Source organism: Ensifer sp. NPDC090286, from assembly GCF_044769565.1.
GTDB lineage: Bacteria > Pseudomonadota > Alphaproteobacteria > Rhizobiales > Rhizobiaceae > Ensifer.
Genome location: NZ_JBIVYF010000006.1, coordinates 1 through 449,655, shown reverse-complemented (window position 1 = coordinate 449,655; position 449,655 = coordinate 1). Strand labels below are relative to the sequence as shown.

The 449,655-nt window shown below is 63.1% G+C and carries 429 protein-coding genes, 3 tRNA genes, 1 other RNA gene and 5 pseudogenes (1 of these 438 only partly in view); 201 read left to right on the top strand and 237 right to left on the bottom strand.

Annotated features, from left to right (window positions below):
• Both ACIQUG_RS28905 and ACIQUG_RS28900 read left to right on the top strand, forming a co-directional pair.
• Positions 1-650, top strand: partial view of an efflux RND transporter periplasmic adaptor subunit gene (locus tag ACIQUG_RS28905; protein ID WP_402325679.1) — the 3' portion only. Its footprint begins 508 nt before the window's first position; only the last 650 of its 1,158 coding nucleotides appear in the window; its start codon lies off the left edge, out of view; it ends in the stop codon at positions 648-650.
• Positions 647-3,745 carry an efflux RND transporter permease subunit gene (locus tag ACIQUG_RS28900; protein WP_402325678.1) on the top strand — a complete coding sequence of 1,033 codons (3,099 nt, stop codon included), beginning with the start codon at positions 647-649 and terminating at the stop codon, positions 3,743-3,745. The genes ACIQUG_RS28905 and ACIQUG_RS28900 overlap by 4 nt, the downstream gene beginning before the upstream one ends.
• A 99-nt stretch (positions 3,746-3,844) precedes the next feature.
• Here ACIQUG_RS28900 and ACIQUG_RS28895 read toward each other — a convergent pair whose 3' ends face one another.
• Genes ACIQUG_RS28895 through ACIQUG_RS28885 form a run of 3 tightly spaced genes read right to left on the bottom strand, consistent with a single transcriptional unit; the run spans position 3,845 to position 6,502 of the window.
• Positions 3,845-4,603 carry an ABC transporter ATP-binding protein gene (locus tag ACIQUG_RS28895; RefSeq protein ID WP_192450866.1) on the bottom strand — a complete coding sequence of 253 codons (759 nt, stop codon included), beginning with the start codon at positions 4,601-4,603 and terminating at the stop codon, positions 3,845-3,847.
• Positions 4,600-5,568, bottom strand: coding sequence for an iron chelate uptake ABC transporter family permease subunit (locus ACIQUG_RS28890; protein ID WP_402325677.1), 969 nt, complete (start codon positions 5,566-5,568; stop codon positions 4,600-4,602). Before ACIQUG_RS28890 ends, ACIQUG_RS28895 begins: the two co-directional genes overlap by 4 nt.
• Positions 5,558-6,502, bottom strand: coding sequence for an ABC transporter permease (locus ACIQUG_RS28885; protein WP_402325675.1), 945 nt, complete (start codon positions 6,500-6,502; stop codon positions 5,558-5,560). The genes ACIQUG_RS28890 and ACIQUG_RS28885 overlap by 11 nt, the downstream gene beginning before the upstream one ends.
• 253 nt (positions 6,503-6,755) lie before the next feature.
• Between ACIQUG_RS28885 and ACIQUG_RS28880 the strand changes: the two genes are divergently transcribed.
• The 7 genes from ACIQUG_RS28880 to ACIQUG_RS28850 all read left to right on the top strand — a co-directional run bounded on the left by ACIQUG_RS28880 (position 6,756) and on the right by ACIQUG_RS28850 (position 15,654).
• On the top strand, positions 6,756-7,685 hold the full coding sequence (locus ACIQUG_RS28880) for a siderophore ABC transporter substrate-binding protein (RefSeq protein WP_402325674.1): 930 nt from the start codon (positions 6,756-6,758) through the stop codon (positions 7,683-7,685).
• Positions 7,686-8,782: 1,097 nt separating this feature from the next.
• Positions 8,783-9,583, top strand: coding sequence for a LuxR C-terminal-related transcriptional regulator (locus ACIQUG_RS28875; RefSeq protein WP_402325673.1), 801 nt, complete (start codon positions 8,783-8,785; stop codon positions 9,581-9,583).
• 538 nt (positions 9,584-10,121) lie between these two features.
• Complete coding sequence (locus ACIQUG_RS28870; RefSeq protein WP_402325672.1) at positions 10,122-11,162, top strand: UDP-glucuronic acid decarboxylase family protein; 1,041 nt, start codon at positions 10,122-10,124, stop codon at positions 11,160-11,162.
• Position 11,163: 1 nt separating this feature from the next.
• Entirely contained in the window at positions 11,164-12,147 is a 984-nt protein-coding gene (galE, locus tag ACIQUG_RS28865) for a UDP-glucose 4-epimerase GalE (RefSeq protein WP_402325671.1), read from the top strand.
• Complete coding sequence (locus tag ACIQUG_RS28860) at positions 12,144-14,108, top strand: glycosyltransferase family 2 protein (RefSeq protein WP_402325670.1); 1,965 nt, start codon at positions 12,144-12,146, stop codon at positions 14,106-14,108. Before galE ends, ACIQUG_RS28860 begins: the two co-directional genes overlap by 4 nt.
• Before the next feature lie 50 nt (positions 14,109-14,158).
• Positions 14,159-14,674: a DUF995 domain-containing protein gene (locus ACIQUG_RS28855; protein WP_043618595.1), complete on the top strand. Its 516-nt coding sequence runs from the start codon at positions 14,159-14,161 to the stop codon at positions 14,672-14,674.
• A gap of 23 nt (positions 14,675-14,697) precedes the next feature.
• Positions 14,698-15,654, top strand: a complete 957-nt coding sequence (locus ACIQUG_RS28850; protein WP_402325669.1) for a glycoside hydrolase family 26 protein — start codon at positions 14,698-14,700, stop codon at positions 15,652-15,654.
• Between the two features lie 174 nt (positions 15,655-15,828).
• Here the strand turns inward: ACIQUG_RS28850 and hppD are convergent, their stop codons facing one another.
• Positions 15,829-16,941 (bottom strand): 4-hydroxyphenylpyruvate dioxygenase, encoded by a 1,113-nt coding sequence (hppD, locus tag ACIQUG_RS28845; protein ID WP_402325667.1) that lies wholly within the window; start codon positions 16,939-16,941, stop codon positions 15,829-15,831.
• Positions 16,942-17,072: 131 nt separating this feature from the next.
• Here hppD and ACIQUG_RS28840 point away from each other — a divergent pair, with 131 nt between their 5' ends.
• A complete protein-coding gene (locus ACIQUG_RS28840; protein WP_034787199.1) occupies positions 17,073-17,552 on the top strand; it encodes an Lrp/AsnC family transcriptional regulator in 480 nt (159 codons plus the stop codon).
• Between the two features lie 4 nt (positions 17,553-17,556).
• Here the strand turns inward: ACIQUG_RS28840 and ACIQUG_RS28835 are convergent, their stop codons facing one another.
• Complete coding sequence (locus tag ACIQUG_RS28835) at positions 17,557-18,021, bottom strand: MarR family winged helix-turn-helix transcriptional regulator (protein WP_402325666.1); 465 nt, start codon at positions 18,019-18,021, stop codon at positions 17,557-17,559.
• 175 nt (positions 18,022-18,196) lie between these two features.
• Here ACIQUG_RS28835 and hmgA point away from each other — a divergent pair, with 175 nt between their 5' ends.
• The 5 genes from hmgA to purU all read left to right on the top strand — a co-directional run bounded on the left by hmgA (position 18,197) and on the right by purU (position 23,247).
• Positions 18,197-19,564 (top strand): homogentisate 1,2-dioxygenase, encoded by a 1,368-nt coding sequence (gene hmgA / locus ACIQUG_RS28830; protein ID WP_402325664.1) that lies wholly within the window; start codon positions 18,197-18,199, stop codon positions 19,562-19,564.
• On the top strand, positions 19,561-20,430 hold the full coding sequence (locus tag ACIQUG_RS28825; protein WP_402325663.1) for an MBL fold metallo-hydrolase: 870 nt from the start codon (positions 19,561-19,563) through the stop codon (positions 20,428-20,430). The genes hmgA and ACIQUG_RS28825 overlap by 4 nt, the downstream gene beginning before the upstream one ends.
• Positions 20,431-20,485: 55 nt before the next feature.
• Positions 20,486-21,502, top strand: a complete 1,017-nt coding sequence (locus ACIQUG_RS28820; protein ID WP_402325662.1) for a fumarylacetoacetate hydrolase family protein — start codon at positions 20,486-20,488, stop codon at positions 21,500-21,502.
• Between the two features lie 26 nt (positions 21,503-21,528).
• Complete coding sequence (gene maiA, locus ACIQUG_RS28815) at positions 21,529-22,167, top strand: maleylacetoacetate isomerase (protein ID WP_402325660.1); 639 nt, start codon at positions 21,529-21,531, stop codon at positions 22,165-22,167.
• A 195-nt stretch (positions 22,168-22,362) separates the two neighbouring features.
• On the top strand, positions 22,363-23,247 hold the full coding sequence (gene purU, locus ACIQUG_RS28810) for a formyltetrahydrofolate deformylase (RefSeq protein ID WP_043618564.1): 885 nt from the start codon (positions 22,363-22,365) through the stop codon (positions 23,245-23,247).
• Positions 23,248-23,346: 99 nt separating this feature from the next.
• Here the strand turns inward: purU and ACIQUG_RS28805 are convergent, their stop codons facing one another.
• The 6 genes from ACIQUG_RS28805 to ACIQUG_RS28780 all read right to left on the bottom strand — a co-directional run bounded on the left by ACIQUG_RS28805 (position 23,347) and on the right by ACIQUG_RS28780 (position 31,354).
• Complete coding sequence (locus tag ACIQUG_RS28805; protein WP_402325659.1) at positions 23,347-24,528, bottom strand: acetyl-CoA C-acyltransferase; 1,182 nt, start codon at positions 24,526-24,528, stop codon at positions 23,347-23,349.
• 125 nt (positions 24,529-24,653) lie between these two features.
• Complete coding sequence (lpdA, locus tag ACIQUG_RS28800) at positions 24,654-26,048, bottom strand: dihydrolipoyl dehydrogenase (RefSeq protein ID WP_402325658.1); 1,395 nt, start codon at positions 26,046-26,048, stop codon at positions 24,654-24,656.
• Between the two features lie 7 nt (positions 26,049-26,055).
• The gene (locus ACIQUG_RS28795; protein ID WP_402325656.1) at positions 26,056-27,354 is read right to left on the bottom strand and encodes a dihydrolipoamide acetyltransferase family protein; all 1,299 of its coding nucleotides are present in this window, start codon (positions 27,352-27,354) and stop codon (positions 26,056-26,058) included.
• A gap of 1 nt (position 27,355) precedes the next feature.
• A complete protein-coding gene (locus ACIQUG_RS28790; protein WP_043618552.1) occupies positions 27,356-28,369 on the bottom strand; it encodes an alpha-ketoacid dehydrogenase subunit beta in 1,014 nt (337 codons plus the stop codon).
• Position 28,370: 1 nt separating this feature from the next.
• Positions 28,371-29,603 (bottom strand): 3-methyl-2-oxobutanoate dehydrogenase (2-methylpropanoyl-transferring) subunit alpha, encoded by a 1,233-nt coding sequence (locus tag ACIQUG_RS28785; protein WP_043618549.1) that lies wholly within the window; start codon positions 29,601-29,603, stop codon positions 28,371-28,373.
• Positions 29,604-30,022: 419 nt separating this feature from the next.
• Positions 30,023-31,354 carry an NAD(P)/FAD-dependent oxidoreductase gene (locus ACIQUG_RS28780; protein WP_402325655.1) on the bottom strand — a complete coding sequence of 444 codons (1,332 nt, stop codon included), beginning with the start codon at positions 31,352-31,354 and terminating at the stop codon, positions 30,023-30,025.
• 186 nt (positions 31,355-31,540) lie between these two features.
• Between ACIQUG_RS28780 and ACIQUG_RS28775 the strand changes: the two genes are divergently transcribed.
• Positions 31,541-31,942 carry a winged helix-turn-helix domain-containing protein gene (locus tag ACIQUG_RS28775; protein ID WP_402325708.1) on the top strand — a complete coding sequence of 134 codons (402 nt, stop codon included), beginning with the start codon at positions 31,541-31,543 and terminating at the stop codon, positions 31,940-31,942.
• A 36-nt stretch (positions 31,943-31,978) separates the two neighbouring features.
• Here the strand turns inward: ACIQUG_RS28775 and modC are convergent, their stop codons facing one another.
• From modC to modA, 3 genes are all read right to left on the bottom strand, one after another.
• Entirely contained in the window at positions 31,979-33,052 is a 1,074-nt protein-coding gene (modC, locus tag ACIQUG_RS28770; RefSeq protein WP_402325653.1) for a molybdenum ABC transporter ATP-binding protein, read from the bottom strand.
• Complete coding sequence (gene modB, locus ACIQUG_RS28765; RefSeq protein WP_402325651.1) at positions 33,049-33,750, bottom strand: molybdate ABC transporter permease subunit; 702 nt, start codon at positions 33,748-33,750, stop codon at positions 33,049-33,051. The genes modC and modB overlap by 4 nt, the downstream gene beginning before the upstream one ends.
• 167 nt (positions 33,751-33,917) lie before the next feature.
• Complete coding sequence (gene modA, locus ACIQUG_RS28760) at positions 33,918-34,709, bottom strand: molybdate ABC transporter substrate-binding protein (protein WP_402325650.1); 792 nt, start codon at positions 34,707-34,709, stop codon at positions 33,918-33,920.
• A gap of 235 nt (positions 34,710-34,944) precedes the next feature.
• On the opposite strand from modA, the gene ung reads away from it, so the two are divergent.
• The 6 genes from ung to ACIQUG_RS28730 all read left to right on the top strand — a co-directional run bounded on the left by ung (position 34,945) and on the right by ACIQUG_RS28730 (position 40,125).
• Positions 34,945-35,649 carry a uracil-DNA glycosylase gene (gene ung / locus ACIQUG_RS28755; protein WP_402325649.1) on the top strand — a complete coding sequence of 235 codons (705 nt, stop codon included), beginning with the start codon at positions 34,945-34,947 and terminating at the stop codon, positions 35,647-35,649.
• 97 nt (positions 35,650-35,746) lie between these two features.
• Entirely contained in the window at positions 35,747-36,517 is a 771-nt protein-coding gene (gene cobF, locus ACIQUG_RS28750) for a precorrin-6A synthase (deacetylating) (protein WP_402325647.1), read from the top strand.
• A 110-nt stretch (positions 36,518-36,627) separates the two neighbouring features.
• Entirely contained in the window at positions 36,628-37,995 is a 1,368-nt protein-coding gene (gene cobG, locus ACIQUG_RS28745; RefSeq protein ID WP_402325707.1) for a precorrin-3B synthase, read from the top strand.
• A 2-nt stretch (positions 37,996-37,997) separates the two neighbouring features.
• On the top strand, positions 37,998-38,630 hold the full coding sequence (locus ACIQUG_RS28740; protein WP_402325646.1) for a precorrin-8X methylmutase: 633 nt from the start codon (positions 37,998-38,000) through the stop codon (positions 38,628-38,630).
• Complete coding sequence (locus ACIQUG_RS28735; protein WP_192450838.1) at positions 38,627-39,364, top strand: precorrin-2 C(20)-methyltransferase; 738 nt, start codon at positions 38,627-38,629, stop codon at positions 39,362-39,364. Before ACIQUG_RS28740 ends, ACIQUG_RS28735 begins: the two co-directional genes overlap by 4 nt.
• On the top strand, positions 39,361-40,125 hold the full coding sequence (locus ACIQUG_RS28730; protein ID WP_402325644.1) for a precorrin-3B C(17)-methyltransferase: 765 nt from the start codon (positions 39,361-39,363) through the stop codon (positions 40,123-40,125). Before ACIQUG_RS28735 ends, ACIQUG_RS28730 begins: the two co-directional genes overlap by 4 nt.
• Here ACIQUG_RS28730 and ACIQUG_RS28725 read toward each other — a convergent pair.
• Positions 40,104-40,889, bottom strand: coding sequence for a cobalt-precorrin-6A reductase (locus ACIQUG_RS28725; protein ID WP_402325642.1), 786 nt, complete (start codon positions 40,887-40,889; stop codon positions 40,104-40,106). The genes ACIQUG_RS28730 and ACIQUG_RS28725 overlap by 22 nt on opposite strands.
• On the opposite strand from ACIQUG_RS28725, the gene cbiE reads away from it, so the two are divergent.
• Together cbiE and cobM are read left to right on the top strand one after the other, a co-directional pair.
• A complete protein-coding gene (gene cbiE, locus ACIQUG_RS28720; protein WP_402325641.1) occupies positions 40,858-42,099 on the top strand; it encodes a precorrin-6y C5,15-methyltransferase (decarboxylating) subunit CbiE in 1,242 nt (413 codons plus the stop codon). The two genes, ACIQUG_RS28725 and cbiE, sit on opposite strands and share 32 nt — an antisense overlap.
• Before the next feature lie 63 nt (positions 42,100-42,162).
• Entirely contained in the window at positions 42,163-42,924 is a 762-nt protein-coding gene (gene cobM, locus ACIQUG_RS28715) for a precorrin-4 C(11)-methyltransferase (RefSeq protein WP_402325639.1), read from the top strand.
• Positions 42,925-42,978: 54 nt separating this feature from the next.
• Here cobM and mnhG read toward each other — a convergent pair whose 3' ends face one another.
• The 11 genes from mnhG to ACIQUG_RS28660 form a co-directional block, all read right to left on the bottom strand.
• Entirely contained in the window at positions 42,979-43,350 is a 372-nt protein-coding gene (mnhG, locus tag ACIQUG_RS28710; RefSeq protein ID WP_043618517.1) for a monovalent cation/H(+) antiporter subunit G, read from the bottom strand.
• Positions 43,347-43,628 carry a K+/H+ antiporter subunit F gene (locus tag ACIQUG_RS28705; RefSeq protein WP_034787089.1) on the bottom strand — a complete coding sequence of 94 codons (282 nt, stop codon included), beginning with the start codon at positions 43,626-43,628 and terminating at the stop codon, positions 43,347-43,349. Before ACIQUG_RS28705 ends, mnhG begins: the two co-directional genes overlap by 4 nt.
• Positions 43,625-44,110 (bottom strand): Na+/H+ antiporter subunit E, encoded by a 486-nt coding sequence (locus ACIQUG_RS28700; protein ID WP_192450831.1) that lies wholly within the window; start codon positions 44,108-44,110, stop codon positions 43,625-43,627. The genes ACIQUG_RS28705 and ACIQUG_RS28700 overlap by 4 nt, the downstream gene beginning before the upstream one ends.
• 3 nt (positions 44,111-44,113) lie before the next feature.
• Positions 44,114-45,730 (bottom strand): monovalent cation/H+ antiporter subunit D, encoded by a 1,617-nt coding sequence (locus ACIQUG_RS28695; RefSeq protein WP_402325638.1) that lies wholly within the window; start codon positions 45,728-45,730, stop codon positions 44,114-44,116.
• Complete coding sequence (locus tag ACIQUG_RS28690) at positions 45,723-46,070, bottom strand: Na+/H+ antiporter subunit C (RefSeq protein WP_034787081.1); 348 nt, start codon at positions 46,068-46,070, stop codon at positions 45,723-45,725. The genes ACIQUG_RS28695 and ACIQUG_RS28690 overlap by 8 nt, the downstream gene beginning before the upstream one ends.
• Positions 46,070-49,015 carry a monovalent cation/H+ antiporter subunit A gene (locus tag ACIQUG_RS28685; protein ID WP_402325637.1) on the bottom strand — a complete coding sequence of 982 codons (2,946 nt, stop codon included), beginning with the start codon at positions 49,013-49,015 and terminating at the stop codon, positions 46,070-46,072. Before ACIQUG_RS28685 ends, ACIQUG_RS28690 begins: the two co-directional genes overlap by 1 nt.
• A 284-nt stretch (positions 49,016-49,299) precedes the next feature.
• The gene (locus ACIQUG_RS28680; RefSeq protein ID WP_402325706.1) at positions 49,300-51,939 is read right to left on the bottom strand and encodes an EAL domain-containing protein; all 2,640 of its coding nucleotides are present in this window, start codon (positions 51,937-51,939) and stop codon (positions 49,300-49,302) included.
• A 132-nt stretch (positions 51,940-52,071) separates the two neighbouring features.
• Entirely contained in the window at positions 52,072-52,257 is a 186-nt protein-coding gene (locus ACIQUG_RS28675) for a DUF3008 family protein (protein WP_402325636.1), read from the bottom strand.
• A gap of 76 nt (positions 52,258-52,333) precedes the next feature.
• Positions 52,334-53,953 (bottom strand): cisplatin damage response ATP-dependent DNA ligase, encoded by a 1,620-nt coding sequence (locus tag ACIQUG_RS28670; RefSeq protein WP_402325635.1) that lies wholly within the window; start codon positions 53,951-53,953, stop codon positions 52,334-52,336.
• A gap of 3 nt (positions 53,954-53,956) precedes the next feature.
• Complete coding sequence (locus tag ACIQUG_RS28665; RefSeq protein ID WP_402325634.1) at positions 53,957-54,967, bottom strand: ligase-associated DNA damage response exonuclease; 1,011 nt, start codon at positions 54,965-54,967, stop codon at positions 53,957-53,959.
• A gap of 88 nt (positions 54,968-55,055) precedes the next feature.
• Positions 55,056-56,009: a nucleoside hydrolase gene (locus tag ACIQUG_RS28660; RefSeq protein ID WP_402325633.1), complete on the bottom strand. Its 954-nt coding sequence runs from the start codon at positions 56,007-56,009 to the stop codon at positions 55,056-55,058.
• A gap of 205 nt (positions 56,010-56,214) precedes the next feature.
• On the opposite strand from ACIQUG_RS28660, the gene ACIQUG_RS28655 reads away from it, so the two are divergent.
• Complete coding sequence (locus ACIQUG_RS28655; RefSeq protein WP_402325632.1) at positions 56,215-56,538, top strand: hypothetical protein; 324 nt, start codon at positions 56,215-56,217, stop codon at positions 56,536-56,538.
• A gap of 198 nt (positions 56,539-56,736) precedes the next feature.
• On the top strand, positions 56,737-57,396 hold the full coding sequence (locus ACIQUG_RS28650) for a hypothetical protein (protein WP_402325631.1): 660 nt from the start codon (positions 56,737-56,739) through the stop codon (positions 57,394-57,396).
• Between the two features lie 94 nt (positions 57,397-57,490).
• Here the strand turns inward: ACIQUG_RS28650 and lysS are convergent, their stop codons facing one another.
• The gene (lysS, locus tag ACIQUG_RS28645; protein WP_113187302.1) at positions 57,491-58,987 is read right to left on the bottom strand and encodes a lysine--tRNA ligase; all 1,497 of its coding nucleotides are present in this window, start codon (positions 58,985-58,987) and stop codon (positions 57,491-57,493) included.
• A gap of 10 nt (positions 58,988-58,997) precedes the next feature.
• Positions 58,998-60,455: a glutamate--tRNA ligase gene (gltX, locus tag ACIQUG_RS28640; protein WP_402325630.1), complete on the bottom strand. Its 1,458-nt coding sequence runs from the start codon at positions 60,453-60,455 to the stop codon at positions 58,998-59,000.
• Between the two features lie 257 nt (positions 60,456-60,712).
• On the opposite strand from gltX, the gene ACIQUG_RS28635 reads away from it, so the two are divergent.
• Both ACIQUG_RS28635 and ACIQUG_RS28630 read left to right on the top strand, forming a co-directional pair.
• Complete coding sequence (locus ACIQUG_RS28635) at positions 60,713-61,060, top strand: helix-turn-helix transcriptional regulator (protein ID WP_043618487.1); 348 nt, start codon at positions 60,713-60,715, stop codon at positions 61,058-61,060.
• Between the two features lie 225 nt (positions 61,061-61,285).
• Positions 61,286-61,666: a VOC family protein gene (locus ACIQUG_RS28630; RefSeq protein WP_402325629.1), complete on the top strand. Its 381-nt coding sequence runs from the start codon at positions 61,286-61,288 to the stop codon at positions 61,664-61,666.
• Between the two features lie 236 nt (positions 61,667-61,902).
• Here ACIQUG_RS28630 and ACIQUG_RS28625 read toward each other — a convergent pair whose 3' ends face one another.
• From ACIQUG_RS28625 to ACIQUG_RS28615, 3 genes are all read right to left on the bottom strand, one after another.
• Entirely contained in the window at positions 61,903-62,655 is a 753-nt protein-coding gene (locus ACIQUG_RS28625; protein ID WP_402325627.1) for a TerC family protein, read from the bottom strand.
• 171 nt (positions 62,656-62,826) lie between these two features.
• Positions 62,827-63,666 (bottom strand): GyrI-like domain-containing protein, encoded by an 840-nt coding sequence (locus ACIQUG_RS28620; RefSeq protein WP_402325705.1) that lies wholly within the window; start codon positions 63,664-63,666, stop codon positions 62,827-62,829.
• Between the two features lie 101 nt (positions 63,667-63,767).
• On the bottom strand, positions 63,768-64,475 hold the full coding sequence (locus ACIQUG_RS28615; protein ID WP_402325625.1) for a TetR/AcrR family transcriptional regulator: 708 nt from the start codon (positions 64,473-64,475) through the stop codon (positions 63,768-63,770).
• Between the two features lie 158 nt (positions 64,476-64,633).
• On the opposite strand from ACIQUG_RS28615, the gene ACIQUG_RS28610 reads away from it, so the two are divergent.
• From ACIQUG_RS28610 to xylB, 5 genes are all read left to right on the top strand, one after another.
• Positions 64,634-65,845, top strand: coding sequence for an HlyD family secretion protein (locus tag ACIQUG_RS28610; RefSeq protein WP_043618475.1), 1,212 nt, complete (start codon positions 64,634-64,636; stop codon positions 65,843-65,845).
• A gap of 149 nt (positions 65,846-65,994) precedes the next feature.
• Positions 65,995-67,584 carry a DHA2 family efflux MFS transporter permease subunit gene (locus tag ACIQUG_RS28605; protein ID WP_402325623.1) on the top strand — a complete coding sequence of 530 codons (1,590 nt, stop codon included), beginning with the start codon at positions 65,995-65,997 and terminating at the stop codon, positions 67,582-67,584.
• Between the two features lie 84 nt (positions 67,585-67,668).
• A complete protein-coding gene (locus ACIQUG_RS28600; RefSeq protein ID WP_402325622.1) occupies positions 67,669-68,784 on the top strand; it encodes a metallophosphoesterase in 1,116 nt (371 codons plus the stop codon).
• Between the two features lie 144 nt (positions 68,785-68,928).
• Positions 68,929-69,966, top strand: a complete 1,038-nt coding sequence (locus ACIQUG_RS28595; RefSeq protein WP_402325621.1) for a LacI family DNA-binding transcriptional regulator — start codon at positions 68,929-68,931, stop codon at positions 69,964-69,966.
• A 50-nt stretch (positions 69,967-70,016) separates the two neighbouring features.
• Positions 70,017-71,471 (top strand): xylulokinase, encoded by a 1,455-nt coding sequence (gene xylB, locus ACIQUG_RS28590; protein WP_402325618.1) that lies wholly within the window; start codon positions 70,017-70,019, stop codon positions 71,469-71,471.
• A 35-nt stretch (positions 71,472-71,506) separates the two neighbouring features.
• Here the strand turns inward: xylB and ACIQUG_RS28585 are convergent, their stop codons facing one another.
• Positions 71,507-71,869: a nuclear transport factor 2 family protein gene (locus ACIQUG_RS28585; protein WP_402325617.1), complete on the bottom strand. Its 363-nt coding sequence runs from the start codon at positions 71,867-71,869 to the stop codon at positions 71,507-71,509.
• A gap of 144 nt (positions 71,870-72,013) precedes the next feature.
• Here ACIQUG_RS28585 and xylA point away from each other — a divergent pair, with 144 nt between their 5' ends.
• The 5 genes from xylA (at position 72,014) to ACIQUG_RS28560 (ending at position 79,575) form a co-directional block, all read left to right on the top strand.
• Complete coding sequence (gene xylA, locus ACIQUG_RS28580) at positions 72,014-73,324, top strand: xylose isomerase (protein ID WP_402325616.1); 1,311 nt, start codon at positions 72,014-72,016, stop codon at positions 73,322-73,324.
• Positions 73,325-73,704: 380 nt separating this feature from the next.
• On the top strand, positions 73,705-75,216 hold the full coding sequence (locus ACIQUG_RS28575; protein ID WP_402325615.1) for a methyl-accepting chemotaxis protein: 1,512 nt from the start codon (positions 73,705-73,707) through the stop codon (positions 75,214-75,216).
• Between the two features lie 340 nt (positions 75,217-75,556).
• Positions 75,557-76,609 (top strand): sugar phosphate isomerase/epimerase, encoded by a 1,053-nt coding sequence (locus ACIQUG_RS28570; protein WP_192450814.1) that lies wholly within the window; start codon positions 75,557-75,559, stop codon positions 76,607-76,609.
• Positions 76,610-76,880: 271 nt separating this feature from the next.
• Positions 76,881-78,062 carry a Gfo/Idh/MocA family protein gene (locus ACIQUG_RS28565; protein ID WP_402325613.1) on the top strand — a complete coding sequence of 394 codons (1,182 nt, stop codon included), beginning with the start codon at positions 76,881-76,883 and terminating at the stop codon, positions 78,060-78,062.
• 145 nt (positions 78,063-78,207) lie between these two features.
• Complete coding sequence (locus ACIQUG_RS28560; protein WP_402325612.1) at positions 78,208-79,575, top strand: GH1 family beta-glucosidase; 1,368 nt, start codon at positions 78,208-78,210, stop codon at positions 79,573-79,575.
• Between the two features lie 51 nt (positions 79,576-79,626).
• Here the strand turns inward: ACIQUG_RS28560 and ACIQUG_RS28555 are convergent, their stop codons facing one another.
• Entirely contained in the window at positions 79,627-80,499 is an 873-nt protein-coding gene (locus tag ACIQUG_RS28555) for an NAD-dependent epimerase/dehydratase family protein (protein ID WP_402325611.1), read from the bottom strand.
• 414 nt (positions 80,500-80,913) lie between these two features.
• Here ACIQUG_RS28555 and ACIQUG_RS28550 point away from each other — a divergent pair, with 414 nt between their 5' ends.
• The 5 genes from ACIQUG_RS28550 to ACIQUG_RS28530 all read left to right on the top strand — a co-directional run bounded on the left by ACIQUG_RS28550 (position 80,914) and on the right by ACIQUG_RS28530 (position 84,553).
• Positions 80,914-81,996, top strand: a complete 1,083-nt coding sequence (locus ACIQUG_RS28550; RefSeq protein WP_402325610.1) for a methionine ABC transporter ATP-binding protein — start codon at positions 80,914-80,916, stop codon at positions 81,994-81,996.
• Positions 81,986-82,651 (top strand): methionine ABC transporter permease, encoded by a 666-nt coding sequence (locus ACIQUG_RS28545; protein ID WP_192450810.1) that lies wholly within the window; start codon positions 81,986-81,988, stop codon positions 82,649-82,651. The genes ACIQUG_RS28550 and ACIQUG_RS28545 overlap by 11 nt, the downstream gene beginning before the upstream one ends.
• 38 nt (positions 82,652-82,689) lie before the next feature.
• Positions 82,690-83,466, top strand: coding sequence for a MetQ/NlpA family ABC transporter substrate-binding protein (locus tag ACIQUG_RS28540; RefSeq protein WP_402325609.1), 777 nt, complete (start codon positions 82,690-82,692; stop codon positions 83,464-83,466).
• Positions 83,467-83,577: 111 nt separating this feature from the next.
• Positions 83,578-83,985, top strand: coding sequence for a GFA family protein (locus tag ACIQUG_RS28535; protein WP_402325608.1), 408 nt, complete (start codon positions 83,578-83,580; stop codon positions 83,983-83,985).
• Positions 83,986-84,082: 97 nt separating this feature from the next.
• Complete coding sequence (locus ACIQUG_RS28530; RefSeq protein WP_402325607.1) at positions 84,083-84,553, top strand: hypothetical protein; 471 nt, start codon at positions 84,083-84,085, stop codon at positions 84,551-84,553.
• Positions 84,554-84,557: 4 nt separating this feature from the next.
• Here the strand turns inward: ACIQUG_RS28530 and ACIQUG_RS28525 are convergent, their stop codons facing one another.
• The 3 genes from ACIQUG_RS28525 to ACIQUG_RS28515 form a co-directional block, all read right to left on the bottom strand.
• A complete protein-coding gene (locus tag ACIQUG_RS28525) occupies positions 84,558-85,514 on the bottom strand; it encodes a rhodanese-related sulfurtransferase (RefSeq protein WP_402325606.1) in 957 nt (318 codons plus the stop codon).
• A 96-nt stretch (positions 85,515-85,610) separates the two neighbouring features.
• A complete protein-coding gene (locus ACIQUG_RS28520) occupies positions 85,611-86,519 on the bottom strand; it encodes a CHAD domain-containing protein (RefSeq protein ID WP_402325605.1) in 909 nt (302 codons plus the stop codon).
• Positions 86,516-86,989, bottom strand: a complete 474-nt coding sequence (locus tag ACIQUG_RS28515; RefSeq protein ID WP_402325704.1) for a CYTH domain-containing protein — start codon at positions 86,987-86,989, stop codon at positions 86,516-86,518. Before ACIQUG_RS28515 ends, ACIQUG_RS28520 begins: the two co-directional genes overlap by 4 nt.
• A 203-nt stretch (positions 86,990-87,192) precedes the next feature.
• On the opposite strand from ACIQUG_RS28515, the gene ACIQUG_RS28510 reads away from it, so the two are divergent.
• The 4 genes from ACIQUG_RS28510 to ACIQUG_RS28495 all read left to right on the top strand — a co-directional run bounded on the left by ACIQUG_RS28510 (position 87,193) and on the right by ACIQUG_RS28495 (position 89,803).
• Positions 87,193-87,831 carry a 2-dehydro-3-deoxy-phosphogluconate aldolase gene (locus tag ACIQUG_RS28510; RefSeq protein ID WP_402325604.1) on the top strand — a complete coding sequence of 213 codons (639 nt, stop codon included), beginning with the start codon at positions 87,193-87,195 and terminating at the stop codon, positions 87,829-87,831.
• 192 nt (positions 87,832-88,023) lie between these two features.
• On the top strand, positions 88,024-88,737 hold the full coding sequence (locus tag ACIQUG_RS28505; protein ID WP_043619545.1) for a tellurite resistance TerB family protein: 714 nt from the start codon (positions 88,024-88,026) through the stop codon (positions 88,735-88,737).
• 121 nt (positions 88,738-88,858) lie between these two features.
• A complete protein-coding gene (locus tag ACIQUG_RS28500; RefSeq protein WP_402325603.1) occupies positions 88,859-89,554 on the top strand; it encodes a GNAT family N-acetyltransferase in 696 nt (231 codons plus the stop codon).
• Positions 89,555-89,596: 42 nt separating this feature from the next.
• Positions 89,597-89,803, top strand: a complete 207-nt coding sequence (locus ACIQUG_RS28495; protein ID WP_034786975.1) for a hypothetical protein — start codon at positions 89,597-89,599, stop codon at positions 89,801-89,803.
• A 22-nt stretch (positions 89,804-89,825) separates the two neighbouring features.
• Here the strand turns inward: ACIQUG_RS28495 and ACIQUG_RS28490 are convergent, their stop codons facing one another.
• The 3 genes from ACIQUG_RS28490 to ACIQUG_RS28480 form a co-directional block, all read right to left on the bottom strand.
• Complete coding sequence (locus ACIQUG_RS28490; RefSeq protein ID WP_402325602.1) at positions 89,826-90,872, bottom strand: nickel/cobalt transporter; 1,047 nt, start codon at positions 90,870-90,872, stop codon at positions 89,826-89,828.
• Entirely contained in the window at positions 90,866-91,510 is a 645-nt protein-coding gene (locus ACIQUG_RS28485; protein WP_192450802.1) for a DUF1007 family protein, read from the bottom strand. The genes ACIQUG_RS28490 and ACIQUG_RS28485 overlap by 7 nt, the downstream gene beginning before the upstream one ends.
• A 101-nt stretch (positions 91,511-91,611) precedes the next feature.
• A complete protein-coding gene (locus tag ACIQUG_RS28480; protein ID WP_402325600.1) occupies positions 91,612-92,505 on the bottom strand; it encodes a LysR family transcriptional regulator in 894 nt (297 codons plus the stop codon).
• On the opposite strand from ACIQUG_RS28480, the gene ACIQUG_RS28475 reads away from it, so the two are divergent.
• The 4 genes from ACIQUG_RS28475 to ACIQUG_RS28460 all read left to right on the top strand — a co-directional run bounded on the left by ACIQUG_RS28475 (position 92,504) and on the right by ACIQUG_RS28460 (position 95,864).
• Positions 92,504-92,713: a hypothetical protein gene (locus ACIQUG_RS28475; RefSeq protein WP_402325598.1), complete on the top strand. Its 210-nt coding sequence runs from the start codon at positions 92,504-92,506 to the stop codon at positions 92,711-92,713. The genes ACIQUG_RS28480 and ACIQUG_RS28475 overlap by 2 nt on opposite strands.
• Before the next feature lie 488 nt (positions 92,714-93,201).
• Complete coding sequence (odc2, locus tag ACIQUG_RS28470; RefSeq protein WP_402325596.1) at positions 93,202-94,341, top strand: ornithine/lysine decarboxylase; 1,140 nt, start codon at positions 93,202-93,204, stop codon at positions 94,339-94,341.
• 88 nt (positions 94,342-94,429) lie between these two features.
• The gene (locus ACIQUG_RS28465) at positions 94,430-95,020 is read left to right on the top strand and encodes a GNAT family N-acetyltransferase (RefSeq protein WP_192450799.1); all 591 of its coding nucleotides are present in this window, start codon (positions 94,430-94,432) and stop codon (positions 95,018-95,020) included.
• 217 nt (positions 95,021-95,237) lie between these two features.
• A complete protein-coding gene (locus ACIQUG_RS28460; RefSeq protein ID WP_402325594.1) occupies positions 95,238-95,864 on the top strand; it encodes a LysE family translocator in 627 nt (208 codons plus the stop codon).
• Between the two features lie 6 nt (positions 95,865-95,870).
• Here the strand turns inward: ACIQUG_RS28460 and ACIQUG_RS28455 are convergent, their stop codons facing one another.
• Together ACIQUG_RS28455 and ACIQUG_RS28450 are read right to left on the bottom strand one after the other, a co-directional pair.
• Complete coding sequence (locus tag ACIQUG_RS28455; RefSeq protein WP_402325593.1) at positions 95,871-96,278, bottom strand: VOC family protein; 408 nt, start codon at positions 96,276-96,278, stop codon at positions 95,871-95,873.
• 78 nt (positions 96,279-96,356) lie between these two features.
• Positions 96,357-97,523 carry a hypothetical protein gene (locus ACIQUG_RS28450; RefSeq protein ID WP_402325592.1) on the bottom strand — a complete coding sequence of 389 codons (1,167 nt, stop codon included), beginning with the start codon at positions 97,521-97,523 and terminating at the stop codon, positions 96,357-96,359.
• Between the two features lie 263 nt (positions 97,524-97,786).
• On the opposite strand from ACIQUG_RS28450, the gene ACIQUG_RS28445 reads away from it, so the two are divergent.
• A complete protein-coding gene (locus ACIQUG_RS28445) occupies positions 97,787-98,071 on the top strand; it encodes a hypothetical protein (protein ID WP_402325591.1) in 285 nt (94 codons plus the stop codon).
• A 223-nt stretch (positions 98,072-98,294) separates the two neighbouring features.
• On the opposite strand, the gene ACIQUG_RS28440 is transcribed toward ACIQUG_RS28445, so the two are convergent.
• The gene (locus ACIQUG_RS28440) at positions 98,295-98,822 is read right to left on the bottom strand and encodes a hypothetical protein (protein WP_402325590.1); all 528 of its coding nucleotides are present in this window, start codon (positions 98,820-98,822) and stop codon (positions 98,295-98,297) included.
• A 46-nt stretch (positions 98,823-98,868) separates the two neighbouring features.
• Positions 98,869-99,501, bottom strand: a complete 633-nt coding sequence (locus tag ACIQUG_RS28435; RefSeq protein WP_402325588.1) for a LysE family translocator — start codon at positions 99,499-99,501, stop codon at positions 98,869-98,871.
• A 269-nt stretch (positions 99,502-99,770) separates the two neighbouring features.
• On the opposite strand from ACIQUG_RS28435, the gene ACIQUG_RS28430 reads away from it, so the two are divergent.
• From ACIQUG_RS28430 to ACIQUG_RS28420, 3 genes are all read left to right on the top strand, one after another.
• Positions 99,771-100,217 carry a glyoxalase superfamily protein gene (locus tag ACIQUG_RS28430; protein WP_402325703.1) on the top strand — a complete coding sequence of 149 codons (447 nt, stop codon included), beginning with the start codon at positions 99,771-99,773 and terminating at the stop codon, positions 100,215-100,217.
• A gap of 314 nt (positions 100,218-100,531) precedes the next feature.
• Positions 100,532-101,653: a multicopper oxidase domain-containing protein gene (locus ACIQUG_RS28425; RefSeq protein ID WP_402325586.1), complete on the top strand. Its 1,122-nt coding sequence runs from the start codon at positions 100,532-100,534 to the stop codon at positions 101,651-101,653.
• Positions 101,650-102,834 (top strand): metal transporter, encoded by a 1,185-nt coding sequence (locus tag ACIQUG_RS28420; protein WP_402325584.1) that lies wholly within the window; start codon positions 101,650-101,652, stop codon positions 102,832-102,834. Before ACIQUG_RS28425 ends, ACIQUG_RS28420 begins: the two co-directional genes overlap by 4 nt.
• A 16-nt stretch (positions 102,835-102,850) precedes the next feature.
• Here ACIQUG_RS28420 and cysE read toward each other — a convergent pair whose 3' ends face one another.
• From cysE to ACIQUG_RS28405, 3 genes are read right to left on the bottom strand one after another with little or no spacing between them, the layout of a single operon-like run.
• On the bottom strand, positions 102,851-103,678 hold the full coding sequence (gene cysE / locus ACIQUG_RS28415; protein ID WP_402325583.1) for a serine O-acetyltransferase: 828 nt from the start codon (positions 103,676-103,678) through the stop codon (positions 102,851-102,853).
• Between the two features lie 10 nt (positions 103,679-103,688).
• Positions 103,689-104,678: a WD40 repeat domain-containing protein gene (locus tag ACIQUG_RS28410; protein ID WP_402325581.1), complete on the bottom strand. Its 990-nt coding sequence runs from the start codon at positions 104,676-104,678 to the stop codon at positions 103,689-103,691.
• Positions 104,678-105,775: a CobW family GTP-binding protein gene (locus tag ACIQUG_RS28405; RefSeq protein ID WP_402325580.1), complete on the bottom strand. Its 1,098-nt coding sequence runs from the start codon at positions 105,773-105,775 to the stop codon at positions 104,678-104,680. The genes ACIQUG_RS28410 and ACIQUG_RS28405 overlap by 1 nt, the downstream gene beginning before the upstream one ends.
• Before the next feature lie 187 nt (positions 105,776-105,962).
• Between ACIQUG_RS28405 and ACIQUG_RS28400 the strand changes: the two genes are divergently transcribed.
• Positions 105,963-107,054, top strand: coding sequence for a glycosyltransferase family 4 protein (locus tag ACIQUG_RS28400; RefSeq protein WP_402325579.1), 1,092 nt, complete (start codon positions 105,963-105,965; stop codon positions 107,052-107,054).
• A 28-nt stretch (positions 107,055-107,082) separates the two neighbouring features.
• On the opposite strand, the gene ACIQUG_RS28395 is transcribed toward ACIQUG_RS28400, so the two are convergent.
• The 3 genes from ACIQUG_RS28395 to ACIQUG_RS28385 form a co-directional block, all read right to left on the bottom strand.
• Positions 107,083-107,961: a glycosyltransferase family 2 protein gene (locus ACIQUG_RS28395; RefSeq protein WP_402325578.1), complete on the bottom strand. Its 879-nt coding sequence runs from the start codon at positions 107,959-107,961 to the stop codon at positions 107,083-107,085.
• A gap of 63 nt (positions 107,962-108,024) precedes the next feature.
• A complete protein-coding gene (locus ACIQUG_RS28390; RefSeq protein WP_402325577.1) occupies positions 108,025-109,428 on the bottom strand; it encodes a hypothetical protein in 1,404 nt (467 codons plus the stop codon).
• Between the two features lie 75 nt (positions 109,429-109,503).
• On the bottom strand, positions 109,504-110,295 hold the full coding sequence (locus ACIQUG_RS28385) for a creatininase family protein (protein ID WP_402325575.1): 792 nt from the start codon (positions 110,293-110,295) through the stop codon (positions 109,504-109,506).
• Positions 110,296-110,408: 113 nt separating this feature from the next.
• On the opposite strand from ACIQUG_RS28385, the gene ACIQUG_RS28380 reads away from it, so the two are divergent.
• The 3 genes from ACIQUG_RS28380 (at position 110,409) to ACIQUG_RS28370 (ending at position 113,092) form a co-directional block, all read left to right on the top strand.
• The gene (locus ACIQUG_RS28380; RefSeq protein ID WP_034786917.1) at positions 110,409-110,906 is read left to right on the top strand and encodes a MarR family winged helix-turn-helix transcriptional regulator; all 498 of its coding nucleotides are present in this window, start codon (positions 110,409-110,411) and stop codon (positions 110,904-110,906) included.
• A 168-nt stretch (positions 110,907-111,074) separates the two neighbouring features.
• Entirely contained in the window at positions 111,075-112,097 is a 1,023-nt protein-coding gene (locus ACIQUG_RS28375; protein ID WP_043610737.1) for a LacI family DNA-binding transcriptional regulator, read from the top strand.
• 26 nt (positions 112,098-112,123) lie between these two features.
• Positions 112,124-113,092: a 2-hydroxyacid dehydrogenase gene (locus tag ACIQUG_RS28370; RefSeq protein WP_402325573.1), complete on the top strand. Its 969-nt coding sequence runs from the start codon at positions 112,124-112,126 to the stop codon at positions 113,090-113,092.
• A 42-nt stretch (positions 113,093-113,134) separates the two neighbouring features.
• On the opposite strand, the gene ACIQUG_RS28365 is transcribed toward ACIQUG_RS28370, so the two are convergent.
• On the bottom strand, positions 113,135-113,893 hold the full coding sequence (locus ACIQUG_RS28365; RefSeq protein WP_192450889.1) for a gamma-glutamyl-gamma-aminobutyrate hydrolase family protein: 759 nt from the start codon (positions 113,891-113,893) through the stop codon (positions 113,135-113,137).
• Positions 113,894-114,322: 429 nt separating this feature from the next.
• Here ACIQUG_RS28365 and ACIQUG_RS28360 point away from each other — a divergent pair, with 429 nt between their 5' ends.
• The 6 genes from ACIQUG_RS28360 (at position 114,323) to ACIQUG_RS28335 (ending at position 121,452) form a co-directional block, all read left to right on the top strand.
• Positions 114,323-116,632, top strand: a complete 2,310-nt coding sequence (locus tag ACIQUG_RS28360) for a bifunctional diguanylate cyclase/phosphodiesterase (RefSeq protein ID WP_043610734.1) — start codon at positions 114,323-114,325, stop codon at positions 116,630-116,632.
• Between the two features lie 232 nt (positions 116,633-116,864).
• Positions 116,865-117,638 carry an N-acyl amino acid synthase FeeM domain-containing protein gene (locus ACIQUG_RS28355; protein WP_192450784.1) on the top strand — a complete coding sequence of 258 codons (774 nt, stop codon included), beginning with the start codon at positions 116,865-116,867 and terminating at the stop codon, positions 117,636-117,638.
• A gap of 235 nt (positions 117,639-117,873) precedes the next feature.
• Positions 117,874-118,098 (top strand): aa3-type cytochrome c oxidase subunit IV, encoded by a 225-nt coding sequence (locus ACIQUG_RS28350; protein WP_034786900.1) that lies wholly within the window; start codon positions 117,874-117,876, stop codon positions 118,096-118,098.
• A 387-nt stretch (positions 118,099-118,485) separates the two neighbouring features.
• Positions 118,486-119,631 carry a Re/Si-specific NAD(P)(+) transhydrogenase subunit alpha gene (locus ACIQUG_RS28345; protein WP_402325570.1) on the top strand — a complete coding sequence of 382 codons (1,146 nt, stop codon included), beginning with the start codon at positions 118,486-118,488 and terminating at the stop codon, positions 119,629-119,631.
• Positions 119,631-120,041 carry an NAD(P) transhydrogenase subunit alpha gene (locus ACIQUG_RS28340; protein ID WP_205237753.1) on the top strand — a complete coding sequence of 137 codons (411 nt, stop codon included), beginning with the start codon at positions 119,631-119,633 and terminating at the stop codon, positions 120,039-120,041. The genes ACIQUG_RS28345 and ACIQUG_RS28340 overlap by 1 nt, the downstream gene beginning before the upstream one ends.
• Before the next feature lie 10 nt (positions 120,042-120,051).
• Entirely contained in the window at positions 120,052-121,452 is a 1,401-nt protein-coding gene (locus tag ACIQUG_RS28335; RefSeq protein ID WP_402325569.1) for an NAD(P)(+) transhydrogenase (Re/Si-specific) subunit beta, read from the top strand.
• Positions 121,453-121,560: 108 nt separating this feature from the next.
• On the opposite strand, the gene ACIQUG_RS28330 is transcribed toward ACIQUG_RS28335, so the two are convergent.
• The 3 genes from ACIQUG_RS28330 to rpsU form a co-directional block, all read right to left on the bottom strand.
• Positions 121,561-122,037, bottom strand: coding sequence for a DUF992 domain-containing protein (locus tag ACIQUG_RS28330; protein WP_043610725.1), 477 nt, complete (start codon positions 122,035-122,037; stop codon positions 121,561-121,563).
• A 136-nt stretch (positions 122,038-122,173) separates the two neighbouring features.
• Positions 122,174-123,061 carry a tetratricopeptide repeat protein gene (locus ACIQUG_RS28325; protein ID WP_043610724.1) on the bottom strand — a complete coding sequence of 296 codons (888 nt, stop codon included), beginning with the start codon at positions 123,059-123,061 and terminating at the stop codon, positions 122,174-122,176.
• Positions 123,062-123,325: 264 nt separating this feature from the next.
• On the bottom strand, positions 123,326-123,538 hold the full coding sequence (gene rpsU / locus ACIQUG_RS28320) for a 30S ribosomal protein S21 (RefSeq protein WP_034786884.1): 213 nt from the start codon (positions 123,536-123,538) through the stop codon (positions 123,326-123,328).
• Between the two features lie 325 nt (positions 123,539-123,863).
• Between rpsU and ACIQUG_RS28315 the strand changes: the two genes are divergently transcribed.
• The 4 genes from ACIQUG_RS28315 to soxG are packed head-to-tail and all read left to right on the top strand — an operon-like array spanning position 123,864 to position 128,997.
• Positions 123,864-125,117 (top strand): sarcosine oxidase subunit beta family protein, encoded by a 1,254-nt coding sequence (locus tag ACIQUG_RS28315; RefSeq protein ID WP_043610722.1) that lies wholly within the window; start codon positions 123,864-123,866, stop codon positions 125,115-125,117.
• Positions 125,118-125,127: 10 nt separating this feature from the next.
• Positions 125,128-125,463, top strand: a complete 336-nt coding sequence (locus tag ACIQUG_RS28310; protein ID WP_034786877.1) for a sarcosine oxidase subunit delta — start codon at positions 125,128-125,130, stop codon at positions 125,461-125,463.
• A complete protein-coding gene (locus tag ACIQUG_RS28305) occupies positions 125,460-128,453 on the top strand; it encodes a sarcosine oxidase subunit alpha (RefSeq protein ID WP_402325567.1) in 2,994 nt (997 codons plus the stop codon). Before ACIQUG_RS28310 ends, ACIQUG_RS28305 begins: the two co-directional genes overlap by 4 nt.
• Positions 128,446-128,997: a sarcosine oxidase subunit gamma family protein gene (soxG, locus tag ACIQUG_RS28300; protein ID WP_402325566.1), complete on the top strand. Its 552-nt coding sequence runs from the start codon at positions 128,446-128,448 to the stop codon at positions 128,995-128,997. The genes ACIQUG_RS28305 and soxG overlap by 8 nt, the downstream gene beginning before the upstream one ends.
• Positions 128,998-129,062: 65 nt before the next feature.
• On the opposite strand, the pseudogene nudI reads toward soxG, so the two are convergent.
• The 14 genes and pseudogenes from nudI to ACIQUG_RS28230 all read right to left on the bottom strand — a co-directional run.
• A pseudogene (gene nudI / locus ACIQUG_RS28295) lies at positions 129,063-129,488 on the bottom strand (nucleoside triphosphatase NudI); the annotation flags it as partial.
• Positions 129,489-129,560: 72 nt separating this feature from the next.
• Positions 129,561-130,079, bottom strand: a pseudogene (locus ACIQUG_RS28290) (GNAT family N-acetyltransferase); the annotation flags it as partial.
• A gap of 23 nt (positions 130,080-130,102) precedes the next feature.
• A complete protein-coding gene (locus ACIQUG_RS28285) occupies positions 130,103-130,591 on the bottom strand; it encodes a MaoC family dehydratase (protein ID WP_402325565.1) in 489 nt (162 codons plus the stop codon).
• A gap of 73 nt (positions 130,592-130,664) precedes the next feature.
• Complete coding sequence (gene glgX, locus ACIQUG_RS28280) at positions 130,665-132,629, bottom strand: glycogen debranching protein GlgX (protein WP_402325564.1); 1,965 nt, start codon at positions 132,627-132,629, stop codon at positions 130,665-130,667.
• A gap of 121 nt (positions 132,630-132,750) precedes the next feature.
• Complete coding sequence (locus ACIQUG_RS28275; protein ID WP_402325563.1) at positions 132,751-134,379, bottom strand: alpha-D-glucose phosphate-specific phosphoglucomutase; 1,629 nt, start codon at positions 134,377-134,379, stop codon at positions 132,751-132,753.
• Between the two features lie 6 nt (positions 134,380-134,385).
• On the bottom strand, positions 134,386-135,828 hold the full coding sequence (gene glgA, locus ACIQUG_RS28270; protein ID WP_402325562.1) for a glycogen synthase GlgA: 1,443 nt from the start codon (positions 135,826-135,828) through the stop codon (positions 134,386-134,388).
• 7 nt (positions 135,829-135,835) lie between these two features.
• Positions 135,836-137,098, bottom strand: a complete 1,263-nt coding sequence (gene glgC, locus ACIQUG_RS28265) for a glucose-1-phosphate adenylyltransferase (RefSeq protein ID WP_034786853.1) — start codon at positions 137,096-137,098, stop codon at positions 135,836-135,838.
• Positions 137,099-137,213: 115 nt separating this feature from the next.
• A complete protein-coding gene (glgB, locus tag ACIQUG_RS28260) occupies positions 137,214-139,424 on the bottom strand; it encodes a 1,4-alpha-glucan branching protein GlgB (RefSeq protein WP_402325560.1) in 2,211 nt (736 codons plus the stop codon).
• On the bottom strand, positions 139,421-141,886 hold the full coding sequence (locus ACIQUG_RS28255; RefSeq protein WP_402325558.1) for a glycogen/starch/alpha-glucan phosphorylase: 2,466 nt from the start codon (positions 141,884-141,886) through the stop codon (positions 139,421-139,423). The genes glgB and ACIQUG_RS28255 overlap by 4 nt, the downstream gene beginning before the upstream one ends.
• Before the next feature lie 204 nt (positions 141,887-142,090).
• Positions 142,091-143,368, bottom strand: coding sequence for a pilus assembly protein TadG-related protein (locus tag ACIQUG_RS28250; protein WP_402325702.1), 1,278 nt, complete (start codon positions 143,366-143,368; stop codon positions 142,091-142,093).
• 217 nt (positions 143,369-143,585) lie between these two features.
• Positions 143,586-144,464 carry a transglutaminase domain-containing protein gene (locus tag ACIQUG_RS28245; RefSeq protein WP_402325556.1) on the bottom strand — a complete coding sequence of 293 codons (879 nt, stop codon included), beginning with the start codon at positions 144,462-144,464 and terminating at the stop codon, positions 143,586-143,588.
• Between the two features lie 2 nt (positions 144,465-144,466).
• Complete coding sequence (locus tag ACIQUG_RS28240; protein WP_402325554.1) at positions 144,467-146,875, bottom strand: circularly permuted type 2 ATP-grasp protein; 2,409 nt, start codon at positions 146,873-146,875, stop codon at positions 144,467-144,469.
• Positions 146,876-150,202: a DUF2126 domain-containing protein gene (locus ACIQUG_RS28235; RefSeq protein ID WP_402325553.1), complete on the bottom strand. Its 3,327-nt coding sequence runs from the start codon at positions 150,200-150,202 to the stop codon at positions 146,876-146,878.
• Positions 150,203-150,463: 261 nt separating this feature from the next.
• Positions 150,464-151,498: an aldo/keto reductase gene (locus tag ACIQUG_RS28230; RefSeq protein WP_402325552.1), complete on the bottom strand. Its 1,035-nt coding sequence runs from the start codon at positions 151,496-151,498 to the stop codon at positions 150,464-150,466.
• A gap of 129 nt (positions 151,499-151,627) precedes the next feature.
• Here ACIQUG_RS28230 and ACIQUG_RS28225 point away from each other — a divergent pair, with 129 nt between their 5' ends.
• Positions 151,628-152,539, top strand: coding sequence for a LysR family transcriptional regulator (locus tag ACIQUG_RS28225; protein ID WP_402325550.1), 912 nt, complete (start codon positions 151,628-151,630; stop codon positions 152,537-152,539).
• Here ACIQUG_RS28225 and ACIQUG_RS28220 read toward each other — a convergent pair.
• The 4 genes from ACIQUG_RS28220 to ACIQUG_RS28205 form a co-directional block, all read right to left on the bottom strand.
• Complete coding sequence (locus tag ACIQUG_RS28220) at positions 152,511-154,328, bottom strand: GGDEF domain-containing protein (protein WP_402325548.1); 1,818 nt, start codon at positions 154,326-154,328, stop codon at positions 152,511-152,513. The two genes, ACIQUG_RS28225 and ACIQUG_RS28220, sit on opposite strands and share 29 nt — an antisense overlap.
• A gap of 452 nt (positions 154,329-154,780) precedes the next feature.
• The gene (locus ACIQUG_RS28215; RefSeq protein WP_402325546.1) at positions 154,781-155,548 is read right to left on the bottom strand and encodes a VOC family protein; all 768 of its coding nucleotides are present in this window, start codon (positions 155,546-155,548) and stop codon (positions 154,781-154,783) included.
• Positions 155,549-155,677: 129 nt separating this feature from the next.
• Entirely contained in the window at positions 155,678-156,154 is a 477-nt protein-coding gene (locus ACIQUG_RS28210) for a DUF1579 domain-containing protein (RefSeq protein WP_043610693.1), read from the bottom strand.
• 114 nt (positions 156,155-156,268) lie between these two features.
• Positions 156,269-156,997 (bottom strand): DUF899 domain-containing protein, encoded by a 729-nt coding sequence (locus ACIQUG_RS28205; RefSeq protein WP_402325544.1) that lies wholly within the window; start codon positions 156,995-156,997, stop codon positions 156,269-156,271.
• Positions 156,998-157,058: 61 nt separating this feature from the next.
• On the opposite strand from ACIQUG_RS28205, the gene ACIQUG_RS28200 reads away from it, so the two are divergent.
• Positions 157,059-157,505, top strand: coding sequence for a MarR family winged helix-turn-helix transcriptional regulator (locus tag ACIQUG_RS28200; RefSeq protein WP_402325539.1), 447 nt, complete (start codon positions 157,059-157,061; stop codon positions 157,503-157,505).
• Between the two features lie 11 nt (positions 157,506-157,516).
• On the opposite strand, the gene ACIQUG_RS28195 is transcribed toward ACIQUG_RS28200, so the two are convergent.
• Complete coding sequence (locus ACIQUG_RS28195; protein WP_402325537.1) at positions 157,517-157,990, bottom strand: MarR family winged helix-turn-helix transcriptional regulator; 474 nt, start codon at positions 157,988-157,990, stop codon at positions 157,517-157,519.
• A gap of 95 nt (positions 157,991-158,085) precedes the next feature.
• On the opposite strand from ACIQUG_RS28195, the gene ACIQUG_RS28190 reads away from it, so the two are divergent.
• On the top strand, positions 158,086-158,493 hold the full coding sequence (locus ACIQUG_RS28190; RefSeq protein ID WP_402325535.1) for a GFA family protein: 408 nt from the start codon (positions 158,086-158,088) through the stop codon (positions 158,491-158,493).
• Positions 158,494-158,628: 135 nt separating this feature from the next.
• The gene (locus ACIQUG_RS28185) at positions 158,629-159,033 is read left to right on the top strand and encodes a GFA family protein (protein ID WP_402325534.1); all 405 of its coding nucleotides are present in this window, start codon (positions 158,629-158,631) and stop codon (positions 159,031-159,033) included.
• An 18-nt stretch (positions 159,034-159,051) separates the two neighbouring features.
• On the opposite strand, the gene ACIQUG_RS28180 is transcribed toward ACIQUG_RS28185, so the two are convergent.
• Complete coding sequence (locus ACIQUG_RS28180; RefSeq protein WP_077959723.1) at positions 159,052-159,480, bottom strand: lipocalin-like domain-containing protein; 429 nt, start codon at positions 159,478-159,480, stop codon at positions 159,052-159,054.
• A gap of 160 nt (positions 159,481-159,640) precedes the next feature.
• Complete coding sequence (gene ilvD, locus ACIQUG_RS28175) at positions 159,641-161,479, bottom strand: dihydroxy-acid dehydratase (protein ID WP_205237774.1); 1,839 nt, start codon at positions 161,477-161,479, stop codon at positions 159,641-159,643.
• A 301-nt stretch (positions 161,480-161,780) separates the two neighbouring features.
• Here ilvD and ACIQUG_RS28170 point away from each other — a divergent pair, with 301 nt between their 5' ends.
• The 4 genes from ACIQUG_RS28170 (at position 161,781) to ACIQUG_RS28155 (ending at position 163,797) form a co-directional block, all read left to right on the top strand.
• Positions 161,781-162,269: a hypothetical protein gene (locus tag ACIQUG_RS28170; protein WP_402325531.1), complete on the top strand. Its 489-nt coding sequence runs from the start codon at positions 161,781-161,783 to the stop codon at positions 162,267-162,269.
• Positions 162,270-162,280: 11 nt separating this feature from the next.
• The gene (dapA, locus tag ACIQUG_RS28165; protein WP_402325529.1) at positions 162,281-163,219 is read left to right on the top strand and encodes a 4-hydroxy-tetrahydrodipicolinate synthase; all 939 of its coding nucleotides are present in this window, start codon (positions 162,281-162,283) and stop codon (positions 163,217-163,219) included.
• 78 nt (positions 163,220-163,297) lie between these two features.
• Positions 163,298-163,489, top strand: a complete 192-nt coding sequence (locus ACIQUG_RS28160; protein WP_402325526.1) for a hypothetical protein — start codon at positions 163,298-163,300, stop codon at positions 163,487-163,489.
• A gap of 32 nt (positions 163,490-163,521) precedes the next feature.
• Positions 163,522-163,797 carry a hypothetical protein gene (locus ACIQUG_RS28155; protein ID WP_402325525.1) on the top strand — a complete coding sequence of 92 codons (276 nt, stop codon included), beginning with the start codon at positions 163,522-163,524 and terminating at the stop codon, positions 163,795-163,797.
• A 79-nt stretch (positions 163,798-163,876) separates the two neighbouring features.
• On the opposite strand, the gene ACIQUG_RS28150 is transcribed toward ACIQUG_RS28155, so the two are convergent.
• From ACIQUG_RS28150 to cpdR1, 3 genes are all read right to left on the bottom strand, one after another.
• Positions 163,877-164,569, bottom strand: coding sequence for an alpha/beta fold hydrolase (locus ACIQUG_RS28150; protein ID WP_402325523.1), 693 nt, complete (start codon positions 164,567-164,569; stop codon positions 163,877-163,879).
• 570 nt (positions 164,570-165,139) lie between these two features.
• Positions 165,140-165,214: transfer RNA gene (locus ACIQUG_RS28145), tRNA-Val, on the bottom strand.
• 260 nt (positions 165,215-165,474) lie between these two features.
• A complete protein-coding gene (gene cpdR1 / locus ACIQUG_RS28140) occupies positions 165,475-165,840 on the bottom strand; it encodes a response regulator CpdR1 (RefSeq protein ID WP_034786813.1) in 366 nt (121 codons plus the stop codon).
• 200 nt (positions 165,841-166,040) lie between these two features.
• On the opposite strand from cpdR1, the gene ACIQUG_RS28135 reads away from it, so the two are divergent.
• Both ACIQUG_RS28135 and hisN read left to right on the top strand, forming a co-directional pair.
• Positions 166,041-166,922, top strand: coding sequence for an N-formylglutamate amidohydrolase (locus ACIQUG_RS28135; RefSeq protein ID WP_402325521.1), 882 nt, complete (start codon positions 166,041-166,043; stop codon positions 166,920-166,922).
• A gap of 434 nt (positions 166,923-167,356) precedes the next feature.
• A complete protein-coding gene (hisN, locus tag ACIQUG_RS28130; RefSeq protein ID WP_402325701.1) occupies positions 167,357-168,130 on the top strand; it encodes a histidinol-phosphatase in 774 nt (257 codons plus the stop codon).
• A 112-nt stretch (positions 168,131-168,242) separates the two neighbouring features.
• Here hisN and ACIQUG_RS28125 read toward each other — a convergent pair whose 3' ends face one another.
• Positions 168,243-169,208: an alpha/beta fold hydrolase gene (locus tag ACIQUG_RS28125; protein WP_402325519.1), complete on the bottom strand. Its 966-nt coding sequence runs from the start codon at positions 169,206-169,208 to the stop codon at positions 168,243-168,245.
• A gap of 388 nt (positions 169,209-169,596) precedes the next feature.
• Between ACIQUG_RS28125 and ACIQUG_RS28120 the strand changes: the two genes are divergently transcribed.
• Positions 169,597-170,058, top strand: a complete 462-nt coding sequence (locus tag ACIQUG_RS28120) for an Hsp20 family protein (protein WP_034786801.1) — start codon at positions 169,597-169,599, stop codon at positions 170,056-170,058.
• A gap of 94 nt (positions 170,059-170,152) precedes the next feature.
• Here the strand turns inward: ACIQUG_RS28120 and ACIQUG_RS28115 are convergent, their stop codons facing one another.
• The gene (locus ACIQUG_RS28115) at positions 170,153-171,145 is read right to left on the bottom strand and encodes a bile acid:sodium symporter family protein (RefSeq protein WP_402325516.1); all 993 of its coding nucleotides are present in this window, start codon (positions 171,143-171,145) and stop codon (positions 170,153-170,155) included.
• A 95-nt stretch (positions 171,146-171,240) separates the two neighbouring features.
• On the opposite strand from ACIQUG_RS28115, the gene ACIQUG_RS28110 reads away from it, so the two are divergent.
• On the top strand, positions 171,241-172,098 hold the full coding sequence (locus ACIQUG_RS28110) for a LysR family transcriptional regulator (RefSeq protein WP_402325514.1): 858 nt from the start codon (positions 171,241-171,243) through the stop codon (positions 172,096-172,098).
• 9 nt (positions 172,099-172,107) lie between these two features.
• Here the strand turns inward: ACIQUG_RS28110 and ACIQUG_RS28105 are convergent, their stop codons facing one another.
• Positions 172,108-173,154: a threonine aldolase family protein gene (locus tag ACIQUG_RS28105; RefSeq protein WP_402325512.1), complete on the bottom strand. Its 1,047-nt coding sequence runs from the start codon at positions 173,152-173,154 to the stop codon at positions 172,108-172,110.
• 554 nt (positions 173,155-173,708) lie between these two features.
• On the opposite strand from ACIQUG_RS28105, the gene gltB reads away from it, so the two are divergent.
• Positions 173,709-178,433 carry a glutamate synthase large subunit gene (gltB, locus tag ACIQUG_RS28100; protein WP_402325510.1) on the top strand — a complete coding sequence of 1,575 codons (4,725 nt, stop codon included), beginning with the start codon at positions 173,709-173,711 and terminating at the stop codon, positions 178,431-178,433.
• A 108-nt stretch (positions 178,434-178,541) separates the two neighbouring features.
• Positions 178,542-179,999, top strand: coding sequence for a glutamate synthase subunit beta (locus tag ACIQUG_RS28095; RefSeq protein ID WP_402325508.1), 1,458 nt, complete (start codon positions 178,542-178,544; stop codon positions 179,997-179,999).
• A gap of 87 nt (positions 180,000-180,086) precedes the next feature.
• On the opposite strand, the gene ACIQUG_RS28090 is transcribed toward ACIQUG_RS28095, so the two are convergent.
• Both ACIQUG_RS28090 and ACIQUG_RS28085 read right to left on the bottom strand, forming a co-directional pair.
• Positions 180,087-181,337 carry a DUF459 domain-containing protein gene (locus tag ACIQUG_RS28090; protein ID WP_402325506.1) on the bottom strand — a complete coding sequence of 417 codons (1,251 nt, stop codon included), beginning with the start codon at positions 181,335-181,337 and terminating at the stop codon, positions 180,087-180,089.
• A gap of 136 nt (positions 181,338-181,473) precedes the next feature.
• Entirely contained in the window at positions 181,474-182,694 is a 1,221-nt protein-coding gene (locus tag ACIQUG_RS28085; protein WP_402325504.1) for a lytic murein transglycosylase, read from the bottom strand.
• Positions 182,695-183,092: 398 nt separating this feature from the next.
• Here ACIQUG_RS28085 and galU point away from each other — a divergent pair, with 398 nt between their 5' ends.
• Positions 183,093-183,980, top strand: coding sequence for a UTP--glucose-1-phosphate uridylyltransferase GalU (gene galU, locus ACIQUG_RS28080; RefSeq protein ID WP_402325502.1), 888 nt, complete (start codon positions 183,093-183,095; stop codon positions 183,978-183,980).
• Positions 183,981-184,056: 76 nt separating this feature from the next.
• On the opposite strand, the gene ACIQUG_RS28075 is transcribed toward galU, so the two are convergent.
• From ACIQUG_RS28075 to ACIQUG_RS28040, 8 genes are all read right to left on the bottom strand, one after another.
• Positions 184,057-185,505, bottom strand: coding sequence for an outer membrane beta-barrel protein (locus ACIQUG_RS28075; protein ID WP_402325500.1), 1,449 nt, complete (start codon positions 185,503-185,505; stop codon positions 184,057-184,059).
• Between the two features lie 94 nt (positions 185,506-185,599).
• Entirely contained in the window at positions 185,600-186,070 is a 471-nt protein-coding gene (locus ACIQUG_RS28070; protein WP_402325498.1) for an NfeD family protein, read from the bottom strand.
• Positions 186,071-186,073: 3 nt separating this feature from the next.
• A complete protein-coding gene (locus ACIQUG_RS28065) occupies positions 186,074-187,069 on the bottom strand; it encodes an SPFH domain-containing protein (protein WP_156133928.1) in 996 nt (331 codons plus the stop codon).
• Positions 187,070-187,265: 196 nt separating this feature from the next.
• A complete protein-coding gene (gene hemH / locus ACIQUG_RS28060) occupies positions 187,266-188,303 on the bottom strand; it encodes a ferrochelatase (protein ID WP_402325496.1) in 1,038 nt (345 codons plus the stop codon).
• Between the two features lie 123 nt (positions 188,304-188,426).
• Positions 188,427-190,307 carry a 5'-nucleotidase C-terminal domain-containing protein gene (locus tag ACIQUG_RS28055; protein WP_402325494.1) on the bottom strand — a complete coding sequence of 627 codons (1,881 nt, stop codon included), beginning with the start codon at positions 190,305-190,307 and terminating at the stop codon, positions 188,427-188,429.
• Between the two features lie 231 nt (positions 190,308-190,538).
• The gene (gene omp10 / locus ACIQUG_RS28050) at positions 190,539-190,910 is read right to left on the bottom strand and encodes an outer membrane lipoprotein Omp10 (protein ID WP_043610649.1); all 372 of its coding nucleotides are present in this window, start codon (positions 190,908-190,910) and stop codon (positions 190,539-190,541) included.
• A 173-nt stretch (positions 190,911-191,083) separates the two neighbouring features.
• On the bottom strand, positions 191,084-192,535 hold the full coding sequence (locus tag ACIQUG_RS28045) for a homospermidine synthase (protein ID WP_402325492.1): 1,452 nt from the start codon (positions 192,533-192,535) through the stop codon (positions 191,084-191,086).
• A gap of 192 nt (positions 192,536-192,727) precedes the next feature.
• Positions 192,728-193,606 carry a heme-dependent oxidative N-demethylase family protein gene (locus tag ACIQUG_RS28040; protein WP_402325490.1) on the bottom strand — a complete coding sequence of 293 codons (879 nt, stop codon included), beginning with the start codon at positions 193,604-193,606 and terminating at the stop codon, positions 192,728-192,730.
• A 153-nt stretch (positions 193,607-193,759) separates the two neighbouring features.
• On the opposite strand from ACIQUG_RS28040, the gene ACIQUG_RS28035 reads away from it, so the two are divergent.
• Positions 193,760-194,710: a sensor domain-containing diguanylate cyclase gene (locus ACIQUG_RS28035; RefSeq protein WP_043610644.1), complete on the top strand. Its 951-nt coding sequence runs from the start codon at positions 193,760-193,762 to the stop codon at positions 194,708-194,710.
• Here ACIQUG_RS28035 and ACIQUG_RS28030 read toward each other — a convergent pair.
• From ACIQUG_RS28030 to ACIQUG_RS28020, 3 genes are read right to left on the bottom strand one after another with little or no spacing between them, the layout of a single operon-like run.
• Positions 194,675-195,313, bottom strand: coding sequence for an aminotransferase class IV family protein (locus ACIQUG_RS28030; protein WP_402325487.1), 639 nt, complete (start codon positions 195,311-195,313; stop codon positions 194,675-194,677). The genes ACIQUG_RS28035 and ACIQUG_RS28030 overlap by 36 nt on opposite strands.
• Positions 195,310-196,509, bottom strand: coding sequence for an aminodeoxychorismate synthase component I (locus tag ACIQUG_RS28025; protein WP_402325484.1), 1,200 nt, complete (start codon positions 196,507-196,509; stop codon positions 195,310-195,312). The genes ACIQUG_RS28030 and ACIQUG_RS28025 overlap by 4 nt, the downstream gene beginning before the upstream one ends.
• Before the next feature lie 46 nt (positions 196,510-196,555).
• Complete coding sequence (locus ACIQUG_RS28020; RefSeq protein WP_402325482.1) at positions 196,556-198,415, bottom strand: M3 family oligoendopeptidase; 1,860 nt, start codon at positions 198,413-198,415, stop codon at positions 196,556-196,558.
• A 188-nt stretch (positions 198,416-198,603) separates the two neighbouring features.
• On the opposite strand from ACIQUG_RS28020, the gene ACIQUG_RS28015 reads away from it, so the two are divergent.
• Together ACIQUG_RS28015 and ACIQUG_RS28010 are read left to right on the top strand one after the other, a co-directional pair.
• Complete coding sequence (locus ACIQUG_RS28015) at positions 198,604-200,148, top strand: sigma-54-dependent transcriptional regulator (RefSeq protein ID WP_402325480.1); 1,545 nt, start codon at positions 198,604-198,606, stop codon at positions 200,146-200,148.
• 180 nt (positions 200,149-200,328) lie between these two features.
• A complete protein-coding gene (locus ACIQUG_RS28010) occupies positions 200,329-202,185 on the top strand; it encodes a DUF882 domain-containing protein (protein WP_043610637.1) in 1,857 nt (618 codons plus the stop codon).
• Between the two features lie 165 nt (positions 202,186-202,350).
• Here the strand turns inward: ACIQUG_RS28010 and ACIQUG_RS28005 are convergent, their stop codons facing one another.
• From ACIQUG_RS28005 to ACIQUG_RS27995, 3 genes are all read right to left on the bottom strand, one after another.
• A complete protein-coding gene (locus ACIQUG_RS28005; protein ID WP_034806111.1) occupies positions 202,351-202,614 on the bottom strand; it encodes a DUF2312 domain-containing protein in 264 nt (87 codons plus the stop codon).
• A gap of 232 nt (positions 202,615-202,846) precedes the next feature.
• Complete coding sequence (locus tag ACIQUG_RS28000; protein WP_402325478.1) at positions 202,847-203,155, bottom strand: DUF1244 domain-containing protein; 309 nt, start codon at positions 203,153-203,155, stop codon at positions 202,847-202,849.
• The gene (locus ACIQUG_RS27995) at positions 203,152-203,961 is read right to left on the bottom strand and encodes an N-formylglutamate amidohydrolase (RefSeq protein WP_402325476.1); all 810 of its coding nucleotides are present in this window, start codon (positions 203,959-203,961) and stop codon (positions 203,152-203,154) included. Before ACIQUG_RS27995 ends, ACIQUG_RS28000 begins: the two co-directional genes overlap by 4 nt.
• A gap of 246 nt (positions 203,962-204,207) precedes the next feature.
• Here ACIQUG_RS27995 and ACIQUG_RS27990 point away from each other — a divergent pair, with 246 nt between their 5' ends.
• A complete protein-coding gene (locus tag ACIQUG_RS27990; RefSeq protein WP_348272343.1) occupies positions 204,208-204,630 on the top strand; it encodes a DUF1036 domain-containing protein in 423 nt (140 codons plus the stop codon).
• On the top strand, positions 204,630-206,069 hold the full coding sequence (pyk, locus tag ACIQUG_RS27985) for a pyruvate kinase (RefSeq protein ID WP_402325474.1): 1,440 nt from the start codon (positions 204,630-204,632) through the stop codon (positions 206,067-206,069). Before ACIQUG_RS27990 ends, pyk begins: the two co-directional genes overlap by 1 nt.
• Before the next feature lie 66 nt (positions 206,070-206,135).
• On the opposite strand, the gene ACIQUG_RS27980 is transcribed toward pyk, so the two are convergent.
• From ACIQUG_RS27980 to ACIQUG_RS27945, 8 genes and pseudogenes are all read right to left on the bottom strand, one after another.
• The gene (locus tag ACIQUG_RS27980) at positions 206,136-206,711 is read right to left on the bottom strand and encodes an ester cyclase (RefSeq protein WP_402325473.1); all 576 of its coding nucleotides are present in this window, start codon (positions 206,709-206,711) and stop codon (positions 206,136-206,138) included.
• Positions 206,712-206,778: 67 nt separating this feature from the next.
• Positions 206,779-207,866 (bottom strand): annotated as a pseudogene (locus tag ACIQUG_RS27975) (alpha/beta fold hydrolase).
• 5 nt (positions 207,867-207,871) lie between these two features.
• A complete protein-coding gene (locus tag ACIQUG_RS27970) occupies positions 207,872-208,231 on the bottom strand; it encodes a hypothetical protein (protein WP_402325471.1) in 360 nt (119 codons plus the stop codon).
• 198 nt (positions 208,232-208,429) lie between these two features.
• Positions 208,430-209,044: a tetratricopeptide repeat protein gene (locus ACIQUG_RS27965; RefSeq protein ID WP_402325699.1), complete on the bottom strand. Its 615-nt coding sequence runs from the start codon at positions 209,042-209,044 to the stop codon at positions 208,430-208,432.
• Between the two features lie 78 nt (positions 209,045-209,122).
• Positions 209,123-209,248 carry a type B 50S ribosomal protein L36 gene (gene ykgO, locus ACIQUG_RS27960; RefSeq protein ID WP_034806120.1) on the bottom strand — a complete coding sequence of 42 codons (126 nt, stop codon included), beginning with the start codon at positions 209,246-209,248 and terminating at the stop codon, positions 209,123-209,125.
• A 171-nt stretch (positions 209,249-209,419) separates the two neighbouring features.
• Positions 209,420-210,475, bottom strand: a complete 1,056-nt coding sequence (locus tag ACIQUG_RS27955) for a 5-(carboxyamino)imidazole ribonucleotide synthase (protein WP_402325469.1) — start codon at positions 210,473-210,475, stop codon at positions 209,420-209,422.
• On the bottom strand, positions 210,472-210,936 hold the full coding sequence (gene purE, locus ACIQUG_RS27950; protein ID WP_060518669.1) for a 5-(carboxyamino)imidazole ribonucleotide mutase: 465 nt from the start codon (positions 210,934-210,936) through the stop codon (positions 210,472-210,474). Before purE ends, ACIQUG_RS27955 begins: the two co-directional genes overlap by 4 nt.
• A gap of 54 nt (positions 210,937-210,990) precedes the next feature.
• Positions 210,991-211,194, bottom strand: coding sequence for a YdcH family protein (locus ACIQUG_RS27945; protein ID WP_205237819.1), 204 nt, complete (start codon positions 211,192-211,194; stop codon positions 210,991-210,993).
• 213 nt (positions 211,195-211,407) lie between these two features.
• Here ACIQUG_RS27945 and ACIQUG_RS27940 point away from each other — a divergent pair, with 213 nt between their 5' ends.
• On the top strand, positions 211,408-211,581 hold the full coding sequence (locus ACIQUG_RS27940) for a YdcH family protein (RefSeq protein WP_192450885.1): 174 nt from the start codon (positions 211,408-211,410) through the stop codon (positions 211,579-211,581).
• 172 nt (positions 211,582-211,753) lie between these two features.
• Here ACIQUG_RS27940 and ACIQUG_RS27935 read toward each other — a convergent pair whose 3' ends face one another.
• The gene (locus ACIQUG_RS27935) at positions 211,754-212,014 is read right to left on the bottom strand and encodes a helix-turn-helix transcriptional regulator (protein WP_034806124.1); all 261 of its coding nucleotides are present in this window, start codon (positions 212,012-212,014) and stop codon (positions 211,754-211,756) included.
• 100 nt (positions 212,015-212,114) lie between these two features.
• Entirely contained in the window at positions 212,115-212,894 is a 780-nt protein-coding gene (locus ACIQUG_RS27930) for a sulfite exporter TauE/SafE family protein (protein WP_205237820.1), read from the bottom strand.
• 106 nt (positions 212,895-213,000) lie between these two features.
• Here ACIQUG_RS27930 and ACIQUG_RS27925 point away from each other — a divergent pair, with 106 nt between their 5' ends.
• The 6 genes from ACIQUG_RS27925 (at position 213,001) to ACIQUG_RS27900 (ending at position 220,062) form a co-directional block, all read left to right on the top strand.
• Positions 213,001-213,648 carry a thiamine phosphate synthase gene (locus ACIQUG_RS27925; RefSeq protein ID WP_402325465.1) on the top strand — a complete coding sequence of 216 codons (648 nt, stop codon included), beginning with the start codon at positions 213,001-213,003 and terminating at the stop codon, positions 213,646-213,648.
• 9 nt (positions 213,649-213,657) lie between these two features.
• Positions 213,658-214,797, top strand: a complete 1,140-nt coding sequence (locus tag ACIQUG_RS27920) for a tetratricopeptide repeat protein (protein ID WP_402325464.1) — start codon at positions 213,658-213,660, stop codon at positions 214,795-214,797.
• A 270-nt stretch (positions 214,798-215,067) separates the two neighbouring features.
• Positions 215,068-215,868, top strand: a complete 801-nt coding sequence (locus tag ACIQUG_RS27915) for an inositol monophosphatase family protein (protein WP_034806132.1) — start codon at positions 215,068-215,070, stop codon at positions 215,866-215,868.
• A gap of 252 nt (positions 215,869-216,120) precedes the next feature.
• Positions 216,121-217,218 carry a MotA/TolQ/ExbB proton channel family protein gene (locus tag ACIQUG_RS27910; RefSeq protein ID WP_402325461.1) on the top strand — a complete coding sequence of 366 codons (1,098 nt, stop codon included), beginning with the start codon at positions 216,121-216,123 and terminating at the stop codon, positions 217,216-217,218.
• A gap of 3 nt (positions 217,219-217,221) precedes the next feature.
• Complete coding sequence (locus tag ACIQUG_RS27905) at positions 217,222-218,253, top strand: peptidoglycan -binding protein (protein WP_043610615.1); 1,032 nt, start codon at positions 217,222-217,224, stop codon at positions 218,251-218,253.
• A 162-nt stretch (positions 218,254-218,415) separates the two neighbouring features.
• Entirely contained in the window at positions 218,416-220,062 is a 1,647-nt protein-coding gene (locus tag ACIQUG_RS27900; RefSeq protein WP_402325459.1) for an FAD-binding dehydrogenase, read from the top strand.
• A 215-nt stretch (positions 220,063-220,277) separates the two neighbouring features.
• Here the strand turns inward: ACIQUG_RS27900 and ACIQUG_RS27895 are convergent, their stop codons facing one another.
• Positions 220,278-221,270, bottom strand: coding sequence for a Bug family tripartite tricarboxylate transporter substrate binding protein (locus ACIQUG_RS27895; RefSeq protein WP_402325457.1), 993 nt, complete (start codon positions 221,268-221,270; stop codon positions 220,278-220,280).
• A 137-nt stretch (positions 221,271-221,407) separates the two neighbouring features.
• Positions 221,408-223,210: an ABC transporter transmembrane domain-containing protein gene (locus tag ACIQUG_RS27890; RefSeq protein WP_402325455.1), complete on the bottom strand. Its 1,803-nt coding sequence runs from the start codon at positions 223,208-223,210 to the stop codon at positions 221,408-221,410.
• A 207-nt stretch (positions 223,211-223,417) separates the two neighbouring features.
• On the opposite strand from ACIQUG_RS27890, the gene rpmE reads away from it, so the two are divergent.
• Positions 223,418-223,639: a 50S ribosomal protein L31 gene (gene rpmE / locus ACIQUG_RS27885; protein WP_034806140.1), complete on the top strand. Its 222-nt coding sequence runs from the start codon at positions 223,418-223,420 to the stop codon at positions 223,637-223,639.
• Between the two features lie 104 nt (positions 223,640-223,743).
• Here the strand turns inward: rpmE and ACIQUG_RS27880 are convergent, their stop codons facing one another.
• From ACIQUG_RS27880 to ACIQUG_RS27860, 5 genes are all read right to left on the bottom strand, one after another.
• Positions 223,744-224,079 carry a hypothetical protein gene (locus ACIQUG_RS27880; RefSeq protein ID WP_402325454.1) on the bottom strand — a complete coding sequence of 112 codons (336 nt, stop codon included), beginning with the start codon at positions 224,077-224,079 and terminating at the stop codon, positions 223,744-223,746.
• 440 nt (positions 224,080-224,519) lie between these two features.
• Positions 224,520-225,038: a DUF1465 family protein gene (locus tag ACIQUG_RS27875; RefSeq protein WP_043610604.1), complete on the bottom strand. Its 519-nt coding sequence runs from the start codon at positions 225,036-225,038 to the stop codon at positions 224,520-224,522.
• Positions 225,039-225,392: 354 nt separating this feature from the next.
• Positions 225,393-225,581: a DUF1192 domain-containing protein gene (locus tag ACIQUG_RS27870; RefSeq protein WP_043610601.1), complete on the bottom strand. Its 189-nt coding sequence runs from the start codon at positions 225,579-225,581 to the stop codon at positions 225,393-225,395.
• Positions 225,568-226,869: an MFS transporter gene (locus ACIQUG_RS27865; protein ID WP_192450884.1), complete on the bottom strand. Its 1,302-nt coding sequence runs from the start codon at positions 226,867-226,869 to the stop codon at positions 225,568-225,570. The genes ACIQUG_RS27870 and ACIQUG_RS27865 overlap by 14 nt, the downstream gene beginning before the upstream one ends.
• Positions 226,869-227,015, bottom strand: coding sequence for a hypothetical protein (locus ACIQUG_RS27860; protein WP_205237832.1), 147 nt, complete (start codon positions 227,013-227,015; stop codon positions 226,869-226,871). Before ACIQUG_RS27860 ends, ACIQUG_RS27865 begins: the two co-directional genes overlap by 1 nt.
• Positions 227,016-227,162: 147 nt before the next feature.
• Between ACIQUG_RS27860 and ACIQUG_RS27855 the strand changes: the two genes are divergently transcribed.
• Together ACIQUG_RS27855 and ACIQUG_RS27850 are read left to right on the top strand one after the other, a co-directional pair.
• Entirely contained in the window at positions 227,163-227,318 is a 156-nt protein-coding gene (locus ACIQUG_RS27855; RefSeq protein ID WP_090299729.1) for a hypothetical protein, read from the top strand.
• A gap of 110 nt (positions 227,319-227,428) precedes the next feature.
• Complete coding sequence (locus tag ACIQUG_RS27850; RefSeq protein WP_402325451.1) at positions 227,429-229,366, top strand: TPR end-of-group domain-containing protein; 1,938 nt, start codon at positions 227,429-227,431, stop codon at positions 229,364-229,366.
• Between the two features lie 40 nt (positions 229,367-229,406).
• Here ACIQUG_RS27850 and ACIQUG_RS27845 read toward each other — a convergent pair whose 3' ends face one another.
• Positions 229,407-230,921, bottom strand: coding sequence for an MFS transporter (locus ACIQUG_RS27845; RefSeq protein ID WP_402325449.1), 1,515 nt, complete (start codon positions 230,919-230,921; stop codon positions 229,407-229,409).
• 109 nt (positions 230,922-231,030) lie between these two features.
• Between ACIQUG_RS27845 and ACIQUG_RS27840 the strand changes: the two genes are divergently transcribed.
• Positions 231,031-231,582 (top strand): TetR/AcrR family transcriptional regulator, encoded by a 552-nt coding sequence (locus ACIQUG_RS27840; RefSeq protein WP_192450711.1) that lies wholly within the window; start codon positions 231,031-231,033, stop codon positions 231,580-231,582.
• Positions 231,583-231,596: 14 nt separating this feature from the next.
• On the opposite strand, the gene ACIQUG_RS27835 is transcribed toward ACIQUG_RS27840, so the two are convergent.
• From ACIQUG_RS27835 to tkt, 6 genes are all read right to left on the bottom strand, one after another.
• A complete protein-coding gene (locus tag ACIQUG_RS27835) occupies positions 231,597-232,532 on the bottom strand; it encodes a PhzF family phenazine biosynthesis protein (RefSeq protein WP_402325447.1) in 936 nt (311 codons plus the stop codon).
• 208 nt (positions 232,533-232,740) lie between these two features.
• Complete coding sequence (locus ACIQUG_RS27830; RefSeq protein ID WP_402325445.1) at positions 232,741-233,766, bottom strand: class I fructose-bisphosphate aldolase; 1,026 nt, start codon at positions 233,764-233,766, stop codon at positions 232,741-232,743.
• Between the two features lie 246 nt (positions 233,767-234,012).
• Positions 234,013-235,209 carry a phosphoglycerate kinase gene (locus tag ACIQUG_RS27825; protein ID WP_291163933.1) on the bottom strand — a complete coding sequence of 399 codons (1,197 nt, stop codon included), beginning with the start codon at positions 235,207-235,209 and terminating at the stop codon, positions 234,013-234,015.
• A complete protein-coding gene (locus ACIQUG_RS27820) occupies positions 235,209-235,799 on the bottom strand; it encodes a putative glycolipid-binding domain-containing protein (RefSeq protein WP_402325443.1) in 591 nt (196 codons plus the stop codon). Before ACIQUG_RS27820 ends, ACIQUG_RS27825 begins: the two co-directional genes overlap by 1 nt.
• Before the next feature lie 5 nt (positions 235,800-235,804).
• On the bottom strand, positions 235,805-236,815 hold the full coding sequence (gap, locus tag ACIQUG_RS27815; RefSeq protein ID WP_034806178.1) for a type I glyceraldehyde-3-phosphate dehydrogenase: 1,011 nt from the start codon (positions 236,813-236,815) through the stop codon (positions 235,805-235,807).
• A 72-nt stretch (positions 236,816-236,887) separates the two neighbouring features.
• Entirely contained in the window at positions 236,888-238,870 is a 1,983-nt protein-coding gene (gene tkt, locus ACIQUG_RS27810; protein ID WP_402325441.1) for a transketolase, read from the bottom strand.
• 350 nt (positions 238,871-239,220) lie between these two features.
• Between tkt and ACIQUG_RS27805 the strand changes: the two genes are divergently transcribed.
• The 3 genes from ACIQUG_RS27805 (at position 239,221) to ssrS (ending at position 240,109) form a co-directional block, all read left to right on the top strand.
• Positions 239,221-239,490 carry a DUF4164 domain-containing protein gene (locus tag ACIQUG_RS27805; RefSeq protein ID WP_034806184.1) on the top strand — a complete coding sequence of 90 codons (270 nt, stop codon included), beginning with the start codon at positions 239,221-239,223 and terminating at the stop codon, positions 239,488-239,490.
• 11 nt (positions 239,491-239,501) lie between these two features.
• Complete coding sequence (locus ACIQUG_RS27800; protein WP_402325439.1) at positions 239,502-239,879, top strand: cell division protein ZapA; 378 nt, start codon at positions 239,502-239,504, stop codon at positions 239,877-239,879.
• 72 nt (positions 239,880-239,951) lie between these two features.
• A non-coding RNA gene (gene ssrS, locus ACIQUG_RS27795) (6S RNA) lies at positions 239,952-240,109 on the top strand.
• A gap of 24 nt (positions 240,110-240,133) precedes the next feature.
• Here ssrS and ACIQUG_RS27790 read toward each other — a convergent pair.
• A complete protein-coding gene (locus ACIQUG_RS27790) occupies positions 240,134-241,003 on the bottom strand; it encodes a LysR family transcriptional regulator (protein ID WP_402325438.1) in 870 nt (289 codons plus the stop codon).
• Positions 241,004-241,115: 112 nt separating this feature from the next.
• Here ACIQUG_RS27790 and ACIQUG_RS27785 point away from each other — a divergent pair, with 112 nt between their 5' ends.
• Complete coding sequence (locus ACIQUG_RS27785; RefSeq protein ID WP_402325436.1) at positions 241,116-241,340, top strand: hypothetical protein; 225 nt, start codon at positions 241,116-241,118, stop codon at positions 241,338-241,340.
• A gap of 19 nt (positions 241,341-241,359) precedes the next feature.
• On the opposite strand, the gene ACIQUG_RS27780 is transcribed toward ACIQUG_RS27785, so the two are convergent.
• Positions 241,360-241,557, bottom strand: a complete 198-nt coding sequence (locus ACIQUG_RS27780) for a transcriptional regulator (RefSeq protein WP_234798710.1) — start codon at positions 241,555-241,557, stop codon at positions 241,360-241,362.
• A gap of 362 nt (positions 241,558-241,919) precedes the next feature.
• On the opposite strand from ACIQUG_RS27780, the gene ACIQUG_RS27775 reads away from it, so the two are divergent.
• The 8 genes from ACIQUG_RS27775 to ACIQUG_RS27740 all read left to right on the top strand — a co-directional run bounded on the left by ACIQUG_RS27775 (position 241,920) and on the right by ACIQUG_RS27740 (position 251,493).
• Entirely contained in the window at positions 241,920-242,492 is a 573-nt protein-coding gene (locus tag ACIQUG_RS27775) for a 5-formyltetrahydrofolate cyclo-ligase (protein WP_043625555.1), read from the top strand.
• Between the two features lie 211 nt (positions 242,493-242,703).
• Entirely contained in the window at positions 242,704-243,528 is an 825-nt protein-coding gene (locus ACIQUG_RS27770) for a YmdB family metallophosphoesterase (RefSeq protein WP_034806196.1), read from the top strand.
• Between the two features lie 481 nt (positions 243,529-244,009).
• Positions 244,010-245,164, top strand: a complete 1,155-nt coding sequence (locus ACIQUG_RS27765; RefSeq protein WP_402325433.1) for an efflux RND transporter periplasmic adaptor subunit — start codon at positions 244,010-244,012, stop codon at positions 245,162-245,164.
• Positions 245,161-248,337: an efflux RND transporter permease subunit gene (locus ACIQUG_RS27760; RefSeq protein ID WP_402325431.1), complete on the top strand. Its 3,177-nt coding sequence runs from the start codon at positions 245,161-245,163 to the stop codon at positions 248,335-248,337. The genes ACIQUG_RS27765 and ACIQUG_RS27760 overlap by 4 nt, the downstream gene beginning before the upstream one ends.
• A gap of 285 nt (positions 248,338-248,622) precedes the next feature.
• Positions 248,623-249,459: an MBL fold metallo-hydrolase gene (locus ACIQUG_RS27755; RefSeq protein ID WP_402325698.1), complete on the top strand. Its 837-nt coding sequence runs from the start codon at positions 248,623-248,625 to the stop codon at positions 249,457-249,459.
• A gap of 18 nt (positions 249,460-249,477) precedes the next feature.
• On the top strand, positions 249,478-249,960 hold the full coding sequence (locus ACIQUG_RS27750; protein WP_402325430.1) for a hypothetical protein: 483 nt from the start codon (positions 249,478-249,480) through the stop codon (positions 249,958-249,960).
• An 85-nt stretch (positions 249,961-250,045) separates the two neighbouring features.
• Positions 250,046-250,792: a YebC/PmpR family DNA-binding transcriptional regulator gene (locus ACIQUG_RS27745; RefSeq protein WP_402325428.1), complete on the top strand. Its 747-nt coding sequence runs from the start codon at positions 250,046-250,048 to the stop codon at positions 250,790-250,792.
• 71 nt (positions 250,793-250,863) lie between these two features.
• Positions 250,864-251,493, top strand: a complete 630-nt coding sequence (locus ACIQUG_RS27740; RefSeq protein ID WP_402325426.1) for an HAD hydrolase-like protein — start codon at positions 250,864-250,866, stop codon at positions 251,491-251,493.
• Positions 251,494-251,503: 10 nt separating this feature from the next.
• On the opposite strand, the gene ACIQUG_RS27735 is transcribed toward ACIQUG_RS27740, so the two are convergent.
• Entirely contained in the window at positions 251,504-252,505 is a 1,002-nt protein-coding gene (locus ACIQUG_RS27735) for an LLM class flavin-dependent oxidoreductase (RefSeq protein ID WP_402325424.1), read from the bottom strand.
• 170 nt (positions 252,506-252,675) lie between these two features.
• Between ACIQUG_RS27735 and ruvC the strand changes: the two genes are divergently transcribed.
• From ruvC to ACIQUG_RS27715, 4 genes are all read left to right on the top strand, one after another.
• Positions 252,676-253,188 carry a crossover junction endodeoxyribonuclease RuvC gene (gene ruvC, locus ACIQUG_RS27730; RefSeq protein ID WP_402325422.1) on the top strand — a complete coding sequence of 171 codons (513 nt, stop codon included), beginning with the start codon at positions 252,676-252,678 and terminating at the stop codon, positions 253,186-253,188.
• A 66-nt stretch (positions 253,189-253,254) separates the two neighbouring features.
• Positions 253,255-253,872 (top strand): Holliday junction branch migration protein RuvA, encoded by a 618-nt coding sequence (gene ruvA, locus ACIQUG_RS27725; RefSeq protein ID WP_043625531.1) that lies wholly within the window; start codon positions 253,255-253,257, stop codon positions 253,870-253,872.
• 96 nt (positions 253,873-253,968) lie between these two features.
• Entirely contained in the window at positions 253,969-255,012 is a 1,044-nt protein-coding gene (ruvB, locus tag ACIQUG_RS27720; protein WP_402325420.1) for a Holliday junction branch migration DNA helicase RuvB, read from the top strand.
• Positions 255,013-255,915, top strand: a complete 903-nt coding sequence (locus ACIQUG_RS27715) for a metallophosphoesterase (RefSeq protein ID WP_402325419.1) — start codon at positions 255,013-255,015, stop codon at positions 255,913-255,915.
• Between the two features lie 124 nt (positions 255,916-256,039).
• Here ACIQUG_RS27715 and ACIQUG_RS27710 read toward each other — a convergent pair whose 3' ends face one another.
• The 4 genes from ACIQUG_RS27710 to ACIQUG_RS27695 all read right to left on the bottom strand — a co-directional run bounded on the left by ACIQUG_RS27710 (position 256,040) and on the right by ACIQUG_RS27695 (position 260,392).
• Positions 256,040-257,248: a hypothetical protein gene (locus tag ACIQUG_RS27710; protein WP_402325418.1), complete on the bottom strand. Its 1,209-nt coding sequence runs from the start codon at positions 257,246-257,248 to the stop codon at positions 256,040-256,042.
• Positions 257,249-257,382: 134 nt separating this feature from the next.
• Positions 257,383-258,318: an NAD-dependent epimerase/dehydratase family protein gene (locus ACIQUG_RS27705; RefSeq protein ID WP_402325417.1), complete on the bottom strand. Its 936-nt coding sequence runs from the start codon at positions 258,316-258,318 to the stop codon at positions 257,383-257,385.
• Positions 258,315-259,175 (bottom strand): glycosyltransferase, encoded by an 861-nt coding sequence (locus ACIQUG_RS27700; RefSeq protein ID WP_402325416.1) that lies wholly within the window; start codon positions 259,173-259,175, stop codon positions 258,315-258,317. Before ACIQUG_RS27700 ends, ACIQUG_RS27705 begins: the two co-directional genes overlap by 4 nt.
• Positions 259,172-260,392, bottom strand: a complete 1,221-nt coding sequence (locus ACIQUG_RS27695) for an NAD-dependent epimerase/dehydratase family protein (protein WP_402325414.1) — start codon at positions 260,390-260,392, stop codon at positions 259,172-259,174. Before ACIQUG_RS27695 ends, ACIQUG_RS27700 begins: the two co-directional genes overlap by 4 nt.
• Before the next feature lie 124 nt (positions 260,393-260,516).
• Between ACIQUG_RS27695 and ybgC the strand changes: the two genes are divergently transcribed.
• The gene (gene ybgC / locus ACIQUG_RS27690; protein ID WP_043624113.1) at positions 260,517-260,972 is read left to right on the top strand and encodes a tol-pal system-associated acyl-CoA thioesterase; all 456 of its coding nucleotides are present in this window, start codon (positions 260,517-260,519) and stop codon (positions 260,970-260,972) included.
• Between the two features lie 27 nt (positions 260,973-260,999).
• Here ybgC and ligD (ACIQUG_RS27685) read toward each other — a convergent pair.
• Positions 261,000-262,001 (bottom strand): annotated as a pseudogene (gene ligD, locus ACIQUG_RS27685) (non-homologous end-joining DNA ligase); the annotation flags it as partial.
• 435 nt (positions 262,002-262,436) lie between these two features.
• Here ligD (ACIQUG_RS27685) and tolQ point away from each other — a divergent pair.
• The 14 genes from tolQ (at position 262,437) to ACIQUG_RS27615 (ending at position 279,295) form a co-directional block, all read left to right on the top strand.
• Positions 262,437-263,159, top strand: coding sequence for a protein TolQ (gene tolQ, locus ACIQUG_RS27680; RefSeq protein ID WP_034806243.1), 723 nt, complete (start codon positions 262,437-262,439; stop codon positions 263,157-263,159).
• Between the two features lie 27 nt (positions 263,160-263,186).
• Positions 263,187-263,639, top strand: coding sequence for a protein TolR (tolR, locus tag ACIQUG_RS27675; protein ID WP_034806246.1), 453 nt, complete (start codon positions 263,187-263,189; stop codon positions 263,637-263,639).
• Positions 263,640-263,648: 9 nt separating this feature from the next.
• Positions 263,649-264,728 carry a hypothetical protein gene (locus tag ACIQUG_RS27670; protein ID WP_402325412.1) on the top strand — a complete coding sequence of 360 codons (1,080 nt, stop codon included), beginning with the start codon at positions 263,649-263,651 and terminating at the stop codon, positions 264,726-264,728.
• A 106-nt stretch (positions 264,729-264,834) separates the two neighbouring features.
• Positions 264,835-266,121, top strand: a complete 1,287-nt coding sequence (tolB, locus tag ACIQUG_RS27665) for a Tol-Pal system beta propeller repeat protein TolB (protein ID WP_245281720.1) — start codon at positions 264,835-264,837, stop codon at positions 266,119-266,121.
• 297 nt (positions 266,122-266,418) lie between these two features.
• On the top strand, positions 266,419-266,952 hold the full coding sequence (pal, locus tag ACIQUG_RS27660) for a peptidoglycan-associated lipoprotein Pal (protein WP_034806256.1): 534 nt from the start codon (positions 266,419-266,421) through the stop codon (positions 266,950-266,952).
• A 263-nt stretch (positions 266,953-267,215) separates the two neighbouring features.
• Positions 267,216-268,244 carry a tol-pal system protein YbgF gene (ybgF, locus tag ACIQUG_RS27655; protein ID WP_205237853.1) on the top strand — a complete coding sequence of 343 codons (1,029 nt, stop codon included), beginning with the start codon at positions 267,216-267,218 and terminating at the stop codon, positions 268,242-268,244.
• The gene (tilS, locus tag ACIQUG_RS27650) at positions 268,234-269,568 is read left to right on the top strand and encodes a tRNA lysidine(34) synthetase TilS (protein WP_402325411.1); all 1,335 of its coding nucleotides are present in this window, start codon (positions 268,234-268,236) and stop codon (positions 269,566-269,568) included. Before ybgF ends, tilS begins: the two co-directional genes overlap by 11 nt.
• A 100-nt stretch (positions 269,569-269,668) precedes the next feature.
• A complete protein-coding gene (gene ftsH, locus ACIQUG_RS27645; RefSeq protein WP_077959806.1) occupies positions 269,669-271,612 on the top strand; it encodes an ATP-dependent zinc metalloprotease FtsH in 1,944 nt (647 codons plus the stop codon).
• A 316-nt stretch (positions 271,613-271,928) separates the two neighbouring features.
• Entirely contained in the window at positions 271,929-273,281 is a 1,353-nt protein-coding gene (gene glmM, locus ACIQUG_RS27640; protein WP_043623214.1) for a phosphoglucosamine mutase, read from the top strand.
• Positions 273,282-273,656: 375 nt separating this feature from the next.
• On the top strand, positions 273,657-274,490 hold the full coding sequence (locus ACIQUG_RS27635; RefSeq protein WP_402325409.1) for an outer membrane beta-barrel protein: 834 nt from the start codon (positions 273,657-273,659) through the stop codon (positions 274,488-274,490).
• 187 nt (positions 274,491-274,677) lie between these two features.
• Entirely contained in the window at positions 274,678-275,511 is an 834-nt protein-coding gene (locus tag ACIQUG_RS27630) for an outer membrane protein (RefSeq protein ID WP_402325408.1), read from the top strand.
• Positions 275,512-275,763: 252 nt separating this feature from the next.
• On the top strand, positions 275,764-276,942 hold the full coding sequence (locus ACIQUG_RS27625) for a phosphoserine transaminase (RefSeq protein WP_402325407.1): 1,179 nt from the start codon (positions 275,764-275,766) through the stop codon (positions 276,940-276,942).
• 131 nt (positions 276,943-277,073) lie between these two features.
• Positions 277,074-278,669: a phosphoglycerate dehydrogenase gene (gene serA / locus ACIQUG_RS27620; protein WP_402325406.1), complete on the top strand. Its 1,596-nt coding sequence runs from the start codon at positions 277,074-277,076 to the stop codon at positions 278,667-278,669.
• Between the two features lie 119 nt (positions 278,670-278,788).
• Positions 278,789-279,295 (top strand): GNAT family N-acetyltransferase, encoded by a 507-nt coding sequence (locus ACIQUG_RS27615; RefSeq protein WP_402325404.1) that lies wholly within the window; start codon positions 278,789-278,791, stop codon positions 279,293-279,295.
• A 44-nt stretch (positions 279,296-279,339) separates the two neighbouring features.
• On the opposite strand, the gene ACIQUG_RS27610 is transcribed toward ACIQUG_RS27615, so the two are convergent.
• Together ACIQUG_RS27610 and ACIQUG_RS27605 are read right to left on the bottom strand one after the other, a co-directional pair.
• Positions 279,340-281,154, bottom strand: coding sequence for a methyl-accepting chemotaxis protein (locus tag ACIQUG_RS27610; RefSeq protein ID WP_402325403.1), 1,815 nt, complete (start codon positions 281,152-281,154; stop codon positions 279,340-279,342).
• A gap of 126 nt (positions 281,155-281,280) precedes the next feature.
• Positions 281,281-282,162 (bottom strand): DMT family transporter, encoded by an 882-nt coding sequence (locus ACIQUG_RS27605; protein ID WP_402325402.1) that lies wholly within the window; start codon positions 282,160-282,162, stop codon positions 281,281-281,283.
• Positions 282,163-282,366: 204 nt separating this feature from the next.
• Here ACIQUG_RS27605 and ACIQUG_RS27600 point away from each other — a divergent pair, with 204 nt between their 5' ends.
• Together ACIQUG_RS27600 and ACIQUG_RS27595 are read left to right on the top strand one after the other, a co-directional pair.
• Positions 282,367-283,665, top strand: a complete 1,299-nt coding sequence (locus tag ACIQUG_RS27600) for an adenylosuccinate synthase (RefSeq protein ID WP_043623234.1) — start codon at positions 282,367-282,369, stop codon at positions 283,663-283,665.
• A 63-nt stretch (positions 283,666-283,728) separates the two neighbouring features.
• Positions 283,729-286,062 carry a hypothetical protein gene (locus ACIQUG_RS27595; protein WP_402325401.1) on the top strand — a complete coding sequence of 778 codons (2,334 nt, stop codon included), beginning with the start codon at positions 283,729-283,731 and terminating at the stop codon, positions 286,060-286,062.
• Positions 286,063-286,172: 110 nt separating this feature from the next.
• On the opposite strand, the gene rpoH is transcribed toward ACIQUG_RS27595, so the two are convergent.
• Positions 286,173-287,078, bottom strand: a complete 906-nt coding sequence (rpoH, locus tag ACIQUG_RS27590; RefSeq protein WP_043611895.1) for an RNA polymerase sigma factor RpoH — start codon at positions 287,076-287,078, stop codon at positions 286,173-286,175.
• Between the two features lie 210 nt (positions 287,079-287,288).
• A complete protein-coding gene (locus ACIQUG_RS27585; RefSeq protein ID WP_402325400.1) occupies positions 287,289-288,317 on the bottom strand; it encodes an RluA family pseudouridine synthase in 1,029 nt (342 codons plus the stop codon).
• Positions 288,318-288,346: 29 nt separating this feature from the next.
• On the opposite strand from ACIQUG_RS27585, the gene ACIQUG_RS27580 reads away from it, so the two are divergent.
• The gene (locus ACIQUG_RS27580; RefSeq protein ID WP_034806447.1) at positions 288,347-288,730 is read left to right on the top strand and encodes a hypothetical protein; all 384 of its coding nucleotides are present in this window, start codon (positions 288,347-288,349) and stop codon (positions 288,728-288,730) included.
• 4 nt (positions 288,731-288,734) lie between these two features.
• Positions 288,735-289,569: pseudogene (locus tag ACIQUG_RS27575) on the top strand (TrmH family RNA methyltransferase).
• Between the two features lie 48 nt (positions 289,570-289,617).
• Here the strand turns inward: ACIQUG_RS27575 and ACIQUG_RS27570 are convergent.
• Both ACIQUG_RS27570 and ACIQUG_RS27565 read right to left on the bottom strand, forming a co-directional pair.
• Complete coding sequence (locus tag ACIQUG_RS27570) at positions 289,618-290,781, bottom strand: hypothetical protein (RefSeq protein ID WP_402325695.1); 1,164 nt, start codon at positions 290,779-290,781, stop codon at positions 289,618-289,620.
• Positions 290,782-290,942: 161 nt separating this feature from the next.
• The gene (locus ACIQUG_RS27565) at positions 290,943-291,536 is read right to left on the bottom strand and encodes a DUF1134 domain-containing protein (RefSeq protein WP_402325399.1); all 594 of its coding nucleotides are present in this window, start codon (positions 291,534-291,536) and stop codon (positions 290,943-290,945) included.
• Positions 291,537-291,811: 275 nt separating this feature from the next.
• On the opposite strand from ACIQUG_RS27565, the gene chpT reads away from it, so the two are divergent.
• Both chpT and ACIQUG_RS27555 read left to right on the top strand, forming a co-directional pair.
• Positions 291,812-292,462, top strand: coding sequence for a histidine phosphotransferase ChpT (gene chpT, locus ACIQUG_RS27560; RefSeq protein WP_043611903.1), 651 nt, complete (start codon positions 291,812-291,814; stop codon positions 292,460-292,462).
• A 253-nt stretch (positions 292,463-292,715) separates the two neighbouring features.
• Positions 292,716-293,078: a PleD family two-component system response regulator gene (locus ACIQUG_RS27555; RefSeq protein WP_034806707.1), complete on the top strand. Its 363-nt coding sequence runs from the start codon at positions 292,716-292,718 to the stop codon at positions 293,076-293,078.
• Between the two features lie 277 nt (positions 293,079-293,355).
• Here the strand turns inward: ACIQUG_RS27555 and ctrA are convergent, their stop codons facing one another.
• Positions 293,356-294,057, bottom strand: a complete 702-nt coding sequence (gene ctrA, locus ACIQUG_RS27550) for a response regulator transcription factor CtrA (RefSeq protein WP_025424706.1) — start codon at positions 294,055-294,057, stop codon at positions 293,356-293,358.
• A gap of 441 nt (positions 294,058-294,498) precedes the next feature.
• Between ctrA and ACIQUG_RS27545 the strand changes: the two genes are divergently transcribed.
• The gene (locus ACIQUG_RS27545; protein ID WP_034806460.1) at positions 294,499-294,849 is read left to right on the top strand and encodes a flagellar export protein FliJ; all 351 of its coding nucleotides are present in this window, start codon (positions 294,499-294,501) and stop codon (positions 294,847-294,849) included.
• Positions 294,850-295,174: 325 nt separating this feature from the next.
• Here the strand turns inward: ACIQUG_RS27545 and ACIQUG_RS27540 are convergent, their stop codons facing one another.
• Both ACIQUG_RS27540 and ACIQUG_RS27535 read right to left on the bottom strand, forming a co-directional pair.
• Positions 295,175-295,456 carry a GNAT family N-acetyltransferase gene (locus tag ACIQUG_RS27540; RefSeq protein WP_402325396.1) on the bottom strand — a complete coding sequence of 94 codons (282 nt, stop codon included), beginning with the start codon at positions 295,454-295,456 and terminating at the stop codon, positions 295,175-295,177.
• 207 nt (positions 295,457-295,663) lie between these two features.
• On the bottom strand, positions 295,664-295,939 hold the full coding sequence (locus tag ACIQUG_RS27535) for a DUF1153 domain-containing protein (protein ID WP_003527546.1): 276 nt from the start codon (positions 295,937-295,939) through the stop codon (positions 295,664-295,666).
• Positions 295,940-296,417: 478 nt separating this feature from the next.
• Between ACIQUG_RS27535 and ACIQUG_RS27530 the strand changes: the two genes are divergently transcribed.
• The 3 genes from ACIQUG_RS27530 to ACIQUG_RS27520 all read left to right on the top strand — a co-directional run bounded on the left by ACIQUG_RS27530 (position 296,418) and on the right by ACIQUG_RS27520 (position 298,811).
• Entirely contained in the window at positions 296,418-297,167 is a 750-nt protein-coding gene (locus ACIQUG_RS27530) for a LuxR C-terminal-related transcriptional regulator (RefSeq protein WP_034806462.1), read from the top strand.
• A 178-nt stretch (positions 297,168-297,345) separates the two neighbouring features.
• Complete coding sequence (mnmA, locus tag ACIQUG_RS27525) at positions 297,346-298,599, top strand: tRNA 2-thiouridine(34) synthase MnmA (RefSeq protein WP_402325391.1); 1,254 nt, start codon at positions 297,346-297,348, stop codon at positions 298,597-298,599.
• Between the two features lie 135 nt (positions 298,600-298,734).
• Positions 298,735-298,811: transfer RNA gene (locus tag ACIQUG_RS27520), tRNA-Met, on the top strand.
• Positions 298,812-299,013: 202 nt separating this feature from the next.
• Here ACIQUG_RS27520 and ligD (ACIQUG_RS27515) read toward each other — a convergent pair.
• A complete protein-coding gene (gene ligD / locus ACIQUG_RS27515; RefSeq protein ID WP_402325389.1) occupies positions 299,014-299,979 on the bottom strand; it encodes a non-homologous end-joining DNA ligase in 966 nt (321 codons plus the stop codon).
• Positions 299,980-300,144: 165 nt separating this feature from the next.
• Here ligD (ACIQUG_RS27515) and ACIQUG_RS27510 point away from each other — a divergent pair, with 165 nt between their 5' ends.
• The gene (locus ACIQUG_RS27510) at positions 300,145-300,627 is read left to right on the top strand and encodes a hypothetical protein (RefSeq protein ID WP_402325388.1); all 483 of its coding nucleotides are present in this window, start codon (positions 300,145-300,147) and stop codon (positions 300,625-300,627) included.
• A gap of 57 nt (positions 300,628-300,684) precedes the next feature.
• Here ACIQUG_RS27510 and ACIQUG_RS27505 read toward each other — a convergent pair whose 3' ends face one another.
• From ACIQUG_RS27505 to ACIQUG_RS27345, 33 genes are all read right to left on the bottom strand, one after another.
• A complete protein-coding gene (locus ACIQUG_RS27505) occupies positions 300,685-301,488 on the bottom strand; it encodes a DNA adenine methylase (protein WP_402325387.1) in 804 nt (267 codons plus the stop codon).
• 140 nt (positions 301,489-301,628) lie between these two features.
• Positions 301,629-303,275 carry a pyocin knob domain-containing S74 family peptidase gene (locus ACIQUG_RS27500; RefSeq protein ID WP_402325385.1) on the bottom strand — a complete coding sequence of 549 codons (1,647 nt, stop codon included), beginning with the start codon at positions 303,273-303,275 and terminating at the stop codon, positions 301,629-301,631.
• A complete protein-coding gene (locus ACIQUG_RS27495; protein WP_402325383.1) occupies positions 303,275-303,508 on the bottom strand; it encodes a hypothetical protein in 234 nt (77 codons plus the stop codon). Before ACIQUG_RS27495 ends, ACIQUG_RS27500 begins: the two co-directional genes overlap by 1 nt.
• Positions 303,509-303,517: 9 nt before the next feature.
• Positions 303,518-305,053, bottom strand: coding sequence for a hypothetical protein (locus ACIQUG_RS27490; RefSeq protein ID WP_402325381.1), 1,536 nt, complete (start codon positions 305,051-305,053; stop codon positions 303,518-303,520).
• The gene (locus ACIQUG_RS27485; RefSeq protein WP_402325380.1) at positions 305,053-307,848 is read right to left on the bottom strand and encodes a phage tail protein; all 2,796 of its coding nucleotides are present in this window, start codon (positions 307,846-307,848) and stop codon (positions 305,053-305,055) included. The genes ACIQUG_RS27490 and ACIQUG_RS27485 overlap by 1 nt, the downstream gene beginning before the upstream one ends.
• A gap of 4 nt (positions 307,849-307,852) precedes the next feature.
• Positions 307,853-308,281, bottom strand: a complete 429-nt coding sequence (locus ACIQUG_RS27480; protein ID WP_402325378.1) for a DUF6950 family protein — start codon at positions 308,279-308,281, stop codon at positions 307,853-307,855.
• On the bottom strand, positions 308,278-308,904 hold the full coding sequence (locus ACIQUG_RS27475) for a hypothetical protein (RefSeq protein WP_402325377.1): 627 nt from the start codon (positions 308,902-308,904) through the stop codon (positions 308,278-308,280). Before ACIQUG_RS27475 ends, ACIQUG_RS27480 begins: the two co-directional genes overlap by 4 nt.
• 4 nt (positions 308,905-308,908) lie before the next feature.
• Complete coding sequence (locus ACIQUG_RS27470; RefSeq protein WP_402325374.1) at positions 308,909-309,541, bottom strand: hypothetical protein; 633 nt, start codon at positions 309,539-309,541, stop codon at positions 308,909-308,911.
• Positions 309,541-311,367 (bottom strand): phage tail length tape measure family protein, encoded by a 1,827-nt coding sequence (locus ACIQUG_RS27465; protein WP_402325373.1) that lies wholly within the window; start codon positions 311,365-311,367, stop codon positions 309,541-309,543. Before ACIQUG_RS27465 ends, ACIQUG_RS27470 begins: the two co-directional genes overlap by 1 nt.
• Positions 311,368-311,812: 445 nt before the next feature.
• Positions 311,813-312,046, bottom strand: a complete 234-nt coding sequence (locus ACIQUG_RS27460) for a hypothetical protein (RefSeq protein ID WP_402325372.1) — start codon at positions 312,044-312,046, stop codon at positions 311,813-311,815.
• A 17-nt stretch (positions 312,047-312,063) separates the two neighbouring features.
• Positions 312,064-312,510, bottom strand: a complete 447-nt coding sequence (locus ACIQUG_RS27455; RefSeq protein WP_402325371.1) for a hypothetical protein — start codon at positions 312,508-312,510, stop codon at positions 312,064-312,066.
• Between the two features lie 187 nt (positions 312,511-312,697).
• Positions 312,698-313,303 carry a hypothetical protein gene (locus tag ACIQUG_RS27450; protein WP_402325369.1) on the bottom strand — a complete coding sequence of 202 codons (606 nt, stop codon included), beginning with the start codon at positions 313,301-313,303 and terminating at the stop codon, positions 312,698-312,700.
• A complete protein-coding gene (locus tag ACIQUG_RS27445) occupies positions 313,304-313,726 on the bottom strand; it encodes a DUF3168 domain-containing protein (protein ID WP_402325368.1) in 423 nt (140 codons plus the stop codon).
• Positions 313,727-313,897: 171 nt separating this feature from the next.
• Entirely contained in the window at positions 313,898-314,344 is a 447-nt protein-coding gene (locus ACIQUG_RS27440; RefSeq protein ID WP_402325367.1) for a phage morphogenesis protein, read from the bottom strand.
• Between the two features lies 1 nt (position 314,345).
• The gene (locus tag ACIQUG_RS27435) at positions 314,346-314,690 is read right to left on the bottom strand and encodes a hypothetical protein (protein WP_402325365.1); all 345 of its coding nucleotides are present in this window, start codon (positions 314,688-314,690) and stop codon (positions 314,346-314,348) included.
• Positions 314,690-315,256: a hypothetical protein gene (locus tag ACIQUG_RS27430; RefSeq protein WP_402325364.1), complete on the bottom strand. Its 567-nt coding sequence runs from the start codon at positions 315,254-315,256 to the stop codon at positions 314,690-314,692. Before ACIQUG_RS27430 ends, ACIQUG_RS27435 begins: the two co-directional genes overlap by 1 nt.
• Positions 315,257-315,260: 4 nt before the next feature.
• The gene (locus tag ACIQUG_RS27425) at positions 315,261-315,455 is read right to left on the bottom strand and encodes a hypothetical protein (RefSeq protein ID WP_402325363.1); all 195 of its coding nucleotides are present in this window, start codon (positions 315,453-315,455) and stop codon (positions 315,261-315,263) included.
• A 14-nt stretch (positions 315,456-315,469) separates the two neighbouring features.
• Positions 315,470-315,733 (bottom strand): hypothetical protein, encoded by a 264-nt coding sequence (locus ACIQUG_RS27420; RefSeq protein ID WP_402325362.1) that lies wholly within the window; start codon positions 315,731-315,733, stop codon positions 315,470-315,472.
• 125 nt (positions 315,734-315,858) lie between these two features.
• Positions 315,859-317,172 carry a phage major capsid protein gene (locus tag ACIQUG_RS27415; protein WP_402325360.1) on the bottom strand — a complete coding sequence of 438 codons (1,314 nt, stop codon included), beginning with the start codon at positions 317,170-317,172 and terminating at the stop codon, positions 315,859-315,861.
• A gap of 141 nt (positions 317,173-317,313) precedes the next feature.
• Positions 317,314-317,805, bottom strand: a complete 492-nt coding sequence (locus tag ACIQUG_RS27410) for a hypothetical protein (RefSeq protein ID WP_402325358.1) — start codon at positions 317,803-317,805, stop codon at positions 317,314-317,316.
• Positions 317,806-317,978: 173 nt separating this feature from the next.
• Positions 317,979-318,719, bottom strand: coding sequence for an HK97 family phage prohead protease (locus ACIQUG_RS27405; protein WP_402325356.1), 741 nt, complete (start codon positions 318,717-318,719; stop codon positions 317,979-317,981).
• A 4-nt stretch (positions 318,720-318,723) separates the two neighbouring features.
• Positions 318,724-320,796 carry a phage portal protein gene (locus ACIQUG_RS27400; protein ID WP_402325355.1) on the bottom strand — a complete coding sequence of 691 codons (2,073 nt, stop codon included), beginning with the start codon at positions 320,794-320,796 and terminating at the stop codon, positions 318,724-318,726.
• The gene (locus ACIQUG_RS27395; protein ID WP_402325353.1) at positions 320,789-322,198 is read right to left on the bottom strand and encodes a terminase large subunit domain-containing protein; all 1,410 of its coding nucleotides are present in this window, start codon (positions 322,196-322,198) and stop codon (positions 320,789-320,791) included. The genes ACIQUG_RS27400 and ACIQUG_RS27395 overlap by 8 nt, the downstream gene beginning before the upstream one ends.
• Positions 322,198-322,791 (bottom strand): phage protein Gp27 family protein, encoded by a 594-nt coding sequence (locus ACIQUG_RS27390; RefSeq protein WP_402325351.1) that lies wholly within the window; start codon positions 322,789-322,791, stop codon positions 322,198-322,200. The genes ACIQUG_RS27395 and ACIQUG_RS27390 overlap by 1 nt, the downstream gene beginning before the upstream one ends.
• 2 nt (positions 322,792-322,793) lie before the next feature.
• Positions 322,794-323,099, bottom strand: coding sequence for a hypothetical protein (locus tag ACIQUG_RS27385; RefSeq protein WP_402325350.1), 306 nt, complete (start codon positions 323,097-323,099; stop codon positions 322,794-322,796).
• Between the two features lies 1 nt (position 323,100).
• On the bottom strand, positions 323,101-323,430 hold the full coding sequence (locus ACIQUG_RS27380) for a DUF2730 family protein (RefSeq protein WP_402325348.1): 330 nt from the start codon (positions 323,428-323,430) through the stop codon (positions 323,101-323,103).
• Positions 323,423-323,659: a TraR/DksA C4-type zinc finger protein gene (locus ACIQUG_RS27375; protein WP_402325345.1), complete on the bottom strand. Its 237-nt coding sequence runs from the start codon at positions 323,657-323,659 to the stop codon at positions 323,423-323,425. Before ACIQUG_RS27375 ends, ACIQUG_RS27380 begins: the two co-directional genes overlap by 8 nt.
• Positions 323,659-324,201 (bottom strand): hypothetical protein, encoded by a 543-nt coding sequence (locus tag ACIQUG_RS27370; protein ID WP_402325344.1) that lies wholly within the window; start codon positions 324,199-324,201, stop codon positions 323,659-323,661. Before ACIQUG_RS27370 ends, ACIQUG_RS27375 begins: the two co-directional genes overlap by 1 nt.
• A complete protein-coding gene (locus ACIQUG_RS27365; RefSeq protein ID WP_402325342.1) occupies positions 324,198-324,818 on the bottom strand; it encodes a hypothetical protein in 621 nt (206 codons plus the stop codon). The genes ACIQUG_RS27370 and ACIQUG_RS27365 overlap by 4 nt, the downstream gene beginning before the upstream one ends.
• A gap of 115 nt (positions 324,819-324,933) precedes the next feature.
• On the bottom strand, positions 324,934-325,314 hold the full coding sequence (locus ACIQUG_RS27360; protein ID WP_402325341.1) for a helix-turn-helix domain containing protein: 381 nt from the start codon (positions 325,312-325,314) through the stop codon (positions 324,934-324,936).
• Between the two features lies 1 nt (position 325,315).
• A complete protein-coding gene (locus tag ACIQUG_RS27355) occupies positions 325,316-325,516 on the bottom strand; it encodes a hypothetical protein (RefSeq protein ID WP_402325339.1) in 201 nt (66 codons plus the stop codon).
• Between the two features lies 1 nt (position 325,517).
• Positions 325,518-325,961: an ASCH domain-containing protein gene (locus ACIQUG_RS27350; RefSeq protein ID WP_402325338.1), complete on the bottom strand. Its 444-nt coding sequence runs from the start codon at positions 325,959-325,961 to the stop codon at positions 325,518-325,520.
• A complete protein-coding gene (locus ACIQUG_RS27345; protein ID WP_402325337.1) occupies positions 325,958-326,716 on the bottom strand; it encodes a regulatory protein GemA in 759 nt (252 codons plus the stop codon). Before ACIQUG_RS27345 ends, ACIQUG_RS27350 begins: the two co-directional genes overlap by 4 nt.
• Here ACIQUG_RS27345 and ACIQUG_RS27340 point away from each other — a divergent pair.
• Together ACIQUG_RS27340 and ACIQUG_RS27335 are read left to right on the top strand one after the other, a co-directional pair.
• Positions 326,674-327,390, top strand: a complete 717-nt coding sequence (locus ACIQUG_RS27340) for a hypothetical protein (protein ID WP_402325336.1) — start codon at positions 326,674-326,676, stop codon at positions 327,388-327,390. The genes ACIQUG_RS27345 and ACIQUG_RS27340 overlap by 43 nt on opposite strands.
• 30 nt (positions 327,391-327,420) lie before the next feature.
• Positions 327,421-328,155, top strand: coding sequence for a hypothetical protein (locus ACIQUG_RS27335; protein ID WP_402325335.1), 735 nt, complete (start codon positions 327,421-327,423; stop codon positions 328,153-328,155).
• Positions 328,156-328,160: 5 nt separating this feature from the next.
• Here ACIQUG_RS27335 and ACIQUG_RS27330 read toward each other — a convergent pair whose 3' ends face one another.
• The 10 genes from ACIQUG_RS27330 to ACIQUG_RS27285 all read right to left on the bottom strand — a co-directional run bounded on the left by ACIQUG_RS27330 (position 328,161) and on the right by ACIQUG_RS27285 (position 334,686).
• A complete protein-coding gene (locus ACIQUG_RS27330; protein WP_402325334.1) occupies positions 328,161-328,700 on the bottom strand; it encodes a host-nuclease inhibitor Gam family protein in 540 nt (179 codons plus the stop codon).
• 16 nt (positions 328,701-328,716) lie between these two features.
• Positions 328,717-328,902, bottom strand: a complete 186-nt coding sequence (locus ACIQUG_RS27325; protein WP_402325332.1) for a hypothetical protein — start codon at positions 328,900-328,902, stop codon at positions 328,717-328,719.
• Entirely contained in the window at positions 328,902-329,189 is a 288-nt protein-coding gene (locus tag ACIQUG_RS27320) for a hypothetical protein (RefSeq protein WP_402325331.1), read from the bottom strand. The genes ACIQUG_RS27325 and ACIQUG_RS27320 overlap by 1 nt, the downstream gene beginning before the upstream one ends.
• Complete coding sequence (locus tag ACIQUG_RS27315; protein WP_402325330.1) at positions 329,186-329,491, bottom strand: hypothetical protein; 306 nt, start codon at positions 329,489-329,491, stop codon at positions 329,186-329,188. Before ACIQUG_RS27315 ends, ACIQUG_RS27320 begins: the two co-directional genes overlap by 4 nt.
• Entirely contained in the window at positions 329,488-330,516 is a 1,029-nt protein-coding gene (locus tag ACIQUG_RS27310) for an AAA family ATPase (protein ID WP_402325328.1), read from the bottom strand. Before ACIQUG_RS27310 ends, ACIQUG_RS27315 begins: the two co-directional genes overlap by 4 nt.
• Positions 330,517-330,640: 124 nt before the next feature.
• A complete protein-coding gene (locus ACIQUG_RS27305) occupies positions 330,641-332,599 on the bottom strand; it encodes a transposase domain-containing protein (RefSeq protein ID WP_402325327.1) in 1,959 nt (652 codons plus the stop codon).
• Positions 332,596-333,054, bottom strand: a complete 459-nt coding sequence (locus ACIQUG_RS27300) for a hypothetical protein (RefSeq protein ID WP_402325326.1) — start codon at positions 333,052-333,054, stop codon at positions 332,596-332,598. The genes ACIQUG_RS27305 and ACIQUG_RS27300 overlap by 4 nt, the downstream gene beginning before the upstream one ends.
• Positions 333,051-333,878: a ParB N-terminal domain-containing protein gene (locus tag ACIQUG_RS27295; protein ID WP_402325323.1), complete on the bottom strand. Its 828-nt coding sequence runs from the start codon at positions 333,876-333,878 to the stop codon at positions 333,051-333,053. Before ACIQUG_RS27295 ends, ACIQUG_RS27300 begins: the two co-directional genes overlap by 4 nt.
• The gene (locus tag ACIQUG_RS27290; RefSeq protein WP_402325322.1) at positions 333,879-334,232 is read right to left on the bottom strand and encodes a hypothetical protein; all 354 of its coding nucleotides are present in this window, start codon (positions 334,230-334,232) and stop codon (positions 333,879-333,881) included.
• A gap of 121 nt (positions 334,233-334,353) precedes the next feature.
• Positions 334,354-334,686, bottom strand: a complete 333-nt coding sequence (locus tag ACIQUG_RS27285) for a helix-turn-helix domain-containing protein (protein WP_402325321.1) — start codon at positions 334,684-334,686, stop codon at positions 334,354-334,356.
• Positions 334,687-334,821: 135 nt separating this feature from the next.
• Here ACIQUG_RS27285 and ACIQUG_RS27280 point away from each other — a divergent pair, with 135 nt between their 5' ends.
• The 4 genes from ACIQUG_RS27280 (at position 334,822) to ACIQUG_RS27265 (ending at position 339,695) form a co-directional block, all read left to right on the top strand.
• The gene (locus ACIQUG_RS27280) at positions 334,822-335,334 is read left to right on the top strand and encodes a helix-turn-helix domain-containing protein (RefSeq protein ID WP_402325320.1); all 513 of its coding nucleotides are present in this window, start codon (positions 334,822-334,824) and stop codon (positions 335,332-335,334) included.
• Positions 335,335-335,598: 264 nt separating this feature from the next.
• Positions 335,599-336,636 carry a PIN domain-containing protein gene (locus ACIQUG_RS27275; protein ID WP_402325319.1) on the top strand — a complete coding sequence of 346 codons (1,038 nt, stop codon included), beginning with the start codon at positions 335,599-335,601 and terminating at the stop codon, positions 336,634-336,636.
• 80 nt (positions 336,637-336,716) lie between these two features.
• A complete protein-coding gene (locus tag ACIQUG_RS27270; protein ID WP_402325318.1) occupies positions 336,717-338,444 on the top strand; it encodes a GIY-YIG nuclease family protein in 1,728 nt (575 codons plus the stop codon).
• 729 nt (positions 338,445-339,173) lie between these two features.
• The gene (locus ACIQUG_RS27265; protein WP_402325317.1) at positions 339,174-339,695 is read left to right on the top strand and encodes a hypothetical protein; all 522 of its coding nucleotides are present in this window, start codon (positions 339,174-339,176) and stop codon (positions 339,693-339,695) included.
• Positions 339,696-339,796: 101 nt separating this feature from the next.
• On the opposite strand, the gene ACIQUG_RS27260 is transcribed toward ACIQUG_RS27265, so the two are convergent.
• Together ACIQUG_RS27260 and ACIQUG_RS27255 are read right to left on the bottom strand one after the other, a co-directional pair.
• The gene (locus tag ACIQUG_RS27260) at positions 339,797-340,162 is read right to left on the bottom strand and encodes a hypothetical protein (protein WP_402325316.1); all 366 of its coding nucleotides are present in this window, start codon (positions 340,160-340,162) and stop codon (positions 339,797-339,799) included.
• 232 nt (positions 340,163-340,394) lie between these two features.
• Positions 340,395-340,889 carry a hypothetical protein gene (locus ACIQUG_RS27255; protein WP_402325314.1) on the bottom strand — a complete coding sequence of 165 codons (495 nt, stop codon included), beginning with the start codon at positions 340,887-340,889 and terminating at the stop codon, positions 340,395-340,397.
• A gap of 318 nt (positions 340,890-341,207) precedes the next feature.
• Between ACIQUG_RS27255 and ACIQUG_RS27250 the strand changes: the two genes are divergently transcribed.
• The gene (locus ACIQUG_RS27250; RefSeq protein WP_402325312.1) at positions 341,208-341,396 is read left to right on the top strand and encodes a hypothetical protein; all 189 of its coding nucleotides are present in this window, start codon (positions 341,208-341,210) and stop codon (positions 341,394-341,396) included.
• Between the two features lie 92 nt (positions 341,397-341,488).
• Here ACIQUG_RS27250 and ACIQUG_RS27245 read toward each other — a convergent pair whose 3' ends face one another.
• The 3 genes from ACIQUG_RS27245 to ACIQUG_RS27235 form a co-directional block, all read right to left on the bottom strand.
• Positions 341,489-341,704, bottom strand: coding sequence for a hypothetical protein (locus ACIQUG_RS27245; RefSeq protein ID WP_402325311.1), 216 nt, complete (start codon positions 341,702-341,704; stop codon positions 341,489-341,491).
• A 104-nt stretch (positions 341,705-341,808) separates the two neighbouring features.
• The gene (locus tag ACIQUG_RS27240) at positions 341,809-341,967 is read right to left on the bottom strand and encodes a hypothetical protein (protein WP_156133954.1); all 159 of its coding nucleotides are present in this window, start codon (positions 341,965-341,967) and stop codon (positions 341,809-341,811) included.
• Between the two features lie 168 nt (positions 341,968-342,135).
• Positions 342,136-342,444, bottom strand: coding sequence for an energy transducer TonB (locus ACIQUG_RS27235; protein ID WP_402325308.1), 309 nt, complete (start codon positions 342,442-342,444; stop codon positions 342,136-342,138).
• A gap of 259 nt (positions 342,445-342,703) precedes the next feature.
• Here ACIQUG_RS27235 and ACIQUG_RS27230 point away from each other — a divergent pair, with 259 nt between their 5' ends.
• On the top strand, positions 342,704-343,144 hold the full coding sequence (locus ACIQUG_RS27230) for an acetyltransferase (protein ID WP_402325306.1): 441 nt from the start codon (positions 342,704-342,706) through the stop codon (positions 343,142-343,144).
• Positions 343,145-343,162: 18 nt separating this feature from the next.
• Here the strand turns inward: ACIQUG_RS27230 and ACIQUG_RS27225 are convergent, their stop codons facing one another.
• The 6 genes from ACIQUG_RS27225 to hutF form a co-directional block, all read right to left on the bottom strand.
• A complete protein-coding gene (locus tag ACIQUG_RS27225; protein ID WP_402325304.1) occupies positions 343,163-343,744 on the bottom strand; it encodes a HutD family protein in 582 nt (193 codons plus the stop codon).
• Entirely contained in the window at positions 343,741-345,222 is a 1,482-nt protein-coding gene (gene hutH / locus ACIQUG_RS27220; RefSeq protein ID WP_402325302.1) for a histidine ammonia-lyase, read from the bottom strand. The genes ACIQUG_RS27225 and hutH overlap by 4 nt, the downstream gene beginning before the upstream one ends.
• On the bottom strand, positions 345,215-346,042 hold the full coding sequence (locus ACIQUG_RS27215; RefSeq protein WP_402325301.1) for a glycine betaine/L-proline ABC transporter ATP-binding protein: 828 nt from the start codon (positions 346,040-346,042) through the stop codon (positions 345,215-345,217). The genes hutH and ACIQUG_RS27215 overlap by 8 nt, the downstream gene beginning before the upstream one ends.
• Positions 346,035-346,892: an ABC transporter permease gene (locus ACIQUG_RS27210; protein WP_402325299.1), complete on the bottom strand. Its 858-nt coding sequence runs from the start codon at positions 346,890-346,892 to the stop codon at positions 346,035-346,037. The genes ACIQUG_RS27215 and ACIQUG_RS27210 overlap by 8 nt, the downstream gene beginning before the upstream one ends.
• Before the next feature lie 141 nt (positions 346,893-347,033).
• The gene (locus ACIQUG_RS27205) at positions 347,034-348,068 is read right to left on the bottom strand and encodes an ABC transporter substrate-binding protein (RefSeq protein WP_402325298.1); all 1,035 of its coding nucleotides are present in this window, start codon (positions 348,066-348,068) and stop codon (positions 347,034-347,036) included.
• A 36-nt stretch (positions 348,069-348,104) separates the two neighbouring features.
• Positions 348,105-349,481: a formimidoylglutamate deiminase gene (hutF, locus tag ACIQUG_RS27200; RefSeq protein WP_402325296.1), complete on the bottom strand. Its 1,377-nt coding sequence runs from the start codon at positions 349,479-349,481 to the stop codon at positions 348,105-348,107.
• Positions 349,482-349,617: 136 nt separating this feature from the next.
• Here hutF and hutC point away from each other — a divergent pair, with 136 nt between their 5' ends.
• Both hutC and ACIQUG_RS27190 read left to right on the top strand, forming a co-directional pair.
• Entirely contained in the window at positions 349,618-350,361 is a 744-nt protein-coding gene (gene hutC / locus ACIQUG_RS27195) for a histidine utilization repressor (RefSeq protein WP_402325294.1), read from the top strand.
• A gap of 115 nt (positions 350,362-350,476) precedes the next feature.
• On the top strand, positions 350,477-353,401 hold the full coding sequence (locus ACIQUG_RS27190; RefSeq protein ID WP_402325292.1) for an aminotransferase: 2,925 nt from the start codon (positions 350,477-350,479) through the stop codon (positions 353,399-353,401).
• Between the two features lie 99 nt (positions 353,402-353,500).
• On the opposite strand, the gene ACIQUG_RS27185 is transcribed toward ACIQUG_RS27190, so the two are convergent.
• Both ACIQUG_RS27185 and ACIQUG_RS27180 read right to left on the bottom strand, forming a co-directional pair.
• Positions 353,501-354,523, bottom strand: coding sequence for an amino acid ABC transporter substrate-binding protein (locus tag ACIQUG_RS27185; protein WP_402325291.1), 1,023 nt, complete (start codon positions 354,521-354,523; stop codon positions 353,501-353,503).
• 106 nt (positions 354,524-354,629) lie between these two features.
• Complete coding sequence (locus ACIQUG_RS27180; protein ID WP_402325289.1) at positions 354,630-357,686, bottom strand: aminotransferase class III-fold pyridoxal phosphate-dependent enzyme; 3,057 nt, start codon at positions 357,684-357,686, stop codon at positions 354,630-354,632.
• A gap of 126 nt (positions 357,687-357,812) precedes the next feature.
• On the opposite strand from ACIQUG_RS27180, the gene ACIQUG_RS27175 reads away from it, so the two are divergent.
• The gene (locus ACIQUG_RS27175; protein ID WP_043617453.1) at positions 357,813-358,247 is read left to right on the top strand and encodes an Lrp/AsnC family transcriptional regulator; all 435 of its coding nucleotides are present in this window, start codon (positions 357,813-357,815) and stop codon (positions 358,245-358,247) included.
• A gap of 24 nt (positions 358,248-358,271) precedes the next feature.
• Here ACIQUG_RS27175 and ACIQUG_RS27170 read toward each other — a convergent pair whose 3' ends face one another.
• On the bottom strand, positions 358,272-359,210 hold the full coding sequence (locus ACIQUG_RS27170) for an AraC family transcriptional regulator (protein ID WP_043617455.1): 939 nt from the start codon (positions 359,208-359,210) through the stop codon (positions 358,272-358,274).
• 217 nt (positions 359,211-359,427) lie between these two features.
• Between ACIQUG_RS27170 and ACIQUG_RS27165 the strand changes: the two genes are divergently transcribed.
• Entirely contained in the window at positions 359,428-360,480 is a 1,053-nt protein-coding gene (locus tag ACIQUG_RS27165) for an NAD(P)-dependent alcohol dehydrogenase (RefSeq protein ID WP_402325287.1), read from the top strand.
• Between the two features lie 65 nt (positions 360,481-360,545).
• Here ACIQUG_RS27165 and ACIQUG_RS27160 read toward each other — a convergent pair whose 3' ends face one another.
• Entirely contained in the window at positions 360,546-361,010 is a 465-nt protein-coding gene (locus ACIQUG_RS27160) for an Lrp/AsnC ligand binding domain-containing protein (RefSeq protein WP_043617461.1), read from the bottom strand.
• A 19-nt stretch (positions 361,011-361,029) separates the two neighbouring features.
• The gene (locus ACIQUG_RS27155; protein WP_043617464.1) at positions 361,030-362,193 is read right to left on the bottom strand and encodes a M20 aminoacylase family protein; all 1,164 of its coding nucleotides are present in this window, start codon (positions 362,191-362,193) and stop codon (positions 361,030-361,032) included.
• Between the two features lie 201 nt (positions 362,194-362,394).
• Between ACIQUG_RS27155 and ACIQUG_RS27150 the strand changes: the two genes are divergently transcribed.
• Together ACIQUG_RS27150 and ACIQUG_RS27145 are read left to right on the top strand one after the other, a co-directional pair.
• On the top strand, positions 362,395-363,465 hold the full coding sequence (locus ACIQUG_RS27150; protein WP_043617470.1) for a D-alanyl-D-alanine carboxypeptidase family protein: 1,071 nt from the start codon (positions 362,395-362,397) through the stop codon (positions 363,463-363,465).
• Positions 363,466-363,477: 12 nt separating this feature from the next.
• On the top strand, positions 363,478-364,632 hold the full coding sequence (locus ACIQUG_RS27145; RefSeq protein WP_402325285.1) for a CobW family GTP-binding protein: 1,155 nt from the start codon (positions 363,478-363,480) through the stop codon (positions 364,630-364,632).
• Between the two features lie 305 nt (positions 364,633-364,937).
• On the opposite strand, the gene ACIQUG_RS27140 is transcribed toward ACIQUG_RS27145, so the two are convergent.
• The 5 genes from ACIQUG_RS27140 to ACIQUG_RS27120 form a co-directional block, all read right to left on the bottom strand.
• Positions 364,938-365,174: a sulfurtransferase TusA family protein gene (locus tag ACIQUG_RS27140; RefSeq protein WP_402325284.1), complete on the bottom strand. Its 237-nt coding sequence runs from the start codon at positions 365,172-365,174 to the stop codon at positions 364,938-364,940.
• Positions 365,174-366,616: a L,D-transpeptidase family protein gene (locus ACIQUG_RS27135; RefSeq protein WP_402325281.1), complete on the bottom strand. Its 1,443-nt coding sequence runs from the start codon at positions 366,614-366,616 to the stop codon at positions 365,174-365,176. The genes ACIQUG_RS27140 and ACIQUG_RS27135 overlap by 1 nt, the downstream gene beginning before the upstream one ends.
• A 280-nt stretch (positions 366,617-366,896) precedes the next feature.
• Complete coding sequence (locus ACIQUG_RS27130) at positions 366,897-367,850, bottom strand: acetyl-CoA carboxylase carboxyltransferase subunit alpha (RefSeq protein ID WP_034806530.1); 954 nt, start codon at positions 367,848-367,850, stop codon at positions 366,897-366,899.
• 64 nt (positions 367,851-367,914) lie between these two features.
• The gene (xerD, locus tag ACIQUG_RS27125) at positions 367,915-368,871 is read right to left on the bottom strand and encodes a site-specific tyrosine recombinase XerD (protein ID WP_402325280.1); all 957 of its coding nucleotides are present in this window, start codon (positions 368,869-368,871) and stop codon (positions 367,915-367,917) included.
• Entirely contained in the window at positions 368,868-369,017 is a 150-nt protein-coding gene (locus ACIQUG_RS27120; protein ID WP_034806731.1) for a hypothetical protein, read from the bottom strand. Before ACIQUG_RS27120 ends, xerD begins: the two co-directional genes overlap by 4 nt.
• A gap of 234 nt (positions 369,018-369,251) precedes the next feature.
• On the opposite strand from ACIQUG_RS27120, the gene ACIQUG_RS27115 reads away from it, so the two are divergent.
• From ACIQUG_RS27115 to ACIQUG_RS27105, 3 genes are read left to right on the top strand one after another with little or no spacing between them, the layout of a single operon-like run.
• A complete protein-coding gene (locus ACIQUG_RS27115; RefSeq protein ID WP_043623123.1) occupies positions 369,252-369,842 on the top strand; it encodes a shikimate kinase in 591 nt (196 codons plus the stop codon).
• Complete coding sequence (aroB, locus tag ACIQUG_RS27110; RefSeq protein WP_402325278.1) at positions 369,835-370,968, top strand: 3-dehydroquinate synthase; 1,134 nt, start codon at positions 369,835-369,837, stop codon at positions 370,966-370,968. The genes ACIQUG_RS27115 and aroB overlap by 8 nt, the downstream gene beginning before the upstream one ends.
• The gene (locus ACIQUG_RS27105) at positions 370,965-372,272 is read left to right on the top strand and encodes an HlyC/CorC family transporter (RefSeq protein ID WP_402325276.1); all 1,308 of its coding nucleotides are present in this window, start codon (positions 370,965-370,967) and stop codon (positions 372,270-372,272) included. Before aroB ends, ACIQUG_RS27105 begins: the two co-directional genes overlap by 4 nt.
• Positions 372,273-372,287: 15 nt before the next feature.
• On the opposite strand, the gene ACIQUG_RS27100 is transcribed toward ACIQUG_RS27105, so the two are convergent.
• Positions 372,288-372,569: a BolA family protein gene (locus tag ACIQUG_RS27100; RefSeq protein ID WP_402325275.1), complete on the bottom strand. Its 282-nt coding sequence runs from the start codon at positions 372,567-372,569 to the stop codon at positions 372,288-372,290.
• A gap of 148 nt (positions 372,570-372,717) precedes the next feature.
• Between ACIQUG_RS27100 and ACIQUG_RS27095 the strand changes: the two genes are divergently transcribed.
• The 5 genes from ACIQUG_RS27095 (at position 372,718) to ACIQUG_RS27075 (ending at position 378,324) form a co-directional block, all read left to right on the top strand.
• Positions 372,718-373,353 carry a J domain-containing protein gene (locus ACIQUG_RS27095; protein WP_043623112.1) on the top strand — a complete coding sequence of 212 codons (636 nt, stop codon included), beginning with the start codon at positions 372,718-372,720 and terminating at the stop codon, positions 373,351-373,353.
• A gap of 74 nt (positions 373,354-373,427) precedes the next feature.
• The gene (cobS, locus tag ACIQUG_RS27090) at positions 373,428-374,423 is read left to right on the top strand and encodes a cobaltochelatase subunit CobS (protein ID WP_043623109.1); all 996 of its coding nucleotides are present in this window, start codon (positions 373,428-373,430) and stop codon (positions 374,421-374,423) included.
• Positions 374,424-374,528: 105 nt separating this feature from the next.
• Complete coding sequence (gene cobT / locus ACIQUG_RS27085) at positions 374,529-376,424, top strand: cobaltochelatase subunit CobT (protein WP_402325274.1); 1,896 nt, start codon at positions 374,529-374,531, stop codon at positions 376,422-376,424.
• 184 nt (positions 376,425-376,608) lie between these two features.
• Positions 376,609-377,613, top strand: a complete 1,005-nt coding sequence (locus ACIQUG_RS27080) for an esterase-like activity of phytase family protein (RefSeq protein ID WP_402325694.1) — start codon at positions 376,609-376,611, stop codon at positions 377,611-377,613.
• A 258-nt stretch (positions 377,614-377,871) separates the two neighbouring features.
• Complete coding sequence (locus ACIQUG_RS27075) at positions 377,872-378,324, top strand: GNAT family N-acetyltransferase (protein ID WP_402325273.1); 453 nt, start codon at positions 377,872-377,874, stop codon at positions 378,322-378,324.
• Positions 378,325-378,427: 103 nt separating this feature from the next.
• Here ACIQUG_RS27075 and ACIQUG_RS27070 read toward each other — a convergent pair whose 3' ends face one another.
• Complete coding sequence (locus ACIQUG_RS27070; protein WP_402325271.1) at positions 378,428-379,069, bottom strand: queuosine precursor transporter; 642 nt, start codon at positions 379,067-379,069, stop codon at positions 378,428-378,430.
• A 171-nt stretch (positions 379,070-379,240) separates the two neighbouring features.
• Positions 379,241-379,531 carry a 50S ribosomal protein L28 gene (gene rpmB / locus ACIQUG_RS27065; RefSeq protein ID WP_034806568.1) on the bottom strand — a complete coding sequence of 97 codons (291 nt, stop codon included), beginning with the start codon at positions 379,529-379,531 and terminating at the stop codon, positions 379,241-379,243.
• A gap of 391 nt (positions 379,532-379,922) precedes the next feature.
• On the opposite strand from rpmB, the gene ACIQUG_RS27060 reads away from it, so the two are divergent.
• Both ACIQUG_RS27060 and ACIQUG_RS27055 read left to right on the top strand, forming a co-directional pair.
• Positions 379,923-380,699 (top strand): DUF3108 domain-containing protein, encoded by a 777-nt coding sequence (locus ACIQUG_RS27060; RefSeq protein WP_402325270.1) that lies wholly within the window; start codon positions 379,923-379,925, stop codon positions 380,697-380,699.
• A 96-nt stretch (positions 380,700-380,795) separates the two neighbouring features.
• Positions 380,796-381,686 (top strand): DMT family transporter, encoded by an 891-nt coding sequence (locus tag ACIQUG_RS27055; RefSeq protein ID WP_402325268.1) that lies wholly within the window; start codon positions 380,796-380,798, stop codon positions 381,684-381,686.
• Between the two features lie 12 nt (positions 381,687-381,698).
• Here the strand turns inward: ACIQUG_RS27055 and ACIQUG_RS27050 are convergent, their stop codons facing one another.
• Together ACIQUG_RS27050 and gloB are read right to left on the bottom strand one after the other, a co-directional pair.
• Positions 381,699-382,136 carry a cupin domain-containing protein gene (locus ACIQUG_RS27050; protein WP_402325267.1) on the bottom strand — a complete coding sequence of 146 codons (438 nt, stop codon included), beginning with the start codon at positions 382,134-382,136 and terminating at the stop codon, positions 381,699-381,701.
• On the bottom strand, positions 382,136-382,906 hold the full coding sequence (gene gloB / locus ACIQUG_RS27045) for a hydroxyacylglutathione hydrolase (protein ID WP_402325265.1): 771 nt from the start codon (positions 382,904-382,906) through the stop codon (positions 382,136-382,138). Before gloB ends, ACIQUG_RS27050 begins: the two co-directional genes overlap by 1 nt.
• An 81-nt stretch (positions 382,907-382,987) precedes the next feature.
• Here gloB and ACIQUG_RS27040 point away from each other — a divergent pair, with 81 nt between their 5' ends.
• The 3 genes from ACIQUG_RS27040 to ACIQUG_RS27030 all read left to right on the top strand — a co-directional run bounded on the left by ACIQUG_RS27040 (position 382,988) and on the right by ACIQUG_RS27030 (position 385,926).
• Entirely contained in the window at positions 382,988-383,752 is a 765-nt protein-coding gene (locus ACIQUG_RS27040) for a class I SAM-dependent methyltransferase (RefSeq protein ID WP_192450648.1), read from the top strand.
• Positions 383,753-383,896: 144 nt separating this feature from the next.
• Positions 383,897-385,003, top strand: a complete 1,107-nt coding sequence (gene hisC / locus ACIQUG_RS27035; protein ID WP_402325263.1) for a histidinol-phosphate transaminase — start codon at positions 383,897-383,899, stop codon at positions 385,001-385,003.
• Positions 385,003-385,926 (top strand): prephenate/arogenate dehydrogenase family protein, encoded by a 924-nt coding sequence (locus ACIQUG_RS27030; protein ID WP_043623081.1) that lies wholly within the window; start codon positions 385,003-385,005, stop codon positions 385,924-385,926. The genes hisC and ACIQUG_RS27030 overlap by 1 nt, the downstream gene beginning before the upstream one ends.
• Positions 385,927-385,988: 62 nt before the next feature.
• Here ACIQUG_RS27030 and ACIQUG_RS27025 read toward each other — a convergent pair whose 3' ends face one another.
• Positions 385,989-386,999, bottom strand: a complete 1,011-nt coding sequence (locus ACIQUG_RS27025) for a DUF2125 domain-containing protein (protein WP_402325262.1) — start codon at positions 386,997-386,999, stop codon at positions 385,989-385,991.
• A 201-nt stretch (positions 387,000-387,200) separates the two neighbouring features.
• Between ACIQUG_RS27025 and ACIQUG_RS27020 the strand changes: the two genes are divergently transcribed.
• Positions 387,201-387,752 (top strand): gamma-glutamylcyclotransferase, encoded by a 552-nt coding sequence (locus tag ACIQUG_RS27020; protein ID WP_205237912.1) that lies wholly within the window; start codon positions 387,201-387,203, stop codon positions 387,750-387,752.
• A gap of 4 nt (positions 387,753-387,756) precedes the next feature.
• Here the strand turns inward: ACIQUG_RS27020 and ACIQUG_RS27015 are convergent, their stop codons facing one another.
• From ACIQUG_RS27015 to ftsE, 4 genes are all read right to left on the bottom strand, one after another.
• A complete protein-coding gene (locus tag ACIQUG_RS27015; RefSeq protein WP_402325261.1) occupies positions 387,757-388,548 on the bottom strand; it encodes a lysophospholipid acyltransferase family protein in 792 nt (263 codons plus the stop codon).
• Between the two features lie 133 nt (positions 388,549-388,681).
• The gene (locus ACIQUG_RS27010) at positions 388,682-389,380 is read right to left on the bottom strand and encodes a YdcF family protein (protein ID WP_402325260.1); all 699 of its coding nucleotides are present in this window, start codon (positions 389,378-389,380) and stop codon (positions 388,682-388,684) included.
• 97 nt (positions 389,381-389,477) lie between these two features.
• Positions 389,478-390,500: a cell division protein FtsX gene (locus ACIQUG_RS27005; protein WP_402325259.1), complete on the bottom strand. Its 1,023-nt coding sequence runs from the start codon at positions 390,498-390,500 to the stop codon at positions 389,478-389,480.
• Entirely contained in the window at positions 390,493-391,152 is a 660-nt protein-coding gene (ftsE, locus tag ACIQUG_RS27000; RefSeq protein ID WP_043623069.1) for a cell division ATP-binding protein FtsE, read from the bottom strand. The genes ACIQUG_RS27005 and ftsE overlap by 8 nt, the downstream gene beginning before the upstream one ends.
• A gap of 307 nt (positions 391,153-391,459) precedes the next feature.
• On the opposite strand from ftsE, the gene ACIQUG_RS26995 reads away from it, so the two are divergent.
• The 3 genes from ACIQUG_RS26995 to ACIQUG_RS26985 all read left to right on the top strand — a co-directional run bounded on the left by ACIQUG_RS26995 (position 391,460) and on the right by ACIQUG_RS26985 (position 393,319).
• Positions 391,460-392,128: a hypothetical protein gene (locus tag ACIQUG_RS26995; protein WP_402325257.1), complete on the top strand. Its 669-nt coding sequence runs from the start codon at positions 391,460-391,462 to the stop codon at positions 392,126-392,128.
• Positions 392,129-392,191: 63 nt separating this feature from the next.
• Positions 392,192-392,737: a hypoxanthine phosphoribosyltransferase gene (hpt, locus tag ACIQUG_RS26990; RefSeq protein ID WP_034806612.1), complete on the top strand. Its 546-nt coding sequence runs from the start codon at positions 392,192-392,194 to the stop codon at positions 392,735-392,737.
• A gap of 222 nt (positions 392,738-392,959) precedes the next feature.
• Complete coding sequence (locus ACIQUG_RS26985; RefSeq protein ID WP_043623067.1) at positions 392,960-393,319, top strand: response regulator; 360 nt, start codon at positions 392,960-392,962, stop codon at positions 393,317-393,319.
• Positions 393,320-393,444: 125 nt separating this feature from the next.
• On the opposite strand, the gene ACIQUG_RS26980 is transcribed toward ACIQUG_RS26985, so the two are convergent.
• The 4 genes from ACIQUG_RS26980 to argH all read right to left on the bottom strand — a co-directional run bounded on the left by ACIQUG_RS26980 (position 393,445) and on the right by argH (position 399,374).
• Positions 393,445-396,105 (bottom strand): TIGR02302 family protein, encoded by a 2,661-nt coding sequence (locus ACIQUG_RS26980; RefSeq protein ID WP_402325255.1) that lies wholly within the window; start codon positions 396,103-396,105, stop codon positions 393,445-393,447.
• A 206-nt stretch (positions 396,106-396,311) separates the two neighbouring features.
• Complete coding sequence (lysA, locus tag ACIQUG_RS26975; protein WP_402325254.1) at positions 396,312-397,580, bottom strand: diaminopimelate decarboxylase; 1,269 nt, start codon at positions 397,578-397,580, stop codon at positions 396,312-396,314.
• 78 nt (positions 397,581-397,658) lie between these two features.
• Positions 397,659-397,853 (bottom strand): lipoprotein, encoded by a 195-nt coding sequence (locus tag ACIQUG_RS26970; protein ID WP_402325252.1) that lies wholly within the window; start codon positions 397,851-397,853, stop codon positions 397,659-397,661.
• Between the two features lie 117 nt (positions 397,854-397,970).
• Positions 397,971-399,374: an argininosuccinate lyase gene (argH, locus tag ACIQUG_RS26965; protein ID WP_402325251.1), complete on the bottom strand. Its 1,404-nt coding sequence runs from the start codon at positions 399,372-399,374 to the stop codon at positions 397,971-397,973.
• Positions 399,375-399,400: 26 nt separating this feature from the next.
• Here argH and ACIQUG_RS26960 point away from each other — a divergent pair, with 26 nt between their 5' ends.
• Positions 399,401-400,072 (top strand): thiol:disulfide interchange protein TlpA, encoded by a 672-nt coding sequence (locus ACIQUG_RS26960; protein WP_205237918.1) that lies wholly within the window; start codon positions 399,401-399,403, stop codon positions 400,070-400,072.
• 70 nt (positions 400,073-400,142) lie between these two features.
• On the opposite strand, the gene ACIQUG_RS26955 is transcribed toward ACIQUG_RS26960, so the two are convergent.
• The 7 genes from ACIQUG_RS26955 to ACIQUG_RS26925 all read right to left on the bottom strand — a co-directional run bounded on the left by ACIQUG_RS26955 (position 400,143) and on the right by ACIQUG_RS26925 (position 405,735).
• On the bottom strand, positions 400,143-401,015 hold the full coding sequence (locus ACIQUG_RS26955) for a 3-hydroxybutyryl-CoA dehydrogenase (protein WP_034806743.1): 873 nt from the start codon (positions 401,013-401,015) through the stop codon (positions 400,143-400,145).
• 151 nt (positions 401,016-401,166) lie between these two features.
• Positions 401,167-402,096: an electron transfer flavoprotein subunit alpha/FixB family protein gene (locus tag ACIQUG_RS26950; protein ID WP_043623055.1), complete on the bottom strand. Its 930-nt coding sequence runs from the start codon at positions 402,094-402,096 to the stop codon at positions 401,167-401,169.
• 23 nt (positions 402,097-402,119) lie between these two features.
• Positions 402,120-402,869, bottom strand: coding sequence for an electron transfer flavoprotein subunit beta/FixA family protein (locus ACIQUG_RS26945; RefSeq protein WP_043623052.1), 750 nt, complete (start codon positions 402,867-402,869; stop codon positions 402,120-402,122).
• Positions 402,870-403,154: 285 nt separating this feature from the next.
• A complete protein-coding gene (locus tag ACIQUG_RS26940; RefSeq protein WP_402325249.1) occupies positions 403,155-403,952 on the bottom strand; it encodes a rhomboid family intramembrane serine protease in 798 nt (265 codons plus the stop codon).
• A gap of 75 nt (positions 403,953-404,027) precedes the next feature.
• Positions 404,028-404,606 (bottom strand): cob(I)yrinic acid a,c-diamide adenosyltransferase, encoded by a 579-nt coding sequence (locus tag ACIQUG_RS26935; RefSeq protein ID WP_402325248.1) that lies wholly within the window; start codon positions 404,604-404,606, stop codon positions 404,028-404,030.
• A gap of 66 nt (positions 404,607-404,672) precedes the next feature.
• On the bottom strand, positions 404,673-404,876 hold the full coding sequence (locus tag ACIQUG_RS26930) for a twin transmembrane helix small protein (RefSeq protein ID WP_043623043.1): 204 nt from the start codon (positions 404,874-404,876) through the stop codon (positions 404,673-404,675).
• 25 nt (positions 404,877-404,901) lie between these two features.
• Positions 404,902-405,735, bottom strand: a complete 834-nt coding sequence (locus tag ACIQUG_RS26925) for an SDR family oxidoreductase (protein WP_402325247.1) — start codon at positions 405,733-405,735, stop codon at positions 404,902-404,904.
• A gap of 174 nt (positions 405,736-405,909) precedes the next feature.
• On the opposite strand from ACIQUG_RS26925, the gene ACIQUG_RS26920 reads away from it, so the two are divergent.
• Positions 405,910-406,818 carry a YihY/virulence factor BrkB family protein gene (locus tag ACIQUG_RS26920; protein ID WP_043623038.1) on the top strand — a complete coding sequence of 303 codons (909 nt, stop codon included), beginning with the start codon at positions 405,910-405,912 and terminating at the stop codon, positions 406,816-406,818.
• On the opposite strand, the gene gluQRS is transcribed toward ACIQUG_RS26920, so the two are convergent.
• Positions 406,807-407,688 carry a tRNA glutamyl-Q(34) synthetase GluQRS gene (gluQRS, locus tag ACIQUG_RS26915; protein ID WP_402325246.1) on the bottom strand — a complete coding sequence of 294 codons (882 nt, stop codon included), beginning with the start codon at positions 407,686-407,688 and terminating at the stop codon, positions 406,807-406,809. The two genes, ACIQUG_RS26920 and gluQRS, sit on opposite strands and share 12 nt — an antisense overlap.
• Positions 407,689-407,742: 54 nt before the next feature.
• On the opposite strand from gluQRS, the gene ACIQUG_RS26910 reads away from it, so the two are divergent.
• On the top strand, positions 407,743-408,390 hold the full coding sequence (locus tag ACIQUG_RS26910) for a DNA-3-methyladenine glycosylase (RefSeq protein WP_043623033.1): 648 nt from the start codon (positions 407,743-407,745) through the stop codon (positions 408,388-408,390).
• 107 nt (positions 408,391-408,497) lie between these two features.
• The gene (locus ACIQUG_RS26905; protein ID WP_043623031.1) at positions 408,498-409,055 is read left to right on the top strand and encodes an HNH endonuclease; all 558 of its coding nucleotides are present in this window, start codon (positions 408,498-408,500) and stop codon (positions 409,053-409,055) included.
• A gap of 123 nt (positions 409,056-409,178) precedes the next feature.
• On the opposite strand, the gene ACIQUG_RS26900 is transcribed toward ACIQUG_RS26905, so the two are convergent.
• The gene (locus tag ACIQUG_RS26900; RefSeq protein WP_043623028.1) at positions 409,179-409,691 is read right to left on the bottom strand and encodes a disulfide bond formation protein B; all 513 of its coding nucleotides are present in this window, start codon (positions 409,689-409,691) and stop codon (positions 409,179-409,181) included.
• Positions 409,692-409,903: 212 nt separating this feature from the next.
• Here ACIQUG_RS26900 and ACIQUG_RS26895 point away from each other — a divergent pair.
• The 5 genes from ACIQUG_RS26895 to ACIQUG_RS26875 all read left to right on the top strand — a co-directional run bounded on the left by ACIQUG_RS26895 (position 409,904) and on the right by ACIQUG_RS26875 (position 413,331).
• Positions 409,904-409,988: transfer RNA gene (locus tag ACIQUG_RS26895), tRNA-Leu, on the top strand.
• 190 nt (positions 409,989-410,178) lie between these two features.
• Complete coding sequence (locus tag ACIQUG_RS26890; RefSeq protein ID WP_402325244.1) at positions 410,179-410,622, top strand: CopD family protein; 444 nt, start codon at positions 410,179-410,181, stop codon at positions 410,620-410,622.
• Positions 410,623-410,630: 8 nt separating this feature from the next.
• Positions 410,631-410,939, top strand: a complete 309-nt coding sequence (locus ACIQUG_RS26885) for a DUF3817 domain-containing protein (protein WP_402325243.1) — start codon at positions 410,631-410,633, stop codon at positions 410,937-410,939.
• A 5-nt stretch (positions 410,940-410,944) separates the two neighbouring features.
• On the top strand, positions 410,945-411,532 hold the full coding sequence (locus tag ACIQUG_RS26880; protein WP_402325241.1) for a TetR/AcrR family transcriptional regulator: 588 nt from the start codon (positions 410,945-410,947) through the stop codon (positions 411,530-411,532).
• A 137-nt stretch (positions 411,533-411,669) separates the two neighbouring features.
• Positions 411,670-413,331, top strand: a complete 1,662-nt coding sequence (locus ACIQUG_RS26875; RefSeq protein ID WP_402325240.1) for an AMP-binding protein — start codon at positions 411,670-411,672, stop codon at positions 413,329-413,331.
• A gap of 81 nt (positions 413,332-413,412) precedes the next feature.
• On the opposite strand, the gene ACIQUG_RS26870 is transcribed toward ACIQUG_RS26875, so the two are convergent.
• The 3 genes from ACIQUG_RS26870 to secA form a co-directional block, all read right to left on the bottom strand.
• Complete coding sequence (locus ACIQUG_RS26870; RefSeq protein ID WP_402325239.1) at positions 413,413-414,687, bottom strand: GNAT family N-acetyltransferase; 1,275 nt, start codon at positions 414,685-414,687, stop codon at positions 413,413-413,415.
• Positions 414,684-416,075, bottom strand: a complete 1,392-nt coding sequence (locus ACIQUG_RS26865) for a lipopolysaccharide biosynthesis protein (protein WP_402325238.1) — start codon at positions 416,073-416,075, stop codon at positions 414,684-414,686. Before ACIQUG_RS26865 ends, ACIQUG_RS26870 begins: the two co-directional genes overlap by 4 nt.
• Positions 416,076-416,470: 395 nt before the next feature.
• Positions 416,471-419,179 carry a preprotein translocase subunit SecA gene (gene secA, locus ACIQUG_RS26860; protein WP_192450577.1) on the bottom strand — a complete coding sequence of 903 codons (2,709 nt, stop codon included), beginning with the start codon at positions 419,177-419,179 and terminating at the stop codon, positions 416,471-416,473.
• A 243-nt stretch (positions 419,180-419,422) separates the two neighbouring features.
• On the opposite strand from secA, the gene ACIQUG_RS26855 reads away from it, so the two are divergent.
• The 6 genes from ACIQUG_RS26855 (at position 419,423) to ACIQUG_RS26830 (ending at position 423,774) form a co-directional block, all read left to right on the top strand.
• Positions 419,423-420,289, top strand: a complete 867-nt coding sequence (locus ACIQUG_RS26855) for a peptidylprolyl isomerase (protein WP_402325237.1) — start codon at positions 419,423-419,425, stop codon at positions 420,287-420,289.
• Positions 420,290-420,501: 212 nt separating this feature from the next.
• On the top strand, positions 420,502-421,743 hold the full coding sequence (gene argJ, locus ACIQUG_RS26850) for a bifunctional glutamate N-acetyltransferase/amino-acid acetyltransferase ArgJ (RefSeq protein ID WP_402325236.1): 1,242 nt from the start codon (positions 420,502-420,504) through the stop codon (positions 421,741-421,743).
• 58 nt (positions 421,744-421,801) lie between these two features.
• Entirely contained in the window at positions 421,802-422,620 is an 819-nt protein-coding gene (locus ACIQUG_RS26845) for a GNAT family N-acetyltransferase (protein WP_043623003.1), read from the top strand.
• A 4-nt stretch (positions 422,621-422,624) separates the two neighbouring features.
• Positions 422,625-423,038, top strand: coding sequence for an 8-oxo-dGTP diphosphatase MutT (gene mutT, locus ACIQUG_RS26840; RefSeq protein ID WP_402325235.1), 414 nt, complete (start codon positions 422,625-422,627; stop codon positions 423,036-423,038).
• Between the two features lie 179 nt (positions 423,039-423,217).
• Complete coding sequence (locus ACIQUG_RS26835; RefSeq protein WP_402325234.1) at positions 423,218-423,538, top strand: hypothetical protein; 321 nt, start codon at positions 423,218-423,220, stop codon at positions 423,536-423,538.
• 68 nt (positions 423,539-423,606) lie between these two features.
• Entirely contained in the window at positions 423,607-423,774 is a 168-nt protein-coding gene (locus ACIQUG_RS26830; RefSeq protein WP_082006159.1) for a Flp family type IVb pilin, read from the top strand.
• 33 nt (positions 423,775-423,807) lie between these two features.
• Here the strand turns inward: ACIQUG_RS26830 and ACIQUG_RS26825 are convergent, their stop codons facing one another.
• A complete protein-coding gene (locus ACIQUG_RS26825) occupies positions 423,808-424,686 on the bottom strand; it encodes a methyltransferase domain-containing protein (RefSeq protein WP_402325233.1) in 879 nt (292 codons plus the stop codon).
• Positions 424,687-424,787: 101 nt separating this feature from the next.
• Here ACIQUG_RS26825 and ACIQUG_RS26820 point away from each other — a divergent pair, with 101 nt between their 5' ends.
• The 5 genes from ACIQUG_RS26820 (at position 424,788) to ACIQUG_RS26800 (ending at position 427,848) form a co-directional block, all read left to right on the top strand.
• A complete protein-coding gene (locus ACIQUG_RS26820) occupies positions 424,788-425,519 on the top strand; it encodes a ComF family protein (protein WP_402325232.1) in 732 nt (243 codons plus the stop codon).
• Between the two features lie 47 nt (positions 425,520-425,566).
• Complete coding sequence (gene grxC / locus ACIQUG_RS26815; protein ID WP_043622990.1) at positions 425,567-425,824, top strand: glutaredoxin 3; 258 nt, start codon at positions 425,567-425,569, stop codon at positions 425,822-425,824.
• 65 nt (positions 425,825-425,889) lie between these two features.
• Positions 425,890-426,747: a carbon-nitrogen hydrolase family protein gene (locus ACIQUG_RS26810; protein WP_402325229.1), complete on the top strand. Its 858-nt coding sequence runs from the start codon at positions 425,890-425,892 to the stop codon at positions 426,745-426,747.
• On the top strand, positions 426,744-427,172 hold the full coding sequence (locus tag ACIQUG_RS26805) for a DUF1178 family protein (protein WP_034797716.1): 429 nt from the start codon (positions 426,744-426,746) through the stop codon (positions 427,170-427,172). Before ACIQUG_RS26810 ends, ACIQUG_RS26805 begins: the two co-directional genes overlap by 4 nt.
• A 109-nt stretch (positions 427,173-427,281) precedes the next feature.
• The gene (locus ACIQUG_RS26800) at positions 427,282-427,848 is read left to right on the top strand and encodes a GNAT family N-acetyltransferase (RefSeq protein ID WP_402325227.1); all 567 of its coding nucleotides are present in this window, start codon (positions 427,282-427,284) and stop codon (positions 427,846-427,848) included.
• Between the two features lie 15 nt (positions 427,849-427,863).
• Here the strand turns inward: ACIQUG_RS26800 and ubiG are convergent, their stop codons facing one another.
• Positions 427,864-428,610, bottom strand: coding sequence for a bifunctional 2-polyprenyl-6-hydroxyphenol methylase/3-demethylubiquinol 3-O-methyltransferase UbiG (gene ubiG, locus ACIQUG_RS26795; RefSeq protein ID WP_402325225.1), 747 nt, complete (start codon positions 428,608-428,610; stop codon positions 427,864-427,866).
• A 210-nt stretch (positions 428,611-428,820) separates the two neighbouring features.
• Entirely contained in the window at positions 428,821-429,369 is a 549-nt protein-coding gene (locus ACIQUG_RS26790) for a dihydrofolate reductase family protein (RefSeq protein WP_402325223.1), read from the bottom strand.
• A 140-nt stretch (positions 429,370-429,509) separates the two neighbouring features.
• Between ACIQUG_RS26790 and ACIQUG_RS26785 the strand changes: the two genes are divergently transcribed.
• Complete coding sequence (locus tag ACIQUG_RS26785; protein ID WP_402325221.1) at positions 429,510-430,025, top strand: methyltransferase domain-containing protein; 516 nt, start codon at positions 429,510-429,512, stop codon at positions 430,023-430,025.
• 63 nt (positions 430,026-430,088) lie between these two features.
• On the opposite strand, the gene ACIQUG_RS26780 is transcribed toward ACIQUG_RS26785, so the two are convergent.
• The 4 genes from ACIQUG_RS26780 to ACIQUG_RS26765 all read right to left on the bottom strand — a co-directional run bounded on the left by ACIQUG_RS26780 (position 430,089) and on the right by ACIQUG_RS26765 (position 435,580).
• Complete coding sequence (locus ACIQUG_RS26780; protein WP_402325220.1) at positions 430,089-431,621, bottom strand: ABC-F family ATP-binding cassette domain-containing protein; 1,533 nt, start codon at positions 431,619-431,621, stop codon at positions 430,089-430,091.
• A gap of 423 nt (positions 431,622-432,044) precedes the next feature.
• A complete protein-coding gene (locus ACIQUG_RS26775) occupies positions 432,045-433,487 on the bottom strand; it encodes a P-loop ATPase, Sll1717 family (protein ID WP_402325219.1) in 1,443 nt (480 codons plus the stop codon).
• A 140-nt stretch (positions 433,488-433,627) separates the two neighbouring features.
• On the bottom strand, positions 433,628-434,674 hold the full coding sequence (locus ACIQUG_RS26770; RefSeq protein ID WP_402325692.1) for a linear amide C-N hydrolase: 1,047 nt from the start codon (positions 434,672-434,674) through the stop codon (positions 433,628-433,630).
• A gap of 69 nt (positions 434,675-434,743) precedes the next feature.
• Positions 434,744-435,580, bottom strand: coding sequence for a hypothetical protein (locus ACIQUG_RS26765; RefSeq protein ID WP_402325218.1), 837 nt, complete (start codon positions 435,578-435,580; stop codon positions 434,744-434,746).
• Positions 435,581-435,869: 289 nt separating this feature from the next.
• Between ACIQUG_RS26765 and ACIQUG_RS26760 the strand changes: the two genes are divergently transcribed.
• The 5 genes from ACIQUG_RS26760 to ACIQUG_RS26740 all read left to right on the top strand — a co-directional run bounded on the left by ACIQUG_RS26760 (position 435,870) and on the right by ACIQUG_RS26740 (position 442,515).
• Positions 435,870-437,144, top strand: a complete 1,275-nt coding sequence (locus ACIQUG_RS26760) for an aspartate kinase (protein WP_043622972.1) — start codon at positions 435,870-435,872, stop codon at positions 437,142-437,144.
• Between the two features lie 86 nt (positions 437,145-437,230).
• Positions 437,231-439,498 (top strand): phosphoenolpyruvate--protein phosphotransferase, encoded by a 2,268-nt coding sequence (gene ptsP, locus ACIQUG_RS26755; RefSeq protein WP_043622970.1) that lies wholly within the window; start codon positions 437,231-437,233, stop codon positions 439,496-439,498.
• 69 nt (positions 439,499-439,567) lie between these two features.
• Positions 439,568-440,650 carry a peptide chain release factor 1 gene (gene prfA / locus ACIQUG_RS26750; RefSeq protein WP_192450563.1) on the top strand — a complete coding sequence of 361 codons (1,083 nt, stop codon included), beginning with the start codon at positions 439,568-439,570 and terminating at the stop codon, positions 440,648-440,650.
• A 3-nt stretch (positions 440,651-440,653) separates the two neighbouring features.
• Positions 440,654-441,523, top strand: a complete 870-nt coding sequence (gene prmC, locus ACIQUG_RS26745) for a peptide chain release factor N(5)-glutamine methyltransferase (protein WP_402325217.1) — start codon at positions 440,654-440,656, stop codon at positions 441,521-441,523.
• A 332-nt stretch (positions 441,524-441,855) separates the two neighbouring features.
• The gene (locus ACIQUG_RS26740) at positions 441,856-442,515 is read left to right on the top strand and encodes a DUF4167 domain-containing protein (protein WP_402325216.1); all 660 of its coding nucleotides are present in this window, start codon (positions 441,856-441,858) and stop codon (positions 442,513-442,515) included.
• Positions 442,516-442,619: 104 nt separating this feature from the next.
• Here the strand turns inward: ACIQUG_RS26740 and ACIQUG_RS26735 are convergent, their stop codons facing one another.
• On the bottom strand, positions 442,620-443,204 hold the full coding sequence (locus ACIQUG_RS26735) for a TetR/AcrR family transcriptional regulator (protein ID WP_043626181.1): 585 nt from the start codon (positions 443,202-443,204) through the stop codon (positions 442,620-442,622).
• Between the two features lie 130 nt (positions 443,205-443,334).
• On the opposite strand from ACIQUG_RS26735, the gene ACIQUG_RS26730 reads away from it, so the two are divergent.
• Together ACIQUG_RS26730 and clpB are read left to right on the top strand one after the other, a co-directional pair.
• Entirely contained in the window at positions 443,335-444,354 is a 1,020-nt protein-coding gene (locus tag ACIQUG_RS26730; RefSeq protein ID WP_402325215.1) for an NAD(P)-dependent oxidoreductase, read from the top strand.
• Positions 444,355-444,594: 240 nt separating this feature from the next.
• Positions 444,595-447,201, top strand: a complete 2,607-nt coding sequence (clpB, locus tag ACIQUG_RS26725) for an ATP-dependent chaperone ClpB (RefSeq protein WP_402325213.1) — start codon at positions 444,595-444,597, stop codon at positions 447,199-447,201.
• Between the two features lie 86 nt (positions 447,202-447,287).
• Here clpB and ACIQUG_RS26720 read toward each other — a convergent pair whose 3' ends face one another.
• Positions 447,288-449,255, bottom strand: coding sequence for a M23 family metallopeptidase (locus ACIQUG_RS26720; RefSeq protein ID WP_043626166.1), 1,968 nt, complete (start codon positions 449,253-449,255; stop codon positions 447,288-447,290).
• Positions 449,256-449,655 lie beyond the last annotated feature (400 nt).

Genomic DNA, 449,655 nt, shown 5'->3' with positions numbered 1-449,655 from the left:
GGGCCGATTACGACCAGGCGGAAGCGCTCGAGGCCGAGGCGCGCCGGAAGCTCGATCGTGCCGTGATCGTGGCGCCCGCCGACGGGATCGTGTCGGAGCGGCTTGCGCGCGCCGGCGCGCTTGCGGGCTCGGAGCCGCTGCTCAAGCTCATTCGCGGCGGCGAAATCGAGTTTGCGGCCGAAGTGCCGGAAACCGAGCTGCCGTTGCTGGCGGTCGGCCAGACGGTGAAGGTCAAGCTTTCGGGGCGCAACGACTGGATCGAAGGGCGCGTGCGGGTGATCAACCCGAAGATCGACCGCGAGACCCGGCTCGGCACCGCGCAGGTCACGCTGTCGACCGAGCGCCCGCCTTTCGCGGGCACGTTCGGCAGGGCGGAGATCGTCGTGGCCGAGCGCAAGGCGATCATGGTCGACGATTCCGCCCTGCTGTTCGGTGCGCCGGATGGCGCCGTCTCGGTCTTCGTCGTCGATGGCGGCCAAGTCGTGCGCAAGCCGGTCAAGGCGGGCATGCGCCAGGGTGGCAAGGTGGAGATCACCTCGGGCCTTTCGACCGGCGAACGTGTCGTCCTTAAATCCGGGGCGTCGCTGCGCGAAGGCGAAGCGGTCGCAACGAAAGACGTCCAGCCGACGCAGACGGGCGACCAGCAATGACGAGCAACATTTCTGCCTGGGCGATCCGAAAGCCCGTTCCGACGATTGTTCTCTTCGTCGTGCTGACGCTGATCGGGATCGCCTCGTTTCTGAGGCTGCCGGTCAACGCCAATCCGAGCGTATCCTTCCCGATCGTGACGGTGACGATCACGCAGCCGAGCGCGCAGCCCGGTGAAATGGAAACGCAGGTGACGCGTCGCGTCGAAGGGGTCGCCTCCGGCCTCGTCGGGGTCAGTCACATCCGCTCGACCATTACCGACGGCGTCTCCACGACCACGGTCGAATTCAAGATCGGCACCGATCCGGACAGGGCGGCAAACGACGTGCGCGAGGCCGTGGCGCAGATCCGCGCCGACCTGCCGCAATCCATTCAGGAGCCGATCGTCTCGCGTCTCGACGTCGACGGCAGCGCCATCGTCTATTACGCCGTGCGGGCGCCGCACATGTCGGAAGTGGAGCTGTCCTGGTTCGTCGACGACACGATCACCAGCGAATTGCTGACGCTGCCCGGCGTGCAGAAGGTGCAGCGCCTCGGCGGCGTCAGCCGCGAGGTGCGGGTTTCGCTCAATCCCGAGCGGTTGCTGGCGCTTGGCGTGACGGCCGACCAGGTGAACACGGCACTCCGCGAAATCAACATCAACATCCCGAGCGGTCGCGGTGAAATCGGCGGGCGCGAGCAGTCGATCCGCACCGTCGGCAGTGCCGGCTCGGTGGACGAGCTCCGGCAGCTTTCAATCCCGCTTGCAGGCGGCCGCTGGCTGCAGCTCTCCGACATTGCGACGATCGAGGACACCTCGTCCGAGCCGCGCAGCTTTGCTCATTTCGATGGCGAACCGATCGTCAGCTTCTCGGTTTCGCGCAGCAAGGGCGCGAGCGACACGGTCGTTGCCGAGCGCGTCATCGAGCGGCTGAAGGAGATCCAGGCGCGCACCCCCGGCGTCGAGATGACCGAGCTGATCTCGCTCGTCGAGTATACGCAGGAAAGCTACGATGCGGCCGTCACGGCGCTGATCGAAGGCGCGCTTTTGACCATCGTCGTCGTCTTCGTGTTCCTGCGCAACTGGCGGGCGACGCTGATCTCGGCGCTTGCCATGCCGCTGTCGATCCTGCCGACCTTTGCGGTGATGGACCTGCTCGGCTTCACGCTCAACGGCATCAGCCTTCTGGCCCTGACGCTGGTCATCGGTATTCTCGTCGACGACGCGATCGTCGAGATCGAGAACATCGAGCGGCATGTCGACATGGGCAAGCGCCCGTTCATCGCCGCGATCGACGCGGCCGATGCGATCGGCCTTGCGATCGTCGCAACGACGCTGACGATCGTCGCCGTCTTCGCGCCGGTCAGCTTCATCGGTGGCGCGGTCGGGCAGTATTTCAAGCAGTTCGGCCTGACCGTCGCGATCGCCGTACTGTTCTCGCTTCTGGTCGCACGCCTGCTGACGCCGCTGATGGCGGCCTATCTGCTGCGGCCGAAGCCCGGTCACGCCCATGCCGTCAAACCGTCGCGCATCAGCGACGCCTATCGCAGCATGCTCGGCTGGACCCTCGATCACCGCAAGACCGCGCTCTCGATGGTCGCTTTGATCTTCGTCGGCTCGATCGCGCTTCTGACCATGCTGCCGACGGGCTTCGTGCCGACGAGCGACAGCAACGTCTCGCAGCTCAAGATCATCCTGCCGCCAGGCACGAGGCTTGAGGAGACGGCGCGCATTTCCGACGATCTCGTAGCCAAGCTCAAGGAGCGCAAGGAAGTCGAGAACGTCCTGGCGACGACCGACAGTCTCAACGAGGTATCGCTGCGCATCAAGCTCAAGCCGCGCAAGGAGCGTGAACTCGACCGCAAGTCCTTCGAGCTGTCGTTGCGGCCCTTGCTGGCCGAGACGCCCGACATCCAGGCGACGTTCTCCTCGACCGAGGGCGCGAAGGACCTCTCTATCTACCTGACGGGCGACGACCCAGAAACGTTGATGGCGTCGGTGCGGCGCCTGGAAAGCGAGATGCGTGCGCTCCCGGGTCTGGTCAGCGTGCGGTCGACCGAGCCGTTGCTTTCGCCCGAGCTTCTGGTCAAGCCGCGCTTCGACGAGGCGGCAAGGCTCGGCGTATCTGTGACGTCGATCGGCACCGTCGCCCGCATCGCGACGATGGGCGACAGCGAGAGCAACTCCGCGCGCTTCAACCTCGGCAACCGCCAGGTGCCGATCCGGGTGATGCTCGACCGGTCGGCGCGCGGCGATTTCGACACATTGCGCAATCTGCGGGTGGGCACGAATGCGGGCGCCCTGGTGCCGTTGACTTCGGTCGCCGACGTCTCCTTCGGCGCCGAGGAAAGCAGCGTCGAGCGTCTCGATCGCAAGCGGCTGATCGCCGTCGAGGCCAACCTTAACGGCATCACCCTCGGCACGGCCTTCGACGTCATTTCGGCGTTGCCGGCCATGAAGGAACTGCCCGCAGGCGTGTCGCAGGCCAATTATGGCGACGCGGAATACATGTCGGAGATGTTCCGCAACTTCGCCCTGGCGTTGCTTGCCGGCATCCTGATGGTCGTGGCGGTTCTGATCCTGCTCTTCAAGGATTTCCTGCAGCCGGTGACCATCCTCGTGGCTCTGCCGTTGTCGATCGGCGGCGCCGCGCTGGCCCTGATCCTGTTCGGTGCGGCACTCGACCTTTCGTCGATGATCGGCATCCTGATGCTGATGGGGATCGTCTGCAAGAACTCGATCCTGCTGGTCGACTATGCGATCGAGTGCCGCAACGAAGGTGCGGACCGGCGTACGGCGCTGCTGACGGCGGGCGTCACCCGCGCGCGGCCGATCATCATGACGACGATCGCCATGGTGGCAGGCATGGTTCCGGCGGTCATCGGCGTCGGCGCCGGTGCGACGTTCCGCGCGCCGATGGCGGTTGCAGTGATCGGCGGCCTGATCACCTCGACGATGCTGAGCCTCGTCTTCGTGCCTGTCATGTTCACCGTGATGGACGACATCAACACCAAGATGGGCCGCTGGCTGAAGCGCTTCTCTTCGGTGACGGACGAGGACCATGCGGCGGATGCGGTCCGGATCGGTAAGGAGGGCGCATCCGGCGCGGCCGGGTAGCGCATCGCCTCATCTCGGCATACGCATTGTCGAAGCGCGCTGCATGGGTCTCCGTGCAGCGCGCTTCGCGCGTTGGGACCCAGCGGTGGTTTATGGGTTCTAGTCGAAATAGTTGACGAGGCGCGTGTCGCCGACGGCGTGGACGCGGCAGTCAACATCGAAGATCGCCTGCAGCCGAGAGGGCACGATCATGTCTTGCGGCGGGCCCTCGAAGGCGAGGCGGCCGCCCTGCATGGCGACGATGCGGTCGGAATAGGCAGAGGCGAAATTGATGTCGTGCAGCACGACGACCACCGTCTTGGCGAAATCGTCGGCGAGGCGCCGCAGCAGCTTCATCGTCTCGACCGCATGCTTGATGTCGAGATTGTTCAGCGGCTCGTCGAACAGCATGTAGTCGGTGTCCTGGCACAGCACCATGGCGATGAAGGCGCGCTGGCGCTGGCCGCCCGAGAGTTCGTCGAGAAAGCGGTTCTGGTAGGGTTCGAGCCCGAGATAGGCGATCGAGCGATCGATGTGTTCCGCATCGGCTGCCGTCACCCGTCCCTTGGAATAGGGGTAGCGTCCGAAGGCGACGAGGTCGCGCACGCTGAGGCGCGCGGTGATGTGGTTGTCCTGGCGCATGATCGACAGCCGCCGGGCAAGCACGTCGCCGGCAGCGCGGCTGACGTCGAGGCCATCGACCAGTACCTTGCCCGTATCCATCGGCATCAGCCGGCTGACGATCGACAAAAGCGTCGACTTGCCGGCGCCGTTGGGGCCGATGATCGAGGTCAGGCCGCCTGTGGGCAGCGTCAGCGACACCCGGTCGACGACGGCGGTGCCGCCATAGGATTTGGTTACCTCTTGGATCTCGATCATCGCGCGGAGCCTCGGACGAGCAGGAAGATGAAGACTAGGCCACCGAAGAATTCGATGACGATGCTAAGCGCCGTGTTGAAGGAAAACAGCCGCTCGAGGATGACCTGGCCGCCGACGAGCGTCGCGATCGCGATAAAGACGGCGACAGGCAGCACGAAGCGGTGGCTGGCGGTGGGCGTCAACTGCCAGGCGAGACTTGCGACGAGCAGGCCGAAAAAGGTGACCGGCCCGACGAGCGCGGTGGAGACCGACACCAGAATGGCAATCAGCATCAGGAGAAGCGTCACGACACGCTGATGGTCGACGCCGAGCCCGATCGCCGCCTCGCGCCCCAGCGAGAGCACATCGAAGGTGGGCGATAGCCGCCACAGGACGAAGGTCACGCCAAGAGTGGCTGCAGCGGCAATGCCGAGCAGGCTGGCATCGATGCTGTTGAAGCTCGCAAACAGACGGTCCTGCAGCACGATGAAATCGTTGGGGTCGAGAACGCGCTGCAGGAAGGAGGAGAGGCTGCGGAACAGGCCGCCGAGAATGACGCCGACCAGCATCAGGAGATGCAGGCTGCGGCTGCCGCCGGAAAAGAGGGCGCGGAACAGGAGCAGCGACAGGCCGACCATCACGGTCGTTTCGAGCGTGAACTGCATCTGCGGGTTGATGCTTGCCGCGCCGGCGGCACCGAGGAAGAACACCATGACCGTCTGCAGCAGCGTGTACATGGCGTCGAAACCGATGATCGACGGCGTCAGGACGCGGTTGCCGGAAATCGTCTGGAACAGCACCGTCGAGACGGCGATCGCGTAGGCGACAAGCACCATGCCGAGCAGCTTCGTGCCGCGGAAGGAGAGGATGAAGCTCCAGCTTCCCTTGGCGCCGATGGTCATGAAGGCGATCATCGACAGCAGCGCGAGCGCAGCGGATGCAAGTAGGACGGTCGACGGAGAAATCCGCTTGGCATCAGCCTGCATGGGACCGCCTCGAAAGCAGGAGATGAAGGAAGACGAGGCTGCCGATCACGCCCATGACCGTGCCGACGGGGACCTCATAAGGCGCGATCACCATCCGCCCGACGATGTCGCAGGCGAGCACCAGCCCGGCGCCGGCGATGGCGATCACCGGCAACGTGCGCCTGAGGTTGTCGCCGAGGATCAGGCTGACGATGTTGGGAACGACGAGGCCGAGGAACGGGATCATGCCGACGGTCGCAACGACAGTCGCCGTGACCATGGAAACGATGGCAAGCCCGAGGGTGACCACCTTGTCGTAGTCGAGCCCGACATTGCGGGCGATCGCTTCGCCCATGCCGATGACGGTAAAGCGCGCGGCGGTGGCGTAGGCAACCAGCGTCAGCGCGAAACCGATCCACAGCAGTTCGTAGCGTCCACGCAGCACGACCGAGAAATCGCCGGACATCCAGGCGCCCATCGACTGCATCAGGTCGTAGCGATAGGCGATGAAGGTGGTGATGGCGTTGACGACGCCGCCGAGCATCAGGCCGATCAGCGGCACCATCAGTGCCGAGCGCAACGGAACGCGCCGCAGGATCTGCAGGAACAGGGCGGTTCCGGCAAGCGCGGTCAGGGCGGCAAACGCCATCTTGCCGGCGACCGGCAGGTTCGGCGCAATCAGCATGGCCAACAGCATTCCGAGTGCGGCGGATTCGGCAGTGCCGGCGGTCGACGGCTCGACGAAGCGGTTGCGCGCCAGCATCTGCATGATCGTGCCGGATACGGCGAGGCCGGCGCCTGCGAGCATCAGCGCCAGCGTGCGCGGCACGCGGCTCTCGACTACCAGAAGCCAGCCGCGGCCGTCGTCGCTGGCCGCAAGGCTGCCGACACCGGTAAAGACGCTGACGGCGGCAAGCAGCAGGACGACCGGGATGGCAAACAGGACCGCCTTCATGGTTGCGTCACGCTCCAGCTGCTTTTCGTGGTGACCACCGCTCTCGTATCCCGTGGCTGCATTCTATCCATCGACCGCCGCAACGGAACTCCTGGGGTTGTGGCCGCCAGGAGCGCTCGATCGAAGGCACGCCTTAGTCTTATATATGATCGGCTTCGTCAAGTTTTGTGAGGTGAGAATGACGCGCAATGCGCACATTGCCCTCCCCGTAAAATCGCGCTAGGGAGGAGGAGAAAACATGAGGTAAATAGTCATGAATATATCCCCCTTCTCTAATGGTCTGCGCAGCCTGCTCGTTGCGGCCGTGATGACGGCTGGCGGCGCATCGATGGCGCTTGCCGAAACACTGAAGATCGAGCACAGCAGCGGCGTCAGCGAGGTGGAGAAAAACCCGAAGACGGTGCTGGTCTATGATTTCGGCATGCTGGAAACACTGGACATGCTCGGTATTCCTGTCGCTGGCGTTCCCGGGTCGGCCGTCCCGCCGTCGCTCGAAAAATACAAGGCCGATAGCTATGCGAAGATCGGCACGCTGTTTGAGCCCGACTTCGAAGCCATCAACGCTGCGGAGCCCAGCCTCGTCATCGTCGGCGGGCGGTCGCAGGCGAAATACGCCGAAGTCGCCAAACTGGCGCCGACGATCGACCTGACCTCGGACGACAAGGACCTCATCGGCAGCGTCAAGAAGAACGCGGAGATTCTCGGCGAGATCTTCGGCAAGGAAGCCGAGATCAAGGCAAGCATCGCCAAGCTCGATTCCTCGATCGAGGCGCTGCGCGGCCTTGCGGCCGAAAACGGCACCGGCCTTATCCTGCTGACGACCGGCGGAAAGATCAGCGCCTATGGCAAGGGATCGCGTTTCGGCGCATTGCACGATGCCTTCGGCATCAAGCCGGCCGATCCCGAGCTGCAGGTCGCGACCCACGGTCAGGCGGTTTCCTACGAATATATTCTCGAAACCAACCCCGACTGGATCTTCGTCGTCGATCGCGATGCGGCCATCGGCCAGCAGGCACAGCCGGCAGCGGCCCTGCTCGACAACGAACTCGTGCGGCAGACGAAAGCCTGGAAGGACGGGCACGTCGTCTATCTCGACTCCGCCAAGCTTTACCTCACGGCATCGGGCCTGAAGTCACAGCAGGATATTGTCGATCAGCTGACGCAGGCGCTGAGCAAGAAGTGACAACAACAACGACGCCGCATTGCGGCGTCGTTGTTTACCACCCGATTGCTGCGTTGCGTGCAGGCGTGTTTCAAAGCGCCGCTTTCGCGATCGCCTGTCACAACTAGCCCATAGGGGAGCTCTTTTCGTCGCCGGGCGGATTTCGGGACAAGGGGAAGCCAACACCAAATACCCTTAACTCTTACGGTATTTATCCGGTGTTGGCTCCTTTTGGAGAGACACGTAATATCTTGATTTAGAGATTTTCGCTTTTTTGCTAAATTTATTTTAGTTTTTACTTTTCTATATAATGTTCGCCCGGATTGGGTCCGAGCTATATGTCGACTTGCTTTACGCTTACTCGATGGAACGCGGACTCAACTCTCCGAAAGGCAGGGTTTCTTATTGGCTACAAGCGCTTGGTGGCGCTCGGCCGGACCCGTTTGATCTTCCGGAACGAAAGTCCAATTTGACTCCAAACGGCGTGACGCGGAAGATACCAATTCTAGTTAGTGGTTTGTAATTACTGACACTTTCGCGTCTAACCATCGGCGGCAAACCCTTGGCGCAGCGATGAAATCCCAAGCTTTTTCAGAGGCATCCGTCCAGCGTAGCCCCGGCACTCTAGGCCGTTTGCGCCGGGATGCGGGAGATCGCCGATAGTAAAGGAAGGGCGTCCTAGTCCGGAGTAAGTATTCCTGCGTATTTCGGAGCGGAAGAGGGGATTAAGAACGGCCGTGCGGGCCTGTTTAACTAATCCATTTATCGCGTCTCACCGGCCGCGCCTTGGCAGAAATGCATAGGACATCGGCTCTTGCGGCGATATCCTAGAGCCTTGTTTTTGAGGGCGTTCCGCGCCTTGGTAAACAGAACGTTTACAATATAACCCAAAGATGGTTCGATTTATAACGATTTAAGTGCCCTTCCGGCGCTTCTCTAATCCTTTTGGGCTGTTTCGTTGCGGAGATCTTTACGTTACATTAGCTATCGCGAATTTTATCGCGCAGGAAAAAACGTGACGCATAAGTGGTTCCGAATAAATTTTTTGAAAGTGGGGCGTGCCGACGGCCAGACCGGGGCACCCATAAAAATAAATGGAAAAATCCTAGGAGGGCGTAATGTATCCTGGAAGCTCCAAAGTGAGTGATTTTGAAGATAACAACAAGGCTTTGTCACAAAAGAAAAAAATCGTAATGCTCGCCAAGATCGATCTGTTCGCCGAATGCCTGATGCAGGCCGTCGGGTCCAGGTTTCAAGGGCACGATATCGTCAGCTTCTCCGATCCCGACAATCTGCTCGATGGCAATCTCGTCGATGTCACGCTGATCATGCTGTACCGGATGCCTCCCAAGTCCTTTCCGGCTATCTTGCGGACCATTCACGAGTTCCACCCGCGGGCGTCGATCGGCCTGGTGGTGGAGAATGCCGAGGAACTCGACCCGTCGATTGCCGGCTTCGTCGAAGAGCGCCTCATCCATGGCGTCCTGCCGTTGAACCTCAATCTGGATGTCTGCCTTGCCGCCATCGACCTGCTGATGAAGGGCGGCGAACATTTCCCGGCGGCTTTGCTGCGGCGGCTTTCTCCCGAGCCTTTCGCGGCGAACAGCCTTTACGGCCGGCGCGGGGAAGCTCCGGGCCAGACGGCCGTCTCGGGAACGGGGCGGCGCAAGCGCGATGCCGGCCCGGACGGCCTGACGACACGCGAAGTCCAGATCCTCGATCTGATCTGCAAGGGCACGCAGAACAAGATCATCGCGGACCGGCTCGGGCTGTCGGAAAATACCGTCAAGGTTCACGTCCGCAACATCTACAAGAAGATGAACGTTCGAAACCGTACGGAGGCGGCGTCTCGCTACTTCACCAACGATGCGGCGACGGAGCGCAACGGCGACGTCATCCTGTCGCGTTGGAAGAACTAGGCGCGACGCAAAGCGGGCGTTTGTCCGCTTGAGGGCCTGGATGTCATCGCAGACATGCCAGGTTCCCTTCGGCCCCAGGTGAACTCTCTTGGGGCTGCTCTCGAAATCAAATGCTGCTTTGGAACCTGCCCGGCGAATGGCCGGGCGGTCCGGCTGCGGCATGTCTCCGCGACAGGTATGTAAAACTCCGAAGATCAAGCCATAATTTACCCTAGAACATTCTGGTAAATATTTTGTTACTTTTGAGTCAGATTGGCTGAAAAGTAATCACATTTGATTATGTCAATAGTAGTTTGTTGTAATTTTGGATTATTTACTGGAAATAAATTCCATACATATTGACTGAATGGCTCGTATTTGATAATTAGCTAATATTGAAATTGAAAAACTGAAAAATATTGATTTCGATTGAATAGTTTATTTTTTGTCGGGTTGTGCGTGTCATTGTAATAAAGAGAATATTTTTATTATCTATTGCGCTCGCATCCCGTCTCCAAATCACCAACGAAAATGGTGAGCTTAATAATTGGAGGTGCTCATGCGAAAGGTCGTCACGGGACCGCTGTCCGTGCTCGGACAGCGGGAATTTCTAAAGAAGATCGCAGGAATACCGAAGAAAATACTAGTAACGGGTGGAAGCGGTTTTCTCGGATCTCATATTTGCGAAAGACTTATTTCCCTGGGGCATACGGTCATCTGTCTTGACAACTTTTCGACCGGCCGGCGCGAAAATCTCTCTCATCTGGCGCAAGACCCCCATCTCCACATCATCGATCACGACGTTCGGAAACCCTATCTGATCGATGCTGATGTCATCTTCAACTTTGCCTCGCCAGCGTCACCACCGGACTATCAGGCGGACCCGGTCGGGACCTTGATGACGAACGTTCTCGGCGCGCTACATGCGCTCGAGAACGCCAAGGCCACTGGCGCCACGGTCATCCAGTCCTCGACTTCGGAAGTCTATGGCGATCCGCTGACCAGCCCGCAGCGGGAAACCTATTTCGGCAATGTCAACACGACCGGCCCGCGGGCCTGCTATGACGAAGGCAAACGGTCGGCCGAGACGCTGTTCTTCGATTACCACCGGAGCCACGGCGTGAAGATCAAGGTCGCGCGTATCTTCAACACCTATGGTCCGCGCATGCGCCCCGACGACGGGCGGGTAATATCCAATTTTGTCGTCCAGGCCCTTCAGGGCAAGGACCTGACGATCTACGGCGACGGGCACCAGACACGGTCCTTCTGCTATGTCGACGACCTGATCGACGGCTTCCTCCGCCTTTCTGTCTCGGCCGACCCGTGCACCGGGCCGATCAATCTCGGCAATCCCGGAGAGTTCACGGTTCTCGAGCTCGCGCAGATGGTGATTTCGATGACGGGCTCGCGCTCGCGCATCGTGCATCTGGCGGCAGCCACCGACGATCCCCGCCAGCGGCGGCCCGATATTACGCAGGCGCGTGGCGAGCTCGCATGGGAACCGAAGGTGATGCTGCGCGAAGGCCTCCAGCGCACGATCGCCCATTTCGACGAGCGCCTCAGTGCGGCCGACTGCGCAGTGGCCGGAGAGGCGGTATGACATGTCTCGCGTCGCACTGGTCACCGGCGGAGCCGGCTTCATAGGCAGCCACACCTGCAAGCGCCTGGCTGAGCAGGGTATCGTGCCCGTCGTCTACGACAATCTGTCGACGGGGCATCGGGCCAACGTGAAATGGGGCCCCCTCGTGGAGGGAGCGATCGAGGACAAGGAACGGCTGGCGGCGGCAATTCGGACCCATTCGCCCGAATGCCTCATTCATTTTGCCGCGTCCGCTTATGTCGGGGAATCGGTCGAGGATCCCGGAAAGTACTACACCAACAATGTCGCGGGCAGCATCGCGCTTCTGGAGGCCTGCCGGGTGGCCGGACTGGGACGTATCGTCTTTTCCAGCTCCTGCGCCACCTACGGCATCCCGCCGCAGCTGCCGATTACCGAGGACATGGTTCAGCTGCCGATCAATCCCTATGGCCGCACCAAGCTGATGATCGAACTGATGCTTGGCGACTATGCCCGCGCCTACGGCGTCCGCTCGGTGGCGCTGCGCTACTTCAATGCGGCAGGCGCCGATCCGGAAGGGCAGCTGACCGAAAAGCACGATCCGGAAACGCATCTCATTCCCCGTGCGCTGATGGCGGCGGCCGGCCGCATCGACAGGCTCGACGTCTTCGGCGACGACTATGCGACACCGGATGGCACCTGCATCCGCGACTATATCCACGTGACCGACCTTGCCGATGCGCATGTGGCGTCCGTGAACTACCTGCGCGACGGCGGCGAGGTGCTGCACGCCAATCTTGGTTCTGGTCACGGAACGTCGATCCGGCAGGTGCTGTCGGCCATCGACCGGGTGACCGGGCGGCCGGTGCCGGTGCAGATGCTGCCGCGCCGGCCCGGAGACCCGCCGGTTCTCTATGCCGACACGAACTGGGCGCGCCAGAGGCTGGGCTTCAGCCCGCAGCTCTCGGACATCGACACGATCATCGCGACCGCCGCGCCGAACTTCGGACTGGAGGTGCGCTCATGAGCTGGTCGCCGGCAACTGCGAAACCGAATGAGACCATCGCCATCGATAAGAGCCGGAAGGCGGCTTCCGCGCCGACCGCCCTGTTTTCGGGCCGGCTGCAACTGCTTCATGTCCTCGGCATTGCCGCATGGTTTGGCGCCCTCCTGTATTTCTGGCAGTGGTGGCTTGATCCCGCCCACGTCGTCGACTGGCCGTCCTATGTGCTGATCACGGTCGTCGTCGGGTGGATCACCTTGCTGCCGGTCTATTTCATCGTGATCTTTTCCGGCGCGAAGGTGATGGCGGCAAGCGCCGGCCCGGTGCCGCGGGGGCGGGTCGCGATGGTGGTGACCAAGGCGCCTTCGGAACCCTTTTCCGTGGTGCGCAAGACGCTGCTCGCCATGCTCGATCAGACCGGCTGTGAATTCGACGTGTGGCTTGCCGACGAAGACCCGGCGCCGGACACGATCGCCTGGTGCGCGGCGCGCGGGGTGCTGATCTCGACGCGAAAGGGTGTCGCGGACTACCACCGCTCCTCCTGGCCGCGCCGGACACGGTGCAAGGAGGGAAACCTTGCCTATTTCTACGATCACTATGGCTACGAGCGCTATGATTTCGTCGCCCAGTTCGATGCCGACCATGTGCCGGAGACGACCTATCTCGTCGAGGTGCTGCGTCCGTTCAACGACCCGTCGGTCGGCTATGTCTCGGCGCCGAGCATTTGCGACGCCAACGCCGCCACCAGCTGGGCGGCGCGCGGGCGGCTCCATGCGGAAGCCAGTATGCACGGCTCGCTGCAGGCCGGCTACAACAACGGTTGGGCGCCGCTGTGCATCGGCTCGCACTATGCCGTGCGGGCCAAGGCGCTGAAGCAGATCGGTGGACTGGGGCCCGAACTTGCCGAAGACCATTCGACCACGCTGATCATGAATGCCCATGGCTGGCGCGGCGTGCATGCGCTGAACGCGATCGCCCATGGCGACGGACCGGCCAACTTCGCCGATCTGGTGGTCCAGGAGTTTCAATGGTCGCGAAGCCTCGTCACCATCCTGCTGAAATACTCGCCGGTCTACGTGCCGAAGCTGTCGCCGCGGCTGAAGTTCCAGTTCCTGTTCTCGCAGCTCTGGTATCCGCTATTTTCGTCCTTCATGGCGCTGATGTTCCTGATGCCGATCGTGGCGCTCGCCGCCGGCCGGACCTTCGTCGCCGTCACCTATCCGGACTTCCTGCTGCACTTTGTGCCGCTCTCGCTGGTCTTGATCGCGCTTGCCTATTTCTGGCGCTCGACGGGCACGTTCCGGCCCTATGATGCGCGCGTCCTGAGTTGGGAAGGCACGCTGTTCCTGTTTGCGCGCTGGCCCTGGTCGCTGCTCGGTTGCCTTGCGGCAGTGCGCGATCACCTGACCGGCAACTTCGTCGACTTCCGCATCACGCCGAAGGGCGGCGGTGCCGCTGCGCCCTTGCCGCTGCGGGTGCTGATGCCCTATCTCGTGCTCGCCCTGGCGTCGGCGCTGGTCGCCTGGGGCATCTCCGATGCCGGCACGGCACGCGGGTTTTACGTCTTTGCCGGCATCAACGCGCTGATCTATGCGGGGCTGGTGGCGGTGATCCTCATTTGCCACGCACGAGAAAACCGGCTGGGCCTGATCCCGCGCTCGACGATGACGGCGGCGACGGCCGGGTGCCTGGTGCTGGTCTCGGTGCTCTCGGCTCAATCGGCCGTACGCCATGGGGCCGAGGCCACGCAGGCGTTGTCACACGGCCTGCAATTCGTGAGCTTAACCGAAACGAGATACACGGTCGCCGGTGCCGGCAGCGGCACCAATCTCAAAACCGTTCGCTTCCGCCTGAAATGGAGAGGGTTTTCAAAGCCCTCCGACGGGCCCGCGCGCGGCGAAATCAGTGCATCGAATGTCAGCCAACCAAGGAACAGGGAAACGATAACGACCAGGAAGGTCGGTCGGTTTCATGTGCCGTCATGACGACGGCAAGCAGTCGAGTGTGTGTGGTCTCCAATGCGAGGAGAAGTGCAATGAAAGGGTCGTTGAAAGTTGTAGCTCTTCCGCTGCTGGTGCCTTTGGCAGCGGCCGCGGTTTATTTCGGCGCCGAGCCGGTCAAGGCGAAGATGGAAGTCAAGCCGACGCCGCTCAGCGCCTATGAGGTCTATTCGCTCTACCGCAACAAGACCTGGGAATGGTCGACGGGCGGTGCCCGGTTCGAAGCCCATGGGCGCAAGCTCGTCGCGTTCGTCGACAAGGGCAAGGGCGACCGCTCCTTTGCCGAAGGCAACTGGTACGTCAGCGACCTCGGCATGATGTGCATGCAGGCCACCTGGACGACGTCGGCCAATGCCGGCAACGCCCGCAGTTGCTTCGGTCACGCCCGGATCGGCGACACGGTCTATCAACGCAAGGTGCCCAACGGGAAGTGGTACGTCTTCAGCCATGCCAAGCCCCGCGCCGGCGACGAGTACAAACGCTTCGTCGCCCACGACAACATCACGGCCAAGGCACTCCGGCTGAAGGAACAGTTCCTGGCCAAGAAATAGACGTTCTGCCGCAGGAGGATGAAATGAAACGCAAATTGGCATTCGCGCTATGCACGGCTCTGGCTCTCCAGCTGGATCTCAGTGCAAGCTTGGTATCCGCGTTGGCGCAGGAACAAGCCAATCCTGCGACCAGTGCAGAGCAGACGATGAGCGATAAACGTCCGGTCATTCACCCGGGCGGAACGAAATTCGGCGCCTATGACCCTCACGGTGATTTCGGCGCACAGAACGACGTCTCGACCGAGGCCCTGTTCCTGCCCTGGGAAGACGTGGACCTCGCCTCCCTGCAGGCCGCGGACGAATACGCGCTCCAGCGCAACCGCAACCTGCTGATCACCATCGAGCCCTGGTCCTGGTCGCTCGACTGGAAACTGACGCCGACGCAGCTGCGCGACCGCATGCTCAGAGGCGAGTATGACGCCAACATGGAAGCGATCGCCAACACGATCGCCGAGCTGAAGAGCCCGGTCATCGTGCGCTGGGGCCAGGAAATGGAAGACACCTCCGGGCGCTTCTCCTGGGCCGGCTGGGAGCCTCAGGACTGGATCAAGGCGTACCGGCACGCGATGGACATCGTGCGGGCGAAGGCGCCGAAGGCGCAGATCATGTGGTCGCCCAAGGGGCTGCCGAACCTCGTCGACTATTATCCGGGCGATGACTACGTCGATCTCGTCGGCCTCTCGGTCTTCGGGCTCGAACCGTTCGACAAGATCGAATACGGCGCGCCGAAGACCTTCACCGAGGCGCTGAAACCCGGCTACGATCTGGTCGCCAAATACAACAAGCCGATCTGGGTGGCCGAGCTCGGATGGGAAGGCAGCCAGGCCTATATGCAGCCCTGGATGAACGCCGCAACGCAAGCGGATGCGCAGTTCCCCAATCTCGCCGAGGTCGTCTACTTCAACGATCGCGACGTCATCGATTGGCCGCACGACCTTGGCCGGCCGAACTGGCGGGTGGTCAACGACGCCACGAACTGAGGCGCTCGCCGATACGTGCCTCTTTTGGGGCACGTTGGGTGCGGACGTTTGGGCGTGGGCCGCTGGACGTGGCTGTCTTGCAGCAGCCGCAAGGCCTCCAAAGTAAAAAGCCCCTCGCTTGAGGCGAGAGGCTGATTTGATTGGGCAGTGCCGTCCGGCCGATGCCGGACTCGATTACTCGGCTGCCTGCGGTCCCAGTTCGCCGCGACGGATCTGGTCGGCTTCGATCGATTCGAACAGGGCGCGGAAGTTGCCCTCGCCAAACCCTTCGTCGCCCTTGCGCTGGATGAACTCGAAGAAGATCGGGCCGATAACGGTCTTGGAAAAGATCTGCAGGAGGATCTTGGTCATGCCGCCGTTCACGACACCTTCGCCGTCGATGAGGATGCCGTGTTTCTTCATGCGCTCGATCGGTTCGTCATGGCCGTGCACGCGGTCGTGCGACATGTAGTAATAGGTTTCCGGCGGGCCCGGCATGAACTTCAGGCCGTTCTCCGACAGCTTGTCGGTGGCGTCGTAGATGCCTTCGGTGCCGACGGCGATGTGCTGGATGCCTTCGCCCTTGTACTTGCGCAGATATTCCTCGATCTGGCTCGTATCGTCCTTGGACTCGTTCAAGGGGATACGGATCTTGCCGCAGGGCGAGGTGATCGCGCGGCTGACGAGGCCGGTGATGCGGCCGTCGATGTCGAAGAAGTGGATCTGCGTGAAGTTGAACAGTTCGCGGTAGAACGCCCACCACTTGTCCATGTTGCCGCGATAGACGTTGTGGGTCAGGTGGTCGAGATAATAGAAACCGACGCCCTCGGGCTTCGGATTGCGCTCGCCGGTCCACTCGAATTCGGCCTCGTAGGCCGAGCCCTTGGCGCCGTAAGTCTCGACGAAATAGAGAAGCGAACCGCCGATGCCGACGATCGCCGGGACATCGAGACACTTGTCCGTGCCTTCATAAGGGATCGCGCCCTTAGAGACCGCATGGTCAAAGGCGTGCTTGGCGTCGACGACGCGCCAGGCCATCGACGGGGCGCAGGGGCCGTGCTCGTCGACGAAACGCATGGCGTGCGAGCCGGGCTCGGCATTCAGGATGTAGTTGATGTCGCCCTGGCGCCAGACGGTGATGTTCTTGCTTTTGTGCCTGGCGACCGGGCTGTAGCCCATGCGGGTAAAGAGCTCGGCGAGCTTTTCCGGTTCCGGATGGGCGAATTCGACGAACTCGAAGCCGTCGGTACCGGCGGGGTTGTCAGCGGTAATGGTTGCCGGCGGGGCGTCATGCGGGAAGGGGCCCATCGGAAGTCTCCTCTTGTTCTTCCAAACTTTGCTGGAGTATGACGCAATTCCCATGCATGATGCTTGTATTCTTGCGCAGTTTAGACAGAATGGCGCACGAAACATGCAATATGGCGTATTAGGATGCACGAATGGAGCAGCTTGACGGGTTCGATCTCAAGATCCTCAGCGAATTGCAGCGCGACGGGCATCTGACCAACAACGAGCTGTCGGAACGCATCGCGCTTTCGCCGTCGCAATGTTCGCGCCGGCGCACCCGGCTGGAAGCGGAAGGCTATATCACCGGCTACCAGGCACAGATCGACCGGCAGAAGCTCGGGCTCGATCTGATGGTGGTGATCTCGGTCACGCTCGCCACCCACAATCGCGACAATGCCAAGCGTTTCGGCAAGCTCATTTCGGGGCTGCCTGAGGTGCTGGAGGCCTATGCGCTCACCGGCGAGATGGACTACCACATGCGGGTGGTGACGCCGGATCTTGCGGGGCTGTCGCGCTTCGTCAACGACGTGCTTCTGCCGCACGACAGCGTGCAGCATGTGAAGACGTCGATAGTGCTTGAAACGTTGAAGAGCTTCGAGGGCGTGCCGATCCCCGAGCGGATGAAGGGCTGAAGCCTCAGGCCGAGGGCGGAGGGTCGAACCTGCCGATGGCACGTTCCACTGCTTCCAGCCCGACGGCGAGCGCCTGCATCCCGGCCGGGCCGATCAGCGTGTCGAGTTCCGACTGATAGCGGACGGCAAGCTCCGTCAATTCGCCATAGGCCCGGATGCCTGTCTTCGTCAGTTCCAGATGTTCGATGCGGCGGTCGTTTTCGTCTTCGCGCCGAGTGAGCCAGCGGCGTTTTTCGAGCAGGGCGACGGCGCGGCTGACCTTGGTCTTGTGCATGGCCGAGTGCGCGCCGACTTCGGTGGCCGTCATCGGACGGCATGTGCTGCCAAGGGCGGCGAGCGTGCGCCATTCCGGGCGGGTGAGCTGGTAGCGCGCCTTGTACTGGGCAGCAAAGCGCAGCGCGACGAATTCCGCGGCGCGGTTCAGGCGATAGGGCAGGAAGGTATTGAGTTCGAAGCCATCGGCGGCCATCGGGCATCCTTGATAGTTACAAAATCGATAGTTACGATTGCAACTAATATGCCGAAGGCCACGCCTGCGTCCACCCTGGGAAATGGTCGTCGCCGCGGTATTTGGGATTGCGCCGGACCTTTCAAGGTCGCTTCGCGAAGCCGAAGCAGGGCGCCCAAGAGGAGGAGGAACGACGATGCTGGACAAGGCAGGAAAACAGGCCGGGACACAGGCTAAGGCCAACGAAGCGCTTGGCTATATGCCCGGCTTCGGCAATGATTTCGAGACCGAGAGCCTGCCGGGCGCCCTGCCGCAAGGGCAGAACAGCCCGCAGAAATGTGCCTATGGCCTCTATGCCGAGCAGCTTTCGGGCTCGCCCTTTACCGCGCCGCGCGGCACCAACGAGCGCTCCTGGCTTTACCGCATCCGCCCGAGCGTTCGCCACACCGGCCGTTTCAACAAGATCGACTATCCGCACTGGAAGACGGCACCGCATGTTGCCGACCATTCCCTGGCTCTCGGCCAGTTGCGCTGGAACCCGCTTCCGGCGCCGACGGAAAAGCTGAATTTCCTTCAGGGCATCCGCACCATGACGACGGCGGGCGATGCGCCGACGCATTCGGGCATGGCGGCGCATGCCTATGCCTTCAACGACGACATGGTCGACGACTATTTCTTCGATGCCGACGGCGAGCTGCTGATCGTTCCGGAAATGGGCGCGATCCAGGTCTTTACCGAGCTCGGCAAGATGGACGTCGAACCCTCCGAGATCTGCATCGTGCCGCGCGGCACCATGTTCAAGGTGACGCGTCTTGGCGACGAGAAGGTCTGGCGCGGCTATATCTGCGAGAATTACGGCGCCAAGTTCACGCTGCCCGACCGCGGCCCGATCGGCGCCAATTGCCTCGCCAATCCGCGCGATTTCAAGACGCCGGTCGCCGCCTTCGAGGAGAAGGAGACGCCCTGCCGCGTGCATGTGAAGTGGTGCGGTAGCTTCCACGTGACCGAGATCGGCCACTCGCCGCTCGACGTCGTCGCCTGGCATGGCAACTACGCGCCCTACAAGTACGACCTCAAGACCTATTCGCCGGTCGGCGCCATCCTGTTTGACCATCCGGACCCGTCGATCTTCACGGTGCTGACCGCGCCCTCAGGCGAAGAGGGCACGGCGAACATCGATTTCGTCATCTTCCCGCCGCGCTGGCTGGTGGCCGAGCACACCTTTCGGCCGCCCTGGTATCACCGCAACATCATGAGCGAATTCATGGGGCTGATCTATGGCCGCTATGATGCAAAGGAAGAGGGCTTCGTGCCGGGCGGCATGAGCCTGCACAACATGATGCTGGCGCACGGTCCGGATGCCTCGGGCTATGACAAAGCGACGAATAGCGAGTTGAAACCGGTGAAGCTCGACCATACGATGGCCTTCATGTTCGAGACCCGCTTCCCGCAGCAGCTGACCCGCTACGCCGCCGAACTGGAGACGTTGCAGGACAACTACATCGACTGCTGGACGGATCTCAAGAAGCGGTTCAACGGGACGCCGGAAGGCGATTGGTCTTGAGTTCACGCCTGGTTTTGCTCGGCAGCAAGGGTGGTCCGGCGATCCGGCCGGGCGGCCCGTGGCCGACCTCGTCGCTGCTCGAAATCGGCGGCCGGACTGTTGTCGTCGATTGCGGCCTCGGCGTCACCCGTGGGCTGACCGATGCCGGTGTCACACTGAAGACGCTGGACCTGATCGTCATTACCCACCTGCATTCGGATCATGTGCTGGAACTTGGCCCGCTCATTCACACGGCCTGGACCGCTGGGTTATCACAGCCGGTGCGGGTCTTCGGACCTGCAGGTACCCACGCCTATTGGCACGGTTTCCTGCAGTCGATGGCCTTCGACATCGACATCCGCATCGTCGACGAAGGCCGGCCGGACCTGCGCGCGCTGGTCGAGGTCATCGAGTTCGCCGAAGGCGAAATCTTCTCCGAGAACGGCCTGACGCTTTCGGCGCTGCGCGTCGACCATCCGCCGGTCACCGACTGTTTTGCGCTCCGCTTCGACCATGCGGAAGGCTCGGTCGTATTTTCGTCCGATACCGCCTATTTCCCGCCGCTTGCCGATTTCGCCAGAGGGGCCGACATTCTCGTGCACGAGGCAATGCTTGCCGAAGGCGTCAACCGGTTGGTGGCGCGCACCGGCAATGGCGCGCGGCTGAAGGAGCATCTGCTGGCAAGCCACAGCTTCGCCGGAGAGGCGGCAGCGATCGCAACCGCCGCCGGCGTCGGGCGGTTGGTGCTGCATCATCTGATCCCGGCCGACGATCCGGAAATTACAGAAAGCCACTGGATTGCGGCGGCTCGCAAAAACTGGGCGGGCGCCTTGACGATCGCCGCCGACGGCCTTGTTGTGAAGGTAGCGGACGATTCGTCCGTCTAAGCGCAGTTTCGTCCGAAATTGCGCGAACAATGAAAAGATTGAGAGGGAGGACTGCATGAAACTGGCGACACTCAAGGACAGTACGCGCGACGGAAAGCTCGTGGTCGTCTCTCGCGATCTCACCCGCTGCTCGGAAGTCGGGCACATCGCCCGCTCGTTGCAGGCAGCGCTCGACGATTGGGCGCATGCCGGTCCGCGGCTTGCGCGTGTGGCTGAAGGGATCGAGACCGGCTCTCAGCCGACGATCCGCTTCCACGAGCATGACGCACTGTCGCCGTTGCCGCGCGCTTACCAATGGGCCGATGGCTCGGCCTACGTCAATCACGTCGAGCTGGTGCGCAAGGCCCGCAATGCCGAGATGCCGGCGAGCTTCTGGACCGATCCACTAATGTATCAAGGCGGTTCCGACAGCTTCATCGCGCCGCGCGATCCGATCCCGCTTGCCGACGAAAGCTTCGGCGTCGACATGGAGGGCGAAGTCGCCGTCGTCGTCGACGACGTGCCGATGGGCGCCACCATCGACGAGGCTAGGTCGGCGATCCGTCTCGTCATGCTCGTCAACGACGTGTCGCTGCGCGGCCTCATCCCCGCCGAGCTTGCCAAGGGCTTCGGCTTCTTCCAGTCGAAACCGTCGTCGGCCTTCTCGCCGGTTGCCGTTTCGCCGGATGAGCTGGGTGACGCGTGGGATGGCGGCAAGCTGCATCTGCCGCTCAACGTCGATCTCAACGGCAAGCCCTTCGGCCGCGCGAACGCAGGCATCGACATGACCTTCGATTTCGCCCAACTGATCGCACATGCGGCCAAGACCCGGCCGCTTTTGGCCGGCACGATCATCGGCTCGGGCACAGTTTCCAACAAGCTCGACGGCGGGCCGGGCAAGCCAGTTGCCGAAGGTGGCGCCGGTTATTCCTGCATCGCGGAAGTCCGGATGATCGAAACCATCGTTGGCGGCGCACCGAAGACGCATTTCCTCAGAGTTGGCGACGTCGTGCGCATCGAGATGAAGGACAAGACCGGTCACTCGATCTTCGGCGCGATCGAGCAGACCGTCGAAGCCTATACCAAGGCCTGACCGCAGATAAGAAAATGGGCAGAGGCATGAGCGAGACCGTCCTTTACGACTACTGGCGATCCTCGGCGAGCTATCGGGTGCGTATTGCGCTCAACAGCATCGGTGAAAGCTATCGTTCGGTGCCGGTCGACCTGCTTGCCAAGGCACACAAGCAGCCGGAGCATCTGGCCCGCAACCCGCAAGGGCTCGTGCCTGTGCTTGAGATCGATGGCGAGCGCTTCACGCAATCGCTCGCCATCGTCGAATATCTTGCCGAAACGCGGGCCGATACCGGCTTCCTGCCCGGTGATGCCGTCGGACGTCAGCGGGTGCGCATGCTGTCCTATGCGATCGCCATGGACATCCACCCAACCTGCAATCTCGGCGTCGTGTCCTACGTCATGGCGAATGCCGAGGACGGCGACGCGGCGCGGCGGAACTGGATGCGCAAGTTCATCGGCGAGGGGCTTTCCGCTTTCGAGCGCTTGCTCGACCATCCCGCGACCGGGCGCTTCTGCCATGGCGACAGTCCGACCATGGCGGATTTCTGCCTGGTGCCGCAGGTCTACAATGCCCGCCGATGGGACGTCGATCTTTCGGCCTGTCCGCGGCTCGTCGCGATCGACCAGAACTGTGCCGAGATCGAGGCTTTCGCCCGCGCGCACCCGGATCGCACGCCGCGCTGAGGCCACGCAGCTTGCCGCTTGATCCCTTCTCCTTGCACCTTCGGGCGAGCCTGCGTGATGCGGCCGCCTCGTCTGGCCGGTTCCGTCAAGCGAATGTCGCGAATGGATCGACGGCGGCGAAAAGGCCGCGCTAGTTTTTGTGTGACTGGCCGTATAAGGGGGGCCGGAAAAACCTCTGGAGCGAGAGACCTACCGATGAAAAGCTATGTGCTGAACGTCAGCTGCAAGACCACCCGTGGCATCGTCGCCGCGATCACCGGCTATCTCGCCGAAAAAGGCTGTTACATCTCCGACAGTTCGCAGTTCGACGACCTCGAAACTGGCCTGTTCTTCATGCGTCTCAGCTTCATCAGCCAGGAAGGCGCCACGCTCGACGAGTTGAAGGCCGGCTTCGAAGCGGTGGTGAAGCGCTTCGACATGAACGCCGAGATCCGCGACAGCGAAGAGCGCATGAAGGTGCTGCTGATGGTGTCGCGTTTCGGCCATTGCCTCAACGACCTGCTTTATCGCTGGAAGATCGGCGCGCTGCCGATCGACATCGTCGGCGTCGTCTCCAACCACTTCGATTACCAGAAGGTGGTCGTCAACCACGATATTCCCTTCCACTGCATCAAGGTGACGAAGGAGAACAAGCCGAAGGCCGAGGCCCAGCTGCTCGAACTCGTCGACCAGACCGGCGCCGAGCTGATCGTGCTCGCCCGCTACATGCAGGTGCTTTCGGACGCGCTCTGCAAGAAGATGTCTGGCCGGATCATCAACATCCACCACTCCTTCCTGCCGTCGTTCAAGGGCGCCAACCCCTACAAGCAGGCCTATGAGCGTGGCGTGAAGCTGATTGGCGCGACGGCGCATTACGTCACCGCCGACCTCGACGAAGGCCCGATCATCGAGCAGGACATCGCCCGCATCACCCACGCCCAGAGCGCGGAAGACTATGTCTCGATCGGCCGCGACGTGGAAAGCCAGGTGCTGGCCCGCGCCGTGCACGCCCATATCCACAACCGCTGCTTCATCAACGGCAACCGCGTCGTCGTCTTCCCACCGAGCCCGGGTTCCTACGCTTCCGAGCGCATGGGCTGAGGCGCGAGGCGAAACTGACTGCGAAAAACAGAGACGCCGCCGGTTCGACCGGCGGCGTTTTTCGTTTGTTTGAGTGCGAGGCGGCCGGAACGCGCTTCGCTATTGCAACAGCTCTAGCCCGACCGCCGTCGCCTCGCCGCCGCCGATGCAGAGCGAGGCAATGCCGCGCTTGACGCCTTTGGCGCGCATGGCGTGCAGCAAGGTCACGATGATGCGGGCGCCGGAGGCGCCGATCGGGTGGCCGAGTGCGCAGGCGCCGCCGTTGATGTTGACGATATCGTCGGACAGGCCGAGGTCGCGGATCGCCGCCATCGCCACCACGGCGAAGGCCTCGTTGATTTCGTAGAGGCCGACGCTGCCCTTTTCCCAGGCGAGCTTCGCCATCAGCTTGTCGATCGCGCCGATCGGGGCTGTCGTAAACCAGGCCGGCTCCTGCGCATGGCCGGCATGCCCGGCGACGATGGCAAGCGGCGTCAGACCGCGCTTTTCCGCCTCGCTTGCCCGCATCAGGATCAGTGCGGCAGCGCCGTCTGATATCGACGAGGAATTGGCGGCGGTTACGCTGCCGCCGTCGCGGAAGGCGGGTTTCAGCTTCGGGATCTTTGACGGATCGGATTTGGTCGGCTGCTCGTCGCGGTCGAGATTGGCGGTCTGGCGCTTGCCGGCATCAGCGACGGCCACGATTTCCGCGGCAAAGGAACCATCCTCAGTTGCCCGGTTGGCGCGCTCCAGCGAACGCAAAGCGAAGCCGTCCTGATCGGCACGCGAGAACTGGTAGTGCTCCGCCGTGTCTTCGGCATAGGTGCCCATCAGCCGGCCGGAATAGGCGTCTTCGAGGCCGTCGAGGAACATGTGGTCCTTGACCTCGCCATGTCCCAGGCGGAAGCCGCCGCGCGCCTTCGGCAGCAGATAGGGGGCGTTGGTCATCGACTCCATGCCGCCGACCGCAAGCACCGAGGCGCTGCCGGAAAGGAGTGCGTCGTGGCCAAGCATCAGCGCCTTCATGCCGGAGCCGCAGACCTTGGAAATGGTCGTCGACGGCGTTTCCTTGCCGAGGCCCGCGCCAAGGGCTGCCTGGCGCGCCGGGTTCTGGCCGATGCCGGCCGGCAGCACATTGCCCATCAACACCTCGTCGACAGCATCAAGGCCGGCGCGATCGAGCGCGGCTTTGAGCGCGATGGCGCCGATTTCCGGCGCGGTCAAATCCTTGAGGCTGCCCTGAAAGGCGCCCATCGGCGTGCGGGCCGCCGAAACGATGACGATCGGGTCAGTTTTGCTCATGTCTTTCTCCCATACGGAAAACGGCAATGGTTGGTGCAGGCGCTTGTCTCGCATTCCCTTCTCCCCGCGGGCGGGGAGAAGGTGGCCGGCAGGCTGGATGAGGGGCCATTTTACAACGCGAAGCGTCAGATATGCAGCGCGTGTCCCAGCGCCTTCAGCGCCGATTCCTGGAAGGCTTCCGATTGCGTCGGATGCGCATGGATCGTGCCAGCGATATCTTCGAGGCGCGCGCCCATTTCGATCGCCAGGCTGAAGCTTGCCGAAAGCTCCGACACGCCGTGGCCGACCGCCTGGATGCCGAGCACCAGATGGTTGTCGGCGCGCGCGACGATGCGCACGAAACCGTCCTCGGCAAGCGTCGTCATGGCGCGGCCGTTCGCCTGGAAGGGGAACTGGCCGATCTTGATCTCGATGCCGCTCGCGCGTGCCTCTTCGGGCGAAAGGCCAGCGGTAACGATCTCCGGATCGGTGAAGCAGACGGCGGGGATGCAGCGCTTGTCCCAGCTGCGCTTGTGGCCGGCGACGATCTCGGCCACCATCTCGCCCTGCGCCATGGCGCGGTGCGCCAGCATCGGCTCGCCGGTGACGTCGCCGATCGCATAGATGCCGCGCATGGAGGTGCGGCACTGGTCGTCGACGCGGATGAAGCGGCCGGTGCGGTCGAGGTCGATTTCTTCGAGGCCAAAGCCTTCGGTCACCGGCTTGCGGCCGACGGTGACGAGCACCTTTTCGGCAGCGACATTGATGGCGCGGCCGTTGTGTTCGGCTTGCAGGCTGCCGGTCTCCGTGGAGTAGCTCTTGGCAACCGTCTGGGTGAAGACCTCGATGCCGAGTTCGCCAAGGCGCTTGCCGATCGGCTTCGTCAGGTCGGCGTCGTAGAGCGGCAGGATGCGCGGCTGCGCCTCGAGCACCGTGACATGGCTGCCGAGCTTGGCAAAGGCGGTGCCGAGTTCGAGGCCGATATAGCCGCCGCCGATGACGGCGAGGCTCTTCGGTACGCTCTTCAAGGACAGAGCCTCGGTCGAGGAAATGATCGGCCCGCCGAAGGGCAGGTCCGGCAGTTCGACCGGCGCCGAACCTGTGGCAATGACGATCGCTTCGGCGCGGATGCGCTGCAGTCCGGTCTCGGTCTCGACATCGACCGTCTTGCCATCGATGAAACGGGCCGCGCCGACGACCGCCTTGACGCCGGCCTTCTTCAGAAGCCCGATGACGCCGCCGTTCAGTCGGCCGACGATACCGTCCTTCCAGGCGATGGTATGGGCGAGATCGATCGAGGGGTTGGCTAGCGACAGGCCGAGCGGGTTGCGGCCGGAAGCGGCCGCGCGGAGCTTATGAAACTCCTCAGCCGCATGGATCAGGGCCTTGGAGGGGATGCAGCCGACATTCAGGCAGGTGCCGCCGGCCTTGGTCTTCTCGACGATGACGGTGTCGATGCCGAGCTGGCCGGCGCGGATGGCGCAGATATAGCCGCCGGGGCCGGCGCCGATGACGAGCAGCTTGCAGGAAATTTCCTTCATGATCGCCTCAAGCCTCCACGAAAATAAGCGCCGGCGTTTCGAGCAGGGTCTTCAGCCGCTGCACGAACACGGCCGCATCCCAGCCGTCGATGACGCGGTGATCGAAGCTCGAGGACAGGTTCATGATCTTGCGCGGCACGAACTGCGTGCCGTCCCAGACCGGGCGGATCGCGAGCTTGTTGACGCCGATGATCGCGACCTCCGGATGGTTGATGACCGGTGTGGAGACAATGCCGCCGAGTGCGCCGAGCGAAGAGATCGTGATCGTCGATCCCGTGAGCTCGTCGCGGGTGGCGGTGCCGGTGCGGGCCGCTTCCGCCAAGCGATTGAGTTCGTTGGCGCAATCCCAGATGCCGCGCGCTTCGGCATGGCGCACGACCGGGACGGTGAGACCGGCCGGCGTCTGCGTTGCGATGCCGACATGGACGGCGTGGTGGCGATGGATGATGCCGGGACCGTCGTCGAAGATCGCGTTGACGGCCGGTTGCTCGGCGATCGTGCGCACGAGCGCCCGCATCAGGTAGGGCAGGATCGTCAGCTTCGGCTGGTCGGGCTTCCGGTCGCGGTTCATGGTCGCGCGCAAGTCTTCGAGCGCGGTCATGTCGACCTCTTCCACGTAGGTGATGTGGGGGATGCGCGAGGTCGAAAGCGACATCTTCTCGGCGATGCGGCGGCGAAGGCCGGTCACCTTGATTTCGTCGACGGCGGTCTTGCGCTGCAGGCCGGCCGGTGCGAGCGCCGGCTGGGCGCCGCGGGCGATGAACTGGTCGAGGTCATCATGGCTGATGCGGCCGGCTGGGCCCGTGCCGGTCACCTGGCGCAGATCGACACCGCTTTCCTTGGCGCGCAGGCGCACGGCCGGCGAGGCCAGTGCTTTCTCCAATCGTTCGCCATTGGCATGTGCGCCGTTGGCATGGGCACCGTTCACGGCAGGTGACTTGACCTCGGCCTTGGCGGGCTGGGCCGCCTTGGCGACCGGGGCGGGCGCCTCGACCTTTGCTGCGGGCTGTTCTTCCGCCTTGGTGGCCGGCTTTTCTTCCGCGGGAGCAGCGGCTCCGCCTTCGCCTGCGATCTCGATGCGCACAAGCGGCGCCTTCACCGCGACGGTGTCGCCCACCTCGGCGCCGAGCCAGAGCACCGTACCGGTGACGGGCGAGGGAATTTCGACGGTTGCCTTGTCTGTCATCACCGCGGCGAGCACCATGTCCTCGCGCACGGGGTCACCCGGCTTCACATGCCATTCGACGAGTTCCGCCTCGGCCACGCCTTCGCCGACATCGGGCATCTTGATTACGAATTCGCCCATGTCAGGCCTCCATCACTTCGACGAGCGCGCGTCCGACGCGCGCGGGGCCGGGGAAATAGTCCCATTCCTGGGCGTGCGGGTAGGGTGTGTCCCAGCCGGCGACGCGCACGACGGGCGCTTCGAGATGGTAGAAGCAATGCTCCTGGACGAGGGACGCCACTTCGCCGCCGAAGCCCGAGGTCAGCGTCGCCTCGTGCACGACGACGCAGCGGCCGGTCTTTTCCACCGACTTGACGATCGTGTCGAGGTCGAGCGGCAGCAGGCTGCGCAGATCGATTACCTCGGCGTCGATGCCGGTTTCCTCGGCAGCGGCCAGTGCCACATGCACCATGGTGCCGTAGGCGACGACGGTGACGGCAGAACCCTCTCGGCGGACTTCCGCCTTGCCGATCGGAACAGTGTAGTGGCCTTCCGGCACTTCGCCGAGATCGTGCTTCGACCACGGAATGACCGGGCGGTCGTGGTGGCCGTCGAAGGGGCCGTTGTAGAGCCGCTTCGGCTCCAGGAACATGACCGGATCCGGATCCTCGATCGAGGCAATCAAAAGACCCTTGGCGTCATAGGGATTGGAGGGCACCACGACTTTCAGGCCGCAGACATGGGTGAAGAGCGCTTCCGGGCTCTGGCTGTGGGTCTGGCCGCCGAAGATGCCGCCGCCGGTCGGCATGCGCAGCACGATCGGGCAGGTAAAGTCGCCATTGGAGCGGTAGCGGATGCGGGCGGCTTCCTGGGTGATCTGGTCATAGGCCGGGTACATGTAGTCGGCGAACTGGATCTCGACGCAGGGCTTCAGGCCGTAGGCCGCCATGCCGATCGCGGTGCCGACGATGCCGCTTTCGCTGATCGGTGCATCGAAACAGCGGGTCTTGCCGTATTTCGCCTGGAGCCCTTGCGTGCAGCGGAAGACGCCGCCGAAATAGCCGACGTCCTCGCCGAAGACCACGACATTGTCGTCGCGCTCCATGGACACGTCCATGGCGCTGCGCACGGCTTCGATCATTGTCATTCTGGCCATATCAGTATCCTGCCTTCTGCCGCTGGCGGCGAATGTGCGGCGGCATTTCGGCATAGACGCCCTCGAAGATATCGCGCACCGAGGGCTTGCCGCCGGCATGCAGTGTGCCGTGGCCCTCGGCCTGTTTCTGCGCCTGGATCACTTCGTCGAGGATCTCGGCTTCCGCCTGGGTGTGGCGCTCTTCCGACCAGGCGCCGCGCAGGATCAGGTGCTTCTTCAACCTCAGGACCGGATCGCCGAGCGGCCAGGCTTCGGATTCTGTCTTCGGGCGATAGGCGCTCGGATCGTCGGAGGTCGAATGGGCGCCGACGCGGTAGGTCACGTATTCGATCAGCGTCGGGCCGAGGTTGCGACGGGCGCGCTCGGCCGCCCATTTGGCGACCGCATAGACGGCGAGATAGTCGTTGCCGTCGACGCGCAGTGCCGGGATGCCGAAGCCGAGACCGCGGGCGGCAAAGGTGCCGGAGCCGCCGCGGGCAATGCCCTGGAAGGTGGAGATCGCCCACTGATTGTTGACGATGTTGAGAATGACCGGCGCCTTGTAGGTGGAGGCAAAGACGAGCGCCGAGTGGAAGTCCGATTCCGCCGTCGAGCCGTCGCCGATCCAGGCGGCAGCGATCTTGGTGTCGCGCTTGATCGCCGATGCCATCGCCCAGCCGACCGCCTGGACATATTGGGTGGCGAGGTTGCCGGAGATGGTGAAGAAGCCATGCTCCTTGGAGGAATACATGATCGGCAGCTGGCGGCCGCGCAACGGGTCGCTCTCGTTCGAGAAGATCTGGTTCATCATCTCGACCATCGGGTAGCCGTCGGCGATCAGAAGACCGGCCTGTCGATAGGTCGGGAAGTTCATGTCGCCCTTCACCAGCGCCTTGCGGAAGGCGCAGCTGACGGCCTCTTCGCCCAGATGCTGCATGTAGAAGGAGGTCTTGCCCTGGCGCTGCGCCATGACCATGCGCGCATCGAAGGCGCGCAGCAGCATCATGTGCCTGAGGCCTGCGAGCAACTCCTCGTCAGAAAGCAGACCGGCCCAGGGACCGACTGCTTCGCCATCGCGGTTCAGCACACGGATGATCGAATAGGCGAGGTCGCGCATTTCTTCCGGCGCGACGTCCACCTCCGGGCGCGGCACGGAGCCGGCCTTCGGGATCTTGACGTTGGAGAAATCCGGCTGACCACCGGGCCGAACGGCAGGTTCGGGGACATGCAGGCTAAGTCGATCGAGATCGCTCATGCGGTTTCCGGCCTCCTCCGGAGTGCGCAGTGCACCAGTCAAGAGCGGTCCCAGTCGAACCGCTCCTCATTTCTGTTCTCATGCGTTTCCGGACGCAGGGGCACTAGGACCCCTGCTGGAAATGCTCTGGGTCGGGATAGCGATGGGCCTGAGGTGTCCGAGGACGTGCAATGTGACCGGCAAGGCTCCTCCGCCTAAGGTCTGCACAGACTCCTCCTAAAAGCCCCCGCTCTCCCGACGGGAATGCTCACAGACTGCCACGAGTTCCGGGGCTTATGAAGGTCTTTCCGTGTCGCGGGGCAGGGGTAGGCGAAGAAAGATAGAATCCTGCCGGGAGTGCGCCCACGCGTTGTGTCGGACATCTTCCTGCCGGTCGTTGCCGGTAATTTTCTTTCGCGGCTATCCGCCGGCGACGGCGGTCAGACCGGCGGGGCGATGGTGATCGGCGTGCCGTCGAGGAAGCGCGAGAGCCGGAACGGCGTCGGATCGACGATCGGTTCTGCTCCGGTCACGAGGTCGGCAACGAGGTGGCCGGCGCCGGGGCCAATGCCAAAGCCGTGACCGGAAAAGCCCGTCGCGATGATGAGGCCCGGAACGGTTTCGGCGGGCGAGATGACGGGCACGGCATCGGGCGTCACGTCGATCAGGCCGGCCCAGATCTGCTGCACCTTGGTTTCGCGCAGCAAGGGCAAGGCCTTGGCGGCTGCGTCGAGCGCCCCCAGTGCCCGGCGCGAATCCGGATTGGGATCGAGCACGCGGTGACGTTCGAAGGCGCCGGGCCGGTCGAGGGGCACGGCGCCGATCTCGAACAGTTCGTTCCAGCTCTGGGCGCTGATCCCCACCTGCACGGCATCGCCCTCGGCTTTTCGCGCCGGCTGGAAATCGCGGAAGAAGGCAAAGCTGTCGGGCACGATCGCGTGCAGATTGGCGGCGCCATCGGCAATCGTGTAGCCGCCGTCGAGGCGCTTGCGATAGGCATAGGTCGCGGTTGCGCCGGCCCCTTCCGGACCGCCCGAGACCGGACCGGTTCTCAACACCGTGTTGCGAACTTTCAGCTGCGGCAATCTTATGCCGAGGCCTTTGAGGAACAGCCTGGACCAAGCACCACCGGCAACGATGACCGTCGACGTCTCGATGCGGCCCATCTCGGTCACGACGGCGGAAATCCGCCCGGCAGCCTTCTCGACGCCGCGCACGGCGCAGCCGGTGAGGATACGGGCACCGGCGCGGCGGGCGCCAGCGACGATGGCGGGCACGGCCTTTTGCGGTTCGGCCCGGCCGTCGCTCGGCGTGAAGAGCCCGCCTGGGTAGCGGATTGCTGCACCCGGCATCATCGCTTCTGTCGTGTCGGAGCTAAGTTGCACGCTATCGACACCGTAGGGCCTTGCCATGGCAAGCCAGGCGTCTCGGTTGGCGACGTCGCGCTCGTTCTCGGAGATGTAGAGAATGCCGCAGCGGCGAAAGCCGGTCTCGCCACCGATGCGGGCGTCGAGCTTATCCCAGATCTTCAGCGCCTCGATCGCCAGCGGGATCTCGCGCTCGTCGCGCCCCATCACGCGCACCCAGCCCCAGTTGCGACTGGACTGCTCGGCACCGGGCGTGCCTTTCTCGCAGAGCACGACATCGATGCCGCGCTCGGCGAGGAAAAGCGCGGTGCTGACGCCGATGATGCCGCCGCCGACGATGACAACGTCGGCCTTGGCGGGTAGGGTGGTATCGGTGGCAATGGGATCGAGCGTCGGACCGGGCATGGGGGCACTTTCGGGCAGAGAGGTATCGTGGTCATCGGTGCATGCCGTCGCCGCGAGATCAAGACCTGCGATCTGGCTAATGATCGAAAGCGCGTGGTTTGCCGGCTCACTTTGTTTGGGAAAGTCGGTTCGCCTCGCCACCGGGCGGACTTCCGGTTTCGGCCTGGAGCTTCTATGCTCGCGCGCATGAGTGAGAGCCGCCCCGACCTTCGCCCCGTCCTGCGCATCGATTTCCCGCCCGCCGACCGGCTCGGCCGCGGCAAGATCCTGCTGCTCGAACTGATCCGCGAGACCGGATCGATTTCTGCCGCCGGTCGAGCGATGGACATGTCGTACCGCCGCGCCTGGCTGCTGGTCGATGCGCTGAACCGGATGTTCAGCGAGCCTTCGGTCGATACCCAGCGCGGCGGCAAGCAGGGTGGCGGGGCGGCGCTGACGGCGTTCGGCGAAGAGCTCATCCGTCGCTACCGCGAAATGGAAGAGAAGGTGCAGGCGGTGATTGCCGATGATCTCGCCTGGCTCGAAAGTGTTCGGAGCAGCGAAACACCACCGTCCGATACGGCACCTGTTGTTTCCCAAAAAGCCTAGGGCGTCCTTCGTGCGTTCCCATGAACGCACCACGCTCTAGTGATCGATCGCCACCGACTTGATGACGGCATAGACGGTCTTGCCGGGAGCAAGCTGCAGCACGTCCCGAGAAAAGCGGGTGATGCGGGCGGCAATGGTCGCACCGCCGCAAGTCACCCGGACATCCACGCTGCCATCGTCTTCCGATGTCAGTGTCAGAATGCGTCCTTCGAGCACATTGAGCGCGCTGATCTCCACCGGTCTCGACGTCGCCAGCATGACGTCGCGGGCGGCGATGTGCAGGCGGAGCCTGCCTCCTGGCGTGGCGCTGACACCGGCGATGCGCAACCGTTCCCGCCCGACCCGGACGGTCGTCAGTTCGTGGGCCGGATCGGTTCCCTCGACCTCGCCTTCCAGCAGGACGCCGGCCTCGCGCCGGCCGGTGGCAAGCGTGGCGGCGGGGGCGCTCAGTACTTCGGCGGCGGCACCGGACGCGGTGACCCGGCCGTTTTCGAGCACCACGACGCGCCGTGCCAGCCGGGAGACTTCGCCGACCGAGTGGCTGACATAGACGATCGGGATGCGGGCATCGTCGCGCAGCCGCTCGAGATAGGGCAGGATCTCGGCCTTGCGCGCCTCGTCGAGGGCCGCGAGCGGTTCGTCCATCAGCAGCAGCCGCGGTGCCGCAAGCAAGGCCCGGCCGATCGCCACGCGCTGCCGCTCGCCGCCGGATAGGGCCGACGGGCTGCGATCGAGCAGATGGCCGATGCCGAGCATCTCGACGATGCGGGTGAAGTCTCCGCCTGAGCCGCCTTTGCCCGCAAACCAGCGGCCATAGGCGAGGTTGCGGCGCACGCTCAAGTGCGGGAAGAGCCGCGCCTCCTGGAAGACATAGCCGAAACGGCGACGATGCACCGGCGTAAAGACCCTGTTCTCGCTGTCGGCGATGACGTCGCCATCAAGCAGCACGCGGCCGCTCTCGGGCTTCAAGAGCCCGGCAATGATGTTGATCAGCGAGGTCTTGCCCGAGCCGGACCGGCCGAACAATGCGGTCACGCCGCCATCCGAAGTAAAGGCGGCATCGAGCGCGAAATTGCCGAGCTGGTGGCGGGCTTCGACGGTGAGGCTCATTGGGCCGCTACCCGGCGCGCGGCAAAGGTCGCCAGAAGTTCCGAGAAGATCAGCGCGGCCATGGAAAGGATGACGGAAATGATCGTCAGCCGCATGGCTCCGGCGTCGCCGCCCGGCACCTGGGTGAAGGTATAGATCGCGGCCGAGAGCGTCTGCGTTTCGCCGGGAATGTTGGAAACGAAGGTGATCGTCGCGCCGAATTCGCCCATCGCCTTGGCAAAGGCGATGATCATGCCGGCGATGATGCCGGGAATGATCAGCGGCAGGGTGACGGTGGCAAAGACCCAGAGCGGGCTCGCGCCAAGCGTGGTCGCCGCGTCCTCGAGCTTACGGTCGACCGCCTCGATCGACAGGCGGATGCTGCGCACCATCAGCGGAAAGGCCATGACGGCGCAGGCAAGAGCTGCGCCCGTCCAGCGGAAGGAAAAGACCAGGCCGAAATACTCGGCGAAGAAGGCGCCGAGCGGTCCGCGGCGGCCGAAGAGCAGAAGCAGCAGGAAGCCGGTGACGACGGGCGGAAGGATCAGCGGCAGATGGACAAGGCCGTTCAGCAGCGTCTTGCCCCAGAAGCGTCCGCGAGCAAGCAGCATGGCGACAGCGAGGGCGAAAGGCAGGCTGCAGATCATCGCGACGGTTGCGACGCGCAGGCTCAAGAGGATCGCCGTCCATTCCGCATCGCTCACTGCAAGCCAGTCCAACAGATGTCGCTCCCCGATGCCAGGCCGGTCAGACTTAGCTGTACGCTTCAGGCCGCCGCTGCCTCTCAAACACGATAACGTCGCCCGCGTTTGGGCGCGGGCGACGTGTCACGATAGATGCTTCGCCTGCCTCTGGACAGCCGAGATCCGACGCGATTTCAGGTCGGTTACTTCAGGACCGTGAAGCCCTGCTTTTCGAAGAGTTCTGCAGCCTTGGCCGACTTGACGAAGTCGACATAGGCGGCGGCATCGGGGCTCTTGCTCTCGGCCGTGATGGCGATCGGGTAGATGATCGGCGGATGGCTGTCTTCCGGGAAGGTGCCGACGACCTTGACGCCCGGGTCTGCTGCGGCGTCGGTCTGGTAGACGATGCCGTAGGGTGCTTCGCCGCGCGAGACGAGCAGGAGGGCGGCACGCACGCTTTCGGCGCCGGCGACCTTCGGCTCTACGGCCTTCCAGGCGTCGAGCTTTTCGAGTGCTGCCTTGCCGTATTTGCCGGCCGGAACGGAATCGACGGCACCCATGGCCAGGCGACCGTCACCGAGAATGCCAGCGAGATCGAAGCCCTGCTTGATCTCGACCGGGCCAGCGTCCTTCTTGCCGGACACGAGCACGATACGGTTGCCGAGCAGGTTTGCGCGGGTGTCGTCCTTGATCAGCTTCTTTTCAGTGAGATAGTCCATCCAGGCGAGGTCGGCAGAGATGAAGACGTCGGCGGGCGCGCCCTGTTCCACCTGCTTGGCGAGCGCGGAGCTTGCCGCGTAGGAAACGGTCGTTTCCTTGCCGCTTTCCTTCTGCCACTCGGCATTGATCGCATCGAGCGCGTTCTTCAGGCTCGCAGCCGCAAAGACCGTCACCTTCTCTTCGGCCTGCGCGGACGCCGGCAGAACGTTTGCACCGACCCAGGCGAGGCCGAGCGTCAGCACCAGGCCCTTCAGCCAGTCTCTTCTCTTGATCATCGATTTCCCTCCAACGATGCGTGATATCTCTTAGGATACAACGATATCGCCTCCTGATTACCGTTGTATCTGTTGAAATACAATGCTCCTCAAAAGGGCTACCGTAATACCCGTGAGCTTGTGGCCGCCTGGCAAAACCGGTGCAGCATTCTCGTGGCGGGCGCGATTGGGCTTGCGATGATGTCCGAGCGGCCTAAATTGCGGCCTCGATCCTCTGACATGGAGCGGACGCGCGATGGAAACGGCAGTGAAGCTTGAAGAAAGCTGGAAGGAAGCGTTGGCACCGGAATTCGCCAGCGGCTACATGGCTGACCTCAAGCAGTTCCTGGTGGTCCAGAAAAACGAGGGCCGGCAGATTTTCCCTCGGGGGCCTGAGTATTTTCGCGCGCTCGACCTGACGCCGCTCGACAAGGTCCGTGTCGTCATCCTCGGCCAGGATCCCTATCACGGCGATGGCCAGGCGCATGGGCTCTGCTTCAGTGTGCGCCCCGGTGTTCGGACGCCGCCGTCGCTCGTCAACATCTACAAGGAACTGAACACCGATCTCGGCATTCCGCCGGCGCGGCATGGTTTCCTCGAAAACTGGGCGAAACAGGGCGTGTTGCTTTTGAACAGCGTGCTGACGGTGGAGCGCGGCAATGCGGCGTCGCACCAGGGTCGCGGCTGGGAAAAGTTCACGGATGCGATCATCCGCGCGGTCAACGAGGCCGAGCATCCCGTCGTCTTCATGCTCTGGGGCTCCTATGCGCAGAAGAAGGCGGCCTTCGTCGACCGCTCACGCCATCTGGTCTTGAGGGCGCCGCATCCGTCGCCGCTTTCGGCCCATTCCGGCTTTCTTGGTTGCCGCCATTTTTCCCAGGCCAACGCCTTCCTTGAAAGCAAGGGCTTCGATCCGATCGACTGGCGGCTGCCCGAGAATCCGGCTGCGGACATCAACTGACGGCGTGGCGCGAATGACGGCTTCGTCGTCGCCCTGAGGTCTTGCCTTGGCGGCGGCGATCCGCCTAAGACGCCGGAACGAAATGGCGGAGGCGGGCATGCGCAAAATTCTGATCATCGGCATCGGTTCGGGCAATCCCGAACATATGACCGTGCAGGCGATCAATGCGCTGAACCGGGCCGACGTGCTCTTCATTCCGACCAAGGGTGCCAAGAAGACCGAGCTTGCTGACGTGCGCCGCGACATCTGCACCCGCTACGTCACGCGCAAGGACAGCCGCACCGTCGAGTTCGCGGTGCCGGTGCGGCGCACCGAGGGCGTCAGCTATGACGGCAGCGTCGACGACTGGCACGCCCAGATCGCCGCGATCTATGAAGGGCTTCTTTCGAAGGAGTTGGGCAACGAGGGAACTGGCGCGTTTCTCGTCTGGGGTGACCCAATGCTCTATGACAGCACCATTCGCATCGTCGAGCGGGTCAAGGCACGCGGTGAGGTCGCCTTCGATTACGACGTCATTCCCGGGATCACCAGCCTGCAGGCGCTTTGCGCCAGCCACCGCATTCCGCTGAACCTCGTCGGCAAGCCGGTGGAGATCATCACCGGGCGTCGGCTGCACGAGAGTTTTCCGCAGAAGAGCCAGACCTCGGTCGTCATGCTCGATGGCGAACAGGCGTTCCAGCGGATCGACGATCCGGACGCTGAGATCTTCTGGGGCGCCTATCTCGGCACGCCGGATGAGATCGTCATTTCCGGCCGCTTGGCTGCGGTGAAGGACCGGATCCTTGAAACGCGGGCCGCGGCGCGCGCGAAGATGGGTTGGATCATGGACATCTATCTCCTGCGCAAGGGCGCCGACTTCGACGAGTGACGGCAAGGACCGATCCGCGTCGTGTTTGATCTCACTCAAGGTTTGCGGCTGTGTTATAGCGTCTTAAGAGGTTTCTTCAGGGAGGAGAGCCTCACGTGATGACGGATTTGATGACCAGCTGCGCCCTTCCATCGACCGGAGATGCCGGCACCGTCGCTTCGATGCGCCGCGGTGCCTGCCCGTCCTTGGCAGAGCCGATGCAGACCGGCGACGGCCTGCTTGTCAGGCTGAGGCCGACGGACGACAGTCTGACACTGCCGAAGGTCATCGCCCTTGCCGCTGCTGCCGAGCGCTTCGGCAACGGCATCATCGAGATCACCGCGCGCGGAAACCTGCAGCTTCGCGGCCTGAGCGCGGCGTCCGTGCCGATGCTGGCGCAGGCGATCGGCGATGCGGAGATCACGATAGCCGGGGGCCTCGCGATCGAGGTGCCGCCTCTGGCCGGCATCGATCCGGACGAGATCGCCGACCCCCGGCCGATTGCCAGCGAGCTTCGCGAAGCGCTTCGGGCGCGCCAGGTGCCGTTGAAGCTTGCGCCCAAACTATCCGTCGTCATCGATAGTGGCGGCCGCTTCGGTCTTGGCGCCGTGGTTGCTGACATTCGCCTTCAGGCGGTTTCGACTGCCGGGGGTGCGGCCTGGGTTCTGTCGCTTGGCGGCACGGCGGCGAAGGCATCGATCGTCGGGATGTTTGCCGACGACGCGGTCGTCCCGGCGCTGGTCACCATTCTCGAGAAACTGGCGAGCCTGGGCGCGGCGGCGCGCGGGCGTGATCTGGACCCGGCGGACATCCGCGCGCTCTGTCGCTGTGAGACATCGAGCGTACGCCCGGTCGTTCCGCGTTCGGCCGCCATACCCGGCATTCACGCGTTGGATAACGCCGGCACCGTTCTTGGCCTCGGTCTGGCCTTTGCTCAAGTGGAGGCCGCCGCTCTGGCATCCTACCTCCATCAGGTCCAGACGCTTGGTGCCGATGCGATCCGGCTTGCACCGGGGCACGCCTTCTTCGTCCTCGGCCTTCGCCCCGAGGCGGCGGCGATGGCGCAGAGCCTGGCGGCGGCACACGGTTTTCGCATAGCCGAAGAGGATCCGCGCAACGCGATCGCCACCTGTGCCGGCAGCAAGGGCTGCGCGTCCGGCCGGATGGAAACCAAGGGCATGGCTGAGCGCCTTGTCGAGACGGCGCGGGAGCTGCTCGACGGGTCGCTGACCGTGCATCTCTCCGGTTGCGCCAAGGGCTGCGCCCGGCCGAAGCCGTCCGAACTGACGCTGGTCGGTGCGCCATCAGGATACGGGCTTGTCGTAAATGGGGCTGCCAATGGCTTGCCAAGCGCCTACACCGATGAGAATGGAATGGGATCCGCGCTTGCCCGGCTCGGTCGGCTGGTGCGGCAAAACAAAGACGCTGGCGAATCGGCGCAGTCCTGTCTTACACGGCTCGGAGCTGCGCGCGTCTCGGCAGCGTTCGAACAGGGATAGACATGCCTGAGTATGATTACATTCGCGATGGCAACGCCATCTACGAGCGTTCCTTCGCTATCATTCGCGCCGAGGCCGATCTTTCGCGCTTCTCCGAAGAGGAAGCGGATCTGGCGGTGCGCATGGTGCATGCCTGCGGTTCCGTCGAGGCGACCAGGCAGTTCGTGTTTTCTCCCGATTTCGTAAGCTCCGCCCGTGCGGCGCTGAAGGCCGGTGCGCCGATCCTCTGCGATGCCGAGATGGTTGCGCATGGTGTGACCCGCGCACGTCTTCCGGCCGGTAACGAGGTGATCTGCACGCTGCGCGATCCGCGCACGCCCGAGATCGCCGCCGAGATCGGCAACACGCGCTCCGCCGCAGCCCTGAAGCTCTGGAGCGAGCGTCTGGCCGGGTCGGTGGTCGCCATCGGCAACGCACCGACGGCGCTGTTCTTCCTCTTGGAAATGCTGCGCGACGGCGCGCCGAAGCCGGCAGCGATCCTCGGCATGCCCGTCGGTTTCGTCGGTGCGGCGGAATCGAAGGATGCACTCGCCGAGAATTCCTACGGCGTTCCCTTCGCCATCGTGCGCGGCCGCCTCGGTGGCAGCGCCATGACGGCAGCGGCGCTCAACTCGCTCGCGAGGCCGGGCCTGTGAGCGGCGGCGGTGTGGGACGCCTGATCGGCGTTGGAACCGGCCCCGGCGATCCGGAGCTTCTGACGGTCAAGGCGGTCAAGGCGCTCGGGCAGGCCGATGTGCTTGCCTATTTCGCCAAGGCCGGGCGCAGCGGCAACGGCCGCGCTGTGGTCGAGGGTCTGTTGAAGCCGGATCTCGTGGAACTGCCGCTCTACTATCCGGTGACGACCGAGATCGACAAGGACGACGGCGCCTACAAGAGCCAGATTACCGATTTCTACAACGCGTCGGCCGAAGCCGTGGCGGCGCATCTTGCCGCCGGTCGTACAGTCGCCGTGCTCAGCGAAGGCGATCCGCTGTTTTATGGCTCCTACATGCACCTGCATGTGCGGCTTGCCAACCGTTTCCCGGTCGAGGTGATCCCCGGCATTACCGCCATGTCCGGTTGCTGGTCGCTTGCCGGCCTGCCGCTGGTGCAGGGCGATGATGTTCTCTCCGTGCTTCCCGGCACCATGGCCGAAGCCGAGCTTGGCCGCAGGCTGAAGGATACCGAAGCGGCCGTGATCATGAAGGTCGGGCGCAACCTGCCGAAGATCCGCCGGGCGCTTGCCGCCTCCGGTCGCCTCGCTCAGGCCGTCTATGTCGAACGCGGCACAATGAAGAATGCGGCGATGACGGCGCTTGCCGAAAAGGCTGATGACGATGCGCCCTATTTCTCGCTGGTGCTCGTTCCCGGCTGGAAGGACCGGCCATGACCGGCACGCTCTATGTCGTCGGAACCGGACCGGGCAGCGCCAAGCAGATGACGCCGGAAACGGCGGAGGCCGTCGCCGCCGCTCAGGAATTCTACGGTTACTTTCCCTATCTCGACCGGCTGAACCTCAGACCTGATCAGGTCCGCGTCGCCTCCGACAACCGCGAGGAACTCGACCGGGCGCAGGTCGCGCTGACGCGGGCGGCGGCAGGCGTGAAGGTCTGCATGGTCTCCGGCGGCGATCCGGGCGTCTTTGCGATGGCGGCGGCCGTCTGCGAGGCGATCGACAAGGGCCCAGAGGAATGGAAGTCGGTTGAACTGGTAATCACGCCTGGCGTGACCGCGATGCTTGCCGTTGCCGCCCGTATTGGGGCGCCGCTCGGCCATGATTTCTGCGCGATCTCGCTTTCCGACAATCTGAAGCCCTGGGAAGTCATCACAAGGCGGCTGCGGCTGGCGGCGGAAGCGGGCTTCGTCATTGCGCTCTACAATCCGATCAGCAAGGCGCGGCCATGGCAACTGGGCGAAGCCTTCGCGCTTCTGCGCGGCGTCTTGCCGGCAACGGTTCCGGTGATCTTCGGCCGGGCGGCCGGGCGGCCGGACGAACGGATCGCCGTGATGCCGCTCGGTGAAGCCGATGCCAACCGCGCCGACATGGCGACCTGCGTCATCATCGGTTCGCCCGAGACGCGCATCGTCGAGCGCGGCGGACAGCCCGATCTCGTCTACACGCCGCGCTTCTATGCAGGGGCGAGCCAGTGAGCGATGCGGTCGAGCGCCTCGTCGCAATTGCCCACCGTCGGCACGTCCGCGGGCTTGCGCCGCTCGACCATGATCACCTCGATGCCAAGCCGGCGCGCTGCGGCGATCTTGCCGTAGGTGGCGCTGCCGCCGCTGTTCTTGGCGACGATCACGTCGATCTGCCGGCTCCTGAGCAGCTCGGCTTCGTCGGCTTCCTTGAAGGGACCGGTTGCAAGAATCGCCTGCTGATCGGGAAGATCGAGCGGCGGCGTGACCGGATCGACGCTGCGGATGACGTAGCTGTGTTGAGGCGCGACTTCGAAATGGAACGCCTCCTGCCGGCCGATGGCAAGGAACACGCGGCGCCTTCGATCGCCAAGCGCACTGACCGCCTCGACAACGCTATCGACCAGGGTCCAGCGGTCGCCGGCCAGGGGCAACCATTCCGGTCGGCGAAGGGCGAGCAGCGGCACGCCAATTCTTTGCACCGCCTCGGCGGCATTGTGCGAAATGCGCGCGGCAAAGGGGTGCGTCGCATCGACCAGCAACGCGATCTTTTCGTCGCGCAGGAAATGCGCCAGTCCATCGGCGCCGCCGAAGCCGCCGATGCGGGTCCTGACCGGCTGCGGCCGCGGGTCGGCGGTGCGGCCGGCGAGCGAGATGGCGGTATCAAAGCGGGCATCTTCGGCCAGCCGGCGTGCGAGCTCGCGTGCCTCGGTGGTGCCACCCAATATCAGAATACGAGGTTTTTCCATGGCTGACGTGTCGAACAGCGAACCCGCCATCGTCTCCCCCTGGCTGACCGTCATCGGTATCGGTGAGGATGGTGTAGCGGGTCTCGGTGACGAGGCCAAGCGGCTGATCGCCGAGGCGCCGGTTGTTTACGGCGGCCACCGCCATCTGGAACTTGCGGCCTCCCTCATCACCGGCGAAGCGCACAATTGGCAAAGCCCGCTGGAGCGCTCGGTCGTCGAGATCGTCGCGCGCCGCGGCAGCCCGGTGGTGGTGCTTGCCTCGGGCGATCCGTTCTTCTTCGGCGTCGGTGTAACGCTGGCGCGCCGGATCGCGTCGGCCGAAATCCGCACGCTTCCGGCGCCCTCGTCGATCAGCCTTGCCGCCTCGCGCCTCGGCTGGGCGCTGCAGGACGCGACGCTCGTTTCCGTGCATGGCCGACCGCTCGACCTGGTGCGGCCGCACCTGCATCCCGGCGCCAAGGTGTTGACGCTGACGTCGGACGGTGCGGGTCCGAGGGACCTGGCCGAACTGCTGGTTTCAAGCGGCTTCGGTCAGTCGCGGCTGACGGTGCTGGAGGCGCTTGGTGGCGCCGGCGAACGGGTGACGACGCAGATTGCCTCGCGTTTCATGCTCGGCCTTGTGCATCCTTTGAACGTTTGCGCCATCGAAGTGACGGCCGACGAGGGCGCGCGCGTGCTGCCGCTCGCCGCCGGTCGCGACGACGCGCTGTTCGAACATGACGGGCAGATCACCAAGCGGGAAGTGCGGGCCCTGACGCTCTCGGCTCTCGCGCCGCGCAAGGGCGAACTGCTCTGGGATATCGGCGGCGGCTCCGGCTCGATCGGCATCGAATGGATGCTGGCCGACCCGACCATGCAGGCGATCACCATCGAGGTGGAACCGGAGCGGGCAGCGCGCATCGGCCGAAACGCGACGATGTTCGGCGTGCCCGGGCTGACCGTGGTCGAAGGCGAGGCGCCGGCGGCGCTTGCCGGCCTGCCGCAGCCGGACGCGATCTTCATCGGTGGCGGTGGCAGCGAAGACGGCGTGATGGAAGCGGCGATCGCCGCGCTCAAGTCAGGCGGACGGCTGGTTGCCAACGCGGTGACGACTGACATGGAAGCGGTGCTGCTCGAACATCACGCGCGGTTCGGCGGTTCGTTGATCCGCATCGATATCGCGCGGGCAGGAGCGATCGGTGCAATGACCGGCTGGAAGCCGGCCATGCCGGTCACCCAATGGTCGTGGACGAAGGGCTAAAGCCCAGAAAACGTATGACGCGGTCTTGCGTCAGGACTGCGTAAGAAAAAGAAAGAGCAACCTATGACGGTACATTTCATCGGCGCCGGCCCGGGGGCTGCAGACCTGATCACGGTGCGCGGTCGCGACCTGATCGGACGCTGCCCGGTCTGCCTCTATGCCGGCTCGATCGTTTCGCCGGAACTCCTGCAATATTGCCCGCCCGGTGCTCGCATCGTCGACACCGCGCCGATGTCGCTCGACGAGATCGAGGCCGAGTATCTCAGAGCCGAAGCTGATGGTCTGGATGTGGCGCGTCTGCATTCCGGCGACCTCTCGGTCTGGAGTGCCGTGGCCGAGCAGATCCGCCGGCTGGAAAAGCACGGTATCGCCTATACGATGACGCCGGGCGTTCCCTCTTTTGCGGCGGCCGCCGCAGCGCTTGGGCGTGAACTGACCATTCCGGCGGTGGCCCAGAGCCTGGTGCTGACCCGCGTTTCCGGCCGCGCTTCACCGATGCCGAACAGCGAAACGCTTGCCGCCTTCGGCGCTACGGGATCGACGCTGGCGATCCATCTTGCGATCCATGCGCTCGGGCAGGTCGTCGAGGAACTGACGCCGCTCTATGGCGCCGACTGCCCGGTCGCCATCGTCGTCAAGGCCTCCTGGTCGGACGAACGGGTGGTGCGCGGCACGCTCGGTGATATCGCCGCCAAGGTGGCGGAAGAGCCGATCGAGCGCACGGCGCTGATCTTCGTCGGTCCGGGGCTCGAAGCCTCCGATTTCCGCGAAAGCTCGCTCTACGATCCCGCCTATCAGCGGCGTTTCAGAGGGCGTGGCGAATAGGCCACGCTCCTAGGGGATGCTGTCCCAAGCTTCCGCCTGGACGCGCCTTGAAATCTATTCCGCCGGTTCTTCGCGGGGCGGTCGCTGCTTGAGCGGGACGCCGCGCTTTTCCTCGACGCGGTCGCGGTAGAGCGCCGCCTGGCCGAGCAGCATCAGCGTCACCGGCGTGGTGACGACGACGAAGACGATGATCAGGATCTCGTGGAACACCCAGCGGCTCTGCAGCACGGCAAAGCAGATGATCGAGGCGGTGCAGATCATCAACACGCCGCCGCTGGTCGCGAGCGTCGGCGCGTGCAGGCGCTCGTAGAAGCTTGTAAACCGGAGCAGGCCGACGGAGCCGATTAGCGCCACCGCGGCGCCGAGAACAGTCAGTCCGCAGACGAGCACGGCTGCCCAGACGGGAAGATCGGTGAGGTGGCTCATTCGATGATCTCCCCGCGCATCAGGAACTTGCCGAAGGCGATCGACGAGACGAAGCCGATCAAAGCCACGATCAGTGCGGACTCGAAATAGAGCGAGTTGGCCGTACGGATGCCGAAGGTCAAAAGCATCAGCATGGCGTTGATGTAGAGCGTGTCGAGGCCGAGGATGCGGTCCTGGGCGCGCGGCCCCCGCACCATGCGATAGAAGGCAAAGGCCATCGCCAGGCCGAGCATGATCTGGGCAATCAGGATCGACCAGATGATTGAAAGTTCCATCATCCGAATATCTCCTTCAAGGCGGTCTCGTAGCGCTTGACCGTATCGAGCCAGATGTCCTCGTTCTCCATGTCGAGCACGTGGAAGAGCAGCGACTTGCGGCCGCGATCGTATTCGAGCCAGGCCGTTCCCGGCGTCGCGGTCATGACACAGGCAAGCAGTGCCAGGGCGTTTTCGTCTTCCAGATCGAGATCGATGGTCAGGAAGCCCGAGTTCGGTGGGCGGCGCTGGCCACGCAGGATGACGGCGATGACCGCGATGTTCGAGCGGATCACGTCGAGGGCGACGGCAAAGCCGAAGCGCACGATCAACAGGATCCGGCGCGGGTGCGATCGCATGAGGCCGAGCTTCAGCGTCACCCAACCGAGACCGGTTGCCAGTATCGTCCCCATGAGGAAGGTGCCAGGCGCGACCGACTGATTGAGCAGGAGCCAGATGACGAGCAGCCCGACGGAGAGAAGCGGATAGGGGAGCCAGGTGCGCATCGCCTACTGCCCTCCCGCCCGGGGCGCCGTGAGCACCCGTTCCGTGTAACCCGTGGGATCGAACAGCGAATCCGCCGTTGCCTGCATGTAGCGCATGGCCGGCCCGGCCTGAACGCTCAAGAAGATGCAGGCCGCGAGCAGCACGACGACGGGGGTGATCTCGATGACGACGACGCGTGGCACGGTGTTTTCGATCGAGGCCCAGAAGGTACGGATGCCGACGCGGTTCATCGCGATCATTGCGGCGAGACCGGAAAGGATCAGCAGCGTGACATAGGTCCAGTCGGCGGCGGAGATCGCCGGCGCGGCTTCCGCTCCCGACAGGCCGAAGAGACCGCCGAGGATGGCGAACTTGGCGACGAAGCCGGAGAGCGGCGGCAGGCCCGCAAGCAGGAGGGCGCAAAGGCAGAAGCAAAGGCCGAGGATCGCCATCGTGCCCGGGATCGCGGCGCCGACTTCTTCTTCCTCTTCGTCCTCGTCGGCGTCGCCATAGGCTTCCATCGTCACCGCCAGAACGTCGGCGCCGGCGTCACGGCCGCGCTCGACCAGTTCGATCAGCAGGAAGAAGGCGGCGATCGTCAGCGTCGAGCTGACGAGATAGAAGAGCGCACCGGCGATCATGCTCGGATGGCCGAGGCCGATGGCGGCGAGCAGCGTGCCGGAGGAGACCAGCACCGAATAGGCGGCGAGGCGCCCCATGGCTTGCGATGCGAGCACGCCGATGGCGCCGAAGGCGATCGTCAGCAACCCGCCCGCAAGCAGGACCGGCTGGCCGAAGCCGGCAGACGCGCCGGCGCCCGCACCGAAAACCAGCAGGGAAAGCCTGAGAATGACATAGATGCCGACCTTGGTGAGGATCGCAAAGACGGCGGCGACCGGAGGCGTCGCGGCCGAATAGGCCGTCGGCAGCCAGAAGCTCAAGGGCCACATGCCGGCCTTCACCAGGAAGGCGACGCCGAGAACGCCGGCGCCGACCTCGACCATCTGGCGATCGCCCGGCGAGAGCGTTGCCAGCTTCATCGAGAGATCGGCCATGTTGAGCGTGCCGGTCGCGCCGTAGATCAGGCTGACGCCGATCAGGAAGAGCGAGGACGCGGCGAGGTTGATCGCGACATAGTGCAGGCCGGCCTTGACGCGCAGCGGCCCGGAGCCGTGCAGCAGCAACCCGTAGGAGGCCGCCAGCATGATCTCGAAGAAGACGAAGAGGTTGAAGAGGTCGCCGGTCAGGAACGAGCCGTTGAGGCCGGCGATCAGCAACTGGAACAGCGAATGGAAGTGATGGCCGGCGGTGTGCCACCGAGCGATCGAATAGGCCTGGGCGGCCAGCGCCAGTCCGCTCGTCAGGCACAGCATGAGTGCCGACAGACGGTCGAGAACGAGCACGATGCCGAAGGGGGCGGGCCAGTTGCCGAGCTGATAGACGCCATTGCCCGCGGGCGCTCCGTCCATCGAGGCGATCCGCATCAGCACGATCGAGAGGATGAAGAGCGCGAGCGTCGAGACGAAGCTCATCACGCCCTTGAGCGAGCGGTTGCGCTCGTCGATCGGGATCATTGCGGCGCCGACCATCAGCGGCAGCAGGATCGGCAGGATCAGCAGGTGGTGCATCCAGTTAGTCATGGCGCTGCTCCCTGCCGTCGACGTGGTCGGTGCCGGTGAAGCCGCGCGAGGCGAGCAGCACGACGAGGAAGAGCGCGGTCATGGCAAAGCCGATGACGATGGCCGTCAGGACGAGCGCCTGCGGTACCGGATCGGTGAAACGGCTGAGATCGCCGACACCACCGGGTTCCAGCACCGGCGGCGCGTTCACCCGAAGGCGCCCCATGCCGAAGATGAAGAGGTTGACGGCGTAGGAGAGCAGCGAGAGGCCGATGATCACCTGATAGGTGCGCGGACGTAAAAGCAGGTAGACGCCGGATGCCGTCAGCACGCCGATTGCGGCAGATAGAATGATCTCCATCAGCGGGCCTCCTTTCGCATGGCGCGCGCATGGGCACGCGGCGCGCGGATCGATTGGTGGGCAAGCGCGATCAGGATCAGCACGGTTGCGCCGAGCACCAGCGAGAACACGCCGAGATCGAAGAACAGGGCGCTCGCCAGCGGGAACTTGCCGATGATCGGCAGCGTCACGTATTGCGCATGGGACGTCAGGAACGGATAGCCGAAGAACCAGGAACCTATACCGGTTGCGGCCGCCACCAGAAGGCCGATGCTCATCCAGCGCAGCGGATGGATGCGCAACCGTTCCTCGACCCAGCGGGTTCCGCCGGACATGTATTGCAGGATGAAGCCGATCGACATGGCGATGCCGGCAGCAAAGCCGCCGCCCGGCAGGTCATGGCCGCGCAGGAAGAGGTAGGCTGCGAGCATGCCGATGACCGGGAACATCCAGCGCATGATCACCGACGGCACGAACAGGTATTCGGCGACGCTGTCACCCTTGTTGCGGTCTGGATGATCGTCGTCGAAGGCGTTCTGGACGCGCTGCTGTTCCGGTGCCTCCAGGCTGTCGGCCTGCGGGCGGAAGCGCAGCAGCAGGGCGAAGACGGTGAGCGCGACGATCGCCAACACCGCGATCTCGCCGAGCGTGTCGAAGCCGCGGAAGTCGACGAGGATGACGTTGACGACATTGGTGCCGCCGCCTTCCTTGTAGGCGCGCTCGAGGAAGTAGCTTGCGATCGTGTCGGGCATGGGCCGGGTCATCATCGTATAGGCGATCAGCGCCACACCGCCGCCGGCGACGACCGCCAGCAGGAAGTCACGCAGGCGCCGGAAGCGGACCTTCAGCGACAACAGTTCGGTTTCCTCGGTGTCCTCGATGCGCTTCGGCAGCCACCGCAAGCCGAGCAGGATCAGCACCGTGGTGACGATCTCGACGAGAAGCTGGGTTACCGCCAGATCCGGCGCGGAAAGCCAGACGAAGGTCAGGCAGGTGGTGAGCCCGGCGCCGCCGAGCAGCACGAGCGCTGCCAGCCGGTGGAACTTTGCCAGGATCGCAGCACCGATGGCGCAGGCGATGCCGATCGCCCAGAGCAGGGCGAAGGCCGGATCGATGCTGCGCACGAGAAGCGGCGGCAGCTCGAAATGATTGAGAAGCAGTGGCAGCGCGCCGGCGGCGATCGCGATGAAGACGAGGAAGCGCATCTGCGGCTGCAGCCGCCGCGTGCCGAGGCGTTGCTCGAGAAAGCGCGCCCATTTCCAGGAGAGCGTTACCAGCACGCGCTCGAAGATGCGCTGGCCATGCAGCAGGCGGAAGACCGGCGGCCCTTCGACGCTGGTGGCGAGATAGTTGCGCATCAGGAAATAGAGGCCAATGCCGCCGAGAAGCGCCACGAAGCTCATGATCAGCGGCAGGTTCCAGCCGTGCCAGACCGACAGGCTGTAATACGGCGTGTTGGCGCCGAGAATGGAGACGACCGCCGTATGCAGGAACGGGCCGATGGTGATCGCCGGGATGATGCCGACGACGAGACAGGCAAGCACCAGGAACTCGATCGGCACGCGCATCCAGCGCGGCGGCTCGTGCGGCACCTTCGGCAGGTCCTCCGGCGTCTTGCCGAAGAAGACGCTGTGGATGAAGCGCAGCGAATAGGTGACCGCGAACATGCCGGCGAGCGTCGCGACATAGGGCGTCATCGTGTCGAGAATGTTGGCCTGGTGCGTTTCGATCGCTTCGGCGAAGAACATTTCCTTGGAGATGAAGCCGTTCAAGAGCGGCACGCCGGCCATGGCCGCGCTCGCGACCATGGCGAGCACCGCCGTTCCAGGCATGTACCTGATCAGCCCTCCGAGCTTGCGCATGTCGCGCGTTCCGGTCTCGTGGTCGATGATGCCGGCCGCCATGAACAGCGACGCCTTGAAGGTCGCATGGTTGACGATGTGGAACACCGCGGCGACGGCGGCAAGTGGGCTGCCGAGGCTGAGCAGGACAGTGATCAGGCCGAGATGGCTGATGGTGGAATAGGCGAGCAGACCTTTGAGGTCCTGCTGGAAGATGGCGAAATAGGCGCCGAGCAGCAGCGTCGAAAGACCGGCGAGGCCGACGATCCAGAACCAGGCCTCGGTGCCGGCCATCACAGGCCAGAGGCGCGCCAGCAGGAAGACGCCGGCCTTCACCATGGTTGCCGAGTGCAGGTAGGCCGAGACCGGCGTCGGCGCCGACATGGCGTGCGGCAGCCAGAAATGGAACGGGAATTGCGCGCTCTTCGTCAGCGCGCCGAGCAGCACCAGGATCAAGACCGGCATGTAGAGCGGCGAGTTGCGGATGAGGTCGCCGGAGGCGAGCACGACGTCGAGATCGTAGCTGCCGACGATGCGGCCCATCAGAAGCAGGCCGACGAGCATGCAGAGGCCGCCGGTGCCGGTCACCGTCAGCGCCATGCGGGCGCCGTCACGGGCGTGCGCATTGTGGTGCCAGTAGCCGATCAATAGGAAGGAGACGATGCTCGTCAGTTCCCAGAAGACGGCGAGCACGATGAGATTGCCTGAAAGCACGACGCCGAGCATCGAGCCCATGAAGGCGAGGAACAGCGACAGGAAGCGTGGCACCGGATCTTCCGCCGCCATGTAGTAGCGGGCGTAAAGCACCACGAGCACGCCGATCGCGGTCACCAGAACCGTGAAGAGCCAGGCGAAGCCGTCCATCCGGAGCGTGAAGTTGAGGCCGAGTTCCGGAAGCCAGGCGATGTCGTAGCGCAGGACACCGCCGGAGGTGACGAAGGGATAGAGACCGGCGGCGACGAGGAAACACAGGAGCGCGATCGCTCCTGCAAACCAGGCCGTCGCACCGCGCTGATCGGGCGGAAAGAAGATTGCAAGGAGGCTTCCCGCAAATGGGGCGAGAATGAAGACAGAAAGCAATTTTCCCGCGTATTCGATCGTACCGTTCCCTTCGTTCGGGTTCATGGAGAGCGGGCACCCGAGCGCCGTGCTTTCCGAAAGAATGCACAGGAAACGCACCAGGATTTTGATTCTAGAGCATCTTTTCCGCTTTCAGTGGTTCCACTTGAAGCGGGACACTCTAGAGGCCCGAAAGGGCGGTCGCATCAGCGACTGCCGCAGGTGATGCCGCCATTCCCATGAAGCGGAGGCAGGCAATTGTTTTTATGGCGATTCGCGGCAGGGCTGCCAAGCCTCAAGCCTGCGAAAAATGCACGCACCCGCGTTTTTAACAGGCGCCGAAGCCTATCTCAGGCTGCCAGCCACCGGCGCTCGAAGGCGAAGGTCGCAAGGTCGTTGGCGCTCATGGGCCGCGCAAAGGCATAACCCTGCAGCCCGTGGCAGCCGAGTTCCTTCAGGATGGCAGCGTGTTCGAGGGTCTCGACGCCTTCGGCAATCACCTCGATGCCGAGCGAGGTGCCGATATCGATGATGGACTCGACCAGGCGCTTTTCGGCCGGCGACTTCAGGATCGGCAGGACGAGCTGGCGGTCGATCTTCAAGCGCCGCGGCGTCAGCTTCAAGAGGCTGACGATGGATGCATAGCCGGTGCCGAAATCGTCGATCTCGATGTCGATGCCGAGTTCCTTGATCCGACGGATGTTCGACAGAACCGTCATGTCGCTCTCGTCGAAGGAGATCGATTCCAACAGTTCGAACGACAGGCGGCCTGCCGGGATCTGCAGCTGCTCCAGGCGCTCGATCAGATTTTCGTCGTGAAGCCGCGCATAGGACAGATTGACCGAGACCTTGGGGATATGAATGCCGCTCGCTTCCCAGCGGTAGATCTGGAACAGCGCCTGCTCCAGGATCGCCTGGTCGATCGAGGCCACGACGTTGATGTCTTCGGCCGTCTTCAGGAACGTGTGCGGACCAAGTAGGCCCTTGGTCGGATGATCCCAGCGCGCCAGCGCCTCGACACCGATGATGTCCAGCGAGCGCGGACAGAACTGCGGCTGGAAATGCGCGATGAACTCGTTGTGCTCGAGCCCGCGCAGGATCTCGTCGGCGGTCTGTTTGGTCTTGAAGACGGCCGTCTTCAGTTCGCCGGTGAAGATCTCGTGTCGGTTGCGGCCGCGGCGCTTGGCCTCATAGAGCGCGATGTCGGCATTGACGAGCACGTGCGACAGCTCTTCGTTCACCTGGCTCTGGGCGGCGATGCCAATGCTGACGCCGATGCGACACTCCTGGTCCTTGTAGCGGACGGGCACGCTCATCGCCTCGATGATGCGCGACGCCAGCCGGGCGTCCGGCTCCATGCCGCCATCCTGGCGGACGAGGACGAATTCGTCGCCGCCGATGCGGGCGACGAAGTCCTTTTCGTCGGCATTGCCACGCAGCAGTTCGGCGGCATGCCTGAGGATCTCGTCGCCGGCCGCGTGGCCGAGCGTATCGTTGATCTGCTTGAACCGGTCGAGATCCATGTGGAAGATGCTGAGCTTCGCCTCGCGCGCGAAATGCCGGTCGCGCTCAGCCAGGACCTGGTCGAGGAAGCGGCGGTTCGGCAGGCCGGTCAGCGGATCGTGCAGCGCGTTGAACTCCATGCGATGGCGCGCCGCTTCGAGCTCGACGCTGTGCGCCTCGGCCGTGCGCTTGGCTTCGAAAAGCGTTTCGCGGGTCTCGAAATCGGCGGTCACGTCCCAGTTGACCCCGACGATCTTCCGGTGGCCGTCGGCGCCGATGTAGAAGGAACCGTTGGCCCGGATGTGGCGCGTGCCGCCGTCGGGCAGGCGGACGCGGAAATCGGAATTGTAGGCGAGCCCGGATTCCAGCGCCTCGGCAAATTCCCGTTCGGCGCGGTCGAGATCGTCCGGGTGCAGCGTGTCCTTCCAGTCGTCATAGGCCTGGCGCAACGATGCCGTGCGTCCATAGAGCTCCTTGGTCCGATCGTCCCAGAGCAGCTTCCGGCTGGCGACGTCGAGTTCCCAGATGCCGATCTGGGAGGAGTCGAGCGCGATCTTCAGCCGATGGGAGAGCTCCTGGAGCTGCGCCTTGCTGTGCCTGAGGGCACGAATGTTGCCTTGCCGCTCGGTCAGGAGGCGCCCGGTCAACACCATCGGCAGGATGATCATCAGGCCGCCGATGACGATGAGGCCGCGAATGAGCCAGGCATCTCCAGCCGTCGTCGGCCAGCCGCCCTTCGGAACGGCGGCGATATGCCAGGAGCCACCGGGCAGAAGCACGGTCATTTCGACCGGTGCATCGCGGAAAATGTTCGCGTCGCCGTAAAAGACCGGACCCTGCGCGCCCGTGCCGTCGCGACCGGCAATGGCGACGTCGATGCCGAGTTCATCGGAAGAAAGGCCGCTGTCGCGATAGAGCCGGTCCACGTCGATGATGGCCGAGACGATGCCCCAGAAGCGGTTGCTGCCGCCGCCCGCATCGATCGACACGGGGAAGCGGCCGATCAGGCCCTTGCCGCCCTGGACGAGATCGACAGGCCCGGCAAGCACCATCTGGCCGGTGTCCTTTACGCGCATGACGGCGGCGCGCTGCGCCTCGTTCTTGCGATAGTCGAGGCCGAGTGCGCGGCGATTTTGTTCGAGCGGATAGACGAGTGAGACGATCAGATTGGGCGCAGCGGCGATGCTGCGCAATTGCGAGCGCTCGGTGAAGACACTGCGCGCCAGAGCGGCGAAACGCTGCTGGTCCATCGCCGGCTCGGTGACCAGGGTGCCGATCAGCCCGCGGACAAGCTGGATGTTGCCATTGACGTTGGCCTCGAGCTTGGAGCGGATGGGGTTGAGTTCCTCGGCGACGCGTGCGCGCTGGCGTGCCTCGTCGACCACCTGGTTCTGGTTGTCCGCAAGGATGCCGGCGACCAGAACCACGAAGGCGGCGATGATCGCCGGAAGATAGCTCGGCGTCAAAACCCTGGAGAGCCTCTTCATTCCGAGGTTGAAAGCATGTCTGGCAGGCACGAAACACCCCGGCGGCACGCGAATGGCTATGTCTTGAGCCGGATAATCCCAAAAGGGTCTTAATAAACCTTGTTTTAGGTGCCGCTTTTATTCCTTCGCGTCTCAGTCACCTTTGCGCTCGGGCAGCTTCTTGTGCTTGGTTTCTGCGAGGTCTTCGAGTTCACCTTCGCTCATGGATTTTTCCATTTCGCGCGACGCGCCCTTGAGGCTGGATTTCTTGACGTCGCCGCGCTTGGCGGCAAGGGCAGCGCCGGCTGCACGCTGCTGGGCTTTCGATTTGGCTGGCATGGCACATTGCCTTTCGGTTGGGCCTTTCGGTTGGTTGCCCTGGCCAACGCAAGGCAGCGGCGGATGTTCCGCGAAGCTAGGTATTCTCCCGCGCTTCGATCATCGCCTGCAGCGTCTCCAGCCGGTCGGCGTCGCGCGGCAGCTTGTCCTGTCTCAGGCGCGCGATGCGCGGGAAGCGCATGGCGACGCCCGACTTGTGTCGGCTCGAGCGGTTGATGCCCTCGAAGGCGACCTCGACGACGAAACCGAAATCGGGTTCCGCCCTCACGGCCCGCACCGGGCCGAAGCGTTCGGTCGTGTTGTCCCGGACGAAGCGGTCGAGGATTTCGAGTTCCGCATCGGTGAAGCCGAAATAGGCCTTGCCGACGGGCACCAGCGTTTCCTTGCCCTCGATGTCGGTCCAGACGCCGAAGGTGTAGTCGGAGTAATAGCTCGAACGCTTGCCGTGGCCGCGCTGGGCATACATCAGCACCGCGTCGATATTGAAGGGCGCGCGCTTCCACTTGAACCACGGGCCTTTGGCGCGGCCCGGCGTATAGGGCGAATCCAGCCGCTTCAGCATGATGCCTTCGATGACGGGATCCGGCGGATCGGCGCGCAGCCGGTCGAGTTCTTCCCAGGACGAGAAGGGTACTAGCGGCGAGAGGTCGAAATGCTGCGGCGAGGCGCACTCGATGAGGCCGGCGAGCATTGCTCTCCTTGCGGCGAAGTCCAGCGGGCGAACGTCCTCTTCGCCTGAGAAGAGAATGTCATAGGCGCGAACGAAAGCGGGATAGGTTTCGATGAGCTTGTGGCTGACCGTCTTGCGGTTCAGCCGTTGCTGCAGGTCGGCGAAGGTGCGCGTTGCACGATTGGTGCGCGCGGTGCCGCCGACCAGCAGTTCGCCGTCGATGACGCCGGTAAAGTCGGCGGCTTCCAGCACATCGGGAAAGGCGCCGGAAATCTCGTCGCCGCTGCGGGAATAGAGCCGGCGCACACCGCCGATGTTGGCAAGCTGAACGCGGATGCCGTCCCACTTCCATTCGGCGGCAAAATCCTTGGGGTCGAGCGCGTCGAGGTCGCCGTCGCCGACGGGGTTGGCGAGCATGACCGAATGGAAGACGGCCGGCGTCGAAAGAGCGGGCTTCTCCGCCTCTCCCGAAAGCCAGCGGAAGAGCGGCAGGTAGGGCGGCGACAGGCCGTGCCAGAGGGTCTCGATCTCGGCGACGTCCTGGCCGCCCATGTCGGCGAGCGCCTGCTTGGCGAGCTTGGCCGACACACCGATGCGAAGGCCGCCCGTCACCAGCTTGAGGAAGGCAAAGCGCGCCGAGGTGTCCAATCGGTCGAGCATGTCGCGAACGACGCCGCGCACATCGGCGCGTCCGGTCCTTTGCAGGCGCTCGATGGCCTCGCCAAGCGGAATGTCCGCCTCCACGGTGCCGGCAGGCGGCTCCCAGACGAGCGAAACCGTTTCGGCAAGGTCGCCGACATAATCGTAGGAATACTGGAAAAGCACCGCGTCCATGCGTTCGAGCAGGAGGTCGCGGATCATTGCCGGTTTGACGGTGTTGAGCGACAGCGTGCCGGCGATCGCGGCAAGCGCATAGCCGCGATCCGGGTCCGGCGCGGTGCGGAAGTAATCGACAAGCAGGCGGATCTTGGCGTTGCGCTGCGGGCTGAGGACGAGACGGTCGAGCAGTTCGGCGAAGGCGCGCATCCGTCACTCTCCCTCGTCGTCGTAGCCGACGAGATGCAGCGGACGGGCGGCGATGCCCTTGAGTTCGCACCAGCGCACCAGTGCCTCCTCCCGCCCGTGCGTGACCCAGACTTCGGCCGGTGCGATCTCGGTAATCGTCGCTGTCAGTTCGGCCCAATCGCAATGGTCGGAGATGATCAGGGGCAGCTCGACGCCGCGCTGTTTCGCCCTTTGCCGGATCAACATCCAGCCGGAAGCGAAGCTGGCAATCGGGTCGGAGAAGCGCCGCGACCAGCGATCGGCGAAGGCGGCGGGCGGGCCGATTACGATCGTGCCCCTGAAATCCTGCTTGTCGTCGGCTGCAAGCGTTGCCGGGCGCAGGTCGCCAAGGTCGATGCCCTGGCTCTGATAGTAGTCGCAAAGCCGTTGTAGGGCGCCATGGATGAAGATCGGCTGGTGATACCCCTCTTCGCGCAGCAGCGCGATCACCCGCTGCGCCTTGCCGAGCGCATAGGCGCCGACCACATGGGTGCGCTCGGAGAATTGCGCGAGCGACGTCAGCAATTTGCGCGTTTCCGCGCGGTCGTCCGGGTGGTGGAAGACCGGCAGGCCGAAGGTCGCTTCGGTGATGAAGACATCGCAGGCGACCGGCTCGAAGCCGGCACAGGTTGGGTCCCGCCGTCGCTTGTAATCGCCAGACACGACGATGCGCATACCGTTTGTGCGAACGGAGATCTGCGCCGAGCCGAGCACGTGGCCGGCCGGATGGAAGCCCACTTCGACGCCGTTGACGACAAGGGGTTCACCGAGGCCGATCGGCTGGCTCGTACCGCAGAAGTCGTCGCCGTAGCGGATGCGCATGATGTCCAGGGTCTCGCGGGTGGCGAGCACCTGGCCATGGCCGGCGCGGGCATGGTCGGAATGACCATGGGTGATCAGTGCCCTTTCGACCGGTTGAACCGGGTCGATGTAGAAGTCACCGATCGGGCAATAGAGGCCTTTGGGGGCGGGGTAGAGCAGGGCGTCCGGTTTCATGGACTGAAAGATAGCCGGCGAATGCACATTCGCCAGCCGTGTTGTTCAAGTTTTTCGAGGCGCAACATTTGCTGCGCCTCGTTCAGCTTCAACCCGGCAGAACCAGAGTGTCGATGATCAGCTTCAGCGTGCGGGCGGCATCGATGTCGATGCAGGCCTTCTGGCTCGGCAGATCGTCCCAGGGGCTCGGCGGGAACAGCCTGGTGTCGGGGCTCTGGATCGTCTGGCCATCGGCAATGCCCCCGCAGACGACGCGGATCGCGCCGCTTCTGACGGTGAACAGGTCAGGCGCCACGACATAGGCGCAGGCGCAGCTATCGTGCACGACCATGCCATCGGGCACGTGCTGCTCGTAGAAGGTGACGTAGAACTTCGAGATGTCGGCGAGCAGCTTGCCGGCGTCGCCGCCGCGTTCTGCGACATCGGCGATCATCGCCTTGGTCATCACGGTCTGGGTGGTGACGTCGAGACCGACGACGGTAACCGGCCAGGGCGCGGTCATGACAACGTCGGCGGCTTCCGGGTCGCCGTGGATGTTGGCTTCGGCAGCCGGCGTGATGTTGCCGTTGACGTCGAAGGCGCCGCCCATGATGACGACTTCGCGCACGAGCGCCGCGAACTCGGGATCCTCGCGCAGCGCCAGCGCCAGGTTGGTCATGCGGCCAACGGCGATCAGCGTCACTTCGCCGGGATGGGCGCGAACGGTGTCGATGATGAAGCGGTGCGCCGGGCGCGGGTCGACCGGCAGGTCGATCGTCTCGGGCACGTCGATATTGCCGAGGCCGTCGTCACCGTGGATGAAGGTCGGCCAGCCGACATGCGGGCGGTCGGGATTGAAGGTCTTGTCGAGGCCCTTGGCCACGGGCGCGCCGATGCCCCACTCACGCTTCAGGAACAGCGCGTTGCGCGTCGTGGTTTCGACCGAGGCATTGCCGAAAACGGTGGTGATGCCGATCAGGTCGATGGCCGGGTGACGGTGCAGGAAGAGCAGCGCCATTGCATCGTCGATGCCCGGATCCGTATCAAAGATAACTTTATGCATTCTCGTTCTTCTTTTCTTGTTCTTGTGTTTGACGGCTCGCAATGGAGGCAAGATGGCCACGAATGTCAATCACCCTCCCGGAGGCTTTGGCGGGCGACCAGCCGCGCCCTGGCCGGTTTCCATGGGAACATCGCCAACCGGGTGAGCATGGCAAGCTCCGCGTGTGGATGGGAACGGCTCATCCAGTCAACCGGGAGGTAATGTCATGCATAGGCTGGTTCTTGTTTCCATGATCGTCGTCACCGCAGCAACGTCGTTTGCCGCTCCCGCCTTTGCTCAAAGCGCCGGCGGCAAAAGCCGTGGCGGCGGTGGTGGCGGCAACGGTTCTTCCGACAGCAGCGACTGGTATGCCGGCATCGGTTCCTTCACCCATTCCAACGACAGCTACAACCGGCGGCGCCCCAAGGTCATCCTGACGAAGTCGGGTGCCTATTGCGTCGAAAACCGCCGATGGGTCGACGCCTCGGGCAAGGTTCATTTTTCGCCTTACCGAGAGTGCCGCGACCGCATCGATATCGCCGTGGACTGATCGACGTAGAGCTTTGAGAGGGAGGCGGGCGCGCAATCGCCTGCCTCCCTTTTTGTTGATCTCCTGCCGCCGGTCTCCTGCGGGTTGCCGTCAGATCGCTACCGCAATTTAAACTTTCCGAAAGGTCGCGCGCCTAATGTTGTGCTGCCCGTTCCGGGCTTTTTGCAATTTCTGGATATGACGGCGGAGTCCACCCTCGTGAAGGCTATCCTCGGCAAGATCAGGCCATCAAAGAGACTGCTCGTCATTCTCACGGCGGCCTTCGGCGTTTCCGCCGCTTCGGGCGGCGCTGCCGTCTATGTCAGCCGCGACGCGCTGATGGCGGAACTTTCCAAACCGAAGGTGTCGGGCCTCGAATGCACGACCATTCGCACGCTGAAGCTCAGCCACAACGGCCAACGCTGGATCCGGATGCACGTCAAGACCGACCGCGCCGACGGCCAGGCGCGCATGCGCACGGCGTTGCGCGTCGTCGGCGCCCTGGCGAAGGCTGAGCGGGCAGATCTCTATCAGGTCGTCGTGCTCGATTCCGCCGGTCCTGAAAACCGGGCCGATGTGCGCGGCGCCGCGATCGGCGCGGAGGTACTCTTCGCCCCCGGTCCGCAGAGCGTTCCGGGCATGAGCGAGACGTTTCGAGCATTCTACAATGACGGCACGGCCAATTCTGTCGGCGTCTTCCATGGCAAGACCGTCGACCTTTCGATGGATGACATCCGCACGATGATGGCAGCCATGGACGACCATTCGCCATGCATCGATCCTTCGGCCGCACCGGCCGATGGCGCGACCGCCGAAGGCGGCGCCGGCGAACACGAGGCCAAGCCGGCCGAGACCGCCGAGGCGCCCGCGGGCCACTAGGCCCGGGTCACGTTCGGCTATCCGATCTTCTGAAACTGAAAAAGGCCCGGCGCGTGAGCGGCGGGCCTTCGTGTTCGTGGCGATGCGACCTTGATCAGTCAGCCTTCTGCCGGCGGGCCGGGAAGAGGATGACGTCGCGGATCGACGGTGCGTTGGTCAAAAGCATGATCAGGCGGTCGACGCCGATGCCGAGGCCGCCGGCTGGCGGCATGCCCTGGTCGATCGCGTCAAGGAACTCGTCGTCGAGCTGCTTGGCCTTTTCGCCGCGCGCATGCGCCTGCTCCAGCTGCTCGACCATGCGGGCGCGCTGCTCTTCCGGATCGTTCAGTTCGGAGAAGGCGTTGCCCAGTTCCCAGGCGTTGCAATAGGTCTCGAAACGCTCGACGAGGCGCGGCTCGCCCGGCACTTCCTTGGCGAAGGGCGAGATGTCCTTCGGGAAATGCGTGACGTGGGCGGGCTGGATCAGCGTGCCTTCGACCTTCTCTTCGAAGATGAAGGCGAGGCATTCGCCCCAGGTCCAGTCCTTCTCGACCTCGAAGCCGGCAGCCTTGGCGGCAGCGCGGGCTTCCTCGTCGGTCTTCATCGCCAGGAAGTCGATACCGGTCGCTTCCTTGACGGCGTCGGGCATCGGCACGCGACGGAACGGACCCTTGAAGGAGATTTCCTTGTCGCCATAGGCAAACTCGGTCGAGCCGTGGATCGCCATCGCAAGCTCACCGAACAGCCGCTCGACGAGGTCCATGATGTCCTCGTAGTCGGCATAGGCCCAGTAGCACTCCATCATGGTGAATTCCGGATTGTGCCGGGTGGAGACGCCTTCGTTGCGGAAGTTGCGGTTGATCTCGAAGACCTTGTCGGTCAGACCCGAAACCAGCGTGCGCTTCAGGTACAGTTCCGGCGCGATGCGCAGGAACATGTCGAGCTTCAGCGTGTTGTGATGCGTCTTGAACGGCTCGGCGGTGGCGCCGCCGTAGACCGAGTGCAGCATCGGCGTCTCGACTTCCATGAAGCCGTCGTTTTCCATGAAGCGACGGATGCCCGAGACGATCTTGCTGCGCTGCTGGAAGCGCAGCTTCGATTCCTCGTTGGTCATGATGTCGAGGTGGCGCTTGCGGTAGCGGATCTCGATGTCGGAGAGGCCGTGCCACTTCTCGGGCATCGGCAGCAGCGACTTCGTCAGCATGGTGATCGCCTGCGCGTTGATCGTCAGCTCGCCACGCTTGGTGCGGCGCACGACGCCGGTCACGCCGATGATGTCGCCGATGTCGATCATCGGCAGCAGTCCGCGGGCTTCCTCGCTCGTCACGTCCTTGTGGCTGAAGATCTGGATCTTGCCCGACGCGTCATGGATGTCCATGAACATGCCGGAGTTGCGCGAGGAGTAGACGCGGCCGGCGACGGTCACGACATCCTGCGTCTCGGTATCCGGCTCCAGGCTCTCGTACTTGGCGGTCAGCTCGGCATTGCTCATCGTCCGGTGGAAATGCGCCGGATAGACGTCGCCGATCTGCTCGCGCAAGAGCTTCAGCTTCTGTGCGCGCACTTCCGTGGCGTCGGAGGAGAGGCCAGTGGTCTCGGTCTTGTCGTTCATCGTGCTCTCCTTACTTTCCGCTGCCGACCATGGAGGCGACCACCTGGGACGCGACCTTGAGGCGTTGGCGGACCACGGCGCGGCCGAGGATTTCCATGCTGTCGAACAGCGGCAGCGAGCGCTGCGAGCCGGACACGGACACGAAGAGCGGCGCCAGGATCACCTTCAGCTTCTTGCCCATGCGCTCGGCGATCGCACGCAGTTCGGCCTCGATCGATTCCTTGTTCCATTCGAGGATCTTTTCAAGGTCCGGCTGAACGGTGTTGAGGATCTCGAGCAGCTCTTCCGGCGTCGACTTGACGCCGGCGAAGGCTTCGGGCTTGAGGCCAAGGTCCGACTTCAGAAGGAAGCCTGCGAGATCGGGCAGTTCGCCGAGCTTGGAAATGCGCGACTGGCTGAGCTTCAGGCCCTGTTTCAGGCGGTCGTTTTCCATGGCCCAGGCAAGGACGCGGGCGGCGAATTCTTCTTCCGAAAGCTTCTCGCGGATCCAGCGGGCGTTCAGCCAGTCGAGCTTCTGGATGTCGAAGATCGCGCCGGCCTTGGAGAGGTTCTCCGAGTCGAACTTTGCAGCCAGTTCCTCGATCGTCAGCAGCTCCTCGCCTTCGGCGATCTGGATGAAGAACAGGCCGAGGAAGTTCATCAGCGCTTCCGGCAGGTAGCCAAGAGCGGAGTAATAGGAGATCGACGTCGGGTTCTTGCGCTTCGACAGCTTCGACTTGTCGGCATTGCGCATCAGCGACAGGTGCATGAAGACCGGCGGTTCGAGGCCGAGATAGCGGTAGATCAGGATGTGCTTCGGCACGGAGGCCAGCCACTCCTCGCCACGGGCGACGTGGGTGATCTTCATCAGGTGGTCGTCGACGACGTTGGCCATGTGGTAGGTCGGCATGCCGTCGGCCTTGAGCAGGACCTGCATGTCGACGGCATCCCACGGAATTTCCACGTCGCCATAGACGCCGTCGGTAAACTTGCACGAGCCCTCGGTCGGGATCTTCATGCGCACGACATGAGGCTCGCCGGCGGCAACGCGCGACGTCACTTCCTCGGCGGACAGGTGAAGACACAGGCCGTCATACTTCGACGGCTTGCCGGCGGCGCGCTGGCTCTCTCGCATCTGCTCGAGCCGCTCGGGCGTGCAGAAGCAACGGAAGCCGTGACCGTTCTCGACGATCTTTTCGACGTAGGGGCGGTACATGTCCTTGCGGTCGCTCTGGCGGTAGGGACCATAGGGACCGCCGACATCGGGACCTTCCGACCATTCGAGCCCGCACCATTTCAGCGCGTCCAGCACCTTCTGTTCGAACTCCGGCGTCGAGCGGGTGGCATCGGTGTCTTCGATGCGCAGGATGAATTCGCCGCCGTGCTTCTTTGCGAAGAGGTAGTTGAACAGAGCGATGTAGGCGGTGCCGACATGCGGCTCGCCGGTGGGGGAGGGTGCGATGCGTACCCGGACTGCTGAATTTGCCATGGTCTTTGCCCGTCTGACGTGCTTTTCGCCCCTTGCCGGAGAAGAAACCGGCCGCCGGGGGCGCGCATTTTATGGGAAGGAAAGGCCCGCAAGGGTGCCGCAACAACGGTATCGGCAGGCTATTCCAATAGGCTCGCGTGAGACCATAGAACGCCGATCATGTCAACGGAAACCCGATCACGCCGGTTTTTGTTGACACTGCCGCCTGCGGGCGTTAATGAACCAAAAGGTTATTTAACTGAAAGGTTTTTTAGAAAATGCCGGAAGATCGCTTGTCGACGACGCTCTCAGCCCTGGCCGATCCAACGCGAAGGGCCATTCTCGCCCGCCTCGCACTTGGCGAGGCCTCGGTCGGCGAGCTGGCGGAGCCCTTCGAAATGAGCCTGCCGGCAGTCTCCAAGCATCTCAAGGTTCTCGAGCGCGCCGGGCTGATCAGCCGCGGCCGCGAAGCGCAGTGGCGACCATGCAAGCTTGAAGCCGCTCCGCTGAAGGACGTCAACAGCTGGCTCGACGGCTACCGCCGCTTCTGGGAGCAGAAGTTCGACCGTCTCGACGCCTACCTGCAGGAACTCCAGCATATCGACCCCGGCGCCGGCAAGAACTGATCGCCGCCCAGTCTTCCGTCCCTGGCCATTCTGCGCTAAGCAGGGGGCGTCGAAAAAGGCAGGACCGGATAAGGTAAGCCCGGTCCCTTCGGTTTTCTAAACGAAGCTCTGCTCGAACGTCCCGTTCGAACCCACGACGTGGTTCCGATGCAATCGCATCGGTCCGCGGCGGGGTGTATGCAATCGACGCAGTCCGCCGCGTTTCTCGAACACGGAGACTGTAACATGCGACTGAACCATATCGACCTCCATAGCCCTGTCGTTGCCGAAACGGCGTCCTTCCTCATCGATCATTTCGGCCTGACGCTGGTCGAAAAACGCGGCAAGGATGCCTTCTATCGCCTGACGGACGGTTCCGGCCTGGTGCTTGTCGTCAGCCCGCCCATCACCGCGCTCGGCGGCGGCGACCAGGCCAGCCTCGGGGCCCAGACCTACCACATCGGCTTTCTGCTGCCGGTGCGGGCCGAGGTCGACGACGTCTATCAGCGGGTGCGCGAAGCCGGTGTCCAAGTGATCCCGCCTGCCGACCGGCACGGCGCCTACGTCTTCTACGCAACGATCCCTGGCAACATCCTGGTCGAGGTCGGCCATCGTCTGGATGTTTGACGGGTTGAAACCGGATCGGAACGTTTCCTGAAGAGATGCGTTGTCCAACCAGAAGGCGTGGAGACCGGCCCGGCAGGCTCGACGGCAAGGGGAAACGACCCCGTTTGTCTTGCCGCCTATGGCTCGCGGTTGACGGCCGGTTTCGGGCTCCGCGTCTTCCAGAACTCCCGCAAGCAGAAGGCCCGCATCTTGGATGCGGGCCTTTCTCATGACGGGATTGTTTTTCAGCCGGCTCGTCAGTCGAGCTTTCCGGCCTTCCTCAGGCGCGCATTGCGCGCCACCATGTTGAGGATTTCGACCAGCGCCGAGAAGGCCATGGCGGCGTAGATGTAGCCCTTCGGTACATGCAGGCCCATGCCTTCGGCGATCAGCGTCGTGCCGATCATCAGGAGGAAGGCGAGCGCCAGCATGACGATCGTCGGGTTCTTCTCGATGAAGTTGGCAAGCGGGTTGGCGGCAACGAGCATGACCGTAACGGCGGCAACCACGGCGATGACCATGATCGGCAGGTGCGGGGTCATGCCGACAGCGGTGATGATGCTGTCGACGGAGAAGACGAGGTCGAGCAGAAGGATCTGGGCGATCGCGGCGCCGAAGCTGTTGATCGCCGCCGAAGAGGCGATGAAATCCTCGCCATGATCGGCCGGATCGACATTGTGATGGATTTCCTTGGTCGCCTTCCAGACGAGGAACAGGCCGCCGGCGATCAGGATCATGTCCTTCCAGGAGAAGCCGTGGCCGAAGGCCTCGAACACAGGCGTCGTCAGCTTGACGATCCAGGCGACGGTCCCAAGCAGCGCCAGGCGCATGACGAGCGCAAGGCCGATGCCGATGCGGCGGGCCTTTTCCCGGTGTTCGGGCGGAAGCTTGTTGGTGAGGATCGAGATGAAGATCAGGTTGTCGATGCCGAGAACCACCTCCATGACGACGAGGGTGATGAGGGCGACCCAGGCGGCGGGGTCTTGGGCAAGCAACAGGAGGTCCTGCATCGGCGATCTTTCTCTTTCAGCACTTCAAAGTTCCGCAGCGGCCTAGCGCGTCCGATGGACGTGCGGCGCTGCGAGTGGTGGCGCGTCGTCGCGCAAGAATCGCCGAAAGTATTTAAGAAACATTGCGGAAGAGACAAGCGCCGCCGCCTTATTGTGGCGGCGCTTTACCGTTTACGATTTGATCGGAATCCACATTTCGACGACGCCCATGCCCGAATGCGGGTCAAAACGCTCGTCATAGCGTTCGATGAGGTCAGGTGTTTCTCCGTGTTGCAACCCGGATTCCGGCAGCCATGTTCCGAAGACATAGTCGGCGGTTTTGGCGATCGCGGAGATGTGGCCACGATGCAGAAAGACCGCGTAGCGCTGTTTCGGCAACCTCACTGTCGAAAAGCCCTCGGCCAGGTCGTCGGCGTCGCTGATTTCGGCCGCCGCCATGTAGCGGAAGGTGCCGGCCTCGCCGTCGCTGTCACTGCACACACCATAGGCGATGTCGCCCCTCTGCCCGGGTATCGACCCGAAATGGCGGTTGAATCGTTGCCAGAGCGACGGGATGCCCTGGGTGCGGCCGTAGGCGTAGGTTTCCGAAAGGCCCGCCAAAAGCAACGGCGGGCTGTCTTCGAAGCGCGGCGGGTCGATTTTCAAGAGGCGGTTATCGTCCATCCTTAAAGGCTCCATCAGTTCGATGTTTCGAATGTGCCTTTGCTTGCGCACCGTTTCGGGTGTGACGCCGAACTGGTCGCGAAAGGCACGGGTGAAAGCCTCGTGCGAACCGTAGCCCGCATCGAGCGCCACCGAGAGAATGCTGATGGAACCGTCGGAAAGCGCCCGGGCGGCATCGCTCAGCCGCCGGCCGCGGATATAGGCGCTGATCGAGCGGCCTGTGACCAGCCCGAAGACGCGCGACAGGTGGTAGCGCGAGAGCCCTGCGGCTCCGGCGATTTCCTCCAGCGATATGTCTTTTGCGAAATGGCTCTCGATGAACCAGACCGCCCGTCCGATGGCACTCATCCTCACTCCCTTGGCAGCGCCCTTTTGATAGGGTGTTGCCTGAAGGCGCGCTTGATCGCAATTGCTGGATTGTAACGCCGGGCGGTTGCCGCGGTTCGGGCTCAGTCGGTCTTTTTCTTCGGACCGTAGGCGGACATGAATACGCGGACAGCGGCGGTGACCGTCGCCTCGATCTGTTCCTTCGGTGGTGCCGAGCACATGCCGCCGAACAGCCGATGCTTGAAGAGCCCGGCTTGCGCCATTTCGATGAACTGCCGGGCAGCCATCTCGGTATTCTCGATGTCGAGGGTGCCGGCGGCAATCTGGCGGTCGAGATAGGATTTGAGAACGGTGTAGCCGTTTTCCGGTGCTTCGCTGAAGAAGCGTTCGGCCAGATGCGGCATGCGGTCGATCACGCCGATCACCATGCGCATGGAGCGGATCGTCTCTTCCGCCGTCATGCTGGTCGTCAGCGTCACACCGAAATCGTAGAGCGACTCTTCCACGTCGTCGTGATCGTTGAGCGCGTGCTTGGCGGTCTGGACCACCCGGGTCTTGCCCTTGATGATCAGCGCCTTGAAAAGGTCTTCCTTGTTCTCAAAATAGACGTAGAGCGTGCCCTTGGAGACGCCGGCCTCGCGGGTGATGTCGTTCATGCTGGCGGCGTCGAAGCCCTGGCTCAGGAACGCGCGTCGCGCGCCTTCGAGGATCTGCTCACGCTTGGCGGGATCCTCGCCGGCAGCGTGTCGGCCGCCGCCCGAACAGAGATCCTCATCCATGCCGACTGCCGGCTGCATGATGTCCTGGGTTCCGCTCTTTGCCCCGCTCATGATGGTCGCTTGTTTCCGTCCTGCTCATATTAAATTTTAGTCATCGAACCGCGCGGTTCGATTTCCTCTTGATATGCGACCAGAAAGGGCTTATGTCAAGTTCCAATCGAACCGAACGGTTCAGTTCGTTCAGCAATCTTTAACCAGGCCGGTGCCCAATGTCCGCATCCAACACGTCCAGCGCTGCCCGCGTCCGTCCCGTCGACGAGACTTTCGAAGTGCAGCAGGAAACCGCGCTCGAGGCGAAGGCCCCCGCTGCGGAGCAGGCGGTCGCGCCGGCTCCGGCAAAGGAAGCCGCCGCGCCGCAGAAGAAGGCGCGCAAGCCCATCCTTCCGGTGCTCGGCCTGGCGCTTCTGGCTGCCGGCGGCTGGTATGGCTACGACTGGTGGACCAATGGCCGCTTCATGATCTCGACCGACGACGCCTATATCGAAGGCGACATCGCGACGATTTCGCCGAAGGTTTCCGGCTACGTCGCCAAGGTCGACGCTGTCGCCAACCAGAAGGTGAAGGCGGGCGATCCGCTGGTGACGCTCGACGACGGCGACTATCGCATCGCCGCCGAGCAGGCCGAGGCGAAGATCGCCACCCAGAAGCTGGCGCTCAGCCGCTTCGATGCGCAGATTGCCGGCGCCAAGGCGAGCCTCGCCCAGACCGAAGCGCAGAAGAAGGCTCTCGAAGCGACGGTGCGCGGCGCCGAACTCGCGCAGAAGCGCGCGAGCGACCTCCAGTCCAAGGCCGTTGGCACCGTCGCTTCGCTCGACAACGCCGATGTGGCGCTCGACCAGGCACGGGCAAACCTTGCCGGCGCGGACGCCAACATTGCCGCTGCCAATGCCAGCATCACTGTTCTCGAAGCGCAGCGCACGGAAGCCGAAAGCGAGATCCGTTCGCTGGAGCTTGCGCGCGACAAGGCGAACCGCGACCTCGGCTTCACCGTGCTGAAGGCGCCCTATGACGGCATCGTCGGCAACGTCGCGGTGCAGGTGGGCGATCTCGTGTCGGCCGGCCAGCGGCTTGCCGCCCTTGTTCCGGTCGATCAGCTCTATATCGACGCCAACTTCAAGGAGACCCAGATCGCCCATCTGGTGCCGGGCTCCAAGGTGAAGGTGCATGTCGACGCCTATGAGGACCATGCGATCGAAGGCACGGTCGCCTCGATCTCGCCGGCTTCCGGTTCGGTCTTCTCGCTGCTGCCGGCGGAAAACGCCACCGGCAACTTCACCAAGGTGATCCAGCGCGTGCCGGTGCGTATCACCCTGCCGGCCGACGTGCTGGCCGAAGGGCACCTGCGCGCGGGCTTGAGCGTCGTCGTCGACGTCGATACGCGTACGGCGCCGGACCAGACCAAGGTTGCCGCGACCAAGTAAGCGGACGCAATGCCGGCGCGCCCTTGGGCGCGCCTTTTGCCGAGACCCCGGCGCCACGGAGCGCGGGTGGAGTCCGGAACGTCGGCGCGGCGAAACGCGCATGTCCAGAACGCTGGCGCCCAGGCGCGCCCATGCAAGGAGTGGCTGAGATGGCCGCAACGGCAACAGTAGGCTCGGCCGCGGCCGCCGCACCGAAGGTCGAGGAACATATGGACCCGAAGAGGCTGATCGCCTTCTTCGCCATGGTCGTCGGCATGTTCATGGCCATCCTCGACATCCAGATCGTCTCGGCCTCGCTTGCCGAAATCCAGGCCGGCCTTTCCGCCGGTTCGGACGAGATCGGCTGGGTGCAGACCTCCTACCTCATTGCCGAAGTCATCATGATCCCGCTCTCGGGCACGCTTGCGCGCATCGTCTCGACGCGCGTGCTGTTCTCTGTCTCGGCGGCCGGCTTCACGGCAGCAAGCGCGCTTGCTGCGACGGCCACCAACATCGACCAGATGATCGTCTACCGTGCGATCCAGGGCTTCATTGGCGGCGGCATGATCCCGTCGGTCTTTGCGGCCGCCTTCACCATCTTCCCGCCGTCGAAGCGCAACATCGTCTCGCCGATCATCGGCCTGATCGCGACCTTGGCGCCGACGATTGGCCCGACGGTCGGCGGTTATCTCAGCCACGCCTTCTCCTGGCACTGGCTGTTCCTCGTCAACGTCATTCCCGGCATCATCGTCGCGACGCTCACCTGGACCTTCATCGACTTCGACAAGCCGGAGCTCAGCCTGTTCAAGAAGTTCGACTGGTGGGGCCTTGCCTCGATGGCAGTCTTCCTCGGCGCGCTCGAATACGTGCTGGAAGAGGGCAACACCAACGACTGGTTCAACGACGAGCATATCGTCATGGGTGCGGTCGCTTCGGCGATTGCCGCCATCGTGTTCTTCTATCGCGCCTTCAAGGTGGAATTCCCGGTCGTCGACCTCAGGGCCTTTGCCAACCGAAACTTCGCCTTCGGCTCGATGTTCTCCTTCGTCATGGGCATCGGTCTTTACGGCCTCACCTATCTCTATCCGCTCTATCTCGGCCGTATCCGCGGCTACGATTCGTTGATGATCGGCGAGACCATGTTCGTCTCGGGCCTTGCCATGTTCTTCACGGCGCCGGTCGCGGGCATTCTCTCGGGCAAGCTCGACCCGCGCGTGCTGATGACGATCGGCTTCACCAGCTTTGCCAGCGGCACGTGGATCATGGGCCACCTGACGGCCGACTGGGACTTTTACGAGCTGTTCATCCCGCAGATCCTGCGCGGCGTCGGGTTGATGCTGTGCATGGTGCCGATCAACAACATCGCGCTCGGCACCATGCCGCCGGCGCGCATGCGCGGCGCCTCGGGCCTGTTCAACCTGACCCGTAACCTCGGTGGTGCAGTCGGGCTTGCGGTGATCAACACGATCCTGACGCAGCGCCAGGACTTCCACTATGCGCGGCTAGCCGAGCATATCCAGTGGGGCAATCCGGAGGCGATGGAGCGGTTCAACAACATGGCCGCCAACTTCAACGCCCATGGTCTCGACGGCACGACGATCGCCATCAAGCAGCTTGCCGGCATGGCGCAGAAGCAGGCGATCATCCTGTCCTTCGGCGATATCTTCATGCTTTTGACGGTGCTGTTCCTGTCGCTGATCCTCGGCGTGATGATGATCAAGAAGCCCGAGGGCGTCGGCCCCAGCGGCGGCGGTCACTGACACCGGCATAACGCAGCCCGCACGGTTTACGCGAGCGAAGCCGTGCGGCACACTCCTCTCCACGGATAGCGGAGGGGTGGAAGCATGCGCGGACCGGTTCTGGCGTCTTTTTCAAGACGGTCTTTCCTGGCCGGCCTTGCCGGTCTCGGGGCGGCGCTTGCGGCCTCCCGGAGTCGTGCTGCCGTGCCGGCGATCGACGCGACGTTCCTGTTTTCCAACGACATCCATGCCTGCCTCGTTTCGATCGAAGGGCTTGCTCCCAACTGCGCGGCCGAAGGCAAGACGGATGCCAATCTGCTGCGCCATGTGGCAGCGCTGAACGCCGTGCACGCCATGCGCTGGCCGGAGACGGTCGCCGGCAAGCCGAGCGGGCTTGCAAGCGCCGGGCGGGAGATTGGCAAGCCGCTCGGCCTGGTGCTTGGCGGAGACCTTACCGATGACGGCGGCGGCCAGGTGCGGCAGCCGCGCGAGGGGCGGCAGCTGCAGCAGTTCTCCAGCCGCTACCAGGAAGGGACAGGGCCGGACCATGTGCACATGCCCGTCTATGTCGGCCTCGGCAACCACGACCTCGACCAGGACGGACCACCGCCGCATATCGACTGGTATCGCCGCGAACTGCGCGACTATGTCGAACTCAACCACCGTCAGTCGGTGTTCTACAAGCCGCCGGTGCCGGTCACCAATTACGATCCGCTTTCGGACTGCTACTCCTGGGACTGGGGCGGGCTGCATCTGGTGCAATTGCAGCGCTTCGGTGGCGACGAGACTAAGGGGGCCGTCAATGCGCTGCCCTGGTTGAAACAGGATCTTGCGAGCTATGCCGGCGATGGCCGGCCGGTGATCCTCTTCCAGCACTATGGCTGGGACGCCTTTTCGACCGAGGTCTGGGATGCCAAGGCGAAAACCTTCGACGACGATGGCGACGGCGCTGCGCATTGGTGGAGCGTGCCTCAGCGCCAGGCGCTGCTCGAGACCGTCAAGGGCAGCAACGTCATCGGCCTGTTCCACGGCCACCAGCACGAAACGGCGATGATCTACCGCCAGGGCGGGCTCGATCTCGTCAAGCCGAAGGCCGCCTATATGGGGGGCTTTGCCCTCGTGCGCGTTACCGATGGTTTCATGGACGTGGCGCTGGCGGAGGCCGGACAGAGCCATGGCGAGGTCGTCTTTACCGATGCCTTCAGCAAGCGCCTTTCCTAGGTAAAAAAACGAGCTGAATCAAATTGTTAAGGCGCCTGATCCGCCTTCTTCGGACAGCGGCGCGGCGCTCCGTTTTCTACGTCTTGCGGATTTTTGATTTACGTACATCAGAAATTCCTCTAAAGGCAGAGCCCGGAGGAAAACATGCGTCCGACAGTTCACGATATCGCTGCCAGAGCGGGGGTCAGCCTCGCGACCGTTGATCGGGTTTTGAACAATCGCCCGGGCGTGCGCGGCGTCACGCGCGACAAGGTCGAGCGCGCGATCGAGGCACTCGGCTATGTGCGCGACGTCGCCGCCGCCAATCTCGCCAAGAGCCGGATCTACCCGCTGGTCTTCATCCTGCCGGAGGGCGACAACACCTTCATGCGCGGTCTTGCGGCCGAGGTGGAGGCGGCAAAGCTGCGATCCGCGGTCGAGCGCACTGCGATCACCGTGCTCTTCGTGCCGGCGTTTGATGCGGCGGCTCTCGCGCAGGTGCTGGAAAAGGCGCGGGCGCTCGTGCCTGCCGGTGTTGCCGTGGTTGCAATCGACGCGCCGGAGGTCGTCGCGGCGGTCGATCGACTGCGCGAAGACGGCATTGCCGTCGTGACGCTGGTTTCCGATCTGCCGGGATCCCAGCGCGATCATTTTGCCGGTGTCGACAACGTCGCCGCCGGCCGGACTGCGGGAACCCTGATGGGCCGCTTTCTCGGCGGTCGCGAAGGCCCCGTCGCGATCGTCGCCGGCTCGATGCTGGTGCGCGACCATCGCGACCGTCTCGAAGGTTTTGGTGCGGCCATGGCGGAGAGCGCGCCTGGCCGACGGCTCCTGCCCGTCGTCGAAGGACATGACGAACCGGCCGAGGTCGATCGCCTCGTCTCCAACCTGCTCGCCGATCACCCGGAGCTTGCCGGCATCTACAGTCTTGGTGCCGGCAATCGCGGCCTGATCGCGGCACTGGAAAAGGCAGGTCGCGAGAGAACCGTCTGCGCCATCGCCCATGAACTGACGCCGCACAGCCGCGCGGCACTTCTTTCCGGCACGCTCGACGCGCTCCTCAACCAGGACGCCGGCCATGAGGTGCGCAGCGCCATCCGGGTGCTGAAGGCCCGTGCGGACGGGCTTTCGGTGATCGGCGCGCAGGAGCGCATCCGCATCGAGATTTTCCTGAAGGACAACCTGCCGGTCGATCCGGCGTAGTGCTTTGAATTTACGCAGTTCCTTCGAGGAATTGCTCAATGGAGGCAAACATGTATCTCGGACTGGATCTCGGCACCTCCGGCGTCAAGGCAATGTTGATCGATGGCGACCAGCGCATCATCGGCTCGGCCTCCGGCGCGCTCGACGTCTCGCGGCCGCATCCCGGCTGGTCGGAACAGGACCCGGCCGATTGGGTACGCGCCACCGAAGAGGCGATCGCCGGCCTGAAGGCGGCGCATCCCCAGGAGCTTTCGGCTGTTCGCGGCATCGGCCTTTCCGGCCAGATGCATGGCGCCACGCTGCTGGATGCCGACGACCGGGTGCTTCGACCCTGCATCCTCTGGAACGACACGCGCAGCTTCCGCGAGGCGGCAGCGCTCGATGCGGACCCGCAGTTTCGCGCCATCACCGGCAACATCGTTTTCCCGGGCTTCACCGCACCGAAGCTCGCCTGGGTGCGGGCCAACGAGCCCGACATCTTCGCCAAGGTGCGCTGGGTGTTGCTGCCGAAAGATTATCTGCGCCTGTGGCTGACCGGCGAGCACATGTCTGAAATGTCCGACAGCGCCGGCACCGCCTGGCTCGACACCGGTAAGAGGCAGTGGTCGCAAAGCCTGCTTGCGGCCACGGGCATGGACGAAAAACAGATGCCAAGCCTGGTCGAGGGAACCGATGCGGCCGGGAAGCTGCGTTCGGAACTGGCCGCGCGCTGGGGTATTTCCGGTGACGTCGTGGTTGCCGGCGGTGCCGGCGACAATGCGGCGTCCGCTTGCGGCATGGGCACGGTCGGCGAGGGACACGCCTTCGTCTCGCTCGGCACCTCGGGCGTGCTCTTTGCCGCCAACGCCAGCTACCTGCCCAATCCGGAAAGCGCCGTGCACGCCTTCTGCCATGCGCTGCCGAACACCTGGCACCAGATGGGCGTGATCCTGTCGGCGACCGATGCGCTCAACTGGTACTCTGGCATCGCCGGCCGCAGTGCTGCCGACTTGAGCGCCGAGCTTGGCGATAATCTGAAGGCGCCTTCGGGCGTCACCTTCCTTCCCTATCTCTCGGGCGAGCGCACGCCGCACAACGATGCGGCAATCCGTGGCGCCTTCGTCGGGCTTGGTCATGAGAGCGGCCGGGTGGTGCTGACCCAGGCGGTGATGGAGGGCGTGTCCTTCGCCATTCGCGACAGCCTCGAAGCTTTGCGTGCTGCCGGCACGACGCTCACGCGGGTGACCGCGATCGGTGGTGGTTCGCGCTCGCGCTATTGGCTGAAGTCGATCGCGACGGCGCTCAACCTGCCGGTCGATCTGCCCGCCGACGGCGATTTCGGTGCTGCCTTCGGGGCGGCCCGTCTCGGCCTCATTGCCGCGACCGGCGCCGATCCGGTCGCCACCTGCTATGCGCCGCGCACGGCCGAGACCATCGCGCCGGAGGCGTCGCTGGTTTCGGCCTATGAGGAGAGCTATCAGCGCTACCGCCGCCTCTATCCGGCGATCAAGGGCGCCGCGTCGTGATACGGCGCCCCCCATCTCGATCCGCTGCCGCGTGCTCAGCGGGCCGGAACCTTGTCGAGGAAACCGGTGACCGTCTTCAGGCGGCCATCTTCGATCTGGCAGACGTCGGTGCCTTCGATGACAGAGGGAACGCCCTCCGGACCGAGCGCCCAGGAAAAGCGGATCGTGTCGGCATAGCCGTCGGCGGCACCCTTCAGCGTGAAGCGGAAGCCGGGAAATTGCCCCTGCACACCGGTAATGAGCGCATCGATGCCGGCATGACTGTCGCCCTGCATGATCGGATCACGGTAGGCGACGTCGGCGGCGAACGTCTTCTCGATCAGGGCCACGCGCTCAGAAGCGTCGGTGGCGTTCCAGGCGGTCATGTAGGCTCTAGCGATGGCGTTGAAGTCGTGCATCGAAGTGTTCCTTCCGTTTGGCGTTTCGATGCTTCCGGTATCGCCGGACGAGGGAATGAAACCAATTACCTTCCACGTAATGGCCGCGCCTATCGAACGGGCGACGTCGGCCGACACCACTCTTGAAAGAGGAGCAAGCCCCCCGTGAGCACAGGATTTTTCGGCGATATTGCCAAGATCAAATATGAAGGCCCAGATAGCGCCAACCCGCTCGCCTTCCGTCACTACAACAAGGACGAGGTGGTTCTCGGCAAGCGCATGGAGGATCACCTGCGCTTCGCGGTGGCCTACTGGCACACCTTCGTCTGGCCGGGCGGCGACCCCTTTGGCGGCCAGACCTTCGAGCGCCCCTGGTTCAAGGACGACATGGCGGCGGCCAAGCTGAAGGCCGATGTCGCCTTCGAATTCTTCGACCTGCTCGGCGTGCCGTTCTACTGCTTCCACGACGCCGACGTGCGCCCGGAAGGCAAAAGCTTCGTCGAGAATACGAAGAACCTCAACGAGATCGTCGACTACTTCGAAAAGAAGCAGGCCGAGACCGGCGTCAACCTGCTCTGGGGTACGGCGAACCTCTTCTCCAACCGCCGCTACATGTCGGGTGCGGCAACCAATCCGGACCCGGATGTCTTTGCTTTTGCCGCAGCGACGGTAAAAACCTGCCTTGACGCCACCAAGCGTCTCGGCGGCCAGAACTACGTGCTGTGGGGCGGACGCGAAGGCTACGAGACGCTGCTCAACACCGACATGAAGCGCGAGCTCGACCAGCTCGGCCGCTTCGTCAACCTCGTTGTCGAGTACAAGCACAAGATCGGCTTCAAGGGCGCGATCCTGATCGAACCGAAGCCGCAGGAGCCGACGAAGCACCAGTATGACTACGACGTCGCGACCGTCTACGGCTTCCTCAAGACCTATGGCCTCGAAAACGAGGTGAAGGTCAACATCGAGCAGGGTCATGCAATTCTGGCCGGCCATTCCTTCGAGCACGAGCTGGCGCTGGCCAATGCGCTCGGCATCTTCGGCTCGATCGACATGAACCGCAACGACTACCAGTCCGGTTGGGATACCGACCAGTTCCCGAACAATGTGCCGGAGATGGCGCTTGCCTATTACCAGGTTCTGGCAGGCGGCGGCTTTGCCACAGGCGGAACCAACTTCGATGCCAAGCTGCGCCGCCAGTCGATTGATCCGGAAGACCTGCTGATCGGCCATATCGGCGGCATGGATTGCTGTGCCCGCGGCCTGAAGGCGGCGGCCAAGATGATCGAGGACAAGGCGCTCTCCGCACCGCTCGAAAGCCGCTATGCCGGCTGGCAGGTGCCGGAAGCCAAGAAGATGCTCGACGGTGGCTTCTCGCTGGAAGAGATCGAGGCCTGGGTGCTGAAGTCGGATCTCAATCCGCAGCCGAAGTCCGGCAAGCAGGAACTGCTCGAAAACGTGGTCAACCGCTACGTCTGAGCGGCGGCTGACAGACCGACAGGCGGCCGGACGTTTTCCGGCCGCTTTTGATCTTTGTCATATTTTGCCACCCTGGATGTATGTTTTTCCACAGCAGAAAATAGATGGCGCTTTCTGGTTGTTGCCGGGAGGCAGGTTTCGTGGAATTCTTTATCAACCAATCATGAAATTGGTGCACAACCGTCGACACGTATGTGTCCCTGACGCCGGTTGCATTCGTGCCATCGAACTGCAATTGATGATAGCATAAATAATCATCTACAATTTGCAGTTATTTCTACATTACAATGTGGTAAAACGCTCGTGCAGGGTACGCCGAACCTTAAGCTGCAGCGGCGACTTGTCATGCGTCCTGTCGCGGCACCGGGGGAACTTTGCGCATGACCAGCTTCGATTCAAAAACAAAACTGCTGAATGAGCGCCTGCAGTTCGTCGATCTCGACGAGGCGCAGCGGGGAGCGCTCGCACGTTCACTGCCTGTCATTTCCACCTCGCTCGAAACGGCGCTGAACAAGTTCTACGCCAAGGCCCGCAGCAATCCGGAGACGGCGCGTTTTTTTGCGAGCGACGCCCATATACAAAGTGCCAAGGCCAGGCAGGCGAAACACTGGGAGCTGATCGCATCTGCCAGGTTCGACGCGCAATATGTCGATGCCGTCACGACGATCGGCAAGACCCATGCGCGGCTTGGGCTTGAGCCGCGCTGGTACATCGGCGGCTACGCGTTGATCATCGAGTCCATCCTGCAGGGGGTGATCGACAGTCATCTGAAGGGCTTCCTGCATCGCAACAAGGCCAAGGAGATCGGCACGGATGTCGCAGCCGTCGTCAAGGCGGCGATGGTCGACATGGACTATGCAATCTCGGTCTATCTCGAAGCGCTGCAGGAGGAGCGTGAACGCGCTGAAGCCGAGCGGCAGGTCCTGAACGGCCAGCAGGAGGAGGCGCTCTCGGCGCTCGAAAACTGTCTGAAGCGGCTGGCGGACGGTGATCTGACCGCGGCCATCGCCAGCGAGCTTGCACCGCAATTCGCAAGCTTGCGCTCCAATTTCAACGCCGCCCTTGGCAAGCTCGACCAGACTTTTGGCGCGATCGTCGGCGCGTCCGAAGAGACGGCCAGCAACGCCGGCGAACTGGTGTCGGCGACCGACGACATGGCCCGGCGCACCGAACAGCAGGCTGCGTCCCTTGAGGAAACGGCAGCCGCGCTCGAAGAGATCACCACCATTTCCAAGGAGGCCGCGTCGCGCGCCGAGGAGGCGCGGCGGGTGGTTGGAAACGCCACCGACGAGGCGCGCAAATCCGGCGCGATCGTCGAGCAGGCGGTGGCGGCGATGAGTGCGATCGAGGAGTCCTCGCGCAGGATCACCCAGATCATCGGCGTCATCGACCAGATTTCGTTCCAGACCAACCTTCTGGCGCTGAACGCGGGGGTCGAGGCGGCGCGGGCGGGCGAAGCGGGCAAGGGTTTTGCCGTCGTCGCCCAGGAGGTGCGCGAACTGGCGCAGAAATCGGCGGAGGCCGCGCGCGAGATCAAGGAGTTGATCGACAAGTCGGCCGAGGACGTGCTGATGGGCGTGTCGCTGGTCAACAAGACTGGTGAGGCGCTGCATCACATCGGCGACCAGGTGATCCACATCAACGGTCATATCGACGCGATCGCCGGATCGGCCCGCGAACAGTCGGCCGGCATGGCCGAGATCAACACGGCCGTGACCAACATGGACCAGATGACCCAGCAGAATGCGGCGATGGTGGAACAGACCAGTGCCGCGACGCATACGCTCATGCAGGTCAGTACCACGCTCAAAGGGCTGGTCGATCAATTCACCGTATCCGCCGGGCGGCAAGGCAGGCCCACTTCTGCGCCTGCCAACCGGCGATACGGATGATCGTCTGAGGAGAGCGGCGGACGAGGGGGAGAGGGCGCCATGATGGCGCCCTTTCTCTTTGCGGAGAGATCGCGATCCGGTCACCGGCGCAGATGCTTTTCGGGAAAAGCGCCACGTCTCAGCATGCCTGCAGCTCTCTGCTATGAAAACGATTACAAAAGTTTGCGGATTCCGTTTGCGCGCTGTTGCCCCGCGCTGAAAATCTGCTAGCTTCGGCGCCTGCAACGTTTCAGATCCGGCAGTTCTGGGAGAAAACGAAGGCGTACAACCGCCTTTCATTGCCGGCTGTCAGGACAGGGCCAATACCAATTTCGGCCGTTCCATCGGGAGGAAAATCAGCATGAAGACCATCAAGGGGCCAGGGCTCTTTCTTGCGCAATTCGCAGGCGATGCGGCGCCGTTCAATTCCTGGGATGCGATCACCAAATGGGCGGCCGATTGCGGCTACAAGGGCGTGCAGGTGCCGAGCTGGGACGCGCGGCTGATCGATCTGAAAAAGGCAGCGACCTCGAAAGCCTATTGCGACGAGTTTGCCGGCACGGCGCGCGACAACGGCGTCGAGGTAACCGAGCTTTCGACCCATCTGCAGGGCCAGCTCGTCGCCGTGCATCCGGCCTATGACGAAGCCTTCGAGGGCTTTGCAGCACCCGAGGTGCGCGGCAATCCGAAAGCACGTCAGGCCTGGGCGGTGGAGCAGGTGAAGCTGGCGCTGACGGCCTCGAAGAACCTCGGGCTGAACGCTATGGCCAGCTTCTCCGGCGCGCTCGCATGGCCTTTCGTCTATCCCTGGCCGCAGCGGCCGGCCGGCCTTGTCGAGACGGCCTTCGATGAACTGGCGAAGCGCTGGAAGCCGATCCTCGACCACGCCGAAGATTGCGGCGTCGACGTCTGCTACGAGATCCATCCGGGCGAAGACCTGCACGACGGCATCACCTACGAGATGTTCTTGGAGCGCACCGGCAACCATGCCCGCGCCTGCATGCTCTACGACCCCTCGCACTACGTGCTGCAGTGCCTCGACTATCTCGACAATATCGACATCTACAAGGACCGCATCCGGATGTTCCACGTCAAGGATGCGGAGTTCAACCCGACCGGGCGCCAGGGCGTCTATGGCGGCTACCAGGGTTGGGTCAACCGGGCCGGGCGCTTCCGCTCGCTTGGCGACGGCCAGGTGGATTTCGGCGCCGTGTTCTCGAAGATGGCCGCCAACGATTTCGCCGGCTGGGCGGTGGTCGAGTGGGAATGCGCGCTGAAGCACCCGGAGGATGGGGCGAGGGAAGGTGCCGATTTCGTCAAGCACCACATCATCCGCGTGACCGAGAAGGCGTTCGACGACTTTGCCGGTGCCGGTACGGACGAGGCGGCCAACCGGCGCATGCTGGGGATCTGAGGCGGTGGTTCAGCCCTCATGGGGCTTGTGACTTGCCCCTCTCCTCGGGTTTAACCCGAGGACACCCCTCTCCCCGCAGGGTGGGGAGAGGGAACGAGGACTGCGGCTGACGACGGGCAGTCGTGGCTGCCGTTGCCGAGGCTTGGCACGTGCGGGCCGCATCGTCTCTACTCCCTGCGTGCGGGGAGAAGCTGGCGGATGAGAGGCCGAACCCCGCAGTCGGCGCCCACGAAACAAACATACGAACACGGAACGAACAGGGGAGAAGACTATGGCAATCGAAGGTACGAGCGAGAAGCGCGAGCGCCGCATCCGGCTCGGCATGGTGGGTGGCGGCTCCGGCGCCTTCATCGGCGCGGTGCACCGCATCGCGGCCCGGCTCGACGATCACTATGAACTGGTGGCCGGCGCGCTGTCGTCGACGCCGGAAAAGGCGGAAAGCTCCGGCCGCGAGCTTGGGCTCGATCCGTCGCGCGTCTATTCCGACTTCAAGCAGATGGCAATCCGCGAGGCGAAGCTGAAGGATGGTATCGAGGCGGTGGCGATCGTGACCCCGAACCACGTGCACTACGCCGCGGCCAAGGAGTTCCTGAAGCGCGGCATCCACGTGATCTGCGACAAGCCGCTGACCTCGACGCTTGGCGACGCGAAGAAGCTGAAGAAGGCGGCGGACGAGAGCGATGCGCTGTTCGTGCTGACGCACAATTACACCGGCTACCCTATGGTGCGACAGGCGCGCGAGATGGTCGCCAATGGCGAGATCGGTGCGGTGCGGTTGGTGCAGATGGAGTATCCGCAGGACTGGCTGACGGAGAACATCGAACAATCGGGCCAGAAACAGGCGGCCTGGCGCACGGATCCGGCCCGCTCCGGCGCCGGCGGGTCGACCGGTGATATCGGCACGCACGCCTACAATCTCGGTGCCTTCGTCTCGGGTCTCGAGCTGGAAGAACTCGCTGCCGATCTCGACAGCTTCGTTGGCGGCCGCCAGCTCGACGACAATGCCCATGTGATGATGCGCTTCAAGGCGAAGGACGGCGAGCGCGCCAAGGGCCTGCTCTGGTGCAGCCAGGTGGCGCCCGGCCACGAGAACGGTCTGATGGTGCGCGTCTACGGCACCAAGGGCGGGCTCGAATGGACGCAGAAGGACCCGAACTATCTCTGGTACACGCCGTTCGGTGAGCCGAAGCGCCTGCTCACCCGCGCCGGCGCCGGCGCGGGTGCGGCCGCAAACCGCGTCAGCCGCATTCCGTCGGGCCATCCGGAAGGCTACCTCGAAGGCTTCGCCAACATCTACACCGAGGCAGCGCGCGCCATCTTTGCCAAGCGCAAGGGCGAGAAGATCGATCCGGCGGTCACCTATTCGACCATCGACGATGGCATGAAGGGCATGGTCTTCGTCGATGCCTGCGTCCAGTCATCCAAACGAAATGGGGCGTGGGTAAAGGTATAGCCACAGGCCAATACCGGCGCGGGGCGGGGCTTTCCCGCCCTTTTTCGCGAGTTGACATTTGCCGGCATCGTTTTAGGTCGGCCCTCTACAAACCGAAAAACAAGGTCCCGCTGACAGCGGGGCCGGAACGAGACGAGACAAAGAGATGACCGATCCCAAGATCCTGGCAGAGCGCTTTCCGGGCGATTTCGTATTCGGGGTGGCGACCGCCTCCTTCCAGATCGAAGGCGCCACCAAGGCCGACGGACGCAAGCCGTCGATCTGGGATGCCTTTTCCAACATGCCGGGCCGTGTCTTCGGGCGTCACAACGGCGATGTCGCCTGCGACCACTACAATCGGCTGGAAGAAGATCTGGACCTGATCAAGAGCCTCGGCGTCGATGCCTATCGGTTTTCCGTTGCCTGGCCGCGGATCATTCCTGAAGGCACCGGTCCGATCAACGAAAAGGGTCTCGACTTCTACGACCGTCTCGTCGACGGCCTCAAGGCCCGCAACATCAAGGCCTTCGCCACGCTTTACCATTGGGACCTGCCGCTGGCGCTGATGGGCGAAGGCGGCTGGACGGCGCGCACGACGGCCTATGCCTTCCAGCGCTACGCCAAGACGGTGATCGCCCGCCTCGGCGACCGGCTCGATGCGGTCGCGACCTTCAACGAGCCCTGGTGCTCGGTGTGGCTCAGCCATCTCTACGGCATCCATGCGCCGGGCGAGCGCAACATGGATGCGGCCCTTCACGCCTTGCACTTCACCAATCTGGCGCACGGACTCGGCGTCGACGCCATCCGCTCCGAGCGGCCGAACCTGCCGACGGGCATCGTCATCAACGCGCATTCGGTCTATCCAGGCAGCGACAGCGCGGCCGACAAGAAAGCCGCCGACCGCGCCTTCGACTTCCACAACGGCGTCTTCTTCGGCCCGATCTTTGGGGGGGCGTACCCCGAGAGTTTCATGAGTGCGCTCGGGCACCGCATGCCAGCGATCGAAGACGGTGACATGGAGACGATCTCGCGGCCACTCGACTGGTGGGGGCTCAACTACTACACGCCGATGCGGGTGAGCGACGATCCGGCCAAGGGGGCAGAATACCCGGCAACCATCAATGCCAAGCCGGTGAGCGAGACAAAGACGGATATCGGCTGGGAAGTTTACGCTCCCGCGCTTGGCAGCCTGGTCAAGACACTGAACGCAAAATACGAGCTGCCGGACTGCTACATCACCGAGAACGGCGCCTGCTACAACATGGGCGTCGAGAACGGTGTTGTCGACGACCAGCCGCGGCTCGACTACATCGCCGGCCATCTGTCGGTGACGGCGGATCTGATCGCCGAGGGGTATCCGATGCGCGGCTATTTCGCCTGGAGCCTGATGGACAATTTCGAGTGGGCCGAGGGCTACAAGATGCGTTTCGGCATCGTCCATGTCGACTACGACACCCAGGTCCGCACGATCAAGAAGAGCGGTCAGTGGTACCAGGCGCTGGCCGAACAGTTTCCCAAGGGCAACCACATCTGACGCTTAAGCGGGCGGCTCGCCCGCCCGCGACGCTTCCGTGGTCCGGTCAAATCACCGCCGGACCGGCAGGACTTCCAGGCTCTGTCGGTCGAGCTGGGCCAGCACTTCCTTGAAGCCGTAACGCGGCTTCCAGTCGAGCTTTTCGATCGCAGCGCTCGGGTCGTAGACCCTGTCGATGGTCGCGGGCAGCGACCAGTCGCGATCGGCAAAGGCTTGGCTCAGTTTTGGCGCGCGTTCACGCAAGAGCCCCGCCGCGTCCTCCGCTAGCCGGCGGCAATCCGTTGGAAGGAAGGGCGTTTCGCCCGAGATGATGTAGCGCTGAAAGACCGGGCCGCCATTGTCGAGTGCTGCCACATGCGCGGCAGCCACGTCGCGCGCATCGATACCGCGGTGCAGGCGGTAGCTTGCGATACGGTCGGCGGCCTCCGGGAAACAGCGCGACATGCGCAGCACGCGCACATGCAAAGCGCGATCGGCGGCGTTTTCGAGCAGGGCTTCGGCCGCAAGCTTGGTGTGATGGTAGATCGTGTGCGGCTTCGGCGGCGTCTCCTCGGTGATCCAGGCGCAGCCGCCTTCCGTGACCGCATGGCCGTAGAGTGCCGTTGTGCTGGTAAAGACGATGCGGCCGACGCCGGCGGCCTGGGCTGCGGCGATCACCAGATGCGTGCCCATCACGTTGACGCGCTCGAACTCCTGATCGGCAACCGCATCCACATGCGGCGCGTGCAGGGCAGCCGTATGGATCACGGCGTCCGCCCCTTCCATCGCGCGCTCCAGCAGTTCGCCATCGACGAAGTCGCCGACGATGGCCGTGGTGCCGAACGGGGCACGGTCGATGCCGATGACGTCATGGTCGTCAGCGGCGAGTGCGTTATAGATGGCTCTGCCGATGCGGCCGGAACTTCCGGTCAAGACGATGCGCATTTCTCACCTCGTAATCCTGTTCCTGCCCGTTAGCATGAAATGCGGTCGGGCACAGTCCGCCCGAACAAGGATATCCAAGATGGCGATTTGCGGGATGACGGTGCCCTGCCACGCAAAAGAGCATGGTTTTGCCGCTGTTCGCCATAATCAGGAAAATCATGCCTGTGAAAGGGCGTGGCAATTCTCCATAAGAGCCGTAGATTATGTCGCGTGCGGGCCATGCGGCACCAAAGTTGAACTGACTGGTTGCTTGATGTTAGAGAAGTGCTCCCTGTTCCGAATGCGTTGTCGAATGTCGGCCTGACCAGACGCGCGTTCCATCCCGGCCAGGCCCGGGATCATGAGTTTTGAACATCCGAGAGCACTTATGTACCCGCACATTCCGACTGCGCCTCATTCGGGGATTTCCGAACGATGAGCGTTTCCGCCCAAAACACCGCGCCATCGGCTGACGCGGCCGTCGTCTTCGACGGCGTTTCCAAGCATTTCCCCGCGTCCGGCACCAGCGGCGCCTTCACTGCGCTCGACAAGGTCTCGTTGACCGTCGATCGTGGCTCGATCACTGGCATCATCGGCCGTTCCGGTGCCGGCAAGTCGACGCTGATCCGGCTGGTCAACGGGCTCGAAAAGCCGACGGGTGGCAAGGTGCTGGTCGACGGCGTCGATGTCGGCGGGCTCGACGAGGCGGCGCTGCGCAGCCTGCGCCGCTCCGTCGGCATGATCTTCCAGCACTTCAACCTGCTGTCCTCGCGCACCGTGTTCGGAAACGTCGCGCTGCCGCTTGAAATCGCGGGCATGGACAAGCGCGCGATCGAGCAGCGCGTGCTGCCGCTGCTCGATCTCGTCGGCCTTGCCGACAAGCACGGGCGCTATCCGGCCGAGCTTTCGGGTGGCCAGAAGCAGCGCATCGGCATTGCCCGGGCGCTTGCGACCGAGCCGAAGCTCCTGCTTTCCGACGAGGCGACCTCGGCGCTCGATCCGGAGACGACCCAGTCGATCCTGGAGCTGTTGAAGCGCATCAATGCCGATCTCGGCCTGACGGTGTTGCTCATCACGCACGAGATGGAAGTGGTGAAGGCGGTGACCTCGGATGTTGCCGTCATCGATCACGGCCGCATCGTCGAGCGTGGCCACACCTTCGATGTCTTCACTCATCCGAAGCACGAGACGACGCGGGCGCTGCTTTCGGGCCTGCCGGGCTCGAAGCTTCCAGACGCGGTCGCCCGCGCGCTGAAGCCTGCACCGGCCGACGGCGACCGCACCGTCGTGCGGCTCACCTTCTTCGGGGCTGCGGCCGAAAAGCCGCTGATCTCGCAGCTGATCAAGTCGGTCGGCGCCGAGGTCAACATCATCGCCGGCACGATCGACGAGATCGGCGGCGCGCCCTATGGCTCGCTGGTCGTCGCCTATGGCGCCGATGCCGAGACGTCCGGTCGCGCCGAACGCTTCTTTACCGAAAACGGTCTGGTCACGGAGGTGCTCGGTTATGTCGCCTGATATTCTCCTGCGCATCGGCGGCGCCACCGTCGACACGATCTACATGGTCGCCATCGCCGGCCTGATCGGCTCGCTGATCGGTGGGCCGATCGGCATCTTTCTCGCCACCAGCGGCAAGGGTGAACTCTTCCCGGCGCCGACGCTCAACCGCATCGTCGGCCTGATCGTCAACGCCACGCGCTCGACGCCGTTCATCATCCTGGTCGTTGCCATCATTCCCTTCACCCGGCTTCTGACCGGCACCTCGATCGGCACCAAGGCGGCGATCGTGCCGCTGACGATCGCGACCATCCCCTTTGTCGCGCGCCTCGTGGAGGCGGCGATCCGCGAGATCGACAAGGGGCTGATCGAGGCGGCGCGCGCCATGGGGGCGACCCCGATGCAGATCGTCTTCAAGGTGCTGCTTGCCGAAGCGCGCCCGGCGCTGACGCTTGCGCTCACCATGACCGCCGTCAGCCTCATCGGCTATTCGGCCATGGTCGGCGCCGTTGGCGGCGGCGGGCTTGGCGACCTCGGCATCCGCTACGGCTACCAGCGTTTCATGCCCGACGTGATGCTCGTCGTCGTCATCGTGCTGATCGTACTGGTGCAGCTCGTGCAGAGCGCCGGCGATGGCCTCGCGCGGCGCTTCGACAAGAAGAACCGCAAGACCTGATTTCCTCCCAAGACTTGAACGTGAACAAGGAGACGACCATGAAGAAGCTTATCATCGCGGCAGCGATTGCCGCTCTTTCCGCCGGCGCGGCATTCGCCGAGACCATCAAGGTCGGCGTCACCCCGGGCGAACACGCCCAGATCATGGAGAAGGTGAAGGAAGTCGCAGCCCCCAAGGGCCTCGACATCGAGATCCTCGAATTCTCCGACTACGTCGTTCCGAACCAGGCTCTGGCTGACGGCGACCTCAACGCCAATTCGTTCCAGCACCAGCCCTACCTCGACAACCAGATCGCCGATCGCGGCTTCGACATCGTCAGCGTCGGCACCACCATCACCACCCCGATGGGCGTCTATTCGCAGAAGGTGAAGAGCCTCGACGAACTCACGGACGGCGCGACGATCGCGATCCCGAACGACCCGACCAATGGCGGCCGCGCGCTGCTCGTTCTCGCGTCCAAGGGCCTGATTAAGGTCAAGGAAGAGGCTGGCCTCAAGGTCACGCCGGCCGACATCACCGAGAACCCGAAGAACATCACGTTTGCCGAGCTCGACGCCGCCCAGCTGCCGCGCTCGCTGCAGGACGTGGACGCCGCCGTCATCAACACCAACTACGCGATGGAAGCCGGCCTGCATCCGAAGAAGGACGCGATCGCGATTGAAGGCGAGAAGTCGCCCTACGCCAACGTCATTGCCGTGCGCAAGGCCGACAAGGACGCACCGTGGGTGAAGACGCTGGTCGAATCCTACCACGACGAAAAGGTGCGTGCCTTCATCAACGACACCTTCAAGGGCGCGCTGATCCCGAGCTGGTAAGCAGCTCCGCCTAAGCGAACCATCGACCGCGCGCCGCACCCCGGCGCGCGGTTTTTCTTTGACCGGACCGCGCGTAGCGTTATCCTCCGCCTGCCTTGAGGAGGGTAGGACATGGATGCGATGACGGGCGGGTGTCTCTGTGGTGCGATCCGGTATGAGCTGAAGGCTCAGCCTCTGTTTTCCGGCTTCTGCCATTGTCGCGACTGTCAGCGTACGACCGGAACCGGCCATTGCTGCTATATGATCTTCGGCCGAGCCGATGTGACGATGTCGGGCGCGGGCCGCGGTTATGAGACGCGCGCTGCAAACGGCAATCCCTCGATCCGCTATTTCTGCGAAACCTGCGGCAGCCAGGTATACGGCTCCGGTCCGCCGGATGATCCGCGCCTGTCAATCTACGCCGGGACGCTCGACGACCCTTCGGTGTTTCAGCCGACCGACGCGATTTTTACGCGCAGCCGGCATGAATGGGACCGCAGCGCGCTGGTGCTTGGGGAGTGCGAGGCGCTGCCGGGTTGATGGCCCTCGACCATCCTTTTCCGGTTGTTTACTATTCACAAATTCGCCCCAGAGTCGTGCTCGATACGCTGACGTCCAGTCCGCGTCCGAGGATCAAATGAGGTATAGAGGTCTTGCAATTGGCCTGTTGCTTGCTCCGGCACTCGCCGCATTCTTGCAAGCGGCAACGGCGATTGCGGAGCCCGCCGATGGTGGCACGTTTCGCGTTCGTTACGCGTTTTCGTTGGGCGGCAAACTGCTCTCTCACGCTGAAGTCACGTGCGCTCGCGGAAAGACCTGCCTGTTGTTTACCGGTCAAGGCGGGGTGGAGCTGAGCTTGGAGCCAGGCACGAATGGTGGACTTGGAACAGTAGCGGTTGGTTGCGGGGAGGCGCATTGCGGTTTTGCATACACCGCTTTCTGGAATCCTGACGACAGCCGGCTAAGCGAGTTTGTCGTGCTCGAAAGCTCACCACCCGACTTCGGACAGGAACTCGTCATGCGAATCCGGCGCCGGCTCGGCGGCGTTCTTCTGAAGTACTCTCCAACCGAGAGCCCTTTGGTCGCTCAGCCGGCCATCGAGCTTTGACTGCTCAACTGCCGAGGTGGCGCTCGCCGCGCTTCTTCGCAAGTTCGATCTGCCGCTGGCGCTGGCGGTAGCGCTCCCGGTCCTCGTCGGTGCGAACCTCGTGGCAATGAATGCAGGCGACACCATCCTCGTGGTGTGGTGAAGCCAGGTCCGCCTTGGTCAACGGCTGGCGGCAGGCGTGGCAGAGCGTGTGCTCGCCTTCCTCGAGGCCGTGGGTAACCGAAACGCGATCGTCGAAGACGAAGCAGGCGCCTTCCCAGAGGCTTTCTTCCTGCGGCACTTCCTCGAGATATTTCAGGATGCCACCCTTCAGGTGGTACACCTCGTCGAAGCCCTGCTCCTTCATGAAGGCGGTCGCCTTCTCGCAGCGGATGCCACCGGTGCAGTACATGGCGATCTTCGGCTTGTTGTGCAGGCCGGTGTGGTTGCGCACCCAGTCCGGAAACTCGCGGAAGGTCTTGGTCTGCGGATCGACCGCGCCCTTGAAGATGCCGATCGCCGTCTCGTAATCGTTGCGCGTATCGATGACGATCGTCTCGGGATCGGAGATCAGCGCATTCCAATCCTTCGGGTCGACATAGGTGCCGACGATCTTGTTGGGGTCGATGTCCTCGACGCCCATGGTGACGATTTCCTTTTTCAGCCGCACCTTCATGCGCAGGAACGGCATGGAGGATGCGCGGCTTTCCTTGTGCTCCAGTGCACCGAATTCGGGCTGCGCGCGCAGGAAGGAGAGCACCGCGGCAATGCCGGCGTCGGTGCCTGCGATCGTGCCGTTGATGCCCTCATGGGCGATCAGCAGCGTGCCCTTGACGCCGTTTTCGTCGCAGACGGCCTGCAGCGGCTCGCGGAATTCGGCGAAGCGCGGAAAGCTTGCGAAATGATAGAGCGCGGCGACCAGGAACTGGCCATGCGTCTCACCATGGGTCTGGGCGAGCGGGGTCGTGGAAATGTCGGTCATGGCCCGTGCAAATACAGCTTTCGCGCCGCAAGCGCAATCGCAGCGGGGGCGAGGGGCACTCTGTCGCGGCGCGGACGGCCGGCTAGGTGGGCTTCGTCAGCGGGTGGCGTCAAGCCAGAGCAGCCGGATCGTTCGGCTCTCGTCCTCGGGTTGCTCCTGGAAAACCGTCGCGGCAAGCCTCAAGGCATCGTTGCGCAAGGTTTCCTGGCGGGCGATGACGGCGGCGATCAAATGGGCCTGGTCCTGGCTGTTGCCGGCCAGTGCCGGCTCCTCGTTGATCAGCTGGACCATGATGGCGAGATCGTTGAGATGGCCGAGCGTGTCGACCAGCATCTTGGCATCGTTGCGCTTGGCCTGCATGGCTGACGGCCAGGTCTCGCGCATCAGTCCCAAGTGCATGCGGTAGTCCTGTGCCCGCTTGCGCAATTCATGGAAGGGGTCCGCCTCCGTGCTCGACCCGCAGGCCTCCTTGGCGCGAGCAGCGCGCCTAAGTGTCCGTCGCCAGCCTTTCGTCAGCCGGGCCGCGGTCTTGCCGCGTCGGTCGTCAAACGACACCTGGGCCAATGCCTGCAGCGCCTGCTCGCAATTGACGATGGTGCCGGCGACGCGATCCTCGATATCGGTTTCGCGTGCGGCGATGCGATCGCGACGCGTCGTCAGCCGCTCGCAGACATGGGCGAGGGCTCGTTCCTCCTCCTCGTTGCAAGAGGCCGCCTTGAGATAATGGGCATTTTCGACCAGGGCTGCCGCATCGCGGACGATCGAGAGATTGCGCGCCATGCCGCGGATGCGTGTGTTTTCGGTCTTCTGGAACTGCAGCGCGTCGGCGGCGACGAGCCGATAAAGCGAACGCAGGCGCTTGAAGTTCTTGCGGGCTTCATGGACGGCCTCATGGAGGCCTTGAGGGCGGTCTTCGAGGGTCGTGACTGCCTGCGTCAGCTGTTCGGCGGCAATGGTGCGGAAGTCGTCGGTAAAAGGCCGTCCGGGCTGGAAGGCATAGGTCATGATTGTGGTTCCAGGAGACCCTCCGCTGCCAGGGACTGGTTCGAGTAGCGGCGATCGCCGGTGATCTCGCGTCCGATCCAGTCCGGCAGCGCCGGCCGGTCCGTCTCACGCTTCATCTCCACTTCGGCGACGATCAGGCCCTTGAGCGCGCCTTCGTAGACATCCACTTCCCAGGTGAATCCCTTGTGCGGCACCCGGTAGCGTCGCTTTTCGATGACGATTCCGACGGCTTGCGTGAGCATCTCCCGGGCATCATCCATCGGCAGATCATATTCGTATTCGTTTCGGACGAGCGCGGACTTACCGATCTTGATGGTGAGGCGCGCCCACTTGTTGCCGTGGATGCGCACACGCAACGAGCGGTCGTCCATGGTCACGACATAAGCCTGCCTGAGGTCTATGCCCTTGTCCGCATGCGCGCGCCACCCATCCGAAGCGACCAGGAATTTGCGCTCTATTTCCTTCGCCATGGGTAAATCCGCCATTTCGAGAGGCTCGATCGCGATCAACCTATAGCTTTCCCGCGAAGGCTCAAGCCATCTCGTTGTTGTCGATTGTACTTTATACTTGTCTTATATTTCGGGCGACTGTCTTGTCGCTGTCGCTCTCGACAATCGGCACCGAGAGGGGTATGCGGGTGGCATATTCAATCGTTTTAAAAAGGACGATCGGCATGAGCGCGAAATCCGACAAGCTTCTTTCAACCCTCAAGCTGGCCCCGGTCGTTCCGGTGCTGGTCATCGATGATGTGGCGACCGCCGTTCCGTTGGCTCGCGCACTCGTTGCTGGCGGCCTGAAAGCGATCGAGATCACGCTGCGCACGCCGGCAGCGCTCGAAGCGATCCGTGCCGTTGCCAACGAAGTGGAAGGTGCCGTTGCCGGTGCCGGCACGATCCTCAACGCCGCCCAGTTCGAAGCGGCGGTCGAAGCCGGCTCGAAGTTCATCGTCAGCCCCGGCACGACGCAGGAGCTGATCGACGTGGCCAACGACCACGACGTGCCGCTGCTGCCGGGGGCGGCAACCGCCAGCGAAGTCATGGGCCTGCGCGAAGAAGGCTACGACGTCATGAAGTTTTTCCCGGCCGAACAGGCCGGCGGTGCGGCCTACCTCAAGTCGCTGTCCTCGCCGCTCGCCGGCACGCTGTTCTGCCCGACGGGCGGTATCTCGCTGTCGAACGCGCGCGACTATCTGACGCTGCCGAACGTCGTTTGCGTCGGCGGCTCCTGGGTGGCGCCGAAGGAACTGGTTACCAAGGGCGACTGGGCCGGCATCACCAAGCTTGCGGCGGAAGCCTTTGCCCTCAAGGGCTGAGCCACATAAGGCACGATCCGATTTCGAAAGCCGGGCGAACGCCCGGCTTTTTTGTTGGGCGCGCATCTCTCGCGCGAATTTGTATTTCCGCTGCAACGTTCCTATGTCTCACTCCATTCGACGGCGCGATTGCGGGCGGCGCGCCATCCCATTTGTCTTCACACGCCCGGAACCGACAAGGAGCGAAACCCGATGTTCGACGCGAAGAAATTGCTGGACCAGTTTCTGGGATCGCAAGTGCCCGGTGCCGGCGGCACGGTGCGCGATCGCGCGACCCAGGCGACGCAGCTTGCCAAGGACAATCCGCTGGCGAGCGGCGCCATCGCCGCTGTTCTGCTCGGCACCAAGTCGGGTCGCCAGCTGGCCGGCAACGCCGCCGTGCTCGGCGGCCTCGCGGCGATCGCCGGCCTCGGTTACCAGGCCTACAAGAATTATCAGGCCGGCAACACGCCCGGCGGCGCAACGGTCGCCAAGGGCGACCCGGAACTTCTGCCGCCGCCGGCCGATTCCGGTTTTGCCTCCGCGCCGGAAGCCGTCAGCCATGATTTTGCGCTGACGCTGGTGCGCGCGATGATCGCCGCTTCGCGCGCCGATGGGCATATCGACGATGCCGAGCGCCAGCACATCATGGACAAGCTGTCGGTATCGGGCCTCTCGGCCGATGCCGCGAGCTTCCTCGAAGGCGAGCTTGCCAACCCGGTCGATATCGACGCGATCGTCGGTGCGGCAAAGACCGAAGAGGAGCGGGTGGAGGTCTACACCGCGTCGCGCCTGACGATCGAACCGGAAACCCGTGCGGAGCGTGGCTATCTCGACCTGCTTGCCGGCCGCCTCGGACTTCCCGATGCGCTGGTCGATCACATCGAGGCGACGGTTTCGGCCGCCAAGGTGCCGGCCACCGCGTAGGGGATCGTTTCGGCCGGCACGGTTTCATCACCGGTTCGAACAGGGTTCATCACCAGTTTGAATTTGTGTCGGCCGCCACTCTGGCCTATGCCGAAGGGCAGGGAAGAAGGAGGAGCGGCCGATGCAGGACCTGAAGAACTGGAAAGGGTGCCCGGCGCCGAAGGGCGTCGCGCTCGAAGGGCGTTTCGTCAAGCTTGAGCCCTATGAGCGCGACCGGCATCTGCAGGATCTCTGGGACGGCCTCGGCGGCATGGCGATCAATCCGCTGCTGAAGTATTTCGCGCAGCCGGACTTCGCCGGGATCGAAGACTTCGACGCCTGGCTGACGGCGGCTCAGCAGAAGTCCAGCTGGGTCACCGAGGTGTTCCGCGACCAGGCAACCGGCATTGTCGTCGGCATGGCCAACTACATGCGCCCCGATCCGGCCAATGGCGTCGTCGAGGTCGGCTCCGTCGCGCATGGCGCTGCCATGGCGCGGTCGCCGCTTTCGACCGAAGTCCACTACCTGATGGCAAAACACGTCTTTGAGGATCTGGGCTACCGCCGCTACGAATGGAAGTGCAACAGCGAGAATATGGCCAGCCGTCAGACGGCGGCACGCCTCGGTTTCACTTTCGAAGGCATTTTCCGGCAGCACATGATTTCCAAGGGCGCCAACCGCGACACGGCCTGGTTTTCGATGATCGATAGCGAATGGCCGCTGCTCAATGCCGCATTCGAAACCTGGCTTGCAGCTGATAATTTCGATGAAGACGGTCGCCAGAAGCGGCGGCTTGAAGATATACGCTCGGACCTGGAGCGGCAGGCGTCGAAATAGGCGCCGGCTGCTCAGGCCGCAGCAGACAACAGCAGGGAAGTCATGCAGAACAAGGAAAAGTCACCGGCGATCGCCGCTGCGATCATTCTCGTCGTCGCCGGCCTCGGCTTCTTCGTGTTGCCGTCGATCATGCTCAAGCTCGGGGATATCTCGCCCTGGCTTGCCGCCGCCTTCGGCGTGATCTTCGTTCTCGGCTTCTTCCTGCTCTTCTGGCTCCGCGCGCGCTACCAGCGCAAGCGCGGGCTCTGACGGCCTGATCAGGCCGTCTGTGTCAGCTCTGTAGCGCCGCGCCGAGCAGCGCCAATCCCAACAACAGAACAAGGGCAGCGCCGGCGATCTCGATACCGTTCGAGATCCGGGCGGCCGCAGCGCCGTTTGCCGCATAGCGGAGCGCAAAGCCCTTGGCGGTGACGGCCATGGTCGCGAGGATCGAGACGGTGATCGCCGTGCCGATCGACATGGCGAAGACCGAAAGCACGCCACCGAGGTAAAGCCCGTTCAGGAGTGCGAAGGACAGCACGATCAGCGCGCCGGAGCAGGGACGCAGGCCAACGGCGATGACCGCCGACCAGGCTTCGCGCAGCGCAAAACGATCGCCCTTCAGCATCGACGGATCGGGCGCGTGCGCATGGCCGCAGCTTGCGCAGACTTCGCCCGGCCCATGGCTGTGCCCGTGGTGATCATGATGGTGGCTGTGATGATGATCGTGATGATCATGATCGTGCGTGAGCTGGACGTGACCGCCGCCGGCAACGGACGCCACGGCAACCGGACGCAGCATCGACCGCAGCTTGCGCAGGAGAAGCCAGCCGCCGAAGGCGGCGATCAGCGCATAGCTCGCAATCTCCAGCCAGCGCGTCGCGCTTGTCATGCTGATCGAGGTGCCGCGCAGGACGAGGTAGACGGCGCCGATCAAAAGGATCGCGACCACGCCCTGCAGGAGCGAGGAGAGGAAGGAGAGCAGCACGCCGCGCTTCAGCTCCGTCTCGTTGGCGATCATGTAGGAGGAGATCACCGCCTTGCCATGGCCGGGGCCAGCGGCATGCAGCACGCCATAGGTGAAGGAGAGGCCGACCAGCGACCAGAGCTGCCAGGGGTTCTCACGCATCCCCTTCAGCGCGTTGGTCATCAGCCGATAGAAGCCCTGCTGCTCCATGTTGATCCAGGCGAAGAAGCCGCCGAGAAAACCGGTCGTCTTGAACGCCGGCTCGGCCGTGCCGATGCCGAGGGGCGACTGGGCCGCGGCGATCGTTGCGGAGAGCGCCGTGACGATGAGCGCTGCCGTGACCAGGCGTCCAATCCCGCGGGTATTCAGCATGAGATCTCGATCCTGGTTGCAAAGAGCTTCGACATGTCGGTGCCCGTCGGATCGCTCCAGAAGGCATCGGTCAAGGTGTCCTTGTTCTCGGCGAGAACTTCGTCGGGATCAGGGCGGACGACCTTGTGCTCACAGGCATTGATCTTGTCGCCGACGACCGTCAGGTCATCGTCGTTCGCGAAGTCCATCGCGGTATACATCGTCGGATCGTACACGCCGAAGGAGAGCTTGCCCTTGAGCGGCATCGGCTCGGCCGGCTTGACCGCGAACATCATCAGCAATTGCCCGTCCTTGTAGTCGACGGTGATGTGGTCCGGCTTGTTGACCTTGATGGTTTTGCCGTTGTCGAGGATCGTCGTGTAGTAATTGTACTCGGACAGGGACTCCATCACCGTCTGGCCGACCTCCGCCAACTCGTCCGGATCGAGTGTCGCGTTCGAGTTCTTGTCGAAATCGAGCACGACGCTGGAGGAGAACAGTTCGTCGAAGCGCCAGACATTGCGGAGTTCGCTGATCTCGTCCTTGTCGTCGGAGACCACCTCGAGGCGCGCTTCCGCAAAGATATGCGGGTGAGCAAAGGCCAGCGACGGGGCAGCCAAGGTGGCAAGGCCGGCCATGACGAGGCATTTGGTTCTCATGTGGCGGCAATCCTTTCGGCTGGAGCGATCGCTCCGCGATTCGTTTCCGGAAATGTACCGGAAATGGGACGGAATTGGGACTTTGAGGCTTAGGTGCCCGATCACCGCGGCTTGCGGAACCAGGCGTGGAGGAAGTCGACGAGGGTCCTGACCTTGGCCGGGAGGTAGCGGCGATGCGGATAGATCGCATAGATGCCGCGGTCGCGGGGCAGGAAATCGTCGAACAGCGTCACGAGTTCGCCGGTGGCGACTTTCGGGCGGGCGATGAAATCCGGAATGATCGATACGCCGAGGCCGGAGACGGTGGCCCTGAGGGCGGCAAGCGGGCTGTTGACCTCGATCGGGCCGCTGACGGGCACGGTGAAGGCCGAACCGTCAGGCTCGACGAAGCGCCAGTTGGAATAGGAGCGGCCATTGGTATCGAGAATGCAGGGCAGCTTGGAAAGGTCCGTCGGGTGAGCGATCGGGCCGGCCTTTTCCAGGAATTCGGGGGCGGCGCAGATCAGCACCTGGAAATCGTCGAGCTTGCGGGCGATCAGCGTCGAATCTTCGAGCCGGGTGATGCGGATGGCGACGTCGAAGCCTTCCTCGACCAGATCGACGAACCGGTCGTCGGAGATGATTTCGAGCGAGAGTTCGGGATGCTGCTTGCCGAAATCGACCAGCGACTGGCCGATGTCCGCATCGACGAAGGTGCGCGGCGCGGTGATGCGCAGCCGCCCCTTGAGGTCGGAATTGTTGGCGCGCACGAGGTCGGCGAGATTGTCGATCTCCTTCAGGATCTCCGACGCGGTGCGGTAATAGGTGTGGCCGGCCTCGGTCAGCGAGAATTGCCGTGTCGTGCGGTTGAGGAGCAGCGCACCGAGTTCATCCTCGAGCTCGCGCACATATTTGGAAAGCAGCGCCTTCGACTTGCCGACACGCCTTGCGGCGGCCGAGAACCCCTCGGCGTCCACGACATCGATAAAGGCGCGGATGCGGGTGAGTGTGTCCATGGCGATCTTTCTCTCGTGTTCTCAATCGCGCCCCGCCGATTCGCCGGCGAAGGCCTCTTTCCACGTCGATGTTGCCGACGGCAGACTGTCCGTCGCTTGCGTCATCGCGCCGGTTTCTGCCGCCGGCGCAGGCTCCTTAGAAATAACGGTGTTCTTTCAATGCTTTACCTCTGTGATCGATCCGGCGCCGTTCGTTCAGAATTTGTGAACACCGACAGTTTTGCCCGGCTGGAAAAAAATTCAACTGCGGCTGCGAAAAAACTCTTGATTACGACAGGCTTTTTTCTTACCTACGCCCTTGCCCAAAGTCGCACGTGCCTGTGGGTGTCCGCCGACCCTCGATTAGGTGAGGGTATCGGTAAGGTACCTGGAACTAACCCCTCCAGTCGCTATTCCGGCCAACCGGGAAATGCGAGGACATCTTGAAGCAACGACGGTGCGGGCCTTTCTGGTGTCTGCCGGCTTTCCAACAGCCGGGGTTACTGAAGAGGCACACCTTCATTGCCGGAAGTGCGGTTGGGTTACCCCCTCCAATCCATGGCAGACAAAGCCGAATTGAAGCCTAGGCGGGCTTTGATTCACCGTTCGCGCATCGAGCGCATGCATGGTTCCGGGGTCTCCACCGGCTGGTTCCAGAGCATGTGCGCGTATGCCCTTTGTCCTCCGCGAAAGCGGGGCATCTTGGATCTGGGGAATATGGCCATGACCACGGCTCGCATCATCGACTTCATCAACACCCGACGACCGGAAGGCCCGTGCCTTGTTGTCGACCTCGACGTCGTGCGCAACAATTTCAAGGCTTTCCGCCACGCGATGCCGGACAGCTCGATCTATTATGCGGTCAAGGCAAACCCGGCGCCGGAAATCTTGCGCCTGCTCGCCGGCATGGGCTCCTCCTTCGATTGCGCGTCCGTCGCCGAAATCGAAATGGCGCTCGACGCCGGTGCGACCGCCAGCCGCATCTCCTACGGCAACACCATCAAGAAGGAGCGCGACATTGCCCGCGCCCACGCGCTTGGTGTCAACCTGTTTGCGGTCGACAGCCACGAGGAAGTCGAGAAGGTTGCCCGCGCAGCCCCCGGCGCCCGCGTGTTCTGCCGCGTCCTGACCGATGGCGAAGGCGCCGAATGGCCGCTGTCGCGCAAGTTCGGCTGCGTCCCGCAGATGGCCGTCGACGTGCTCGTCTACGCTCACCAGCATGGCCTCGTTTCCTACGGCGTCTCGTTCCATGTCGGTTCGCAGATGACGAAGCTGGATGCCTGGGATGCAGCGCTCTCTGATGCCAAGCGCGTCTTCGTGCAGCTGGCCAAGCAGGGCATCGAGCTCAAGATGGTCAACATGGGCGGTGGCTTCCCGACGAAGTACCTGAAGGACGTGCCGACGGCGGAAGCTTACGGCCAGGCGATCTTCGGTGCCTTGAAGAAGCACTTCGGCAACCACATCCCGGAAACGATCATCGAGCCCGGTCGCGGCATGGTCGGCAACGCCGGCGTGATCAAGGCGGAAGTCGTTCTCGTCTCGAAGAAGTCGGACAACGACGCCCATCGCTGGGTGTTCCTCGACATCGGCAAGTTCGGCGGTCTCGCCGAGACCATGGACGAGGCGATCCGCTACCCGATCCGCACGGCGCGCGACACCGACGAAATGGAACCTTGCGTTCTCGCCGGCCCGACCTGCGATTCGGCCGACGTGCTCTACGAGAAGAACATGTATCCGCTGCCGATCACGCTTTCGATCGGTGACGAGGTTCTGATCGAAGGCACCGGTGCCTATACGACGACCTACTCGGCCGTCGCTTTCAACGGCTTCGAGCCGCTGAAGGCCTATGTGATCTGATCCGGTCTGCTCCCGTCCTTGGGCGGGAGCGCCATTTCACAATTTTCGTTCGGTCCGCCTGAAGCGGTTTTGATGACGGGAGGCCCCGATGGCCGCTGTTGTTGACGCCCTGCGCGCGTTTTTCGCGCCCACTACATTTGTAATCGATGCCGAGAATCCGGGTGACGTCGTCGCGCGCGAGAACCTGCTCGACCGTGCCATGGGGCCGGAGCGGCGCCGCAAGTCGTCGGAAAAGCTGCGCAGCGGCCGGCTGCCGGCCGAAGGCCTTGCCTTCGTCGCCCGCGATGTCGACGGTCACGTGATCGGCACCGTGCGCCTCTGGAACGTCGAGGCCGGCGTCAGCCGCGAAGGCCATGCCGTGCCGGCGCTGCTGCTCGGTCCGCTCGCCGTCGACCCGGCGCATGAGGGCAAGGGCATCGGCGCCATGCTGATGCGCGCTGCCATCGAAGAGGCCAAGAACCGCGGCCACGGCGCGATCCTGCTCGTCGGCGACGCGGCCTATTACGAGCGCTTCGGATTCTTTGCCAGCCGCACCCAGCATCTCGTCATGCCGGGTCCGTTCGAACGCGACCGGTTCCTGGCGCTCGAGCTTCGCGACAGCTGGCTCGAGGGTGCTGCCGGCCTGATCGTCGCCAGCGGCCGCAAGCTCGCCATGCCCCCGGTTCGCCGCGCCGCCTGAGATCGCATTCCGTCGCCAACCTGCGGTGACGGATTTTTCGCTGCTCCCTCGCTGGTCCGATCTGATCGGCGAGGGGGCAGACGCATGCCATGCCGGGCGCTCCCTGCTGATGGGTTCGTGATCTTCCTTGACAATGCGGTGTCGCCGACCTGTCTTTGCGGACAAGGCCTTGCCGCAAGCGGGTCGGCCCCGTTGCAAGCGAATGGAAGTCTCGCGCATGGATCCGTTCATTTTCGGGGCAGCGACCCTGCTGCCCTTTCTTTTGACATCCTTCATCATCGAACTGACGCCGGGGCCGAACATGGCGTACCTCGCCATGGTCGCGGCCTCGGAGGGGCGCAGGCCCGGCATGTCGACCGTCGCCGGCGTGGCGCTGGGCCTCGCGATCGTCGGCTTTGCCGCCTCCTTCGGCGTTGCCGAGTTCGTCGGTCAGTCGGACATGCTCTATGGAGCGCTTCGCTGGGCAGGTGTCGGCTTCCTGCTCTATCTCGCCTTCGAAGCCTGGAACGGTGACGGAGAGGAGGCGGGGCCGAGCGGCAAGCCCGCATCCTTCTATTTCCGGCGCGGCCTGATCACCAATCTGCTCAATCCGAAGGCGGCGCTGTTCTTCGTCACCGTGCTTCCGACCTTCGTCGACGATACCCGGCCGCTATTGCCGCAGAACCTGACGCTTGCCGCACTCTATGTGGGTGTCGCGACCGCGGTTCACGCCGCGATCGTGCTTCTGGCCGGGGCGTTGGAGCCGGTTCTCAACTCGCCGGCACGAGAACGGCTGGTGCGGCGCGTGCTCGCACTGATGCTTGCGGCCGTGGCGATCTGGTTCGGCTGGTCCACGCGCCGCTAAGACGGATTAGGACGTACTCTGCGTCTCGCGGGCGTCGTAGCAGACGAAGGCCAGCTTGTTGCCGTCGGGATCACGCACATAGGCAGCATAGAAGCCATCGCCATATTGCGGGCGGAAACCCGGTTTTCCCTCTTCGCTGCCGCCGCGCGCCATGGCTGTTTCGAACAGCCGGTCGATCACGCCGGCGCTCTCCACCAGGAAGGCGGTCATGGCGCCGTTGCCGACGGAGGCCGTCCCGCCGTCAAAGGGATGGCAGGCAAAGAAACGCGGCGCCTTGTCGTCGTCCTTACGGCCCCAGGAGGAAACCTGCTCGTCGCAATAGCAGCGCTCCTGGCCGATCAGCGCCATCACCGGATCATAGAAGCGCTCTGCGCGCCTCAGGTCCGCCGTTCCGACCATCGTATAGCCGATCATGCCTGTCTCCTCGTCCTGCCTGTTTGGGTGGCAAGTCGTCTCACACCTCTATCGGCGGTGCAACAGCGACGATCGGCATCAGAAGGACCCGCCGATGCGTGCGACGATGGTGTTGGCGCTGTAGTCCTGCGTCGGGTCGGTTTCCCGTTGCAGCGAATGGGCATACTCGATTTCGAGCTGCGGCTTCTCTTCTGGGCCGAGCAGCAGCGTTGCGGTGACGGTCTCGGTCTTCCGGTCGTAGAGATAGTAATAATAGGTGGCGCGGCTGACCTCGTAGCCGAGGCTTGCCTTGATCCAGGGATTGAAGCGCTGGGCGATCGAGGCGGAGACGGTGCGGGTGAGTTCGGCGACCGCATCGTCGATGTCGTCGATGGCGATGTCCTGCCGGAAGCCGCTGCCGATTTCGAAGCCGCCGGATGTTTCCCATTTGGCTTCGGCTCGCAGATAGGGCTCCGTGTAGCGACTGGTATCGCCGAGATTGTTGCTCATCAGCGCGATCAGGCCGGCCTCGCCGACGAGGGTCAGGCCGTTGTCGAACTGTCGCGCATAGGCAATCGAGCCGCGCAGCGTCGTCGCCGGGAAGCGGACGAAGCTGTTCTGTTCGTCGCCGGGGATGATCGAGCGGTTATATTCGACGCACAGGCAAAGCTCGCCGCCGCCGACGGTGCGGTAGTGGCTGACGCCGAAGGTCGCAAGGGCGACGTCCGGGTCGAGCTTGGTGGGGCGGATGAGATCGGTGGTGAACTCGGCGATGCCGCGCCGGCGCTCGTCGTATTTCGCCGAGAAGGCAGTCTTGCCGCCAAGGCCTTCGGCCGTGACCTTGGCCGCCGCTTGGGTCGAATAATCGATCGTGCGGTAGCCGATGATGTTGTTCGGCAGCTTGAGGAAGAGGTCGCCGGAATCGTTGCGGATGGCGGCACCCTCGAGTTCGACCAGCAGGTTCTTTCCGATCGGGAAGGAATAGCCGAGCGTGCCGCCGGTCAAATGCGTGTCGGCAAAACGGTAGTCGATGATCCGACGCTCGAACTGCCGGATGCCGTAGCTGAGCTTGCCGTCACCGAGCTCGAAGCTGCCGCGTAACCCCAGCCGACCTTCCCAGAATGGTCCGGAAAGCACCTGCGGGTCCTCGAAAATATTGCTGCTGTGGCCGTAGCCGGCGGAGTAATCGAGCGTGGTTTCACTGGCGGCCGGAAAGGCTGTCGCGAGAACAACAAGAGTGACTACGACGGCCGGGAATGGTCGCATCCCCTTTTCCTCAATCGATACCTTTATAAGCATATGATGGAGTTACGTGGTTAATAAAACTTTATGTTGTAATTAGCTGTGTCGAATATTCCCGGTGTCATGCCCAAATGCTTCGTCGGAAGATCCGGCCCTGGCGCTCGTTAGAATTGAAGATGTTATGCTTAACTGTTTATTATGATTTGCTTTCTTAATTGATTACTGAAATGTTAATTGTACTCTCCTGGTTGTGTACAGCAGGTACACGTCAAACAGGAGGTAACCCCATGACGATCAAGACAGTTTGCATCGCATTCGCAGTTGTGGCCGCCACTGTGTCCCAGGCGTCGGCCGGTGGCCTGTCGCTGGGTGTTCTGTCCGGCAAGAACGTCAACGTGCTCAACGGCGGCATCGCCAATGGCATCGTCATCGCACCGAAGGTCGATGTCGGCGATGTGCTTTCCGACAACAGCATCCTCAACAAGTCGTTGAACGGCGTTCTCTCCGGCAACGATCTCGACCTTGGTCTCGGCATCCTGTCGAACAACGGCGGCAAACAGCGCCGCCACTAAAGGGCAACGGGAAAGCGGCGCGGTTTTCCGCCCCGATCCCGCAATCGCTCCGGGGTTTGCTTCGAAACGCGTTCGAACCGATCACCCGTCAACACTTGCACTGTGATCCGTGACGCAGGGATGTAGGGAAGAGCCTTCAGGGTGTTCTTCTCTGCCGCGGGTCTCGTGTGCCTCAAGTCTGGAAGCGGATGGTGTCCTCGGCACCGTCCGCTTTTCACGCGAGCTATTTTCCGCCGAGAAAGGCACGCCCGCGGCCGGACAGGCGATAGCCGACATCGAGGCTTTCGGTGAGGCCGAGCTCCTTCAGTTTGCGGATGCGCGCCTTGAGCTTCAGTTTTTCCATGCCGATGGCGGCGCTCAGCTCCGCCGCAGTCGTTCCGTCACGGGCGGCGATCAGCTGCAACACTGGACGGGTCCAGGCCATGCCGGCGCTGTCGTCGAAGCGCGTAAGCTTGCGGTCGATTTCTGCCCGTCCTTCACCGTTGAGGTCGGCCGCGTCCCGCAGGGCGATGCGTGGGTCGTCGCCGGCCCGGTGGAAGGCGATGCGGTAACAGCGTCCTTCGGTGCGTGCGGCCAGCTCCCCAACGAGGGCGGCGCGATCGGCAAAGCCGGCCTTGCGGGCATCGCTGTCGGTAATCGCGCCTTCCTCGATCTCGTCGACGGCATCGATGGCGAGAACACCGACTGCGGTACGCAAGGTGCCGCCGGCCTTGACCGTCGGCTTGGTCCAGCGCCGGAAGGCCAAGGTCACGTCGCCGCTCGCGATCTGCGCAAGGACGTATTGGCGAAACAGCATTTCAGGCGGTGGCGCGGCGGTAAAGCGCGAGCGAGCCGGCCAGTGCCAGCAAGGCGCCACCGCACAGGCGATCGAGCCAGACGGCCCCGGATCGCTTGAGGAAGACCGCAGCTTTCGCGCCGAGCAGCGCATAGCCGAACATCACGGTGAAATCGACGGTGGCGAAGACGAGGGCGAGAACGGCATATTGCGCCGCCTGCGGCGCCGCCGGATCGATGAACTGCGGCAGGAACGCCGTGAAGAACAGATAGCCCTTGGGATTGGTGACAGCGACCAGGAAGCTTTTCAAGAAGATCGCCATAGAGGAAACGGGAGCGGAACCGCCGGCCTCGGTTGCCACCTGGATCGTCCCTTTCGACCGCAGCAGCATGATGCCGAGAAGGGCGAGATAGCCAGCGCCCAGCCATTTGACGACGGTGAACCAGAATTCGGAGGCCGCCAGCAGCGCGCCGAGGCCAAGCGCGACGGCGCCGATCAGCACGAAATCGGAGAGCATGGCACCGACCATGCCCGCACTTGCGCGCCTGACGCCGTAGCGTGATCCATTGGTGAGTGCGAGCAGGACCGTCGGGCCCGGTGTCGCGATGCCGATGAAGGCAACCAGCGCGAATGCGAGTATCGTCATTTCGGTCATCACGTCCTCCTCCGTCGTCTCCGGTAGTCGTCCCACAGCTTCTGCGCGTGCGCAATCGTCTTTCGCGCGGACGCCGGTTCAGCGCCATGTTTGACAGCCGAAGCGGCATCCCCTATGGAAGCGGCAGGGTGAAGGTCCCTGCCGTCCGCGAGCGTCATGCTTTGGTGAAGTCCTTCTTTTGAGACACGGTCAGCCGAAACGGCATGCGAACCGGTGGCAATGCGGGCTCCCATCTTCAAGGAATGCATGCCGCTGCAGGAGACCTTCTCATGACGCGCGGATCAACCCCGCTTCCCTCGCTCGACGCCCTGAAAGACCAGGCCAAGCGTCTGCGCACCCGCCTTGCATCCGAAGGCGAAACCATCGGCCATTCCCGCTCGCTGGAACTGATCGCCGCCCAGTACGGCTATCGCGACTGGAACACGCTGCACGCCGCCGTCGGCAACCGTCCGCCGTTCAATCCCTGGATGCTCGGATCCCGCGTAAAGGGGCGCTATCTCGGCCAGGCCTTCGAGGGCGAGATCCTCTCGGTGCAGGCGCTGACGGCGCAGCCGGGGCGCTACCGCCTGACGATGAAGTTCGATGCACCGGTCGACGTCGTCACGTTCGACAGCTTCTCGGCCTTCCGCCAGAGGGTCACGGCGACGGTGGACGAGAACGGCCGTACGATCGAAAAAACCTCCAACGGGGTGCCGCAACTCGAACTTGAATGGTGAGGCGCGACCACCGCCTGCCGAGGCCATCCGGACATGTCCGTTTCCGGTCCGGCGCCGAAGTCCAACCTAACGTCCCCGAAGCCGCGCGCTTTCCGGGGACGTTTTCGTTTCAGGGTCGCTGACAGCGCGTCGCCCAGCGCGCGCGGACCTGCCGGCCCCTGCGGACCGTCACGCGTGTTCGAGCCAGTTGCGAATGGGTTGCATTTGCATTATTGCTGTTGTTGCAAATGATTTGCAGAAGCATGTGGATCGCTTATTCGCGCCCGGTCTGGCACAGCGCGGCGCGTGTTACGCAATGAGGGAGAGGGGCGAATATGGACAAGCCGACAAGACCGGACCTGATGCGAAGGCGCAGTCTGCTGATGGGTGGATTGGCGGGCGGGACGGCGATCTGCACCAGCGCCGCCTTGGGACAACAACAGGCGAGCCATGTCGGTCATGCCGCGCCACCGGCAGCGGCGGGGCAAGAGCCAATGCCCGCCATGGGACATGGCGCGATGATGACGGTCGGCGACGTGGACAGCACCGTCAACGGCTTCGATCCGACCGACATGCTGACCGACTGGGACACTGGAACCCTGTCGACGCTGCCGGACGGGCGCACCTTGCGCACCTTCGAGATGACGGCGGAGGATCGCGAAATCGAGATCGCGCCCGGCGTCAAGTTTCCCGCCTGGACCTATAACGGCCGGGTGCCGGGGCCGGCGCTGCGGGCCAAGGAGGGCGAACGGCTGCGGATCGTGTTCCGCAACTACGCCTCGCATCCGCACTCGATCCACTTCCACGGAATTCACGCTGCGCGCATGGACGGCGTTCCCGGCGCCGGCATGGTCGATCCCGGCGACGAATTTATCTACGAATTCGATGCCAAGCCCTTCGGCTGCCATCTCTACCATTGCCACGCGATGCCGCTGCGCCGGCATATCCACAAGGGCATGTACGGCGCCTTCGTCATCGATCCGGACCCGGATCGGCGGTCGGAGCATGTGGAGGTCGCCCGCTCCAGACTGCTCGGCACACCAGAGAATGCCGGCTGGCAGGAACTGGTGATGGTGATGAACGCCTTCGACACCAATTTCGATGCCGAGAACGAATTCTATGCGGTCAACACCGTCGCCCACGCCTTCATGAAACGGCCGATCCGGATCGTGAAGGGCAAGCCGGTGCGCATCTATCTCGTCAACGTCATCGAGTTCGATCCGATCAACTCTTTCCACCTGCACGCCAATTTCTTCGACTATTACGATCAGGGCACGACGCTGACGCCGACGTTGAAAACCGTCGATCTCATCACCCAGTGCCAGGCGCAGCGCGGCATCCTCGAGTTCACCTTCGCCGAGCACGAACCCGGGCTCTACATGTTTCATCCGCACCAGACCGAGTTCACCGAACTCGGCTGGGTCGGCATGTTCGATGTGGTGGAGGCGCTCGCATGAACGAGATGCCAAGAGCTGCCATTCGCGCGGCAAAGACCAACCTGGTGTGGCTGGCATTGCCTCTCATCGTCTTTGGCATCGCCGTTGCCTGGCTCATGTCGACCGATCCGCTGTCGGGCTTCCGCAATGGGGCGCCGCCGGTCGAGAACCTGACCTTCGAAAGGACCGTGCTCGACGATAGCGGTCTCAGTCTGCTTGTTCGCGCCGGCGGATCGGAACCGATGACGGTGGCGCAGGTCCAGGTGGACGACGCCTATTGGCAATTCACCCAGGATCCGCCGGGGCCGATCGCGCGTGGCGGGGCCGCATGGCTGAAGCTGCCGTTTCCCTGGATGCTGGGCGAGGCGCATGCCGTGAAGGTGGTGACCAACACCGGTGCCACCTTTGCGCATGACATAGCGGTTGCCGTGCCGACGCCCCAGGCGACGACGGGCCAGTTGCGGCTGCAAGCGCTGGTCGGCATCATCGTCGGCATCGTGCCCGTGGCCGTCGGCCTGATGTTCTATCCGGTGCTGCGTGGCGTTGGGCGCGAGGGCATGGCCTTCCTGCTGTCGCTGACGATCGGCCTGCTCGGCTTCCTGCTGGTCGATGCGAGCGGCGAGGCGCTCGAGCTTGCCGGCGAGGCGGCGGCGATCTTCCAGGGGCCTGTCATGGTGGTGCTGGCAGGCCTGGGCAGTTTCCTCCTGCTGATGGCAATCGGCCGGCGAAGCGGCGCCCCGACCGGGCTGGCGCTCTCCACCTACATCGCGCTCGGCATCGGCCTGCACAATCTGGGCGAGGGGCTGGCGATCGGGGCCGCCTTTGCGGCCGGCTCGGCCGGGCTCGGCACCTTCCTCGTGCTCGGCTTTGCGCTCCACAATGTCACCGAAGGCATCGGCATCGCCGCACCGATCCTGAAGAAGAGGCCGCCGTTCCCGGTCTTCGCCGGCTTGACGCTGCTTGCTGGCGGTCCAGCCGTCATCGGCATGTGGCTCGGCAGTCTTGCGACGTCGGCGCAGTGGTCGGCGCTGGCGCTGGCGGTCGGGGCTGGTGCGATCCTGCAGGTTATCGTCGAGGTTGGCGCCTATCTGATGCGACAGAGCGATCGGCGGGGCGATGTCTTCCTGACGCCGCCCGTTCTGGCAGGTCTCGCGGCCGGTGCGGCCTTCATGTATGTCACCGCGGCTCTGGTGAAGATCTGACCGTTAATAGGATGGGTCAGACGATCGTCTGGTCCATCTCCGCCGCCGGAATTTCATCGACGCGATGGATGCGCACGACGGTTGCCGGCACGCCCGCGACGGTGGTGCGCGGCGGAACGGTCTTGAGAACGACGCTGCCGGCGGCGACCTTGCTGTAGGCGCCGACCTCGATATTGCCGAGGATCTTGGCGCCGGCGCCAAGCATAACGCCGCGGCGGATCTTCGGGTGGCGGTCGCCAGTTTCCTTGCCGGTGCCGCCGAGCGTGACGTTCTGCAGGATCGAGACCTGATCTTCGATGACGGAGGTTTCGCCGATGACGATGCCGGAGCCATGGTCGAGCATGACAGCCTTGCCGATGCAGGCGGCCGGATGGATGTCGGGTCCGAAGACCAGCGAGGCGAGGTTCGAAAGCCAACTCGCGACCTCGCGGCGGCCATCGACCCAGAGCTGGTGGGCAGCGCGATAGGTCTGCAGCGCCTGAAAGCCCTTGAGGTTCAACAGCACATGCATGAGGCCCGGGCAGGCCGGGTCACGCTCTTTCACCGCCTGAAGGTCGGCTTCCGTCGCCAACAGGATCTCGGGGTTCGCCTTGAAGATGCCGGCGAGCAGTTGCGCAAGCGAGCGTTCATCGACACGCGCGACGGCCAAGCCGGCCGCAAGCACGCCGGCCAGCAACTCGGCATCCGATCCGGCGTCGATGATCGGCATCAGGGAGGGTGCCATGACCGGTTCACGGCCGGCAAGCGCGCGCGCTTCCGCCCGGATCAGGCTCCAGACCGCGCCGTCGGCAAGCGGTGTGGCGAGCGAGCCTTCGTAGCGCTGCGTCTCATTCAATGCGGTCATGCGCCACCCGTCAGCCGGCGATATCGACGACGCCGCAATCACCCTCGGCCGAGCCGAAGGCGAGCTGCCGGCCATCCTTGTTCCAGGCCATGGCGGTGATCGCGCCCTTGCGGGGGCGGCGCAGAAGCACTTCCTTGCTGTCGGCAAAGCGGGCGCCGAGGATCATGCCGTCCTGGTAGCCGATGGCGACGATGTCTTCGGCCGGATGGCAGCAGACGGAGGTCACCATGATATCAGCTCGGGTGCCGAGTTCGAGCGGCGCCTTGCCCATCGGCCCGTCCTTGCCCTGGAAGGGCCAGACGATCGCGGCCGGCGCGCCCGAGGAGGCGAGCCACTTGCCCTTGGTCGACCAGGAGACCGACTTCACCTTCGCCGGATAGCCGGTCATGCGCATGTGGCGGGCTTCGGCGCCGGGCTTGGCGTCGAGCTTCCAGCCATGCAACGCGTTTTCCTGCATGGTGGTGACGAGAAAGCGGCCATCGGGCGAAAAGGTCACGCCGGTATGGGCGCCTTTCCATTCGAGATCGATCGGCTGGCCGGACATGCCGACCCAGTGCAGCGACACGCCGTTGTAGCGGGCAGCGGCGATGCGCAGACCCTTCGGCGCGAAGGCCAGGCCCTCGACGGTGCGGTCTTCGGCAAATTCCTTCGTCGTACCGTCGGCAAGCTTCACGTGCGTGGTCTTGCCATAAGCGTAGCCAACGGCGCCCTGCGGGCCGGCGGCAACCTGGGCGATCCACTTGCGCGGCGCTTCGGCGACGAGCGACGTCGTGCCGTCGGCGGCGGTGCGCATGACCTTGCCGTCTTCGCCGCCGGTCAGAAGCGTGTCGTTGGCTTCGTCGACGACGAGCGACAACAGGCCCTCATGGACCTCCGTCGTCTTGTGGCCGAGATCGAGGCGGTGAATGGCGCCGGTGGCTTCGGCGAAGAAGGGGACGCCTTTGAGAAAGGCCACGCCGACGACGTGACCTTCAAGATCGAGGGGAGCGACAGTCGGCATCAGTTCGGCTGCGCCTCGCAGGCCTTGAACGTACGTTCGAGCTTTTCGCGGTCGAGGTCACGGCCGATGAAGACGAGGCGGCTTTCGCGCTTTTCGCCTTCCTTCCACGCACGCTGGTGATCGCCCTCGATGATCATGTGCACGCCCTGAACGACGTAACGCTCGGCGTCGCCGGCAAAGGCGATGATGCCCTTGAGACGCAGGATGTTCGGGCCGTCCGTCTGGGTGATCTTCTGGATCCAGGGGAAGAAGCGATCCGGGTTCATCTCGCCGCCGCGCAGCGAGATCGACTGCACCGTCACGTCATGGATCGGCGAGGGGGCATCGTGGTGGTGATGATGGTCGTGATCATGATGGTGGTGGTCGTGATCATGGTGGTGATGGTGATGATCGTGGCCGCAGTCGGGACCGCAGGTGTGATCGTGTTCGTGATCGTCCTGGTCGAGGAAATGCGGATCGTTTTCGAGCGCCCGTTCGAGGTTGAAGGCGCCCTGGTCGAGGACCTTGGCGAGATCGATGTCCGAACGCTGGGTGCGGTAGATGCGAGCCGACGGATTGATCACCCGCACGGTCGCCTCGATGCGCTCCAGTTCCTCGGGGCTGACGAGGTCGGTCTTGTTCAAAAGCACGACGTCGGCAAAGGCGATCTGGTCTTCCGCCTCGCGGCTGTCCTTGAGACGCAGCGGCAGATGCTTGGCGTCGACGAGCGCAACGACGGCGTCGAGCTCGGTCTTGGCGCGCACGTCATCGTCCATGAAGAAGGTCTGGGCAACCGGGACCGGATCGGCAAGGCCTGTCGTCTCGACGATGATCGCGTCGAAGCGGCCGGGGCGGCGCATCAGGCCTTCCACCACGCGGATCAGGTCGCCGCGCACGGTGCAGCAGACGCAGCCGTTGTTCATCTCGTAGATTTCCTCGTCGGATTCCACGATCAGGTCGTTGTCGATGCCGATCTCGCCGAACTCGTTGACGATGACCGCGTATTTGCGGCCATGGTTCTCGCTGAGGATGCGGTTCAAAAGCGTCGTCTTGCCGGCGCCGAGATAGCCGGTGAGCACGGTGACGGGGATCGGCTTCTGCGGGGATGTTTCGGTCATGGGAACCTCTGGGATTTCCGGATGCGGGAGCAGGCATCCTAGTCGCGTCTCATATAGGAGATGCGGCGGCGATGCGCAAATGGCGCAGGCGATTTTGCCGGTCGAGCGGCGTTGCTCGCTGCGATCCCGATAACCCTCCTTTCATCAAGATCGGCGAGAGTGCGGGGCATATCGAAGGGGTGCGCACGTGAAGACGATTTCCATCAACGGCCGGTTCCTAACCCAGCCGCTTACCGGCGTGCAGCGCTTCGCCCGCGAGATGACCCGGGCGCTGGATCACCGCATCGCATCGGGTTCCGTGCCGCATGCGCTGAAGGACGTGCGCTGGCGGCTGCTTGCGCCGGGCAAGGCTGTCGACGATCTCGGCCTCAAGGCGATTTCGGTGGAGCGCTTCGGCTCCGGCCCAGGTCATCTCTGGGAGCAGGGGCCACTCTTCTGGCGGTCGCGCCGCGACACGCTCATCGGCTTCGGCGGCAGCGGACCGGTGCTGCATGGCGACCAGGTGGTGGTGATCCACGACGTCACGCTCTTTCGCCATCCGGCCTCCTTTGGTCGAGGCTACCGAATGTTCCACGGAGCACTCGGCTATCTTCTTGCGCGGAGGGCCAAGATCGGTACGGTCTCGAACTTCTCGCGCAAGGAACTTGCCGAGGTCTTCCGCGTGCCTTCGGCCGGTATCGACGTGATCTACAATGCGACCGACCACTTCGCGGGCCTTCAGCCCGACGACGGCGTCATCGCGCGGCTCGGGCTTGCCGACACGCCCTTCTTCCTCCTGGTCGGCACGCTGAAGCCCAACAAGAATGTCGAGTTTGCCGTGCGCGCTTTCGAGGCCTTGGGTGCCGCTGACCACAAGCTGGTCGTGGTGGGCGGCACAGACCCGTCGGTGTTTCGCGATATCGCGCCGACATCGAAGGGCAATCTGATCTTTCCGGGACGTCTGACCGACGAGGAGATCGCGGGGCTGCAACGCCGCGCCGTCGCCTTCGTCTTTCCGAGCCTCTACGAAGGCTTCGGCATCCCGCCGCTCGAGGCGATGACGCAAGGCTGCCCGGTGCTTGCCGCCGACATTCCACCGGTGCGTGAGGCCTGCGGCGATGCGGTGCGCTACTTCGATCCTTTGAAGACGGAAACGCTGGTCGAGGCGATGCGGACGATCTCCGCCGACGCGCCTTTGCGCCGCGAGTTGACACAGGCCGGCCACGACAATGCCAAGCGCTTTTCCTGGGATGGAAGTGCGGTGGTGCTGCTCAACATGCTGGCGGCGCGGCGAGCCTAGTCGTCGCAGCCTACGGCGCGCGAAACGATCAGAGTTCCAGCATGCGTTGCGGATCCATGCGCCCGCGCAGGAGATCGAGAAAGGCGATGGCGTTGCCCTTGAGGCGGCCGCGCCGATCGACAAGGCCTTGCGGCTTGAGACTGCCGGCGAGATTGGCGGCTATGTTGCCGCCCATAAGGCGCAGCGCCCATTTCAGGCTGACGGTACCTTTGCGAAAGAGATAGAGCGGATTGGCAACCTGCGAGTAGCCGAACCGAAGCCCGGAGGTGCGGCCGCGCTTGTTGCCGAGATGGACGCCGCGCAAAGCGTCGGATTTCACGATCCGCCCCCGCTTGGAAAGGCGGCGGCAGAAATCGACATCCTCCTGCCAACCGTAGAGCGGCAGGCGCTCGTCGAAGCGGGTCTTGTCGGCGGCGATGGCGGAAAACCGAAAGACCATGTTGCAGCCATAGGCGTTGTAAACCGGGATCGGCGGGTGGTTCGCGGTCGTTGTGCTGTCACGTCGCAGGATTTCCAGGCCGTCTTCGACCGATATGCCCGGCCCATGAATGCCGTCGGCGAGGACGAGCCCCGTAGCAACGACGAGATCGGGGTTTGCCTCGAAAAGCCTCTGCGCCTCTGCAAGAAAATCGCCGCGCGGCAGGAAATCGTCGTCGAAGAAGACGAGCAGATCTGCGCCTCCAGCGCGGTCGAGAATGGCATTTCGCTGTTTCGTGAGCCCGCGCTCGCCCGCGACAATGGTGACGGGAACCGGCAATGTCCGGGCGAAGGCCTCGTCGATATCATCCGCAGCACTCGGGCAGACGAAGATCGCGTCGGGCAGACGGGTCTGTCGCGTCAGATGCAACAGGGTTTCGGAGAGGACTTCGCGGCGGCCCGCGGTCGCTATGCCGACGACGATGTTCATGATGCGCTCCCCGCTCGTTTCGGCGGCGATCTAACTGGAAATTCGTGCAGTTTCAGTTAGCGCCTATGCCGATCCAGGTCCCGGCGTCCGCAGCATGAGGCGCAGTTGGTTGAGCGAGAGCAGGCAGAGCAGGCCGCCGCCGATGATGCCGGCGCCGATCGTGACGTAGCTGGTTTCGCCGGAAAGGATGAAGGCGAGAGCGGCGGCGCCAAATCCGGCGGCGGCAAAGAGCACGGGCGGCCAGGAAAACTCGAAGGCAAGCGAGGACATCAGCCGCAGGCCGACCAAGGCAGCGAGGAGCGCGCCGACGGCGCTGCCCCATGCGAGTGCTGCGCCATCCGGCCCGGCGGTAAGCAGGGCCGTCAGCGCGCCGAGATTCAGGAACGCACAGTCAATCACCGCGAGAAACAGGATCAGCGCCAGGCGCTGCTTCAAGTGCAGCGGCGTCGGCAGCATGATCTGCGTCAGCGTGCGAACAAGCGAGAGCACGATGATGGCGGGTGCGGTGGCGAGGAAACCTTGCTGCAGGTCAGGGCTGATGACGAGCCAGGCGGCGGGCAGGAGGACCGAGAAGATGCCGGCTGCCATCATCAGCGCAAAGCTCGTCAGCAGGGCATAGTAATGCCCGAGCTGGCGGGGGAGGCCGGCGCGATCTTCGGCCCGGTCGTGTGCGGCGACGATTTCGGGATACTGGATCGCCTGGAGGGCCGAAACGATCAGCACGAAGGGCCGCTGCAAAAGATCGAGCGCGAGCAGCGCGCCGGCGGCGCCCGTGGTTCCGAGCGCTGCGGTGAAGATCGCCTTCAGCGCCAGCGGCGCGAACATGGCGGCTGTCGCGGCGCCTGCCGAAACGCTGCCATAGACAAGGTGCTTGCGGACCCGGGCGCTGTCGAGCGCTGCGACAGGGCGGGTCTTCGCGCGGCGCGAAAGAAGAAGCGCGAGCAGGCCATAGGCCGCATAGCCGCCGAGCAGGCCGGTGACCGTCGAAAGGAAGCCGGGGGAGACCAGCGCGCCGAGAAGTGTGCCGGCGGCGAGGATGGTGGCACGGGATCCCTGTAGTACGGAAAAGGCGCGAAAGTCCTGGCGGAAGCGCAGCATGGTCAGGTGCAGGTCGCTGCCGCCCTGCGCGATCGAGACGAGGCCGCCGACAAGCGCCACGACAGGTGGCACGCCAAAGAACAGCGACAGGCAAGCCGCGATCAGGCAGAGGGCGGCACAGGCGAACGCTTCGACGAGGATCGCGCGCCGCTCCGCCGCTTCGCTTGCCAAGTCCGGTCCCGGGTAGAAGCGCGTGCAGGCAAACCGGACCCATTCGAAGGCGGCGATCGCAGCAAACTGGCAGATGGAGATGAAGAGCGAGTAGCTGGCATAGTCGGCCGGCGCCAGCCAATGGGCAACGACGATCAGCAGGCCGAAGGCGATGACGGCCTGGTAGAAATAGGCGCCGAGCGCAATGATCTTCGCCATGGGGTTCTCTGTCGGACGCTGTCAGCTTTGCAGTTCTGATAGCGCAAAAGCGCAAACAAAGTGTTTGCCGGCCATTCAGGCCAGATCGTTCGGATCGAAATCCCTGACGTCTTCGAGAAGTTCGATGAAGCCTCGGACAGCATGGGCGATCAGGATTTCGCCGCGTGCTGCCGTTGCCGCAGCGGCGTTGCCGGCGACGCCTATGGCGTTAAGGTCGCGCATCCTCCAGCCGAAGGCGTGGGGCCCATAGGCGCGCAGATGCTTGAAGCGCTCGGCAAACTGTTCCTGGCGGGAGGAAAAGCGGTCGGCCTTGGCCATGTCGATCCTGTTTGGATGGAGCGCCAGCATGACCGAAGTTTCGATGTCGCCGCCGTGGATGTCGAGTGCCTTGTCCGCCGGCGAAATCCAGCCGTCCGGCTGGCCGAAACGGGTCCAGCTCGTCGCGACCGCCAGCATGTTGAACCGCACCCGCGCTTCGGTGGCGATTATGGTCATCAGGGGCGCGTTGCCGCCATGGGCGTTCAGCATCACGAACTTGCGGATGCCCTGTTGGTGAAGTCCGGCGGCGATGCCGAGCCAGCGCTCGACCGCCTCTCCGTAATCAAGCGTGCGGCTGCCGGCGACATCCATGTGTTCGATCGAGTAGCCGACCGGCTCGGCCGGCAGGAAGGTGACGGGCAGATCGGCGGGTAGGGCGGCGATCGTGCGGGAGACGATCCCCTCGGCAATCAGCGTGTCGGTTTCGAAGGGCAGGTGCGGTCCGTGCTGCTCATGCGCGCCGAGCGGCAGCACCGCGATCCAGTCGCGGCGCGCGTCTGGTGGAAGGTCGGCCGGATTGTCCTGCCATCGCGGCTCGGGCATCGACATTTCTCTTCGATCCTCCACGTCAATTGTCGTAAAATTGTTATTTGAGTCATACAGTTCGTAATCGCAAGCTGTATTGTTATAAGAGTGCGAGACGGGATTCGGCAGGAGGTCCAATGGGCAAGAAGAACAAGGCCGAAAAGAAGGGCAAGAACGGCAAGAAGAAGGACGAGCTCCTGATCGAGCCTCACGATCTTGCCGCCGTCCTTGTCCAGGCTGCGCGGTCCATGCGCACCGTGCTCTCCCGCAATCTGCTCGAAAGCGGCCTCTATGCCGGACAGGATGGCGTCATGCTGGCGCTGGCCGAGACCGATGGCCTGACGGCCGGCGGGCTTGCGGTCAAGCTCGGCGTCAAGGCGCCGACGATGACCCGTACGATCGGCCGCATGGAAGCGCAGGGATTTCTCGAGCGGCGGCCGGACGACGATGATGCCCGGCTCACCAAGGTCTATCTCACCGAGCCTGGCCGTAACCGGCTGCAGACGATTGCCGAGGCTGGCCAGCATTCGGAAAAGCTTGCGACCCGCGGCCTGACCGACAAGCAGGTTCGCACGTTGATGAAGCTGCTGCGCGCCGTCGACAGCAATCTCCAGGCTGCGCGCGCGGCCGACTGAGCCGGATCTGCCGCATATTGCCGCGGCGATTTAAACAGTTTAAATAGGGATTTAAATTTATGGCACGCGTGCGTTGGCAACGGCGCGCGAAGGATGCCGAACGGTTTGTCGCGCTACTCCTGGCTGGGGTGCTGCGGATGGGGCGAAACAGGGCTTATAGGGGGCATCGTGGCGCAAAAGGTCAAGCTTTCGACGATCGCGGAAACACTCGGTCTTTCGACGGCGACGGTATCCCTGGCCCTGCGTGACAGCCCGCTGGTGGCGACGGTCACCCGCGACAAGATCAAGGAACAGGCGCGCGCGCTCGGCTATATCTACAACCGCCGCGCCGCCAGTCTCAGGACGTCCCGATCGGGCATCATCGGCGTCGTCGTGCACGACATCATGAACCCGTTCTACGGGGAAATTCTGAAGGCGATCGAGGCCGAACTCGACCGCGACAAGCAGACCTTCATTCTGTCCAATCACTACGATTCCGTCGAAAAGCAGCGCGATTTCATCGAGACGCTGCTGCAGCTCGGCGGCGACGGCGTGATCATGTCGCCGGCCATCGGCACGCCGCTGGAGGACATCCAGCTCGCCGAGGACAACGGCATGCCGGCGATCCTGATCGCCCGATCGATCGAGGGCGTGGACGTGCCGATCTTCCGCGGCGACGACGCCTACGGCATCTCGCTTGCCGCCAACCACCTGATCGGCCTTGGCCACCGCTGCATCGCCATGGTCGGCGGCACGGACGAGACCTCCACCGGACGCGACCGCTACCAGGGCTACGTCAACGCGCTGCGCAAGGCCAATATCGAGGTCGATCCGGAACTGCGCATTCCCGGTCCCCGCACGAAGCAGGGCGGTTTCGAGGCGGCGGTGCATCTGCTTTCGCTGCCGCAGAAGCCGACCGCGGTCGTCTGTTGGAACGACCTGGTGGCGATCGGCATGATGAACGGCATCGCGCGCGCAGGGCTCATTCCTGGCGTTGATATCTCGGTCACCGGCTACGACGACCTGGAAGAGGCGTCGATCGCAACACCGGCTCTCACCACCGTCTGGAACGGCCAGGCCGATGTCGGCCGCAGTGCCGCCCGCGCGCTGCTCGACAAGCTCTCCGGCAGCCATGAGCCGGATGGCATTCACCTGATCAAGCCGGAAATGCGCATCCGGCAGTCGACCGGCCCCTTGCGGGTCATCGCCTGAGACCTTCCTCCCGACAGGAGCTGCCCATGTCCGTCAACCGCACGCGCGTGCTCGTGCCCGGAAAGATTAACCAACGGGTTCTCGACCGGCTGGCGGATGCGTTCGAGATCGTCAGGATCGAGAGCGCCGATCCGTCCCTGGTGACTGCGGACATGCGCGATGTGAAGGCGGTTGCCGTTTCTGGCCGCGTTCCCGGGGCTCTGATGGACGCCCTGCCGCAGCTTGAGATCATCGCCAATTTCGGCGTCGGCTACGACGGAGTGGAGGTCGGGCATGCGGCGAAAAAGGGAATTGCCGTCAGCAATACGCCGGACGTCCTGACTGAAGAAGTGGCCGATACGGCTGTCGGGCTGCTGCTCAACACGCTCCGTCAATTGCCGCAGGCGGAACAATGGCTGCGCCAGGGTCGCTGGAACCGCGAGGGCGCCTTCCCGCTATCGCCGCTGTCGTTGCGCGGGCGCAGCGTCGGTCTTTACGGTCTCGGACGCATCGGTCTCGCAATTGCCAAGCGGCTCGAAGCCTTCGGCGTGTCGATCGCCTATCATACGCGCAGCCCGCGCGAGGGGCTTGCCTATGCCTATCATTCGACGCTGACGGAGCTTGCAGCCGCGGTCGACACGCTTGTCGTCATCGTACCCGGCACCGAAGCGACGCGGCGCACGGTCGATGCCGAGGTGCTTGCGGCACTTGGCGGCAATGGCGTGCTGATCAATGTCGGGCGCGGTTCGACGGTCGACGAACAGGCCTTGATCGCAGCACTCCAGGCGGGCGTGATCGCCGGTGCCGGTCTCGATGTCTTCGAGAACGAGCCGCAGGTGCCCGAGGCGCTGGTGGCCCTGCCGAATGTTTCGCTGCTGCCGCATGTGGCCTCGGCGTCGGTGGTGACGCGCAACGCCATGGCCGATCTCGTCGCCGACAACATTCTGGCGTGGTTTTCGACCGGCAAGGCGCTGACGCCAGTGCCGGAAACGCCGTTCACGCGTCGCGCGCACTAAGGCCCGAGGACGACGGGCCGAGCTTAAGCTCAAGCGGCCAGATCAGGCTGCCAGACGACCGGCCGCATAGGTCCTGACCGCATCGCCGAACGCCTTGAACAGGCTCGCGGACGGCGTGTCGGTGCGCACCCAGTACTCCGGATGCCATTGTACGCCGACGGCAAAGGCCTTGGAACCGATCACCGAGACTGCCTCGATCGTGCCGTCGTCGGCGACCGCTTCGACCGCAAGACGGGGCGCGGCTGCGCCGATTGCCTGGCGATGCAGCGAGTTGACGCGGATGCGGCCGGCGCCGAGCACCGGCGCAAGGCAGCTTCCTTCCTTGACGATCACGTCCTGGCGGATGCCGTAGGCAACGTCGAGTTCCTTCACGTCGGGCTTGCGGTGATCCCAGATACCCGGCTGGTCCTGAATTTCGGAGGCGAGCGTGCCACCGAGCGCGACGTTCAGTTCCTGGATGCCGCGACAGATGGCGAGAAGCGGCACGCCGCGTTCCAGCGCGCGGGTGATGAGCGGCAGGCTGGTCGCGTCGCGGCCGGGATCGAAGGGGCCGTCGCTCTCCTTGGCCTCGGCGCCATAGAGCGCGGGATGGACGTTCGAGCGGGCGCCGCTGGCCAGGACGCCGTCGACCCGGTCGAGGATCTCGTCGATGTCGTTGCCGGTCTCGAGCGCCGGGATGAGGAAGGGCATGACGCCGGCGCCTTCGACGGCGGCGCGCACATATTGATGGGCAACGACATGCCAGACATTGCCGTCGAATTCGCGGAAATCGCAGGGGATGGCAACGACAGGTTTCGACATCATCAGGCTCCGTTGGATGCTTGAGAAAAGCCTTGCCTTCAGTTGCAGATGAAAGTCAACTGAGAAGGTGGTGAGCGCGATCGTCGCGCCGATCCCGGGCATCGAGACAGGAGGAGCGGTCCGAAACGGCAGGAAATCACAGGTAATTCTTCAAGAACGAGTAACCATCATAGGCGCAAGTTTGGGATCAACTACCGGCGTCGCAGAATTGTCGAAGTTGCGATCAAGCCGTTTTATTGTGCGAATGCCTATGTTTGGTTGTAGAAACCGAGTATTGTCCCGCGCGGTTCGCACTACTGAGTTGAACTCTTGGGCGATGCCGGCGAAGACCCATGATTTTGCTGGGATTCGGTACATTTTTCGGGGCGTTAGACGAAATCTTTCGTTAAGTCATCACCCCTAACAATCCGGTAAACCGGAGCTTGGTTCATGATGCGACTTGGACAGAGCGCTCTTCCGACTGACGTGTATCTGTCATCCGTAAGCTCGCTCTACGAACATCGCAAAACGTTGCTGATCGGCATGTTGTCGCATGTCGTGACGTTCCTGCTCGTCTATCTGAAGACCAGTGATCCGCTTTACCTCGCCTGCTCCGGCGTGATCTTCGTGCTTTGGGCGCTGCGTAATCTCGACATGGCGCGCTTCGACCGGCAGGACTTCTCCAATGCCGACCGGGCGATGGTGCGAAAATGGGAGAACCGCTACATCGTCGGCGGTGTCAGCGTCACGCTCACCTGCGGCATCGCCTGCGGTTATGCCATCGCCGTCAGCCAGGATTCCTTTTCCGAGCTCGCCACCATATCGGTGACGCTGGCCTCGATGATTTCGCTCGTCGGGCGCAATTACGGCTCCGAGCGGGCCGTGCTTCTGCTCTCCTCGTCGGCCTGCCTGCCGATCGTCATCGGCCTGATCTCGCTGCAGGACGTGTTCATGCTGGCGCTTGCCGTGCTGATCCTGCCCTTCATCCTGTCCACCTGGATGATGGCCAACAACGTGCGCGCCTTTCTCTACGAGAACGTGATGGCGGCGCGCGAGATCGCCACGATCGCCGGCCAGTTCGACACCGCGCTCAACAACATGACGCACGGGTTGTTCATGCTCGATGCCGATGGCCGCGTGGTGGTCGCCAACGAGCGGGCCTGCGAATTGCTGGCTCTCGGCGACCGCACCGAGCTCAAGGGCTGGCTGCTCGACGACGTGATCCGGCGCGGCGCACGGCGCATGCGCCTCGATCCGGACAAGACCAAGGTCATTTCGCGCCAGCTCGACCTTCTGCTCAAGGGCAAGCGGCCGCAGGTGCTGATCCCGGTCAGCGAAGAGCTGCATCTGGAGTTTTCGGCGAGCCGCCGCGACAACGGCGACACGGTGCTGATCTTTGAAGACGTGACCGCGCGCGTCCAGGCGGAAAAGCAGATCCTGCATATGGTGCGGTTCGACAAGCTCACGGAGCTGCCGAGCCGCGACTATTTCGGAGAGCTGGTGCAGGCGACGGTGAGCGCGGACGACACGGCCGAACGGCTGGTCGGGCTCATGGTTCTCGACGTAACCGAATTCAAGCACGTCAACGACATGCGCGGCCACATCGTCGGCGACAGACTGCTTCAGGCGATTGCCGGCCGGCTAAGGGTGCTTGCCGGCGACGATGCGATCGTCGCGCGGCTGATGGGCGACGAGTTCGTCGTGTTCATTCCCGATGGCAGTGACGCGATTGCTCTCGAAGAGCGGATGCGCGGACTGCATGCCGATCTGCGCGACACTTACGAAGCCGGCGGCTTCACCTTCAGCATGACGATGAGCGCCGGCTTCGTCATCGCTTCGAGCGTCGACCTCAAGCTCGAGGACCTGCAGATCAAGGCCGATCTTGCGCTTTCGGAAACGAAACTGCGCAACCGCGGCGGCTGCACCGCCTTCGAAGCCGAGATGGATGCGCGCTATGTCGATCGCCAGAAGCTGAAGGCCGACTTGCGCGAGGCGATCAACGCCCGCAGCCTGACGCTCTCCTACCAGCCGATGTTCGCGCCGAACGGCGGGCGCGTGGAGTGCTGCGAGGCGCTGGCGCGGTGGACGCATCCCGAACGCGGGCCGGTGCCGCCGAACGTATTCATCCAGCTCGCCGAAGAGCTCGGGTTGGTCACTGAGATCACCCGCTTTGTGCTCGATCAGGCGTGCCGGGACTGCATGAGTTGGCCGAGCGACGTATCCGTGTCGGTCAACCTGTCGGTGCTTGACCTTCGCAGCAGCGAAGTCGTGGTGATGGTGACGAACGCGCTTCACCTCACCGGTCTCGATGCGGCGCGGCTGCATCTGGAGGTGACGGAAAGCTGCCTGATGGACGAGCCGCTCAAGGTGCAGGCGATCCTGCGCGAACTGCGCGGACTGGGTATCACCATCGCCATCGACGATTTCGGCACCGGCTATTCGAGCCTCAGCTATCTCGATGCCCTGCCGGTCGACATCATTAAGATCGACCGTTCCTTCGTGCGCAACATCCGCGAGGATTCACGGCGCTTCAAGCTCCTGCGCGGGACCGCAAACCTGGCCCGCGCGCTCGGCCTTCGCATCGTCGTCGAAGGCGTCGAGACGGCGGACCAGCTACAACTTATCAACGAGCACAATTGTGCCGATTTGATACAGGGCTTCGTCTTTGCCGCGCCCATGCCCGCCTCGGCCATTGCCACGCTTTGCAAGAATGGTGTGCCAAAACGGGGCGCAAAACCCACCAGCAAGCGCATCGCCTGACCCCTGAAATCTTCTGGAATCCGTCCTGTTTCGCTACTGGTTTTCCGGTAGCAAGCCATTGATTAGGCGTGCCAAATTCATCCCGATTTGGTGCGCTTGATTTCAAATCGAGCAAATACGTTCACGAATTTTTATGGTTAACGAAAAGTTAACGGTGAACTGTTTCGATTTGCGGTTGCCGCCCCATCGCCCGTCAATAGGTTAACGAGTTGTTAACCATGAGGTGTTGAGTATGGGTGAGACGGTTCACCAGGCTGAGCCTGGGCGCTTTTCTGAAAAACTGATGCAATTGCTCGATCGCGTCGAATACCGGCGGGTCGAAACCGGTGAGGACATGGAGGACATCGCGCGGCTGCGCTACAAGTCCTACAAGTCCGTCAATCTGATGGAGTTGACCGGCTCGACGCTGATCGACGATCTCGATTTCGACAGTCACGCCTATGTCTTCGGTCTCTATCTCGACGAAGTGCTTGTCAGCACCGTGCGGGTTCATCACGTGACGCCGGATCATCGCGCCAGCACGTCGGGCGTGATCTTCGCACCCGAGATCGACGCGTTCCTCGATGCCGGCATGGTGCTGGTCGATCCCGGCCGGCTGGCGGTCGATCCTGACGTGATCGGCGACGAGATGCGGGCGCTTCCCTATCTGACGCTGCGACCGGTCGCCATGGCCTGCGAGTATTTCGCTGCCGACCGCTGCCTGACGGCGTGCCGTCCGCGCCACGCGGCTTTCTACAAGCGCATCTTTGCGTCGGAGACGGTTGTCGCCAAGCGCGAGAACCTCGGAGTCTACAATGCCGACGGCGCGCTTCTGGTGGCGCAGGTGCGGGGGCAGCGGCCGTCGATCCTCGACCGCTACCCGGTTTTCGATTCCGAACCGTTCGAACGCCGCATGATGTTTGCCGACCGCAACGAAGTGCCGTTTGCGCCGCTGACGATCCTGCCGACCGCGCGCATGGCGCAGACCGGATACGGCCGCTCCTACCGGACGTCCGTTTTCCGCTAAGCGGCCTTGATTGCGCAGGCGAATTTCGGGCGCACCGAGGCGTGCCACCCCTTGCGGAATGGCGCGACATTTCGCCCATCAGGTGCGGCTAAAGAACGGGTTTTCGTTGCGCCGGCCCTGCGCATTGTGTAAGGGCAGCTATAAGGGTTTCGCGGCTTTTCGCGGGACCATGCTTCGATTAGGGGCGGCGATGACCCCAAGGTAGCGCCGCGGCATTCAGGGAGAATTTTGAACGATGGCTGAGCATCATTCTGGACCGGTCGATGTGGGCGCTCCGATGGACTATCCGGAACACGAGAAGACCTACCTCATGTTCCTGAGCGCCTCGAAGTACGGCACGCTTTTCTGCGTCGCCCTGCTGATCGCGATGGCTGCCGGCTTCTTCACGACGATGGGCCTGATCTCCTCGATCGTGCTTTTCATCCTGATCAACGTCGCCGGTTTCTTCTTCCTTCGCTAACCGGCGCGACCAAACCGACCGTTGAGGGAGCGCAGATGGTGTTTCCTCGGCGACCGGGCGTTTGCCCGGAAGAAGTTGCATGTCGCTGGCTGGAGGTGCCGCCGCATGTGGCTTGAGGCCCGGATGCCCGCAAAGGGCAGGGGCGGATAATCCTCACCCACGTGAGGGAGGAGTGAAGAGCAGGCCCGCAGAGCCCATTTGAGGCTCGATGCCGGTGGACCGCCCAAGGTCCCGCATCCAGGCGACGGCTTGCTCCAGACGATTGCGCCGGGCACAGATGCGCCGCGCATAGGAGGGCGTGTCGGCCCGATAGGCCCACCCGCTTTGCAGTCGGAGAGAATGCCCGCATTCCGGCCCTGGCTCGATTGCGGCCAGGAGGGGGGATTTGTGAGCGAGATCGTCTTCGTCGCCAAGGAAACGGATCCGAACGAGGGTCGCGTTGCCGCATCACCGGATACCGTGAAGAAACTGAAAGGCCTCGGCTTCGACGTCGTCGTCGAGGCGGGAGCCGGCTTGCTGTCGCGCATTCCGGATGCAGAGTTCGAAAAGGCCGGCGCCCGGATCGGCACGATGGCAGACGCCAAGGCGGCGGATGTCGTGCTCAAGGTCCGTCGACCGACGACTGCCGAAATCGGCGGCTACAAGTCGGGCGCCATCGTCATCGCCATCATGGATCCCTACGGCAACGAGGCGGCGATCGCCGAGATGGCGAATGCCGGATTGACCGCTTTTGCGATGGAGCTGATGCCGCGCATCACCCGCGCGCAGTCGATGGACGTGCTGTCGAGCCAGGCGAACCTCGCCGGCTACCAGGCGGTGATCGATGCGGCCTACGAATATGACCGGGCATTGCCGATGATGATGACGGCGGCCGGTACGGTGCCTGCCGCCAAGGTCTTCGTCATGGGCGCCGGCGTCGCCGGCCTGCAGGCGATCGCGACGGCCCGTCGTCTCGGCGCCGTGGTCTCGGCGACGGACGTGCGTCCGGCTGCCAAGGAACAGGTCGCCTCGCTCGGGGCCAAGTTCATCGCCGTCGAAGACGACGAGTTCAAGGCGGCCGAAACCGCCGGCGGCTACGCCAAGGAAATGTCCAAGGACTACCAGGCCAAGCAGGCGGCACTCGTCGCCGAGCATATCGCCAAGCAGGACATCGTCATCACCACCGCGCTCATTCCCGGCCGCCCGGCGCCGCGGCTCGTTACCCGCGAGATGCTGAGGAGCATGAAGTCCGGCTCGATCGCGGTCGATCTTGCGGTCGAGCGCGGCGGCAACGTCGAAGGTGCAGAGGCCGGCAAGGTTGCCGAGGTGGAGGGCGTCAGGGTCATCGGCCATCTGAATGTGCCGGGCCGCATCGCCGCTTCCGCCTCCGGGCTTTATGCCAAGAACCTCGTCACCTTCCTGGAGACGATGGTCTCCAAGGAGACCAAGGCGCTGGCTCTCAACATGGAGGACGAGCTCGTCAAGGCGACGGCGCTCACCCATGGCGGTCAGGTCGTGCATCCGAACTTCGGTGCCAGCAAGGGGGACAAGTGATGGCGAATGAACTTCTCGACAAGGCGCTCGCCGATCTCGACCGGGCCGTGGAAGCGGTCCGCACCGCCGCCGAATACGTACCGGACGCCGCCGGCGTCGTCGCCCATGGCGCCACCGGCGGGGCGATCGATCCTTTCGTCTTTCGCCTGGCGATCTTCGTACTGGCGATCTTCGTCGGCTATTACGTCGTCTGGTCGGTGACCCCGGCGCTGCACACGCCGCTGATGGCGGTCACCAACGCGATCTCCTCAGTCATTGTCGTCGGCGCCTTGCTGGCCGTCGGCATTTCGGCCTCTGGGCTTGCGACCGGCTTCGGCTTCATCGCGCTGGTGCTGGCCTCCGTCAACATCTTCGGCGGCTTCCTCGTCACCCAGCGCATGCTCGCCATGTACAAGAAAAAAGACAAGTGAGGCCGGCCCGATGAACGCCAACTTCGCAGCCTTCCTCTATCTCGTCTCCGGCGTCCTGTTCGTCATGGCGCTGCGCGGCCTCTCGCATCCGACCACCAGCCGCAAGGGCAACACCTACGGCATGGTCGGCATGGGCATCGCCATCGTCACGACGCTGCTGCTCGCCAAGCCGAGCTTCGGCGGCCTGATGCTGATCGTGCTCGGCCTTGCCATCGGCGGCGGCATCGGTGCGGTCATCGCCCGCCGTATCGCCATGACGTCGATGCCGCAACTGGTCGCGGCCTTCCACTCGCTGGTCGGTCTTGCCGCCGTCATGGTGGCGGCCGCGGCGATGTATGCACCGGAAAGCTTCGGCATCGGCACGATCGGTGACATCCACGCGCAGGCGCTGGTCGAAATGTCGCTCGGCGTCGCCATCGGCGCCATCACCTTCACCGGCTCGGTCATCGCCTTCCTGAAGCTCGACGGTCGCATGTCCGGCAAGCCGATCATGCTTTCGGGCCGCCATGCCATCAATGCCGGTCTTGCGGCCGCGCTCGTCGTTCTGGTGATCATGCTGATGCTGACGCAGAGCACGACGGTGTTCTGGCTGATCGTCCTGCTGTCGCTGGCGCTCGGCGTGCTGATCATCATCCCGATCGGCGGCGCCGACATGCCGGTGGTGGTCTCGATGCTCAACTCCTATTCGGGCTGGGCAGCGGCCGGCATCGGCTTCACGCTCGGCAACCTGGCGCTGATCATCACCGGGGCGCTCGTCGGTTCCTCCGGCGCGATCCTCTCCTACATCATGTGCAAGGGCATGAACCGCTCGTTCATTTCGGTCATCCTCGGCGGCTTCGGCGGTGAGACGGCGGCGGCCGGCAGCGACGACGGCGTGCAGCGCACGGTCAAGCAGGGCTCGGCCGATGACGCGGCCTTCCTGATGGCGAACGCCTCCAAGGTGATCATCGTGCCAGGCTACGGCATGGCGGTCGCCCAGGCCCAGCATGCGCTGCGCGAAATGGCCGACCAGCTGAAGGCGGCCGGCGTCGAGGTCAAGTATGCGATCCACCCGGTCGCCGGCCGCATGCCCGGCCACATGAACGTGCTGCTCGCCGAAGCAAACGTTCCCTATGACGAAGTGTTCGAACTCGAGGACATCAATTCCGAGTTCGCGCAGGCCGATGTCGCCTATGTCATCGGCGCCAACGACGTCACCAACCCGGCGGCGCGCGACGACAAGTCCTCGCCGATCTACGGCATGCCGATCCTCGACGTCGACAAGGCCAAGACGTGCCTGTTCGTCAAGCGCTCGCTCGGCTCGGGCTATGCCGGCATCGACAACACGCTGTTCTACAAGGACGGTACGATGATGCTGCTCGGCGACGCCAAGAAGGTGACGGAAGACATCGTCAAGGCGCTGCACGCATGAGGGCTGCCCGCGTCGCCCGATAAGAAACGCCCGCCTTTCGGCGGGCGTTTTGCGTTGACATAAGGCGCGCTACGAGCGGCGATGTGTCGGGCTTTTGTCGATGCCGACCTAGCCAGCCGGCGCCAGTGTCAACTCGTCGATGCCGACGGCGACATTCAGGCCTTCCTGTACCTGGACGTTGACGGGCTGCAGCATGAAGGCCTTGTTGGTGCCGCCGCCGATCACCTTGGCACCCGCGCCAACGGCCATGCTCGCATCGGCGCCGACGCCGTAGTATTCACCGGCGAGCGCGAATTCGCTTACCGGGGTGCCGGTCTTGGCAAAGACATCCCAGATCATCGTGCTCTTGCCCGTCTTGCCGATGTCGATGCCGATCTTGCGGATCGTGCCGGCATAGACGGCCTTCGGCGCGCCATTGGCGGGCGTGAAGGTGCACATCAGGTTCTTGGTCGAGGTCAGGATCATGCCGGTGCCGCCTTCCGAACCGCAGACGAGGCGGCCAAGGGCGACATAGTTCTGTGCGGCGGCCGGGCCCGTGGCAAGCGCGGCGAGCGCCAGCGCAGTAACGAGGGTTCGTTTGATCATGGCTTGGTCTCCGTTTTTGATGCTTCAAGCAAACGGATGGCCAGCAGGAAGGTTCCGCCGTGCAGCGCTTAGGGCCTGCAAACCAAAACGCCCGCGATGTGGTCGCGGGCGTTTCGAAATGTGTGATCGGGTCGGCTCAGGATGCCTTGACGCGGGCAAGGCCGGCGCGGGCCGGCTCGTATTTCGGGTCGAGCTGCAGCGCGTGCGAGTAGGACTTCGACGCCTTGGCCTTGTCGCCCTTGCGCTCGTAGATGAGCGCCTGGTTGGCCCAGGATTCAGCGACCTTGCCGTTGAGGTTGATCGCGGTGTTGAAGTCGGAGAACGCGTTGTCGTCGTCGCCCTGGGCGACATAGGAAATGCCGCGGCCATTATAGGGCTCCGGCGAGCTCGGCGAAAGCGAGATCGCGGTCGAGAAGTCTTCGATCGCCTGGCCGTGCTGGTTGCGTGCCTGGTAGATCAGGCCGCGATTGTGATAGGCGCGCGGATCGGTCGTATCGAGCTGGATCGCCTTGTTGAAGTCGTTAAAGGCGGAATCGAGCTGGCCGGCCTGGCGATAGAGATTGCCGCGGCCGATATAGGCGACGTCGTAGTTGGCGTTGAGCTGCAGCGCCGTGTTGTAGTCGGCAAGCGCTGCCTGGGTGTTGCCCATGTTGCGGTGAACCAGCGCGCGGTTGGCATAGGCCTGGTAGAAGCGCGGGTTCAGCTTGATCGCCTGGTCGAAATCGGCAATGGCGCGGCGGTATTCGCCGGCGCGGCCGTAAGCCGAACCGCGAACATTGTAGCCTTCCGGGTCGCTCGGGTTGGAGGCGATGACGCTCGAGAGCGAGGCGATGTTTTCCTGCGAGCCCTGTTCGCGCTCGACCTTGTTGGTGACGGAGTCCGGACCGTCGGTCGTGCAGCCGGCAATGAGAAGGGCCGAACCGAGAAGCAGCAGGGCGGCAAGCCTTGGCTTGCGCTGGTGGCGGCGAGACGCCTCGTGGGCAGTGAAACCGGAGACGTCCGCAGTCATGGCAGCAAGTGTCAAAGGTTGATCCCTCAAATCGACAAGGTCTCGAAAGCCATCGGCTTTCTGTTCCTGAAGCCGCCGATACTCCCCGGGGCTCCGCAACCGGGCCCTGTTCAGGCCACTGGCGTCCGCCCGGCCAAAACGCTCCGGTCGGCTATCCGTCTCCGGCAGCGTTTCTCACGCTAGCCTGTCGGCGGAAAAGATGTCCATACCAAAAAAAGGCGGTGGCGATATATCGCCCCCGCCACGACTTACATCGGAAAGCGTCGAAAAATCGACAAATCAGCGGGCCAGGAGGCCTTCGCGCTGTGCACGCTTGCGTGCCAGCTTGCGGACGCGGCGTACGGCTTCAGCCTTTTCGCGGGCGCGCTTCTGGGACGGCTTCTCGTAGTAGTCACGCATCTTCATTTCGCGGAAAATGCCTTCGCGCTGCATCTTCTTCTTAAGAGCGCGGAGCGCCTGATCGACATTGTTATCGCGGACAAGTACCTGCACGTGAATCCCGTTCCTTGGTTCGAGTTATTTTGCAGCTCCGTCAGGTACGGAGGCAAAAGAATGACATTCGCTAAGCTGGAAGCTTTACGATTAGATGAGCGGATACCAGATCGTCAGGCGAAAGTCCAGCGACGACATGAGGAGACGCTGAAAAATCCTGAGATGCAGGGCCGGCGCTGCTTCCCGTCTGCCGCTTAACCGATCCATAGTCATGTCGCAACTGCGCGCAAGTCCACGCAAATGCGTCGCAAAAGAAACGTTGCGCGGGCCCCGGATTTGCGATTTCTAACGCCAACGAGAATGAACCACCGGGAGTAACGGGCCGATGCGCAAATATTCAGTTTTCGCCGTGGCGCGCGAGGCGCTGCGCGGCCACAAGGGATGGGGCCCGCACTGGGCGTCGCCGGAGCCGCGCAAGGAGTATGACGCCATCATCATCGGCGGCGGCGGCCATGGTCTCGGTGCTGCCTACTATCTTGCCAAGGAACACGGCATCACCAATGTCGCGGTGCTTGAAAAGGGATGGATCGGCGGCGGCAATACCGGCCGCAACACGACGATCATCCGGTCCAACTATCTCTATGAAGAGAGCATGGACATCTACGAGCATTCGTTGAAGCTCTGGGAAAACCTGTCGCAGGACCTGAACTACAACGTCATGTATTCGCCGCGCGGCGTGATGATGCTGTCGCACAACATCCATGACCAGCAGTCGTTCAAGCGCCATATCCATGCCAACCGCCTCTATGGCATCGACAATGAATGGCTGACGCCGGAGCAGGCCAAGGCCTATTGCCCGCCGCTCGATATCGCCAAGACCGCGCGCTACCCGATCAACGGTGCCGCCCTGCAGCGCCGCGGCGGCACGGCCCGCCACGATGCGGTCGCCTGGGGTTATGCGCGTGCCGCCTCCGACCGCGGCGTGCACATCATCCAGAACTGCGAAGTGACCGGCATCCGCCGCGACGAGACCGGCCGGGTCGTCGGCGTCGACACCAGCCGCGGTTATATCGGCGCCAAGAAGGTCGGCATCTCCGCGGCCGGCCATACCTCGGTGCTGATGCAGATGGCGGATGTGCGTGTGCCGCTGCAGAGCCAGCCGCTGCAGGCGCTGGTCTCCGAGCCGCTGAAGCCGATCTTCCCCTGCGTCGTCATGTCGAACTCGGTGCATGCCTATATCTCGCAGTCCGACAAGGGCGAGTTCGTCATCGGCGCCGGCACCGACCAGTACAATTCCTATTCCCAGACCGGCGGCCTGCAGATCATCACCCATACGCTCGATGCGATCTGCGAGCTCTTCCCGATGTTCCGCCGCGTGAAGATGATGCGGCAGTGGGGTGGCATCGTCGACGTCACCCAGGACCGCTCGCCGATCCAGGGTGTGACGCCGGTTCCGGGCCTTTATCTCAACGCCGGCTGGGGTACGGGCGGCTTCAAGGCGACGCCGGGCTCGGCCCATCTCTTCGCCCATCTGATCGCCAAGGGCGAGCCGCATCGTCTGGCCGCAGGGTTGACGCTGGAGCGTTTCCGCACCGGCCGGCTGATCGACGAGGCGGCTGCCGCCGCCGTTGCGCACTGAGGATTTCGAGATGCTTCTGATCTACTGCCCCTATTGCGAGGAAGAGCGTTCCGAGCTCGAGTTCCGCGGTGCCGGCGACGCCCACATCGCCCGTCCGGAAAACATCGCCGACATTACCGACGAACAGTTCGAGGAGTACTTCTTCCTGCGTCAGAACCCCAAGGGTCTGATCTTCGAGCGCTGGCGTCATATCCATGGCTGCGGCCGCTTCTTCAACGCCGCCCGCGACACGGTCAGCGACCGTTTCTACACCACCTACAAGGCGGGCGAGCCAAAGCCTGACATCGCCACCATTCTCCAGAGCGAGCAGGACAAGAACGGCCAGGACAAGGGAGCCGCGAAATGATGGGCGCCAACCGCATTCCAGGCGTCGGCCGCCTGACCCCCGCCCGCACCGCGCGCTTCACCTTCGACGGCCGCACGCTGACGGCACTCGAAGGCGACACGGTTGCCTCCGCGCTGCTTGCCAACGGCATTCACCTGGTCGGCCGTTCGTTCAAGTATCACCGCCCGCGCGGCATTCTTTCGGCCGGTGCCGAGGAGCCGAACGCGTTGATGGACGTCTCGCGTGATGCCGCCCGGCGTCAGCCGAACGTGCGCGCCACGGTGCAGGAAGTCTTCGACGGCATGAAGGTCGAATCGCAGAACCGCTGGCCGTCGCTCGCCTTCGACATCGGCGGCCTCAACGACCTGATGTCGCCGTTCTTCGCCGCCGGTTTCTACTACAAGACCTTCATGTGGCCGAAGGCTGCCTGGCACGCGATCTACGAACCCTTCATCCGCCGCGCTGCCGGCCTCGGCGTCGCGCCGACGGAAGCGGATCCGGACCACTATGCCAGCCGCTACGCCCATTGCGACGTGCTCGTCATCGGTGGCGGCGTTGCCGGCCTTTCGGCGGCGCTTGCTGCGGCAAAGGCCGGCGCCAAGGTGATCATCTGCGACGAGCAGCCGGAAATGGGCGGCGCGCTTCGCTATGAAAGCGGCACGACGATCGACGGCAAGGACGGCTGGGACTGGGCGCAGGAGACCGCAAAGACGTTGGCCTCGATGGACAACGTCACGGTGCTCACCCGCACCACCGGCTTCGGCTACTACAACCACAATTTCGTCGGCCTCGTCGAGCGCGTGACCGATCATCTGGCGGCGCTGGACAAGTCGCTGCCGCGCGAGCGGCTGTGGCAGGTGCGCGCCAAGAAGGTGATCCTCGCCAACGGTCAGATCGAGCGCCACATGGTGTTCGCCAACAACGACCGTCCGGGAATCATGCTCGCTTCGGCCGGCCGCACCTATCTCAACCACTTCGGCGTTGCCGTCGGCTCGAAGGTCGGCGTCTACACCGCGCATGACTCGGCCTATGAGGCGGCTTTCGACCTGAAGCGGGCCGGTGTCTCGGTTCCCGTCATCGTCGATTGCCGCGAAAACCCTGGTGAAGCGGTTCTGGCTGAAGCGCGCAAGCTCGGTATCGAAGTGCTGACCAGCCATTCGGTGATCAAGGCCGGGGGCAAGCTTAGGGTCAATTCGATCAGCGTCGCCCGCAACGGCGGCGGCTCGGCCCGCAAGTTCGCGGTCGACGCGCTGCTGGTTTCGGCCGGCTGGACGCCGTCGGTGCACCTGTTCTCGCAGTCGCGCGGCAAAGTGAAGTTCGATGCGGCGACACAACGCTTCCTGCCGGGCACCTATCTGCAGGATTGCCTTTCGATCGGTGCCTGCAACGGCACCGACGACCTGCAGGCAACCATCGACGAAGCGCTCGCCGCCGGCGAACTGACCGCGCGTGCTGCCGGTGCCGAAGGCGGAGCGCAGGTGACGCTCTCGGGCGAAAACCGCTACGGCTGGACCGGCGGCATGATCGGTGCCGCTGAAGGGGCAGGGCCGGACACGACCGTCAAGGCCTTCATCGATTTCCAGCACGACGTCTGCGCCAAGGACATCCGTTTGGCGGTGCGCGAAGGCATGCACTCGATCGAGCACATCAAGCGCTTCACCACCAACGGTATGGCGTCCGACCAGGGCAAGCTTTCCAACATGCATGGTCTGGCGATTGCTGCAGAAGCGCTCGGCAAGGACATTCCGCAGGTGGGTCTCACCACCTTCCGCCAGCCCTATACGCCGGTGACCTTCGGCGCGATCGTCAACCATTCGCGTGGATCGCTGTTCGACCCGGCGCGCAAGACGCCAATGCATGCTTGGGAGGAAGCGCATGGCGCCGAGTTCGAGGATGTCGGCAACTGGAAGCGCGCCTGGTTCTACCCGCGCTCCGGCGAAGACATGCATGAGGCGGTGGCGCGCGAATGCAAGACGGTGCGTGATGTCGCCGGTGTCTTCGATGCCTCGACGCTCGGCAAGATCGAGGTCGTCGGCCCGGACGCGGCCCAGTTCCTGAACCTCATGTACACCAACGCCTGGGACAACCTGAAGCCCGGTCGCTGCCGCTACGGCATCATGCTGCGCGACGACGGCTTCGTCTATGACGACGGCGTTGTCGGCCGCCTGGCCGAGGATCGCTTCCACGTGACGACGACGACCGGCGGTGCGCCGCGCGTCATGAACCACATGGAAGACTACCTGCAGACCGAGTTCCCGCACCTCAAGGTCTGGCTGACGTCGACGACCGAACAATGGGCTGTGATCGCCGTCCAGGGCCCGAAGGCGCGCGAGATCATCGCGCCGCTCGTCGAGGGCATCGACCTCTCCAACGAGGCCTTCCCGCACATGAGCGTCGCCGAGGGCAAGATCTGCGGCGTGCCGACACGGCTGTTCCGCATGTCGTTCACCGGCGAACTCGGTTTCGAAGTCAACGTGCCGGCTGACTATGGCCAGGCTGTCTGGGAAGCGATCTGGGCGCGGGCCGAGCCGATGGGCGCCTGCGCCTATGGCACGGAAACCATGCACGTGCTGCGCGCCGAGAAGGGCTACATCATCGTCGGCCAGGATACCGACGGGACGCTGACGCCCGACGATGCCGGCCTCTTCTGGGCGGTTTCGAAGAAGAAGCCCGACTTCGTCGGTATCCGCGGCCTCAAGCGCCCGGATCTCGTCAAGGACGGCCGCAAGCAGCTCGTCGGTCTTCTCACCAAGGATCCGAAGGTTGTGCTGGAGGAAGGCGCGCAGATCGTCGCCGACCCGAACCAGCCGAAGCCGATGACCATGCTCGGTCACGTGACGTCGTCCTACTGGTCGGAAAACTGCGGCCGCTCGATTGCGCTCGCCATGGTGGCCGGTGGCCGCGCGCGGCTCGGGCAGACGCTCTATGTGCCGATGACCGATCGCACCATCGCCGTCGAAGTGAGCGACATGGTGTTCTTTGACAAGGAAGGGGGCCGTCTCCATGGCTGACCAGGTTACTGCAAGCCGCAAGGCGGCACTCACCGCGCGCGGCGGTTCGGCTGAGGCGATCCTGACGCCGGCACCGGCGGCAACCCGAATTTCGCTGCGCGCCGGCGCCGACGCACTGCCGGCCCTTTCGGCGGCCCTTGGCGTGACGCTGCCGACCCGGCCGAAGACTTCGGCCTCCTCCGGCCAGCGTCATGCGCTGTGGATCGGCCCCGACGAGTGGCTGGTGTACGACGAGAACGAAGCCGACCTGATGGCGGCGGCCGCCTCGAGCGGCACGCTGCATTCGGCGGTCGACATTTCGCATCGCAACGTTGCCGTCGTCGTCAGCGGTCCGGGTGCGGATGTGGCGATCAACAGCGGCTGCCCGCAGGATCTGTCCCTGGCGATCTTCCCGGTTGGCGGCTGCTCGCGCACCATCCTCGGTAAGGCCGAGATCATCCTCTTCCGCACGGCCGAGGATCAGTTCCGGGTCGAGTGCTGGCGGTCGTTCTCGCCCTTCGTCTTCGGGCTGCTGTCCGAGGGTGCGGCCGACGCCGGGCATTGAGATAAGAAGGCCGGGAAGCGCTCACGCGTTTCCCGGCCTTCAAGTCTGTCGGCAACCGTTGGCGCTTACCGCGTAGCCGGCAGGATGCCTTTTTCCTGGAATGTGCGCTTCGTCGCTTCGTTGAGGTCGTAATCCTGGAGCTGCTCGGGCGCGACCCAGGCATGTTCGACGAATTCGTCGTTGAGGCTGACCTCGCGATTTTCGGCCTCGCAGTCAAAGATCAGATAGATCATATGCAGCTCTTCGGTTGAGCCGTCGGCATACGACTTTGTCCGGATGTCGTCCCGGAAGGTCCAGGGCTTGATGGTCCCGATCTCCAGGCGGTTTCCAAGTTCTTCGCGGATTTCACGGCGCAGGCCCTCGTCGAGACGTTCGCCCGGCTCGAGGCCGCCACCGGAAAGGGCCCACTGCCCGGGAAACACGCCGCGATCGGTCGGCATCTTGCAGAGCAAGTAGGCGCCCCTGTTCTGAATGAGCGGGCAGACGATGATGCGCTGGCGCAATGACTTCTCCATTCCCTGTTTTTGCGACCGCGACAGCCGCCTTGATTTCACGCGAAGCGCAAATACCAGTAGAGCGCGGGCTCCCGGCGTCAATGCCGAATAGAGATGGCGGTCGTAGCCGGCAAGTTCGAAGCCGTATCGCTCGTAGAAGCGGCAGGCGGCGACATTGTTCGACTGGGTCTCGAGCCTGATCCCCGGCAGGCCCTGGTCCCGCGCCCATGACACCGCCCGGTCCATGAGGGCCCGCGCGACGCCGGCTCGGCGCGCATCGCGGTCGACGGCGATATCGTCGACTTCGGCAAAGCCGTTCCAGGCCTTCGAGAGCGCGATGTAACCGGCAAGCCGGCCGTCGAGACGTGCTGCGAAGAGGGCGGCATCCGGCCCGGCTGCCGCCTCCACAAGCTCGTCCGGTTCGGATCCATAGGCCTTGATGTAGCGCTCGACCGGGTTGACGTCGCCGAGACCGGGGCCGGTGAAGGGCGGTAGTGCCTCGGACGTGATCTCGAAGGAGAAGTCGCAGCCGGCAAAGTCGCCGACGAAACGTCCGTCGGCCGGCGCGACGATGACTGCTGCTGTCATGGGATCTGCCTGCTCAAACCGCCTCAGGCATCGGCGGGTCGATCCTTGGGATCGAACTGGATGATGGTCTGCCAGGTCGCCGTCAGCGCCGGCTTGCGCTCGCCTTCGATCTCGACGCTGACGTCATAGGTGATCATCAGCATGCTGGCGCCGCGAAAGCGCGCATCGGCCATAGTGAAGTGGCCGCGCACTTTGGCGCCGCTCTTCACCGGCGCGACGAAGCGCACCTTCTCGAAGCCGTAGTTGATGCCCATCGTCTGTTCGCGGATCTTCGGCAGGCAATTGTAGTTCATCGCCGAAAGCAGCGAGAGCGACAGGAAGCCATGCGCGATCGTGCCGCCGAAGGGCGTTTCGGCAGCGGCCCGCACCGGGTCGACGTGAATATACTGATAGTCGCTGGTTGCTTCGGCGAATTTGTCGATCGTTTCCTGGGTGACCGTGATCCAGTCGGAAACGCCGACTTCCTTGCCGACCAGTACCTTGATCTCAGAAAGTGATATGTCCTCAAGCATGTGAACGCCTCGAAACAAGCCCCCCAAGCGATCTATAGGCTCGCCTGTTGCAACCTGCAAGTGGTGGAAAAGCTTAGAAAACTTCGACGAGGAAGGTGACGGAGCGCGGCGCTACGTGATCGGCGGGGGCTGACGCTGCGAGCGCGTCCTGCCATTTCCCATTGACGCTGTCGGGCAGGCGGAGGGGATGCGGCGCATGGCTGCGATTGATGACGACGGCCAGCCGCGTTGCCCGCTTCTGGGTTCGGTCGCGGGTGGTCAGCACCATCATCAGATTGTCCGTTGCCGGATGCTCCCAGTCGCCAACCGTCATCGGGTGACCGTCGAGACGGCACCACTCGACGTCGCCGCTTCCCGTCAGGAACGTGGTCTCGTCGAAAACGCCGAAGCGAGAGCGGATGGCTGACAGGGCTGCGGTATGGGCAACGATCTCGTCGTCCATCGCCGTCCAGTCGAGCCAGGTGATGGCGTTGTCCTGGCAGTAGGCGTTGTTGTTGCCGTGCTGGCTGCGCCCGGCTTCGTCGCCGGCGGTCAGCATGATCGTACCGCGGGTGGCAAAGAGCGTGCCGACAAGAGCCATCACGTCATGGCGGCGAGCCGCCTTGATTTCCGGATCCGCGGTCGGCCCTTCGGCGCCGTTGTTCCAGGAGTGGTTCTCGTTGTGGCCGTCGCGGTTTTCCTCACCGTTCGCCTCGTTGTGCTTGCCGGCATAGGAGACGAGATCGGCCAGCGTGAAGCCGTCATGGGCGGCGAGGAAGTTGACCGTGCGGGTTCCTGCCTCGCCCCAACGGGAAAAACTGTTCGACGAGCCGGCAAGTGCTGTCGCCAGCGCCCCGATCGAATGGCGGTCGCCGCGCCAGTAGATGCGGATATCGTCGCGGGCGCGGTCGTTCCACTCAAGGAAAGGGGGGGGGAAGTTGCCGAGCTGGTAGCCGCCGGGGCCGATATCCCAGGGCTCGGCAATCAGCACGCGGTCGGCAAGCAACGGATCGGTCGCGATCGCCTGGAAGAGCGGAGCATCGCGGTGGAAGCCGCCCATGTCGCGGCCGAGGATCGAGGCGAGGTCGAAACGGAAGCCGTCGACGCCGGCAGCGCTGACGAAATGGCGCAGACTGTCGAGGATCAGGGCCTCGACCACAGGGTTGTCGCAGGCGATCGTGTTGCCGCAGCCGGTATCGTTGATCAGTTCGCCCGGCCGGTCGGTGACATGGCGGTAATAGGTGAGATTGTCGAGGCCGCGCGTCGACAAGGTCGTGCCGAAGCGGTCGCTCTCGCCGGAGTGGTTGAAGACGAGATCGAGGATGACGCCGATGCCCTCCTTGCGTAGCGCTTCGACGGTCTTGCGCAATTCCTTGAGGCCGCCCGGCACAACGCGTGGATCGAGCGCCATCGGGGCGATCGGATTGTAGCCCCAGCCGTTCTTCAGCCCGAGCGGCGGCAGATGGCGTTCGTCGATCCAGGCAACGATCGGCATCAGTTCGACCGCCGAAACGCCGAGGCGCTTCAAGTGCGCGATGATGGCAGGCTCGGCAAGCGCCGCCACCGTGCCACGCTTGGCTTCGGGCACGTCGGGATGGAGGATGGTGAAAGGCTTGACGGCGATTTCGTAGACAAGGCCGCCGGCCTTGAAGAGCGGCGCCTTCACCTTGACGGCCTTCACCTCGGTGACGATCGCTTTCGGTACGAGGTCGGCGGTGTCTTCGCCAAAGATCGTCAGGCGTGGATCGTGGCGGAACGGGCGGTCGAGCTCCAGGGCGTAGGGATCGACGAGAAGCTTGGACGGATCGAACCAGAGACCGTGATCGGGCGAATAGACGCCATCGGCCCGGAAGCCGTAGCGCGTTCCCTTCGGCGCGTCGGCAACGGTCAGGCTGTGAATGTCGCCGTTCCGCGTCATCGGCAGCTGGCGCAGTTGTTTGGCACCTGATTTGTCGAAGAGGCAGAGGTCGATACGGGCGGCGTTGCGCGACCAGACCGAAAACACCGTGCCGTCGGGGGTGACGGTGGCACCGAGGGGTGGGTTTCCGATCGTCGACATGAAAGCGGCCCTCTTCCTGGTATCGAACTCATATCCCGTCAGCCCCTCCGCCAGGCGCGGCAGTGAGGGTCGGTGGCAACAGAAAAGGGCCGCCCGAAGGCGGCCCCGATCGTCTGGTTTCTCAGGTAATGACGCTCGGCTCGGTGCGGCCGGTGCGGGTCTTGATGCTGGCGATCTCTTCCGCAACGGCGATGAGATCGGCAAGCGCCGTCTGCGTCTCGATATCGTGACGCGAAGCGTCCGGCTCGAAGCGCTCGATATAGACGCGCAGCGTTGCGCCCGATGTGCCGGTGCCCGAGAGGCGGAAGACGACGCGGGAGCCGCCTTCGAACAGGATGCGGATGCCCTGGTTCTTGCTGACGGAATGGTCGACCGGATCGTTGTAGGCAAAATCGTCCGCGGTCGCGACCTTGAGCGCGCCGAAGGACTTGCCGGGCAGCGTGGCAAGCTGGTCGCGCAGGTTGGCGATCAGGCCATTGGCGGCATCGCTGTCGACCTCTTCGTAGTCGTGGCGCGAATAGTAGTTGCGGCCGTAGGTCGCCCAGTGGCTCTTGACGATGTCGAGCGCACTTTCCTTGCGGGCGGCGAGAACGTTCAGCCACAGCAGGACCGCCCAGAGGCCGTCTTTTTCGCGCACGTGGTTGGAGCCGGTGCCGGCGCTTTCCTCGCCGCAGATCGTCGCCATGCCCTCGTCGAGCAGGTTGCCGAAGAACTTCCAGCCGGTCGGCGTTTCGTAGAGGCCGATGCCGAGCTTCTCGGCCACGCGGTCGGCCGCACCGCTGGTCGGCATCGAACGGGCGATGCCGGCAATGCCCTTGGCGTAGCCGGGTGCCAGGTGCGCGTTGGCGGCGAGCATGGCCAGGCTGTCGGAGGGCGTGATGAAGATGCCGCGGCCGATCACCAGGTTGCGGTCACCGTCGCCGTCGGAGGCGGCGCCGAAATCCGGTGCATCCGGTCCCATCATCGTCTCGTAGAGCGCGCGGGCGTGCACGAGGTTCGGATCCGGATGGTGGCCGCCGAAATCGGGCAGCGGAATGAAGTTCATCACCGAGCCCTTGGGCGCGCCAAGACGCTTCTCGATGATCTCCTTGGCGTAGGGCCCGGTGACGGCGCTCATGGCGTCGAAGACGACACGGAAGCCGCCGCCGATCATCTTGCGGATGGCGTCGAAGTCGAACAGGCTTTCCATCAGCTCGGCATAGTCGGCGACCGGGTCGATGACCGTCACGGTCATGCCGTCAAGCTCCTGCGTGCCTTCGGCATCGAGGTTGATGTCGGCAACGTCGGAGATCTTGTAGCTGTCGATCACCTTGCTGCGGGCAAAGATCGCATCGGTGACCTTTTCCGGTGCCGGGCCGCCATTGCCGATATTGTACTTGATGCCGAAATCTTCGGTCGGGCCGCCGGGATTGTGGCTGGCCGACAGCACGATGCCGCCAAAGGCCTTGTACTTGCGGATGACGTTGGAGGCAGCCGGCGTCGACAGGATGCCGCCACGGCCGACGAGCACGCGACCGAAGCCGTTGGCCGCCGCCATCTTGATGGCGATCTGGATGACTTCGCGGTTGTAGAAGCGACCGTCGCCGCCGATGACAAGGGTTTCGCCCTGAAAGCCTTCGAGCGCGTCGAAGATCGACTGGATGAAGTTCTCGGCATAGTTCTTCTGCTGGAAGACCGGGACCTTCTTGCGCAGCCCTGACGTGCCAGGCTTCTGGTCGCCGTAGGGGGTTGTGGTAACCGTTCTTATCATGCTGACTTAACCTTTCCCGAGAAGTCCGGAATAAAGAGAGACGTAACGCTCGGCACTTGTGGCCCAGGAAACGTCCGATTTCATGCCCTGGGTCTGAATTTTCGACCAGACTTTGGGCTCGCTGTATGCACGCAGCACCCGCCGGATCGCAAGCCGCAACCCATCGGCATTGACAGGCGTGAACTGGAAGCCGGTGGCGACCTTGGCCGCAAGCCCGGCTTCGTTGGCGTCGATGATGGTATCGGCAAGCCCGCCGGTGCGGGCGACGACCGGCACGCAGCCGTAGCGCAGGCCGTAGAGCTGGGTGAGCCCGCAGGGCTCGAAGCGCGACGGAATGAGGATCGCGTCGGAACCCGCCTGCATCAGATGCGACAGCGGCTCGTTGTAGCCGGTGACCATGCCGATATGGCCGCGATGGCGGGAGGCAGCGGCGAGCAGCGCGCCTTCGAGCGCCGCGTCGCCGGAGCCGAGCACCACGAGCTTGCCGCCCGTGGCGACGAGCTCGTCGGCGATCTCGGCGACCAGATCCATGCCCTTCTGCCAGGTGAGCCGGCTGACGACACAGAAGATCGGGCCGTTGCCCTTTTCAAGGCCGAAACGTTCCTCGAGCGCACGCCGGTTGGCGGCGCGCTGCTTCAGGCTCGTTGCACTAAAATGCTGGGCGATGTGCGGGTCGGTCTGCGGATCCCAGATATCGGCGTCGATGCCGTTGACGATGCCGGAGAGGTCGGCGACGCGGCTCTTCAACAGACCTTCGAGACCCATGCCGAACTCGGGCGTCAGGATTTCCTGCGCATAGGAGGGGCTGACTGTGGTAATCGCGTCGGCGGTCTGCAGGCCGCCCTTCAGGAAGCCGACATCGCCGTAATATTCGACGAACTGCATCGAGAAGGCTTCTGGGGGAAGGGCAAGCTCTGGGAAGACCGAGGCGCCGAACTGGCCCTGGAAGGCGATGTTGTGGATGGTCATCACCGTCGGCGTTGCGGCCGCCGGGCCGAAATGCATGTAGACCGGCGTCAGCGCGGTCTGCCAGTCATGGGCGTGAACGATATCGGGTTTAAAGCCCGCGACGACATCGCCGCCGGCAATCTCGGCCGCCGCAAGCGAGAGTGCGGCAAAGCGGCGGAAATTGTCGACATAGTCGAGGCCGGTCGCATCGACGTAAGGACCGCCGTCGCGGGCGTAGAGTTCCGGCTGGTCGAGGACCAGCAGGTCGAGCCCGTCGATTTCAGCGGCGAGAACTGCAGCCGGATTGCCGAACAGGTTGTCGAAACTGCCAACCTTCTTTTTCTTCTTCAGCTTCTGCAGCACGGCCGGATAGCCGGGCACCAGGGTGCGGGTCTTGACGCCGTGCGGCAAAAGCGCTGCCGGAAGCGCGCCGACGACATCGGCGAGCCCCCCGGTCTTGATCAGCGGATAGACTTCGGACGCAACGGACAGGACGTTCATGAAGTGCCTACATTCCCAATTTGTCGATCATCGTTTGCGTGATCAGGCAGACGCCGTTTTCCGAGCGCCGGAAACGCTTGGCATCGAGCACCGGATCGTCCCCGACGACGAGGCCCTCCGGGATCACGACACGGCTGTCGATGACCACGTTGCGCAGCGTCGCATGGCGACCGATCTTCACATCGGGAAGAACTACGGCATTCTCCAGACGGGAATATGAATTTACTCGCACACCTGTGAACAACAGGCTGCGGTTGAGGGCGGCGCCTGAGATGATGCAGTCGCCGGAGATGAGCGACGACGTCGCCGAGCCGCGGCGGTTCTCGTCATCATGCACGAATTTGGCCGGCGGCTTGATCTCGGCGAAGGTCCAAATCGGCCAGGTGCTGTCGTAGATGTCGAGTTCCGGCGTCACATGGGTGAGGTCGATATTGGCCTGCCAGTAGGCATCGATCGTGCCGACGTCGCGCCAATAGGCCTCGCGCTCGAAATCCGAGCGCACGCAGGACTCTGCAAAGCGATGGGCGACGGCTTTGCCGTTGTCGACGATGTAGGGAATGATGTCCTTGCCGAAGTCGCGGCTCGATTTCGGATCGGCGGCGTCGCGGCGCAGAAGATCCATCAGGAACTTCGTGTGGAAGACGTAGATGCCCATCGAGGCAAGCGCCATCTCCGGATTGCCGGGAATGCCGGGCGGATCGGCGGGCTTCTCGACGAAGGCGATGATGCGGTCCTTCTCGTCGACATGCATGACGCCGAAGCCGGTCGCTTCCATGCGCGGCACTTCGAGGCAGCCGATGGTGACATCGGCGCCGGAATCGACGTGCTGCTGCAGCATCAGTTCGTAGTCCATCTTGTAGATGTGATCGCCGGCAAGGATCACCATGTATTCGACGCCATGGTCCTCGATGATGTCGATGTTCTGGTAGACGGCGTCAGCCGTGCCTTCGTACCATTGCGTTTCGGAAACGCGCTGGCTGGCCGGCAGGATGTCGAAGCTCTCGTTTCGTTCAGGGCGGAAGAAGTTCCAGCCGCGCTGCAGGTGCCGGATCAGCGAATGCGCCTTGTACTGGGTGGCGACGCCAATGCGGCGGATACCGGAGTTCAGCGCATTGGAAAGCGCGAAGTCGATGATACGAGCCTTGCCGCCGAAATAGACCGCCGGCTTCGCCCGTCGGTCGGTCAGTTCCTTCAGGCGACTGCCGCGACCGCCGGCGAGAACATAGGCCATGGCATCACGTGCCAGAGGTTGCGTACGCTTTTCCACCATTTGTCCTCCCCATTCATTGACCTCAAGGGGTCGTCACGGCGGCCTTCTGCGACGCCTTGCGGCCCTCGATTTTTGCAGTCTCCCGCCCGCCCCTTCGGCTGGCGGATCGGATAAATTACTCCTGTTCCAGCATCAGTGTCGCCAGCGGCGGCAGGGTGATGTTGGCCATGATCGCTCCTGTGCTGTTCTTCTCGGCAAAAACGGCGCCGCCGTTGCCCTTGCCGCTTCCTCCGTAGATTTCCGCGTCGGAGTTCAGGATCTCCTTCCAACGACCCTTGACCGGCAGCGGGATGGCGTAGCTTTCCCGGTACACGGGGGTGAAATTGGTGATGACGGCAACGAGCTTTTCGCCGGGCGCCTTGCGCAGCCAGGCAAATATGGAGTTGTCGCGGTCGTCGGCCAGCAGCCACTCGAAACCTTCGCCCTCGCAGTCCCGCGCATGAAGGGCGGGCTTGGCCCGGTAGGTGCCGTTGAGGTCACGCACCAGCCGCCGCATGCCTTCGTGCAGGTGGTATTCGAGCAGGTTCCAGTCGAGCGCGCGGTCTTCGGACCATTCGCGCCATTGCGCGAACTCCTGGCCCATGAACAGCAGCTTCTTGCCCGGATAACCCCACATGAAGGCGTAATAGGCGCGGAGATTGGCGAACTTCTGCCAGTCGTCGCCGGCCATCTTGGCGATCAGCGAACCCTTGCCGTGCACGACCTCGTCATGGGAGAGCGGCAGCACGAAGTTCTCGCTGAAGGCGTAGAGCAGGCCGAAGGTCAGGTCGTTGTGGTGGAACTTGCGGTGCACCGGCTCGCGCGACAGATACTGCAGCGTGTCGTGCATGAAGCCCATGTTCCACTTGAAGCCGAAGCCGAGCCCGCCGGCGTGAACCGGATGCGAGACCTTCGGCCAGGAGGTCGATTCCTCGGCGATCGTCAGGATGCCGCCATGCAGGCCGTAGATCTGGGTGTTCATCGTCTGCAGGAAGCGAACCGCTTCGAGGTTCTCGTTGCCGCCATACTCGTTCGGCACCCACTCGCCATGTTTGCGCGAGTAGTCGAGATAGAGCATCGAGGCGACCGCATCGACGCGCAGTCCGTCGACATGGAATTTTTCCGCCCAATAGAGCGCGTTGTTGACGAGGAACGACAACACTTCCTGACGCCCGAAATTGTAGATCGCCGTGTTCCAGTCGGGATGAAAGCCCTGGCGCGGGTCTTCGTGTTCGTAGAGCGCGGTGCCGTCGAACCAGCGCAGCCCGTGCTCGTCGGTGGGGAAATGCGCGGGTACCCAGTCGAGGATGACGCCGAGGCCAACCTTGTGGCAGCCATTGACGAAACGGGCGAAACCTTCGGGCTCGCCGAAGCGGGCGGTCGGCGCATAGAGGCCGGTCGTCTGGTAGCCCCAGGACGGGTCGAAGGGAAATTCCGAGATCGGCAGGAACTCGATATGGGTGAAGCCCATGTCGACGCAGTAGGGGATCAGCCGGTCGGCAAGTTCGTCCCAGGAGAGCATGTCGCCATTGTCGCGGCGTTGCCAGGAGCCGGCATGGACCTCGTAGATCGAGATCGGCTGGCGCCTCGCGTCGGCAGACGCCCAATGCTTGCGGTGCGCCTCGTCGTCCCACACCTGCGCGATTTCCGGCGTGGTGACGGAGGCGGTGTTGGGGCGCAGCTCGGAGCGCCGGGCAAAGGGATCGGCCTTCAGCGGCAGTAACGTGCCGTTGCGGTCGAGGATCTCGTATTTATAGGCAAGGCCACCTTCAACGCCGGGAATGAAGATCTCCCAGATGCCGGTATCGGCGCGCAGCCGCATGACGTGCCGCCGGCCGTCCCAGTCGTTGAACTGGCCGACCACCGAAACGCGCTTGGCATTCGGCGCCCAGACGGCGAAATGATAGCCATGGGCACCGTCATGCTCGATCGCATGGGCGCCCATCTTGTCGAACAGCCGAAGATGCGAGCCCTCGCGAATGTAGTAATCGTCCATCGGCCCGAGCACCGGCCCGAAGCTATAGGGATCGACCACCACCCATTCGCCGCCCTGATTGCGGGCGCGGTAGCGCACCGGCTGCGGCTTTTTCAGGGAGACAGGTCCCTCGAAGAAACCGGCATCGTCGCGCCGTTCGAGCGTGCCCAGTTCCTTGCCGGCAAGCGTCTCTACGGTCACCGTCTCGGCATCGGGGATGAAGCAGCGCGCAAGGATGGCCTTGCCGGCGGGGTGCACGCCGAGAACCGCGAAGGGATCCTCGTGCGTGCCCGAGAGGATGGCCGCGATATCCGGCGCTGACAGCAGACCTGAAGCTGCGGGTTCCGGGTCCTTGCCGGCCGAAGACGTCATCCGGCTCTCCAGATTTCCCCGGCATATTGCCGGATGGTGCGGTCGGACGAGAACCAGCCCATCCGTGCCGTGTTGCGGATTGCCTGTGCTTGCCAGTCGGACGGCGTCGTCCAGAGCTGGTCGAGCTCGCGCTGCGCCTTGGCGTAGGCTTCGAAATCGGCAGCGACCATGAACCAGTCGTGATTGTAGAGGCCCTCGATGAGGCCGGCGAAGCGGTTGCGGTCGTCGGGCGAGAAGACACCGGAGGCAATCGCCTGCAGCGCTTGCGACAGCTCGCGCGAGCCTTCGATGATGGCGCGCGGATTGTGCCCCTCGGCTCGTGCGCGCGTCACCTCTTCCGCGGTCATGCCGAAGATTTTGATGTTTTCCTCGCCGATCCAGTCGCGCATTTCGACATTGGCGCCGTCGAGCGTGCCGATCGTCAAGGCGCCGTTCAGCGCGAACTTCATGTTGCCGGTGCCCGACGCTTCCATGCCGGCCGTCGAGATCTGCTCGGAAAGGTCGGCAGCGGGGACCATGATCTCGGCAAGCGAGACGTTGTAGTTCGGCACGAAGACGATCTTTAAGAGGCCGCGCACCGCCGGGTCGTTGTTGACGACACGAGCGACGTCGTTGGCGAGTTTGATGATCAGCTTGGCATTGTGATAGCTCGGCGCCGCCTTGCCGGCGAAAAGCTTAACGCGCGGGACCCAGTCGAGTTCCGGATGCGAGCGGATCTGGTCGTAGAGCGCCACCGCTTCGATGATGTTCAAGAGCTGGCGCTTGTATTCATGGATGCGCTTGATCTGGATGTCGAACATCGCCGACGGGTCGAGCCGGATGCCGAGACGGCTCTGCACGAGCTGGGCAAGGCGCACCTTGTTGGCGCGCTTGACCGCGGCGAAGTGCTCCTGGAAATCCGCCTTGTCGGCGAAGGCGTCGAGCGCCTGCAGCGCCTCGGTATTGTCCATGAACTCGTCCCCGATCGCTTCGCGGATCAGTCCGAAGAGACCGGGATTGCACTGCATCAGCCAGCGGCGCGGGGTAATGCCGTTGGTCTTGTTGTTGATGCGGTCGGGATAGAGCTTGTGCAGGTCGGCAAACACCGTTTCCTTCATCAGCTCCGTGTGCAGCGCCGAAACGCCGTTGATCGAGTGCGAGCCGACGAAGGCGAGGTTGCCCATGCGCACCCGCCGTTCGCCGCTTTCGTCGATCAACGAGATGTTGCGGATCTCGTCGTCCGTCGCGCCCTTCTGGCGGCGGGCCTCGATCAGGATCTTGGCGTTGATCGCATAGACGATCTGCATGTGGCGCGGCAAAAGCCGTTCGATCAGCGGCACCGGCCAGCTTTCGAGCGCTTCGGGCAAAAGCGTGTGGTTGGTGTAGGAGATCGTGCGGCGGGTGATGTCCCAGGCCTGCTCGAAATCGAGACCGTGCAGGTCGGTCAACAGCCGCACCAGTTCGGCAATCGAAATGGCCGGGTGGGTGTCGTTGAGCTGAATGGCGACGGCATCCGGCAGCGAGCTGAAATCGGGATATTGCTGCAGGTGACGACGCAGGATGTCCTGCAGCGAGGCCGACGAGAAGAAATATTCCTGGCGCAGCCGCAGTTCCTGGCCGGCGGGCGTGGCGTCAGCCGGATAGAGAACGCGGGTCAGGCTTTCGGCCTTGTTGCTTTCCTTGAGCGCGCCGATGTGGTCGCCGGCGTTGAAGGCCGCAAGCAGGATCGGGTCGATCGGCTGCGCGGTCCACAGGCGCAGCGTGTTGACGCGTTTTGCCCGCCAGCCGACGGCAGGCGTGTCGAAGGCGGTGGCGATGACGCGCTCGGCCGGTTTCCAGACGAAGCGCTGGATTTCTTCGTCGATATTGGCCGTTTCGACCACGCCGCCGAAGCCGATTTCGTAGGAGCTTTCGCGCCGTTCGAATTCCCAGGGGTTGCCGTGGGCAAGCCAGGTTTCCGGCAGCTCCACCTGCCAGCCGTCGGCCATCTGCTGGCGGAAGAGGCCGTGCATGTAGCGGATGCCGTAGCCGTAGGCCGGCACGTCGACGGTCGCCATCGATTCCATGAAGCAGGCGGCCAGTCGTCCGAGACCGCCATTTCCAAGCGCTGCGTCCGGCTCGAGCTGGGCGACGACGTCGATATCGACACCGAGCGAGGCGAGCGCATCGCGCATCTCGTCCATCAGGCCGATATTGGTCATCGCATCGCGCATCAGCCGGCCGATGAGAAACTCAAGCGAGAGGTAGTAGACGCGCTTTGCACCGGTTGAATAGGTCTTGCGGGTGGAGTCCATCCACTTGTCGGTGATGCGGTCGCGCGCAACCAGGATCGCCGCGGTCAGCCAGTCATGCGGCTTGGCGACCTTCGGGTCTTTGCCGATGCGGTACTTCAGACGTTCGAGGATTTCGACGGCGAGCTGGCTAGGTTCAGACGACCTTGGGGCGGGCTGCGGCACGTCGTTGGTGGAGAGCCTGTTCATCATGAAACTGTCTTTACCCTTTTGCGTTGGGAGATCGCAGGCCGGACCCGACCGGGGATAAAGGCAATTTATGCATCGATCCGAAGCGCTTGCAACAGATGTTTTTAAATGGATTAGACTTGCCTCAAACGGTGGAGAAGGCGTTCCGCCGAAACGCAAAATGCCGCCCGAGACAACCGGGCGGCATCGTCAGCGATGTGGTCTGTCTTACCGCGTCAGGCGTGCCATCTTGCCCGAGGTCGTGGCGCCGATTTCGCCGAAAACCTTGACCAGAGCTGCGGCATCTTCCGGCGACTTGTAGTCGGCGGCGCTGCTGGCACATCGGCTGAGCACCGACTTTCCCTGGATCGGCGCCATGAAGGCGATGGTGAAGACGCGGATGCCGGCGTCCTTGGCATCCTGGCACGCCTTGAGCGTTGCGGTGTCGGATTTGGAATCCTGGGCCGTGTATTTGTCGAGTTCCGGTTCCGGCTTTGGCGCCGCCGGGATGGTCAACGCCTTTCCTTCGAAATGTGTGTTCGCCCCATCGGTCATGAACACGATGTACTTTTTCGGTGTCAGGCCGTTGGAAGCCGTGTGCGCGTCGTTCTCGCTCTTGAGCTTCAGATCCGCGACGGCTTTGGCGAAGGCGCCGCTCGAATCCGTGCCGCCGTTCGCCTCCAGGTTCTTGACGTAGGTGCTGGCCTTCGTCGTGCCCCAGGCCAGTTTCTCTTCCGCGAAGATGGAGCTGCTATAGGAAACGGCGCCGACACGAACATACTTCTTATCGGGGTCCATCTCGGTCAGTGGCTTCAGCAACGTCTCAACCGCGGATTTCAAGGTCGTGATCTTGTCAATCATGCACGGGGTGGACGCCTTGACGTTGCTTTTGCCCCAATTGTCCGAGTTCCAGTTGACGCAGCTGGTCGTCGGCTTCTTTTCCACGTTCGTCGCGAACGCCATCGAGCCCGAGCGGTCGAGCACGAGATACATCGACATGGCGTTCTTGGTTTCCGTCGCGCTCTCGGCGATGGCAACCGTTTCCAGATTGACGGACTTCTGTCCGAGCAATCGCGTCATGGGGTTGAGCTGAATGGTCTGCTTGTTGACGATCGTGACCTTAAAGGCCTTGTCGCTCTTGCCGACCGGCGTGGTAACGATGTCGACCGTCGGCTGAACCTGGGTCTCCGTCGGATCGGTCACGCCGCCCGCCGAGGCTGTACCCATGCCCGGGTCGTTGCCGCCGGGCACATCCGTCGAACTTGCGGTCGACTGTGCCTTCAGGAAGTTCAAGGCGATTTCCTTGGCCTTCTCGGGCGTCAGTCCATCCTTGCTGGCAACCAATGCCGACGCAGCCGCAAGAGCCGCCGCATCGGCCGCATCCTGCATCTGGTTCTTCGTCGTCATCATGGTGGCCAGATCGACGGCGACGCCGCCGGCTGCCAAGACCAATGGCGCCGCGAGTGCAGCCATCACACCAAAATTGCCACCCCGGTCCTTGAGCATGGCTACGAAGGACCGGCCTACCGTGTATCGTCTTCCCATCTTTGCACACCCCAAAGGAACACGTTGCAAGCTTGGGGGCATCAATAGCGGCGATGGCTTACGATATCGTTCCGGCAATCCGTGCAATTTTAATGGATCGCCGGAAAACCAGTTGTTGTAAGGGGTTTTGCGGCATCCGATCTGTCCTGAAGCGGGAACTGGCCTGTGCCAAATCGGGTCACGGTACCGGAATGACGTCGACCGCCTGTTTCGTCGTCTGGCTGCCGTAGCTTTTCAGGACCCCGATGACGGGCGCGACATCGCCATAGTCGCGGCCATGGCCGACGACGATATGGTCGGTTCCAGCCGGAATATTGTTGGTCGGATCGAGTTCGAGCCACCCAGCGGTTGTGCCGCACCAGACGCGCACCCAGGCATGCATGGCATCGGCCCCTTCGAGGCGTTCCTTGCCGGGCGGAGGGATCGTCCTTAAGAATCCACTAACATATCCCGCAGGGATGCCGAGGCTTCTGAGCGCTACGATCATGACATGGGCGAAGTCCTGGCAGACGCCGCGCTTGAGCTTGAACGCTTCTGCCGGCGTCGTGTTCACGGTCGTCGCCTCGCCGTCATAAGTGAAGTCGCGATGGATGCGGTCGCACAGTGCGACGGCGATCTGGCGCACGGTCATCCCGTCGGTGACCGTGTCACGCGCATAGGCGGCGATTTCGGCGGCCTCGGGCAAGAGCGGGCTCGGGCCGGCGAAGTGGTGCGGAGCGTCGGCATCGACGGACCAGCAGGCGGCAAGCTCTGCCGGCAGGCCGGTAAGGTCGGGGGAAAAGTCCGCGGTCAAGGCCTGGGCCTCCACCTGCACGCGCGCCTGCATGCGGATCGTCAGGTCGGCATGCGAATTGCGAAAGAGGATCGACGTGAACGGGTTGGCGAAGAAGTCGATGCTCTCTGTGCGCTCGGCCGGCATGGGATGGCAGCTGAGCGAGCCGACGACGAGACGCTGGCGGCCCGGCAGCGTCGCCGGCAGCACACGCACCAGGTGGCGGCCGCCGGACACCGGCACTTCGTAGTCATAGGTGATCTTCAGGCTGATGTCGTAAAGCATGGCTAGCCGAGATAGGTGCGTGCGAGCAAATCGGACAGGCTTTCGAGATCCCGCTCCAACCGATTGTAGACGCCGAGGTTCATGGCTTCCGGTGTCATCACCGCCAGGCCCGAATGCAGCCGCATCGCCTCGCGGTAGAAGGGGGACATCTGTCCGTTGACGAAGGCGTTCGGCAAGAGCTCGACCTCGGTCTTGATCTCGTTCAACTGGTAAAGCACCGAGCGCGGATTGAGCGGGTCGAGCGCCAGGAGGTCGGTCACGGTCAAGGCGGCGGTGCTGACATTGTAGCGCCGGCGGTGGGTCATGACGCTGTCGCCGATTTCGAGGAGCATGTCATAGGCGCCGTCGGGTGCGTCCGGCCCCGACATGTGGCCGAGCAGCCGCGTCATGTGCAGGCCGCGCTCGATGTAGCGGCCGATCGAAAGAAAGCGCCAGCCGGTGAAGCGGTACATGTTTTCATGCACGAGACCGGCAAAGCCGGCGAGCTTGCGCAGGAGCACGGTGATCGCCCGCGTCGCGTCGTCGCCGGCCTGCACCGTCGCGTGGAACTTGCGCGCCGTCTGCGACAGATCGTTCAGCGCCAGCCAGCCGTCCGGAGAGAAACGGTCGCGGATGTTTCCAGCGCTGAAGAGCGCGCTGGAGATATTGGCAAGCAGGCTGTCGGGCACCGGCTGGCGCGCATCGATGTCAAGAGCGGCGAGATAGTCGCCGACATCCTTCAGGAGCGGCAGGTCCGGATCGGCGGTTTCGGCAAAGCGGCCGTGCCAGGCGCGCAGGATGCGAAGCGCCCCTTCCGCACGCTCGATGTAGCGGCCGAGCCAGAAGAGATTGTCGGCCGCCCGGCTCGGCAAGCTGCCCGGCATGTTGCGGGTGAAGCTCTCCTCGGCCGGAAGCAGCGTCGTGCGCTCGACCGGCCGGTCGCTGACAATCCAGACGTCCGCGGCGGTGCCGCCCGCCTGCATCGCGATCGCAGCGACATCGTCACCAGAGCCGATGCGGGCAAAGCCGCCCGGCATGATCTGCCAGCCGTCGCGGGTGCGCGCCGCAAACACGCGCAGGCTCATCGGCCGTGGCGTCAGCCGGCCGCGCACCCAGGCGGGGGTGGTCGAAAGCGTGACCACTTCCTGGCCCACGAGCTTGCCGCCCTCGGCGCAAAGCCAGTCTGCGATCGAGGCCCGGGCCTTCTCATCGAGCGTGCGGCCGAGCACCGACTGTCCATTGTCGTCGAAGAAGGGGCGGGTCTGGTAGGCGGGGCCGATGACCATGCGGTCGAGGTTGGCGGCGACCTGTTCGCGTTCCGCGCTTTGGCCGCACCACCAGGTGGCGATCGAGGGCAGCTTCTGCTCCTCGCCCAGCAGATGACGGCAGATCGCCGGCGTGAAGGCGAGGAAAGCGCGGGTTTCGACGATGCCGGTGCCGAGCGCGTTGACGATCGAGACCGATCCGGCGCGAAGCGCCTCGACGATGCCGGGCGTGCCGATATGGGAGGACTGATTGAGTTCGAGCGGATCGGCAAAGGCGGCATCGAGCCGGCGCCAGAGTACGCCGATGGGTTTCAGGCCAGCGACGGTGCGCACCATCACCCGGCCGCCGACCACGGTCAGATCCTCGCCTTCAAGCAGCATGAAGCCGAGATAGCGGGCGATATAGGCATGTTCGAAATAGGTCTCGTTGGCGATCCCCGGCGAAAGGACGGCGATCCGGTCGTCCGGATGCAGCCGGCGGCTCTGCAGCGTGTCGCGGAACTCGCCGAAGAAACCGGCCAGCCGGTGGACGTGGCTTTCGGCGTAGAGATTGGAGAAGGCGCGCGTGGTCGCGACCCGGTTTTCCAGGGCGAAGCCGGCGCCGGAGGGCGCCTCGGTGCGATCGGACAGCACCCACCAGTTGCCGTCGGGGCCGCGGCCGATCTCGAAGGAGACGAAATGCAGGAAGTGGCCGTCGGCGGGCTTTACGCCGACGAGCGGGCGCAGAAACTCCGGATTGGAGGCAACGAGCGCCGGCGGCAGCAGCCCCTCGCGCACCAGCCGGTTCTCGCCATAGATGTCGGCGACGACCTTTTCCAGCAGCTCGGCGCGCTGCACCAGGCCTTGCGAGACGTGCGCCCATTCCTTTTCGTCGATCAGAACCGGAATGTGCGACAGCGGCCAGCTGCGCTCGGAACTCTCCTTGGCGCCATAGACGCGATAGAACACCCCGGCATCGCGCAGATAGCGGTCGGCGCGGGCGAAGCGGTTGGCAAGCTCGGTCTCGTCGAGCCGCCCAAGCGTCGCGAGCAGCCGCTGCCAGACCGGGCGGACATTGCCTTCCTGGTCGAGCATTTCGTCGGCAATGCCCGATAGGGCCCGGTAGCCGAAGACCGGATCGTCGTCGGTGCCCGGATGGCTTGCGGCGGCTGTCTGCTTCTTCGGCATTTACGCTCCTGGTGGACGCCTGAGATCAAGCGTCATCGGGAATTCCGTCGACGGGCATTCGGGGCGCAGCGGGTAGCCTCCGGGCGTATGGCCCCAAGGCTCGAACCGCGACAGGCGCCGCGCCTCCGCCTCGTTGCCGTTGACCGGAAACGTGTCGTAGTTGCGCCCACCCGGGTGGGCGACATGGTAGATGCAACCGCCGATCGCCCGATTCGACCATGTATCATAGATATCGAATGTAAGGGGAGTGTTGACCGGCAGCAGCGGGTGCAGCCCGGACGCCGGCTGCCACGCCTTGTAACGCACGCCGGCCACCGCCGCGCCGTTCGGACCGGTGCGTGTGAGCGGCACGGGTCGACCGTTGCAGGCGACCGTGTAACGTTCGGGATTGGCGGTATCGAGCTTGACCTGAAGGCGCTCGATCGAGCTGTCGACATAGCGCACGGTGCCGCCGATCGCGCCCTGTTCGCCCATGACGTGCCAGGGTTCGAGCGCCTGGCGGATTTCGAGCTTTGCCCCCTCGTATTCGACCTCGCCGCAGAAGGGGAAGCGGAACTCGAGCTGGGCCTCGAACCATTCCGGCTTCAGATCGAAGCCATGGGTTCTGAGGTCGGCGAGCACGTCGAGAACGTCGTGCCAGACATGATGCGGCAGCATGAAACGATCGTGTAGCGTAGTGCCCCAGCGCACGAAGCGGCCGTCGACCGGGTGCTTCCAGAAGCGGGCGATGAGCGCGCGCACCAGCAATTGCTGGGCAAGCGACATGCGGGCGTTCGGCGGCATCTCGAAGCCGCGGAACTCGACGAGGCCGAGGCGGCCGGTCGGGCCATCGGGCGAGAACAGCTTGTCGATGCAGATTTCCGCGCGATGGGTGTTGCCGGTGACATCCACGAGCAGGTTTCGGAACAGCCGGTCGACGAGCCACGGCAGGGGCGGCGGCGTTGCAGAGCCGGGCATCGGCACCTGCGCCAGCGCGATTTCGAGCTCATAGAGCTGGTCGTGGCGGGCCTCGTCGATGCGCGGCGCCTGCGACGTCGGGCCGATGAAGAGGCCGGAAAACAGGTAGGAAAGCGAGGGATGCCGCTGCCAGTGAAGCACCATGCTCTTCAAGAGATCCGGGCGGCGCAGGAACGGGCTGTCATTGGGATTGGCGCCGCCGACGACCACGTGGTTGCCGCCGCCGGTGCCGGTGTGGCGGCCGTCGATCATGAACTTGTCGGCGCCGAGCCGGCTCTGGCGCGCCTCCTCGTAGATCGCGGTCGTGATATCGACGCAGTCGCGCCAATGGGCGGCCGGGTGGATGTTGACCTCGATCACGCCGGGATCAGGTGCGACGCGGATGACGTTGATGCGCTCGTCCTGCGGCGGGGCATAGCCCTCGATATGCACAGGCAGGCCAATGGCGGCAGCGGCGCGTTCCGCAGACGCGATCAAGTCGAGATACTCCTCGATGCTTGCCGTCGGCGGCATGAAAACGCAGAGCCTGCCGTCGCGCGGTTCGACGCTGATGGCGGTGCGCACCAGGCCGGCGATTTCGTCCCGCGCGACCGGCAGCGGTGTCTCCGGCGCTTCCAAGGGTTGGAAGCGTGCCTGTTGCGGCCGGCTGATCTCCTCGGAGAAATCCGGCAGGTCGTCGCGCGGCAAGGTCGGGTCGAGCGGGTGGATATAGGGAAACTGCGAGGGCGCGATATAGGGCAGAGTGCCGAGCGGCAGGCGATAGCCGACGGGGCTATCGCCCGGCACGAGGAAAAGCCGACCGCGGCGGGTGCTCCACTTCTCGCTCATCCATTGTCGTGCGGAGGCCTGGGCGTTCCAGGCCTGGACCGGCAGAACGTAGCCGGTCGGCGTCGTCAGCCCGCGCTCGAAGACACGTGCCATGCGGCTGCGTTCCTCCGGGTCCTTGAGCTTCGAATTGGCGGGATCGACATTGTCCGGGAGGTTCGCCTCCTTCAAGAGCCATTCGGCCGGGTCCTCGAAGGCGGGCACCACCATCTCGGCCGCGACATCGAGCTCGCCGGCGATCGCGTGCAGCAGGCGTTCGGCATCCTTTTCGGTCACGTCGTGCCGGCCGGCTTCCTCGGCGATGAGATCGGGCCGGCTCCAGATCGGCACGCCGTCCTTGCGCCAGTAGAGCGAGAAGGTCCAGCGCGGCAGGCTTTCGCCGGGATACCACTTGCCCTGGCCGTAATGCAGGAACCCGCCGGGCGCGAAACGCTCGCGCAGCCGGCGGATGAGATCGTCCGCCTTCTCGCGCTTGGTCGGGCCGACGGCGGCGGTGTTCCATTCTTCCGCCTCGAAATCGTCGATCGAGACGAAGGTCGGTTCGCCGCCCATCGTCAAGCGGACGTCGTTTTCCTGCAGCACCCGGTCGACGCTTTCACCGAGCGCATTCAGCGCCTCCCAACTCTCGTCAGAGAACGGCTTGGTGATGCGCGGGTGCTCGGCGACACGCTTTACCTTCATGTCGAAGGCGAAGTCGGTTCGGGTCTCGGGATCGCCGAAGAAGCCGCCGGAGATCGGCGCGGCGTTTCGATAGTGCGGCGTTGCTGCGAGCGGAATGTGGCTTTCGCCGGTCAGGAGGCCCGAGGTCGGGTCGAGCCCGACCCAGCCGGCGCCGGGCAGATAGACCTCAGCCCAGGCATGCAGGTCGGTGAAATCGTGGTCGGTGCCGGAGGGGCCGTCGAGGGCTTTCAGATCGGGTGTCAGCTGAATAAGATAGCCGGAGACGAAGCGGGCGGCGAAGCCGAGATTGCGCAGGATTTGTACGAGCAACCAGCTGGAATCGCGGCACGATCCTCTCGCCGATGTCAGCGTCTGCTCCGGGTCCTGCACGCCCGGCTCCATGCGGATGACATAGCCGATTTCCTGCTGCAGACGCGCGTTGAGCCCGACGACCATGTCGATGGTGCGCTGGCGGGAACGGTCGACCGTTGCCATGAAGGCCGAGAGCGCCGGGCCGAGCGGCTCCGGAGTCATGTAGATCCTCAGATCGTCGCTGAGCTCTTCGGGGTAGGCGAAGGGCCAATGCTCGGCCTCTTCCTCGACGAAGAAGTCGAAGGGGTTGTAGACCGTCATGTCGGCAACGAGATCGACTTCGATCTTCAGCTCGCTCACCGGATCGGGAAAGACGAAGCGGGCGAGGTAGTTGCCGTAGGGGTCCTGCTGCAGGTTGACGAAATGGTTGCCGGGCGAGACCTTCAGCGAGTGGCTGATGACCTTTGTCTTGGAGTGAGCGGCGGGCTTCAGCCGGATGATCTGCGGCGACAGCCTGACGGGACGGTCATAGGTGTAGTGGGTCAGGTGATAGATACTGGCCTTGATAGACATGCCGGATTTGATCCCCCTGCAGCATGTTTCCTTAAATCACCTTCGATTTAAGGACCAAAACATGCTGCCCTTCTAAGTGCGACAGCGGCCTTAGCGCGCCTTCGGCGCGCGGCGCTGTTGTGGGAGGTCTGGTGCCCCCATCGCGACGAAGTTTGTGCAATGCAAATCGAGAATGCAAGCGCGAAAGCGTGCCTGGAAAATCGAGGCAGCGCAGTGCTTTCGCACGCCAGTGCGGGGCGTGCGAAAGCGGTTGCCTGACGATCAGACGATCGGCGGATTGATCCGCGCGAAACCCTCCTGGCGGTAGTAGGGGAAGTAGGGGTAGGCCGGAGTCGTGTTGCTCGCCGCGTCGAGCCGGGCGATCTGTTCCCGCGACAACGACCAGCCGACGGCGCCGAGGTTCTGGCGAAGCTGCTCCTCGTTGCGGGCGCCGATGATGACGCTCGAGACCGTCGGGCGCTGCAGCAGCCAGTTGATGGCGATCTGCGGGATCGTCCTGCCGGTTTCCTCCGCAAGCTGGTCGAGCACGTCGACGACATCGTAGAGCTTTTCGTCATCGACCGGCGGGCCGAAGGCGGCTGTGTCATGCAGGCGGCTTCCTTCCGGCCACGGCTGCCCACGCCGGATCTTGCCGGTCAGGCGCCCCCAGCCGAGCGGGCTCCAGACCAGCGCGCCGACACCCTGGTCGGCGCCAAGCGGCATCAGTTCCCACTCGTAGTCGCGTCCGACAAGCGAATAGTAGACCTGGTGGGCGACATGGCGCACGAGGCCGTGCTTCTCCGACGCCGCCAGCGATTTCATCAGCTGCCAGCCGGCGAAGTTTGAGGCGCCGACGTAGCGCAGCTTGCCGGCGGTAACGAGACCGTCGAGGGTAGAGAGCACCTCCTCGACCGGCGTTCCCGCGTCGAAGGCGTGCAGTTGCAAAAGGTCGATGTAGTCGGTGCCGAGCCGCTTCAAGGCATCGTCGACGCCCTTGACGAGGCGCGTGCGCGACGTGCCAGCGTCATTCGGGCCGTCGCCCATCGGCAATGCCATCTTGGTGGAGAGGAGCACGGCATCGCGCCGGCCCTTGATGGCTGCACCAAGCACGCTCTCGGATGCGCCGTCGGAATAAACGTCGGCGGTGTCGAAGAGGTTGACGCCGGCCTCGAGCGAGATGTCGATCAGCCGCCTGGCTTCCGCGGCGTCGCTGTTGCCCCAGGCGCTGAAGAGCGGCCCCTTGCCGCCGAACGTGCCGGCGCCAAAGCTCAAGGCAGGCACTTTCAGTCCCGATGATCCAAGCCGTCTGTATTCCATGTCGTCAAACTCCTCGTTGGATTTGTCTTTGCGAGACCGGATGTCCGCTCGCCCACGAGGGGAAGGTGGTGTCGTTGCGATTTGCGATGTAGACATGATGAAAGAACATCATTTGTGAGTTGAAGTCACATGTCGCGCTTATCGATCAATCGTTCGGGGGAGATGGCGGTTTTCGCCAAGGCGGTGGAACTCGGCGGTTTTTCGGCCGCCGCAAAGGTCTGCTGTATGACGCCGTCGGCCGTCAGCAAGCTCGTCCAGCGGCTTGAAGAAAGGCTTGGCGTCCGGCTCGTCAACCGCTCGACGCGGCGGTTGCAGCTGACGGCGGAGGGCTGCGCCTTCTACGAGCGGGCGGTGCGCATCCTTGCCGATATCGACGAGGCGGAGCGCGAGGCGGGTTCAGGCGAGACGCCGGAGGGCCGCGTGCGTCTGAACGTCAGCGCATCCTTTGCGGTGCATGTGCTGATGCCGGTGCTGCCGGATTTTCTTTCGGCCTTCCCGTCTGTCTCGCTCGACATCTTGCAGACCGACGCCGTGGTCGACCTGATGGCGGAGCGGGCCGACATCGCCGTGCGCGCCGGTCCGCTGAAGTCTTCAAGCCTGATCGCCCGCAAGCTCGGCAGCACGTCTATGACGATCGTCGGCGCGCCGTCCTATCTTCAACGGTTCGGCACGCCCGAGAGTGTTGAGGATCTCGAAGCGATGAACAGGCTGAGCCATAGCTACGCCCGTTCGATCGATGGCTGGCCACTCCTGTCGAACGGGGAGCCGATTAAGCTGGCACCGACGGAGCAGGTCCGCGTGAGTGACGGCGAGGGCTTGCGCCAGCTTGCGCTCGCCGCTGTCGGCCTGGCGCGACTGCCGACGTTTACGGTCAAGGAGGATATCCGTTGCGGCCGGCTGACGGCGGTTGCCGAGCATTTGAACCCGGGCGACATCGAGGCCTTTCATGCGGTGTTCCACGGGCAGGGTGGAGCCCTGCCGGCGCGTGTGCGGGTGGTGCTCGATTTCCTGGCTAAGCGCGCGCGGATTTCATCGCCTTGAACGGCGAGTGCGCGGCTTCGTCTGGCTGGCCGCAGACGCGATTTCGGCCTTCGGACTTGGCGCGATAGAGTTCCGTATCGGCAAGTTCGATCAGGTGCTTCCAGCCACCGTCCGCGCTCCGGCCTTCGGCCACGCCGAAGCTGGCGGTAACATTCAGCTTCTGTCCGTCGGCAATGACGATCGTTTCGCGTGCGAGGTTGACCCTGATCCTTTCGGCAAGGGCAAGGGCGGATTCGATGCTGTCGCCGGGCGTGATCACGGCGAACTCCTCCCCACCGAAACGGGCGACGAGATCGGAATTGCGCACGGAATTGCGGATGATGCGTGCGGTTTCCTGAAGCACGATGTCGCCGATCAGGTGGCCGTGGGTATCGTTGATCTGCTTGAAATGGTCGATATCCATCAGGATCAGACAGGCGTCCTGATCCTTGCCGTCCGTGTCTTCCGCGCCGCCGATCAGCTCCAGTGCGCGCCGATTGAGCAGGCCGGTCAATTCGTCCGTTTCCGCCTGGCGCTCGAGATGCTGCATCAGCAGGGTGCGCTCGTCGAGGCGCTGGCGCAGGATGTCGATCGCATCGAACAGGCGCCCCATTTCGCCTTCTCCGCCCTTGCCCTGGAGGCGCGGGATCGGGCGGTCGTTGGCAAGCTCGATGATGCTGTGGCGCGCAAGGAGCAGCGGTTCGAAGACCAGCGAGCGGGCGCGGCGCATCAACACCAGGAGCACCAGGAAAAGCGAGAAGGTCGCAAGGCTCGCGACGGCGAGCTTGATCGACGCGCGCGTCTTGTTGGCCGACAGGCGCTCGACGGTCGAATCCATGAAGGCGCGACGCAGATCTTCAAGCGGTTTCATCTTCGGGACGAAAATGTCGGTGAGCTGTTCGGCGGTCAGCGGGTAGTTGCCCGAGCGTTTGCCGACGGCGACGATGTTGTCGATGATCGCAAGACCTTCGCCGAAGAATTCGCGGTCGATCTTGGCGAGATCGCCGATCTTCGCCGGATCGAGGCCAGGAAGCGCGCCCGGCTTGCCGACGATCGCCCAGACCTCCTGCAGCCTGCCGCGTGTGCGTTCGCTGTCGGCCAGGTTCTTGATCGCGAGCGGCTTGCCGACGGCAACGGGCGCCATGACCTGCGAGCCGAGGCGACCACCGTCTTCACGCAGATTGGCGAGCATCTGGGCCGCAAGAGCAATGCCCGCAAGGTTCGGGTCCGTATTGGTCAGGCGCTGAATGTTCCAGTCGATCGCGGGGCGGAGCGCATCGATCACGCCGAACATGGCCTCGATCGACCCTTCGATTTCGGCCAGGTTCCGCTCTTCCGGCGGAAGGGCCGCAATGCGATCGACTTCCGCACGCGCAAGCATCAACCGACGGTGCACCTCGACCAGGATGGGCGAGAGTGCGCCGGCCGGTTCGGAACGACTGGCATTGTCGATGTCGGCGGTGATCTCGGCGAGTGCCGCGTCGCTGCGGGTACGAAACTCCGCCAGCCGCGCCTGGACGGTGGACCCGGGCGCCACGCCGAGGCCGAGCATGCCGTTCGACGGACCACGTTCGGCAGAGAGGTAGTTCGCGGCGTCGAGGACGCGGCAAAAGGCCATGACTTCCGTCAGATTGCGGCGCGCGATGACGAAATCGCTGTAGGACGCGGCGATGATTTCGGTCGCAAGAATGCCCGTGCAGGCAACGACGATGGCCACCAGCCATTGGAGCTTGCGTCGCAGGGCCTTGGCCGTGCGTGCTTCCCCGACGCCCATCTGAGGGGACGCATAGCTGCTGCCCTTATTGCTCATCTGCGCGAAGTTGCTCCACTCATGTCGCCGCTCGTCGTCTCGACAGTCACGACAAATTCTTGTCGCCCGACAAGAAACCCATCCGAAATCAGTGTGCTTGTCGCCCCTGTTATCGTATAAGATGTTAAATAAGCTTGAAATACCCTGAAATACTAGGGGCTAATCCGCAACCGAGGGATGCGTCCGGCGCAGGGCAGGCCACGGCTTTGGTGGCCTCGGTGTTCGCTTTCCGATCCATGATCGCAATAAAACAGGCCCGTTTTCTTGCTGAAAGCGGGCCTGGACTTGGTCTGCCGTGATTTTACTTCTGTAACTCTTCACGGCAACGTGATCTGTGCTGCGGCTGGAGTGCCTCCCCTCATATCAAATCCTCAAAGGTCGCCGTGGCACTTTAATCTGCTGCGTGTCTTTTGCCTTAAATCGACGAGGATTTAAGGAGACATGCACCAGTCTCAGCGCCTCGGCCCGACCAGTGCGAAGAGGGCGCCTTGCGGGTCGAGCGCCTGAACAATCCAGGCCCCTCCAGGGACTTCCATCGGCTCCAGCACGATCTTGCCGCCGCCAGCCTTGATGCGTTCGATGGCGGCATCGATGGCCGGCACGTTGATGTAGTAGAGCCAATAGGGCGCGGGCACTTCCTTCGGCTTGGTCATCATCCCGCCGATCGGGGCGCCGCCATGGGCGAAGATCTGGTAGATGCCCATCTCGCCCATGTCCATGCCCTGGTCCTTGGTCCAGCCGAAGAGTTCGGAATAGAAGGGAAAGGCAGTGTCGAGGTCGCCGGAGGCAAGCTCGTGCCAGCCGATCAATCCGGGAGCCATCGGGTCGGTGACCGGCGGTGGATCGCCCGTCCCCTTGAAGACCGAGAACACCGCGCCGTGCGGATCGGTGACGACGGCGAAACGCCCGATGCCGGGGATATCGTCCGGCGCCCGGTGCACCTTGCCGCCCTTGGCGGCGATGCTGGCGGCGATCGCATCGACATCGTCGACGCCGATGTAACCGAGCCAGGCGGGTGGCACGTTCATTTCAAGCGCGCCTTCCGGCATGGTCATCAGGCCGGCCACCGGAATCTCGCCGACGTTGAACAGGGTGTAGCTGATGCCGGCCATGCCGGAATCGGCCGCACTCCACCCGACGACATCCTTGTAGAACGTTTCGGCGGCCGCCATGTCGGTTGTCATCAGCTCGTACCAAACGAATTTGCCGTGATCTGCCATTGCCTTCCTCCGATTGCCTTGGCGCGGCGTATTTCGCGCCGCTTGGTTGCCTGTTCGAATGAACTGTCGCCGGGTCAATCCGACCGGATGTGTGACCGGAAAGCCGAAGGCCGGCCGCCAGCGTCGCTTTCAATCCCGGCGCAGGTACTCCGCGGTCATCAAATCTTTCCAGCGTCCGTCCGCTGTCTGCATCTGCGCCGTCAGTAGCCGCCGGGATGGACCGTCAAGCGTGATGACATCACGGTAACGCGCGGTCCGGTCGGGGGTCTCGAAATCCGGCCCTTCGCAGGAGAGGGAGAGGGACGTGCCGGCCGCGTCCAGTTCGCCGTCATAGATCCACATGTGCTTCATCATCGATCCGATCCATGTGCCGACGTAACGCCCGGTCTGCGGATTGAAGCCGAGCGTCATCAACGTCTGGCCGAAACTGCCACCCGGCATCGTTCCCTGACCTTCGCAGACGATCCAGAGGCCCTCGAGCGACCGGACATGTTCGGTCCAGGGGCCGCTGCCGTCGGGCTCGCCATCGGATCCGGCCGTCCGAACGTGCCAGTCGCCTAGCAATTGCTCAAGCCAGCGGTGCGGTTCTTCCGGTTCTGCTCTCACGGGATTTCCTTGTTGGGCACAGGGTTCGTCCGGGCACAGGCAATCGGCCCGGCAGGCGAGCGTTCTCAAAACGATTTCGCGGGCGAAAAGTTCCGCCCGCTGCGGATGCGAAGGTCAGCCCGCCTTGCGGCCCGGTTCCCGGTCGTATTCGTCGTGGCGCCGGACGAAGTCCATCGTACCGTCTTCGTTGCGGCCCTTCGGCGCGCGGTCGAGCAGCATCAGTGTGCCCACCAGTTCCTCGAGCCCGCGGGCATAGGACGAATAGGTGTGGTAGACCGTGCCGTCCTCGCTCTTCTGGAAGGCGCTGAGACCGGGCAGTTCCTCATGCGCATTGGCGCTTTCGATGTCGGTGAAATTGTAGCCGACCTTGCCACTGGCGAGTTCGTCTGCCGAAAAGGCCACATGGAAGTCATGGTTGAAGCCGTTGCCTTCCGCCGAGACCCAGGGGAAATGCCAGTCCATGCGTTTCTTGTAGGCTTCGATTTTGACCAGCGGCGCGTTCGATGCGGCGACCAGCGTGACGTCGTGATGGTTGAGGTGCGGCAGCATGCCGGCGAAGTGATCGACCAGGAACGAGCAGCCGGGGCAGCCGGCCTCCCAGGTGGGGCCGAACATGAAATGATAGACCATGAGCTGGCTGCGGCCGTCGAAAAGCTCGGGGAGTGATCTGCGGCCCGCCGGCGTATCGAAGACGTAGGTCTTTTCCATCTTCACCCAGGGCAAGGCCAGCCGGGCGGCATTGACCTTGTCGCGTGCGTGGGTGTGTTCCTTTTCCAGCGCGAGCAGGTCTCTGCGCGCCTTCAGCCACTCTCCAGGCGATACCACTGCGTGGTCCTGTCTCATGCCCGTTCCTCCTTCCAACGTTGCACTTGACTATTTACGTTGATATCAACATTAATCGGTCATGTCAAAAATGCCGCTCGTTTCGTTCGATACCACCCTGCATGTGAAGGACACCTGCCTCTGCCTGCATGTGCAGCGTGCCGCGCGCGCCCTTGCCCGCCGGTTCGACGAGGGGCTGCGCCCGCTCGATATCACCAACGGACAGTTCTCTCTGCTGATGTCGCTCAACCGCCCGGCGCCACCCAACATGGGCTCGGTGGCATCGCTTCTCGCCATGGACCGGACGACCTTGACGGCGGCGCTGAAGCCGCTGGAACGGCGCGGCCTGGTCGAAAGCTTCCCGGATGCCGACGACCGGCGGTCGCGCCGATTGCGGCTGACGCCGGAAGGGCAGGGGCTGCTGGCGCGTGCCGTGCCGATCTGGCGAGAGCTCCATGAGGCGCTCGATCCGGTGTTCGGGGACGGTGGTCCGGACCGCCTGCGTGCGGATCTCCTAAGGCTGGCCTGACCGGCAGTCGGTCAGTCCTCGGACGGCTCTGGCGTGGGGCGCTCCCTGAGCACCTCGATCACCTCGGCGATCAAGGCGGAAGCCTGGCGTAGCCGCCTTTCGCCGAGCGCGCCGCCCAGGCCATCCGCCCAGGCCGCCTGCCGCTCCTTGATATCGTGCAGCGCCGTTTCTCCCGCCGCGGTCAGGACCATGAGCTTCGCCCTCTGGTGGGTCGGGTTGTCCCTGTAGGCGATCAGTCCTTCGGCCTCCAGGAGATCGGCGATGCGCTGCACCCCCTGGCGCGCTAGACCGAGCGCGCGTGCCGCATCGGCCACCGACATCGGCGCATGGTTCGCCGCAGCCAGCACCTGCCAGCGGGCGCTCGTTTGTCCGGAAGGTTTGGCGAGCGCGTCGCCGGCCTGCGTCAAGGGGCCAGCCAGCCGCAATACCGATATGGCGAACTCCGCAAAGGCGTCTCCGGCGGGTGTCCGATCAGGATCTTTCATGTTGACAGCACCAGCGTCGTGTGAATGTTTATGTGACATCATGTTGTCATGATGCAGTTGTTTCAGCAAGTCATTTTAGCAAGGGAGATGAGAGCATGGCGAGAAGGACTTACAGCGGCGGTTGCCATTGCGGCAAGCTCAGATACGAGGCGACTTTCGATCTCGATGCCGGGACGACGCGATGCAATTGCTCGTTCTGTGGCAAGGCCCGCTACTGGGGTGCGCAGGTCCAGCCGGAAGATTTTCGCCTCCTGTCGCCGGAAGACCAGGTTGGCCGGTATCAATTCGGCGCCAAGGTGGGCAACCACCGCTTCTGCCCGGCCTGCGGCATCGCCTCCTATAGCCATGGTTATGTCGAGGAACTCGGCGGCGCCTATTACAGCGTCAATGTTGCCACGCTGGACGATGTCGATCCATCGGTCCTTGCCGAGGTGTCGGTGCAATATCTGGATGGCCGGAACGACCGATGGGATCAAACGCCCGCCGAAGTCCGTCATCTCTGACGCGTGCCGGTCCATAATTGACAATATGTTGTCAATATGGCACTTGCATTGCATGAGCTTCACCCGGCAGGCGTATCGCCTGCCGGGTGGGCGGCAATATGGGGGCTGACCGGCCCGAGAGCAGGAGCGACAGCTATGAAACTGACCCACAAAGGAAGCTGCCATTGCGGAAACATCCGCTATGAGGCCGATATCGACCTCGATGCCGGCACCGGCAAATGCAACTGCTCGATTTGCTGGAATCGGCGCTACTGGGGGGTGGTTGTGAAGCCCGACGCCTTCCGGCTGCAGTGCGACGAAGCGAACATCGCCGACTACCAGTTCGGCAGCAACAGCGTGCATCACCGCTTCTGCCGGACCTGCGGCGTTGCCGCCTTCGGTCACGGCTACATCGAGGAGATCGGCGGCGCCTACTATTCCGTCAACGTCGCCTGCCTCGACGATCTCGACCCCGCGGTGTTGGCCGAAGCACCGGTGCAGTACATGGACGGGCGCAACAACAACTGGTTCCACGCGCCGGCCGAGACGCGTCACCTCTGACGCCCGTGGCCAAGCTGGTCACATCTTGCGAAATTCGAGGTGGTAGATGACCTCCTCGCCGGTTGCCGGGTCCACGCCCGGCGCACCATAGATCACCAGCTTATCGCCTTGCAGGACGAAGGGGCGGATCAGGTCGGAGACGCCCCAGGCCGGGTTCCAGCTTGCCTCGACATGATGGATGATCCGGCCGTCCTTGAGCGAATAGGAGCCGGAATAGGCGAGCATGGAATCAAACAGTGCCGCCTTTTCGTCGTGAGAGGGCACGAGCCCTTTGAGCTGCGGCCGATCGCGCTTCACCACGACGGCAGTCATCCGGCCATCCGGAAAATACGAGAGATAACCGATGGGATCAGGGCCCATGGCATCGCTGACCTCGCCAGTGGCGACGACCTCGCGCGTCCAGGAAAGCATCTTCCAGGTGCCGAGCAATCCAGACTCGTCCGCCATGATCCACCTGTATGATTTTAGGGTGAACTAAAATAACAGATGGTTCCTGTCCGGCAAAGCCGGGCCTATCCCTAGGACGAGATCAAAGAAAAGGGCCCCCGCCGCGCGGGAGCCCTTCGTTGTTTCTTGCGCCGCTCGGGCGCTGCCAGAACGCGGCTGGTCAGTGCTCGCCGAGGTCGCGCACGGCGCCACGGTCGGCGGAGGTGGCGAAAGCCGCATAGGCCTTCAGCGCCGTTGTCACCTTGCGCTTGCGCTGTTCGGTCGGCTTCCAGCCCTGGGCGTCCTGCTCGGTGCGGCGCTTGGCAAGTTCCGCCTCGTCGACGCGCAGGCTGATCGTGCGGTTCGGGATGTCGATGTCGATCATGTCGCCTTCGCGCACCAGGCCGATCGTGCCGCCATTGGCTGCTTCCGGCGAAACGTGGCCGATCGACAGGCCCGAGGTGCCACCGGAGAAGCGGCCGTCGGTGATCAGTGCGCAGGCTTTGCCGAGACCCTTCGATTTCAGGTAGCTCGTCGGATAGAGCATTTCCTGCATGCCCGGGCCGCCCTTCGGGCCTTCATAGCGGATGACGACGACGTCGCCAGCCTTGATCTCGTTGGCAAGGATCGCCTTGACCGACGCGTCCTGGCTTTCAAAGACGCGGGCAGGGCCTGAGAACTTCAGGATGCTCTCGTCGACGCCCGCGGTCTTCACGATGCAGCCGTCGATGGCGATGTTGCCCTTCAAGACGGCGAGGCCGCCATCCTTGGAGAAGGGATGTTCGACCGAGCGGATGACGCCCTTTTCGCGGTCGGTGTCGAGTTCGTCCCAGCGAGCTTCCTGGCTGAACGCGACCTGGGTCGGGATGCCGCCCGGTGCCGCGCGGAAGAAATTGCGGACCGTTTCGCTCGACGTGCGGGTGATGTCCCAGCGGTCGATGGCGTCGCCGATCGTGGCGCTATGTACGGTCGGGCAATCGCGGTTGATGAGGCCGCCTTTTTCCAGTTCGCCGAGGATCGACATGATGCCGCCGGCACGGTGCACGTCTTCCATGTGCACGTCGCTTTTCGCCGGCGCGACCTTCGACAGGCACGGAACCTTGCGCGACAGGCGGTCGATGTCGGCCATGGTGAAATCGACCTCGCCCTCATGGGCGGCCGCCAGAATGTGCAGCACGGTGTTGGTCGAGCCGCCCATGGCGATATCGAGCGCCATGGCATTCTCGAACGCCTTCTTGGAGGCGACGTTGCGCGGCAGGACGCTGTTGTCGTCCTGCTCGTAGTGGCGGCGGGTGATGTCGACGATCAGGTGGCCGGCTTCGACGAACAGGCGCTTGCGGTCGGCGTGGGTGGCGAGCGTCGAGCCGTTGCCGGGCAGCGACAGGCCGAGGGCTTCGGTCAGACAGTTCATCGAGTTGGCCGTGAACATGCCGGAGCAGGAGCCGCAGGTCGGGCAGGCGGAGCGCTCGATGACCTTGACGTCTTCATCGGAAACATTGTCGTCGGCTGCGGCGACCATGGCGTCGACCAGGTCGAGCGCGTGCGTCTTGCCGTGCAGCACGACCTTGCCGGCTTCCATCGGGCCGCCGGAAACGAAGACGGCGGGGATGTTGAGGCGAAGTGCGGCCATCAGCATGCCGGGGGTGATCTTGTCGCAGTTGGAGATGCAGACCATGGCGTCGGCGCAGTGCGCGTTGACCATGTACTCGACGCTATCGGCGATGATCTCGCGCGAGGGCAGCGAATAGAGCATGCCGTCGTGGCCCATGGCGATGCCGTCGTCGACGGCGATGGTGTTGAATTCCTTGGCGACGCCGCCGGCAGCCTCGATCTCGCGGGCGACGAGCTGGCCAAGATCCTTGAGGTGCACGTGGCCCGGCACGAACTGGGTGAACGAGTTCACCACCGCAATAATCGGCTTGCCAAAATCGCTGTCCTTCATGCCCGTCGCGCGCCAGAGGCCGCGGGCGCCGGCCATGTTACGGCCGTGGGTGGTGGTACGTGAGCGATAGGCAGGCATGGCATGTTCCTTCACGGACAAGGGGTATTGCTCGGGAATGGCGATCCCTGATCGCCACCGAATGGGCTACCTAGCGCAAAATTGCGTGCGCGTCATCTTTTGCGTCAGATTATTTCGACGCCGCGCGCGCTGTCGCGCCGGGCTTTCGCCTGTTCGGAAACCAAATCTAGACCGCGGCCGGCGTCTTCCACAACACCCACTTAAGCGCTTTACGGAAATCTTATGCCGCGCGCCCGAAGTCGCAATCGAAACCGGACGCCTGCCGGGTCTAGCCTTGCCGCATCGAATAGGGATGCGTGCCATGTCTCTTCAGGATTTCAACATCCGTCGTCATATTCTTCCGGCCCTGCGCGAGGTCGATGTGGACCAGGAGTTGACCGGCGAAACGGTTGCGCAAGCGCTCGATGCGCTGATGCTTCGACTGACCGCCGTTCGCCACCTGCGCGAGCACCATGTCTGGGAGGCGGTACGGGTGATTGCGGACCTACCGGATCTTGCTGCTGGAGAATGGCCGTCGCGCCGGTTCCGTGAACTGATGGCCGCCGATGCACTGGTCGATGCCGTCATCCAGCTGACGTCGGCGACCGAAGCGAAACTGTGCCTTCGAACGCTCAATCATGAGTTCGGCCTGTGGACCTGCGCGCTGCGCTATCAGCCACCGGGCGCCGGCCGGATCACCTTCAAGGCGCGACATGTCGACCTTGCCGCGGCGATCCTTGGCGCCTTCCTGCGCTCCTGCCGTGCTCATCAGCTTGCGGCCGCTGCCGGCCGCGGCCAACTTCCCACCTGAAGGACATTTCCATGAACATGAATTCGCTGCGCCTCGAAGGGGCGATTACGGCGCTTGTCACGCCGTTTCGGGACGGCAAGGTCGATGTCGTCGCGCTGATGTCGCTCGTCGAATGGCAGATCCGCCACGGCATTTCCGGCATCGTCGCCTGCGGCACCACCGGCGAAGCGCCGACGCTGTCGCGTGCCGAGCGGGCGCTGGTGATCGAGCGCTGCGTCGAGGTGGCGGAGCGCAAGATCCCGGTTATCGCCGGAACCGGTACCAACAGCACAGCGACGACGATCGAGCTGACGGCGGAGGCAAGGACGCTTGGCGCGGATGCGGCGCTCGTCGTTGCGCCCTACTACAGCAAGCCGTCGCAGGAGGGGCTCTATCGCCACTTCGAGGCGGTTGCCCGGGCGGTGGACCTTCCCATCATCATCTACAATGTGCCCTCGCGCACCGGGGTCGATCTCGCCCCGCGGACGATCGAGCGGCTGGCGGAGCTTCAAAATGTCGTCGGCATCAAGGACGCCACCGGCGACGTCGGCCGCTTCCTGTCGTCGTCGCCGGCCCTGAAGGCCAGGCTCAAGCAGCTCTCGGGTCACGACCAGACGGCGCTGCCGTTCAATCTCTGCGGCGGTCACGGCACCATCTCGGTGGCGTCCAATGTCGTGCCGCGGCTGGTGGTCGCCATGCATCAGGCCGTCACGACCGGAAATGTCGCCGCGGCGCTCGCCCTTCATGAGCGCCTGCGGCCGCTGCTCGCGGCGCTGGAGCGCGAGACCAATCCCGGACCTGTGAAATACGCACTGCACCTGGTGCGGGCGCTCAGCCCGGAGGTGCGCCTGCCGCTGACAGCGGTGGCGCCGGAGACGGCGGCGGAGATCCGCGCGGCGCTCGAACCGCTGACCGAGCTTCCAGCCTCCACCCGGATCGGCCGCGGGGTGCGCATCGCGCTCGCCGGCTGACGGCACGTCCTCACCCGGATTCTGCATGCCCAATTGCCGCGGCGGCGCCCGCATCCATCTCACCCGAAAGGAAAGACCATGTCCCGTTTTCCCCATCTTGCCGCGCGCGCTGCCGGGCGCCGGCGCATCGAAAGCAGCGAGCGCGCGGAGCACCTTCCGCCCAAGGACAGCGCCGTTCGCGATGCCTTTCTCGGCATCGGCATCCGGCTCGCCATCGTGCTCGGCCTTGCCTACGGGATCCAGGCCGCACTGCCGTGGATCGCCGGTTAAGCCGTCTTTTCCTCAACAAGGATTGTTCGATCATGGGCAGTATGCAGCAGATCCGCCGTGGTTTCCTCGCGCGGGCGCGTTTCGTCGTCGGCCGCGACCGGCACGGCTGGTGGGTCGTATCCGACCGCAAGGGCCTCGTCGGCGGCCTCTTTACCAATGAGAGCGCCGCGATCCATTTCGCCGTCGAGGCGAGCGACCGTCATCCGGAGGAGGTGTGCCGGGCACCGGAAGGGGCGGCGATCGATCTCGATACGTTTTCGCGCGGGCCGAGGGCCACGCGACAGCGCCGGCGCGGCGCCTATGCCTGACGTCCAACGAGACAGAAGGAACCCCGTCGGCTCGGAGCCGACGGGGTTTCTCTTGTCGGGACGCTGCGCTTCCGGACGTTCAGCCGAGCGAGGCGATCGCCTCGTCGATCAGCGCCACGATTTCCTTGGCGTGCGAGGCAAGGGAGGCGTGGCTGGCGTCGAGCGTGATGATCTTCTTCGCCTTGATGCGCTCGGCCATCCATTGTTCGGTTTCCGGCGGGATCATGTGGTCGTGGCGCGAGACCTGGTACCAGCTGGGTTTCGTCTTCCAGGCGGGAGCCCCGGCCTTGTCCTCGAAGCAACGCCCGGCGATCGGTTTCTGCGCGACCGCCATGACCAAAGCTTCGGTCTCGCTCAGATCCTGGCCGAAACTCTCACGGAACGTATCCTGCGCCAGCCAGAGGAAGCCGTCCTTGTCGGGGCGGATGCTGGCGGCACCGGACGGCGGATCGCGCCTTGCGAAGATGCTGCCGAGGCTGTCGCCCTCATCCGGCGCGAAAGCGGCGACATAGACCAGGCCGACGACGTTGGACGCGTGGCCGGCGCCGCTGATCACCGCGCCGCCATAGGAGTGGCCGACGAGCAGTGTCGGACCTTCCAGCGATTCCGCCAGCTTGCGGGTGCGCTCGACGTCGTCGGCAAGCGAGGTCAGCGGGTTTTGCACCGCCGCGATCCTGTAGCCCTTGGCGTGCAGCGGCGGGATCACGTGGCGCCAATGGGAGGCATCGCCCCAGGCGCCGTGCACAAGCACGATATTCTTGACTGCCGGCATGGTCCGTTCCTTTCGCTCGAATGGAGAGGTGCTCGGTTCGGCAACACACTCGTCCCTGGAGAGGTGTGCGAGGATGCTGCCCGTCGTCTGTTCGGTGGCTTGCTCAGCCTTGCGCTCGGCGCTTGGCAAAGCGTTGAGATTGCAGCCCGAAATTAGGGCGACAAGACGTGCCTTCCATGACGCAAGCCACAAATTTTCGTGACGGAAGACCGACCCTTGGCTCGGGTAGCCGCGACAGCAGTCAGTGTCAGTCATGTTGAGGAGGAACGGGGTCCCAGAGCGGCGTATTGGGGCTACGGGGCATCGCCCTGGGACCAGTTGCGTCCAGGAGGCGGGCTTGCTTCCGGGCGCATCGGCATCAAGTCACCACGAAACCGATTCGACAATGCGCCCCGGACCTTTGCTGTCCCCTGTCGGACCAAAGTCTGAGCGCCGGCTGTGGGCAATGAGGTGGGGAGCGCCTTGATCGAGGCTGCTGCTGCGATCGGGTCGTGCGCAAGTTGAAGGCCGGAAGAAATAGGAGAATCGAAAAAGGCCTTTCGATTTCTCGAAAGGCCTTTTGAATTCGAATGGTGGGCGTGACAAGGATCGAACTTGTGACCCCTACGATGTCAACGTAGTGCTCTCCCGCTGAGCTACACGCCCATCCGATGTGGCGCATAGACCACAAAAGCCGTTGCCGCGTCAATAGGGTTTTCGAAGGTTTTTTGACAGAAATTTAGAGGCGGCGATTTTCCCCACGGGAACGGCGTCGATGCGACGAGGACGAGAGCCCGGATTTGCTGGGTTTCCGCTAAGGTATTGAAACGAAAAGACCGCCGGAGATCCCTGTGGATCTCGGCGGTCGGTCCGAAGTCGCATTCTTTACAGTCGCGGAACGGCGCGCCTGTGGAAAACTGTCTAGATCAGGCCGCAGCCAGCATCTTGTTGACCTCGTCCACAAGGTCGCGCAGGTGGAAGGGCTTGGAGAGCACCTTGGCATCCTTCGGCGCCTTGGAGTCCGGGTTGAGCGCAACCGCGGCAAAGCCGGTGATGAACATGACCTTGAGGTCCGGGTCGAGTTCCGTCGCGCGGCGCGCCAGCTCGATGCCGTCCATCTCGGGCATGACGATGTCGGTCAAAAGGAGCGAGAACGGTTCTTCGCGAAGCCGGTCGTAAGCGCTGGCGCCGTTGTCATAGGACATGACCTTATAGCCGGCCTTTTCCAGCGCCTTCACCAGGAACCGGCGCATGTCGTTGTCGTCTTCGGCAAGAAGGATTTTCGCAGTCATGAATTGGGCCGTGCTTCTCTTTATTCAGTTCATTGCGCGTAGATTGCGGCGTTTTATCCAAACCGCAACGCGGTAAATATCTCGTGAACGCGGGACGTCAATTCCCCGGGATGCTGTGATTGGCCACTATGGACACAGAGCGGGCCAACTGGCAACATGATGACAATTGCAAGTACCGCATATGGTAAAAAAGGGTTCAGATGGGGGAAGTTGCGGAGAGGGAACTGTTCGAGGTCCTTGAACCTCCAATCCAGCGCATTCCCTTTGTGTTCAATTCGCCGCATAGCGGTCGGTCCTATCCCCAGAGTTTCCTCGACCAGTCCAGGCTCGATGCGCTTTCGATTCGCCGGTCGGAAGACCACTATGTCGACGAGCTGTTCCAGAACGCGACGTTCCTCGGCGCGCCGCTGCTGCTTGCACATTTCCCGCGCGCCTTCCTCGACGTCAACCGCGAGCCCTACGAGCTCGACCCGCGCATGTTCGAGGGATCGCTGCCGCCGCATGCCAACATCAGCTCGATGCGCGTTGCAGGTGGGCTCGGAACGATCCCGCGGCTGGTAGCCGAGAACATGGAGATCTATCGCGGGCGGTTCCCGGTCGAGGATGCGCTGACGCGGATCGAGACGATCTACAAGCCCTATCACGCCACCTTGCGCAAGCTGATCGCCCGCACCCATGTGCAGTTCGGCCTGTCGGTGTTGATCGACTGCCATTCGATGCCGGGCAATGTGCATCTGCCGGGCAGCGGCCAGCGACCGGATTTCATCATCGGCGATCGATACGGCACCAGTGCTGCCGGCGAGCTTTCGCGTGCTGCCGTCGATCTGCTGCAGCAACTCGGCTACAGTGTCGTGCGCAACAAGCCCTATGCCGGCGGCTTCATTACCGAGCATTACGGCCGGCCGACGCGCGGGCTGCACGCGCTGCAGATCGAGATCAACCGGGCACTCTATGTCGACGAAACGACGCTGGTGCGCAAACCCGGCTTCGGTTCGCTGGTTGCCGACCTCACGACCTTCATCGGCTCGCTTGCCCGCCACGTCGAAGACTACGGCGCTTATCTGCCGCTGGCGGCCGAGTAGCCTTTCCTAGAAACCAGGAAGAACAGACAAGGGTGGCGTCCAGCACGGTGCCGGCGGCGCTTGGTATTTTCTGTAGGGGAGGTTCAAAAAAAACCGCGCCAACGGCGCGGTCAAGTCTAGGGAGGAAACACCCAAGGAGGGTATTTACAGTCACAGGTGACTGTACGAAAACCATAATATTGCACTGCACAAATGTCAAGTTTGCCGGTGAAAACTTTTGCATCGCGTCAAAAGTTTTTCAGCCGAAAATGGCGAATCAACCGATTGAATTCGCCAAAGGCGCGTTTGAAGCGCAAAGCGACCGTGGTGCAGTGCGAAACGCGTCCGCCCTGACGCCGACGAGGCCCGCAGATGGGCGTGCTCGGTCGTTTGCCTTTCGACAAATTTCGTCTATTCAGGACGTACCTTCCTCCATGTTTTTCAGAGAGATCGCCATGTTGCCTGACCGCGCCTTCTTCGATCGTCTTGCAGATGCCGCCAAGGCGGAAACCCTGCCGCGCTTTCGGATCGGGACCAGCGTCGTCAACAAGCTCGAAAGCGGCTTCGATCCGGTGACGGAAGCGGACCAATCGGCGGAAGCGGCGATCCGCGCGCTGATCGAGGCGCATTTTCCGGAGCACGGCATTCTTGGCGAAGAGCACGGCAATGTCGGTCTCGACCGCGAATATGTCTGGGTCATCGACCCGATCGACGGCACGCGCGCCTTCATTTCCGGCCTGCCGGTCTGGGGCACGCTGGTGGGCCTCTATCGCAATGGCGATGCGGTCATGGGCCTGATGGACCAGCCTTTCACCGGCGAGCGCTACTTCGCCGACGGCACGAAATCGATCTACCGTGAACCGGGTGGCGAGCAGGTGCTTTCGACGCGCGCCTGCAAGTCGCTGGACGACGCAGTGCTTTTCACCACCTCGCCGCACCTCTATTCCGGCGATCTCAAAACCCGCTACGAGGCGGTGCAAAGCAAGGTGCGGCTGTTCCGCTACGGCTGCGATTGCTACGCCTTTGCGCTTCTGGCTGCCGGCCATGTCGATCTGGTGATCGAATGCGGGCTGAAACCCTATGATGTCGGTGGGCTCATTCCGCTGATCGAGCAGGCCGGCGGTATCGTCACCAACTGGCAGGGCGGCCCGGCGGAAATGGGCGGCGAAGTCATTGCGGCCGGCAATGCCGAACTGCACGCGCAGGCGCTGGAAATCCTGAAGGGCTGATGCGCGCTGCGCCTCGCGCAACGGCTGCAGATATCCGTAAAATCACAGTGTTACAGAGACCTTCGTACGTCCGATAGGGCGTGCGGCGTTGTCGGGAGCGCGAGCGCTGGCTTCAGGCGGCGGTGGTTTCGCGCGCGTCGCCTTCTTCGGGGATGACGAAGGCGAGGATCGCCGCCATCGCCTGGGCGCGATAGCGGTCCGCCTCGTGCAGCAGTTCATGCCGGGCGCCATCGATCGGGATCATCTGGGCGGCGCGGAAGTTGCGCGCCAGCCATTCGACGGCGACATGGGGCACCAGCCGATCGGCCGTCGGTGCCAGGATGATCGTCGGCAGGGTGATGCGGGTCAGATGTTCGCGGCGGAGGATCCGGCGCATGGCGTGGAAAGCCTCGCTCAGCCAGCGCGCCGTCGGGGGCCCGAGCCTCAGTTCCGGATGCGCGTCGGTCAGCGCTATGTTGCGGGCGTAGCGGCGGCGGTCCGCTGTCAGCACGTTGTTTTCGAAGGGGCGATTGCCCTTGTCGGGGTGTGCCGGCAGGGCGCCGAGGCCGACCAGCCGCATGAAGGTCGCGACCATCGCAATGCTCCTTTCGCCGAGCGCCTGGCCGCCAAGGCCGACGAAGGGGGCCAGCACCGCCAGCCGGTCGATGCGGCTTGCCAGCATCGGTGCGAGCGACAAGGCCACGAGCGCGCCCATGGAATGGGCGACGATCGAGAAGGGCAGGCGGGTATCGGGCAGCACGATCTGTTCGAGGAAGGTGCTGAGATCGCGCTCGTAATCGGAGAAGTGGTCGACATAACCGCGTCCGGAGTGCGTCAGCAGCCGCTCGGAGCCTGCCTGGCCACGCCAGTCGAAGGTAGCGACCCAGAGGCCGGCCGCAGTCAGATCGGCGATCGTCTCGAAGTATTTCTCGATCGATTCGTTGCGGCCTTGCAGCAGCACGACCGTGCCGCGCGCCACCGGCTGCTTGGTCTTGAAGATCGCATAGCGGATCTTGCGGCCGCCGATGCCATCGAAAAAACCTGCGACATGATTGTCCGGGATCGGATTGTCCGGTGTCGCGTGGAGGATCGAGGTCATGGGGTCGTGGCCGGAGGTGAAAGCGTGTTGATCGATAGCATCAAGGGATAGGCGGCAGGGTCTTCGCCGTCAAAGAAAAAAGCCGGAAACGGTGGGTGAAATCCGGACGATCACCGTTTCCGGCCGCTGAAGGGGAAGGGACATGTCACTTCAGCCTGGGCGTTGCGGCCCAGGATTTCGTTTTAGTCCCGCCGGGCTGAACGGCAGCCGAAACCGGCGTTCATGTCGGGTTCACGGAAAAATCGTCGGCGGGCGCGTCTTGAAGTCGTCAAATCGCCTCCCCAAATCAGGGTCACGGGCGCCAAAGACGGGTCCGTTCACCGGTCCTGCCACTGCCAGAATGGGGTGGCCGACCAGACATCGCAAACGTTGCTCCAAGGAGGACACCATGCGTCACTTCGATTTCTCCCCCCTTTACCGTTCCACCGTTGGTTTCGACCGCCTGTTCACCATGCTCGACAGCCTCGGCCAACCCGGTGAAGCCCAGACTTATCCGCCCTACAACATCGAGCGCACCGGCGAAAACGCCTACCGCATCACCATGGCCGTTGCCGGTTTCGACGAGAGCGAGCTTTCGATCGAGGCGCGTGAACACACGTTGACGGTCAAGGGCGAAAAGGCCGAGGACAAGGGCGAAGAAAGCCAGTTTCTCCATCGCGGTATTGCCAAGCGCGCCTTCGAGCGCCGCTTCCAGCTCGCCGATCACGTGGAGATCAAGTCGGCTTCGCTGAAGAACGGCTTGCTGCATATCGACCTTACCCGCGAGATCCCGGAAGCCGCCAAGCCCCGCCGGATCGAGATCGCGTCCGTTGCATCGCAGCCGAAGCAGATCGAGGCCCAGACCCTCTAAACATCATGCCCGACCAGGGCACGAAACAGACCTCCCACAAAGAACGGCGTCCATCAGGGCGCCGTTTTTTGTTGTCGGATCAATCAGGGTTGGATCAGGTCTGGGCCGGCACCGGCACCGCGGAGGTCGCCGCTTTCCTCGCTGCGTAGCGCTGCGCGATCACCGCGCAGGCCATCAGCTGGATCTGGTGGAACAGCATGACCGGCAGCACGATCGCGCCGATGTTCTGGCCGGCGAAGATGGCGCTTGCCATCGGCACGCCGCTCGCCAGGCTCTTCTTCGAGCCGCAGAAGGTGATAGCAATCTCGTCGGCCTTGTCGAAACCGAGCAGGCGGCTGCCATACATGGTGACGGCGAGCACGATCGCCAGCATGACGATTTCGATGACGACGAGCACACCGAGATCGGTCAGCGAGAACGTCTGCCACAGGCCCGACGTCACCGCCTGGCTGAAGGCGAGATAGACGACCATCAGGATCGAGCCGCGATCGACCGGAGCCAACAGTCCCTTGCGGGCGCGGATCCAGTTGCCGATCAAGGGCTGCAGCATCTGGCCGATGACGAAGGGAGCGAGCAGCTGCAACAGGATCTGCTTGACCGCGTCGAGCGTGACGGTGCCATGGCCGCCGGCGGAAAACAGCAACCCGACGAGCAGCGGCGTCAGGAACATGCCGAAAATGTTGGAGGCCGACGCCGAGCAGATCGCCGCCGGCACGTTGCCGCCGGCCATCGAGGTGAAGGCGATCGACGACTGCACCGTCGAGGGCAGCACGCAGAGGAAGAGGATGCCGGTATAGAGCGACTGCGGCAGGATCGATTCCGGCACGAAACCGATCGCAAGGCCGATCAGCGGGAAGAGCACGAAGGTCGAGGCGAGGATCGTCAGGTGCAGCCGCCAATGCAGGATGCCCGCGATCACCACGTCGTGCGACAGGCGCGCGCCGTGCAGGAAGAAGACCATGCCGACGGCCACCTTCGTCGCCAGTCCGAACCACTCGGTTGCCTCGCCATGGATCGGCAGGACGGATGCAAGCAGCACCGTCGCCAGAAGCAGGATCGTGAAGGTATCGGGAAGGTAGCGGCGCATCTCAGCTCACTTGCTCGTTAACGAACGTCTTGCGGGGATCGCTCATTGTGAAGCAGGATGCAAGGAATAACAGTTATCACGAAATGAGATGAGCCATGTTGGATCTCGTGCAGTTGCGCAGTTTCGTCGCCCTCGAACAGATGGGCAGTTTCACGCTTGCAGCGGAAAAACTGTCGCTTGGGCAATCGACGGTCAGTCAGCATATCCAGCGGCTCGAGGCTTCGCTTGGGCGCACACTCGTCGACCGCGACACGCACCGCGTTTCGCTGACGGCGGACGGGCAGGCGTTGCTTGCCCATGCGCGGTCGATGCTGGCGATCGACGGTGAAGTGCGGGCGCTGTTTGCCGAAAGCAGCTTGCGCGGCCGTCTCCGCCTCGGGGTCTCCGAGGATTTCGTCATGAGCCGGCTGCCGGCGGTGCTCGAAGATTTCGTGCGCGCCCACCCGTCGGTCGACCTCGAACTGACGGTGGCCCTGAGTGGCGTGCTCTACCAGATGCAGGACAATGGCGAGATCGACCTCGTGCTCGCCAAGCGCCGCCTCGGCGATATCAGGGGCGAGCTCGTCTATCGCGAACCGCTGGTGTGGCTGGCGCGCGATCCCGAAAGGATCAAGCGTGACAAGGTGCTGCCGCTGATCGCCTTTCCGCCGCCGAGCATCACCCGCAGCGTCGCGCTCGAAGTGCTCGACCGGAACCGCCTGCCGTGGCGGATCGTGTGCACCTGCGGCAGCCTTAGCGGCCTGACGGCGGCGGCCCGCGCCGGCATGGGCGTGCTCGTGCAGCCGCGCAGCATGGTGCCGTCAGGGCTGAAGGAAATCCCTGCCGGCCTCCTGCCGCCGCTCGAAGACGTGGAATTCGTGCTGGTGCCGAGCAAGGGCGTCGACCGAAAGCTGAGTGCAGCACTCTCGGTCGAAATCCTCGCCAATCTGAGGACCCTGCAAGGGCAGGGTTGAGGGAAGGGGTCAGCAGCCGGCGACGAAGCGGTCGATGTCCTCGGCCTTGGTCGCAAAGCTGGTGACGAGGCGATAGAGCCCCTCGTTCTTGGCAAGCTTGCCCTCGAGATCGTGCGGCACCGGCCAGTCGTAGAAGACGGCGCCATCCTGCCTGAGCTTCGTCGCCACATCCTTGCTGATGATGGCGAAGACCTCGTTGGCATCGGCCTGCCAGGCAAGCCGGCTCGACTTGGAGGCGGCAATGCCTTCGGCGAGACGCGTGGCCATGGCGTTGGCGTGACGGGCGAGGTTCAGCCAGAGATCGCCTGCGAAGTAGGCGTCGAACTGCGCCGAGACGAAGCGCGACTTGGAAAAGAGCTGGGCGGAGCGCTTGCGCAGGAAGTGCATCTCATGCGCCTTGGAGAGGTCGAACAGCACCAGCGCCTCGGCGCACCAGCAGCCGTTCTTGGTGCCGCCGAAGGAAACGAGGTCGATGCCGCGCTTCCAGGTCATTTCGGCGGGCGTGGTGCCGAGGCTGACGAGCGCATTGGCAAAACGCGCACCGTCCATGTGCAGCGGCAGCTTGTGCGCCTTGGCGACGGCCGAGATCGCCTCGATCTCAGTGAGCGAATAGACCGTGCCGCTTTCCGTCGCCTGCGTCAGCGATACCGCACTGGGCTGGCCGCCGTGGACGTTGTCGAGCGGGAAGCGGCGGATCTCGGCTTCAAGGCGGGAGGCCTCCATCTTGCCCCGCGATCCGTCGACGGGTTTCAGTCGGGCGCCATGCGAAAAGAACTCGGGCGCACCGCATTCGTCAGCGATGACATGGGCCTCGCGATGGCAGAAGGCGACACCGCCGGCGCGGTTGGCTGTTGCCAGCGCCAGCGAATTGGCGGCCGTCCCGGTGCCGACGAAGAAGACGGCGACCTCCCTTTCGAAAATCTCCGCGAACTTCTTTTCCACCTTCCGGTCGAGCTCGCTGGTGCCATAGGCCGATGCGTAGCCGCCGGCATGCGCCATCAGGCTTTCGGCGATCGCGGGATGGGCGCCAGCCCAGTTATCAGACGAAAAAATCATCACTTCTCACCCTGTTTCACCGTCATTTCGACGGCTTTTGCCGACCTTAGCCGAGTTTATAGCCGGATCAATCACGGTGAGAGGCCGAAAGGCCAACAGGAGACCAGTTTGAAACCAAAATGAAGAAAACGACGATATGCCGTAATTAAATTATAAAAGCCGGAAATTTCCGGCAATGTTCGGCAAAATCTTCTCTATTATTTGCTGATATGCCTCTTGCGGAGGGGGGTGGTTTCTGGCATAGAGCACATGAAATAGGACAGGTTTGCTGTCCTATTTCGGTCTAGGGACCGGAACAATCGCCGTGAGTGCCTAAAAAAGTGGCAGCCGGCGTGCGAAGCGGGAGGATTAACCGGATTTCATCCGGTTGTTATCGCCTGCCGTCAGGATGGTCGCAGACATCAGTGCCTGATGATGCCGTGCTTATTTGCGACCTGATCAGGATCATGAGACGATGAGTGCCCCGGCTTTTCGGCGTGCCTTTGCGCGCAACGAAGAGTCATGCGCGGGCGGTGCCATGCCCGGCGGTGCCGGGTTCAACAGGAGGGAAAACGATGACGGATCATTCGCCATCACAGCAATCTGGGCTCAACCTCGCACACAGCGTTGCGACGGCTGAAAAAACGCCCGCATTCCCGACTGGCCTGCCGCGAAAACAGGGGCTCTACGATCCGCGCAACGAGCATGACGCCTGCGGCGTCGGCTTCGTCGCCCATATGAAGGGCCAGAAGTCGCACCAGATCGTGCGCGACGGTCTCTTCATGCTCGAAAACCTGACGCACCGCGGTGCCGTCGGCGCCGACCCGCTGATGGGTGACGGTGCGGGCATCCTCGTGCAAATTCCCGACCGCTTCTTCCGCGAGGAGATGGCCAAGCAAGGCATCACCCTGCCGAAGGCAGGCGAATATGCTGTCGGCCACATCTTCATGCCGCAGGACGATGCGCTGGTCGAACACTTCAAGCAGGTGATCAAGGACGTCGTCACGGAAGAGGGCCAGGTGCTCATCGGTTACCGCGATGTGCCGGTCGACAACGCGTCGCTGTCGAAGGCGCCGGAAATCGCCGCGACCGAGCCGCGCCATGTCCAGATCTTCGTCGGCGCCGGCCGCGACGCCGCCACGAACCCGGAGTTCGAGCGGCGTCTCTTTACGCTGCGCAAGGTTATCTCCAACCGCATCTATGACGAATACAAGGGCGAGGAGAGCAACTTCTACCCGGTGTCGCTGTCGTCCTCGACGATCGTCTACAAGGGCATGTTCCTCGCCTATCAGGTCGGCGCCTATTATAAGGACCTGGCCGATCCGCGGTTCGAAAGTGCGGTGGCGCTCGTCCATCAGCGCTTCTCGACCAACACCTTCCCGTCGTGGAAGCTTGCGCACCCCTATCGCATGGTCGCGCACAACGGCGAAATCAACACGCTGCGCGGCAACGTCAACTGGATGGCGGCGCGCCAGGCTTCGGTCTCCTCGCCGCTCTTCGGCGACGACATCTCCAAGCTCTGGCCGATCTCCTACGAAGGCCAGTCGGACACCGCCTGCTTCGATAACGCGCTCGAATTCCTGGTGCAGGGCGGCTATTCGCTGTCGCATGCCGTCATGATGCTGATCCCCGAGGCCTGGGCCGGCAACCAGTTGATGTCGCCTGAACGCAAGGCGTTTTACGAATACCACGCAGCGCTGATGGAGCCGTGGGACGGTCCGGCGGCTGTCGCCTTTACCGACGGTCGTCAGGTCGGCGCGACGCTCGACCGCAACGGTCTGCGTCCGGCCCGCTACATCGTCACCTCTGACGACCGCGTCATCCTCGCGTCGGAAGCCGGCGTGCTGCCGGTCGACGAAGACAAGATCGTCAAGAAGTGGCGGCTGCAGCCGGGCAAGATGCTCCTGATCGATATGGAGCAGGGCCGCATCATCTCCGACGAGGAGGTGAAGTCGTCGCTTGCCCAGAAGCACCCCTACAGCAAGTGGCTCGAAGACACCCAGCTCATCCTCGAAGAACTGAAGCCGGTGGAGCCGCGTGCGCTCCGTCGCGACGTCTCTTTGATCGACCGCCAGCAGGCCTTCGGCTACACGCTCGAAGACACCAAGATCCTGATGTCGCCGATGGCGACGACCGGTCAGGAAGCGATCGGCTCGATGGGCACCGACACGCCGATCTCGGCGATGTCGGACAAGCGCAAGCTGCTCTACACCTATTTCAAGCAGAACTTCGCGCAGGTCACCAATCCGCCGATCGACCCGATCCGCGAAGAGCTGGTGATGAGCCTCGTCTCCTTCATCGGCCCGCGTCCGAACATCCTCGACCACGAGGGCATGGCGCATGCCAAGCGTCTTGAAGTGCGCCAGCCGATCCTGACCAATGGCGATCTCGAAAAGATCCGTTCGATCGGTCACACCGAGGATCGTTTCGACACCAAGACGCTCGACTTTACCTATGACATTTCGCGCGGTGCCGAAGGCATGCCCGAAATGCTCGACCGGCTCTGCGAGCGTGCGGAAGCGGCGGTTAAGGGTGGCTACAACATCATCGTGCTGTCGGACCGTCAGGTCGGTCCGGACCGCGTGGCGATCCCGGCGCTGCTTGCGACCGCTGCGGTGCACCACCACCTGATCCGCAAGGGCCTGCGCACGTCGGTCGGCATCGTGCTGGAATCCGGCGAACCGCGCGAAGTACATCAGTTCTGCCTGCTCGCCGGCTACGGCGCCGAGGCGATCAACCCCTACCTCGCCTTCGATACGCTCACCGACATGCACAAGCGCGGCGAGTTCCCCAAGGAAGTCGACGGCAGCGAAGTGGTCTACCGCTACATCAAGGCGGTCGGTAAGGGCATCCTCAAGGTGATGTCCAAGATGGGCATCTCGACCTACCAGTCCTATTGCGGCGCGCAGATCTTCGACGCCGTCGGCCTGTCGTCGAAGCTTGTCGATCAGTTCTTCTTCGGCACGGCGACGACGATCGAGGGCATCGGCCTCGAAGAGATCGCCGCCGAAACCGTCGCCCGCCACAAGGCGGCCTTCGGTGCCGACCCGGTTCTCGCCAACTCGCTCGACATCGGCGGCGAATATGCCTTCCGCATGCGCGGCGAAAGCCACGCCTGGACGCCGGACGCGATCGCCTCGCTGCAGCACGCCGTGCGCGGCAATGCAGATGACCGCTACCGCGAATTCGCCGAAATGGTGAACAACTCGGCGCTGCGCATGAACACCATTCGTGGCCTGTTCACGATCAAGAGCGCCGAGGCTCTTGGCCGCAAGCCGATCTCGGTCGACGAGGTCGAGCCGGCCGTCGATATCGTCAAGCGCTTCTCGACCGGGGCCATGTCCTTCGGCTCGATCAGCCGCGAGGCGCATACGACGCTGGCGATCGCCATGAACCGGATCGGCGGCAAGTCGAACACCGGCGAAGGCGGCGAGGAGAGCGATCGCTACCTGCCGCTGCCCGATGGTTCGATGAACCCGGAACGTTCGGCGATCAAGCAGATCGCCTCCGGGCGCTTCGGTGTGACCACCGAGTACCTGGTCAATGCCGACATGCTGCAGATCAAGGTGGCGCAAGGGGCCAAGCCTGGCGAAGGCGGACAGCTGCCGGGCCACAAGGTCGATGCGACGGTTGCCAAGACCCGCCATTCGACCCCGGGCGTCGGCCTGATCTCGCCGCCGCCGCACCATGACATCTATTCGATCGAAGACCTGGCGCAGCTGATCTACGATCTGAAGAACGTCAATCCGGAAGCGGATGTCTCGGTCAAGCTCGTTTCGGAAGTCGGCGTCGGCACGGTTGCCGCCGGCGTTGCCAAGGCGCGCGCCGACCACATCACCGTTGCCGGCTTCGACGGCGGTACCGGCGCTTCGCCGCTGACCTCGCTGAAGCACGCCGGCAGCCCCTGGGAAATCGGCCTAGCCGAAACCCAGCAGACGCTGGTGCTGAACGGCCTCCGCTCGCGCGTCGCCCTTCAGGTCGATGGTGGTCTCAAGACCGGCCGCGACGTCATCATCGGCGCCCTGCTCGGTGCCGACGAATTCGGCTTTGCGACCGCCCCGCTGATCGCCGCCGGCTGCATCATGATGCGCAAGTGCCACCTCAACACCTGTCCCGTCGGCGTTGCGACCCAGGATCCGGTGCTGCGCAAGCGCTTCAAGGGCACGGCCGAGCACGTCATCAACTACTTCTTCTTCGTCGCCGAGGAAGTGCGCGAGATCCTGGCGTCGCTCGGCGTCAAGAAGCTCAACGACATCGTCGGCGCTTCGGAACTGCTCGAAAAGGACGGTGCGCTGGCGCACTGGAAGGCCAATGGCCTCGACTTCTCGAAGATCTTCCACAAGGTGGAAGCCAAGAAGGAAGAGACCTACTGGACGACCCGCCAGCAGCACCCGATCGACGACGTTCTCGACCGCAAGCTGATCAAGGAAGCAACTGTCGCGCTCGAAACCAAGGCGCCGGTCAAGATCGAAGCCGAAATCAAGAACGTCGACCGTTCGGCCGGCGCGATGCTTGCCGGTGCGCTTGCCAAGCGCTGGGGCCATAAGGGCCTGAAGGACGACACCATCCACGTGACCCTCAAGGGCACGGCTGGCCAGTCCTTCGGCGCGTTCCTCGCACGCGGCATCACCTTCGATCTCGTGGGTGACGGCAACGACTATGTCGGCAAGGGCCTGTCGGGCGGTCGCATCATCGTCCGTCCGCCGGAAAACGCGACGATCGTCCCGCAGGAGTCGATCATCGTCGGCAACACCGTGCTCTACGGCGCGATCTCGGGCGAATGCTACTTCAACGGCGTGGCCGGCGAACGGTTCGCCGTGCGCAACTCCGGTGCTGTCGCGGTCGTCGAGGGCGTGGGGGACCACGGCTGCGAATACATGACCGGCGGCGTCGTCGTCGTGCTCGGCGGAACGGGCCGCAACTTTGCGGCCGGCATGTCGGGCGGTGTCGCCTATGTGCTCGACGAGGAAGGCGATTTCGCCCGTCGCTGCAACATGGCGATGGTTGAGCTGCAGCCGGTTCCGGAAGAGGACGACATGCTGGAGAAGCTGCACCACCATGGCGGCGACATCATGCACAAGGGCATGGTCGACGTGTCCGGAGACATGACGCGCCATGACGAGGAGCGGCTTTATCAGCTCATCTCCAATCACCTTCACCACACGGGTTCGCCCCGGGCGAAGGAGATCCTCGACCACTGGACGGATTACCGGCCGAAATTCCGCAAGGTCATGCCGGTCGAATACCGACGTGCGCTCGAGGATATGGAACGCATGAAAATGGCAGAGGCGGCCGAATAGGAGGCCCCGGTGACCAAGGCTCCCGGTTCATTGCAGATCGGTTCGGGGGCCTCTCACGCGCGCACGCAAAAAGCGCCTGTTCAGACGCAAAGCTTTCAGGATGAAACGATGGGTAAGGTAACTGGATTTCTCGAGATCGACCGGCAAGTGGCAAAGTATCAGCCGGCGTCCGACCGCATCCGCCATTTTCGCGAATTCACCATTCCGATGTCAGAACCGGAAGTGCAGAAGCAGGCGGCACGCTGCATGGACTGTGGCATCCCCTATTGCCACGGCCCGACCGGCTGCCCGGTGCACAACCAGATCCCGGACTGGAACGACCTCGTCTACAACGGCAACTGGGACGAGGCGATCCGCAACCTGCATTCGACCAACAACTTCCCGGAATTCACCGGTCGCGTCTGCCCGGCGCCGTGCGAGGAAGCCTGCACGCTGAACCTCGAAGACACGCCGGTGGCGATCAAGACCGTCGAGCAGGCGATCGCCGACAAGGCCTACGAGATGGGCTACATCGTGCCGCAGCCGGCCGTCACCAAGACCGGCAAGAAGGTCGCCGTCATCGGCTCGGGACCTGCCGGCATGGCATCGGCCCAGCAGCTTGCCCGCGCCGGCCACGAGGTTCACGTCTACGAACGCGAAACCAAGCCCGGCGGCCTGCTGCGCTACGGTATCCCGGACTTCAAGATGGAAAAGAACTTCATCGATCGCCGCGTCGATCAGATGCGCGGCGAAGGGGTCACTTTCCATTGCGGCATCAATGTCGGCGTCGATGTGCCGATGCAGCGCCTGCTCGACGAACACGACGCCGTGCTCTACTGCGGCGGATCCGAGACCCCGCGTGATGCGGGCATTCCGGGCGTCCAGTTCGCCGGCGTTCATGATGCGATGCCCTATCTGGTGCAGCAGAACCGCCGTGTCGGTCGCGAGAACATCGACAGCGTCGGCTGGCCGTCGCAACCGATCCTTGCCGGCGGCAAGCACATCGTCGTCGTCGGCGGTGGCGATACCGCGTCGGACTGCGTCGGCACCGCCTTCCGCCAGGGTGCGGTCAAGGTGACCCAGCTCGACATCCGCCCGCAGCCGCCGGAAAAGGAAGACAAGCTTGCCGTCTGGCCGTTCTGGGCGACGAAGATGCGCACCTCCTCCAGCCAGGCCGAAGGTGCTATCCGCGAGTTCCAGGTGGCGACGCTCGAATTCATCGGCGACGAGGACGGTAACCTGAGCGGCGTGAAGTGCTGCGAGGTGGACGACCGCCGCAAACCGGTCGCCGGCACGGAGTTCATCATCAAGGCCGATCTCGCCTTTATCGCCATCGGTTTCAGCGGTCCCTTCACCAACAGCGTGATCAAGGACCTCGGCGACAAGCTGACGCTCAATACCGACCGCCGCGGCTCGACCAACGTCGTTGCCAACGAGCGTGACTACAAGACCTCGGTCGACAAGCTTTGGACCGCCGGCGACGTGCGCCGCGGCCAGTCGCTCGTCGTCTGGGCGATCCGCGAAGGCCGCCAGGCGGCGCGCGCGATCGATGAGGCGCTGATGGGCTCGACGACCCTGCCGCGCTAAGCAAGTTCACTCCCAAGCATGAAAAAAGCCCCGCAGCGATGCGGGGCTTTTTTTGTGGCCGGGCCAGAAGGCCGACTGTACGTCGATCTAGTTGCGGATCACCGGGTTGCTGATCACCGTGCTCGGTTTCGACAAGCGGAAGTCATCGACGCGGCCGGCCGGGGCGGCGGCGACGTCGCCCTTGCCCACCAGCAGGTCGCGCGGGCTCTTGCCGTTGCCCTTGTCCGGTGCTGCGCTGCCGAGCAGGGATGCGGCGCCGTCGAGCGCCGGATCGGTCAGCCCGATCGGCTGGGTTTTGACGATATCCTCGTTGCCGAGCGGTGCGGTCACCACGAGGTCCTTCAGTTCGTCGGCGCCCGGTACGTTCTTGTCGGTCGCGGCGGCATCGCCGAGCAGCCGGCGGATGTCCTTCTCCACATAGAAGGCGAGCTTGCGCTTGCCGGCCTTGGTGAGGTTGACGCCGTCGGCGCCGCGCAGGCGCACCTGCTGGCCGTTTATGTCGGACCCGGTCAGCACGAACTTGCCGCCCTCGTCGACGAAACCGTCCCAGATGTCGACGAACTGGCCGCCGACCTTCTCGATTTCCTCGCGGTAGATGCCGTTGAAGGTGACCATGTCGGCGGTCATGGCGGTGGACTGGAACGGTGGCATGCCGACCCAGAGAACCGGCAGCTTTTCCTTGCGCGCAAGGGCTGCCAGCGCGTTGACGCGCTTGCGATATTCTTCCGTCCAAAGGTCGGAGCGGAACTTCTCCTTGGTGCTGCCGATCTGCATCTGCTGGCGATCGTTGGCGCCCAAGCTGATGATGATGACCGACGGCTTCACTTCGCCGACATAGCCCGGCAGCGTGCCGGGCCAATTGAAATAGTCCTCGCGCACGAGACCGGACGAGCCGTTCGCGCGTGTCTCGATGGTGATGCCGGGCGTCATCTCAAAGGCGGTCTTCAGGCCGTCGCCAAGGCTGCCGGCCATGAAGTCGCCGACGACGAGCACCTTCTTGGCATCCGGCGCCTTTTCCACCACCACGGGCGCCGGGGTAGCGGTGTCGGCAGGTTTCGGCTTCTGCTTCTGTTGACCCAGGCCCTTCTGGCGCTGTTGCGGCTGGCGCTGGCGCTTCGGGCGCGGCTGTTCGGGAAAATAGTCCCGGTCCTCATAGACCGGCCGCTCGCGGCTCAGTCCGCCAAAGAGCATCTGGAACAGGTTGCGCCGCTGCACCCGCTCCTGCGCCTCGGCAAAGCTGGCGAACAGGCTGACGGTGAGCATGGCCGCAAGCGCGATCATGATCGTCGCAATCCCGAACGGCGTCCGGCCCTGTCGCCTGCTGCGCTTGCTCGTCATCTGCTTTTCTGCCCGTTCATACGTGTTCCGGCGGCGTCTGGCCGCTGTCACGGATCAGCGCGCCGCAGGGAATGCAGCGCGCCTTTTCAGTCTTTTATCTCACGGATACGCAGATCGTGAAACCGTTTCGAGCCTGCTAGTTGCGCAGCGCCCGCAGCAGCATCTGGGTCGGCTCTCCATCCGGCGCCAGCCCGTTCTTCGACTGGAACGCCTGGATCGCGGCCTTGGAGCCGGAACCGAAGTTGCCGTCGACTTCGCCGCTGTAGTAGCCAAGCTCCTTCAGCCGGTTCTGCAACTCGAACTTCTCGCTGATATCAAGCGATCCGTCCGGGCGCGGCCAGCGCTGTTGCATCCCCTGGTAGCCGGCGATCTGGTCGGCAAGCAGGCCGACGCCGAGCGCGTAGCTGTCCGACGCGTTGTAGCGCTTGATGACGAAGAAGTTCTTGGTCATCAGGAAGCCCGGGCCCTGGCCACCGCTCGGCAACTTGAGCTCGGCACGTGTGCTGCCATTGCGGAAGCCCTTGCCGTTCGGCCGGGCAAACCCGAGCGACGCCCATTCCTTGAGCGTCTTCGTCTGGCCGGAATACTTCGCGGCATTGGCCGGCGGCGCGACCTCGTAGCCCCAGGTCTCGCCCGGCTGCCAGCCGTTCTTCTTCAGAAGGTTGGCGGCGGTTGCCAGCGCGTCTGGCACCGAATTCCAGATGTCGCGGTGGCCGTTCCCGTCTGCGTCGACCGCATAGAGCAGGTAGCTCGTGGGGATGAACTGGGTGTGGCCCATGGCGCCCGCCCAGGAGCCGGTCAACTCACGTGGGGTGATATCGCCCTTCTGCAGGATCTTCAGCGCGGCGATCAGCTGCTTCTTGGCGTAGTTCGACCGCTTCGGATCCGCATAGGCAAGGGTGGCGAGCGCGCGCGGCACGTAGTGCAGGCGGTCGTCCTTCTCCAGCACGGCGCCGTAGTTGGACTCCATCGACCAGATGGCGAGCAGAATGGTCTTGTCGACGCCGAAGTGTTTCTCCAGCGCGTTCAGCGTGCGGGCGTGCTTGGTCGCCATCTCCTGGCCGACGCGCTTGGTGTAGGGGTTCACGCGGGAATCGATATATTCCCAGATCTTGTGCTTGAACTCCGGCTGGTAGTTGGCTTTTTCGATCACCGTCTGGTCGGGCGACTTCACGCCGGCAAAGGCCTGGCGGTAGGTTGCCTTGGTGATGCCTGCCTGGGCGGCGGTCGCGTAAAACTCGTTGATCCAGTTCTGGAACCCGGTATCGGCGCGCGCGGGGGAGGTGCCGAGCGTGGCGGCGGATAGGACGAGGGCGGCTGCGATATGACGGAAAAACGTCCTGCGGTTTCTGATCATCAGCTGTCGGTTCCGTTTCTCTGCGGAGCTTCGGCCGTCATGGCCCGAATCATTCCGCAAGGTGGCAGTCTGGGGCCAGCCTCGACGGTGGGGGCAGTCGTCGGCGGCTCCTGGTTCGGATCCGGCCGCGCTTGTTGCATTGCCGGATTGCAACGAATCTACAGAAACGTGGTCAACAAACCCTTTACCATGAAAATGTGGTGGCGTCTTCGGCCACAGAAAATGTCAAGCCTTGGTCGTGGAGTTCGCATATGCATTTGTTTCGTCGGTTCATGCTGTGTTCAGCTGACGGCATAGAGATTGCGGCTCCATTACGGAGCGCTGTATGGTTCGGGACGGATTGACGTCCAGGACCATTCGGCAAGAGTTATGAGTGAAATCCTTTCAAGGAGGTATCGATGACCGACAAGCGTAAAGTCCGCAAAGCCGTGTTCCCGGTCGCAGGACTGGGCACCCGTTTCCTGCCGGCGACAAAGGCCGTGCCGAAGGAAATGCTGACGGTGGTGGACAAGCCGGTCATTCAATATGTGGTCGACGAGGCGCTGGAAGCGGGTATCGAGCATCTGATCTTCGTGACCGGCCGCAGCAAGGCCGTCATCGAGGACTATTTCGACATTCAGGTCGAGCTCGACCAGACGCTGCGCGAGCGCAACAAGAAGGCCGAGATCGCCCTGCTCGACGGCATCCTGCCGAAGGCCGGCACCACCAGCTTTACCCGCCAGCAGGCGCCGCTCGGCCTTGGCCATGCGGTCTGGTGCGCCCGTGATCTGGTCGGCAACGAGCCGTTTGCGCTGCTTCTGCCCGACATGATCATGAAAGGTGAAAAGGGCTGCCTGAAGGGCATGGTCGAGCTCTACGAACAGAGCGGCGGCAACGTCATCGCCGTTGAGGAATGCGCGCCGGACCAGGCGCACAAATACGGCATCGTCGGCGTCGGCGACAAGGTCGGCGAAGGCTTCAAGATCACCAAGATGGTCGAGAAGCCGGCGCCGGGTACGGCTCCCTCGAACTTCTTCATCAACGGCCGCTACATCCTGCAGCCGGAGATCTTCCCGATCCTCGAAAAGCAGGAGCGCGGCGCGGGCAACGAGATCCAGTTGACCGACGGCATGCTCAAGCTTTCCGACAACCAGCAGTTTGCCGCCTACCACTTCCGCGGCGATACCTACGACTGTGGCGCCAAGGACGGTTTCATCCTGGCAAACGTTGCGTTTGCGCTGGAGCGTGGCGACATTCGCCCGACCGTCGAAGGTCCGCTGAAGAGCCTGTTCGCTAGCCTGAAGTAATCGGCTTTCTCTTCTCGAAGGCAAGAAAGGCCGCGCCCATCGGGCGCGGCTTTTTTTATCTGACGATCGGATTGCCTCAGCGGCGCAGCGTCAACCCGACGCCGACACGGGTGATGTCGGTGGTGTCGCCCTGATCGCGGGTGGTACGCTCGTAGCTGACGTCGCCCGTCAGCGCCAAATAGCGGTTGATGTCGTAGGTGAGGCCGGCGCCGGTGCGCCAGGTGGTCTCGTCCGACGAGCGGGCGTTCGAGGGGTAGTTGCGGAGCGTCAGGTTGTTCGTCAGTCGCGCGACCAGGTCCGAGCGCATCTGGTGGGTGATGATGTTGGTGAAGTTGTAGTCGATCGAGCCGGCATCGCCCGGCGTCGTCGACGGGTTGAGGTCGGTCGAAACGGCGAAGAGCACGTCGGTGCCGCGTTGCGGCGACCAGTTGAGACGGCCATCGATCGAGAGGCCGCGGAGGTCGCCGAGGCGATCGTCTTCGAAATTGTAGGTCTCGTAGCCGAGGCCGAGCTCGCCATAGAGCTTCTCGCCGAGGTCGAGTTCGATACCGCCGCGTCCGGCATAGGTCTGGTAGGAACGTTCGAAGCCGAGCGGGTCCTGGCGCAGGTCGTAGAGCGACTTGCCGACGGAGGCTTCGAGGAACGGGATCAGCGCCGGCGACAGTTCGTAGCCGACACGGGCGGTGAGCGTGCCGGTGTTTCGGTTTCGATACTTGACCGACAGGTTCGTGCCGTTTTCGAGTTCGACATCACCGTAGGTGCGCCGGTCGAAATCGATGCCGACCGAGCCGCGTATCAGGCCGAAATCGCGCTCGACGGCCGCGCCAAGGCGGTAGGTGTTGACCGCCGACTGGTTCTTGGCGTCGGAGACCGCATTCGGGTCGTCGGCGTCTTCGCGCTCGAAGCTGTAGCCGGCGCGCAGGCGGGCGATCGTTTCGTCCCAGAGATCGAGGCGCAGTTCGGCATCGACATTGGCGCGCGGCTCTTCCTCGCCCTCGCCGGAGATGTTGTTCTGCAGCACGCCTTCGCCGGTGACGATCAACTGATGCCGCGACCAGTCCGACGTCAAGGTGCCGCGAATGCCGGTTTCGAGATAGCCGCGGTTGGTCTTGGTGTCGCCGTCTTTGCGCCATTCGTGATTGATGGTCTCGCTGACGCTTGGGCGCAGCGTGAAGGTGCCGAGGCGAATGCCCGCTGCGCGATCGTATTCGGGATCATAGGCCCGCAGCCGCAGGCCGTCGAGCGTCGGCTCGCGCTGGTTCAGGCGGAGGTAATCCTCGTTTGAAGCCGGTGTCAGGTCGTCGGCGCTGACGGCGCCGGTCGTCTGCGGATCGGTGATCGCGGGTGTCGTGGCCGGGACGGCTGACGGTGCCGTGCCGGCAGTATAGGTCGTCGCCGGCGCGGTCGTGGCGGTCTGGGCGTTCAGGGACGCCGGGACAAGCAGCGCCGTGCCAGCCAGCAACAACGCCAGCGAGGCCGAACGCCGCGCGTCTCCTTTGGTCGAGCGAGATGTGCCTGGCACCATATGCCGTTTGTCCACGAGCCTGATTGCAATCCTTTCGCAATCGTAAAGCGACGTGGTTAAGCAATCGTTTCCAAGCGGAAAAAACGTCGTGGCATCAGCCGCTTGCGGTTACGCCTTCGACGGTCAGGTTGCGGCCGTTGGTGGAAACGACGCGCACCCGCGTGCCGGCCGGCAGGTCCGGCCCCTCGACGATCCAGAACGTGTCGTCGAGCCGGATCCGTCCCCGGCCCTCGGCGATCGGCTTCTCCAATACCGCCGTGCGGCCGACGAGGCTTTCGGCGCGCTGGTTCAACAGCGGCTCGTCGGATGTCTCGGAGGTGGAGAGAACGAAGCGGCGGCCGAGCAGAACGGCCGCCACCGACAGCAGTGCAAAAAGCACCAGCTGAACCTGCCAAATCCAGAAACCGACCTCCCAAAGGAGGAGGGACAGGATGCCGACGACAAGGGCCGCAACGCCGATCCAGATCAGGAACACGCCGGGCGCGACGAGCTCGGCTGCCAGAAGCACGAAGCCCAGAACCCACCAGCTCCAGGGCCCGAGTTCTTGAATGGCGCGTTCGATCATGGGTTACTTCCCTTGCGAGGGATCGGCCGGGAAGGCCGGCGTGGTGCGCGGCGTCGACTGGCGCGGTCTCGCCGGCGTGGTGTCGCCGTTGCCGAAGACTTCCTTGGCGATGGCGCCGATACCGCCGAGCGAACCGATCAGCGCCGAGGCTTCCATCGGCATCAGCACGATCTTCTGGTTGTTGGCGGTGCCGATCGAAGCGAGCGCTTCGGTATACTTCTGCGCGACGAAGTAGTTGATCGCCTGCACGTCGCCGGCCGCAATGGCCTCGGAGACCATCTTGGTCGCCTTCGCCTCGGCTTCCGCCAGACGTTCGCGTGCTTCGGCGTCGCGGAAGGCTGCTTCACGCTGGCCTTCGGCCTGCAGGATCGCCGACTGCTTGGCGCCTTCGGCGCGCAGGATCTGGGCGTTTCTGGCACCTTCGGCTTCCAGCACCTGGGCGCGCTTTTCGCGCTCGGCCTTCATCTGCCGCGCCATGGCATCGACCAGGTCCTTCGGCGGCGCAATGTCCTTGATCTCGACGCGGGTGATCTTGATGCCCCAGGGGCTGGCGGCTTCGTCGACGACGTGCAGCAGCCTGTCGTTGATCGTATCGCGGTTGGACAAGAGCTCATCGAGATCCATCGAGCCCATGACGGAGCGGATGTTGGTCATCGTCAGGTTGAGGATGGCGTTTTCCAGATGCGCGACCTGGTAGGCGGCCTGCGCCGCGTTCAGGATCTGATAGAAGGCGACGGCATCGGCCGAGACGCTGGCATTGTCCTTGGTGATGACTTCCTGGGTCGGAACGTCGAGCACCTGTTCCATCACGTTCATCTTCGCGCCGATCCGGTCGATGAAGGGAACGATCAGGTTGAGACCAGGCTCAAGCGTTTTCGTGTAACGACCAAAGCGTTCGATCGTATAGCGGTAGCCCTGCGGCACCGTCTTGATCCCCATGAAGAGGACCAGGATGATAAGCACCACGAAGCCAATGACGACGATATCCATTCCGCCCAAGATATACCCCCTTAAATTGCAATCTCGACCTGTGGCTGCAGTCTAGCGTATTCCGTTTCCGTTCGGAATCGGTTTTCCGCGGATTGCGCGTAAATTCAAAATGTTAGAAAGGCGCACTCGCCGGTGGGCGAGCGCACGGCTCCTTCATCCTGAGGTGGTGATCGGCGTGCCGTTTTCAAGTGGGCTGGCAGGAGGCTCAAAGCCAGCCGGCAAGCTCCCGGCGCACGACGTGTTCGAGCACGGCCATGCCTTCGGCGCTGTCGTTCAGACAGGGGATGTGGGTGAACTTCTCGCCGCCATTGTGATGGAAGCTCTCAGCCGCCTGCTCGGCGATCTCTTCCAGTGTTTCCAGACAGTCGGAGACGAAGCCGGGATTGAGCACGGCGATGCGCTTGACGCCATCCTGGGCGAGCTTTTCGACCGTCTTGTCGGTGTAGGGTTGCAACCATTCTTCAGGCCCGAAGCGCGACTGGAAGGTGACCTGGAGCTTGCCCTTCGACCAGCCGAGCTTCTCGCGCAGCAGCCGCGCGGTCTTCTGGCACTGGCAGTAGTAGGGGTCGCCCTTGTCGAAGTAGCTCTTCGGAATGCCGTGGAAGGAGGTGAGCACCACTTCCGGCTCCCAGTCGAGCGTCGCCAGGTGTCGCTCGATCGAGGTCGCCAGCGCGTCGATGTAGACGGGGTCGTCGTGGTAAGGCGGGACGGTGCGCAGCGCCGGCTGCCAGCGCATTTTCAGAAGCGCCTCGAAGGCCTTGTCGTTGACGGTGGCCGTGGTGGCGGCGGCATATTGCGGATAGAGCGGGAACACGAGAATGCGTTCGCAGCCGGCCTTCTGCAGCGCGTCCATGCGCGATGCGATCGACGGCTGGCCGTAGCGCATGCCCCAGTCGACGATCACGTTGGGCTGGTCGGCGAAGGACTTGGCCATCAGTTCAGACTGGTTGCGGGTGTAGGTCCGCAGGTAGCTTTCGTTCAGGTCCTTGTTCCAGATCGTCTCATAGGCCTTGCCGACCTTGCCGGGGCGGGTATTGAGCACGATGCCGAACAGGATCGGGTACCAGAACAGCCGCGACCATTCGATCACCCGGCGGTCGGTCAGAAACTCCTTCAGGTAGCGGCGCATCGAGGTGTAGTCGGTGCCGTCGGGGGTGCCGAGATTGACCAGCAGGATGCCGACCTTTCCGGATTTGACGGAAGGGTGGTTGGCAGGAGTGGTCACGGCAAGCTGATCGGTCATCTTCATCCTCGTCGGGTCCCCGTATCGGGACACCGCTTTCGTTCCTTCGGTTTCCAGTCCTTCTAAAAAGAAAAGCCGGCGCGGGGAAGCCCGCGCCGGCCCTGAAAGGAGAGGCAAATTGTCTTATTTTGCCGGAATCTCCAGTTCCTTGCCAACATGCAGGGCGCGCGGCGCCGGCTTGCCGTTGGCGTCGGAGATCTTCTTCCAGAGTGCGCCTTCGCCGTAGAAGGCCTTGGCGAGGTCCCAGAGCGTGTCGCCCTTGGCGATCACATGCTTCTGCGGGCCGCTCGCTGCCGCGGTGCCGCCAGCAGCGCTTGTTGCCGGCTGGGCTGCCGTGGCGTCGGCCGCCGGCTTTGCTTCGGTTGCCGGCTGTTCGGTCGTCGCAGCGCCTGCGGCCGAAGCGACCTCGGTGATGCGGCCGTCGGTATAGGGCTTGAACGGCTGGTGGGCGGCGAGGTAGTCGGCAAGCACGGTTTCGAGGCCCGGACCGTAGTCGTAGGCGTTTTCACCCTGAGTCTTGAAGACGTCGTAGCCGTCGCCGCCATTGCGCATGTAGTTGTTGGTGACGAGCGAATAGGTCTTGGTCGGATCGAGCGGGACATAGGCCTCGCCCTCCTTCACCTCGACCGAGACGACGCGGCTGCCGACCGGCTTCGACTTGTCGAAGGAGAACTTCATGCCGGCCACCTGCGGGAAACGGCCGCCGGCTTCCTCGAGCTTGCTGAGGCCGTTTTCAAGCGCTGCACGAATGCCGTCGCCCTTGATCTGGAAGGTCGCAACGGTGTTCTGGAACGGCAGCACGGTGATGGCTTCGCCCATCGAAACGTCGCCGGCATCGATGGAAGCGCGCAGACCGCCGCCGTTGGTGATGGCGATGGTCACGCCCTGGCCCTTGACGCGGTCGAGCATGGCGTCGGTAAGCAGGCTGCCCATCTCGCACTCTTTGGCGCGGCAATTCTCACGCGAGCCGTCGATCGGCGCTTCGGTCTTGGCGATGATCTTCGAGCGCAGCTCTTCGATCGGCTTGCCGAGTTCGGCGACGCGGGCAAGCACGGACTCATCCGGCTTGACCGAGCTGTCGACGAGGATCGGGTCGCCCTTGGCAGACTTGACCACGCCCTTGTCGTCGAAGGTGACGACGAGGTCGCCAAGATACTTGGTGTAGGAGCCGGCCTGGACCACCGGAACCTTGTAGCCGCCGGGGTTGTCGACCATCGTCGGGTAAGGACCCTCGGCCTTCGCATCGGTGTTGGAGAGCAGGCTGTGCGAGTGGCCGCCGACGACGACGTCGACATCCGGGATCTTGGCGATGGCCGCGAGGTCGCGCGGATAGCCGACATGGGTGAGCGCGATGATCTTGTCGACGCCCTGCTTCTTCAGTTCCTCGACGGCTGCCGTGGTGGTGGCGACGTCGTCGCCGATCAGGATGTCCGGGCCGGGGGAGGAGAGTTCCGGCGTATCGTTGGCAACTGCGCCGACGATGCCGACCTTCTGACCGCCGACGTCGAGCACGAGCGACGGCTTGATGCGGTCGCCGATCTTCGACTTGACGCTCGGCAGCACGTTGGCGGTGACAACAGGGAAGGCGATCTTGTCGAGGAAGCCAGCAAGGCCGTCTTCGCTCTCGTCGAATTCATGGTTGCCGACGGTCATCGCGTCGAACTTCATCAGGTTGAGGAATTCGGCTTCCGCAAGGCCCTTGTAGGTGGTGAAGAACAGCGAGCCCTGGAAGTTGTCGCCGGCGTTCAAGAGCAGCACGTTCTTGCCCGAGAGGTCCTGGCGCTTCTGGTCGATCAGCGCTTTCAGGCGCGCGACGCCGCCGAAGCACTCGTTCTTGCCTTCCTCTTCTGCCGAGCAGGTGGAATCGAACTTGTTGATCGATTCGATGCGGGAATGAAGGTCGTTGATATGCAGGATGTTCAATTCATAATCGGCGAAGGCTGCGCCCGAGGAAAGGGCAAGAATGGACGCGGTCATCAGGCCGGTCCGCACGTGTCTGATCATGATGTTCTCCTGTTTTTTGCCTATTGTCGTCCGACCGCATCCGGCCGTCGAAACGGATCCGGTCCCCACGATCGGGGTGGCTTTGCCGGGCCGGATGTTTTCATCACTTGGAGGCGACTTCAAGCGTTAAAACCATGCCCTGGTCGTCGGGTTTACCGTTAAGGTTAAGTCGTGGCGCTGAAACGAAAAAAGCCTCCGGATGGAGGCTTTTGTTGTTTCCGGTTTGCTGTATTAGCCGCGTCGCGCCAGCGAGAACTGCGCACCGGCATCGGTCGTGCAATTGAGCTGGTTCTGGGTGACAAGAGCGCAGGCGACCTTGGACTGGGTGTTGCGCACCAGCGAGGTCATGTTGATCTCGACAAGGGTCGGGCTCGTCTTGACGTAGTTGCCCGAGGCGAGCAGCTGATTGGTGTCGGTCGTGCGCGTGGAGAACGTGCCGCCGGCAAATGTCGAGACGATACCGTTCGGGTCTACCCAGGAGCCTTCGACGCCCGAGGCCTGGCGTGCCGGCTGTCCACCGTCATCGATGATCCGTGGCGACGACTGACAGGAGGCAAGCGCCGCCGCGGTTGCGATTAGGGTCAGAACGGCGAATGGCTTCATAGGCGATTTCCCCCGCGTTTGGGTCGAGCGGATTGTTTCATTCCGGCAGACCATGCCGCGATCATGAGTTGAAAGCAAGAGTGGCAGGCTGCAGGCTCGGGCTTTTCCGCCAGAGATGAAAAGGCCCGGGGCACGTTCGTGTCCCGGGCCGGATGCGCTTACGTCTCAGCAGCTTAGCGAACGAGGATGTTCTTGAACTGCCACGGATCCTTGGTGTCGATGTCTTCCGGGAACAGGCCCGGGCGACCGTCGAGCGGGGTCCAGTCGGTGTAGTGACCTTCGACCGGGCCGAGGTACTGCAGCTGCACTTCGAGGCACCGCTTGTAGTCCATTTCGTCGGCTTCGACGATGCCGGACTTCGGGTTCTCGATTGCCCAGACCATGCCGGCCAGAACGGCCGAGGTCACCTGCAGGCCGGTGGCGTTCTGGTAAGGCGCGATGCGGCGGGTTTCTTCGAGCGACAGGCGCGAACCGAACCAGTAGGCGTTCTTGTCGTGGCCGTAGAGCAGCACGCCGAGTTCGTCGACGCCGTCGACCAGTTCCTTTTCGTCAAGGACGTGGTGCACCGGCTGGGCGTTGCCGCCGTTGCCGAACATCTCGTGCAGCGACAGAACGGCGTCGTTGGCCGGATGGTAGGCGTAGTGGCAGGTCGGGCGGTAGGTGACTTCGCCGTCCTTGTCGCGAACCGTGAAGAAGTCGGCGATCGAGATCGCTTCGTTGTGGGTCACGAGGAAGCCATACTGCGGGCCGGGGGTCGGGCACCAGCTGCGCACGCGGGTGTTGGCGCCCGGCTGCTCCAGGTAGATCGCCGCCTTGCAGCCCTTCTTGTGCTTCTTGGCGTTCTTCGGCATCCAGTTTTCATGGGTGCCCCAGCCGAGTTCAGCCGGCTGCAGACCTTCCGAGATGAAGCCTTCGACCGACCAGGTGTTCCAGAAGGTGTTGAACGGCTTCGGGTTCTTGGTGCGCTGGGTGTCGCGCTCGGCGATGTGCACGCCCTTGATGCCGACCTTCTTCATCAGCTTGGCCCAGCCTTCGCGGTCGTCCTGATGCGGCTCGTCGTACTTGACGCCAAGGTCGTTGGCGAGGTTCAGAAGGCCCTGCTTGACGAACCAGGAGACCATGCCCGGGTTGGCGCCGCAGGTGGAAACCGCGGTCGTGCCGCCCGGGTTCTTTTCCTTTTCCTTGCGCAGGGTTTCGCGCAGCGCATAATTGGTGCGGTCGGCATTGTCCATTTCGCTGTCGAAATAGAAGCCGAGCCACGGCTCGACGACCGTGTCGATGTAGAGAACGTCAAGCTTGCGGCACATCCTCATCAGATCGACCGAGCCGGTGTCGACCGACAGGTTGACGCAGAAGCCCTGGCCTTCGCCTTCGGTCAGGAGCGGCTTCAGCAGTTCCTTGTAGTTGTCCTTCGTCACATGCGCGCGAACGTGACGAACGCCGTGGCGTTCGAAGATCTCGTTGTCGGCGGCATCCTCACGGGGCTCGACCACGATCAACCGGTTCTTGTCGTATTTGAAGTGGCGCTCGATCAGCGGCAAGGTGCCGCGACCGATCGAGCCGAAACCGATCATGACGATCGGACCGGTGATCTCGCCGTAAACCGGATAGGTGGTATCTGCCATTTTTGTCTTACTCCTGAGAAAACTTTCCCTGTGGCGGTGGGTGACTAAGCATGAGGAAGCGGCTGTGGCCGCTGTCTGGCTCGTACGAGTGTGCCGAAACGGCCGCTGTGCCCGTGGGGCACGCGGCGCTGTAGAGCATAGATTGCTGTCACAATAAAGAGCCGGCCGGTCAACCGCTATTTGAGAGTGTGCTTAACCGGCGATCGTCAGCAGTGCGGCAACCAGGCCGTCCCGCTTGCTGACAAGCCCCTTGTAGGCGGCCTGCGGCAAGGTCAGGGCGCGCAGCTGTTCGACGAAGGACGCGGCCAGCGCTGCGGCATCCGGCCGCTTGCGCAGCATCGCCAGCGGGTCCGAATAGATGCGGATGGTGAAGACTAGCGCGCCGGTCTCAGGCAGCTTGCGCAGCGTCTGCCGTTCGATGCGGATGAAGGTACGCTCCTCGGTCATCTCGATGGCACTGGCGGCAATGCCCTCGGACTTCGATTTCGGCAGGTGCAGCGCGCCGTCGACATTGACCGCCCAGTTGAAGCGCTCGACGAAACGGCCCGGCGGCAGATTGTCGAACATGCGGGCAATCAGCTCGGCGTTGCGGGTGCCATGCTCGAAGCCCGGGACGGGGCCATGGATCTCGTTCATGGTGCGGCCGTATTTTTCGGCGAGCGACCAGGAGGAGGGAAAGGCGACATAGGCGGCGTTGAGGCGCCAGCCGTCGTCGGTCTTCTGCATGATGGCAAGATCGTCCTGGACCAGCGAGCCCGAAACGGCCAGCGGCTCATCGCCGTCGAGCGGCACGGGCTCATCGCCGACGATCATGCGGTCGCCGTCGCGGCGGTAGATCTGCGGGTAGGCGGACGGCAGGTAGTCGAGCAGAACGTCGAGCAGTTCGCGCTGCGCGTCCTGCGTTCCGTCAGCGGCGGCGAACACGGTACCGCGGGCTTGCGCAAGCAGCCGCTTCTTTTCGCAGAGGTAGTGCTGCAGTTGGTCGTCCGGCTCGATCCAGCGATCGGGGTCAAGCTGGGCAAGGCCGATGGTGAAAGGTTTTGAAGAACCGTCGTAAGGCGTATGCTTCATGCTCAGCGGCCGCACCAAGGCTGTGATTTAACCATATCCCTATCGTTTCGCACGATGAAACGCTTGCCACAAGCTGTTCGTGCTATAGCTTCGCTAGAAGCATCCGCTTCGCGCCATAATTGATAGTTGTCCGACCCGGAGGCGTGACAGACCGTGACCGGTAGTCATCTCAAGGCTCTTGCGGCCTTACAGAGCAAAACACCCGTGCTGATCGCGCTCTACGACCAGCATGATCGCCTGCGGTTTGCCAATCCGGCATTCCGCGCAGCCTACCATGTCGGCCCGGATGAGAGCCCGACATGGGAGGAAATCATGCGCCGGAACCACGCTGCCGGCCACGGAACGATCCTGAAGACCGAAGACATCGATGCCTGGATCGCCTCGACAATGCATCGGCGTGGCAAGGTTCCGTTCCGCGCCATGGAAACCGACCTGCATGACGGTCGCTGGATGTGGATGACGGAGACGGTGGACGCGGACGGCTGCATGCTGTGCATCGCCGTCGACGTGACGGCCATCCATGCGGAAGAGCGCGAGCTCAGGCAGGACCGCGACTTCGCGCTCCGGGCCGCCCAGGTGGATGAGCTGACGAGCGTTCCCAACCGTCGCTACACGATGGGCCGGCTCACCGAATTCATCGCCAACTGCGCCGAGAACCCGCATATGTGGGGCTGCGTCGCGATCATCGACATCGATTACTTCAAGGCGATCAACGACCGCCATGGGCACCAGCGCGGCGACGAGGTGCTGCTCGATTTCGCCCGGCAGATGCAGGAGTTCGTTCGCCGTTCGGATTGTTTCGGACGGATCGGCGGCGAGGAATTCATGCTGATCCTGCCGGATACGACCATCAGCGAAGGCAATCGCATCCTCGACCGCCTGCTCGAACGGGTCAGAAGCTCGCGACCGCTCGAGAACATTCCGGAGTTCTTCTACACCTGTTCTGTCGGCGTTGCGGAGTATCGCGACGGCGACAGCGTCAGCGATCTCTATGCGCGCGCCGACCAGGCGCTCTATCTTGCCAAGCGGGACGGCCGCGATCGCGTCCGGCGCTACACGCTTCCCGGCTCAGACCAGGAGGTTCACCCGGATCAGGCCCCGTAGCGAATTGCCGAGATAAAGGTTGCCGCGAGCAAGCTCGTCAAGCGAGAGCCGCGCGACCCGCGCACGGCGCTGGCAGATGAGCTCGGTACGCAGCACGCCGGCAAGCAGGCCGCAGGCGATCGGCGGCGTCTTCAGGAGGCCGCTGCCGTCGTCGAGGAAGACGGAGGTGATCGTGCCTTCGCAGACCTCGTCCCTCTCGTTCAGAAGCAGAACCTCCTCGGCCTCGCTCGCCGCAAACTCGTTGCGGGCTGCCTCATAAGTGGCGCGGCGACTGGTCTTGTAGCGCAGCAGCGGATCGTTCGACTTGAGCCTGACGGTGGCAATCCGCGCCCGCCAGACCGCATCTTCGGGTAGCGGCACAAAGGGAGCGGTCTTCACCTCGATATGGCCGTCCGGGAACAGCTCGAGGCGCACGCGAAGCGCGGTTCCGGCATTGCCGGCGGCCGCGTCGACCGCCGCAAGCAGAGCGGCCTGCGCGCCATCTGAACCCGCGATGCCGAGACGGCGGGCGGAGCGGACCAACCGGGCAAGATGCAGGCGCAAGCGGACGAAGCCGACTTGGGGCTCGTAGCGCAGGGTTTCGATCAGCGAGAAATCCGTCATCGGGCGACCGTATCGCCGGCGGGCGCGACATCGCCTTCGCCGAGCGCAATCCTATCGTCGCCGACGGCGAAGCGGGCCTTCAACAGGCATTCCTCGTATTCGGATGGGGCAGTGCTGTCGAAAACGATGCCGCCGCCGACATTGAAGACGGCATCGCCATTATCAAAGAGCGATATCGTCCGGATCGCGACGCTGAAGCGCATCACGCCGTTCGGGGCGATGAAGCCGATCGCGCCGCAGTAGGCGTCGCGGGGACCGTCTTCCAACTCGTGCAGGATTTCCATCGCGCGCATCTTCGGCGCCCCGGTGATGGAGCCGCAGGGGAAGAGCGCCGCGAAAACGTCCTTGAGGGTAATCTCCGGCAGGAGCTTCGCCCGGACATGGCTCACCATCTGGTGCACCGTCGGATAGGTCTCGATGTCGAAGAGTTTCGGGACACTCAGCGTGCCGACCTCGGTGATGCGCGAGATATCGTTGCGCAGGAGATCGACGATCATCCGATTTTCGGCCTGGGTCTTTTCGTCGGCGCGCATGGCGGCGATGATTTCGGCGTCTTCGGCCGCCGTGGCGCCACGCTTGGCCGTGCCCTTCATCGGGTGCGTCTCGATCCAGCCGTCCGCGTCGACGCGGAAGAAGAGCTCCGGCGAGCGCGACAGGAGGACCGGTCCGTCGAGGGCGACGAGCGCGCCGTATTTTACCGGCTGCCGGTCGATCAGCGACCAGAAGGCGGCCCGCGGGTCGCCGGACCAGCGGGCGCGGATCGGCATCGTCAGGTTCGCCTGGTAACAATCGCCCTGCCGCAGATGCTGGTGCAGGCGGTCGAAACGTTCGCGGTAAGTCTCGAAGTCCCAGCCGGCGCGGGGCTCACTCAGAAAGGGTTCGTTCTCGGTGCGCCGCTGCGGCTCGGCGAGGGGATGGTCCTCGCACGGCGCATCGAAGATGCCGAAGGACATCAGCGGCGTCTTGCGATTTTCCTCGGCAAAGCCTTCGAGCTTCTCTTCGAAGAGGTGGCCGGCCTCATAGGACATGAAACCGGCGATCCACTTGCCTGACGTGTGTGCGCGTTCAAGCTCGGCAAGGCCGCGGACAAATTCGGCCTTCGTGCGGGCAGTTATGACGCGCGAGGGCGATGCGAAAACCGTGGTGCGGTTTTCGCTGTCGTCCCGGAACAGCACGTAGGGTGCAGTGTCGCTCATAAAGTCGTCTTGTCGATCGCGCCGTGATCCGGACGTTTTGTCCGGATCAGGCCTTATCAAGCGCCTCGAGTTCGTCGATGAGCCCTTCGATCATCGACAGTCCCTGTGCCCAGAACGACGGATCCGTGGCATCGAGGCCGAAGGGGGCGAGCAGCTCGGAATGGTGCTTGGTGCCGCCGGCCTTCAGAAGCTCGAAGTACTTGTCCTGGAAGCCCTGTTCGGCGTTCTGGTAGACCGCGTAGAGCGAATTCACCAGGCAGTCGCCGAAGGCATAGGCGTAGACGTAGAAGGGCGAATGGATGAAGTGCGGGATATAGGCCCAGTAGGTCTCGTAGCCCTCGGAAATCCGGATGGCCGGGCCGAGGCTTTCGTTCTGCACCGACAGCCACAGCTTGCCGATATCGTCGGCAGTCAGCTCGCCTTCCTTGCGCGCGGTGTGCACCTTGCGCTCGAATTCGTAGAAGGCGATCTGGCGCACGACCGTGTTGATCATGTCCTCGACCTTCTGGGAGAGCATGGCCTTGCGCTCGCGCTTGTCCTTCGTCTGGTCGAGCAGCGCACGGAAGGTCAGCATCTCGCCGAAGACGGACGCGGTTTCGGCGAGCGTCAGCGGGGTCGAGGCCATCAGCGCGCCCTGACCGCCGGCGAGTACCTGATGCACGCCGTGGCCGAGTTCGTGGGCGAGCGTCATCACGTCGCGCGGCTTGCCCATGTAGTTGACGAGCACGTAAGGGTGGGCCGACGGTACCGTCGGGTGGGCGAAGGCGCCCGGCGCCTTGCCGGGGCGCACTGGTGCGTCGATCCAGCGCTCGTCGAAGAAGCGGCGGGCGATATCGGCCATTTCCGGAGCGAAGGCATTGTAGGCGGAGAGCACCGTGTCCTTGGCTTTGTCCCAGGAGATCAGCGCATTCGGCGTTTCCGGCAGCGGCGCGTTGCGGTCCCAGAAATCCATCTGTTCCATGCCGAGCCACTTGGCCTTCAGCGAATAGTACCGGTGCGACAGGCGCGGATAGGCGGATTTGACCGCTTCGGCGAGCGCGTCCACGACCTCGCGCTCGACGCGGTTGGCCAGATGCCGGCTGTCGGCGATATCCTTGAAGCCGCGCCAGCGGTCGGAGATTTCCTTGTCCTTGGCGAGCGTATTGGTGATCAGCGTGAAAGTGCGGATGTTGGACTTGAAGGTTTCCGCCAGCGCCATCGCCGCCTTCTTGCGAACATCGCTCGACGGGTCCTGCAGCAAGTTCAGGGTGACCTCGAGCGGCAGCGTTTCACCGTCGACCGTGAAGGTGAGGCTTGCCATCGTCTCGTCGAACAGCCGGTTGAAGGCGGCTGCGCCCGTCATCGATTTCTCCAGGAAAAGCTGCTCCAGCTTGTCGTCGAGCTGGTAGGGCCTGTCCATGCGCAGGTCGGTCAGCCAGGGCTTGTAATGGGCGGCGAGCGCATCTGTTTCGAGCGCCTTGTCGAGGATCGCGTCGTCGATCCGGTTCAGCTCCAAGGAGAAGAACAGGAGATGCGCCGACATGTCGGTGAGCTTCGACTGCACGTCGCCGTAAAGCTTGCCGTTTTCGGGCTTCGACGTGTCGGAGAAATAGGTGAGACCGGCAAACGAGGCGATGCGCCCCATGATATCTTCGAGCGCCTCGAATTCCCGCACGGCAGCGCCGATGCCGGCGTCACCGCTCTTCGTCGCCGCTTCTGCCAGCTTGCCCTTCCACTTCGCCTCGAAGGCAATCGCGTCGGCATCGGCCTTCTTCATGTCGTTGCGAAACGCATCTGAGGACGCGGAGGGATAAAGGTCCTCCAGCCGCCAGGAGGGCAGGTCACCGAGGTCGGCAGCGGCGCCATGGCTCTGGCCGGCGGCGGCGCGGACAACAAATTGCTCGGGGGCGAAGGGGCGGAAGGTCATCGTCGGATTTCTCTCGTTCGTGACAGGAAGAGGCAAGCGATATGGGCCCCATTGCTATCGCCGGCAATGGATAAAATGCAAGCATTTCTCAAAACATGATGTTCAGCCCTTTATGGCACAGATGCCTGACGTGATTTGGCACATGAGGTTGGCCAAAGAGTACCGCGTGTCCAGAGCAGGAGGCTTCCGTGACATCACACATTCTGGTCATTGATGACGATCCGGTGCAGCGCCGGTTGCTGACGAACATGATCGAGCGTCTCGGTCATGTGGCGCATCTCGCCGATAACGGCCGCAGCGGTCTTGAGCTGCTGGAGCGCAAGGGCGGCATGATCAATGTCATCCTGCTCGATCTCCTGATGCCGGAAATGAACGGCCACGGCTTCCTTGAAGCGCTGGCCGAGCGCGGCGTCGACACGCCCGTCATCGTCCAGACAGGACAGGGCGGCATCGAGACCGTGGTGCACGCGATGCAGGCCGGAGCCTTCGACTTCCTGGTCAAGCCGGTCTCTCCGGAGCGGCTGTCTGTGGCGATCGGCAATGCGCTGAAGATGGCGAGCCGTGACGGCAAGGTCAAAACCTCGCGCCGTCCGCGCGGCGGCGCCGTCGGCTTCGACGACATCGTTTCTGCAAGCCCGGCGATGATCCGGGTGAACGACCTTGCGCGCCGCGCCGCGCAGTCGAACATTCCGATCGTGCTCGAAGGCGAGAGCGGCGTCGGCAAGGAAATGGTGGCGCGCGCCATCCAGTCGGCAAGCGACCGGGTGGGCAAGCCCTTCATCACCGTCAACTGTGGCGCCATCCCGCACAATCTGGTCGAGAGCATCCTCTTCGGTCACGAGAAGGGCGCCTTTACCGGTGCGACCGAAAAGCATACGGGCAAGTTCGTCGATGCTGACGGGGGGACCCTGTTCCTCGACGAGATCGGCGATCTGCCGCTGGAAGTCCAGGTGAAGCTTCTGCGCGCGGTCCAGCAGGGCGAGGTCGAGACGATCGGCGCACGCCATCCGCAGAAGGTCAATGTCCGGCTGATCTCGGCCACCAACAAGGACCTGATCAACGAAGTGCGCGAAGGGCGGTTCCGCGAGGACCTTTACTATCGTCTCAACGTTTTCCCGATCACCATTCCGGCGCTCCGCCGGCGCAAGGAAGATATCCCGGTGCTGGTGCGCTCCTTCGTCGAGCGCTTTGCCGCCGAGCAGCGGCTGAACCAGCCGCTGACGGTGTCGAGCGGCGCGCTGGCGCTTCTGACCGCCTATGACTGGCCGGGCAATATCCGCCAGCTCGAAAACGCGATCTTCCGCGCCGTCGTGCTTGCCGAAGGCAACGAGCTGACGGTGAAGGATTTCCCGCAGATCGCCACCCAGATCCCCGGCTACGTGGTTTCCGACCGCGCCGGTTTCTCCTGGGGCGAGGCTGGTCCGGAGCGGGCGGCGGCTGGCGGCGAGACCGTGTCGAGCGTCTATCCGGACTTCGCGAGTGCGGCGAAATCCATGGAGGCAGAGGCCTCCGGCGACGCACGCATGGAGAACGCGATCGCCAGCGTCGACGAGGGCGGAGACGTGCGCAAGCTTGCGGAAGTCGAGGAGGAACTGATTCGTTTTGCGCTGAAATTCTACCGCGGCCAGATGAGCCAGGTGGCCCGCAAGCTCGGTATCGGCCGGTCTACCCTCTACCGCAAGCTGAAGGATTATGGCATCGATCCCGATAACCCTTTGAGAGAGGCGGCATAAAATCGACGCATTCACGATTCATTAGCCGTGCTATTCAGTCACCGCCGTTTAGACCTTGTTAGTGAAGTATTCACTATATTATAAGGGGCGGTGACGACTGTGGCAAATTTGCCATGCTGTCACCTTATTTGACAGTCATCTGAGACACCGAAGCACGGTTGTCCGTCGGACGGGGATTGAATGCCAAATTTGTTCGGTTTTAAGAAGCCGCTCGGCTCCTTAGCTAGAGTCTGCGCGGCGGTCACCCGCCGGGTGCCGCAGGTTCTGACATCCGTTGCTCTTGCGGCTGCCCTCGTGACGCCTGGTTTTGCTCCTCCCGTGGAGGCCGCAGGCCAGACCCGGACACTGAAGCTCTATTTCATCCATACCCAGGAAAAGGCGCAGATCACCTTCAAGCGCAATGGCCGCTATGACGCCAAGGGTCTGCAGGAAATCAACCGCTTCCTGCGCGACTGGCGCCGGAACGAGCCGACGAAGATGGATCCGCGCCTGCTCGATCTCGTCTGGGAAGTCTACCAGAAGAGCGGCTCGCGCGATTACATCCACGTCGTTTCGGCCTATCGTTCGCCTGCGACCAACGGCATGCTGCGTTCGCGCTCGAAGGGTGTCGCCAAGAAGAGCCAGCACATGCTCGGCAAGGCGATGGACTTCTATCTGCCGGATGTGAAGCTGAAGACGTTGCGTGAAATCGGCGTGAAATTCCAGGTGGGCGGCGTCGGCTATTACCCGACATCCGGCTCGCCTTTCGTCCATATGGACGTCGGTGGCGTTCGCGCCTGGCCGCGCATGAGCCGCGCCGAACTGGCACGCCTCTTCCCCGACGGCAAGACCATGCATTTGCCGTCCGATGGCAAGCCGCTTCCGGGTTATGACCAGGCGGTTGCCGACTACAAACGTCGCGTCGGCGCCTCGGCGATCCAGGTCGCTGGCGGTGGCGATACCGGTCCGGGCGATACGGCTAGCGGCAAGCGTCGCGGCAACCTGTTTGCCATGCTGTTTGGCGGCGGCGGTGACGAGGATGAAGAACCCTCGGCAATCGCAGCCGGCCCCGGTACCGACGACGAAGGTGGAGCTGCGCCTGCTGCCAAGGTGCAGACGGCTGCCGCGCCCGCCGCTCAGGAAGCGCTGCCCGGCGTCGCCGGTTCTGTCGCCGCCGAGCCGACGGTTGCTGCCGAACAGAACATCAATGCGCCGGTTCCGGCCGTGCGGCCCGCCTTCAAGCAGGCGCCTGCCGATGCTGGCGTAGCCGTGGCTCTCGTGGCGCCGGAGAAGAACCCGGCCCAGGAAGCGCTTGCCGCAGCCCTGCCGCCAACCTCGGAAACGCCGAGCGAATTTGCCGACCTCGGTTCGATGAAGGTTCCGGTCCCGCAAATGCTTGACCGCCGCGACATGAACACGCTCGTCGCATCCGCCGATGCCGAACCGGACATGCAGGCGCTCGGTTTCGTGCCGGTTCCGGCCATGCGGCCCGCGGGCGACGCAGCCCTTGCCGCCGTTGCCGATGCACAGGTCGTGATCCCCTCCTTCGCGGAGCGCCCGGTCGTGGCATCCGCAGAACCGCCGCGTGATGTGGCGGCCGAAGCCAAGACCCGTGTGGCGCTGGCCCAGCCGACGCCGGCTGAACGCCAGCCCGTCGCCCAGCCGCAGCCGATCGAAATGGCAGCCTACGCGCCGCAGTCGGGCACCAATGCACGTGCCGCGATCTTCGACAGCGCCTTCGACACGCAGGCGGAAGCGCCGGCCAAGGGCGGCCGACCGAAGAAGAACGACGCCGATGCCGCGACCCGCTCGTCGGTGCGCGCCGAACCGAAGCTGACCCAGAAGATCATCTCCGAATGGGCGCTCTCGACCGGCCGCGTCGCAACGCTTTCCAAGCCGGTGAAGGCGCCGCGCTTCGTCAGCAAGTCCCTGCGGACTGCCCCGACGACGGTCTATGCGGCCGGCTTCTCCAGCAGCGCCGGACCAAACGTCGACACGGCCCGCTTCAGCGGCAATGCCGTCAACTTCATGGAAGTGAAGAAGTTCAGCACCAACTGAGCTTCCACCAAGCACCAGATACGAAAAAGCCCGCCGACCTGGCGGGCTTTTTCGTGTCTGTCGTCTGCCTTCGCCTTACGCCGGCTCCGGATGCATGGGCGTCTCTGCTGTGGCGTTCACGCGCGGCAGGCGAAGGCCGCCTGACGGCGGCCCCTAAAGTCCTGCTTATTCCTCGTCGGCTGCCGGCACCATGCCGAGCGCCTGGAGGTAGGTGTCGAGGATCGCTTCCTGTTCCATGCGCTCGTCGTGATCCTGCTTGCGGATCGAAATGACCTTGCGCAGGATCTTGGCGTCGAAGCCGGTGGACTTGGCTTCGCCGTAGACGTCCTTGATGTCGTCGGCGATGGTCTTCTTTTCTTCTTCCAGGCGTTCGATCCGTTCGATGAAAGCACGAAGCTGATCGCGTGCGACGCCGTGAGCATCCGACATGGTCTTCTCCTTGATAGGGGGAATGGAATTTCTTGGGTGCCGTGACGTGCCGCGAACGGCCGCCAAGGTCAAGGGTGATTGCGCAACAACGCGGTCATTTCCGTGGCAGAGGCGGCCGAAAAGACCCTAATCCCTTGATCACGACGGTTTGTGTCGGCGCGATCCAGCCATCATTTTCAAGCGGCTCGCGCGTTCGAGCGAAGTGCGGGCGGAAGCCCGCATACGCCTTTCGTCATTCCGCCTTGGGCCGGTTGAGCTCGAACGCTGCCGTTTGCTCGGCCGATGCTTCCCTCTGGTTGCGCTCGCGCCATTCCTCGTAGGGCATGCCGTAGATGATCTCGCGCGATTCCTCCTTGGTAAGCGGAACGCCCGCCTGTTCGGCGGCGTCGCGATACCAGTTGGACAGACAGTTGCGGCAGAAGCCGGCGAGGTTCATCAGGTCGATGTTCTGGACATCGTTGCGTTCGCGCAGGTGGTTGACCAGCCGGCGAAAGGCGGCGGCCTCGAAGGCGATCTGTTGCTCCGGGGTCATTTCGGTCATGGTCGCTCGTCCTCTTCATCATAGGCGCCGGTGCGCGAGATGTGTCGCTGGTAGCGATGCAGCTCGGGCATGGCGTTCAGGCTTGCCAGGATCGGCGCCAGCCGCTCCGCCCAGGCGGCAACGCCTTCAGCGTCGGCGATCAGGTCCTGCCGCACCTCGATCAGGGCATGCGCAATGCCCGGCACCATGCAGTGCCTGAACATCGTATCGCCGCGCAGCGCCCCGTCATAGGGCTCATTGTTGCCGACGACGATATCGCCCGGCGCCTCGAGCCTGTCGATCAGCGGCAGCACGGCGCGGCCGTCGCTGTCCCAGAGGACGGCGGCGTGCCAGGGACGGGCGACGCCCTTCCAGGCCGGCGTGTAGGAATGGATTGAGATGACCAGCGGTGCTGCGCCATGTGCCTCGGCGCTTCGGCCGATGGTCTCGGAGACGGCGCGGTGATAGGGGCGATGGAACCGGTTCAGCCGGTTTTCCCATTCCTTCTCGGTGATCGGGTGGTTTCCCGGAATGATCGCTCCGTCGGAAATCCGCATGATCAATGTCGGGTCGTCCTCACCGCGGTTGGGATCGATCAGCAGGCGCGAGAAGCAGCCGAGAACGGCCGGCGCGTCGAGCATCGCCGACAGGCGCCGCACGAGCGCTTCGACACCGATATCGTAGGCGATGTGCCGCTCGAAGGCCGCGGCGGGAAGGCCGAGACTGCCATATTCGGCAGGCAGACGGTTCATGGCGTGATCGGCAAGGAGCACGAGCCCGGTTGTGGGCTTGGCTTCGATAATCTCATAGGGAGAATAGTGTTGCATGCCCTTCCAGTCCGTTTCAGCGCCCCGTCTCGCTGATCGCACGCGTGGGCGTCAATCGCAAGAAAAACGCAACTGTTTAACGAAATCCGAAAGCAATTTACCGATTGTAATCGATTAGAGTTGCGTTGACTTTCGGGGCTACCCGTCGCAAGAAAGTGCCACGCAAATCAAAACGGAGTTCCATCGGAAACCGTGTCCAGATATCCTTTTTCCAAAGCGAAGCCGGGGCTGACGACACTGGGAGGCATGCTCCTGTTTCTCCTGGCAACATCAAGCTCATTTCTTTTCGCCAGCGACGCACGCGCCGACTTTCGCGTGTGCAACGGCACCCAGACACTGGTCGGCGTAGCCATCGGCTACCGGGCCAAGGACGGCTGGATGACGGAAGGCTGGTGGCAGGTGCCTGCCAACACCTGCGCAACCCTGATCGAGGGCGAGCTTCAGTCACGTTATTATTATCTTTACGCGGAAGATGCGGCCCGTGGCGGTCGCTGGACCGGTGACGTCAACATGTGCGTCGCCGAGAACGAATTCAAAATCACGGGCGTGCAGGACTGCTTCGCCCGCGGCTTCCAGCGCATGGGATTCAAAGAGTACGACACGGGGCGGCAGGGAAGCTGGATGGTTCAGCTTTCGGATCCGTCCGGCACGCAGGAAAGCCAGAATTGATGAAGCGGAACAGAAAAGTCAAAATCCTCGCAACGCTCGGACCGGCGTCTTCGGACGAGCAGATGATCCAGAAGCTGCACGAGGCCGGGGCCGATCTGTTCCGCATCAACATGAGCCATGCGAGCCACGACGTGATGCGCACGCTGGTGCAGCGCATCCGCGCGGTCGAAGCGCGCTGCGGCCGGCCGATCGGCATCCTCGGCGACCTGCAGGGACCGAAGCTGCGCGTCGGCAAGTTCGCTGAAGGCAAGGTCGATCTCAAGGTCGGCCAGACCTTCACGCTCGACAACAAGGACGAGCCTGGCGACAACACCCGCGTCTATCTGCCCCATCCGGAGATCCTCGAAGCGGTCAAGCCTGGCCACCGCCTGCTGATCGACGACGGCAAGCTGCACCTGAAGGCCGAGAAGACCGACGGCAAGAGCATCGTCACGACCGTTGTCGCCGGCACCAGGATTTCCGACCGCAAGGGCGTCAGCCTGCCTGATACGCTGCTCGCCGTCGGCGTGCTGACCGACAAGGACCGCGCCGACCTCGACGCAGTTCTGGCGACCGGTGAATTCGACTGGGTGGCGCTCTCCTTCGTGCAGCGTCCAGAAGACCTGGCCGAAGTTCGCAAGATCGCCCGCGGCCGCGTTGGCCTGATGTCGAAGATCGAAAAGCCGCAGGCGCTCGACCGCATCGACGAGATCATCGAGCTCTCGGACGCGCTGATGGTCGCCCGCGGCGACCTCGGCGTCGAGATGCCGCTGGAATCCGTGCCCGGCCTGCAGAAGCAGCTGACGCGCGCTTGTCGCCGCGCCGGCAAGCCGGTGGTGGTTGCCACCCAGATGCTGGAATCGATGATCTCGGCTCCGGTCCCGACCCGCGCCGAAGTCTCCGACGTCGCGACGGCCGTGTTCGAAGGTGCTGATGCTGTCATGCTTTCGGCAGAATCGGCCTCGGGCGAATATCCAGTGGAAGCCGTTTCGACCATGGCGTCGATCGCCAGCAACGTCGAGCGCGACCCGCATTATTCCAGCATCATCTACGCGCAGCGCACGCCGCCGGAAGCCACCGGTGCCGACGCGATTTCGCTCGCTGCCCACCAGATCGCTGAGACGCTGCGGCTCTCTGCCATCGTCTGCTACACCTCGTCGGGCACGACGGGTCTGCGCGCCGCCCGCGAGCGGCCGCAGGTGCCGATCATCGCGCTGTCGCCGATCGTGCAGACCGCGCGCCGCCTTTCGGTCGTCTGGGGCCTGCACTGCGTGGTCACCGAGGATGCGACCGACCTCGACGACATGGTCAACCGCGCCTGCCGCATCGTAGCCTCGGAAGGCTTCGGCAAGCCGGGCGAACGTATCATCATCTCGGCCGGCGTGCCGCTCGGCACCCCCGGCGCGACCAACATGCTGCGCATCGCCTATATCGGCTCGGACGGCATGAGCGGCGTCTGACGCCCGCATCTTTTTCGGACTGCAACGAGACCCCAGGCGCGATGATCCGCTCCTGGGGTTTCTGCCTTATTGGGCAAGACCGATCTGTTTCATGAAGCCCTGGTTGTCCCAGAAGAGGTATTCTTCGTCCATGACGCCCTCCTTGGTCCAATGACCGAGCGTCGCCATCTGGATCTTGAAGGCTTTGCCTGTCGGCTCGATCGCCTTGCCTCCGCCGATCGGCATAGGTTTGGTGAAGGTGCCTTCCATTACGCCAATGACGCCGGTCCATTCTCCGGAGCCGAAGCGCACCGGATGCTGCTTGATCCGCGTATCGGGGGCAAAAACGAACGTCGGCTTCAGCTCTTCGATGTGCGCTTCGATGCCCTTGGACGTGTGACCGTCGGGGTAGTGCACGAGAATGTCCTTGGCATGGCTTTCGTGCAGCCGGTCCCATTTCTGGTTGGTGTAGACGTCGAAGTCGAGGGTATCGAAGATCTCGAGGTTCTTGGCGGTCGTCTTTTCGCCCGCCTGGTACTTTGCCAGTTCTTCCATCAGGGCCGGCATCGCCTTGTCGGCACCGGCATCCTCAGGGAATGCGGGGCCTGCGCCGCCGCTGATCATCATTGCCGTCAAGGCCGCGGCTGAAAGCACTCTTTTCATGTCCGATCCCTCCCGTTAGCAGAGCCGAATGCTCCCTCACACGGTGCCACGACCCCGGCATTACCGTCTATGGATATGAGCCGTTGCGTGACGGTGCGGGCCGGAACGGGCTGCTCGGTCGCGCGGACGGCAGGGGCGTTGGGTCAGCGATCAGGGCGACTTGGCGGCGGCGAGCCTTTCTTCGGCGCGCTTGACTGCCGCTTCGAGATCGCCGGGCTTGCCGGCCAGTTTCTCGACCGCGGCAACGACGACGTCGGTGACCACATAGTCGGGCTTGTGGCCGAGATTGCCGATCCAGTGCAGTTCGGCGCCGGGAATATCGCGCGCCAGCCCGCGCGAGTGGATATCGGCCAGAACGATGCCGTCGCTGTCGCCGGTGATGATCACGGTCGGTGCGGCGATGTCTCGGTAGCGGGGCGCGGTAGCAGTCAGATAGCCGTGCAGATTGGCGATATCGCGGGCGTTGCTGAGGAAGGTCGAGGGACGTAGCACCAGATGCGGGCCGGTCTTGTCGATGTAGTCGGCCGGCCGCGGGTTGGGCGAAAAGATCGAGTGCGTGCCGCCCTCGATGCGTCGCTGTCCCAGTGGCGTTACCAGCGTATGGGCAAAGAGCCAGCCGACGAAGGGCAGGGCCGTCAGGCGGTAGTACCAGTCGATGCCGCCGGGCCAGGGGTGGGTGGCCGGCGCCAGCAGGAGGAGGCCGGCGGTCTTGTCTGGATGATTGAGCGCGAAGCTCGCCGCAATCGCGCCGCCGAAGGAGTGGCCGACGATCACCGCGCGACCGACGCCGCGCTTGTCCATCAGCCTTGCGATCGCATCCGCCTGGCCACCCGGCAGGTCGTTTTCCGGCCCGCCGCGCTCGGAATAGCCATGGCCCGGACGATCGACGAACAGCATCTCGGCGCGACCGTCAAGCGCGGTGGCGAAAGCATGCAGTTGGTCGAGCAGGTTGCCGCTCGCGCCATGAATGAAGACGACCGGCAGGAGGTCGGCCTGCCCGCCGGCCGGCAGGTGCACGCTGTTCATGCGGTAGCCGCCGATATCGATCAGTTCGCCGACATTGGGAAAGCGCCGGGCGAAGCCACGCGCGTTCCAGAGGCTGTAGGCGACGCCGGCGAGTATCAGTGCAAGGAACAGGAGCGTGACTGGGAACATCATTTCTATTTGTCTTCCGGCGCCCGTCTTTCAAGGCGTGCCGAACCCTTGGGACCGCCGAGGTTTATCCTTTGCCATCGCGGCCAGATGTCGTCCACAGCGCGCTTGCGGGCCAGCACAAACTCTGGCAGCGCCGCATCCCGGTTGTCTTTGTTGTAGCGGTTGTCCATGCGGTCGACAACGAGCACCGGAGGCGCGCCGAATTGATCGGCTGTGATGTCGACGATGAAATTCCCGCATTCGACCCAGGCATGGCTTTGCCAGGTCTTCCCCCAGCGGAAGCCGAACGGTTCGTTTTCAGGCCCCAACGGCCCGCTGCGCGGCGTACCGCAGACCCATTCGGCGCCGAAGCCTTGAGTGTTCAAGACGCGCTGCAGGAAGAGGCTCGTGCGACCGCAGGTGCCTTGGGCGGCGATCGCTGGGCGGTCGGCTCCGGCATGGCGATGCCATTCCTCCCAGACGGGTTCGACGAAACGGCGCGCCGCTGTCGCGATCTTCAGAAGCGACGTTCTGTCGGAGGGGAGGGGCGTTGACGGGCTAGGCAATCGACCGGATCGCGCGTGTCAGGTCTTGCTGCCGGCGAGCTTTTCGGCAAGTTCGCCCAGTTGTTCCTGCGCCTTGCGATCGGCGGGATAAATGTCCAGGAACTGTTCCCAGGCACGCATGGCAAGCTCATCCTTGCCGGAGGCGCCGAGGATTGCCGCCATGCCGGCAAGCGCGCCGAAGTGGCGGGGCTCGATCGACAGCACGCGGTTGATGTCTGCCATCGATTTCCGGTAGTTGCCCATCGTATAGTGCAAGGTCGCGCGGCGGTTCCAACCTTCGACATAGTTGGGCGCAAGGGCGATAACCTGGTCGAGGATATCGAGAGCGGCCGGCTGCTTGTTGTCGGAGATCGCCTTGTCGGCCCATTGCATCAGCAGGTTGACCGTGGCGCTGCCGGAATCCTGCCACTCCATGCGGATCTGGTTGGAAAGCTCGCGCGCCTTGTCAGGGTCACGTTCCTTTTTCAGGTCGGCGAACAGGGTGTCGAGGCGTTGCTTCGGGGTGGTGAGGCTGGTTGCTTCCGTTTGCGTCGAGGCTTCCGCCGCGAAGGAGAGGTTGCCAGCTCCCGTGGAGGTGGCGAGCAGGGCGGAACACGCCAGAATCAAGGGTCTAAAAACTCGCATGGCGAGCATGTTAGCTCGCCACGGAATAACTTCAAAATCAATTCTGGGACATCGCCTGAGCGCTGTTCCCAAGTCCCCTGACGGGTCTCAGCCCTGACGAGCCTTGAAGCGCGGGTTGGACTTGTTGATGATGTAGATGCGGCCCTTGCGACGAACCAGACGGTTTTCGCGGTGGCGGGTCTTGAGCGACTTGAGCGAATTCTTGATCTTCATTTTCCTGATCCGCAGGTTTCGGGGAATGAAAATTCGCCCGGTATCTCTAACAATCAAAAGCGCGCCCGTGAGCGCGCTCCTTTAAGGTGGGATGGCAAATACCGTGTCACCCCTGGTGTGTCAACCACAAGACGCCCCATTTTGGCGTCTTGCCCCGCATTTCTATGGCTCTCAGCCGCGGACGAGCCGCGTGACGTGGCCCATTTTGCGCCCAGTGCGGGCCTCTGTCTTGCCATAGAGGTGCACCAGCACGTCATCCTCGGCAAGCCATGCGGGGACCGCGTCGAGGTCATCGCCGATCAGGTTCTGCATGACGCAGTCCGAATGGCGACGCGGATTGCCGAGCGGCAGTCCGGCTACGGCACGGATATGCTGCTCGAACTGCGAGACGACGCAGGCGGCTTCCGTCCAGTGACCGGAATTGTGCACGCGTGGCGCCATCTCGTTGACGATCAGGCTGCCGTCGGCGAGCACGAAGAACTCGACACCGATGACGCCGACATAGCCGAGCGCATCGAGGATGGCCTTGGCGGCAACCCGTGCCGCTTCGCCCGTCGCAGCGCCGATCTCCGCCGGGACCGTCGAGGTATGGAGGATGCCGTTGCGGTGTACGTTTTCCGCCGGATCGAAACAGGCAACGGCGCCATCGGGCGCGCGGGCGGCGATGATCGAGATTTCGCGCTCGAAGGGCACGAAGCTTTCGAGGATCAGCGGTACGCCGCCGAGTGCCGCAAAAGCGCCGGCCGGGCTGTCTGCCGTCGAGCGGAAGACGCGCTGTCCCTTGCCGTCATAGCCGAGGCGGCGGGTTTTCAGGACGCCGGTTCCGCCGAAATCGGCAAGCGCCGCTTCGAGGTCGGCCTGGCTGTCGACGGCATGGAAGCGTGCCGTGGCAATGCCGCAGCCGTTGATGAACTGCTTTTCGGTGAGGCGGTCCTGGGCGACTTCCAGCGCCTTCGGCGGCGGGAAGACGGGACGTTTCGCGGCAAGCCGCTCGGCGGCCCCGACCGGCACGTTCTCGAATTCGTAGGTGATGATGTCGCTGACTTCGGCAAGCTCGCCGAGCGCGGCTTCGTCGTCATAGGCCGCGACGATCTGGTCGTTTGCGACCTGGGCAGCGGGACAGTCGACCTGCGGCTCGAGGATGACGGTGCGGAAGTTCAGTCGGGCGGCTGCCATCGCCAGCATGCGGCCAAGCTGGCCGCCGCCGATAATGCCGATGGTGGTCATGCCTCGTCCACCGGATACTCGGCAACGGCAATGGTCTGCTGTTCACGCCAGTCGTCGAGCCGGTCTGCGAGGTCCTCGTCGCCAAGCGCAAGGACGGCTGCGGCAAGGAGTGCTGCATTGACGGCGCCGGCACGGCCGATCGCGAGCGTGCCGACCGGGATGCCAGCCGGCATCTGGACGATCGACAGCAGACTGTCCTGGCCGGAGAGCGCCTTTGACTGGACCGGGACGCCAAAGACCGGCAGCGGCGTCATCGAGGCGCACATGCCGGGTAGATGCGCTGCACCTCCGGCGCCGGCGATGATCACCTTGAAGCCCTCGTCGCGGGCGCCCTTGGCGAAGTTGACCAGCCGATCGGGCGTGCGATGGGCCGAAACGATGCGCGCCTCATAGGGGATGTCGAGCGCGTCGAGCGTATCGGCGGCGTTCTTCATCGTCTCCCAGTCCGACTGGCTTCCCATGATGATGGCGACGGGTGGGGTCGTGGTGTCGATCACGTCTGTCCTGTTCCGCGTTCAGGCAATGATATCGGGAATGATCTGGTCTTCGATCTTGCTGATCTTGTCCTTGATCGCCAGCTTCTTCTTCTTCATGCGCTGGATCCGCAGCGCGTCGCAGCCGGTCGAAATCATGGCGTTGATGGCAGCATCGTAGTCTTCATGTTCCTGCCTCAGCCGCGCGGCAGTCAGTCTGAGTTCGGCCTGGTCCTGGTCCGGCATGCAAAGCGATCCCCATCAGCCCGGTTGCGAAGTCCTCCTCGAACCGGAATTTCATGCGCCGCTCTATCACATCTTGGGCGGTAACGGGAAGTTATCCGTCGTCATCATTTCGCCTTCGACAAATGAAAAATGGCATGGCACAGTAGTAAGGTTACAACCATGGAACATCCGGCATTTGCGTGCCGGATGCAAGCAAAAGGAAGGGACTGCCAAATGACTGTTGAGGCTCATCTTGCAACGCTTGAGAAAAAACATGGCGCCCTGGAACAGGAGCTTCATACGGCACTGAATCAGCCATCTGTGGAAGACGAGCTGATCACTGACATCAAGCGGAGGAAGCTGCGCATCAAGGACGAAATCGAAAGGCTTCGCTCCTCGACTCACTGATTATCAACGGTATTTCCCAGGACTATCGGGAAGCGCCATCTCCCCTCTGAGTAGGCGCAACAAGGTTTAGAACCAATCCCCACGATGGAAGATACGAAATGCTGGACCGGGCTTGACGCCCGGTCTGTTTCTTTTCAGGGCGTGCCGCCCAGGCTGACGGCGCCTGCCGCGCTCAGGACCAGAACTGGTCGAGCCAGAGATTGAGGCGGTCGAAACCCGGCCGGTTGATCGCATAGATCCGCCGGGTGCCGCTCGCCGATACCGAGACCAGATTGCAGTCCAGCAAGGCCTTCAGGTGCTGCGATACGGCCGGGCGGCTGATCGGCAAGCCTTCTGCCAGTTCGTTCACGGTTTTCGGCGCGCGCCGCAACTCCTCCAGCAGGTGGCGCCGGTTCGGGTCCGCAATGGCATCGAAAGGGTCCGCGATCGTCATGGGCGGACGTTAGGCGAATTTTTGCAAAGCAGCAAGAAATTTGTGCGGTGCGAAGCGCTAATTTTGCTTTGCAATATTTCCGTAATACTTGGGTGGTGGCTCAGCCGGCCGCGGCGAGGCCGACGATACCGTCCCAGAGCAGCTTCGAGCCCGCGATGAAGGCCATGCTATACATGAAGGGATAGAAGATCTGCGGCTTCATGCGGCGAACGATAAAGGCGCCGCACACGGTCGCGACGATCGCCAGCGGAAAGAGCGTCGCCGAGATTTTCAGGTTGCTGAGATCCAGTTGCCCGAGCGCGAAATAGGGAATGAGCTTGACTGCGTTGAGGATCGCGAAGAAGCGCACGATCGTGCCGGTATATTCGCGCGGATCGAGCTGCAGCGGCAGCGCATAGATCTGGAAGGGCGGGCCGCCGGCATGCGCAACAAAGCTGCCATAGCCGGCGAACGAGCCCCAAAGCGCTGCCGGCCCGGCCCGCTGCGTCTTCGGCGCGATGGTGATGCCGAGGCGCATGCGCCAGATGTTGTAGACGTAGCGAAGCACGAAGAGCACGGTGATCAGGCCGATGATCAGGCGGAGCAGGTCACGCGAGACATAGGCGGAGGTCGCCCAGCCGATGAGGATGCCGGCAATGGCGCCGGGCAAAAGCATGAAAAGCGTCTTGCGGTCGCCATGCTTGCGCCACATCCAGAGCGATACAAGGTCCATCGCGATCAGGATCGGCAGGAGCAGGGCCGCGGCCTGGACGGGCGACACCGCCATCGACAGGATCGGCACGCCCATGAGCGAAAGCGCTTCTCCCATGCCGCCTTTGCTGAGGCCGACAAGCAGAACGGCCGGGATGGCGATAAGGTAGAAGTCGAGATCCGGAAGCATGGGTGGCTGTTGATCCTTTTGCAGTCTCCGTCTATCGGTTTTCGGAAATGAAATCGAGCGCTGGTTTCGCGGCTTACGCGGCACAGCCGGAAATGGATATCTGAGCATGACAACAGAACGCTGCCGCCTGGTGCTGATCGCGCCCGACATGCCCGATGCGGCGGAACGTGCCAAGGTGCTCGCCGACGCGCTCAAGGGTGGCGACGTCGCCTCGGTGATCGTGCCGCAATACGGGCTCGACGATGCCGAGTTCCAGAAGCATGCCGAGCGCCTGGTGCCGGTCATCCAGGAGGCGGGCGCCGCAGCGCTGATCGCGGGCGACTCGCGCGTTGCCGGTCGCGCCAAGGCGGATGGCCTGCATGTCGCCGGCAATGCCGAAGTGCTCGGCGAGGCGGTCGAGAAGCATACGCCGAAGCTGATCGTCGGCGGCGGCAACGCGGCCGACCGCCACCATGCGCTGGAGATCGGCGAAGTGCGCCCGGACTACGTGTTCTTCGGCAAGACCGATGGCGACATCAAGCCGGAGGCGCATTCGAAGAACCTGGCGCTTGCCGAATGGTGGGCGTCGATGATCGAGATCCCGTGCATCGTCATGGGCGGCACCGATCCGCAATCGGCGCTTGCCGTGGCGGAGACCGGCGCCGAGTTCGTGGCGCTTCGTCTGGCCGTCTTCGGTGAGCCGGGACAGGCCCCTTCCGTCGTTGCCGCGGTCAACGCGTTGCTTGACGAAAAAGCGCCACGGTTTGAAGATTAAGACGTTTCGATGTTGAACCGTCCGTCTTCCAGATTGAGTAGGGGTCTTTCCCTTGTCGCCCTGGCCGTTGCGCTGGCGCTGCCGGCACATGCGCAGGAGCAGCCGAGCGACGGCGGCGATGCCGGCGTCGAAAAACGCGGCCGCATCACGCCCTTCAACGGCGCGGCGATGCCCGAAGGGGCAGAGACTGGCGACAAGTCGAACGCGGCCCCGGGAAAGAAGCCGGGAGACGGCACGGCGCCGTCTGGAGGCGTGGGCGTTTTCGATCGCATGGGTGCGGAATTGCCGGCGCTACCGGCCGAAAAACCCTTCGCCGGCAAGGTCGACGAGGCCTATGGCGCGTTCCAGCGCGGCTATTACCTGACCGCGATGGATCTGGCGCTCCCACGGGCGCAGCTCGGCGATCCGGCGGCGCAGACGCTGATTGCCGAAATCCTGCAGCAGGGGCTTGGCGTCGTGCGCAACCCGCAGCAGGCTGCCTTCTGGTATGGCCAGGCGGCGGAAAAAGGCGATCCGGCGGCGATGTTCAAATATGCCCTGATCCTGATGGAGGGGCGCTACGCCAAGCGTGACCGGAAGAAGTCCGACGATCTGATGAAGAAGTCGGCCGATCTCGGCAACGGCTCGGCGCAGTTCAACTATGGGCAAACGCTCGTTGCCGACAATCCCGGACCGAAGGGATTGAAACTGGCGATGCCCTATTACGAGAAGTCGGCCGAGCAGGGCATTGCGGACGCGCAATATGCGTTGTCGCAAATCCTGGTCAATGTCGACGGCATCGAGGAAAGCAAGCGGGCGCGTGCCCGCGAATGGCTGATCCGTGCGGCGCGGGCGGGCTTCGATACCGCCCAGCTGGACATCGCCATCTGGATGATCGAAGGCATTGCCGGCGATCGGAACCTGGAGGACGGCTTCGGCTGGATGCGCCGGGCGGCCGAGGGCGGCAACGTGGTGGCGCAGAACCGGCTCTCGCATCTCTATGTCAATGCCATCGGCACGCGGCCCAACCCGGTCGAGGCGGCCAAATGGTATGTGCTGTCACGCCGCGCCGGCCTCAAGGACGATGCGCTCGAGGACTTCTACCTCGGCCTGAACGAAGAGCAGCAGAAGCAGGCGCTGAGCGCGGCGAACAAGTATCGCCGGAGCTGAGCGAGGCGGAATCCCGTCGCCGCCGGCCGGCAAACATGCTATTTCGCTTGAACTCGCGGGGCTTTTGTGGTTCTGAAGCCGCGGTTTTGCTCGTGGCGCCACGACAGTGGCTGCAATGCGCGAGCGGAGTGAGACTTCACTCGGTTTTTTGACGACGGAACACGGTTTGCAGCTTGCCCTTGGGGCCGGCAATGCGCCTATGTTTCGTCAAGCAGGTTCAACGTCCGATCGAACGCGTTCGATCGGCCTTCGTTTTCAAGGGATCGCCAGATGGCCCGTTCAGCACTTCTCAATGTCATGGTTCAGGCCGCCTTCAAGGCGGGCAAGTCGTTGTCCCGCGATTTCGGCGAAGTCCAGAACCTGCAGGTCTCGCTCAAGGGACCGGGCGACTATGTTTCGCAGGCCGACCGCAAGGCCGAAAAGCTCATCCGCGAAGAACTCCTGAAGGCTCGTCCGACCTATGGCTTCCTCGGCGAGGAAGGCGAGGAGATCATTGGCACCGATGGTGCGCATCGCTGGATCGTCGATCCGCTCGACGGCACCACCAACTTCCTGCACGGCATTCCGCATTTCGCCGTTTCGATCGCACTGGAGCGCCAGGGCGAGATCGTCGGCGCCGTCGTCTTCAATCCGGCGACCGATGAACTCTACACGGCCGAGCGCGGCGGTGGCGCCTTCCTCAACGACCGCCGTCTGCGCGTCGCTGCACGCAAGCATCTTTCCGATGCCGTGATCGCCACCGGCACGCCGCATCTGGGCCGCGGCAACCACGGCAAGTACCTGATCGAGCTGCGCCACGTGATGGGCGAAGTCGCCGGCATCCGCCGCATGGGCTCGGCCGCACTCGATCTTGCCTATGTCGCTGCCGGCCGTTTCGACGGCTACTGGGAGCGTGACCTTGCCGCCTGGGATATCGCCGCCGGCGTGCTTCTCATTCGCGAAGCCGGTGGCTGGACGCACGATATCAACGGCGGCGCCCGCCCGGTCGATGACGGTTCGGTCATCTGCGGCAACGAATACATCGTCAAGGCGCTGACGGAAGTCGTTCACCGCCCGGTGCCGACGAAGTAAGTCGCCATCCCTTTCGTTTCAAAGCCTCCGACGCGCAGCCCGCATCGGGGGCTTTGTTTTTGGTGCGAAGCTCGGCGGAGCAACACGACACCGCCACAGGCCCGTGCCTAACTGGCGACCTGCGGGCCGCGACGTGATCGCGGCTGCATGCACAAATTGGCCCTTGAATCGATTTCGGTTTCAGGAATTATGCGATAGGCTCCGGGCCGGCGCGGCGCCGTTCCGTCAAGTGAAGCGGAGATACTCATACCCATGACGAAACTGCATCTGTCCGGATGGAACGGTCGGGAAGGCATGGAAGACGGCTACAACCCGCATAAGCTCTCGAGCCCCATGCACTATTTCTGGACGATGGTGGTCTTTCTGATCATCGTCGGCTTCGTGGGTGCGATCCTCTTCCGCCAGGCGCAGAATGCCTTTCTCGCCAATCCGGGCCTCAACGGCCTGATCCTCGGCGTCCTGCTGATCGGTATCCTGCTCGTCTTCAACCACGTGCTGGGCTTGCGTCCCGAAGTGCGCTGGTTCAATTCGTTTCGTGCCGCCGGTAGCGCCGACAAGGTCGGGCGCGATCCTGTGCTGCTCGCGCCGATGCGAGCCCTGATCGGCGGTCGCCAGACGGCAATCTCGACCACGGCGCTGCGGTCGATCCTCGATTCCATCGCCACCCGCCTCGACGAATCGCGCGACATTTCGCGTTACCTGACCGGGCTTCTGGTGTTTCTCGGCCTGCTCGGCACCTTCTGGGGCCTGCTTGGAACGATCGGCTCGATCAACACGGTCATCCAGTCCCTGGATGCCGGATCGGGCACGACGGAAGACATTCTCTCAGCGCTGAAGACTGGCCTGTCGGCGCCGCTGACCGGCATGGGTACGGCGTTTTCGACATCGCTTTTCGGCCTTTCCGGTTCGCTGATCCTCGGCTTTCTCGATCTGCAGGCCGGGCGGGCCCAGAACCGTTTCTACACCGAGCTTGAAAACTGGCTCTCCTCCGTGACCGATGTCGGCTCGGAGCTTTCGCCGGCGCTCGACCTGCCCGCCGGCGCGCCGGTCGAGGAGCTGAAGAGGCTCACCGACCAGCTCGTCCGCCTCAACCATGAGGGCGGCGCGAACCAGCGCACGACCGCCGCCATGGCAAGCCTCGCCGAAGGCATTCAGGGGCTGGTCAAGAACATGCGCGGCGAGCAGCAGATGCTGCGGGACTGGATCGAAGCCCAGCAGGACGAAGCCAAGGCGATGCGCAAGACGCTCGACAAGCTGGCTTCGCGCGTCGGCATCTCCGACCGCTCGTCTGCGCATGACAAGCCGGCCGTGCCGGCGAAGGCGCGCGTGGAAGAGACCGGAGGGGAATGATCCATGGCGCTCGCGCGAAAAGGCCGCTCTCAGCGCACGATCGACTATTGGCCGGGCTTCGTCGATGCGCTGTCGACGCTGCTGCTGTCGATCATGTTCCTGCTGACCGTCTTCGTCCTCGCACAGTTTCTGCTCAGCCGTGAGATCAGCGGCAAGGACGAGGTACTCACGCGGCTGAACAGCCAGATCAACGAGCTGACCCAGCTTCTGGCGCTCGAAAAGAGCGGCAAGCAGGATCTCGAGGATTCCCTTGCCAATCTGCAGGCGTCACTTGCCACCTCCGAGGGCGAACGCTCGCGGCTTCAGGCCCTGCTCGACCAGGGCGCTGGCAGCTCGGACGCCGCCAACCAGAAGATCGGCCGTCTCGGCTCTGAGCTTGAGACCGAGCGCGAAGTCAGCGCGCGGGCGATGAGCCAGATCGAACTCCTGAACCAGCAGATCGCGGCGCTCCGCAGCCAGATTGCCGCCATCGAGGTGGCGCTTCAGGCATCGGAAGCCAAGGACCAGCAGTCGCAGACCAAGATCGCCGATCTCGGCCGACGCCTCAACGTGGCGCTGGCCCAGCGGGTGCAGGAACTCAATCGCTACCGTTCGGACTTCTTCGGACGCCTTCGGGAAATTCTCTCCGACCGCGAAAACATCCGCATCGTCGGCGACCGCTTCGTCTTCCAGTCGGAGGTGCTGTTCCCGTCCGGCGGCAACGACCTCAATCCGGCGGGGCAGGCGGAAATGGCCAAGCTCGCCACCGCACTGCTCGATCTCGCCAAGGAAATCCCCGCCGAGATTAACTGGGTGCTGCGTGTCGATGGCCACACCGACAATGTGCAGCTTTCCGGCGCCGGGCGTTTTGCCGACAACTGGGAGCTCTCGTCGGCGCGCGCGACCTCGGTGGTCAAGTTCCTGATCTCGAAGGGCGTACCGGCGGACCGGTTGGTTGCTGCAGGCTTTGGCGAGTACCAGCCGATCGCGCCGGGCGAAAGCCCGGAAGCGCGGGCGCAGAACCGCCGCATCGAGCTCAAGCTGACCGAGAAGTAAGCTTTCGGCCCCGTGAGCGTCCCATCGCCGGTGACGCAAGTCCGGTCCTTGAATTGACCTTGACGTACGCGTAACAGGTTCTGCAGCCATTCCGATGGCTGCGGCAACTTTTGCGTGTCAGGGCGTGGGGTGCCGGATGGGATGCGAGGGGGAGAGCATTTCATGGATTGCGATGTATTGGTTATCGGCGCGGGGCTTGCCGGGCTTGTCGCCGCAGCGGAGGCGGCAGCACTTGGGCGTAGGGTCATCGTGCTCGACCAGGAGGGGGAGCAGAACCTCGGCGGACAGGCCTTTTGGTCGCTGGGCGGTCTGTTTTTCGTCGATAGCCCCGAACAGCGCCGCATGGGTATCCGCGACACCCGCGAGCTTGCCCGGCAGGACTGGGCGGGCTCGTCGCAGTTCGACCGTCCTGAGGATCACTGGCCGCGGCTCTGGGCGGAAGCCTATCTCGATTTTGCCGCGGGTGAGAAGCGCTCCTGGCTGCACTCGCTCGGTATGCGCTGGTTTCCTGTTGTCGGCTGGGCGGAGCGCGGCGGTGGCCTTGCCCATGGGCACGGCAATTCGGTGCCGCGCTTTCACGTCACTTGGGGCACCGGCCCGGCGGTGCTCGAACCGTTCATCCGGCTGACGCGGGAAGCGGAAAGCCGCGGTCTCGTGCGCTTCCGTTTCCGCCACCGGGTCGATGAACTCGTGACCACCGACGGCCGCGTGACGGGTGCGCGCGGTGCGCTGCTCAAGGACGATCCGGTCGGGCGCGGCGAACGCAGCTCGCGCGAGATCGTCGGCGATTTCGAGATTTCGGCGGGCGCGGTCGTCATCACGTCAGGGGGTATCGGCGGAAACCATGATCTGGTCCGCCGCAACTGGCCGCGCAAGCGGCTCGGCCAGCCGCCGGCGACAATGGTCGCGGGCGTACCCCATCATGTCGACGGTCGCATGCTCGAGATCGCCAGCCAGGCGCGCGGCGCGGTCATCAATGCGGATCGCATGTGGCACTATACCGAGGGGTTGAAGAACTTCGATCCGATCTGGCCGGACCATGGCATCCGCATCCTGCCGGGGCCTTCGTCCTTCTGGTGCGACGCCGACGGCAACCGCTTTCCCGCACCGGCCATGCCTGGCTTCGATACGCTCGGCACGTTGAAGGCGATCCGCGACAGCGGCCATGACTACAGCTGGTTCGTGCTGACGCGGGCGATCATCAAGAAGGAATTTGCGCTGTCCGGTTCGGAGCAGAATCCCGATCTCACCGGCAAGAGCATCGCCCTTCTGTTAAAGCGGCTCGGCAAGAACCCGCCGGGGCCGGTCCAGGCGTTCATGGACAGGGGCGAAGACTTCATCGTGCGCGACCGGCTCGAAGACCTGGTGCCGGCGATGAATGCACTGACCGGCGAGAACCGGCTGTCGATGGAACACATGCGGCAGCAGATCGAGGCGCGCGACCGGGAAATCAACAATCCGTTCTCCAAGGACGCGCAGGTGACCGCGATCCGCGGCGCCCGCGCCTATCGCGGCGACCGGCTGCTGCGCACCGCCAAGCCGCATCGACTGCTCGATCCCAAGGCCGGACCGCTGATTGCCGTCCGCCTGCATATCCTGACGCGCAAGACGCTCGGCGGGCTCAAAACCAACCTGTCAGGCCAGGTGCTGGAGCAATCGGGCGAGCCGGTGCCCGGTCTCTACGCTGCCGGCGAAGTCGCCGGCTTCGGCGGCGGCGGCATGCATGGCTACAATGCGCTCGAAGGCACCTTCCTCGGCGGCTGCATCTTTTCCGGCCGGGCTGCGGGGCGGGGTGCTGCCGGGGCGTGATGGCTCGGTCCCACGTACCCGTAGTGCCCTCACACTAGCCTCTCCCTGCCAAGCGCGAAGAGGCGACGTTCGAGTGTGGGGTGGTGTATTCGGGTTCAATCCGAGGGACACCGTGTGTGTTTGACGCAAGCGCACGGAGCGCGCCACACGTCCCTTCTCCCCGCCGGCGGGGAGAGGGTGGTGGCAACGGATGACGGCTCCGCTCGGTCTGCTCGTCAATCCATCTGCACGTTGGCGTCGCGCACGACCGGCGTCCACTTCGCCAGTTCCGCCTTCACATGGGCTTGCAGCTCTTCCGGGGTCGAGCCGACGATCGTGGCGCTGAATTCCTTCATGCGTTCGACGACGGCCGGATCCTTCAGCGCCTTGTTCGCCGCCTCGTTGAGGCGGGCGACGACCGGCTGAGGCGTGTTGGCGGGGGCGAAGAGCGCATTCCAGGTGTAGGTCTCGTAGCCCGGAATGCCGGCCTCGGCGACCGTAGGCACGTCCGGGAAGGACGGTGCCCGTTCCGCCGTGGTCACCGCAAGCGCCCTCAGCGTTCCCGCCTTGATGTGGCTGGAGGAGGAGGGGAGGTTGTCGAACATGATCGGCACCTGGTTGCCGATGACGTCGTTCAGTGCCGGGCCTGCGCCCTTGTAAGGGATGTGCTGCATGCTGACGCCGGCCATCTTCTTGAAAAGTTCGCCGGAAAGGTGCAGCGGCGTGCCGTTGCCGGAAGAGGCGTAACTATACTCGTCGGGCTTGGCCTTCAGGAGTGCCAGCAGTTCCGCAACGTCCTTGGCCGGCAGTTCCGGATTGACGACGAGCACGTTGGGCACGACCACGAGCAGCGAGATCGGCGCGAAGTCCTTCTCGGGATCATAGGGCTTGGTCTTCAGGATCAGCGGATTGAGCGCGTGGGTGGCGACCGTGCCCATCAGGATCGTATAACCATCCGGATCGGCGCGGGCGACATTGTCTGCGCCGAGATTGCCGCCGGCGCCGGCAACGTTCTGGACGATCACCTGTTCTCCGAGGTCCTCCGACATTTTCTGCGCGACGATGCGGGCAACCACGTCGGTGGAGCCGCCGGCGGCGAAGGGAACGACGAGCGTTATCGGTCGCTCGGGAAAGCCTTGGGCCAGTGCCGTCGAGCTAAGGGGCAGCGCCGTCAGCGCCATCAGGCCCAGCGCCAGAGTGGCACGCCGGGTCAGGTGCGAAAATGCCATGCGGTAGTCCTCCCGATCAATTCTGCAGAAAGCGATGCCGGCCTCCTCGGCCGGGCCCCATAACAATAGGGCTCGACCTTCCGTCGGCAACCGCTTTACGGCAAATCGGAGGACGCTTTTAGCGCCGTGCGGCCAGTTCAGCTCTGCGCGTTGACGAACAGGGCCTCTGCACCATGGTTGAACTGCAGCCGCGCCAGCTTGGCGTAGAGCCCGCCCTGGCGGATGAGGGAGGCGTGGGTTCCTTCCTCGACAATGCGGCCATGATCCAGCACCAGGATGCGATCGGCCTTCAGCACGGTCGCCAGGCGGTGGGCGATGATGATGGTCGAGCGCTCGTGCAGCAGGCTGTCGAGCGCCTTCTGGACCAGCGTCTCGCTCTCGGCGTCGAGGGCCGAGGTTGCTTCGTCGAGAAGCAGCACCGGCGCGTTCTTGAGGATGGCGCGGGCAATGGCGATGCGTTGGCGCTGGCCGCCGGAAAGCGTGACGCCCCGTTCGCCGACATAGGTGTCGTAGCCCTTGTCGAGCCTGCCGATGAACTCGTCCGCCTGCGCGGCGACGGCGGCGGCACGCACCGCCTCGCGGCTGGCATTCGGCATGCCGAAGGCGATGTTGTCATGCACGGACGAGGCGAAGATCGTCACGTCCTGCGGCACGATCGCAATGCGTTCACGCAGATCCTTGGGGTCGACCGTGCGGATATCGACGCCGTCCACGCTCACCGCGCCCTTGGCGGGGTCGTAGAAGCGAAGCAGCATGGAGAAGACAGTGCTCTTGCCGGCGCCGGACGGTCCGACGATCGCAACGGTCTCGCCGGGTGCGATGTTGAAGCTGAGGCCGTTGAGGCTCTTGTAGTCGGGGCGCGACGGGTAGGCGAAATGGACGTCGTCGAAGGCGATGGCGCCGGTTGCCGGGACCGGCATGGCGACCGGATTTTCCGGCGCCTGGATCTCGGGGACTTCGGTCAGAAGCTCGTTCAGCCGTTCGGCAGCACCGGCTGCCTGGGAAAGTTCGCCCCAGACTTCCGACAGCGAGCCGAGGCTGCCCGCGGCAAAGACCGAGTACAGCAGGAACTGGCTGAGCGTGCCGGCGGAAAGATTGCCGGAAAGCACGTCGTGTGCGCCGAACCACAGGACCGCGACGACGCTGCCGAACACCATGGTGATGGCAAAAGCGGTGAGCACCGAGCGCGCCTTGATCGCCGCGCGCGCCGCGCCATAGGCATCCTCGACGGCGGCTCCGAAGTGGCTGTTGGCAAGACCTTCGCCATTGAAGGCCTGGACTGTGCGCGATGCGGCAATCGCCTCGCCGGCATAGGCCGAGGCGGCAGCGAGCGTGTCTTGCGCCTGGCGCGAGCGGCGGCGCACGGAGCGGCCAAAGCCGACGAGCGGGAAGACGATGATCGGGATCGCGATCAGCACGAGGCTCGAAAGCTTGGGGCTCGTATAGACCATCATGCCGATGGCGCCGAGACACAGGATCAGGTTGCGCAGCGCGACCGATGCGGTGGCGCCGACTGCGGATTTCACCTGCGTCGTGTCGGCGGTCAGTCGCGAGACGATCTCGCCGGACTGGTTGACGTCGAAGAAGGAGGCGGAAAGGCGGGTGACGCGGTCGAAAACGCTGCGCCTCAGGTCGGCGACGATGCGTTCGCCGAGCGTGATGACGAAGTAGTAGCGCGCCGCACTCGCCAGCGCGAGCACGATGGCGAGCATCATCAGCATCGCGAAATAGGTATTGATGAAGCCGCTATCGGGACTGGAGAAGCCGTTGTCGACCATCCGCCTGACGGCGAGGGGCAGCGCCAGCGTGGTTACGGCGGCAAGGATCAGCGAAATGCTGGCGCCGACGACCAGGTGACGATAGCGCGCGAGATAGGGAAGCAGCGTGGCGAGTGGGCGAATGGATTTGCGCGTTGGCGCCTGGTTTTCTCTTGACGACACTTGACCCCTTTCGCCAAACACGGAGGAAAGGGATTGCCCATGAGTCTTCCGTGCGGCACTTGTTATCCCGCAGACCTTGATGTATAGGCACGGCATCGAATTGGGAAGCCGTGGCCGTTCAGCCGGTACGCGGCTTCATTTACGTGTTCGGTCTCGAAGTCGCAATGCCTTGCGACAATTGGACCCTGGAACTCTAGGAAGATCGTTATGAAGGCAGACATCCATCCCGATTACCACGTCATCAAGGTAGTCATGACTGACGGCACCGAATACGAAACCCGCTCGACCTGGGGTTCTGAAGGCGCCACCATGAACCTGGAAATCGACCCCAAGTCGCACCCGGCCTGGACGGGCGGCAACCAGCAGCTCATGGACCGCGGCGGCCGCGTTTCCAAGTTCAAGAAGCGTTTCGAAGGCCTCGGCCTCTAATCGACGCCTCTTTGGCATTTCAAAAAGCCCGGGTCATTGGCCCGGGCTTTTTGCTGTCTTGGTTTTGGGAGATACGCCGGGCGCGGCGCTGCGGGCAGCGGCGCTCAGTCGCTGTTCCAGGCAAGGAGCAGGATGACGGCGCTATGTCGCGGATCCTGATCCGACCAGTCGGCGATTTCCGCAAGTGGCAACGCCTCTTCCGTAAGACGATCGAGATGCTTTTGCGTGGCGTCGATCGGATAGGCGCCCTCGGTGAGGTTTCTCCAGGAAACGTCGCAGTCGAGGCCCAGGCGTGCCAGCGTTTCGACGTAAGACACGACCTGCGATGCGCGCAGATTGTCGGGATGAAGGAAACCGGCGTCCGCGTCATAGTGTTTTCGGACGATGGCGTTCAAATGCGCAGCGATCGCCGGCCTCGGCCTTAGGCGTGTCGCGACCATCCTCATCTGCTGGCAATAGAATCCGGAGCACTGATGGACCAGCCCGCGCCATTCCACGGCTGGGTTGAGAACAGGGACGTGCCGTCGGAAGGCAAGGACGGGGATCGCCTGGAGCGTCTCTCGCGGCCTGCTGGAATCGAACGCGTTCCATTCGGTCTCGAAGGCTTTGTGGGTCGGGGTTAACATCTCGCTTGGCAGGACCACGCGTCCGGGGCTGAGTAGCGCCGAAGCGCTCTCGAGGAACCCGGGAAGCGGTTCCAGATGTGCAAGCCCGTTCGCGTCGCGGAAGGGAGCCAAGTCGGCTTCGGTGAGGATCATGTCCGATAGGTCGCTGTTTGCCGGTGACGGCGGGTGGTGGCCACTGCCAGTCGCAAAGAAAAACCCGCCGGCAATTGCAGTTGCGGCGGGTTTGGTTTCTCAGATTTGTTTTTTGCGCGGCGTCAGTTGGTTCCGAAGGCCGTCTGCAGCAGCTTGATCTGCGCCTTGACGCCGTTCTGGTTGTCCGGAACGATCGCGGCCGCTTCGTGCGGGCGATAGATTTCGCGGTCGAGCAGGGCGACGCGGTTCTGCAGGCGCAGCGACCGCTCGATCAGGTCACGGAAGGATTCCGGCAGCTCGGCCCAGCCCGGAGCGGACTTGTCGACGTTGAAGCTGTCGAGGCGAACCTTGCTCTTTTCCGACATCACCTGGTCGCGGCTCATCTCGCCGTTGTTGACGGCGCGCTGCAGCAGGAGCCAGGAGGCCATCTGCATCAGGCGGGTGGTCAGCCGCATGGATTCGGCTGCATAGAGCACCGATGCCATGCGCGGCAGGACCTTGGAAGCGGCGCGGCCGGGTCCGTCAAGATAGGTGGCCGTTTCTTCGACCAGTCCCATGCCTTCCGAATAGAGTGTCTTGAATTGTGCCGAGGACGCCGCGTGTCCTGCGAAACTGACCGTATTCAATCCTCTCTCGGACATGACCTGTTTTCCCTGGTTCAAACGCATCACGACAGTCAGGTAGGGGACGGTTATGGGAAATAAATCCTTGCCCGTCTCTATGCTTGAAGAATGATCCGATAGCGCATTTCGCGCAAGGGCATTCTTAAGAAAGGGTTAATCTCCACAGTTCTTTAGATAAACCTATGCCAAAACAAAAAAAGAGCCGCGGAAAGCGGCTCTCAAGGTAAAACAGGGAGAAAAATCAGACCCATTCGCCAGTCGGAGAAATTGTCTGAAACCGGAAAGCTCCGGATGCCCTGACAATCGCAGATAATGCTTAATGCCGCGTTAAACGCGCTCCGTTTTGCTGCGGTGCGACCTTACGCCGCCGGATCAGCGAAACAGGTTCTCGGCGGCCGAGCGGCTGGCGGATTTGCGTGTCCGCTCCGCCTCCAGCCGGGTAATCTCTTCGGTCAGAAGCGCGATGCGCTGTGTCAGCTCATCGACGGACAGCAGCGCGAGATCGCTGCCGATTTCGTGGGCCACCTTCTTCTGTGGCCGGTCGTCGTCAAACAGGCTCATCCGACTGATCCTCCCATTCCGGACGCTTGTCCGGTTCGTTGTGTGCTTCTTCGAACGGGGCTGCGCGCGGCGAAAGCTGCAGGCTTTCCGGCGTCGTCGGCGCACCCGCATTGACCGGCGAGAAGGCGTCGCGGTCGGAGACCGGAACTGGTGCGCGCATCCGGCTGCGGATGATGGCATAGGCCGTGATCAGGATATGGGCGCAAGCGGTGATCATGAACAGGCCGTAGGGGCCTGCCGCCGTCATGACCGGGCCGCCGATCGTCGGGCCGATGATGGTGCCGATGCCGTAGAGCAGCAGCAGGCCGCCGGACACCTTGACGAAGTCTTCGGCTGTGGCGAAGTCGTTGGCGTGCGATACGGCGATCGGGTAGAGCGCGTTGGCCGCAGCGCCGTAGATCGCGATCAGCGTCAGCACGATCCAGACCTGGCTCGGCTCGATCAGGAAGATGAGGAGCCCGGCAAGCGCGCCGATGCCGGCAAGCGCGGCGAGAACGTAGCGCCGGTCGATGCGGTCGGAGAGGCGACCAGCCGGCAACTGCATGACGGCGCCGGCAAAGATCGCCACGCTCATCATGGCCGCCACGGTGCTGTCGGAAAGTCCCGCCTGGCGGCCGAAGACGGCGCCGAGCGTGCCGAAGGCGCCATTGGCGATGCCGACGAGCAGGATGCCGAGGAAGGAAACCGGCGAGTTGCGATAGAGGCCGCGCAGGTCGAGGCTCACCTTTTTCAGCGGCTGCGGCGAGGCGGCCTTGGACATAAGCGTCGGCAGCATGGCGACGCAGTAGAGGATGCCGCAGATCATGAACAAGATGGTGGTGGACGTATCGCCGAAGGGGATCATCATCTGGCCGCCGACGACGCCGAAGAGCGTGATGGCGATATAGAGCGAGAAGATGACGCCGCGGCTCTCGTTGGTGGCGCGCTCGTTCAGCCAGCTTTCGATGATCATCGAGGTGCCGGCCGTGGAAAAGCCGGTCAAGGCCCTGAGGATCAGCCACCAGGTCGGGTCGATCAGGATGCCGGTGAGCAGCGCGACGATCGCGATCAGCGATGCAAAGACGCTGAAGGCGCGCACGTGGCCGATGCGCTTGACGACGGTGGGCGCAAAGAAGCAGCCGAGCACGAAGCCGGCAGCCCAGGATGTGCCGATCAGGCCGAGGATGGTGGTGGGATAACCTTCAGCGGTGCCGCGCACCGGAAGAAGCAGCCCCTGCAGACCATTGCCCAGAAAGAGAAACAGCGTGCCGAGCAGGAGGGCGGCGACAGGGAGCAGGTTCTTTCTCATCATTCATCCGAAATTCGTTCTGCCGTCAGCAAGTTAGGGCGGTGCCTGGTGAATTGCCAGCCGGTTTGTGATTGCAGCGCCTGGCGTTGCCGCAGGTTTTGTCCTTCGATCGGAGACGAATGACGCAACATGCGGCGGCCGGTCATTGCAAATCGCCCGCGGAAACACTAGCCCTTTTTGCTAGGCGCAACGTATCGCTAGTCCTCGGGGGAGGCGGTGCTGCGTGCGACGAAGAGTGCCGGTGTTGCGAACGCTTCACCGGTCGAGGCAGCCTCCCGGTAGACGAGGGCAACATGCAGAAGGCGATCGCCCTTTTTCTGCTTCTGATCATGGCCATTCAGCTCCTCTGGCCGATCGGCATTCCGGGGCTGCGCCGCCGTCGCGATTTCTGGAAGATCGCGGTCTTCGCCATCGTGATGATGATGGTGACGGTGTTGATCCGTCCCTGATCCGGCCGCCCCCTACAACTCCCCGTTACCTTTGGAACTCCATCGCCTCCGGCTCACCGCTACCTTGGTTGCGAAACCTGTCGTTTCAACCAGAAAAGGGCGCAGGACAGATGGGAAAGAAAGCGCTAAAGTGCGAGCCTCATTCGGGAGATGACTTCGAGGGTTTCTTGGAACGCCGGCTTGCTGCCATTCTCGCTGCCGATGTCGTGGGGTACAGTCGCCTGATCGGCGCTGACGAGACCGGCACGCTGGCCGCCATGAAAAAGCACAAGAGCGAACTCGTCGATCCGAAGATCACCCGTCACAAGGGACGCATCGTCAAGCTCACCGGCGATGGCATCCTCGTCGAATTTGCAAGCGTCGTGCACGCGGTCGCCTGCGCCGTCGATATTCAGCGCGGCATGCTGCTGCGCAACGAAAGCGTGTCGCCGCTCAAACGCATCGAACTCAGGATCGGCGTGCATCTCGGTGACATCATCGTCGAGGATGGCGACATCTTCGGGGATGGCGTCAATGTCGCGGCGCGGCTCGAAGGCCTGGCTGAACCCTCCGGCATCGCCGTCTCGGCTTCCGTGCGCGATCATGTCGGCGCGCGCCTGGATGTCGGCTTCATCGACAAGGGCGAACACACGCTGAAGAACATCGCTGCCGGCGTGCATGTCTATTCGGTGGCGCTCGGTGCACCGACCAAGGTCGCGTCGGCGCCGAACGGATCGTGTCCGGTGGTGCTCGACGATGGCTACGGGCTCTCGGTCGGCGTACTGCCCTTCACCAATATGAGCCACGATCCCGAGCAGGAGTACTTCTCCGACGGCATCACCGAAGACATCATCACCGATCTTTCGAAGATATCGAAGCTGCACGTCGTCGCCCGCAACACGGTGTTCACCTACAAGGGGCGATCGGTGAAGGTGAAGCAGGTGGCCCAGGAACTCGGCGTCCGCTACATCCTCGAAGGCAGCGTGCGCAAGGCGGGCGCGCGGGTGCGCATCACCGGCCAGTTGATCGATGCGCTGACCGGCACGCATCTCTGGGCCGATCGCTACGACCGCGACCTGACCGACATCTTCGCAATCCAGGACGAAATCACCCATGCGATCGTCGACCAGCTGAAGATCAAGCTGTTGCCGGCGGAAAGGCGGGCGATCGAGAGCGACCCGACGACAAGCGTGGAGGCCTATACCTACTATCTGCGCGGCCGGCAGTTTTCGCATGCCTGGACGCGCTCCTATCTTCTGCTCGCGCGGCGCATGTTCATGAAGGCGGTGGAACTCGATCCGGATTTTGCCCGCGCCTATGCCGGCATCGCCGATTGCGAGTCGGCGCTGCGTGATTGGCACGAGGACGAATTTCCGCTGCAAAGCATCCTGTCCATCACCGACAGGGCGCTGGCGCTCGATCCGGACCTCGCGGAGGCCCATGCATCCCGTGGTCTGGTGCTTCACCAGGACGGCCAATGCGAGGAGGCGGTTGCCGCCTTCGAGCAGGCGCTGACGCTTGACGCCGGGCTCTACGAGGCGAACTTCCATTATGGCCGCTTCCTGTTCATGCAGGGCGCGTTCGAAATGGCGATCCAGTTCTTCAAGCGTGCCGCCGACATCCGGCCAGACGATTATCTGTCACCGATCCACCTGATGAGCGCCTATCGCACGCTCGGCCGCGACAGCGAACGCAAGCAGTGGGCGCGCATCGGCATTGCCCGGGCGGAGCGAGCGCTGGAGCTCAATCCGGAAAACTCGGGCCCGGCCCATCGCGGCGCGCTGGCGCTTGCCCATATGGGCGAGGCCGACCGTGCGCGGGAATGGGCAGCGCGGGCGCTGGCGATCGATCCCGATGACGTGGTCGCCCGTTACAACACGGCCTGTGTCTATTGCATCCTCGGCGATATCGATGCGGCGCTCGATCTTCTCGAGACCTTGCTGCCGCAGAGCTCCTGCTACCAGCTGCTCTGGTTCAAGCAGGATTCAGACCTCGACTCCGTTCGCCACCATGTCCGTTTCCAGGCGATGGTCGAGGCGATCGCAAAATGCGAGGCCGGATTGCGCTGAACCGCCGGACAGTCGTTGCCATCCGGCGGCTCGCAGTTGCCTAGTGGTGACCCGCCTGGCGGGATCCCTGAGGGGCGCTGACCCGCCCGGCGGTCAGCCACCAGATGGCCGCTCCGGTCACGAACAGCATGGCTGTCGCCACCATCACGACCGCGGTAAACGCGCCTTCGAAGGAGAGGCGGGCACGGGTCACCAGTTCGCTCGCCACATCCGCCGGCAGCTTCTCGGCGAGAAGCAGGGCTTCGTCGAGACTGTCGCGTGCCATCGCCGGGATCGCAGCCCCCTCCGGCAGGACGAGGAAGGCGGTGTAGACGACTGACATGACGGTGCCGAGCACGGCAATACCGATCGCGCCGCCGAGCTCGAACGAAACTTCCTCGATCGACGCCGCCATGCCGGCCCGCTCCGGCGGAGCGTTGAACATGATGGCGCTGGAGGCGGCGGTCATGGACGCACCGATGCCGAGGCCGAGAACGACGAGGGTGACGATCTGGGCGAGCGCGCCGGTTTCATGGACAAGCAGATAGCCGCCGAGGCCGAGCGCCGCCAGGATGAGGCCGGAGCGCAGCACCACTTCGGCGCCGAGGCGCGGCAGCAGCGTACCGGTCAGCGGCCCGGCGACGAAAGCGGCAAGCGGAATCGGCAGGATGAAGAAGCCGGCCTCGAGCGGCGAAAAGCCCTCGACCAGCTGCAACTGCTGGCTCAGCACCAGTTCGATGCCGACGATGGAGGCGGATGCCACCAGTGCGGCGGCGACGCCGGAGGAAAACACCGCATTGCGGAAGAGGCTGAAATCGATCAGCGGATGCGGACTGCGGCGCTGGCGACGCACGAAGAGAAAGAGCGCGATCGCACCGATCACGGCGGCAGCAAGGCCCGCTTCCAGCGACGGCTCGCGCTTGCTTGTTTCCTTGACGGCATAGGCCAGGCCGATGAGACCGACCATGATTTGCAGCGAACCGATCGCGTCCCAGGGGTGTTTCGGATTGCCGGCGTTGTTCGGCAGCACGACGAGGCCGAGCAGGAGGGCGATCGCGACGACCGGCACGTTGATGAGGAAGACCGAGCCCCACCAGAAGTATTCGAGCAGGAAACCGCCAAGCACCGGGCCGATCGCGGCACCACCGGACGCGATCGCTGCCCAGACGCCGATCGCCAGCGACCGTTCCCGTTCGTCGGTGAAGGTGAGCCGGATGATCGACAGCGTCGCCGGCATCATGAGGGCGGCGCCGACGGCCAGCAGGACGCGGCCGCCGATTAGGATCGCCGATGTCGGCGCATAGGCGGCGATCAGCGAGGCGATGCCGAAGACGGCAAGACCGACGATGAAGGGCTTCTTGTGGCCGAGGCGGTCGCCAAGCGTGCCGAGGCCGGGCAGAAGGCCGGCGACGACCAGGGCATAGGCATTGACGATCCAGAGCTTCTCCGACGCGGTGGCGCCAAGATCATGGGTCAGCCGCGGCAGGGCGGTATAGAGCACCGTCATGTCGACGACGATCAGGAAAAGGGCGCTCGATACGATGGCCAGAATGAGCCAGCGATTTTGCGGTAGCATGGTACACCTCGGGTGGCCGCCCACTTGGGAAATGGAGGCTGGGCCTTGTTTAGATCAGGTTCATTATTTATTTGAATACGTACGTATGGATTTGAAATAGGAAGTCAAGATGGGACGACGAAGAACGATCGATCGGGACAAGGTTCTGGATGCGGCGGAGGCGGTGGTGAATTCAGTCGGCGCGGCCGGGCTGACGATCGATGCCGTCGCCAAGGCTTCCGGGATTACCAAGGGCGGCGTGCAATATTGCTTCGGCAACAAGGACGGCCTGATCGACGCGATGATGCAGCGTTGGTTCGACGAGTTCGATGCCGCGGTAGCGGCGGAGGGTGGCGACGATCCTGATCCGATCAAGGCGATGCGCGCCCATGCGGCGGTGACCGCCCGGATGAACACGGCCGACAATGCCCGCACTTCCGGCATGATGGCCGCACTGCTGCAGCGGGAAGAGCATATGGCGAAGAACCGCGCCTGGTATCGCGCCCGCCTCGACGGTCTCGACCTGTCGACGGAGGAGGGGCGCAGGGCGCGGATGGTGTTTCTCGCAACGGAAGGCGTCTTCCTGCTGCGGGGGTTCGGCTTCCTCGAGATGGAAGACGCCGAATGGCAGGATATGTTTGCCGATATCTTGAAGCTTCTGCCGGAGCGCGACCGCGCGTGAGGCGTTGAAAAGCGCTAAAGTTCGATCAGGCCGCGCATGGCGCTGACGCAGGGGCCGGAAAGGCTGACCTTGCGAACGACGCCGCCCTGCTTTCGGACATGCGCGCCGATGAGGCTGCGACGCCCCATCTCCACACCCTGCTCGATGGTGATCTCGACATCGATATCCTGCTCCGGGACGAGCGAGACGAGATAGGCGGAAAGCGCTGCCGAGGCGCTGCCGGTTGCCGGGTCTTCATTGACATTGTCGAGCGGTGCGAACATGCGCGCCCGGATCTGCCAGGGCGCTTCCACCGAGCGAGCGTAGAGGAACAGGCTGAAACTGTCTTCCTCGGGTTTGTAGCGGGCATTGGCCGCCTGGAAGGCGGTGACATTGGGTTGGGCGGACGACAGCGTCGCGACATCCATGATTTCGGCGACGGCGAAGGGCAAGCCGACGGAAAGCCGGCTCGGTGCGTGTACGCGTCTGCTGACGGCATCGGGCGCGAGCGATGCGCAGGCCGCGATGGTGTCGGCGTCGAATTCCGGGCCGACGGTCAGGCTGCGCGGTACGACGATGGTGGCGCCGACGACAACACCGTCTTCCCTCAGCAACGTGGCCTCGACGAGGCCGGCCTTTTCCTCGAAACGCAGGATTTCGCCAGGCGCGCGGCCGAAGATTTCCTTTTGCCGGCCGAGCACGAAGGCCGTGCCGACATTGGGATGACCGGCAAAGGGGATCTCGGTCGTCGGCGTGAAGATCCGGACTTCTGCGGTGTTCGCAGGGTCGCGCGGCGGCAGTACGAAGGTGACTTCGGAATAGCCGAATTCGGTCGCGATCGCCTGCATCTGACGATCGCTCAAGCCGCGGGCGTCGGACATGACCGCCAACTGGTTGCCGGCAAAGCGCTCGTCGGTGAAGACGTCGACGGTGACATAGGCAACGGATTTCGGCGCGGGCTCAGAGGTCATGGTCGTGGCTTTCGCTGGTGGAGCGCCGCTGGCGCTCATCGTGTCGGCTCTGAAGTCAAGGCTTAAGACAGCCGACACCCCGCACAAAGGCCCGAACTTGTCCGGGTGACAAGTTCCACGCGCCGACGAATCCGTCGCGTTGCAGGCGTCAAGCCTTTGCAATGAAAAGGGGCCACAACAGCGGCCCCTCCTATGCGGTCAACCTGGTTCAGGCGGCCTTCTCGAGTTCCTTCTTCCACGTCCCCTTCGCCGCCAAGCTGCACATCTCGGCGCGATGGGCAAAGGCGCGTTGGCCGGCGCCGATGTTGTCGGCCTTTCCGTGCCAAGCATTCAGCGCTTCCTGTTGCAGCGCGCGGCCATAGGAGAAGGTGAGCTTCCAGGGCAGGTCGTGGCTGGCGTTCATTGCCGAGAGGTGGGCGGTCGCCTCTTCGGTCGACTGACCTCCGGAGAGGAAGGCGATGCCCGGTACCGCCGAAGGCACCGTGCGCTTCAGTACCCGGATGGTGCGTTCGGCCACTTCGGCGACGGAGGCATTGCGGGCCTTCTTGCCGTCGATCACCATGCTTGGCTTCAGGATCATGCCTTCGAGCTTGACGCGCATGGCCGCCAGTTCCTCGAAGGTGGTTCGCAGCGTCCACTCGGTCACGTGTTCGGAGCGATCGATCGAGTGGTCGCCCGGCGCGCCGTCCATCAGCACTTCCGGCTCGACGATCGGCACGATGCCGGCGTCCTGGCAGAGGGCGGCGTAGCGGGCGAGCGCATGGGCATTGGCGCGCACCGCACCGGCGGTGGGCAGCGTATCGGAGATGGAGACGACGCCGCGCCACTTGGCAAAGCGTGCGCCGGCCTCGTGATATCTCGCCAGCCGCTGGGCAAGGCCATCGAGCCCTTCGGTGATCGTTTCGGCCGGGAAGTTGGTCATCGGTTTGGCGCCGGCATCGACCTTGATGCCGGGGATCGCGCCGGCGGCCCGGATGATGTCGACGAGCGGCGTGCCGTCGACTGCATGCTGGAACAGGGTTTCCTCGTAGAGGATGACGCCGGAGATGTATTTGCGCATCGCCTTTTCGGCGCGCAGCAGCATCTCGCGGTAATCGCGCCTGGAGGTCTCGGTGGATTCGAGGCCGATCGTATCGAAGCGCTTCTTGATCGTTGCCGTGGACTCGTCGGCGGCAAGCAGTCCGCGGCCATTGGCGACCATGGCGACGGCGATGTCTTCCAGTTTTTCCGTCATGCTTTTTCTCTCCCTAGACAGCGCCGATCGTGGGGATCAGGCGAACACTGAAACAGTTGCAGGGCCGACGGTGCACGGGGCAACCGCCACGCTCCCAACAGGAGCGCGAGTAACAGGTGAAATTGTCCAGGAAAATGGCGAGAAAATCGACTGAAAGGATTTAAAATTTTTTAATCGTTTGAATAAATAAGGTTTTTTCTTGATTGCCGGCGCGTGAGAGTGCTTCCCACGCGCCGGTTGTATGTCTTACTTCTGCTTCAGGATATCGACTCCCGGGAGCGGCTTGCCTTCCATCCACTCCAGGAACGCGCCGCCGGCGGTCGAGACGTAGCTGAAATCGTCGGCGACTTCGGCGTGGTTCAGCGCCGCGACGGTATCGCCACCGCCGGCAACCGAGACCAGCGAGCCCTGACGGGTGCGGGCAGCCGCATGCTTGGCAACGGCAACTGTCGCCTTGTCGAAAGGCGCGATTTCGAAGGCGCCGAGCGGGCCGTTCCAGACCAGTGTTTCGGCCTTGGAGATCCACGCGTTGACGGCCGCGATCGACTTCGGGCCGACGTCGAGAACCATGGCATCGGCCGGAATGGCGTTGATGTCGACCACTTCGTTGTCGGCGCCGGCCTTGAACTCGCGGGCAATCACGCCGTCTTCCGGCAGCACGATGGCGCAGCCGGCCTTGTCGGCAGCGGCGATGATCGCCCGGGCGGTGTCGGCGAGGTCATGCTCGCAGAGCGACTTGCCGACATTGATGCCCTTGGCGGCGATGAAGGTGTTGGCCATGCCGCCACCGATGACGAGCGCATCGACCTTGGTCACGAGGTTCTGCAACAGGTCGATCTTGGTCGAGACCTTGGCGCCGCCGACGATGGCAACGACCGGGCGCTTCGGCTGGCCGAGGCCCTTTTCCAATGCTTCGAGTTCGGCCTGCATGGTGCGGCCGGCATAGGCCGGCAGGTGATGGGCAAGGCCTTCGGTCGAGGCATGGGCGCGGTGCGCTGCCGAGAAGGCGTCGTTGACATAGATGTCGCCATTGGCGGCGAGCGCCTTGACGAACTCGGCTTCGTTCTTTTCCTCGCCCTTGTGGAAGCGGGTGTTTTCGAGCAGCAGCACGTCGCCGTTGCTCATGTCGGCAATTGCATTCGCTGCCTTGTCGCCGATGCAGTCGGCGCCGAAGTGAACGCGCTGGTCGAGCACGTCCTCGACGGCCGTTGCGATCGTCTTCAGCGACATGTCGGCGACCGGTTCACCCTTCGGGCGACCGAAATGGGCGAGCAGGATGACCTTGGCGCCCTTCTCGGACAGCTCTCGGATGGTCGGCGCGACGCGCTCGATACGGGTCGCGTCGGTGACCACGCCGTCCTTGACCGGCACGTTGAGATCGACGCGCACCAGAACGCGCTTGCCGGCGATGTCGGTCAGATCGTCGAGGGTCTTGAAAGTCATCAGATGGTCTCCGGTGATAGTCTTTGGAAAAGGGTTGGATAGTCGATGACGAGGCCGTCCTCGTCCACGGGCAGGTCCGCGACAAAGCTGCGGTCCTCGGCCTCGTAGCGATAGAGCCTGAAATCATCGAGGCAGGTGTAGTGCTGACCGTCGACAACGGGCTGAAACGTGTCGAACGGCACGTAGAGCATCTTCAGCCGAGCGGTGCCGGACTGGCTCACAAGGCCGAGGCGGCGGATCGGCAGGGTGTTGGTGAAAGGCGTGCCGGCGAGATCGATGTCGATGCAGCCGTCGAACTCGGGGAGGGGCGTGCCGCGTGCCGTTGCCCATTCGCCCGGAATGTCCGAGCGCAGGTGCAGGCTGCGGCCGTCTGTCGTGTCGACCATCAGCTTGCGCACGTGCCAGCTGTCGTCGCAGTCGATCCGGTAGCGCACGCCATAGGGCGCGCCGCCGCGGCTGCCGATCAGAACGCCGACGGCGCGGATGACCGCGCCGTCGGTGGTGTCGATTTTCGTCAGCGTCAGGTGTTCGAGCCCTTCCCCATCCAGCGGACGCCAGCGGACCGTCGTTGAGAAGAGGACGCGAAACATCTGTCTTAGATGAGCTTGGCGAACGCGACCGCCGTGTCGGCCATGCGGTTCGAGAAGCCCCACTCGTTGTCGTACCAGGTGAGGATGCGCACGAAGTTGCCTTCGACGACCTTGGTCTGGTCGATCGCGAAGATCGAGGAGTGGCTGTCATGGTTGAAGTCGCGCGAAACGAGCGGCTCTTCCGTGTAGCCGAGAACACCCTTGAGCGCGCCGTTGGAGGCGGCCTTGATGGCGTTGGTGATTTCCTCGACCGAGGTGTTGCGCTTGGCGACGAACTTGAAGTCGACGACCGAGACGTTCGGGGTCGGGACGCGGATCGACGTGCCGTCGAGCTTGCCCTTCAGTTCCGGCAGAACCAGGCCAACGGCCTTGGCAGCGCCGGTCGAGGTCGGGATCATCGACAATGCGGCAGCGCGGGCGCGGTACAGATCCTTGTGCATCTGGTCGAGCGACGGCTGGTCGTTGGTGTAGGAGTGGATCGTGGTCATGAAGCCATGGCTGATGCCGATGGTATCGTTCAGGACCTTGACGACCGGAACCAGGCAGTTCGTCGTGCAGGATGCGTTGGAGATGACCAGGTGGTCCTTGGTCAGCTGGTCGTGGTTGACGCCGTAGACGACCGTCAGGTCGGCGCCGTCGGCCGGGGCCGAGACGATGACGCGCTTGGCGCCGGCCGTCAGGTGGGCTGCAGCCTTGTCGCGGGCGGTGAAGATGCCGGTGCACTCCATCGCGATGTCGATGCCGAGTTCCTTGTGCGGCAGCGTTGCCGGATCCTTGATCGCGGTCACCTTGATCGGCTTGCCGCCGTTGATGGTGATCGTGTCGCCTTCGACCTTGACCTCGGCCGGGAAGCGACCGTGGATCGAGTCATAGCGCAGCAGGTGAGCGTTGGTCTCAACGGGGCCGAGGTCGTTGATCGCGACGACTTCGATGTCGGTGCGGCCGGATTCGACGATGGCGCGGAGCACGTTGCGGCCGATGCGGCCAAAACCGTTGATGGCGACTTTCACTGTCATGGGTCTCTCCCTGTCTGACTGACGTGGTACGAAAAAAGCGGGGCGCACCTTTCGGCGCGCCCCGCAGATTGATCAGGCGAGCTTCGTTTCCGCGGCGGCAACCACCGCCTCAGGCGTGATGCCGAAGTGCTTGTAAAGCTCCTTGTAGGGGCCGGAAGCACCGAAGCTCGACATGCCGATGAAGGTGCCATCGCTGCCGATGAAGTGATCCCAGCCCTGACGGATGCCGGCTTCGACAGCGATTTTGACCGGCGAGTTGCCGATGATCGCCTGCTGGTAGTCTTCGCTCTGCTCGGCGAAAAGCTCGAAGCAGGGAACGGAGACGACGCGGGTCGAGATGCCCTTGGCGGTCAGCGTCTGGCAGGCCTTGACGGCGATTTCGACTTCCGAGCCGGTGGCGAAGATCGTGACCTTGGCGTCGGCGGCCGAGATCAGGTCGTAGGCGCCGCGGGCGCAGAGGTTTTCTTCCTCGTACTCGGTGCGAACGGCCATCAGGTTCTGGCGCGTCAGCGCGATGCCGGACGGACGGTTGTGGCTTTCGAGCGCCAGCTGCCAGCACTCGGCCGTTTCCGTGGCGTCGGCCGGGCGGAACATCAACAGGTTCGGGATGGCGCGCAGCGCTGCCATGTGCTCGACCGGCTGGTGCGTCGGGCCGTCTTCGCCAAGGCCGATGGAATCGTGCGTCAGCACGTGGATGACGCGGATGCCCATAAGAGCGGCCAGGCGGATCGACGGACGGCAGTAGTCCGAGAAGATCAGGAAGCCGCCGGAGTAGGGGATGACGCCGCCATGCAGCGCCATGCCGTTCATGGCAGCGGCCATGCCGTGCTCGCGAACGCCCCAATGGATGTAGCGGCCGGAGAAGTCGTCAGGGGTGATCGACTTGGTCTGGCTCGTCTTGGTGTTGTTCGAGCCGGTCAAGTCAGCCGAGCCGCCGATGGTTTCGGCCAGAACGCCGTTGATGACTTCGAGCGCGTCCTCGGAAGCCTTGCGGGTTGCCGGCGACGGCTTGGTTTCGGCGAGCTTCTTCTTGTAGTCGTCGATAGCCGAGGACAGGCGACCTTCGAGTTCGCCGGAGAAGCGGCGAACGAACTGGGCCTTCTTCTCGGCCTCGCTCTTTTCAAGACGGTCTTCCCACTCCTTGCGCGTCTTGGTCGAGCGCAGGCCGGCCAGACGCCAGGCGTCGAGCACGTCGGAGGGAACGACGAAGGCTTCGGCTTCCCAGCCAAGCGCCTTGCGGGTGGCGGCGATTTCCTCGGCGCCGAGCGGCGAACCGTGAACCTTGTGGGTGCCGGCCTTGTTCGGTGCGCCGAAGCCGATCGTCGTCTTGGCGGCGATCATGGTCGGCTTGTCGGACTTCTGCGCCTGGTCGATCGCAGCGGCGATCGCGTCCGGATCATGGCCGTCGACGGCAATGGTGTTCCAGTTGGAGGCGCGGAAGCGGGCGTGCTGGTCGGTCGAGTCGGCGATCGAGATCGGGCCGTCGATCGAGATGTTGTTGTCGTCCCAGAAGACGATCAGCTTGTTGAGCTTCAGGTGGCCGGCGAGCGAAATCGCTTCCTGGCTGATGCCTTCCATGAGGCAGCCGTCACCGGCGAGCACATAGGTATAATGCTCCATCAGGTCGGAGCCGAATTCGTCACGCAGCTTGCGCTCTGCGATCGCCATGCCGACGGCGTTGGCAATGCCCTGGCCGAGCGGACCGGTGGTCGTCTCGATGCCGGCGGCGTGGCCGTATTCCGGGTGGCCGGCGGTGCGGGCGCCGAGCTGGCGGAAGTTCTTGATCTCGTCGATGGAGATGTCTTCGTAGCCCGTCAAATAGAGCAGCGAATAGAGCAGCATCGAGCCGTGGCCGGCCGACAGCACGAAGCGGTCGCGGTTCGGCCAGGAGGGGTTCTTGGGGTCAAAGCTCAGATAGCGCGTAAAGAGGACTGTCGCTATGTCGGCTGCACCCATGGGCAGGCCAGGGTGGCCGGAATTTGCCTTCTCGACGGCATCCATGGAGAGGAAACGGATCGCATTTGCCATCCGGTCGTGTTTTTCGCGAGAGATCATGACTGTTCCGTTTGCGTTCGGTGGTCAGGGAACGGTCTCTATCCTCCAAAGACCGCGCAAGAAGCGGCTGACACATAGCAGGTGCGCCGTGCGAGTCAACAAATACGGGCCTTCCGCGGCCATTTGACGGCAGGTTGTTCCGGCCCCCGTCGCGGTGCTTGTTCCGCAATGCAACAAGCCTACCGCACTGCCGTTGAAGAAAGCCGGCTACGCAATCCATCCACAGCTTCCGCTGTTGTTTGCTGTACTTGGCATTGTTGAGACTTACGTAATAGGTTTAAAAAAGATCGAGCCGAAGCGGCGGACGGGATTCGGGCGATTCGGCCTCATGGGCGAGGTATTCGGAACACATGCCGGCAAAGACTGTCAAAGCGGCGATCGACGAACTGCGAAACGCAGTGCAATCCCTGGAGAATGCGATCGACGGTCGGTTTGACAGGGAGCGGGACTTCAGCGAGTTCGAGGGCGAGGTGCGACGCGTCAACACCGACCGGTCGCGACTGGCGCAGGAGCTCGATCAGTCGCAGTTCCGGGCAAACCGGCTCGAGGAGGTCAACCGTGAGGTTTCCCGTCGCCTCGTGACGGCGATGGAAACCATTCGGGCGGTGCTCGACCGCTAGGAACAAGCGACATGGCGCAGGTGACAGTTTCGATCGACGGCAAGGCCTATCGCATGGCCTGCGAGGAAGGGCAGGAAGATCATCTGATCGAGCTTGCCACCAATTTCGATCAGTATGTCGGACACCTCAAGACCCAGTTTGGCGAGATCGGCGATCTGCGCCTGACCGTCATGGCCGGCATCATGGTCATGGATGAGCTCAGCGAGGTCAATCGCCGGCTGAAGAACCTCGAAGCGGAGGTCGGCAACCTGACCAACGGGCGCGACGTTGCGCTTTCGGATCAGCTGAAGAACGAGGAAGCGCTGGCCTCGGCGCTCAGCGAAGTGACCCAGCAGATCCACGGCATTGCCGCCAAGCTGAACGGCCGCACCCCGACCCCGTCGAGCTGACAAGGTTTCGCCCTGACAAGGTTTCGGTGGCGAGCCACTGGCGCGAAGCACCGAGACACTTTATATATCGGATGCGGTCTGCGCTTCCCGACAGGAACCACAATCCCCGGGGCCATACTCGATCTCTAGGGAGCCGTCCCTGGCCGGGCTCGTGGGTCCGGACACATGGCGCCCACCTACTTTGTAGGCACCCGGGATCGTAAACTATCCATCGGTTGTGTGGATCGCACTTCTCTCTCCTTTCGACTGCTTGCTCAGTCCCCGGCAAAAGCCCGGCGGATGGCGTCGGCCATGGCCTCGACGATCCGGTCCTTGCCGTTTCCGGCCTTTGAAATCCGGAGCACGACATTCGAGTGATCGATCACGGTATAGCCGTCATCGGCCGTCAGTTCGCGGCACCCGTACGGGATGCTGCTGCGGGCAAGCGGCGCGATGGCAAGGCCGGACACCACCGCCGCCATAAGGCCACCGCTGGTGCGGCTGACATAGGCGACGCGGTTGTCGATGCGGCATTTCCTCAAATTGCGCTGGGCAAGGTCGTCGCACCAGCCGCCTTCGAGATAGGTATAGGTCGCGATCGGTACGGGACGGCGTTCGTCGGTCCGGTGCTGCTCCGACGTCACCCAGACGGTCGGATCCATCATCAGCACCTCGTTTCTCGTCTTTCCGCCCGGTTCGAAGACGACGGCAAGGTCGATCTCGCCGGCCTCCAGTGCCGCGACGTTGGTCATCGAGGCGCCCTGCTGCACGGTCACTTCGACGCCCGGGTGGATGGCCGCGAAACTGCCGAGTGCCTTCGGCAGGGTCGAGTTGATGTATTCCTCGGGCAGACCGATCCGAACGGCGCCGTCGAGCGCCGGCTGGCGCAGCGCGGCAGCGGTATCGTCGAGCAGGGTGACGATGCGCCTGGCATTGTCGACGAGCCGCAGTCCCTGCGGTGTCAGCACCACACCGCGCGAATGGCGCTCGAACAGGGCGTCGCCGAGCACATCCTCGAGCTTCCTGATCTGCATGCTGACGGCCGACTGGGTACGCCCGACAATGTCTGCGGCGCGCGTGACGCTGCTGGTATCGACGACCGCGAGAAAGGTTCTGAGCAGATCGCTATCAAGGGGAAGGGGCATGGCGTCAACCATCAGAATTTCTGATGACAGTCATGCTTGCAATTCGTTTGTCAGATGTCAATGCGAGGACGAAGATCGTTCTGTCAGATCATCCTAGGCCCGAGTCCCTGCCATGAGCGTGCTTGCCGTTCTCGTCTTTTCCGACACATTCGCTGCCGCCCGACGCAGGGCAAGGCAATGGGCCGCCGATTTGCTGCTTGTCGAGGCGCCCGCCGAGGTGCCGGCGGACAGGCCGCTGCTGCTGCGCGACGCCGGGATCCCGGCAGTCGACTTCGACCTTCGGCCGCGAGAGCGGATGTTGGAGCAGGCGGTCTATCGGTCGCACTGGATGGTCTAGGCAGTCCCCGCGCCAATCCTTACGAGATGAGATCGAGCCTTGCGGCACGAAAGACGGCTTCGGCCAGATTGCCGGCCTGCAGCTTGCGCATGGCGTCTTCCAGCGCCCGGTCGATCCGGTCGAGGGGAATATCGGTTTCGCGCATCATGTCCTGGCGCGTGCGGCCGCGGGCGGCGAGCGTCAGGCAACGCAGTTCCAACGGTTCGAGTTCTTTCATCTGGTCCTTCATGGACGTCGGCTTTTCCACTGCTGCCTGCAGGAGCGCGTCCATACATCGAACGCGGGCATTAGTTCCTGCTAATTATTTGAAATCGCGTCTTTATTTGCATGCGCTCGCCGATGCGCGAAAGCGGAACCGTCGTCCATGATGAACGGAACGCTAATGCTGTGCCGAACCGGGAAGATGCTGGCCGTGCTGTCGCAAACCGCGGCAAAAGCGGCGAAGCGGGTGGCTATGCATGGGCGACATCGGGTGTATAGGCTGGTGATTGAGCCGGGAATCGGCGAGAAAGTGACGGGTTGTGCCATTTCGGGAAGAAAATTCGTCCGCGACCATGGCATGAGGCAGGAGAGGGCACGATGTCACCGAAGGACTTGAAGGCGGCGCTGCGCAACGAGCGGCTGGCATTGCGCGATGCGATGCCCGCGGAGATACGGATCGAGGCGAGCCTGACCATGGCCGACCATGCGGGCGACGTCATTGCGCTCGATCCCGGTCACATCGTTTCCGGCTTCTGGCCAATCCGCTCCGAGGTCGATATCCGGCCGCTGATGGCGCGGCTGAAAAGCCGCGGGGCCCGGCTCTGCCTGCCCGTGATCATGGACAAGCAGACGATCGTCTTTCGCGAGCTGCTCGATGGTGTCGACATCATCGCCACCGGCTTCGGCACCACCGGGCCTGGCCCGGATGCACCGGTGCTCGACCCGGATATCATGCTCGTGCCGCTTTCGGCGTTCGATGCGACCGGTCACCGGATCGGCTACGGCGCCGGCTATTATGACCGGGCGATCGACCGGTTGCGCAACAAGGGGCACCTGCCGAAGCTGATCGGCATCGCCTTCGACTGCCAGGAAGTGGCCACCGTGCCGGCCGAACCGCATGATGTGGCGCTGGATGCCGTGCTCACCGAGAGCGGGTTCCGGCATTTCTAGATCACCGACGTAGCCGAGGAACGGCTGAGCGCCTTGAAATCGTGCAGGCCGCGGCCGACGATCGGTTCGCGATTCCGGCGGAATCGATCTTGGGCGTTTCCTGTCGGGCCAGGATCGTGTAGACGCTCTACCTCTTTGTTTTACGCAGGTCCGGCCGCAACTACCGCTGACGCGCTTCCGCCGGAGCTGCCCTGGTAGGATTTGAGCGAGCATGAGGCTTCTGTTTCTGGGAGATATGGTGGGCAAGACGGGCCGTACGGCGGTCTGGGAGCGGCTTCCGGGACTGATCGGTGACCTCAAGCTCGACTTCGTCATCGTCAACGGCGAGAACGCCGCCGGCGGCTTCGGCATCACCGAAGACATCTTCCTCGAGACGATCAACGCCGGCGCCGACGTGGTGACCACCGGCAACCACGTCTGGGACCAGAAGGAAGCGGTGGTCTTCTGCGAGCGGCACGACCAGTTCCTGCGCCCGGCCAACTATCCGGCCGGCACGCCCGGCCGCGGCTCCAACCTGTTCTTTGCCCGCAACGGCGCCCGCGTGCTGGTCGCCAACGTCATGGGCCGCGTCTTCATGCATCCTGAACTCGACGATCCCTTCAAGTCGGCCGAGGCGATCCTCGATGCCTGCCCGCTCGGCGAGCAGGCGGATGCGATCGTCTTCGACTTTCATGCGGAGGCGACCAGCGAAAAGCAGTGCTTCGGCCATTTCGTCGACGGACGCGCCAGCCTCGTCGTCGGCACGCATACGCACGTGCCGACCGCCGATCACCAGATCCTCAATGGCGGCACCGCCTATATGAGCGATGCCGGCATGTGCGGCGACTACGATTCCTCGCTCGGCATGGACAAGGAAGAGCCGCTCAACCGCTTCATCTCGAAGATGCCGAAGGGGCGCTTCGAGGCGGCGTCGGGGCCGGCCACCATCTGCGGCCTCGGCGTCGAGATTTCCGATCGCACCGGGCTTGCCGAGAAGATCGCGCCGCTGCGGCTTGGGCCGAGACTGGCGGAAACGATCCCGGATTTCTGGTCTTAAGGCCAGGGCAGACGGCGTCCTGAGGCGCTGCGCAAAGCTGCGCGCGGGCACCTTTGGTTGTCCCGTATCGCCTTATCGGAATTGATTTTTTTCAAGGTGACAACCCCATCAAATGATGGCAGGTTATCGCGAAATCACGCCGGGCCGGGGCGTGATATATTCGTGGGTTTTTGCAGAATGAATGGTGTCCGCAGTCTTGGATTGCGGACATGTGCTGTTGTCGCCGCGTTTCGGGCTGATGCCCGCTGCGGGCGGTTTTGACCTGACAGCGTTCGCGGGCCGAAGGGCACAAGGCCGCTGTATCATTTGATTGCTTGTGTGACTTTGCCTCTCGGATCGCTGCCGATCCGAGGATTTGTGCGGAGCGGGACGGGTAATGCGGCTGTTTTGCGCACAGGCCCCGCTCTGAATATTCAAAGCGATTGCGGTGGTTTGGTCGATTGGCTGCCCCTCGTGATCCAAGTGCATTCGGAGGGCATGCATGTTGTCTCAGTGGCATTTGCCGATGATCGTCGGCGCTTCTCTTTCCCTTCTATCCGCAATCGGTGCCCAGGCGCAGGACGCGCAATTGCCCGTCGTGACCGTCGCCAAGCCGGTCGTGCGGGACGTCATCGACAGCGACGAGTTCATCGGCCGTTTCGAGCCCGTCGACGAGGTGCAGGTTCGCGCCCGCATCGGCGGCTATCTCGACGAGGTCAACTTCACCGATGGCGCGCTGGTGAAGAAGGGCGACAAGCTCTTCGTCATCGACCAGCGGCCCTATCGCACGGCGCTCTCCCAGGCGGAATCGACGCTGGAATCGGCCCGTTCGACGCTGGAATTCGCCGAGTCTCAGTTCAAGCGGACGCAGTCGCTGACAGGCACCGGCACGCTCTCGGTCTCGACGCTCGACGACCATCGCCGCGAACTCCTGTCGGCGCAGGCGCTGGTGCGCGGTTCTGAAGCGGCGGTCGAGCGCGCCAAGCTCGATCTCGACTACACGACCATAACGGCGCCGCTCAGCGGTCGCGTCGACCGTCGCCTTCTGTCGCAGGGCAATCTCGTGCAGGCCGACCAGACGGTGCTGACGACGATCGTGTCGCTTGACCCGATCGATTTCTATTTCGACGTCGACGAACGGCGCCTGCTCTCCTATGCCCGGGTTGCGCGCGAGCGCGGCAGCGCGCTGCAGGAAGGCGGCGGCTCGCTGGAAGTTCTGGTCACCATTGCCGACAGCAACGAGGAACCGTTCAAGGGCAAACTCGACTTCGCCGAAAACCGCGTCGATCCGCAGAGCGGCACGATGCGCGTGCGGGCCCGCCTCGACAATCCGAAGCTGGTCCTGCAGCCCGGCCTGTTCGGGCGCGTGCAGATCGAAGGCTCCAACACCTACAAGGCCGTGCTCGTTCCGGACGAGGCGATCGGCGCCGACCAGAACGAGCGCATCGTCTACGAGGTGACCGGCGACGGAACCGTCGTCACCAAGCCGGTGCGGCTCGGACCGAGGCTGCATGGCTACCGGGTTATCCGCTCGGGCATGACCGGCGACGAAACCATCGTCGTCAACGGCCTGATGCGGGCGCGTCCCGGCACCAAGGTCAAGCCCGAGACGATCCAGCTGCCGCCGGAAGGCCCAACCGCGGGGGCGGCGCAATGAGGTTCGCTCACTTCTTCGTCGACCGGCCGATCTTTGCGTCGGTGCTTTCGATCGTGTTGCTGATCGTCGGCAGCATCGCCTATTTCCAGCTTCCGGTGGCACAGTACCCGGAAATCGCCCCGCCGACGATCGTCGTCCGGGCGGCCTATCCCGGGGCTGACGCCGAAACGGTCGCCAACACCGTGGCCACGCCGCTCGAACAGGAAATCAACGGCGTCGAGAACATGCTCTACATGTCCTCCTATTCGACCGCCGACGGCTCGATGGCGCTGACGATCACCTTCAAGCTCGGCACCGATCTCGACCAGGCCCAGGTGCTGGTGCAGAACCGCGTGTCGATCGCCGAACCGCGGTTGCCGGAGGAAGTCCGGCGCATCGGCATCACCACCGCCAAGAGCTCGCCCGACCTGATGATGGTCGTGCACCTGCTTTCGCCGAGCGAACGCTACGACCAGCTCTATGTCTCGAACTATGCGCGCACGCGCATCCGCGACCTGCTCGTGCGGCTCGACGGCGTCGGCGACGTCATCCTGTTCGGCGAGCGCGAATATGCGCTGCGCGTCTGGCTCGATCCCGAGAAGCTGTCTGCCTACGGCATGACGGCGGGCGACGTGGTGCAGGCGCTGCGCGAGCAGAACGTCCAGGTCTCGGGTGGCTCGATCGGCGGCCCGCCGGCCCCGGGCGACAGTGCGTTCCAGTACACCGTCACCACGGACGGACGCTTCAGCGATGCGCGGCAGTTCCGCTACGTCATCGTCAAGGCGACGGAAACCGGCCGCCTCGTGCAGCTGCAGGACGTCGCGCGCGTCGAGCTCGGCGCCCGCGAATACGTCAACAACAGCTATCTCGACGGCAGCCCGGCGGTGGCGCTCGGCATCTTCTCGCGGCCGGGCACCAATGCGCTCGATGCGGCCGAGCAGATCCAGAAGGTGATGACCGACGTCTCGCGCGACTTTCCGGAAGGGCTCGAGTACCGGATCGTCTACAATCCGACCGAGTTCATCTCGGAATCGATCAACGAGGTCTACAAGACGATCGCCGAGGCAGCCCTGCTGGTCGCCATCGTCGTTCTCGTCTTCCTGCAATCCTGGCGCACCGCGATCATCCCGATCGTCGCGATCCCGGTGTCGCTGGTCGGCACCTTCGCCTTCCTCTACGCCTTCGGCTTCTCGCTGAACATGCTGACGCTGTTCGGCCTCGTCCTGGCGATCGGTATCGTCGTCGACGACGCGATCGTGGTGGTGGAAAACGTCGAGCGAAATCTGGCGCGCGGCATGACCCCGCGCGAGGCGTCGCACGTGACCATGGACGAGGTGGGGGCGGCGGTCATCGCCATCTCGCTGGTGCTGACAGCGGTCTTCGTGCCGACGGCCTTCATCCCCGGCATCGCCGGCCAGTTCTACCTGCAGTTCGCCGTGACGATCTCGGTGGCGACGGTCATTTCCGCCTTCAACTCGCTGACGCTTTCGCCGGCGCTGGCGGCGATCCTCCTGAAGCCGCATGAGAACGGTCATCACGAGAGCCGCAATCCGTTGACGCGGTTTGGCAAGGCACTGGCAAATGGCTTCAACAACGGCTTCGACCGCATGGCCGAGGGCTATGCGTGGCTCGTGCGCAAGCTGGTGTCGACGAAGGTGGCGCTTGCCGCAGCACTCGTCGTCTTCGCCGGCCTGCTCGGCGCCACCTGGTACATGGCCCAGGTCGTGCCGCGCGGCTTCGTGCCGACCATGGACCAGGGCTATGCGATCGTCGTCATCCAGCTGCCCGACGGCGCGTCGCTGGAGCGCACCGACGCGGTGGTCAAACGGGCGTCGAAGATCATTGAGGACGTGCCCGGAGTAAAGAGCGCGGTTGCCTTTGCCGGCTTCAACGGCGCGACCTTCACCAACGCTTCCAATTCGGGCGTGGTCTTTGCCTCCTTCGAAAGCTTCGAGGAGCGGCTGAAGCACGGGCAGGGGGCAAACCAGATCATCGGCCAGCTCTATGGCAGCCTGCAGAGCATCCAGGAGGCCTTCATCATCGCCGTGCCGCCGCCGTCGGTGCGCGGTATCGGCAATTCCGGCGGCTTCAAGATGCAGATCATGGACCGCCAGAGCGCCGACATGCGCCGCGCGCTCGGCCTTGCCTATCAGATGATGGGAACGGCCAACCAGACGCCGGGGCTGACGGGGGTCTTCACCACCTTCTCGGCGTCCAGCCCGCAATACTTCCTGGCGATCGACCGCGACAAGGCTCGTACCCTCAACGTGCCGATCCCCAACATCTTCGAGGCGCTGTCGATCAACCTCGGCACCTCCTACGTCAACGACTTCAACGCCTTCGGCCGCGTCTACCAGGTGCGGGCGCAGGCAGACCAGCAGTACCGCGTCGAACGGGACAACATCCTCGCTCTGAAGGTGCGTTCGGCGACGGGGGCACTCGTGCCGATGGGCACGCTCGTCGAGATCCGCGACACCGCGGGCCCGACACTCGTGCAGCGCTACAACATGTATGTATCGGTGCCGATCCAGGGCAATCCGGCCATCGGCGTGTCGACCGGCACGGCGCTCGACAAGATGGAGGCGCTCGCCGCCCAGCTCTTGCCGCAGGGGACGACCTTCGAGTGGACGGAACTCGCCTACCAGGAGCGCCAGACGGGCAACACCGCGGTGTTCATATTCGCGCTGTCGGTGATCTTCGTCTTCCTGGCGCTGTCGGCCCAGTATGAGAGCTGGGTGCTGCCGCTCGCGATCATCCTGATCGTGCCGCTCGGCGTGCTCTCGGCGCTGGTCGGCGTGTCGATCCGCGGTCTCGACAACAACGTGCTGACGCAGATCGGGTTGATCGTTCTCATCGGCCTTGCGGCCAAGAACGCGATCCTGATCGTCGAATTCGCGCGGCAGGGCGAGGACGAGGGCAAGACGCCGATCGAGGCGGCGGTGGAGGCGAGCCAGCTGCGCCTTCGCCCGATCCTGATGACCGCCTTCGCCTTCATCCTCGGTGTCGTGCCGCTGATGATCGCGACGGGTCCGGGCGCCGAAATGCGCCAGTCGCTCGGAACCGCCGTGTTCTCGGGCATGCTCGGGGTAACGTTCCTCGGCCTGTTCCTGACACCGGTGTTCTACGTCGCGCTCCGGTCGTTCCGGCGACGCAAGGTGGCGGTGAGCGAGCCTGCGCCGCACCCGGCCGAGTAACGCAGGCCTGACGACAATCGGACGAATGCCCCGGTAGCAATGCCGGGGCATTTGGCTTTGAAGAGGTTATAGTTTCTTGATCGTCCCCCGGGGTCGGTGACGTAAACGTGAGCACCGCCTGCCGTTTGTAACTGGACGTGGCCGGGCCCTTGAACAATTCTCTCCGGGCCCCGTGACGCCACCGTTCGGTCGAGCGAAGGCAAAGGCTTCCATTCGCTGTCCAATACCTGCCTGCCGCGTGCCTCCCAGGGCCCGAGGTCGGGCGGCAAGTGAGAGAGGTGAAGGCTGATGCTCCGGTACTTTGTCTACACATTCGCCGCCATATGGATCATCCACGCGTTCTGGCCATCGGTCGCCCATGCGCAGCAACAGCCGCGCCCCGTCAGCCAATGCCAGGCGATCGCCGAGACGATCCCCCAGGCCACCTTCGCCAGTTTCACGCCTGCTGCCGCCACCAAGGGGCAGACGACGGCCGGCGAGGTGACGATCAGCTATCTCGGCCATTCCACTTTCCTGATCGAGACGCCCGGCGGCGTCTCGATCGCAACCGACTACAGCGGCTGGTACGCACCGTCGGTGCCGCCGACGGTCGCGACGATGAACAAGGCGCATTCGAGCCACTACACGCTGACGCCGGATCCCGCGATTAAGGCCGTGCTGCACGGCTGGAGCGATAGCGGCCAACCGGCGCGCCACGACCTCGTGGTCGGCGACGCCTACATCCGCAACGTGACGACGGACATCCGCGCCGGCGGCGGCGCCATGGAGCACGACGGGAACTCGATTTTCATCTTCGAGGTAGCGGATCTCTGCATCGGGCATCTGGGCCATCTGCACCATGAGCTCGACGACAGCCACTATGGCCAGATCGGCCGGCTGGATGTGCTGATGGTGCCTGTCGATGGCGGCCTGACCATGGGGGCGGAAAGCATGAGCCGGGTCGTCAGCCGGCTGCGCTCGTCCCTCATTCTACCGATGCATCGCCGCGGCCCGCCGATCGACGCCTTCCTCGACATGTTCGGCGACGACTATGACAAGCGTTATGCCGACAGCGCCAGTATCAAAGTATCCCTGCGTTCCTTGCCAAGCAAACCACTGATTTATATTCTCAAGGGCGTTTGAACATCCTGGGATCGCCCGATGAAGTTGCTCGTGGTTGGCGTATCGCTCTTTCTCTCCTTTTCAACTCTTGCCGAGGCCGGTGGCGTGCCGCCGCCGCGCATGCCGTCTCCAGAGGGACAGCAGCCGCAAAGCCAACCGGAGATCGCGGTCCAACCGGCAGCTGAGCAGGAGATTTTCGCGATGCCCTCGGGCAATATCGGCTGCATCTACACGCCGGCTGGCGGCACGTCCGTCTATCAGCCCGCCGACGGCGGTCCGGAACTGGCCTGCGATATCGTCGCGCCGCGTTATGTCAGGGCGACACTTGGCCGGGTGGGGGCCGCCACGCTCAATCACGCCGTCGGCGATCCGAGCTGCTGCTCGGTCGGGACCGTTCTCGACTATGGGCAAAGCTGGTCGCGCGGGCCGTTCTCCTGCGTGTCGGAACGCACCGGTCTTTCCTGCCGTCGCGACGACGGCCACAGCTTCCTCCTCAGCCGCGCGCAGGTCTCGGCCAACTGAAAAACCGCCCCCCGGCTGGACGGAAAGCGGCAATAAAACTATAAGGCGCCCCATTCCATTCAAATTAATGCATGCAGAGGGTGCCATGGCTGGCCATTCACAGTTCAAGAACATCATGCACCGCAAGGGCCGTCAGGATGCGGTGCGCTCGAAAATGTTTTCCAAGCTCGCGCGCGAAATCACGGTTGCCGCCAAGTCGGGCATGCCCGACCCGTCGATGAACGCGCGCCTGCGCCTGGCGATCCAGAACGCCAAGGCGCAGTCGATGCCGAAGGACAACATCGAACGGGCAATCAAGAAGGCCTCCGGCGGCGACGCGGAGAACTACGAAGAAGTGCGCTACGAGGGTTATGGCCCGGGCGGCGTCGCGGTCATCGTCGAAGCCTTGACCGACAACCGTAACCGCACCGCCTCCAACGTGCGCTCGACCTTCACCAAGGCCGGCGGCGCGCTCGGCGAAACCGGCTCGGTCTCCTTCTCCTTCGATCGCGTTGGCGAGATCACCTACAAGCTCTCCGTCGGTGACGCCGACAAGGTGATGGACGCGGCAATCGAGGCTGGCGCCGACGACGTCACCACCGACGAGGACGGCCATACGATCATCTGCGGCTTCGAAGCGATCGGCGAAGTCTCCAAGGCGCTCGAAGACACGCTCGGCGAAGCCGAAACGGTCAAGGCGATCTGGAAGGCCCAGAACACCGTCCCGGTCGACGAAGAAAAGGCACAGTCGCTGATGAAGCTCATCGACATCCTTGAAGACGACGACGACGTCCAGAACGTCTACTCGAACTTCGAAGTGTCGGACGAGATCCTGGCGAAGCTGTCGGCCTGATTGGGGCGACCGTCGCTTGAAGATTTCCTACCCGCGTCCGAAAGGGCGCGGGTTTTTCTTTGGATGGCCCGATGACCTATCAGTTCGCGATCTTCGATTTCGACGGCACGCTTGCCGATACGGCGGCAAGCTTCATGACGGCGTGCAATGCGGCTGCGCGGCGCTACGGTTTCCGCGAACTCTCGGTCGAGGAGTTCCAGTCGTTGCGGGCGATGGGCAGCCGCGAGATCATCGCGCAGCTCGGCGTGCCCGTTTGGAAATTGCCGCAGATAGCCACCTTCATGCGCCGGGCCATGGCAACGGAAGCCGCAAGCGTCCGGCTGTTTCCGGGCGCCGCTCAGCTTCTCTGGGAACTGAAGGCGGCGGGCATTGGTATCGCCATTGTCAGCTCGAATGCGGAAGAGGGGATTCGTGCCGCGCTCGGCGAAGCGGCTGCGACTGTCGATCTCTTCGAATGCGGGGCCGCGCTCTTCGGCAAGGCGCAGCACTTCAAGCGCGCGATCCGGCACTCGGGCCTCAATGCGGCTCGCATCCTGGCGATCGGCGACGAGGCACGCGATATCGAGGCGGCGCGAAAGGCCGGTGTGGCGGCAGGGGCCGTTGCCTGGGGCTATGCCGACCCGGTCTTCCTGCAAGGGCTCGGGCCAGATCGGTTCTTTGCCAATATGGAAGAGATCGCGCCCGCCTTCGGGGCGATCTGATCGGCCAGCCTTAGGCCGCCTTGGCGAGATCGCGCTGGGCGTCGGCGAAGAGGCGAAGCGACTTCAGCCGCGCGTCCATGTCGAAGATCGGCATCGAGATGATCAGCTCGTCGGCTTTCGTCTGTTCCAGGAACGCACCGATCTTGCGCCGGATCGTCTCGGGCCCGCCGACCACCGCATACATCATCGAATGGTCGACGAAGATCTTCTCGTCATAGCTCCACAGCCCATCCATCGACTGGACTGGCGGCGGGAACTGCCCGCGGGCATTGCGCCGCAGCGCCACGAAGGATTGCTGCATGGAGGTGAAGAGGTAGTTTGCCTCCTCGTCCGTTTCGGCGGCGACCCCCATGACGCCGACCATCACCTGCGGCTTGGCAAGGGTCTCGGAGGGGGTGAAGCGCTCGCGGTAGATCTCCAGCGCCGAGAGCAGCATGTCGGGTGCGAAATGCGAGGCAAACGCGAAGGGCAGGCCGAGCATGCCGGCGAGATGGGCGCTGAAATGGCTGGAGCCGAGCAGCCAGATCGGCACGTTGGTGTCGGCGCCCGGCACGGCGATGATCTTCTGGTCTTCGGCGACGGGGCCGAGCAGCGCCTGCAGTTCGACGACGTCGTTCGGGAAGTTGTTGCCGCTCGCTTCCATGTTGCGGCGAAGCGCCTGGGCGGTGCGCATGTCGGTGCCTGGCGCCCGGCCGAGGCCGAGGTCGATGCGGCCGGGGTAAAGAGCGGCGAGCGTGCCGAACTGCTCGGCGATGACAAGCGGCGAATGGTTCGGCAGCATGATGCCGCCGGAGCCGACGCGGATGGTCTTGGTGGCGGCCGCCACATGCGAGATCACGATCGAGGTCGCGGCACTGGCAATGCCCTTCATGCCGTGATGCTCGGCCAGCCAGAAACGGGTGTAGCCGTTCTCCTCGGCTGCCTGGGCCAGTCGGCGCGAATTCTCCAGCGATTGGGCGACGCTGCCGCCTTCAGTGATCGGGGAAAGATCGAGGACGGAGAAAGTCGCCATGGCAAAGGCCTTCATTGAGAGAAATTGATGCAAGGCTATGTAAGCTCAATTTTCCTCAATCCAAGGGCGCTGCCGAAGAAAACCTGACTCCGCGTCTCAACTGTGCGTATGTTTTTGTTTTGTTCACTTTTTGCTGGCAGCGTCCGGGCTGACATCATAGGGTGAAATCCATGCAGACCACGATTCGTATCATCGGCATCGATCCGGGGCTCCGCCGTACCGGCTGGGGCATCATCGAGACGCTCGGCAATTCGCTGCGTTTCGTCGCCTCGGGCGCGGTGACCTCGGATGGTGATATGGATCTCGCCTCCAGACTTTGCCAGTTGCATGACGGGCTTGCCGAGGTGGTGCACGGCTATCAGCCGCATGAGGCGGCGGTGGAACAGACCTTCGTCAACAAGGATGCGACGGCGACGCTGAAGCTCGGCCAGGCGCGCGGCATCGCCATGCTGGTGCCGGCACGCGCAGGTCTGAGGGTTGCCGAATACGCGCCGAACGCCGTCAAGAAGGCGGTGATCGGCGTCGGCCACGGCGAGAAGCAGCAGATCCACATGATGCTGAAGGTTCTGATGCCGAAGGCCGAGTTCAAGGGCAACGACGCGGCGGACGCATTGGCGATCGCCATCTGCCATGCCCACAACCGGCAATCGGTGACGAGCCGGCTTGCCGCATTGATGGCGTAGTTGCGCCCGACACGATAATTTCCGATGGTCCGGGGACCATCCAGAACCCACCGCGAGAGACGCCATATGATCGGCAAATTGAAGGGTACCATCGACGAGATCGCCGAGGATCACGTCGTGCTCGATGTGCATGGCGTCGGCTACGTTGCCTTTTGCTCGGCGCGCACCTTGTCCAGGCTCGGGTCTGCTGGCGAGGCGGCTATCCTCTTCATCGAGACCTATGTGCGCGAGGACCAACTGAAGCTGTTCGGCTTCCTGACGGCGTTGGAGCGGGAGTGGTTCCGATTGCTGCAGAGCGTGCAGGGGGTCGGTTCGAAGGTGGCGCTGGCCGTGCTTTCCACGCTGACGCCGGGCGAACTGGCCAATGCGATCGCGCTGCAGGACAAGACCTCCGTCTCCCGTGCGCCCGGTGTCGGGCCCAAGGTGGCGGTGCGCATCGTCACGGAACTGAAGAACAAGGCGCCGTCCTTTGCCGGCGAGATGTCGGCGTCGATCGGCCTCAAGCAGGAGCTTGGCGAAGGCGTTGCCTCCGCGCCGGTTTCCGATGCGGTTTCGGCGCTCACCAATCTCGGCTACTCGCGTGACCAGGCGGCCAATGCCGTTGCGGCGGCCCTGAAGAACGGCGGCGAAGGCGGCGACAGCGCCAAGCTCATTCGCCTGGGCCTGAAGGAACTGGCGCGATGAACGCTTGCCTTGGCCGGGTGCAGAAGGCAGAACGCCTCGTGCCCGGCATGATGACGGGTTGCAGCGCTGAGCTGCCCGACCGAATGGGACGAACGCATGACTGACGCCGCACGCCTGATTACGCCGGAAAAGCGCGGTGAAGACATCGATGCGACCATACGCCCGCAGACGCTGGACGATTTCACCGGCCAGGCGGAAGCGCGCGCCAACCTGAAGATCTTCATCGAGGCCGCAAAGAACCGCGGCGAGGCGCTCGACCATGTGCTCTTCGTCGGCCCGCCCGGTCTCGGCAAGACGACGCTGGCGCAGATCATGGCCAAGGAACTCGGCGTCAATTTCCGCTCGACCTCCGGCCCCGTTATCGCCAAGGCCGGCGATCTCGCCGCCCTGCTCACCAATCTCGAAGAGCGCGACGTGCTCTTCATCGACGAAATCCACCGGCTCAATCCGGCGGTCGAGGAAATCCTTTATCCGGCGATGGAGGACTTCCAGCTCGATCTCATCATCGGCGAAGGCCCGGCGGCACGGTCGGTGAAGATCGACCTGTCGAAGTTCACGCTGGTGGCGGCCACCACCCGGCTTGGCCTTCTGACGACGCCGCTTCGCGACCGTTTCGGCATTCCGGTGCGGCTCAATTTCTACACGGTCGAGGAACTGGAATCGATCGTCCGGCGCGGAGCCCGGCTGATGGGGCTTGGCATGACCGACGACGGTGCCCGCGAGATCGCCCGTCGCGCCCGCGGCACGCCGCGCATCGCCGGCCGGCTGTTGCGCCGGGTGCGCGATTTCGCCGAAGTGGCGCGTGCGGAAGCCGTGACCAAGGAACTCGCCGACGAGGCGCTGACGCGGCTGCTCGTCGACAATATGGGCCTCGACCAGCTCGACCGGCGCTATCTCTTCATGATCGCGCAGAACTTCGGCGGCGGTCCCGTCGGGATCGAAACCATCGCCGCCGGCCTTTCGGAGCCGCGCGATGCGATCGAAGATATCATCGAGCCCTATTTGATCCAGCAGGGCTTCATCCAACGCACACCGCGCGGCCGTATTTTGACCGCCAATGCCTGGAAACATATCGGCCTTAATCCCCCCAAGGAAATGGAGGCGACCCAGTTTCGCCTGACATTAGAGGACGACGACTAGATGATCAGCCGCCGCGGATTGTTGAAACTGATCGGCGGTGGTATCGCCAGTATGGCAGCCCTCGGCGGTTACGCCTTTGCCGTCGAACCATTGGCCCGGCTGAACGTCACCCGATACAAATTGACGCCGCCCAACTGGACGCCGGGGCTGAAGCTGCGCGTCGTCGTGCTTACCGACATCCACGCCTGCGAGCCCTGGATGCCGGCGAGCCGCATAGCTTCGATTTGCCGGCAGGCCAACTCGCTTGGCGGCGATATGACGTTGCTGCTCGGCGACTATGTGGCCGGCATGAACTTCGTCACCAGCTATGTGCATTCCAGCGAATGGTCGAAGGCGCTCGCAGTCCTCGAGGCACCGCTCGGCGTGCACGCCGTGATGGGCAATCACGACTGGTGGGAAGACAGGACGGCGCAGAAGAACGGTGGCGGACCGACCTTTGGGCACAAGGCGCTGCAGGACGTCGGCATCAACGTCTACAGCAACCGGGCTGCCCGCTTCGAGAAGGACGGGCAGGGTTTCTGGGTCGCCGGCCTCGAAGATCAGCTTGCGCTGTTGCCCGGTAAAAAATGGAAGCGCAGGCACATGGGTGGTCTCGACGACCTCGACGGTACGCTCGCCCAAGTGAGCGATGCCGATCCGGTCATCCTCATGGCGCATGAGCCGGATGTCTTCCCGCGCGTTCCATCGCGTGTCGCGCTGACGCTGTCGGGCCATACCCATGGCGGCCAGGTGCGGTTTCTCGGCTATGCGCCGGTCGTGCCCTCGCGTTTCGGCGAGCGCTACGCCTATGGCCATGTGACCGAGAACGATTGCAATCTGATCGTTTCCGGCGGTCTCGGCTGCTCGCTTGCGCCGGTTCGCTTCGGCATGCCGCCGGAGATCGTGGTGATCGATCTCGGCTGAGCGACAAATTCCAGGCTTGCTGGTCTCGCTCTGAAAGAGCCTGGCGTCAAGACGACGCCAGGCCCGTTTTCCTCCGCCCGCCCGCTCTGTTGAGCCGAGCAGGGCGCCCGCTCGTCACGGCGCGTCAGGCGGCCCGGATGGCGCCGCTTCGCAGTGCGCCCCGCAGGCCGGACGCGACCTCGTAGGTGTCGGTGACCAACAGCAGGCCGTCGGCGCACTGGTACCATTCCCCCTCGCTCATGCTCTTCACCGACGGGCTGAGCGTTGCCAGTTCAACTGAGCCGGGCGGTGTGCTGATGATCCGTTCGGCGACCCAGCTATCGAGCCAGGCCTGGTTTGCCGGCGAAACCGCCTCGAGCGCGATTTGCGGGTGCTTGTCGAAGTAGGTCTGGACGGCCAAATTGGTCGGCGCGATGACGATCTGGTCGAGATTGCTGTCGCCGAGGGCATCGATCACGCGAGAGTTTTCCAGCGCTGCTAGGAAGGTGTCGGTCTTGCCGTCCCGGCCGGTCGAAGAGGCGAGGGAGCGCAAGGTCTCCAGTATCGTCGGCAGCGGCGGAACGACCTCGATCTCGCTGGTGCCGGTCCTGGTAAGGGACTGGTAGACGAGATCGATCTCGGGCGTGAACGACCGCTTGCGAATGCCGCGCGTCCAATTGAATTCGAAGTCCACCTCGAAGCGCCCTTTGAAGTTGGGCGTTGCGCCTTGCGGGACCTCGATGATCGCGGCTGCATTCCAGATGTAGCCGGCATAGGAGGGACGGCCGGGATTTGCCGGTACTCCTGGCGACACCCAGCCGACATGGGGCAGCCGCGCCTGCCACTCGATCGATTGCGTTGCGGGCCGCGCCGCAAACGAAACCTCGGAGGCGGTGAAGCTGACACCCACATTGGCGCTGAGCGAGGCGCCGCCCTTCGGGCCTTCCTTGCTGTATTCGGCGCTGAGTTCGCCGCCGATCGAGAAACTGATCGTCGCCTGCTCGACGGTGCTGTTGGGCCCGAACGTTACCAGCCGCGCCTGCGCCGAGTTCGTTTCGAGGCGCAGCTTCATCTGATTGGCGTAAAAGCCGACCGACACCCAATTGGATGACGGGTTGGACGGCGAGCCCTGGATGCCGTGATAGACATCCCCGACGACGAGATAGTAGTCACGCGTCAGGTTCTGGTTGCCGCGCATCAGTTTGTAGACCGAAAGCAAGGCGTTTGCGGTCAAGGTTTGCGATGAGGTCTTGACCGTACCCCAGCCAAAATCATTGGCGCCATTCGTTTTCCATTCACCGTTCAAAGTGCCGACAAGCTTCCAGACTTCAGGATTCAACGTCTCGATAGGCATGATTGATTTCCTTCGAAGCGCCGTCGATCGACGGGAGGGTTGAGCTTTTGCGCGGAGCGGAACCGCTCCGCACAGCCAACATAGCGCGGATTTTCGAGAGCAACCTGTGGTGTTAAATTGTAAACCAATACTCCTTAAAGGAGTCCTTGATCGACACAGAACGGCTCTGTGCTGCGGCCTCGGCCGAGCAGCTTTTCGATCGTCTCGCGCAGCCGCGGCAGCCCGCCCGGCGTCCAGCCGAGCGCGCGCAAGCGGTCGCAGTCCATCGCGTTGAAATCAGCCAATGCGGCCGGTTCGGGCAGGTCGTTCGTGCAGCCGGTGATTTCGCGCACGATTTCCAGAATGATGCGGCTGTCGACGAGGATGTCGGAGACGTTGAAGACCGAAGCCGGTAGGCGGCGTGCTTCCGCTTCAAGCACGAGGCGCGCGGCGGCTGCGACATCGTCGCCATGCACTTCTGTGCCGGCCCGCGGGGCAACTGGGCGGCCCTGCAGATAGTCGTCGAACAGGGCCTGCCATTTGTGCGACGCCCCGTTGCCCGGGTCTCCATAGACGCCGGTGACGCGCAGGCTCGCTGTCTTGAAGTCGTTCGTGCTGAGCAGTTCCAGTTGCCGCTCCGCCTCAAGCTTGAGCGTGCCATAGAGGCTCGCGGGGTGGCAGGCCGACCCCTCGGTCAGCACCGCGCCCGCCGGGTGTGCTCCATAGACCGCGCGGCTCGACAGGAAGATACAGCGCTCCACGCCCTGTTCGCGTGCTGTTTCGAACAGGCGAACCGAACCATCGAGATTGGTGCGGCGGAAGCCCTCGGGATCGTCGCCTTCGCCGCCGCGATATCGGCCGGGGATGTGCTGGAACGCGGCATGGACGAAACACTGGACATTGGCGAAGGCCGCGCTGCGATCGCTCGTCGGATCGAGCGACAGAGGTACGAAATCAACAGGTCCGCCGACGAAGGTGCCGGCGGGCCGCGTGCGCCCGCCGACCACCACCTCGTACCCGGCCTGTAGCAGATGCTCGACGATGAAACGGCCGACGAAGCCTGTGCCGCCGGAGACAAGCACCCGGCTCATCGGCAGGCCGGGTGGGCGAGCGATGTGATGTCCGGAATAGCCTCTCCTGTGAGATAGCCGTGCCAGAGATCGATCAGCGGCTGCAGGGCCTCCCGGCGCGGATGATCCTTCTCCCAGGGCTTTTCATACTGGAAGTGCAGCACGCCGATCGCGCTCCAGTCCCAGAGTTCGGGCAGGTTGAACCAGACATATTGCAGCATGTTCATCGTCACCGGCAGGCCATGCCAGTCGGGGAAGAAGGCTTGCAGGAAGGTCTGGTCGGTGCGCGGCCAGAAGGCGGCCGGCGCGTCAAGCTGAGTGAGCATTCTGTCGAAGGTCGCCCATGACGGTTCGGCGACGAAGACGCCGGAATTCAGCCGGTGAAAATCCGCAAGACTTTCGTAGACATTGGGGGCGGCCGAGAATTCCGGATAGGCGAACAGCCGGTCGATATTCCTGAGCACGATCGCGTCGGCGTCGATGAAGACGCAGCGTCGGTATTCGCCAAGCTGCCAGAGCCGAAGCTTGCAGAAGTTGTCGAGCGGCGAGTGGAAGTCGGGCTTGCGGCCCTTGGTGAAGGGCGCCTGCTCATGCACGTTCCGGCGCTGATGACGCGCATTGAAGGCATCGGAGAGCGGCAGCAGGTCGGTCTCGACCAGGCGGCATTGGAATTCTGCGAGCGGCGCCAGCGCCTCGTGCGAAACGCCGCCGGTATGGAGCACGACGATATCGGCCTTCGTGCCCGTCAGCCTTATGGAGCGCGCCAGCGCGCGGGCGCCAAGCGCATAGTCGGCATTGGTGACGAGCGTCACATAGGCATTGTCGGCTTGGGGAGGCGAGGAGGGGCGGAGCCCCTCCGAAGGATCGGTCGATCTCATGAAACAGATTTCAGCCGCTTGCCCTCTGGGTCGTGGTTGATGAGCGGCGCGATGTCCTTGGTCCAGGCGGAGACGGCGGGCACGCGCGTTCGGTCGACACGATAGGCGAATTTCTTGGCGACATCGACGATTTCCGTGAGAAGCCCATCCTGCAGCCGCGTCGGGTTGAGGCCGAGGCTCAGGAATTTCTCGTTGTGCACGACGAGTTCGTTCTCGGCGGCTTCCTTGCGCGGGTTCGGCAGCCAGGCGACCTGGGCGCCCGATATCGTGGCGATCATCTCCGCGAGGTCGCGCACCCGGTGGGTCTCGGTCATCTGGTTGAAGATCTCGACGCGGCTTCCGCGCGCCGGCGGGTTCGTGAGCGCCAGCTCGATGCAACGGACCGAATCCTGAATGTGAATGAAGGCGCGGGTCTGGCCGCCGGTGCCATGCACGGTCAGCGGATAGCCGATCGCCGCCTGGATGAGGAAACGGTTCAAGACCGTGCCGTAGTCGCCGTCATAGTCGAAGCGGTTGATGAGCTGCGGGTGGCGGCGCGTCTGCTCGGTGTGGGTGCCCCAGACGATGCCCTGGTGCAGATCGGTGATCCTGAGCCCGTCGTTCTTGGCATAGAACTGGAAGAGCAACTGATCCAGGCACTTGGTCATGTGGTAGATCGAGCCGGGATTGGCGGGGTAGAGGATTTCCTGGCTGACGGTCTCGCCGCCCATCGTTTCGATGCCGACAGGCAGATAACCCTCGGGGATCGCCGCACCGATGGTGGAGTAGCCGTAGACGCCCATGGTGCCGAGATGAACCAGGTGGGCATCGAGGCTAAGTTCGACCAACGCATTCAGCAGATTATGGGTGGCGTTGACGTTGTTGTTGACCGTGTAGTTCTTGTGGCGGTCGCTCTTCATCGAATAGGGGGCGGCGCGCTGCTCGGCAAAATGCACGATGGCATCAGGGCGATGTTCGGCGAGCCAGTTCTTCAGAAGCTCGTAGTCGCGGGCAAGATCGATCAGGTTGAAATGGATGCGGCGGCCGGTTTCGGCATGCCAGATGCGGGTGCGTTCCTGGATCGAGTCCATCGGCGTCAGCGATTGCACGCCCAGTTCCGTATCGATCCATCGGCGGGAGAGATTGTCGAGGATATGAACGTCGTGACCGGCATCGGACAAATGAAGGGCCGTGGGCCAGCCGACGAAACCGTCGCCGCCGAGAATCGCAATCTTCATGCACGTTCTCCTGATCGCAAAGGAAGTCCGTCACGTGATAGGATAGGATTGTGACAAGGCTGCAATGCTTGCAAACGGCTTTTTGTTCCTGCACAGGAAACGGGAAATTCTTTCGGAGAAAAGTATGTCCCTGATTTCGCTTGCAGGCGAACTGACCGAAAACGGCCACCAGCTGATCCAGCGCGTCTATTACGAAGACACCGACTTTTCCGGCGTCGTCTACCATGCCCGCTACCTGCACTTCATGGAGCGCGCCCGCACCGATTTCCTGCGGCTGCTCGGCGTCGAACAGGCGACGCTGGCGATCGAGGGCGACAGCGAGGGCCTCGTCTTCGTCGTCCATCGCATGGAGATCGACTTCAAGGCGCCGGCGCGCATGGACGACATCCTGACGATCACGACCGTCACGGAGAAGGCGGGCGGCGCCAAGATGGTGCTGCAGCAGGAAATCCGCCGCGGCGAACAGTTGCTGATCGCTGCCAAGGTGATCATCGCCGTGATCAATGCCCAGGGCCGCCCGCGGCGGCTGCCGGAGGCGCTGGCCTACAAATTCCAGCATGCCAAGGAGAGCGCCGGCTAGGCCGGCACGCCCGGGACGCATGCGGGCTTACTCCGCCGCTTCCACGCCGAGCTGCTTCAGCATCTCGTCGGTCAAGGATTGCTTCGCCTTCGCGAAGTCCCGCCAGGGATCCGTGTCGCGTTCGATCCGTTCGAGACTGTCGGCGATGTGGAAGCTATTGGCGGCGTCAAGACCGGCAAGCTCCTCCCAACTGACGGGCGTGGCGACCGGGCAACCGGCCCGTGCGCGGGTCGAGTAGGGGGCGATCGCCGTCGAGCCGCGTTCGTTCCGCAGCCAGTCGATGAAGATCCGCCCTTTCCGTTTTTCCTTCGACATGGTGGCGATGAACTTGTCCGGTTCGCGATCGGCGAAGCCTTGCGCAAAGGTCTTGGCAAAGGCCTTGGCCTGCGCCCAGGTGGCGTGCTCTGCCAAGGGCACGATCACGTGCACGCCCTTGCCGCCGGTAACCATCGGCATCGACGCCAATCCGATGGCGGAGAGCGCATCGCGAAGCGCTGTCGCTGCGGTCTTGACCATGCCGAAATCAAGGCCTTCGTCCGGGTCGAGGTCGAAGACCAGCCGGTCCGGTGTTTCAAGCGCGTCGACCCTCGAACCCCAGATGTGGAATTCGAGCGATCCCATCTGCACCGCGGCGACCAGGCCGGCGGCATCGTGCACGTACATGTAGTTTTCGGTTTCGCCGGAACCTTCGGTGATCGCCATTTCCTTGATCTCTTCGGGAAAACCATCCCCGGCATGCTTCTGGTAGAAGCGCGGTCCCTTCAGCCCCTGCGGGGCGCGCACGAGCGACAGCAGGTGCCTGGCGGCGTAGGGCAGCATGCGATCGGCGACCACTGCGTAATAGCGGGCAAGATCCAGTTTGCTGATGCCGCCGTCAAACAGCAGCCGTTCGGGATGCGTGATTGTGACGCCGGCAACCGTCTCTTCAGGGGCGGCCGGACGAGACCTCGCGGGTGTCGCCCCAGACCCCTTCGATGTCCCGGGGGCCGGCTTGCCCTTGTTCCGATTGGTGGCGGTGTCTTCCGTTTCGGTCATTCTCATCACCCGCAGCGCGATTGGATGGTCCACGGCCCCTGGCCGGTCTGGAGATCGACATGCCCGATGTCATCAAGGTCAGGATATCGCGAGAATGGCAACTTGTCGCAACGTCCGGTCGAGGATCGGGTCGTGGTCAAGAAACGTGGCGGTAGCGGGTAAGTTCCGCCCCGAAGGTGACGCTGTAAAGACACACAACGGTAACGGTCTCTTAACCATAATGGTGTCTTAATCATCGCATCAGGATTTGTGCACTGCACGTCATCCTTTGACCAAAATTGACGGAGAGAAGGCAACCTAAAGCTAATTAAGGTCGCGATGGTGCGATCTGCGGCGGTGCCGGGCACTCTTGCAAACAGGACGTTTGGGCTACCCGGTCACGAGCATGAACCGCTCTTGCCGGGTGTTTGGATTCGGGGACTGAAGACGATGGAACAGGTTGGATTGGCCGCGGCAACACACGATGTGAGCCTTTGGTCGCTATTCATGCAAGCGGGCTTCGTCGTGAAGCTGGTCATGCTGGGGCTGGTCGCAGCCTCCGTCTGGACCTGGGCGATCGTCGTCGACAAGACGCTCAACTACGGTCGCGTCCGTCGCCAGCTCGACAGCTTCGAGCAGGTGTTCTGGTCCGGCCAGTCGCTGGAAGAACTCTACCGCACGCTTGCCGACCGCCAGACGGCCGGCATGGGCGCGATCTTCGTGTCCGCCATGCGCGAATGGAAGAAGAGCTTCGAGCGCGGTGCCCGTTCGCCGATCGGCCTGCAGATGCGTATCGACCGCGCCATGGACGTGACGCTCGCCCGGGAATCGGAATCGCTGGAGGCCCGCCTCGGCTCGCTCGCGACCATCGGTTCGGCAGCGCCGTTCATCGGTCTCTTCGGTACGGTCGTCGGTATCATGACCTCGTTCCAGGCGATCGCCGGTTCGAAGTCGACCAACCTTGCGGTCGTGGCGCCCGGTATTGCCGAAGCGCTGCTCGCCACCGCGATCGGCCTTCTCGCCGCTATCCCCGCGGTTATCGCCTACAACAAGTTCTCGGCCGACGCCGGCAAGCTGTCGGCACGCATGGAAGCTTTCGCCGACGAGTTCTCCGCCATCCTGTCGCGGCAGATCGACGAGAAGCTCCAGAACCCGCGCCAGGCCGCGCAGTAATCGCCAGAGAGTACGGAGACCACGCTGATGGGTATGTCGGTTGGCGGAGCCAAAGGTTCGGGTGGCGGACGTCGTCGCCGCGGCGGCAAGAAAGCCATGATGAGCGAGATCAACGTGACGCCGTTCGTCGACGTCATGCTCGTGCTCCTGATCATCTTCATGGTGGCCGCACCGATGATGACGGTCGGCGTGCCGATCGATCTTCCGGAAACGCAGGCAAAGGCGCTGAATTCCGATACGCAGCCGATCACCGTCTCGGTCAACCCGGCCGGCGAGATCTACCTGCAGGAAACCGCGATCGCCATCGATGAAGTCGTGCCGAAGCTCGAGGCTATTGCCACCACCGGCTACAACGAGCGCATCTATGTGCGCGGCGACACCAATGCCGACTACGGCACGGTCATGAAGGTCATGGCCCGCATCTCTGCCGCCGGGTTCAAGAACCTCGGCCTCGTCACGCTGCAAGAACAGGAAAAGTGATCGTCCACGATGAAGGGCAGTCTCGCTACATCTGCTGTCCTCCACGCCATGGTCTTGACCTGGGCGCTGGTGTCGCTTGGCAGCCCGGCTGACTTCCAGGTCGCCGACGTCGAGGCTTTGCCTGTCGACATCGTTCCCTATTCGGAGATGACGCAGGTTCAGCAGGGCGACAAGAAGGCACCGAAGAAGGAGCATTCGTCGCCGGTTCCGACCAAGCGTCCGGAGACGAACCAGCCGGCTGAAAATGTCGGCGACAATGATACCGACCTGAAGACCCCGCCGACGCCGAACGCCAAGCCGTCGAAGAGCGAAGCCACGGCGTCGCCTGAAAAGAACGACAAGCCCGAGCCGACGCCCGATCCGGTCGAGCAGGAGATCAAGAAGGTCGAGGAATCCAAGCCCGCTTCCGAGCCTGCGACCGAAGTTGCGGCCCTGCCGGAACCCAAGCAGGAAGTGAAGCCGGAGACGAAGCCCGATCCGGCCCCGGCTGAAGAAAAGCCGGCCGAAAACCCGGAAGCCGAAGCGTTGCCCGAGAAGGTGCCGACGCCGGCTGCGAAGCCGAAGGTCGAAAAGCCCGCCCAGAGCGCCAAGACGCCTGAGCGCAAGAACGAGGCAACGCCGAAGGAACAGAAGAAGGCCGCCTCCACCGAGGAAAGCAAGTTCAACGCCGACGAGATCGCCGCCCTGCTCAATCGGCAGGATCCGTCCGCCGGTGGCGCCAAGCGCTCGACGCAAGAGGCGGCCCTTGGCGGCAAGAAGACGATCGGCGTGGGCTTGAGCGCCAACGAAATCGACGGCGTGAAGGGGCAGATCCAGGGCAACTGGTCGCTGACCCCCGGCCTGACGGGCGTCGAGGAAGTCCGCGTGACGGTCCGCGTGCAGCTCGACCAGGCCGGCAATATCGTCGGCACGCCCGAGGTTACCGCAACCGGCGGTCCGGAAGGTACGCGCCGCGCCGTTGAAAGCAGCACCTTGCGCGCGATCCGCCGTTCGGCCCCGCTACAGAACCTGCCGCCTGAAAAATATGAGGGCGAAAAAGGATGGAATACCCTCGTGCTGAACTTCGACCCCTCGGAATTCGCACTCTAGAGCTGCCGGGATTGGAACCCATGCCGGATAGCAAACCACCCCTGCAAACCCTTCGTACGAAGCTGAAAGGCTTGTCTCTATGATCAAGGTCTCTCTTATCCGCGCCATGATGGTGGCCGCGGGCATGTTAGTCGCCGTCGTGGCGGCGGTGACGCCGGCGAACGCTGAAGTCGAAATCAACATCAACAAGGGCAACGTCGAACCGCTGCCGATTGCTGTTACCGACTTCCTCCAGGGCGAACTCGGCCAGAAGATCTCCGACGTGGTCGCAGCCGACCTGAAGCGTTCGGGTCTGTTCGCGCCGATCAACAAGGGCGCCTTCATCGAGAAGATCAGCAATCCGGATGCGACGCCGCGTTTCGAGGACTGGAAGGTCATCAACGCCCAGGCGCTCGTCACCGGTCGCGTGACGCAGGAAGGCGACGGCAGGCTGAAGGCCGAGTTCCGCCTGTGGGATACGTTCGGTAACAAGCAGATGACCGGCCAGCAGTTCTTCACCCAGCCGGAAAACTGGCGCCGCGTGGCCCACATCATCGCCGACGCGATCTATCAGAGCGTTACCGGTGAAAAGGGCTATTTCGACACCCGCATCGTCTATGTCGCCGAAAGCGGCCCGAAGACGGCCCGCAAGCGTCAGCTCGCCATCATGGACCAGGACGGCTTCAACGCCCGTGCGCTCACCAATTCCAACGACATCGTTCTGACGCCGCGCTTCTCGCCGAACCGCCAGGAAGTCACCTACATGTCGTTCGAAAACCAGCAGCCGCGCGTCTACCTGCTGCAGCTGGAAACCGGACAGCGCGAGGTGGTCGGCAACTTCCCGGGCATGACCTTCTCACCGCGCTTCTCGCCGGATGGCCAGCGGGTCATCATGAGCCTGCAGCAGGACGGCAACGCCAACATCTACACCATGGACCTGCGCTCGCGCACCACGACGCGCCTCACCAATACCGCGGCGATCGACACCGCGCCGTCCTATTCGCCGGATGGTAGCCAGATCGCCTTTGAAAGCGATCGCGGTGGCCGCCAGCAGATCTACGTCATGGGTGCCGACGGCTCCGGCCAGCGCCGCATCTCCTTCGGCGACGGCTCCTATTCGACGCCGGTCTGGTCTCCGCGCGGCGACCTCATCGCCTTCACCAAGCAGTCGGGCGGCAAGTTCTCGATCGGCGTGATGAAGACCGATGGTTCGGGCGAACGTATCCTGACCACCGGCTTCCACAACGAAGGCCCGACCTGGGCGCCGAACGGCCGCGTCCTGATGTTCTTCCGCCAGGGCGCCGGTTCCGGCGGACCGCAGCTCTACTCGATCGATCTGTCGGGTTACAACGAGCAGCTGATCCAGACGCAGGGCTTCGCATCCGACCCGGCCTGGTCGCCGCTGCTCGAGTAGTTCACGACGGCTTTGGGTCGCCCGATCCAAAGCCGGTGACGTGATCGCCTCTCGTCTGCTTGAGGGCGGGAGGCCCGCGGAAAGCCGCGTCCTTATTTCCTGATCCCGCTGCAGGCTGATCCGATTTGCGGCGGGAAAATGTGGCAATGATGCCGCTTTCTCGCCGCAAAGTGCTGGTCTAGCAGGGCCCGAGCCGAAATTATCGATTTGTTAACCATAACTGTTGAATAGCGATTAACCGCTTCCGGTTACAGTCTGGCAACCGTGAATTCAGACACTTCTCAAGGAGACCGGCGTATGAGCCGAATTGACACCCCGGCCGCAGGCCGCATGCAGACCATCGCTCGCAACCCGGTCATGATCGCCCTGGTCATGACGCTTGCCCTGGCTGGCTGTGCATCGAAGAAGAACCTGCCGGGCAGTGCTGGCGAACTCGGCCTCGGTGGCGCCGGTTCGGCAACGCCGGGCTCGCAGCAGGACTTCACCGTCAATGTCGGCGACCGCATCTTCTTTGACACCGACTCCACTTCGATCCGCGCCGACGCGCAGCAGACGCTCGCTCGTCAGGCCCAGTGGCTCGCCAAGTACCCGAACTACGCGATCACCATCGAAGGCCATGCCGACGAACGCGGCACGCGCGAATACAACCTGGCGCTCGGCGCCCGCCGTGCGGCTTCCACACGCGACTACCTGATCAGCCAGGGCGTGCCGTCGAACCGCATGAAGACGATCTCCTACGGCAAGGAAAAGCCGGTCGCCGTTTGCGACGACATTTCCTGCTGGTCGCAGAACCGCCGCGCCGTTACCGTTCTCGGTGGCGCAGGCATGTAATGATGCCGCGGCCGCGCGCATCGCGTGGCCCGGAATCACGACGTGATCCGAGGAGGCGCTGCGTGTTCCGGAGATCACAGATCGCTAAATTAAAAGGGCGGCCCTTGGCCGCCCTTTGCTTTTTTACCACACTTTGGCCGAACTCCGTTGCTTTTTCAGGGCAATTGGAAAACTGTGCGGCAATCACCCAGATGACTCGGCGAGATGTATTGCGGGCCCCTGGTCAAGGGTGGGACAACCGGTATTCGAACAGGACAAATGAAATGAAGAAATTTGTCGTGGCGGGCCTGATCGGTCTTGCGACCCTTGCGGGTCTCGGCCAGACGGCGAACGCCATGCCTCTTTCAGGGCTGCTGGCCCGAACGGCTGAGACCAACAGCGGCGTGCAGAACCTGCCCGTCGTGAAGGTGCAGTCGGCCGAAACCGCACGGATTGGCCAGCTCGAAGAACAGATCCGCTCGCTCAACGGGCGTATCGAGGAAATGAGCTTCCAGCTCTTGCAGATGCAGGAGCAGATCCGGAAGTTCCAGGAGGACAACGAGTTCCGCTTCCAGGATCTGGAAAGCGGCAAGGCCTCCCCCAAGAAGAGCGGCGCTCTGCAGACGCCGAAAACCAGCGATCAGGCGTCCGTCACCCCGGGGGTGACGGATAGCCAGACCATGGCGCCGGCAGCCGGCGGCAACGACATGGCGTCTTCCGGCGTTTCGCCCGGAGCAGGCCAGGGCGGCAATGGCGCGGCCCCGCCGTCGACACTCGGGCAGATCGTCTTCGACGAGAACGGCAATCCGGTCGCAGCGACGACCGATGGGCGGCCGGGCGCAAACGCCACGCTTCCCGGCGTTGATTCCGGTGCACCGGCCGATGGCGGCCTGAACAGCAATCCCGGTAGCCAGCAGACCGCGTCCCTCGACAATCCCGGCGACCTCTACCAGTCGGCCTACGGCCATGTGCTGTCGGGCGACTACAGCACCGCCGAACAGGAATTCGGGGATTACCTGGCCGCTTTTCCGAAGGGCGACAAGGCAGCCGATGCCAGCTTCTGGCTGGGCGAAGCCCAATATTCGCAGGGCAAGTACAGCGACGCCGCAAAAACCTTCCTGAATGCGCATCAGGCCCACGGCAAATCGCCGAAGGCGCCCGAAATGCTTCTGAAGCTCGGCATGTCGCTCGGCGCGCTCGACAACAAGGAAACCGCCTGCGCGACGCTGGGCGAGGTCAACAAGCGCTATCCCAAGGCCTCGCCTGCGGTGAAGGCGAAGGTGACGAGCGAGCAGAGCCGCTTTGGCTGCTGAGGCTCCCGCGCCGACAGCCGTTGTCGAAACGGCAAAACGATTTCTTGCCTCCTTTCTTCGCCCAACGCGCATCCTCGTCGCCGTGTCCGGCGGGAGCGATTCCAAGGGCTTGCTTCTCGCCCTGAACGAGGCGATCGAGGCAGCCGAACCCAAGAGATTTTCACTGGCCGCATGTACGGTCGATCACGCGCTGCGGCCGGAATCGGCCGAGGAAGCGCGCGGTGTTGCCTCGTTCTGCGCTAGCATCGACGTCCCACACCTCATCATGCGCTGGGATGGCGCGAAGCCGCCGACCGGCATTCAGGCGGCAGCGCGCGAGGCGCGCTACCGGTTGCTGGCGGATGCCGCCGAGCGATTTGAGGCCGGCTGCATCGTCACCGGCCACACCAGCGACGACCAGCGCGAAACGATCCTGATGCGAATGCAAAGGGCGCCGGGTGCATCCGGGATGGCGAGCGCCACTCTTTACGACCGCCGGGTCTGGGTGCTGCGGCCGTTCCTTAGTCTTGATCGGGCGTCGATCCGTGCCTTTCTTGCGACGCGCGACGTGACCTGGTTCGATGACCCGAGCAACGCCAATCCGACTTTCGAGCGGGTCCGCGTCCGGACTGAATTGGCGCAATCGCCGCGAGCGGAGGAGGGGGCATGGGATGCTGGAGCCAGGGCCCGGTCGTCGGCAAGGGCTGCCGGCTTCCTCACCCGCCAGGTGCGCGTGCATGCGGGCCTGGTGGTGGAGATCCCGCTTGCTCTCGCCGACCATCGCGACAACGTCGATTGGCAGCGGGCGCTGCTCGCGCTGGTGGCCGTCGTCGGCGGCCGCGCGCATATCCCCGCAGCCGACACGGTGAAGCGGGTGGCGGCGTTTCTGCAGGAGGCAACGCCCGGCAGGATGACGGCCGGACGATGCGTGTTCGACCTGCGCGCAAGCGGACTTTACCTCTATCGCGAGGCGCGCGGCCTGACGACCTTGACGCTTGCGGGCGGTAAGGCCGCAACATGGGACGGCCGTTTCCATGTGCACAACGGCGCAAGCACGCCCATCTCCGTCGCGGCAGAAGGCAGGGGCGGGCCACAACAGCAGAGACTTATTGCCGCAGGTCTGCCACCGGGCGTTGCCGGCCGTGCATCGCTTTCGGCGCCGAAGGTCCTGTCTGGGAACGGCGAAAGTGTCGCATCCGTCACAATCGAGCCGCGGATCGGGCTCTACGACACCTTTTTGCCGGGTTTCGACCGGATCATGGCCGATCGGATCGCCGGATTGTTCGGACGAGAGCCTTATCCTCCGCCGCCGGTTCACGATCTGTTGACAGAAATGGAACGGTAGCCGGCGGTTTGCCTTGGCAATACGTCACCAGAACCCTATGTTAGGGAGCAAGACAGCGGCTCGCGAAATGCGCGGGTCGTGACAGGTTCCGGGGAGTTCGATGAACCCTAATTTTCGTAATCTTGCCCTTTGGGCAATCATAGCGCTTCTGCTGATCGCACTGTTCAGCATGTTCCAACAGCCGACGGAGCGCACCGGCTCGCGCGAGATTCCGTTCTCGCAGTTCCTGAAAGACGTGGATGCGAGCCGCGTCAAGGAAGTCGTGATCACCGGCTCGAAAGTAATCGGCAGCTATTCCGAAAGCGGCGCAACCTTCCAGACCTACGCGCCTTCAGTCGATACGGCGCTCACCGAGCGCCTTGAAGCCAAGGACGTGACGGTCACGGTTCGCCCGGAAACCGACGGTTCGTCCGGGTTCCTCAGCTATATCGGCACCCTGCTTCCAATGCTTCTGATCCTCGGCGTCTGGCTGTTTTTCATGCGCCAGATGCAGGGCGGTTCGCGAGGCGCCATGGGCTTTGGCAAGTCCAAGGCTAAGCTTCTGACCGAAGCGCATGGCCGCGTCACCTTTGACGACGTCGCCGGCGTCGACGAAGCCAAGCAGGACCTGGAAGAAATCGTCGAGTTCCTGCGCGACCCGCAGAAGTTCCAGCGCCTCGGTGGTCGCATTCCGCGCGGCGTGCTGCTCGTCGGTCCTCCCGGTACCGGTAAGACGCTGCTGGCCCGCTCGGTTGCCGGCGAAGCCAATGTGCCGTTCTTCACGATCTCCGGTTCGGACTTCGTTGAAATGTTCGTCGGCGTCGGCGCCAGCCGTGTGCGCGACATGTTCGAGCAGGCCAAGAAGAATGCACCCTGCATCATCTTCATCGACGAAATCGACGCCGTCGGTCGCCATCGTGGCGCCGGTCTCGGCGGCGGCAATGACGAGCGCGAACAGACGCTCAACCAGCTGCTGGTGGAGATGGACGGCTTCGAAGCCAATGAAGGCATCATCCTGATCGCTGCGACCAACCGTCCTGACGTTCTCGACCCGGCGCTGCTGCGTCCGGGCCGCTTCGACCGCCAGGTCGTCGTGCCGAACCCAGATATCAACGGCCGCGAACGCATCCTCAAGGTGCATGTGCGCAACGTGCCGCTGGCGCCGAATGTCGATCTCAAGGTGCTCGCACGTGGTACGCCCGGCTTCTCCGGTGCCGACCTCATGAACCTCGTCAACGAGGCTGCCCTGATGGCCGCCCGTCGCAACAAGCGTCTTGTCACCATGCTCGAGTTCGAGGATGCCAAGGACAAGATCATGATGGGCGCGGAGCGTCGTTCGTCGGCGATGACCGAGGCCGAGAAGAAGCTGACCGCCTATCACGAAGCCGGTCACGCGATCCTCGCGCTCAACGTTCCCTCGGCTGATCCGCTGCACAAGGCGACGATCATCCCGCGCGGTCGCGCACTCGGCATGGTCATGCAGCTGCCGGAAGGCGACCGCTACTCGATGAGCTACAAGTGGATGGTCTCGCGTCTTGCCATCATGATGGGTGGACGCGTCGCCGAAGAACTGACCTTCGGCAAGGAGAACATCACCTCGGGCGCATCGTCGGACATCGAACAGGCCACCAAGCTTGCTCGCGCGATGGTGACGCAATGGGGCTTCTCCGATCAGCTCGGCCAGGTTTCCTACGGCGAGAACCAGCAGGAAGTCTTCCTCGGCCACTCCGTTGCCCAGCAGAAGAACGTGTCGGAAGCGACCGCCCAGAAGATCGACAACGAAATCCGTCGTCTGATCGATGAGGCCTACGAGACCGCCCGCAAGATCCTGACGGAAAAGAACCACGAGTTCGTGGCGCTTGCCGAAGGCCTGCTCGAATACGAAACGCTGACCGGCGAAGAAATCAAGGCGCTGATCCGCGGAGAAAAGCCGGCACGCGATCTCGGCGACGACACGCCGCCGCATCGTGGCTCGGCCGTTCCTTCGGCTGGTGCCAAGAAGGAAGGTTCGGCGGGCAACAAGGGCGAAGAGTCCGAAGGCGGGTTCGAGCCGCAGCCGCAATAACCGACACCTGTCGGCCATGTATTGAAGCCGCCGTTCCTTGAGTGGAGCGGCGGTTTTTCGTTGGCGATTTTGTACCTGGCATTTGGTAACGGGATGTAATGATTTCTGATGCTAGGCTCGCTGCCGTTTGCTGCGCTTTTGTGTCAAAGAAGACTCATGTGTTGCGATCGCATGGCCATAGGTGGGCATGACGATCCGAGGCGTACGGCAACCGCCGATATGAAATGAGGTCCGGTCAATGAAACCCAGTCGCGCACCCCGCAGACAGGCGAAGCTGGCAAAGCCCGCGCTGACCCGGCAGAACGATGGAGCTCTTATGAAGCGCAAGTATTTCGGCACCGACGGTATTCGCGGCCAGTCCAATATGTTTCCGATGACTCCGGACCTGGCGATGCGGGTCGGCATCGCCGTCGGTACGATCTTTCGCAATGGCGCCCATCGCCACCGGGTGGTGATCGGCAAGGACACGCGTCTTTCCGGCTACATGCTCGAAAACGCGATGGTGGCGGGCTTCACCGCCGCCGGTCTCGACGTCTTCCTGCTCGGGCCGATCCCGACGCCGGGCGTGGCCATGCTCACCCGGTCGCTTCGCGCCGATATCGGCGTGATGATCTCCGCCTCGCACAATCCCTTCCAGGACAACGGCATCAAGCTGTTCGGACCTGACGGCTACAAGCTCTCCGACGATATCGAACAGAAGATCGAAGCGTTACTCGATCAGGACCTCTCTGGACAGCTGGCAAAGTCCGAAGACATCGGCCGGGCGAAGCGCGTCGATGGCGACATCTATCGCTACCTGGAACACGCAAAGCGCACGCTGCCGCGCGACGTCACGCTTCAGGGTCTGAGGATCGCAATCGATTGCGCCAATGGCGCGGCCTACAAGGTGGCTCCGACCGCACTTTGGGAACTGGGCGCCGAGGTCGTCAGCATCGGCACCGAGCCGAACGGTCTCAACATCAACCTCGACTGCGGCTCGACGCATCCGGCTGCTCTTTCCAAGAAGGTCCATGAAGTGCGCGCCGATATCGGCATCGCACTCGACGGCGATGCCGACCGCGTGCTGATCGTCGACGAGAACGGCACGGTCATTGATGGCGACCAGCTGATGGCCGTCATTGCCGACAGCTGGGCCGAGGATGGCATGCTGCGCGGTGGCGCGGTTGCTGCCACCGTGATGTCGAACCTCGGTCTTGAACGTTACCTCAAGGGGCGCGGCATCGACCTGCGCCGCACCAAGGTCGGCGACCGCTATGTGGTCGAACAGATGCGCCAGGACGGACTGAATGTCGGCGGCGAACAGTCGGGCCACATCGTGCTCTCGGATTTCGGCACGACGGGCGATGGCCTTGTTGCGGCCTTGCAGATCCTTGCGGTGATCAAGCGCCAGGGCAAGACCGTGAGCGAGGTCTGCCACCGCTTCGAGCCGGTGCCGCAGGTGCTGAAGAACGTGCGTGTTTCCGCCGGCAAGCCGCTTGAAGACGCGACCGTGCGCCAGGCGATTGCGGATGCGGAGGCGGAGCTTGCGAAATCTGGTCGTCTGTTGATCCGCCCGTCCGGCACCGAGCCGCTGATCCGCGTTATGGCGGAAGGCGACGATCGCGGCCAGGTCGAGCGCATCGTCGACGAACTGGTCAACGTCATCGGCAGCGTGCGCAACGCGGCTTAAACGTCAGACCTTTGGTTTCCCTCCAGGGCCGGTGCGTTGCACCGGCCTCTTTTTTGTGCGGACGGTGCGTCAGCCATGTGCCGCGTCGGAGACTTTTCCCCGTGCGGACGCGTCGCTTGCCGAGCATGTGCTTTCCGCAATGTCCACCCTTAGCGCTTTGTCTTGCCAAATTATTTAGGTGTGCCTTACGGATGCTCCGTTGCTGACAGTAACGTCGCATGACAACTACAAGAATAGATCCGATGTTTAACAAACTCGGTAAACGATTGTAGTTAATCGGAACTTAACCTTTGCTCCTCATTATCCATAACCAACAACGGGATTTGGGCACCGGTTTCATGGTGAGCCAAGCAACGAAATGTATTGGAGTGGGCCATGAAGAGAATTTTGAGTGGCGTTGTTGCTATATTGCTCAGCGGCACGGCAGCTTACGCTGCAGATGTCTATCAACCGCCAATGGAGCCGGTGCCGGAACAGCCGGTCGAGGTCATCCAGACCAGCGGCTGGTACCTGCGCGGTGACGTCGGTTACGCCTGGAACGACCTGCGCGGTGCGAACTACTATCAGGGCAGGTCCCCAACCTCGCCGGGCAACCTGATTGACTTCGAAACAGCCGATATCGATGATTCCTGGGTCGGCGGTGTCGGTGTTGGTTATCAGTTCAACAACTATCTGCGCGCCGACATCACGGCCGACTACTGGGGTGGCGGCGACTTTACCGGCTCGACGGTGGGCGGCTGCGGCAATTTCCCGGGTCCTTGCCGCTCGCGTGACGTCACCTCGGTTTCCGCCTGGAGCCTGATGGCCAACGCCTATGTCGACATCGGCACCTACGGCGCCTTCACGCCTTATGTCGGTGCCGGTATCGGTGCCACCCACGTCAAGTGGGACAAGCTGCGTAACACCAGCTGCGAAATCGGCAATCCCGGCAACTGCGACCCGACGACAGGGCATGACGGCGAGAGCAAGTGGCGCTTCACCTATGCGCTGATGGCCGGTACGGCCATCGACCTCACCTGCAACCTCAAGGCCGACGTCGGCTACCGCTTCCGCCAGGTCGACGATGGCGACATGTTCGGCTACGCCAATGGCGGCGGCCCGGGCTTCGACAAGGGCTTCTACATCCACGAGGCACGCGCCGGTCTGCGCTACTCGTTCGGCAGCGTCTGCGAAGTGCCCTACGAGCCGGAGCCGATCGTCTACAAGTGAACGACCAGACCAGTTGATACAAAGGCCACCTTCGGGTGGCCTTTTTCGTTGCGGCCAATCTTTGCTGGTTTCCTAACGGGCATGGTTAACCGCGAGTTAACCAGTCGCTGCCAATAGTTAACGCTGAACGAAGCGGTGACGGCAGTGCGCCATCCCGCACCGATAGCAGTGGTGAAAGGGCATGGGCATGGATTGGCGAAACGGGTTCTGCGGGGCCGCTTTTGGTGCCGGCCTGCTCCTTTCCGGCGCGGCATTCGCTGCCGATGAGGAGCTCCTGAATGCGCCGGAGATCACCATCGAAAAAGAAGCTGCTGGCGCCAGCGCGATCTACCTGCGCGGCGATATCGGTTATGCGCCCTGGCGTAGCGAGGGCGATCCCTATTACCGAACCTTCGATGCAGGCACGTCGACATACGACAGCACCACTTTCGACAACGCCCGTTTCGACAAGCCGTTCTCCGGGTCACTTGGCGTCGGCTACCAGTTTACCGACACGTTCCGTGCCGACCTGACGGCGGAGTATTTCGAGGGCCGGTTCAACGGTTCGTCATCGTCGGCCGCCCCGTGCGCGGGGCAGGGGGCGGGAACGTCCTGCGCATTTTCAACCGGGGCTGATTATTCCGCTCTTGGCCTGATGGCGAACGCCTATGTCGATTTCGGCACGCTCGCGGGCTTCACCCCCTATGTCGGCGCCGGTCTCGGCGCGACGCGTCTCAATTGGGATACGGCAGTCGAACGGGCGACTTGCGTTGCCGGCGGCGGCGCCTGCGCTGGAGCGCGCGGCTCCACCTCCTACGAGGGGCGCGATAGCTGGCGGTTTACCTATGCCCTGATGGCCGGCGTTTCCTACGATCTCAGCGATCAGCTGAAGCTCGATGTCGGCTACCGCTACTCCCATATCGCCGACGGCGAGATGTTCGGCTTTGGTGCCGAAGCGCTGGCCGGCGCGCGGGGCGACAAGGGCTTCGACGATGGGCTTTCCCGTCACGAAATCCGCGCGGGTCTGCGCTTCTCGTTCTAACGTCTTCATGCGCATGAGGTTCGGCGCGTGGCGATGATGCCGCCCGCTCGATGCTTCCGCCTGACGCGCCGACCGCAACGCCAGTGGGCAACGATCGGTCGGGAGCGCCTCTCCATGTTTGCAGATCTTGCTCGCGACGCCATAAATTTTGTCGATTGCGACAAAGCGCTTGACTTCCGGTCCCGCCCTCAATATCGACGACGGCGGGACACCCTTCCCCAACGAAGGGCTATCTATCTGGAAGGATAGCACATGGCAAAGCCTGCACAGCCGGACCTCCGTCCGAACAATACCCATTTCTCTTCTGGCCCTTGCTCGAAGCGCCCCGGTTGGACGCTCGACGCTCTCTCCGATGCTCCGCTCGGTCGTTCGCACCGCGCCAAGATCGGCAAGACGAAGCTGAAGCAGGCCATCGATCTTACCCGTGACATTCTTGAAGTGCCGGCTGATTACCGCATCGGTATCGTGCCCGCTTCCGATACCGGCGCCGTCGAAATGGCGCTCTGGTCGCTGCTCGGTCCGCGCGGCGTCGACATGGTCGCCTGGGAAAGCTTTGGCGCCGGCTGGGTGACCGACGTGGTCAAGCAGCTGAAGCTCGCCGACGTTCGCAAGTTCGAAGCCGCCTACGGCGAACTTCCCGATCTTTCCAAAGTCGATTTCGACCGCGACGTGGTCTTCACCTGGAACGGTACGACCTCGGGTGTGCGTGTGCCTAACGGCGACTTCATCCCGGCAGACCGCAAGGGCCTGACGATCTGCGACGCGACCTCGGCCGCCTTCGCGCAGAACCTCGATTTCGCCAAGCTCGATGTCGTCACCTTCTCCTGGCAGAAGGTTCTGGGCGGCGAGGGCGCCCATGGCGTCATCATCCTGTCGCCGCGCGCCGTCGAACGCCTGCTGACTTACGTTCCGGCCTGGCCGCTGCCGAAGATCTTCCGCATGACCTCGGGCGGCAAGCTGATCGAAGGCATCTTTACCGGCGAAACCATCAACACGCCGTCGATGCTCTGCGTCGAAGATTACATCGATGCGCTCGTCTGGGCGCAGCAGGTCGGCGGGCTCAAGGGACTGATGGCGCGTGCCGACGCCAATGCGCAGGCGATCTTCGATTTCGTCGCCGCCAATGACTGGATCGCCAACCTCGCGGTCAAGGACGAGACTCGCTCCAACACCTCGGTCTGCCTGAAGATCGTCGACAAGGACGTGCTCGCGCTCGACGCCGACGGACAGGCAGCCTTTGCCAAGGGCGTGGTTGCGCTTCTCGAAAAGGAAGGCGTTGCCTTCGACATCGGCCACTACCGCGATGCACCGTCCGGTCTTCGCATCTGGGCCGGCGCCACCATCGAGGCCGCCGACATGAAGGCGCTGATGCCGTGGCTGACCTGGGCTTTCGAGACCCAGAAGGCAACGCTGGCACAGGCCGCGGCCTGATCGAACAAGGGTGAGGACAATGAACTTCGCCCGTATCTCACACTGATTTGAGTGATCCGCTTCGCTCCCGATGGGAGCGAGGCCTGGCTAACCGCATTTCCATTCAGACCTGATCTTTAAGGAGGCCTTCCATGGCACCTCGCGTTCTCGTATCCGACGAACTGTCGGAAACCGCCGTCCAGATTTTTCGCGATCGCGGCGTTGAAGTCGATTTCCAGCCGAAGCTCGGCAAGGACAAGGACAAGCTTGCCGAAATCATCGGTAACTACGACGGCCTCGCCATCCGCTCGGCCACCAAGGCGACCGAAAAGCTGATCGCAGCTGCGACCAACCTCAAGGTCATCGGCCGCGCCGGCATCGGCGTCGACAACGTCGACATTCCGGCTGCTTCGCGCCGCGGTATCATCGTGATGAACACGCCCTTCGGCAATTCGATCACGACCGCCGAACATGCGATTGCGCTGCTCTTTGCCGTTGCCCGCCAGCTTCCGGCCGCCGACACCTCGACGCAGGCCGGCAAGTGGGAAAAGTCCCGCTTCATGGGTGTCGAAATCACCGGCAAGACGCTGGGCGTCATCGGCGCCGGCAACATCGGCTCCATCGTCTGCTCGCGCGCCATCGGCCTGAAGATGCACGTTCTCGCCTACGACCCGTTCCTCTCCAAGGAGCGCGCCGAGGAAATGGGCGTCACCAAGGTCGAGCTCGACGAGTTGCTCGCCCAGGCCGATTTCATCACCCTGCACGTGCCGCTGACCGACAAGACCCGCAATATCCTGAGCGCCGAAGCGCTTGCCAAGGCCAAGCCGGGTGTGCGCATCGTCAACTGCGCTCGCGGCGGTCTCGTCGACGAGAAAGCGCTTGCCGAAGCGATCAAGTCGGGCCATGTCGCCGGTGCCGGCTTCGACGTCTTCGAGGTCGAGCCCGCGACCGAAAGCCCGCTCTTCGGCCTGCCGAACGTCGTCTGCACGCCGCATCTCGGCGCTTCGACCACGGAAGCCCAGGAGAACGTCGCGCTGCAGGTGGCCGAGCAGATGTCGGACTACCTGGTCAAGGGTGCCGTTTCCAACGCCATCAACATGCCGTCGATCACGGCTGAGGAAGCGCCGATCCTGAAGCCGTTCATCCGGCTTGCCGACGTTCTCGGCGCCTTCGTCGGCCAGGTGACGGAAAGCGCGATCAAGGAAATCGAGATCCTCTATGACGGCTCGACCGCCGGCATGAACACCAAGGCGCTGACGAGTGCCGTGCTTGCCGGCCTGATCCGGCCGCAGGTCGCCGACGTCAACATGGTTTCGGCGCCGGTCATGATCAAGGAGAAGGGCATCATCCTGTCCGAGGTCAAGCGCGACAAGACTGGCGTCTTCGACGGCTACATCAAGCTGACGGTGAAGACGGCGAACCAGACGCGTTCGGTTGCCGGCACGGTGTTCTCGGACGGCAAGCCGCGCTTCATCCAGATCAAGGGCATCAACCTCGATGCGGATGTCGGCAGCCACATGGTCTACATCACCAACACCGACGTCCCCGGCATGATCGGTTTCATCGGCATGACGCTCGGTGATGCCGGGGTCAACATCGCGAACTTCCAGCTCGGCCGCGAAAAGGAAGCCGGCGATGCGATCGCGCTGCTCTACGTCGATGGTGCGGTTTCCGAGGTTGTGCTTGACAAGCTGCGTGCCAATCCGGCAATTCGCCAGGCAAAGCCGCTGGTCTTCAACATCGACTGATGCCAGCCCAGCAAGTGGCAGCACCGTCTGCCACTTTGCCGACCCACTCACGGGACATATCGAGGACGCACCGGCCGACCGCCGGTGCGTTTTCCTGTTTCGAACGCATGTGACGAGAAATGACCGAAATGACATTCCGCTGGCGCGAGGCAAGCCTGCCCGACCTCGCCTCCGTATCGGAGATCCAGCTCGTGGTTCACCAGGCCTTTCCCGAGGATGACGCCGTTCTCGCCGACCGCATCGCGCTCAGCCCTGCCGGTTGTTTCATGCTGGATGCGAAAGGTCTGTCACGCGGTTATGTGCTGAGCCACCCATGGCTTCGCGGTGCGCCGCCGTCGCTGAACAGCATGCTTGGCGAAATCCCTGAGGCCGCCGACACGTGGTACATCCATGACCTCGCGCTCCTGCCGGAAATGCGGGGCTCCGGGGCAGGGGGCGGCGTGTTGCCGATGCTTGCGGATGTCGCTCGCACGGAAGGGTTCCGGTCGATGTCGCTCATTTCCGTCAACGGATCCCGCGGCTTCTGGGAAAGACAGGGCTTTGAGGTCCGCATGGACGAACGGCTGGTACAGAAGCTTTCAAGTTACGGTGACGACGCGCTCTACATGGAGCGGCACCTCGTCTGAAATGAAAATGGCGCCGATCGGCGCCATTTTCGTTTTGTGCTGGATCAGGCCGCCCGCTGCGTCGCGGGCCGCCATATCTTTTCCTCGACAGTGAACTGGGCAAGCCGGCCGGAAAGCACGTTGCTTTCGCCGGCGAGCGTCTGGCTTGCGGCCGAGGTTTGCTCGACCATGGCGGCGTTCTGCTGGGTCATCTGATCCATCTGGTTGACGGCGGTGTTGATCTCCCGCAGCCCGACCGACTGTTCGCGCGCTGCCGTCGCAATCGCGACGATGCGGTCGTTGATCTCGTTGACCCGCCGCTCGATGTCACCGAGCGCCGAGCCGGTCGCCTCGACCAGGCGCACGCCGGCCGAAACCTCGACGCCCGACGCGGTAATCAGACCCTTGATCTCCTTGGCAGCCGTTGCCGAACGCTGCGCCAACTCCCGCACCTCCTGCGCGACGACGGCAAAGCCCTTGCCGGCATCCCCCGCGCGCGCCGCCTCGACGCCGGCGTTCAGCGCCAACAGGTTGGTCTGGAAGGCGATGTCGTCGATCACGCCGATGATTTCGCCGATCTTCGAAGACGAGTTTTCAATGCGGCCCATGGCAGTGATGGCGTCGCGAACGACCTCGCTCGAGGTGGCCGCACCCTTGCGAGCCTCGGCGACCATGCGGGTCGCCTCCTCGGCACGGTTGGTGGAGTTCTGCACCGCCGAGGTGATTTCGTCGAGGGCGGCTGCGGTTTCTTCGAGCGACGCTGCCTGCTGCTCGGTGCGCTGCGACAGGTCGTTGGCCGCCCGGCTGATCTCATTGGCATTGCCGGTAACGACGGAGGTGGAGTCGGCGATTGCGCTGACCGTCGAGCGGAGTGCTGCAACGGCGGTGTTGAAGTCCTGGCGCAGCTTTTCGTAATCGGCGCCGAGATCCGGCACGTGGGTGGTGAGGTCGCCGCTCGCCAGCCGCTCGAGCGCACCGCCGATGGTGCTGACGACATGGGCCTGCACGCGGGCGGTCGCCTGCTGCATTTCCTCGTTGGCGCTGCGCTCACCGTCGAGCGCCACCTGCTGTTCGCGTTGGCGAACCTCAAGCGCGTTGCGTTCGATCACCGAGGCGCGCAGCACGACAAGCGCGTCGGCCATGTGGCCGATCTCGTCGCGGCGGTCGGTATCGGGGACTTCCGAACGGGTGTCATTGTTCGACACTTCGAGCATCACGTCCTTCAGCCGGTTGATCGGCCGGCTGATCGAGCGGCCGATCGCCATGGCGGCGGCAAGCGTCGCGATCGCGGCGATCGCCGTGGTGATGATCGTCATCAGCAGCGACGCATTGTACTTGGCGGCGAGATCGTCGGCGTAGACGCCGGTGCCGACACCCCAACCCCAGGGCTTGAAGCCCTGGATATAGGAGTACTTCTCGACCGGCTCCTCGTGGCCGGGCTTGTCCCAGTAGTAGTTGACGATGCCGTTGCCCGGGTTCTGTGCCAACGCGATGAGTTCGACGTTGAAGGCCTTGCCGTTGGTATCCTTGAGGCCGCGCACGTCGGTGCCGACGAGCTTCTTGGCGAGCGGATGAGCGATCATCATGCCGTCGAAGCCGTTGATGAAGAAGTAGCCGTCCTGGCCGAAGCGCATGGCCATGACGGCGGAAATGGCGCGGCTCTGGGCCTCCTCACGCGAGAGCGTGCCACTGCGCTCCTGTTCCTCGAAGCTTGCGATCGTCGAGATCGCCGCTTCGGTGACGTTGCGCAGCATCTGCCGGCGTTCGTCGCTGACTTCCGCGTTGGCAACTTGAGTCTTATAGGCCATGGCAGCCGCCATGAAGACCAGCGCCATTGCCGTCAATAAATAGATACGTGTCGAAATTCTAATGTTTTTCACTGCCTTAGCCCCAAGGAAAATCCTGGGGGTGACAGAAACACCCATCTGCTAATCAAGCCTTAAGTCACCTCCCGAGTTCTAGCGATTGCATCGCCTGAAACTTACCCGGCAGGCGCGAGGCTCCGGCTAGCGCGGGCGACCCTTTTCGGCGATCGCGATCCCTCCAAGCACCAGGAGCAGCGCGACAAGGTGGAAGAGGTGAAAGGTCTCGCCGATCAGCATCACCGACAGCAGCGTGCCGAAAACGGGAATGGCGTTGATGAACAGACCGGCGCGATTGGCGCCGATCATCTCGACACCGCGGACATAAAGCACCTGCGACATCAGCGATGGGAAGATCGCGGCGTAGAGAACGATGATCCAGCCGGTGGTATCGGGCGCGATTGCGGTGCCGGTGCCGATCTCCCAGAACAACAGCGGGATGGCGCTCAAGAGCGCGCCGAAGGCGGGGGCTGCAATGAAGCTCTGCCAGTGCATCGTCGGCTTGTAGCGCAGCGCCACGGTGTAGCCGGCATAGACGACGCAGGCGGCGATCATCAGCGCATCGCCGAAGTTGAATTCGAGCGACAGCAGACTGGTAACGTCGCCATGGGCCGCCGTCACCAGAACGCCGACGAGGGTGACGGTAAAGCCGATCACCTGGGCGATCGACGCCTTCGTTCGAAACAGCACGAAGTTGAAGAGGAAGATCAGCATCGGGATGCCGGCCTGGAGAATGACGGCATTGATGGCGCTCGTATATTTGAGCGCCGAGTAGAGCAGAGCATTGAAGGTCGTGAAGCCGACCACGCCGTAGGCGAGAAGCTGCAGCCAGTGCTTGCGGATCTTGTCCCAGTCGCGCCGGATCTGCGGCGTCATCAGCACCAGGATGACGATGAGGGCGAAGACCCAGCGCAGGGTCGTCAGCATCATCGGGCTCACATGGCCGACGGCCATCTTGCCGGCGACGGAGTTGCCGCCCCAGAACAGAGCGGTGATGCAGAGATAGACGTAGGCCCTGGAATTCACGATGCTCAGACCTGCATGGGGATGGCGACCGGTTGTCGCGATGGCGGGAGAGCGGAAGATATAGGCTCTAAATCCCGGCCTTGTCATGCAAAAAGGGCGGAACGCCCGACATAACGGGGTCGCTTTCCAGATGACAACACAGTATAGATGCGCGGGTTTGAGAACAGCGCAGCCTCGGTTGCGCGCCTGAACAGGAAGAGAATTATGACGAATGTCGTAGTGGTCGGCTCCCAATGGGGTGACGAAGGCAAAGGCAAGATTGTGGATTGGCTCTCCGAGCGCGCGGATATCGTCGTGCGCTTTCAGGGCGGTCACAATGCCGGCCATACCCTGGTGATCGACGGCGTCAGCTACAAGCTGTCGCTCCTGCCCTCCGGCGTCGTGCGTCCCGGCAAGCTTGCCGTCATCGGCAACGGCGTCGTCATCGATCCGCACGCGCTGATCGCCGAAATCGACAAGCTCGGCAAGCAAGGCATTGCGATCACGCCGGACAACCTGCGTATCGCCGACAATGCCACGCTGATCCTGTCGCTGCACCGCGAGCTTGACGGCATCCGCGAAGACGCCGCCTCCAACAGCGGCACCAAGATCGGCACGACGCGCCGCGGCATCGGCCCGGCCTATGAAGACAAGGTCGGCCGCCGCGCCATTCGCGTCATGGACCTTGCCGACCTCGACACGCTGCCGGCCAAGGTAGACCGCCTGCTGACGCACCACAACGCGCTGCGCCGCGGCCTCGGTGAAGCCGAGATCAGCCATGACGCGATCATGCAGGAACTTTCGTCGGTCGCCGACAAGGTGCTGCCGTTCATGGACACCGTCTGGGTGCTGCTCGACAAGGCCCGCCGCAAGGGCGCGCGCATCCTGTTCGAAGGTGCTCAGGGCACGCTGCTCGACATCGACCACGGCACCTATCCGTTCGTCACCTCGTCGAACACTGTCGCCGGCCAGGCTGCCGCCGGTTCGGGCATGGGCCCGGGCTCGCTCGGCTACATCCTCGGCATCACCAAGGCCTATACGACACGCGTCGGCGAAGGTCCGTTCCCGACCGAACTTACCGACGAAATCGGCCAGTTCCTCGGGGAAAAGGGTCATGAGTTCGGCACGGTGACGGGCCGCAAGCGCCGCTGCGGCTGGTTCGATGCAGCCCTGGTACGCCAGTCGGTTGCCGCCAACGGCATCACCGGCATCGCGCTCACCAAGCTTGACGTTCTCGATGGTCTCGACGAACTGAAGATCTGCATCGGCTATACTCTGGACGGGCAGCAGATCGACCATCTGCCGGCAAGCCAGGCGCAGCAAGCTTCGGCAAAGCCAGTGTATGTTACGCTTGAAGGATGGAAAGAATCGACGGTTGGCGCACGCAGCTGGGCAGATCTTCCGGCGCAAGCGATCAAGTATGTCCGCCAGGTGGAAGAACTGATCGGTGCACCGGTTGCTCTTCTTTCGACCAGCCCGGAGCGGGACGACACAATACTTGTGACGGACCCCTTTGAGGACTAGTGTCGGCGAACTGACATTGCGTCGTGATCGCAAAGACATACCTGGGCGTATGAGAAAGTACTAATGGCGGATTTTGTTGCAGTTATTCGCAGGACCGTTGACGGCCTGTCGGAAAACACACCTGAAATGCGGGACAGGGTATACGAGAAGGCGCGCGCGGCCGTGCGCCGCCAACTCGAAAACATGAACCCGCGTCCGTCGGACGACATGATCAATCGCCAGCTGGCGAAACTCGAAAATGCGATTGCCGAGGTCGACAGCGAACATGCCGAGGCCTTGCCGGCGCTCGACGAGCCCGAGGTTGCCGAGGCGGAGACCGTCGAACCGGTTGCCTCGGAGCCGGCAGTAGAGCACGTTCCGGAACCGGAACCGGAACCGGAACCGGAACCGGAACCGGAACCGGAAGCTCAGCCTGTACAGGTTGTCGAAAGCGAGCCGGTGGCCGTTGCCGACGATGCGGTCGTGCAGCCCGCAGCGGAACCGGAGATCGCCGCCGAGCCCTACCATCCTGTCGAGGCCTATGAGGCGCCGACGCATGTGGTCGAGCCCGAGGCTGAGCCGGTCGAGGAAACTCCGGTCGAGCCTGTAGAACATGAGCCGGTCGTTGAGCCTGCCGAAGCCGTTGAGCCGCCGCTGGAGGAAACTCCCGTCGTCGTTCAGTCGCACGAAGACGTGCAGGCCTATGAAGCGCCCGAATATTCGGAGCCGGTGACAGAAGCGCAGGAAACACCGGTGCCTTCCCCGGAGGTCGAGACGCAGCACCATGCCGCGCACGAGCCGACCTGGGACGAAGCGCCGACTGCAAGTGCCGAGCAGAAGCCGGCCCTCTCCGAGTGGGACCTGCCCGAATGGGAGACCGTTGGTCCGACCTCGACCGTCGCGCCGGTCACCGAACACATCGGCGAAGAGCGCGCCACCGAGACCAACGACCCGGACACCGCGCCCGAGCTTTTGGGGATGCATCCGGTCGCCGAGCCGGAGCAGCAGGCCCCTGAGGTGACGCCCAAGGCGGACCCCGTGCGCGGCTGGTCGTTCGACGACAATGATCCCTTTGCGCCGATCGAAGAGCGGCGGGCCGAGAAGACGTCCGAACCGGAGATCAGCGATTGGTCGTGGCCGGTCGAAAAGCCGGTTCAGGCGGCTGCCGCACCGGCGGCGCAGAACCAGCAGGATCGCGCCGGTACCGCTTGGGATCACATTGACGATCTGCTCGGCTTCGAGGACGCGGCCAACGCTGCTGCGGCGGGAGCCGGAGCAGCGGCGGCTGCGCGCGAGCCGGAACGGGCTGGCGAAGCAACCCCGGCAGCGCCTAGGCCGACATCCTACCGGGCCACGCCGAAGCCGTCGCGTTTCAGCGCAAAGCGTCTCTTCATTGCGGGCGTCGCCCTGCTCGCGCTTGGCGGCGGCGGATTTGCCTATTGGCAGAACCGCGAGGCCGGCAATGCCTGGATTTCCGGTATGGTGTCGTCGATAAGCTCGGCGGTGTCCAGCATCGGCGGAACGCCGGCCGAGCAAAGCACGCCGCCGCAGCCCGCTGGCGAAACGGCCACGCAGCAACCGGCCGCGCATGACGATACGGTTGCGCCGGACAACAACTCGACGAAGTTCACGCAGCGCCTGATGGCGGACGGATCGGAAACCGACGACGGCCCGGCCAACCCAACGGGCGAGAGCGCTGCGCAGGAAGGCAAATCCGTGGCGCCGCAGACGGAAGCAGGCAAGCCTGTCGAAGCGGCGAACGGTCAGGGCGGCACGGCCGGCCAGGCCGGAACGCCCGCGACTGGTCAGCCGGCCGGCCAGCCGAACCAGCCTGAAGTCGCCCTTGCCACCGGCGAGAAGATGTTCCTCTACGAGGAGCGTCTCGGCCAGTCTTCGCCCACGGCCGTTCCGGGAACCGTGGCGTGGTCGGTGAAGGAGGAATCGCCCGGCGGCGACGCCAAGCCCGAGCCGGCGATCCAGGCCCAGATCACCGTTCCGGACCGCGGCCTGACCGCGCTGATGACGATCAAGCGAAATGCGGATCCGTCGTTGCCGGCAAGCCACGTCATCGAGTTCGTGTTCTCGCTGCCGTCGAATTTCGAGGGCGGCGCCATCGACAGCGTCCAGCGCGTATCGATGAAGCGGACCGAGCAGGATCGAGGCGACGCCTTGATCGCGGTTCCGGCCAAGATCACCGACGACTTTCATATGATCGCTCTGAACGATGCGACGGACGCCATCGGCAACAACACCCAGCTGCTGCGCAGCCGCAGCTGGATCGATATCCCGCTGACCTACCGCAACGGCCGCCGTGCGCTTCTGACGCTTGAGAAGGGGCAGAGCGGCACGGATGCCTTCAACCAGGCCATGCGCGCCTGGTCGGCGACGGGTACGGCTGCCGAGAGCAACAGCCAGTAAGCTCGACAAGAACCGAACATACAAAAAACCCGGCGGAAGCAACCGCCGGGTTTTTTATTGGGTTTCGCGTTCTTGAAGCAGAACCGCCGCTTTAAGTTGCTGCGCTTGCCTTAGGCGCCTTCGACGACGCGCAGGGAATTGGCGCGCTCCAGCGCTGCCTTGCGCACGGCATCCTGGACCTTTTCGAACGCACGAACTTCGATCTGCCGGACGCGTTCGCGGCTGATGTCGAACTCGGCCGACAGATCCTCGAGCGTCAGCGGATCTTCTGTCAGGCGGCGTGCCTCGAAGATGCGGCGCTCACGGTCGTTGAGCACCTTCATCGCGTTCGCAAGCAGTGCCCTGCGGCTTTCGAGTTCGTCCTGCTCGATCAGGATTTCTTCCTGGTTGTCGTGGTCGTCGACGAGCCAGTCCTGCCATTGGCCGGACTCGCCCTCGCTCGCCTTGATCGGCGCATTGAGCGAGGCGTCGCCGGACAGGCGGCGGTTCATCGAAACGACTTCGTCCTCGCTCACCTTGAGGGTGGTGGCGATTTCCTTGACATGCTCCGGCTTCAGGTCACCCTCATCGAGTGCCTGGATCTTGCCCTTGAGGCGACGCAGGTTGAAGAACAGCCGCTTCTGGTTGGCGGTCGTGCCCATCTTGACCAGCGACCACGAGCGCAGGATGTACTCCTGGATCGCCGCCTTGATCCACCACATTGCATAGGTGGCGAGACGGAAGCCGCGATCGGGCTCGAACTTCTTCACGGCCTGCATCAGGCCGACATTGCCTTCCGACACGACTTCGCCGATCGGCAGGCCGTAGCCGCGATAACCCATCGCGATCTTGGCGACGAGGCGAAGGTGACTGGTGACAAGCTTGTGCGCCGCTTTGCGGTCGTCGTGTTCCTGGTACCGCTTGGCGAGCATGTACTCTTCCTGCGGCTCAAGCATCGGGAACTTGCGAATTTCGTCGAGGTAACGATTAAGGCCGCCTTCTCCAGCGGCAATGGTCGGCAAATTGTTTCGGGCCATATGAAGCACCCCCCTTTTTAGTCTCCGGCCTCCGGTCGGCAAGCCGGGCATGTGGGTCTTCGTCAAGACCCCACGAACGTAGAAAATAAGTACGGCGAAAGCATGATTCAAGGAGTCCGGTTCACAAGGATGTGACGCCGGAGCGACGGAAATGTCACGAATAGAGGCCCGCTTTAGATCGGAATTCTTCCGACGGATTTCAAGGGGCGGTCACTCCCCGCTGCGCAGCGCCTCGATCAGCGCTGCCATGTCGTCCGGCATCGGCGCTTCGAAATGCATGGTCTCGCCGGTCGCCGGGTGCTCGAACTGCAGCATGAAGGCATGCAGCGCCTGACGGTGGAACTGGTTGACGACGGCCTTGGCGGCATCCGGCAGAAGGTTCGCCTTGGTTCTGAAGGCAGCGCCATATTCGGGATCGCCGATCAACGGGTGGCCGATATGGGCCATATGTACGCGGATCTGATGGGTCCGGCCCGTTTCCAGGTGGCATTCGATCGTCGAGGCGAGCGAGGTGCCATCGGGCTTTTCGAGATAGCGCTCGACCACCTCGTAATGGGTGATCGCCTCGCGGGCGTCGTCGCTATCCTCGCGCTTGACGGCGCGCTTCGTCCGGTCGCCGGCGCGGCCGAGCGGCGCGTCGATCGTGCCCTTCAACTGCCGTGGCCTGCCCCAGACGACCGCCCGGTAGGCGCGCTCGAGCGGGCCGGTGCGGCCGTGGTCGGCAAACTGGTCCGAGAGATGGCGATGGGCCGCATCGTTCTTGGCGACGACCATGACGCCGCTCGTCTCCTTGTCGAGGCGATGGACGATGCCGGGGCGCTTGACGCCGCCGATACCCGACAGGCTGCTGCCGCAGTGGTGGATCAGGGCATTGACGAGCGTGCCCGTCCAGTTGCCGGCGCCCGGATGCACGACGAGGCCGGCCGGCTTGCACAGCACGATCAGGTCGCTGTCTTCATAAAGGACGTCGAGGGGGATGTTCTCGCCCTTCGGCTCGGGATCTTCCGGCTCCGGGAGGTCGATCTCGAAGATGTCCCCCGGCTGGACCTTCTTCTTCGGCTCGCTCACCGGCTTGCCGTTCACCGACACGGCACCCTGTTCAATGAGAGCCTTGATACGGTTGCGGGAGAATTCACCCGAAAGTGCGTCCGTCAGGAAGGAATCGAGCCGTCCTGCGGCATCCTCGCCCGCCGTCAGGACTTTCCTATTGGCCGTTGCTTGTTTAAAGGGGTCGTTCATTCCGTTAAAAATCCGAAAAAAGGCCAGCCATGACCGCAATCGAGCCCGATGACCAGGAAGACAAGCCGCTAGATCCGGCGATGGAAAATGTCCGCCGCAAGATGGTGAAGCTGCAGCTCGTCTCGGCAGGCGTCATGTTGGTCATGCTTATGGCTGTCCTTGGAACGATTGTCTACAAGCTGACGCGCACGGATGAGAAAGCGCCGGCCCAGACGTCCGCCGCCGTCGTTCCGAGTGAGGCGCCGCTCAACGCCGTTGCCGCGCTGCCCGCCGGCTTCACCGTGACGAATGTCGCGCTTTCTGGCTCGCAGGTGCTGTTCTACGGCAACCTGCCCGGCGCCGAGCCGCGTGCGATCGTCTTCGACATCGGCACCGGCCGCATCGTTGCGGATATCACCGTTCGGACGAACTGACGGCATGTCCGACGCCCTCCCGCCCGTCTTGCGCATCGACGATCCCGCCGATCCCCGGATCGCTGGTTTCGTCTCGATCAAGGAGCGCGATCTGACGGGGCGGCAGGGCCGCTTCATTGCCGAGGGCACTGTGGTCCTGCGCATGCTGGCCGCCGCGCACGAGGCCCGCCGCGGTTTTGCCGCCGAGGCCCTCCTGCTTCTGGAAAACCGTCTGGAGGGCGTCGGCGACATTCTTCGGCGTTTCCCGTCTGACGTCCCGGTCTATGTGGCGAACGCGCAGGTGTTCGACGCGATCGCCGGCTTCAACATGCATCGCGGCGTTCTGGCGCTCGGGCGCCGCGAAGGCGAGCCGGATCGCGATGCGCTGATCGCGTCGCTGCCCACGTCGAGCCTGGTGCTGGCGGCCTGCGGCATCTCCAATCACGACAACATGGGTGCGCTTTTCCGCAACGCCGCGGCCTTCGGGGTCGATGCGGTGCTGATGGACGAGACCAGCTGCGATCCGCTGTATCGCGGCCATCCGTGTTTCCGTCGGCTCCGTGCTGACGGTTCCTTTCGCTCGCGAGGGTTCCGTCGCCGCCATGCTGGAGCGGCTGCAGGCTGCAGGCTTTGCGATCTGGGGGCTGTCGCCGGCAGGAACGACAGACATCGGCGCAATCCCTCCGGCACCGCGCACGGCGCTTCTGATGGGGACCGAGGGCGAGGGACTGCCGCAAGCGGTGATGACCGCGATCCAGACCGCGCGCATTCGCCAGCGGCCGGGGCTCGACAGCCTCAACGTATCGACCGCGGCCGGCATCGCATTGCACCAGGTGGCATTGATCAACGGCCGGATCTGAGGGGTCGCGCTGGTCTGAGGGCAGGCAGTCCCCGACGACTGCGGGCGCCTACTCGCGCGGAAGAATATCCTTGACGCGCTTCGCCAGGCTTTTTCTGTTGGCTGTGCCTTCTTCCTCGCCCGAGAGCAGGCCGAGGATGGGAGAGGTGGCGCCCTCATTCGCCGCCGTCAGCGCGACCATGCCTGCGGCGATTGCTGCGACTTCGTCGCGCAGCGCCTCGTCATGGGCTGCGGACTTGGAGTTGGTCAGGCGCTCCGAAAGGGCCGTGGCGCGATTGCGCAGGTCGTCGGCGGCGACAATGGAGCCGGAATCCCCGTTTGCCAATTCGACCGGTGCTGCAGCACCATTGCCCGTCTGCTCGGATGCCGGCTTGCGGTCGCGGCGCAAGGGAAAGGCGACGCCGGCGGCGCGCAGGGCCTTGGCGGCGTCACGCATTTCCTGGTTGGTGTCCTTCACCTTGGCCTTCAATCTCTCGATTTCACCGGCGCGCCTTTCGAGCGCGCTCTCGCGATCGGCACTGGTTGCCATTTCACGCGCAAGCTTGTCTTCCAGCCGGTGCAGGCGGGTTTCGTCGCGCGACAGGCGGAGTTCCATTTCCTTTGCATGGGTGGTCTCGGTCTTCAAGTCGCCGCGCAGGGCTTCGCGCTCGTCGCGCAACGTGGCGATCCGGCTTTTCAGATGCTCGACCTCTGTGTCGCGTGCGGCCAGATTGATCCGCAGAGTGTCGGTCTCGGCAGCATCCTGGGCGAGCTGAACGTCACGCTTCCTGATCTCGTCGGCCTTGCCGGCGTTGTCCCGCTCGACGCTGTCGAGCGTCGCCTTCATCCGCTCCAGGCGCTGTTCGAACTGGCGGATGGCCGAGCGCATGTCTGCCGCCTCGACGTTCATGTCGGCAAGCTGGGCATGCAGATCGGCGTTCTCGCCGCTGAGGCGACGGGCTTCCTGCAGGCTCTTCTCGTTTGTGAGCATGAGGGACACGCCCTTGTCCCGTTCGCGCTTGAGGGCCTGAAGCGTGCGGGCATTCTCGGCGGCAAAAGCGGCGCGGGCCGCATCCTTCTGCGCGCGCACCTCCTGGGGGCTGAGGGGCATCGTCGCCTTCAGCCGGTCCTCGGCGAAACGCACGATACGGCGGTGGATCGCCGGTGCGACCAGGAGACCGATGATGATCGCCGTCAGAAAGCCCAGGGCAAAGAGAAGCGAGAATTGGATCACGAGCTGGCCGTTTCGAAACTGGACCGGAAACCGAACCGCCTGCACGGCCACAAAGGGCACGGCAGGCGCTCCATCTTCCGTTTCCTTGCACTAAACATGACGTTTCGTGCGCTGCAAGTCCATGGTGCCGGATTTTGCGACAGGCAGGTCCGGCAACGGTCTTAGAAGGGATTCCAGGTGGGATTCTGGGTCATCTTGAGGTAGCCGACATTGACGCCGAGGCGCGCGCCGATGCCGGTGCGGATCGGCACCACGACGATGTTTTCGTCGGTCAGTACCGTCATGCCGACGCCGGCGACCACATAGGCCGAGCCGGAGACACCGCCGAAGCGCTTGTAGAGCGCCGGCACGCTCGGCAAATTGTAGACGAGCATCATGGCGCGGCTGCCTTGGCCGCCCCAGTCGATACCGAGCGACGGACCCTGCCAGAAGACGCTGTGCTGTCCGGCATTCTTGGTGTTGAGTTCGCCTTCGCCATAGGTGAGGCCGGCGATGAACGCGCCTGAGCCTTCCTGTCCGAGAATGTAGCCGTTCGGCAGGCCGTAGCGTTCAAAGGCACGTTCGACGACCTTGGCAAGGCCGCCGGAGGTTTCGCCGAAGAAGCCGTGACCGGCATCGACGATTTCCTGCATGGTGTATTGGCTGTTGTTGTTCGCCGACTGGGCGTGCGCGACGGACAGGGCGCCGGCGACCAGAAACATCGTGGCCAGGATAACACGGCCAGCCGATGTGGCAGCCTTCATGATCTGATGCATCATATCCTCCGTCAGGCGCGAAATTTGCTCGCTTGCGGGTTTGCAGTGGCCGACAGTCAGATCACTGCGCGGCCAGGTGGGGTCTGGACCAATTCCATGCAATTTGAACCGATGGTCTTAACAATCGGTTTACCAAATGTGGTGTCATTATGTTCCACTGGATGAACGGCCGCGCCGGGCAGCTCATGACTTGCGTCTTCACGCAGGAGGCTTTACCGGCGTGACCACGGCGCGTGCCCCAGGCGAGGGCCGATGGCACCAAACAAGGAACTAAGATGGCAACGAATCCGAACCTGACATTGACGGGACCCGATCTGGCCGCGCTTCTGTGCAGCCGGGTTTGCCACGACATCATTTCCCCGGTCGGCGCCATCAACAACGGCCTGGAGCTGCTCGACGAGGGCGGCGCCGACGCCGATGCGATGGATCTCATCCGCACGAGCGCGCTCAACGCCTCGGTCCGGCTGAAATTTGCGCGCCTTGCCTTCGGCGCCTCGGGCTCGGTTGGTGCGTCGATCGATACCGGCGAAGCGGAAAAGGCGGCGAAGGATTTTGCCGCGGCCGAGAAGAAGACCGAGGTCAACTGGCACGGCCCGCGGGCGATCATTGCCAAGAACCGGGTCAAGCTGCTCCTGAACCTCTTCCTGATCGCCTACGGCGCCATTCCGCGCGGCGGCTCGATCGACGTGACGCTCGAGAACCCGGAGTTCGACGCCGTGTTCACGCTGGTTGCCAAGGGCCGGATGATGCGCGTGCCTCCAAGGCTGGTGGAACTCCTCTCCGGCACGCCGGAAGAGGCCGTCGATGCCCATTCGATCCAGCCCTATTACACGGTGCTTCTCGGCGAGGAGGCGGGCATGGAAATCGCCGTCACCTCGACCGGCGAGGAAATCATCTTCACCGCCAAGATGCAGCCTGAGGTTTAAGTCGGCGGCGCCAGGCGCCCCGATTTCTTGACGTCTCGACAGCCGCCGGGTGCCATCGCATCCGGCGGAAACGTATCTGCCATAGGCGTTTCACTGTCACCCGAATCTTGGAAAACTTAATATTTTCAGTGGGTTGATCGCGCGCGAAAAAGCTTCGTTAAGCAAACTCCGTAACGAAATCTTTCCCAAATTTGTATAGAGTTGTTTCAAGAATGCCGATACGCGTATAGGTAAGTGGCGAAGGGAGTTGGACATGCGACGTTTGATGATTGCCGACGGCTCGGATGTCGTCCGGAAAGTTGGAAAACGCATCCTCTCCGGTATGGGCTTCATGGTTTACGAGGCGTCGAACAGCCTCGAGGCGCTCGTGCGCTGCGAAGCGGAACTCCCGAACATCCTGATCATCGACGCAGGTCTCGAAGGCGCGCTCGAGCTTATCGGCAACATTCGCCGGCTGCCGAACGGCCCGTCGGTGCGGATTTATTACTGCGTCGTCGAGGCGGACCTGAAGAAGATGATGGCCGGTAAGCGGGCTGGTGCCGATGACTTCCTGCTGAAGCCTTTCGACCGCAAGATCCTGACCAGCGTTTTCGCGAGCCAGTCGATGGCGGCCTGAGCCGCCTTATCCTCACACCCTTGCAGCGAAATCAAGCCGTGGCGTTTGCCGCGGCTTTTGTTGTGCCAACCCGACGCGCCGAACAGACTTTCGATCATTGGGAAAGGGGAGGGCGGCAGGTGCGGTACGCCCCGCGATCCGAGGGAACATCATCGCAGAAGAGGCGAGCGTGGTCGTTTTCCGCGCAAAACAAAACCCGCCTCATAGGCGGGTTTTGCGAAACTCTCGAATGTCGGGCCCGCATCATGCGGGGATCGGTGCAAGCCCTGGCAGGGAATCAGGCAGTTTCGGCGTATTCGGCACCATCCGGCTCGCGCAGCACATAGCCGCGGCCCCAGACGGTTTCGATGTAGTTGGCGCCGCCGGCGGCGTTTGCGAGCTTCTTGCGCAGCTTGCAGATGAAGACGTCGATGATCTTCAGTTCCGGCTCGTCCATACCGCCGTAAAGGTGGTTCAGGAACATTTCCTTGGTAAGCGTCGTGCCCTTGCGCAGCGAGAGCAGCTCGAGCATCTGGTACTCCTTGCCGGTCAGGTGGACGCGCTGTCCGCCCACTTCAACCGTCTTGGCATCCAGGTTGACGATAAGCTCGCCGGTGGAGATGACCGACTGGGCGTGGCCCTTGGAGCGGCGGACGATCGCATGAATGCGAGCGACCAGTTCGTCCTTGTGGAACGGTTTGGTCATGTAGTCGTCTGCGCCGAAGCCCAGGCCTCGAACCTTGTCTTCGATGCCGGCCATGCCCGAAAGAATCAGGATGGGCGTCTTCACCTTGGAAAGACGCAGCGTTCTCAAGACTTCGTAGCCGGACATATCCGGCAGGTTGAGGTCGAGAAGGATGATGTCATAGTCATAAAGTTTGCCGAGATCGACGCCTTCTTCACCGAGATCGGTGGTGTAGACGTTGAAACTCTCGGACTTGAGCATCAGCTCAATGCTCTGAGCCGTTGCACTGTCGTCTTCAATTAATAGAACCCGCATATTCTTCCCCTTTTCCGCCGCCCAAGGTTGTCGTGGCACCCTTACGCGATACGGATCCAGTCGTTGCCTGATTTGGAGGCTGCCACCAAATGGTTAACAAATTCTGATTCCCTCTGGCAAGGTGTATCGAGTTTGTTAAATATTTTTAGCAGTCTCCTGATTTCAAACGTGAATCCAGAACGGCTAATCTCATGTGAAACATGAGGAAATCCCGTTATCTGACTCTTCTGACTCGTTAATGCCGGGGCGGTCACATTTCGTGCCTCAGCATTTACGGAGCCTTAAATCATCACGCCTATGATTAACGATGCCCGTAAACGAAAGGTTACCAGCGGTAGGCTTTTGTTAATATCGCTGAAGATTTTTCGTTTCCGGCCCTGTTCGGGCCGGCTCGCGGGCAAATCAGTAACCGGGGTCTCGTTATCCACGGGAGTATTGCGTATGAAAGCACGTGAGAGCCTTGTCCGCCTGAAGGAGTTTCAGGTCCGGGAGAAGCAGCGTCAGCTGAACCAGCTTCAGATGATGATGGCTGAGTTCGAACGGATGACCAAGGATCTGGAAAATCAGATTATTTTCGAGGAGAAGAAGTCGGGTATCTCCGATCCCCAGCACTTCGCCTATCCCACCTTCGCCAAGGCCGCACGTCAGAGAGCCGACAATCTTCAGGTCTCCATTCGCGAGCTGAAGACGCAGCAGGATGCTGCCGAACTCGCGCTCGAAGAAGTGCAGGCCGAATACGCGAAGGCGGCGGCCCTCGAAGAGCGGGACACGTCGACCCGCCTGCGGGCATAGCTGCGGCTCCTGCGCCACAATCCGGCGCAGCGGGCCGTAACGTCTTGGTCCAAAGGGTGATTTGAACCCCGAGCCGGATGCGGCAAGGGGGATTTGTCCGTTGGACGGGCCGATAGCCCGTTTCGGAGCAGATGGTTCCATCCTTGACGGATCATGCGGTTGGCATGATCCGATCCGGCACGATCGTGACAAGACAAAAAGACCCGCCCGATGCCTCCGGCATCCGGGCGGGTCTTCTCATTTCGGGACCGACAGCGCCGTGGCTCTTTCAAGGCGCGCGCGATTTCGACTTGAGATTTGTGTCGCGGCCGCCGGCGCAGGTGTCTCAACCCTGGATGACGTCCTGCCATTCGGGATGCCGCATCGCCTGCGCCTTCATGAAAGGGCAGAGGGGGATAATCTTCCAGCCGCCCTTGCGGGCTTCCTCGATCGCATGCTTGGCCAGCGCTTGGCCGACGCCTTTGCCGCGCAGCGCATCCGGAACGAGCGTGTGATCGATGATGATCAGTTGCGGTGAGGTGCGCGAATAGGTCATTTCACCGGTATGGCCCTCGACTGATGTCGAGTAGCGGCCGTGCGATCCGGTTTCCTCGTGCATGATTTCCATGGCAACCTTCCTTGGTGAACGGGTTTGTCTGCGTGGAAGCTAGCGCAGTTTTTCGCAAATCGGAATCGCCCGCTCGGCCATCGCCGGTGCACAGTGCGTTCGCGAAACGCAACCAATGCCGCTCCGCACGGGACCGTTAAAAACGACGGCGGCGGCCCCGGGGAACCCGGAGCCGCCGCGCGACCTATGGCCCTGTGATGGGCGAAATTAGTGGCGATACTGCTGGATGCGAGTGGTGCGCAGGCCGGCGAGACCGTGATCGTTGATCGAGGACTGCCAGGACAGGAACTCCTCGACAGTAAGGGTATAGCGTTCGCACGCTTCTTCCAGGCTCAACAGGCCACCGCGCACGGCGGCAACAACCTCAGCCTTCCTGCGGATTACCCAGCGCCGGGTATTCGCCGGCGGCAGATCCGCAATCGTCAGAGGGCTGCCATCGGGGCCGATGACATATTTCACGCGTGGTCGCATCATTTCGGTCATGGGACTCTCTACACAAACTCAAGACCATATGACCGTGACCTTAGCCTGCCACATTTAACATTTGCCTAAGCGTCAAGTAACAATTTGCTCATAATTTGAGACACTTCCGATGGGCCTTTGCCCATGTGCGGCGTCCCCCAAAACTTGCGGCAATATTTCCCCGACTTGTGGAAACGCTTGAGAACAATCCGGATTCTCCCGGAATTGACATGGGAGCCATGCAAATACCACATTTCACTTTAACTAAAATTTTTGGTAACGAAGCCCCGAAATAAGGATGAGCGTCGTATGTACGCTCCCGCATTCATTCTTGGTGCATCGTCATATTTTTCACAACCGGACGCGTTTCTTTCGCGGGCAGGCCGGTAGCGGCAGTTTTATTTCGTCTGCCGGGTGAATTTCATGCTCCTGACGATGTGGGGCGTTGTTTGTATTTCTCTCGATCGGTGCGGTGGCGCCGGGGATGTGGTGATCGCAGATGAAGGAATCGCATGAACCGGCCTTGCTGCGCGAGGCTGAAACGGTGGAGATGTTTTCGGACATCGATACGGCCACGGTGCGCACAGAGTACGAACTTCTGCATCTCATGCGGCGGTTGATCGCGCGCTATGGCTTCGGCCATTTCATGATCGCGCGCATGCCCCTGGCCGAACAGCAGCGCTTTTCCGAGCGGCTGGTGCTCAGTAATTGGCCGTCCGAACTGGTGCGCCAATACGACGCCTGCGAGACGTTCCAGTCGAGCGGGCTGGTCGAAAAGTTGCGTTTCACCAAGCTGCCGGTAACCGGCGGGGCCGAGTTGCTCGATGTTGCGGCCAAGCCTGCGGACGAGGCGATGGTGCACCGGCTGCTCGCCCACCCGGAGATGGCGCGCCATTTCGCGGTGCTGCTGCACACAAGCGGCGGCGATCCCTTCATCGCCATGCTGTCGGGCCGCCGCGAGGCGCCTGCCGGCGTCGAGCGCGCCACGCTGTATCTCACTTTGGTCCAGCTTTTCGAATGCCTGGAGCGCACCTTCGACACCGGCAATACCGCACGCGAAAAGCTGTCGAGCCGCGAGTTGGAATGTCTGCGCTGGGCGGCTGCCGGCAAGAGCAGCGACGAGATCGGCATCATCCTGGGCATCTCGACCTATACGGTCAGCAGCTACTTCAAGAGCGCGACCCGCAAGCTCGATGCCGTCAACCGTATGCAGGCGATTGCCCGCGCCATGCGGCTGAAGCTGATCTGACGTCTTTAGGGCCAGCCACGCGCATCTCATCCGCAGCGGCCGGCCTTGCCGCCGGACGGACAAGTTTCTATATGTCGCGGAACTGAAAGTACCGCGACGCGCTCTATGCATCCGATTGATGCCGGCCGCCGCGGAGCCGAAGGTGCCGTGGGCCGAGAGTTGCTCGGCAAAGCATCGCATGAAGCGTGAAACAGGGCAGGCGCATGGTTGCCGCCCGAAGGCCGGATTGGATCCCGTGAACAGTCTCGATTTTGACCGCAAGCCCGAAGATACGCGTGTCGTCGTTGCCATGTCCGGCGGCGTCGACAGTTCCGTCGTTGCCGGCCTGCTCAAACGCGAGGGCTACGACGTTCTCGGCATCACGCTGCAGCTCTATGATCACGGCGCTGCTGTGCACCGGGCCGGTTCCTGCTGTGCCGGCCAGGACATCGACGATGCGCGCCGCGTCTGCGAAACGCTCGGCATTCCCCATTACGTGCTCGACTACGAAGCGCGCTTCCGCGAAACGGTGATCAATCCCTTCGCCGAAAGCTATATCGCCGGCGAGACGCCGATCCCTTGCGTTGCCTGCAACCAGACGGTCAAGTTCGCCGACCTGCTTTTGACGGCCAAGGAACTCGGTGCCGATGCGCTGGCGACCGGCCACTATATCCGCTCGCGCCCGAGCCCGAATCCGCGCTATGCCGGTCAGCGGGCGCTCTACCGTCCGACCGACGCCGAGCGCGACCAGAGCTATTTCCTGTTTGCCACGACCCAGGAGCAGATCGACTATCTGCGCTTTCCGCTCGGCGGCTATTCCAAGGCAGAGACGCGCAAGTTCGCCGAGGACATGGGCCTCGTCGTCGCCCAGAAGGCTGACAGCCAGGACATCTGTTTCGTACCGCAGGGCAAGTACAGCGACATCGTCGCCAAGCTGAAGCCGAACGCGGCGCTGTCGGGCGAGATCGTGCATCTCGACGGCCGCGTGCTCGGCACCCATGAAGGCATCCTGCACTATACGATCGGCCAGCGCCGCGGCATCGGCATCGCCACCGGCGAACCGCTCTACGTCGTCTATCTCGACGCCCGCTCCCGCCGGGTCATCGTCGGCCCGAAGGAGGCGCTGGAAACGCGCCGCGTCTATCTGCGCGACGTCAACTGGCTGGGCGACGAGGACGTCGAGGCGGCAGCCGCGCGCGGCTTCGAATGTTTCGCCAAGGTGCGCTCCACCCGTCAGCCGGCGCCGGCCGTGCTCGCGGTGGACGACGAGGGCATCTATGTCGAACTCGCTGAGGGCGAAGCCGGCATCGCGCCCGGCCAGGCCTGCGCGCTCTATTCCGGCATCGGCGAGGACGCGCGCGTCTATGGCGGCGGTTTCATTCGCAAATCGGAACGCGAAGCGAGTGCGGAAGCGGCGCTGAAGGCGCTGCTTTCGGCGCAGGCGGCCGCTTAAACAGGCCGATTTCCGGGCCGTTGTGAAAACTTCACATTTTCCCGGAGACTTGGGTTGACAGTGGACGGAAGCGGGCCGTATAAGCCGCCCGTCCAGTCAAGACGGCTTCCCCTTCGAAGCCCTGACGCGGTACCCGGCGGAGTAGCTCAGTAGGTTAGAGCAGAGGAATCATAATCCTTGTGTCGGGGGTTCGAATCCCTCCTCCGCTACCATTTTTCTCCCCAATAGTTAGGCCTTGGCGCCCATTAGCACCGACACGCGCCCGATCACCTCCACTTCTACGCCTCTGTAGCTCGCCGCGATTTTCCGGAATTTTGACAGCCAAAACCGGAAAAACTGCAATTCCGCTACACCTGTCAAAATAGCTCTGCAAACTTCCTTCGAAGATCCCTCAAATGTGGTTCAACGACGAGCTTATTTCGTTGCCTGAGCATCGAGCTGATAAACAGCGGTCTCGGCCGTTGCCTCCTCGATCCCTTTGAACGAAGGATGACGCAGTTTGTTGTCTTCAGTCCAGGCGCGATACTCGACCTCCACTGCAAAGCGGGGCTCGGTAAAGACGGCGCCCTTCCGCTTAAGGGCGATGGCGGGTTTCGTCGTTTTGATCAGCTCCAGCAGCTCGCGGAGCGCAAGTGATGTGCTGTTTGACCAGCCCGTGCCAACGCTTCCGACATAGACCAATCCGCCGTCCCTTAGGGCCGCCAGGAGCAGCTTGCTGATGTGAGAAGGCAGGGCGATTGATCGCTCGAAGCCAACGATGAAGAACTTGCTGCGCTGGGCACATTTAACCTTGATCCAGTCGCCGGATTTGTCAGAGCGATAAGGCGCATCGAGCCTTTTGCTGACTATTCCTTCAAGGCCATGTTCGCATGCTACCTGAAGCAGCGCTTCGCCATCTGCGCCGAGCCAGTCCGAAAGGAAGATCGTCCCGGTCCGGTCTCGTATCACCACCTCCAGTCGCGCCCGCCTTTCGGCCAACGGCAAGCACCGAAGATCACGACCATTGAGATAAAGAAGGTCGAAGGCGACGAGCTGCGGGGCGCCGGCGTTGCGGGTGCCACCCTTCCCGCCCAAGGCTTGCTGAAGTAGCCCGAAGTCGGACCGGCCCTGATTGTCAAGGACGACAGCCTCGCCGTCGATGATCATTGTGCCAGATCCAAGCTGCTGCGCGGCTCGCGCGATGGAGGCGAAGCGCTTGACCCAGTCGTACCCACCCCGCGTCAATATCTTAACTTGATCCGCCTGGATGTGGACGTGCACTCGATACCCGTCCCATTTGATCTCGTGCACCCATTGCGCCCCCTTGGGCGGCTTCTTTTCAAGCTTCGGGACGCACGGCTCAATTCGCAGTGGCATCGGGTCGGCAAGCTTCTTGGCCATTAATTATTTGCACCCGGCTGCGCGGCGAAGGCAACATAGCTCAATTTGGCTAAGGGCTGGTCACGGCGGGATGGCGGGCGCATACTCATTCCATCGCTGGACGTTGATACGGGCTCCGACGACTGGAAGACCTTGCGCTTTCGCCCCAGCACGGAGGGTCGCGCGATGAATTCCACGGCACTTCTCCCCCACGAACTCACTCAATTGGAGCTCGTTTTTCGAGACGTGCTTCGCGCCCGCGGGCTTTCGCGGCAATCGGAGGACGCTGAAGTGATCGCGAGGCGGCTGATCGAGGCCTATCAGTCCGGCGTTCGTGAAAGCGGTGCTCTTAGACGCCTCGCCGGTGCCAGCGAATTATTGATCCCCCGCAAAGCTAACCAGGCGAGCAACTCGGATCGAGAAGTCTCGATCCGGGCCATTGCAAGAGAACCGCACGGCCAGATCACACCGGACGAGTTGGATATGCTTCAGCGGACATTTGATCGAGTTTGTATCTGGTGCGGTATTCCGCGCTTCGGCAAACGTGCTGATCGACTGGCGCGCTATTTGACAGATCAGTTCCGCTGCGGTGAGCGTGACGAAGACAGCCTCTTTGCCAGTGGCATGTGGATGGAGCAAACATCTGGCGAAGCAAGCACAGACGCCTAGAGTTCCACTCTTTATCGCTGGCGCCGACTTCGGCCGGCGCCAGCAAAGCCGTTACTCTCACCCCAAAACGATCAGTTCGCGCGCCGCCGTCGCTTTACCGGCGCTCACCGAATAGGTCAGCTCGGCCTGGTGGAAGGCAAAACCGGCGAACGTTTCCCTGATCTCCGGAACGTCATTTATCGACAGGATGAAACGCCCTCGAAGCCGCCTCAAACGTTCCGCCAAGGCGGCGAACTGGTCGCGGCCGAAGAGCGCCTTTCCGTAGTCATCCTCGCTGCCGAAGTAGGGAGGATCGAGATAGAACAGCGTTCCCGTTCGGTCGTAGCGATCGAGGAATTCCGACCAGTCGAGGTTCTCCAGGATCACGCCGGCCAGGCGCTCATGAACATCTTCGAGCATCGGCGCCAGGCGCGTCAGGTTGAACCGCGCCGAGCGATCGAGACTGATGCCGAAGTGCTGACCGCTGACCTTCCCGCCGAAGGCGAGCTTCTGCAGGTAGAGAAAGCGGGCAGCGCGCTCCAGGTCCGTCAACGTGGCTGGGTCGCAAGCCTTCAGGCGTTCAAACTCGCGACGGCTGGTGATCTGGAATTTCAGCGTATCCATGAACTGCGGATAGTGCCGCTGCAGGATCCGGAAGAGGTTCACGACCTCGCCGTTTCGGTCGTTGATGACCTCGCTCTTCGGCGCGGCCGTGCGCCGGAAAAAGACACCGCCCATGCCGACGAAAGGCTCGGCATAGGTGGTGTGCTGGATGGTCGAGATCATCCCGACCAGGCGGCTCGCCAGTTGCCTCTTGCCGCCGATCCAGGCAGCCGGAGGAAGGGTAGGCGAAACCGCCCTCATATCTTCATTAAACACCATTTCAAAAAGCTCACGACTCAGTCACAGAGAGCCCGCCCTGCAGGGTACGGGTGCGACGGTTGTGATAACTGCCTGTCGGACGGGAAAGAGCCGCGAACTTAGACCCGTCGTCGGTGCGTTAGCGCGCACCGGCCCCCGGCTTATTGCGCCGGAGGAGTAGGCGATGCAGCAGCCTCAAGGGCTCCGACCCGAATAAGAAGGTCTGCCATCTGCGTCGTCAGTGTCTCGATCTTTGCATGCTGGCGCTGCGCATGGGCGATCAGATGCACCACCAGGCGATCGTACATGATGCCTTCAGCCACGGGTTCCGGCAGCGGCACGGAGCGATGCTCGGTTTCTGCAATCGTCTGCACCTCTTCGACGGTCACCATGTCGATTTCGACGATCGTTTCGGTGCGCTCAAACGCCCTGAAGAGCGGCTTCCCATCATCGTCGAGCAAGCCCGTGTCGACGTACTCGGTGCGCGTGACCTGGGCTTCTCTTTCGACCGGCCGCTCTACGGAAACGGTGACTTGCTTTTCGACTGTCTCGGTGACGATCTCCTCGGTGCGCCAGTGCACCAGCCTCGGCTCGATCGCGCCGACTTCCTCGGCGATCAGGCCGATGTACGACCAGTCGGGATTGTCCATTGCGCATAGCGATCGATACCAGACCGGCCGCATTTGAAGGATTGCGTCGGCGTAGTTCGGCCAAAGGTCCTCGACCTGCGTCTTGTACTGGGCAGAAGACGTTGACCGAACGATCGCCCCGTTGGAGGCGATGAACATGTTCGCCGCCGACGCCGAGGTCGCGTTGTAAGACGGCACGCTCCGAAGGGTCCCGTCATCGAATATTTCGAGCGAGATGGTCGCGGCGGTGCTAAATCTCATTCGGTTGACATCGTTGAGGTAGACAATCGATCCCTTATGGTTCGTCGTCGCGTCTCCGAAGTAGATCGAGGAAGTGCCCGGGTTTCCCCCCACCATTTGCAGCAAAACGTGCGTGACCTTTTGCAGCGTCAACATCGTAGCGCTGGACAGCGCCGGAATAGCCGTACTTTCGGCGATCCTTACCGCAGCCGGAACGGCGCCGTCCGAATTCGCGCTGATCGACCGCTGCCACCCCGTCCAAACGCCGCCGACCATCGTTCTCGACCAAAGATTGCCGTTAGAGTTTCGGTGATAGATTTGGGTTTTGGTGCTCGAACTGCCCTGGATCTGAAAGACCGACCCCTGCGCGCCCTCGGGTATGTTGAGGGACGCGCCGTTCACGTAGAACATGCCGCTGCCGTTTGCATCGTTCGCATCAGTTAGAAGGACGGCCGTGCTTTTCAGGCGATCCGGTGTTTGCCCGTTCGGGATCTCACCAAGGGTCGCATAGGCAGCAGCCCCGTTTGCATCGTCGAGGAGCGAGCGCGCGAACTCGGTGAAGACGGCGAGCGAGGTCGCCCCGGCGCCGGAGAAGTAGGGCAGCCGATCGGCGGCGCTGACCAACGCCGCGAAGGTGTCGAGATTGCCGTTCTTCAGCAGCTCCAGAAGATCGCGCGTGGCCTGATCCATGCGTGCCGTATCGGGCGTAATCTGGATCTCATAGCCGGCCGCAGTCTGCGCCGCAGCGGGCCAAGGATAAGCGAGCGTCAGCGACGTGTTGCTGTTCACACTGAGGATACGAACGCCCGAGCCCTTGTGTGTTCCGAACAGGTCACCGGGCTGGACCGAATTCAGCCAGCTCGTGCCCTGACCGGTGACGGCATTGCTGTTGGCGGCGACGGTAGCCGTTCCCACCGAATAGTGTGAGGGGAGCGCCATCAGTTGCTCTCCTCGATCGCGGCGGCAGCGGGACGAAGCGCGGCAAGATCGGTCGCCTGGGCCTCGATCGTGGCGGACATCTCAGCCACCTGCGCCGCCAGTTCGGTGATCTTCGCCTCGCTTTCGAGCAGGCGTTGGCCGAGGAATAAAGCCCGGCTTCGGAAATGGTCGGATAGTGCCTGCTCTTCGACGAGACCAACGCGCGGGTCTATGTTGATGGTCTGGGTGTCCATGCTTTCTCCTTACGCTGGAATGCCGAATATGAAGTAGCGAATGCCGGTCGGCGGATAGGCGCCCTCGGTGCGCCAGGTGCCGGGGCTGTCGTCGCGATTGTAGTAGTCGCCGACGTTGCCTCTGAAGGTGTGGAACCGTGCGTTGTTGGCCGTCAGCTCGCAGTAGGAACTTTCGCCGGCATGAGCTTGACCGTTGTAGATGTATTTCAGCCGCTTGATGAACGGCAGGCGATACATTGCTTGCCAAGTTCCAAAGACTGTGAAGCCAAGCGTTTGATTGCCGCCCGATCCGTGCGTTGTGATGTACTTCACCATTGGGAACATGCCGCTCCCGTCGAAAGGAACGTCAACGACGACATCGTTCCCAGCCGCTACATTGAAGTAGCCTTCCGCCAGGATCTGCACCTGCGGCCAGCGGCTGTCGATGATGATGTCGCGCCATGATGGCGGGTTGGCAGCGCCGGGCCGGAGGAACTGCACAACGTCCACGCCAGCTTCGGTGAACTGCCGAAGCACCTTGTTGCTGCCACCGGTCGGCGCGCTGTTGTCCTCCAGGTAAAGCATGAAGCGCGCGCGCATCGCCTGGGACGCATCGAAGTAAATCTTAGTGCCGTCGAACCAGTACTCAGCGCCGAAATCGAGATTGACCGGCGACGACGGATAGTTGACCACCGAGCCCGTGTAGAAGTGTGCATCGAGCGCGACCATGTCCGGAAGCGGAATGCCGGTTTCGTAGAAGCTGACGCCGGAAGGAAGCGCGATGTCGGCCGCTGCAATGACCTTCACCGGGATCTTCGAGCTATCAAACGCAAGCTGCTGCACCGTCGCAGTGTCGACGTTGTATCCCGGCCGGGCGACCTTCATGAACTGCGAGCTGATCTTGATGGTCTTGGTGCCGTTCGGCGCCAGCGCCGGCGCCTCGTCGATCGCATCACTGTTGCCCGGCAGGTTGAAAACGACGAGCCGCTTATCCCGCGACTGAAACTTGTTGAAGCTGTCGATTGTGTCGAAGCGAGTGATCTGCGCGATCGTGCCGTAGGCCATGGTGCCATACTGGCTGACGGATCCGGTAAAGCCCTGCATCCATCCGATCTGGCGGGCGTTGCCGACTTCATAGAAACCGCCCTGACCATGATAATATTGGCCGCTGTCGGTCCAGGCGACCATCTGCTGATTGAAGCGGTTGCTTCCACCGCCCTTCTTTGCCTTCCAGTCAAACAGTGGCACGTTGTATCGCAACGTCGGGAACGCCGAATTGCGATAGTGCCAATCGCTCTTCCCGCTGCCCGAGCCCTCGCACTTCTGGTAGTTGCCTGAGTTCGCGCCGGCCGGGTGATAGTAGTATGCGGCAGAGTCATTGAGGCCGGGGCGCGAGACGACGTTGCAAAGCTCCATGTCGGCGACGTTCACCTGCAGGAGCTTGCTGTTGTAGAGGAACTTCGATCGCTGGCTGTCCGGCGTGGTTCGCGGATTATCGGCATTGTTCTTCATGATCTTGATGCAGCCGGCGCCGGTGCTGTCTACGCCAATCATCGTCCGGACCATCAGCTGAAGACCTCGATCGTTCCGAAATCGCCATCGATAATGAGTTTGCCGCCACCAAGCTCCATGCGGGCGCCGTAGATCGTGCCGATGTGCGCGACATTGAGCCGGGCAACGCCGTTTTGGAAAATGAACGGCTGCTGGAGGTTGGCGCCGCTGGCGACCACAAACTGATCGGCGAGTATGACGAAGCGCGTCGGCGCGCTGGTGCTCGCTGGCACGTCTAGCATGATCGAGGCGGAGCGGAAGGTGCCGCTACCGCCGGTCCGTGCCTCGATCCCATAACGAGCCGCGTAACCTGATGGCGTGGCGAGCACCGAGGCGCGAATGTTGATGGCGGCCGAGTTTCCGCCGAGCGCTGCAAACAGCGACGTGATCTGGTCGGCCTGACTGGAAATACCGCTCTCGGTTTGCGTCACGCGAGCTTCAAGCGATTGGACCGCAGAGGCACTCGCCTTGTTCGGCAGCTCCACTTCGAGACTATCGATGCGCAGACCATAGGCCGTTAGAGTGCTGCCCTGCTGGTTTACCGACACCGTCAAAGCTTCGAGTGCGCTGGCTGTCGCAAGCGTCGGGATCTTAGCTTCGAGCGTCGTCAATCGGCCGACCAAAGCCGAGCCCGGCCCAGTCGCCGCGACGATCGCCTCGGTGTAGCTGGCCGTGATCTGATCGGCCCGCGAAACCAGCTCCCGCCGCAAAGTCTGCTTGTCGCGGTAGTTTGCGAAGTCCTGCTCGGCGAGCAGCTTGGCCGTCTTTTTCTGCTCGTCGAGCAACTGGCGGACGCCACCGCGCACCCACTCGGTCGTGTCGGTCGCGAAGTCCTGCAGATCCTTGATCATGCCCGGCAGATACACGTCGCCGTCGCCCAGGCGGACGTTCGGGGTCGTGACGTCCAACCAGTCGCCCCAGTTGGTCTGGCGCGTCGATCGCGGCACGAACTTGCCGCGCGCCTGGTAGTCCGTAATCGGCAGGAACGTGCCATTCAGCGTCCAGGCATGCGGCGTATCGTAAGGCACGACCCCGTCGAAAACGACCGCAGCGCTCGCCTTCAACCGGACTTGAACACGCACGTCACGAACATCGTCCTGGTCGGGTGCGCAGCTCACCTTCATCGACGGCCGGCGCGCAACACCGGCGGCGTCCAAGAAGGTCGCGGGTTCAACTTGCCAGCCGTACATTGGCTGCGCCGGCGGCGCGATCGGGCCGAGCCAGCCGATATCCGTGGGAAGCTCGTCCGCCGACGACCAGCTGTAATCGGATGGATCCATCTCCTTGAGAAGAACAAGCTGATTGAACGTCAGGCCGCCGGCGATATCGACGACCAGGAATTTCTTGTTCACGTAGCCGTTGCGATCCGACGACCAGGACGTGACGTCGTTCGGCTCTAGGGCAAACGCCTCAGGCGGAAGATTGAAGACATGGATCCGGAAGCGCCGCTCCTCCTCGATCATCGCCTTCATCAGCGCCTGGACCTGTCGGCCGAAGGGCACCGCTGGGAAGTCGACGCTCGTCACCAGGCGGCGATTGCCGTCTTCCGCCTCGAGCGCGCTGGAGTATCGGGCCGGCGCATCTTTCGAGGCCCATTTCTCGGCCGGCTCCGGATAGGTCGCCTCGATCCCGTTGTGCGTGTCGCTCAGCGACCGGAACGGCTCGAAGCTCTGTTCCTCGGTCACGAGAATATCGGCATCACTGAAGGAATAGACAGCAGCGCCGGGCGCGCCGACGAGGATCTTGAACGAGCCGCCAACCTCGGCGATGCGTGCGCTGGCGCCTTGGCGGATGTCGTCGATGACCGAAAGCGGCTCCATGTCGAGGCGCACTTCGTAGCCGCAGCGGAACTGCTTCTCCGTGGTGCCATCTGCTCTCGTAACAGAGCGGTCGCATTCGTTGGCAGCCGCGATCCAGCTCGACGCCGGCAGGCGGAAGGCTGCGAGGTTCTGGCCGCCGTATATCCATTCGTTGCCGTAGTAAATGCCACGGATCAGGTTGTAATCGGCGACCGCGTTGTTGTCGGACGGCTGCCAGGTGCTTTGATCGTTCCAGCGCTGCGGGCCATTGCCGCCATTCGTGCTGTCCTTGCGCAGGTCGTAGAGCGGCATGGGCAGCATCTCGAAGACGCAGTTCGGCAGCCCGCTGAACTTCTCCGTGTTGAGACGGAAGGTGACCACGGCAAAGGCAATTCCGCGGCCGATCATGGTGGTTTTGAAGGGCCTTTGAGCGCCTCCAAACTTCGCGACCAGCCAAGGGTCGGCGACGGTGTGCTTGCCGTCGACGAAGCGCACCCAGGCGTAATCGGTGCCGTTGATGCGGAATTGCTCGATAGGGCAGCCGCGACCGTCCGGATGCGGCTCATTCCAAAGGATCGTGCCTTTCGTGTCGTCGACCCACATGGCCGAGAAACCCGGATGCGGGATGCACGAAAGCTCAATCACGTCAGTGATGAATGCGTTCGGCGTCTTGCCGGCCTGGCCCCAGGAGCCGATGTACTTGCGAATGCCGGCCGTGGCGTAAGTGCCGATGATGAACTGCGCCGGCTGATCGTCGCCGACACGCACCTGGACGGTAACGCCGCGCGGCTCGGATCGGGATTGCTGCTTCTTGGCCCGTGCTTTCTGGATCAGGCTGACACCGTACTGAGCGGCCAGACCGAAAGCGAGCTTGACGAACGCGGCAGCGAGACCCCCCGCCTTAACAACGCCGACAAGCGCCGTGATGGCAGCCGCGACCGGCGCGGCTGACGCGGTCTCGGCCGAGACAAATACAAATGCGATGGCGAGCAGAATGGTCAGAGCGCGCATCCGGTCAGCCCACCCTAAACGCGCGGGTGGCATCGAGCAGATCGACGGTGCCAATGCCGTGGTCCATCAGCACAAAGATGCGCTCGCCATTGACCGCGCCGAGTGCATACCCGAACGGCGTATCATCCGGGATGGCGGCGATATCGCCGACTGAAGCCTCTGAGACATGCACCTCGGGCAGCAGATCCGCGACCATGTCGCCGAGGTTGTCGAAGCCCGCGTCGCGCATGACGCGCACTGCGCCGGCCGGGCTGTCAAAGGTGCCACGGTACTGCGCAGCGCAATCGACGCCGGTCAGCGCCAGCACAAGGCGGCCGGCCAGACCGGTTCCGCATTCGTGCAATGACCAGTCGAATGGCCGGGCCTTAATTTCGTCGATGGCGTCCTCGAAGCGACGGCGCCAGTCAGGGAGCCTGGTGAGTGCGCCGCTCATGCCTTCTGCCCCCACGGAATGTTCCAGGTCTCGATCGTGCCCGAGTACAGACCCCACTCGTCGCCCTGGCGGCGCTTCTGTGCTTCATAGGAAGACTTGCGCGGATTGGTGCGCGTGAGCATCGAGATGGCGTCGGAAATGACCTTCAGGCTGATGGAGCCCTTGCCGCCGATCGACGGCGTCTTGATCGGCGCGCCATCGACCTCGCCGAGGAAAACCGGCGCATCGATGCTGACGGGGAGGCCGCTCGCGGGATCGAGCAAAATTTGATGGATCTCGATTTTTGCGAGACGCACGTCGTACTCGCGCACCAGGCGCTGCGCCGCGTCGGCGATCTGCGAAAGGTCGATCGTTACCGTCTGCACGGTGAGATCGGAAACGCGCGGAATGTCGCTCACCTGCAGCAGGGCACCGCCGCCGTAATAGAGGCGTGTTTCCTGGAGGCCGGTGATGCCGCTCAACACGGTGATGTTGCTGTCGTCGTGGTCGCTCCAGACGCCGATGCTTTCCGGAACTCCCGTCGTGCGGTTCTTGGCGGTGACGTAGACCAGGGTTCGCGGCGCAATCCCGTTCTGGCGGGCTCCGGTTATGGCAGAAAGCAGGGCCGAGGTAATATTGCGCATAGCTTCAGCTCTTCTGGATGGCTTTGAAACCGGCGCCTGCGGTGAGGACGCCCTGGCTGGTGCCGGGCCGATGGCTGCCGGGAACGATGACCATCGGGCAGGCCGGCTTCTTCAGGGTCACTGGCGAAGCGGCGAGAACCCAATTCGGAAGGCGCGGGAAAATCGAGACGGTGGCAACTCCGCCGGCGGACGCTGCGACCGTTTCGGAGACTTCAACGAATGCCGTCTTGGTCGTGCCCTGGATCTGAACCTTGTCGCCGACGGTCAGCACATAACCGGACGGCAGCCCCAGAAAAGGAATGGCCGTCCGATCGCTACCGATGACGCCGAGTGTGACCACGGCAGAGCCTAGGATGCTCCCGGTCGGGTCGGCCTGCGGATAAAGCGACAACGGATCGCAGAGCATGAAGGCCTGGCGAGCGCCATCGAGCTTGCGGATCCGAGCGGCGACCTGCTTCAGCTCGTCATGCGAGCCCTCGTTAAGCGAGATCTCTGCCGTCCAGAGAGGCCGTGCGAGTTCCTGCTGCCAGAGGTCACCATCGCCTGTTCCGGAGAACTCATCATTGCGCTGGATGTCGAAGACGACTGCATCGTGCGACAGGCGATCGTTGATTGCGGAAAGGGGTAAAGGAGCCATCAGCGCCACCTCGGCCGGCTGTCGATTTCGTTCATGCGGCCAGGAAGGTTCCGGTCGTAGGCAGTGACCGCGCCCTGGGCGGCTTCGCCGGCTTCCCGGCGCGAGACGTCCGTTACCCACGCCTCGAAGTCGTTGCCGCCCTTCAGCTCCACGGCCACGCCGATTTTCATTTCGCCGCCGGCGCCACTGCCTTCGCCGCCCATGCCTTTCAGGGACGAGTTCGGCAGCACCATTGCGCCGCGCGAAGTGCCGATGACCGGCTCCGGACCCTTCTCGCCGACGATGCCGAATGTGCCGTTGGGGATAAGACCGCCCTTGGCGCGGAAGCCTGCGAACAACGAGCCGAAGATGCTGCCGAGGCCGCCGAGCAAACCGCCGCCGCCCTTACCTGACGCCACGCCGCTGCCGGCGCTGCCAAGCTCGAAGATCGCGTCCAGGGCGTCGTTCATGATCTTGTCAATGAGCCGATCGAGCACGTTCATCGCTGCATCACCGAAGGCTTTGAAAAAGCCCTTGCCGTCTTCCAGCCCCTGGCGAAGGTCAGAGACGAAGCCGCCGGCGACGTCGCGGGCAAAATCAAAGGCGTCCTGCAGGGCGTTCGTCTGCGCCTCGGCCGAGGCCATTTCGCCAGCCAGGCGCTTCAACTCGGCCGACTGCTGCGGCGTCAGTTTGATGTTGGCGTCAGCCGCGCGGTTGAGCAGCTCCTGCTCGTAGCGCAGGCGTGCAGCAGCCTCTTCGGTCATGCCGATCGATTGGCGCTCTGTCTCCTGCACAGCGATGAACTGCTGAGCGTTCCGGACGAGATCCTGGTAACGCTCTGCTTCTTTCTCGGCGTCGGTCTTGCCGGTTTTTCCCTTTTTCTTCTTCTTGTCGTTGAGGGCGTTCTCAACGGCGCGGTCTTGGACCTTCGAGAAGAAGTCGCCAAGCGGATCGCTGCCCATGATCTGCTTGACGCTGGCGTTGCGGTCGGCCCAGATCTGCTTGATCTCGGCCTTTTCTTTTTCGACCGTGGCCTTGAGTGCCTTTGCCGTCTGGGTCCCGGCGCCAGCATTCGGATTTGTAATGCCAGGAAGATCAACTTTGTCGACCGCGGTGAATTGAGCCCAATCGGGCAAGTACTCATTTAACTTGTTGATGCGGTCGACCGCACCGTTGATCATGTCCTCAACACCGTCCACGACCCGGTTGGCGGTCGAATAAACAATATCGCCAAGCACTTCCGGCAGCTTCGACCAGACAATCTTCACACGCTCGAAACTGCCTTCGAAATGGGTTCCGATGGTTAAGGCAACGGCCGCCACGTCGACGCCGGCGGCGTGGAAAGAGTTGATGACGGCATTGCCGGTCACCTTCACGCCGGCGACGATCTTGTCCCAGGCTAACTGGAACCACGGTCCCATGGCGTCGACCGCTGGCTTCAGCAGGTCCCACAGGCCGTCCGCCATCACCTGCCAGGTCGCGAGCGCAACATCGCCGAGGCCAACTGTGACCCCTTGCGCGCGGTTCACCTCGTAGGTCATGCCGGCGATCGCCACGCTCGCCGCCGCTACCGCAGCCGTGACCAGGGGAAACTTGGTCGCGGCCGAAACCGCCATGTTCGCCGTCTCTTTGAGCGCGCGGCCGAGACCGCCTTCGCCTGGTCCCCAAATCTGCGAGATCTGCGAGCCTTGCTGGATCAGGACCATGTAGGCAGGCATGCCCGAGGCCAGCGAAACGAAAACGTCGTTGAGTTGGAACACCAGCAGCTTTTGCTGTAGCGCGGCGTTCTTCGTTGCCTTGGAGACCTGGTCGAGCGCCGGCGGGATTGGGCGGGCGGCTTCGGCCACGCGCTGTGAGGCGATCGTCGCGGCATAGTCGGCCTGCGCCGCTTCCATGGCTGCTGCAGCCTTCAGCTTGTTTGCGCGCGCAGCGGCGATCGCTTCCTTGGAGGCCGTGCTGTCCGCTTTGGCGGCGGCAAGGGCAGCCGACGCTTTCTTGTAATCGGCCTGGGCGAGAGCGACGGTGGCTTTGCCAGCGGACATCGCCGCCGTATCCATCCGATAGAGCGCGGCGGCATTTTGCAGGGCAGCGCCGGCGGCGGCGCCAGAGGCTTCGCCAGCTCGCTTGAGTGCCGCGCCTGTAGCGCCCATCCGCTCAGTGAGTTTGTCGGCCTTCCCGGAGGTCTGGTCGAAGGTGTTTCCGAGTTTCTGCGCGCCGCCCTCGGCGCGCTTGATGCCCGAGTTGAGGCCCTTGTCGTCGGTCCTGAGTTCAAGCAGCGCTTCGCCGAGCCTCTCAGCCATGGCTCAAATCTCCTTCAGAGGCGGTGGCTGAAACCTCGACGACGGCGATGCCGGCGGCGGCGAGCATTTGGGGGGTCGCCTTAACGGCGGGGCGGTTGCCTCCATCGGCGATGCGTTCCAGGCGCGACAGCTCGCGACGTGCCTCGTTCTTGTCGACCCATCCGGAGCCGAGCCGACCGGCATTGACCGCCATGATCTGTTCCTGGGCCTGGAGGCGCGGCAGCATGATGCGGAACGCCCTGACTAGCGCCGCCGGCGCTTCTTTGAGCCACCACGCGGGGCTTCCACCGAAGAAGCGCTGGAGGCGGGGAAGCTCTTCTCCCCAATCGACGGGCTCATGTCTTTCATTACCGCCGCTGCCACTCCCACCGCGCCGATCTTGTGACGCAGCAGGAGCATGGTAAAAACCTCGACGACCCGGTACTTCTGAGCATCAGAGAGCTTTGCTCTTACGTTGGCAGGGACGTCGACAAGAACCTTGCTCGCGACCTTGTTGACCAGGTCGGCCAGCTCGTTTTCCTTGCCCTTTGTTTTGGAGAGTTCTTCGATCTCTCCGCCCCAGAAGGTAAAGGCCTGGCTATCGAGGATCGATAGCTCTTCCGGAGACAGGATCTCGTAGCGCTTGCCGTCGATCGTGATAGCCGGCCGCTCGATTAGCGTGTTGAGGTCGAGCAATGGGTCTTTGGCCATGGAGAGGTTCCTTCGCCGTGTTGGACTGTGAGGGTGATGCCAAGCCGCGCGCACTCGCGCTCGATCTCGGCTAGACGCTCGCGAGCGTCACGCGCCGCCAGTCGGTGGCGGCGCTCTTCGCGTTTGTGGTGACGGGCCTTCGCGTCGAGCGCACGGGCCTCCGCTTGGAGGTCACGGCCTGCCATTGTCAGGGCAACGGCTTCTGATGCTGAAGGACGAGCCGGCCGAAGCTCAGTGTCTTGGAAACGGCGTTTGGATCGCGGAGTGCGGAGAACTCCAGGGCAAAGCCTGCCGGCTCCCCCTTGCGGTAGACCGGCTCGGGGCTGCCAGACATGAAGCAATAGGGCACCTCGTACTGCATGCTCATGTCGTCGCCGTAGGGAGAGACGCCGGCCCGCAGCAGCAGCGCCATCGTTGCCACCTGTTCGCCCTGGTAAAACTGAACCGTCTTCGTCCCAGGCGTTCCGGTTCCTGCGGCAGTCGTCGCAACAGCGTTGGAGTTGAGCGAGAGCCGGTAGAATTCAGCGCTGACATCCCACAGCGTGAAGGCGATCAGCAGCTCCTCGGCTGTGCGGAAAGCCTTGATCGGTACAGTGCTGCCAAGCGGCCGAACCTTGTTGACCTCCTGGGTGTGCGTCACTGTCACGCCTTCTTCGTCGTAGCTCTCGTCGCCAGAGGTGCCAATCTTGATCCAGTCGACCGCCGGGGCGGCGTTGACGAGCGGAAATGCAGTTCCGACCGGCGCGTAAAAGGCCGTAAACGGCGCTGCGATGATTTCGAACGGCTGGGGCATTTAGACCTCCTGAAGAGCGTGAAAGACTTGAAAAGACTGGAATGCGGTGGGCCAGGCCGCGTCGGGGTCGCGGCCGGCCGTGAAACCGCCAGCCGGCTCAACCCAGTGAATGAGGCATCGCTCGACGACGCGCCGGCGGATATTGACCAGCGCGCGACGGCTCAGACGGCGCAATGCCTCGGCTTCGAAGGGCGTGGTACCGTAGGAGAAGAGGTCAAGGCGCTGAGTGTCGTGATCGGAGAAGCTGCCGGTAGCGATCGAGACGCCGCCGGAGGGTTTGACGACGATGCAGTTGCGCGGCATATGCGCGGTCTCGGCGTTGGGCAGCTCACCGCCATAGACGCGATCGGCCGCAAGGCCTGCGACGTTCCCGTCTGCCTTCAGCGCCGATACGATCGCGGTGATGATGTCTGCTTCCGCCACTTCCGCCTCCAAAAATCCGCCAAGCCCAAACGGGTGGCGGAACGTGGAGCAAACCTAGCGAGCGTGGCGCGCCGATATCATGCACGCGGCTGCGCGCATGTCGGAAATGGGGTGCGATTTGGGGGAACGGCGCCGAGCATCGCGGCACCTGCAGGCGATGTCAATCCTGCTTTACTTCTTCTTCGAAGCCTTCTCAAAGGCCTTTCGAATGCGGCTGGCGAGCTTCGGATATTGAGTGTCGGCCGCTGGGCGAAGGTAGGGCCGGGCCGGGATGGTCACCGACTGGACCAGGATCACGCCACCAGCCTTTTTCGGATCTGGAATGGCCAGAGCCTTTGCGCGCTTCGGCTTGATGACGCCTCCCAGCTCGTGGATCCGTGCATAGGCGATATCGCGGGCGCCCCAGGTGCCGTGCACACCGTCAGCTTCAGCCTTTGCGTATTCCGCGATGTCGATCGAGCCCTCCAGCGTGCCGGTGCGGTTCTGCCAGGTGTGGTTTTGCTTCGCCTCGGCCGCCGAGGCCGCCATCGTCTGATTGACGCCGAGGATCTGCGCTTGCTCCATCTTGGCAGTCACAGCCTTGCCGAACCACTTCAGCGATTTCGACTTGCCGGCCACGTCAGCCGATCCTCTTCAACGCTGCTTCGAGATGCGTGTGTTTCCGCTGCACCGGCCCTTCAACGCGCAGTCGGCCGGGTATGATGACGGCGCCCCTGGCATTGGTCACAGCCGAGATTTCGTCATCCTCGCGGATATCGGCCGACTGCGCGAAGAGCGCCCGCATGTCCTCGACCATCGCCGTCTTGTCGCCGTCGACAACTTCACGGGAGACATTGGACCAAACGAAGCATTTGAGAGTGGTGAGGGGCTGAAAGGACGGCGCCACGGGATTGCCCCAGCCGTCCTTTCCCATCGCCTGATTGCGCTCGACCAGCGCCCGCATTGTGAGCCGGCCCGCGATCATCAGGCCATCACCATGCCGCGCCGGATGGCGAGGCTGTCGAAAATCTTCTCTCGCTCGGCCGCGACGTCGCCGGCGAGCGTGAACTGGTAGTCACCGGCCCGCTCGCTCTTGAGACCGCCGCGATAGGAAAGGTCGAGTTGCATCAGCTTGATGGTCGCCTCGTCTCGTGCGGCCTGGTCGCCGATCGGCGTGTAGATGATCCGCACCAAGGGCGCCCAATAGCTTCGCCCGTTCGGGCCGCCAGTCAGGCGCTGGAGCGTCCGCCCGCCGTGGCTGACGCGATAATCGCTTGGCGCAAGCGGCAACTCGTCTGCAGGTGTTCCGGTGTTGCCAGGGTCGATCTCCACGATCGTCACCGGCAAAGCTTCATCCATCGGGCGCGCCAGGCGCAGCGTGCGCAGCGATCGGGACTGCGGATCCTCGAAGTCGCCCAGCTCGACGGTGATGGGACCGGCCGGGCCAAAGCGGGCTTCGATCTCCAGGGTGATCGCGTCGATCATCGCCTGCAGCTCGATGTCAGAAAGGTCTGTTCCCGTGCGTTCTTTGACCCGGTCGATCAATGCCATGGCTTTAAGCCCCCTTGGTACCGTCGCCCTTGGCTTCCTTGTTCGACGGAAGCTTGCCTTCCTTCAGCCCAAACTTTTCCGCGGTCTCGTTCGGGATCTCGTCGCCGGGGACCGCGTAGAGAAAGCGTGCGCGCTTGTCGCCTTCGCGGACCAGCGTGTCCTTCTTCTCGGTGAGGTAGAGCCTTTCCTGCGCCTGCATTGGCGTTTGCCTTCCTACTCAGACCGCGCCCACAGGACATGCAGGAAGCCGCCCGTGGTGTTGGTCGTGGTGTTGGTGATGGAACCGCCCTTGCCGGCGGTGATGGAGAATTCGGCCGTGCGATCGACCCGCGTCGGCGGGCTTCCGTCCGTGATGTGCTCGACCGAAAGAAGCGTGTCGCCGGCTTTGATCGCGCCGGGGACAAGGTGTTCGCCCACGGGGCCGCCGGGGATCATTGCGCAGCCCACGGGCTTCGAGAAACCTGACATTAAGGGCATTTGTGCCTCCTCGAAGTGGTGACGGCCGCAGCGTCCGCCGTCACCGATCCGGAGCCTCCCGAGCCTTCCGGCCCGCCAGCCACGTCGCCGTTCGCTGGTACGGAGCGCTCATCTCGCTGCGGGTATTAGATGCCGGTGATCTGGCAGAACGCCGGCGGGCGGAAGATGACGAAGGCGAAGCGAGCATCGGCACGAACCGTGCGCTTGCCTTCCTTGAACTGGGTGCCGACGAAACCAATCTGGACGTCGATCCCCTTGCGCTCGAAGAGTGAGATCCAGGCCGGCTGGAAGGAGCCGACGTAGCCAGTGCCGGCGGCGTCCGCGTCCTGCTGCACGACGGAAAGACCCCACATGCGATCCGGGCCGGCTTCCGAGGGACTACCCCAGATGTAAATGCCATCCGTGGTCCGAAGCAGCCGCACATCCTGCCAGTCTTCGGGATGCATGACATGGTGAGTGGGAATTGCGCGGCCGACCGTGCGGATCTTGGTCATGGCCTTGTAGAAGGCATCGGGGACCGGGTCCGCGCCCTTGGCATGGGTCTGGATGCCGGCCGTATTCTTGAGGCCGCGAAGATTGGCGCCGGTTGCATCACCGACCAGCGTCTGGCCATCGAGCCGCTGACGAACGCCGAACATCAGGCGTGAGTTGATGTAGGTCTGCGCCTGCGCCACGTCTTCGAGCTGCTCATCAGTGACGGGCAGACTGTCGGTGATCTTCCTCACCGGCGAGGTCTTCTCGGCCAGGACAAACGTGCTTTCGGAGTACGAGCCGCCCTCGGCCGCCTCTGCAGCAGCATGTGTGCGTGTGGTCTCCTCCATGTAGGAGATCTGCTCGAAGCCGGTCTGCGCCATCGGGATGATGTCGAGAAGCTGGATCGGGCGGGTCGCCGCCTCAACGAAGCCAGGCAGGCGCAGCGACTGCGGCGCCCAGCCAGCGGTGGTCGCCATGAGCGCCTTGCTTCCGATCGTCTCGAAGGCCATGCCCTTGGCGAGCGCATCTGACGGAAGCAGGCTGTCGAACTGCAGCGTAATACCGCCGGCAGCGCCAGCTTTGGCCCAGTCCTGGTAGGCCTTCGCCTCGGCCACCATTTCGCCGAGCGACTTTACGCTCGCCTCGCCGGAAGAACTGCTCTTGCCGTTCGGAATGGTCGGCCGGCCGCGAACCTTTTCGCGCTCCTCCTGGTCACGGGCGGCCTTCTCGGCCGCGTCGAGCGTCTCGGCCTGCTGACCCAGCTCGTTCAGTTCGGCGTTCATCGCCTTGACCTGCTCGGCCACCGCGATCGAACCCTTCACCTTCTCGCCCAGGCACGTCACCCGGTTGAAGTCGTAGCTCTTGCCGCTGTCCGTGGTGACCAGGGCCTCGGCAAAAACCTTGCCGAGCGCATCCTGCTTTTCCGCGAGCTTATCGCGGACCTGCTTCAATGTGAGGCTGGACATTTGTCCTCTCCGTTCTCGATTGGGTATCGGCCTCTCACGTCCGCGTGTGGCCAGATGACGATCAGCCCGCGTCGGCGCGGGCTGTGAGAAGGAGATTAGGAAAAGGAGGGAAGCGATATCATGCACGCAGGTGCGTGCAGGTCACTTCGGGCAGGAAGTCCGGACGATGTCGAAGACTTGCCGAGCTGCGATCGATGTAAACTGGCCCTGCTTGTCTTCTGAGCGATAAGCCACAGGTTCGCTGGCATTCGCGAACAGGTCAAGTAACGCCGTAGCCTCTTCTGCCTCTAGGCGCAACCGATCACCTAACCGAGGTACGTCGCCAGCGGTGAACGTGAACTTTCGATGGGCCGAACCGCTTTTGAATTCCACCTCATATGAAGTGAGACGAGAGTAGACGTCACCCGGCCAAAATGTTGGAACCAATGAGCCGTTAAGTCCGCAGGCGACGGAAACGTTTGAACTCGAAGAAATCGAACTTCCCGTTTCGTAGATGGAGGCCTCCGGGAACACCGTCTTATCGAAAGCGTCTCGCTTGAACGATAGCGCCCAACCGTCCTCGCTTTCCTGCGCGTAAGCAGAGGCCGATAACACCACGGCGACGACGGCACTAAATGCGAATTTCTTAAACATACCCTTTGCCCCTATTCAATTTGCGGTGGAGATGCCCGCGCGGGCGAAGCTACCGGAATTCGCTCGCGTTTCGAAGCCGTTTTGAAGGCCGTAGACGCGCATCAGGGCTCGGGGCGGTGTCTCGGCCCGGCCCGTGGGGCTGAAAGCGCTCCACGGGCGATTTTCTGAGGCTGCTACTTGAGCCACCGGAGCGCACCGCGTACCTCATGGGTCGCGGCCAATTGCTCCAGTTCTCGCTGGGCCTTGTCGGTGTCAGCATTGGAGGCGGGGTCAAACTGGAAAACCTCGTCGAACCGCCGCCTAAGCTCGGCGAGCTGATCCAACCGCGCCTTGCTCATGGTCCTGCCTTCGGCATCGCGCAAGGCCTTCACGCCACCCGCCCGGTCGATGATGTCGTCGATCTCGGCAATCACCGCGTCGAGCTGGTCTGCGAAACTGCCGCGCGATTTCAAGGCAAGCGTGCCCGTGCCGACGCCGGCGCCGCGCACCACTGGCGAGACTTCGTGAATGTCGAGACGCTTCAGCACGCGGACCCGGTCGGCGCCGCGCTGCTCGAAAGCCGCATCCACGACACCGAAGCCGTAGGAATACTCCTGGATGGCCGTACCCTTCGCCAGGTCGAACATCAGGGCCGAGTGCCAGTTCTTGCCGGCTTCGGTATCGAGGTTGAGGTGCAGCTCCGCGAGTGCCGCATCGCCGTTCTCGTAAACACGGGCCTTGCCGAGGGGGATGGCGCGGCGATCGTGCGCAGGCAGGATGTGAGCCCACTGGTGTCCGCCTTCCTTCCAGGAGAAAGCGCCAGGCGCATAGGTGTCGCCGTCATGATCGACGGCCGACAGGATCGCGATGCGGGCAAGGCCCTGGCCCTTCTCGTCCATCTTCTCGACGGTCAGGCCCTTGGTTTCAGTCTTCATAGTGTTACTCCTCGTCCTGGTCGTCGCCGAAGTGCGGCGCGAAGCTCAACGTTCCGTTCGGGTGTTCGTCGGCGGCCATCTGCGCCGCCTGGTCTGCAGTGGCGATGTCGCCGTGGCGTGCGATGTGGCTGGGCAGCGATCGCCCTGGTCCCAGCCGGCCATCGAAGATGACGAAGCTCTCGACGCCGGCGGCACGCCCGCGCTCGATCGTCGAGATGTTCTGCGCATACTTTATTTCGGTGCGGGCGATCGTCCTGGCGCGCGTCTCGGGGCTGGCCCAGGGACCGGCCTCGATGTGACCGGCGATGCGGCTGGCGAGCTGCGGCACGCCTTCGCCTTCGGCTCGTCCCTCGGCGATCGCATCGAACAAAGCGGCGCGAGACTGAGCAGAGAGGTCGATCAGGCCGGCCCGCCGCCCACCGGCGCCGGCGACAGCGCGGGCGACCGGGTCGGGCAAGCTCCCGGAGATCCCCGCCAGTTCGGCCGCGCCTGAAACCTCCTTGGCGACTTCGAGATACTGCGCCTCGAAGAGCTGCCGGAACGTCGTCCAGTGCGTCGAGATCCCGAGCTTGTCGAGGATCCGCGCAACCAGCAGATCATCGCCCTTCTCGATGTGGGTCTTGCCCTTCGGAAACTCCTCCTCGAGGAGCGGCACGGCGACCTGGCGCGCAGCTTTTCCAAGCTCCTTGAAAAAGGCCTTCAACTGCTTTTCGAAAGCCTTCGAACGCGGCTCCTCCTGGGCCGCCAGCATGCGCAGATAGGCCGTGGCGCGTTGGCGCGCCTGGACAGAAGCCTGGGCCTTCTCGCCGCGCTCTTTTGGCGGCTGGTCATCTCCCGGCCGGCGCCCGGTCTCGCCTGCAGGCACCTCGATCGCCGAGATCGGACGCAAGTAGATCCGGTGGCTGTCGTCGACGTCCAGGCCCGCAGCGGCACGTGCTTCCGCGACCATGGCCCAGCCGCCCTGGACGCGCTTGCTCCAGCGTTCGGTTTCCTTGTCCTCGTCGTCAGCAAGTGCCAGCACGTCGGCCGTGTCCCAGACGGTCTTAAGCCGGCCGGTCACAGGGCCAAAATCCGGAATAAGCGATCGGTCGATTTCGTCGGCGAAGACGCGGCCGATCGGCAGCACACCGTTGTGCCAGGCGAGCTTCGCCATCTCCTTCATCGTCGCCCCGACCTTGGTCGACTGCAGGCCGGCTCCGAAGCCGACGACGGCGGCCGGGATGCCGAGGCTGGCGCAGACGCGCTCTTCTGCGACGTCTCGCGCTTCAGACATGTTCATCTGCTGCGGGTTGAAGCCGTAGGGCGAGACGTCGGTCGGCGCGCCCATGACCAGGGGACCGCCGCGCCGATCGCCGCTGAAGGCTTGCTTGAACCATGCCTTCGTGGCTTCGACATCGTCGGCCGCGACCATGCCGCCGGCCTTCGGGCTGATCACCACGCCAGGCACGCCCATGTTGCGCAAGAGCGATGCGACGAAGTTGGAGCTTTCCAGGTCCATGAAGATCTCGCGGATTGCACCGTCGAGTGGCGAAATGCCGAGGCGCGGATCGCGCGGATCGATACCATGGCGGAAATGGACGACATCGGCCGGGTCGATTTTCTCCGGCTCGAAGCCGGCGCCTGGCGAATACATGTAGTGCGACAGCAGCGTGCTGCCGTCTTCAGCTCCGTAAGGCTTCATCGTCCAGTGCGGAACGTACCAGAGTTCGCCCGGCCGGCCGATGCCGTTGCGCGCCTTCAGCCAATAAGCATTCCCGGCGGTGCAATAGCTCAAGATCGTGCCCGACCAGAGGGCGAGATCGCCGTAAAACGGGTTCGGGCGGGAAATGAGCGACATCGCGCCGTGGTCGGCAATTTCTTCGACCTTGCCGCCTCGGCCGTAGCGCATCACTGTTAGTCGCGCCTCGGGAAGCGCGCGCTGGATCCACTGGATCGGGCCGGTGACCACGGACGCGTCCAGGCAATCGCCGACCTCACTGCGATAGTCGAAACGGGTGCGGCGCAAGAGCCCGCTGGAGACGAGCGGCCGGGGAGCGTGCCGCATCGAGTTCAGCGCCTTCGAGAACCACTCAAACATCGCCTGGTATCCAATTCTTTTCGAGTTCGCTTTGTTGCTGCTGTTGCGCAAGGTGTCCGGTCATCGGGATCCAGCGTCCGCCCTGCGCACCGGATGCTGCCTCGATCGCCAACGCCAACGCCCAGAAACGGTCGGCGTGACCGTCGGGTGTGCGCTCGGCGGTAAAGCGGATATTGCCGGATGCCGTCACTTGCTTTGTGACCGAGCGCAGATCGGCGCGGATGTGTTGGTCATAGGGGATGCGGAGGGTCTTGGCTTCGAAGCGCGAGCGCACTGGGTAGGCCAGGGCCTCTTTGACGCGGGTGGAAAAGGTCACCGCTTCGACGGCGTAATCGCCGAACTTCAGCTTCGCATCGTCCGCCCAGCCGATGCCGAGACCGGTCGCATCCATGCAAGTGCGCCGGCAGCGCTGCATCAGCGGCCAGAGCGCCTTCTCCTGCTCGGCCTTGCTCATGTTTTTGAGCGTCAGAACATAGCGGGTGTAAAGAACGTCGCCGAGTTTTTCGAGGATCCAGAGTACGGTCAGGTCGCGCTTGCGGCCGATGTCGACACCGGCATAAAGCTCGCCGCCCTCGCAAATGCTCCAGTCGATCTCGGCCGGATACTCGCAGCCCGCAATCAGGTCGTATTCCAGGAAGGCCGCGTCGTCGTCGGCCGGCTGGCACATGTACTCCTGCAGGAAGCTTTCTTCGTCGGCCGCACCGCCCTTCACCCAGTCGAAGTATGCAGCCTCGTCCATCTCCTGCCGCTCGTCGTCATCAGGAAGCGACTGCTGCAGCTTGTAGAGGAAGCCGTCGTCGAGCGCGTTTTGAAGTGTGACGGTGTGCAGGCTGATCTTCTTCGGGTTACCGCTTTCCTTGTACTCGCGGACGAGCTGGTTGAAGAAGTTCTTCGATCCGCGGTGGGTCGAGATCACTTCCATCGAGCCGCCCCAGGTAATGCCCGGATAGGCGATCGACCAGAGCTTGCGCGGATCCGGATGCAGGGCGAACTCGTCGAGCACGCGCCCGCCGCGCTTGCCTGCCTGTGCGTCCGGATTGGAACTCATCGAATGGATGCGCTTGCCGTTGGCGAAGCGCAGCGTGTAGGCGGTGTGCTTGTTCTCGGCATCGAGCGCCAGCTCGCCGAGGTCACGTGCGGCAAGCTCAAGGTTGCCCGACCAAAGCTTGCAGTCTTCCAGGAATAGCCGCGCCTGGATGTCGTCGCGGGACGACACCCACTGATCGTGTCTGGCCGAAGCCAGAGCAGTCCGCGAAACGGTCGCATAGGCTGTCGACCAGGAGAGACCGATCTGTCGGCTTTTCTCCATCAGCTTCAGACGAGAATTGTCACGGATCCAGCGCGCCTGGTAGGGAAGAAAAATGGCCGTCTTGTCTGCAGGGATGCGAAGCGCGCGACCCATCAGGCACCGCCCACGAGGCGACGATTGATCTCTTCCATGGTCTCGTCAGAGACACCGGCTTTCTTGGCAATGCCGGCGACATCCTGCGCCGCCCTCTTCAAGCGCTCGGCGTACTCTGCTTCGAGCAGTCGGCGCAGCTCGGCCGAGTGGCGCTGCGCTGTCACGGCGGCACGGTTTGCGTTGGCGAGCGCCGCGATCTCCTTGGCCGACAGGTTGCCTTTTGCCAGGAGTTCGTCAGCGGCCATCTTGAGCCGTTCTGAGATCGCGACGGTCATCGTGTCGGCGCCGTCCGGTCCCATGCCCTCGCAGAGCGCCTTCGAGAGACGCAGGCGTTCGTCATACTCCCGCCACTGCCGGGCCTTCTTGACCGAGTAGCGGGAAAACGTGCCCTTCGAGATCGGCGCAATGCCGCGATCGGCGAGCCTGGAGTTGAACTCAGCGAGGATCGCGACCTGCGGGCGCTTGCTCTCGCGCAGCTCTTCATTGAGCCAGACGAGATCGGCTTCGGCTTCTTCCGGCAGCATCTCCAATGTGGAGAGCCGACCGCGTCCCTGTTGGCGCCCAGCTTCATTCGAGGAAGGCTCGTCGGCCATGATCAGCCCTCGTCTTCGGGCCAGGCCACGCCATCGAGCGGCGACCGTCTATCGATGTGGGCGCGGCCGGTCGAGGTGATGCCGGCAATCAGCTTGCCCTTGTCTTCGGTGATCGTGACCGCGTCCAGTTCCTCCAACTTGCGAAGCTGGGTGCGGACCCACTCGATCGAGCGAGAGATGAAGTTGACGTCGAGCGCCTTCTGCAGGAGGTCTTCGCGAAGATGGCCGTTGAACTCACGGGCGATGACCTGGAGGATCACCAGCCGGCCCTTTTCAACCAGGTAGTCTTTGTACTTGTCCGTCGTCATCTCACGCCTTGTCCCTGTTCATCAGCCACTCTTCGACGCGGCGAACTGCGCGTCCGGACGCCGCGCTGCTCTCGCGGATCTGGCCCATGTCGCCCTTGATCGCCTCCAGGGAGACTTTCAGCTCGTTGAAATCGTCTTTGGTTGGCAGGTGCTTGACGTCACCCTCCACCGCCTGGATGCGCCGATCGTGCTCGATCAGCTTCCGTTCGTGGCCGTTGATCTTGTCCTCGTTCGTCTTCGAGCGGGCCGTCAGCCAGGTGTAGATCATGCTGGTGACGGCGAGCAGCGAGGCGACCGGACCCGACCAGCCACGGATGACTTCTTCAATCATGGCTGCCTCCGTTGCCCGCGAAGAACGGCCGCACCGCCGTCGCGCATTCGATGCATGTGCGCGCTGACGGCAGGGCCGCCCGCCGCTTCGGTTCGATCGGCCCGCCGCAATCACGGCAGGTCTTAGAGCCGGGCTGGTTAAGTTCGGCGCTGGCGCGGGCGATCGCCGCCTCGCGCTCGCGCTCGACCAGCTCCTCGGCCAGTTCCAGGTCGCGCTTGCTTGCCCGCATCAGCCCCGGCCTCCTTGACGGTAGGCTTTCACCGCCTGGACGGCCGAGGTGCCGAGTTCCTTCAAGGTGTGGCCGCCCATGTAGAGGCTGATGAACCAGCCGGTCAGCGTCATCATGACGGTGAAGTCCATGCCCGAGGCGATGTCGAAACCGGCAATCGCGTCAACCACGGGCACGATCATGAGGCGCACGAACCACATCACGGCGAGCAGATACATCCAGCCCCAGCGCCAGGCGCTCGGCCAGAAGCCTTCTTTCTGCTCAGCTTGAAGCAGGGCGAATTGCCCTTTGAGACCGGCCTCCCAAACGGCAAGCATTTCGGGCGCCTCGGCTTCAACCTGGCGAACAGCTTCCTCCAGGCGTTCGGGCGGCTCGGCGGAGACCGCTTCCGGTTCAACGCCGAGCTTGCCCGCTACCTTGTCAATGACGGCGTCGACCAGGCCTTCATCCGAACGCCCGAGCTTGCCGACCAGGATGGACTTCACAAGAGGAGCGGCGACCTTCTCGGCCGCCGCGATAAGGATCGTGCCGATCACGCTCATGCCTTCACCCCGAAGATCGCCTTGAGGAAGCGGACGAGGAAACCGTCATCGGAGGGAACGGGCTTGCTGCCGGTTTCGACGGGCGCCAGCTTCGGAGTGGGGTCGCTGCGACGGCGCCGGATGTCGGCCAGCACCTGGCGCACCCGCACGACCGACACGGACGCGCGCTGGCCGTCGTAGTGACCGATACCGGCGGTGGTCGGAAGAGAAGCCCACTCCTTGGCGAGCGCGTTGATCAACGCATCTTCGCTCATGTCGCCGGCAAGCCAGATGTCGATGCCGCGCCCGCGCATCAGCTCGACGCCCAAACGGTCCTGGAGCGCCTTGTCGAACAGCGTGGCGCCGCTGAGCTTCAACGATGCCTTGAGCTTGCGCAACGTGGTGCGGACGACCTGATAGCGGCCGAGAGCCGAGGAGTTCAGATAGTTCTTCGGATGCTGCAGCATCCTGGTCTGAAGCTGGTCGATCTGGTCGAGCGTCATTGCGACCAGGTTGCGATCGCCGTCCGTATAGGCGCCGTAGGCCAGCGTCTCGTTATAGCCGCGCTTCTTGTCCGTGCCCTCGGATAGACCGAGAAGGTCAAGACCTGGCCGATAGATGTAGAAGGGATCGTTCATGATTGAGCCCGCCTCCGATGCAAGCGGCGCGCCGTTGTGGCGCGCCGTGGATAGGGCTCAAAATGTCAGGGTTGCCGCGTCCTGTTCATTGACGCAGCTAAGTCAGTGATTTGCGTTATGCGGTGAAAAGGTCCATCTGCCGCTCGCCATTGGAGGGGCCGAGCCACCGGCGTACCGTCGACACGTCTGACCGGACCGTGCGGGCAATCTCGGCGATGCTTTCGCCTTGGGCGAACATCAGCTCGGCGATCCAAGTCTTGGCGAGCGGCACCTTTACGTAGTCCACTCCGAGCCTGGCGGCAAGCGCCTCGACCTTGCGGACTCCAATTACCTGCGCCGCACGGCTGCGGGCGGTGGCCCGATCCTTCGGCAGATAGATGATCGTTCCGCCGAGCGCGAGGAAGAGCCTGGCCGCGTCATCCGCGCCGATCGCCTCGACATAGGGGGCGAGGTTGGCGGGCGGCTTGGGCGTGTTGGTGGTTGCCGTGTCGGTCATCTCAGTCCTCGCGACCAGCAAGCGTGAGCTTCAGCTCTCGCGCGGTCAGTGCCTTCATTCGTTCGGTGAGCGCCACCCGCCGGTGGCTCATTTTCGGGAGGGCCGCGATCCGCCGGTTAAGCTCCGCCCGTTCGGCCCGCAGCCGGCCGAGCGCCGCGTCCTCTTGCCATGTGAAAAGCGGGAGGGGCGCGGCGCTGTGCATCTCATGCCCCTCGCGGCGTCCATTTGATCAGCTCGCCGGAAAATCGACCGATCGCGTGGTTGGCTTTCCAGAAGGCGCCCATGTTGTCTCGCGCGGTCTTGCCGAACATGTCGAGCGCCAGGCCGTTGATACGCTCGGGAGCGAAGCCATCGGCACGGGCAAATTCCTCGATCTCGTCGCGGTGGAGCTGCCGGCCGTTGATGTCGATCGCGGCAATGATGCTCTCGATCAGGCTGCTGGTCTCGATGACGATCGGCAGCGTGTCGGTGCAGATCGGATCCGGATCAACGATCTTGCGGCAGAACCGCGTCCTCAGCCCGACATAGAGCTGCACCGCTTCGCCAGGCCTAGCGTGCCGGCGGCGCTGGCTGCGTACCGTCTGCAACTTGATGCCGGTTGCGACCTGCGGTTCGAAGAAGGGCTTGAAGCTATAGGCGACCATCATGCACCTGCCTGTGTCCGGATACGTTCGCCGAGGGCGTTCATGACCGTGATCCAGTCGTTCGCGGTGCATTGATCGGCGGGGACGCCGGTCAGGTCGGTCACCGCCGTGCGGAATGCCAAGGTGCTGGTCGCGGGCCGATAGAGCTTGCGCCACTGCGCCCAGGCGATCTTGTAGCCGTCTGCGCGATCGTAGTTTGCGAGGGCGTCCACGTTCGACCACACGACGCCGCCCTCTCGCGCCATCCAGCCCTTGAGCGCTTCGATTGCTTTTGCCGCATCATCGGCGAACTTCAGGAAGCGAACGTGATCAATGCCAGTCTGTCGCTTGACGAACGCGAGCAGCGCTGTGTCGTCGCGGTTCTCGACGATGCCGAGATTGTAGCCGGCGATCCAGAGCGCCTGCAGCTTGCCGGCATAGCGGCCGGTGAGCTTCGCGCGGCCGTTCGGCCGAGGCGCGCTCGGCGCCGGCTGAAAGCCTTCGTTGCGGAACACGGTGAGCACCTGCTGCCGCTCAACTTCGGTCATGTCCTTCGTCGATGTCTTGCCGGTGATGTTCTTCAGCTTGGCACGGTACGTATCATCGTCCAGGCCGAGTTGCTTCTTGGCAACGTGAATTGCTGTGGTGGAGTTAGTCACGACATCGCTCCTGGTAGGCAGGCGGTTGAACGGCAGACAAATTTGTGCCGGAGTGGGCTCAACTTGGAGCTGAGTCGATGAAGGAAAATGATGATCTTGCCGTACGCGTTCGACATGCATTCTGGATTGCAGTCGGGCTGGTGATTTTCGTCCTTCTCATCCCGCCGGCGCTGATTGGCGGAAAGGAGGATGCGCTTGGTGGCTTTGTCGAGCACTACCAAACGCTCATCGCCGGTGTTTTGGCTGTCTTTGCCGCGTGGGCGACAATCAGCGAGATGAGACGAACCGAGCTTGCCCAGCGTCTCCGACACGATGAGCAAATGTGGTTGCTGCAGCGCAACGATGACCTCGCGATCATGCGGTGCGTCGACTATGCGCCGAAAGCTCTGAGAGGCGTGGCGTATCACGCCCGACGGTTTGCGGAGCACCCAGAGGTACGAGAAGATGGGGTCATCTGGACGACGGGATCTGCGACGGCGTTCGTTTGGGCAGTTAACTCCGCCAGGGTCACGCTGGAAATACTCAAAAGCAGTGAGATTACGGCCTGTGCGCACCTGTTCACGCCGCAACTTCGGACGACTTTGGAGGGGTGTCGTCAGCATGCCGATTTGGCAATCGTCGCTTACGGCGAGGATTTTGACTTGCTTATGGCGGTTAATCCGGACGTGGAACGCGTCGCGCGCTGGGCGCCACACGCCGGGACCAAGCTCCTCATTGATTACCTTGCGGTCATCCAAGAACAACTTGCTGCCGAGTTCGAAAGTTGGGCAGCCAACATTCATCGGCGGGGCTAAGTGACGGAGGGTCGTCGCAAAGGAGATAGAATGTCTGTTGGGTACCGCGCTTTTGCTACCGCGCTCGTCTTCGTCTTCGTAACGATTGCATTCGTGCTGATCTTTACTGGAGAGCCTCGAACGGTTGACGGGCAGGCAGGTGGCAACTTCGTCCGAAACATCCTCTTCGATTTTCAAACGCTTATAACCGGCGTACTTGCGCTGGCTGCCGCATGGTGGACGGTCCGAACGATGCAGGTGGCCGACGAAAAGGCGAACCTTCGACACAACCAAGCGATGGAACTTGCTACCCGATCGGACAGGTTGAAACTGGAACGGGCGTTGACACCTCAATACAGTGAATTGCGCCAGTGCCTCTCCCACGCGATCACTACTCAAACGAAAAGACAGCCGACAGAAGACGACGCGGGAGCGCTGGTTGAGGTGCCTTTTAGAGATTACGTCTTTAGAATTGTGATCCTCTACGCAAGGATTAGCGGCATCCTTGACTTGCCGCACTTTAAAGAAGGTGAGGCGCTGTTTGGTGGCCAACTCATGTACGCGATCTGGGATCTGAGGAAGCGCACAGCCTTCCTTGCGGACGACATACAAGCCGCCCAAAAATACTACGGCAAAGAGTTCGAACCCGATTTTGTGTTCGACGACTGGTTGGACGAGGGTGGGCCTCACAACATCGACGGCTACGTAGACTACTGCGTGAACGTTCTTCCGGTCGTGCTGCAGGATATGGAGCGCATTGCCAAGATGTATCAGATAGACCTGTAGCATCGTCATGCCCCTGGGACATCGGCAGACAACTCCGCTTCAAAGGTCTCGACGATGAAATCTTCACCAGGCGAGCCGATCCGAACGCCCGCGATGGTGCGGGCTAGATCGGGTTCGCGCAGCATCGCTTCCTTGTCGATTTCTTCCTTCACGCGGATGAACTGCAGCAGGCCGAGCGAGCGGATACGCTCAAGGGTGTCGGTGACCTTGCTGATGCTGACCGATGGCGGGCGAAGCCGCCAACGCAGGACGCCGGTTCCGAGATCAACCGTTTTCGTTTTCTCTCCGCCCGTTAGCTTCGCCCGATTGGCTTCTGCCCAAATGGAGAGCCCGTCCGTCTTCTCAGCGATCGCGAGCTTCACCGGCGCGGCCTTGGCTTCATAGAGTTCCTTTACCGCTGAGATTGCATCGTTCATGTCCGCTTCCATGCGAGTGAGGCGGCGCGTCAGCTCGCCGATCGCCGCCACGGTCGCCGCCGCCTCGGTCCTGTCCTGGGGCACGGGAAGATTGGCGCCGGCAGTTTTGGTTCTGGCTGTCTTGGCCATAATGGGTAGTTTCCTTTCAAACCTTGTGGAGTGGATGCTTGTCGGCGTGGAGGGCCTTCCGAAGGCCCTTCGAGGCGGCAATGAGGCCGGCCAGTGCCGGCCGCTCGTCGCGGCTCCCTGCCGCGTTCTCGTAGCGGGTGAGAGCGCGCGCGACGTTGCGCGCACCCTGCTGGATTGTCCGTGTCGGAGAAATGTGCAGCATCACGCCGCGCCCCCATCCGAGGGAACGAGGCGCAGCGGAAACCGCACGATGTTGTCACCCGTAGTTTCGCCGGCGTTCCGTGCCCGGTCGTCGAACGTGGTCACCCGAAGCTCAAGGATCCGCATCTCCTCTTCCTGCTCGCGGGCCAGAGCGCGGATCGTCAGCAGGTTCTTCAGAAGTGAGGCGACTGCCTTCGGGGCAAGCTCGACGCCGCTTTTGCCGTAAGGCAAGAACTGGCAGTAGATGACATCTGCCAGGTCGGAGGCCTGAGGGGGAAAAACCTTCATGGCTTCCTCCCGCCGAAATCGAGATGAAGGACGTTTCCGTCCTCCACACGAGCCGGCTCATCGAGAAGCTCGCCGGCCGCAGCCTCAAGCACGCCGAAAGCGGCGCGGCCCTGTTCGCCCAGGCGATGCACCGCGAGTTCCTGTTCCATCAAGTCGACGAGCGAACCGATGGTGCGCAGTTGGTCGACGATCATGCGGAGGTTCGTAACGGGTAGAGCCGTGCCGCTGGTGGCCTGCGCCTGAACATCTGCCTGCAGCTCGCGGATCGCGATGCTGGCGGTTTTATCGAGGATGCTGCTCACTGCAGATCCTCCACGTCGCGGTTGGCCCAGGCTGCCTTCAGGTGCTTCAGGGACAATTCTTCCTCGGCGCCGATCGCGGCCATGAAGGCGAGCTTCAGGGTCTTGTCGATCTGGCCGAGTGCGCCGCCCTTTTTGCCGACGCCGGTTAGGAACTGCACGCAGTCCTCGGAGGTCACGCCCCAGGCGGCGATGTAGGCGGTGATGTCTTCGACGTAAGGGGTGGCGCGCTTTAGGCGCTTGCCGATACGGCGCTTCAACTGCGCGTAGCTCGGCCCGCCGCTGGACTTGTTGAAGCGGGTGTAAACCTCCTCGTTCCCGACGAGGGCGATGCCGCATTTGTAGATGTCCATGAAATGGCGGAGCTGGTTGATGGCGTCGTCAACGAGGTTCTGCGCCTCGTCGACGATCAGCAGCGTGCCGCCCCCAGTTCGCGCAAGCCTGGCGCCGATCGCACGCGTCAGCTTCGCGGGGTTCACCTCACGCACGCCGATCTCTTCCGCGATCTCGACAAGCATGCCGTGAACGGTCTTGGTGTGGGGGCTGATGGTGACATGAAAGACGTGCGGCCTGGTGGCAGAGTATCGCCGGCAGGTCGCCGTCTTGCCCATGCCGGCGCCGACGGTGATCATGACCATGTCCGCTGTCATCTGCGCCCAGTGCAGGGTTTCGAAGATCTCGCGGCTGATCTTTGTGTTGATGAAGTCAGGCGACTGCGGGATGGTGGCGGCAAGGCTCACCCCCTCGTCAAATGCTTCGAGCCAGTTGCGAACCTGCCGGTTGAAGGGTTCGATCCGGCCGATGTACGTGCCAGAAAACCACTGGCTGAAGGTCGCCGATGACATGCCGATGCGACGGCCGGCTTCGGCTTTGGTGAAGCTGTTCGCCTCTGCGATCTCACGAACGCGGGCGTTCAACACTTCCCAGTCCGCAACATCCTCGTGGGAGTGCTTTGCCTTGAAGTCCTGCGATGGCGTCGGCCGGTCCCAGGTACCGGCTGCAGGACTTGTGGACACATGTGTATTCATCTAAAAGGTTCCTCGTTCAGATGCCCTGAGGGGCAGATTGTTGGGCGGGACTTGCACTCCCGCCCTGTTTTTTTGTCGGAACCGCACTCAGTACATTTCGGTTCATGCTGACGGCCGTGACGCCTTACTTTTCGGCCGTATTCCCTTTCGAGAATGGGAGGATCGAAGCCCCGCCTGACACGCGGGAAAGGGCTTTCGAGAAAACGTCGGAAAACTCGTCGTCGCTGATCGCCTCTGCAGGCGCGGTCGCGAGGTTGCCGGTGAAGATGCGGGTGACAGTCGGTCGGACCGGCTCGGGCCGCTCGGCCCTGCGTCCCTTTTCCAGAATTGCGCCGAGTTCCATGGGCGATAGCTTCCGGTGCGCCTTCGCCAGGGCCGCATTCGCCTTGCGGTAATCCGCGCGATTGCGGGCATGCTCGCGGGCAGCGTCCTGATTGTCGAAGCCGGTGTCGGCAATACAATCCGCATCGCAGATGAAGCGATTGGCGAGGTCGTAGACCTTGATAGGCTTCGTCAGGTGATCCGGGTCGAACCGGATCGTCACCTGCTTGCCCATGTACTGGTTAAGTTCGCGGCTCCAGTAGCGGTTGCCCATGAAGTGGACTTCGCCGCTGCCCTTGTGGGTTCGGATCGCTTCGGATGCGAGAAGCCAAAGGAAACGCTGTGCTTCGGTCGCCTGGCGAACGATCGTGGTCGGCAGTCGCATGCTTTCGGCAAAGGTCTCGTCAAAGCTTCGGCCCTTTGCGGTCTCGGTCCTGCGGCCTATGCGGGCATTGTGCTCGGCCACTTCCTCGGTGATGAGGCGAGAGAGGTCGGCAATGTCTATCGCGGAGGTGCCATAATCCTCCGGCTTCTCATTGGGGTTCTTCCCGGTATAAGCGCCAGCGCAAGTAGGGTGCTTTGACACGTTCTCGGCGAAGTCGCCCCAGGCGCGCTCGACCGGCTTTGACTGGCCGGATTTGGGTAGTACGAAATGGGTCTCGATCTGCAGAGCCGTCAGCAGCCCCTGCGGATCTTCCGGCCGGACCTTGAAGCGGTATCGGGTCTTAGTGCCACCCGAAATCTTCTTCGAGGCGAAGGCCCGACCGTTGTCGAGGTAGATGCGCTCCGGGATGCCGAACTGCTCGACCATGTCGCCGACAACCAGGCGCACCACTTCCCAAGTCTCGGCTTCGGAGAGACGCCAGGCAAGGATCTTACCGGAATAGAGATCCTGGATGCCGACCAGATAAAGGCGGGTCGGCTTGTCGCGGCCGGGAAGCCGAACGAATAGGTCGAGTTTGTGACCGTCCATGTTGACTGCCTGCATTGCATGCAGGTGCGAGCGGGTTCGGCGCTGCGCGGGGTAAAGCGTCTTGGCGCGATCGGAACCTTCGCGGGTCGCGACTTGGATCGCCTTCGGCACGTCAGCGTCCATACGGCGACGAAGCGAGCGCTCAGAGGGTATCGGCGACCAGCCGTGTTTCTTGGCTGCTGTCATCATGCGGCGGTAGCACGCTGAAAAGCCAGGCTTGCCTGGGCGCAGGAAGTCGGACTTGAGGAAATCCCAGGCGTCGGAGTGGCAATCGGAGACTTGCGCGACGACACCGTCAGCAGACGCGGTATTCGGCGCGAGTGCGGCCAACCAATCTTCCGGATCGACGCCTTCGGTGGCCTTGCGCCACTCGTAATAGGCCGACTTCTGGACGTTAGCATCAAGCGTTGCGACAGCGATCGCGGCGGTGCGGTTCAGGCCGCGATCGTTCACGAGCTGCTCAACGCGGTTGATAACCTTCAAGCGCTCTTCACAGATCGCTTTCTGTGCCTTCGAGAGGGAATTGAAGCGCGACCAAAGGAGGTTCTTCCGGGCGCGGGCCTCGTCCCATCCGGCCGCATCCGGAGCATGCCGGAGCCGAACCTGCGCGGCCGAGGGCAACAGCGAAATGTGATATTCGAAGCCGCCGCCGCGACCGGCGCGGGTCCGTGCCTTGTCGGTCGAGCGCCAGCCGAACTGGGCAATCATCAGCTCCATGCCCTGGCGGGTCTGCGGCAGGTCGGGCAGACGAGCTGCCGCGATTTCGGAGGACGTGAGCCACTCCTTCATGTGCGTGTCCTCCTGATCGTGACGGGGCGAGATTTGAGAGACCGCAGCTCCTGGCGGATGCTCTCTTGCTCTTGCTGAAGGCGGGCGATTTCGGCGAGGCGGGCTTCGTCGCCGACGAGCAGGGTCGCGCCCTGTTCGGAAACGGCTTCATCCCAAAGCCACATGGCGCCGGTTGCATGAACGAAGGCGGCGAAGCGCGGCAGCGTGATGTCATGCCCGCCCTTGCTCTCGGCCGTGTAGGCGTCGAGCATCGCCTTGCTGATCGACGGCAGCCCGAGGTATTGGGCCATGCGCGCGGCGATCGTCGGTCGATCATACGGACATTCGCGAATGGCGCGGGCCATGGCGCGTTTCATCTTCGAACGGTAGCGGTCGATATCGATCCGCGCGACGGGCACGCGAACCGGGAAAAGCGGCTCTAGGAAGAGGTCGAATTGGGCGGGATCGCGCTTCATTCCGCGGCCTCCAGAAAGGAGAAGTCCTGGCTGTCGCCGGCATGTGCGAGGAAGCGGCGCCGGGTGTCTTCGTTGGCGGTTTTCCAGGCGGCGACGAGCTTGGCGAAAGCGGCCTCTTGCGGGTCAGCTTTCGGCGGCTCGCCCTTGAGTGAGGACATTACCTTCTTGATGTTGGGCTCTGCCTGCAGGGCGACCGCGATACCGGCCTGCTCGGTGGGCCCCTTTTTGGCGAGGGTCAGGAGAAGAGACTGATCGTCTTCTCCGTCCGAGCCTCGCAGCGCCTGGCGAAGTGCAGGGTGCAGGTGTGTGCCGATCCGGACGGCCCGCTTGTACGTATCCGGCCCGAAGCCAAACCGCTCCTGGACGCGCTTTGCGAGTTCTCTACCGGCGGCGAAGATATCAGGGGCATCGTGCCCCTGTTTCGCAGGCCTGCCGCCCTTCGGGTTAATCTTGCCGTGTTGTTCTTCCCAAAGCTCGCGAAACTTCAAAACAAAGATTGCGCGATCGAGAGCGGACAACTCATTGCGGAAAAGGTTCTCGCTGAGTTCCAGGAGCTGTGCTTCGACGGCGTCGGCAGCGACTACGACCGCGTCAAGCTCGTCCCAGCCAATGATAGTACCACCACGAATGCGGTGCCCGCCTGCGACCAGCGTGAGAGGTGTTTTCCCCTTGTTCGCAGCCGGGGTGCGTCGGACCATGATCGGGCTGATCTGGCCGCGTTCGGCCATCGAGGCGCCGATGGCCTGAGCATGATCCTCGTCGATCGGGCGTGCGCGTTCGCCGATATGGATCTCTGAAATCTTCGCGCGGATGAACTCGGCCATTTACGCTGCCGCCTTTCTCAACTGTTGCATGAAGATGTCCTTCGCCTTGGCGGCCATGCGGCTGTACGCCCTGGCGAAGACCGGGCAGCCAAGGCGCTCGTCGATCTTGCGGATGGCGAAGGAAATGGACGTGCGTTGCCGAGCCTGCATCTTCACGATGCGGCGGCGCGGCACTTCGAACTCGATGTGGAGGATGTAGATTGCGACCTGGCGGGCGAGCGCCGCGTCGAAGAGGTCACGCGGCGGCCAGATGATGTCGCGCACGGCGATGTGCGAGAAGTGGGACTGCACTGCCTTAACGCAGCACGCGAGCATCACTTCCAGACGCTGATGTTCGTCGTAGGGGTTCAGCATAGCTGCTTCCCTACGGCAATGGCTGCGGCGATGAGGCCGCACAGCGCTACGCTAAACAAAAGCGCTGTTTGGGCCGCATTGCAGAACCGTGAACGGGAGGGGATGAACGGGTTTTCCATGTCTATGCGCCCGCCTTCTTTTGGCGTTGCCGCATGGTTGGCGGGCGCTCATAGTTCTCACGCGGCTGAGGGGATCGCCGCTGACCGGAGGGCTGGTAACGGCTCGGCCACAACAAGTGCGCCTTTGTACCGAGAGCAGCGGCGATTGCCTGTTCCCCTGCCATGTTGGGTTCGCGGAGCGTCGTTCCGGCGGTCCCGCGCGGCAGGTAGTAACGACGATCGATGTCGTAGAGTGTGAAGCCAGCAAGGAGGAGCTTGCTCTTAACAGATGCGAGCTCCTCCAGCTTGTTGGCCGAGCGGTCGCGTGGCTTGTCCGTCCTTTGGGGGCGGTGCATAGTCAATCCTCGTTGTGAAGAGGGAGGCCCTGGCCGGTCTCCCTTTTCATAGGTGATTTGTTCCGTGTTCATGGAAAGGAGTAAAGCGGAATTCTGTTTTTGTAAAGCGGAAATCAGTTTTACTAAGGTATAGGCTTGGCACGCCCAGAAACTGAACCAAAGACGCCGCTCGGCGCGCGCCTTCGCGAATGCAGAAGGCAGCTAGGAGATCCAGATCGTGAGCAGTTTGCTCGTACACTTGGTGTTAGCAAAAGCGCCCTCGCGTCTTACGAACGCGGAGAGAGTGAACCGACCGCGAGCGTTCTACGCGCGTACACAGAGAACTACGGGATAAGCCTCGGCTGGCTGGTAACGGGTTCCGGTGAGATGCTATCCGGCGGAACGTCGCGCGCTGCACCACTCATCCTGTTTGTCATCGAGAAACTAGCCAGGATCGTTGTCGCCGAGTTCAACGATGCCGGTCAGCGTTTGCCGCAGGAGCGTATTGGGGTCGAGGTAGCGAGACTTCACAATGAACTAGGGCTTCTGGTTTCAGACATGGGCAACCAGGAGGAGGTGGACGCCTTCCTTCCTCAGGTGCGTTACTCGCTCAAGAAGCGATTGGCGGAAGCAGCAAGCGACCCAGGCTCTGGGAAACGCTCGGCCTAATGATCGTCAAGCCGCGCTTGGATCAGACGAAACAAGAGACACATGGAACCGCGCCCGGTCTTGCCAGGATGTTCGAAAAGTTCGGTTTTGTGTTTGAACCGGTCGACACGCCTCGGGGCGGCGCGGCAGATGGGTGCCAGGGGCAGCACCCTTAGTCCTCAAATACGCATAATTATCCTCGGCACCGTAAAATTGCACTGCTAAGCTAGGTCCCGCCTAGTTTGCGTGCAAGGTCTGCGCGTCTCTACCAGAGGTGAAATGCCAATGCTTCGTATTCTTGTAGACACTTGCGTCTGGTTGGACCTCGCGAAGGATTACAGGAACCAGCCCGTGATCGCGGCTCTTGAGGATGTCATTCGTGGGGGTGAAATCGAGCTTCTCGTACCTCAGGTAGTTATCGAAGAGTTCGCCCGAAACAAGGATCGCGTCGCCAGCGATGCCAAGCGAAGCCTCCAAGCGCATTTCAGTCTCGTGAAGGATGCCGTACGCCGCTTCGGCGATGACAACAGCACTGACGCAACCATCAGAGCATTAAACGAGGCAGACCATTCTGCTGTTTATAAAGGCGAAGCGGTCAACGCCTCTATGGAGCGGATCGAAGCAATGCTTCATGCGGCGGTGGCCATCCCGGCGACGGATGCGATCAAGGCAAGGGCCGCCGACCGAGCGCTTCGCAATATGGCTCCTTGTCACAAGCAAAAGAATAGCATTGCTGATGCGGTCATCATCGAGACGTATGCCGACGAGTTGAGCCAGGCGGATCGACCCGATGATCAATTCTCTTTCGTCACCCACAACAAGGCTGATTTCGGTCGAGAGGGCGGTGATCACCGTGATCCCCACCCAGACCTACTTTCGCTGTTTGATGCGCAGCGTTCGAGATATTGGATTTCGCTTGCGGACCTACTCAACGATGTCGATGAGGATCTTCTCGCCAACTATGACCTTGAGCTTTACGGAGCGATGCAGGTACGCGGTCTCTCCGAAATAAACGAGGCTGAGCATCTGCTGTATTTGCAAGTTTGGTACAACCGGCACTGGAACCACCGAATAGCAATCGAGCGGGGAAAGACAAAACTTGTCTCCAATGAGGAGTGGGATGCGGCGACGCCAAAGCAGCGTCGCCGCATGACCACCAAGAGGACCTGGAAAGTCGCCTTAGACGCTGCCGCACGAACTGAGGCCGAAGTAGGTATCGAAAACCTTGGCCCCTGGGACGACTTTGAATGGGGAATGCTCAATGGGAAATTGAGCGCTTTGAGATGGGTCCTGGGTGACGAGTGGGACATGCTCGACACCTAACGCAGACGGCAACCGTTCCGCGCCGAATAGTTGTGAAACTCGAGCGCGCAAAAGAAATCAAATCAAGGAGGAGTTAGCAGATGGCGCTAGGCGGGCGGGGGAAACGTTACGAAGAGCTGAGAAAGATTCCGGCATTTGCTGCACGAGATCACAGAAACTCCATCGGCCCAGACGGTAAAAATCCTATGCTAGAGGGACTTAGTCGCAAACAGCGTAGGGCTCTGGACAAAAGTTCAAAGGCCTTGGTGTTCGAATATAAAAAGGTGTTGGAAAGAATAAAAACAACCGGTGCCGGCTATCCAGTCGACAAAATACTGCACGAACTATGCGTAGAGTACACACACAGATATGCCAGCTCAGGAATATACAACCAACCCCTGAGCTTCAATTATTTTGAAACTTTCTGCGAAATTCGACTTCATCCAAATAGCGTCGCTCCATTCGCTGAGCCTGCTGAAGAAATAGATCATTTGTTCAGCGTAATAGATTTCTTCGAGTACGCTACCGGAGAGGAAAGTAATTTTTTCTCATTGGATAAACTTTTGGAACTTCCAGAAGGTAAGGCTCTGCATTTTACCGTGAACGGTAACATAACAGACTTTACCTTTCTTTCTGCGGCTGGGAGAGAGTTTGTTATTTCCGGATTCTCTATGGTGCGTAGAGGCAATTATCTTGGTTGGTACATTATTGGTGGGGAAATATATCCCCCTGAGGAATGGGCAAAAGAGCTCGCAGACGATCAGGAGATTGAGCAGAAAAATGTGCCTCCTTGGAAGAAGCGATTTCTCGATGAGGCTTCCAAAGCCGCTGGGAATAGGATGGGCCCCCCGGTGGCCCTTGAGGGAACCGAGACCGCACAGAGAACGATTATCGCTGGTGAAATCGACCTGATCACTCAGAAGCACCTAGGCAGGTGCTACATGTCAGAGCGTGAAAATACGTTTAATGTTGTTTGTGACGATCCCGATGTCTTCACGCATGTGCCTGAGGGAGAAGAAAAGGACCATTTGCAGAAATTTTACGCAGAGCAAGCGCTACGAACTGAGGTAATGTGGCGGCTAAGTGAGGCCATGTTTCAGCTTCCCGCGTACTTCGCCTACAAGGTCCAGGTTACTAAGGCGCTAGCGGTCTCTGGCGGGCAAAAGGCGCCCTCCACGAGGAAAAAAGGCGGTCGCGGACTTGGTGGGTACTTCAAGACTGTTGCAGCTCTAGACTTCATTTCTGACGACAAAGTGCCCGTACGGTCCTTTACACCAAACCATTACGGTGTGGAGACCGGAGGTTATTGGCGACGGCTGGCTCCAGACGCGACAGGCAAAGGTCCGCACGGAGAAATTGCCAAGGGTAGGACATGGGTGAAGTCGGAGCGAACTAAAGTAATCGTGTCCGAGGATCCTCGGCCGATCTATGTCAAATCTACGATCGCTTCGGCCAAATTGCTAGCTGAACAGTACGCTAAGAATGCCGAGGATGCCGCTGCGCAAGCCGAGCAAGGGCGGAAGACGGACCGAAACGTGCTGTATGTCCTTAGGTGCACTGTAATGCGGGAAGAGGTTTACAAAGTCGGTTGGACGTCAGCCACTGCGGAGGAGAGGGCAAGCCAGATTTCCTCAGCTACGGGCGTGCCTAACTCATTCATTGTCGTGGAGCATTGGCAACACCCCGATCCTGAAGCATTGGAAAAAAACGTACACGCGTTGCTTGACCCTTATCGCCTTGCTGACAATAGGGAGTTCTTTAAATTGGACTTCCCGTCATTGAAGAGCCTAATTGAACAAGAAATTGCGCGAACCAAAAGCTTCGTGTGACCGTCACTCTGAAGGTGCAAATAGCTGCCGCTTTCAAGACCCGTATTGCATGTTGGAAGGCAGTGTAGGTCAGACTTAAGTCTTTGATCGCGTGAAATAAAAGCTTCGGAAGTTCGAACATGCAAGTCGCTTGCATGTTCGAATTGCAAGCTGACCGCTTTTCGGCGGGAAGTTTTCGTCCCTGGCGAGGCGGTTAAAGCGGCCTCAAAGGCCGGTTTCCGGGTTCTCGAACACTTCTCAAAGGCGGCTTGCTTTAGTTGAAGACCGCTCCGCAAGGTCCCCCGATTTTGCCGGTCGTGGTCGCACTGGAGGTTTTTTGCCACACCAGGCTGTCAAAACCAGGCCCCGCGTAAGACCGCTCATCCCCACGGGCAACTCGTTGATTTTCAACCATTCCCCGCCCATTTTGAGGTCTCCCCCGATCCCCCCGGATAATTCCGGATAACCTTGGCGGACAACAGCCTCCGTCTTTGCGATCATGCACGACTACACTGTCGACCAGTTTGCAAAGCTCGGCGAGCGCGCCTGCGTCGGCTTTGGGACGGCGCTTGGTTAGCCGCGCCTATGGGGTGAGCCAGACGCGCGTTGTCGAGGCCACTTGGAAGAGCTTGGCAACCGATCCCGAGACCAGTTCACCCGACACCATCGAAAATGTTGACAAGCTACAGCCTTCGGTAGACTGCTCCCGTTCATCTGAACGGGGAGGTATGCGTGAGAGGTGGACTAAAGGTGGCGGTATTGGTCGGCGGCGCTTCGATGTTCTGCGCCATCACGACGGCAAGCCGTGCTTTTGCCGGTTCGGGATCCGAACTCGACCCGACGTGTTCGGTCGTCAATAGGGCATACGCCGCCACGCGTTCCACTGAGACGTATTCGGCGAAGGTCTTCGGTGTAGAAGATGGTCGCCAAACCCTCAATCACGAGTATCGAGTGACCGCCGATATGCAGTTTGAGCGATACGCCGACGGAGTGGAGCGGCATGGGGTTCGGAAAGCAGCCCCACCGCTTTCGTATCATTCGGGCCCCAGATTCGCGTCCTGCCAATTGGTAAAGGACAAGGCATCCGCTGCCTCGGCGAATGCGCACTACACTGCGAAGTGGGCATCGGTTCCATACACGGCGGATGCGGCGGTTTGGCTCACTGACGACGGCCAGAAAATGAAGAAAGTTGTCCTGCGCTATCACAGCAGCTACATGCGGCCATCACGGTTTCCAGAGCATCTTGAAATCTTCTCCTATGAAAGTCCGTGATGGCGTAACCTTCGGCATCTTTTTGCCGTCGTGGACGACCGGAGCGACGTCGAGACGGCCATTTCGCCCTCATTGCCATAGACAGAGCTTGATCAAGGCCCTCAATGCTGTGTCGGCTTCAGCGGCAATGTCAGCGCCGGCCCGGCCTTTACGCCGAACTGTCTTCTGAACGGCCGCGATGCGGTGCCGTCGAAAAGTGATTGCGGCAGCGGCGTGCTGATGGCCCATTTGTACTTGGCATCTGGATCGCTGCCGAGGTCCTGGTGCGTTACGGCGCTCAGAGGCAGCACATATTCCGGCTTGCGCAGGGTCCGCTCAGCGTTGCCGAGCCAGGTCAGGACGACCAGGATTTCGCCGCCGAGTTCGAGTGCATCAAGCGTCAAGGGCTTGCCGCCGATCGTGGCGCGGACCGCCTGTTCGTGAAACTTGAAGGTGCTGAGTTTCAATTCGTTTTGCGCATCCGTCATCTCGGGCCTTTCTGCATGTCGTCTCTTTCGACGCCCTTGAGCGTCGATTCGTTCATCCGGTCCTGCTTATCATACACCGCCGAGACCGACATGAGCGGTATCAGGCGCGGTGTTTTGCGTCAGGCTCCGGCATCTGCGGGTATGGCCGGAACATGTCGTTCAGGCGCCGCGGTGTCAGGTGGATTGCCACCCATGCGGCGCTGGCCAAGCAATCAGTCCCGCTATAGGCTGGCTACAACTGTAGGTACATCGGTTCTTTGGGGGAGCCATCATGGGCGCGATATTCTGCCTTCGATCCAGTCTGTTTGCGGCATCCGTTGCGGTTGGCGCGCTCCTCGGCGCGGAAGCCTCGGCCGCAGGGCTTGAGGATATGATCGGCGTGGCGATGCTGACCGGAACATGCGAGCGCCTGGTCGTCGCTGGGGAAGACCTCACAAGCCAGTGCGGCGGCGAGCTGCTGCAATCGATCTACAACAACGGCCGGACCGGCTTCACGGTTATCATAGGCACCGGTGGTGGCGCGGTCACCTTCAGCGGGATCGAAGGTGAGAAGCCGGATGCGGACACACAGTTGCAGAGTGTCGACAAGGTTATCGTCAATCGCGGCAAGGAGGGCGTGCCGATTGAAGACAGGCAAGTTACCGGCCGCTGCACCTACAGCAATCCCTTCAACGGGCCGACGACTCCCACCTGCGAAGGCACCGACGACGCCAAGGGCGTGTATCAACTGACGTTCAAGACAGACGGTACAGCTCCGAAGATAATGCGTAGCGGCGCGGAAGAGGAATCTGGCGCGGAAGAGGAATCTAAGGATAACGCGCCGGACCGCGCGTTCGAAATCGGTGCCTGGACCGGTTCGCGGCTGAAGGGCGACACGGCCAATGCCTGCGTCATGTCGAATGAGACCGACGGCAAGACCACCTTCATGGTCTATGCCAACATGAATGAGGCCTTTGATCTCGGCTTCTTCAACGGCGCCTGGACGTTTGGCGCGGACAGCCAACCGAAGGCCGAGCTGTTTTTCGACGGCAAGGCATTTTCACCTGTGCGCATCGAGGTGCTGACGCCACAGCAACTCGCTGTCCGGGGAGACGGCGAAGAAGGCGGCTTCCAGACGCTGCTCGAACAAAGTTCGGAATTGCTGTTCCGCGTCGGGGACCATCAGGTCAGGGTCGATCTCAAAGGGTCATCAGCCGCCGTGGAAAAGCTCTGGGATTGTGTCGGTGGCTCATGACCTGCACCGCGCTTGCCAAAAGGCAGGGCCCGATTTCTGATCGGCTGAACGAGGCTAAATTGGTGATCCCATCGGTCGGCTGTCCGAAACGGTTACCTGTTGATCGACGGCGCAATGGGCGTGTCGCCGGGCAGGTCGATGTTGGTGTTTACAGCCGCCCGATGTTGCGACAGGGCGACATGCACGGTTGAGATCTCGACGTTGCGGCAGGGCCACCGGCTCTCGCGCACCATGGCGCCGAGCAGTTCGGGCCGAAGTCCGTCGCCGCGGGTAGCTGCAATCATGTGGAGATTGAGAAGAGGTGTCATCGCTCGGCTCCATCGCTTGATGGAGAATTCTCGCCCTTGAGGGGACCGCGGGCCACCCGATTCCCGCTCGGCGGCGCCAACCGCCAATCGAGGCGGGCGGGTTCTTAGCGGTGGATCGACGAGGTGATCGTCGTGTAGTCCGGCAGGTCGATGTTGGCGATTTCGGCTGCGCGATATTGGGACAGGGCGAAGTGCATGATGGCGATCACGGTGATCGAGAAGACCAGTACGGTGACGTTGACGCCGAAAGCGGTTTTGATCATGTCCTTGTCCTCCAGTCCGTGCGTTTGTTGATGTGTGGCTAACAACCGTGACATGGAGACTATCGTGTGGCGTCGATTGCGCTGTTCCCCGGGGAACATGGAATATGGTTAGCGATTTCTGAACGGCTGACGTGCGTTTGGACCGGCGCATCGATCGCCTGACAGCATCTAGGGGACCATCTCTATTTCGATCCGATATTCGTTCCTCCCCCGTGGGTTCTTCGGGAACGGAGCGGCCCGCCTGACCGCGTCGATGGCTGCAGCATCGGCTTTCTTGTTTCCGGATGAACGGTGGACGGTCAGGAGGGACAATTTGCCGTTCTTCTCGACCACGAAGCGCACCAGGGTTCTCCACGGCCCGTGCTTGCGTGATTGCTGCGTCTGTTCGCGGTCGATGTTTGTGGAGGTGGCCTGGGCGGGCGTCAGGATGCCGGCCGCAAACATAACAGCGCAGAGAATGGTAAGCAGGATTTTCATGGTTCGCCGGAGCCGTGAATGCGGGATCTAAATCAGCTTTCGATTGCATCTGCCAGAATAGTTTCGCTTTTCCGGTGCATAGTCCCTCGCCGAGGGCGGCGACCGGCCGCTTGAACTCGTCTCGCTCGTGCGTATTGTGGCGGACCTGCGCGCACTTTTGCGTCGTGGCATCATCTCCCATCGCCATTCGTTCCGGCCGCAGCGAAGAGCTTGTCTCCCGGTCCAGCTGGCCACACGGCCCCCTCGAAGTGAATTTCAAATGACTATCACCATTCGCCCATCCCGCCCCGACGATTTTCCCCGTACCGTCGACATCTGGCGCAGCGCCGTCGTCGCCACGCATGATTTCCTGACGCCGGAGGATTTTGCCGCCATCGAGGTGCTGGTGCGCGACCAGTATCTGCCGGCGGCCGAATTCTGGATTGCCGCGGACGAGGACGACCGGCCGCTCGGCTTCATGGGCATGAGCGATGCACAGATCGATAGCCTCTTCGTGCATGCGGACGCACGTGGCGCCGGTGTCGGGAGGCGGCTTGTCGAACATGCGATGAGCCTGCATCCGGTGCTGACGGTCGACGTCAACGAACAGAATGCGTCCGGCGCGGGTTTCTATGAGTGCCTGGGCTTCGAGATCGTTGGGCGCTCGCCGGTCGACGATGCCGGCAGGCCCTATCCGCTTTTGCATCTGCGTCGGGGATAATCGCCTGCCGGCGCCCGTTCAGAGGGCTGGCTTGTCGATGGTAATCAGGAACAGGACGGCGGAGGCAGCGGGCTCGATCGTGACGTCGGACGCGGCTTCAAGGATGGCCGTGTCGCCGGCGGCGAGGTCCGCCGTAGCGTCTGCCGTGGTCAGGCGCACGGCGCCTCCATGGCAAAGAACGAGCGTCGTCCTCGCCGCGCATTCCATCGTCTGCGGATGATCGAGCGCGAGACGCTTGACCCTGTGCGCAAGCCTGCCGCGCCTGGTCATGACGTTGAGGTCGACGATCGGGCCATCCACCAGCGTCGCCGATGTCGCGACATCGGCCGGGAAGGGGAGCGGTGCCGCTTCTCCCGTCATCACCACCGGTTCGCGGCCTTCGATCACAAGCCGCATGCCCTTGCCCTGGAGGATCGAAAGCGTGCGGTCGATGCCGGGGAAGCTGGAAAACGGGCCGTCGGTGGCCACCGTCGCCATGCTGACCCGCCAGTCGAAATCGGCGAGCGAGGCGTTGTGCGGGAAGACCGCGATCTCCACGGTCTCGCCGCCGCCGTTCTTCCACGGCATGCGTTTGTAAGTGCTGGCGCGAAGGGTCTTCATGGCTGGCTCTCTTCGATGATCGCGCGCATCCGGGCGAAGTCGCCATTCAGCGGCCGGTCGTCGGCATAGGTCGGGATCCGGGCACGGATCAGCCGGTAGAGCCCGTCCGTGCGTGTCGCGCGGCCACGCGGCTGCAGGTCATAGGCCTGGGATGCGGCGAGCACTTCGATTGAAAGGATCGTTTCGAGATTGTCGGCGATCGCAAGTGCCTTCCAGGCGGCCGGCGTCGCATGGGTGAGGATATCCTCCTGCAGCGCCGAGGTGATGCCGCCGTCCAAGCTGGCAGGAGCTGCGAGGCGCCGGTTTTCGGCGGCAAGCGAAGCGGCGGTGTATTGCGCGATCATGAAGCCGGAGGCAACGCCGCTGTCGCCGGCGAGGAAGGCGGGCAGGCGGCTTACCAGCGGGTTGACCAGCCGGTCGATGCGGCGCTCGGAAATGGCAGCGACTTCGGCGACGGCGACCGCAAGGCTGTCCATGGCAAGGCCAAGGGCAGCACCCACTGCATGGGCCTGCGAATGCACCTCCGGCGCTTCGGGCGTGCCGGATACGGCCGGGTTGTCGGTGAGGCTTGCAAGCTCGCGGTCGACCACTTCGGCGACCTGGGCGAGCGCATCGCGCGCAGCGCCGTGCACATGCGGCACGGCGCGAAGGCTCAAGGGATCCTGCGTGCGGGTGCCGGCGGTCTCTGCCAGCATCGGGCTATCGGCGAGATAGGCGCGCAGCGACGCACCGACCGCATCCAATCCGTCCGAGCGACGAAGCGCCAGCGGGCCGGCGGCAAAGGCATTCGCCTGGCTGCCGAGGTTTTCATAGGTCATGGCGGCGGCGGCATCCGCCCAGTCGAAGAGATGCGCGGCACGCGACAGCGCCAAGGCCGCAAGGCCGGTGGCGCAGGGTGTGCCGTTGACGAGGCTGAGACCCTCCTTGGCTTCGAGCCTGAGCGGTTTTAGCCCGATCCGCGCGAGCGCCTCGGCGCCGCCAATCTTGCCCGTGCCGTCATTGACGGTGCCGTGGCCGATCAAGACGAGGCCGATCGCCGCTGCATGGGTGAGGTATCCGACCGATCCGCCCGACGGAATGTCGGGGATGAGATTGGCATTGAGCAGCGCCAGCAGCGCCTCGACCGTCTCGATGCGCACGCCGGAATAGCCGTGGGCGAAGTTGGCAATCTGGGCGGCCATGACCGCGCGGGCCTCGAGACGGGCGAGCGGTTCGCCGACGCCGCAGGCGTGGCTGAGGATGATGTTGCGCGACAGCGCCCGCTGGTTCTCGCGGTCGATGACGACGTCGCAGAGCGCGCCGACACCGGTGTTGATGCCGTAACCGCGGATGCCGCGCTCGACCAGAGCGTCGACGATCCGGCGGGCATGGACGATGCGTTGGCGTGCCGCATCGGAAAGCGCGAGCGGCGCGCCATTGGCGACCGCCGCGATTTGCTTCCAGGTCAGCGGCGCATCGAGGACTATATTCTCACTCATGGGCTTCCGGTCGTCCCTGTCGGCGTTGCACGAAGCGGGCAACATAATCGTTGGCCGGCCGATCCAGAATATCGTCCGGCGTGCCGACCTGCACCACCTGGCCGTCCTTAAGGATGGCGATTTCCGAACCGATGCGCAGCGCCTCGTCGAGATCGTGGGTGATGAAGACGATGGTCTTTGAAAGGTTCTGCTGCAGTTGCAGCAGTTGGTCCTGCATGTCGGCGCGGATCAGGGGGTCGAGTGCCGAGAAGGCCTCGTCCATCAGGATCACGTCGGTGTCGGCGGCAAGAGCCCGGGCAAGGCCGACGCGCTGCTTCATGCCGCCCGAGAGTTGGTGCGGGAACTTGGCGTCGTAGCCGGCAAGACCGACCGTCTCAATCCATTTCATGCCGATGTCGCGGGCCTCGGCCTTGGGCAGGCCGCGGACGCGCTGGCCGTAAACGACGTTCTGCAACACGGTGCGGTGCGGCATCAGCGCGAAACTCTGGAACACCATGCTGACGCGGTGCATGCGGAAGGTGCGCAGCGCTTTTGCATCAAGATCCAGGATGTTGCTGCCGTCGAAGGCCACTTCGCCGCTCGTCGGCTCGATCAGCCGGTTGATGTGGCGCACCAGGGTCGACTTGCCGGAGCCGGAAAGCCCCATGATCACGAAGATCTTGCCGGCGCCGATCGTCAGGCTGACATTGTTGAGGCCGACGCTGCAGCCGGAGCGGGCGAGGATTTCGCTCTTGTTGAGCCCTTCCTTGGCCATGGCGAGGGCGGCCTTGGCGTCCTGCCCGAAGATCTTGTAGACGTTGCGGATCTCGATATCAGCCATTGCGGGGATCCTCCGTCCGGCTCTTGCCGAAGCCTTGCGTGATGCGGTCGAGAACGATCGCGAGAATGACGATGCCGATGCCGGCTTCCAGGCCCTTGCCGACGTCGAGCGTCTGGATGCCGTTCAGCACCTGCTCGCCGAGGCCGCGCGCGCCGATCATCGAGGCCACGACCACCATCGACAGCGCCATCATGATCGTCTGATTGAGGCCGGCCATGATTGTCGGCGTGGCGAGCGGCAGCTCGACGCCGAAGAGGATCTGGTTGGGACTGCCGCCAAAGGCGGTCGCCGCTTCCACGACCTCATGGTCAACCTGGCGGATGCCGAGATCGGTGAGGCGGATGAGCGGTGGCACGGCGTAGATGATGGTGGCGAGGATCGCCGGCACCTTGCCGAGGCCGAAGAGCATCAAAGCCGGGATCAGGTAGACGAAGCTCGGCATCGTCTGCATGACGTCGAGCACCGGCAGCGTGATGCTGCGCACGGTTCGGCTCTTGGCGACGAAGATGCCCATGGGAACGCCGATGACGACCGAGACGATCGTCGCCATCAGCATCAGCGCCAGCGTCTGCATCGTCAGGTCCCAGAGGCCGAGCACACCGACGAAAAAGAGCAGAATGCCGACAGCTACCGTCAGGGTCCAGCGCTTCGAGCTTTGCCAGGCAAGCGCCATGAAGATGAGGATGACGACCCACCAGGGCAGGCCGCGCAGGATCCATTCGATGAACAGAACGGCCTTCAGAATGACGGCGCTGATCGCCTTGAAGACCCAGCCATAGCCGCTGACCAGCGCCTGGATGAAATCGTTCACCGGCCCGCGAATGGAGAGATTGAGAGAATCCGGAAACATCGGAAACGTTCCTTGCTCGGCTCATCGACGGCCGCCTCCTGCGGTCATCGATGACGCTTGCCTCGGGAATGGTCGCAAGGGGCCGGGAGGAGCCCCACCGACACGGATGTGTGGTGGGGCCCGATCGCAGCGATTGCGTGATTACTTCAGGCTGGCTTCGATCTTGCCGCGGGCTTCGTCCGAAACCCACTTGCCCCAGACATCGGCCTTGGTCTTCAGGAACTCGGCGGCAGCGGCCGTCGCGTCGACCTTGTTGTCGGCCATGTAGGCGAGGCTGCCGTTGACGGCTTCGAGCGGGAAGGTCGCCTTTTCGAGGATGGCGATGATCTCGGGGGCTTCCTGCGCGAAGGTGCTGTTGACGCCATAGGAGACGTCCACCGACGGGAAGGCGCAGCCCTGGTCACGCTTGCCGTTGGCGCTCGAAAGCTCCTTCCAGCATTCTTCGCTATAGGCCGGCTCTTCAAGCTGCACGAGCTTGAACTTGCCCATGATCGCGGTTGGCGACCAGTAGTAGAAGAGGATCGGCTCGCCCTGGAGATAGGCGGACGTGATGGCGGAATCGAGCGCCGTGCCGGTGCCCGGACGGAAGTTCACATAGGTCTCGCCGAGCTTGTAGGCTTCGAGCTTGGCCGAGCTCACGCCTTCGCAGGTCCAGCCTGACGGGCAGTTGAGGAAGCGGCCCTTGGTCGGCTCCTCCGGATCGGCGAAGAGTTCGACGATCTTCGGGTCGGAAAGCTGCGAGACGCTCTTCAGATCCGGCGCCTTGGCTTCAAGGCTGCGTGACGCGTCGCCCTTGATCACGTATTCCGGCACGAACCAACCTTCGCTGGCGCCGACAAAGGTCTTGCCGACGGCGACGACCTTCTTTTCCTCGACCGCCTTGTTCCAGATATCGGAGCGGCCGAGCCACTCCTCGGCGAAAATCTGCACGTCGTTGTTGGCGGTTGCCTGTTCCAGCGTCACCGAGTTGCCGGGGATCGAATCCACCTGGCAATCGTAGCCCTTGGAAAGAATGGCCTTCATCACTTCGGTGATGAAGGCGCCGCTTTCCCAGTCGATGCCGGCGAACATGACGGTCTTGCCGTCACCGCAATAGGAAGCGCTGGCGCTGCCGGCCGACGCCGCCAGCACGAGGCCGGTTGCCGCTAGGGTGAGTTTCAATTTGTTGATCGACATTAAGCTGTTCCCTGATTTGATTTTGGCTTTGACGATTTACTTCAGTTTCATCAGCACCCGCGCGAAGGCGCGGTCGATATCGTCCTCCCGGTCGTGGCGTCCGTTCCGGATCTTCCACGTGCCCGCGACCATGACGTCGCGGACGGTCTCGCCGCCGAGCGCAAAGAGCCAGCGGTCAAGGATCTGGTTGTCGGTGGCGGCGGCGATGTAGGGATTGCTGCCGTCGAGCACGACGAAATCGGCGCGCGCGCCGATGGTGATGCCGGTCGTCTTCTGTCCGGCCGCCTGGGCGCCGCCCTTATGGGCAGCGTCGAAAATCGTCCGGCCGATCGAGGCGCCGGGGCCGGTCGCGAGCCGGTTGCGGCGCCGGTCGCGCAGCCGCTGGCCGTATTCGAGCAGCCGCAGTTCCTCGGCAACGCTGGTCGCCACATGGCTGTCGGTGCCGACGCCGATGACGCCGCCTTCGGCCATGAAATCGACCGCCGGGAAGATGCCGTCCCCGAGATTGGCCTCGGTTGCGGGGCAGAGGCCGGCAACCGCGCCGGAGCGTGCCAGGCGCTGGCGTTCGCTTTCGGTCAGATGCGTTGCGTGGATCGCGCACCAGCGCTCATTGACCGGCATCTCGTCGAGCAGCCATTCGACCGGGCGGCGGCCGCTCCAGGCGAGGCTGTCGTCGACTTCCTTGGTCTGCTCGGCCACATGGATGTGGATCGGACCGGCAACCGGTGCGGCACCGAGGATGATACGCATTTCCTCGGGCGTCGCCGCGCGCAAGGAGTGGATGGCGTAGCCGAGCGTGTGACCCTGCTCGCGGCAGAGCGGTTCAAGTCGCTGCAGCAGTGCCAGGAAACGCTCGGGATCATGCAGGAACGGCCGCTGTCCGGCGTTCGGCGCAACGCCGCCGAAATTGGCGTGGGCGTAGAAGACAGGCAGATGGGTGAGGCCGATCCCGGTCGTGCGGGCGGCAGCGAGAATGCGCAGCGACATCTCGGCCGGGTCGGCATAGGGCGTGCCATCGGCATGGTGGTGCAGGTAGTGGAATTCGGCGACGTGTCCGAAACCGCCCTTCAGCATTTCCATATAGAGCTTGGCGGCGATCGCCTCGACATCGTCGGGGTTTACCAGCCCGACGGTGCGATACATTTCCTCGCGCCAGGTCCAGAAGCTGTCGTCGCCGCTGCCCGCCACTTCGGCAAGGCCGGCCATGGCGCGCTGGAAGGCGTGGGAGTGAAGGTTGGCGATCGCCGGGATCAGCGGGCCGGCGGTGCGCTCGTCGCTGCTAGCGGCGGCGCTGCCGGTTTCGATCGCTGCAATGCGACCGGAAGCGTCGAGCGAAATCGCGACGTTTTCGGACCAGCCGCCGGGCAGGAGAGCCCGTTCTGCAAAGATCCGGTTGACGGGAAAACTAGCCATGTGCATTTTCCTGTACGTAGTTGTATATGGAACTATAGATATTTTACGCTGGCGCGCAAGCGTGAAATGAACGAAAAGATTCGAGAGCGAATGCGCACGATTTGTTCGGCGGCGCGGAAAGGCGGGGCTTGAGTTGATGACGGCACTGGGAAAACGGAACGAGACGATCGCTTTCGAAGACGGCCCGGTGCCGCGCTACGAGGCGGTCAAGCAGTTCATCCGCAGCCGCATCGAGAGCGGCGAATGGCCCGCCCATCATCGCATTCCCTCGGAAAACGAGATCGTCGCCGACCTCGGCGTCAGCCGCATGACCGCCAACCGGGCGCTCAGGGAACTCGCAACCGAAGGCGCGATCACGCGGGTGCAGGGCGTCGGCTCGTTCGTGGCCGCCCACAAGGGCAGCACCGCGCTGCTTGAAGTGCGCAACATTGCCGACGAGATCCACGAACGTGGCCACGCCCATACGTCGTTGATGACGCTGCTCAAGGAAGAGATCGCGACGCCTGACATCGGCTATGCGCTCGGCCTTGCCACCGGTGCCCGCGTCTTCCATTCGATCATGGTGCATTCGGAAAACGGCCTGCCGATCCAGATCGAGGATCGTTTCGTCAATCCGGCGATCTGCCCGCGCTATCTGGAACAGGATTTCCAGGCGATGACGCCGAACGCCTATCTCACCGCAATGGCGCCGATCACCCGCACCGAACAGATCGTCGAGGCGGTGGCGCCGCAGCTCTGGGAATGCAAGCTGCTCGGCATCGACCGCAACGAACCGTGCCTGATGATCCGCCGCCGCACCTGGTCGGACGCCGGCAATGTGACGACGGCGCGGTTGCTCTATCCCGGCACGCGCTATCGGCTGGAAGGCATGTCGCAGTAGGCCGCGGGTGGGTGTAAACGGGAAACCGCACATCTTTTCCTTGATCCCGCTCTAATCTCGACAACATTCCGGTCGATTCGGAGGATCGACCGCCGAAGGGGAGGATGACGAGACCATGGTTGAGGACGCGCTGAAGCTTCGCACCGAGCTTCCGAGACCCGATGTCGGAGCCGAGGAGGCGCGTTCGCTGCTCGCCGAACACTATGGCCTGTCGGGTACGATCAGCGAACTCGGCAGCCAGCAGGACCGCAACTACCGCCTCGACACGGGTGAGCGGCGTTATGTTCTGAAAATCTGCCGGGCGGAATACGAGCCGCTGGAACTGGAAGCGCAGAACGCGGCGTTGCGGCATCTCGGCGACCGTCTGCCGACGGCACGCGTTGCGGAAGTCGTGCCCTCTCTCAAGGGCGAGGCGATCGAGAGCGTCGCCGTCCGCGGCGCGGATTATCGCATTCGCCTGCTCAGCTATCTCGAAGGCGAACCGCTCACCCGGCGCAAACATCTGTCGCGCGAAGCCGTGGCTGCCCTCGGCGGCCTGGCGGGCCAGCTCGCGTCGGCACTGGAGGACTTCGAGCATCCGGGGCTCGAGCGGGAACTGCAATGGGATCTCAGGCGCGCCGGGCCCGTCGTCCTGCATCTCCTTACAGATATGGCGGACCAGCAGCGCAAGAAGCGCATCGCTGAAGTGATGGTCGGCGCCATGCGGCGGCTGCAGCCGCTCACTCCTGGCCTCAGGACCCAGGCGATCCACCATGACGTTACCGACGACAACGTCGTCAGCCGGCCCGACGCGGCCGGCCGGGCGATGCCGGACGGTGTCATCGACTTCGGCGATATCCTCAATGGTTGGCTGGTTGCCGAACTTGCCGTCACCTGCGCCTCGCTGCTGCATCATGCGGATGGCGACCCCTGGTTCATCCTGCCCGCGGTCAAGGCGTTTCATGCGGCATGCCCGTTGACCGAGGTGGAACTGAAGGCGCTCTGGCCGCTGATCGTCGCGCGCGCTGCGGTGCTGGTCGCAAGCTCCGAACACCAGCTCTCTCGCGAGCCCGACAACGCTTACGTCGAAGGCAATGCCGCGCATGAGCGGGAGATCTTCGAGGTCGCCTCGTCGGTGCCTTCGGCGTTGATGGAGCACGCCATTCTTTCAGCCGTCGGCTTCGCGCCGGTGTCGGCCCGGGTGACCGGTGAGAGCCTGATCCCGGGGCTCGGCCCCACGGACGTGCGCCAGATCGAGCTTTCGATCCTGAGTCCGCTTTTGCCGGAGGAGCGCTGGCAGCACCAGGGATTGCCGATCTCGCTGCTGCAGCACGCCGCGCACGCAATCGGCATCGCGACGACGCGCTACGGCGAATACCGGATGACGGAGACCCAGCTGCGGTCACCGAAGCCCGATGCCACCTTCGCCCTGCATGTCGATATCTGCCTGGAGGCCGGGCGCGAGATTGTCGCTCCCTTTGCCGCTCGTATCGTCCGGCAGGACGGGCTGCTGGTGCTCGAAGGGGCCGAAGTGAGCCTGTTTCTCGAGGGCGTGGAAGCCGGAGCCGATCTGGAGGACACGATCGTTGCCGGCGCTGTGCTGGGCGCCGTCTCCGGCGAACAGAAGTCCTACGGCCTGATCCGTGTCCAGCTTTGCCGCGAGCATGGCCTCGTGCCGCCACTTTTCGTCATGCCGCATCAGGCGGCGGCGTGGAAGCACCTGTGCCCGTCACCGGCCGGTATCCTCGGCTTCGAATGCGATGGGCCCGAGCCGCACAGCGACACACTGCTCGCCCGCCGCCAGCAGCACTTCGCCAAGCCGCAGAAGAACTATTACCGGCAACCGCCGCAGATCGAGCGCGGCTGGAAGGACCATTTGTTCGATATCGAGGGCCGCAGCTATCTCGACATGGTCAACAACGTCACCATTCTCGGCCACGGGCATCCCCGGCTTGCCGCCGCAGTCGGGCGGCAATGGTCGCTGCTCAACACCAATTCGCGCTTCCACTATGCCTCCGTCGCCGAATTCTCGACGCGGCTTGCAGCCCTCGCGCCGGATGGGCTCGACACGGTGTTCCTCGTCAACAGCGGCTCGGAGGCGAACGACCTGGCGCTGCGGCTTGCCTGGGCCTATTCCGGCGCGCGCAATGTCGTGAGCCTGCTCGAGGCCTATCACGGCTGGACGGTCGCGAGCGATGCGGTGTCGACCTCGATCGCCGACAATCCGCAGGCGCTCGAAACCCGCCCGGCCTGGGTGCATCCGGTCACCGCGCCCAACACCTATCGCGGCGAATTCCGCGGCGCCGACACGACCGACAGCTATGTGCGCTCCGTCGTCAAGAAACTGACCGAGCTGGACGCATCGGACGAGAAGCTCGCGGGCTTCATCTGCGAGCCGGTCTACGGCAATGCCGGCGGCATTCCCTTGCCGAAGGGCTATCTCGACGCTGTTTATGCGATGGTGCGGGCGCGTGGTGGTGTCTGCATCGCCGACGAGGTGCAGGTCGGCTACGGCCGGCTCGGTGATTACTTCTGGGGCTTCGAGGAGCAGGGTGTCGTGCCCGATATCATCACGGTCGCCAAGGGCATGGGCAACGGACATCCGCTTGGTGCGGTTATCACCCGCCGTGAGATTGCCGATGCGCTGGAGAAGGAGGGATACTTCTTCTCGTCCTCGGGCGGCAGCCCGGTGAGCTCGGTCGTCGGGCAGGTGGTGCTCGATATCCTGACTGAGGAACGGCTGCCGGAAAACGCACAGGTGGTCGGCGGCTATCTGAAAGCGCGGCTCGAAGCGCTCGGGCAGCGTTTCCCGCTGATCGGCGCGGTGCACGGCATGGGGCTCTATCTCGGCGTCGAATTCGTGCGCGATCGGGAGACCCTGTCGCCGGCAACCGAAGAGACTGCGGCGATCTGCGACCGCCTGCTCGATCTCGGCGTCATCATGCAGCCGACCGGCGATCATCTCAATGTGCTGAAAATCAAGCCGCCGCTCTGCCTGTCGCGCGAGAGCGCCGACTTCTTCGCCGACATGCTGAGCCGCGTGCTGGAAGAAGGCTGGTAAAAGCGAAAACGCCGCGGGGAGGGCCGCGGCGTCTCGTTGGCGCTTTTCCTTGGGTCTAGCAATTCCGAACGGAGACGTGCCGGAATCGCTCCTTGCGGATCAGCGTGCCGGCGGGGCGTACATCAGGCCGCCCTGGCTCCAGAGTTTGTTGAGACCGCGATCGATCTTCAGCGGGCTGTCCTTGCCGAGGTGGCGTTCGAAGACTTCGCCATAGTTGCCGACGGCAGAAACCACCTGGTAGGCCCACTTCGGATCGAGGCCGAGCGACTTGCCCGCTTCGTTCTCGATGCCGAGGAAGCGCTTTTGGGCGGTCGTGCCGCTTTCGATGAGCTTGGCGGCATTGTCCTTGGTGATGCCGAGTTCTTCCGCTTCGGTCAGTGCGAACAGCGTCCAGCGCACGATCTTGAACCACTGATCGTCGCCCTGGCGGACGGCCGGGCCAAGCGGCTCCTTGGAGATGACTTCCGGCAGAACGACGAAACGATCGGGGTCGTTCAGCGTCAGGCGCTGGGCATAAAGCGCCGAAGCGTCGGTCGAGTAGACGTCGCAGCGCGCGGTGTTGAAGGCCTGGATCGTCTGGTCGGCCTTCTCGAAGGCGACGACCTGGTACTGGATGTTATTGGCGCCGAAATAGTCCGCCATGTTCTGCTCGGTCGTCGTGCCGGTCTCGGTGCAGACGGAAGCGCCGGAGAGTTCCTTGACGCTCTTCACGCCGAGGTCGTTGCGCACCATGAAGGCCTGGCCGTCATAGTAGTTGACGCCGACGAAGCTCATGCCGAGATCGGTGTCGCGCGACAGCGTCCAGGTGGTCTGGCGCGAAAGCAGGTCGGCCTCGCCCGACTGCAGCGCGGTGAAGCGCTCCTTGGTCGAGAGCGGCACGTATTTCACCTTGTCGGGATGGCCGAGCGCTGCGGCAGCCACGGCACGGCAGAAATCTATGTCGAAGCCGGTCCATTCGCCCTTGTCGTTGGGCGCGGAAAAGCCGAGCACACCCTGGCTGACGCCGCAGCGAAGCTCGCCGCGTTCCTTGATGACGTCGAGCATGCTGGCGTTGGCGGCGGTGCCGGCAAGAAACGCCGCGCTCGCCAATGCCAGAACTCCAAGTTTCACTCCAAGTTTCATTTCCTGTTCTCCTCTTCTCTTGTTTTAGGACATGCGTCTTCGTTGCCGGGATGCGTGTCGTGCACCCCGGTCATGGCATCTGGTTTTTCTGCTGTTCGACCCGGCCTTAGCCGAGCGTCCTTGCGACGTCCGCGAAGGTCTCTTCGAGCACGGCGAGCAGGTGATCGGCATCGCGTTTCGAGAAGATCATCGGCGGGCGCATTTTCAAGATGTTGTCATGCGGACCTTCGGTGCCCATCAGCACGCCACGGCGGCGGGCGCCGTTGGAGACCGCGCGGGCGAATTCGGTTGCCGGCGCCTTGGTCTTGCGATCGGTCACGAGTTCAATGCCGAGGAACAGGCCCATGCCGCGCACGTCGCCGATCACTTCGTAGCGGGCCTGCATGGCGCGAAAGGCATCGATCAGATAGTTGCCGACCGACAGCGCATTGCCGCGCAGATCCTGCCCCTCGATCACGTCGAGCACGGCGAGGCCGACGGCGCAGGAGACCGGGTTGCCGCCGAAGGTGTTGAAGTACTCCATGCCGTTGTTGAAGCTGTCGGTCACCTCGCGGGTCGTGACGACGGCTGCGAGCGGATGGCCGTCGCCGATCGGCTTACCCATGGTGACGATGTCGGGCACGACGCCTTGGGTCTCGAAAGCCCACCAATGGCTGCCGACGCGGCCGAAGCCGACCTGCACCTCGTCGGCGATGCAGACGCCGCCGGCTTCGCGCACGAGACGATAGACTTCCTTGAGGTACCCCTCCGGCAGGAACACCTGGCCGGCGACGCTCGGGATCGATTCCGCGATGAAGAAGCCCGGACCTTCGCCCTTGGCCTTCATCGCGTGGATCAGCTCGGCGACGCTATCGGCGAAGCGCTTGCCGTGTTCCTCGGCCGGCCAGTCCGCCGGCGCATGGTAGCTGTCGGGAATGGTCGCCACATGCACATGCGGTTTGGGACCCTTGCCGCCCTTGCGGCGGAACTTGTAGGGGCTGATGTCGATCAGCTCCTGGGTTGTGCCGTGATAGGACCAGTCGAGCGTGATGGCATTCTCGCGACCGGTATGGGCACGCATCAGCCTGAGCGCCAGGCTGTTGGCTTCCGAGCCGCTGTTGACGAAACCGGCGACCGTCAATTCCTTTGGCAGCGTCGCCGTCAGCCGCTCGGCATAGGCGACGATGTTGTCGTGCAGGTAGCGGGTGTTGGTGTTGAGGATCGCCGCCTGCTTGGCCATCGCCTCGACGACCGCCGGATGGGCGTGACCGATGTGGCAGACATTGTTGAAGCAATCGAGATAGGCGCGGCCGCTGTCGTCGATCAGCCACACGCCTTCGCCGCGCACGAACTTGATCGGCTTGTCGTAGGAGATCGAAAGGTTCGGCAGGAGCAGTTCCTTGCGGCGCTTGACGATCTCCTCGTGCGAGCGGCCCTTCTTCTCATAGAATTCCTCGGCAATGCCTGCAAAGGTGCGCGCATCCGGGAAGAGTTCGGCCCAGACATCGAGAAACTGCGGTTCGCCGACGCCGAGGATTTCGGTCGCCGTCAGGCTGGTGTCGGTCGAAAGCTGCAGATGCAAGTGCGGCGCCCAGCCGCCGTTTTCCTTCGGGGCGCCCATCTCGCCGACCAGTGCGCCGGCCTCCAGCCGATCGCCGGCCTTGATGCGTCCCATCGCTTCGTGCGCCATGTGACCCCAGAGCGTGACGAAGGGCGGGCAGCCCTCGGGATCGTGGCGAAGCGCTATCAGGCAGCCGTAGCCGAGCGGGTCTTTCTCGATCTCGACGCTGACGACGGTGGCGGCAAGCGGTGTGTAGAGCCTGGTGCCGGCGGCCATGAACAGGTCTAGCCCGAGATGGCGGGTGCGGCGGGTGTGGTCGATGAAGCGCGAGACGAACATCTCGCCGGCATAGACCGTGCGTTCTTCGCCAAAGGGGCCGATGCCGAGTTCGACGCCGTGCGTGCGGCAATAGTCTTCCCAGATCGCCTGGGCTTCATTCGGTTGTTCGGCTGCCGATTTCACGGTCATCGGATGCTGCGGGTCGCCGTAGGGAACGAGCGCTGCCGGGTAGGTGCCGGCCGGGCGTGCGAGTAGCGGTTTCAGCGTCTTGCGGTTCTCGCGGATCCAGGCGGCAACGGCACGCGCGCCCGGGCTTGCCTCGAAGCCGCAGGCATGCCGCAGGATGGCGGTCGCGAAACGCGGGTTCATCCGGTCGAGCTTGCGCAGCAGCGTCCAGGCCGGGCGTTCGCTGATCGCCAGATAGGGATTGTCCTCGGTGTGGGCGCGGCGGGAGGCCGAGATCGTCACCGACGTGACGAGGCGCATGGCGATGAGATCGAAGAGCAGGTCGATCTCTTCTTCCGCCAGCGGATATTCGCCATGGAAGCCGCGGGCGATGGCAGCGGCAGCGCCGATCGGATCGGGATGGTCGAGCCCGGCATAAGCGGCCGCGATCGCGACCTCGGCGATCACCGGCGCATGCAGGGCGTCGCCGAAATCGATCAGGCCGGAAATGGTGTCGTGGTCGACTTTATCGACCAGCACATTCCAGTCGTTGGCGTCGTTGTGGATGACGGCGGCACGAAGGGTCGCAAGGCGCGGCGCCACGGACTTTTCGAAGCGGACAAGGAAGCGCTCGAGCAGCGCGCGGTCTTCGGCGGAAGCGACGTGATGCAGCCGGTCGGCCGAACGGCCGGCGTGGCGGATGTCCCAGTCGAGGTCGCGCAGCGCGCCCGGATGCATGAAGCCCTTGAGCGAGACGTCGAAGCGGCCGAGCATCTGCCCAAGCGACTGGAGCGCCGCATCGCTGCGTCCGGTTTCGGCAAGCGGCAGGCCCTCGACCCAGCTGACGAGCCGCAGGCGGTGGGTGACGCCGCCCGCACTGGTGGTCGAAGCAAGGCTCGCGCCCGACAGCGTCGGCCGGATATGCGGCACCGGCAGGTCGGCGGCATGGGTGCCGACGTGGCTGAGCAGTGCGGTCTGGAAATCGCTTTCGACCTCGGGCTCGGCGCCATTGACGATCTTCAGAATGGAGATGCTGCCGTCCTCAGCCTCGACCTTGAAGTTCTGGTCGCGTTCGCTGGCGAGCAGCGAGAGCGTGCCGGAGAGGCCGTAATGCTCCTTCAGCAAGGCGGCTGCCGCTTCGGTCGAAAAGTCGGGCGTGGTCTTCAGCATATCGTTCATGGGGATCCTCATCTCGGTGAGAAGATTTGCATGAGCGACGAGGGGATGCATCCGGCAATATGCCGGTTGCACCGGCACTATGTTTATAATAACCGTCATCTTGTCGGCGAGCACGGAGAAGGGGACATGCAGGACATCGACGCGATCGACCGCACCATCCTCAGCATCCTGTCGCAGGAAGCACGGATCCCGATGAAGTCGCTGGCAGGCCGGATCGGGCTCTCCCGAAGTGCGACGACCGAGCGAGTCACGCGACTGGAAAAGGCCGGCGTCATTCGCGGCTATCGTGCCGATATCGGGCAACTGGACGAGGGCACGATCCAGGCCTTCCTGCTGGTGACCCTGAAGCGCACGCCATCGATCGGCGTGCTCGACCGGCTCGCCGGTTTCTCCACCGTGCGCAAGGTGTCCTCTGTCAGCGGCCAGCTGGATTTGGTCGTCGAGGTCGAGGTTGGCTCGATCAATGCGCTCAACGAGCTTCGCAATGAGGTGGCGACGATGGACAATGTCGAGGACCTGACGACGTCCATCGTGCTGAGAAGAGATATCGAGCGGAGCTGATCCGCAGCGGAACTGGGGGCTCGGTCAGCCCTCGCTCAGCATCTCCGCCTGCGGCGCAAGCCGTTCGAGCAGCGAGCGGCGGACCCGGCCGATGTCGCGCATCGGTGGCTCGCCAAAGTGGCGGGCATATTCGCGGCTGAACTGCGACTGGCTTTCATAGCCCACCTGATGGCCGGCATCGCCGGCGTCAAGGCTTTCCTCCAGCATCAGCCGCCGCGCCTCCTGCAGCCGAAGCTGCTTCTGGTATTGCAGCGGGCTCATGGCGGTGATCGCCTTGAAGTGATGGTGCAGCGACGAGACGCTCATCGACACGCGGTTGGCGAGGTCGTCGATGCGCAAGGGCCGCGAATAGTGTTCCTTCAGCCAGGCGACGGCGCGGCCGACCTGGTGCGGCTGGCTGTCGGTCGTCGCCATCTGCCTGAGCCGGTGGCCATGCGGGCCGGTCAAAAGCCGATAGAGGATCTCCTGTTCGATCAGGGGCAGCAGTGCTGGGATATCGTCCGGCCGTTCGAGCAGGCGCAAGAGCCGAAGGGCCGCATCTTCGAGTTCGACAGTGATCTTGCTGACACTCATGCCGCGCACGGAGGTGGCGGGTGCCGGCAGTTGCGACAGGGACGCAAGCAGCGCCTGGATCTTGCCCGGGTCGAGCGTGAAGGCCATGCTGAGGTAGGGCTCCTCTGCGGAGGCCTGGCAGACCTGGGACAGAACCGGCAGGTCGATCGACGTCAGCAGATAATCCGAGGCGCCGTAGATCAGCGTCTCTTCGCCGAGTACCACGCGCTTGGCCCCTTGCACGATGATTGCCAGGCTCGGCCGGTAGGCGGAGCAATTGACCGGGGCATCGCCGCCGTGCCGGTGTAGGCTCAGGCCGGCAATCTGGGTCATGTGATCGCCGTCGGTTTTGGCAAACCGGGCAATGACGTCGATCATCTCGGGACGGGCAGTCTGTCGCGTGGCTGTCATAATCTCAGGTCTTTCCAGCGGCTTAGCGTCGTGTGAGGCAACGCTCAGATAGGGTCTCGACGTGCCATCTCCAGGATGCCGCTGTCAATCTTGTAGGATCGTGCAAAAACTTTGCAGGATCGCTCTAACGCTTGCAGCGCCCGCACCCTCATAGTCCTGATGCGTCAGGCCGGGCTCCCTCCGGACCTGCACCCTTTCCCAAAATGAGGACAGACTGATGGCCATTGCAAGAGGATATGCGGCGACCGATGCGTCGAAGCCGCTGACGCCCTTCACCTTCGAACGCCGCGAACCGCGCGACGACGACGTGGTGATCGAGATCAAGTATTGCGGCGTCTGCCACTCCGACATCCACCAGGCCCGCAACGAATGGGGCAACTCGGCTTTCCCGATGGTCCCAGGCCACGAGATCGTCGGCATCGTCACGGCGGTCGGCTCCAAGGTGACCAAGTTCAAGGTCGGCGACCGCGCCGGCGTCGGCTGCTTCGTCGATTCCTGCACCACCTGCGCCACCCGCGACCTCGACCTGGAACACTACATGCCGGGCCTGGTCGTGACCTATAACGGCGTTGAAGCCGACGGTAAGACACCGACCCAGGGCGGCTATTCCGACAGCATCGTCGTCAAGGAAGGCTACGTTCTGTCGATCCCGGAGAACCTGCCGCTCGATGCCGCAGCACCGCTTCTGTGCGCCGGCATCACGCTCTATTCGCCGCTACGCCACTGGAAGGCCGGTCCCGGCAAGAAGGTCGCGATCGTCGGCATGGGCGGTCTCGGCCATATGGGCGTCAAGCTGGCGCATGCCATGGGCGCGGACGTGACCGTTCTCAGCCAGACGCTCTCCAAGAAGGAAGACGGGCTGAAGCTCGGCGCCGACCACTACTACGCCACCAACGACCCCGAGACCTTCAAGGCGCTCGCTGGCACCTTCGACCTGATCATCTGCACGGTTGCGGCCGAGATCGACTGGAACGCCTATGTCAGCCTGCTGAAGGTCGATGGCGACTTCGTGCTGGTCGGCATTCCGGAGAACGCCGTGCCGGTGCACGCCTTCTCGCTGGTGCCGGCGCGCCGCAGCATTTCCGGCTCGATGATCGGTTCGATCAAGGAAACTCAGGAGATGCTCGACTTCTGTGGCGAGCATGGCATCGTCTCGGAGATCGAGACGATCCGCATCCAAGAGATCAACGAGGCCTATGAACGCGTCGTCAAGAGCGACGTGCGCTACCGCTTCGTGATCGACATGGCGTCGTTGGCGGACGTCGCCTAAGTTGAAAAAACAGACGGCCCGGCATCTGCGCAGATCCCGGGCCGTTTTTTGTTTGCGGCAGAGGCTCACACCAGCGGCAGCGGCCCGTCGTTCTTGATCTCTTCCATGACCGCATAGGTGCGGGTTTCCTTGACGCCCGGCAGCGTCCAGAGCACCTGGCCGAGGAAGTTGCGGTAGGCGGCCATGTCCTCGAACCGCGTCTTGACCAGATAGTCGAAGCCGCCGGCCACCATGTGACATTCGAGCACGGACGGCGCCTGTTTGACGGCGGCGGCGAACTGGTCGAAGACGTCGGGTGTCGTCTTGTCGAGCATGACCTCGATGAACACCAGCAGGCCGAAGCCGAGCTTCTGCGGGTCCAGTCTCGCGCCGAAGCCCGAGACGTAACCTTCCTTCAGCAGCCGCCGCAGCCTTTCGCTGGTCGCGGTCGGCGACAGGCCGATGCGATCGGCGAGCTCCAGATTGGTGATGCGGCCGTCCGCCTGGAGGATGTTGAGAATTCGTCGGTCAATCTTGTCGATCTGATGCATGGAGCCTCCCACCCGTGCCTCAGGCGGCAAGTCGCGTTTCCGCGAGCTTCACCCAGTAGGAAATGCCGTGCGGGATCGCGTCGTCGTTGAAATCGTAGGCGGGGTGATGCAGCCCGGCCGTGTCGCCATTGCCCATGAAAATAAAGGCGCCGGGGCGGGCAAGCAGCATGTAGGAGAAGTCCTCGCCGCCCATCATCGGATCGAGCGACGGCTGGATATTGCCGGCGCCGGCAATTTCGGCTGCTGCCTGCAAAGCATAGCCGGTCTCGTCGGCATGGTTCACGGTCACCGGATAGTTGCGGTTGTAGGCGACCTGGACGGTCGCGCCGTAGATCTGGGCAACGCCCTCGGCAATCGTGCGGATGCGGCTTTCGCCGATCTCGCGAACCTCGGGCATGAGGGTGCGCACGGTGCCGCCGAGCACGGCTTCCTCCGGAATGACGTTGTGGGCGAAACCGGCATTGAACTTGGTGACGGAGACGACGACGGAGGCGAGCGGGTCGACGGTGCGCGACGCGATCGTCTGCAGGGCGGTCACGATCTGGGTGCCGACGACGATCGGGTCGATCGTCTTGTGCGGCTGGGCGGCATGGCCGCCACGGCCCTTGATGGTGATGGTGAACTCGTCGGTCGAGGCCATGATCGGGCCGACGCGGCTGCCGAACTGGCCGACGGGCATGCCCGGCATGTTGTGCATGCCGTAGACTTCGGCGATGGCGAAGCGCTCCATCATGCCGTCCTTGACCATCTCGTTGCCGCCGCCGCCGCCTTCTTCGGCGGGCTGGAAGATCACGGCGACCTGGCCGGCGAAATTGCGGGTCTCAGCGAGATACTTCGCCGCGCCGAGAAGCATGGCCGTGTGGCCGTCGTGGCCGCAGGCATGCATCTTGCCGGACGTCTCGGACGCCCAGTCCTTGCCGCTCGTCTCGGTGATCGGCAGCGCGTCCATGTCGGCGCGCAGGCCGATGGTGCGGCCCGCGCCGAGATTGCCGCGGATGAGGCCGACGACGCCGGTGCGGCCAAGCCCCGTCACGATTTCGTCAACGCCGAACTCCTTCAGTTTCTTTTCGACGAAGGCTGCCGTATTTTCGACCGCGAACAGGAGCTCCGGATTCCTGTGCAGGTGGCGCCGCCATTCGGTGACTTCATTCTGGAGCTCGGCGGCACGGTTGAGTATCGGCATCGTTTCGTCCTGTCGGTCTGTTCGATCACTAATTGTATCTGCGTATCGGTGTGGATTGGCATCACTGCCCGTGAATGGGCTTTGCCATCTCCTCGCCATATAGGCTAAATAGCCGGACGAGACGAGGCAACAGCGGATTTTCGAGGTCCTATCGTGGTGACAGCAGGATTTTTCACGCGTGGCAAGTTGAAGACGCTCGGAGTGACGGCGGCGACATGCGCCACGCTTCTTGCGGCGCTGCCGGCTGCGGCCAATCCGAGGCTGGTCGTCGACGTCAATTCGCTGAAGGTTTACGAGCACCAGGATATTTTCCAGAAATGGTATCCGGCGTCGCTGACCAAGCTGATGACGGCCTACACGGCCTTCCGCGCCATCAAGTCCGGCCAGCTTACGCTCGAGAGCCCGGTCGTCATGACCAAGAACGCCGCCGCCGAGCCGCCGAGCAAGATGTTCTACAAGCCCGGCCAGGCGATGACGCTCGACAGCGCGCTGAAGATGATGCTGGTGAAGTCGGCAAACGACGTCGCCGTCGCGATCGCCGAAACGGTCGCCGGTTCGGAGCCCGCCTTCATCGAGCGGATGAACGCCGAGGCCCGCCGCATCGGCATGACGTCCTCGAACTTCGTCAACCCCAACGGTCTGCCCGGTCCCGGCCAGTACACGACGGCCCGCGACCTTGCGGTGCTGGCGATCACGCTCAAGCGCGAGTTTCCGCAATACGCCTCCTATTTCTCGCTGGAAGGCTTTACCACCGGCAAGAAGGATTATCCGAACTACAACATGCTGATCGGCCGCTTCGAAGGGGCTGACGGCATGAAGACCGGCTTCATCTGCGCCTCGGGCTTCAACCAGGTTTCGTCCGCCACCCGCGAGGGGCGCAGCGTCGTCTCGGTCGTGCTCGGTGAGGACAGCCTCGGTGCGCGTGCGGACGAGTCGGCAAGGCTCCTGCAGATGGCACTGACGACGAACGGCAACGGCAAGCCGTCGCTGGTGCAGATCCCGCCCTATGGCGAGACGCGCGACATGGTCGCCGACGTCAGCAAGCAGATCTGCTCGAAGGCGGCCGCGAAGGTCCGCAGCGAAGGCCGCGACGAGGCCGGCCGCCAGAAGCTGCTTTCGCCCTATATCCACGAAATCAACCGGCCGCTGAAGCTCGCCTTCGCCGGGCTCATCGCCGGCAGCGGCGAAAAGGCTCCGAAGCTTGCCGGCGACCCGGCCGGCCAGGGCGATGTCGCCAATGTGCCGATCCCGGTGCCGCGGCCGACCTTCTGATCGGAGTGCATGATGGTTAGTCCCTTGTCGGCGGTGCCGGTCTCGATCCTCACCGGCTTTCTCGGTGCGGGCAAGACGACGCTGCTCAACCGGTTGCTGAAGGATCCCGATCTCTCGGATACGGCCGTGATCATCAACGAGTTCGGCGACGTCTCGATCGACCACCTGCTGGTGGAAGCGTCCAGCGACGGGGTCATCGAGCTTTCCGACGGCTGCCTCTGCTGCACCGTGCGCGGCGAACTGGTCGATACGCTCGCCGATCTCATGGATCGCATGCAGACTGGCAAGATCAAGCCGCTGAAGCGCGTCGTCATTGAGACCACGGGCCTTGCCGACCCGGCGCCGGTGCTGCAGTCGGTGATCGGCAACCCGATCATCGCGCAGAACTTCCGCCTGGACGGCGTCGTCACCGTCGTCGATGCCGTCAACGGCCTGCAGACGATCGCCAACCACGAGGAAGCGCTGAAGCAGGTTGCCGTTGCCGACCGCATCGTCATCAGCAAGGCCAGCCTTGCCGAAGTCTCGGAGCGTGATGCGCTGACGGCGCGGATCCGCGCGCTCAATCCGCGCGCGCCGCTGATCGATGGCGACAGTGCCGAGGCAGGGCGCGCAGAGCTGTTCGACTGCGGCCTTTACGACCCGTCGTCGAAGATCGCCGATGTCGGCCGTTGGCTGCAGGACGAGGCGCATGACGACCACCATCATGACCATGGCCACGAGCATCACGACCATGATCACGATCACCACCATGGCCACGGTCATCACCACCATCACGATGTGACGCGGCATGGCGGCGACATCCGTTCCTTCAGCATCGTGCACGACCGACCAATCGAGCCGATGGCGCTCGACATGTTCATCGACCTGCTGCGCTCGGCGCATGGCGAGAAGCTCTTGAGGATGAAGGCGATCGTTGCGGTTGCCGACCGGCCGGACCGGCCGCTTGTCCTGCACGGCGTGCAGAACGTCTTCCACACGCCGGAGCGGCTCGCCGCCTGGCCGGACCCGAACGACCGGCGCACGCGCATGGTGCTGATTACCAAGGGGCTGACGGAAGACTTCGTTCGCGATCTCTTCGATGCCTTCACCGGCAAGCCGCGCATCGACCGGCCGGACGCCCAGGCGCTCTCCGACAACCCGCTCGCCGTTCCGGGCATGCGGTTCTAAAGCAAGCTCCAGGAAAAGTGCGAAGCGGTTTTCCGCCCGGAGTTGCGGCTTTGAGGCAAGCTCCAGGAAAAGTGCGAAGCGGTTTTCCGCCCGGAGTTGCGCCCTTGAGGCAAGCTCCAGGAAAAGTGCGAAGCGGTTTTCCGTCCGGAGTTGCGCCCTTGAGGCAAGCTCCAGGAAAAGTGCGAAGCGGTTTTCCGTTCGGAGTTGCGGCCTTGAGGTAGGCTCCGGGAAAGGTGCGGACCGTATTCTGGCTGCAGGCAACCCGAATACAAATCATGCCAAGCCGCGTTGCGGCTGGCTGCGTCTCAGACGCCTTTGCGGATGAGGAACCGGTGGCCACCGTCGGCGGGTGCGGTCTCTTCGAGCTTGTGGCCGTCCTCGTTGCAGAAATGCGGAATGTCGATCACGGCCAGCGGGTCGGTGGTCTCAATCTCCAGCAAAGCGCCCGGTGCCAGCGAGAGCATGCGTTTGCGCGTCTTCAAAACGGGAAGGGGGCATTTAAGCCCCCTGAGATCATAGACGATCTTCTGTTCGTCCGGCATCAATTGCCCCAGATCTTCCAGAACGGGCGCTTCTTCGGCGGCTCTTCCGTCAGAACCGGCGCCTCGGCGGTCGCATCGGCTGCAGGCGTCGTTGCCGTGGTCACGGCAGCGGCTTGCTGCTGGGCAGCGGGAGCCGCTGCTTTCGCCTGCTTTGCGGTCGTTGCCGGAGCCGGCTGTGCCTGCGGTGCGGCGGTTGCCTGCTGGTCCGGCGTCACGACGACGGGAGCCGGCATCTGCAATTCCGGTTCGCTCTTCGAGAACAGGCTCCAGAAGGATTTCTTCGGCTCTTCGACGGCTGCCTGCATCACCGGCTGCGGAATGGGATTGGCAGCGGGGACGGGCACGTGCTTGCCGCCATCGGTCGCCTTTTCGAGTTCCTTCTTCTGGAGCTCGACAGCCACCTTGGTTTCTTCCGCTTCCTTCTGATCGGCGAGCTTCTTTTCGAGATCGCTCGCCTTCATCATCTTGCCGGCGTCAAGCGAGTTGCCGGTCGGAGCATAGGCGAGCTCGCGGCCGACACGCTGCTTGGCGACGATCGCCTTGCGCTCGGCCTCGCTCGGCTCGTACCAGACCATGCCGTCATACTTCTTCATGGCCTTGTCGTAGTCGGTCTGATAGCTCTTCTCGAAGGTCGACATGGCGACCTGCAAGGCCGGCGGCGTCGACATGGCCGGGCACTGTCCACCCGGATTGAACGGGCCGGAGGCCTGCTGGTTGAAGACGTACTTCTTTTCGCAGACGTTGACTTCCGGCGGACGCTTGGTGACTTCGAACTGATCGTAACCGACCTTCAGCATTTTCCAGAAGTCGATATTCGGGTTGTCGCGGTGACGCGCCATGTTTTCCGCGGTCATGCGGAAGGGGAAGGCCTGCAGCTGTACGCTTTCCTGGCCGCCCTTGAAGCTGTCGCGGGCGAGCGCGAAGATCTCGATCATCTGCTCGTCGGTCATCGAGTAGCAGCCCGACGACGAGCAGGCGCCGTGGATCATCAGGTGCGTGCCCTGGCGGCCGTTCGCCTTGTCGTAGGCGTTGGGATAGCCGGTGTTGATCGCCAGATAATAGTTGGAGTTGGGGTTCATCTGGCGGGGGAAGAGCGGGTAGAAACCTTCCGGGGCCTGCCGGTCGCCTTCCTTAACCTTGGGGCCGAGCTTGCCGGACCAGGCGCAGATCTTGTAGGTCTTCAAGAGCTGGAAACGGTTGGCAGTGTTGGCCTTCCAGACCTCGAGCGTGCCTTCTTCCTTGAAGATGCGCAGCGCGATCGGCGCCTGCTTCTGCATGCCGAGTTCGGTCATCTTTCTGACCATCGGCGCAGAGACCTGGTACTCGGTCTTGTTCTTGACGGACTTGATATCGACCGACGTCGTCGCATCCAGCGCTTCGTTGGTGCAGCCGGCAAGTGTGGCGACAATGGCGGCGGAAGCTAAAAGGTTCCAGAAACGCATCAGCAGAGGCCCGTTCAAACCCAAACTCGACTAGGAAAGCCCAGTCCGCGAGGGTGGGCCCTTTAGAGAATCACTAAGCGATTATACTTCACGAATTCTTAACCCTGCAGGGTGGCCCTGCCGATGCGCTGTTCATGACCTTATGAATATGGCCAAGATTTGGCCACACTCCGCTTTGCAGTTGCGAAACACGCTGCCGCAATCGCGGGCCATGGAGACCGGCGAGGGGAAAGGCGTGGGATTTTCGCCCCGTCCCCGCCTAAGGACTGCCGATTGAGGCTTAGAGATTACGGCCGATATTCAGGTATTTCTGCCGGCGATCGGTGCGCAACTGGTCGCCATCGCGTCCGGAAAGTTCCTTGAGCGCGTCGGCGATCACGGTTCCGGTGCGGCCGATGACCGCATTCGGGTCGCGGTGTGCGCCGCCGACCGGCTCCTGGATGATGCCGTCGATGACGCCGAGCGCCTTCAGATCCTCGGACGTGATCTTCATGTTGCTGGCCGCTTCCTTGGCGCGGGTGGAATCGCGCCACAGGATCGAGGCAGCGCCTTCCGGCGAGATGACGCTGTAGATCGCATGTTCCAGCATGTAGACGCGGTTGCCGGTGGCGATCGCAATCGCGCCGCCGGAGCCGCCTTCGCCGATGACGACGGTGACGATCGGCACGCGAACGTTGAGGCACATTTCGGTCGAACGGGCGATGGCTTCCGCCTGGCCGCGCTCTTCGGCGTTAACGCCCGGATAGGCGCCCGCCGTGTCGACCAGCGTGATCAGCGGCAGGCCGAAGCGATCGGCCATTTCCATGACGCGGATCGCCTTACGGTAGCCTTCCGGACGGGGGCTGCCGAAATTGTGCTTGATGCGCGACTTCGTATCGTTGCCCTTTTCCTGGCCGAGAACGGCGACCGGCATGCCGCGGAAACGCGCAAGGCCGGCCTGGATGGCGTCGTCATTGGCGAAGTTGCGGTCGCCGGCAAGCGGCGTGAACTCGGTGAAGAGTTCTGCTGCATAATCCAGGAAGTGCGGACGCGAAGGGTGGCGGGCGACCTGGGTCTTCTGCCACGGCGTCAGCTTGGAATAGATCTCGACCATCGCGTCGCGGACGCGCGTCTCCAGGCGTTCGATCTCATCCGAAGTGTTCACGCTCTCGTCTTCGCCGGCGAGCTTCTTCAATTCGAGAATCTTGCCTTCGAGGTCGGAGATGGGTTTTTCGAAATCGAGATAGTTGTGCATGAGATGCGTTTCCGATCATTTTGCGACAAGGGTCTGCGGGCCGAAACCAGCCTGCCCGGCGGTCCTAATCCTGTTTTTTCGCCTGTTTGGCAAGAGGGTGATGGTTTTGCACGAGGTTGTGCAGCCGTTCTTCCAGCACATGCGTATAGATTTGTGTCGTGGAAATGTCCGAATGCCCCAGCAGTTCCTGCACCGCGCGAAGGTCGGCGCCATTGGCGAGCAGGTGGCTGGCGAAGGCATGCCTGAGCACGTGCGGGGAGATCGTTGCGACCCTTATACCGGCGCGGGCCGCAAGCGATTTCAGGTCGCGCGCAAAAACCTGGCGCGGCAGGAAGCCCTGCTTGCCCGAGGAGGGAAAGAGCCACGGGCTCTCGCGGTTGCCAGTTTCGTCGCGCGCCATCTCGTCGGCGAGCGCCTCGCCATAGGCCCGCATGGCCCGGATCGCCGCCTGCGACAGCGGCACGAGGCGGTCCTTGTTGCCCTTGCCGCGGATGACGAGGAAGCGGCCGTTCTGCGCCAGCACGCTTGCCGGCAGCGACACGAGTTCGCTGACGCGCATGCCGGTCGCATAGAGCAGTTCGATCAGTGCATGCATGCGCAATCTGCCGAGGTGGTCGGCGCCGCCGGCTGCCGCCTCGGTCTCCGCCTGGCCGATCAGCCGCGAGACGTCGTCGACGCTTAGCGTCTTCGGCAGGCTGCGTCCCTTCTTCGGTGCGTCGAGGATCCCGGTCGGGTCGTCGCCGCGCATGCCTTCAGCGTAGAGGAACTTGTAGAACTGCCTGAGTGCCGAAAGCCGCCGTGCCTGCGAGGACGCCTTGAAGCCCTGGCCGGCGAGGTGCGCGAGATACCCGCGAAGATCGTCCGGCGTCGCTGCCGTCAGCCCGGTTCCAAGTGTGCGCAGGTGCGAGGAGGCATCTTCGAGATCACGCTCGTAGGATTGCAGCGTGTTTACCGCAGCACCGCGCTCGGCGCTCATCATTTCGAGAAAAGCCTCGACGTGGGCGGCGGAAAGATCGCTCATTGGGTCTTGTTCACCCGTTCGGACGGGATCTTCACGGTGACGTCGCGCTCCGTCGGCTCGACGAAGGTGACGAGAGAGATCATCGTGCCGTACACTATCCCGGCGATAACGGCGCAGAAGAACAGGAACCGGAAGAGGGTCGGCATTTCAATCTCCTCTGCATGGGCCTTTCGATCGAAGCGGACGCAAGGATACATGCAGGCGTTCAAACGGCCAGTGCGTTTCAGCGCTCGGAATGAGCGCGCGGCGCCGTGGCGGGTGCCAGACCTATATGAACGCCGCTTCCGCCGAGTTCAAGAACCGTGAGCGGACGCGCGCGACGACTTGACGCTACACCCTGATTTGTCGATACCGAAAGGGAATGGGGAATAAGAAGTCCAATGAACGACGTGATCGAACCGGTTTCCGCAACGCTTGCCGAGCGGGCGAAGCTTGTACTCGGTAAACGCAATCTCGTGTTCATCGGCCTGATGGGCGCCGGCAAATCGGCGATCGGTCGCTTGACGGCCCAGGCGCTCGGCATTCCCTTCGTCGATTCCGACCATGAGATCGAGCGCGTCTCGCGCATGACGATCAGCGATCTCTTCGCCCGCTATGGCGAAGACGAGTTCCGGGCACTCGAAACGCGGGTGCTGAAGCGGCTCTTGCGCAGCGGGCCGCGCGTGGTCTCGACCGGTGGCGGCGCCTATATCAACGAGCGTTCGCGCCGCCAGATCAAGAAGGGCGGCCTGACGGTTTGGCTCAATGCCGAACTCGACGTGCTCTGGGAGCGGGTCAACAAGCGCGACACCCGGCCGCTGCTGAAGACCGAGAACCCCAGGCAGACGCTCGAAAACCTGATGAATGCGCGTTACCCGATCTATGCGGAAGCGGACCTGACGGTGCTGTCGCGCGATGTGAAGAAAGAGACGATGGTCGAGGACGTCCTCAACGCCGTCATCGAATACCAGGACAAGAAGACCCATGAATAGCCATGCGATGCCTGCCGCCGAACGCAAGGTCCGTGTCGACCTCGGTGACCGTTCCTATGATATCCTGATCGGTCCCGGGCTGATCGCCGCCGCCGGCCACGAGATCGCGGCTCGCCTCAAGGGGCGCAAGATGGCGGTCATCACCGATGAGAACGTCGCGCCGCGCTACCTCGAACCGCTGATGGCGAGCTTGAAGGAGCGCGATATCGACGCCGTGTCGCTGGTGCTTCCCGCTGGCGAGAAGACCAAGAGCTTCGAACATCTGATCCCCGTCTGCGAAACCGTTCTCGGCGCCCGGATCGAGCGCAACGATGCGGTGATCGCGCTTGGCGGCGGCGTCATTGGCGATCTCACCGGCTTTGCCGCCGGCATCGTGCGCCGGGGCTCGCGCTTCATCCAGATCCCGACGTCGCTCCTGGCGCAGGTGGACTCCTCCGTCGGCGGCAAGACCGGCATCAACTCGCCGCACGGCAAGAACCTCATCGGCGTGTTCCACCAGCCGGACCTGGTGCTGGCCGATACCGACGTGCTCGACACGCTGAGTGAGCGCGAGTTCCGCGCCGGCTATGCGGAAGTGGCGAAATACGGGCTGATCGACAAGCCGGACTTCTTTGCCTGGCTCGAAAACAATTGGCAGGCGGTCTTTGCCGGCGGCAGCGCCCGCATCGAGGCGATCGCGGTCAGTTGCCAGGCCAAGGCGGACGTCGTCGCCGCAGACGAGCGCGAAAACGGCCAGCGGGCACTGCTCAACCTCGGCCACACCTTCGGCCATGCGCTGGAGGCGGCAACCGAATACGACAGCGCCCGGCTGGTGCATGGCGAGGGCGTTTCGATCGGCATGGTGCTGGCGCATCAGTTCTCGGCGCGCATGAACCTTGCAAGCCCCGACGATGCGTCCCGTGTCGAGGCGCATCTGAGGGCGGTCGGCCTGCCGACGCGCATGTCGGAAATCCCGGGCACGCTGCCGCCGGCCGAGCGGCTGATGGATGCGATCGCCCAGGACAAGAAGGTCAAGGGCGGCAAGCTCACCTTCATCCTGACCAGGGGCGTCGGCCAATCCTTCGTTGCTGACGACGTTCCGTCGTCCGAGGTCCTGAACTTCCTGAGGGAAAAGCACCCGCAATGACCGGAGAAGCCTTCATTGCCTTCCTGGCGGAGTATTGGCTGTCGATCCTGTCGGTCTTCTGCCTGCTGTTGCTGTCGGCTTTCTTTTCGGGCTCGGAAACGGCGCTGACTGCCGCCTCGCGCTCGCGCATGCATACGCTCGAAAACAACGGCGAGGAGCGGGCCGGCATCGTCAACCGGCTGATCGAACGGCGCGACCGGCTGATCGGTACGCTTTTGATCGGCAACAACCTCGTCAACATTCTGGCGTCGTCGCTGACGACGAGCCTGCTGATCGGCCTGCTCGGCGACAGCGGTGTGGCGATCGCCACACTTGCGATGACCGTGCTGCTCGTCATCTTCTCGGAAGTGCTGCCGAAGAGCTGGGCGATTGCCTCGCCGGATCGTTTCGCGATCGCCGTGGCTCCCCTCGTTCGCCCCTTCGTCGCGGTCGTCGGACCCCTCTCCAGCCTCGTCAACGGCATCGTTCGCCGGATTCTGAACCTCTTCGGTGTCAATCTCGCCGCGGACATGTCTATGCTTTCGGCGCACGAGGAACTGCGTGGCGCGGTGGATCTGCTGCACCGCGAGGGTTCGGTGATCAAGGCCGATCGCGATCGGCTCGGCGGCGTTCTCGACCTCGGCGAGCTCGAAATCTCCGACATCATGATCCACCGCACCAGCATGCGGGCGATCAATGCCGATGAACCGCCCGAGGTGTGCGTTCGCGACATCCTCGAGAGCCCGTTCACCCGGCTGCCGCTCTGGCGCGGCTCGACCGACAACATCATCGGCGTCGTGCATTCCAAGGATCTGCTGCGGGCGCTGGCCGAACCCAATGTCGAGCCGGAGAACCTCGATATCGTCAGGATCGCGCAGAAGCCGTGGTTCGTGCCGGATACGACCAACCTCAAGGACCAGCTCAACGCGTTCCTGCGCCGCAAGCTGCATCTGGCCATTGTCGTCGACGAATATGGCCAGGTTCAGGGTCTGGTGACGCTGGAGGACATTCTGGAGGAGATCGTCGGCGATATTGCCGATGAGCACGATCTCGATATCCAGGGCGTGCGCCAGGAGGCTGACGGCTCGATCGTCGTCGACGGCTCGGTGCCGATCCGCGATCTCAACCGCGCGCTCGACTGGTCGCTGCCGGACGAGGAGGCGACGACGGTTGCCGGTCTGGTCATCCACGAATCCAAGAGCATTCCGGAGGAGCGCCAGGCCTTCACCTTCCACGGCAAGCGCTTCATCGTGATGAAGCGGGTGAAGAACCGCATCACCAAGCTGCGCATCCGCCCGGCGGAAGAGGGCGCTCCGCCGACCTGATCGCCGCGATTGCCTCTACCAGCGGGTCGGCTCGCCGGGGGCGGCTGGTTCGACCGCGAGCGCGTGCAGACCGGCGTCGAGTTCAGGCTTCAGGAGATCGTTGACGGCGCGGTGGCGGGCGACACGGCTCATGCCTGTAAAGGCGCTGGAAACGATGCGCACGCGCATATGGGACTCGCCGCTGCCATCGAAGCCCGGCTGATGGCCGGCATGCTGATGGCTCTCGTTGATGACCTCGAGCCGTTCAGGGTGGAAGGCCTCGATCAGCTTCTTTTCGATGGTCTCGGTGAGCGACATTCTTCCGTCCCATTTTGCTGTTTGCTTGTCGCCCCCTCGTAGTTCCTAAGAACCCGGCAATCGCTGGCACGGCGGCGCAAAATGCCCGCACAAAGCCAGCAACATTCCGCTTTGTCAATTCTTGTTGTGACTCCCGCCAAACCCCATAATGAGCGCCATGAGACTCGATTCAAAATACTTCGATCGCATTCGAACCCGGCGCAAGGTCGAGCCGCAGGCGGAGCCGGCGGCTCCCGTCTGTCAGTGGGACGGCTGCGATCAGAAGGGTGTGCACCGGGCGCCGGTCGGCCGCAACGCCGAGGGGCAGTACTTCATGTTCTGCTTCGAGCACGTGAAGGAATACAACAAGGGCTACAACTTCTTCTCCGGCCTCTCCGACGGCGAGGTCGCCCGCTACCAGAAGGAAGCGATAACCGGTCATCGGCCCACCTGGACCGTCGGCGTCAACAAGAACGCCAAGAACGGCCCGACCCAGTCGCAGACGCGGTCCGGTTCCGCCGGCGCCCAGGCGCGCATGCGCGACCCCTTCGGCTTTGTCAGCGAGGCGCGCGCGCGTTCCGGCCGCCCGGAGCCGCGCCAGCGCAAACTGAAGACGCTCGAGGCCAAGGCCTTCGACACGCTCGGCCTGACCGCCTCGGCGACGACCGCCGACATCAAGGCTGCCTACAAGGATCTCGTCAAAAAGCATCACCCTGATGCCAATGGCGGAGATAGAGGGTCGGAAGAGCGTTTTCGCGCGGTTATTCAAGCCTACCAATTGTTAAAACAGGCTGGCTTCTGCTAACAACGCGGATTATTACAGAAGCACTTTTGCAGGCGAATGCGCGGGTGCCGTCCGGTGGCCGCTCTGGAGACATGATGAGCAAGATTGACCTCGACATTTCCAACCTCCCCGACACCACGATTTCCGTCCGGGAGGTTTTCGGCATTGACACGGATTTGCGCGTTCCTGCCTATTCGAAGGGTGACGCCTATGTCCCGGACCTGGATCCGGACTACCTCTTCGACCGCGAAACGACGCTCGCCATTCTCGCAGGCTTCGCCCACAACCGACGCGTGATGGTCTCGGGCTATCACGGCACCGGCAAGTCGACCCATATCGAGCAGGTCGCCGCCCGCCTCAACTGGCCGTGCGTGCGCGTCAACCTCGACAGCCATGTCAGCCGTATCGACCTCGTCGGCAAGGACGCGATCGTCGTCAAGGACGGCATGCAGGTCACCGAATTCAAGGACGGCATTCTTCCCTGGGCCTACCAGCACAATGTCGCGCTCGTCTTCGACGAATACGATGCCGGCCGCCCGGACGTCATGTTCGTCATCCAGCGCGTGCTGGAATCCTCCGGCCGCCTGACGCTGCTCGACCAGAGCCGTGTCATCCGTCCGCACCCGGCCTTCCGCCTGTTCGCGACCGCCAACACTGTCGGCCTCGGCGACACGACCGGCCTCTATCACGGCACGCAGCAGATCAACCAGGCGCAGATGGACCGCTGGTCGATCGTCACCACGCTGAACTACCTGCCGCACGACAAGGAAGTCGACATCGTCGCCGCCAAGGTCAAGGGCTTCACCGCCGACAAGGGCCGCGAGACCGTCTCCAAGATGGTGCGCGTCGCCGACCTCACGCGCGCTGCCTTCATCAATGGCGATCTGTCGACCGTCATGAGCCCGCGTACGGTCATCACCTGGGCCGAGAACGCCCACATCTTCGGCGACATCGCCTTCGCCTTCCGCGTGACCTTCCTCAACAAGTGCGACGAGCTGGAGCGGGCGCTGGTCGCCGAGCACTACCAGCGCGCCTTCGGCATCGAGCTGAAGGAAAGCGCTGCCAACATCGTGCTCGAAGCCACCGCCTGATCCCACGGCCTGCCGTCTCCTTGGAGAGGGCGGGCCATGACGCTGTGGCAAACCGGATGACGCCCCGCTGGGGCGTTATCGCCTCTGGCTGAAGAAGGAACTGTCGTGAGCTCGAATTCGAAGGCAAAGCCAACCACGCGCGAGAATGCTGCGGAACCGTTCAAGCGGGCGCTTTCCGGCTGCATCCGATCGATCGCGGGCGATGCCGAGGTGGAAGTCGCCTTCGCCAACGAGCGGCCGGGCATGACCGGCGAACGCATCCGTCTGCCGGAACTTTCCAAGCGCCCGACCCTGCAGGAACTCAGCGTCACGCGGGGTCTCGGCGACAGCATGGCGCTGCGCAAGGCCTGTCATGACGCGCGCATCCACGCGACCATGTCGCCGCAAGGGGCAGACGCCCGCGCGATCTTCGATGCGGTGGAGCAGGCTCGCGTCGAGGCGATCGGTTCGCTGCGCATGGCGGGTGTCGCCAAGAACCTCAACGTCATGCTCGAAGAGAAATACGCCAAGGCGAATTTCGCAACGATCGAGCGCCAGGCCGATGCACCGCTCGGCGAGGCCGTGGCGCTGCTGGTGCGCGAGAAGCTGACCGGCCAGAAGCCGCCGGCGTCCGCCGGCAAGGTGCTCGACCTGTGGCGCGAGTTCATCGAAGGCAAGGCGTCCGGCGATATCCAGAACCTGTCTTCGACGATCAACGACCAGCAGGCTTTCGCCCGTGTCGTTCGCGACATGCTGACCTCGATGGACGTCGCCGAGAAATACGGTGACGACGACAACGAGCCGGACGAGCAGGAAAGCGAGACCGACGAAGACCAGCCGCGCAGCCAGGAGCAGGACGAGAACGCCAGCGACGAGGAAGCCGGCGACGACGCTGCACCTGCCGATGAAAACCAGGCTGCCGAAGAGCAGATGGAAGAAGGCGAGATGGACGGCGCGGAGATTTCCGACGACGATCTCCAGGACGAAGGTGACGAGGACAGCGAAACGCCCGGCGAGGTCAAGCGTCCGAACCAGCCGTTTGCCGACTTCAACGAGAAGGTCGACTACGCCGTCTTTACCCGTGAGTTCGACGAGACCATCGCGTCCGAAGAACTGTGCGACGAAGCCGAACTCGACCGGCTGCGCGCCTTCCTCGACAAGCAGCTCGCCCACTTGCAGGGTGCGGTCGGCCGGCTCGCCAACCGGCTGCAGCGCCGCCTGATGGCGCAGCAGAACCGCTCCTGGGAGTTCGATCTCGAAGAGGGCTACCTCGACAGCGCACGTCTGCAGCGCATCATCATCGACCCGATGCAGCCGCTCTCCTTCAAGCGCGAGAAGGACACTAACTTCCGCGATACGGTCGTGACGCTGCTGATCGACAATTCCGGCTCGATGCGCGGCCGCCCGATCACGGTTGCCGCCACCTGCGCCGATATCCTGGCGCGCACGCTCGAGCGCTGCGGCGTCAAGGTCGAGATCCTCGGCTTCACCACCAAAGCCTGGAAGGGCGGGCAGTCACGCGAGAAATGGCTCGCCGGCGGCAAGCCACAGGCTCCGGGGCGTCTCAACGACCTGCGCCACATCGTCTACAAGTCTGCCGACGCTCCGTGGCGCCGGGCACGCCGCAATCTCGGCCTGATGATGCGGGAAGGCCTGCTCAAGGAAAACATCGACGGCGAGGCGCTGATTTGGGCGCATGAGCGGCTGATGGCGCGGCGCGAGCAGCGCCGCATCCTGATGATGATTTCCGACGGTGCGCCGGTCGACGACTCGACGCTGTCGGTCAATCCCGGGAACTATCTTGAGCGGCACCTGCGCGCGGTCATCGAGCAGATCGAAACGCGCTCGCCGGTGGAGCTGCTGGCGATCGGTATCGGCCACGACGTGACGCGCTACTATCGCCGCGCTGTCACCATCGTCGATGCCGACGAGCTCGCCGGCGCGATGACCGAGCAGCTGGCCGCACTCTTCGAGGACGAAAGCCAGCGCCGTGGTCCCTCGCGTCTTCGCCGCGCCGGGTGATCCTTCCCGCTTGGGGGCGGTGGAACATCGCCTCCGCGCTGCCAATCGGCGCCTGCACGCATCGCTGGTGGCCGAAGTCAATTTACGGACATAGTTTTACAGTCTACCAAGCGACAATGCCTGGTGGCGTTGCATGTTCGCACCCCGCTTCATTCCCGATGCTTCCCTGAAGGTACTTTTCTTGATGCTTGGCCGCGGTCTCCTTGCCCTTTTCCTCTTGGCCTCGGTCTGCCCGGCATGGTCCGCTTCAGGTAGCGAAGACTTGCCGATCCGCAGCCGTCAGATCAGCAATTTCGAGGTCGGCTCCAGCGCCACCCGGTTCGGCGCCCTGGAGTTTCTCGGCGGCCTGGAGATGACCTCGTCAAATCCTTTGTTCGGCGCCGTCTCCGCGATCCGTTTTCGTCCTGATGGCAGCTCTTTCGTCGCCGTCATGGACACCGGCCACTGGCTGGAAGGGGCCGTGACCCGTGACGAGCAGGGGAGGCTTTCCGGGATCACCAACCTGACCGCCACACCGATGGCGGATCGCAACGGCGATGTGGGCCTTGCGAAATGGAAGGTGGATTCGGAAGGGCTTGCCCTTCGTGACGGCCAGGCGATCGTCAGCTACGAGCAGGCCCATCGCATCGACATCTATCCGGATCCGGGCTTTGCCGGCTCGAAGCCGATCGGAAGCCTGGCATTGCCGTTCCCGATCAGCGAGCTGCGCAGCAATGCCGGCATCGAAACGATTGCGGTCTCGCCGAAAGACAGCCCGCTTGCAGGCGCGATGATCGCCATTGCCGAGCGCAGTGTCGACAAGGCGGACAATCTTCTGGCTGGTATCCTGGACGGACCGCAACGCGGCGCATTCAGCGTCGTGCGCAAGGATCCCTATGCGGCGACCGATGGCGCCTTTCTGCCGAACGGCGACCTGCTTCTCCTGGAGCGGCGTTTCTCCTTCGGCTCGGGGCTCGGCATGCAGATCCGCCGGATCCCTGGCGACAGAATCAAGCCCGGCGCGGTCGTCGACGGCGACGTCGTCTTCGAGGCCGACATGCGCTACCAGATCGACAACATGGAGGGCCTCGACGTCGTCGTGCGCCCCGACGGCGAAGTGCGGGTCATCGTCGTTTCCGACGATAACCATTCGATCCTCGAGCGCAACCTAATGCTGGAGTTCCGGCTCAATACTGCGCTGACCCAGTAAGCCAACGCCTGAAAGGCGCGATCTCCGCCCGATCGTGCGGAGATCCGGTCAAGAACCGGCGAAGGATCGGGCCGTCTCGCGTGGCTAAGCCGCGGATCGGCCGGCACGATGCTTGACCGCGTCCCGGCAAAGGCCTATTGGCCGATTGTCCGTTGAAGGAGATTTATGCGCAGAGGCTGAAAATTTACCCGCATTTGCGGTTGTTCAAGGCGCCCAACAGGCGTCCCTCTTGACGCATATTTATTGAACGGAAAAACCATGAAAAATATGGATGTGATGATCCGCGCCTATCGGGCTGCGGATATGGAAGAACTGTCGGCCATCTGGTTCGAGGCCTCGATCACGGCGCACGCATTTGTCGGCGAAGCGCGGTTGCGCGAACAGCGCGTATTGATCGAGACCGTCTATCTGCCGAACGCAGAGACATGGGTCGCCACCCGCGGCGGCGAACCGGCCGGGTTCGTCAGTTTGCTCGACGATTTCATCGGCGGGCTCTTCGTGTCGCCGCGACACCAGGGTGCCGGCATAGGCCGCATACTGGTTTCGCATGCCCTGCAGTTGAAGGGGCAGCTCCGCCTAGAGGTCTATACGGCCAACGCACAGGCCTGTGCCTTCTACGAGAAGCTCGGCTTTGAAGAACAGTCCCGGCGGTCGGAAGACGACGAGGGGCTGCCATTCGAAAACGCCCAGATGCTCCTGAGGCAGCGCTAGCAGGCGCGGCGCGGGGAAGGGCGGCAGCCGCTCTTCCCCGCGCCTGGCAATCAATGCCCGGTCACCCCTTGGGCGCGGGCCGAGGCTTGCCGGCAAGCGGCCGTCAGGCCGCCTGCTTGTCCACAGCGGGCATGGGCTTCACGATGCTCATCAGCGCGCCATAGGGGAGCAGCATGACGAGGCCGCAGAGGATCTTCACGCTCAGGTCGCCGATCGCCCAGGAGATCCAGCGCGGTGCTTCAGCCGCGAGCACGCCGAGCAGCGGCGCGGTCTCCAGCGCAAAGCTGTCGTTCGGTCCGAAGAACGCGAAGAACGGTGCGAACGCAAAGGAGAAGAACATTGCGGTATCGAGCGCCGAGCCGATCAGCGAGCCTGCCAGCGGCGCATGCCACCAGCTCTGACGGCGGAGCCTGTTGAACACCGAGATGTCCAGCAGCTGACCGAACAGGAAGGCCGAGCCCGACGCAATCGCGATGCGCGGCGTGGCGGCGACGAAGGAGAGCAGGATGGCGACGATGAAGCCTGCGACCACCACGCGGCGGGCAATGCGCGGCCCGAACTGGCGGTTGGTAAGGTCGGTCACCAGGAAGGCGAAGGGGTAGCTGAAGGCGCCCCAGGTCAGGAGATCGCCGAGCTGCATGCCGGCAATCGAGCCCGGCAGCGGAAACTGAACGAGGATGTTCGAGGCGACGACCACGAGGGTCATCAGCGCGACATAGACGAAGAACGTGCGGTTGATCAGCATTTTTTTATCCTGGGGTATGCCACCAGCTAGAGGGATGAAAGCAGGGTAGTGCACCCGGCCGATGAAGGCAAAAGCGCGCATCGGTTAAGAACCGCGCGCACGAGAAAAAGGCTTGCCGGATGAACCCGCAAGCCTTTCAAACGCGTGTCAAAGACGGTGCGCTGGCGCCGATTAGGCGGCTTCAGCAACCTTCTTGACGATCTGGCGACGCAGCAGGCGAGCGCGCATGCTCAGCTCGTTCTCGTCCGACTTCAGCAGGAAGGCGTCGAGGCCGCCACGGTGTTCAACCGAGCGGAGAGCTGCTGCGGAAACGCGCAGGCGGTAGCGCTGGCCGAGAGCATCGGAAATCAGCGTGACGTTGCACAGGTTCGGGAGGAACCGGCGCTTGGTCTTGTTGTTGGCGTGGCTTACATTGTTGCCCGACTGGACGCCCTTGCCGGTCAATTCGCAACTACGGGACATAGTACACCTATTCTCTTTTATCGCCGGCGGACAATGCGGTAGCGGGCCCAGAGCCCAGGCCGCGTTCCTATTGGCCATTATTGGAAAGTCGCGGTTCTATAGTCAGAGACGGCTCGTCCGTCAAGCCAAACCTCTTGCATTCTCGGAAAACCGCGGATTTTCCCGGCAGTTCTTCACATCCGAAGCGCTGTCTGGCCAAGAATAATGCCTCACGAGACCCATTCCAAGCGGTTTTGCTATGCGCTATTTCTTAATTGAGGACACACGACGGTTTGGTTCCGTGATCGGACCGACCGCGTAGCCGGCGGCAGCGAAATGGGCGCAGAAAAGCCGTAAACACCCTGCATTTCAGGGTATTGCGGCAATATTCAAGTGATGGATTTCTTCAGGCATGAAGTTGCGAAATGGTTTTCGCGGGGCAATGCTGCTTTCCGCGGTCATGTTTTCCACAGCATCATCGGCCGCCGATGTCGAACATCTGACGGATTACAGCATCTCGCTGGCCGGTCTGCCGGTGGCGCGCGCCTCATTCCACACCGAGGTTCAGAAGAATCGCTACACGATATCGGGGACGCTGAAATCGGCGGGTCTGCTCGATATCCTCAGCCGCACGTCGGGCCAGACGCAGGTTTCCGGCGTCGTCGACAAGGATTACCTGCGCGCGTCGCAGTATTCGATGTCCTATCGCAGCGGCTCCAAGAGCCGGGCGATCAGCGTTACCTACCGCAACGGCAATGTCGTGCATGCGAGCATGACGCCGAAGCGAACGCCTTTGCCGAAGAACTGGGTGCCGGTCACTTCGCGCGACATGCGCAACGTGCTCGACCCGCTTTCGGGCCTGATCATTCCGGCGCAAGCGCGCGTCTGCCCCAACACGTTGCCAATCTTCGACGGCGAGTCGCGGCTCGACATCAAGCTTTCGCCGAAGGGCACCAGGCCTTTCAAGACGAAAGGCTTCGAAGGCGAGGTGATCGTCTGCGGCATCCGCTTCGTGCCGAAGGCCGGCTACAAGAAGGGCCGCGAAGACGTCGAGTATCTGCGGCGTCTGCAGACGATGGAGATCTGGTTTGCAAAGGCGCCGACCGTGAACGTCTATGCTCCCGTCTATGTCCGCATCCCCACCAAGCTCGGACCGGTCACGGTCTCGGCGACGCGATTTGGTGGTTGACGCGCGATCGCGTGCAACTAAAAGGTTAAATACCAGAAAGCACCGTGATTTTGACGGCGCAGGTTTCCGTTAGAGAAATCGCGCGAGGGGACGACTATGAAACTCAAGGCAACTCTGATTGGTTTTTCGGCCATCCTGATGTGGTCGCTGCTGGCGCTGATGACGGCGGCGTCCGGCGAGATGCCGCCATTTCAGCTGTCAGCGATCTGCTTTTTGATCGGCAGCCTGCCTGGACTAATCGCGCTGGCGGCAAAGCCGGAGCGCCTGACGCTGCTCAAGCAGCCGGCGAAGGTCTGGATCACCGGCATAGCCGGCCTGTTCGGCTACCACTTTCTCTACTTCACGGCGCTTCGCAACGCGCCGCCTGTGGAGGCGGGATTGATCGCCTATCTGTGGCCGCTCCTGATCGTCGTCGGTTCGGCACTGCTGCCGGGCGAGCGCCTGCGCTGGTATCACCTTGTCGGTGCTCTATCCGGCCTCGTCGGCATGATCCTGATCGTGTCGCGCGACGGTGTCGCTTTCGACGAAGCCTATCTCATCGGCTATGGCGCCGCCTTGCTCTGCGCCTTCACCTGGTCCGCTTATTCGCTGATCACCCGACGCTTCGAGGCGGTCTCCACGGATGTCGTCACCGGCTTCTGCCTTGCTACATCTCTTTTGTCGTTCGTCTGCCACTTGGCGTTGGAGGCGACGGTTTGGCCGCAGACGACCTTCGAGTGGCTTGCCGTCGCCGGTCTCGGGTTGCTGCCCCTGGGTGCCGCTTTCTACGTGTGGGACTTCGGCGTGAAGAACGGCAATATCCAGCTTCTTGGGGTCTTGAGCTATGCTGCGCCTGTTCTGTCGACGCTGAATCTGCTCCTGTTCGGCTTTGCCGAGCCGTCCTGGCGGATCGTCCTTGCCTGCCTGTTCGTGACAGGGGGCGCCGTGCTCGCCGCAAAGGATCTGATCCTCCGCAAGAGTACAGCGACAGCGCAGCCGGCTGAGTAAACGGGGCGCTTGCTATCGGGGCGGTGGCTGCCAGTCGGGAGCCGCCATCTCGAAGGCAGAAAAATCGAACGCCGGCGCGACCGTGCAACTGACGAGCGTCCAGTCGCCAAGCGAGGCGGCTGACTGCCACCAATCCGCGGGAACGACGCCTTGCGGCCGCTCGCCGTTCAGGATGTCGGATCCGAGTCTCAATGTTTCGGCGGGCTTGCCATCCTCGGCGATGCGAAGCTCGAGCGGCGCGCCGGCGTGGTAATGCCAGATCTCGACGGCATCACGCACCCGATGCCAGTGAGACCGCTCGCCCCGTTCGAGCAGATAATAGATCGCCGTCGAATGGCCCCGCGGGCCGCCGGCCGTGTCGCGGAAGGTCTCGATGTACCAGCCGCCCTCCGGATGGCGCGCCAGGCTAAGCGCCGCGATGACCTCTGCTGCGGTCTGCGCCGCAGCCATCAGAAATTATCCTTCCGCTTGCGGATTTCCGCAAAGACCGCGGCATCGTCGGCGTCTCGCATGCCGAGATGGGCGCGAATGCCGGGGTCGCTAGCGCGCAGGAACGGGTTCGTGCGTTTTTCCAGGCCGATCGTCGTCGGTGCGGTGAAGCCGCCGTCGCAGCGGATTTCCTCGATCTCGGTCGCGCGTGCCTTGAGTTCGGCATTCTCAGGATCGACCGTGACCGCGAAGCGGGCATTGGAGAGCGTGTATTCGTGTCCGAAATAGACGGTCGTGTCATCCGGTAACGCCATCAGCCGGCTGAGAGACTGCCACATGGTCGCCGGCGTCCCCTCGAACAGCCGACCGCAGCCGAGCGCAAACAGCGTGTCGGCGGCAAAGAGAAGCTTGTCCTCTGGGAAATGGAAACAGATATGGCCGGCCGTATGGCCCGGCGTCTCGATCACCTCGATGGCGCGGCCTGCAAAGTCGAAGCGGTCGCCATGACGCACGGTCTTGTCGAGGCCCGGAATTTTTGCGGCCTCGTTGTACGGACCCACGATGGTTGCGCCGAAGCGGGCTTTCAATGCGTCATTGGCCGCGACGTGGTCCCCGTGATGGTGCGTCGTGAGGATATGAGTGAGTGTCCAGCCGCGGCGTTCCAGCGCCTCCAGGATCGGCGCCTCCTCGGGCGCATCGATCGAGGCGGTCAGGCCGCTTTCGGGGTCGTGGATCAGCACGCCGAAATTGTCGGTGCGGCAGAGGAAAAGATCGAGTTCGAGCGCGGCCATGGCAGGTCCTCCGGTCACGAGAGGGGAGATGCTGCCGAATGTAGCGAGCCTTACCTTGAAGTCTACCGCTTCGAAGCTAACATGTTGCGAATGCATACCGATATTGTCGACCTTCGCGAATTCTATCACTCCGAGCTTGGCCGGATGGCGGAGCAATCCGTCACCATGGCGCTTTCGTCCGTCTGGGCGCGCCTGCCGGACGAGCGGCTGGTCGGCCTCGGTTATGCCGTTCCCTATCTCGAACGGTTCCGCAAGGACACGGAGCGCACCTTCGCCTTCATGCCCGCGGGCCAGGGTGCGGTGAACTGGCCGGTTGCCGAACTCTCCTCGACGGCGCTGGTGTTCGATGAGGAGTTGCCGCTGCCGGACGCGTCGATCGACCGGGTGCTGATGGTGCATTCGCTGGAATTCGCCGAAAGTCCGCGCGAGACGATGAAGGAGATCTGGCGGGTGCTGGCGCCGGGCGGGCGGCTTGTGATCGTCGTGCCCAACCGGCGCGGCGTCTGGGCGCGCATGGAGCATACGCCCTTCGGTTCCGGCCGGCCCTATTCGCGCGGGCAGCTGACGGCGCTCTTGCGCGAGACCAACTTCACGCCGGGCGCCACGGCCGACGCGCTGTTCTTCCCGCCATCGAAGCTCCGGGCGATCCTGCGGCTGCGGCGCGGCTTCGAGCGGCTCGGCCGCTGGCTCTGGCCGGTCTTTTCCGGCGTCATCGTCGTCGAGGCGCAGAAGCGGCTTTACCAGGGGCTGCCGGTCGCAGCCCGCGCGTCCCGCCGCGTCTTCGTGCCGGTGCTGGCGCCACAGGGCGTGCCGAGCACGCGCGAACAGCCACGCCTCACCCGATAAGGCTTACGTCCAGGCGGCGGACCCTCGACAAAAGCCGCTTGCGCCGGTAATGGCTTGACCTCTTTTCCTGCCATAGCGCCCCGCGCCTCCCAAGGCGCACCAAAGGCCGCTGTGGCACCCTGATGGCCATAGAAAGCTGACCTGATGAGCCTTGCTTCGAAGAGCCCTGAGCCGCGTTCCGGCATCCTCGATATCGACGCCTATGTACCGGGTAAGGAGCATGCGCCGGGTGTCGCCAAGGTGCATAAGCTGTCGTCGAACGAGACGCCGCTCGGTGCCAGCCCGAAGGCGATCGAGGCCTTCCAGGCGGCAGCCTTCAATCTGGAGCGCTATCCGGATGGCCAGGCCAAGGCGCTGCGTGAAGCGATCGGCGCGGTTCATGGGCTCAACCCGGCAAACATCATGTGCGGCAACGGTTCCGACGAATTGCTCGCTCTCGTCAGCCGCACCTATCTTGGTCCCGGTGACGAGGGCATCATCACAGAGCACGGGTTCCTGGTCTACAAGATCGAGATCCTGGCGTCGGGCGCGACGCCCGTGACCGTCAAGGAAAGGGATGCGCGCGTCGACGTCGATGCCGTTCTGGCGGCCGTGACCGAGCGGACCAAGATGGTCTTTCTCGCCAATCCCGCCAATCCGACCGGCACCTATATCCCCGTCGACGAAGTGCGCCGGCTGCATGCGGGCCTGCCGGACGGCGTTCTGCTGGTCCTCGATGCCGCCTATGCCGAATATGTGCGCCGCAACGATTATGCGGCCGGCCTCGAACTCGTCTCGGCCAGCCGAAACGTGGTGATGACCCGCACCTTCTCGAAGATCTACGGCCTGGCAGGCCTTCGGATCGGCTGGATGTATGCGCCGGTCGAGGTGATCGATGCCGTCAACCGGGTCCGCGGCCCCTTCAATCTCAGCGCGCCTTCCATCGCGGCGGGTGCTGCGGCGATCCGTGACCAGGCCTTTGTCGCAACGGCGGTTGATCACAACCTCACCTGGCTTGCCCGCGTTGCCGAAGCGCTCGCCGCGATCGGTCTTCGCATCACGCCCTCGGTCACGAATTTCGTGCTGATCCATTTCCCCGACGAGCCCGGCAAGCGGGCGGAGGAGGCCGACGCGTTCCTCACCCACCGCGGCTTTATCCTGAGGGCGGTCCGCAGCTACGGCTTCCCCAATGCCTTGCGCATGACCATCGGCTCCGAAGAAGCCAACGAAGGCGTCATCGCGGCGCTGACCGAATTCATGGGACGGAAATAATGGCTCAGCAGTTTGAAACGATCGCCCTTATCGGCATTGGTCTCATCGGTTCGTCGATCGCGCGCGAAATCCGCGAGAAGCAGCTTGCCGGCACGCTCGTCGTCTCGACGCGCAGCGAGGCGACGCTGAAGCGGACGCAGGAACTCGGCCTCGGCGATCGCTATACGCTGTCGGCCGCCGACGCCGTTCGCGATGCGGACCTCGTCATCGTGTCGGTCCCGGTCGGCGCGTCCGGCGCGGTTGCCGCCGAGATCGCAGCGCATCTGAAGCCGGGCGCCATCGTCACCGACGTCGGCTCGACCAAGGGCTCGGTGATCGCGCAGATGGCGCCGCATTTGCCCGAGAATGTGCATTTCGTGCCGGGGCACCCCATCGCCGGTACCGAGCATTCCGGTCCGGATGCGGGCTTCGTCGGGCTCTTCCGCGGCCGCTGGTGCATCCTGACGCCGCCGGAAGGCGCTGACGGCGAAGCAGTGGCGCGGCTCAGGCTTTTCTGGGAAACGCTCGGCTCGATGGTCGAGGAAATGGACGCCGAACACCACGACAAGGTGCTGGCGATCGTTTCGCACCTGCCGCATATCATCGCCTACAACATCGTGGGCACGGCGGACGATCTCGAGACCGTCACCGAATCCGAAGTCATCAAATACTCCGCCTCGGGCTTCCGCGATTTCACGCGCCTGGCGGCATCCGACCCCACCATGTGGCGCGACGTCTGCCTGCACAACAAGGATGCGATCCTGGAGATGCTGGCGCGGTTTTCGGAAGATCTGGCCTATCTGCAGCGGGCGATCCGCTGGGGCGATGGCGACAAGCTGTTCGATCTCTTTACCCGCACCCGGGCCATTCGCCGTTCGATCATCCAGGCAGGCCAGGACACGGCGATGCCGGACTTCGGCCGCCATGCCATGGACCAGAAATAGCTTGAGCAGGCCGGGGAAGACCGTGGCGCGGTCTTCCTCCCTGTGCGGTTTATACCCGTGGCCTAGAGGGTCGGCAGGACGCCGATCGGGATGAAGGCGAGGAACGCCGTACCGTCGCGCACGTTGAGCTTCACGGTCGCCTCGTTCTTGCCGTTGGCAAGCGCCTTCAGCATGTTTGCGGTGTTGTCGACGAGGTTGGCGTCATCCGGGATCAGGGTGACCAGATTGGCGCGCCAGGCTTCGATGTTGGTCATCGTCAGCGAGAACTCGCCGGAAATCAGCCCCTGATCGTTGACCGAGAACGGCCCGGAAAGCTTGGCGTTCATGCCGGCGCCGAGGTCGAGGGTAAGCTGGCGCAGTTCGCCCTTGCTGCCGCGAAACATCTCAGGCGTCGGCGGGGTGGTCATCCATCCGGCCCGGTCAGTGAAGGTCAGGTCGGCGGCGACGGTCGCCGGCGGCGCGAGGCTCGGCCCTTCCTCGGGCCGAACGTCGAGCTTGTCGACGCTCAAGGCGGCGTCGAGGTCCGCGCCGTTCTGGCGCAGGTGCACTTCGCCGTGGCTGGCGCCGAAGCCGAGGCCGTCGCCCGAGAGCGGAAGGCGCACGCGGCCGGTGAGGTTGTCATAGGTGAGCGACGTTTGGTCGACACCGGACAGGGTCGCACGCACGCTCGCATGCAGCAGCGTCCAGTCGGCAAACACGTTGAGGCCGGGGGAAGCCCGGATCTCGGCCGGGCCGTCGAGTTCGATCACCGCATGGCCGGGCTGGTAGACCTGGGCGGCGGTCCTCAGTGCTCCAAAGGAAGCCGAGGTACCGTTGCGGGTGTCGTCGAGATGCACCTTGTCGCAGAAGAGGCCGATACGGAACGGGAAGCCACGCACGTCCATGTTGGTGCATTCGCCGCCAAGGCCGGCCGCCTGTCCTTCGGCGAGGCGGGTCGTTAGCCGCTTCTCGATCTGGTCGGCGGCAAAGAACCAGCCGGCCGAATAAACGCCGGTGACAAGCACGATGCCTGCCATGAGCCAGCGGAATTTCCGGCTGACCGGCGATGGGTTGGAGACTGCGGTGGCCGACATGGGCGCGGGTACCTCACTCAAAACAGGATGGAGGCTGCCTTTCGGGTGGCGCCGTCGATCCGCAAAACTATTCTTTCCTTCGGCCGCAGGAGGACGAGCTTGTCTCTTTCGTGCCGGGATGCTGTGCCGTAGAAACCGAAATGGCTCACCGTCCCACGCGACCGATCGTGATTCGGCAGTGAGAACAGCAGCGCGGGTTGAATGACAGTGGATATGGACGAATTTTGGGTCTTTGGCTACGGCTCGCTGATGTGGAACCCGGGCTTTGCGTTCGAGGAGAAGCTGACGGCGCGCGCCTTCGGATTTCGCCGCTCGCTCTGCGTGCGTTCCTGGGTTCACCGCGGCACTGAGCAGCGGCCGGGGCTGGTGCTCGGGCTCGACCGTGGCGGCTCCTGCATCGGGACGGCGTTTCGCGTCCAACGCGGACAGCAGGCCGATGTCGTCGACTATCTGCGCGAGCGCGAACTGGTGACCCACGTCTACAAGGAGCGCACCATGCCGGTGCTGCTTGCCGACGGCCGCCGCGTGCCGGCGCTCGCCTATGTCATCGATCGCGGCCATGTCCAGTATGCGGGCGCGCTGACGACTGCGGAGGCGGCCGGCATCGTCTCGGTCTCGACCGGAAAATCCGGGCCGAACAGCGAATACGTGTTCAACACGCTCGCCCATCTCAAGGAAATGGGCATCCGCGATCATTGGCTGGAAGAGGTGGTCGGATTGCTGCGGCAGGCGCCGCATCCGGCAGGGCCCTGAAGGATCAGGCCCGGCCTTCGGCCCTCAGTTCCTTCATCCGCTGCTCGGCGGTCGGTGGCAGCGGTACGTGCGGATTGGCCCTCACCGTTTCCACGAGCAGGTCGTCACTGGCCTTTTCCGTTACCTCGACAAGCTTCTTGAGGAAAGCGTCCGGGTCCATGCCGGCCTCGACCGGCGGCAGGATGCGGACCTTGAAGTGGCCCGGAAAGCGCAGGAACTTGCGGCGCGGCCAGAACAGGCCCGGATGCATGGCGACCGGTACGACCGGCACGTTCAGATCGCGATAGAGGCGGGCGATGCCGTACTTGTATTCCGGCGGCGCGCCCGGCGGACGACGGGTGCCTTCCGGGTAGATGATGAGCTCGCGGCCCGTCGCCATTTCCTGCTTGGTGCGATCCATGACGCTGGTCATCGCCTTGCCGCGGGCGGCGCGATTCACCGGCACCATGCGCTGCTTGAGGATGTACCAGCCGAAGAGCGGGATCCAGGTCAGTTCGCGTTTCAGGATGTAGAAGGGGTCGTTCAGCCACGGCAGCAGCGCGTAGGCGTCCCAGAAGGACTGGTGCTTGGGCGCGAAGATGTAGGGGCCGTTCGGAATGTTCTCCAGGCCTTCGATCTCGAAGGTCGTGCCGACCATCTTTTCCAGGAGCCAGTGGTTGCTGCGCACCCAGTTCTTCGGCACGAACCACGCCTTCTTGCGCGGCAGCAGGAAGTAGATCGGGGTCAGCACGATCATCTGCACGATCAGATTGGCGTAGAACACCACGTTGAAAAGGATCGAACGCAAGACGATCATCAGGCACGCTCTCGTAGGCGAGGTCTCAAGGGGACCGGCGTCTTTGAGCCGGTTGATCGCTGCCTACACGATTAAGTGCTGAAGGAAAACTGCTCTGTTTCACTTTGCAGCGGCGAAGGCCGTTCCTGCCGGCCTATTCTTCGGCGGGTGTCGCGCGCGAGGCATCGGTGCGCAGGCCGCTCGTCGGGCGGGCGCCGGCGAGGTCGCGTATCGACGCCACCGTATACTTGCCGAATTCCAGAAGGATCGACTTCAGCACCATCGGATTGCGCAGCCAGTTTGTCGTCTTCAGATCGGAGTTGACGACCGGGTAGGGGATGAACTCCGTTTCCGGCCGGGCGCGGCGAAGCTCCAGCAGGCTTCGCGGCATGTGATAATTGTTGGTGACGACAAGCACGGTCGCGTAGCCACGATCGCGGATCCACTGCGCCGCTTCGGTCGCATTGCCGATGGTGTCGATCGCCTCATGGCCGATGTCGACGCAGCACTTGAAAAGATCGGCCGAGCTCTGGGTGTTACGGCGGATCTGGCTGCCTGTCGTCGTCGGGTGAACCCCGGAGATCAGCAGGCGCTTGCCGGCGCCGCCTTTCAATAGATCGACCGCCTGGTCGATGCGCTGGAAGCCGCCGGTGAGGACCACGATCGCATCGGCCTTGGGATGGCCGGGCGGCTGCAGCGACGCCACCGTGTCGGCAAAATTCAGGAAGGCGGCGATCAGGATTGCCAGCGGCAGGAGCAGGACGAAGAAGGTTCGGCGGAGAATTTTGCGCAGGAGACTGCGGGACCGCCGGCGATCGTCGGCTTTCCCGTGCCATTTGTCTCCTCCGGTCATTCCGTTCCCGCGTAGTTCTCGCGCCATCATGATTCTCTTCACATAGCCGCAGATTGCGGCAAGGAATAGATCGAGTGGCGGCGAAACATCAGGCGGCTCAGCTTTGGTAGAGGTCGGTACGGCCGGGGTCCGAACGGATGAGGTCGATTTCGTAGATCGTGCGGGTCACCGTCAGCCGCGCCGTAACCGTCGTCAGGATGGCGATGACGACGATGATCGCGGCTATGCCGAGATAGCCGCTGTAGCCGATGGTGAAGGTTCCGAAGAGGGCGGTGGCCTGATCCGTCTCGGGGGTCGCCAGGGTCCGCGACTGCCAGAAGCCCGCGAGCGCAAAGAAAAGTGCCGCGAGCAGGCCGCCGGCGCCGGCGCCCTTGAGGCTGATCCTCAAGAAATGCTTCTGGAATTCCGACGCGACGAAGCCGGCTTCGGCACCGACGAAATGCAGCACCTCGACGATGTGACGGTTGCCTGACAGCGCGCCGCGCGTGGCGAAGACCACCGTCAGCACCATGGCGGAGAAGACCAGCGTCAAGACGCCGGTGCCGATCATCGCCGTGGTGTTGGCCATGGCGACCAGCCTGTCGACCCAGGTGCGGTGGTCGTCGAGGAAGGCCTGCGGGATGATTTCGGTCAGCGCCTTGCGCATGGTCGCAAAGTCGGGCGGGTTGTTTTCGTCGATGGTGATGATGACGAGGCGCGGGACGGGCAACTCGTCGAGATCGAGGCCCTCGCCGAGCCAAGGTTCGAGCAGGCGGGCGGTTGCGGCACGGTCGACGATCTTGCCGTCCGTCGTGCCGCTGAAGGTCAGCGCCAGGTCGCGCGCATCCGCGAGCGCCTTTTCCATGTCGAGGCTGTCGTCGGGCTTGATCTGTATGGTGATCTCGCGGGAGATCTGCGATTGCCAGCTCTGGGCCGTGGCTCGCACCATGCTGACGCCGCCGAGCGTGAGGCAGGCGAGGAACGACATGATGGCGATGACGCACATCAGCGCATTGCCGGATACATTGCTCGACGGCACGATCGGGCCGGTCGGGCGCACGCGCATTTCGGTCCGGCGCTGTTGCGCCTCCGGTGCCTGTTCGGGCACGTCCTTCTGGCGTTCCGTGCGGCTGTCACTCATAGATGTCGAGCCGCCCTTGCGAAAGGATCATGCGCCGCGCCTCCACCTGGTCCATCAGCGACAGATCGTGGGTGGCGATGACGACCGCCGTGCCGAGCCGGTTGAGCTCGAGGAAGAGATTGAGCAGGCGCCTTGCCATCGGCGGATCGACGTTGCCGGTCGGCTCGTCGGCAAGCAGGATCTCCGGCCGGTCGATCAGTGCTCGCGCGATGGCCGCGCGCTGTTTTTCGCCACCGGAAAGCACCGGCGGCAGCACGTTGATGCGTTCACCAAGGCCCACCCATTTCAAGAGTTCTATCACGTCGGCCCGGTAGCTCGCCTCTTCCTTGCCACGCACGCGCAAAGGCAACGCAACGTTCTCGTATGTCGTGAGATGTTCGAGCAGGCGGAAGTCCTGGAAGACGATGCCGACGCGCCGGCGCAGCATCGGGAATTCCTCGCGCGGGATCGACGAAATGTTGCGGTCGAACATCCGGATCAGGCCGCGTGTGGGCTGCAGCGAGAGGAAAAGAAGCCGCAGCAGTGTCGTCTTGCCGGCACCCGACGGGCCCGTCAGGAACTGGAACGAACGGCGTGGAATGTCGAAGGTCAGGTCCCGGAGGATTTCCGGTCCCATGCCATAGCGCAGTCCGACGTTCTCAAAGTGAATCAAGCGGCAGCCCAGTCTCTCTTACGGCCCTGCAACCGATGGCCGGTTCCGGTCCTCCGCGCATAGGACGACCAGCCAGGAAAGGCAAAACCGCCAGCGGAATCATGGTTAAGTGACGGTTAATTTTTCATGAAAACGCGCCGCTTTCGCGACGTCTTTCCGAAACATTAACCATTTTGGTTTACGTGTCGGAAAGATTTGATGCAATGCCTAGTTCTTGCACCGCAAGGGGCTCGCCATTGCCCGAGGGTTTCGCAGACAAGCCGGCCGCCTGCGGCCGTGTTCTCTTGCGGGACAGGAGGAAATGATCATGCAGGCATTCCGGACCAAGTCCGCCAGCAGCAGCGCCTATACCGACTTCCTGCCGCCGGAGCGCGGCGGACGCGACGGGGCTACAGCGCCGCGGCGCGCCGACGTCGTCGATGCGGAATTCGAGGTGATCTCCGCCTCGTCGCGTCGCACGCCCTATCCGGTGTTCAACGACAATGCGAAGACCGGCAACCGGCGGCGGCCGACGCTGACGGTCGTGGAGCAGGAGCCGTCGCTCGGCGGCCGATTGCTTCGTCTTGCCGAAACGCGGCTTCGCGACATGCCGGCACGCCGCTTTGCCGGGATGGTGGCGGGGGTTGCGCTCGCGTCCTTCCTGGCGATCGTCGGTTTTGCCGGCGACGGGCAGGCCGACGTCCAGCCCCTGGCGATTTCCGGCATCAAGAGCGGGCTCGACTATTCCGGCGGCATGCGCGTGCTGTCCGTCTATGGCTCGATCGACAATCGCTCCGATGTCGAGCAGCGTTTGCCGCAGGTCGTGGTGGAGATCACCGCCAACGGCCGCAAGGTCACGACGACGCGGGTGATGCCCGAGGGGGCTGCTATCCCGCCCGGTGAGAGCCGTCATTTCATGACGAGACTGCCCTATGCAGGTGGAAAAATGCCGGAAGTCGCGGTTTCCTTCGCCGAAAACGGTGTTTCGGCCCGCTGATTGTGCTAAGCGGCGGCAACGGGAAGGCCGAGGTCTTCCGCATGAAACGCTGGAGAAGCCCTGATGCCCGTTGTTCGCGGTAAGAATATCGAACCTCTCTATACGGCTGAAACGATCGCTGCCCGCAACAGCGAGCTTGCCGGAATGATCGTCAACGGCCCGCACAAGGATCTGCTGGTGATCGCAGTGCTCAAGGGGTCGTTCATCTTCGCGGCCGATCTGATCCGCTCGATGCATACGGCTGGTCTCGCTCCGGAAGTCGAGTTCATCACGCTGTCGAGCTACGGCACCGGCACCGTTTCGCAGGGCGTCAAGATCACCAAGGACATCGACAGCGACGTGCATGGGCGCGACGTTCTGCTGATCGACGACATTCTGGAATCCGGCCGCACGCTGCGCTTTGCCAAGGAACTGATGTACGAGCGCGGCGCCCGCAACGTCACGATCGCGGTGCTGCTCGACAAGCGGGTCAAGCGCAAGGTCGAGCTCGAGGCGGATTATGTCGGCTTCGAATGCCCCGATCACTTCGTCGTCGGCTATGGCATGGACGTCGCCTATGCCTTCCGCGAGCTGCCGTTTGTCGGCGTTGTCACCGGCGACGCCGAGTAAACGTCCCGTTTTGGGGCATGCGCCCTGAAATCCAGTCGTTCGGCGTTTACCGAACACAAACGAAAAACTGGTTGTTTTGGTGCGTGCCGCAGTGATTCTCGACGAGGATCGGCGGCGCTGCAGCGCCAGTGTGTCTCCCGATGATCCACGCTCGCTGTACCTTTGGATCAGGTGCGGGTGCCGGCGTGAACGCCGGACTCGGAAGCGAACGCGGAGGCCATGATGGCGAAGATCCTGATTACCGAGGACGAGGATGCATTGCGTTCCTTCGTCGCGCGGGCCCTGAGGCTCGACGGCCACGAGACGGTCGAAGCGGGCGATGGGGCCGATGGCCTTGCCTGCCTGGAGGCCCAGGCCTTCGACCTTCTGCTTTCCGATATCCGCATGCCCGTTATGGATGGCATCGAGCTGACGCACCAGGCGTCCGCCGCCTTTCCGGCCATGAAGATCCTGCTGATGACCGGCTATGCCGAGCAGCGCGAGCGGGCGGACGATCTCACCGACAAGATCGTCGACGTCATCTCCAAGCCCTTTTCCCTTCCCGATATCCGCAAGGCAGTCGCCCTGGCGCTGGCCGCCTGACGGGCAGACCCACCGACCTGCATTACAGCAACAAGAACGCCACCCGTCGCAGCGATTTCGATGCGACGGGTGGCGTTGTCATGTTCTGGCGTGATGGGGCAAGCGGCTGAAGCCGGATGTTCGGCTCAGCGCATGTCGAGCAGGCGTTCGAGGTACTGCCGCTCCTGCTCTGGCGACAGGCTGTCGCCGAGCCTGCGGCGAATCTCATCCAGGATCTGGCGGGCGCGCTGGGAATCGATCTCGTCTGGAACCTTGACCTGGTCGCCGAAATTCGGGCCAAGATTCTGTTGTCGCCGTCCGAGGGGATCGCGGCCGTTTTGACCGTATTGCGGCACGCCCATGCCAGGTCCACCCTGACCTTGGCCCTGCATCTGGTTCATCATGTCCTGGGCGCCCTGGCGCAGCGCCTGTAGCGCGCGGCCCTGATTGCCGACGGCCTGTTCACCCTGGCCCTTGCCGAGCGCGCCGGAAGCGCCGTCCATTTCGCGCTTGGCTTCACCGAAGCCCTTGCCGGGCTTGATGCCCATGCTTTCCAGGCCCTTGTTCAGCTCGCCGAGCTGCTTTCCAAGCGCGTCCTGCTGCTCCTTCAGCTGCTTCAGCGCGTCCTTCAGTTGTTCGGCCGTCATGTCGTCGAGCGGATTGGGCTGACCGTTCGGATCGCCCTGCTGCCCCGGGTCCTGCGGCATTTCCTGACCGAAGAGCTCATTGTCCTCGCCCTGCAGCGGGTCGCCCCGCTGCATCCGGTCGCGCAGGGCCTGATCGAACTTGAAGGTCTCGTCCATCAGTTGTTGCTGCTGCTGCATCAGCTTGCCGAGCTTGTCCATCTGCTGGCGCATGGCGTCGTTCTGCTCGCCCATCTGCTGCTGTCCGCGGCCAGCCTGCAGGTTGTTCATCATGCGCTGCAGTTCCGAGAGCATCTGCTGTGCCTGATCGCGCGCGCCCGACCGCGCCAGGTTCTCGATCTGGTTCATCATCTTCTCGAGGTCCTGCTGACGCAGGATGTTGTTCGGGTCGAGCTTGCCGGTCATGCGTGGATTTTTCATCGCCTGCTCGGCGAGCGCCTGCATGTATTGCTGCATCGCCTGGCGCAGTTCCTGCATCAGCTTGGCGATTTCCTGGTCCGAAGCGTTGCGCTCCAGCGCATCCGACAGCGCCTGCTGGGCTTCGCGCAGATGGCGCTCGGCAAGCGACAGGTCGCCATCCTCGATCCCGAGCGCGATCTCCCACAGGTATCCGGCGGCATCGCGCAACATGTCGTCGTTATAGGCGAGCGCCATGCGGGTGCGCGCCGATTTCAACAGAAGGAAATGGGTGAGGTTCGGGATCCAATCCTCGGCAAGCGAGGTGACGGCGTCGTTGAGATCGACGGCGCGCGGCAGGTCGTTGGCATTGAGCGCGAAGACCTGACGCTGCTCGGCGACGGCACCGGCGAGCGGCTGCGAGAACTGGCGGGCAGGCAAGATCATCTCGTGCGGCGGGCTGCGACCTTCCTGTCCGGCAGCATCCCGGGCGACGAGCGTCACCTCTACCCGTTTGCCGGAAAGCGGATGCTCGCTGAGGTTCCGGCTGGTCGTGCCCTTTGCCTCGCGCGCATTGCGGCGCGGCAGATCGAGCCGATACTCCGGCAGCGGATAGAGCGCGCGGGCGCCTTCTGCCGGTTCGTCGAGCGGCTTGATCTCCGCCCAGGCCTGGGCGATGCCATAGTCGTCGTTGGCCGTGAACGTGATTTCGAGCGCCGCGTTGACGGTCGGATGAGGGATCCCGTCAAAGGCGATCTGAGGCACGCCGTCCGGGGTGATCTTGAACGCCCAGCGCTGGTTGCCGACCGTGAGTTCGCCGTCCTTGACGACCTTGTAGACGTGGTTGCGGACGGCGGTCGCGTTGCGTGCCGGCTCGGTTGCAGCCACTTCGGCGACCTTCGGTCCGGCTTCGCCCACTTGCTGCTCAGTCTGTTTTTGCTCGGCCTTCTCGCCGGCCACCGGAATGACGATCGGTTCGCTCGCACCGGTTTCCGCGTAACGCACGGACGCGTCTGCGCCGGCGCCGGTGATCCGGACGGTGATATCGCTGAACTGCGGAATGGTGATCGCCCCGGCGTCCTCATTCACGGCCGCGGCGGCTTCGGGCTTGCCCGTCAGGAAGATCGGCGCCCGCCCGGTATAGGGCGGCGGCGTCACCCAGGCATCGACGCGGATATTGGCAGCCTCGATCGACGTTTGCGGCAGCCGGAAGGCATCGCTGAGCAATCCGGCGCGGTTGGAATAGGAATAGGCAAAGGCGACGCAGGCGAGAAGCACCGGCACGGCCCTGAGCGCGAAGGGATCGTGCCTGGCGATATCGGGCCGCGGCAGGCCGGTATCGAGTGCGCCGATCATCCGCGCCATACGCGCCTGGTGTTCGCGCCAGAGCGCCTCACCCAGGGGATTGTCGGTCGCGGGGCGATCGTCCTGGACGCGGATGGCCTGATGCGGAAGGGCGTTGCGCTCTTCCAGCATGCGATCGGCATCGGCGTTCGCGGGCAGGCGGACCCGGCTGAGCGGAACGAGGGACGCGAGGAAGGCTAGGGCGAAAGCAAAGAGGGCCGCCGCATGCAGCCAGAAAGGCGCTGCGCGAAAGAAACCGAGCCAGGCCAAAGCAAGAAACAGAAGGGCGACGGAGCCGGGCAGAAGGATGCGCGGCAGGACCTGCTCGGCGACCAGCACGGCGCGCGCCAGCCATCTCTTCAGCGCCAGAGTTCTCGAAAACGGCTTCGGTTGTGGCGTTTCATCCTGCCGGAATTGCGTCATCCGCCCAAGTTTCCTTTCGGTCGCCCATCAACGCTTGTGGCTGACCCAATATAGTGAGGCGACGGCCGCGCTCAAAAAAGCACGCAGCTTCGCCTATCCCGCTTGCGTTCAGGATACCATCGTTTGTGGCGAAGACGAGGGCGCAAACACAATCGTGATCGTCTGCACGGCCGATCCACAGATTGTCGTTTCTGCGGCAGGAAGGCTCAGTCGAGCCAGTCCGGCACCGAATCAAGACCGATCAGCGCGTCATAGTCCTGGCGCGGACGGATGACGTGGAAACGGTCGCCCTTGACCAGAACTTCGGGGATCAGCAGCCGGGAATTGTAGGTGCTGGCTTGCACGGCGCCGTAGGCACCGGCCGAGCTGATGGCGAAGAGATCGCCGGGCTTCGGCATAGCCATCTCGCGGTCGAGCGCCAGATAGTCGCCGGTTTCGCAGACCGGGCCCACGACGTCGGCGCGGATGCGCGGCGCGTTGGCGGCGGAGATGCGGACCGGGCGGATCTCGTGATAGGCCTCATAGAGGGTCGGGCGGATGAGATCGTTCATCGCACCGTCGACGATGACGAAGGTCTTGTCGCCGCCGTCCTTCACATAGATGACTTCTGTCACCAGAATGCCGGCATTGCCGACGATCAGCCGGCCCGGCTCGGTGACGATCTTGCAACCGAGCGACTGCAGCTGGCTCTTGACGATTTCCGCATAGGCGTCCGGCAGCGGCGGCGGATTGTTGTCGTCCTTGTAGGGAATGCCGAGGCCGCCGCCGATGTCGACGTGATCGATCGAATGGCCGTCGGAACGCAGTGTGTCGACCAGTTCGCGCAGCAGCTTGAAAGCGGCGTCGAAGGGCTGCAGCTCGGTGATCTGGCTGCCGATATGCATGTCGATGCCGGTCACCTGAATGCCGGGCAGGGTTGCGGCATGGGCGTAGACGGCGCGGGCGCGCTCCCACGAAATGCCGAACTTGTTTTCTTTCTTGCCGGTCGAGATCTTCGCATGCGTGCCGGCATCCACATCCGGATTGATGCGGAAGGAGACATGGGCGCGCTTGCCGGCGCGCACCGCGCGCTGGTTGAGCACTTCGAGTTCCGGCTCGGACTCGACGTTGAAGCAGTAGATGCCGGCTTCCAGTGCCAGATCCATTTCCAGCGGCGTCTTGCCGACGCCGGAGAACATGATGCGGCTTGCCGGGATGCCGGCTGCAAGCGCGCGGCGCAGCTCGCCGCCCGAGACGACGTCGACGCCGGCGCCGAGGCGGCCGAGCGTCTTCAGTACTGCCTGGTTGGAATTGGCCTTCATGGCGTAGCAGACCATGGCGTCGACGTCCGAGAAGGCCTTGGAGAAGACCGTATAGTGACGTTCGAGCGTGGCGGTCGAATAGCAGTAGAAGGGTGTGCCGACGGCGCGGGTGATGTCGGTCACCGGCACGTCTTCGGCGTAGAGAATTCCGTCGCGGTACTGAAAATGGTTCACGGCAGGCAGCTCGCTTAAAGCAATTCCGGGAGACGCCTCAGGTGGTGGTCCGTCCGGAGTTGCGCAATATCAATTGAACTAGAGGAGGGGGTCGAGCAGGAAAGGACGATCGTCCGCCTTTTCCTTCTGCTCCACGGTGCCGGCCGGCGCTTTGGTATTGAGCGGCGCCGTCGAGCCGGGGCGGTCGAGATCGCCCTTGCGTCCACAACCGACAAGAACGAGCCCTGGGATCGCGAGTAGAAGCGCAAGCCGGGCCGCCTTCGAAAATGTCATCGTGATTTTCCTTCGCGGGAACTGATGCAGGTGCGATGTCTTACCGATTTTTCAGGCACTTGTGCACCCTGTTTCTGCGGGCGAGGAACCGCCCGCAGCGGGCTTGGCGCGGATGCCTTAGTTGCGGGCGCGCCACCAGGCGATCTGCTTGCGGACCTCGTTCGGCGCGGTGCCGCCAAAGGAGGTACGGCTGGCCACCGAGGCTTCGACCGTCAGGACATCGAAGACCTTGTCGGTGATGTCGGCATGGATCGACTGCAGGTCGGCAAGCGAAAGATCCGCGAGATCGCAGGCCTTCTGCTCGGCAAGCGCCACGGCGCGGCCGGTCACATGGTGGGCGTCGCGGAAGGGGAGGCCCGCCTCACGCACCAGCCAGTCGGCAAGGTCGGTCGCGGTCGAATAGCCGGAGCCGGCGGCGGCCTTCATGCGGTCGGTGCGGATGGTCACGTCACGCACCATGCCGGTCATGGCGGCGATCGCCAGTTCGAGGCTTTCGGCGGCGTCGAAGACCTGTTCCTTGTCTTCCTGCATGTCCTTGGAATAGGCGAGCGGCAGGCCCTTCATGACCGTGAGCAGCGCGATCAACGAGCCGTTGATGCGGCCGGTCTTGGCGCGCACCAGTTCGGCAGCGTCCGGGTTCTTTTTCTGCGGCATGATCGAGGAGCCGGTCGAGAACGCATCCGACAGGCGGATGAAGCCGAACTGCGGCGTCGACCAGATGACGATCTCTTCGGCAAGGCGCGACAGGTGCGTGGCAGTGATCGAGGCCATCGACAGGAATTCGAGCGCGAAGTCGCGGTCAGATACCGTGTCGATCGAGTTGCGGGTCGGGCCGGCAAAGCCGAGCGCCTTGGCGGTCATGTGCCGGTCGATCGGGAAGCCGGTGCCGGCAAGGGCTGCGGCGCCGATCGGGCTTTCGTCCATATGCTCGATGGCGTGGCGCACGCGTGAGCGGTCGCGGCCAAACATCTCGACATAGGCCATGCAATGGTGGCCGAAGGTAACGGGTTGTGCGGTCTGTAGGTGGGTGAAGCCGGGCATGACGGTATCGGCATGTTCCTCGGCGCGGTCGAGGAAGGCGGCGATCAGCGCCGTCAGCGCCTTCTCGGTCCGCTGCAGCTCTTCCTTGACCCAGAGGCGGAAGTCGAGCGCCACCTGGTCGTTGCGCGAGCGGGCGGTGTGCAGGCGGCCGGCGGCGGGACCGATGAGGGTCGCGAGCCGGGCTTCGATGTTCATGTGGATGTCTTCGAGGCGGCGCGAAAACTCGAACGCACCGCTTTCGATCTCTGACAGGATCGTGTTCAGGCCGTGAACGATCTTGTCTTTGTCCTCAGCCGAAATGATGCCTTGATGCGCCAGCATCGTCGCATGCGCTATTGAGCCGCGGATGTCCTGGGCATAGAGCTTCTTGTCGAAGCCGATCGAGGCATTTATTTCCTCCATGATCGCGTCCGGACCCGAGGCAAAGCGACCGCCCCACATCTGGTTGGAGGATTTCGTCTCGGAATTGCCGTCAGCCATGAAGAATGCCCGCCTTGGAGAATGAAATGCCCGACCAGAAGAAATCCCCCCCGGCCGTGAAACTGTTCGCGCTCGCCGCCCTGTTCGGCGTGATCGTCGGTGCGGCAGCGGTATACGTGAAGGAGACCGGGTCTGGCAATGGCGAGACGGCCGAAACGGCTGCAGCCAGCTGCCCGCTGACCTCGGCCAAGGTCGCCTCGCTGACGCCCTTCATGAAGGGGCAGGTCGCCGCGATGTCGCCGGCGTCGGCACCGCGGCCGATCGCGCTCGACTTCAACGGCCCGGACGGCAAGCCGACCAATGTCTCGGCCTTTGCCGGCAAGACGCTGCTCGTCAATCTCTGGGCCACCTGGTGCGTTCCCTGCCGCGAAGAAATGCCGGCCTTGAACGCCCTGCAGAAATCGCTCGGCAGCGACAAGTTCGAAGTGGTGGCGATCAATATCGATGTCGGCGACGACGAGAAGCCGAAGGCTTTCCTCGACGAGACCGCCGTGCACGCGCTTGGCTATTACCGCGACGCTTCGATGGGCGTGTTCAACAACATGAAGAAGGAAGGCCTGGCTTTCGGCCTGCCGGCAACCTTGCTGCTCGACGACAAGGGCTGCCTGATCGGCTCGATGAACGGCCCCGCCGCCTGGGACAGCGACGATGCCAAGGCGCTGATCAGCGCTGCGCTTGCCCCGGCTGCGGGAAGCTGAACGGGACTGGATCCAGACAAAGAAAAACCCGGCGGATCGCCGGGTTTTTCTTTGTCAGATGCTGACGGAATTAGCGGGTGGGAACAGGCACTTCGCCGCGATAGTCGTAGAAGCCGCGTCCGGACTTGCGGCCGAGCCAGCCGGCTTCGACATATTTTACCAGCAGCGGGCAGGGGCGGTACTTCGAGTCCGCCAGTCCATCATAGAGCACCTGCATAATCGACAGGCAGGTGTCGAGGCCGATGAAGTCGGCAAGCTGGAGCGGGCCCATAGGATGGTTGGCGCCGAGCTTCATGGCGGTGTCGATCGCCTCGACGCTGCCGACGCCTTCGTAGAGCGTATAGATCGCCTCGTTGATCATCGGCAAAAGGATGCGGTTGACGATGAAGGCCGGGAAGTCTTCGGCGACCGTCACGGTCTTGTCGAGCGTCGCGACGAATTCCTTGGCGGTCTTGAAGGTCTGCTCGTCGGTGGCGATGCCGCGCACGAGCTCGACCAGCTTCATCACCGGAACCGGGTTCATGAAGTGGATGCCCATGAAGTGCTCGGGGCGATCGGTGGCGGAGGCGAGGCGGGTAATCGACAGCGACGAGGTATTCGTCGCGAGAATCGCTTCTGGCTTCAGGATCGGACAAACCTGGCCATAGATCTTGCGCTTGATCGTCTCGTCTTCGGTGACGGCTTCGATCACCAGATCGGCCTGCGACAGGTCGTTGATGTCGGAAGAGCCCTTGATCAGGGCAAGTGCCGCCTTGCGCGCCTCGTCGGTCATCTTGCCGGAGGAGACCTGACGGGCAAGGTTGCCGTTGACGGTGGCAAGGCCCGCTTCGATCCGTTCGGCGGCCAGATCATAGATCTGTACCTTGTATCCGGCGATTGCCGAAACATGTGCGATGCCACAGCCCATTTGCCCGGCACCAATAATTCCGACCGTCTTGATCATCGCAGCGAACATCCATCTTCAAAGCTTGGCGGCGAGGCCGCCGTCAGACATGCAAACCGGGCCGGTTTGGCCGGCCCGGTAGATTGTTAATGCCAAGTCCCCGCTTTTGCCAGCCCTTTTCACGGGTGCGGCGGGTGGCATCGATTTGGGCTTACAGCGCTTTCTGCAACTCCGGCAGAGCGTCGAAGAGATCGGCAACCAGGCCGTAGTCTGCGACCTGGAAGATCGGTGCCTCTTCGTCCTTGTTGATCGCGACGATGACCTTCGAATCCTTCATGCCGGCGAGGTGCTGGATGGCACCGGAAATGCCGCAGGCGATGTAGAGATCGGGTGCGACGACCTTGCCGGTCTGGCCGACCTGCCAGTCGTTCGGCGCGTAACCGGCGTCGACAGCAGCGCGCGAAGCGCCGACGGCAGCACCGAGCTTGTCGGCAACCGGCAGAATGACTTCCTGGAACTTCTCGGACGAGCCGAGCGCACGGCCGCCGGAGATGATGATCTTCGCCGAGGTCAGTTCCGGACGGTCGGACGACGACAGCGCGTCGGCGACGAAGGAGGAAACGCCGGGGTTGGCGGCAGCCGAAACGCTCTCGATCGCAGCCGAACCGCCTTCAGCGGCAGACGCGAACGAGGCGGTGCGCACGGTGATGACGCGCTTGGCTTCCGTCGTCTGCACGGTCTGGATGGCGTTGCCGGCATAGATCGGGCGCTTGAAGGTGTCGGAAGAGACAACTTCGATGATTTCCGAGACCTGGGAAACGTCGAGCAGCGCTGCGACGCGCGGCATGACGTTCTTGCCGACCGAGGTCGCGGCCGCAACGATCGTGTCGTAGTTGCCGGCGAGCGAAACGATCAGCGCTGCCAGCGGCTCTGCCAGGTTGTTGGCAAGCGACGCGTCGTCGGCGACGAGCACCTTGGCAACGCCGGCAAGCTTGGAGGCCTGTTCGGCCGCAGCCTTGGCGCCGGCGCCGGCAACGAGAATGTGCACGTCGCCGCCGATTTTCGAGGCAGCGCTCAGCGCCTTGGCGGTCTGGTCGGAAAGGTGGTTGCTGTCGTGGTCAGCCAGAAGAAGAATGGCCATGATGATGTCTCCCTTTCCTGAACTTAAAGTACGCCGGCTTCGGTCTTGAGCTTTTCGACGAGCTCGGCGACCGACTTGACCTTGATGCCAGCCTTGCGGCCCGATGGCTCCTCGGTCTTCAGCACCTTGAGGCGGGCTGACGTGTCGACGCCGAAGTCGGCCGGCGACTTCTTGTCGAGCGGCTTCTTCTTCGCCTTCATGATGTTCGGCAGCGATGCGTAGCGCGGCTCGTTCAAACGCAGGTCGGTGGTGACGACCGCCGGCAGCTTGATGTCGATGGTCTGCAGACCGCCGTCGACTTCGCGCGTCACGGTCGCCTTGCCGTCGCCGATCTCGACCTTGGAGGCAAAGGTGCCCTGTGCCCAGCCGAGCAGCGCCGACAGCATCTGGCCGGTCTGGTTGCTGTCATCATCAATCGCCTGCTTGCCGACGATGATCAGGCCCGGCTGTTCGGCGTCTGCAACGCCCTTGACGATCTTGGCAACGGCGAGCGGTTCGACCTGGTCTTCGGTCTCAACCAGGATGGCGCGGTCGGCGCCCATGGCGAGTGCTGTGCGCAGCGTCTCTTCGGCCTTGGCCGGACCGACGGATACGACGACGACTTCCTCAGCCTTGCCGGCTTCCTTCAGCCGCAGCGCTTCTTCGACCGAGATTTCGTCGAAGGGGTTCATCGACATCTTCACGTTCGCAAGTTCGACGCCCGAACCGTCTGCCTTCACGCGGATCTTGACGTTGTAGTCAACGACCCGCTTCACCGTCACAAGTATTTTCATGGATTCTTCCCTCCAAGAGCTTTCGCAGGAAAATGCGCCTTAACGGAGCCGCCTGATTGTCGGTTGGCGACATCGATACGCGTTTTTTCTCCAATTACAATCGCTGTGCATGACGCTAAATCGATATAATCCCGAGAATTGGAATTACGTTTACGTACACGTAAGAATAGTCGATGGCAAGTGGCTCGAGGCCTGATGCAGCCCTGTCCCGGGAGGGTCGGGCAGCGTCCAGGCAAGCCATTGAAATAATGGATCATCCTCGTTGAAGGCTGGCGATTGCCGGTGTCAGGATCCGGTCTGGCGTCCCCAGGGAACGGGCGGTCTTGTCGCATCTGGCGAGGGCTGTTGGCTTGCGGTGACCGGTTCGGCCTTGTGCCGGACGGCGCGGGGGGTGACGATCGTGCGGTCGAACAGCGGCACATCGCGGCGTCGCAAAATGACCACCAGAACCAGCCCCGCGATGATACCGCCGACATGGGCGCTCCAGGAAACGCCACTGCCGGGATCGACGACCAGCATGAAGAACTGCTGGCCGATCCAGAAGGCGAGCGGGATGACGGCGGGCAGCGGCAGCGGGATGCGGAAAAACACCAGCACCCAGACGCGCACCTTCGGGTGCAAGAGGAAATAGGCGGCGACAATGCCGGAGATCGCCCCCGATGCTCCGATCAGCGGGGCCTCGGAGGCCGGGTCGAGCAGCCCATGCGCCAGTGCGCCTGCAGCGGCGCAGAGTAGGTAGAAGACGAGGTAGCGGAAGTGCCCGAGTGCATCCTCGACATTGTCGCCGAACACCCAGAGGAACAGCATGTTCATGGCGAGATGCATGAAGTCGCCGTGCAGGAAGGAATAGGTGACGAAGGTGAAGCCGTCGGGGACGACGACCAGCGAGGGATCAAGCTGGGCGTAGTCGAAGATGAGCGCCGGGATATAGCCGAAGCCGAGCAGTGCTGCGTTGGCGAATTGCTCGGAGGCAATCGGACCGGTGATCAGCCAGACGACGACGTTGATCACGATCAGGCTGATCGTGACGTACTGGACCTTGATGTGCTTCAGGGTGTTCGTATCGTGAAGCGGTATGAACATGCGGTCTCCCGAATCACAGGTTACGGCCCGTTTCTCCCGCCGAATCTCGATCGGGCGACGATGCGCAAGCGGACGTTATCTGTTTTTCCCGGGAATCCAAAGAACGTCGGCTTGACCTTTGTCATTTGCAAAGCGCGCCGCGACGAACAGGAAATCCGACAGGCGGTTGATATAGGCGATGGCTTCCGTGCTGACGATTTCGCCTTCGATCTGGGCAAGGGCCACCACCTGGCGTTCCGCACGGCGTGCGACCGTGCGGGCGACATGGAGGGCTGCAGAGGCCGGGTTGCCGGCCGGTAGCACGAAGGAGCGCAAGGGATCGAGCTCGGCATTCAGCCGGTCGATCTCGGTTTCGAGCCAGGTCACCTGTGCTGCGACGATGCGCAGCGGTTCGTATTGCGGCGGCTCGCCGGTGTCGGGTGTCGCGAGATCCGCGCCGAGATCGAAGAGATCGTTCTGGATCCGCATCAGCGCGGCATCGAGATCGACGTTGCCGGCCGTATGCTGCCGCGCCAGGCCGACAAAGGCGTTGGTTTCGTCCACCGCGCCATAGGCATCGACACGCAGGTCGCTTTTCAGGCGGCGCGGCCCGGAGACGAGCCCGGTGGTGCCGTTGTCACCCGTCCGGGTATAGATCTTGTTGAGCTTCACCATGGGTGGACGCAGTCCTCTCGCGCAATTTCAGGAACGGTTTGAAACGGCAGTCCGTTCAAGTTTGCGTCAGGTCGGGCGGCCGCCGCCGGTGATCCAGAGCGTGAGCATGATCAGGGCGATCGCGATCGCCTGCAGCAGAACGCGCGCCTGCATCAGCTTGTTGGACGTGTTGCCGCTGCCGCCCTTTGCCATGTTTACAAGGCCGCGGATCAAGACGATCACGACCAGGCCCATGACGAACAGGGTCAGGCCGGTAAAGAAGCTGGACATCGAACTCTTCCTTGCAATTCTTGCTTCAGCCAAGTCGGCCGATGATGCGATAAAACAGTGCCGCCGGCAGAAGCTTCTTCAGAAGCGCGCCCTGTCTGGCGGGCCTTGTTACAATATAGTGCGGTTTCGGTTTCTTTGCTGTCAGCGCGTGCTTCAAAACCGCATAAACCGCCTCCGGGCCAAGCTTTCCGGCTGCGGGTTTGCTCTCGCCTTTCAAGCGTCGCATCTGCCGTTCGTATTCGACGCGATGCACCGAATTCTTGAGGTCGATGAAGCGCTCGATATAGGTGACGGCATTGGCGGTGAATTTCGAGGTGATCGGCCCGGGCTCGATCAGGCTTACCTCGATACCGCTGCCGGCCAGTTCCATCTTGAGGGTCAGCGACAGGCCCTCGATCGCAAACTTGGAGGCGTTGTAGGCGCCGCGCCAGCGATAGGGCACGATGCCGAGAATGGAGGAGCACTGCACGATGCGGCCGCTTCCGCGCGCCCGCATCGCCGGGATCACCCGTCGCGTCAGGTCGTGCCAGCCAATGACGTTGGTCTCTAGCTGAAGCCTCAGCGCCTCTGTCGGCAGATCCTCGACCGCACCCGCCTGGCCATAGGCGCCGTTGTTGAAGAGCGCGTCGACGCGCCCACTGGAAAGCGCCAGCACCGTATCGGCGAAAGCCGCGATGCTCTCCGGCTTGGTGTAGTCCATCAGGAAGGTCTCGATGCCCTCGCTTTCAAGCGATTGCCGGTCCTCTTCCCGGCGCACGGTGGCGAAGACCCGCCAGCCATCGGCGTGAAGCGCACGGGCGCAATAGGCGCCGATGCCGGACGAACATCCGGTGACAATGATTGTGGGGCGATCCGTCATCCGGTCGAATCCTGTAGAAATCCTGCCTCGGTTTCCCATATTCATCGGCGGGATACAATTGAATTGCGCGGACTGGAACCAGCCTGCGTTGCGACATCAGGAATTGTGCCGGGCCCGGGCGATACCTATGTGAGCGGACCGCCGGTGTCTGGCGGGTTTTAGGATTGGAATGGAATGCCAGCATTCATACGCATCACCTGGAAAGTCGTTTTCGATGCGCTCTGGCATTTCAGCCTCGATGACGGTTGGGCGATGGCGAGCCACGTGGCGCTGTCCTCGCTGCTCGCGGTCTTTCCTTTCTTGATCTTCGGCACCGCGCTCGGCAGCTTTCTCGGTGCCGACCAGTTTGCCGAAACGGCGGTACACCTGATTTTCGACGCATGGCCGGAATCGATCGCCAAGCCCATCGCCGACGAGATCGTGCGGGTGCTGACGATCCCGCGCGGCGGGCTCTTGACCGTTTCGGTGCTGGCCGCCGCCTATTTCGCCTCCAACGGCGTCGAGGCGCTGCGCGTCTCGCTCAACCGCGCCTATCGCGTCACCGAGAGCCGCTACTGGTACGTCACCCGGCTTGCGAGCCTGGGCTTCGTGCTGGCCGGCGTCCTGATCCTCGCCGCACTCAGCATCCTGCTCGTCGCCGTACCCTTGGCGGTGCGGTATGCCGGGCAGTGGCTCCCCTGGCTTGCTGATGTGCTTGCGACCGTCGACAATTGGAGCCTGCCGCTCGCACTCGTCGTGCTGACCACCGGTCTGCTGGTGTCGCATCTCTGGCTGCCGGACGGCCACCGCAAGGTGATCGACGTGCTGCCGGGCATCGTGCTGACGCTCGTCTGCTGGACGATCGGCGCCTATGCCTTTGCTTCCTACCTCGCGACCTTCGCCACCTATGTCTCGACCTATGCGGGTCTGGCGTCGATCATGATCGTGCTGGTGTTTCTCTACATGATCGCGGCGATCTTCATCATCGGCGCCGAGATCAATGCCGCGATCCTCAAATACAGGGTCAAGCGCATGGTGCGGCGCAGCTTCCAGCTGCGCAATGGTGGGGACACGGCTCGCGAGGAGCAGGACCTAGCCGATTAGCGCACGAACTTCCTCAGGCGTGCGGCCGGCAGCACGGAAGGCTGCGATGCCGGTATCCTGGTTGCTCTTCGACAGCTTGCGCCCGTCCGGGCCAAGGAGCAGCCGATGATGGTGATAGAGAGGCTCCGGAAGATCGAGAAGCCGCTGCAGCAGCCGATGAACGGATGTCGCGTAATAGAGGTCGCGGCCGCGCACCACAGGGGTGATGCCCTGCAGCGCGTCGTCGACGACGACGGAGAGATGGTAGCTCGACGGCGCATCGGAGCGCGACAGGATCACGTCGCCCCAGGCAGCGGGGTCGGCGATGATGGTGCCCGTCTCGCCCTCGGGACCATGGCCGCTCTCGGCCCAGGTCAGGTGACCTTCTCCTAAAAGTGCGACCGCCTTCCGCATGTCCAGCCGCCAGGCATAGGCCTTGCCGCTCGCGGTCAGGGTCGCGCGCTCGGCTGGGGGCAATTCGCGCTCGCGGCCGGGATAGAGCGGGCTGCCGTCCGGATCGCGCGGCCAGGCCTGGCCACCGGCTTCCGCTTCGGCAACGGCCGCCTTGATCTCGCCGCGGGTCATGACGGACGGGTAGATGACGCCGAGCATGTCCAGCCGCTGAAGCGCCGAAGCATAGGCGTCGAGATGTTCCGACTGCCGGCGCACCGGGCGCTCCCAGTCGAGGCCGAGCCAGGCAAGGTCTTCGTAGATCGCCGCCTCGAATTCCGGGCGGCAGCGGGTCTGGTCGATGTCCTCGATGCGCAGCAGGAAACGGCCGTTTGCGGCCTTCGCCAAGTCATGGTTCAGCACCGCGGAAAGCGCGTGGCCGAGATGGAGCAGTCCATTGGGGCTCGGGGCAAAGCGGAAAACGGGTGGCGTGTCAGGCATCGTTTCCCTTTGCCATGGAAGGGGTATAAAAATCATCCGCTTTGTGGAGGCGTCATGCGGATCATCCGGACACATGAGGATATCGAGGCCGGCCTGTCAGGCCTGGTGATGCTCGATGCGCGCCTCGGGCACGTCGTTGCGAGAGCCGGCCCGGTGCCGCTCCGCCGCACGGATCCCGGCTATCGCGGCCTTGCCAGCATCATCGTGTCGCAAATGGTCTCGAAGGCAAGTGCGGCTGCGATCTGGCGGCGCATGGAAGAGAAACTCGGCGAGGTCACCGCGGCAGGCGTCAATTCGCTGAGCGACGAGGATTGCCGGGCGATCGGGCTGTCGCGGGCGAAGGCCGAGGCGCTGAGGCGCGTGGCCGAGGTGGTCGTCGGTGGTCAGATCGATCTCGACGCGATCTGCAATATCGACGGATCGGAGGCGATCCGGGAGTTGACGGCGATCAAGGGGGTGGGGCGCTGGACGGCTGAAGTCTATCTGCTCTTCTGCGCCGGCCATCCGGATGTCTTTCCCTCCGGCGACGTCGCGCTGCAAAACGCGATCGGCCACGGACTGGGCCTCGAACTGCGCCCGAGCGCACGCGAAATTGATTCGCTCGCCGCTTCCTGGTCGCCCTGGCGCAGCGTCGCCGCACGTCTCTTCTGGGCCTATTATTCACAGGAAATGCGTCGTGATGCTGTTCCTGTGACACCTTGAAGGAAAAAGCGAATCCAGGGCACGCATTTTTGTTTCCGGCTTCACAATCCTGTTGCATCGGGCCTAATATAGAAGGTGCAGATGCCGAATCGATCAGGAGAATACGCTTGACGATTGCAGTCTCACCACAGGCCTTGCCGGCGCTCGTCTTGAACGCTGACTATAGGCCGCTGAGTTACTACCCCTTGTCGCTTTGGTCCTGGCAGGACGCGATCAAGGCCGTCTTCCTTGACCGTGTAAATATCCTTGCCGAGTACGAACATTCGGTGTCGTCTCCGAGCTTCTCGATGCGACTGCCGAGCGTTGTTTGCCTCAAGAGCTACGTGCAGCCCTCACGCCACCCGGCCTTCACCCGGTTCAACGTGTTCCTGCGCGATAAATTCGAATGCCAGTATTGCGGTTCGCCCGACGATCTCACCTTCGATCACGTGGTGCCCCGCGCTCACGGCGGCCAGACGACGTGGGACAATGTCGTCGCAGCCTGCTCGCCCTGCAATCTGCGCAAGGGCAGCAAGCTGCCGAAGCAGGCCGGCATGTTCCCGCACCAGCGGCCCTATCAGCCGACGGTTCAGGATCTGCACAACAACGGCCGGCTCTTCCCGCCGAACCATCTGCATGAAAGCTGGATGGACTATCTCTACTGGGACGTCGAACTGCAGCCCTGACGCTGTTCGTGCCTTCTTGCCGGATCAGGCCGCAAAAGCGGGATCAGCAGAGGTGCGTGCGCTCGCGAAACCTTGTCGGGGCGGTCACGCGACGTCGTGCCTGTTCCCCAAGAGCGATCTGGATCAGCGCGCCTTTGCCGCACCGCGCAGGGCGATCGCTGCAAGGATGAGGCTGGCGATCACGTTCCATCCGGCAAAGGAGAGCCCAAGCACCCGCAAGGAGGCTTCGGTGCAGGACGGGCCATGCTTGGAATCGAGGTCGCCGAGCAGGTCGCCGACATTGGACGAAATCCCTTGCGCGGTCGTGGCGCAGGTGGACGGCCCTTCCCAGAAGCCCCATTCCGCGCCCGAATGGTAGACGCCCATACCGGCGCCGACCAGCATCAGGATGCCGACGATGAGAAGCAGCGTGCGTGTCGTCCACGCCGGCAGCTTGAACACGCTCGTGGCGATTGCCAGAACGCCGACCGGGATGCCGTAGTAGTAGGGATCGCGCTGCAACAGGCAGAGCGCGCAGGGGATATAGCCGCCGACATGCTCGAAGCCGAGCGCCCCGCCGACTGTCGCCGCCATGCCGAGCGTTACGATAACGGCGATCAGCAAATGCTGGCGGGATTGGGTGGCGGCGTCGATCATCTATACCTCGCGGGCGGCAGCTCGAAACCGACGCATGCCGCAGTGCAAACTGGATGGCGCCTTCTTAGGCAGGATCGTACGCGCTGTAAATCGTAGCGGCCGCGACCGGCCCGCACGCTTTCGTGATTGTTGGTCATGCATCCTGAAAATGATGGTTGACCACGGCGAAATCCTTCGTGTAAATCCGAGCCGCTGATATCGCACTTCCCTGAGCCCCATTGGCGGAATTGGTAGACGCGCTCGACTCAAAATCGAGTTCCGAAAGGAGTGCTGGTTCGACCCCGGCATGGGGCACCACCAGACTGCAACCCATCCAACATTCTCTTGCATCAAGGCAACGACGTCCGTTTCGACGGACTGTGCGGCATTGAGATGTTTCATGTTCGCCGACGTCGTTGCACGGCGCGCTCTGCTGCCGATTTGTCGCAGTGACTCTTGAACCCATTTCGGCAACAAACAGAATGATCTTTTTGTTTTGGGTGTGCCGATGATGGATCTGCTCTTTCCCTACTATCTCTGGATAAAGGCCGCGCATGTCGTTTCGGTTGTCATCTGGCTTGGCGGGCAAGCCCTTCTCGTCGCGCAGCTTGCCAGCCAACGGCAGGCGCTTGCCAAAGGCGGCGGTGCCGAAGCCTTGGGCGTGATCGGGCAGCGTGGCCTGCGCGTCGTGATCAATCCGGCGATGCTCGCGACGCTTTTGTTGGGCGCCACCCTGTTTTTCCTGCGGGGGCCGGAGCTGCTCGGCGAGCCCTGGTTCCAAGTCAAGCTTGCCTGCGTCCTGGCGATGACAGGCCTGCACGGCGCGATCGCCGCAACGATGTCTTCCCTTCGCCGCGCAGACAGGCGGGTGTCGGCCGGTCGCATTCGCATGCTGCAAGCTGCCGGCCTGGCACTGACCGTCACCATCATTTCCATCGCCATCATCAAGTGAGCCTGACCATGTCCGAGCCCGAAACCCGAAATCCTGTCTCCCGCCTGCTGCGCTTTGCGGCGGTCGCCGAGGGAACGACTTTGCTCCTGCTCGTTTGCGTCGGGGTGCCGCTGAAGCACGGCTTCGGCTTTGCCGAGGTCACACGCTGGCTCGGCCCGTTGCATGGCATGGCTTTCCTCATCTACGTCTGGGCCGTCATCAATGAACTGGCGCTGCGTGATCAGCCACGCGGCTGGGCGATCAAGGCGATGCTGTTCAGCTTCCTGCCGGGCGGGACCTTCTGGTTCTTCCGACGCGCGGCTGTCTCCGGGAGATAGGGGGCGTGGGCTACGACAAGGGACTTCGGACACGGGAGGAAATCCTTGAGGCCGCTGGACGGCTGGTTTTCGTTCGTGGCTATGCGGCGTCCTCGTTTTCGGAGATCACGGCTGCCCTTGGCGTCTCGCTCGGCAAGATCACCCACCACTTTCCAAACAAGGCCGCCCTGTTCGAAGCGCTGTTCGAACAGGTGGTGATGCATTTCCGCACCGAGACTTTGCCGATCTTCGAAGACCCGGAGCTCTCGCCGTCGCAGCGGATCGAGCGGGTGTTTTTCCGGATCGAGACCTTCTATGCCGGACAAGGGGAGATCATCGGTTGTCCGGTTGGACAGACGATGATCGATCCCCTGGCGACGACGGCGGCGATGCGGGACCTTGCGACCGGTGTTCTCAAGGATATGGAAAGGCTGCTTGCGCGCAATCTGGAGGAGATGGGCTGGGCGCCGGCGCAGGCGGTCGCACGGGCCGCCATTGTCGTGGCGGCCTGGCAGGGGGCGGTGTTTCTGTCCCGAGGCGGTGGCGGGATTGGCGGCTTTCGTCACGTTCTCGGCCATATCCGCGCTCTTCTCGCCGAAGCGCCGCCGACTTGAAACGCAAGGGCGGTGTTCGGCGCTGAAGCGATGACCAGTGTGGCGCACGCTCACGCAGCCATGTCGTCGCAGTCATTGAACTGTCGCTTGCGAAGGTGTTAGGTGCGCTGCAGCAAGAAAACTGTCATGGCAGCGTCATGTTACCGAGAATAGAGACCTACGACGAACTCTACCGCGCCTTCCGCTGGCAGATCCCGGAAAAGTTCAATATCGGCGTTGCCGTCAGCGACGCCTGGGCTGCGCGAGCGCCCGAGCGGGTCTGTCTCCAGCATTTTGATCCCGGCGGTGCGCATCGATCGCTCACCTATGGTGCATTCGCGCGGCAATCCTCGGCCTTCGCCAAGGGGCTTGCGGGGGAGGGTATCGTGCCCGGCGAGCGGGTCGCGATCCTGCTGCCGCAGGGGTTCGAAACGGCGATCGCCCACGCGGCGATCTACAAGCACGGTGCCATCGCTCTGCCGCTGGCGCTGCTCTTCGGCGTCGAGGCGCTCGAGTACCGGCTGCGCGATGCCGGCGTGGCGGCTGTCGTCACCAACGGCTTCGGTTATGAACGCATCGCGGCGATCCGTGAGCGGCTGCCTGATTTGCGGCTTGTGGTGCTGGCGGGCGATCAGCCGCAGGCTGGCACGATTGCCTTCTCGGACTTGGCGTCGCGAGATCCTTCGGGCTTTGTTGCGGCCGATACCGGCCCGGACGACCCGGCCTTGATGATCTACACGTCAGGCACGACAGGACCGCCCAAGGGGGCGCTGCACGGGCACAGGGTGCTGCTCGGCCATCTGCCCGGCTTCGAGTTTCACCATCATTTCCTGCCGCAGCCGGGTGACCGGATGTGGACGCCGGCCGACTGGGCCTGGGCGGGCGGATTGCTCAACGCGCTGTTGCCGTCGCTGCTGCATGGCGTGCCGGTCGTGTCGTCGCCGGCCCAAAAATTCGACCCGCATACGGCGTTTCGCATCCTGGAAGAAATGGACGTGCGCAACGCCTTCATTCCGCCGACGGCGCTTCGGCTGATGAAGGCGGTCGAAAACCCGCGCGAGCGCTACAGGCTTAATCTCCGAACCATCGGCTCGGCCGGTGAATCCCTTGGTCGCGAAACCTATGAGTGGGCAAAGGCCGCGCTCGGCCTCGAAGTCAGCGAGTTCTACGGCCAGACCGAGTGCAACATCGTCATTTCGTCGGCTGCCGATCTCGGCGTCGTCAAGCCGGGATCGATGGGCAAGGCCGCCCCCGGTCACCGGGTGGCGATCATCGACGGCGAGGGCCGCGAACTGCCGGCCGGCAGCGTCGGACAGGTGGCGGTGAAACGGCCGGACCCGGTGATGTTCCTCGGCTATTGGGGGAATGAGGCGGCGACGAGCAAGAAGTTCATCGGCGACTGGATGACGACAGGCGATCAGGGCGTGATGGACGACGAGGGCTATTTCACCTTCTTCGGGCGTGACGACGATGTCATCACCTCGTCGGGCTATCGCATCGGCCCGGGCGAGATCGAGGATTGCCTGGCCGGTCACCCGGACGTGCAGCTTGCCGCCGCGGTCGGCAAGCCCGATCCGGTGCGCACCGAGATCGTCAAGGCCTATGTCGTATTGCGGCCGGGCGTCGTTGGCGATGCGCGCGTGGCGACCTCCATCCGCGAATGGGTGAAGACCCGGCTTTCGATGCACGAATATCCGCGCGAGATTGCCTTCGTCGACAGCCTGCCGCTGACAACTTCGGGCAAGGTGATCAGGCGGTTCCTGCGCGAGCAGGCGGCTGCGGAAGTGCACGAGGCGATCGAGATTTCCGAAGCCTCGTAGTCCCGCGGCCGTTGCGCGATCGATCGCGATAGGCTGGAGCGGGAAAACGGGCGGAAACCGCGCGCCGTTTCTCGTCCCGCTCTAGCGTCCGGCCAGTGCCTTGATCTTGTCGCGCAGAATCCGCGCCATGTTGCGGGTATTGCGATAGAGGTGGAGCTGGGCTGCCACCTGGCGCACTTCGCGGTCGCGGGTCTGCTGCAGGCCAATCACCATGGTGCCCATGTCTTCGCGCTCCTGCCAGAAGCGGCTCATGATCGGGTGGTCCGGCACTGCACAGGAATCCGAGCGCGCGATGTTGGCGTCGTCGAGATGCCATTCCGTCAGTTCGGCGAGAAGCAGCTTGCCCGGCGAGAACCTGGCATAGCGCTCGTCATAGGCGGTCTTCCAGGTATAGGCCTCGCCCGACATCAGGAAGACGACCATCGAGGCGATCGCCTTGCCGTCGAGATCGAGCGTGTGGATGCGCACGCTGTCGCCGTCCGCCAGATTGGTGATCGCCTCGCGCGCAAAAGCGGCGCGGAAACGGTCGAGCACCATGGCGCTGCGCGCCTTGCCCTTCCAGCCCGAGGCCTCCAGCGCCAGGAATTCCTCCATGCGCAGTCGGACGTCGGCCGGCTGGCGGGCGACCGAATAGACGAGTTCGCCCTGCTTCTCGAGATTGTTCCACTGCCGCCGCAACTCGCGGAAATGCGCCGGGCTGATGGCCTGTCGCAGATAGGTCGGCCCGTCGAGCAGGCTTTCGAGCATCGGCCGGCTAAAGGTGTCGGTCACCGTCAAAGGCAGGTTGCGGCCGATGGCCACGGCACGGGTGAGGCGGGCAACCTTGCCGTTCAGCCGCATGTCGGGCAGCACCAGGATCGAGGGCAGCCCGGTTGCCGGTGCGGCAAAGGCTTCGAACAGGTTGTCGATGGTTTCGGCCGCATCCTCGGCGTCGAGCAGCGGCACGCCGAGCGGACCGAACGGGTTCGACCAGGCGCGGATGATCGGTGCGCCGATCGAGAAGCCGGGCTTTTCGATCGAGAACGGCATCAGGAAGCGCAGGCGGCTGCGGCGTTCGTCGTTGTCGCGCATGATCGCAAGCCGGATGACGCGCTCTTCGAGCCGTGGCATCGCCGGCGCCAGGAAGCGGCCGGTGAAAAAGACATTTGGTTCCAGCGCCCGGTTCGACAGGAAGTCGAGTTCGCGCTGCAACTCGTAGCCGGCCCTTGCTGGATAGATGGCAAGATGGCGTCCGGGGCGACCGACCTCGATCAGCTGCTCTGCGGTCGGCCCGCTGTCGCCGGCCTGCGCCAGACCGCCGAGAACCCGTGCGGCCCGGCTGTTTGCATCGCTCGGAAGATTGGTATTGCCGATCATGGATGGACAGCCCCGTTGTTATCATTGCCGGCCCGTGCTCTTGCGAAGGCGAAGAGCGCGAAGCCGAAGGTACGCCGGACGGCGATGTGCAGCAGCATCGCCTCTACGAACATAGCACCGGCGGTTGCAAAAGCAGCACCGTTCAGTCCGAAAAGAGGGATGAGGCTGAGGTTGAGTGCGATGTTGACCACCAGCGCGCCGGCGTAGAGGACCACGCATAGCGTCTGCTGGCCGGCCATCGTTAGCAGCGTTTCGGCCGGGCCGACGAAAGCCTTGGCGAGGATGCCTGCAAAAAGCACCATCATCAGCGGCAGCCCGGTGACGAAGGCCGGCCCGAAGAGCGAAAGCAGGAATGGCCCCGCCAGTAGTACCAGCGCGCCGACCAGAAGCGACGGCCAGAAGGCCCAGCGGGCGCTTTCGATCGCGATGCCGGGGATCTGGCCGGGATCGCGCGCCATCGCGTTGGAGACGCGTGGGCCTGCGGCCGCCTTGACCGCGAACATGACGAAATGCACCAGCGCCATGGTCTTGGCGGCGGCGAAATAGATCGCGACGTCGTCCGGCTCAAGGTAGAGGCCGACGATCACCACATCGGAATTGGTCAAGAGGAAGCCGAAGCCATCGACCAGGAAGACCGGGATCGAGACCTTGAGCCAGCGGCGAAGCTCGATGCGACGCGGTCCTGGAACATAGCGCGAGCGAAGGCGGTAGGTGAGCGCGAGAAACTGCGAGACGCTGGTGACATAGGCCGCGGCCATGGCTGCCATCATGGCCGTTTGCGCCGTATGCGGCGCCCCGGCGGTGACGGCGAGCACCATGAAAACGAGCACCAGCAGCGGCCGGATAATGAAGGTGGGGCTCATGGCGGCAATCGGCCAGCCATGGGCACGCGCCGTCCCGTCCATGACGTCGCCGAGCGAAATCATCGGCAGGGTGAAGAGCCCGAGATAGAGGGGCACGAGGTAGTAGGCCTCGATGTGCCCGGAAAAGAACCAGAGTTCGGCAAGGCCGAGGACCGCGACCGTGGTGGCGGAGGAAAGTGCGAAGATGCGCACTGTCGTCGTCACGCCGCGGATCTCGTCCATGGCGGCCGATGCCTGGTACTCCGGCAGGAAGCGGATGACCACCGAGTGGAAGCCGACGCAGGAGAGGCTGCCGAACAGGATAACCAGCACCCAGACGAAGACGAAAATGCCGTATTCGAACTCGCCCATCAGCCGCGCAAGGATGATCTGCGACAGGAAGGCGATGGCGGCGCTGACGATACGAACCGCGAAGGCGACGAGCGCCATGCGGCGCGCGGCGTTCTTCGCGTCGGAACCGGTGAGGATGGGGAGAAGTCCGGCGAATATTGCAGACAGGCGGTGTCTCAGTGCCGACGGCAGCATTCGTCCGGCCGTTTGACATACCGCCATGAACACGAGAACACCCTGAGATTACGCAATACAGGGTTTTAGTACTGCCAGAACAGCGTTAACAAAGGGTGCAGCGCGGTTGTAAGGAATGGGGGCAACCATGCCGATTGAGGACAGCGAGCGGCAACGGATGATGCAGGCGAAATCGATCGGCCCGCGCATGGTCGGCTAGACCTCGCACTCCGCATCAACGCCGCGCTCGGCCGCCGCCACATCAACCGCACCAGCATTCGCGCACTCGAAAGCCTGATTGCCCACGCCAGGTCGTCCGATCGCTAGCAAGCAGGCCCGCGAAACGAAAATGCCGCCCGGAGGCGGCATTTCTGAAGGGCAGGGGGTGCAGACAGCACCCGCTTTCCATATTCGGCTTATGCCTCGTAGATGCCGTGGCAGTGCTTGTACTTCTTGCCCGACCCGCAGGGGCACAGCTCGTTGCGCGACACCTTGCCCCAGGACAGTGGGTTGGCCGCGTCGCGCTGAACCGGCGGGGCTGCCAGAAGCGTTTCGCCGCCGAAATCGTCCTCGCCGGTTAGCGGGTCGATGTGGTGGCCGTGCATGGCTGGCGGGACCGGCTGCGGCGCTTCTGCCGCTTCGCGCACCAGTTCGACGCGCATGAGTTGTGCCGTCACGGCCTGGCGCAGATTGCCGAGCAGGGCCTGGAACAGCTCGAAGGCTTCGGACTTGTATTCCTGCAGCGGGTCGCGCTGGGCATAACCGCGGAAGCCGATGACCGAACGCAGGTGGTCGAGGTTGACGATGTGCTCGCGCCACAGATGGTCGAGCGTCTGCAGCACGACCGAGCGTTCGACATACTGCATGATCTCGGGACCGAAGCGCTCGGCACGGTCGGCGGCTTCCTTTTCGGCAGCGGCCATGACGCGCTCGAGAATGTCGGCCTCGTCAATGCCTTCCTCCGCGGCCCATTCGGTGATCGGCAGGTCGAGATTGAGGTATTGCTGCACGTCGGCCTTGAGGCCCGCGACGTCCCACTGCTCGGCATAGGCCTTTTCGGGAATGCGCTTGCTGACCATGTCTTCGACGACTTCGGTGCGCATGTCGGTCACGGTTTCGGTGACGCTTTCGGCATCCATCAGCTCGATGCGCTGCTCGAAGATCACCTTGCGCTGATCGTTGAGAACGTCGTCGTACTTCAGAAGGTTCTTGCGGATGTCGAAGTTGCGGGCTTCGACCTTCTTCTGGGCGCGTTCGAGAGCCTTGTTGATCCACGGATGGATGATCGACTCGCCTTCCTTGAGGCCCAGCTTCTGCAGCATGCCGTCCATGCGGTCGGAGCCGAAGATGCGCATCAGGTCGTCCTGGAGCGACAGGTAGAACTTGGAGCGACCCGGGTCGCCCTGACGGCCGGAACGGCCGCGCAGCTGGTTGTCGATGCGGCGGCTTTCGTGGCGCTCGGTCGCGAGAACGTAAAGGCCGCCGGCGGCCAGCGCCTTTTCCTTCAGCTGCTGCACTTCGGCGCGGATCGCCTGTTCGCGCTGTTCGCGCTCGGGGCCGGGCTCGACGTCCGAGAGCTCCTGCTGAATGCGCATGTCGACGTTTCCGCCGAGCTGGATGTCGGTACCGCGACCGGCCATGTTGGTGGCGATCGTGACGGCGCCCGGCACGCCGGCCTGGGCGACGATGAAGGCTTCCTGCTCGTGGTAGCGGGCGTTCAGAACCTGGAAGTTGGCAAAGCCCGACTTCTTCAGGAGGTCGGCGAGCTGTTCCGACTTTTCGATCGACGTCGTGCCGACCAGCATCGGCTGGCCGCGCTCATGCGCCGACTTGATCTCCTCGATGATGGCGTTCAGCTTCTCGCCCTGGGTCCGGTAGACTTCGTCGTCCTCGTCGATACGCTTGATCGGCAGGTTGGTCGGAACTTCGACCACTTCGAGCCCGTAGATGTTGCCGAATTCTTCAGCTTCGGTGGAGGCCGTACCGGTCATGCCGCCGAGCTTGGAATACATGCGGAAGTAGTTCTGGAAGGTGATCGATGCGAGCGTCTGGTTCTCGGGCTGGATCTGCACCTTTTCCTTGGCTTCGAGCGCCTGGTGCTGGCCTTCCGAATAACGGCGGCCCGGCATCATGCGGCCGGTGAATTCGTCGATGATGACGATCTCGCCGTTGCGAACGATGTAGTCCTTGTCGCGCTGGAACAGCTTGTGCGCCTTGAGCGCATTGTTGACGTGGTGGACGATCGCGACGTTTTCGATGTCGTAGAGCGATTCACCCTTGAGCAGGCCCGCCTCGCGCAGCAGGTTTTCGAGCTTCTCGGTGCCTTCTTCGGAGAAGTTGGCCGAGCGCTGCTTTTCGTCGATTTCGTAATCTTCGGGCGAAAGCAGCGGAATGAACTCGTTGATCGTGTTGTAGAGATCCGAACGGTCGTCGAGCGGGCCGGAGATGATCAGCGGCGTGCGCGCTTCGTCGACGAGGATCGAGTCCACTTCGTCGACGATGGCGAAGAAGTGACCGCGCTGGACCATCTGGCCGCGCTCGTACTTCATGTTGTCACGCAGATAGTCGAAGCCGAGCTCGTTGTTGGTGGCGTAGGTGATGTCGCAGGCATAGGCGGCTTTGCGCTGCTCGTCGGTCAGGCCGTGGACGATGACGCCCGTGGTCATGCCGAGGAAGCTATAGATGCGGTCCATGGTGCCGGCGTCGCGCTGGGCGAGGTAGTCGTTGACGGTAACGACGTGCACGCCCTTGCCCGCAAGCGCGTTCAGGTAGACCGGAAGCGTCGCGACGAGGGTCTTGCCTTCACCGGTCTTCATTTCGGCGATGGCGCGCTCATGCAGGATCATGCCGCCGATGAGCTGGACGTCGAACGGGCGCAGGCCGAGCACGCGGCGGGCCGCTTCGCGGGCGACTGCAAAGGCCGGAACCAGCAGGTCGTCGAGCGTCTTGCCTTCTTCCAGCTGCTTGCGGAATTCCACCGTCTTGCCGGCGAGCGCCTCGTCCGACAGTGCCTTCATGTCGGCTTCGAGAGCGTTGATGGCATCCACCCGGGCTTTGTAGCCACGCACGCGGCGATCGTTGGAGGAGCCAAACAACTTGCGGGCTAGGCCGCCGAGACTGACCATATGAATGGTCCTTTCTTTTTTGTTGCCTTGGGTCTCATGGCCGCGCCGCGAAAACCGCGCAATGCCGTGAAACGCCCGGAAACTGTTCTGGACGCGAGGTTGCGTGACAGATAAGAGGGGGGTCGAATTATGTCAACGCAATTGCACTACTGGACGGCTACAGAACCGCCACATTCTGGTGTTGTGCAGCCGCTACAAGCTGCAGGCAATTGCGCCGAAGGCCAATGTGAAAGGTTAGTGAGCATGACCAAGTTGAAAACCCTGGCCGCCGCGGCACTGGTTGCGGCAATGGCCGTACATGGTGGCGCGCGGGCGGAAGACGCCGATCCGGTGGTCGCCAAGGTTGGCGGCGAGGACGTGCGCCAGTCCGAACTCAACCTTGCTCTGGGCGGTCTCGACCCGCAGCTGCAGCAGATGCCGGAAGAACAGAAGCGCGCCGCTGCACTGTCGGCGATCATCGACGTCAAGCTTCTGTCCGCCACGGCCGAGAAGGAAGGTCTGCAGGACGACGCCACCTTCAAGCAGCGCGTCGCGTACCTTACCGAGCGCGAACTGCACAACGCCTACTTCAAGAAGCACGTCGTCGACGCCATCACCAAGGACGACGTGAAGGCCCGCTACGACAAGGAAGTCGCGGCCATTCCGGTTCAGGAAGAAGTGAAGGCCCGCCATATCCTGGTCAAGACGGAAGACGAAGCCAAGGAAATCATCAAGGAACTCGACGCCGGCAAGAGCTTCGTCGAGCTTGCCAAGGCGAAGTCCACCGATCCGAACAAGAACGACGGCGGCGACCTCGGCTACTTCACCAAGGGCCGCATGGTGCCGGAATTCGAAACGGCTGCCTTCGCTCTCGAGAAGGGCACCTACACCAAGACCCCGGTCAAGACCCAGTTCGGCTTCCACGTCATCCTGGTCGAAGACAAGCGTCCGCAGGCTCCGCCGCCGCTCGAGCAGGTCGAACAGCAGGTTCGCCAGCTTGTCATGCGTGACAAGTATGTCGAGCTGCTTGCCGCTGCCAAAAAGGACGCAGGCGTCGAGATTTCCGACCCGGCGCTGAAGCAGGCCTATGACGAGGCCAACAAGGCGCAGGAAGCGCAAGAAGCCAAGTAATTCGATCGGCGGGCCCTGCCACCGGCGGGGCCTGTCGTCACCGCTTTTTATCGATGCCCGGCGGTGAAAACCGTTCGGGCATTTGTCGCAAGATGGATCTGGAGCCGTTTCGGTTGTAGACCGCTCCGGATCTTTGTTCTTAGGCACTCCTGAAGGCCGCCCTGGTTCTTCCTGGAGATGCTTTGGTTTCAACACGTCACAGCAGGTTTCCCATGTCCGGCTCCGTTTCCCCGCTCGCTCCGAAAACCTTTGCCGAAATGCCCTCCGTGCGCGGCGTCCGCATGGCGACCGCAGCCGCCGGCATCAAGTACAAGAACCGCACCGACGTGCTGATGATGGTGTTCGACCGGCCGGCTGTCGTGGCCGGTGTCTTCACCCGTTCCAAGTGCCCCTCGGCCCCGGTCGACTTCTGCCGCAAGAACCTTTCGGGCGGTGTCGCACGCGCCGTCGTCGTCAACTCCGGCAACGCCAATGCCTTCACCGGCAAGAAGGGCCGCGACGCGACGGAACTGACGGCGAAGTCGGCGGCAAAGGCTGTCGGCTGCGCGGAGAGCGAAGTGTTCCTGGCGTCGACCGGCGTCATCGGCGAGCCTTTGGACGCGACCAAGTTTGCCGGCGTGCTCGACGATCTGGCTGCTGCCGGCAAGGAAGACTTCTGGTTCGAAGCCGCCAAGGCGATCATGACGACGGATACCTATCCGAAGGTCGCGACACGCAGCGCCGACATCGGCGGCGTCAAGGTGACGATCAACGGCATCGCCAAGGGCGCCGGCATGATCGCACCCGACATGGCGACGATGCTCTCCTTCGTGGTCACCGATGCGGACATTGCGCCGGCCGCGCTGCAGGCCCTGCTTTCGGCCGGCGTCGGCCCGACCTTCAATTCGGTCACGGTCGACAGCGACACTTCGACATCCGACACGCTGATGCTGTTTGCGACGGGCGCTGCATCGGCTGACGGCCAGCCGGCGATCACCGATGCGGCCGACCCGCGGCTCGATGCCTTCCGCGCAGCACTGAACGATCTCCTGCGCGATCTGGCGCTGCAGGTGGTGCGTGACGGCGAAGGTGCGCGCAAGATGGTCGAAGTCACCGTCGAGGGCGCCGAAAACGATGCCGCCGCCAAGCGCATTGCGCTTTCGATTGCCAATTCGCCGCTGGTCAAGACCGCCGTTGCCGGCGAAGACGCCAACTGGGGCCGCGTGGTCATGGCTGTCGGCAAGGCCGGCGAATTGGCCGAACGCGACCGGCTGGCGATCTGGTTCGGTGACGTGCGCGTCGCGGTCGAGGGCGAGCGTGATCCGACCTATTCGGAAGCTGCGGCCACCGCCGTGATGAAGGCCGAGGACATCCCGATCCGCGTCGAGATCGGCCTCGGTTCCGGTCGCGCCACCGTCTATACCTGCGACCTGACCAAGGAATATGTCGAGATCAACGGCGATTACCGGAGCTGAGGCACCGATTGCAGGATGGTGAGCGGCCTGGCGTGCCAGGCCGTACAGAGGTAGCAAGATGACATCGAGTGATATTCGGCCCGTGGCGGGCAAGGCACAGGCCGAAGCTGGGGAAGTGGCAATGGTGGATCTTCCGAACGTGCGCCGTCTTGAGGCCGTGGGTTTCCGCGCCTGGCCGGCAGCGTCCGTGCAATATGATGGCAGCTGGCTGATCCGGCTCAATGCTGGCCATGATTCCAAGCGGCTGAATTCCGTCAATCCGCTCGATCCGTCCGACTATCGCGACATCCCGGTCCGTCTCGAAAAGGCCGCCCGGCGCTTTGCCGATTACGGCCGGCCGTTGACCGTGCGCCAGACGCCGCTGACACCGCCGCAGCTTGTCGCCCATATGGACGCCGAGGGCTGGACCGCGTTCAGCCGCAGCCTGGTGATGACGGTCGATCTCGTCGAGCGCGAGTTTGGCGACGGCATCGATCACCTGCCGATCAAGGATGTCGGCCGCTTCGTCGACGCCTGCATCGGGATTGCGAAGGGCGATCCGAAGCGCAAGGCGGCGCTGGCGGAAATCATCAATGCGATCAAGCCGGAGAGCGGCCTCTTCCTGTTCGAGGATGCCGAAACGGGGCCGACGGCCGTGGCGCTGGTCGTCCAGGACAACGACCTTGCCGGCATCATGCAGTTTGCCGTGGACGAGCGCGTCCGTGGTCAGGGCGTCGGCAAGGCAATGCTCGACGTCTGCCTGCGCTGGGCGCGCCTTCGCGGCGCCAAGAAGGCCTGGCTGCAGGTGGAGGCGGACAACAGCGCGGCCATGGCGCTTTATCGCGGCGCCGGTTTCTCCGAAGTCTACAGCTACATCTACAGAACGCCGGGAGCTTGAGGCCATGGACGCCAACGGAAAGAAGATCGTGCTTGTCGCGGCCTGCGCGCTGGTCGATTCCGATGGCCGCATCCTGCTTGCGCAGCGGCCGGAAGGAAAATCGCTTGCCGGCCTATGGGAGTTTCCGGGCGGCAAGGTCGAGGCCGGCGAGACGCCGGAGGAAACCCTGATCCGCGAGCTCGAGGAAGAACTCGGCATCCGCACCAAGGTCGCGTGCCTCGCGCCGCTCACCTTCGCCAGCCACACCTATGACGACTTCCATCTCCTGATGCCGCTCTATGTCTGCCGCCGCTACGAAGGGGTTGCGACCGGGCGGGAAGGCCAGGCGATCAAGTGGGTCCGGTCAAAGGCCTTGCGCGATTATCCGATGCCGCCGGCTGACGAACCGCTCATCCCGTTTCTCATGGATTTGCTCTGAACCTACCCGAAATCTGATTGATTATTAATCGATCGTTTATCTCCCTGGCGCAAAGATAGCTCCAATTCAGTTTCGGTACGTATCGTTGGCAACGGCGTATCGATTTCAGGCAGTGCGGTAGAACCAAGCTTGGGAAGGGCGCTTGCGTTCGCCGTATTTTGCGCGTTTGTGAGGCTGGGATGGTGGACGACGATTTCTGGAACACGGTTCAGGAAAAGGATCTGATGAACAATCAGTCCCGCCGGACAGGTGTGCTCAATCTGTCGCTGTTGTTCGGAACAGCGGTGATCGCACTGACGCTGATCCTGACGCCTATGCTGTCGTCAAAGACAGACAAGCGCATCATGGCCAATACGCCTGTCGATTACGACAACATTTCCACCGGCTCCATCCCTTCGACCGGGACTACGAAGCGCTACACGGTTCGGCGCAGCGTCCTTCAGGAAATGCCCGGAGCGGTTTGCATTATCGATGCCGACGGCCGCAAGAGCGGCTGCTGAAACGAACGCCATCGGCCCGTTGGTGCTGGCTTGCGTTTCGGATTGAACAGAAATCAGGCTGGGGACGAATGGAAACGCTTAGACGCTTGTTTCGCGGCAAGGATGGCGGCATCGCCATCGAGTATGCGCTGATTGCCGCCCTCGTCTCCCTCAGCCTGATCTTCGGGGCCAACCAGATCGGCAGTGCGTTGACCTATGTCTACGACTCGCTCGCCGCAGCGTTCCCAAGCGCATAAACATTGAAACCGGATCTGGGGGTGGATGCCGCCCTAAAGCGGCTGCTCTTTCGTACCGAGAGCGGTTGAAAGCCGCTGTTTTGCCGAACCCGGCTTCAACGGCTTCTGCTGGCTCTCGTGCGGTGCCCAACCGGACAGGTAGATGATCGAGAAGGTTGCGCGAATGCGACCGTCCGGATCGGAGAAGCGCTCCGCGTAGATTTCCGCAGCCCTGAGGAAGAAGCGCCTGGAAACGGGCGTGCGGCTGCGCGCCGAAAGCGGGCTGGTCATGCCCATGGCGCGCAGGTCGCGGATCAGCGCAAACAGCGAATCGTAGCGGACCGTGTAGTTTTCCGTGTCGGTGACCGGCAGGGCGAAACCGGCGCGCTGCAGGAGCGCGCCGACGTCACGGACATCGGCGAAGGGAATGACGCGCGGGCTGGCGCCGCCCGTCAGCTCGGCTTCCGCGGCCAGCAGTGCTTCGCGCAGTTCCTGCAACGTGCCGCTGCCGGGGATGGCGGCGAGGAACAGTCCGTCGGGTTTCAGCGCCCGTCGCACCTGGATGAAGGCGCCCGGCGTATCATTGGTCAGATGCAGGGACAGCGGCGAGACGATCAGGTTGACGCTTTCCGGTTCGGCCGGAACTTCTTCGAGCGAGGCGATCGTCACCGGCGTCTCGGTCGAGCCGAAGCGGGCATCGGTCTCGACGCGCTCGATGGCGTCGATCTTGCCGGTCGCCATCAGTTGGCGGGCCGTTTCACCGGTGTAGCCGTGCAGTTCGAGTGCGCGGTCGAAGTGGCGCTCGACCACGCCGACACGCTCGGCGAGCTCCTCGGCCACGATGTCGAGAAGGAAACCGGCCTTCGGATCGGCGTTTCTGAGCGCCCTTGCCCGGTGCGCCTCGACGAGGCTCTGGTCAAAGATTTTTTCCACGATAGTCTCTCCGCGATGGGCAGCAAAGAGACCTTCGGAGGCACAAAGTCAACCGCATGGCATGGGAGAGGTTGCGTATTCCGCAGGCGTGGCGCGCGGGCATGCTGAGACGGTTTGGCCTGGGGCTCGTCGATCTCGTCTTTCCGCCCGTCTGTTGCGGCTGCGGTCGGCTGGTCGGCGATCATCGCGCCGTCTGCGCCTCCTGCTGGGCGACGCTGCCGCTGATCGAACGGCCCTATTGCGATGTTCTCGGCACCCCGTTTTCGGTCGACCATGGCGCCGGATCGGTGTCACCGGAGGCGATCGCCAACCCGCCTGCCTTCGACCGGCTGAGATCGGTGGCGATCCATGAGGGCGTCGCCCGCGACCTGGTCCACGGGCTGAAATATCGCGACCGCACGGATCTCGCGCCGATGATGGCGGCATGGATGATCCGGGCGAGCGACGGTGCCGTCGCTTCCGCCGATGCGATCATTCCCGTGCCGCTGCATGCCTTCCGGCTGTGGAAGCGGCGGTTCAACCAGTCGGCGGAGCTGGCGCGGGCGATTGCCCAGCTCTCCGGTCGCCCGTACCAGCCCGATCTCTTGAAGCGCATCCGACGCACGAGCCCGCAGGTTCGCCTGGGGCTGCGCGCCCGCGAGGAGAACGTGCGCGGCGCCTTCGCCGTCTCGGAAAGCGGCAAGGCGGGTCTCAGCGGGAAAAGCGTGGTTCTCGTCGACGATGTATATACGACCGGCGCAACCGTTGCCGCAGCGACCCGTGCGCTGAAGCGGGCGGGGGCGAGGTCGGTCACGGTTTTGACCTTTGCAAGAGCCGTATCCGGTCTTATATGACAATCAGATGTCCGGCACGGGCGCCGGCAAAGGAGCGGTTCAGGATCATGGCTTCGGTGGTCATTTATACGCGTCAGTTCTGCGGCTATTGCTCGGCCGCAAAGAAACTCCTGGAAACCAAGGGCGTTTCCTTCCTCGAGCACGATGCCACCTATGATCCGAGCGTTCGGAAGGTGATGATCGACAAGTCGCACGGTGGGACGACGTTCCCGCAGATCTTCATCAACGACATTCATGTCGGTGGCTGCGACGACCTGCACGCGCTGGAACGCGCCGGCAAACTCGACGCGATGCTGGCTGCCTGAGGCACCGCACCCTTGCATGAGGCGACGTCCCGTTTGTCAGCGGTGAGCGCCGGGAGTTGGACGAGATGACTTTCAAGGCCGCAGCCCTTCAGATGTGTTCCGGCGTCGATCCCCGCAAGAATGCGGAGACGATGGTGCGGCTTGCGCGCGAAGCGGCAGCCCAGGGCGCGACCTATATCCAGACGCCGGAAATGACCGGGGCGCTCCAGCGCGACCGGGCGGCTCTGCGCGCGATCCTGAAGGACGAGGCCAACGATCTCATTGCCGCGGCAGCAGCTCAGCTTGCCGGCGAACTTGGCGTCTACCTCCACGTCGGCTCGACGCCGATCGCGCTTGCAGACGGCAAGATCGCCAATCGCGGCCTGCTTTTCGGCCCGAGCGGCCAGAAGATCTGCGACTACGACAAGATCCATATGTTCGACGTCGATCTCGACAACGGCGAGAGCTGGCGGGAAAGTGCCGCCTATCAGCCCGGCAGCATCGCGCGCCTGGCCGAGCTCGACCTTGGCAAGCTTGGCTTTTCCATCTGCTACGACGTGCGCTTCCCGGAGCTTTTCCGGCAGCAGGCCGTTGCCGGTGCCGAGATCATGTCGGTGCCTGCCGCCTTCACGCGGCAGACCGGTGAGGCGCACTGGGAAATCCTGCTTCGGGCCCGCGCGATCGAAAACGGCCTTTTCGTCATTGCCGCCGCGCAAGGGGGCACGCATGAGGATGGGCGCGAGACCTTCGGCCATTCGATGATCATCGATCCCTGGGGGCGCGTGCTTGCATCGGCTGGCCCGACCGGCGAGGCGATTGTGCTTGCCGATATCGACGTCGCGGCCGTGCATGCGGCGCGCGCAAAGATTCCGAACTTGAAGAACGCCCGCAGTTTCGTACTCGATGAAGTGGCGCCGACCGGGAAGGGAGGCGTTGCCGCTTGATCCGCTACACTCTTTCCTGCGACAACGGCCACGATTTCGAGGGCTGGTTCTCGTCGAGCGACGACTTCGACCGCCAGGTCGAGCGCAAGCTGGTCTCCTGTCCGAGCTGCAATTCGACGTCCGTTGCCAAGCAACTGATGGCGCCTTCCGTCGCGACTGCGCGCAAGAAGGAAGCGACGCGGGCGGTGATCATGGACCAGGCGCAGAAGGAGACGGTCGCCAAGATCCGCGAGCTGGTGAAGTCCGTGCGCGAAAACGCCGAGGATGTCGGCGAGCGCTTTCCGGAAGAGGCCCGCAAGATCCATTACGGCGAAGCGGAAGAACGCGGCCTGATCGGCAAGGCAACCGCGGAAGAGGCCGTGGCGCTGCTTGAAGAGGGCATTGCCGTCGCGCCGCTGCCGATCCTGCCCGACGAAGTCAACTGACGCGCGAGCGGGAAATGCTTGCCCCCTTTTGCATAAAAGCCTGAGGGCCTCTTTAAAAACAACGGCTTGCTTCCCATCTGGCGGTTTTGCAGTGGGAGTTTTTCAGCCTATGACGTTGTCCGATATCCGCATTTCCACCGATCGCCTCATCATCAGGGCTTTTGCACCCGATGATTTCGCGAGCTACTTTGGCTATCACCAACTGCCGGAGGTTTATCGCTATCTCTACCAGGAGCCGTTGGACGAAACGGCAGCGCGGACAAAATTCGCCAAGGCTTCGGCGCCAAAGCTTGTGGACGATGGGGATGTCGCCGTGTTCGCCGTCGAGCGTCGGGACGATGGCGCCGTGATCGGAGAGGTGCTGCTGAAACTCGCCAACGGCGCGGCGGAGCAGGCGGAGACCGGTTACATCTTCGATCCCGCCTTTGCCGGCAAGGGCTATGCCACCGAGGCAATGGGGGCCACGCTCGATCTTGGCTTCTCGACGCTGAATTTCCACCGGATCTTTGCCCGGCTCGATGCCCTCAACAAGGGTTCGGTCGGTGTCGTCGAGCGTCTCGGCATGCGCCGCGAAGCGCATCTGATCGAAAACGACCGGTTCAACGATGTCTGGGGAGACGAATACGTCTATGCGCTCTTGAAGCGCGAATGGCAGGAGCGTCGGCAGGCCGGTTGAGCCCGCCGACAGCACTTATAGTGGCCGCTTGGCGACGATCATGTAGTTGACGTCCATATCCTTGGACAGGTTCCACTGGTTGGAGAGCGGATTGAAGAAGACGCCGGTCCGCTCGGTTACTTCGAGGCCGTTCGCCACGAGCGGCTTTTCCAGTTCCTCCGGACGCACCAGCTTTTCATACTGGTGCGTGCCGCGCGGCAGCCAGCGCAGCACGTTCTCGGCGGCGAAGATGGCAAGCGCCGCCGCCTTCATCGTGCGGTTGATGGTGGCGACGAACATCAGGCCGCCGGGGCGCACCATGTGGGCGCAGGTGGTCATGAAGAAATCGACATCGGCGACATGCTCGACCACTTCCATGTTGAGGACGATGTCGAAGCTCTCGCCGGCTTGGGCCAGCGCTTCGGCTGTCACGGCGCGATAGTCGACCGCTACCCCGCTTCCGGCCGCGTGGGTCTTCGCTATCCCGATGTTCTTTTCGGAGGCGTCGGCGCCGAGCACGTCTGCGCCCATGCGCGCCATCGGCTCCGACAGGAGACCGCCGCCGCAGCCGATATCGAGCAGCCGCAGGCCTTTCAGCGGCTGCGGGCTCCTGGGATCACGGCCGAAATGCTGAGCCACCTTGTCGCGGATATAGGCGAGGCGGACGGGATTGAACTTGTGCAGCGGCCGGAACTTGCCGGTCGGATCCCACCACTCCGCGGCCATGGCGGAAAAGCGGTCAACCTCGCTCTGGTCGATCGTCGTGCGTGCGGTCTCGCTCATGTCGCCGTCTCCTTGCATCGTCCTGACAGCGCCGCGCGTCTTTTACGACGCGCTACGGACGCTGCAACACTTCAAACTGCTGCATCATTTACCCCTAAACCGATCCCGATTTAGGGAGTTGTGCAGCAGTGAAGTCGGACGATCGGACAAGGAAGTCAAGAGGTGGCGCTGGGCCAGATCGGCGCACGCGCCTGCGTGGCACTCGTCCTGCTAAGCACTCGCTTCCGGCTGGTAGTGCAGGATGACAACACCGGACGCCAGAGGGCGAGTGTGGGTCAGCTTGAGTTTCGTTCGCTTCAGCCTTGGTTTGAAGAGGGGCACACCCTCGCCGAGCAGTACCGGATTGATGCCGAGGCGGTATTCGTCGACGAGGCCCTTCTCGACCAGTTCGCTGGCGAAATCGGCGCTGCCGAAGATGAAGATCGTGCCGCCTTCGAGCTTCTTCAATCGTTTGACTTCCTCGGCGGCGTCGCCGGTCACGAGCGTCGTCCTTGCCCAATCGGCGGAGGTCAGCGTGCGCGAAAAGACGAATTTCTCGACGCCGTTCATGAAGGTCGCGATGTCACCTTCGGCCGACGGCCAGTAGGCCGCCATCATCTCATAGGTCACGCGGCCGAAAAGCAGGGTGCCCGTTCCAAGCTGTGTTTCGCCGATATAGGCGGCGAGCTCGTCCTCGAAGACGAACCAGCCGATGTCGTGTCCCGGTGCTTCGAAGAAGCCGTCAACGCTGACCATGTCCCACATGATGACCTTGCGCATTTCTCTCTCCCGTTACGGCACGCTCTCTCACGGGAAGAGTGGCAAATCTGATATAATTTTGCAAGCGGTTTTATATTTGCATCGGATGGATTCACGCCGGCACGCGTGCTAGTTTTCGGAGAAGGGAAGGAGGCAATTCGATGGCGTTGAACAGGATCGACTGGGCGGTCGACGTCATCGCGCCGCGCGCGTCTGATCATCTGCCCGAAGTCGGCTGCGGCCACGGCGTTGCCGTGACGAAGGTTTGCGAGCGGCTTGTCGATGGGGAGATTGTCGCGGTCGACCGATCGGCTGCGATGGTGGCAGCCGCAGCACGCCGAAATGCGGAATACGTTGCCGCCGGGCGAGCCGTCTTGCGGGTTGCGGAGCTTCGCTCGCTCGATCTCGGTGGCCGTCGCTTCGACAAGGTGTTCGCCATGCGCGTCGGCGTGTTCACGCGGGGCGATCCCGCCCGCGAGTTTGCGGCGCTGGTGCGGGTGTTGAAGCCGGAGGGCCGCCTTTTTCTTTTCCATGACGAGCCGTCCACGGGGGCGGACGACGTTGGCGCGCGTCTCGAGGCGGCGGCCCTTCGCCACAGCTGGCAGGTCGAGGCCCGGTTGGGGGAGAGCTTCGACAGCGGCGAGGTCGCCTGCCTGATTGCGCGGCCGCCAGCCTGATGGCGTTGCGACTGATGACGCCCGCTTTTTGCGGGCGTCACGCTTGCGAGGATTGCGGTTATGTCAGCCGACGTCGCCTGCAGCCGCCGCGGCGAAGAAGTCCTCGGGATCCTCGACCTCGACAAGGCGGCGCTTTTCGATCAGCCAGAAACGGTCGCCGACATTGCGCACGAAGCTGCGGTCGTGGGAGACGAGAAGGCAACTCGTCTCGTTTCTCAGCAGCTCCGCTTCAAGCGCTTCCTGGCCCTCGATGTCCAGGTGGTTGGTCGGTTCGTCGAGCAGGTAGAAGTTGGGCTCCTTCAACCGTAGCACCAGCATCGCAAGACGCGCCTTCTGGCCGCCCGAGAGCCGGCCGATCGCCTTTTCCTGCATGTCGATGCCGACGCCGACACCGACGAGCAGGCTACGGGCGCGCTGATCGCCGAGCGAGAAGCGGCGGGACAGCGCGGCAAGCGGCGTCTCGTCGTCCGACAGGCCGGCAAGTGCCTGGTCGCTGTAGCCGAGCACGAGCGAGGGCGTTGCCTTCAGCGTGTCCGGCACGCGGGAGGGCTCCTCGATCGCCGCGCGGATCAGGTTGACGAGGCGGGTCTTGCCGGCGCCGTTTTCGCCGAGCAGCACGATGCGGTCGCCCTGGCAGATCCAGCGCTTGCCGGTGCGGAAAAGCGGGGTGCCGTCGGGTGTTTCGACCTGGACGTCGTCGAGCGTCACCAGGATCTTAGCGTGGGTGCCGCGATTGGCGAGCCGGATCGCGCCAGCGGAACGTTCCTGATGCGCAGGCTTTGCGGCATCCTCCAGCCGTTCTGCGCGCTGTTTCAACTGCTTCGTCTTTATCGTGAGCAGGTCGCTACCGGAGTTGATGCCGATGTTGTTCAGCTTGGCGGCCTGGCGACGCAGCTGCTGGGCCACCTTCATGTCGCGCTGGTAACGCCGCTCCTCCGATGCGTCCACCTCATCGAGAGCGGCGCGCGCCCTTGAATAGGGGAGCGCGAAGATCGGCGATTGCTCTGGTCTGAGGAACAGCGTGCGGTTGGTGGTGGCGTCCAGAAAGGCGCGGTCGTGGCTGGCAACTAGCACCGGCACGTCGCGTGGCAGCGCATTCAGCCACGCCTCTAGCCGGCCGATCTTGGCGAGATCGAGATGGTTGGTCGGCTCGTCCAGAAGCAGGGCGTCCGGCTCGCTGACCCAGACGCGGGCAAGCAGCATCAGCCGCTGCCAGCCGCCGCTCAACTGCGAGACGGCGCGCGCCCGTAGAACCTCCGGCACATCGAGGGAATCGAGCACGATATCGACGCGCCAGCTTTCGTTTTCCGCCTGGTCTGTCGGGAGCGCTGAGAGAACCGCGTCGTGGAAGGAGAGAGGCAAAAGGGACGCAGGCACGTTCTGCTCGACGTGGCCGACCGTTAGGCCGCGCGAGCGGGTGATTTCGCCGGCGGTTGGGTCGAAGGAACCAGCGATCGATTTGAGCAGAGTCGACTTGCCGCGCCCGTTGGCTGCGACGACGCCGATGCGGTCACCGGGGGCAACCGAGAGGTTGAGGTTGGAAAAAAGCGGTGCACTCAGGCTGACGCCGAGGTTGCGGATGTTGATCAAGGCCATGGTCGTTCTCTGGACTGCACGAGCGACGGCTGGACATCCGGGGCGGCAAAATCATGCCGTGGTTGGCGGATGGTTGTTCCCGCGACAGCAAAACGCTGTGCTCGGGCCACGTCGGCTCGGTATTGGAAGACGATGCATGCGTTCAAACCGGAACGGTTTCGCACTGCATCACTCTGGGCAGACCAGGGATAGGGCTCGCAACGAGCCGAAAGGGTATCTGGTCAGCCCTGCAAACGCATCTGCAGGGCTTGGACGGGGCCAAACTGACGGTGTTGCCAGAAAAATGTCATCACGCGCAGCCCCCCCTTCTGGAACTCAAGTTGCGGGACGTGAATAACACAAAGCACTGCTAGTACGCAACAACTGCGCAAGTCGTCTGGCGGTATTTTAGTTTACTGATATCGCGCCACAATGCATGCTGCTTTACTGCAGATTCAGTGCCTTCCAAAGGCCCCGGTGTAGCATTATTTGCTCTCCTTCGTTAAACGCGGAGTGCCGATTTCGATACTTAAATGTGTAAAATGTTGTGCCTCCGGGGCGGTGTTGAATATTGCCTAAAGCGCTACAATTGAAAAGTGCTTCCGCGATTTCATAAATCCTTGCCTCTTCAAGAGGTTTTACGGAGTTTTGTGCTGCTGACACTAATTCTGTGAGCTTGAAATCACGTTTCCTTACTCGTCCAAGGGCTCCGATCATCCTATTTATTTCTTCAGGGGTGGCGTATCCACTTAGTTCATCCTGAATTTCTGGGAGGAAGTATTTGATCGAGTAGTCTCTCATGCCTGCCTTTAGGGCCTCAGAACTTACGCGAGGAGACGAGCAGTACTGCTGGACATGAGTTAGTAGTTGCAGAAAGTCTCGCGGCGTATGCCGTGTCATATCCAGCAATTGTTTCTGAGTGTTCTCTCCTCCAATGTTTCGTGGGATGAGATCACCGAAGAGAGTTACCCCAAGACCCAAACTTCTATTCGCTCTAAGCTTTGCTGCTTCGACAAGAAGTGAGCTGTCTGGGTTCTGCGGGTCGTGGTACCAATCAAGCTCTACTGAGTAATCGTGTCGAATTTTATTTTTATTTGCGCCTGGAATTCGCTCGAATAAATCAGTTCTGCACAGCAATATTATCTTTGCCGGTACTCCGTATTTAGAGAATTCGGAATTCAGCCTTGCTACTTCAAATATTAATGCTCCTAGTGATTTGTATTGCACTTCTCTTGTTGTTAATATGTCGTCGAGTCCGTCTATTATTAAGTAATGTTTTGTCTTGCTTCTAGTGTGTCTAATGACCTCCTTCAGAGATTCAACGAAATCAGGTATGTCAGATGCAGGCTTGGTCGCTGATCCGGACCAGCTATACTCAGCGAGTTTTCCCGGTAGCGATAATGTGAAGCTATTCTTGGCGCTAGCTCTAACAATGGCACCAGGTTCTGCGGCCGGTGACAACCCCATCTGTCGAAACGCCGAAATCGCGTCACGTAGTATCGGCATATCTGGGTGAAAGAGCGCTTCATCCCTGGCAAACGATTCGAGAATGTAGACGAGAAGTATCCATGACCATGCCAGTGGATACTTCGCTTCCGGTTCGAGGTCGCCTCGTATTATTTTTGAGAATGGTGTAAAAGGAAAATCAGCAAGAGACACAAGTTTCACTTCACGATCGTATTGATCGTTGGCGGTGAGCAACGTGCGTTCGCCAATTGAAGATTTTCCGGCCCCTTTGTAGCCTAGGAATAGGTACTTATCCCCATGTAAGGCTACGTCGCCGGATGCTTTGTAATCAATGTGTCCATTTATTAGCAGGTCAGGATATTTTGATCGTTCGGCTTCGGCAGAGATCAGCCCAAATACAATATCTCGAAAGTCGCTCATCTTACCCCACTCAGTTTGACCATTAAGTTATGGTCATTTGAGTGATGTCACAAGTTGTTTTTTGATGTCGCGCACAACTCGCCCCGAAACTTTACGATGTTGTCAGATCACACCGTTCGGCAAAATCCCATTGCTTGGAACTACATCTGCAGGCCAAGGAACTTGAACGGCTCCGAAGGCTTGAAGTTGCCGGTCGCGTCGCCCGAGTAGGTGTGATCCTGGTTGTCGCCGAGGTCGAGCTTCATCACCTTGCCGGTTTCCTTGGTGAAATCGATCTTCTTCAGATCAACCCAGAAGGTGTTCGGGGTCAGCGCCGATTCGAAGAAGTAGAGCAGGCGCTTGTGATCGACGACGATGCGCCACCGGGTCGAAGAGATATTCGGTTCTTCCGGCGTGTTGAGGCCGTAGGGCACGGACGCGTTGCGGATGACGCTGAAGACGCTGGCGAGCGCGCGGTCGGGGTTCTCGTCCTTGGGAATGGCGTTGACATAGAACGACGCGCGGGCAAACCGGTCGGAGGCCCGGTTCGTGCCCGGCAGCATCACCGTGCCGCCGATCTGCTTCCAATAGGTGTTCAACGCGAGCTGTTCGTCGAAGGTCGGCGAATTGGTCATCACCTGATACTTGCGGTCGTGATGGATGACCTGTTTGCCGCCGATATACTCGACGATGGCGCTGTCGCCCGTCTTGTCGGAGATCGAAAGATGCAGCGTCGTCAGACGGGTCTCGCCGGGCACGTTGTCGGTGACGATCGTGAAGGGTTCCTTTTCGAGTGCTGCGACCGCTTCTGCGACCGTCTCGAAGCTGTCCAGCACATACTGCCCCCAGGCGGCGATCGTCAGTCCGGGTTTCGACTTTTCGTCGAACTTCGGATACTCGGATTCCACCAGCCACAGCAGATTGACGTTGAGGCCGACCTCGTTGACGCCGTCGGTGGTCGAGACGTCGTAGCCGGTCGCAATCAGGCTGCCGTATTTCGCCGTCCATTTGAACGAATTGGGTCCGGTCTGGCCATTGCGCTCGATACCGCGGGGAAGCACCCAGAGATTGGTTGCCACATCGCTTTTCCAGTCCATGGAACGGGCTGTGATGATGTTGTCGTTGGGACCGAGATAGACGAAGCGCGTGCAGGCCTCGGCGCTGGTCTGGGCAAGGACGAGAAGGCTGGCGAGTGTCGCTGAAGCAATCGTACGGGCGGACTTTCCGATAAACGTCACGGCATTCTCCTTTGCAGGTCGAGTGCGGATCAGGTCTTTCTAAAACAGCATGGAGAACCCGATGACCGGGCCATGTTGGTTCACGTCCCAACGGAACTTGTTGGCTCCGGTGAAATCGTCGCTTTCATAGTCCTGGTAGAGCAGCCGGTAGCCGGCGCGCAGGATCGTCGGCTGGCCGAACATTTCGGTGCGATAACCGAGATAGGCCTGGGCGTTGACGCTGAGCTTGGAGCCGACGTCGAAGCCGCCGATGTCGGCCTCGGCCGCGAGGTTCCAGCGCTCGCTGAGATCCGCCTTGACGCGCACGCCGACGAAGGGGTCGGTCCAGTCGGCGCTCTTTGTCGCATTGAAGCCAAGCACGGAGACGTCGGCCTCGAGCTTCGTCCAACGCAGACCGACCGTCGGCTCGATCGAGAACGTCCTCGGCTTGCCGAAGGCGGTGTTGCCGCCAAGCTCCTGCTCGTAGATCTGATAGAACGCGCCCGCGGCCAGCGTCGTCATCTTGATATCGAGGCCGATCTCGTGGGATAGCAGCTCTTCGTCCTGGCTGGTGCGCACATACTGGCCATCGAAATAGACGCCCCATTGACCGTTGGTCAGCTCAATATTGCCCATAAGCGCCAGGTCGAGATGGTCGAGCGTGTCTTTGAACGGCACATCTACATCCGTGTCGAAGCCGGCAAGAGAAGCGTCGCCCTTCAGGCTGGCGGCCCAGACATAGGGGCTGACAATCACTGTCCAGTCGCTCTCAGGCGCCATGCGCTCGGCGTCGAAATCGGCAGCGCCCGCTGCCGTCGAATAGAGCAGCGCCAGCGAAAATGCGCCGGCAAGATGCGCGGCGGCGCGTCCGGTTGCGGCTATGCGACGTGTCTGCATGTCTGCCCCCTTGATCCCTTAGCGGCAGCCTAGCCACCACGGCTGCAATTGCAAGTGGCGCATGCGCTCGCCGCACATGTTTCCGTCGGCATTGCGATGCCTTATTCCTGCCGTCTTGCCATTGCGCGCGAGCCCCTGATCCGCTAAGAGACGCCGCGACTTTCCGCTCCCCGAAGCGGTGACTGCCGATGTCCGAGAAGTCTCCCAAGCTTTTTGACCGTCGGGCGCCGGCGGGGGCTTTCCTGTCACGCGCGCCCCACGCGCGCAAATTGGGTACCGGTAGAGGCACATGGCACGCATCGTGATGAAATTCGGCGGAACGTCCGTCGCTGATTTGGACCGCATTCACAATGTTGCCCGCCATGTGAAACGCGAAGTCGATGCCGGCCACGAAGTTGCCGTCGTCGTTTCCGCCATGTCCGGCAAGACCAACGAGTTGGTCGGCTGGGTGCAGAACATGCCGAAGGCAACCGGCGCCAACTCGCCCTTCTACGATGCGCGCGAGTACGACGCGATCGTCGCGTCCGGCGAACAGGTGACCTCCGGCCTGCTGGCGATCGCGCTGCAGTCGATGGGCATCAACGCCCGTTCCTGGCAGGGCTGGCAGATCCCGATCCGCACCGACAATGCCCATGGCGCCGCCCGCATTCTCGATATCGACGGTGCGGAACTCGTCCGCCGCATGGGTGAGGGCCAGGTCGCCGTCATTGCCGGCTTCCAGGGACTTGGGCCCGACAACCGCGTCGCCACCCTTGGTCGCGGCGGCTCCGACACCTCGGCCGTTGCGATTGCCGCCGGCGTCAAGGCAGACCGTTGCGACATCTACACCGACGTCGATGGCGTCTACACGACCGACCCGCGCATCGAGCCGAAGGCGCGGCGGCTGAAGAAAATCGCGTTCGAGGAAATGCTGGAAATGGCATCGCTCGGCGCCAAGGTGCTGCAGGTGCGCTCGGTCGAGCTCGCCATGGTGCACAAGGTCCGCACCTTCGTGCGTTCGTCTTTCGAAGATCCCGATGCGCCGGGCATGGGTGACCTTCTCAATCCGCCCGGTACGTTGATTTGTGATGAGGATGAGATCGTGGAACAGGAAGTCGTAACCGGCATTGCCTATGCCAAGGATGAAGCCCAGATTTCGCTGCGCCGTCTCGCCGACCGGCCGGGCGTCTCCGCCGCGATCTTCGGCCCGCTGGCTGAAGCCCATATCAACGTCGACATGATCGTCCAGAACATCTCCGAGGACGGTTCGAAGACCGACATGACCTTCACGGTTCCCTCCGGCGACGTCGACAAGGCGCTGAAGGTGCTCGGCGACAACAAGGACAAGATCGGCTATGACGTCGTCCAATCCGAGGCCGGCCTCGTCAAGGTCTCGGTCATCGGCATCGGCATGCGCAGCCACGCCGGTGTAGCAGCTTCGGCCTTCCGCGCTCTTGCCGACAAGGGCATCAACATCAAGGCCATCACAACTTCCGAGATCAAGATTTCGATTCTGATCGACGGACCCTATGCGGAATTGGCAGTTCGCACTTTGCATTCCGCTTACGGTCTCGATAAGAGTTAATCGACAGACGACCGATTTGGGATTCGCGGTGTTGTTGCCGCGGATCTCGTCAAAGCCGTCATCTCTATTTCGGGAGACCCCACGCGATGAGAGACCTTTCCGCAGGTCCGCGCGTTCTCCTCAAGCGGTTGCGCGAGTTGATGGCGGAACCGCTGGAGCCGCAGGAGCGCCTTGACCGTATCGTGCGCCAGATCGCGCAGAATATGGTCGCGGAAGTGTGTTCGGTCTATGTGCTGCGCTCCGACGGCGTGCTCGAACTCTATGCGACCGAAGGTCTGAACAAGGCCGCCGTTCACCTGGCGCAATTGAAGATGGGGCAGGGCCTCGTCGGCACCATCGCCGCTTCGGCGCGGCCGCTCAATCTCTCCGACGCCCAGTCGCACCCAGCCTTTACCTACCTCCCGGAAACCGGCGAAGAGATCTACCATTCCTTCCTCGGCGTGCCGATCCTGCGCACCGGCCGCGCGCTCGGCGTTCTCGTCGTTCAGAACAAGGCGATGCGCAACTACCGCGAGGACGAGGTCGAGGCGCTTGAGACGACCGCCATGGTTCTCGCCGAAATGGTGGCGACCGGCGAGCTGAAGAAGATCACCAAGCCCGGTCTCGAACTCGACCTGTCGCGTCCCGTCTCGATCGACGGCAACAGCTACGGCGAAGGCATCGGTCTCGGCTATGTCGTCCTGCACGAGCCGAGGATCGTCGTCACCAATCTCCTCAACGAGGATACCGACCAGGAGCTGCAGCGACTTGCCGAAGCGCTCGGCTCGCTGCGCATTTCGATCGACGACATGCTGTCGCGCCGCGAGGTGTCGATGGAAGGCGAGCACCGGGCCGTGCTCGAAACCTACCGTATGTTCGCCCATGACCGCGGCTGGGTGCGCAAGCTCGAAGAGGCGATCCGCAACGGCCTGACGGCGGAGGCCGCCGTCGAGCGCGTGCAGAGCGAGACCAAGGCGCGCATGATCCGCCTGACGGATCCGTACCTGCGCGAGCGCATGCATGATTTCGACGACCTCGCCAACCGCTTGCTGCGCCAGCTCTCCGGCTACGGCGCCAAGCTTTCGGCGAGCGACTTTCCGAACGACGCGGTGATCGTCGCGCGCGCCATGGGTGCTGCCGAACTGCTCGACTATCCGCGCGAAAACGTGCGCGGCCTGGTGCTCGAAGAAGGTGCCGTCACCAGCCATGTGGTGATCGTTGCCCGCGCCATGGGCATTCCTGTCATCGGCCAGGCGACCGGCGCCGTGGCGCTGGCAGAAAACCGCGACGCAATCATCATCGACGGCGACGATGCCAAGGTGCATCTGCGACCGCTCGCCGACCTGCAGCGCGCCTATGAGGAAAAGGTTCGCTTCCGGGCGCGGCGTCAGGCGCAGTTCCGGGCACTGAAGGACGTCGATCCGCTGACCCGGGACGGTACGCGCATCACGCTGCAGATGAACGCCGGCCTGCTCGTCGACCTGCCGCACCTGAACGAGGCGGGTGCCGAAGGCATCGGTCTATTCCGCACCGAGCTGCAGTTCATGATCGCCTCGACCATGCCGAAGGCGGAGGAGCAGGAAGCCTTCTACCGCAACGTTCTGAAGCAGACGGGCGGCAAGCCCGTGACCTTCCGCACGCTCGATATCGGTGGCGACAAGGTGGTTCCCTATTTCCGCGCGGCGGAAGAGGAAAACCCGGCGCTCGGCTGGCGCGCCATCCGGCTTTCGCTCGACCGGCCGGGTTTGCTGCGCACCCAGCTGCGCGCCATGCTGCGTGCCGCGGCCGGTGCCGAGCTCAAGCTGATGCTGCCGATGGTCACCGAGGTTTCCGAACTCAGGATCGCGCGCGACCTGTTGCAGAAGGAAATCGAACGGCAGTCGAAGCTCGGCGAACAGTTGCCGCGCAAGCTGCAGTTCGGCGCCATGCTCGAAGTGCCGGCGCTGCTCTGGCAACTCGACGAGCTGATGACCGAGGTGGACTTCGTTTCCGTCGGCTCCAACGATCTCTTCCAGTTCGCGATGGCGGTCGACCGTGGCAATGCCCGTGTCTCCGACCGGTTCGACGTGCTCGGTCGCCCGTTCCTCAGGATCCTGCGCGACATCGTGCGCGCCGGCGACAGGCACGACACGCCGGTAACGCTCTGCGGCGAGATGGCGAGCAAGCCGCTCTCGGCCATGGCGCTGCTCGGGCTTGGCTTCCGTTCGGTGTCGATGTCGCCGACGGCCGTCGGACCGATCAAGGCGATGCTTCTGGCGCTTGACGCCTCCAAGCTCGGCGCACAGCTCAACGCTGCACTGGACGATACGCGCGATCAGACGCCCGTTCGCCAGATGCTGGTGGATTTCGCCGCGGAAAACGGCATTCCGGTTTAGATTGAAGTGACGCGTCGCAACCCTCGTCCGGAGCTGATCCGGCCGGGGCAAGACGCATTGGAGTGAGACTTGGCAAAGCTTCCCGTTGAAAAGATGCGCGAACTGGAACGGCGGTTCGGCGAAATCGAGGCGCGCATGTCCGCCGGCCCGGCCGCGGACGTCTACGTCAAGCTCGCCTCGGAATATTCCGAACTGCAGCCGGTGGTGACGAAGATCCGCGCCTATGAAAAGGCGACGGCGGAGCTTGCCGACATCACCGCCATGCTCGCCGACAAATCGACCGACCGCGAGATGCGTGACCTCGCCGAAATGGAAAAGCCTGAGGTCCAAGCGGCGATCGAGGGGCTGGAACAGGAAATCCAGATCCTGCTCCTGCCGAAGGACGCGGCCGACGAAAAGAGCGCGATCCTTGAAATCCGCGCCGGAACCGGCGGTTCCGAGGCGGCGCTGTTTGCCGGCGACCTGTTCCGGATGTACGAGCGCTATGCGGCGGGCAAGGGGTGGAAGGTCGAAGTGCTGTCGTCGAGCGAAGGCGAAGCCGGCGGTTTCAAGGAAATCATTGCGACCGTTTCCGGGCGCGGCGTGTTTGCCCGGCTGAAGTTCGAATCCGGCGTGCACCGGGTGCAGCGCGTGCCGGAGACGGAGGCGAGCGGTCGCATTCATACCTCGGCAGCAACCGTCGCGGTGCTGCCAGAGGCCGAGGACATCGATATCGAGATCCGGCCCGAGGACATCCGCATCGACACGATGCGCTCGTCGGGCGCCGGCGGACAGCACGTCAACACGACGGACTCGGCCGTACGCATCACACACTTGCCGACCGGGCTCGTCGTCACCAGCTCGGAAAAGTCGCAGCACCAGAACCGTGCGAAGGCGATGCAGGTGCTGCGCTCGCGCCTCTACGACATGGAGCGCCAGCGCGCCGACAGCGAACGCTCGGCCGACCGGAAGAGCCAGGTAGGATCGGGCGACCGCTCCGAACGCATCCGCACCTACAACTTCCCGCAGGGGCGGCTGACCGACCACCGCATCAACCTGACGCTCTACAAGCTCGACCGGATGATGATGGGCGAAATCGACGAAGTCGTCGATGCGCTGCTTGCCGACTACCAGGCAAGCCAACTGGCGCAGCTCGGCGAGCAGCGGGGCTAAGCGATGGCCGAGACGCTCGCGAGCCTGGTTGCCGAAAGTCGCGATCGCCTGCAGGCGGGCGGCATCGAACACGCGGCGCTCGACGTCCGGCATCTGATCTCGGGCCTGCTCGACCTGTCGCTGAGCGCGGTCGTGTCGCGGGGCAGGGACCCGGTTTCGGATGAGGATGCCCAGCGGATCCGGGCTGCGGTTACCCGCCGGCTGGCGCGCGAGCCGGTCTATCGCATCCTCGGTGAGCGCGAGTTCTTCGGCCTTCCGCTGAAGCTGTCGAAGGAAACGCTGGAGCCGCGCCCGGACACCGAAACCCTGGTCGATCGCATGATCCCTTATCTGCGCGCGGTGGTGGCGCGAAAGGGAGGGTGCGAGATCATCGATCTCGGCACAGGCACGGGCGCGATTTGTCTCGCGCTTCTGTCTGAGGTTCTTGAAGCCAGGGGCACGGCGACCGATATATCCGGAGACGCGCTGGCGACGGCGACGGCAAATGCCGCCGCTCTCGGACTTGCGGATCGATTTCGGCCCCTGCTCAGCAACTGGTACGAAAAGGTGGATGGTCGCTTCGACGTCATCGTCTCAAATCCGCCGTATATCCGGTCCAGTGTGGTCGAAGAGCTTGAGCCGGAGGTGAGACTTCACGACCCGGCCGCAGCGCTTGATGGCGGAGAAGATGGGCTAGATGCCTATCGCGCCATCGCTTCTCAAGCTGGTCATCATCTTGAGACAAACGGCGTGATAGGCTTGGAAATCGGTTTCGACCAGAAAGAGGCGGTAACGGCGTTGTTTTACGCCGAAAAATTCCGTCTGCGTGAAGAGGCGAAGGATCTCGGCGGCAATGACCGCGTCCTGATCTTCGAACGCGACACAAACCGTTGAAAAAATGCTGCACTGGCGCATCTTCTTTCTTGCAGAGGCAAAGAAAGGGCTTGGAATCCCAGAGGAAGCGGGCTAGTTTGCCCGCGCACTGGGCAGAAGGTCATGGACCTAAGATTCGTTCCGGTATGACCTGGCCACGGGGATTGCTCTCAAGAAAGAGTTGCTAGGGTTCAACAGTGCCTTGTGCGGGTACCTGTTAATTTGACGTCAGTCGGCGCCGAAGCCGCCATTGTGCGAGCACAACGGCGCGTGTTCTGTCGGGCGTGAACGGATCCGGCCGGAAGACGAAACCACATGATCATCATTATCAAGAGAATTCGGGTGAATGTACTATGAGGCCAGGACAGCAAAACAAGCGCGGCCGCGGGCGGAATAACAACAACAATAACAACAACAATGGTAATAACAACAACCACAACCGCAAGGGCTCGAACCCGCTGACGCGGACCTACGACAGCTCCGGTCCGGATGTGAAGATTCGCGGTACGGCCCAGCACATCGCCGAGAAGTATTCTGCACTTGCGCGCGACGCCCAGAGCTCCGGCGACCGGGTCATGGCGGAAAACTACCTGCAGCACGCCGAGCATTACAACCGCATCATCGCTGCCGCACAGGCGCAGATGCAGGACCGTTTCCAGCGTGACGACCGTCAGGACTTCCGCGGCCACGATGGCGCCGACCAGGACCAGGACGATCTGGATCAGGGCTATGTAGACGATATGCCGGCTCCGGTTGCCGCAGCCGCTGCGCCGGTTTCCGAGCCGCAGCCTGTCATCGACGGTACCGGCCCGCAGCCGGTGATCGAAGGCACGCCGGCCGAAGTCGCGATGGAAGAAGAGGCACCGGCCGCTTCCGGCCGCGCCGCTTCGCGCCGCCGCAACACGCCGCGTCCGCGCCGTCCGCGCCGCAGCGCCGCCGAAGGTGCCGCCGACGAGGCTCAGCCGTCGGGTGATGACGCTCCGGAAGCACCGGCTCTCGCCGCTTCCGAATAAGCGAAGTCGCAATCCTCAGCCTGTCCAGTGCAGGCACCAAAAACCCGGCCCTTAGCGGCCGGGTTTTTCTTTGTCCGGCCACCGCTGATCAGCCTTTGTGCTGGTCAACTCTTGGCACTGTCGACGATGAGCGCAGCAAGGTTGCTGCTCGCGGCCGTCTCGCTTGTGCGCCCACGGATCAGCTCGCGGCCGATTGCTTCGGCCGCGCCGGCGATACCGGTGCAGCGAAGCCTCAGATCGTCTTCAGCGATTTCCGAGAAGGGGGAGAGGGCGGTCTTGATCATGGCGACGTAGTCGTCGACCTGCTGTTGCTGTGTGGCGATCATGTCGGCATTGCCGCGCAGCGCGCCGGAGATCGCCTGCCATTCCTCGCCGCTTTCGACCGCACAGTCGATGTAGACCGAACTGATGATGTCGGCGACCGCATCGAGCCGACTGGATGCCCCCTCCAGCGCCACCCTCAGTTTCTCGGTGTGCCGGTCTTCGATTTCCTGGGAGAGGGCGATCAAAAGCCCCTCGCGCGTGCCGAAGTGTTCGTAGGCAATCGGCTTGCTGACGCCGGCGCTTTCGGCGAGATGGCCAAGCGTCAGGGCGTCGGCGCCCCGTTCGCGCAGGATCTCCCTTGCGGTCTCGAGCAACTGGGCGCGTCGCTCCGGCTTGGCAAGCTTTCGGCCCTTCGTCCGGCTCATCGGTCATAATCCTCTTTTCGCGTCGGCTCACGCCTCTTGAAAGTGGCCTTCGGCATCTTACTTACCAGTAGTAAGTTACTAATGGTAAGTTTGGTAGGTGCCGCTTACCTCTCGTTTAGGAGATAGGAAGATGTCGAGCAAGTTTCTGCCCGTTTTGATCATCGGCGGTTCCGGGGTCGTCGGGTCGCAGGCCGCAAAGATCATTCGTCGTCTGCACCCGGCGCTGCCGATCGCGATCGGTGGTCGCGATCTTGGCAAGGCCGAAGCGGTCGCGCGCGAGGTTGGCGATGCAATCGGGGTCAGTGTTGACCTTGGGCGACCGGATCTCGGCCTCGGCGCCGAGCGCCGCTTCAGTGCGGTCGTCATCTTCCTGAAAGACGAAAAACTGAGTTCGATGCGCTACGCCCAGCGCCACGGCATCCCCTATATCAGCCTCTCGAGCGGCACCTTCGAGGTCGGTCCGGAGATGGCGCAGTACATCCACGCGCCGGACAGCGCGCCGATCCTGCTCGCCAGTCACTGGCTTGCAGGTGCTGCGATCTTCCCGATCCTCGACTTTGCCAAAGCCTATGAGGCGATCGACGCGATCCGCATCGGGGTCCTGCTCGACGAAGAGGACATGGGCGGGCCGGCAGCGCTTGCCGATTACAACCGCATCACCGGTCTCGCGCCCGCGGCCTTGACCGTCACGGATGGCAAGTTCCACTGGGCCGGCGGCGAGGATTCCAAGGCGCGCTTCAGAAGCGTTGACGGTGTCGAACTCGAAGCGACCGCCTATTCGCCCTTCGACGTCATGGCGCTTTCGGCCCGCACCAACGCCAGCGATATCAGGCTGGATCTTGCTTACAGCGTCTCCGCGAGCAGACGGCGCGGCGAGCCGTTCTCGACCGAGATCGCCATCGATATCAAGGGCCGCAACAAGCATGGCGAGCCGCTCGACCGTCGGTACGAGATCGTGCACCCTCAGGGCCAGGCGCCGTTGACGGCCCTTGGCGTCGCCCTTGCGGTCGAGCGCATGCTCGGCCTTGAGGGCGGGGCGGCCCCGGCGCCCGGGCTCTATCTGCCGGAGGTCCTGATCGACCCGGCCTACTACGTGCGGCGGATGAAGGATTTCGGCGCGACCTTTGCCGAGCGGACGCCCGCGGCATAGGCAATCCGGCGGCCGCGTTACCCTTTCGGTGCGCGGCCGCCTCGTGGTTGCAGATTTCCGTCTCAGGAGCGTCGCGAGGCTCTTTAATTTCCAAAATCGCTGCCCCATATTCGCTTCGGACGCGTTGATCCGACGCAAAGCGGGGATCGCGCCATACTGACAGGCTTGCCGAATGCGGGAGCCTGATCCTGAAACACCGACGGGTGCCATGATGGGCCTGCCGGGATATGGAGGTAGAGTATGAATATCGAAAAATATTCCGAGCGCGTGCGCGGTTTTCTGCAGTCGGCACAGACCTATGCGCTGGCGCAAGGACACCAGCAATTCACGCCCGAGCATGTGCTGAAGGTACTGCTCGATGACGACCAGGGCATGGCCGCCTCGCTGATCGAGCGGGCCGGTGGTGATGCCCGCGAAGCGCGTGCCGGCAATGACGCAGCACTGGCAAAGCTCCCCAAGGTTTCCGGCGGCAACGGTTCCGTCTATCTGTCGCAGCCGCTCGCGCGGGTGTTTTCGAGTGCCGAAGACGCAGCCAAGAAGGCCGGCGACAGCTTCGTCACCGTCGAGCGCCTGTTGCTGGCGCTGGCGATCGAAAGCTCGGCTGCCACCGCCGATGTGCTGAAGAAGGCCGGCGTCACGCCGACCAAGCTCAACCAGGTGATCAATGACATCCGCAAGGGCCGCACCGCCGACAGCGCCAATGCCGAGCAGGGTTTCGACAGTCTGAAGAAGTATGCACGCGACCTGACGGCCGATGCGCGTGAGGGCAAGCTCGACCCCGTCATCGGCCGCGACGACGAGATCCGCCGTACCATCCAGGTGCTGTCGCGCCGCACCAAGAACAATCCGGTTCTGATCGGTGAGCCCGGCGTCGGCAAGACCGCGATCGCTGAGGGCCTGGCGCTGCGCATCGTCAATGGCGACGTGCCGGAAAGCCTCAAGGACAAGCGGCTGATGGCGCTCGATCTGGGCGCTCTGATTGCCGGCGCGAAGTTCCGCGGCGAGTTCGAGGAACGGCTGAAGGCCGTGCTCAACGAGGTGCAGGCCGAAAACGGCGAGATCATCCTGTTCATCGACGAGATGCACACGCTGGTCGGGGCCGGCAAGGCCGATGGCGCCATGGACGCCTCCAACCTTTTGAAGCCGGCGCTGGCGCGCGGTGAGCTGCATTGCGTTGGGGCGACCACGCTCGACGAATACCGCAAGCATGTCGAAAAGGATGCGGCCCTTGCCCGTCGCTTCCAGCCGGTCATGGTTGAGGAGCCGACGGTCGAGGACACGATCTCGATCCTGCGCGGTCTGAAGGAAAAGTACGAGCAGCACCACAAGGTCCGGATCTCGGATTCCGCCCTGGTTGCCGCCGCGACCCTTTCGAACCGCTACATCACCGACCGGTTCCTGCCGGACAAGGCGATCGATCTGATGGACGAAGCCGCCTCGCGGCTGCGCATGCAGGTGGATTCCAAGCCCGAAGAGCTTGACGAGCTCGATCGTCGCATCATCCAGCTGAAGATCGAGCGCGAAGCCCTGAAGAAGGAAACCGACGTCTCGTCGAAGGATCGGCTGGAGAAGCTCGAATTTGATCTGGCTTCCCTCGAAGAGCAGGCATCCGCGCTGACGGCCCGCTGGCAGGCGGAAAAGCAGAAGCTCGGGCGTGCCGCCGATCTCAAGAAGCAGCTCGACGAAGCCCGCAACGAACTGGCGATCGTCCAGCGCAAGGGCGAGTTCCAGCGTGCCGGCGAACTGACCTACGGTGTCATCCCGAAGCTGGAAAAGGAGCTCTCGGACGCCGAAAGCCAGGAGAACGCCAATGCCAACCCGATGGTGCAGGAGGTTGTGACCCCCGACAACATCGCGCATGTGGTTTCGCGTTGGACCGGCATTCCGGTCGACAAGATGTTGGAAGGCGAGCGCGACAAGCTGCTTCGCATGGAAGACGAACTGGCGAAGTGGGTTGTCGGCCAGGGTGACGCCGTGCAGGCGGTTTCCCGTGCCGTCCGGCGTTCGCGCGCCGGCCTTCAGGATCCGAACAGGCCGATCGGCTCGTTCATCTTCCTGGGTCCGACTGGTGTCGGCAAGACCGAGCTGACCAAGGCGCTTGCCCGGTTCCTCTTCGACGACGAAACCGCGCTGCTGCGGGTCGACATGTCGGAATACATGGAGAAGCACTCCGTCGCTCGACTGATCGGCGCGCCTCCGGGCTATGTCGGTTACGAGGAAGGCGGTGCGCTGACCGAAGCCGTTCGGCGCCGGCCCTATCAGGTCGTGCTGTTCGACGAGATCGAGAAGGCGCATCCGGATGTCTTCAACGTGTTGCTGCAGGTGCTCGACGACGGCCGCCTGACCGATGGTCAGGGTCGCACCGTCGACTTCCGTAACACGATGATCATCATGACCTCGAACCTCGGCGCGGAATATCTGGTCGGGCTTGGCGAAAACGAGGACAGCGATGTGGTTCGCGACCAGGTGATGGAGGTGGTGAAGTCCGCCTTCCGGCCGGAGTTCCTGAACCGCGTGGACGAGATCATCCTGTTCCACCGGCTGCGCCGCTCGGAAATGGGTGCGATCGTCGATATCCAGCTCGAAAGGCTGCGCAAGCTGCTTGCCGAGCGCAAGATCACGCTGGAGCTCGACGACGATGCCCGCGCGTTCCTGGCCGACAAGGGCTACGATCCGGCCTATGGTGCCCGTCCGCTGAAGCGGACGATCCAGAAGTTCGTGCAGGATCCGCTCGCCGAGAAGATCCTGCAGGGCGAGTTCCCGGATGGTTCGACCGTCAAGGTGCTCTCGGGCTCGGATCGCCTCAACTTCAAGCGCGGGTTGGGACCGGACAAGGAAGCCGCCTAAGTCCAGCAGCGCTCAAATCAAGAGGCCGCCCTTCGGGGCGGCCTTTTCGTTTGTGCCGATTTTCGAGAAGGGGAGGGGAGGAGCGGTTAGTTGCTCGCGACCTCTGCGCCCGTGCCGTCCTTGTTCAGCAATTCGTCGATGCGGTCGCGTTCCTTCTCGAACTTCGCCATCGCATCGCCGGAAAGCGACTTGCCGCCGGGCAGGCGGATGCGCAAGGGATCGACCTTGTTGCCGTTGACGATGAGCTCGTAGTGCAGGTGCGGTCCGGTCGAAAGGCCTGTTGTGCCGACCCAGCCGATCACCTGGCCCTGGACGACCTTGTTGCCCACCTTGACGTTCTTGGCGATCGCGCTCTGGTGGTTATAGGAGGACACGTAGCCGTTGGCATGGCGGATCAGCGTCTGGTTGCCATAACCGCCGGAATCCCAGCCTGCCTTTTCGACGACACCGCCGCCGGCGGCGATGATCGGCGTGCCGCGCGGGGCTGCCCAGTCGACGCCGGTGTGCATGCGCGAGAAGCCGAGGATCGGATGGCGGCGCATACCGAAGCCCGAGCGGAAGTGGCCGTTCGGCACGGGGTTGCGCAACAGGAACTGGCGGATGCTTTTGCCGTCCTGGTCGAAATAGTCGATCGTGTTGTCGCTCGGATCCTGGAACCGGTAGAAGGCGGTAACGGCATCGCCGAACTTGGCGCGAACATACAGGAGTTCGGAATCCTCCGTCGCCATGCCGCGTTCGTCGGTCACGGAGAAGAAGGCTTCGAGCGAGTCCGTCGGCTTCAGTTGCGCCTGGAAATCGACATTGCTGGCGAGCAGCTTGACGACGAGGCCGACCATGTCGGCGTTCATGCCGTAGGAGAGTGCCGCCCGGTAGATCCCGTCATAGACCCGCGGCAGATCGTGGCTGCTGGTCATGACCGGCGCGCCGTTGTCGTCGAAGGCGGTGGCGACCGCGTCAAGTCTCGGCGGCTCGGCGCCGGGCACGAAGCGGCCCTTGTCATCGACCGCCATCGTCAGCACATGCCGGTTGCGCGAATAGATTGTGGCCCGCACGATGCGTGCGTCCTGACCCTTCTGCGTCTCGCCGTTCTGAATGATGCCGATGCGCAGGACATCGCCTTCGGAAAGTTCGCTGGCGCCGAGCGCCTGGCCGAGATAGCCGGCGGCGTCTTCGGCCTGCGCTTTGGTATAGCCGGCGCTGCTCATCACGGTCGCGATGTCGGTCTGGCGCCGCACCGGGATGATGTCGTCGGCGTATTCGGTGGTTTCTTCGTCGATCGTCTCGTAGGCGGCGTCGCTCTTGTTCTGCTCGACGATGCGGGCGGTCAGGCCCTGGAGAAGATCGAGCCCGTCATTTTCCGAAGCGAAGCGCTGCGGGTCGACATAATAGAGCGAGGCGACCTGGGTGCTGCCTTCGGTCAGGACAGAGCCGTTGGTGCGGACATTTTCCTCGACCTCTTCGAGCGACATCGAGCTGTCAAAGGTGGCGCCGCCACGCAGCGGGAAGTCGACGGTTTTCAGCGCCACTTCGGAATCGACATTCGAGCCGTAAAGCGTGCCGGTTCGCGAAACGGGGGACTCTTCATCTGCCTCTTCCGTCGAGAAGATCGCCAGAGGATCGAAGTCCGGATAGCTTTCCGAGGCCTGATGATTGGCGGCGAGCGCCATCTTGACGTGAACGAAGGGCTGCTTGCGCACCACTTCCTTCTCGCCGTCATGGGTCATCGTCGAGACTTCCATGATCGTCTTGTCGGCCGGCTTGGCAACGAGCTTCGGCGACAGGATGCGACCGCCGCGAACGGCGGTTGCCTGCTCGTCGCCGTTCGAACCGGCATCGAGCGCGGCGTAGGCTTCGGCCGGGATTGCCAGCTGCTGGCGTCCGTCAAGCGCTGCAAAAAGCGCGACACCCATCAGGAGGCTCGAGGTGATCCCCGTCAGGAAGGTACCCGATAGCCAGCGCAGCGAGATCTCGCGCCTGTCGGGCGCGCGCCGGCCATGCGCCAGGATCGGTGGCTGGTCGCCAAGCGACCTGACCATGTTCTTGTCGGTGATCATGCCGAACTGAGAGTCCCCGATTTCTCTAAACCGTATTCTTGCCTGCGATACGTTGCGCGAAGGTGTGCATCTTTCACGCGGCGGAGTCAAATCACGCGCGGAAGCGGCAAGGGCGATATCCTATATATCCAAGCCCGTCCGCGCGCCCGCATCCGCGACGCATCTTCGTTTTCGCTTAGATAGGCGGATTGTGAAAAAGGTAGGGCCAAATTGTGTCTCCACAGGCCCGGGGGAGGGGGCAAAAGTTTTTTGGGGGCGCAAAGCCCTGCGTTTGTGGGCTTTGTCAGAAATCTGTCTTTTTTTCCGAAAATCCCTGTTGACGTGTTCGGGGATGGGGGTCTATAAGCCCGATCACTGACGAGGGCGGCGGCGCTGCTGGCGACGACGACCTTCGCTCTAG

Bases quoted from the DNA above. Each gene is read 5' to 3' on its own strand.
- ACIQUG_RS28900 (WP_402325678.1), top strand. From the start codon at position 647: ATGACGAGCAACATTTCTGCCTGGGCGATCCGAAAGCCCGTTCCGACG.
- ACIQUG_RS28895 (WP_192450866.1), bottom strand. From the start codon at position 4,603: ATGATCGAGATCCAAGAGGTAACCAAATCCTATGGCGGCACCGCCGTC.
- ACIQUG_RS28890 (WP_402325677.1), bottom strand. From the start codon at position 5,568: ATGCAGGCTGATGCCAAGCGGATTTCTCCGTCGACCGTCCTACTTGCA.
- ACIQUG_RS28885 (WP_402325675.1), bottom strand. From the start codon at position 6,502: ATGAAGGCGGTCCTGTTTGCCATCCCGGTCGTCCTGCTGCTTGCCGCC.
- ACIQUG_RS28880 (WP_402325674.1), top strand. From the start codon at position 6,756: ATGAATATATCCCCCTTCTCTAATGGTCTGCGCAGCCTGCTCGTTGCG.
- ACIQUG_RS28875 (WP_402325673.1), top strand. From the start codon at position 8,783: ATGTATCCTGGAAGCTCCAAAGTGAGTGATTTTGAAGATAACAACAAG.
- ACIQUG_RS28870 (WP_402325672.1), top strand. From the start codon at position 10,122: ATGCGAAAGGTCGTCACGGGACCGCTGTCCGTGCTCGGACAGCGGGAA.
- galE (WP_402325671.1), top strand. From the start codon at position 11,164: ATGTCTCGCGTCGCACTGGTCACCGGCGGAGCCGGCTTCATAGGCAGC.
- ACIQUG_RS28860 (WP_402325670.1), top strand. From the start codon at position 12,144: ATGAGCTGGTCGCCGGCAACTGCGAAACCGAATGAGACCATCGCCATC.
- ACIQUG_RS28855 (WP_043618595.1), top strand. From the start codon at position 14,159: ATGAAAGGGTCGTTGAAAGTTGTAGCTCTTCCGCTGCTGGTGCCTTTG.
- ACIQUG_RS28850 (WP_402325669.1), top strand. From the start codon at position 14,698: ATGAAACGCAAATTGGCATTCGCGCTATGCACGGCTCTGGCTCTCCAG.
- hppD (WP_402325667.1), bottom strand. From the start codon at position 16,941: ATGGGCCCCTTCCCGCATGACGCCCCGCCGGCAACCATTACCGCTGAC.
- ACIQUG_RS28840 (WP_034787199.1), top strand. From the start codon at position 17,073: ATGGAGCAGCTTGACGGGTTCGATCTCAAGATCCTCAGCGAATTGCAG.
- ACIQUG_RS28835 (WP_402325666.1), bottom strand. From the start codon at position 18,021: ATGGCCGCCGATGGCTTCGAACTCAATACCTTCCTGCCCTATCGCCTG.
- hmgA (WP_402325664.1), top strand. From the start codon at position 18,197: ATGCTGGACAAGGCAGGAAAACAGGCCGGGACACAGGCTAAGGCCAAC.
- ACIQUG_RS28820 (WP_402325662.1), top strand. From the start codon at position 20,486: ATGAAACTGGCGACACTCAAGGACAGTACGCGCGACGGAAAGCTCGTG.
- maiA (WP_402325660.1), top strand. From the start codon at position 21,529: ATGAGCGAGACCGTCCTTTACGACTACTGGCGATCCTCGGCGAGCTAT.
- purU (WP_043618564.1), top strand. From the start codon at position 22,363: ATGAAAAGCTATGTGCTGAACGTCAGCTGCAAGACCACCCGTGGCATC.
- ACIQUG_RS28805 (WP_402325659.1), bottom strand. From the start codon at position 24,528: ATGAGCAAAACTGACCCGATCGTCATCGTTTCGGCGGCCCGCACGCCG.
- lpdA (WP_402325658.1), bottom strand. From the start codon at position 26,048: ATGAAGGAAATTTCCTGCAAGCTGCTCGTCATCGGCGCCGGCCCCGGC.
- ACIQUG_RS28795 (WP_402325656.1), bottom strand. From the start codon at position 27,354: ATGGGCGAATTCGTAATCAAGATGCCCGATGTCGGCGAAGGCGTGGCC.
- ACIQUG_RS28790 (WP_043618552.1), bottom strand. From the start codon at position 28,369: ATGGCCAGAATGACAATGATCGAAGCCGTGCGCAGCGCCATGGACGTG.
- ACIQUG_RS28785 (WP_043618549.1), bottom strand. From the start codon at position 29,603: ATGAGCGATCTCGATCGACTTAGCCTGCATGTCCCCGAACCTGCCGTT.
- ACIQUG_RS28780 (WP_402325655.1), bottom strand. From the start codon at position 31,354: ATGCCCGGTCCGACGCTCGATCCCATTGCCACCGATACCACCCTACCC.
- ACIQUG_RS28775 (WP_402325708.1), top strand. From the start codon at position 31,541: ATGAGTGAGAGCCGCCCCGACCTTCGCCCCGTCCTGCGCATCGATTTC.
- modC (WP_402325653.1), bottom strand. From the start codon at position 33,052: ATGAGCCTCACCGTCGAAGCCCGCCACCAGCTCGGCAATTTCGCGCTC.
- modA (WP_402325650.1), bottom strand. From the start codon at position 34,709: ATGATCAAGAGAAGAGACTGGCTGAAGGGCCTGGTGCTGACGCTCGGC.
- ung (WP_402325649.1), top strand. From the start codon at position 34,945: ATGGAAACGGCAGTGAAGCTTGAAGAAAGCTGGAAGGAAGCGTTGGCA.
- cobF (WP_402325647.1), top strand. From the start codon at position 35,747: ATGCGCAAAATTCTGATCATCGGCATCGGTTCGGGCAATCCCGAACAT.
- cobG (WP_402325707.1), top strand. From the start codon at position 36,628: ATGACCAGCTGCGCCCTTCCATCGACCGGAGATGCCGGCACCGTCGCT.
- ACIQUG_RS28740 (WP_402325646.1), top strand. From the start codon at position 37,998: ATGCCTGAGTATGATTACATTCGCGATGGCAACGCCATCTACGAGCGT.
- ACIQUG_RS28730 (WP_402325644.1), top strand. From the start codon at position 39,361: ATGACCGGCACGCTCTATGTCGTCGGAACCGGACCGGGCAGCGCCAAG.
- cbiE (WP_402325641.1), top strand. From the start codon at position 40,858: ATGGCTGACGTGTCGAACAGCGAACCCGCCATCGTCTCCCCCTGGCTG.
- ACIQUG_RS28725 (WP_402325642.1), bottom strand. From the start codon at position 40,889: ATGGCGGGTTCGCTGTTCGACACGTCAGCCATGGAAAAACCTCGTATT.
- cobM (WP_402325639.1), top strand. From the start codon at position 42,163: ATGACGGTACATTTCATCGGCGCCGGCCCGGGGGCTGCAGACCTGATC.
- mnhG (WP_043618517.1), bottom strand. From the start codon at position 43,350: ATGAGCCACCTCACCGATCTTCCCGTCTGGGCAGCCGTGCTCGTCTGC.
- ACIQUG_RS28705 (WP_034787089.1), bottom strand. From the start codon at position 43,628: ATGATGGAACTTTCAATCATCTGGTCGATCCTGATTGCCCAGATCATG.
- ACIQUG_RS28700 (WP_192450831.1), bottom strand. From the start codon at position 44,110: ATGCGCACCTGGCTCCCCTATCCGCTTCTCTCCGTCGGGCTGCTCGTC.
- ACIQUG_RS28695 (WP_402325638.1), bottom strand. From the start codon at position 45,730: ATGACTAACTGGATGCACCACCTGCTGATCCTGCCGATCCTGCTGCCG.
- ACIQUG_RS28690 (WP_034787081.1), bottom strand. From the start codon at position 46,070: ATGGAGATCATTCTATCTGCCGCAATCGGCGTGCTGACGGCATCCGGC.
- ACIQUG_RS28685 (WP_402325637.1), bottom strand. From the start codon at position 49,015: ATGAACCCGAACGAAGGGAACGGTACGATCGAATACGCGGGAAAATTG.
- ACIQUG_RS28680 (WP_402325706.1), bottom strand. From the start codon at position 51,939: ATGAAGAGGCTCTCCAGGGTTTTGACGCCGAGCTATCTTCCGGCGATC.
- ACIQUG_RS28675 (WP_402325636.1), bottom strand. From the start codon at position 52,257: ATGCCAGCCAAATCGAAAGCCCAGCAGCGTGCAGCCGGCGCTGCCCTT.
- ACIQUG_RS28670 (WP_402325635.1), bottom strand. From the start codon at position 53,953: ATGCGCGCCTTCGCCGAACTGCTCGACCGTCTCGTCCTCAGCCCGCAG.
- ACIQUG_RS28665 (WP_402325634.1), bottom strand. From the start codon at position 54,967: ATGAAACCGGACGCCCTGCTCTACCCCGCCCCCAAAGGCCTCTATTGC.
- ACIQUG_RS28660 (WP_402325633.1), bottom strand. From the start codon at position 56,009: ATGCATAAAGTTATCTTTGATACGGATCCGGGCATCGACGATGCAATG.
- ACIQUG_RS28655 (WP_402325632.1), top strand. From the start codon at position 56,215: ATGCATAGGCTGGTTCTTGTTTCCATGATCGTCGTCACCGCAGCAACG.
- lysS (WP_113187302.1), bottom strand. From the start codon at position 58,987: ATGAACGACAAGACCGAGACCACTGGCCTCTCCTCCGACGCCACGGAA.
- gltX (WP_402325630.1), bottom strand. From the start codon at position 60,455: ATGGCAAATTCAGCAGTCCGGGTACGCATCGCACCCTCCCCCACCGGC.
- ACIQUG_RS28635 (WP_043618487.1), top strand. From the start codon at position 60,713: ATGCCGGAAGATCGCTTGTCGACGACGCTCTCAGCCCTGGCCGATCCA.
- ACIQUG_RS28630 (WP_402325629.1), top strand. From the start codon at position 61,286: ATGCGACTGAACCATATCGACCTCCATAGCCCTGTCGTTGCCGAAACG.
- ACIQUG_RS28625 (WP_402325627.1), bottom strand. From the start codon at position 62,655: ATGCAGGACCTCCTGTTGCTTGCCCAAGACCCCGCCGCCTGGGTCGCC.
- ACIQUG_RS28620 (WP_402325705.1), bottom strand. From the start codon at position 63,666: ATGAGTGCCATCGGACGGGCGGTCTGGTTCATCGAGAGCCATTTCGCA.
- ACIQUG_RS28615 (WP_402325625.1), bottom strand. From the start codon at position 64,475: ATGAGCGGGGCAAAGAGCGGAACCCAGGACATCATGCAGCCGGCAGTC.
- ACIQUG_RS28610 (WP_043618475.1), top strand. From the start codon at position 64,634: ATGTCCGCATCCAACACGTCCAGCGCTGCCCGCGTCCGTCCCGTCGAC.
- ACIQUG_RS28605 (WP_402325623.1), top strand. From the start codon at position 65,995: ATGGCCGCAACGGCAACAGTAGGCTCGGCCGCGGCCGCCGCACCGAAG.
- ACIQUG_RS28600 (WP_402325622.1), top strand. From the start codon at position 67,669: ATGCGCGGACCGGTTCTGGCGTCTTTTTCAAGACGGTCTTTCCTGGCC.
- ACIQUG_RS28595 (WP_402325621.1), top strand. From the start codon at position 68,929: ATGCGTCCGACAGTTCACGATATCGCTGCCAGAGCGGGGGTCAGCCTC.
- xylB (WP_402325618.1), top strand. From the start codon at position 70,017: ATGTATCTCGGACTGGATCTCGGCACCTCCGGCGTCAAGGCAATGTTG.
- ACIQUG_RS28585 (WP_402325617.1), bottom strand. From the start codon at position 71,869: ATGCACGACTTCAACGCCATCGCTAGAGCCTACATGACCGCCTGGAAC.
- ACIQUG_RS28575 (WP_402325615.1), top strand. From the start codon at position 73,705: ATGACCAGCTTCGATTCAAAAACAAAACTGCTGAATGAGCGCCTGCAG.
- ACIQUG_RS28570 (WP_192450814.1), top strand. From the start codon at position 75,557: ATGAAGACCATCAAGGGGCCAGGGCTCTTTCTTGCGCAATTCGCAGGC.
- ACIQUG_RS28565 (WP_402325613.1), top strand. From the start codon at position 76,881: ATGGCAATCGAAGGTACGAGCGAGAAGCGCGAGCGCCGCATCCGGCTC.
- ACIQUG_RS28560 (WP_402325612.1), top strand. From the start codon at position 78,208: ATGACCGATCCCAAGATCCTGGCAGAGCGCTTTCCGGGCGATTTCGTA.
- ACIQUG_RS28555 (WP_402325611.1), bottom strand. From the start codon at position 80,499: ATGCGCATCGTCTTGACCGGAAGTTCCGGCCGCATCGGCAGAGCCATC.
- ACIQUG_RS28550 (WP_402325610.1), top strand. From the start codon at position 80,914: ATGAGCGTTTCCGCCCAAAACACCGCGCCATCGGCTGACGCGGCCGTC.
- ACIQUG_RS28545 (WP_192450810.1), top strand. From the start codon at position 81,986: ATGTCGCCTGATATTCTCCTGCGCATCGGCGGCGCCACCGTCGACACG.
- ACIQUG_RS28540 (WP_402325609.1), top strand. From the start codon at position 82,690: ATGAAGAAGCTTATCATCGCGGCAGCGATTGCCGCTCTTTCCGCCGGC.
- ACIQUG_RS28535 (WP_402325608.1), top strand. From the start codon at position 83,578: ATGGATGCGATGACGGGCGGGTGTCTCTGTGGTGCGATCCGGTATGAG.
- ACIQUG_RS28530 (WP_402325607.1), top strand. From the start codon at position 84,083: ATGAGGTATAGAGGTCTTGCAATTGGCCTGTTGCTTGCTCCGGCACTC.
- ACIQUG_RS28525 (WP_402325606.1), bottom strand. From the start codon at position 85,514: ATGACCGACATTTCCACGACCCCGCTCGCCCAGACCCATGGTGAGACG.
- ACIQUG_RS28520 (WP_402325605.1), bottom strand. From the start codon at position 86,519: ATGACCTATGCCTTCCAGCCCGGACGGCCTTTTACCGACGACTTCCGC.
- ACIQUG_RS28515 (WP_402325704.1), bottom strand. From the start codon at position 86,989: ATGGCGAAGGAAATAGAGCGCAAATTCCTGGTCGCTTCGGATGGGTGG.
- ACIQUG_RS28510 (WP_402325604.1), top strand. From the start codon at position 87,193: ATGAGCGCGAAATCCGACAAGCTTCTTTCAACCCTCAAGCTGGCCCCG.
- ACIQUG_RS28505 (WP_043619545.1), top strand. From the start codon at position 88,024: ATGTTCGACGCGAAGAAATTGCTGGACCAGTTTCTGGGATCGCAAGTG.
- ACIQUG_RS28500 (WP_402325603.1), top strand. From the start codon at position 88,859: ATGCAGGACCTGAAGAACTGGAAAGGGTGCCCGGCGCCGAAGGGCGTC.
- ACIQUG_RS28495 (WP_034786975.1), top strand. From the start codon at position 89,597: ATGCAGAACAAGGAAAAGTCACCGGCGATCGCCGCTGCGATCATTCTC.
- ACIQUG_RS28490 (WP_402325602.1), bottom strand. From the start codon at position 90,872: ATGCTGAATACCCGCGGGATTGGACGCCTGGTCACGGCAGCGCTCATC.
- ACIQUG_RS28485 (WP_192450802.1), bottom strand. From the start codon at position 91,510: ATGAGAACCAAATGCCTCGTCATGGCCGGCCTTGCCACCTTGGCTGCC.
- ACIQUG_RS28475 (WP_402325598.1), top strand. From the start codon at position 92,504: ATGGCGATCTTTCTCTCGTGTTCTCAATCGCGCCCCGCCGATTCGCCG.
- ACIQUG_RS28480 (WP_402325600.1), bottom strand. From the start codon at position 92,505: ATGGACACACTCACCCGCATCCGCGCCTTTATCGATGTCGTGGACGCC.
- odc2 (WP_402325596.1), top strand. From the start codon at position 93,202: ATGGCCATGACCACGGCTCGCATCATCGACTTCATCAACACCCGACGA.
- ACIQUG_RS28465 (WP_192450799.1), top strand. From the start codon at position 94,430: ATGGCCGCTGTTGTTGACGCCCTGCGCGCGTTTTTCGCGCCCACTACA.
- ACIQUG_RS28460 (WP_402325594.1), top strand. From the start codon at position 95,238: ATGGATCCGTTCATTTTCGGGGCAGCGACCCTGCTGCCCTTTCTTTTG.
- ACIQUG_RS28455 (WP_402325593.1), bottom strand. From the start codon at position 96,278: ATGATCGGCTATACGATGGTCGGAACGGCGGACCTGAGGCGCGCAGAG.
- ACIQUG_RS28450 (WP_402325592.1), bottom strand. From the start codon at position 97,523: ATGCGACCATTCCCGGCCGTCGTAGTCACTCTTGTTGTTCTCGCGACA.
- ACIQUG_RS28445 (WP_402325591.1), top strand. From the start codon at position 97,787: ATGACGATCAAGACAGTTTGCATCGCATTCGCAGTTGTGGCCGCCACT.
- ACIQUG_RS28435 (WP_402325588.1), bottom strand. From the start codon at position 99,501: ATGACCGAAATGACGATACTCGCATTCGCGCTGGTTGCCTTCATCGGC.
- ACIQUG_RS28430 (WP_402325703.1), top strand. From the start codon at position 99,771: ATGACGCGCGGATCAACCCCGCTTCCCTCGCTCGACGCCCTGAAAGAC.
- ACIQUG_RS28425 (WP_402325586.1), top strand. From the start codon at position 100,532: ATGGACAAGCCGACAAGACCGGACCTGATGCGAAGGCGCAGTCTGCTG.
- ACIQUG_RS28420 (WP_402325584.1), top strand. From the start codon at position 101,650: ATGAACGAGATGCCAAGAGCTGCCATTCGCGCGGCAAAGACCAACCTG.
- cysE (WP_402325583.1), bottom strand. From the start codon at position 103,678: ATGACCGCATTGAATGAGACGCAGCGCTACGAAGGCTCGCTCGCCACA.
- ACIQUG_RS28410 (WP_402325581.1), bottom strand. From the start codon at position 104,678: ATGCCGACTGTCGCTCCCCTCGATCTTGAAGGTCACGTCGTCGGCGTG.
- ACIQUG_RS28405 (WP_402325580.1), bottom strand. From the start codon at position 105,775: ATGACCGAAACATCCCCGCAGAAGCCGATCCCCGTCACCGTGCTCACC.
- ACIQUG_RS28395 (WP_402325578.1), bottom strand. From the start codon at position 107,961: ATGAACATCGTCGTCGGCATAGCGACCGCGGGCCGCCGCGAAGTCCTC.
- ACIQUG_RS28390 (WP_402325577.1), bottom strand. From the start codon at position 109,428: ATGGCGAAGATCATTGCGCTCGGCGCCTATTTCTACCAGGCCGTCATC.
- ACIQUG_RS28385 (WP_402325575.1), bottom strand. From the start codon at position 110,295: ATGTCGATGCCCGAGCCGCGATGGCAGGACAATCCGGCCGACCTTCCA.
- ACIQUG_RS28380 (WP_034786917.1), top strand. From the start codon at position 110,409: ATGGGCAAGAAGAACAAGGCCGAAAAGAAGGGCAAGAACGGCAAGAAG.
- ACIQUG_RS28370 (WP_402325573.1), top strand. From the start codon at position 112,124: ATGTCCGTCAACCGCACGCGCGTGCTCGTGCCCGGAAAGATTAACCAA.
- ACIQUG_RS28365 (WP_192450889.1), bottom strand. From the start codon at position 113,893: ATGTCGAAACCTGTCGTTGCCATCCCCTGCGATTTCCGCGAATTCGAC.
- ACIQUG_RS28360 (WP_043610734.1), top strand. From the start codon at position 114,323: ATGATGCGACTTGGACAGAGCGCTCTTCCGACTGACGTGTATCTGTCA.
- ACIQUG_RS28355 (WP_192450784.1), top strand. From the start codon at position 116,865: ATGGGTGAGACGGTTCACCAGGCTGAGCCTGGGCGCTTTTCTGAAAAA.
- ACIQUG_RS28350 (WP_034786900.1), top strand. From the start codon at position 117,874: ATGGCTGAGCATCATTCTGGACCGGTCGATGTGGGCGCTCCGATGGAC.
- ACIQUG_RS28340 (WP_205237753.1), top strand. From the start codon at position 119,631: ATGGCGAATGAACTTCTCGACAAGGCGCTCGCCGATCTCGACCGGGCC.
- ACIQUG_RS28335 (WP_402325569.1), top strand. From the start codon at position 120,052: ATGAACGCCAACTTCGCAGCCTTCCTCTATCTCGTCTCCGGCGTCCTG.
- ACIQUG_RS28330 (WP_043610725.1), bottom strand. From the start codon at position 122,037: ATGATCAAACGAACCCTCGTTACTGCGCTGGCGCTCGCCGCGCTTGCC.
- ACIQUG_RS28315 (WP_043610722.1), top strand. From the start codon at position 123,864: ATGCGCAAATATTCAGTTTTCGCCGTGGCGCGCGAGGCGCTGCGCGGC.
- ACIQUG_RS28310 (WP_034786877.1), top strand. From the start codon at position 125,128: ATGCTTCTGATCTACTGCCCCTATTGCGAGGAAGAGCGTTCCGAGCTC.
- ACIQUG_RS28305 (WP_402325567.1), top strand. From the start codon at position 125,460: ATGATGGGCGCCAACCGCATTCCAGGCGTCGGCCGCCTGACCCCCGCC.
- soxG (WP_402325566.1), top strand. From the start codon at position 128,446: ATGGCTGACCAGGTTACTGCAAGCCGCAAGGCGGCACTCACCGCGCGC.
- ACIQUG_RS28285 (WP_402325565.1), bottom strand. From the start codon at position 130,591: ATGCTTGAGGACATATCACTTTCTGAGATCAAGGTACTGGTCGGCAAG.
- glgX (WP_402325564.1), bottom strand. From the start codon at position 132,629: ATGTCGACGATCGGAAACCCACCCCTCGGTGCCACCGTCACCCCCGAC.
- ACIQUG_RS28275 (WP_402325563.1), bottom strand. From the start codon at position 134,379: ATGATAAGAACGGTTACCACAACCCCCTACGGCGACCAGAAGCCTGGC.
- glgA (WP_402325562.1), bottom strand. From the start codon at position 135,828: ATGAACGTCCTGTCCGTTGCGTCCGAAGTCTATCCGCTGATCAAGACC.
- glgC (WP_034786853.1), bottom strand. From the start codon at position 137,098: ATGGTGGAAAAGCGTACGCAACCTCTGGCACGTGATGCCATGGCCTAT.
- glgB (WP_402325560.1), bottom strand. From the start codon at position 139,424: ATGACGTCTTCGGCCGGCAAGGACCCGGAACCCGCAGCTTCAGGTCTG.
- ACIQUG_RS28255 (WP_402325558.1), bottom strand. From the start codon at position 141,886: ATGATGAACAGGCTCTCCACCAACGACGTGCCGCAGCCCGCCCCAAGG.
- ACIQUG_RS28250 (WP_402325702.1), bottom strand. From the start codon at position 143,368: ATGCTCAAGGACCGGGGTGGCAATTTTGGTGTGATGGCTGCACTCGCG.
- ACIQUG_RS28245 (WP_402325556.1), bottom strand. From the start codon at position 144,464: ATGCTTTACGACATCAGCCTGAAGATCACCTATGACTACGAAGTGCCG.
- ACIQUG_RS28240 (WP_402325554.1), bottom strand. From the start codon at position 146,875: ATGCCGAAGAAGCAGACAGCCGCCGCAAGCCATCCGGGCACCGACGAC.
- ACIQUG_RS28235 (WP_402325553.1), bottom strand. From the start codon at position 150,202: ATGTCTATCAAGGCCAGTATCTATCACCTGACCCACTACACCTATGAC.
- ACIQUG_RS28230 (WP_402325552.1), bottom strand. From the start codon at position 151,498: ATGGAATACAGACGGCTTGGATCATCGGGACTGAAAGTGCCTGCCTTG.
- ACIQUG_RS28225 (WP_402325550.1), top strand. From the start codon at position 151,628: ATGTCGCGCTTATCGATCAATCGTTCGGGGGAGATGGCGGTTTTCGCC.
- ACIQUG_RS28220 (WP_402325548.1), bottom strand. From the start codon at position 154,328: ATGAGCAATAAGGGCAGCAGCTATGCGTCCCCTCAGATGGGCGTCGGG.
- ACIQUG_RS28215 (WP_402325546.1), bottom strand. From the start codon at position 155,548: ATGGCAGATCACGGCAAATTCGTTTGGTACGAGCTGATGACAACCGAC.
- ACIQUG_RS28205 (WP_402325544.1), bottom strand. From the start codon at position 156,997: ATGAGACAGGACCACGCAGTGGTATCGCCTGGAGAGTGGCTGAAGGCG.
- ACIQUG_RS28200 (WP_402325539.1), top strand. From the start codon at position 157,059: ATGTCAAAAATGCCGCTCGTTTCGTTCGATACCACCCTGCATGTGAAG.
- ACIQUG_RS28195 (WP_402325537.1), bottom strand. From the start codon at position 157,990: ATGAAAGATCCTGATCGGACACCCGCCGGAGACGCCTTTGCGGAGTTC.
- ACIQUG_RS28190 (WP_402325535.1), top strand. From the start codon at position 158,086: ATGGCGAGAAGGACTTACAGCGGCGGTTGCCATTGCGGCAAGCTCAGA.
- ACIQUG_RS28185 (WP_402325534.1), top strand. From the start codon at position 158,629: ATGAAACTGACCCACAAAGGAAGCTGCCATTGCGGAAACATCCGCTAT.
- ACIQUG_RS28180 (WP_077959723.1), bottom strand. From the start codon at position 159,480: ATGGCGGACGAGTCTGGATTGCTCGGCACCTGGAAGATGCTTTCCTGG.
- ilvD (WP_205237774.1), bottom strand. From the start codon at position 161,479: ATGCCTGCCTATCGCTCACGTACCACCACCCACGGCCGTAACATGGCC.
- ACIQUG_RS28170 (WP_402325531.1), top strand. From the start codon at position 161,781: ATGTCTCTTCAGGATTTCAACATCCGTCGTCATATTCTTCCGGCCCTG.
- dapA (WP_402325529.1), top strand. From the start codon at position 162,281: ATGAACATGAATTCGCTGCGCCTCGAAGGGGCGATTACGGCGCTTGTC.
- ACIQUG_RS28160 (WP_402325526.1), top strand. From the start codon at position 163,298: ATGTCCCGTTTTCCCCATCTTGCCGCGCGCGCTGCCGGGCGCCGGCGC.
- ACIQUG_RS28155 (WP_402325525.1), top strand. From the start codon at position 163,522: ATGGGCAGTATGCAGCAGATCCGCCGTGGTTTCCTCGCGCGGGCGCGT.
- ACIQUG_RS28150 (WP_402325523.1), bottom strand. From the start codon at position 164,569: ATGCCGGCAGTCAAGAATATCGTGCTTGTGCACGGCGCCTGGGGCGAT.
- cpdR1 (WP_034786813.1), bottom strand. From the start codon at position 165,840: ATGACTGCGAAAATCCTTCTTGCCGAAGACGACAACGACATGCGCCGG.
- ACIQUG_RS28135 (WP_402325521.1), top strand. From the start codon at position 166,041: ATGGGGGAAGTTGCGGAGAGGGAACTGTTCGAGGTCCTTGAACCTCCA.
- hisN (WP_402325701.1), top strand. From the start codon at position 167,357: ATGTTGCCTGACCGCGCCTTCTTCGATCGTCTTGCAGATGCCGCCAAG.
- ACIQUG_RS28125 (WP_402325519.1), bottom strand. From the start codon at position 169,208: ATGACCTCGATCCTCCACGCGACACCGGACAATCCGATCCCGGACAAT.
- ACIQUG_RS28120 (WP_034786801.1), top strand. From the start codon at position 169,597: ATGCGTCACTTCGATTTCTCCCCCCTTTACCGTTCCACCGTTGGTTTC.
- ACIQUG_RS28115 (WP_402325516.1), bottom strand. From the start codon at position 171,145: ATGCGCCGCTACCTTCCCGATACCTTCACGATCCTGCTTCTGGCGACG.
- ACIQUG_RS28110 (WP_402325514.1), top strand. From the start codon at position 171,241: ATGTTGGATCTCGTGCAGTTGCGCAGTTTCGTCGCCCTCGAACAGATG.
- ACIQUG_RS28105 (WP_402325512.1), bottom strand. From the start codon at position 173,154: ATGATTTTTTCGTCTGATAACTGGGCTGGCGCCCATCCCGCGATCGCC.
- gltB (WP_402325510.1), top strand. From the start codon at position 173,709: ATGACGGATCATTCGCCATCACAGCAATCTGGGCTCAACCTCGCACAC.
- ACIQUG_RS28095 (WP_402325508.1), top strand. From the start codon at position 178,542: ATGGGTAAGGTAACTGGATTTCTCGAGATCGACCGGCAAGTGGCAAAG.
- ACIQUG_RS28090 (WP_402325506.1), bottom strand. From the start codon at position 181,337: ATGACGAGCAAGCGCAGCAGGCGACAGGGCCGGACGCCGTTCGGGATT.
- ACIQUG_RS28085 (WP_402325504.1), bottom strand. From the start codon at position 182,694: ATGATCAGAAACCGCAGGACGTTTTTCCGTCATATCGCAGCCGCCCTC.
- galU (WP_402325502.1), top strand. From the start codon at position 183,093: ATGACCGACAAGCGTAAAGTCCGCAAAGCCGTGTTCCCGGTCGCAGGA.
- ACIQUG_RS28075 (WP_402325500.1), bottom strand. From the start codon at position 185,505: ATGGTGCCAGGCACATCTCGCTCGACCAAAGGAGACGCGCGGCGTTCG.
- ACIQUG_RS28070 (WP_402325498.1), bottom strand. From the start codon at position 186,070: ATGATCGAACGCGCCATTCAAGAACTCGGGCCCTGGAGCTGGTGGGTT.
- hemH (WP_402325496.1), bottom strand. From the start codon at position 188,303: ATGACCGATCAGCTTGCCGTGACCACTCCTGCCAACCACCCTTCCGTC.
- ACIQUG_RS28055 (WP_402325494.1), bottom strand. From the start codon at position 190,307: ATGATCAGACACGTGCGGACCGGCCTGATGACCGCGTCCATTCTTGCC.
- omp10 (WP_043610649.1), bottom strand. From the start codon at position 190,910: ATGAAGCCATTCGCCGTTCTGACCCTAATCGCAACCGCGGCGGCGCTT.
- ACIQUG_RS28045 (WP_402325492.1), bottom strand. From the start codon at position 192,535: ATGGCAGATACCACCTATCCGGTTTACGGCGAGATCACCGGTCCGATC.
- ACIQUG_RS28040 (WP_402325490.1), bottom strand. From the start codon at position 193,606: ATGAAGCATACGCCTTACGACGGTTCTTCAAAACCTTTCACCATCGGC.
- ACIQUG_RS28030 (WP_402325487.1), bottom strand. From the start codon at position 195,313: ATGACGGATTTCTCGCTGATCGAAACCCTGCGCTACGAGCCCCAAGTC.
- ACIQUG_RS28025 (WP_402325484.1), bottom strand. From the start codon at position 196,509: ATGAGCGACACTGCACCCTACGTGCTGTTCCGGGACGACAGCGAAAAC.
- ACIQUG_RS28020 (WP_402325482.1), bottom strand. From the start codon at position 198,415: ATGACCTTCCGCCCCTTCGCCCCCGAGCAATTTGTTGTCCGCGCCGCC.
- ACIQUG_RS28010 (WP_043610637.1), top strand. From the start codon at position 200,329: ATGCCAAATTTGTTCGGTTTTAAGAAGCCGCTCGGCTCCTTAGCTAGA.
- ACIQUG_RS28005 (WP_034806111.1), bottom strand. From the start codon at position 202,614: ATGTCGGATGCTCACGGCGTCGCACGCGATCAGCTTCGTGCTTTCATC.
- ACIQUG_RS28000 (WP_402325478.1), bottom strand. From the start codon at position 203,155: ATGACCGAAATGACCCCGGAGCAACAGATCGCCTTCGAGGCCGCCGCC.
- ACIQUG_RS27995 (WP_402325476.1), bottom strand. From the start codon at position 203,961: ATGCAACACTATTCTCCCTATGAGATTATCGAAGCCAAGCCCACAACC.
- ACIQUG_RS27990 (WP_348272343.1), top strand. From the start codon at position 204,208: ATGCTCCTGTTTCTCCTGGCAACATCAAGCTCATTTCTTTTCGCCAGC.
- pyk (WP_402325474.1), top strand. From the start codon at position 204,630: ATGAAGCGGAACAGAAAAGTCAAAATCCTCGCAACGCTCGGACCGGCG.
- ACIQUG_RS27980 (WP_402325473.1), bottom strand. From the start codon at position 206,711: ATGAAAAGAGTGCTTTCAGCCGCGGCCTTGACGGCAATGATGATCAGC.
- ACIQUG_RS27965 (WP_402325699.1), bottom strand. From the start codon at position 209,044: ATGCTCGCCATGCGAGTTTTTAGACCCTTGATTCTGGCGTGTTCCGCC.
- ykgO (WP_034806120.1), bottom strand. From the start codon at position 209,248: ATGAAGATCAAGAATTCGCTCAAGTCGCTCAAGACCCGCCACCGCGAA.
- ACIQUG_RS27955 (WP_402325469.1), bottom strand. From the start codon at position 210,475: ATGACCACCATCGGCATTATCGGCGGCGGCCAGCTTGGCCGCATGCTG.
- purE (WP_060518669.1), bottom strand. From the start codon at position 210,936: ATGGGAAGCCAGTCGGACTGGGAGACGATGAAGAACGCCGCCGATACG.
- ACIQUG_RS27945 (WP_205237819.1), bottom strand. From the start codon at position 211,194: ATGCCGGACCAGGACCAGGCCGAACTCAGACTGACTGCCGCGCGGCTG.
- ACIQUG_RS27940 (WP_192450885.1), top strand. From the start codon at position 211,408: ATGACTGTTGAGGCTCATCTTGCAACGCTTGAGAAAAAACATGGCGCC.
- ACIQUG_RS27935 (WP_034806124.1), bottom strand. From the start codon at position 212,014: ATGACGATCGCGGACCCTTTCGATGCCATTGCGGACCCGAACCGGCGC.
- ACIQUG_RS27930 (WP_205237820.1), bottom strand. From the start codon at position 212,894: ATGCTTCCGGATCTCGACTTCTACCTTATCGCCATCCCGGCCGTTCTG.
- ACIQUG_RS27925 (WP_402325465.1), top strand. From the start codon at position 213,001: ATGACAACAGAACGCTGCCGCCTGGTGCTGATCGCGCCCGACATGCCC.
- ACIQUG_RS27920 (WP_402325464.1), top strand. From the start codon at position 213,658: ATGTTGAACCGTCCGTCTTCCAGATTGAGTAGGGGTCTTTCCCTTGTC.
- ACIQUG_RS27915 (WP_034806132.1), top strand. From the start codon at position 215,068: ATGGCCCGTTCAGCACTTCTCAATGTCATGGTTCAGGCCGCCTTCAAG.
- ACIQUG_RS27910 (WP_402325461.1), top strand. From the start codon at position 216,121: ATGACGAAACTGCATCTGTCCGGATGGAACGGTCGGGAAGGCATGGAA.
- ACIQUG_RS27905 (WP_043610615.1), top strand. From the start codon at position 217,222: ATGGCGCTCGCGCGAAAAGGCCGCTCTCAGCGCACGATCGACTATTGG.
- ACIQUG_RS27900 (WP_402325459.1), top strand. From the start codon at position 218,416: ATGGATTGCGATGTATTGGTTATCGGCGCGGGGCTTGCCGGGCTTGTC.
- ACIQUG_RS27895 (WP_402325457.1), bottom strand. From the start codon at position 221,270: ATGGCATTTTCGCACCTGACCCGGCGTGCCACTCTGGCGCTGGGCCTG.
- rpmE (WP_034806140.1), top strand. From the start codon at position 223,418: ATGAAGGCAGACATCCATCCCGATTACCACGTCATCAAGGTAGTCATG.
- ACIQUG_RS27880 (WP_402325454.1), bottom strand. From the start codon at position 224,079: ATGGTCGCGACACGCCTAAGGCCGAGGCCGGCGATCGCTGCGCATTTG.
- ACIQUG_RS27875 (WP_043610604.1), bottom strand. From the start codon at position 225,038: ATGTCCGAGAGAGGATTGAATACGGTCAGTTTCGCAGGACACGCGGCG.
- ACIQUG_RS27870 (WP_043610601.1), bottom strand. From the start codon at position 225,581: ATGAGCCTGTTTGACGACGACCGGCCACAGAAGAAGGTGGCCCACGAA.
- ACIQUG_RS27865 (WP_192450884.1), bottom strand. From the start codon at position 226,869: ATGAGAAAGAACCTGCTCCCTGTCGCCGCCCTCCTGCTCGGCACGCTG.
- ACIQUG_RS27860 (WP_205237832.1), bottom strand. From the start codon at position 227,015: ATGACCGGCCGCCGCATGTTGCGTCATTCGTCTCCGATCGAAGGACAA.
- ACIQUG_RS27855 (WP_090299729.1), top strand. From the start codon at position 227,163: ATGCAGAAGGCGATCGCCCTTTTTCTGCTTCTGATCATGGCCATTCAG.
- ACIQUG_RS27850 (WP_402325451.1), top strand. From the start codon at position 227,429: ATGGGAAAGAAAGCGCTAAAGTGCGAGCCTCATTCGGGAGATGACTTC.
- ACIQUG_RS27845 (WP_402325449.1), bottom strand. From the start codon at position 230,921: ATGCTACCGCAAAATCGCTGGCTCATTCTGGCCATCGTATCGAGCGCC.
- ACIQUG_RS27840 (WP_192450711.1), top strand. From the start codon at position 231,031: ATGGGACGACGAAGAACGATCGATCGGGACAAGGTTCTGGATGCGGCG.
- ACIQUG_RS27835 (WP_402325447.1), bottom strand. From the start codon at position 232,532: ATGACCTCTGAGCCCGCGCCGAAATCCGTTGCCTATGTCACCGTCGAC.
- ACIQUG_RS27830 (WP_402325445.1), bottom strand. From the start codon at position 233,766: ATGACGGAAAAACTGGAAGACATCGCCGTCGCCATGGTCGCCAATGGC.
- ACIQUG_RS27825 (WP_291163933.1), bottom strand. From the start codon at position 235,209: ATGACTTTCAAGACCCTCGACGATCTGACCGACATCGCCGGCAAGCGC.
- ACIQUG_RS27820 (WP_402325443.1), bottom strand. From the start codon at position 235,799: ATGTTTCGCGTCCTCTTCTCAACGACGGTCCGCTGGCGTCCGCTGGAT.
- gap (WP_034806178.1), bottom strand. From the start codon at position 236,815: ATGACAGTGAAAGTCGCCATCAACGGTTTTGGCCGCATCGGCCGCAAC.
- tkt (WP_402325441.1), bottom strand. From the start codon at position 238,870: ATGATCTCTCGCGAAAAACACGACCGGATGGCAAATGCGATCCGTTTC.
- ACIQUG_RS27805 (WP_034806184.1), top strand. From the start codon at position 239,221: ATGCCGGCAAAGACTGTCAAAGCGGCGATCGACGAACTGCGAAACGCA.
- ACIQUG_RS27800 (WP_402325439.1), top strand. From the start codon at position 239,502: ATGGCGCAGGTGACAGTTTCGATCGACGGCAAGGCCTATCGCATGGCC.
- ACIQUG_RS27790 (WP_402325438.1), bottom strand. From the start codon at position 241,003: ATGCCCCTTCCCCTTGATAGCGATCTGCTCAGAACCTTTCTCGCGGTC.
- ACIQUG_RS27785 (WP_402325436.1), top strand. From the start codon at position 241,116: ATGAGCGTGCTTGCCGTTCTCGTCTTTTCCGACACATTCGCTGCCGCC.
- ACIQUG_RS27780 (WP_234798710.1), bottom strand. From the start codon at position 241,557: ATGAAAGAACTCGAACCGTTGGAACTGCGTTGCCTGACGCTCGCCGCC.
- ACIQUG_RS27775 (WP_043625555.1), top strand. From the start codon at position 241,920: ATGTCACCGAAGGACTTGAAGGCGGCGCTGCGCAACGAGCGGCTGGCA.
- ACIQUG_RS27770 (WP_034806196.1), top strand. From the start codon at position 242,704: ATGAGGCTTCTGTTTCTGGGAGATATGGTGGGCAAGACGGGCCGTACG.
- ACIQUG_RS27765 (WP_402325433.1), top strand. From the start codon at position 244,010: ATGTTGTCTCAGTGGCATTTGCCGATGATCGTCGGCGCTTCTCTTTCC.
- ACIQUG_RS27760 (WP_402325431.1), top strand. From the start codon at position 245,161: ATGAGGTTCGCTCACTTCTTCGTCGACCGGCCGATCTTTGCGTCGGTG.
- ACIQUG_RS27750 (WP_402325430.1), top strand. From the start codon at position 249,478: ATGAAGTTGCTCGTGGTTGGCGTATCGCTCTTTCTCTCCTTTTCAACT.
- ACIQUG_RS27745 (WP_402325428.1), top strand. From the start codon at position 250,046: ATGGCTGGCCATTCACAGTTCAAGAACATCATGCACCGCAAGGGCCGT.
- ACIQUG_RS27740 (WP_402325426.1), top strand. From the start codon at position 250,864: ATGACCTATCAGTTCGCGATCTTCGATTTCGACGGCACGCTTGCCGAT.
- ACIQUG_RS27735 (WP_402325424.1), bottom strand. From the start codon at position 252,505: ATGGCGACTTTCTCCGTCCTCGATCTTTCCCCGATCACTGAAGGCGGC.
- ruvC (WP_402325422.1), top strand. From the start codon at position 252,676: ATGCAGACCACGATTCGTATCATCGGCATCGATCCGGGGCTCCGCCGT.
- ruvA (WP_043625531.1), top strand. From the start codon at position 253,255: ATGATCGGCAAATTGAAGGGTACCATCGACGAGATCGCCGAGGATCAC.
- ruvB (WP_402325420.1), top strand. From the start codon at position 253,969: ATGACTGACGCCGCACGCCTGATTACGCCGGAAAAGCGCGGTGAAGAC.
- ACIQUG_RS27715 (WP_402325419.1), top strand. From the start codon at position 255,013: ATGATCAGCCGCCGCGGATTGTTGAAACTGATCGGCGGTGGTATCGCC.
- ACIQUG_RS27710 (WP_402325418.1), bottom strand. From the start codon at position 257,248: ATGCCTATCGAGACGTTGAATCCTGAAGTCTGGAAGCTTGTCGGCACT.
- ACIQUG_RS27705 (WP_402325417.1), bottom strand. From the start codon at position 258,318: ATGAGCCGGGTGCTTGTCTCCGGCGGCACAGGCTTCGTCGGCCGTTTC.
- ACIQUG_RS27700 (WP_402325416.1), bottom strand. From the start codon at position 259,175: ATGAGATCGACCGATCCTTCGGAGGGGCTCCGCCCCTCCTCGCCTCCC.
- ACIQUG_RS27695 (WP_402325414.1), bottom strand. From the start codon at position 260,392: ATGAAGATTGCGATTCTCGGCGGCGACGGTTTCGTCGGCTGGCCCACG.
- ybgC (WP_043624113.1), top strand. From the start codon at position 260,517: ATGTCCCTGATTTCGCTTGCAGGCGAACTGACCGAAAACGGCCACCAG.
- tolQ (WP_034806243.1), top strand. From the start codon at position 262,437: ATGGAACAGGTTGGATTGGCCGCGGCAACACACGATGTGAGCCTTTGG.
- tolR (WP_034806246.1), top strand. From the start codon at position 263,187: ATGGGTATGTCGGTTGGCGGAGCCAAAGGTTCGGGTGGCGGACGTCGT.
- ACIQUG_RS27670 (WP_402325412.1), top strand. From the start codon at position 263,649: ATGAAGGGCAGTCTCGCTACATCTGCTGTCCTCCACGCCATGGTCTTG.
- tolB (WP_245281720.1), top strand. From the start codon at position 264,835: ATGATGGTGGCCGCGGGCATGTTAGTCGCCGTCGTGGCGGCGGTGACG.
- pal (WP_034806256.1), top strand. From the start codon at position 266,419: ATGAGCCGAATTGACACCCCGGCCGCAGGCCGCATGCAGACCATCGCT.
- ybgF (WP_205237853.1), top strand. From the start codon at position 267,216: ATGAAGAAATTTGTCGTGGCGGGCCTGATCGGTCTTGCGACCCTTGCG.
- ftsH (WP_077959806.1), top strand. From the start codon at position 269,669: ATGAACCCTAATTTTCGTAATCTTGCCCTTTGGGCAATCATAGCGCTT.
- glmM (WP_043623214.1), top strand. From the start codon at position 271,929: ATGAAGCGCAAGTATTTCGGCACCGACGGTATTCGCGGCCAGTCCAAT.
- ACIQUG_RS27635 (WP_402325409.1), top strand. From the start codon at position 273,657: ATGAAGAGAATTTTGAGTGGCGTTGTTGCTATATTGCTCAGCGGCACG.
- ACIQUG_RS27630 (WP_402325408.1), top strand. From the start codon at position 274,678: ATGGATTGGCGAAACGGGTTCTGCGGGGCCGCTTTTGGTGCCGGCCTG.
- ACIQUG_RS27625 (WP_402325407.1), top strand. From the start codon at position 275,764: ATGGCAAAGCCTGCACAGCCGGACCTCCGTCCGAACAATACCCATTTC.
- serA (WP_402325406.1), top strand. From the start codon at position 277,074: ATGGCACCTCGCGTTCTCGTATCCGACGAACTGTCGGAAACCGCCGTC.
- ACIQUG_RS27615 (WP_402325404.1), top strand. From the start codon at position 278,789: ATGACCGAAATGACATTCCGCTGGCGCGAGGCAAGCCTGCCCGACCTC.
- ACIQUG_RS27600 (WP_043623234.1), top strand. From the start codon at position 282,367: ATGACGAATGTCGTAGTGGTCGGCTCCCAATGGGGTGACGAAGGCAAA.
- ACIQUG_RS27595 (WP_402325401.1), top strand. From the start codon at position 283,729: ATGGCGGATTTTGTTGCAGTTATTCGCAGGACCGTTGACGGCCTGTCG.
- rpoH (WP_043611895.1), bottom strand. From the start codon at position 287,078: ATGGCCCGAAACAATTTGCCGACCATTGCCGCTGGAGAAGGCGGCCTT.
- ACIQUG_RS27585 (WP_402325400.1), bottom strand. From the start codon at position 288,317: ATGAACGACCCCTTTAAACAAGCAACGGCCAATAGGAAAGTCCTGACG.
- ACIQUG_RS27580 (WP_034806447.1), top strand. From the start codon at position 288,347: ATGACCGCAATCGAGCCCGATGACCAGGAAGACAAGCCGCTAGATCCG.
- ACIQUG_RS27565 (WP_402325399.1), bottom strand. From the start codon at position 291,536: ATGCATCAGATCATGAAGGCTGCCACATCGGCTGGCCGTGTTATCCTG.
- chpT (WP_043611903.1), top strand. From the start codon at position 291,812: ATGGCAACGAATCCGAACCTGACATTGACGGGACCCGATCTGGCCGCG.
- ACIQUG_RS27555 (WP_034806707.1), top strand. From the start codon at position 292,716: ATGCGACGTTTGATGATTGCCGACGGCTCGGATGTCGTCCGGAAAGTT.
- ctrA (WP_025424706.1), bottom strand. From the start codon at position 294,057: ATGCGGGTTCTATTAATTGAAGACGACAGTGCAACGGCTCAGAGCATT.
- ACIQUG_RS27545 (WP_034806460.1), top strand. From the start codon at position 294,499: ATGAAAGCACGTGAGAGCCTTGTCCGCCTGAAGGAGTTTCAGGTCCGG.
- ACIQUG_RS27540 (WP_402325396.1), bottom strand. From the start codon at position 295,456: ATGGAAATCATGCACGAGGAAACCGGATCGCACGGCCGCTACTCGACA.
- ACIQUG_RS27535 (WP_003527546.1), bottom strand. From the start codon at position 295,939: ATGACCGAAATGATGCGACCACGCGTGAAATATGTCATCGGCCCCGAT.
- ACIQUG_RS27530 (WP_034806462.1), top strand. From the start codon at position 296,418: ATGAAGGAATCGCATGAACCGGCCTTGCTGCGCGAGGCTGAAACGGTG.
- mnmA (WP_402325391.1), top strand. From the start codon at position 297,346: ATGAAGCGTGAAACAGGGCAGGCGCATGGTTGCCGCCCGAAGGCCGGA.
- ligD (WP_402325389.1), bottom strand. From the start codon at position 299,979: ATGGCCAAGAAGCTTGCCGACCCGATGCCACTGCGAATTGAGCCGTGC.
- ACIQUG_RS27510 (WP_402325388.1), top strand. From the start codon at position 300,145: ATGAATTCCACGGCACTTCTCCCCCACGAACTCACTCAATTGGAGCTC.
- ACIQUG_RS27505 (WP_402325387.1), bottom strand. From the start codon at position 301,488: ATGGTGTTTAATGAAGATATGAGGGCGGTTTCGCCTACCCTTCCTCCG.
- ACIQUG_RS27500 (WP_402325385.1), bottom strand. From the start codon at position 303,275: ATGGCGCTCCCCTCACACTATTCGGTGGGAACGGCTACCGTCGCCGCC.
- ACIQUG_RS27495 (WP_402325383.1), bottom strand. From the start codon at position 303,508: ATGGACACCCAGACCATCAACATAGACCCGCGCGTTGGTCTCGTCGAA.
- ACIQUG_RS27490 (WP_402325381.1), bottom strand. From the start codon at position 305,053: ATGGTCCGGACGATGATTGGCGTAGACAGCACCGGCGCCGGCTGCATC.
- ACIQUG_RS27485 (WP_402325380.1), bottom strand. From the start codon at position 307,848: ATGCGCGCTCTGACCATTCTGCTCGCCATCGCATTTGTATTTGTCTCG.
- ACIQUG_RS27480 (WP_402325378.1), bottom strand. From the start codon at position 308,281: ATGAGCGGCGCACTCACCAGGCTCCCTGACTGGCGCCGTCGCTTCGAG.
- ACIQUG_RS27475 (WP_402325377.1), bottom strand. From the start codon at position 308,904: ATGCGCAATATTACCTCGGCCCTGCTTTCTGCCATAACCGGAGCCCGC.
- ACIQUG_RS27470 (WP_402325374.1), bottom strand. From the start codon at position 309,541: ATGGCTCCTTTACCCCTTTCCGCAATCAACGATCGCCTGTCGCACGAT.
- ACIQUG_RS27460 (WP_402325372.1), bottom strand. From the start codon at position 312,046: ATGCTGCCGCGCCTCCAGGCCCAGGAACAGATCATGGCGGTCAATGCC.
- ACIQUG_RS27455 (WP_402325371.1), bottom strand. From the start codon at position 312,510: ATGGCCAAAGACCCATTGCTCGACCTCAACACGCTAATCGAGCGGCCG.
- ACIQUG_RS27450 (WP_402325369.1), bottom strand. From the start codon at position 313,303: ATGCCCCAGCCGTTCGAAATCATCGCAGCGCCGTTTACGGCCTTTTAC.
- ACIQUG_RS27435 (WP_402325365.1), bottom strand. From the start codon at position 314,690: ATGATCGCGGGCCGGCTCACAATGCGGGCGCTGGTCGAGCGCAATCAG.
- ACIQUG_RS27430 (WP_402325364.1), bottom strand. From the start codon at position 315,256: ATGGCATTGATCGACCGGGTCAAAGAACGCACGGGAACAGACCTTTCT.
- ACIQUG_RS27425 (WP_402325363.1), bottom strand. From the start codon at position 315,455: ATGCAGGCGCAGGAAAGGCTCTACCTCACCGAGAAGAAGGACACGCTG.
- ACIQUG_RS27420 (WP_402325362.1), bottom strand. From the start codon at position 315,733: ATGCCCTTAATGTCAGGTTTCTCGAAGCCCGTGGGCTGCGCAATGATC.
- ACIQUG_RS27415 (WP_402325360.1), bottom strand. From the start codon at position 317,172: ATGTCCAGCCTCACATTGAAGCAGGTCCGCGATAAGCTCGCGGAAAAG.
- ACIQUG_RS27410 (WP_402325358.1), bottom strand. From the start codon at position 317,805: ATGTTTAAGAAATTCGCATTTAGTGCCGTCGTCGCCGTGGTGTTATCG.
- ACIQUG_RS27405 (WP_402325356.1), bottom strand. From the start codon at position 318,719: ATGAAGACTGAAACCAAGGGCCTGACCGTCGAGAAGATGGACGAGAAG.
- ACIQUG_RS27400 (WP_402325355.1), bottom strand. From the start codon at position 320,796: ATGTTTGAGTGGTTCTCGAAGGCGCTGAACTCGATGCGGCACGCTCCC.
- ACIQUG_RS27395 (WP_402325353.1), bottom strand. From the start codon at position 322,198: ATGGGTCGCGCGCTTCGCATCCCTGCAGACAAGACGGCCATTTTTCTT.
- ACIQUG_RS27390 (WP_402325351.1), bottom strand. From the start codon at position 322,791: ATGGCCGACGAGCCTTCCTCGAATGAAGCTGGGCGCCAACAGGGACGC.
- ACIQUG_RS27385 (WP_402325350.1), bottom strand. From the start codon at position 323,099: ATGACGACGGACAAGTACAAAGACTACCTGGTTGAAAAGGGCCGGCTG.
- ACIQUG_RS27380 (WP_402325348.1), bottom strand. From the start codon at position 323,430: ATGATTGAAGAAGTCATCCGTGGCTGGTCGGGTCCGGTCGCCTCGCTG.
- ACIQUG_RS27375 (WP_402325345.1), bottom strand. From the start codon at position 323,659: ATGCGGGCAAGCAAGCGCGACCTGGAACTGGCCGAGGAGCTGGTCGAG.
- ACIQUG_RS27370 (WP_402325344.1), bottom strand. From the start codon at position 324,201: ATGAGCGTGATCGGCACGATCCTTATCGCGGCGGCCGAGAAGGTCGCC.
- ACIQUG_RS27365 (WP_402325342.1), bottom strand. From the start codon at position 324,818: ATGAACGATCCCTTCTACATCTATCGGCCAGGTCTTGACCTTCTCGGT.
- ACIQUG_RS27360 (WP_402325341.1), bottom strand. From the start codon at position 325,314: ATGACCGACACGGCAACCACCAACACGCCCAAGCCGCCCGCCAACCTC.
- ACIQUG_RS27355 (WP_402325339.1), bottom strand. From the start codon at position 325,516: ATGCACAGCGCCGCGCCCCTCCCGCTTTTCACATGGCAAGAGGACGCG.
- ACIQUG_RS27350 (WP_402325338.1), bottom strand. From the start codon at position 325,961: ATGATGGTCGCCTATAGCTTCAAGCCCTTCTTCGAACCGCAGGTCGCA.
- ACIQUG_RS27340 (WP_402325336.1), top strand. From the start codon at position 326,674: ATGAAGGAAAATGATGATCTTGCCGTACGCGTTCGACATGCATTCTGG.
- ACIQUG_RS27345 (WP_402325337.1), bottom strand. From the start codon at position 326,716: ATGCATGTCGAACGCGTACGGCAAGATCATCATTTTCCTTCATCGACT.
- ACIQUG_RS27335 (WP_402325335.1), top strand. From the start codon at position 327,421: ATGTCTGTTGGGTACCGCGCTTTTGCTACCGCGCTCGTCTTCGTCTTC.
- ACIQUG_RS27330 (WP_402325334.1), bottom strand. From the start codon at position 328,700: ATGGCCAAGACAGCCAGAACCAAAACTGCCGGCGCCAATCTTCCCGTG.
- ACIQUG_RS27325 (WP_402325332.1), bottom strand. From the start codon at position 328,902: ATGCTGCACATTTCTCCGACACGGACAATCCAGCAGGGTGCGCGCAAC.
- ACIQUG_RS27320 (WP_402325331.1), bottom strand. From the start codon at position 329,189: ATGAAGGTTTTTCCCCCTCAGGCCTCCGACCTGGCAGATGTCATCTAC.
- ACIQUG_RS27310 (WP_402325328.1), bottom strand. From the start codon at position 330,516: ATGAATACACATGTGTCCACAAGTCCTGCAGCCGGTACCTGGGACCGG.
- ACIQUG_RS27305 (WP_402325327.1), bottom strand. From the start codon at position 332,599: ATGAAGGAGTGGCTCACGTCCTCCGAAATCGCGGCAGCTCGTCTGCCC.
- ACIQUG_RS27300 (WP_402325326.1), bottom strand. From the start codon at position 333,054: ATGAAGCGCGATCCCGCCCAATTCGACCTCTTCCTAGAGCCGCTTTTC.
- ACIQUG_RS27295 (WP_402325323.1), bottom strand. From the start codon at position 333,878: ATGGCCGAGTTCATCCGCGCGAAGATTTCAGAGATCCATATCGGCGAA.
- ACIQUG_RS27290 (WP_402325322.1), bottom strand. From the start codon at position 334,232: ATGCTGAACCCCTACGACGAACATCAGCGTCTGGAAGTGATGCTCGCG.
- ACIQUG_RS27285 (WP_402325321.1), bottom strand. From the start codon at position 334,686: ATGCACCGCCCCCAAAGGACGGACAAGCCACGCGACCGCTCGGCCAAC.
- ACIQUG_RS27275 (WP_402325319.1), top strand. From the start codon at position 335,599: ATGCTTCGTATTCTTGTAGACACTTGCGTCTGGTTGGACCTCGCGAAG.
- ACIQUG_RS27270 (WP_402325318.1), top strand. From the start codon at position 336,717: ATGGCGCTAGGCGGGCGGGGGAAACGTTACGAAGAGCTGAGAAAGATT.
- ACIQUG_RS27260 (WP_402325316.1), bottom strand. From the start codon at position 340,162: ATGACGGATGCGCAAAACGAATTGAAACTCAGCACCTTCAAGTTTCAC.
- ACIQUG_RS27245 (WP_402325311.1), bottom strand. From the start codon at position 341,704: ATGACACCTCTTCTCAATCTCCACATGATTGCAGCTACCCGCGGCGAC.
- ACIQUG_RS27240 (WP_156133954.1), bottom strand. From the start codon at position 341,967: ATGATCAAAACCGCTTTCGGCGTCAACGTCACCGTACTGGTCTTCTCG.
- ACIQUG_RS27235 (WP_402325308.1), bottom strand. From the start codon at position 342,444: ATGAAAATCCTGCTTACCATTCTCTGCGCTGTTATGTTTGCGGCCGGC.
- ACIQUG_RS27230 (WP_402325306.1), top strand. From the start codon at position 342,704: ATGACTATCACCATTCGCCCATCCCGCCCCGACGATTTTCCCCGTACC.
- ACIQUG_RS27225 (WP_402325304.1), bottom strand. From the start codon at position 343,744: ATGAAGACCCTTCGCGCCAGCACTTACAAACGCATGCCGTGGAAGAAC.
- hutH (WP_402325302.1), bottom strand. From the start codon at position 345,222: ATGAGTGAGAATATAGTCCTCGATGCGCCGCTGACCTGGAAGCAAATC.
- ACIQUG_RS27215 (WP_402325301.1), bottom strand. From the start codon at position 346,042: ATGGCTGATATCGAGATCCGCAACGTCTACAAGATCTTCGGGCAGGAC.
- ACIQUG_RS27210 (WP_402325299.1), bottom strand. From the start codon at position 346,892: ATGTTTCCGGATTCTCTCAATCTCTCCATTCGCGGGCCGGTGAACGAT.
- ACIQUG_RS27205 (WP_402325298.1), bottom strand. From the start codon at position 348,068: ATGTCGATCAACAAATTGAAACTCACCCTAGCGGCAACCGGCCTCGTG.
- hutF (WP_402325296.1), bottom strand. From the start codon at position 349,481: ATGGCTAGTTTTCCCGTCAACCGGATCTTTGCAGAACGGGCTCTCCTG.
- hutC (WP_402325294.1), top strand. From the start codon at position 349,618: ATGACGGCACTGGGAAAACGGAACGAGACGATCGCTTTCGAAGACGGC.
- ACIQUG_RS27190 (WP_402325292.1), top strand. From the start codon at position 350,477: ATGGTTGAGGACGCGCTGAAGCTTCGCACCGAGCTTCCGAGACCCGAT.
- ACIQUG_RS27185 (WP_402325291.1), bottom strand. From the start codon at position 354,523: ATGAAACTTGGAGTGAAACTTGGAGTTCTGGCATTGGCGAGCGCGGCG.
- ACIQUG_RS27180 (WP_402325289.1), bottom strand. From the start codon at position 357,686: ATGAACGATATGCTGAAGACCACGCCCGACTTTTCGACCGAAGCGGCA.
- ACIQUG_RS27175 (WP_043617453.1), top strand. From the start codon at position 357,813: ATGCAGGACATCGACGCGATCGACCGCACCATCCTCAGCATCCTGTCG.
- ACIQUG_RS27170 (WP_043617455.1), bottom strand. From the start codon at position 359,210: ATGACAGCCACGCGACAGACTGCCCGTCCCGAGATGATCGACGTCATT.
- ACIQUG_RS27165 (WP_402325287.1), top strand. From the start codon at position 359,428: ATGGCCATTGCAAGAGGATATGCGGCGACCGATGCGTCGAAGCCGCTG.
- ACIQUG_RS27160 (WP_043617461.1), bottom strand. From the start codon at position 361,010: ATGCATCAGATCGACAAGATTGACCGACGAATTCTCAACATCCTCCAG.
- ACIQUG_RS27155 (WP_043617464.1), bottom strand. From the start codon at position 362,193: ATGCCGATACTCAACCGTGCCGCCGAGCTCCAGAATGAAGTCACCGAA.
- ACIQUG_RS27145 (WP_402325285.1), top strand. From the start codon at position 363,478: ATGGTTAGTCCCTTGTCGGCGGTGCCGGTCTCGATCCTCACCGGCTTT.
- ACIQUG_RS27140 (WP_402325284.1), bottom strand. From the start codon at position 365,174: ATGCCGGACGAACAGAAGATCGTCTATGATCTCAGGGGGCTTAAATGC.
- ACIQUG_RS27135 (WP_402325281.1), bottom strand. From the start codon at position 366,616: ATGCGTTTCTGGAACCTTTTAGCTTCCGCCGCCATTGTCGCCACACTT.
- ACIQUG_RS27130 (WP_034806530.1), bottom strand. From the start codon at position 367,850: ATGCACAACTATCTCGATTTCGAAAAACCCATCTCCGACCTCGAAGGC.
- xerD (WP_402325280.1), bottom strand. From the start codon at position 368,871: ATGAGCGATCTTTCCGCCGCCCACGTCGAGGCTTTTCTCGAAATGATG.
- ACIQUG_RS27120 (WP_034806731.1), bottom strand. From the start codon at position 369,017: ATGCCGACCCTCTTCCGGTTCCTGTTCTTCTGCGCCGTTATCGCCGGG.
- ACIQUG_RS27115 (WP_043623123.1), top strand. From the start codon at position 369,252: ATGAACGACGTGATCGAACCGGTTTCCGCAACGCTTGCCGAGCGGGCG.
- aroB (WP_402325278.1), top strand. From the start codon at position 369,835: ATGAATAGCCATGCGATGCCTGCCGCCGAACGCAAGGTCCGTGTCGAC.
- ACIQUG_RS27105 (WP_402325276.1), top strand. From the start codon at position 370,965: ATGACCGGAGAAGCCTTCATTGCCTTCCTGGCGGAGTATTGGCTGTCG.
- ACIQUG_RS27100 (WP_402325275.1), bottom strand. From the start codon at position 372,569: ATGTCGCTCACCGAGACCATCGAAAAGAAGCTGATCGAGGCCTTCCAC.
- ACIQUG_RS27095 (WP_043623112.1), top strand. From the start codon at position 372,718: ATGAGCGCCATGAGACTCGATTCAAAATACTTCGATCGCATTCGAACC.
- cobS (WP_043623109.1), top strand. From the start codon at position 373,428: ATGAGCAAGATTGACCTCGACATTTCCAACCTCCCCGACACCACGATT.
- ACIQUG_RS27080 (WP_402325694.1), top strand. From the start codon at position 376,609: ATGCTTGGCCGCGGTCTCCTTGCCCTTTTCCTCTTGGCCTCGGTCTGC.
- ACIQUG_RS27075 (WP_402325273.1), top strand. From the start codon at position 377,872: ATGAAAAATATGGATGTGATGATCCGCGCCTATCGGGCTGCGGATATG.
- ACIQUG_RS27070 (WP_402325271.1), bottom strand. From the start codon at position 379,069: ATGCTGATCAACCGCACGTTCTTCGTCTATGTCGCGCTGATGACCCTC.
- rpmB (WP_034806568.1), bottom strand. From the start codon at position 379,531: ATGTCCCGTAGTTGCGAATTGACCGGCAAGGGCGTCCAGTCGGGCAAC.
- ACIQUG_RS27060 (WP_402325270.1), top strand. From the start codon at position 379,923: ATGAAGTTGCGAAATGGTTTTCGCGGGGCAATGCTGCTTTCCGCGGTC.
- ACIQUG_RS27055 (WP_402325268.1), top strand. From the start codon at position 380,796: ATGAAACTCAAGGCAACTCTGATTGGTTTTTCGGCCATCCTGATGTGG.
- ACIQUG_RS27050 (WP_402325267.1), bottom strand. From the start codon at position 382,136: ATGGCTGCGGCGCAGACCGCAGCAGAGGTCATCGCGGCGCTTAGCCTG.
- gloB (WP_402325265.1), bottom strand. From the start codon at position 382,906: ATGGCCGCGCTCGAACTCGATCTTTTCCTCTGCCGCACCGACAATTTC.
- ACIQUG_RS27040 (WP_192450648.1), top strand. From the start codon at position 382,988: ATGTTGCGAATGCATACCGATATTGTCGACCTTCGCGAATTCTATCAC.
- hisC (WP_402325263.1), top strand. From the start codon at position 383,897: ATGAGCCTTGCTTCGAAGAGCCCTGAGCCGCGTTCCGGCATCCTCGAT.
- ACIQUG_RS27030 (WP_043623081.1), top strand. From the start codon at position 385,003: ATGGCTCAGCAGTTTGAAACGATCGCCCTTATCGGCATTGGTCTCATC.
- ACIQUG_RS27025 (WP_402325262.1), bottom strand. From the start codon at position 386,999: ATGTCGGCCACCGCAGTCTCCAACCCATCGCCGGTCAGCCGGAAATTC.
- ACIQUG_RS27020 (WP_205237912.1), top strand. From the start codon at position 387,201: ATGACAGTGGATATGGACGAATTTTGGGTCTTTGGCTACGGCTCGCTG.
- ACIQUG_RS27015 (WP_402325261.1), bottom strand. From the start codon at position 388,548: ATGATCGTCTTGCGTTCGATCCTTTTCAACGTGGTGTTCTACGCCAAT.
- ACIQUG_RS27010 (WP_402325260.1), bottom strand. From the start codon at position 389,380: ATGACCGGAGGAGACAAATGGCACGGGAAAGCCGACGATCGCCGGCGG.
- ACIQUG_RS27005 (WP_402325259.1), bottom strand. From the start codon at position 390,500: ATGAGTGACAGCCGCACGGAACGCCAGAAGGACGTGCCCGAACAGGCA.
- ACIQUG_RS26995 (WP_402325257.1), top strand. From the start codon at position 391,460: ATGCAGGCATTCCGGACCAAGTCCGCCAGCAGCAGCGCCTATACCGAC.
- hpt (WP_034806612.1), top strand. From the start codon at position 392,192: ATGCCCGTTGTTCGCGGTAAGAATATCGAACCTCTCTATACGGCTGAA.
- ACIQUG_RS26985 (WP_043623067.1), top strand. From the start codon at position 392,960: ATGGCGAAGATCCTGATTACCGAGGACGAGGATGCATTGCGTTCCTTC.
- ACIQUG_RS26980 (WP_402325255.1), bottom strand. From the start codon at position 396,105: ATGACGCAATTCCGGCAGGATGAAACGCCACAACCGAAGCCGTTTTCG.
- ACIQUG_RS26970 (WP_402325252.1), bottom strand. From the start codon at position 397,853: ATGACATTTTCGAAGGCGGCCCGGCTTGCGCTTCTACTCGCGATCCCA.
- argH (WP_402325251.1), bottom strand. From the start codon at position 399,374: ATGGCTGACGGCAATTCCGAGACGAAATCCTCCAACCAGATGTGGGGC.
- ACIQUG_RS26960 (WP_205237918.1), top strand. From the start codon at position 399,401: ATGCCCGACCAGAAGAAATCCCCCCCGGCCGTGAAACTGTTCGCGCTC.
- ACIQUG_RS26955 (WP_034806743.1), bottom strand. From the start codon at position 401,015: ATGATCAAGACGGTCGGAATTATTGGTGCCGGGCAAATGGGCTGTGGC.
- ACIQUG_RS26950 (WP_043623055.1), bottom strand. From the start codon at position 402,096: ATGGCCATTCTTCTTCTGGCTGACCACGACAGCAACCACCTTTCCGAC.
- ACIQUG_RS26945 (WP_043623052.1), bottom strand. From the start codon at position 402,869: ATGAAAATACTTGTGACGGTGAAGCGGGTCGTTGACTACAACGTCAAG.
- ACIQUG_RS26940 (WP_402325249.1), bottom strand. From the start codon at position 403,952: ATGTTCATACCGCTTCACGATACGAACACCCTGAAGCACATCAAGGTC.
- ACIQUG_RS26935 (WP_402325248.1), bottom strand. From the start codon at position 404,606: ATGGTGAAGCTCAACAAGATCTATACCCGGACGGGTGACAACGGCACC.
- ACIQUG_RS26930 (WP_043623043.1), bottom strand. From the start codon at position 404,876: ATGTCCAGCTTCTTTACCGGCCTGACCCTGTTCGTCATGGGCCTGGTC.
- ACIQUG_RS26925 (WP_402325247.1), bottom strand. From the start codon at position 405,735: ATGACGGATCGCCCCACAATCATTGTCACCGGATGTTCGTCCGGCATC.
- ACIQUG_RS26920 (WP_043623038.1), top strand. From the start codon at position 405,910: ATGCCAGCATTCATACGCATCACCTGGAAAGTCGTTTTCGATGCGCTC.
- gluQRS (WP_402325246.1), bottom strand. From the start codon at position 407,688: ATGCCTGACACGCCACCCGTTTTCCGCTTTGCCCCGAGCCCCAATGGA.
- ACIQUG_RS26910 (WP_043623033.1), top strand. From the start codon at position 407,743: ATGCGGATCATCCGGACACATGAGGATATCGAGGCCGGCCTGTCAGGC.
- ACIQUG_RS26900 (WP_043623028.1), bottom strand. From the start codon at position 409,691: ATGATCGACGCCGCCACCCAATCCCGCCAGCATTTGCTGATCGCCGTT.
- ACIQUG_RS26890 (WP_402325244.1), top strand. From the start codon at position 410,179: ATGATGGATCTGCTCTTTCCCTACTATCTCTGGATAAAGGCCGCGCAT.
- ACIQUG_RS26885 (WP_402325243.1), top strand. From the start codon at position 410,631: ATGTCCGAGCCCGAAACCCGAAATCCTGTCTCCCGCCTGCTGCGCTTT.
- ACIQUG_RS26875 (WP_402325240.1), top strand. From the start codon at position 411,670: ATGTTACCGAGAATAGAGACCTACGACGAACTCTACCGCGCCTTCCGC.
- ACIQUG_RS26870 (WP_402325239.1), bottom strand. From the start codon at position 414,687: ATGATCGGCAATACCAATCTTCCGAGCGATGCAAACAGCCGGGCCGCA.
- ACIQUG_RS26865 (WP_402325238.1), bottom strand. From the start codon at position 416,075: ATGCTGCCGTCGGCACTGAGACACCGCCTGTCTGCAATATTCGCCGGA.
- secA (WP_192450577.1), bottom strand. From the start codon at position 419,179: ATGGTCAGTCTCGGCGGCCTAGCCCGCAAGTTGTTTGGCTCCTCCAAC.
- ACIQUG_RS26855 (WP_402325237.1), top strand. From the start codon at position 419,423: ATGACCAAGTTGAAAACCCTGGCCGCCGCGGCACTGGTTGCGGCAATG.
- argJ (WP_402325236.1), top strand. From the start codon at position 420,502: ATGTCCGGCTCCGTTTCCCCGCTCGCTCCGAAAACCTTTGCCGAAATG.
- ACIQUG_RS26845 (WP_043623003.1), top strand. From the start codon at position 421,802: ATGACATCGAGTGATATTCGGCCCGTGGCGGGCAAGGCACAGGCCGAA.
- mutT (WP_402325235.1), top strand. From the start codon at position 422,625: ATGGACGCCAACGGAAAGAAGATCGTGCTTGTCGCGGCCTGCGCGCTG.
- ACIQUG_RS26835 (WP_402325234.1), top strand. From the start codon at position 423,218: ATGGTGGACGACGATTTCTGGAACACGGTTCAGGAAAAGGATCTGATG.
- ACIQUG_RS26830 (WP_082006159.1), top strand. From the start codon at position 423,607: ATGGAAACGCTTAGACGCTTGTTTCGCGGCAAGGATGGCGGCATCGCC.
- ACIQUG_RS26820 (WP_402325232.1), top strand. From the start codon at position 424,788: ATGCTGAGACGGTTTGGCCTGGGGCTCGTCGATCTCGTCTTTCCGCCC.
- grxC (WP_043622990.1), top strand. From the start codon at position 425,567: ATGGCTTCGGTGGTCATTTATACGCGTCAGTTCTGCGGCTATTGCTCG.
- ACIQUG_RS26810 (WP_402325229.1), top strand. From the start codon at position 425,890: ATGACTTTCAAGGCCGCAGCCCTTCAGATGTGTTCCGGCGTCGATCCC.
- ACIQUG_RS26800 (WP_402325227.1), top strand. From the start codon at position 427,282: ATGACGTTGTCCGATATCCGCATTTCCACCGATCGCCTCATCATCAGG.
- ubiG (WP_402325225.1), bottom strand. From the start codon at position 428,610: ATGAGCGAGACCGCACGCACGACGATCGACCAGAGCGAGGTTGACCGC.
- ACIQUG_RS26790 (WP_402325223.1), bottom strand. From the start codon at position 429,369: ATGCGCAAGGTCATCATGTGGGACATGGTCAGCGTTGACGGCTTCTTC.
- ACIQUG_RS26785 (WP_402325221.1), top strand. From the start codon at position 429,510: ATGGCGTTGAACAGGATCGACTGGGCGGTCGACGTCATCGCGCCGCGC.
- ACIQUG_RS26780 (WP_402325220.1), bottom strand. From the start codon at position 431,621: ATGGCCTTGATCAACATCCGCAACCTCGGCGTCAGCCTGAGTGCACCG.
- ACIQUG_RS26775 (WP_402325219.1), bottom strand. From the start codon at position 433,487: ATGAGCGACTTTCGAGATATTGTATTTGGGCTGATCTCTGCCGAAGCC.
- ACIQUG_RS26765 (WP_402325218.1), bottom strand. From the start codon at position 435,580: ATGCAGACACGTCGCATAGCCGCAACCGGACGCGCCGCCGCGCATCTT.
- ACIQUG_RS26760 (WP_043622972.1), top strand. From the start codon at position 435,870: ATGGCACGCATCGTGATGAAATTCGGCGGAACGTCCGTCGCTGATTTG.
- ptsP (WP_043622970.1), top strand. From the start codon at position 437,231: ATGAGAGACCTTTCCGCAGGTCCGCGCGTTCTCCTCAAGCGGTTGCGC.
- prmC (WP_402325217.1), top strand. From the start codon at position 440,654: ATGGCCGAGACGCTCGCGAGCCTGGTTGCCGAAAGTCGCGATCGCCTG.
- ACIQUG_RS26740 (WP_402325216.1), top strand. From the start codon at position 441,856: ATGAGGCCAGGACAGCAAAACAAGCGCGGCCGCGGGCGGAATAACAAC.
- ACIQUG_RS26735 (WP_043626181.1), bottom strand. From the start codon at position 443,204: ATGAGCCGGACGAAGGGCCGAAAGCTTGCCAAGCCGGAGCGACGCGCC.
- ACIQUG_RS26730 (WP_402325215.1), top strand. From the start codon at position 443,335: ATGTCGAGCAAGTTTCTGCCCGTTTTGATCATCGGCGGTTCCGGGGTC.
- clpB (WP_402325213.1), top strand. From the start codon at position 444,595: ATGAATATCGAAAAATATTCCGAGCGCGTGCGCGGTTTTCTGCAGTCG.
- ACIQUG_RS26720 (WP_043626166.1), bottom strand. From the start codon at position 449,255: ATGATCACCGACAAGAACATGGTCAGGTCGCTTGGCGACCAGCCACCG.